Here is a 461,373-nt window from a genome sequence, read left to right as displayed (position 1 = left end):
TTTGGTCACTTGGGGTCAGATTTTATTCAATCACGAATGTTAACAAGAGCAATTTCTAATGCTCAGAAAAAGGTGGAGGGGATTAACTTTGACCAACGAAAAAATATTTTAGATTATGATAATGTTTTAGCGCAGCACCGTGAAGCGATGTATGCGCGCCGTGATCAAATTTTAACAGCGAATGATTTAAAACCAACCATTAGAAAAATGCAATATTCAGCTGCTTATGATTTAACAAAAACGTTTGGAAACCAATCGCATGGGGAATGATTTATTAATTATGATGAATTAATCGAAGGGGTTGGTGATAAAGTTGTAGCAGCAAATGTATTAAATAAAGCCGCGATGGAAAAAATGACCCACAATCAAGTGGCGAAGTATGTGTCAACAAAAATGAATGATTTTTATTTATCTCGAACAGAAGATGTACCACCAAATTTGATGAATCAAATTGAACGAAACGCCATTATTAGTTCATTTGATAAATATTGAATAAAACACATTGATCAAGCGAGTAAGTTGCGGAGTGGGATTTATTTACGAAGTTATGCCCAAACAAATCCATTACATGCTTATGTTGAAGAAGCAGCCAAATTATTTGAACATATGCAATTATCGATTGCACACGAAGTTGTTATTAAGTTAGCAACAAATGTTGTTATTCGAAAAGTTGATGGGGATGTGCAAGTTAATCCGATGTATGATAACGAACAAGAAGTTCGTGAGTTTAAACAAAAAGGTTAATTATTAAACCACTATGCCAAAATAGTGGTTTTTCTGTAATTAAAAAAGAAAAGGGAATGAAAATGAGTTTTGCCATGGAAGTAAAAGAAGAAATCATTAAAAAAGAATTTGACCAAATGTGTCAGAAAGCTTTTTTAGCCGGGTTTGTTAAATATAATATGATATTAATAATTAGTAACAATTTTTTTAATTTTGAAGTTTCTTCAATTAATAATGCTATCATTCGTACTATTTATACTTTTTTAAAAAATTTATATCAAGTTAACATTGAGATTATTATTGTACAAAACACAAAGTTAAAAAAGAACAAAACATTTATTTTACGAATTAAGGAGTGATCAACCGAGATTTTAAAAGACTTGCATATTTTTGATTATGACCTTAATCAGAAAATTATTGCCATCCCTCCGGAATGAAATGAACGCCAACAACGTGCATATATTGCAGGAATTTTTGTTGCTTGTGGAAGTGTTAATTCACCCGAAACAAGTAATTATCATTTGGAGGTTCAATTTAATGATGAAGATTCGGCACAGTATTTTCGAAAATTATTACATAAATTTCATTTTCTTTTTAAGATTATTGTTCGACATAATCGTTATGTTTGCTATTTAAAACGTTCACTTTTAGTTTCGGATTTCTTAAAATTAATTGATGCAATTAATAGTGTTTTAACATTTGAAAATACGCGTATTTCTCGGGATATGGTTAACAGCATTAATCGTTTAAATAATATTGAGATTTCAAATCAACAAAAAACACTCAAAGCTGGGGGAGAAAAAGTCATTATGATTAATTATTTAATTAATCATAATTTGTTTGATGAATTAAATGAAAACACCAAAAAGGTTGCTTTATTACGAATCACTCATCCGAATGCTTCATTACAAGATTTATCAACACTATTAGAAAACAAAATAGGTTTAGAGATTTCAAAGTCAGGAATTAACCATTTATTTCGGGAAATTAAGAAAAAATATTATGAAAATATAAAATAAAATATGCTATAATTTATTTAATTATTTTTTTACTAAAAAATATGTTATTAATCGGTTATTAAAAATAGAAGAAAAAATTAACAGAAAAAACTAAAAAACATGTTAAATTTTTTGAATTTCTGACTATTTTTTCAACCGTTGTTGGAATTACAATCGGAATTATAATTTATTTGAAAAACAATACTTCATAGGGCTATTTTTATATTTTACCCAAAATTATTTGATTGGCAATCTAGTTATGAGTTTTGATTGAAATTTTAATAATGGCAATGATTGTGGTTTTTATTGAAATCACATCTGTCAAAACAAAAAGTGGTAATGGCACCCTTGTGCCATGGGCGGGATGTTTTAATTGGACACAAAGTTGGAGGTTTAATGTCGTTGTTTTATATCTTTTTTATTTTCCAATTTTATTAAGCTTTTTCCCAATTTTTAGTATTAATGCGATGTTTAATGAGTTGTCAATTTAAAGTATTAATAAAGGAACACAAAACATAATTGTCCATTGGTGCTTATCTTGTTATTTTAATTTTGTTTTTCTTATTAAATATTTTCTTATGAAATGTTGGGAAATGAGTTTGAACAATTGGAATTTTTATTAAGTTTATTCCATTATTGATTAGTTTAATTGTGGGATTTATTGCACCAATTAATAGCGCTATCTTTGATATACTTGTAAAGCCTTTTAAAATTTGGTAATTTATTTATGGGGTTATTGCTGGTGTTATTTTAATTTGGTGGGTTCCATTTATGCTTCTGTATTAAAAAAGAATTTTCTAATAAAAACAATTGTGCCAAAAACATTATTTACAGCAATATTATTTATTACCATCTTTTATATTTTATAAGTTATTTCATTGTTATTATAAACAAATGATGGTAATATTTTTACCTTATGTAAATTGTAAATTAAAATGGTACACTTTATTTAATTTAATTAAAACAACAATGAAATAAGTATTCCATATAATTTTATTTTTAAAATTATTGTATTTTTATCTTAAATTTATTAATTTGGACACACTAAAAATAGTTTAATAAATTATTTGATTAATTCAATAAAAAATTATTAAATATGTGATGATAAATTTAAAAATAATTGTTATTAATTTAATCACTGTAAACAATACTTTGATTTATTGTTAATAACATTAATAACCCAGTCTATTTCTTGTTACATAACATTATTAAAATCTATTTCTTTATGAAATCAATGTCTAGTATCTCTATTAATTATTTCAACTAATGGTTTTTGTGATGCTGGAACGCTCACACAAAAACCATTAGTACAAGCAATTTTTCTATTTATTTTAACTTGCTAAATTATCTTAACGAACATCTTAAAATGCAATTTTTTTGCTATAATTTAAGTTAAGCCGATGATAAGCTGGTTTTTCAGGCTTCAGTCGCTATTTCCAAGTTCAAAGACAAAATTAATTGTTACATCAACGACGAATTATGAATTTTGTGTTATAGACCGTGATGGGAAGTACCAAATTAAAAATATCACATAAAAATATAAGGGTGTTAAAAATACTATTGAGCTAATGGAATCCTGTTAAAAAATAAGAGCAACTTTTTTATACCTAACAAATAAATTAGCAAATAAAGATAATTAAGTTGGTGATTTAGTTACTTATAAATTTTATGATTGATTAATTATTGATTTTTATGAATAATTAACAGAAGTAAAAAACATTATTGAATGAATTAAAATGTCAAATAATATTTGTTATAAAATTGATCGTAAATGATTGCAAAAGCATAACCAGATATTTTAACGGTTATTGATTCTTTTAGTCCTTATACATAAAAAAAAGTTTTTTCCTTAAAAAGGAAAAAACTTTTTAATTTTAATAACCCTGAATTGTAAATATATTTGGGACACTTTATTGAATATTTTATATTAAATCCAATGAATTTTTATAATTTAATGATTTTCTTGGTATTAAATTTATTTTCAATGTTATTTTATTTAAATAATCTTGAGAAAATATTGATAAATCTATTCATTTTGGTAAACTTTTTCTCAAAATTTCATTATTTTTCGTTCTAATTATTTTTGGATAGAAAAACCAACATTAGCAAAATAAATTTTTATTTTATAAATATTTTCAAGTTTTTTTCACCTAATAAATTCTTTATCACAATCAAATGTAATTGTTTTTATTGTGCCAGATGGTTTGTTTAAAATAAATTTTATTATACTTTCTATGACATCTTTGCTTTTACTATTATTTAGTTACTAACAGGATTGATGTTTTAAATCATATATCAACCAAAGTTATAATTGCTATTTTATGGTTTTTACCAACCATAGTATCTCCTTATAGATGACCAGAGACATTTATGCTTTAATATTTGAAAATTCAATATTACATTCAATAATTGTTTGACAATTATTAACTTTTCTGTGGTTTTCTGTTTTATTATGTGGTTTATGTTTACCTTTTCTTAATAAATTTTTTTATTAAAATTATAACGAGAAAAGGTAAACATATTATATATAAGGTATTTGAACAGATAAAATTTTTGTTAATATTTCTTTATATTTGTAATAGTATCTAGTGAATATTGTTCATAATTAATTAAATAATTAATAATTTCATAGTAAATTTTATTTAATGTTTTTTGTTTGTGTAAATTGTAAATGAAAATTTAGCATTTTATTTTGTAAAAAATACTTATATTTATTGAATTAATTGTTAGATAGTATCTTTTACACTTAATAAAATAGGTTTTTCTGAAAAATGCATCCTTTCTTTTTTTAAAAAAATTTTTAATAATTGTTTTATTTAATTATTAATTAATACTTTGGATAGGTTACAATAAGTTGGACCATGGATTTTAATGTAATATCAGTTTTGATGTAACATCATAAATAACCCGATAAGTAACCCAATTAATTTCATGCACCTCACTAACAATTCGTGATGATACTTTTTCTAATAAAAATTTGAATGGTAACCGACTTCAATTTAATGTCATAAAATCAATTATGTCAAAACTACGAACAAACAACCATATAACAACCATATGTCTGAGCATACCCCGTCACCCCAACTGATTGAACAGTAAATAAAACAAACAAAGGATTGCACAACTTGATAATATAAATAATATAAATCTGTTTAATATAATTCATCAATAAAAATTTAATCAGCACTTTGTAATAAAGATAATTTTTAAGTCGTAATTTTGACAATAATGCGAGCTGCTAAACCTGGTTCTGGAAAGGATGTTTATAAACAAATTTATGATCAATTCCTAATGCCTCACCATTTCATCGTACTTCGTGTTTAGATATAATTCACGTAATGGTTAAATTAATTAAAATTGTAAATCTTTTGGTGATACTCCAATAATATTATGTGATTTAATTGTTGCAGAAGGTCCCTTTGCCGATAATGATTCATTTACATCATAATAAATTGTTCTTTGCCCTAACCATTTAAAATTTTGTATTTTTCTTGTTGCTTCATTAAAAATTTCAATAAATAAACTACCAATAATTTTACGCTTTTGTTCAGGATTAATAACCCTTTTAAATCAGTTAAAAATCTTTCTTGAGCATCAATTTTAATAATATTTAACTTAAATTTTTCTTAAAATTTTTGTAAATCATGTCAACCACCGTCTTGACGTAATAAACCCTCATCAATAAAAATACATGTTAATTGGACCCTGGTTGCTTTTTTATGTAATAAAAAGCAAATACAAACACTATAATCAACCCAACAGATAATGCTAAAACAACATTATTGATACCAACTTTGACTTTAATATCAACGGTTTATTAAGTAATAAATTCAGAAATTTTCCATTATGGTTAACAAGGCATCCTGTAAGATAAACTAACAAAAAGCAAATTATTGTTAGATTATTTTTTTTTTTTATTTTTATATTAAAAAACATAAATTTATTTGCATTATTGATAAGATATTATCTTTAAATTTAGAATTTTTATCATAAAAATAGATTAAACTATGTTTTCCTTACACAAAATAAACGATATTTTCATAAATCCTTTCAAATAAAAGTATTTATTATACGATAAATAATGTAACTATTAAAATTAATATTTTGATGATGAAAGATGAAGAACTCATCTATGACACGAATCTTTAAAGAAAGTGTGAAAGAGATGGATTTACTCCTATTTTCCTGAATTGTAAATATATTTGGGACACTTTATTAAATATTTTGTATTAAATCCAATTAATTTTTACAATTCAGGAAAATATTAAATAAATTTATTAGTTAAAATTTAATAAATTATTTTTAGCGTGCTTAAATATACTTTAAAATAAGATAAAATTACAAAAATTTATTTTTTTTGAAAAATGATTGCAATTTATTAAAAATATTTTATTATTAATCTAATAATATATAAATTTGTCGTTTGTATCTACACGGTGCCTATATAACATAAGTTAGATAATTTTTAATTAATATTTACTTAAATTTAAAAAAATTATGTAAATATATGTAAATATTAATGAAAAAATTTTTATTTTATAATTTCCTAAAAATATCATCAACATTTTCCGTGATTTGGGCGTCATTTTTAATAAAACCGTTGTTTTTATTAGCATCAGTAATTTGAACCGTGAAACAAAAAACTTCTTTATCATCATTTTTAGCTAATGCCACAACCCGATTAAGTTTCATCATCTAACGTTGATTGAACAAATTATAACATCATCCATTAAACCGGTAATCAAGCTATAAAATTCATACTTCCTTTTGTTCATACTATTTTGATACACTTCAGAAATAATAATTTCAAATTTCGTATTAGGATATGTGTTAATCGTTTCCTCACAATTGTTAATATTTCGAAGAATTAAAACACTAATTCCATTAGCAATATTTCCAACAACACATTTGTTAATTCTTTGTTCGGAAATAACAATTAATGTTATTTTCAGCTTTAAGATTTTCTTTATCAACATTTTTGTTGTAACTAACCCTTTTTTATCTGATGTTGTTGTTCCAAAAATTGCTAATTTATGTTTGTGTTCATTCAAAACCGTAAAATTACCAATATAAAATAAAAAAAGGCAGACGATAAATCTCACATAATACTTTGGAATATTATCGATCAATATTCGTAACCATACTAGCGTGTTATTCTTGTTTCAACATTAATTAAATCTTCATAAACAATTTTTTGTTTCTAAGGATTGATAAATTTTATTCCAATCACCATCATATTTTAAAGCAAAAAAAGTAAAACTTTATGTATATTAATTCCTTTTTATATTAATAATGAAAAATCTTATTAACATAAATAATATAAAATTGGAAGTTTTACTTTCTTAATTTTTATTTATTAATAACATTATTTTTATCATCGCTTAAGAAACATGCTGATAAGTCTTCCAATGCAAAGATGTAATTACGTGCGTTTGTAATGCTAATAAATATTTTTTAGTGCCATCGGCCTTTATTATTTTTAAAGTGATATAAAGAATATACTTAATCAAATTCAATCATTAAATTATTTCTCATTACTCTCGCTAAAATAAAAGCTGCTGCGGATTGTTTGAGAAATCGTATTACCTTTTTAAATAATTACATGTAATGGTTACATGACAGGATAAACAACAGATAACTTTTCAGCATCAGTTAAAATTAAGTTTGGTTTAACTGTTAAATTGTCAATTTCCTGTTGCATTCCAATAATACTTGCTTGCTTTGAATTTAATTTTTCAACCATTTAAACGGAAATAATTTAAATTGTATAACTAATTGCAATAGTTATAATTATAATTTCAGCAACTAACTTCGCGTGTTTGAATACTGTTAACTTTTTACTATCCTTAATTTCAAGTATTAATATATTCCGATGGCAAAATTTTGCACTAACAACTAGTGGTCCGTCAAACAACCCGGCAGTCCGTTTCATCAGTTCCTGCCATAACAATTAGCTTCGGTATCGTTTTAAAACCTCTTATTCAAATTTATTAATCGAATGTTGTTCCGCTTGCTGGGGGAAATTCAAACGACATTAACCCAAATTTATTATTTCATAACTTGTTGAGAAAGTCAGTAACAATATTATTGACATTGTCCTCATCAACTTTATTAAAGCGATTTTGTTGCATTATTAATAATAATTGAAAAAGATCACTTTCATCTGCTATTACAAAATTGTCCATTGTTGTCAAATGATATTCTTTTGCTAATAAGGAAAAATAATGTTGTTGCATTCATTTAATTGCTGCTAAACAAATTTCTTCTTTTGGCAAAATGTCTTCTTTAATTGAGTGAGTAAAAGCTAAATTTAACGCTACTTGTGAATTTTCAATTTTTGGTCATAAAATCCCTGGGGTATCAACTAAATCAATTTGCTGATTTAATTTTAATCATTGTTGTCCTTTTGTTACCCCCGGTTTATTTCCAATCCGGACGGAATTTCGCTTCACTAAGGTGTTAATAAAAGTAGATTTCCCAACATTTGGAATCCCGATTACCAATACTTTTATTTTAGGGTTTTTAATTCCCCGTTTTTTATCGCGTTCCATTTTTGGAGCACAAACAAAATTAATTTTTTCAATAATTAATTTTGTAATATTAGCATGTTTAATATCCAAAGGTAAAACAGCAATTTGCTGTTGCTGATAATAATTAAGTCACGCCTTAATCGCAACTGGATGTGCTAAATCTTTTTTACTTAAAATAACTAACTTTGGTTTTGAACCACGTAAGTTATCAACTAACGGATTTGACGAGGAAAACGGAATGCGACTATCAACAATTTCAATCACCAAATCAATCAATTTACTTTGTTCGTCAATTTGTTTAATTGCTTTTGCCATATGACCAGGAAATCAATGAATATTTGTTGTCATCTTCTTTTCCTCCTTTCGCTAACAATTTTTTAAGTTCTTTAATTTAAGTTATTTAATTTTAAATAAAAATTATTTAATATAATCTTCAACTAATTCTAATGAAACGACAAGATTTCGCTTCCCTTTTTGAATATCTTATAAATTTAGTACAGGGTAATAAATTATCAGTTGTTTCCCATCTGGTAAAGTTAAATTAGTTGTCATTATCTTAATAAATTATTTAACAAGTTAATTTACTGATGTTTTTTTGAGGACGAACATTGTATACTGTTTCTAATTTATCTGATGGCATAAATTATTCGGTGTGTGATGTCTTGTTTAAATAAATATTTATTTATTAAAGTAAAACTAACTAAGAAAAAGACAAATTTATCTTTTTTAACTAATTTAATTATAGCATAAAATTACAAAATTGCAAAAGAAAATCATAATCCAAAAAAATTATTATTTATGGATAGGTTCCGATAAGTTGGACCATATTTATATGGACTTTCAAATAAAATATAATTATGAAGAAAGTAGGAATATAAAAATAGGAAGAAATTCATCGATATATGAATTTAAAAAACAAATTGTTTTACTTTATCAAAATGGTAAAACCATTCTTGAAATTTTTAAATAATATAAGGTGTCAAAATCAACTATATATCAGTTAATTGAAAAATTTCATAATTCTGGATTTTTTAAAGCAAAAGATAATCACACTGTTGAAGAAAAATGAACTTTATTGCCTTGCAAAAAGAATTAATCCAATTATAATGAAAAACAACCCTTTAAAGCAAGTAGTGCTGATAATTAGCAAAAAATAGAAATTATTAACAATAATAAAGAAAAATATTCCATGCGAAAAATTGGTCAAATAGGATCAAAATTAAAGATAGCAAAATCAACATATTACTATCAAATTAATAAATGTGGCTATAGTTGATGTTAATAATTATGAACAAGAAATTATCAATGCATTTATTATAATGCCAATCGTAAAATTTATTGGTCTTATAAAATTAAAGCTTTTTAAATTAGAAAGATATTATCTTATCGCGAAGAAAAATTCACCAAATTATGATTAAAAATTAGTTAGTATCTAAATGCACCAAATTAAAATATCGTAATCATAAGTTGGTGGTTAATAACAACGAAATTAGCAACGTTTTAAACCGTGAATTTAATTAATAAACAACCCAATGAAGTTGTTGTTAATGATTTAACATATGTTCAAGTTGGCGATAAATAACATTATCTTTGTTTGTTAATTGACTTGTTTAATCGTGAAATAATTGGCTATAGTGTGTCGAGACAAACAAAACAGTACAATTAGAGCAAGAAACCTTTTATTCAATTATAAGATCATTAAAACAAATTACGTTATTTCATACTGACTGGGGCAATGAATTTAAAAATAAAATCATTGATAATATCTTAAGTACTTTTAACACCAAACAATCATTAAGCAATAAAGGATATCTTTATGATAATGTTGGGGCTGAAACAATTTACAAAAGTTTTAAAAAATAATTTGTCAAGAGGCAAAAATTTATAAATTTAACCCAATTAAAATACAAATTATTTAACTTTGTGCATTGATATAACAATATTCGAATTCACGGTAGTTTAAATTATTTAATACCTGTTGAATTTAGAAAACAACAATCCATATAAAAGTGTCCTGAAAAAGTTGTCAATTAAATATCATAAAATTAAATATAAAATTATGTTTTAAAAAAAGGATTAATAATTAATTACTAACCCTTTAAAACGAGTAACGGAATTAATTGTTTCTCGAATTCCTTGGACCCCTTGTCCTGAATCATTAATTCCTAAAAACGGGAAAGAATCAGGACCGCGTTGTGTTCTTCCGTTAATATTTACTGTTCCCGTTTCTAATTCATTTGCAATATTAAAAGCAGCATTAATATCTTTTGTAAAAATACATGCTTGTAATTTAAAGTTTGATTCATTTGTTAAAGTAATCATTTCCGCGACATTTTTACAACGAATAATTGGCAAAACTGGCCCAAATGGTTCTTCTCATGCTAAGCGCATTGTTGGGGTAACATGATCAATTAAAGTTGCACTAAGTAAGTTATATTTTCGTTCATTACCAATAACTAATGTTGCTTTTTTGTCTAAAGCATCATCAATTAATTCTTGGACAAATTCAGCTGATTTTAAATCAATCACCGGGGTAATGGCCTTATTATCTAATGGCGAACCTGCTTCCAACTTGCTAACTTCTGTTTTTAATAAATTTACTAATTCATCCGCAACAGTTTCATCAACGAATACCCGTTTTATGGCTGTACAACGTTGCCCAGAATAGGCATAAGCTCCAGCGACAATCTCTTTTACTGCTTTTGTTAAATCAGCATCTTTCAATACTAAAGCGGGATCTTTCCCTCCTAATTCTAATACTAAGTCTTTGCTATGTCCTAATGTCCTAATATGATTACCAACGGCAACTGACCCAGTAAAGGAAATAACATTAATTTCAGGATTTAAAACTAATAAATCACCAATATCACGGCCACGTCCAGTTACCACATTAAAAACACCTTTGGGAAAACCAACTTCATGAGCTAATTTTGTCATATATAACCCTGTTAAACTACCGTTTGTTGCTGGTTTAAATACAACACTATTACCCACCACCAAACTTGGGACAATTTTAGCAATACTTAAATTAACCGGATAATTAAATGGGGAAATTGCTAAAATAACACCTTTTGGGACGCGCGAAAAAATTCCCATTTTGTTTTGAACATTTCAACCATCACCAGTTAATGTTTCAGGAAAAATTCGTTTTGCTTCTTCAATTGTATAATCAATATATTCAATACTACGTTCCACTTCTACTTGACCATCTTTTAAACTTTTCCCAACTTCATACGCCATAATTTTAACAAGTTCGATTTTATGACTCGCTAATAATTCTGCTCATTTACGAAGATAACTAATTCGTTCAAATAAGGTTAATTTTGCTCATCCCTTTTGCGCTTGACGCGCTGTTTTAAAAGCCTCATTAATTTCTTTATCTTTTAAATTTGGAACACGACCATATGGTTTGTTATTAATTGGTGAAATTATTTCTAATCAATCCCTGTTGTTTACTAATTCACCATTAATTAATGCATTTAATTCCAAATTCACTTCTAACGCCTCTTTCTTTTTGCATCACTCTATTTATATTTTATGCTTTTTTTAAATTATTAAAAGATAATTCCTTGATTTAAATTATTGTTTGTAATAAAATCTTTTAAAATTTTTAGTGCTCGATTAATATATGCTAAATATTTTTCATATTTACTTTTAAAAACGTTCGTTAAACAAAAGTACAGTTCCAAAGTTGGCTTTCGTTGGATGAAAATTAGTTGTTGACCCATTAATAATATAATTTACTAATGCTCCCATCATTGTTTATAAGGGTAATGCTATCATTGGTTCTTTTTGTAATAGTTTTTGCAAATATTCAATGCACTAATAATTCCTGTTGCCACTGATTCAACATATCCTCCCACACCAGTAATTTTCTCTGCGAAAAAAAATATTTGGATAATTCTTTAATTATAAAAATTGATTTAACAAAACATGAGAATTAATAAAATTTATTCTCTTATGGATAACTTAATACCGTACAATATGAGCCTGTTTAGTCCTAGCAACATCGTAATCAAGTTGTTTTTGTGTGTTCTGGAAATTTTAAATTAGTTTGAAAACCAACTAAATTATATAATGTATCAATTGCATCATCTTGCCGCAATTGAATAACAGCACACATATGGTTGTTCCTTGTTTGGTTTCTCTAAATCAATAGGTTTTAGTGATTAAAATAACAAAAATTTAACTCATCGCTTCGCCATCGCTTAAGTTGACATACATTATTCAAAATAAATTTCTTTTTCAAAACCATATAAAGTTACTGTATCCTCAGTAATTAATGCTTGAACTCATACGTCGAAATAATTTTTTGTCATTGAACAATTAATATAATCTTTACTATCGCTTCGGTCATAATGTGACTTATAATACACTTTCTCGTAAAATCAATACTTTCTTTAGTAATAATTGATGCAGTAGCATCATAAAAATAAAAATATTATTGCCATAATAATTATTGCATTGTATTTTGCAATTTTGGAGTTGTTAATGGACCATAAGCAAATATAAGGTAATGGCATTCGGATCAATTGTTGTTACTTCTTGGTCAATTAAAGTTACATTTGAATTATTTGTTAACCATGTTTGTAATATTGGTTGAAAATTGGTGGAAATCAACAGCTCTAATGTTTATGTCAATAGTGTTATTATGTTAGTCTTAGATGCCTTAATAATTAATTAAGGCATCTAAGACTAACATTTCGTGTTTCAACAAACAAAATTCCGTTCGTTAAACTATCACTGAGCAAGTAATTATAACAAAATAATTCAATAAATTAATCTTGTTTTTGCTCCCGGATTATTAACTAACCATTTACTTTCATATAAGTTAACTTTAAAATATCTTCACGCTAATTGATACGATGCTTATGTTCCTGTCAATCCGACCCCAATAACATTAATTGTTAAAGTTCTCATTAGTTATTTTCCCTTTTAACTGTTGATATTGCTCTAAATACTGGGCATATTTTTCTTGCTCAATCTTAATCTTTTCCGTGCTAGCTTTTGCTAAAAAATTTTGATTTTCCAAAATGTTTTTACTTCGTTTTATTTCTTGCTCTAACCGAGTTAATTCAATTGTTATTTTTGCTTGTTCAGTGGTTTCATCAATAATATCATTTGCCAAAACCTCTAAAATAACATTGGATAATGGAATTGTTAAATATTTTTGATGCTCATCTTTTTGTTCCAAAACACCAATAATTTTACTATTTACCATTTTTAAAATAAATTCATTAATTAAAGTAATTAATGTTGTATTAATTTTATTTTTGTTACTTGTTTGATAAACTAAAATTTCAATTTCCTGTTGTTTTTTAACTTGATAATCACTACGCACTTCTCGTATAGCAACAATAATTTCGATCACTATATTTAAATAATCAACATCATAATTAAAATTAGTTGTTGGATAATTTTCTAACATAATTGATTGTTTTAAATTTAGTTTCTGATAAATCTCTTCTGTTACAAATGGAATAAAAGGATGCAACATAATTAAAATTTGTTTTAACACATAAAATAATGTTTGTAATGATGCCATTTTAATGGCATCATTATCGCTTTGCAAATTAACTTTTGTTAATTCAATATATCATGAACAAAACTTATTTCATACAAAATCATACAAATCTTTACCAACTAACACAAACTCATATTTCTCCATATTAGTTTGAACTTTCACGATTGTTTTTGTTAATTCCGTTAAAATTCATCGATCAATCGCATTCGCTTGATGTGCTAATAATTTATTAATCTCTTGGTCAAAATTAGCTAATGGTTTGAAATTACTTGATAAGTTCATTACAACATATCGAGCAGCATTTCATAATTTATTAATAAAATTTCACACCCCCTTTATCTTATCTAAAGAAAAACGTAAGTCTTGACTTGGCGCACTATTTGTAACTAAAAAATAACGTAAGGTATCAGCCCCATATTCTTTAATAACATCCATTGGGTCAAGCCCATTTCCTAAGGATTTACTCATTTTACGTCCTTCTTCATCTCGAATTAATCCATGAATTAAAACATCATTAAACGGTTTTTTATTGGTAAATTCTAATGATTCAAACATCATTCTCGAAACCCAAAAGAAAATAATATCATAACCAGTAACTAAAACATTAGTTGGAAAATAACGTTTAAATAATGTTTCATCTCAAGTTCATCCTAAAGTTGTCATTGGTCATAATGCCGATGAAAATCAAGTATCTAAGACATCTTCATCTTGCACTCAATTTTTATTATTATTTGGCGTCGTTAGACCAACATGAATCTTTGTTAAATCATCTTTATGATATCAAGCGGGAATTTGGTGACCTCATCATAATTGACGTGAAATACATCAGTCTTGCACATTTCTCATTCAATTAATTAATGTTGTATTAAAACGAGACGGGTAAAACTTAATTTGGTTATTTGTTGCTTGAAATTTAATAATTTTTTCAGCAAAATAAGCCATTTTAACAAATCATTGATCAGATAAGTATGGTTCAATAATAGCCCCGCTTCGTTCTGAAAAACCGACTTGATGAAAATGATCTTTAATCTCAACAACTAATTTTTTTTTAGTTAAATCATTAACTAAATTCTGACGAGCGGTAAAACGATCTTGGTTATTATATTCCCCAGCTAGTTCATTCATTATTCCATCTAAATTCATACAAATTGGCATTGCTAAATGATGACGCAAAGCAATTTCAAAATCATTAGCATCGTGGGCTGGCGTACATTTCATTGCCCCTGTTCCAAAATCTTGATCAACATAATCATCACAAATAACAGGAATTAATTCACCATTCGCTGGATTTACCAATTTCTTATTTCAATATTTTCGATAGCGCTTATCATTTGGATTAACGACAACACATTGATCAGCAAACATTGTTTCTGGACGAGTTGTTGCAATTGTTATAAACTCGCTTTTACTATTTTCTAAAAAATATTTAAAATAATACATTTTTCCTTGTTGCTCTTGATAAATAACTTCAACATTTGATAAAGCAGTTTTTTGCACTGGGTCTCATGAAATAATTCGTTTGCCACGATAAATTAATCCTTTTTGATATAAATCAATAAAGACTTTTTGCACTGCTGATGATAAATTGTCATTTAAAGTAAATTGTTCACGAGAATAATCCAATGCTAATCCTAACTTAGCTCACTGTTCTCGAATAACTTCGGCATATTCTTCTTTTCATGTTCAAACTTGTTCAATAAACTTTTCGCGCCCCAAATCATGACGTAACATCTTTTTTGTTACGCGCAAGCGCTCTTCAGCCTTTACTTGAGTAGCAATTCCAGCATGATCCATTCCTGGTAAATATAATGTATCAAATCCCATTAATTTTTTATAACGAATAATTAAATCTTGTAATGTTGTATCCCAAGCATGTCCTAGATGTAGTTTTCCGGTTACATTTGGGGGTGGGATGACAATACTAAAACTTGGTTGTTTACTTTTCACACCTGCTGTAAAATAACCTGCTGTTTTCCAAAATTGATACTTTCCTTTTTCGACCAAATCATGATTATATTTCTTTGTTAGTTCTTTTCTCATACACTATCCTTTCTAAATAAAAACTCCTATTATTTAAACAAAATAATAGGAGTTTTTATTATACAATAATTACGGTACCATCCTTCTTTAAGAAGAGCTACTTACTACCTTAATTAAAATATTAAAATATAAATTTAAAATATTTAGCAACCTTCATTAAAACAATAGTTAATTTCACACCGTCAATTAACTTCTGAACTATGTTATTAATTACTCCTCTAATATTTATGGTTTTATTATAATTCTTTTTTTTTTTTTTTTTTGTAAATTGTAAAAATATTTTAAAGTTTTTTCACTTATTAAATTCTTTATAACAATCAAATGTAATTGTTTTTATTGTACCAGGTGGTTTGTTTAAAATAAATTTTATTATACTTTCTATGACATCTTTGCTTTTACTATTATTTAGTTACTAACAGGATTGATGTTTTAAATCATATATCAACCAAAGTTATAATTGCTATTTTATGGTTTTTACCAACCATAGTATCTCCTTATAGATGACCAGAGACATTTATGCTTTAATATTTGAAAATTCAATATTACATTCAATAATTGTTTGACAATTATTAACTTTTCTGTGGTTTTCTGTTTTATTATGTAGTTTATTTTTACCTTTTCTTAATAAATTTTCTTTATTAAAATTATAACGAGAAAAGTTAAACATATTATATATAAGGTATTTGAACAGATAAAATCTTTGTCAATATTTCTTTATATTTGTAATAGTATCTAGTGAATAGTGTTCATAATTAACTAAATAATTAATAATTTCGAGGTAAATTTTATTTAATGTTTTTGTTTGCAACCAGATTTTTTTGTCTTTATTACTATTTTCATAAATTTCAATTGAGTTTAAACCAATAATCAACATTTTATAAATTTTATGGACAGTTATTTTACTTTGATTTATTTCATAAACTGTTTTTCTGATTGAATAATTAAAATTTTGATATTGTTGAATTGAAATTAATTTTTCTATTGTGATTTTTTAATACATTGTGTTATTTATCCTTTTTTTAAATTTATATTTAAACACAATATTTTTATTTATTTAAATATCCCATTTAATTTTACAATTTAGGAATTTAAAAACAATTATTAATAGTTATTAGTAATTGTTTTTAACCAACGATATTTTTTTATTTAAATAAAAAAATATCGTTACATTACTTTATCAAATTTTTCTTATTATCGATATTATACAAAAAAATTGAATAGTAATTATAGTTCATAAATCACTGTGTACAAACCATTATCAAGGTGGTTGATACACATTTAAGAAAATATTGACAAGAGAGAAAAGGAGGGGGCACACTTTTTTTGTTTGGTTATGAAATTTACCGTGGATTATATTAATAATTTTCCCACTAATTGGGTATAAATAAAATTTTCAAAAATCTTGTTGATAATAAATTTTTATTGGTTTAATTTTATTGTGATATTTAATAATAACTAAGCAATAAATAATTATAACAATTTGAGTAATAATATATTGAATGGGAAAAATAACAAAAAGCATTTAGCCAATTAAGGTAGGGAATAATAATTTATAATAATTAAAATAAATTTGTTATTCTTTTCAAGCTTCCTTATTAAAAAACATTTTATTCCTCCCTTATGATAAATATTTATATAGCAATAACATTATAACCATAAAAAAATAATAATTTTTGCAAAAAAATATAATTAGTATTTTTTTATGGTTATTTAACTTGTTTTTAATAAACTGATGCTTTCGTTTTATTTCGTCCAAATTTTTCAAACTTAACAATTCCATCAATTAAGGCAAATAAGGTGTCATCTCCGCCGCGCCCAACGTTTACTCCTGGGTGAACTTTTGTTCCACGTTGACGATAAATGATTGATCCCGCTCTAATTACTTGACCATCAGATCTTTTTGCGCCCAATCGTTTTGAATGTGAATCACGACTATTTTTAGTCGACCCTACTCCTTTTTTTGAAGCAAATAACTGTAACCCTAACAAAAACTTCATCATTATTATTCAACCTCCCTTACACTAATAAATTTTTGATATTGCTGATAAATTGTTAAAAATTGATAATAAATTGTTTGTAACATAACTTGTAAGTCAGCACTATCATTTTTGATAATAATATTAATTAGTCTTTCCTTAACAACAGACTCACAACTATCCGGTTTAATTTGATCAATTGCATTTAAACCACCCGTTACAATCCCTGTTATTGCTGCACAAACAAGGTCTTTGCCATATTCAGCTGATTTCGCATGACCAGTAATTTCAATTTTTTTAATTTTTTGTTCATTTTTAGTAATTATAATTTTAATCATAACGTACTACTCGTCACTTTTTTTGTTTTTAATAATGGTTTTTTTACTGATGTTTTTGATGAACTTTTAGCGACTAGTTTAGCCATAGTAGCTATTTTTGCTGACACTGTTTTAGTTACTGTTCCTGTTGTAGATGTTTTCGTGGTTCCTGATAACAAGATTTCATCAATTTTAACTTTTGTATATGGTTGACGATGCCCATATTTTTTATGTTGTGTTTTCTTTGGTTTATAATGGAAAACAACAATTTTCTTTTGTTTTCCTTTCTTTAAAATTGTTCCTGTTACAGATGCCCCTTTAATAAAAGGAGTCCCTACCTCTCCATCAATCATTAAAATTTCAGTGAAATTAACTTTTTCACCTTCATTGCCATTTAACATCTCAACAAATATTTCATCATCTTGAGAAACACGAAGTTGTTTCCCTCCATTTTTAATTATTGCAAACATTTTTACACCTCCAGTTTATACTCATCTTGTAAGTATATAAATATTACATATCCTTTAGGTACTTAAAATCAAAGAGCGGTTGAAATTGAAACAACCATAATTAATTATATCGTTATCTAAAAAAAATTCAATAATTTTTTAGTTTTTATTCGAATAAAGTTTTGGTCTATAAAATTACACCAAAAAGAAAATATAGCATAAAATTCTAATGTTATTTTTGTTTAGTCTCAAATAAGACAATTAAATAAACTGTAGAAGTAAATTAACCAACTGTAATAGTAGTATCTAAATAGTAAAATCAATAATTACCATATATGCATATATGGTTACAATTTTAAGTAAAATAAAAACGTCTATGAAAATAGACGTTTTTATAATAAATATTGGGAGGTGCCAAATATTAGGAGATACCTAATATTTTATTCTATCTAAATTTTTCCTTTAAATGTTAGTAGTTAAGAAATAATTATTCATTTACAATATGGGAAACAATTTCTTTCAATTATTCTTCATTACCACATTTACAACATTATTCACATCTTTCGCATACTTTACAATCTGGATCTAAATCATTAATTTTATTACATTTTTTCCCACAATCACAAGTGATTTCACAATATGTTCCCGTTGTGTTTATATATGTCCCCATTCATTTTTCTTCAATCTTTTTGCTTAATTCCATCTCAATTTATTTTATGGCGTCATGTAAGATTAACCAATAAAAAACAATTATTGTAAGATTGTTTTTTTTTGTTAAAAACATAAATTTATTTGCATTATTGATCGGATGGTATCTTTAAATTTAGAACTTTTATCATAAAAACAGAACAAAATCTGTTTTTCCTACACAAAATAAAGGATATTTTTATAAATTTCTTTTCAAATAAAGGTATTATTCTATCAATAATGCAACTATCAAAATTAATATTTTAATGCTTAAAGATTGATAACTCATCTATGACACGAAGAATTAAAGAAAGTGTGAAATAGATGGATTTACTCTCCTATTTATTTCTTTAATTTTCGACAAGATTAATCACTTGCGAAATATTATAGCATGTGTTTTTGGGCTTGTTTTCATAAAAAGAGTGTTGTTAAAAACCGAAAAAAACAATATCGGACACTAAAAAACAAGATGGTTGGAGCTTTCAAAAGGTTATTTTATTTATATAAAGTTTTCTGGGGATGGATGAAGCGTAATTAATAACTAGGTAAACTATTGTTTGTTTCCGTACGGGATAAACTTTATCTCTAAATATAAAGTTTTAGTATCGCCACCACCCACCACCCACCCATGAAGTGATGTGGGTGGTGGGTGGTGGAAATTTAACTAATTAAATAAAAATATAAATATTCTTACTAAATATCAAAATATTAACCAATAAAGGAATTTTCTGTTTATTTAAAATAATAAATTAGAATAAAATATTATACAATAATATAAAAATAAATATATCAATAAAAATTAAAATAAAATAACAACATCATTTGATTGAGTTATTTGTAAAGCTGTTGGTTGTCGTATTTTCCATCATAAAAAGCATTATAATTTGCAATGTTTATAATTAGCAAAAATATATTTAAATTTATTTGAAGATAAATGATATTTTATTAATTCATATATGCAAAATTATAAAATTAATGATATTTTAGATTTGACTTCGGATTGTTTAATAATGTTACAAATTGATAAAAAAATCAAATACACCAAATTAAAATATATTATTACAATTGACCATGCTGGAATTGGACAAACTGGTATTGTTATTTATAATGTTTTGCAAAATAAAATAATTAATAATAGATTAGCAGCCCTTTTTAGGACACTTTTATATGGACTGTTGTTTTCTTAAATTCAACAGGGTATTAAATAATTTAAACTACCGTGAATTCGAATATTGTTATATCAATGCACAAAGTTAAATAATTTGTATTTTAATTGGGTTAAATTTATAAATTTTTGCCTCTTGACAAATTATTTTTTAAAACTTTTGTAAATTGTTTCAGCCCCAGCATTATCATAAAGATAGTCTTCTTTTTATTGCTTAATGATCGTTTAGTGTTAAAAGTACTTAAGGTATTATCAATGATTTTATTTTTAAATTAATTACTCCAGTCAGTATGAAATAACGTAATTTGTTTTAATGATTTTATAATTGAATAAAAAGTTTCTTTGCACTAGTTGTACTATTTTGTTTGTCTCGATATTATAGACAATTATTTCACGATTAAACAAATCAATTAACAAACAAAGATAATGTCATTTAGCACCACCTTGAACATATGTTCAATCACTAACAACAACTTCATTGGGTTTTGTGGTTTATATTATTAATTATTAAATTCACAGTTTAAAACGTTGCTAATTTCGTCGTTATTAACCACCAACTTATGATTACAATATTTTAATTTGGTATATTTAGATACTAACTAATTTTTAATCATAAGTTGGTGAATTTTTCTTCGCGATAAGATAATATCTTTAAAAATTGCCTAATTGTAAAGTTAAGTGCAACTAAATTATTTTTCTAACCAAATATTCGATTGGTGAAAGATAATTTAGTATTTTTCTTGGTCTATGGTTTAAAGACAATATAAATTTATGAACTGCATTTTTCGTGGTATTTGAAAAATTAAATTTTTTAGGAAATTTTTCTCTAATTAACCCATTAGTATTTTCATTAGTACCTCTTTGTCAGGGTGAATATACATTAGCAAAATAAATTTTCACATTTAAATTTTTTTCAAGTTGTTGTCAATTAGCAAATTCTTTACCTCTATCAAATGTTATAGTTTTAACAAGATTATTTGGAAGAATTGATAAATAATGGCTAATGTTTTCGTTAATAACTTTAGTAGTTCTATTTTCAACTAACATTGCTAAAGTAAATCTTGATGTTCTTTCAACTAAAGTTATTAAACATGATTTACTTTTACCTCGCGGTGATACTATAGTATCACCCTCTCAATGGCCAACAGTTATGCGATTATTAACATTAACATTTCGTTCTTTAATTGATTTACCATTAAATTTACCGCGATTTTCTTGAGATTTTCGTTTCTTACCTTTTCTTCTTAAATTTTTATTAGTAACCTTTTCAAGTAATCCAGAATAAATTCAATTGTAAATTGTTTTAAAACTAATAATTCATTCTTTATGAAAATTTTTAATTCTTCCATAAATTTGTTCAGGCGATCAACCTAATAATAATTTTTGTTGTACATATTTTACTAATTCTCTATTTTTAAACTTATGAAAATAAACATGTGATTGTTTTCTATTTTCTGCTTTATTTTGTGCAATTAATGAAAAATAATGATTATTATCTTTATTTCTATTAACTTCTCGAATAATAGTACTAATACTTCGATTAAGATTTTTAGCTATTTCACTAATTTTTAATTTAAATTTCAATTGATTCTCAATATAAATTCTTTCATCTATGCCAAGATGTTTATATCCCATATAAAAAACTCCTTGCTTTAATTTTTCTAAAATAAACTTAGCATCATGAAATTTTTATATGAAATTTTTTGCAATTTTATTTACTTGCACTTACAAGTATAATTTAGCAATTAAAAAAGCTTTAATTTTACAAGATCCATAAATTTTGGCGATTATCATTATAAATGCATTGATAACTTTTTGTTCATAATTATTAACATCAACTATAGCCACATTTATTAATTTGATAGTAATATGTTGATTTTGCTATCTTTAATTTTGATCCTATTTGACCAATTTTTCGCACAGAATATTTTTCTTTATTATTGTTAATAATTTCTATTTTTTTTATCAACCATCAGCACTGCTTGCTTTAAGGGGTTGTTTTTCATTATAATTGGATTAATTCTTTTCGCAAGGCAATCAAAGTTCATTTTTTCAACAGTGCGATTATCTTTTGCTTTAAAAGATCCAGAATTATGAAATTTTTCAATTAACTGATATATAGTTGATTTTGACACCTTATATTATTTAAAAATTTCAAGAATGTTTTGCTATTTTGATAAAGTAAAACAATTTGTTTTTTAAATTCATATACCGATGAATTTCTTCCCTATTTTTATATTCCTACTTTCTTCATAATTATATTTTATTTGAAAATTCACATAAATATGATCCAACTTATTGTAACTTATTAATATAATTCACATTAATAATATATACAAGATGTTATGAAATGAAATAATTTATATTCAAAGCGTAAAGAAAAATATATAATTAAAAAATAGTAAATACTTTTTATTAGTACTTACTAAGATGGGCGCACTATTAAAAGGATTGTCAATCCAAGTTAAAAAAAGACTTTGTCAATAATTAAAAAAGATAATATCGCATTATATAAATTTAATTTATATAATTAATATATTAAAAATATCAAAAAATTAAAGTATGTATGCAATTTTTAGCAAATTAACTAAATTTATATAAATACTGCGTCAAAATTAGATAATATCCCGCACCTAATCCAACAGTATATGAAAAAAACAACACCACCAGTTAAAACCAATAAACCAGGGGCTAAAAATTGTATTCCTAAAAATTATAATAATTGTAAACCAAAACTTTTTTCTTATTGCTGAGTAGACAAATCTAGTTAGCGTTTTTTAACAGCATAAATAGTGGTTGTTTTAGATGTTCCAATTGGCATTTTTAATACCAAATAGCACTAAAAATAGTATTATTAATAATTTTTTATTTTAACATAAATCGGTGTTGTTTGACCAGTATCTTTGTTTTTACCTTTAATTTGAACTTCAACAATTTTATCGTTTATAAACATCAATTGGTTAATCTTTGCTTTTGCTATTATTTAGTTACTAACGGGATTGATGTTTTAAATTATATATTGGCTAAAGTTATAATTGCTGTTTTATGGTTTTTACCAACTATAGTATTTTTTTCTGGATGACCAAAGACATTTATTGCTTTAATATTTGGAAATTCAATATTACGTTCAACAATTGTTCGACAATTATTAACTTTTCTATGGTTTTCTGTTTTATTATGTGGTTTATTTTTATCTTTTCGTAATAAATTTTCTTTATTAAAATTATAACGATAAAAGTTAAACATAAATAAAGTCTTTGAACAGATAAAATCTTTGTCAATATTTCTTATTATATTTGTAATAATATCTGGTGAAGTAGTGTTAATAATTAACTAAATAATTAATAATTTAAAGGTAAATTTTATTTAATGTTTTTTTGCAACCATCTTTTTTGTTTTTATTACTATTTTAATAAATTTCAATTTGGTTTAAACCAGAGCCAACATTTTATAAATTATATGGACAGTTTTTTACTTTGATTTATTTCATAAGCTGTTTTTCTAATTTAATAATTAAAATTTTGATATTGTTGGATTGAAATTAATTTTTCTATTGTGTTTTTTGATACACTGTGTTATTTATCCTTTTTAAATTTGGATTTTAACACAATATTTTTATTTGTTTAACTGTCCCATTTAATTTTACAATTTAGGAAATTAAAAAGATATTATTTTACTACTATCTTGTTGTTGTAATTTATGGTTATCAACGATGATTTTATTGGCATTACTTGCTGTGATTGTTCCCATATAATTATTTTATGTTTTTCAAAACCGATTATATGAACAATTAACTAGTAAATCGTCTTAGCTTGTGGTAAAATAACAAAATTACTATAAATCCTTAATTGGAATTGCAATTTTTGCTGATTTTAAATTTGTAATTAATGTATACAGATATGTATTTTCATTAATATAATTATATAATCTACTTTATTGTTTATAAAAATTAAAATCTATTTCCATTTTGCCACAAGCATTAAACTTTATATCATTTGAAATTGCAATAATTCCTACGTTTCCTCATCGCATCTACTTTATTAGAATTGTATAAGAACATTTTTCAATTATTTTAAGTTTATTGTTTTCAACTGCTTTTTCATTGATTATTGTCTAATGAAATATTTTTCATTTACATTGTTTTCTAAAATATCTTTTACCAAAAATTTTAAATTACAATGTTTGGATATTGAAATTTAAAATATTGCTTTAATATTGAAATCATAAATAATCGTTTTCTATTTTTGGGAATTCAACAATACTTGGCATTCGTTGTAAAATATTGGTTATGATATCCTAATTTATTAAGTTGATTTTGTAGATTTTAAAATCCAACAAAAAACTTTTTACTTAATAAATTTGATAAATTTTCCATTTAAAGATATTTTGGTTTTGTTGGCATTGTGTTTATTAAATCAACAGCTTTGTATGCTTAGACTACTTCTTTTGGGATATTTAATCCTTGTACGTTATTATTGGTATTTTATATGTCTTGATACGGGAAATGATCAAGTTATTAAATCGGCATATGGTAAAGTTTTTATTTTAAAAGTAATATCCCCTAAATTTTGGGTTTAATAATCATTAAAATTGCTCGATATGATTTTTCTGCGTATTTGTCATTATCACAAAAAACAATTATTTTATGATTAATTCCAATATTTTCTAATAATTTTCTTTGACTTCCAATCCCGGCAAATAATTCAATTACTTTAACCATAATAAACCATCGTTCTTATAATTTTTTTATCTAAAATTATTCATGGGTTGCCAATCCAATTAATAATTTTAGTACCATTATTATTTTTCGTATCGCATGAACTCACTTCGCTTAACACCAACAATGGCGCTCAAGTAATTGCTAGCGCACTTAATAAACTTAGAAGTTTCTTTATTTTTAAATTTAACCTTCTTATTAGAATCGCTAAGATATAATTATTTTATCTTAAAAAGTTAGAAAATTATTTTTTAATTTATAATTTACACCACCCATCATGTAAATGTGACAAATTATAAATTAAAAAAAGGTTTTAACCTTTTTTTTAATCTGGCACTGCCCTATTTTCACCTTGCGACTATCGTCGGCGTAATAGTGCTTAACTGCCGTGTTCGGGATGGGAACGGGTGTGTCCACTATGCCATAAGCACCAGATTTATCTGAGAGAAATTATCCGCTCAAAACTAGATAATAAACTGTCTAAAATTTGTAAATAAGCTCTCGCTTTTTTGAAGTCCTCGACCTATTAGTATTGGTTAGCTTAACACGTCACCGTGATTACACACCCAACCTATCAACCTTGTCGTCTTCAAGGGGTCTTACTCCATAAAGGATGGGAAATCTCATCTTAAAGTATGCTTCTCGCTTAGATGCCTTCAGCGATTATCATTTCCACACATAGCTACCCAGCTATGCCACTGGCGTGACAACTGGAGCACCAGAGGTGTGTCCATCCCGGTCCTCTCGTACTAGGGACAGATCTCTTCAAATTTCCTACGCCCACAACAGATAGGGACCAAACTGTCTCACGACGTTCTGAACCCAGCTCGCGTACCGCTTTAATGGGCGAACAGCCCAACCCTTGGAACCAACTTCAGCTCCAGGATGCGATGAGCCGACATCGAGGTGCCAAACCTCCCCGTCGATGTGAACTCTTGGGGGAGATCAGCCTGTTATCCCCAGGGTAACTTTTATCCGTTGAGCGACGGCCCTTCCACGCGGGACCGCCGGATCACTAAGCCCAGCTTTCGCTCCTGTTCGACTTGTAGGTCTCACAGTCAAGCACCCTTATACCTTTGCGCTCTATGTATGATTTCCGACCATACTGAGGGTACCTTTGGGCGCCTCCGTTACATTTTAGGAGGCGACCGCCCCAGTCAAACTACCCACCTGACACTGTCTCTGATCTGGCTTACAGATCTAGGTTAGGATTCCGACATAACAAGGGTGGTATTCCAAGGATGACTCCACAATAACTAGCGTTACTGCCTCAAAGTCTCCCACCTATCCTATACACGCTATATCAAAATCCAATATCAAGCTATAGTAAAGCTCCATGGGGTCTTTCCGTCTAGTTGCGGGTAACCTGCATCTTCACAGGTACTAAAATTTCACCGAGTCTGCAGCCGAGACAGCGAAGGGATCATTACGCCTTTCGTGCGGGTCAGAACTTACCTGACAAGGAATTTCGCTACCTTAGGACCGTTATAGTTACGGCCGCCGTTCACTGGGGCTTCGGTTCAAAGCTTCGCTAATGCTAACTTAATCCCCTTAACCTTCCAGCACTGGGCAGGCGTCACCCCCTATACGTCGTCTTACGACTTTGCAGAGAGTTGTGTTTTTGCTAAACAGTTGCCCCTTCCTCTTCACTGCGGCTCATAGTAATATGAGCACCCCTTCTCGCGAACTTACGGGGTTATTTTGCAGAGTTCCTTAGCTACAGTTATCTCGCTTGCCTTAGGATTCTCTCCTTGACCACGTGTGTTCGTTCTAGGTACAGGCACCATATAAATAGTGCTAGAAGCTTTTCTTGGAAGCATGGAGTTGTATACTTCGCTACTAGGCGGAACCTTTCACTCCCCATAACACTTCAAGGTTATGCAAGGCGGATTTTCCAACCTTACCCTCTTTGTGCTTAACCCAGAATCCAATAACTGGGATATACTATCCTTCTCCGTCACTCCATCGCTCTATATGGTGGTACAGGAATATCAACCTGTTGTCCATCGACTACGCCTTTCGGCCTCGCCTTAGGTCCTGACTAACCCTGGGTGGACGAACCTTGCCCAGGAAACCTTGGTCAAACGGCATGAGGGATTCTCACCCTCAAACGTTACTCATGCCGGCATTCTCACTTCTAACCAGTCCAGCAGTCCTCACGATCTACCTTCATCCCTGTTAGAACGCTCCCCTACCGCCCTGTATATAAAATATACAAAACCCATAGCTTCGGTATTATGCTTAGCCCCGGTACATTTTCGGCGCAAAGTTACTTGACTAGTGAGCTGTTACGCACTCTTTAAAGGGTGGCTGCTTCTAAGCCAACCTCCTAGCTGTCTAAGCGACTTCACATCCTTACACACTTAGCATAAATTTTGGGACCTTAGCTGATGATCTGGGCTGTTTCCCTTACGTGCATGGACCTTATCACCCATGTACTGACTGCCGAGTATACAAAATTGGCATTCGGAGTTTAATTGCATTCAGTACCCCTAGGTGGGGCCATCATACATTTAGTGCTCTACCTCCAACTTGCTTAACCTCGACGCTAGCCCTAAAGCTATATCGGGGAGAACCAGCTATCTCCAGGTTCGATTGGAATTTCACCCCTAACCACAAGTCATCCGCGGTCTTTTCAACGAACGTCGGTTCGGTCCTTCATTAAGTTTTACCTCAACTTCAACCTGCTCATGGCTAGATCACCTGGTTTCGGGTCTATGACAACATACTAAACGCCCTATTAAGGCTCGCTTTCACTACGGCTCCGTATTTTCTACTTAACCTTGCATGCTATCATAACTCGCCGGCTCATTCTACAAAAAGCACGCCGTCACCCATTAACGGGCTCCGACTTCTTGTAGGCATATGGTTTCAGGTACTATTTCACTCCCCTCCCGGGGTGCTTTTCACCTTTCCCTCACGGTACAATGGTTCACTATCGGTGAATAGGTAGTATTTAGCCTTACGCGGTGGTCCGCGTTGATTCCGACAAGATTTCACGTGTCTCGCCGTACTCAGGATTCCATTTCGAGTCTTGTTTATTTCATATACGGGGCTATCACCCTCTGTGGCATGGTTTCCCAACCATTTCTACTATAAACAAGTTTTGTAACTCTACTAACATGGTCCTACAACCCCAGATAAATCTGGTTTGGGCTGTTCCCTGTTCGCTCGCCACTACTAAGGGAATCGCATTCGCTTTCTTTTTCCTCTAGGTACTAAGATGTTTCAATTCCCTAGGTATACCTTCGCTATAACTATTTATTCATTATAGGATGATGAGAAATTAATCTCATCAGGTTTCCCCATTCGGACATGTCCGGATCAAAGCTTACTTCCAGCTCTCCGAACCTTATCGCAGGTAGTCACGTCCTTCGTCGTCTCCTATTCCCAAGGCATTCACCATACGCCCTTTGTAACTTCAAAATTTTATAAATTATTTGACCTGATTTTAAATCAGTTTTTTTGAGAATCATTTACAAATATAACTGTGAAATTTTAGTTATTTTTTAAAAATAACAAAAATTTTAAATTATGATTATTTTAATCATGTGATTAAAATAATCAGATGTCTATTATCCAGTTTTCAAAGAACAATTTGCAATAACGTTTTTGTTATTGTCAGAGAACTAATCTCTGAAAACTAAACATAACGGTCATAAAAACTAATTAATTAATATAAATAATTACTATAAAGTATTAACTCCATAGAAAGGAGGTGATCCATCCGCACGTTCTCGTACGGATACCTTGTTACGACTTCACCCTAATCATCAATCCTACCTTGGGCGGCTCCCTCCTTGCGGTTAGAATACCGACTTCTGGTATTATCAACTCTCATGGTGTGACGGGCGGTGTGTACAAGACCCGAGAACGTATTCACCGCGACATTGCTGATTCGCGATTACTAGCGATTCCGACTTCATGAGGGCGAGTTTCAGCCCTCAATCCGAACTGAGATCGGCTTTTTCAGATTAGCTCCCTCTTGCGAGATCGCAACTGTTTGTACCGACCATTGTAGCACGTGTGTAGCCCAAGACATAAGGGGCATGCTGATTTGACGTCATCCCCACCCTCCTCTAGCTTACACCAGCAGTCCCGTTAAAGTATCTCAACTTAATGGAGTAATTAACGGTAAGGGTTGCGCTCGTTACTGGACTTAACCAAACACCTCACGGCACGAGCTGACGACAACCATGCACCACCTGTCTCAATGTTAACCTCCACTGTATTTCTACAGCTTTGCACTGGATGTCAAGCCTTGGTAAGGTTCTTCGCGTTGCTTCGAATTAAACCACATGCTCCACCGCTTGTGCGGGTCCCCGTCAATTCCTTTGAGTTTCACTCTTGCGAGCATACTACTCAGGCGGAGTACTTAATGCGTTAGCTGCAGCACCGAACTTAGTCCGACACTTAGTACTCATCGTTTACGGCGTAGACTACTAGGGTATCTAATCCTATTTGCTCCCTACGCTTTCGTGCCTAAACGTCAGTGATAGGCCAGTCGACCGCCTTCGCCACTGGTGTTCCTCCATATATCTACGCATTTCACCGCTACATATGGAATTCCATCAACCTCTCCTACACTCTAGTTTAACAGTTTTCAAGGCGAACTGGAGTTGAGCTCCAGGATTTGACCCCAAACTTGTTAAACCGTCTGCGCACGCTTTACGCCCAATAAATCCGGATAACGCTTGCCACCTATGTATTACCGCGGCTGCTGGCACATAGTTAGCCGTGGCTTTCTGGTAAGGTACCGTCAAATAAGTATCATTCCCTATACTTACTGTTCTTCCCTTACAACAGACTTTTACAATCCGAAGACCGTCTTCAGTCACGCGGCATTACTCCATCAGGCTTTCGCCTATTGTGAAAAATTCCCTACTGCTGCCTCCCGTAGGAGTTCGGGCCGTGTCTCAGTCCCGATGTGGCCGATCAACCTCTCAGTTCGGCTACGTATCATTGTCTTGGTAGGCCATTGCCCCACCAACTAACTAATACGGCGCATCCTCATCCAATTAGTGATCCAAAACGGACCTTTTAACACTCTCTGATGCCAGAAAATGTTGTATGCGGTATTATCAGTCGTTTCCAACTGTTATCCCCCGCTAATGGGTAGATTAGATACGTGTTACTCACCCGTTCGCCACTGGGTGCAAAAAGCACCTCGTTCGACTTGCATGTATTAGGTATGCCGCCAGCGTTCATCCTGAGCCAGGATCAAACTCTCATTAAAAAAATATTGTTTTCGTTCCTAGCTTTAATGACGGATATTCATTGAATAAATGATTATCTTTTGTTGTTATGTTTAGTTTTCAAAGATCGTTGTTGTGTCAGCAAAACACCTTTTTAATCATACAAAATTATGCGATTATTGTCAACAAATTTTTTACTTTTTTCATATTTTTAGTATTGCTTTTGATTTAAGTAATTAATAATTTGTTACCAACTGACACCTATATAAGTATATAAAATCCTCATTTTTTTTGCAAGTGTTTTTGGAAAAATATTAATATTTTTTTATAAAAAAATAACTACTTAAAAAATAGTTATTTTAGACCTTTTTGCTTTGAAATCAATTTTTAATCTGTTTTCATCCGGACCCATGTTAAATATGGATCTTGGATTAGCAACCTTTTTAGGACACTTTTTATATGGACTGTTGTTTTCTAAATTCAACAGGTATTAAATAATTTAAACTACCATGAATTCAAATATTGTTATATCAATGCACAAAGTTAAATAATTTGTATTTTAATTGGGTTAAATTTATAAATTTTTGTTACTTGATAAATTATGTTTTAAAACTTTTGTAAGTTGTTTCAGACATAACATTATCATAAGGATAGTCTTTTTTTATTGCTTAATGATTGTTTGGTGTTAAAAGTACTTAAGATATTATCAATGATTTTATTTTTAAATTAATTACCCCAGTTAGTATGAAATAACGTAATTTGTTTTAATGGTCTTGTAATTTAATAAAGGACTTCTTATAATAGTTGTACTATTTTGTTTGTCTCGATATTATAGACAATTATTTCACGATTAAACAAATCAATTAACAAACAAAGATAATGTCATTTAGCACCACCTTGAACATATGTTCAATCACTAACAACAACTTCATTGGGTTTTGTGGTTTATATTATTAATTATTAAATTCACAGTTTAAAACGTTGCTAATTTCGTCGTTATTAACCACCAACTTATGATTACAATATTTTAATTTGGTATATTTAGATACTAACTAATTTTTAATCATAATTTGGTGAATTTTTCTTCGCGATAAGATAATATCTTTAAAAATTAAAAAAGCTTTAATTTTACAAGATCCATAAATTTTGGCGATTATCATTATAAATGCATTGATAATTTTTTGTTAATAATTATTAACATCAACCATAGCCACATTTATTAATTTGATAGTAATATGTTGATTTTGCTATCTTTAATTTTGATCCTATTTGACCAATTTTTCGCATGGAATATTTTTCTTTATTATTGTTAATAATTTCTATTTTTTGCTAATTATCAGCACTACTTGCTTTAAAAGGTTGTTTTTCATTTGTAATTAGATTAATTATTTTCGCAAGGCAATCAAGTTCATTTTCTTCAACAGTGCGATTATTTTTCGCTTTAAAAAATCCAGAATTATGAAATTTTTCAATTAACTGATATATAGTTGATTTTGACACCTTATATTATTTAAAAATTTCAAGAATTGTTTTGCCATTTTGATAAAGTAAAACAATTTGTTTTTTAAATTCATATATCGATGAATTTCTTCCTATTTTTATATTCTTACTTTCTTTATAATTATATTTTATTTGAAAGTCCACATAAATATGATTAAACTTATTGTAACCTATTCATTCTGTACGATGAACCCAAAAAACAATTATTGTTAGGTTATTTTTTTTTTATTTTTATAAATCCCTTCAAATAAAGGTACTATCCGATCAATAATGCGACTCTTAAATTTAATATTTTGATGCTGAAAGATGGATAATTTATTTATGACACGAAGCTTTAAATAAAATGTGAAAGCGAATGGATTTACTCCTATTTATTTCTTTAATTTTCGGCAAAATTAATCACTTGCGAAATGTCAGAGCATGTGTTTTTGGCTTGTTTTCATAAAAAGAGTGTTGTTAAACCAAAAAAACAATAACGGACACTAAAAAACAAGATGATTGTAACTCAAAAAGGTTCTTTTCTTTATATAAAGTTGTGTGGGGATAGATGAAGCGTAATTAATAACTGATTAATTTTTTTTTACTTCCGCGGGGGATAATAAACTATGTCTAAATAACCATACCGCCTCCGATCGCAACCAAAGTGAAGCAAACTGCGTAGTAAAGTAAATAGATAAATACTTATATAACCAATTATCGCTTTGGCACTTTCACTTGTAAGTGAGTGTCATTGAATTAAAAATAGGAGGAAATATAATGACAGAATATAAAGGTTTGTATATTAATAAAACTTGAAATGAAATAACAAAATCATTTAATTGAGTTAATTGTCAACATATTAATTGTCGTATTTCACATCATAAAAATCATTATGATTTACAATGATTATAATGAGCAAAAATTTACTTAAATTTATTTAAAAAAAATGATATGTTATTAATTATAATATATAACATTGCAAAATTAACCATATTTTAGATTTATCATCAGATGGTTTAAAAATATTACAAATTGAGAAAAAATAAAACAAATAAATTAAAATATATTATTGCAATTAATATCGCAGAAATTAAAAAAATGGTGTTATTATTTATAATGTTTCACAAAATAAAATGATTAGTAAAAACTGCACCAATTTTAGTAAGTACTAATAAAAAGTATTTACTATTTTTTAGTATATCTTTTTCTTTACGGTTTGAATACCATGTATTTCATTTTATAACATCTTTTATATATTATTCGTGTGAATTATATATTTTATTATTTATTGTAGCTTTTTTAAGTAATTAATGAAAACTTTCTATAACAATATTATCTTCATAGTGGTAATTTCCCCCTATTGAAATAATAATACCGTTAGATAAACATTTATCGTGATAAATAGCGAATTTATATTGATATCCGTGATCTGAGGTGAATTATTATGCCATTCAGATCTTTTTTTTTATTAATTTTATTTTTTAATTGCATCATTTAAATTATCCATTACTAATTTATTGTCATTATATTTAGATCACTTTACATCAACTATTTCTTTAGTATATTCATCAATAATTGTTGATTGATAATATTTTTCTCTTTTTCAAATTAAATATGTTACATCAGTATATAATACTAAAAACCTTGTTTTTATATCATTGAATTTACAATTAATTAAATCAGGATATTGCAATAAAATTTTTTATTTATTTATTATGTTTATACTTAATTTTTCTTCTCATTTTTCTTACATATTCAGGTTGTATTTGATTATTACACATAATCCTTAAAAATTTTTTTAAATTATATTTTATATCATAATCTTCATTTAAATATTTAGTAATTCTTCGGTATCCAAATTGTTTTAAATTTTCTTCATATACTTTTACAATATCATTTATTGCTTTTTTATTTTTTTTATTTTTTTGCTACTGTCATAATTTTTATATTTACCTCAATAACTATGTTTTAACTCCGTTACTTCTAATAATAATTTTATTGAATATTCACAACAATTTTGTTTAATAAAAGAGACGATTATTGGTTTGCTTAATTGTAAAAGTCATGGAGCTTTTTAATAATTAATACTCTGTTTTATAATATTAAAAAACTCTTTTGCCAAAAGAAATTTTTAATCTTTTAGGGTTGTTTAATTTTCCTTTTTTATTATTTGCTCATCAAGATTTTAATGTATTTGCATTTAGATTATATTGTTTTGCTGATATTCAACAACTTTTTTGTTTAATTTAATTAATTATTTTTGTTATAAATTATGATGTATATTTGTTATAATTTTGTCCTTTTCTTGCTATATAAATGCACCTCATAAAAATTTAGCAAAATTTTTTATTTTACTTACTTTTTGGTGTGCGCTCTTGATCATAAATTAGCAGATAATGACTGTTGAAAAAAGAGAAAAAGTGTATTAAACACATTATATTTTCAGATAAAAATTAATATGATTAGATAAAAGATTTAATAAGCGCCATGATACACCATAACAAATTTACAAAAAATATGAAAAATAATTTAGTATTAAATTTCCTATATGTGTTAAAACTTTATATAAGTAAATTTATTTTGGTATTTTAAATTTATCAAAAGAAAATTTATATTTTCATGGTAAAAAATTTAAAACAAAAAATAGAAAAGATAACCGTGATAAAATTAATAATTATAGAATTATTAAAGAAGCAAAACACAATAAATATGAATTTGGTTGATTTCAAATGGATACAATATTTGATAAAGATCATCAGTCTAGTTGTTTAGTATTAACATAATAATTAAGCAAAAAAACTTTTTGTAAAAAATTAAAAGAAAAACCGGGATCAGAAGTTAAGAAAACAATTAAAAAAATTTTAAATAATAATATTTTCAAAAACATAAATATTAAAGGAATTATTGCCAATCAAGGTAAATAATTTAGCAAGTGAAAATAAATAGAAAAAATTGCCTGTACTAATGTTTATTTTTGTGATGCTGGAACACGCTCACACAAAAATTATTAGTTGAAAGAATTAATAGATATATTATACATTGATTTCCTAAAGGAACAGATTTTAATAATATTATGCAACAATAAAAAGATTGAGTTACTTATATTATTAATAATATATCAAGACCCTATTTACGGTGATTAAATTCACAACAATTATTTTTAAATTTATCATCACATATTCAATAAATTATTTTTAGTGTGCCAAAATTCATAAATTTAAGACAAAAATACGATAATTTTAAAAATAAAATTATATTGAATAGTTATTTTATTGTGTTATAATGAAATTAAATAAATTGTGTAATTTTAATTTACAATTTACATTTTTAAATATTCGTTGAATTTTTAGTAAAAATTTCATTATTTTTCGTTCTAATTATTTATTATAAAAAATAATTTCATAAGTTTATACTACTTGCCCAACCAATATCATTTGATTCAATTCATTCTTTATCATCTTTTCTAAGAAAAAAATCAATATAACTCAATATTAAAAGAATTATAAAAAAATTTTTTCAAAAGTAAAAAAAAATAACAATAAGCCTTGTTATTTTTGGTTTAGAAAATCAGATCCTTTTTGAACTTCACTTTTTGATAAGCCAAGATAATCTAATTGTCGCATAATTTCATAACCAACAATTCCCACTGTGTTAGCGATGTTTAAACTACGCACATTCTCTGACATTGGAATACGAAATGTGTGAGGTAAATATTCTTTTAAAATGGCAGTTGGGATTCCTGTTGATTCACGACCAAATAAAATAAAAAGTTTTTCGTCCTTGGTAAAATCAAAGATACTATGCGGTTGTTGAGCATAACGGGTTGCACAATATAATTTAAGATTTGGATTTAATTGTAAAAAATGTGCTCAATCATTATATGTCTCATAATCAACGTATTCAATATAATTGGCACTGCTACGTGCCATAAAGCGTTCATCAAAAATAAAACCAAACGGTTCAATTAAATGTAATTTAGCATTAATCGCAACACAAGTACGTATAATTGCTCCAACATTTTGGGCAATTTCTGGTTCAAATAAAATAATATTAATTTTTTTTGTTTTTTTCATTTTATTCTCCTAATCATCATTTTTTAAAACTAATAAATGATTTGACAAGATATTAATCCTAAAAAGTTTCCTAAACCAATAATATCAAATCCATAATCATCCTCTAACACCCGTTTATTAGCGTCTTACTTTAAGTCTTACTTTAATAATCCGCCTTTAAAGCGTTCTCTTAAAAAGTTGTTTCTGTTTCAGGAATGTTCGAAATTGAAATTTATAAATATAATAATGCCCTAACAATTACATTAATGCCATCAAACATTGCTTTAAATTCATTAATATTACTTTTATTATTCGTTGCAATTAAAATTTCTTTCATTTCTGCTTTCTCCGATTTTTTTAACTATATATATTGTATAATAAAATTAATAAAATAATGAAACGAAAGGTGACGATATCGTGAAATACCGAATTAAAACAAAACTGAATTTAGGTATTACTAATCAAAATTATCAAAGTGTTAATAATCTTTTTATCCGTTACAGCAATCCTTTTACTAACTTATTCATTGACCATCAAAATGAAATTTTTGTTTTAGAAAAAATTAAAAATACTAATTTAACTTTGCCAATTGTTGACTATGGTTATGATAATGAGCATTTCTTTTTAGTAACACCTTACTATCCACTCTTACAACCACTTAGTGCTGTTAAAATCACAAATAAAGTCCTATCACAAGTTGCCACAATAATTAAACAATTGTGAGCCATTGAAATTAAGCAAAATTCAAAAATTAAAACTTTTAATCCCCAACAATTTTTAACAATTTTCAAAACAGCAGTACAAAAACAATTAGTTAATTTAGCTCCTTATGAAAATAAAATAATTTATACAAAACTAAAACCATCAAAACTTGTCTTATGCCATAATGATTTGAATAGTGGTAACTTAGTCTTTTTAGATCATAATTTGTACTTAATTGATTTTGAGTATTCAATGTTGAATGATAATTTTTTTGATGTTGCTTCATTCGCTTCTGAAACATTAACAACAAAAGAAAACCAAACTGCTTGATTTAGTCTTTTTAATTTAACACCTAGACAACAAGAAAAAATAGCAATGTGAATGTATTATCAAAATATTCTTTGAATTTATTGAGCTAATTATATGTATGAACAAACAAACCAAAAGATTTTTTTGAACATTATTGAAGGAAAATGAATTAATTTACAAAAAAAATAATTAGGGTTCTTTGTTGGACATTATGGATCTTATGATGCCTTATTATCCTTTTGATCAGCAGAGGCCAAAAAATGTTTTTGTGCTTTTTTAATTTGGAAATGAACACGTAAATTGCGCATTCATACAGATATAAAGGTTCCAAAAAAAATCGCAATTAGTAAAAAAAGAAAGGAAAATAAACAACGATAAATAATTTTATCTCACCCTCATCAGTACCCTGTCAAATAAATCCCATATAAAACTCAAGATAAAGCAATTGTATAAGTAAACTGGTCCGCTTGATGACAATGTAAAACAAAGCCAAAGCCAGTCAATAAAAAAACACTAACAATCATTGCTAAGCCAAAACCAATCCCTACACTAACATCAAAATGATAGGTAAAATTTAAATCTGGAGAAGTTAAGAAAAAAAACAATAAAAATGGTCCTACTGCTTCAATTATTAAAAATAAAAAACTTTTTCAAAACCCTGTTCGTGAAGCATGAAATGCTAAATCATCTTGCATTTCTGGTGGTAAATGTTTTCAATTACAATTATTAGTAAATTCTTTTTTATGATCTTTTTTAATGATTTTCATAAGAATTATTAACTTCTCTTTTCTCTTATTTTAACATAAAAAAATTTTTAAACCAATAATTAATATCATGGAGCGGGTGAAGGGAATCGAACCCTCACAGTCAGCTTGGAAGGCTGAAGTTCTACCATTAAACTACACCCGCATTTTTAAATTTTATCATTAACCACAATAATATATATACCACTTAATATATATATCATTGTCTTTGTTTGATATCAATTATTTTTTAATAAATGGTACCCAAGACCGGACTTGAACCGGTACAGTTGTTAAAACCGACGGATTTTAAGTCCGTTGCGTCTACCCATTCCGCCACTCGGGTATATATCTTTTTTATAAATGGTCTCCTGTAAAGGACTTGAACCTTTGACCCACTGGTTAAAAGCCAGATGCTCTACCTACTGAGCTAACAGGAGACAATGGCTGGGCTAGCTGGATTTGAACCAGCGCATGAAGGAGTCAAAGTCCTTTGCCTTACCGCTTGGCTATAGCCCAAAATACACAAAAAATATGGTGGAGGGGGAGGGATTCGAACCCCCGAACCCGAAGGAGCTGAGTTACAGTCAGATGTGTTTAACCACTTCACTACCCCTCCAAAAAAATGGTGCTGGCTAGAAGAATTGAACTCCCAACCTACTGATTACAAGTCAGTTGCTCTACCTATTGAGCTAAGCCAGCAGAAATAATGGTCTTGTTTGTTGTAACGGACTTTAACCGCCGGCCACCTTCTTGTGAGGCAGGCACTGTCCCAACTTAGCTAAACACCCAATTACACAATTCGTTTATTGTGTTGAAACCTTCTTAATTTTATATAAAACAATAATTTTTGTCAATTAAAATATTATTAATTAATTAATTTTTTAAAATATTATAATGCATAATAGATTTAAAAAATGGATTTACAAACATAAAATCCATTTCCTAATCTTAATTAACGTTGACTTTGCATATGATCAGATCTCTTATATTGGGGAATATTAATCATGTAACCGTCTTCACGTCGTCATAGTCCTTTTATTACTTTGGTAATTATATAAACCATAAAGATTGTTCCAATTAAAGTTGAAGTAAAGTGTAAAATATTGGTGAAAATTGATAAACCATCTTGTCTTTTTTGGAACATAAATCCAAATGCTTCAATCAATTTTAATAATGCCGTAATAATTTGAATAATTAACATTATTGTTACTAAAACAGTATAAATAGTTGAAACGAAACGTAATAATTTTCCATAAGAAGTTTCAGCCATCATATTAGCTACGACTTTATTACTATAAAAACACGGAACAAAAATTAAACTTAAAACACTAACAACAACTAAAACTCCCATCATAATGGCAAAATTTTGTTTTCCATCACCAACTCACACTTTATCTACTGCTTTGTTGTAAAAAATCATTACAGCAACAATGCTAGCAAGAGCTGAGGCTAATCAAGCAGTTCCTAAATAACGGACAATAACAATACGAGCATTTTTTGTCGCTTTAACATCAGTATCTGGTAATCATGTTAATGCAAAAGGCACAAAAAAACCACCAAGTGATAATGACAAAACCGTTAAACTTCATTTGTTAGCACACAATTCGGCATCATCACTACCAATCGCATAACGAATTAAACCAATATTACAGATGATTGTGGTAAAAAACGAAAACATAATGGCTAATAAAATTACCACTTTATAACTTGTTAAATCAGCATATGAATTCATTAATCAACTACTTGCCATATTTATATCACCAAAAAAAGTTCCATTGTTATATTGACCTAAATAATAAAAATAAGTTCCTGCTGATGCTGTCATCCCCACAACACCAACGATACTTGACAACACAATTCAAAATCTTGTAAATCCATAATTTCTTGTCATCATTTATATAATCACTATTCCTTTCTACAATTACATAAATAAATTGTATGCTTTTTTCAGTTTAATACAAGATATTTCTTTAATTATTTTTCAACCGAAAAACTCCGTTTTTTCACTTTATTTTATGGTACACTTAATAAGTGAGGTGAAATTAAAATAATGAAAGCATTTGATTACGAAGACATTCAATTGATTCCAGAGTTATGTGTTGTTGATTCCCGAAAAGAATGTAATACAACCGTTAAATTAGGAAAACATACTTTTAATTTACCTGTCGTACCTTCTAATATGGCAACGGTAGTTAATGAAGAATTATGTGAAAAACTAGCTGAAAAAAACTATTTTTATATTATGCATCGTTTTAATGTTAATCAAATTAAATTTATTAAACATATGAAAAGTAAAAATTTAATTACATCAATTTCCGTTGGTGTTAAACAAGATGATTATGTCTTAATTGAAACGTTGCAAAAAGAAGCTTTAATTCCTGACTATATTACAATTGATATTGCTCATGGTCACGCCTTTAGTGTTAAGAAAATGATTGAACATATTCGTCACTATTTAGGGCACGAAACATTTATTATTGCTGGTAACGTTGGAACTCCAAAAGCTGTTCGTGATTTAGAACAATGGGGTGCTGATGCAACAAAAGTAGGAATTGGGCCTGGAAAAGTATGTATTACAAAATTAAAAACTGGTTTTGGCAATGGTGGATGACAATTAGCGGCCGTTAAATGGTGCGGTAAGGGTAGCTCAAAACCAATTATTGCAGATGGTGGATTACGAGTTAATGGTGATATTGCCAAATCAATCCGAATGGGGGCGACAATGTGTATGATCGGAAGCTTATTTGCTTCTCATCAAGAATCGCCAGGAAAACAAGTTGAAAATAATGGTGTTAAATATAAAGAATATTTTGGCTCAGCAAGTGAATATAATAAGGGTGAAAAACGTTATGTTGAAGGAAAAAAAGAATTGATTGAAATTCGCGGTAGCATTTTTGAAACATTACGCGAAATGATCGAAGATTTACAATCATCAATTTCCTATTCTGGAGGAAAAGACCTTTCGGCCATTAAAAAAGTTGATTATGTCATTTTAAAAGATAGTAATTTTTAAAAAAATCCCATTAATGGGATTTTTTTAACGAAAAATACGTGATTTATCTTGCTTATAACGTCTTTTTTCTTTTTTGCTCATTCAGTGTTCACGTTTACGGGCTTCTTTCCTTTTAACTGACGAAGCCTTGTTAAATCGTTTCAATGCTTTGTCTAGTGGTTCTCCCGCTTTGACAACAACAGTAGCCATAATATTTCAACTCCTAAAACTATATAAATTAACATTATTATTTTATCATACTTTTTCGGACAAAACAAAATTTTCTGATTTATGTATGCATAAAATTAAAATAAATATTTAATCTTGGACAAAATTTTGCAATAAAGTCCTAACATCCAAATTATAACACACCTTGCTCAATGATTTATTCCTTTTTGACAACTTTTGCTAAAATATTATAACTATCGTTTCCAATTGTTGCATCATCCTGTACAAAATTGTTTTAATTTTTTGAGATAAATGCAATAAATAAAGCCGCTGCCTGTTGATAATCTATTAAAACATATTATGCCCCAATCCCTTTTTCAAGATTAAGAGACCTTTTAAATTATATGTTTCTAATTCATGATGATATAAATTCAACAAGAGGGTCATTAAATCGGCTTTTGTTAGCATTATCTTAAAATTACGATTAAGATACTGCTGCAAAGTTTTTTGACAATTAATAAATCCATAATTTAATTTAAAAATATCTTTTGTCTGCCGTTGATAAATTATTGTTGAAGTTGTTTTAATATCGACATAAAAATAATTTCTTTGCGCTAATAAACCGTAATGTTGCTAAAGTGATTCATTTTAATTTTGGAAAATTAGTTATAATTGTTGTTTGTTCAGTTGTATAACAAGTAAAACTTTACAATACAGCGATTTTATTTTGAGTAAAATCTAATTATAAGTTATTTAAATAGATTAATAAACTTTCTAAATTAACCAATTTATCATTTTCAATAAAATGAGCCTTAACAATGTTTAAATTATCAGTCATTTGTTTTTGGGCAAAATTTCCCATTCATAAATAATATAATGTATATAAATCATAGATAATCAAATTCAGATTATTTATAGAACATTTGCTGCGATAATACATTTTCACGGTGTAATTTCTTAATTAAAGGCACAGATCAGCCATGTAAATGGCTCTAACTTTTGGTTTGTTAATTCATTAAACTGTTGATATGAATAATACACTTTTAAAAAGTCGTAGATTATTCCTTAAGTTATTTTCATTAATGCATAATGATTAATTAAAAAATGAACAATCGCTTTTTCTCAAATGACAATGGTGGAATTATATTATTTGCAACTAAATAAAATAAATAAAAGTTAAAGCACTCGTTTGACTAATCCTATTATAGCAAGCTAAAAATGTTGTCTATACTTTTTACCTTTACATTTAAAAAATTTCATAGTCGCAATAACGGCTTCTTGAAAATATTATTAACATCATAATAATTATATTATTTTAAAATAAGTTGATGATTTCATAGTAAATAATTTTGTTTTTTTTAATAGCAGTTGAATCATAACATAATAAACCATAATAAATATCACTAATAATAACTTTATTTTCAATATCAACAGGAATTAAAAACTGATTACCAATTGATAAATTATCAATTAGATGTTTCCGTGGCATCAAAACCCCTTTTATTATTCATATATTTGATAATTTAAACACTAATTATATTTTTTTATGAAGTTGTTTTCATAATTTTTGTATTTTAATCTTAACAAATTGGATTGGCAACCATTTTTATGACACTTTTATATGGATTGTTGTTTTCTAAATTCAACAGGTATTAAATAATTTAAACTACCGTGAATTCGAATATTGTTACATAAATACACAAAGTTAAATAATTTGTATTTTAATTGGGTTAAATTTATAAATTTTTGTTCCTTGATAAATTATGTTTTAAAACTTTTGTAAGTTGTTTCAGACATAACATTATCATAAGGATAGCGCCCCTCCTTTATTGCTTAATGATTGTTTGGTGTTAAAAGTACTTAAGATATTATCAATGATTTTATTTTTAAATTCATTGCCCCAGTCAGTATGAAATAACGTAATTTGTTTTAATGATCTTATAATTGAATAAAAGGTTTCTTGCACTAGTTGTACTACTTTATTTGTCTCGATATTATAGCCAATTATTTCACGATTAAACAAGTCAATCAACAAACAAAAATAATGTCATTTAGCGCCATCTTGAACATATGTTAAATCACTAACAACAACTTCATTGGGTTGTGTTTTTTTGTTTATTATTAAAAATTAAATTCACGGTTTAAAACGTTGCTAATTTCGTCGTTATTAACCACCAACTTATAATTACAATATTTTAATTTGGTATATTTAGATACTAACTAATTTTTAATCATAATTTGGTGAATTTTTCTTCGCGATAAGATAATATCTTTATGATTAAAAATCTTTAACTTTACAATCTCTATAAATTTTGGCGATTAGCTTAAATGCGCTGATAACTTTTTGTTCATAATTATTAACATCAACTATAGCCACATTTATTAATTTGATAGTAATATGTTGATTTTGCTATCTTTAATTTTGATCCTATTTGACCAATTTTTCGCATGGAATATTTTTCTTTATTATTGTTAATAATTTCTATTTTTTGCCAATTATCAGCACTACTTGCTTTAAAGGGTTGTTTTTCATTATAATTGGATTAATTCTTTTTGCAAGGCAATCAGTTAATTTTTTTCAACAGTGTGATTATCTTTTGCTTTAAAAAATCCAGAATTATGAAATTTTTCAATTAACTGATATATAGTTGATTTTGACACCTTATATTATTTAAAAATTTCAAGAATGTTTTGCTATTTTGATAAAGTAAAACAATTTGTTTTTTAAATTCATCGGTATATAAATTTCTTCCTATTTTTATATTTTTACTTTCTTCATAATTATATTTTATTTGAAAGTCCACATAAATATGGTTCAACTTCTTGTAACCTATCCGCTTTTAAATTATATCTTTCATCTTATATATTTCATCGATACTTGTGTGTTTATATTTTTTCTTTTCTTTTTTTATAAAAAAACCATTTCTTAAAATAATTATACAATAAAAATTAAATTTTGTTGACAATTTAATAAAATATGATATAATGACTATATAATTTATAAAAGTAGGGGTTTTTTAACTTTTAATCTATTGTTTCTTGTTTAAAAATTACTAAAAATAAAGACTTAAAAAAGACTACACCAATTTTAGTAAATAATAATAAAAATTATTTACTATTTTTTTATTATATCTTTTTCTTTACGATTTTAATACCATGTATTTCATTTTATAACATCTTTTATATATTCTTCGTGTTAATTATATATTTTATTATTGATTGTAGCTTTTTTAAATAATGAATTAAAACTTTTTATAAAAATATTATCTGCACATCGGTATTTTTTCCTTATTGAAATAATAATACTGTTAGACAAACATTTATTGTGATAAATAGCGGATGTATATTGATATCCGTGATCTGAGTTAATTATTATGCCATTCAGATCTTTTTTTATCAATTTTATTTTATTAATTGCATAATTTAAATTATCCATTACTAATTTATTGTTGTATATATTTAGATCACTTTACATTAACTATTTCTTTAGTATATTCATCAATAATTGTTGATTGATAATATCTTTCTCCTTTTTAAATTAAATATGCTACATCAGCATATAGCATTGAAAACCTTGTTTTTATATCATTGAATTTACAATTAATTAAATCAGGATATTTGTAATAAACTTTTTTCTTTATTTGCCTAATTGTAAAGTTAAGTGCAACTAAATTATTTTTCTAACCAAATATTCGATTGGTGAAAGATAATTTAGTATTTTTCTTGGTCTATGGTTTAAAGACAATATAAATTTATGAACTGCATTTTTCGTGGTATTTGAAAAATTAAATTTTTTAGGAAATTTTTCTCTAATTAACCCATTAGTATTTTCATTAGTACCTCTTTGTCAGGGTGAATATGCATTAGCAAAATAAATTTTCACATTTAAATTTTTTTCAAGTTGTTGTCAATTAGCAAATTCTTTACCTCTATCAAATGTTATAGTTTTAACAAGATTATTTGGAAGAATTGATAAATAATGGCTAATGTTTTCGTTAATAACTTTAGTAGTTCTATTTTCAACTAACATTGCTAAAGTAAATCTTGATGTTCTTTCAACTAAAGTTATTAAACATGATTTACTTTTACCTCGCGATGATACTATAGTATCACCCTCTCAATGGCCAACAGTTATGCGATTATTAACATTAACATTTCGTTCTTTAATTGATTTACCATTAAATTTACCGCGATTTTCTTGAGATTTTCGTTTCTTACCTTTTCTTCTTAAATTTTTATTAGTAACCTTTTCAAGTAATCCAGAATAAATTCAATTGTAAATTGTTTTAAAACTAATAATTCATTCTTTATGAAAATTTTTAATTCTTCCATAAATTTGTTCAGGCGATCAACCTAATAATAATTTTTGTTGTACATATTTTACTAATTCTCTATTTTTAAACTTATGAAAATAAACATGTGATTGTTTTCTATTTTCTGCTTTATTTTGTGCAATTAATGAAAAATAATGATTATTATCTTTATTTCTATTAACTTCTCGAATAATAGTACTAATACTTCGATTAAGATTTTTAGCTATTTCACTAATTTTTAATTTAAATTTCAATTGATTCTCAATATAAATTCTTTCATCTATGCCAAGATGTTTATATCCCATATAAAAAACTCCTTGCTTTAATTTTTCTAAAATAAACTTAGCATCATGAAATTTTTATATGAAATTTTTTGCAATTTTATTTACTTGCACTTACAAGTATAATTTAGCATTTATTATGTTTATATTCCATTTTTCTTCTCATTTTTTTTACATATTCAGGTTATTTTTGATTATTAATCATAATCCTTAAAAATTTTTTTGAATTATATTTTATATTATAATCTTTCTTAAAATATTTAGTAATTCTTCGGTATCCAAATTGTTTTAAATTTTCTTCATAGACTTTTACAATATCATTTATTGCTTTTTTATTTTTTTATTTTTTTTTATTTTTTTGCTACTGTCATAATTTTTATATTTATCTCAATAACTACGTTTTTACCCTGTTATTTCTAGTAATAATTTTATTGAATATTCACAACAATTTTGTTTAATAAAAGAGACGATTATTAGTTTGCTTAATTGTAAAAGTCATGAAGCTTTTTAATAATTAATACTCTGTTTTATAAAATTAAAAAACTATTTTGCCAAAAGAAATTTTATATCTTTTTAGGGTTGTTAAATTTTCCTTTTTTATGATTTGCTCATCAAGATCTTGCTGTATTTGCATTTAGATTATATTGTTTTGCTGCTATTCAACAATTTTTTTGTTTAATTTCCTCAATGATTTTTGTTATAAATTATGATGTATATTTGTTATATTTTTGTCCTTTTCTTGCCATATAAAATGCCCCTTATAAAAATTTAGCAAAATCTTTTTTATTTTACTTACTTTTTAGGGTGCAGTCTTAAAAGCTCTTTTTTTTAAATTTATTTTACTTTTTTATATTTTTTTTGTTTGCCTAATTGTAAAGTTAAGTGCAAGTATAATTTAGCGTTTGTATTATTATACAAAAAAATATAAAAAAGATGGCAAAATTATCAATTAATTAATGAAAAGATGCAAAAAATCGTAATATTGATGTAAAAATAAGAAAATTTGATGATTATTGCAAGCAAAATAATTACAAACTTGCTACAAAAGAAACCTTATTTATATTTTGTGAATTAGAAGAAGATTAATACGAAAGCCTTAAAAATAGTAATATTATTACTTATAATATCTTAAAAAATAAAAATAATAATATTAGAAAATAATATAAAATTACATCTCTTTTAAAGACTAATATGTTTATCATCAGTATATGCTCAATATTATTGGTGTTAAAATGAAACTAAAATAAATTATGCTACACAAGCAATTCAAATAACATATATAAAAAAATATAGCGACAATGTTAAAATAATATAGTTATCTTAATAAAATAGCAATTAGTTTGTTAAACAATTAATACAAAATATATAAAACAAATAATATTAATTTAACAGGTAGTCGTAAAGAAGGTAAAATATACTATATTGGTCAATTAATAACATTATTAAGTTGTGTTGTGTTAGCAAATAAAGATAAAAAATAGAGCAATATATGGTTTTAGATTAAATAGTGCAGATACTGCTGGAATGCAACAAAATATTCAAAATTTCTTAGATAAAATGGGATTAATACTTTTAACCCTACTAAAAAATTAAAAGGCAGTCATTATCAATATAACGCTAGACTTATTAAGTCTACTTGAACATTACCTAATGGTAGTTTTATTAAATTACCAGGTGCTAAAAAAAGTAATTCATCGCAAGTATTAGGCAAATAATAGCAAAAGCAAATGTTGTTGATTTATGTATTATTTGACTTGAAGAAACAAATGACTTTAGTAAATCAAAAAAAAGCAATTATGCAAGCTGTTCGTGATTATAAAAAATTAATATTAATTACAAGTACTAACCCTAATAGTATTTATCAAAATCATATAGATTATTTAAACAAATTATTATCTTTTAATCGTAAAAAATTAGAAAATAAAAGTTAACAAATATCTAAATTAATAGTTCCAGTATTAAATCCTAAAAAAACCAAAAATCATATGATAAAAAGTAATTAATCACTATACTAATTATTTAATTAATAAAAATAATTTAAATTATGATTAATTAATGAAATTATATAAATTAAAAGCAAAATAAATTAAAAAATATGATGTTTAAGGAATTGGAACGCCTGGTTCATTAGATGGCTCTATTTTTTATGGAAATTGTAAATTCAAATGCAACACTTTATATATATATATATATATATATATATATATTAAAAATCCTTATTTTTAAACTTAATCGTTATTTAAAATAATTAATTTAATAAATGGTCTATAAAATAAAAGATATTTATTATTTAATTTTTATATCAAATCTTTAAAAATTTGAAAATATTGAATTTTTTACTAACAAAGTGTTGCATTTGCAATTTACAATATACATTTATTTGTTCTTGTTAAAAAATTATTAAATTATCTATTAATAATACATTACATATTTTTCTAATATTATTTCTTATTGGACATCTAATAATACCCGTCTATCATTTAATACCGTCTATCATTGTAGGTATTTTTCTACCAACGTCCACCAATAATAGTTATTATTTTTTTCATAATTAGTTTACTCATTTACACTTTAGATATTAATATTTTTTCAACATAATTATATTATTTAATTATTTTTTATTAATTCATTATATATTAAATTTTATAAATATTTATTATTAATTGTTAAATAGGTTTATAGTTTTTTACTTGCATTTACAATTTACAAAGTGATTAATAATATTCTATTATTTATCTTTTTTCAATGATATTATTTAATTGTAGGAACACAACAACAATTAGAGAGGACACATGAGTAAAAATATTTATACGGTTAGTGAAGTTAATTATTATTTTAAAAAATGATTGAACAAGAACAAAATTTAATTAATATTTCTTTGCAGGGGGAAATTTCTAATATTACAAATCATTCCTCAGGACATATTTTTATTTTACAATTAAAGATGATAAAGCTCAAATTCGGGCAATTATGTTCGTTTTTAACACTAAAAATTTAATATTTAAATTAAAAGAGGGCTTAAAAATTGTGGCAACAGGTTTGATTAAAGTATATGAACCACAAGGAACATATAGTTTGCAAGTTGTTACTTTGTCTTTACAGGTGTTGGTGATTTATTTTTAAAATACGAAGCATTGAAGCAAGAATTAAGTAAAAAAGAATGGTTTAATCAATCCTTAAAAAACTAATTCCTCGTTTTCCAAAAAATATTGGTATTATAATAGCACCAACCGGAGCTGCCATTCGCGATATTATTAGCACCATTCATCGTCGTTTTCCACAAACAAATATTTATTTATTTCCTAGTTTAGTGCAAGGAGCTGAGGCGAAACATGATATTTGCGCAAAAATTAAAGCAGCCCAAACTTTTAAACCGTAAATTGATACCCTTATTGTTGGCTGTGGTTGTGGTGGTGGTAATATTGAAGATTTATGAGCCTTTAATTAAGTTGAAGTTGTTGAGGAAATTTATCAAGCAACAATTTCAATTATTGCTGCCGTTGGGCATGAGGTTGGATTTTACATTAACTGATTTTGTTAGTGATTTACGAGCACCAAACCGACTGCTGCGGGCTGAATTAGCAGCCCCTGATCAAAAAGAATTAGGGACTTATTACAACAACAACGGCGTATTTTAATTAATATTATTAAAAACAAGGTTGATAAGGTTGGAGATAAGTCAAATGATTTAAAAAATATTTATGTGTTAACAAAGCCACAATCTTTGTATTATAATCAGAAACATTTTTATCAATTGTTATTAAATAAATTTAATATCTTACAAGAGACTTTCTTTTTAACAAATAAAAATATAATTAAAAATTATTATCAAACTTTAATAAGTACAATTAAGCAACAAATATTAACAATTGAACATTTTAAAAATAATTTATTAAGTAAATTAGACTTATTAAGTCCGTTAAAAACGGTTAACACGGGATATAGAGTATTACGTACAATAATAATAAAAATGTTATAACAACAATTAAAAATATTAAGAATAATGATATAATTATCACAACGTGTGCAAGATAAAATTATTCAATCAATCGTGCAAGCAATTAATGGGGATGGTGAAAATAATGACAAATAATAAATCATTTGAACAAATTTTAGAAAAATTAAAACAAATCGTTAATGATTTAGAAAATAACCAATTACCATTATATCAAGCAATTGATGCTTTTGAAACTGGCATTAAATTAACGAAAGTGGCAAAAACTAAGTTACAAGATATTAAAGATAAAGTCACTAAAATTGTTAAAGATAATAATGCCACTGATTTTAAAGTTGATGAAGACTAGTTTAAAATGACAGGACAAATTTTTGAACGTAGTGGCTCAGTTAAAAAGAATAATATTAAAATTTGAAAAAAATTACATGAATTAAAATTAAATCGAGTTATTTTAAAATATTTTAAAACTTTTGATAAAAAAGGAATTTTAATTAAAAATTTTGTTTACTTATTACGGTTAAATAATTTAGATGAACAAAAATATTTTGATAGTGTTATTTTAATCAAGTTAGTTTTAATTTATTATCATACGCAATATATTCGTCATTCAAGGGTAAAACAAGAAAAAGAACGAATTTTAAAAGTAATTAAGGAATTAAAAACGAAAATTTTTGTTAACCATCTTGATACTAATTATGAAACAGAAATTTTTGCGGATATTAATATTACTAATACAAAAATTAAAATGTATTATAAATTTAATTTGCTTTATAATTTTATTGCTAATATTTTTTACCAACCATTTACTAACTTGAAAAATCATAAGTTATATTTTGACTATGGTTATTATCTTGTCTTTTTAATTAATTTAACTGTAATGAAAAAGATTTTAAAAGATAGCAGTAATGTTGAAATTTATAAAATAAAATTAACCGTAACCGCTAATTGCCATTATTTAATTAGTGAAATTACACCATTATATTTCAATAATTTTGTTCAACAAATTAATTATTTTTTACAAAAATATTAAGTGGGGTTAAAAGATTAAATTGCAATATTATCATAATCATCAGATTTTAAAAAATTTAAAAACAAAAGCTTTAATTTAATTAACAGAGGATGTTAGCTGTTTTATTATTACAACAATGACGAAAAATGATAGTCATTTAGCTAACAATTTAGAGGTAGTTGAGTTAACAAATTATTTTATTACAAAATTTTGATATTGATAATAATTATGTAATTATTTTTAATACCAGTCATTAAACTTATTCGTATAATATTTTAACTAATCGATAAATCCATTTTACAACAATTCGCTTGCCAGAAAGGTTGTTGCTTTTCAACATGTTGATGAAAGTAAATATGATTATCTTTCAAACAGCCATACTTGAGCAAGCTTATCAACAGCTATTACTTATAGTTATAATCAAAATTATCATAATATTATTTGTGTAATTGGTGATGCTGCTTTTACCAACGTTTTAACTTTAAAATCTTTAATTTATTAAGGAACAATTTCGAATAAAATTATTATTATTCTAAATAATAATGCGATTAGTATTTCAAAAAATGTTAATATTTTACATACAGCAGTTAGTGAGGTTCGAACTGGATGATATCATTACCGGGGGGATAGTAAAATTGCGTGTTTTACATTATATTCTACCATTAACATTGTTATAATTAAGAAATTTATTATTTGAAAAAATTATTCGTAATTTTGTTATTCCGATTTTATTTGCTTGTTTTAATTTGAATTATATTGGGATTGTTGATGGGAATAATTTTCGTAAATTAATAAAAAGTTTGCGGCAAGCAAAAAACCTAGTGCCCGTGTTGTCCTACATGTTAAAATAAAGAAAGGATATAGTTATGAATTATCACAAGCAGAGCAATAAAAATATCATTATTATAGTTTAACTAAGAATAAAAAATAATTAATGAAGTTATTATATTGCTAAAACAGTGGAAAAAACCTTCCAAACTGACCCCGAAAAATTTTATTTTATTTCAACAGCAATGCAGTATTCCGTTCATTTGGAAAAATTTATGTTATAAAATACCCAATATTGTTTTGATGTTAGATTAACAGAGGATCGTGCTGTGACATTATAGCATATAGTTTTGCCTTATACCATCATAAAGTAATTGTGAATATGTATGATACTTTTTACAACAGATTTATGATCAAGTTTTACATGATGTTATTCGTAATCATTTGCCGGTGATCTTTTTAATTGACTGGGATAGTTTATCACCGAAAAACGGCGATAGTAATAATGGGGTTTATGATGTTGGTTTTTTTAAGTAATATGAGAGATATCTCAAATTATTAGTCAACCAGCAGTGAATTTGAACAATTATTAAAGTTATAGTTAGCATAAGTTAGCACAAACAAAACAAATCCTTTTTTTATTAGTTATCCAAATGGTGTAATTACGCATCAAACTTGTGCAGAACCATTTCAAAAATTAGACAATAAGATTATGCTATCCAAAATGCTAAAGCACCAATTTTATTAATAACATAGGATAATAATATCGTGAAAACCCAAACAATTGTTACGAAGTTAGCAACAAAAAAATAATCTTATCAATGCACGATTTATTAATCGACTTGATAATAAACAAACGATAGTGCAAATTAATACGAGCGAAATATCGACCAAATTATTGTTTTTGAAAAAGTTATTAAAGAAACGAGGTTATATGCTAAAATTATTGATTTTTTAATTAATAATCATACAACAACAATTTAGCATTATGGTTACGATAATGTATAATTACGATAATGGTTTAATTAAAAAAGAGCCTAATAATTTAGGCTAATTATTAAGAAACTTAATTAATTAAAAAAATATCCTTGTATTATGCAATAATAAAGATTAAATTTGTATATAAGAAAAAGGAGAATAAGTATCATGGAATATGTTAAAACAAAATTAGACAAAACAGCAAAATTAAAAGAATATTTAACGAAATATCAGATTGATGGAGTTTTATTGCATTCAACAGTTAATCGGTTTTGATTTTCTGAATTTGCTTCATTAGAAGGTTATTTATTATTTACCAAAAATGAGTCAATTTTGTATTTAGATGGGCGTTATATTACGGCTGGTAAAATACAGGCAAAAAATGTTACCAATGTAGTTAAAATTACAACTAATAATGCTGGTGGTTTTTGGGGGATGTTACAAAATGATTTGACGAAAAATAATGTCAAAGTTTTAGCTTTTGAAAGTGATCATTTAACATATTTGACTTATCAAAGTTTAAAAACGAGTTTATCATCAGAAATCACTTTAAAACCAGTTGATTTTTCCGAATTACGGGCAATTAAAACAAATGCCGAAATTATTGCTTTACAAAAAGCGTGTGCTATTGGTGATCTTGCAATTAATAATGTGATTAAAAAAATTAAAATTGGAATTACTGAAAGAGCAATTGAACAAATTATTATTAATACTTTTATTGAAGCTGGGGCTGATAAACCAAGTTTTGATACAATTGTTGCATCAGGTTGACGAGGATCGTTACCCCATGGGCGAGCAACAGATAAAAAAATTGAAAATAATGAATTAATTACGATTGACTTTGGTTGTATTTATGATGGTTATTGTTCGGATACAACCCGGACAATTGGATTAGGAAAACCACCCGCTAAAATGCTAGAAATTTTTGATGTTGTTTATCAAGCACAAAAGCAAGGGATTGAAGCAATAAAACCAGGCGTTACAACATCATCAATTGATAAAATTTGCCGCGATTATATTATTAGTAAGGGTTATGGGAAATATTTTACCCACTCAACTGGCCATGGAGTGGGGATTAAAATTCATGAATTTCCCCGCGTCTCACCGTTTTGTGATGTCTTATTAGAGCCAGGAATGATTATTACGGTTGAACCCAGGAATTTACATTCCTTATTTATGCGGTGTTCGAATCGAAGATGATATTCTAGTAACTGAAAATGGTTATCATCTCTTAACAGAAGCAAAACGGGAGTTAATTTTAATTTAAGTTAATTAAAACAAAATAAACAAAAACACAAATTTCTATTCTTGTTTTTTTATTTTATTTTTTTGTTTATATTATTATCACTTTTATTAATTATTATTTTGCCAGCAAAGGAATTTATCACACTATTTTAGATAATAAACAATTAGTTTTAATTGGAACTAGTGGTTTTGATGTTGATAAATAGATCCAAAATTTTCCATATGTGTTTTATTAAATTGATTATGGTTTTAATTTTATTTTTTCAATTCGAATTAAACCCTGCTGGAAAATTATTACAACAAACTTAATTCTTATGTATCAAATTGGTTATTTTTTCTTAATCATCATGATTCCATTTTGTGGATTATAATTTTTTATTAATATGATCGTTTATTTATTAAAAATAAAAATATAAATATCAAGTTTGAGTTTTGGGACTGCAAGGACAAACAACAGATTATAATGATAGTCAACTATTAGATGAGTTAAAAACAAATATGAACAAAATTCAGGATTATTTGATTAAATTGTATGATGATATTAAAACGTTAAAAAAATTACAAGTTTAATTACTCAAAAATCAAAAAAATCCGAGATAAAGTAAGGAAATTATGATCAAATTAATGTCAAGCAACAAAATTTAAATCTTATCTAAGAAAAGCAATCCTATCAACAACAAAATGAGATACTAAAAACAGGTGATTATAATGCAACCAAACAAACAAATAGCAAGATTGAACGACCAAAAAGTTTGGTTTATCCAATATAATATATTATGCCAAACGTTATAAAAATTTTGTTAATGATTTTCTAACCTAACAATTTTTATCAACAGAAATACTACCACAAACAAAAAATCAAAAAAATATTCCATTAAATTATATTTATGATAATAAAAAATTAAAACAAGATTAGAAAAGGAAGACACGGGGTCTGAAGATGAATCAAACGATGGGAAAAATAATGCTTTTTCGTTAAAATTTAATGATCCAACAATAATAAAAGAGGAAAAAGTTTTTCAGGAAAAAGTTGGGTTTAATTTAAATAATTATGATTATACAATTGATAAAAGAAATAATATTGGTGAAAACCAATCGCTTTATCAAGTTGGCGACTGAATTATTAAAGATGGAATTGATTATAAAATTATTTCAATTATTTCTTAACATAAAAATAACGAAATTGAGCATGAATTAATATTGAAATCAGTTGACGATGGAAATAATAAAACAATTATTAATAAATAAATTTGTAAAAATTATGATAAAATGCAATTAATTTGTTAAAAGCACCAAGATGCTTTTTTGTTTTTTAAATATAGATATTATTTAATATATATTTCAAAAGTAAGGTGACAATTTAACAAAGAGATTATTAACACTTTTTAGTGTTTTTTACTTTCGATTTTAGTACTAATGAGGGGACTTACTAGTTGTGATATTGGCGCGAGAATCACAAAATTGATGGTAAAGACACGATAATGGTAACAAATATAATAACTTTAAGAAACCTGATCCAAATACTATTAATAAATATCTTTAGAATGCAGATGATGTAAAAAACAAGGTAAGCAAATATTTTAATGCATGACGAGAATAAAAAGCGCGACTTAATGTTAAAGATTATTTTGAGGATACAGACGTTTTTCCAATATAGTTAACAAACTATTTGGACAATTTTATAGAAAAATAAGTTTATTCGTAAAAAAAATAAGGATTACGGATTTGTTGATCATTTAATAAATGATTTTCTGAAATAATTTAATAATTTTAATGATAAATTAGTAAGGCAGTATCCACAGTATTATTCCGATAGTAAACCATTATCAATTTTATATAATAAATTTAAAATTTAAATAAAATATATTAATATGGCACTGTTTATATACAAACGGCCAAATTTATATCTTGTTTAATTAATAATAAAATATTTTTAATAAATTTCAACCACTTTTTCAAAAAAATAAATTTTTGTAATTTCATATTATTTTAAATATATTTAAGCACGATAAAAATAACACAAATTAAATAAAATTTATTAAATTATTCAAAAATTTTAAAAATGGTTGCATTTTAAAAAAATAATGTTATTATCAAATCAATAAGCGCTGGGATAGCCTACTTGAATTTACATAATAATACGATTTAATTAAAAATAACGAAGAAAGAGTCAGAAATCAAACACTATGAAACAATATTGATTGTCATATGGAAGATGATATTTATCATTATTAAAAAGACACTATGATAAAAAAAGCTATTTATAGTGAAAAACCATTAGAAATAAATTAAATTATAGTATGATGGGATTAAAAAATAAAATTGATTTATTTAATAGTAATGAACAACTATTGGAAGAAAATAAATTTAATTATTCAGTTAATAATTTTTTAAATAATAATTTACAACCAAGCTTATATTTTTATTAGTTTTATATAAAAAATTAAACAATTTTAATAAAAATGTATTTTTGTTATGGAAAAATTAAAAAAAATACAAAAATATATTGACAACAAAATTAAAAGTAATATGACTTAATTAAGTAAGTCATATAATTATTTCACAATTTCTAAAATATTAATTTAAGATAAAAATACAATAATTTTAAAAATAAAATTATATTTAATGCTTATTTTTTTGTGTTATAATAAAATTAAATAAAATGTAGAATTTGAATTTATAATTTACACTTTTCCTTAATTGAATTTAAATCTAACCATTGTCGTAGTTGTTCATTTACATTTTTATTTAATTTTATTAACCTCGTAATTTAACTTCTTAATAATAAAAAAATGTTAAGACTGCACACCAAAAAGTAAGTAAAATAAAAAAGATTTTGCTAAATTTTTATATGGGGGCATTTATATGACAATAAAATAACAAAAATATAACAAATATACATCATAATTTATAACAAAAATAATTAATGAAATTAAACAAAAAAGTTGTTGAATAGCAGCAAAAAAATATAATCTAAATACAAATATAATAAAATATTGATGAGCAAATCATAAAAAAGGGAAATTAAACAACCATAAATGATCTAAAATATCTTTTACCAAAATAGATTTTTAATATTATAAAACAAGGTATGAGTTACTAAAAAAGCTCCATGACTTTTACAATTAAGCAAACTAATAATCGTCTCTTTTATTAAACAAAATTGTCGTTAATATTCAATAAAATTATTGCTAGAAATAACAGGTTTAAAACTTAGTTATTAAGGTAAATATAAAAATTATGACAGTAGCAAAAAAATAAAAAAAATAAAAAAAATAAAAAAGCAATAAATGATATTGTAAAAGTCTATGAAGAAAATTTAAAACAATTTGGATACCGAAAAATTACTAAATATTTTAAGAAAGATTATTATATAAAATATAATTCAAAAAAAATTTTTAAGGATTATGATTAATAATCAAAAATAACCTGAATATGTAAAAAAAATGAGAAGAAAAATGGAATATAAACATAATAAATAAATAAAAAATTTTATTGCAATATCCTGATTTAATTAATTGTAAATTCAATGATATAAAAACAAGGTTTTTAGTACTATATACTGATGTAGCATATTTAATTTAAAAAGGAGAAAGATATTATCAATCAACAATTATTGATGAATATACTAAAGAAATAGTTGATGTAAGGTGATCTAAATATAACAACAATAAATTAGTAATGGATAATTTAAATGATGCAATTAAAAAATAAAAATTAATAAAAAAAGATCTGAATGGCATAATAATTAACTCAGATCACGGATATCAATATACATCCCCGTTATTTATCACAATAAATATTTGTCTAACAGTATTATTATTTCAATAAGGAAAAAATACCGATGTGCAGATAATATTGTTATAAAAAGTTTTCATTCATTACTTAAAAAAGCTACAATCAATAATAAAATATATAATTAACACGAATAATATATAAAAGATGTTATAAAATGAAATACATGGTATTCAAACCGTAAAGAAAAAGATATAATTAAAAAAATAGTAAATACTTTTTATTAGTAATTACTAAAATGGGTGCAGCCTTATTATTAAATTACATTTCTTTTTTAAACTTAATTTTAACTACAAAATTAAAGAGCTAATTTTTCTTTTACATCTTTCCGATAAATAAAGTAATATAAGAACGGTAAGAAAATTCCACCGCTTAAGAAATTACCAATTAAAGTTGATAATTGAACATTATAAGCAAATTTCCCAAATTCTGATCAACCACCACTTGTTCCAAAAATTTTTAAAAATGGTTGTAAAAATCATAAATATGAATTAGCAACAACATGTGAAAAACCTGAAATTGCAAAAGCCATAATAATTAAATTTACCACAAAGAATTTTGCAATTGACGATTTAGTTGTATGTGCAGCATAAATTGAACCTGCAACTAAGAAGTTACATAAAATTGCACTTCCAAAGTTTTCTCATCATGCATATTCTAACTTTCCATCAATTAAATTAACCGTATTATAATAAAAATCAGTTATTGAATCAGATATATGATTTAAAAAACCACTTCACGCTGTTAAACCTGCCACAATTAAACACCCAACAAAATTTCCACTTAAAACAATAAATAAATTACTAACAAATCTACCAACATTTAATTGTTTTTTAATAACAACAATTAATGCTAACGAATTTGAGGTAAACATTTCTCCCCCCAGAAAAACAATCATTGTAATTGCAACAGTGAAGACAAGACCAAATACTAAACTTTTTAGTCCAATTGTAATATTATTTCAATCCCCTTTTGTTGCGGTAATCGCCGCAATATAACCAAATCCAATAAATAATCCCGCTGCGAGTCCCATTAAAAATGTTTTATAAAATGGACTGTTCACCTTTTTTAAAGCATACTTATAAATATTTACAAAACTATCTTCATTACTATAACTATCAGAATTATCTATTTTCTCTTCTTTTTTAATTTCGTCACTCATTTTTTCTCCTATATTTCATATTATATTTATCTATAAATAATACTTTATTATTCTATCATAAAAAATAAAAATCTAGATATAATCTAAGTTCAAAATTATTAACTAATAATCATCATTTTTATATTTCATTAATTGTAAAATCAAACGGGAAAGTTAACCAAATAAAAATATTGTGTTAAAATCCAAATTTAAAAAAGGAAAAGTAAATCAAAATAAAACAACTGTCAATATAATTTATAAAATGTTGATTATTGGTTTAAACCCAATTGAAATTTATGAAAATAGTAATAAAGACAAAAAAATCTGGTTGCAAACAAAAACATTAAATAAAATTTACCTCGAAATTATTAATTATTTAGTTAATTATGAACACTATTCACTAGATACTATTACAAATATAATAAGAAATATTGACAAAAATTTTATCTGTTCAAATACCTTATATATAATATGTTTACCTTTTCTTAATAAAAAAATTTATTAAGAAAAGGTAAACATAAACCACATAATAAAATAGAAAAACACAGAAAAGTTAATAATTGTTTGACAATTATTGAACATAATATTGAATTTTCAAATATTAAACTATGAATGTCTCTGGTCATCTAGAGGGAGATACTATAGTTGGTAAAAACCATAAAATAGCAATTATAACTTTGGTTGATATATGATTTAAAACATCAATCCCACTAGTAACTAATAGTAGCAAATGGATTGGTAATCATTTTTAGGACACTTTTATATTGACTGTTGTTTTATAAATTCAACAGAGAGGTATTAAATAATTTAAACTACCGTGAATTCGAATATTGTTATATCAATGCACAAAGTTAAATAATTTGTATTTTAATTGGGTTAAATTTATAAATTTTTGCCTCTTGACAAATTATGTTTTAAAACTTTTGGGTCGCATAAAGAAAATAAGAGTTTTTTGGTCTTTTTGAGTGTTTAATTTTCCTTTTTTATAATTTTCGCATCAAGATTTTAATTTATTTTCATTTATATTATATTGTTTTGCTACTATTCATCAACTTTTTTGTTTAATTTCCTTAATGATTTTTGTTATAAATTATGATGTATATTTGTTATATTTTTGTCCTTTTCTTGCCATATAAAATGCCCCTTATAAAAATTTAGCAAAATCTTTTTTATTTTACTTACTTTTTGGGGTGCAGTCTTATGTTAAAAGATTTATTATAACTTGGTTCATTAAAAAGAAAAAATGGTCAACATAATATATCTGAAATAGCAAAAATATTGCATAAAAATCGCAATACAATTAGACGAGAAATAAAAAAATTAAAATATAATTAATATTACGATAAATTAACACACGAATATTATTTACAAAAACGGCAAAAATGTTTTAAAAAATCATCATTATTGTTAAATGTTTTAGAATGAATAAATGAAAAATATAATAAATTTCATGATTAATCAGAACAAATTTGTAAAAAAATATGAAAAATAGTTTGATATTAAATTTCCATTATGTGTTAAAACTTTATATAAGTAAATTTATTCTGATTTTTTAAATTTATCAAAAAAATTTATATTTTCATGGTAAAAGATTTAAAACAAAAAATAGAAAAGATAACCGTGGTAAAATTGCTAATTATAGAATTATTAAATAAGCAAAACACAATAAATATAAATTTGGTTGATTTCAAATGGATACAGTAGTTGATAAAAATAATCAGTCTAGTTATTTAGTATTAACATAATAATTAAGCAAAAAAACTTTTTATAAAAAATGAAAAGAAAACTCGAGATCAGAAGTTAAGAAAGCAATTAAAAAAAATTAAATAATAATATTTTCAAAAACATAAATATTAAAGGAATTATTACCGATCAAGGTAAATAATTTAGCAAGTGAAAAGAAATAGAAAAAATGCCTGTACTAATATTTATTTTGTGATGCTGGAACTCCCACACAAAAATTATTAGTTGAAAGAATTAATAGAGATATTAGACATTGATTTCCTAAAGGAACATATTTTAATAATATTATGCAACAAAAAATATATTGAGTTATTGATGTTATTAACAACAAATCAAAGCCTTGTTTACAGTGATTAAATTCACAACATTTATTTTTAAATTTATCATCACATATTTAATAATTTTTTATTGAATTAATCAAATAATTTAATAAATTATTTTTAGTGTGCCCAAATTAATAAATTTAAGATAAAAATACAATAATTTTAAAAATAAAATTATATTGAATGCTTATTTTTTTGTGTTATAATAAAATTAAATGTGGTATTTAAATTTGCAATTTACAAAAATTAACAAATTTACTAACAATGTTATAATTAAAAAAGATAAAAATTTAGAAAGGGTAGGGTAATAAAGATGGAATTTTCTCATAAAGCAATTGAACAAAAATGACAGCAATACTGAGAAAAACATCAAACTTTTAAAACAACAAATAATTCGGAGAAAAAAGCTTATATTTTAGATATGTTCCCTTATCCGTCAGGAGCGGGGTTACATGTTGGTCATCCTAAAGGTTATGTTGCAACAGACGTTATTAGTCGTATGCGAAAATTACAAGGTTATGATGTTTTACATCCAATTGGTTGAGATGCCTTTGGTTTACCAGCAGAACAATATGCCTTACAAACAGGGAATGATCCAGCGGAATTTACATTGCAAAACATTGCTAATTTTCGTCATCAATTAAAAGGACTTGGTTTTAGTTATGATTATGATAAAGAGATTAATACTTCGTCACCAGGATTTTTTAAAACAACACAATTAATTTTTGAATTATTATATAAAAATGGTTTAGCTGAAATGCAGGATGTTAATGTTAATTGATGTCAAGAGTTAAGAACTGTTTTATCAAACGAAGAGGTTTTAAATATTGGTGGCAAAATGGTTTCAGAACGGGGTCATTATCCAGTTTTTAAAAAACCAATGCGTCAATGAGTTTTAAAAATTACTGATTATGCTGAAAAATTATTGTCAGGTTTAGATGAGGTTGATTGACCTGAATCAGTTAAAGAGTTACAACGAAATTGAATTGGTAAATCGGTTGGTGTGGAAATTAAGTTTGCTGTACAAAATAGTTCAGAAATAATTGAAGTTTTTACAACTCGCGCTGATACCATTTTTGGTGTTGAGTACCTTGTTTTAGCTCCAGAGTATCCTTTAATTTCAAAATTGACAATTTCAGAGTATGCACCAGTGGTGAAAAAATTTTTAGCAGCAACAGAAGCGAAAAGTGAGTTAGACCGCCAAGATATTAGTAAAGAAAAAAATGGTCTATTCATTGGTAGCTATGCAATTAATCCAATTAATCAAAAAGTTATTCCAATTTGAATTGCTGATTATGTGTTACCATTTTATGCAACAGGAGCGGTGATGGCGGTCCCAGGACATGATGAACGCGATTATTTATTTTCATTAAAATATCAATTACCAATTAGTTATGTGATTGAAGGAGAACATCATAATAAGTTACATAATAAAGACGGAAAACATATTAATTCCGATTTCTTAAATGGTTTAACAACGCAAGACGCAACAAAGAAAGCGATTGATGTTTTAACGGCGGCTGGAAATGCCAGGGTTAAAACAACTTATAAATTACATGATTGATTATTCTCTCGTCAACGTTATTGAGGGGAACCATTACCAATTATTCATTGAGAAGATGGATCAATTAGTTTAATTGATGAAGCTGAATTACCATTAGAATTACCAAAAATGACAAATATTAAACCATCTCAAATAAATGAATCACCATTAGCTAACGCAAAAGATTGATTAACTGTTGTTGATAGTACTGGAAAAAGAGGGCGCCGCGAAACAAATACGATGCCGCAGTGAGCGGGTAGTTGTTGATATTATTTGGGTTATGTTTTAATGGAAAATAAGGAAATGTTAGATTTGCGTAGTGCGAAAGGACAAGCCTTACTTAAAAAATGATTACCAGTTGATTTGTATGTTGGCGGTCAAGAACATGCTGTTTTACATTTATTATATTCTCGTTTTTGACATAAATTTTTATATGATCAAAAATTAGTACCAACTTCTGAACCGTTTTATAAGTTAGTTAACCAAGGAATGATTTTAGGAGATGATGGTTCGAAAATGAGTAAGTCAAAAGGAAATATCGTTAATCCCGATGATATTGTTAAATCACACGGGGCTGATACCCTACGGGTATATGAAATGTTTATGGGGCCAATTGATGCATCATTACCGTGAAATCATAATGGTTTAGATTCAGTTCGAAAATGATTAGATCGAATTTATCGGTTGGTTAAAAATAATAATTTTTCCCAAGTTAACGATCATCAACTTGATTTTGTTTACCATAATATGGTTAAAAAAGAAACAGAAATGTTAGAAAAGTTAAGTTTTAATACTGCAATTTCACAATTAATGGTATTTATTAATGCTTGCTATAAAACAACCGGGCCAATTTATCAACCATATTTTGAAGGATTTACTAAGATGTTAAGTTTATTTGCGCCACATTTATCAGAAGAAATTTGAGTTAATTTACAACAGCCATCTTCCGTTGCCTTAGAAACTTGGCCAACATATGATAAAAAATATTTACAAAAAAATGAAGTTACCACCATTGCTGTTCAAATTAATGGTAAATTACGAGTTAAATTAGAAGTTTTGGTTAATACACCGGAAGATGAATTATTAGCTTTAGCAAAAGATAATAAAAATGTTCAAATGTTTTTAGCAAACCATGAAATTATTAAAGAAGTTATTATTAAAAATAAAATTGTTAATTTTGTTGTAAAATAATGTTATATAATATCATATTAATTATTTAATTACCTGAATTGTAAATATACTTGGGACACTTTATTAAATATTTTGTATTAAATTCAATGAATTTTTATAATTTAATAATTTTCTTGACATTGAATTTGTTTTTAATGCTATTTTATTTAAGTCATCTTGAAAAAATATTGATAAATCTATTCCTTTTGGTAAACTTTGTCTCAAAATTCCATTATTATTTTCGTTTAATCCTTTCTTTAGTCAAGACAACCATCATCAGCAAAATAAACTTTTATTTTATAAATATTTTCAAATTTTTTCACCTAATAAATTATTTACCACGATCAAATGTAATTGTTTTTATTGTGCCAGATGGTTTTTTTAAAATAAATTTTATTATACTTTCTATGACATCTTTGCTTTTGCTATTATTTAGTTACTAACGGGATTGATGTTTTAAATCATATATTGGCTAAAGTTATAATTGCTGTTTTATGGTTTTCACCAACTATAGTATCTCCTTCTAGATGACCAAAAACATTTATTGCTTTAATATTTGGAAATTCAATATTAAGTTCAATAATTGTCGAACAATTATTAACTTTTCTGTGGTTTTCTATTTTATTATGTGGTTTATGTTTACCTTTTCTTAATAAATTTTTTTATTAAAATTATAACGAGAAAAGTTAAACATATTATATATAAGGTATTTGAACAGATAAAATTTTTGTCAATATTTCTTATTATATTTGTAATAGTATCTAGTGAATAGTATTCATAATTAACTAAATAATTAATAATTTCGAGGTAAATTTTATTTAATGTTTTTTGTTTGCAACCAGCTTTTTTGTATTTATTACTATTTTCATAAATTTCAATTGGTTTTAAACCAATAATCAACATTTTATAAATTTTATGGACAGTTATTTTACTTTGATTTATTTCATAAACTGTTTTTCTGATTGAATAATTAAAATTTTGATATTATTGAATTGAAATTAATTTTTTTATTGTGATTTTTTGATACATTGTGTTATTTATCCTTTTTTAAATTTAGATTTAAACACAATATTTTTATTTATTTAAAAATCCCATTTAATTTTACAATTTAGGAAATTAAAAATTATATTTACAAAAACACTGCTACCTATTTTACAATGTTTTTATATTAATTTTTATGCAAAATTAAAATATTGGGAAAATATCAAATATATAATATTAGATGTTTATAATCCAAATATTTTAGGAATTATAAATAAAAGTAATAATCCATTAAAAATAACTATTAAACCAAAATAAAAATGCTAAATTATACTTGTAAGTGCAAGTAAATAAAATTGCAAAAAATTTCATATAAAAATTTCATGATGCTAAGTTTATTTTAGAAAAATTAAAGCAAGGAGTTTTTTATATGGGATATAAACATCTTGGCATAGATGAAAGAATTTATATTGAGAATCAATTGAAATTTAAATTAAAAATTAGTGAAATAGCTAAAAATCTTAATCGAAGTATTAGTACTATTATTCGAGAAGTTAATAGAAATAAAGATAATAATCATTATTTTTCATTAATTGCACAAAATAAAGCAGAAAATAGAAAACAATCACATGTTTATTTTCATAAGTTTAAAAATAGAGAATTAGTAAAATATGTACAACAAAAATTATTATTAGGTTGATCGCCTGAACAAATTTATGGAAGAATTAAAAATTTTCATAAAGAATGAATTATTAGTTTTAAAACAATTTACAATTGAATTTATTCTGGATTACTTGAAAAGGTTACTAATAAAAATTTAAGAAAAAAAGGTAAGAAACGAAAATCTCAAGAAAATCGCGGTAAATTTAATGGTAAATCAATTAAAGAACGAAATGTTAATGTTAATAATCGCATAACCGTTGGCCATTGAGAGGGTGATACTATAGTATCATCGCGAGGTAAAAGTAAATCATGTTTAATAACTTTAGTTGAAAGAACATCAAGATTTACTTTAGCAATGTTAGTTGAAAATAGAACTACTAAAGTTATTAACGAAAACATTAGCCATTATTTATCAATTCTTCCAAATAATCTTGTTAAAACTATAACATTTGATAGAGGTAAAGAATTTGCTAATTGACAACAACTTGAAAAAAATTTAAATGTGAAAATTTATTTTGCTAATGCATATTCACCCTGACAAAGAGGTACTAATGAAAATACTAATGGGTTAATTAGAGAAAAATTTCCTAAAAAATTTAATTTTTCAAATACCACGAAAAATGCAGTTCATAAATTTATATTGTCTTTAAACCATAGACCAAGAAAAATACTAAATTATCTTTCACCAATCGAATATTTGGTTAGAAAAATAATTTAGTTGCACTTAACTTTACAATTAGGCAAATAAAAAAGAAAAGTAATTAAAAAGAAAAATAGCTGTTTTGAAATGATGAATAAAACCGCTAATAAAAATGACAAAAATAATATTATTAATTTTACTGATAAAATTTATAAATTAATGGACACTTATGATATTAATGAAGATACTAAAATATTAATATTAAGTGATGGTAAAAAACAAATTAAAAAAATTTACAAAGCAATAAAAGAAAAATATAAAAATAATACTGTCTCCTATAGTTTGGATAAATTTAATTTATTAAAAAGATTTAAAGAATTATTCCCATATTGAAATAAAAATCGAATTCATAGATTAAAATATAAATTAGCAAAAATATATTTCTTTGCTATAAATCATGAAATGTTATTAAATTTATTAATATGTCATTTATCTTATGCTATTGACAATAAAAAGAAATTTTTATTATAAACTATTGAATTAATTAAAAACAATAAAGAAGGCGTTAAAAATCAAGAATTAGAATATAATATTGATTGTCATATAGAAGGAGATAATTCACATTATATTAAGACCATTAAGAGGCGTTAGTAAAAATATACTGTAAAGAAACATTTAAAAAATAATTATATTATTAAATGTTAAGACTTAATGATAGAATTGATGAAAAAAGTTAATAAAACTAATGAAGAAAAAATTGAATTTAATATTTTTAATTTAAATCAATCACAAAACCAATTTTTATATTTATAAATAAAAAAACATTTTAAAATTAGTAATAACTTTAAAGGTTAAACCTTCTTTAGTTAAATTGTATATTAATTTGGACCATAATTTCGCCTAACTTTTGTTTTTAAAAACTAATTGTTTGCAAAAAACTACTTTGTTTTTTTTGTAAATCGTTCATATAATTCGTTAATCCGTTTTTCATATACACTATGTAATTTTGGATGATAATAAACAACTCCGCGCATTTCTTTTGGTAAATATTGCTGCGACACATAATCATTGGTAAAATCATGAGGATATTGATAACTAACCCCATCCCCTAACTTATTATCGTAAGCATAACTAGCATCTCGTAAGTGATGTGGAATTGGGTAAAGCTTACCATTTAAAACATCTTCATAAGCTTGATCAGTCGCTAAATAAGCGCTGTTTGATTTTTCACTTAAGCACATTTCAACAATCGCTAACCCCAATGGAATTCGGCCTTCTGGCAAACCAATTTGGCGAAAACTATCAATTGCCGTTTTAACATGTCCCGCAATGGCTGGATTAGCTAAACCAATATCTTCATAAACAATAATTTGCATTCGGCGAAGAAGCGCTTCATAGTCGCCACTCACTAATAACCGAGCAAAATAATATAACGCTGCATCAACATCGCTTCCCCGAATTGATTTTTGCAAGGCTGATTTTAAATCATTATGCTCATCACCGGCAGAAAAATTAATTAAATTAGCTGATGAAGCAATATTTTTAATAATTACAGGTGTAATTTCTTCGGTAGGATATAAATTCAAACATAATTCTAAAATATTAATCGCAATGCGCAAGTCACCACACGCTAATTGGCAAATTAAAGTTAAAGCATCCGTTGTAATTGTTAAAGATAATTTTTTATTTGTAATTAATTTTTCCAAACCAGCGAACATTTCTTTCGGCGTAATTCGTTCTAATTTAATAATATTAGCTCGGGAACGTAGCGCTGGATTAATAACAAAATATGGATTTTCCGTTGTACAAGCAAACATAATTAAACGACCATTTTCTAAATATTGTAATAAAATATCCTGGCGATTTTTATTCATCCTATGAACTTCTTCAACAATAATAATAAACCGTTCAACCGTCCTAGCTTGTTTGATAATGTTTTCTAAATCTTGTTTTTTATCAATTTCAGAATTAAAAATAGCATAGTTGATTTGTAAATCATTCGCCAATGCCCGAGCAATACTACTTTTCCCAACACCTGGGTCACCATAAAAAATTAATGAATTGGTATAATTATATTTCAACATTCGTGAAATAATACCATTGTGGTCATTAATAATATGACTTTGCCCAATAATATCGGCAATCGTTGTAGGTCGTAATACAAATGTTAATAGTTCCGCCATTTTTTCTCCTAGGTACTTTAAAAAAATCATAACATAAAAAACTGATAATTATGAACATCTATAAAGTAGACATAAAAAAACTGTTTTGTGATAAAACTTTATTGAAAGAAGTGTTCATTTTTTATAGCTAAATACTATTCACAAAAAGAAAAATTAGAAATGTTAAAAAAAGTAAAAGGTTTGAGATATACTACTGCTAGTAAAATATTAAATATTGATGAAAATATTGTCGGGGGATTAAGAAAATAAGTAAGATTTTTATAATAATAGGTACTTATTCCAAGAAAAGGTATTAAATCCAGTGAGTAAAAGCCAAGGAAGACCTAAAAGTCTTAATTTTAATGAAATGAGTAAAGAAGGAGTAATTCAATATATTGAATTAATGAGTGATTTAAAAAATATTTATATAGATCGACAAAAATAAAATACCAAGCGATCTATCAATTACAAACAAAAAACTCAATTAATTATCTTTGCCAATTATTAAAAGTTTCAAAATTTTATTATTACAAATAACTAAATAATGAAATGAAACAGTTTAATAATTGAATTACTTTTATTACTACTATAATTTAAAAAGCATTTTATATGTTTAAAGAAATTTATGGTGGTGTGGTTATAAAATGATAACCTTATTAATTAATGAAATTTATAATTTAAAGTTAAAATTTCGTGTTGTATATAAATATAATAAGAAATATGAGTTTAAAATCTAGGATTAAAATAAAGAAATTTGACTGCATATTAAAATCAGAAAATTTAAGATATAATAATTTATTAAATCGTGATTTTGCAACTACTGATTTAAATCAAAAATTAAGAATTGATATAACCTACTTATTAAATAATTATAAAACATATTATTTATCAATTGTTAAAAACTTTCATAATAATGAAATATTAGATTTTAAAATCAGTTCCAATTTAAATATAAAATTTGTAATTCAAAACGTTATTCAATATTTAGTTAATGTAGAAAAACCTATAACTTGAATTTTGTAATCAGATCAAGGTTTTCATTATACAAATCCTTCATATAAAAATTTGTTTAATTAATTAAAAATAAAAATTTTAATGTCTAGAATAGGTAATTATTACGATGATTGTAATACTAAATTTTGATTTGAAACAATTAAAACTGAATTTTTGCATCAAATTCCAATAAAAAATATAACTATTGAATTTATAAAAGAAAATTTACCTAGGTAAATTTTCTTTTATAATATAAACATCCTTAACTTTTGTTAGATTGGTTTTGATTATTATAGTTGTACTATTATGACCATATTTGTTATTTTATTATGCTATTTATCATTATATATAGAAACTTCTGACATAGTTTAATAATATAATTATTTGACTTTATGATGTTATTGACGAATAATATCATAAATATCTGATTCGAATTTTTTTGTTCCATTGATAACAGATAACAATGGTTGTTCACCAATCTTAGCTGATAATTGCAGGGTATCTTCAAAATAACGATCAATTCCTTTGATTAAACCACCACCCCCACAAATGGTAATTCCATTGCGGAAAATATCACCCGCCAATTCTGGTGGGGTTTCTTCTAAAACTTGAACTGCTAAATCAATAATTAGTGATACTGGAACTTTTAAAACTTCTCGGATTTCTTCAGGGGTTAATTCAATTTCTTGTGGTAAACCTGAAACAACATCTCGTCCATATACTTTCATTTTTCGTTCATCACCATATTTTGCTAATGAACCAATTTTTATTTTAATCATTTCTGCTGTTTTAATTCCAATTTCTAAACCATATTGTGAACGGACATATTTTAAAACATTATCATTTAAATAATTTCCAGCAACTTTAACTGATTTTGAAATTACAATATCTCCCGAAGCAAGAACAGCAATATCTGTTGTTCCTCCTCCTATATCAATTACTAAGTTTCCAAAAGGTTTATAAATATCAATTCCACCACCCAAAGCAGCCATTTTAACTTCTTCCTCAATAAATACTTTTGTTGCCCCTAAATTAATTGCAATTTTTTTCAATGCATTTTTTTCTAATTCGGTAATTACTGACGGACAAGCTAATAACATAATTGAATTAACCAACTGTTTGTTAACCCGTAAACGGTTAAAAATATATTTTAATTGTGCTTCAGTTGCACGAATATCAGTAATAACTCCATCGACCATTGGTTTAACAATACGAATTGTCTTATTCCCTTTTCCAATAATTTTATATGCTTCATTCCCAACAGCAATAATCCGGTTTTCTTTAATTTTATATGCCACAATGGATGGTTCATTATAAACAATCCCACTCCCCGAGATATAAACCAAGGTAGAAGATGTCCCTAAATCCATTGATACAAAAGTCGGCTTTTTATTATTAAATAATGCCATATCAAATCCCCCTTGTTGGTAATTATATTCTTTTTTTATAAGAAAAACAATAATTATTATTAAGAAACTACCTTTACCGAATTCTTTTTCATTTACGAACAATGGCTGTTACAACAACCCCTCTACCCTATTAGCGGGATAAGCACGGCGAGTAATATTCATGATAAATATTTTTAATATTAGCATTGTCCCCGATTTATTCCTTGGGTTCAAATTGGAAAAATAGAGTAAGAAGAGTGGTTTTTACTGGGGTCCGTTGGATCAACCGGATCAGTTTAATCAATTGGTGTTTTTGAACTATCAATATTATTTAATAACCTTAATTGTAAATATATTTGGGACACTTTATTAAATATTTTGTATTAAATCCAATTAATTTTTATAATTTAATGATTTTATTGGTATTGAATTTATTTTCAATACTATTTTATTTAAGTCATTATTTTATATATTTAACATTGTTAATAACATTGTTTATTAAACATTAAACAAACAATATATTAGCAATATGTATAACATTGTTAATAATCAGAGTGTTTTTTTAAAAATAAATAAGCAATATATAAACATTAAATATAACATTGTTTATTAAACAAATATTTAGTTAGGAGATAGATTAAATTATGAAAGAAATAATTAATTATTTTAAATATAAGTGTGAAACTTGTTTTACTGATATGAAAAGATTACGATTTAATGAATTTTATTGCAATTTATGCAATAAAGGAGTTGATGAATAATAAAAAAGTTTATATTTTTCTTAAAAAATTATTGTTATATTAGTGGTTCAATGATTTTGTTTAGTTTGATTGATTTATTATTTTGAATAATTTCGTTAAATTATACTGATTTAGTATTTTGATTATTATTTGCTTTACAATGTGTATGTTTTATTTGATGAGTTTGAAAAAACATTTTTATCAGTTAAATGCTTTTCGGTTAGTTAATTTTGTTTAAGATAATCCATTATCGGTAATTATTAGCAAATTAGGAGAAGGTAAAAAATAAGATAAAAAATAATTCAAAGAAAAAAGTTGATAAAATTGAGTAATTTTTATAAGAAAAATCAAAATATAGCAAATTATTTTATTTATAAGGAACTTATCCCTTTTGAAACAGAAAAAGCAATTTTTATAAATTTACCTAATCATAATCGCCATATTGGTTTTTGATTAAGTAATAAGTTTATTTATCTTAGTCAAAAACATTCTGAACAAGTAGCAGTCGGTTTAATTTATGATAATTCTTATCATATTTCACAATATGATAAGAATTTGAAACAACACGATTGAAAATGTTTAACTGGAACAGAAATAATTGATTATAAAAATCAATATAAACAAAAATATTTTATTTGTATGCATAAAGCATTATTTCAAAATAAACCAAAAAAAGTAAAAACAAATAACAATGATAATTTAATAAATTAAAATGATGAAAAAGTAGAACAATTAATTCGTGATTTGTAGGAATTAGAAAATGGAAGTTAAATTAATGGAAAAAGTAAAAAGAGAAAATATAATACAATACGAAAAAATAAAGGTTATAAATTATGTTATAATGGTTATGTTTTTCATAATTCAATTAAACATTATTTAATGGTAGTTGGTTGTTATAATAATTTTATAAAATCTAAGGTTTATTAGATATCTTTTTCTTTAAAAAATAAAATTAAATTTTTATGTAAAAAATGTTATAAAAGTTTTAAAAAATAGTCAAATTGTGTTTTATCAATTTATAATGAGTTTATATGATTATTGATTTCAATTTGTTAGTTATATTATTGGTTTAAATGCCCCTAAATTTTTATATGTTATATCGTTTGTGTTATTTATCATTTTATTTTTTGAATAAGTTTAAAAAATGTGGATTTTTTAAAAATGCAAAATGATTGAGAAAAATTAAAATAGTTTTTATTCATATCTTTTTGTTTATAGATAAAACAAATATTGAAAATATTACAACTTTAAATTTAACACAAAATGAATATTTAACTATAATTGTTGGTGTATGAATTGTAATTTTGTTTTTAACGTTGTTTTTGTTGTGAATACTTTTTAAAATAGTTGTATTTTAAGTAATGAAAAAGTTTGTATTTTTTCTAATATATTTTTGTTATATTAATGGTTCAATGATTTTGTTTAGTTTAATTGATTTATTACTTTGAATAATTTCTTTAAATTATACTGGTTTAGTATTTTTATTATTATTTGATTTACAATGTGTATATTTTGTCTGATGAATTTGAAAAATTATTTATTATCAGTTAAATGCTTTTTGTTTAGTTTACTTTATTTGAGATAATCCATTATCAGTAATTATTGGTAAATTAGGAACGGGAAAAACTTTATTTTTAACTTATTTATCACAAGTTATGAAACTTTTAACAAAAAGAATTTATAGTAATTATCCAATTGAAGATAATGCAATAAAACTTTTTAACTTTTAATAATTTAGATTTTACTGATAGAACTAAACTGGTACCACCCGATTATAGTTTAATATTATTTGATGAAAGTTTTTTATATATTGACGTAACTAGTCCTAACAAAGTTAAAAAAGTTCATGGTGGTAAAAGTGTATGAATTATTTTAGCAAGACATTTTAAAAACAGTGCAATTTTTACTGTTCATCGTGAGGACATGATGTGAAATAATATTAGTCATTTAACAAGTGGTATTATTATTCCTATTTCATTAAAAAACCTGTTAAGTCAAAATTAGGTAATATTTTTAATCGTAGTTTTGTTATGCGAATTGGTATTTTTCAATATATTACATATTATGAAATTTGAAAAACAAAATCAGAATAACGAACAGCAGAAGGCAAAAGAGCAAAACATAAGTCGGATGTTGGTTAGGGATTCGGTTTTTTAAGATAATTATTCCACTTGAATTTGCCAATAATATGATAGTCATTGATTAAGTTTTATTCGTGATTTAAAAAATGATGAAGTTGTTAATAAAAAAAATACTTTTGAAAAGATATATCAAAATTAAATAATAAACAACGCTTAGAATTGTTTGATATTGATATTTTAAAAAAAATTTAAAAGTAAAAAAAGAAGGGAAAGGAAAGATAAAAAATGAATAATTTATTAAGTGAAAGCGTTAATAACGATAATTTAAATAAGATTTTTAGTTTTATTTTTAATACTTTTTTATTTGTTTTTAATTTAATTTGAAATATTAAATTACCAATGACAAATATAACGATTGCTTATTTTTTAATCTTTTTTATGATTATTAAGTTATCAATTTATGCTATTCACGGAAAATCAGCTAATTATAACGATTTAGGTTTAACAGTTAAAAGCAGTGTTATTAATAGTTCTTTAATTATATAAACTAACTTATACACTATAACTATAAAAAAATACGGAGGGGTTGTTGTGTGCTACTGTTCGTAATGTTTTATAGTACTGGAAAAGGTTTACATGGACATATTAAAGAGCGTATAAACAATTTAAAGTTATAATCTGCGCACAATGTTAGTCACAATAAACAAACAACAACGGTTATCATGTTTAGCAAGACAAGCAAAAACAAGAGAACAAGGGTTTGAAGGAATTCATACTACTAAAAGAATAAAAAAATAAGTAAAGAGTTGATTTTATATGATTAAATTAGTTTTATTGGTAGCAGCAATCGCTATATTTGGAACTGGATTTATTACAGTTATTATTAATCAGTTGACATCAGCAAAAAATATTATTATGTATTTATATAATTCTGATACTTTATTATTATCTATTTTTGGTAAAATGGCGATTTTATTTAGTAATCCGTTAATATTAATAATATTAAGTTTATATATTATTGGTTTTATTATTTCAAAAACATTATATAGTTAGGAGATAAATTTATAAAAAGTAATTTAGAAAATAAAAAAGAAAAGAAACAAAATGGTTTATTTATTTCTTGGGTTGATTTAATTTTGTATCTTATTACAAGTTTTTTATTAACACTTATATGTGTATTGGTACAGTTTCAACAATTGATAAATTAAAAAAGAAATATGCTGGTATAAATGGTTGTATAATTTATGGTTTATGATTTGATATATTGTGATATATTTTAATAATTCATTATTTTTATGGTTATTTATTAAATCAAATTATCAAATTAATAAAAAAAATCGTAAAAATAAGTTAGTAAAAATAATGCGTAAGTTTTTAGTATTATTTTCATTTGTACCAATTTTATTAATTTATTTTTTCTCATTAAGTACAATGACATTACAACAAAACCATCAATTACAATAAACAGCAGAAAAATTAAGAAAAAAGCGAAGTGTAGAAACTGATATTAATGAAACAGATTTTATTAATACAATGTTTTTACGCAATAGTTTTTGAAAATTGGTCAGAAACAAATTACTTTATTAACCCTACTTTAAAAACATCAAAATCATTAACTTATAATGATAAGTGATACTTAGTTTTTTTAAAGGATAGTTATATTCAACTGGTGTTTTTTACGATAAATCTAGTAATAAGTTTGTGGATTTATATAAAAATTGAGATACTTATGATAAAAAATATAACATTAATAAATTTTATGATGTTGATAAAAAACAATTTTTAAGATAATTAACCAATTTTATTTATTATTTTACGAATAAATATAATTTAACACAAATGTTAAATAAATTAAAAACAAATATAAATGATTTACAATCAGTTAATTTAATTTTCAATTATTATTTTTTAGCGGTTGTTGTGGTTATGGTGTAGATTCTGGTTTATTATCTCTCCGTTTTCACTATTATTATCTGGTTTAAATTTATTACAAGCAATTAAACTTGTTGTACTTGTTGCTGTTAATCCAATTGTTCCTAAAATACTAAGTATCTTTTTAATATCTGTTTCTCCTTTTTTATCAAATTCTATTGACATTATATATATACAAGCATTTTTAATATATTTTATAAAAGGTACTTACTTATTATGATTATGATTGTTTAAAAAAAATTGAAGTTTTATAAAAATTTTTTAATGATATAACTATATTATATTATTTTTTTAAAATGAGGTGAATTAATGAAATATATTATTAATGATTCTAATTTAAGTGATTTACAAGCAAAATTGCAAGATTTTTTAAGTAAAAACTATAAAAATAAATATTTTAAAATGCCTAATTGTAAAGTTAAGTGCAACTAAATTATTTTTCTAACCAAATATTCGATTGGTGAAAGATAATTTAGTATTTTTCTTGGTCTATGGTTTAAAGACAATATAAATTTATGAACTGCATTTTTCGTGGTATTTGAAAAATTAAATTTTTTAGGAAATTTTTCTCTAATTAACCCATTAGTATTTTCATTAGTACCTCTTTGTCAGGGTGAATATGCATTAGCAAAATAAATTTTCACATTTAAATTTTTTTCAAGTTGTTGTCAATTAGCAAATTCTTTACCTCTATCAAATGTTATATTTTTAACAAGATTATTTGGAAGAATTGATAAATAATGGCTAATGTTTTCGTTAATAACTTTAGTAGTTCTATTTTCAACTAACATTGCTAAAGTAAATCTTGATGTTCTTTCAACTAAAGTTATTAAACATGATTTACTTTTACCTCGCGATGATACTATAGTATCACCCTCTCAATGGCCAACAGTTATGCGATTATTAACATTAACATTTCGTTCTTTAATTGATTTACCATTAAATTTACCGCGATTTTCTTGAGATTTTCGTTTCTTACCTTTTCTTCTTAAATTTTTATTAGTAACCTTTTCAAGTAATCCAGAATAAATTCAATTGTAAATTGTTTTAAAACTAATAATTCATTCTTTATGAAAATTTTTAATTCTTCCATAAATTTGTTCAGGCGATCAACCTAATAATAATTTTTGTTGTACATATTTTACTAATTCTCTATTTTTAAACTTATGAAAATAAACATGTGATTGTTTTCTATTTTCTGCTTTATTTTGTGCAATTAATGAAAAATAATGATTATTATCTTTATTTCTATTAACTTCTCGAATAATAGTACTAATACTTCGATTAAGATTTTTAGCTATTTCACTAATTTTTAATTTAAATTTCAATTGATTCTCAATATAAATTCTTTCATCTATGCCAAGTTTTTTATATCCCATATAAAAAACTCCTTGCTTTAATTTTTCTAAAATAAACTTAGCATCATGAAATTTTTATATGAAATTTTTTGCAATTTTATTTACTTGCACTTACAAGTATAATTTAGCAAATAATAAAAAATAAAATATTTGCATATATTAATTTATGTAAGGAGTTTTTTCTTAAAACTAAACTGTTATTAAAAGAATTGATTAAAATAAACGGTTCCTAATAATATTAATTATCAATATAGTGAAGATATTCGCAAAAATATCTGTAATTTATATTTTGAATATTGTAATAAACACGCTGATGAGGTTTTATCTTTGTATTATAATTTAAAAAATGAATTCATGGCGAAGAATTAAAAAATAAAGCACCCAAAAATTTAAAAACATTTTTTCGTTGACTTAAAAAAGATAAGCGTTGATTAAAAATAAAAAATAAAATTAAAGAAATTAAAAGACAACACCCAAGATATGAAGTCAAATAATTAGGATTAATACAAATTGATGCAAAATATTTTATGCCAAGTAAATTTCCAGTTAATAAAAAATATTATGTTTATGATTTTATTGATGAAAGAATGAGAGGAGTGTTAGGTTATATTTATGATAAATTAAGCATTGAGAATGCTATTGATGCTGTTAAAAGAGCAATTGGATTTTAAAATTTGGTATTAAAATAACACGAATTATAATTGATAACGGTTCTGAATTTATTAATAGTCATCGGAATAATCAAAAAAGTATTTTTAAAGAAACTACTTTTACTCAATTTTTAACATATAAAAATATTTTATATCAAACAACACTTGTTCATTCTCCGCAGTCAAACAGTAAAATTGAAATATTTCATCAAAATTATAATAAGTTATTTGTATTTGATGAAAAAATATTGGATGCAGTTGGCTTACAAAATAAAATAAATGATTACTATTATATTTTTATAATTTTAAAAGAGTGCATAAAACTTTTTTAGTGTGTCAATTTTAAAATTTTTATTTATATATTTATCATTTTTAATGATATTTTTATATTTTAATTATATATTTTATTATTTTTTTCTCGTTTTCTTGCAATCTCTAAAATGTTTGTGGTATACAATAATTTATTTATATTTGTAATAGTATCTAGTGAATAGTGTTCATAATTAACTAAATAATTAATAATTTCGAGGTAAATTTTATTTAATATTTTTTGTTTGCTACTGACTTTTTTTGTTTTTATTACTATTTTCATAAATTTCAATTGAGTTTAAATCAGCGGCCAACATTTTATAAATTTTATGGACATTTATTTTACTTTGATTTATTTTATAAACTGTTTTTCTAATTTAATAATTAAAATTTTGATATTGTTGGATTGAAATTAATTTTTCTATTGTGATTTTTTGATACATTGTGTTATTTATCCTTTTTTAAATTTGGATTTTAACACAATATTTTTATTTGTTTAACTGTCCCATTTAATTTTACAATTAAGGTTTAATGACTTTAATTTTTTAAAAAATAGCGGTATTATTAAATAAGAAAATGAAAATGGAAGAGAAATAATAATGTTACATTTACCACGTTATGAAGTAAAACTTGATAATTTTTTAGGACCATTAGATTTGTTGTTACATTTAGTTAAGAAAAAAAAAATGGATCTTTTTACAATTAAGTTAACAGAAATTACTGACCAATTTTTAGTATATATTGGAGCCATGGAACAATTAAATATTGAAATTGCCTCGGAATATTTAACAATGGCAAGTTATTTAGTGGAAACAAAAACAAAGTTATTGTTACCAAAAGAAGAAGTTGAAATTGATGATAATTATGAAAAAGATGCCCGAGATGAGTTAATTAATCACTTATTAGAATATAAAAAAATTAAAGAAGTTAGTCAATATTTCAAAAATCAGCATCAAGAAGGGATTCGTTATTTATCAAAACCACGGACAATTATTAAGGGTAATCCAATTAAAGACGAGGATTTACCATTATCGCACAAAATTAATATTGATAAATTAACGAATAGTTTTTTAAAAATGTTAGAACGAGTTAATACAACAAAACCGTTAGAATCAAAAATTATTATTACTGAAGTTTCACCAAAGGAAATGGCTGAGAGAATTGAGGCTTTATTAGCCCGGGATGACAAAGAATGGATATTAGAAGAATTATTGGGTAATTTTGTTTTATCATTGCAAGTTTTTGTTGCTTGTTTTATTGCGTTGTTAGATTTAGCTCGGAACCAAAAAATTAAAATTGAACAACACCAACATTTAGAAGCAATTTATATTAGACCACATTCACAGAAAGATGGTAGTTAAGATCAATATGAATGTAAATAAAAAAATGGCTGTTTTAGAAGGGTTCTTATTTATTGGAGGCGATGAAGGGGTTGACTTAAAAGAAATCGCTTATATTCTTGAAATTTCTGTTGTTGAATGTGAAGAAGTTTTAAAAAAATTACAAATAGAATATCAAACCAATGAGCAGCGGGGGTTAACAATAAAGCCTTTTGCGGATAAATATCGTTTAACAACGAAACAAGAATATTACCAATTTTATTTAAAATTAGCTAATAATAAAATGGAGGCACGGTTATCACAAGCAGCATTAGAAACATTAGCTATTATTGCATATCGGGGACCAATTAGTAAACCAGAAATTGAAGAATTACGTGGTGTTAATTCAGATAGTGTTATTGCTAAATTACGCGCTCGTGATTTAATTGATGAAGCTGGAAAAAGTGAATTACCAGGGAAACCAATGACTTATTACATTACCGAAGAATTTTTAAAAGCTTTTAATTTGAATTCTTTATCGGAGCTGCCACAAATTAAAGAAACTGTGGTGGATAATGAACAGGATTTATTTAAATAAATGGAACGATTACAAAAAGTTATTGCTGCAAAAGGTTATTGTTCACGTCGAAAAGCAGAAGAATTAATTACACAGGGTCGAGTTAAAGTTAATAATGTTGTTGTGAAAACATTAGGAATAAAATTCGATAAATATGATCAAATTCAGATTGATAATAAAATCCTTACTGATGAAAATTCAAGTAAAGTTTATTTAATGTTAAATAAGCCCCGTAATTGTGTTTCAACAATGCGCGACCCTCAACATCGAAAAACGGTGTTAAGTTATATTAAAGGTGTACCACAACGAATTTATCCAGTCGGAAGATTAGACTATGATACTAGTGGTCTTTTGCTATTGACTAATGATGGTGAATTTACTAATATTATTACCCACCCGAGTCATATTATTAATAAGACATATCATGTATTAGTTTCTGGTTATCTTACAAAACAAAAATTACAACAGTTAGCATCTGGTATTGAAATTGAACCAGGAATTATAACAAGTCAATCGCAAGCAAAATTAGTAAAATACGAAGAAATAAAGGATGCTTCCATTCTTTTGTTGACAATTCACGAAGGACGAAAGCATCAAGTTAAAAAAATGATTAAAGCGATTGGACATGAGGTTATTAAATTAAAACGTGTTGCAATTGGTTTTTTACAATTAAACGAAGCATTAAAACCTGGTGAATGACGTTATTTAAAATTTAAAGATATTAAACGTTTTTTGAAATAGTGTCACATTTAAAAACAAAATAAAGGAGATAAAAAAACAAATGCGTATTACATTAGCGGGAGTTGTTGGGGTTGGGAAATCAACTATTAGTAAAATGTTGGGGAAAAAACATAAATATCTGGTAATGGATGAACCAGTCGAAGAAAACCCATATTTAGATCAGTATTATGCCGATCCAAAAGGGATGGCTTTTAAAATGCAAGTTTATATGATTATGGCTCGCAGTAAGCAATTAAAACAAGCAAAAATAACATCAAATATTATTTTTGATCGTAGTATTTTAGAAGACCCAATTTTTGTTGATGTTTTGTATGAACTAGGATATATGAACAAGACAGACTATAAAGTTTATAAAGAATTTTATGTTGTTGTTGTATTACAAAGTTTATATTTAGATGAAAATATCAAACCAGAATTAGTTGTTTATTTACGGGTTGATCCAAAAATAGCAATGGAGCGAATTAATAAAAGAGGGCGTGCTAGTGAGCAAAATATTGGTAGTGCTTATTGAACGTTATTGAACCAGAAGTATGAGGAATGATATGAACGTTCAAAAGATAAGTTTAATTTTTTAGTTATTGATACCAATGATAAAACACCAGAAGAGATTGTTACTATAATTTCTGATAAGTTAATTAATTGTGGGGCATAAAAAAATAATAAAAAAATACTAATGTTAACATTAGTATTTTTTTAAACTTGACATAATCCTTTTTCTTTTCAAATTTTCATCACAGCGTCTTTGCCTTTAGTATCTAAAATATCTTTATATTCTAAATAACGGTCTTGACATTCTTTAATTTCTTTTAAAGCTTGGTCTAAGCCACTTCAACCGTTAATTTTAACTTCTTTTTTTTGTAAAGATTTATATTGTAAAAAAAAGTTTTCAATTTCATCACGAATAACTTGTGGTACATCTTCTAAAGTTTGAATATGATTAAAACGGGGGTCATCAGCAATAACAGCCATTAATTTTGTGTCAATTTTCCCATTATCAATCATATTAATTGTTCCTAAAATTCGAACATTAATTTGACAACCTGATACAGTTGGATAAGTGATTAATGAAATAACATCAATAGGATCCCCATCTCAGTCTAATGTATTTTCAACAAAACCATATTCGCCAGGATAAAAGTTAGCACCATATAACACTCGATCTAATATGATTCGTCCTGTTTTAAGATCATATTCGTATTTATTGCTAGATCCTTTTGGGATTTCAACAACAATTGGTAAAATATTATTTTTATTCATTATTTTTCTTCCTTTCATTAATTATCTAATTATTAATATAGCATATAAAACAAGATAATGTTGTACCTTTACTGTTTTTTCTAATAAAAATAATTTTTAATTTAAATTTTATTATCCTTAATTGTAAATATAAAAAAACAATCTTACAATAATTGTTTTTTGTCGGTTCATCGTACAGGACGTCTCTACATTTAAATCTATTGTAAAAATAAAAAACATTAACCTTATTTAAACAATATAAGTTAATGCAAAAATAAAATATTAACCTACAGAGTCTTTTCTAAAAGGTAAGACGTGGAAACAACAAACCACATTATCAGCATATATAGTAATTGTTTAATACATTTATTTTTTAAATATACTTAATTTAAAAAAAATACAATCCCTTTTTAAGAAAAACAAATTACATTTTCCGAAAAAGGAAAAAAAGCTTTAAAATTAGTGTAACTTTTAAAAGTTTTAATAACTTCTGGTGGTAAATAATCACATGCTAACACCGTTAAAACTTGCTGATAATTTTCTACTAAATTTGTTCAACAAAACCAACCTAAAATTAAATAAATAATACCCATAATAGAAATAACTTGAATACTAATGTTAAGGTCATTAATATCAACATTATCTTTTACAAACTGAACTACAATAATTAAAATTGTTGTAATAATAAATAAAAATAATGTAAACACTAAAAACCATGATAAAAATTTTAATCAAAAAAAACATTTCGAATGCTTTGTTTTTTGATTATAAACATAATAAAAATGAAAAATCATATCATAAAGATTAACAATACTTTGTTCTTCACCATCAGCGCGGCTAATAATTACCGCATTACTTATTTTAGAAAAATTTCGTGCTTTAACAAAATGTTTTCGTTCACCAATATTAACATATTGTAAATCATTGTCATCTAACATTTTTCGTAATAACATCCGTGGCTTTAATGTTGTTTTTTTCCTTTTAAAACTTAATAAAACAAAACCAAAAATTAATCAACCTATAAGAAATAAAGCAACAATAATAATAAAAACAAAATAAACTAAACTTGTTATTTGTGTTAATCCAAACATTTTCTAATCACTTCCCCCATATATCAATCATACCGTATTTTTAAAAATAAAAAATAATAGTGTAAAAATGTTATTTTTGTTTAAAAAATTTATAAATTTTTTAAAGTACCTTTGGGTAAAAAACAGTTGTTTTAAACTTACCAATATCATTATTTTTACCCGCACATATAAATTCTATGTTTTTCTTTACCTTGTTAAATAAAATGATGTTGTGTTAGTTGAATTATCATTTGATATAAAACTCTTTTTGAATTACCAAACTCGTTTGAAAATAATTTTTTGTTAATTTTTAGTAATTATCTCCATATGTAATGTTGCTAAAATAGTATCCTCGATTGGATTAGATCATTCGGTAAATTAAATATCTTTAATATTTGCAACCATAACTTTATCAATTGTTTTAATTTTGGTAATATCAGTAGTAATATCAAATGGGCCTTGAAAAACATCTTTGTTATTTTTAGTTCCTATTTTGGGATGGTTATTGTTTACTTTTGGTTATGTTACTAAATCTGAGATGATAGTTTACAATAATTTTAATCATATTTATGTGGACTTTCAAATAAAATATAATTATGAAGAAAGTAGGAATATAAAAATGGGGAATAAATTCATCGGTATATTAATTTAAAAAACAAATTGTTTTACTTTATCAAAATGGCAAAACAATTCTTGAAATTTTTAAATAATATAAGGTGTAAAAATCAACTATATATCAGTTAATTGAAAAATTTCATAATTCTGGATTTTTTAAAGCAAAAGATAATCGCACTGTTGAAGAAAATTAACTTGATTGCCTTGCAAAAAGAATTAATCCAATTACTAATGAAAAACAACCCTTTAAAGCAAGTAGTGCTAATGGTTGATAAAAAATAGAAATTATTAACAATAATAAAGAAAAATATTCCATGCGAAAAATTGGTCAAATAGGATCAAAATTAAAGATAGTAAAATTAACATATTACTACCAAATTAATAAATACGGCTATGGTTGATGTTAATAATTATGAGCAAAAAGTTATCAGCGCATTTAATGCCAATCGTAAAATTTATGGGTCTTATAAAATTAAAGCTTTTTAAATTAGAAAGATATTATCTTATCGCGAAGAAAAATTCACCAAATTATGATTAAAAATTAGTTAGTATCTAAATATACCAAATTAAAATATTGTAATCATAAGTTGGTGGTTAATAACGACGAAATTAGCAACGTTTTAAACTGTGAATTTAATAATTAATAATATAACCACAAAACCCAATGAAGTTGTTGTTAGTGATTGAACATATGTTCAAGGTGGTGCTAAATGACATTTGATATTATCCTTTGTTTGTTGATTGAATTGTTTAATCGTGAAATAATTGGCTATAGTGTGTCGAGACAAACAAAATAGTACAATTAGAGCAATAAACCTTTTATTCAATTACACAAAAGACCATTAAAACAAATTACGTTATTTCATACTGACTGGAGTAATGAATTTAAAAATAAAATCATTGATAATATCTTAAGTACTTTTAACACCAAACGATCATTAAGCAATAAAGAAGAGGGGCTATCCTTATGATAATGCTGGGGCTGAAAAAATTTACAAAAGTTGATTGTATAAATAATTATATGGTAACTTATAAAATTTAAGAAATTAGAACGCTTAAAGCGTTTCACTTACATTTTTATTTTAAATAAAACTATTTTATTGTCAATATTTATCTCTTATATTTTTCATTTTTAGTATTTTTACACACTAAAAATACCTTTTGTTTAATTTACATTTTTAAAAATAATAAATTAAAAACTAAATACTTAAATTTTAAACTTTAATAACTTCAACTAAATTATTTTTATTAACTACAATATTTTTCATTTATTTATTATTTTTCATATTAGTTTAACTATTAATTTTAATCATTGAAGCAGTTAATAAATTATTAAAAGTTCTTTTATTATATATTTCGCTTCCTCTACCTTTAACACCTTTTACTTTGTGTGAAATATCACCTTTCATATGACAACCAATATTATTAGAAAGATTTTGATTACGAATACCTTTTTAATTATTTTTAATGTATTTAATTGTTTTTAATAAATAATTTCGTTTATTCCCAATAATATTGGTAAAAGATAATTTAATAAATCTAATAACTCATCATATTTGCCATTATAAAAATAGTGTTTTGCTACATTATATTTTATTTTTTGCATTTTATTTCTTTTTCGATATGATCATAAATGTTCAAATTTTTTAAATAAACAATACTTATATAAAGTTACATCAATAATATTATTTTTAAATTCTTTCTCAATATAATTTGCACCATTACACAAAACTAAAATATTTGTATCTTTTTTAATATTATAACTATGCATTAATTCAATAACTTTATTTATAAATACCTTAATATTAATTAAATTTTTAATTTTATGAGGAATATTATTAATTTCAAAAGTACCTTTTTTATCTTTAATTACTGATATTTTTTCGGTTGATTTTTCCTTATCTAATCCAGTGTGTACAATAGAAACTAATATATGTTCTTTAATTTTTCTTTGGTTTTATCATATAACATGGTTTGAAGTGTATCATCAGCTTGAACACATAAAGTATTTCCACAGTATACTATCTATTTTATTACTTTGATTAATATGAATATAGTCAATTTTACCTAAATCAATATTTTTATAAATATTTGATATTGTCATATCACTAACTTTTGAATTCAAAACTTTATCTATAACACCACCATATCTTTTTCTATCCGCCATAAATTATAATATTTTTTCTCAAAATGAATTTTCTGTTCTTTGTCATTTTTTAATTTCCAAATATACGTCTAACAAAAAACATATATATTTCTTTTTAAAATTTCATCAAAATAATAGTATCTTCTTCCCGTAATAGTTGTTCGTCTTTTTTTTATTAAAGTTTTACTTTTTGTTTATTTTATTTTGTATTTTTGATATTGTGGATCTTTTTTGTTATTTTAAACAATTCATCATCTTTTTCAATTAATTTTTTAGTAATATCTTCAATATATTTTTTATCATTTTCTTTTTCATAATCTTTAAAAAAGTCAATATTTGTAATCATTTTAGCATTTCCATTTTATGATTATTATCAAATAATAATCACATACTAACTCCACTTTAAATATTTGTCAAATTAATTTTAATAAAAAAACAAGATTAATAATAATTTTGTAAAGAAGACGACGATGATTAATATTGGATAATTAATATTATTAACTATCTTAATTTTTATTTAAAAAAACAGATATGGCTATCGCCCTGTATATATGTATTGAAAATAAAATAAATATAATTTAAAAAATAAATAATATTAATTATTTTAATAAGTGATGCAAGAAATCTAATAATCATTCCAATTTTCCTGCTTTTCTAAAATATATTTAAAAGTTCTTGTATATATAATGTAAATAGATCTTGATAAATAAAAAGTTTTAAGATAAGAAAGTAATATAAATAATATATATTAAAAAACTTTTATAATTATCAGGCACAATTATAATAACTTATGATGCAGTACCATCAGTTATTGAAGCAGCACCTAATCGAAAACACATTATTAAAAAAACAAAACAACAAAAATAAATCAACTACTCCAAAAACGCAATATGACCAACAATCTTAATTTTCAATAACTTTAGATAGTAAAGTTGACATTATTGAAAAAGAAATTACTTTAAATGGACCGCGTAAAATAAACGTTTGGTGATATTTTATTTTAATAAATATTTATCTATTAAAATAAAATTTCTAAGAAAAAGATAAATTTATCTTTTTTAATTATTTTAATAATAACATAAAAATAATAATTTACAATGCAAAAAATAATAATTCGCAAATTATTTAATAAATTTATTTTAAATTATTAATTTTTACTTTAAATTTTAGACAAAACTTTGTGCTTGGTGATTAAAATTTTTATTTATTAAAAATTGTTGATTATGATTATCTTCATTTTTAAAATAACAATCATATTCTTTTTCATTTTTTTTGTTTAATTTATTAAGATAAAAATCAATTAAATTAACACCATCTTCTTTCGCCATTTTCATTGCAATCATATTTTTAAAAACTTTTTCACTATATGATTTAGCACCATAGCCTTTTAATCATTTGACATTATGCGAAATTTGCGGTTCAGTACAAGACCCCATATATCAATCTTCTTTATAAACTTTGATACCTTCAAAATTATTTTTGATATATTTAATGAAATCTTTGATTTTATCTTTTTTATCTTTTAAAAATGGATATTCTTTAATATTTTTTCTTGTATTTAATTTTTTTAAATATTTTATTGCTTCACCAGGATTGCCATTTTTAAATAATTTATTCATATCTCAATAAATTTGTTTTCTTATTTTTTCATTATCAGTTAAATTTTTAGTAAGTTTTCTTATTCGATAAGGAAATATTGTTTTTAATTCTTTCATTAAATGAAATTGATCTAAAATAAAAATTGCCCCAATTTCATTAGCAAATTTTTGGATTCATTTTGCTCCATCCCCAGCTAAAGTTAAATTACAATTTTCAATATTAAAATTTTGATTTAAAAAATATAAAAAAGAATTTTTATATTTTTTAATAAGATAATATTTGTTTTTTGTTGATTTCATAACAATAAAAATTTTTTTATCTTTTAGAACATTTTTACTTTTAGTGCTTTTTATTTCATCATATCCAGTATGGAAATATGCTGTTCTAAACATATTTTTTTCTATTTTTCTATATTTTGTTAAATTACTAAAAGAATCATCAACTCCAGCATACAAATATGGTGTTTTAACATTTATTTTTTCTGTCTTTGTTTTTAATTGTTCTTTAAATAATTTATCTCATTCAATCTCTTTATTAATGTTTGTGATTGTCATTTTTGATATATTTAATTTTGGGTACATATCCATAATATCTCTTTGTCTTTTAGCACTATCCATTAATTTTAAAATTGCTATTTTAATAAAAATACTAATTCTACTTCATTTTTTTCTGCTGATTTTTTTATCAAATAAGAAAACAAATTCATATTTATTATTATCTTTATTGAAAAAACAAAATAATGTTCTAAAAAAGGTAACATCACCATACTCTGTTTTTTCTGTAAACGATCTTTTACCTCACATAATATAACCATTTTTACCATTACAATTTTGTTTTCTTAATTTTTGATCAGTTTTTTCTCATTCTTCTAATATTAATCTTTTCCCTACTTCATTAACATCAATATTTACTTTTTTTCTAAAATTAATAGTATTGAAAATATTTAACATATACTTATATTCCTTTTTAATCATTAAATGATATTACAATTTTATAATGATTAAAAATTAATGTCAGCAGTTTTATTACATTATTTTTATCGATAGAAATAGAGAAATTAATTAACCTTCTTATCTTTTTTTCTTTTTCTTTTTCACTAGTTATTTAATAAATAACTTTATTATTTTTTCTCATTTAGGTAGAGTTTCCCTTAGGTATAGTTTAGTTAATCACTTGCAACTACTCTTCTGCCCCATGTAGTACTAATTTAATTAGTTGATTAACCTTATCAGATATCCCTCCCACTTCGTTTATTTTTAAGTGTTCCAGCTTGACCACTTACCCTTTAACCATTGCAGATTAAAGATTTATCCCCAAACCACTATAACTCTTTTATATTGCCTAAAATAATTGCCTACATTGTGTCGTAGCGGTACGGCTCCCCTATATTAGTTTATACTCACTTTTCTGGAGCGACGACATACCAGATAGAAGAGTTTATATTTAGTTATTTTTGCTATTATTTTCTTAAACTAAGCAAGGTTAACGACAATTTTAACCCAATTAAAAAAGATAGAATTTTATATCTATCTTTTTCTTATTTTTTGGAAATTTTTCCCCAAACGTTTATTTTACGCGGTCCTTTAAATGAAAATTATTATGAAAATATTCAAAAAATTTTAAAAGAACTTATTAAAAATAATCAACTTGATCCGTTACGAATGACAAATAACAAAGGAATTATTAAAACAGATTATTTTGAAACACAAGATAAAAAATGAACGAGAAGATAATATTAAAATTATTGAAAAATTAGATGAAATTTTATAATTACATAAATTTAATGAAAATAAAATAAGAATTTTAATCTTAATTTTAAAAAATGCTAATAATGAAAATATGAAAAACTATCAATGAGATGATGTATTTAATGATGTATTTAATAAAATAAATTTAATTATTGAAATTAATATAAATACAATTAAACATAAAAAAATCAAAGAAAATAAAATAAATGAAGAAATAATAAAATAATATTCAATAAATGAAAATTAAAAATATAATTTAAATTATAATGGTTAATATCAAAATAAAGGTTTAAATGCTGTTAATCAAAATATTGATTTTACTAAAAAATATTTAAATGAAACAATTAAATATTTATCACAATGTACTAAAGAACGGGCTGAAAAATCAAAAAAGTTAGAATAATTATAAAAATCTCCACGCACCTACACACAAGAAATATATTTAAAAATTAAATAATTACAAAAAATAAAAGATGATTTTTAGTGGGAATTATTTTTATTATAAGCGAATCAATGCGATTTGTTTCTGATCATATTTACTTTGATTATTATAAAGATAAAAATAAAATAAAACTAGTTGAATTTAAAAACATTCCTGAATATATCCAAAATATTATTAATTCTACAAACAATAATAAAATTCAATGAAAATATTATTATAAACAATTAATTGGTGGACAAAGGGTATCTAGTAAATATTTATAAGAAGAAAGAAAGAAAATTTTTTAAATATTTAAAAATTGGGATTATTGTTTCTAAATTTATTTTAATTTCAAAAAATTTAAAAAAACTAAATAAAATTTTAAAAAAACAAATATATCAAAAATAAAATTAAAAAAAATAATTATCGAACCTGACTTTAATGAAATGTTCAAAAACTTTTTAAAAGAAAAATTATCAAATTAAAACAAAATATTTTAAAAAATAAGCAGAAATAATATTCTTAGATTATTTTAAAAAAATTTTTAAAATAAATGAAAAAACAATTGAAGAACAAAAAAAGAAAGCAAAAAAATATTACTGGATTTCAATTTGTTGAATCAAATAAAAAATTTATAATTATGAAACAAATAATTTTGCAAAATTATTTAAATATTTTTAGTTTAATTTTATTTAAAAACCTCATAATTATCAATGTAAAAAATGAAAACAGTGAAAATCTCCTACATATTGCAGCAGAAAATAATAATATTGATATTATTAAATTATTACTTGCAAAAGGCATTGATGTTAATGCAATAAACAAAAGATGATATTACCGTCCCAAATATTGCGGCAAAAAATAATTATATTTATATTGTCAAATTATTACTTGAAAAAGGAGATAAAATCGAGATAGCCAAAACAAATGGAGATAATGCTTCTTTACATTTTGCGGCAGAAAAAGGTCATCTTGAAATTACTGAATTATTACTTTGCAATAAAGCTAATATAAATGTAACATCCAATAATGGCGCTACTCCTTTGTATTATGCAGCAAAAGTAATTGTTTAAAAAGTTATCCGAGCCCAGATATGTTTACTGATGAACAAAAACATAACGTTGCTAGTTTTATGACTTTACAATATGCTGATTTAACAATTTGATCAATTATTGTGGAGGGATTAAATAAATTGAAGATATTTCTTTCTTTAGTAAAGATCAAATTGTTAACCCAACAAAATGGCACTTATCTTTAGTAATGTTATTTGGATATTGTGATAGTAAAATCACAAGAACTAGTTTCCCCGCTTACGGGTTGTGGAAGATAAATTTGTCACTATTTTTTAAAATTTAATTAATAAAAATTTTACGAAAAATAGTTTAATAACATAATTAAAACATCTTTGAAAAAAATTTTGAATTATTAGTTTGCTTACTAATATCCTTTTTATATTAACCAAAGTTAACATAACCATTCCGTTAATATGATATAAAAAAACATTGACAGTTAAATAATAGTGATTTATTGCAAATATTCTTAGGGATTTTAATTATTATAATTTTAGCAATGTTAATTACAAACTGAATCCTTGTTAAAAACCCTTTATGAAAACTAAATATTACCAAATAATTAATCCCTTAACATACTAACATTTATTTTTCAAATTATTACCAAATATACCCATTTACAATCATAATATAATGACTGTATATTGTACTTAAAGAAAAAGGTTTTTATTCTACTTGCAACAATTGACATTAACTTTGATTATGCCTTAATTGCTGCTGTTGTGTTTTTAATTTTATTTTGAATCTTTCCCAACGACTTTTTCTTTTTTTCTGTTTCTTTGCGAACTAAGATTTTCGCTGCTTTTTTCTCCGCCATTAAACGACGACGTTTTTTCATTGACATTGCCATTTTATTATTCACCTTCTTCTTTTTAATTTTATTAATAAAACTTTAATTTAATTTTTACTAAATAAATCTTGTTTAATTTCATTAGCAGTTACAAATCCTATCTTACGTTTTAATTCATTTCCACTTTGAAAAACAATTAATGTCGGAATTGATAAAATCTCATAATCTTTAGCAAGATCTTGTAGAACATCAACATTAACTTTAATAAAATTAACATCATCAAGGGTTTTTGCTAACTCATCAATTATTGGAGCAATCATTTTACATGGTCCACATCAATCAGCATAAAAATCAACTAACGTTAACTTTGTATCACTAATTGTTTTTTTAAATTCATCAATATTTTTTATTTCTTTTATAGCCATCTTTATTTTCTCCTTTATTCAAATCTCTTGCTTTTTTATCATATCATAAAAGTGTTGTTTTTTAAAAACTGTTGCAAATATTTTTATGGGCCATCTTCGCGATTTAATAATGTTGCTTCATTGGCCGTTTTTTTAATTAATCAATAACATTACCAAAAGCAATCCCAACTTCCGCTTGACGAATTAATTAAAAATCATTATAATGATTCTCTAAATGAATAGGTTTGACTAATATTAATCCTAATATTATGCGATAAAAATCGCAGCGCACTACCTTTTGAAATTGCTTGTAAAATTATTTCAAAAACACGATTATTATATTGTGTAATATCTAATTGCAGTAATAATTGGCGTAATTTTTGCATTAATTTATTAGCAACATTGTAACCTAACTATTGATAAGCAATAACACTAACGTGGTAATGTCTTCGGTAATATCGGTTATCTTGATAATAATTTGATATCTTGTTCGCATTATTTTTAATCATTGATTGGCAATCATTTTTGTTATTTTTGTTTTGTTTTTTATTTCCTGAGTTGTAAAATTAAATGGGACAGTTAAACAAATAAAAATATTGTGTTAAAATCCAAATTTAAAAAAGGATAAATAACACAATGTATCAAAAAATAACAATAGAAAAATTAATTTCAATCCAACAATATCAAAATTTTAATTATTAAATTAGAAAAACAGTTTATAAAATAAATCAAAGTAAAATAACTGTCCATAAAATTTATAAAATGTTGGCCGCTGATTTAAACTCAATTGAAATTTATGAAAATAGTAATAAAAACAAAAAAAGTCAGTAGCAAACAAAAAACATTAAATAAAATTTACCTCGAAATTATTAATTATTTAGTTAATTATTAACACTACTCACTAGATATTATTACAAATATAATAAGAAATATTGACAAAAATTTTATCTGTTCAAATACCTTATATATAATATGTTTAACTTTTCTCGTTATAATTTTAATAAAGAAAATTTATTAAGAAAAGGTAAAAATAAACCACATAATAAAACAGAAAACCACATAAAAGTTAATAATTGTTTGACAATTATTAAACGTAATATTGAATTTCCAAATATTAAAGCAATAAATGTTTTTGGTCATCTAGAAGGAGATACTATAGTTGGTGAAAACCATAAAACAGCAATTATAACTTTAGCCAATATATGATTTAAAACATCAATCCCGTTAGTAACTAAATAATAGCAAAAGCAAAGATGTCATAGAAAGTATAATAAAATTTATTTTAAAAAAACCATCTGGCACAATAAAAACAATTACATTTGATCGTGGTAAATAATTTATTAGGTGAAAAAATTTGAAAATATTTATAAAATAAAAGTTTATTTTGCTGATACTGGTTGTCTTGGCCAAAGAGGATTAAACGAAAATAATAATGGAATTTTGAGACGAAGTTTACCAAAAGGAATAAATTTATCAATATTTTCTCAATATTACTTAAATAAAATATCATTGAATTTATTTTCAATGCTAAAAAATCATTAAATTATAAAAATTCATTGGATTTAATATAAAATATTCAATAAAGTGTCTCAAATATATTTACAATTAAGGTATTTAAAAATACTTTTTTATTCTAAAGTTAATATTGTTTGGATTTCTGCTAAATCACGTAATTTTCTTTGATCAACATTAAGTTTAAAACTATATCCTTCATCCTTTTGATATTTTGGAATAATGTGTAGATGATAATGAAAAACTTTTTGAAAAGCTTCACTTTTTTCATTACTAACATAATTGATACCAGCTGGTTTTAAGGTTTGATACATTTTTTTAGCAATTATTTTGCCAACTTTAGCAACCTCTGCTAAATATTCGTCATCAGTGACACTATAATACTCAAAATGTTTTTTCGTAATTACTAAGGTGTGACCATCGCTATTGGGAAAGACATCTAAAAAAGCATATACAAGATCGTTTTCATGAATTTTTTTACTTGGTTTTTTTTGAGCAATGATGTCACAAAAAAGACAATTACTTTCGTTCATATTAATTTCAGCTCCTTATTACCATTAATTATAACAAACTTATATTGAAAAGAATAGTGAGTTAACTTTATCCCATTAAAAAAGAAGATTTTAGACTGCACACCAAAAAGTAAGTAAAATAAAAATTTAGCAAAATTTTTATAGGGTGCATTTTTATATAGCAAAGAAAAGGACAAAAATATAACAAATATACATCAGAATTTAGAACAAAAATAATTAATGAAATTAAACAAAAAAGTTATTTAATAGTAGCAAAACAATATAATCTAAATTAAAATACAGTATAATCTTGATTAGCAAATCATAAAAAAGAATTTTAAACACTAAAAAGGGCCAAAAAAACCATTTGGAAAAAAGATTTAAATTATTACAAAAATTAGGTATGAATTACTAAAAAACTCTTCCATGACTTTTACAATTAAGCAAACTAGGGGTATTCTCTTGGATTAACAACCATTTTTAGGACACTTTTATATTGACTGTTGTTTTTATATAAATTCAACAGGGTATTAAATAATTTAAACTACCGTGAATTCGAATATTGTTATATCAATGCACAAAGTTAAATAATTTGTATTTTAATTGGGTTAAATTTATAAATTTTTGTTCCTTGATAAATTATTTTTTAAAACTTTTGTAAATTGTTTCAGCCCCAACATTATCATAAAGATAGCCTTTATTGCTTAATGATCGTTTGATGTTAAAAATATTTAAGGTATTATCAATGATTTTATTTTTAAATTCATTGCCCCAGTCAGTATGAAATAACGTAATTTGTTTTAATGATTTTATAATTGAATAAAAAGTTTCTTTGCACTAGTTGTATTGTTTTATTTGTTCGAGAACTATAACCAATTATTTCACAATTAAACAAGTCAATCAACAAACAAAAAATAATGTCAAATGTCATTTAGCACCACCTTGAACATATGTTAAATCACTAACAACAACTTCATTGGGTTGTGTGTTATTATTAATTATTAAATTAACAGTTTAAAACGTTGCTCATTTCGACGTTATTAACCACCAACTTATAATTACAATATTTTAATTTGGTATATTTAGATACTAACTAATTTTTAATCATAATTTGGTGAATTTTTCTTCGCGATAAGATAATATCTTTAAAAATTAAAAAAGCTTTAATTTTACAAGATCCATAAATTTTGGCGATTATCATTATAAATGCATTGATAATTTTTTGTTAATAATTATTAACATCAACTATAGCCACATTTATTAATTTGATAGTAATATGTTGATTTTGCTATCTTTAATTTTGATCCTATTTGACCAATTTTTCGCATGGAATATTTTTCTTTATTATTGTTAATAATTTCTATTTTTTATCAACCATTAGCACCGCTTGCTTTAAAAGGTTGTTTTTCATTCGTAATTAGATTAATTCTTTCCGCAAGGCAATCAGTTAATTTTTTTCAATAGTGCGATTATCTTTTGCTTTAAAAGATCCATAATTATGAAATTTTTCAATTAACTGATATATAGTTGATTTTGACACCTTATATTATTTAAAAATTTCAAGAATGGTTTTGCATTTTGATAAAGTAAAACAATTTGTTTTTTAAATTCATATACCGATGAATTTCTTCCTATTTTTATATTCCTATTTTCTTCATAATTATATTTTATTTGAAAGTCCACATAAATATGGTCAAACTTATCGGAACTTATCCATTTTATTAAACAAAATTATCGTTAATATTCAATAAAATTATTACCAGAAGTAACAAAGTTAAAACGTAGTTATTGAGATAAATATAAAAATTATGACAGTAGCAAAAAAGATAAAAAAGCAATAAATGATATTGCAAAAGTATATGAAGAAAATTTAAAACAATTTGAATATCGAATAAGTACTAAATATTTAAATGAAGATTATGATATAAAATATAATTCAAAAAAAGTTTTAATAATTATGATTCATAATCAAATACAACCTGAATATATAAGAAAAATGAGAAGAAAAATAAGTATAAACAGAATAAAGAAAAAAGTTTATTACAAATATCCTGATTTAATTAATTGTAAATTCAATGATATAAAAACAAGGTTTTCAATGCTATATACTGATGTAGCATTTTTAATTTAAAAAGTAGAAGGATATTATCAATCAACAATTATTGATGAATATACCAAAGAAATAGTTGATGTAAAGTGATCTAAATATATACAACAATAAATTAGTAATGGATAATTTAAATTATGCAATTAATAAAATAAAATTGATAAAAAAAGATCTGAATGGCATAATAATTAACTCAGATCACGGATATCAATATACATCCGCTATTTATCACAATAAATGTTTGTCTAACAGTATTATTATTTCAATAAGGAAAAAATACCGATGTGCAGATAATATTTTTATAAAAAGTTTTAATTCATTATTTAAAAAAGATACAATCAATAATAAAATATATAATTAACACGAAGAATATATAAAAGATGTTATAAAATGAAATACATGGTATTAAAATCGTAAAGAAAAAGATATAATTAAAAAAAAATAGTAAATACTTTTTATTAGTAATTACTAAAATGGGTGCAGCCTTATGTTAAAAGATTTATTATAACTTGGTTCATTAAAAAGAAAAAATGATCAACATAATATATCTGAAATAGCAAAAATATTGCATAAAAATCGCAATACAATTAGACGAGAAATAAAAAAATTAAAAGATAATTAATATGACGATAAATTAACACACGAATATTATTTACAAAAACGACAAAAATGTTTTAAAAAATCATCATTATTGTTAAATGTTTTAGAATGAATAAATGAAAAAATATAATAAATTTCATGATTAATCAGAACAAATTTGTAAAAAAATATGAAAAATAGTTTGATATTAAATTTCCAGTATGTTTTAAAACTTTATATAAATATATTAATTTGGGATTTTTAAATTTCAATAAATATAATTTATATTTTATACCATAAAAATATAAAACAAAAAACAAGATTGATAATCACGGGAAAATAAAAAATTTTAAAACTATCGAAGAAGCAAAACATGATAAATATTAATTTGGTTAATTTAAAATAAATACTATGGCTGGTAAAAACCAGAATGTTTGTTTATTTTTAATCAAAGAATTAACCCAACTTAAAATCATTGAACCATTAAAAGAAAAAAATAACAAAATCAGTTTCAAACGCAGTAGAAAGAATTTTTTATAACAGATTTTTCAAAGATAAATGTAAATAAACAATAGCAGATCAAGATAAAAAATTTGCTGATTTAGAAAAAATTGAAAAAAAATAACAAATGATAAAGTTTATTTTTGTGATTATTAAACCCTAACACAAAAACCAAAAATTGAAAGAGCAATTCGTGATTTTAGACATTGATTTTTAAAAGGAACTGATTTAAGTATTTGTTCAAAAAATTATTTTCAAGAAGTTACTAATATATTAAACGATAAACTTAAAAAATCTTTACACTGACTATTTTCAAAAGAACTTTTTATACAAATGTTTAATTTTTAATATAATTACTTTGTAAAAAAACAAATGAAGTTATTAACATTATTGATTTGGCAAATAAACTTAACATTAATATTTCCTTATCCTTAATAACCAGCAATCCTAATATTAATCAATTATATAGCATTAAACATAAAATTTTATTTGAAGTTCATACCAAAGAAAATAGGCATTTTCCACCCTTATCTTCTAAAATTGTTCAAATTTTAATATATGATATTATATTTCACAGTTTATTAAAAATCCATCCAAATTTATAATATAAAATTAAAGCAGAAAACACAATCACTAAATAATACAATATAAGTGCTAATAAAAATAAAGACTCTTTTAATTAAGAGTCTTTATTTTTATTAATTACTAAACATTTTTTCATATAGTTAAAATAACTATCATAATATTGAACTACACCAGAAATCGCTAAATCAACTTTAATGACCACAGCTGTTAAATAAATAATCCGATCACAAAAACGTTCAATTTATTCCATATTATGGAATATCAATACAATTATGCGTTGATTAGTAATAATCTTTTGTTCTAAAAAATGAAAAATAACTTCTTTCACAGCGATATCTAATCCAGTTGAGACTTCATCTAAAATTAATAATTGTGGCTATGATGAATAATTGATAATAAAATATTTAAACATTGTTGTTATCCTTGCAATAACTTAACAATTTTTTTCTTAATAACGCTTGTTAATTAATAAGTAGTAAGCAATTGTTTAATTTCAGCAGCTGTTAATTTTAATTTAAAAGTTTTACAACAATACTTAATCATATCCATTGGTGTTAAACCTGGCAGATATTGTGAATTTTGAAATTGCATGCCAATCATTAAATTTGGCTTATATACAATTTCGCCCCACACCGGCTTTTCGAAAATCCAGCAATAATCTAACTTAATGTTGTTTATACCATCTCCGTTAGCCTTAATTAATCCAATTTTTATGTTGGTAAGTTGTTAAATTAACATTCTTTAAAACATATTTTTGGTGATATTTTTTACTAATAGCTTTGACCTATAAGGTATAATTACTATAAAACATCCTATTTTAAAATAAATTCTTTTTTATTCTATCATTAAATAATACAAAGCATAACTATAGCGATATAAAAATAAAAATGATATTTATAAAAATATCATTTTTATTTTTTAAAGACAGTAATCTTAATTTGTTTTTTTAAACTTTCCACTACTGCTTGTTCAGCAATTCCTGGACTAAAAGCAGTTGCTGAACCAGCACAAATTCCAGTTAACAAAGCTTTTTGATAATCTTTGATTGCTAAATAAGTTCCAACAAAACCAGCAACCATTGAATCACCAGCTCCAACTGAATTAATTAATTGGCCCGTTGCCGCATTACCAAGATACACATCTGTTGGAGTAATTAAGATACCGCCATTTTTACCACTACTAATTAAAACGTTTTGGGCCCCTTGTACTTGTAATTTTTGACCTAAAGCAACAATTTCAGCTTTTTGGGTAAATTTATAATCGGTTCCAAATAATTCATTCAATTCATCTAAATTTGGTTTAATTAAGAATGGTTTTGCCTCTAAAGTTGATAATAATATATCTTTTGTTGCATCAACAACAAATAGAATTTGATTTTCACAACAATAAGTACTAATCTTTTGATATAAATCAAATGGACAATTTTGTGGTAACGAACCAGAAATAATTAAACAATCATTCTTTGTTACTTCTGTTTTAATAATTGTTAATATTGCTGCTATATCATTGTCACTAATTACAAAAGCAATTCCGTTTAATTCGGTTTCTTGCTTTATTTCTAAACTTTTAATTTTTATATTAGTTCGCGTTTTACCTGCAACCTCATGAAAACAAGCAACAACATTTTGCTTTGCTAAATAATGTTCAAACATTTCTTTATTATCGTGACCCAAAAAGCCCAAGGCAGTAGTTGAATATCCTAAATGTTGCAGCATCGCTGCAACATTAATTCCCTTTCCCCCAATAATTTCATATTCTCTAACAGCTTTATTTGTTTCTCCTAACTGAAAATTAGATACTTCAATTACTCGATCAATTGCAGGATTTAATGTTAATGTATAAAACATCTTTTTACTCATTTCGTTCTTATTTTAGTATTATAAAAACCCAAATAATTTGGGTTTTTATGTTTTAAATTAAACTTCTAAAGTAATTTTATTGTTTTTAACATCGTGCATTCTTCAAAAACCAAGAATTAATACACTAACAAAACTTCCGATAATTAAGGCAATAACTGAAATTAACACAGCAACCCCAATTGAAGAACCATGATTAGCAATCGTAAATCAATTTTTACCATTATCTTGAATTTGTAATAATGGAAAGACAAAAATTCCGCCATGTGGTGATGCTAATGTTACCCCAAAACCACTCACAATCGCTCCAGTAATAGCGCTTCCAGCCATAATTGAAGGAATTGTTCGTTTTGGATCAGCAGCAGCAAATGGAATTGCCCCTTCTGTAATAAAGCAGACTGCTAAGAAATAGTTTGTATTTCCTTGTTCAACATCTTTTTTTGTTCAATATTTTTTAAACATTCTAGTACATAAGGCTAAAGCTAGTGGTGGAACCATCCCAGCTAACATTGCAACAGCCATAAAAACTGTTCCCCCATTAGTTGCACGAATTCCTGCATAAGCTGTTTGCGTTGCATCAATCGTTAAGGTTCCAAAAACATATGCGGCTTTATTAATTGGCCCACCCATATCGGATGCCATCATTAACCCAATAATAATTCCAATTAAAGAATTTAAATTATAATCAGCAATGGCTTTTAATCCTTCACTTAAACCTCAGTTTAAATATCCTAATGGAATATTTAATCCAAACATTAAGAATCCGGCTGCTGATGCTGTTAAAATAGGAATTAAAACAATATCTCGCACTCCTTTTAATGATGGATGGAAACGAGCAAACCCTTTTTGACATCCATAGACAACAAAGGCCACCAGATAACCACCAATCAAAGCACCAAAGAACCCTGAGTTAAAGTTTGAAACTGAGTCTGGGAATAAGCGCCCTCACGTGTTTGCTCATCCTGTTTTGGTTGAAGTATCATATAAAATTCCCGGCGCATTTGCAATTAACCCCGCTGTCATCCCTGGTAATAATCCTTGTGGGCCAACAATTGAGTAACAAACATAAGCTCCTAAAATTGGGACCATCATTCCAAAGATTACTTTTCCTAATCCTGAAAATCAAGCAGCAACATCACGGGTTACCCCAAAGTTACCACCAGAATTACCAGAGTCTAATAAGAATCCAATTCCCAAAATAATTCCCCCAGCAACCACAAATGGCAGCATTCGTGAAACTCCACCAAGAAGGTTTTTGGTAACATCTTTAAAGTTTTTTAAACTTAATTCTCCAACTTCTTCACTATCACCTTTGCTGATTTTACCAACTATTAAACGTTTTCCGTTTAAGGCGTCTTGGATTACATTTGAACCATGGTAGATGATATCTCTTGTACTTGTTTCTAAATAAGAAATCCCTTGCAAACGATCCATTCCCGTAATTTTTTTATCAATTCCAAGAATAATTGCTTTCGCATTGGCGATATCCTTGGTTGTTAACACATTTTCATTGCCACTCCGCCCTTGGGTTTCAACTTTAATTGTTAAGCCCATTTTTTTAGCGGCTTCTTCCATTTTTTCCTTAGCCATATAAGTATGAGCAATTCCAGTTGGACAAGATGTAATCCCAACAATATCATAATGACCATCAGTCTTAACTTTCTCATTCTCATTAATTGGTTCGGCAAAAGCTGTAATAATATCAGCAAAATTTTTTGCTGCTCGAACTTGGTTCACAACTTCACTTTTCCCTAAAAATCCAGCTAATTTTGCCAAGGTACGTAAATGTTGTTCACCTCCTTTGATTGGGGTTATAATCATAAAAATGATATCAACCGGTTTATTATCTAAACTCTGTCAATCAACAGCTTTTTCTAATGTCATAATCGCAATTGCTGGTTTTATAACAATGCTACTTGAACAATGGGGAATTGCTAAACCATCACCAACTCCCGTTGGACCTTCTGTTTCTCGTTTTTCTAAAGCTTTAATTAATGCCGCTTGGTCGGTAACTGTTTCATTATTAACTAATGCTGCTGCTAATGTAGCAAATACTTCATTTTTATCTATCGCAGAAGTTTTTAAGATTGTTGTCTTTTCAGTAAAATAATCAATTATTTTCATAATTTTTATTCTTCTATCCTTTCTTTGAACTTATAATGATTTCAACTTCTGAATGAGAAGCGAATTTTACTAATGATTTGATGTTAAATTTTGATTAATCCACAAAAATATAACTATTGGTTGCTTTTTTAATAACTTCAACTTTAATCATTTCTTTTTATGAATCATTGGTGCATAAATCTTTCCCACCAATACCATTCACTCCTAAAAAAGCAAAATCAATGTGATGCTTTTGTAAAAAAAGGGGTTTAATAACTATTTGCTTCTTGTTTTTGATTAAAGTCCTCGTTTAGTGCTTATACTTACCACCTAAAACACAGAAGGACATCATTAAACCCCGCTAATGCTAATAATTAAACACAGAAGATTGAATTAGTAATAATTACTAAATCATTTGCTGGTTGTAAAAATTTAATTAGGGCTAAGATTGAAAACACAACGTCTAAGTAAAGACACATTTTGGTTTTAATTTTTGCAACTGCTTAACGATCACTTAAATATTTTTATTCAACACGCAATGCGTGTTGAATATTTTCATTTAATTATTAATATAACCGAAATTAACAGCCATTTTGCAATTTAACCCAACCATGAACGCGTTTTAATAAACATTGTTGTTCCATTTCCGTTAAATATAACGACGTAATGTTATTTGGGAACTTGCAATTGTAATTAAATCATTAACTAACACTAAATGTTGATCATCTAAATAAACTAAAATTTTTTCTAATCGTAGTTCTTTTAACATCCTCTCATCAATTATAATTATACGCCTTTTTTAACAAAAAACATAAAATAACCATAAAATAAAAAAAATCCGTTACTTTGTAACGGATTTTTCAATATAAGCTTCAATAACATCTTGCTCTTTTAAATCATTATAATTTTTAATTGTTAAACCGCATTCAGCGCCACTCTTAACTTCCTTAATGTCATCTTTAATATGTTTTAAGGATGCTAGTTCCCCATTATAAACAATAACACCATCACGTAACACACGCACGCGCGATTTACGGGGAATAAAACCATCTGTGACATGACAACCAGCAATTGTTCCAATATCGGAATGACGAAAGATTTGACGGACTTCTGCTTGGCCTAAAACTTCTTCGACCATTTCCGGATCTAACATTCCTTCTGCGGCGGTAATAATTTCCTCAGTTAATTTATAAATAATCGTATGTAAGCGAATTACAACTCCCTCATCTTCGGCTTTTTTACGAACATGGGCCGTTGGTCGCACATTGAAACCGACAATAAATGCCCGACTAGCTAGCCCCAATGTAACATCGCTTTCCGATATTCCACCAACAGTTGCTCGTAAAACATTAATTTTTACACCCGGAATATTAATTTTTAGTAAACTTGACTTCACTGCTTCAACTGTTCCTTGGGTATCCGCTTTTAAAATGATGTTAATTTGTTTTAATTGGCCATCTTTAATTTGAGCTGATAAACTCTCTAACGAGAAATTTTTATTTTTATAACGTTTATTCATTGTATCAATTGTTTTTCGTTTTAAAGCTATTTCCCGGGCTAGTTTTTCATCCCCAAAGACCATAAAACAGTCTCCAGCATTAGGAATTTCATTTAAACCATGAATCATAACTGGTGTTGAAGGTCCTGCCGATTTAATTTTTTTACCACTTTCATCGGATAAATCACGAACAAAACCAAAAGCATAACCAGCAACTAAGGCGTCTTTAATATTTAATGTTCCTGATTGGACCAATAATGTTGCAACTGGTCCTAAACCACGATTCAAGTGTGATTCAAGTACGGTTCCTAACGCAAAACGATTTGGATTTGCTTTTAATTCCATTAAATCAGCCATTAATAAAATGGTATCTAACAATTCATCAATTCCTTGTTTTTGTTTGGCACTTCCTTTCACACAAGGCGTTGTCCCTTTTCATTCTTCAGGTGTTAATTCTTCTTGTGATAATTGCATTAAAATATTATCTAAATTTGTTCCTGGTTTATCCATTTTATTAACAAAAACAATAATTGGTACACCCGCGGCTTTAGCGTGATCAATTGCTTCTTTTGTTTGCAACATCACCCCATCATCAGCCGATACCACTAAAACAACAATGTCCGTTACCGCACTCCCACGGGCACGCATTTGAGTAAATGCTTCATGGCCGGGGGTATCAACAAAGGTAATATTTTCCCCATTTTTCGTTTTTATTTGATACGCCCCAATATGTTGGGTAATCCCGCCGTGTTCAGTACTAACAACATTAGTGTTTCTAATTGTATCTAATAAGGTTGTTTTACCATGGTCAACATGCCCCATAATTGTTACAATTGGTGGGCGTTTTTCTAACGATGCGGGATCATCATTAACTTCAAAACTCTCAATTAAGTTTTCGTGAGTTACTGATTTTTCTCGTTTAAAATCTAACCCCAATTCCAAACATAACTCCCCTAATTGTTCTTCTGTTAAAAAAGTATTTTGATTTAACATCATTCCTTTAATAAAGAAATATTTAATAATATCAGTAACAGGTTTTTTAATTTTTTGAGCAAATTCAGTAATTGTTAATGCTTCATCATACACAAAAACCCCTTCTGTAACATGTGCTTCAATCATTTTTAATTGTGATTTAATTCGATTGCGTTGATTTTTTTTAACTAATGATTTTTTATTATGTTTGTTCTTTTGGCTACTCATCTGCCCCTCCTTCTTTTTGATTTTTAAGAATTATTTAATAATGTTAACAACCTTTGAGCAAGATGTTGATCTTTAATCCCTATTGTTTTAACATTATACATTCCTAAAGCTTGTTGGGTTAAATTGAAATCAAGGCACCTAAAATAAGAAATATGATAATAAAAACATTTTTGTTCATATTTTTTAGCTTGCGTTGATCCAACACCAACACTAGTTAATACTAAATAAACGATTTTTTTTTGAATCGCTGGTAATAACCTAACTCCCATAATGATGTTACCACCTCTTTTTGCTAAACCAAGATAACTATATCCTTGTTGTGGTAACACTGTTAATATCAACCCTCGTTAATTTCAAGATATAACATTTCGTAAAATTTATTAGTTATTTTTGTTTTTAATGCTCGCTCTAAAGCATTGCTTTTTTTTGCTTTTTCATAAATCTCTAATGTCGGTCGTAAATAAGCACCACGACCATTAGCCTTCCCGGTTGGGTCAATAATAATTTCCTTGTTTGGTGTCTTAACAATTCGTACCAATTCTTTTTTTGGTAACATTTGTTGTGAAACAACACATTTTCGTAAGGGAATTTTTTTGTGGTTTGCCATCTTGCTCCCTCCTCATTAATTATTTATCTTGATCGTAATAATCATCATAGTCTTCATAGTTAATTTCACCATCTCCCTCTTCATCATCTTGATTTTCAAATTGTTCAGTTTCAAAATAAGAAAGATTTTCTTCAATTTCATTGACTAATACCGCTGGTTTTTCTTCAGTTAAATCATCAACATGATAATTTTCTTCACCCAAAATCAACGTTTCTTCTGCCATTTGCTCTTCAATAATTTCAAATTCTTCAATTGGTAATTCCGCTGTAATTGCCACAGGTTCTAAGGTAATTGCTGTTTTTGATTTAATTTTATTTTTTAATTTAACTTGTAAATCCGTAAGTTCCTCTGCGGTTAAATTACCATTTCATAAAATTTCAATTTGTTTAGTTAACGCTTCATTGTAACTCATAATATTTATTTTTCATTTCGTTAAATTCGCAACTAATTTGGCAGTACTACCGCCTTTCCCAATTGCTAATGATAATTGTTCGTCGGGAACAACAACATCCGCTTCTTTTCCTTCTTCATTAGTAATAATTGAAATTACTTTTACTGGTGATAATGAGTTAATAATAAATTGTTGACTATTATCATTATAAACACAAATATCAATTTTTTCATCTTGTAATTCCGTTGTTACTTTATTAATCCGACTTCCCTTACTTCCAACACAAGCTCCAATTGGATCAATATTATCATTTGTACTATAAACCGCAACTTTACTACGGCGACCTGGATCACGGGAAATTGCTTTAACATTAATTACTTGTTCAAAAATCTCAGGAATTTCGCGTTCTAATAAACGATATAAAAAATCATTGCTTGTTCGAGAACCGGTAATTTGACCGGCATTTTTTGACTTAACAACATCTTCGGCTAAAAAAATAATTGCTTGGCCAACTTCAAAATGATCAGAAAAAATTAAATTATTGCGAGGAATATAAGCGAATGTTCGTTCAACTTCGACCAATAAGTATTTTTCTTCCGCAGAAATGACAATACCGTGTATTAAATGCCCTTTTTGAACAATATATTCATCAAATATCGAATCCTTTTCAGCTTCTTTAATTTGTTGTTTAATAATTTGGCCAACTTGAAAAATTGCTAAACGAGAAAATTCTTCAGAGTTAATTGGTTCATAAACTTTATCATCAATCATAATTTGATCCCCGTACTTTGCTTTTGCTTCATTTAATCCAATTTCTAATAGATCATCTTCAACTTTTTTGACAACAGTTAATTCTTTGTCAACTTTAATTTGTCCTGTTTTTTGATTAACATCAACAACAATTGTTGCTTCAGGATCAAAATGTTTTTCATAAGCCTTTTTAATTCCTTCTTTAATTGATTCTAAAATTAAATTATGGCCAATTTGTTTTTCACTAACAATTTCATCAATTATTGTTAATAATTTTGTACTATCAATCATACTATATAATGTTCCTTTCTTAAAATTTAACCGCATAACGCGCAAATTTAATATTTTTATAAGTTATTTTTATAAGGTTTTACAAACACCTTTGATAAAATAAATAACAGTAATATTGTGTTCCTGATCAACCATTGTTAATTAACCCCCAATAACATCAGCTAAATTATTGACTTTTTCCTTAAATTCCAAATAAACATATGCATTAAGAACTTGTTGTAATTAATTTCAATCTCGTAACGACCGTTACGATTCTAGTGTTGAAACTTCTAACAAATGCTATTTTGAAAACAAATCAAGGTTATCAACCAGATGATTAATCTCTTCGCTAATAATTGTTAGTCGATCTAAATCCAGTCCAGTTGTTTGATCTTCAATTAACACTTGCACAACATTTGTTTCAAATTCTTGTAAAAAATTAATTGCAAACAATATTAAGTTTTGTTAGATTAAGTAATTCGCTAACGCGATTCTTAATTATTGCTATTGTCGTATAAATTGTTCCATACAAAACCATCCTTTCTTAATTAAACATAACTAAATTTTTATGGCATCAAGAAAGAGCACAATTGTGCTCTTTCTTGACCATTTTTAATCATATTATCATTATAATTATTTATTAATAAAAAACAAGCATATTTTTAAAATGGATTTTAAATGATTTCACTAATTCTTAAGCATTATTAATTTAATTGTAATATTTCATTAATAATTTGCTAAATTTACTTTTTCTAAAATTTATCGTGAACAAATTTTAGAAAATATATCAGATGAAATATTTTCATTTAATTGTTCTTGATATTATTTTAACATTTCATAAATTGCTTTCAAAACATCTGTTGTCATATTATTAGACCACTTTGTAAAATCTTGACAACAAATTGAAATTACTTGTTCGATAATATCTATAATTTTTTTAATAAAAATACTCCTTAACATTTATTATTATAAACAATTTAATAAAAACAAAAATACAAAATTGGCAAAATAAAAAGTACTGGTTGTATAAAAAAATTATAGGATGAATTATATAATTTAATAAACTATAACACTTTAAGCAATACACTTACAATATTATTTTAAACCAAACTATTTTATTGTCAATATTTATCTCTTATATTTTTCATTTCTTTATTATTTTTCAAATTGGTTTTACTATTAGTTTTAATCATTGAAACAGTTAATAAATTATTAAAAGTTCTTTTATTATATATTTTACTTCCTCTATTATTAATGCCTTTAAATTTATGTGAAATATTGCTTTCCATATGACAACCAATATTATATTAAATATTATATTATTATAAAGAATTTAATTACGAATATCTTTTTCATTATTTTTAATATATTTAATTGTTTTTAATAAATAGCTTCGTTTATTTCCAATAATATATTGCAAAAGAAAATTCAATAAATCTAATAGTTCATCATATTTGCTATTATAAAAATAGTGTTTTGCTACATTATATTTTATTTTTTGCATTTTATTTCTTTTTTCGATATGATCATAAATGTTCAAATTTTTTAAATAAACGATACTTATATAAAGTTACATCAATAATATTATTTTTAAATTCTTTCTCAATATAATTAGCAATAGTTTTAATATAATTTGCACCATTACCAAAAACTAAAATATTTGTATCTTTTTTAATATTATAACTATGCATTAATTAAATAACTTTATTTGTAAATACCTTAATATTAGTTAAATTTTTAATTTTACGAGAAATATTATTAATTTCAAAAGTACCTTTTTTATCTTTAATTACTGATATTTTTTGATTAATTTTTCCTTATCTAATACAGGTATGTACAGTAGAAACTAATATATGTTCTTTAAATTTTTCTTTGGTTTTATCGTATAACATGGTTTAAAATGTATCATCCACTTGAACACATAAAGTATTTCCAGTATACTGTCTATTTTATTACTTTGATTAATATGAATATAATCAATTTTACCTAAATCAATATTTTTATAAATATTTGATATTGTCATATCACTAACTTTTGAATTCAAAACTTTATCTATAACACCACCATATCTTTTTCTATCCTCCATAAATTATAATATTTTTTCTCAAAATGAATTTTCTGTTCTTTGTCATTTTTTAATTTCCAAATATTCGTTTAACAAAAAAAATATATACATTTTTATAAATTTCATCAAAATAATAATATCTTCTTCGCGGAATAATTACACGGCATCTTTTTGTTATTATAGTTTTATTTCTTTTTTATTTTATTTTATATTTTTGATAATGTGGATCTTCTTTTGTTATTTTAAACAATTCATCATTTTTTTTGGTTAATTTTTCAATAATATATTCAATATATTTTTTATCATTTTATTCTTCTGGATATGTTACAATAAATTTTACCATATTTATTGTAACATATCCATTTCGTTATTTACTATTAAATAGTTTGATTATTTTTAATATTATAAAATATAAAATTGGTAAACATATTTTATTTGTAATTAATATTCTGATAATTATTTGTTATAGATTTAAAATCGCAAGATTTAATCAAAAAAAATAAAATCAATCAGAAGATAAATAATTATGTTTGTTAATAAAATTAGAATAATTTTAATAATATGATTTATTTTTATTAAATTAATTAGTTTAATTAAAATAGCTAATAAGCTTGTACCGGTATTTCAACATAATAATCCCATAGCAAAACCTCATAATAATAAATCAAATATAGAATATAACATAAATACAAATCAACAAACACCAATATCAATTTAAAATAAATCCACTTATAAAAATAATAATTAAAAATAACGGAATTAATGTTATTTAAATAATTTTTATTCGCATCACTTGTGATAATACAACCATCATGATAATTAAAACTGCCACATAATTTATTTTTTTAATTAATTGAAAGTTATTCATTTTTTAAAAATTTAATTTAATTTGTATTTTATTTACTTTTTTCTATACTTGCAAAGTAATTATTATTTATTTCACAACCTAGTCATTTTCGGTTTAATTGTTCACAAACATATGTGGTTGTACCACTTACTATAAAATGATATAAAATTAAATCATTTTATTTGCTATGTTTTTAATAAAATTGCAAAATATATTTAATGGTTTTTCTGTTTGATGTTATGTTTTTTATATTATTAATCTATTGGGTTTTTAAATATTGTTTTTTTTATTTTCATAGTTATTTATATGGTTTGATATTGGATATTTTTTATAATAAATAATCATACAATATTTTTTATCTTGCAAAATAAAATTATTAGTTGGCATCGAATTTGTTTTTTTCAAAAATAAAAATCAAAATTCATATTATTTTTATAAACTTAATCTAAGTAACCTTTAATTTGTCTTATATTCATTCAAATTAACATAAATTTATTTTTTGAAATTCGATAAATTTCATCTAAATACGTATTTATATCAAATGAATTATGTAAATTATTATCATAAATAGCATTAATATATTTATTTATACTTTTTGATATTTCACTGGAATTTATTTGTTATTTTTTCATTGTTGGTAAATCATATATTGGTAAATCATATAAATAAGGTGGGTCAATTAATATTAAATCAACGCTATCATTTTCTAAGTTTTTAACAAAAGATAAAGCACCAGTATTTATTAACTTACCTAAATTATTCTTAAATTATTTCATTAAATTATCATCCTATTTTTTGTATTTATTAAACTAAAATTATTAAATATTTTTTTAACATTATTTTTTATATATAATTTTAAGATATGTTTATCAAAAATATTTAATTTAATATATTTATATTGTTTTTTTATGATAGAGATTGAAATAAATATATTATTAATACTTTTTTTACTTACTTTTACTCTAATTTATTTATTAACAAATATATTAATTTTGTTATTAACTAATTATTTATGAGAGAGTGAGAGAAATATTAATATTTTCTTTTTTTATTTCTTTATCTCTCTGTCTTTTTAATAAATATATTAAATATATAGTAAAAATAAATTTTGGCACATTAAAAATATGCAAAATAGTAAAAAATGGCACACTGAAAAATACTATTAAGTTTTTAAAAGTGTTTTGAAATAGTGAAATGGTAATATCCTTTTTAATTAGTTATAATAATTTCAACTTCTTTGTTTTAATTAATTTTAATAATATATTTATTAAATTAAAGTATTGCCATTTCACTATTTCAAATATTTATTTTTTTTTACATTAATTAATTTTTAACTTTTATATTTTTACCATACTTTTATTTATACGACCAAAACTTTATATAAATGAATTTATTAAAATTTATTATAATTAAATAAACAAAATTTACGACATCACGGTAAAAAATACAAAAGAAAAGGAAAATATGATAATCATGATAAATTAGATGATAAATTTAAGTCAATACGAGATATTAAAAATAAAAAAATGATGTTGGATTTTTTAAAATGGATACGGCGGTTGGTAAAGATCATCAATCTAGTTGTTTAGTATTAATTAAACAAAATAGTAAAAATTATTTTGCAATGAAATTATAAAAAAATAATTCAAGTTAAGTTTTAAAAAAACTTGAACATATGATTATAATTAATGGTTTAGTTAGGAAAATTAAAAGAATAATAACAAATAAAAAAATAGTAAGTTTGAATAAATGGAAAATATTATTGGTTCTAATATTTATTTTTGTGACCCTGATAAACCACAACAAAAACCATTAATTTAATATATTAACGATTAGTTTAGACATTAATTTAAAAAGGGAACAAATTTTAATAATGTTACTCAACAATAAATATACTGAGTAGTTAATATTATTAATGATAAATTAAGGCATGATTTTAATTGAAAAACTTTAAAATAAGTATTTTTAGAGAATTTTAAATAAATTTATTTAAAAAAATTTAATAAATTATTTTTAATTGTGCTTAAATATACCAAAAATATGGAAAATTTACAAATATTTTATTTTTTAAAAAAATAATTGCATTTCTTTAAAATAGTATTATTGTCATTATAAATATAACAAGGGATACGAAATTTGGGACTTGTATCTACATGATGCAAATACGTAAAATAATACTTCGTCATTAATCTAATGGTGATTGTTCAATTTTCTAACTTGTATCTAAAAAATGGTGAATTTGTTTAATAAACACTCACAGATTACCCCGAGCCCTTATTTGTTCGCTATATTTTGCAATTTAAACACAATTAATATTTTCTTCATATCATCCAATTATAATTTTAATAGCACCTGGTTTCGCAACATTTTCAACAACCACTTTACTTTAGTAGCACAATAAATTCATTACTGGTGTGTTTTTTAATAAAAATGATCACACTTATTACTTAATCAAAATTATCGGGGTCGGACAATCCCATATTAATATCAATAATATCGCAAGTAACTGTAGATCTGATCAACATATTTTGCAGCATCAACAAATGTTTCAATATCGGTGTCAAAAATTTGCATTGAAATTGGATGATCTAATTTATTAACTTTAATCATTTATAAAATTCGTTCATTTTTTTTTCGCAAAATTGCTTTATCATTAACCATTTCAGCATAAACAAATCCCACCCCTAATTCATAACAAATAATACGAGATGATTCATTAGTAATTCCAACCATTGGTGTTAAAAACTTGCCCTTTAATTTCAATATTCCCAATTACCACCCTTTTTATTTTTAACCATGTGATTAATTACAATTACATTCACTACATTTATGATCACTATCTGATCCATAATATGAGAACAATTAACACGCATTGCAAACTAAAGCACAATCTGCCATTTAAATTCCTCCTTTGAAAAATATTAATGAATAAATTATTACTTAATAAATAGTTAATATTCATTTTAATTATAACAAGTTTTTAACACTGTTAAACAGTTTATTAATATTTTAATAAAAATTTTTAGTTTAAGATATTTATATTATAATTCAAGTTGAAAATAACTACTAATTATAATTTCCATAAAAAAATCTATAAAGTGCTATTATTAGCGTTTTATAGATTAAGATCAATCAATTTCACTTGGTTTTTTAGGGTGGGTGTTATTTTTAATTTGGTCAATTAAACCATTACGAACATGAATAACAATATTAGCAATATCAGCAATATTAGGGTTATGGGTAACAATAATTACAGTTGTTTTGTATTTTTTATTAACATCAACTAAAATTTCAAGTACTTTGCGACCCATTTCTTCATCTAAAGCTCCCGTTGGTTCATCCCCAAACAAGATGTTGGGGTTTTTTGCTAATGCTCTAGCAATCGAAACACGTTGTTGTTGTCCCCCTGACATTTGGTGTGGATATTTATTCATTTGTTCTTCCATCCCAATTGTTTCAAAAATATCTTTAATTGTCATATCTTTATTTTTATTTTTACTTAAGTTTTCACCAACTTCAGCATTTTCTTTGGCAGTTAAATTAGTTAATAAATTATATTGTTGGAAAATAAAACCAATATTATCTCGTCTAAATTTTGTTAAATCAATATCTTTTAATAACGATAAATTATAACCGATTACAAAAACATCACCACTAGAAACTTTATCTAATCCAGAAATAATGTTCAATAATGTTGTCTTTCCTGATCCAGAAGGACCTAAAATTACAATAAAATCTCCTTTTTCTAATTTTAAATCAATTCCTTTTAAAACTGGTATTTCAACTTCGCCAGTAATATATGATTTTTTAACATTGACTAATTCAATTACATATTTGTTTATATCTGGTTTGCTGTTTGTTGTTGAAATAATTTCCCTTTTTAAAATCCGTTTTGAATATAACTTTGTTTGTTTCTTTTGTTCTTTTAATTTTTGTTTAAATTCTTTAACGGCACTATAATAAAATTTTTCTTTTCCATCTTTTTCATTTGATTTTTTTGTTTTAGATTTTTTCCCCTCTGATTTTTTTTGATCTGTAATAGATAAATCTTTAATTTCAATCATATTGTATTTTATCTCCCTTTTGAAAATTAAATTACACTTAACAAATATTTTTTATCATAATAATATCATAACAAAATTATTTTAATTTTATCAACTTATTTGGATATATTATCCTTATTACTTTTAGTAAGGTTTTTAAATCACTATCTATAATAAAATAAGATATTTTTTGCAACAAAAGTCACAAGCAATGGTGAAGTTCAAATTGCTTGCTATAATTTTGTTAAGATGCTCATCACCTAATAATTTAGCTTATTATAAAGCTTTTTCATATAAACAACTAAATTAAAAATTAACCTCATCAGCTTTTAACACTTTGGTTTCTTGATCAATTAATTTAAAAAATATTAATTATATTATCTTCCGCAATTAATTTATGACTAATGTTTTCTAAATTATCAATATTTTCTTCTAAATAATAAATATCTTTGTCCTTATCATTATATCCTGATAATAACTTCGCAAAAAAACCAACCACTTTGGCAATGATATTATCTTCATTAATTTTAATTGAACAAGCAATAATATATTTAATTTGTTCGCTTTGTGCTAAATAATAAGTAAAATCTAAATTAATTTAACCATAAATTAATTTAGATTTGCCCCAAAAAATTCTCTTTCATTCCTAAATCTTTCATAACTCGTAAATAATCATTGTTACGACTACTTGCGAAATAACATTATGATCCCCATCAATTTCCTCAAAATCAAATTAAGGATTAGTACAAAATCCTCGTATTTTATAACCCCCAAAGTATACTCCTCTATAATAATTCCTAATTAAACCATTACTATTAACAATACTTGTCATTTTATCAGTTGTATTCTTCATATCACTACCAATTAAAATAGTTAATAAAATAAATTGTGATAACAAAATTGTGACAAGTAAATTATTTTCATATATTTTAATATATATCATTTAATTATTTGGTTACATCAACAAAGGTCATTTTAATATTATGAAAATTACTAATTGCTTTCGTTACTTTATCCATTTTTTTAAAACTACTTTAATAAATTTCTTTCAGCTTCAATTATAGTACAACAATCCGGAAAAGTAAAATAAAAGCAGGTTTAATTCAACCTACTTTTATTTTTGATCATTATTTTTATCATCTGACGGGTGATTTTTTTTTCGTTCTTTTGGTTTAATTTCTAAAATTTCACCTTTATCTTCTTTTTCTTTATGCTTAGCTGCACGTTCTTTTTCATAAATTACTTCATCTGGTAACTTATGATATTTATCAATATATTCAATTTGTTCAGCTGTAATTATTTCTAATACTTTTAAACTTTCAGCAATTAAATCTAATAAGCTACGATTTTCAGAAATAAATTCTTTTGCTGTAACATAACAATCATCTAAAATTTTACGAACTTCCGTATCAATTCTAGCTGCCACATCTTCTGAATATCGTTTTCTTGTTCCTGTATATTCATCTTTTGGTGATTCAAATTGAACTAATCCTAATGAACTCATTCCGTATTCAGTAACCATATGACGAGCAATATTGGTTGCTTTTTCTAGATCATCATGCGCTCCTGTTGTTATTTTTGTTTTTCCAAACATAATTTCCTCTGAAGCACGCCCACCTAAATAACCAGTAATTGTTGCATATAAGTTTTCTTTACTGTGGAACATTGTTTCTTCTTTTGGGGTCATAATTGTATAACCGCCAGCTTGTCCCCTTGGAATAATTGTAACTTTTTGAACTTTGCTAGCAGCTTCTAATCGTAAACCAATTAAAGCGTGACCAGCTTCATGATATGAAACAATATCTTTATCCATTACTGAATATTTACGTGATTCTTTTGCTGGTCCCCCAACAACGCGGTCAATCGCTTCATCAATAATATTAACAATAATAATTTTTAAATTCTTACGAACACATAAAATTGCTGCTTCATTTAAAACATTCTCTAACTGTGCCCCAGAAAAACCAGGCGTTCTTTCGGCAATTCGTCTAAAATCAACTTCTGTTGAAACTGCTTTGTTGCGAGCATGTAATTTTAAAATTGCTTCACGTTCATTAATATCCGGTAATGAAATTTGAATTTGACGGTCAAAACGACCTGGTCTTAATAAGGCTGAGTCTAATACATCAACTCGGTTTGTTGCTGCCATTACAATAACTCCAATATTAGTTACAAATCCATCCATTTCAACTAATAACTGGTTTAATGTTTGTTCATTAGTACCACTCCCAAATGAAACAGTTCTTTTACGACCAACAGCATCAATTTCATCAATAAAAATAATACATGGTGCTGCTTTTTTAGCGGCAATAAACATTTCACGAATTCTTGAAGCCCCAACTCCAACAAACATTTCTTCAAATTCAGAACCTGAAATCGAGAAGAATGGTACACCAGCTTCTCCAGCAACCGCTTTTGCTAATAGGGTCTTTCCTGTTCCGGGTGGTCCTTCCATTAGAACTCCTTTTGGCGCACGAGCTCCCATACTTGAATATTTTTGTGGGTTTTTCAAATAGTCAACTAATTCAACTAATTCTGTTTTTTCTTCATTAATTCCCGCTACATCCGAAAACTTAACAGTTGATTTAATTTGACAAGCTTTATTTTTCCCCATTGAAAAAGGATTAGCCCCCGATATTCCACCCGACATTTTTGATAACCGCGTAATCATAAACACCGCAATTCCAACCATTAATAATCACGGCACCAGTTGGGCTAACATTGCTTGTCACATTGGAACAAATTCACGATCAATTGAAACAAGACCACCTTTTAATTTTTCTTTAAAATTATGATTTCATATATTTGTTTCTTCTCCAGGTCGGTAAGTATAATTATTAAAACCTTCACGACTTCATTCAGAATTATAACGGACAGTTTTAATATTCCCACCTTCAGAATAACGAATAACCCCTTTCATAACAACACTATTTTTACCAACACCAGCCTCAATAGTCATTTCATTAATTTCTTTTTCATTATATTTCTGGGTATTACCAATACTTTGCATGCCCCCTTCACTAATTTTTGTAATATCTGATTTTGTTCATAATACAATTGTTAAAATAATCAAACCAATAAAAATTAGAGAACTTATAATTGCAAACCACATTCTTTTCTTATTCATAACCATTTCCCCTCTATGTAATACTTAAAAATTAATCTTTTTTGGGCATTTTAAACAACAATCCAATTATAGACTATTTTATCATAAAAAAAAATAAATTTTGTTTTTCCAAGCAAGTATTATTAATAAATTCATTAATTTTTAAATTAACTAAATTATTGGCATAAATAAGCTGATTATTTTTATCTAAGACAAAATAACTTTTTCGCGCTAAAAGCGAAACTTTATTTTTAATAAATCAACGATTTAATGGTGTCTTATTTATTATTACTTTATTTAGTAATAATAAATCATTAGTAATTGTGATTGGTCATTGCGCTACTGTAATCTTAAAAAGGTGCTTGTTTTTAGTTCCTCAATTAACGGTATTTTCTTGCCATTTTACGGGTAAATTAATCTTTAAACTAATTTGTATTGTTGTTGGTTTTAAAAGATCATTATTAATAATAGCAACATTATCATATGATTTAATTAAGGCATAATCCGCATTAATATTAATAATAAGGTTGGTTTTTGGACTTTTTAACTCCTTAATTATTTCATCTAAAAATTTTCTTTTTTTATGACTAATTAAATGAACAACATTATTAGTTTTAAAATAATTAAAAATAATAATTTTTTGTAATTTAACATTATTAAGAACATTAAAACTAGTAACATTAATTTGACCAAAATTATCAATTAAATAATTCTTGGCAATTAATTTTAACTGTTCATTCTCTTTATTTTTTTGGTCAAATTCTAATAATATATCTTGTAAATTAATTTGTTGAATTTCATTTCGAATAATATTGCGATTGTAAATTGCTAAAATATTAGTTGAATCAATCGAATAATTAACTTTATGGTGCAATAAATATTCAATAATTTCTTCTCGTGTTATTTTTAACATAATTCGAAAGACATTAAGTTTTGTTCATAACATTTGTGAATAATAATAGCTATTTTTATTTAAACCATAATGCTCAACAATGCCGTTTCGTTGTTTTTGTAAAATATATGTCTCAATATGATCTGTTAAATTATGAGCAATTAAAACTCCCTGGCAATGATATTTTTCACTAATTTGGCAAAAGAAATCATAACGCAAATCACGCGCAATCCGTTGGAAATTATGTGATAGTTCTTGATATTGTTGATATTTCTGCGACGTTACTTTTTTAACATGTAACTTAATATTTCGTTTTTGACAATATTCAACAACAATTTGTTCATCATTATTACTATCTTCTCGTTTTTGATAGTTAACTAAACAAACAATAAAATTATTAATATCTAATTCAGAACTATGATAAATATTATCAAGTAAAAACATACTATCTGGACCACCCGAAACACCAATAACATATTTTTCATTTTTTTTTAAAAGTTTAGTATCCATTTTAATCACCTATTTTCGAAATAATTTTAAAACTGTTTTTGTATAGTGATTATCGCTATTATTTACTATAATTAATTGATTCCTCAGTTGGTTCCTCAGCAATAAGTCCTTACCCACTTTGAAAATGATCTTAAATTAAAACATTATTTGCTTCAATTGTTAAAAAAGGATAAATAAACTGTAATCGTTTAATATTAAAACCATATTTAACTAATAAAGCAGTAATTTCTAATAATCTTGTTGTTCGATTAATAATCGTAAAATAACCCCGATTGGCAATTAATTTATTAGCAACAAAAATAATATCTTTTAAAGATACATTTGTTCCATGGCGTGCTGGAATTAATAACTTATTTTTCTCATTTAATTTTGCCCCATCAACTTTAAAAAAGGTGGATTACATAAAATTAAATCATATTTAAAATTAGCATTCGTTTTAACATAATCATCAATATCAATTGTACACAATTTTAATTTGCGTACTTTTTTTGATTTAATAAAACATTTTCTTTCACTAATTATTCCGACTCTTTTTTCAATTTAATCCCCATAATTTTTGGTGATATTAAAGTTTATAAAATTAACGGAATTGCAACATTATTAATACCGATATCTAAAATATTTTTACTCGCGTATTTAAGGTTACAAAATGTTTTAATGAACCAATAATTATCCAAGGAAAAATTAAACATATAAGTTCGTTGTTAAATTTTAATCCTATCATAATCTAATAAATCATTTAAAATTTCCATTTTACATCTCGTTATATCAATCAATAAATCCTTTTTCCAAAATTAATTCCTTATTTAAATTCTCCAATAATAAATTAGCAGTATCATAACAAATCTCAATTAACTTACTATTTTTACGATTTAATTTTTCAATTAAAGTTTGATCAGTAATTTGATATTTATTTCATTCTTTCTTTTTGATAACATTAGCAATTGCTAAAAAATATTCGCGACATTCTATATTATCATAACTATTTAATTGGCGAAGATGAATAAAATTATTTGCCGCATTATTTTCAAAATTTTTAAAAAAAGTTTGAATAAAATTATTTTTAAAATCATCAACTTCTTCGGAATTAGTACTATTCTCTAAAATTATATTTAAACAACGGGATTTAATCGTTTCAATTACTTTTGTCTTATTAGTTGTTAGCAAAAAAGCATAAGTATTTTTAATAGGTTCTTCTAAGAATTTTAATAAAGAATTCGCTGCTTCTGGGGTTAATAAATTAACCTCCTTAATAACATATACTTTAATACCTGTTTCTTCTAAGGATGAATAATTAAAGGTTTGAATAATTTCTTGAATTGCTTCTTTTTTGATTGTTGTTTCAAAATCACCTTTAATTATTAAATCATAATAAGTTTGATTATTGACGCGTTGACAAATATCGCATTGACAATCCTGACCTTTTTTTTCTGAACATAATAAAAATTTAATAATTTCTGTTGTAAATGTTACTAATTTAACCTTATTATTGCAATAAATTAAAAGTTGATTTGATAAATTGTTTTTTAAAATTAAATTTTTAAATAGAGCAACTTTTTCATCATCATTTTTTGTAAATAAATTATCCATTTGCTTTGTCCTTTATTTTTTGAATAATCTCCTCAACATAATAATATACTTGTTCTAATACTTCATTTACCGTTTTACGGGCATCAACAACTTTAATCCGGTCAGTATTTTCACTAATTAAAACTTGGTACCCTTTATATACTTTCTCATGAAACAAATTATTTTCTAAATCAAAGCGATTCATTTCACCTTCATTTCTGACCTTCATTCTTTCGTTTGCTGTTGTTGGTTCAATATCAAAAAAAAGTGTTAAATCAGGTTTTGTTGTGCCCAAAACAATTGATTGAACTTCGTTTAATGTGCGAATTCCTAATCCCCGCGCATATCCTTGATAAGCTGAAGTTGAATCCATAAAGCGATCACAAATGACAATTACTCCTTCTTTTAAAGCTGGTAAAATATCTTCTACAACATGTTGTCTTCGCGCAGCTATATATAGTAAAGCCTCTGTCCAATTATCCATTCCCAAATTATGTTTACTTAAAATAATATTTCTAATTTGTTCAGAAATTTCATTGCCTCCCGGCTCGCGTGTTAAAACAACTTGATATTCTTCTGACCGTAATTTTTCTTTTAATAATTTTGAAATTGTCGTTTTCCCAGAACCATCAATTCCTTCCAATGTTATAAATAGCATCATTACACCCCCTATTCTTAAACATCTTTACGACCCCTTTTCTAGTGTTTGTTTTAAAGTTACCTAGTAAATGTAATCTAATGAACCACCAATTGGGATTCCTTATGATAAAAGTGATATTTTTACCACAAAAAGTTGTAAAAATGTTTTTAAGTATTGAGCTGTTACTTTTCCTTCAAAAGTATAGCACAAACAGCAATAATAACTTCTTGTATAATTTTATCATTCATTCGAATTATAACGCAGGAAAAATCAATTTATCAGGAGTAACACCATTTTTAACATTAATTTCACCATTTAAAACATGATAAACTCATTAAAAGCTTTTGTTGCTTCAATTTTTATCAAATCAAAAAAATTACTAAAAACACAAAGTTTTGTTTGACCACGCAAATCATTTTAACAAAACAAATAAACATTATTTTGAATTAATGTTGAACATATTGAGCATTGATGATAATTATTTTTTATTTCATTAAAAACATTTTATAATTAATATAATAATGATGATTTAATAATTAATTTATTAAAAATTCTTTCCACATCCTTTTCCCCAACGCCTAAAATAATTTTTAATTCCGTAATTAATTATTCATAGTTTATTTTAAATATCCCATAAATTATTCAACTATTTTAATATTATCAAAAATTTGTTTTCCTGTTTCAAGTAATTTTTTATGTTCTTCATAATTATCAATTTGTTTCACTAATAAATTGTGGTAAAATTCTTCCATATCGATTAATGTTGGTTGTGGTAATTTATTTGCTTGTATAATCTTAACATAATCATTACGAACATTATTTCATTCACTTTCACTTAAAGCAATAATAACAAAATTAAAATCAAAAAATTGAAAAATCTTGTTGCGAAATTCTCAATCACACATTTCAATACTAATTCAATTCGCTTCTGGTTTTGTATTAGTTACAATAATTAATCCTTGTTCTGACGCTGCAGCATATTTAACATCATAAAAACTAATTAGTTTATCTAATTGAACCACTTTTCCTTTTTCATTAATTAATTCCATAAATTTATTTTCAAATTTTTCACGCTCTTTTTTATTAGCTTTAATTAAAATATTAAAAATTTGACTATTAGAATAATTAATATTTGAAATTTCATAAATGTTAATCTTATTTTTCATATCATCGCGATACTTATGCAAATCAGTTATTCCTGCTAATTCTTTGCTGTGTAAAATTTGCTCTGCTTCGCTTGGTATTAATGTCTCTTGAGCGATTGTTTTATTAAAATGCGATTGTGAATCACGCACATCTTTTGCTGTTTTATCTTCAAACGGTTTTGTTTCATTGCTAGAACTAATAATTGGTTCGTCGTCATCAAATAATAAATCATTATTTCATAATTTTTTTTCTTCTTGGTTAGCTAATATCTTATTATCATCTACGGTTTTATCCGCAAAAATAATTTCTTTCTGAAATTCTATTTTATTTTTATCATAATTATTTTCTATTATTTCTTTATTTTCAGAAATTTGTTCTATTATATTATCATTAATACCTTTTTGATTTTTATTGTCAAAAATAATTATCTCACTTAATTTTAAATCCGCTAAGTTTTTCGAACTATTCTCAAAAAATGCTAAAGCTTTTAAAAGAATTAATTCAAAATACATTTCTTGAGTTTTACTATTTTGCATTTTACTCGATGCTTCTGTAAACAAATCAAGTAACATAATTAATTCTTTTGAACTTAACTGCTTTGCAAAAATGTTTGCTTGATCTTCAGTTAATAAATTTAAAAAAATAACATTACCGGTTTGTTTATACTCAAAAATCTCTTTTAACATATCTAGTAAATTTAATGTTAAAATTTCAAAATCAGAACCAGCCTCATAAATTTTTTTACTCGCTAATAAAACTTCGGTTGTTTTATATTCTAAAATATCTTTTAGCAATTTTAACTTAATTGTTTTTGAAACTGTTGCAAAAAGAATGTTAACACTTCCTAACGTAATATTCCGATTAGAAAACATAATCACTTGTTCTAAAATACTTAACGAATCCCGGGCACTTCCATCCGCTAATAGGGCAATTTCTTTAATCGCAATTAAATCATATTTAATTTCTTCTTTTTGTAAAATATTAATAATATTATTTTCTAATTCAATTTTTGATATTTTACGGAAGTTATACTGTTGGCAACGAGAAATAATTGTTGCTGGAATCTTGTGGCTTTTTGTAGTTGCTAAAATAAAGACAACATGTTGTGGTGGATCCTCTAATGTTTTTAATAAAGCATTAAAAGCTGAGTTAGTTAACATATGAATTTCATCAATAATATAAACTTTATATTTTGCCATAGTAGGAAGTAATTGCACATTATCTCTAATTTCTCTAATTTCATCAACCCCATTGTTTGATGCTGCGTCAATTTCAAATACATCAACGGCACTTCCGCGATTTATTTCATTACAACTATGACATGTATTGCATGGATTTCCGTTATCTAAATTAGTACAATTTATTGCTTTTGCAAATATTTTTGCAATTGAAGTCTTTCCTGTTCCTCGTGGTCCTGAAAATAAATAAGCATGCGAAAATGTATTATTAATAATTGCATTTTTCAAAGCTTTTTTAATTTCAACTTGTCCAACAATTTTAATAAAATTATTTGGTCGATATTTACGATATAAAGAAATATAATCCATTTTTATGCCTCTGTTCAATATTATTGAAGTTATAGTAATTTTATTTTACTCTTTTAATTTTAAATATTCTATCTTAATTGTTCAAAAAATTTTTTCATTAAATCTTTTAAAACAACATTATCATCACGTTTTCTGACATGATGAACTTTTAATTTTGACACATCAAAAGTATGGTTAGATTTTAAAAAGCCATATTTTTCATTTGACAAATAATAATTAATAACTTTAATTCCTGAATTAATTATTGCTCCTAAGCACATCATACACGGTTCAACGGTAATTCATATTGAACAATCGCTAATTTTATTTGTTCGTTTCTTGCGACACGCTTGATTTAAAGCATAAATCTCAGCGTGTGTCGTTACAGAGTTTTTTGTTGTTTTATTATATCCAATGGCAATAATTTTGCCCCTTTGATCAACAACTAGTGCGGAAATTGGAACATGTTTTTTGTTGTATGCTCGTTGTGATAACTTATATAATTTATTAAAAATTAATGTGGTATCTTTCATAAATTCACCCTTGTCATAAAAAATGTCATTACACATAGTCCTTAGTTTTATGGCTGCTACCTTCCGGTCCTGACCAGTTTCAAATGTAACTATTGTAATGACATATATATTATAGCATATAATTTTATTTTGCCTATTATTTTTATTAAAATGTGGGATGTTTCACGTGAAACATTTTAAGCAATAACAACTTCTCCTTGTAAATAACTTTGTAATTTCTTTGGTATTCTAATAGTTCCATTTTCATTTTGATAATTTTCTAAAATTGCCGCAATTAGACGGTCGACTGCTACCCCCGATCCATTTAAAGTATGGACAAATTTTGTTTCATTATTATCATCGCGATAGCATAACTTCATTCGGCGTGCTTGGAAATCAAGACAGTTTGAACATGATGAAATTTCCTGATATTTATTTTGCCCAGGCATCCATGCTTCTAAATCATATGTTTTCGTTGAAGAAAATCCCATGTCACCAGAACATAATAAGGTTACCTGGTATGGGATTTCTAATAATTGGAGAATATTTTCTGCATCTACCACCATTTTTTCTAGTTCATCAAATGAATCTTCTGCTCTTGTAAACTTAACCATTTCAACTTTTTTAAACTGGTGTAACCGAATAATTCCTTTTGTGTCACGGCCAGCTGAACCAGCTTCTTGACGAAAACACGGGGTATAAGCAATATGATAAATTGGTAATTGGTTTTTTGCTAAAATCTCTTCCCGATATAAGTTAGTAATTGGTACTTCTGCTGTTGGGATTAAATATAAATTATCTTTTTCAATATAATATAAATCTTCCTTAAATTTTGGTAAGTTTCCTGTTCCGTACATAATTTGTGATTGAACTAAAATTGGTGGTTCAATTTCGTTATATCCTCGCTTAGCATGTTCATCTAACATAAAATTCATTAAAGCACGTTCTAATTTAGCCCCCATCCCTTTATATATCACAAAACGCGAACCTGATAATTTTGTTCCTCGTTCAAAATCAATCAAATCTAATGCAGTAGCTATTTCTCAATGTTCTTTGATTTTTTTAGAAGTAGGAATTTTTCCTCATTTCCGAACTTCTAGATTATCATTTTCATCTTTTCCTGTTGGAACTGAATCATCTGGAATATTAGGCGTAACTTCTAAAATGGCTTTAATTTTATCTTTCACAACTTTTAATTGTTCATCAATTGTTTTCATTTCTTGCTTAAGCGTACTAATTAATTCCTTAATTTTTGTCGCCTCTTGATCTTTCTTTTCTACAACTAACGTTCCAACTTTTTTTGACTCAAGATTTCGTTTTTCCTTTAATTTTTCTGATTTAACAATTAGGTCACGGCGCTGTTCTGATAAATTTTTAATATCTTGCAAATATGAAAAATCATCATGTCGGCGATTTAATTTTTTGATTACTTCGTCAAGATTTTCAACAATTCTTTTTTGATCTAACATTTTCTATCTTTCTCCTTCAATCTTAATTTTCTTTTTTAAAATTTCAATAACTTCTAATTTGTCATTTTGTTCTAATCGCATAATCTTAACACCCGACGTTGTTCTACCAAATAAGAGAATTTGTTTCAACGAAACGCGAATGATATTTCCTTTTTTTGTTCCAACTAAAACATCTTCTTCCCCACTAACAGCCTTAATAAATTTTAAACATCCTGTTTTATCTGTTAATTTCATTGATTTAACACCCTTAGTATTTCGTCCTGTTAAACGATAATCTTTAATTAATGTTTTCTTTGCATAACCATTTGCAGTTATTGATAAAACATATTTGGCAGACCGTACCGAACTTATCCCAATTGTTTCACCAACACCATCATTAGCAATTCCTTTGACCCCAATTGACCGGCGACTCATTGACCTAATTTTTTCTTCATTAAAATGAATTACTTTTCCAATATTATTTCCAATAATTACATCATCTTGTCCTTTTGTAATAATAACACTTACTAACTCATCTTTATCTTTTAATTCAATCGCAACTTTTCCTGTTTGTCTAATTTGATTAAATTCATTTAGTTTTGTTTTTTTAATCAAACCTTTTTTTGTTACAAAGAATAAATTATCTTCGGTTGAAATTGTTTCATCAATTGCAATAATTGTTTGAATACTTTCTGTTTTATCAATCGCAATTAAATTAATAATTGGTAATCCTCGGGCATGCCGCGAATATGTTTTAATTTGATACGCTCGTAATTTATAAACTTTTCCAAAATTGGAAAAAATTAATAGCGAATCAATACTATTAGCACTAATAATTTTTTTCAAACTATCTTCAATATTATATAAACCAACAATCCCTTTGCCGCCACGATTTTGTAATTTAAACGTATCATCAGCAACTCGTTTAATATAACCATCTTGTGTTAACATAATTAAAATATCTTCTCGTCGAATTAATTCTTCTGGATCAATTTCTATTAATTCTTCATTAATAATTTTGCTTCGCCGTTTATCACCATATTTTTTCTTAATTTCTTCTAACTCCGTAATCATAATAGCAATTTGCTTTTCACTATTATTAATAATTTCTTCTAACTCCGTAATTTCAATCTTAATATCACTAATTTCATGATTAATTTTTTTAATTTCTAATCCTGTTAAACGTTGTAAACGCATTTCTAAGATTGCACGAACTTGCTCGGTTACTAAATTAAATTTATTAATTAAAGCCTCACTGGCAATTTGTGGTGTTTGCGATTTTTTAATAATCGCAATTACTTCATCAATATGATCAAGGGCAATTTTTAACCCTTCTAAGATTATTAAATGACTACGGTTTTTCTTTAGTTCAAATTGACCACGATTAATAATAATATCAATTTGATGCTCAATAAAATATTTTAAAATTTGTTTTAATCCCATTACTTTTGGTTGGTTTTTATACAATGCTAAAATATTTAATGAAAAGTTAGTTTGTAAGGGCGTTAATTTATATAACTTATTTAAAATAACATTTTCTTGTGCATCACGTTTTAATTCTAAAACAATGCGCACCCCTTCCATGTTTGATTCGTCCCGTAGATCACTAATTCCATTAATAATTTTATCGCGAATTAATTCAGCAATTCGTTCCAATAATTTTGCTTTATTAATTTGATAAGGAATTTCAGAAACAATTATTCGTCTTTTATTATTGATTTCTTCAATATCAATTTTTGAACGAATTGTAATTGTTCCATTTCCCGTCTCATAAGCTTTGATTAAACCATTACCAGCGGTAATTAATGCCCCGGTTGGAAAATCAGGACCTTTAATAATTTTCATTAATTCAATAGTTGTTATTTCTGGTTTTTTTGTTACCGCAATAACCCCGTCAATTACTTCGTTTAAATTATGAGGTGGAATATTGGTTGCCATTCCAACAGCAATCCCACTAGCTCCATTAACTAGTAAATTGGGAAAATAACCTGGTAAAAAACTTGGTTCACTTTCACTACCATCATAATTATCATTAAAAATTGTTGTTTCTTTTTCAATGTCTTTAATTAATTCACTAGAAATTTTACTCATTTTTGCTTCTGTATAACGCATTGCCGCCGGGGCATCACCATCCATTGATCCAAAATTTCCATGTCCATCAATTAACGGATAACGATAAGAAAAATCTTGGGCCATTCGAACCATCGCTTCATAAACGGCTGTGTCACCATGCGGGTGATACTTTCCAATTACTTCCCCAACAATTCGTGCCGATTTCTTATGTTGTTTATTATAAGTCATATTTAAATCTCACATTGCATAAATAATACGCCGATGAACCGGTTTTAAACCATCGCGAACATCAGGAATTGCTCGTGAAACAATAACTGACATTGCATAATCTAAAAAACCATTTTTCATTTCATCAGCAATATCAATATCACGAATTTCACCATCATAATCATAGCATTCATTTTCTGTTTTCATTGACCAACACCTCCCTTTAAACATCTAAATTTTTAACATATTTTGCATTTTCACGAATAAATTTTTTTCGTGGTTCGACATTTTCACCCATTAATTCACTACAAATTAAATTTGCTTCAAACACATTATTAACATATACTTTCAATAGTAATCGTCGTTCTGGATTCATTGTTGTTTCTCATAACTGTTCTGGATTCATTTCTCCTAATCCTTTATAGCGTTGAATTGTATAATTTTTGATATTTTTGTTTAATAATTCTTCTTTATAAAGATTTAATTCATTATCACTATATACATAACGAATATTATTACCATTTTGGATTTTATATAGCGGTGGTTGAGCAATATAAATATTGCCATTTTCAATTAAATCTTTCATATAGCGATAAAAGAAAGTTAATAATAAAATTCTAATATGAGCCCCATCAACATCGGCATCCGTCATAATAATTACTTTTTGATAACGTAATTTTTTATCATTAAAATTATCTTTAATTCCAGTTCCTAAAGCGGTAATAATTGAATTGATTTCGTTGTTTTCAAATACTTTTAATTGTTTAGCTTTTTCAACATTTAAAATCTTCCCTCTCAAGGGTAAGATTGCTTGAAATCTTCGATTTCGACCCGATTTAGCACTTCCACCAGCAGAATCCCCTTCAACAATATAAAGCTCAGCAAATTTAGAATCCTTTGTTTCACAATCAGCTAATTTTCCTGGTAATGAAAAACTATCCATTACATTTTTGCGTCGTGTTGTTTCTTTTGCTCGTTGTGCAGCAATTCTTGCTTTTAGGGATAAACTTATCTTTTCAATAATTTTTTTTGCATATTCTGGATTCTCTAATAAATAACTACTTAAACCCTTTCCGACGATATTGGAAACAATTTTTTTAACTTCACTATTTCCTAATTTTGTTTTAGTTTGTCCTTCATATTGGGGATTAGGATGACGAATTGAAATTATTGTTGTCATTCCTTCCTTAATATCATCTCAAGTAAATTTATCTTCATTCCCTTTATTATTATTATTAATATTCTTAAAATAATTATTTAACTCATGAACAATCGCTAATTTAATTCCTTCTTCATGGGTTCCACCTTCATGAGTATTAATATTGTTACAAAAAGAAAAAATATTTTCCAAATAATTATCATTATACTGAATTCCACATTCAACAATAATATTATCCTCAATTCCTTCAACATAAAAAACATCGTTTATGGGTGTTCCAATTGTTTTATTTAATTCTAAAACATAATCTTTAATTCCATTGTTAAATTGATAAACAACAGATTTTTCCTCATCTTCTTCTCGTAAATCAACTAATGATATTTCTAACCCTTTATTTAAAAAAACTAATTGTTTAATGCGATTTTGAATTGTTGAAAAACTAAAAATTGTTGTTTCAGTAAAAATATTTTCATCTGGTAAAAAAGTAACTGTTGTTCCTGTTTCAGAAGTTGGTCCAATTTCTTTAACTGGTGTTAAAATTTGTCCCCCATTATGAAATTCCATCACATATTCTTTATTATTTTTTTTAACTTCGACTTTTAAATACTTGCTTAACGCATTAACAACACTAGCTCCGACCCCATGTAATCCCCCGGAAATTTTATAGGTATTTGAATCAAATTTTCCCCCTGCATGTAAAGTGGTAAAAACAGTTTCAATTGTTGAAACATTTGTTTTTGGGTGAATTTCAATTGGAATTCCTCGTCCATTATCAACAATGGTAATTGATCCATCTTTATTAATTATAATTTTAATTTTATTAGCAAAGTTAGCTAAAACTTCATCAATTGAGTTATCAACAATTTCTCAAACTAAATGATGTAAACCTCTGACATTTGTTGCCCCAATATACATCCCTGGTCGTTTTTGAACCGCTTCTAATCCCTCTAAAATTTGAATTGACTCTGAACTATAATTATCACCCATAAATAATTTTCTCCATTTCTTTCTTCTTTTATTTTACCATTATTACCTAATTTTAGGACTAAATTATCAAATATATTTTTAAATATTTTTTAAAAATATATTTTTATTTTTGTGCATAATTTAACCCTATAAAAAAGTTACAAAATACAATAAATAATCAAAAAAAACTCAATAATGAGTTTTTAATATAATCGGATTGGTAAAACTAATTGTTGTAGGGTATGATCATCATTTGCAGTAATAACTAATGGTTTTGTTTCATCAATCATTTTAATGGTAATGTATTTTGTTTTAAAAGCTTTCAAAGCATCAAGAATATACTTCGAATTAAAAGCAATAGTTTGATCCACACCTTCAACTTTAAATTCCTTAATTTCTTCCTCTGTATTACCAATTTCTTGGGTAAATGAAGTAACTAAAACTTTTTGTTCATTTATTTTTAAGGTAACAATTGTTGTCATTGTTTCATTTGATAAAATGCTAGCTCTCTCAATAATTTTAATTAATTCGCGATTATTAATTATTAATGAAGTATTAAATGAATTTGGAATAATTTTACTTGTATTTGGATATTTTCCTTCAATAATTTTTGTTTGAACAATTGTGTTATTAATAATTACACTAACTGATTTATCTGTAATTTTCATTTTAATTTCTTGATTATTTTCCGAAATTAAGTGACCAATTTCATTAATAAATTTTCCCGGAATAATAACATCAAAATCATAATTATTATTATATTCAATTTTCTTACATGACAATCTAAATGAATCAGTGGCCGTAATTATTAATTCTTTATTACTTTGATTTGTTTTTAAATTTAATCCATTAAAAATAAATCTTTTTTCTTTTTCCCCAATTACAAAACTTATTTGTGAAATAATTTCTTTTAATATAGCACTTGTAAAAATGATTTCTTTCCCTTCTGTCTTGAATAACAAATGAGGATAATCAGATGAACTTAATGTATTTAAAATTGAATTAAATTTATTGGCTTTAATTTTAATTAAATTTCTTTCAACAACTTCCAATGTAATAAAATCATCTTCAATTTTACGAATAACTTCAATAATAAATTTATTTTTAATTAAGACACTACCAATTCGAGTAATATTTAAATCATTACCAATAATTTCGGATTTAATTGAGGTATTACCATCAGAAGTAGTAAAAGTAATCTTGTCTTTTTTAACTTCAATTAAAATTCCTAATAACGAAGGAATTAATGTTTTTCGAGAGATTACGCGACTTACTTTCAATAGCTCATTTAATATTTTATCTCTTTTAATGTTTACAATCATTTTGTTACTCCTTACTTAATATTATCTGTAATTTATAAATAATTATATAACATTATTAAAATATTATCTTTTATTTATTATTATTATAATGTAGAAAATGTGGAAAACTTATGAAAGTTTTTAACAATATTCTTCTTTTATTAAAAAACAACAGTGTAAAACAATGTGTTATTTTCCTTCAATTTTTCTGCGGGTTGTATTTACTAAATGTTTAAATTCTTTATTTGTACCAATATGAGCTTCAACTTTTTTGACACCATTCATAACAGTAGTATGATCTTTTCCCCCAAATTCGTTTCCAATTCTTGTAAATGGTTCATCTAATAATGTTCTGCAAAAATACATTGCGAGTTGTCGAGCTTGCATTACATTACTAACCCTTGATTTACTCATCATTGCTTTTATAGTAATATTACAATTATCGGCAACAATTTGTTTAATTTTTTTAGGGGTAATTTTTTCATTATTTTGTAAGGGTGCATTTTTAAATGCTTTTTCAACATCAGATAAAGTAATAATTTCGTGGGGCTTTTTATTCATAACAGCTAAAAATAATAATCGTTTAATTGCCCCTTCTAGTTTTCGAACATCACTATTAAAATTTAAAGCAATAAATTCTAATGATTCTTCTGAAAATAGCGATAAGTTATTTTGATGTTTTAACTTTTGTTCTAATATTTTAAGGGCTGTTTCGAAATCTGGTGAATCTAACCCAATACTTAGTCCATATGAAAATCGTGAAATAATTCTTGTTTCAAAACCACCAAGATCATCAGGATATTTATCGGAAGTAATAACAATTTGTTTATTTTTTTCAATATATGAGTTAAAAATATGAAAAAATAATTCATTTGTTTTATTTCGTTTTGCCAGTAATTGAATATCATCAATTAATAAACAATGATAAATATCATAAGATGTTTTAAAAGCTTCAATAATTTCATGTCCTTGGTTTAAAATATCCATTGCAATTTTTCCAAATTCATCAGCTTTTAAATATTTCACATGGTTATTTATTTTATAAATTTCGTTTACTTTATTTTCAATTGCGTGTAATAAATGCGTTTTCCCAAGTCCTGAGTCACCATAAATAAATAATGGATTTCACTTTTTCCCAAGATCTAAAGAAACTGCTAAAGCTGCTTGCATTGCTTCATGGTTAGAATCACCACGAACAAAATTTTCAAAAGTATAATTTTCATAATAAGCAGTGTTATTATTTTCTGTTAATGTATCAATTTTATTAATTACAGACGCTTCTTTATTAATATTTTTTTCTAATTCAAAAGAAACATTGTATTCAATACCCGTTAATTTTTTTAAAATGTTTTTAATTTTTTCATTTAACCCCGCTTCAAAAACACCAATAGTAATTTCTGATTTTGTTGTAATTAAACAATTGTTATCAGATACTGTATATATTTTTGTGTCACTAATATAGTAGTTATAAATTTCAGGGGAAACTGATTCATCGCGGGATAATATTTCTTTAACTTCAATTCATAATTCTTTTGTATTCATTAAATTCATCTCCAATATTGTTACCGTTATTAATTATAAATAAAAGATATGGAAAACTATTAATTTTTATTAATTTTAATCATTTTTTAATAGTTTTCCACATTAAATATTTTTTTACAATGCTTAAAAGCATTGTATTTATTGACTATTTACATCCTTTTCCACATTATTAACATTTTATGGTGCAAATTATTTTTTGCTATAATTAATATAATCCAAATTTTAATTTAAAAAAATAATTTATATACTACACCTCAATACTGCACCCCAAAAAGTAAGTAAAATAAAAAAGATTTTGCTAAATTTTTATAGGGGTGCAATGCTTATATGGCAAGAAAAGGACAAAAATATAACAAATATACATCAGAATTTATAATAAAATGAATAGGTTACAACAAGTTGGACCCATATTTATGTGGATTTTCAAATAAAATATAATTATGAAGAAAGTAGGAATATAAAAATGGGGAATAAATTCATCGGTATATGAATTTAAAAAACAAATTGTTTTACTTTATCAAAATGGCAAAACCATTCTTGAAATTTTTAAATAATATAAGGTGTCAAAATCAACTATATATCAGTTAATTGAAAAATTTCATAATTCTGGATTTTTTAAAGCAAAAGATAATCGCACTGTTGAAAAAATGAACTTTGATTGCCTTGCGAAAATAATTAATCTAATTACAAATGAAAAACAACCTTTTAAAGCAAGCGTCGCTGATAATTGGCAAAAAATAGAAATTATTAACAATAATAAAGAAAAATATTCCATGCGAAAAATTGGTCAAATAGGATCAAAATTAAAGATAGCAAAATCAACATATTACTATAAAATTAATAAATGTGGCTATGGTTGATGTTAATAATTATTAACAAGAAATTATCAATGCATTTATAATAATAATCGCCAAAATTTATGGATCTTGTAAAATTAAAGCTTTTTTAATTTTTAAAGATATTATCTTATCGCGAAGAAAAATTCACCAAATTATGATTAAAAATTAGTTAGTATCTAAATATACCAAATTAAAATATTGTAATTATAAGTTGGTGGTTAATAACGTCGAAATGAGCAACGTTTTAAACTGTTAATTTAATAATTAATAATAACACACAACCCAATGAAGTTGTTGTTAGTGATTTAACATATGTTCAAGGTGGTGCTAAATGACATTTGACATTATCCTTTGTTTGTTGATTGACTTGTTTAATCGTGAAATAATTCGCTATAGTTCTCGAACAAATAAAACAATACAACTAGTTCAAGAAACCTTTTATTCAATTACAAGACCATTAAAACAAATTACGTTATTTCATACTGACTGGAGTAATGAATTTAAAAATAAAATCATTGATAATACCTTAAATATTTTTAACACCAAACGATCATTAAGCAATAAAGGTTATCCTTATGATAATGCTGGGGCTGAAACAATTTACAAAAGTTTTAAAAAATAATTTGTCAAGAGGCAAAAATTTATAAATTTAACCCAATTAAAATACAAATTATTTAACTTTGTGCATTGATGTAACAATATTCGAATTCACGGTAGTTTAAATTATTTAACACCTGTTGAATTTATAACAAAAATCATTAATGAAATTAAACAAAAAAATTGTTGAATAGCAGCAAAACAATATAATCTAAATGCAAATACATTATAATCTTGATGATAAAATCATAAAAAGGAATTTTAAATACACAAAAGGGTCAAAAAAACCATTTGGAAAAAAAGATTTAAAATATTATAAAAAAAGGTATTAATTATTAAAAAACTCTATGACTTTTACAATTAAGCAAACTAATAATCGTCTCTTTTATTAAACAAAATTGTTGTGAATACTCAATCTAATTATTATTAGAAGTAACGGAGTTAAAACATAGTTATTGAGGTAAATATAAAAATTATGACAGTAGCAAAAAAATAAAAAAGCAATAAATGATATTGTAAAAGTCTATTAAGAAAATTTAAAACAATTTGGATATCGAAGAAGTACTAAATATTTTAAGAAAGATTATGATATAAAATATAATTCAAAAAAAATTTTTAAGGATTGTGTGTAATAATAAAATACAACCTGAATATATAATAAAAATGAGAAGAAAAATGAAGTATGAACAGAATAAAGAAAAAAGTTTATTGCAATATCCTGATTTAATTAATTGTAAATTCAATGATATAAAAACAAGGTTTTTAGTACTATATACTGATGTAACATATTTAATTTGAAAAAGGAGAAAGATATTATCAATTAACAATTATTGATGAATATACTAAAGAAATAGTTGATGTAAAGTGATCTAAATATATACAACAATAAATTAGTAATAGATAATTTAAATTATGCAATTAAAAAATAAAATTAATAAAAAAAGATCTGAATGGAATAATAATTAACCTTAGATTACGGATATCAATACACATCCATCCGCTATTTATCACAAATAAATGTTTATTTAACGGTATTATAATTTCAATAAGGAAAAATTATCACTATGCAGATAATATTGTTATAGAAAGTTTTCATTCATTACTTAAAAAAGCTACAATAAATAAGAAAATATATAATTCACATTAAGAATATATACAAGATGTTATTAAATGAAATACATGGTATTCAAATCATAAAGAAAAAGATATACTAAAAAATAGTAAATACTTTTTATTAGTACTTACTAAAATGGGCGCAGTCTCTTTATATTTTAAAAATAAAAAAAAGAAAAACAAAAAACGGGGAACAAAATGATTATCGAAATTATTTAAGTTTTAGTGGAATTTGAGAAATTGATAATCTTGATTGTGTTGATTTTCATTTGTTAGTTTTAGTAAATTGTAAATCAAAAATATTTTTTTATCATATTTTCCTAAATTGTAAAATTAAATGGGACAGTTAAACAAATAAAAATATTGTGTTAAAATCCAAATTTAAAAAAGGATAAATAACACAATGTATCAAAAAATCACAATAGAAAAATTAATTTCAATTCAACAATATCAAAATTTTAATTATTCAATCAGAAAAACAGTTTATGAAATAAATCAAAATAAAATAACTGTCCATAAAATCATAAAATTTATAAAATGTTGGCCGCTGATTTAAACTAAATTGAAATTTATGAAAATAGTAATAAAGACAAAAAAAGCTGGTTGCAAACAAAAAACATTAAATAAAATTTACTATGAAATTATTAATTATTTAATTAATTATGAACACTATTCACCAGATATTATTACAAATATAATAAGAAATATTGACAAAAATTTTATCTGTTCAAAGACTTTATTTATGTTTACCTTTTCTCGTTATAATTTTAATAAAAAAATTTATTAAGAAAAGGTAAACATAAACCACATAATAAAATAGAAAACCATAGAAAAGTTAATAATTGTTCGACAATTATTGAACGTAATATTGAATTTCCAAATATTAAAGTATGAATGTCTTTGGTCGTATAGAAAGAAATACTATAGTTGGTAAAAACCATAAAACAGCAATTATAACTTTAGCCAATATATGATTGATTTAAAACATCAATCCCGTTAGTAACTAATAATATAGAAAGCAAAGATGTAATAGAAAGTATAATAAAATTTATTTTAAACAAACCATCTGGCACAATAAAAACAATTACATTTGATTGTGATAAAGAATTTATTAGGTGAAAAAAACTTGAAAATATTTATAAAATAAAAATTTATTTTGCTAATGTTGGTTGTTCTATCCAAAAAGAATTAAACGAAAATAATAATGAAATTTTGAGACAAAGTTTACCGAAAGGAATAGATTTATCAATATTTTATCAAGATGATTTAAATAAAATAGCATTGAAAATAAATTCAATGCTAATAAATTTATTAAATTATAAAAATTCATTGGATTTAATACAAAATATTCAATAAAGTGTCCAAATATATTTACAATTCAGGTTTTTTAAAAATATTATTTTAATTATTATTTTAATTGCTATTTTTTATTAATTAATATATTATTTATCTGATTTCTTAATAATTTATATCATAAGGAGGTATTAGTATGAAAAGAACTTGACAGCCAAGTAAAATTAAACATAAAAGAACCCATGGATTTCGAGTAAGAATGGGATCATCGACAGGACGTAAAGTTTTAAGTAGAAGAAGATCGAAAGGAAGAAAAGTATTATCGGCATAATTTGTTGGTAATATACTTTATTTTCTATTTGTGTTGAAATGTTAAAAAAATTTATTGTTAAGAAAAATTATGAATTTCAGAAAATAATAAGTAATCGTTCTTTTATTAAAACTAACACTTATTTTATTTATTTAAAAAAAAATGATTTTAATTATCATCGGTTTGGAATATCTGTTGGTAAAAAAATAGGAAATGCCGTTGTTAGAAACAAAGTAAAAAGACAAATTCGAAGTATGTTAACTTTTTATTTTGCTGCAACAGAAGGTTATGATCAAATTATCATTGTTAGAAAATCATATTTTAGTAATAGTTATTTAGTTAATAAAGAAATTTTATTAAAGCAAATCAAAAGGTAAAGGAGGCGTAACAGTGAATTATCGTGATTATATTTTCTCAGACGGAAAAAGAACACGAAAACCTTGATATTCAATTGCTTGAAAATGAATAAAATTATTTTTGTATCTTTTTTTAATTATATCAATGTTATGAGGTTGTGGACAGATGATGGTTCCAAGGTATGGAACGGCGCAAATTTTAGATGTTTCTGGCCAAACAGTATATAAACCAGGAGTTTTTTTTGAAATTATTTTAGGATACGTTAATGTCGGAAAAGAACACTTTTTTCATTTTGAAAATGGACAATTTTATGAATATCCATATTTAGCAATTAGAACATGATATGATGCTTTTGTTAAAACATCATCACCTTTTTATGGATGTTTCGTGTTTCCTGTTGGTTGAATTTTAGTTAATTTAATTTATGGTTTTGGTGGTTTAGACAATGGAGCTGGAATTATTGGAGCGCTATTTTTAACTTCATTAATTGTTCGTTTAATTACTTTAATGTTTAGTTGAAAAGTTCAACGAAATCAAGACAAAATGCAGTTAATGCAAATTAAACAAGCAGAAATTCAAGCGAAATATAAGGGTTCGAGAGATCCTGTTGCAAAACAAAAACAACAAATGGAAATAATGCAACTATACCGGAAAGAAGGAGTTTCACCATTATCAACAATTGGTTCTTCCTTTTTATCAATCCCGTTTTTAATTGCAATGTATACTGTTGTTAGAGCGACACGAGAGTTAAAAATGGCAACAATTGGAAAAATTTCTTTAATTGAAAAGCCATGAGATATGATTACAAGTGGAAATTATGTTTATTTAACTTTATTATTTGTATATTTATCAATTCAAATTATATCAATGATTTTACCAACTATTTTAAACCTTCGAAAAACAAGAGTTATTACAAAAGAGCAGAAAAAAAACCGTAAACGTCAATTTATTATGCAAGGAGTAATGATTATTGTCTTCTTTGTAGTTACAATCTCAATTGCGTCGGGAGTCGCTATTTACTGGATTTTTTCAGCCTTTATTCAAATTTTACAAACATTAGGATTTCATTTTTTACGAGTTAAAAAACGAAGAAAAAAAAATAAAAATACCGATTCATTGGGACAAAAAATTAAACATTTATTTGTCCGCAAACCACATTTTAAAACAATTAATAATTTGCCAGAAGCGGTCGAAATTACAAAAACAAAACAAGTAAAAACAAATAATCATGATAAAGTTTCTTATAATCCGGTTAAATCAAAACCTAAAAAATTTAAATTCTCTTTATATAATAATAAAAAAGATAATAATTAATGATTTTAGTAAAAAACTTAAATCGTACAAAAATTTAGAGAATTTTTAAATAATTAAAATAAAAAATTTTTATAAAAATTTTTTATCAACAAAATGATTTTTTCAGCGACTGCAAGTAACTTTTTTCGAAGCTAATGATATTATTTCTTTTTGTAAAGAACATTTAAACATTATTATCAAAGATCTCTTATTTAAGAGATATATTATTATCAAAATATTATGAGATGTTTTTTTTAATACTATAATAAACAATTTGTAATTACGTTAAATATTAAAGGTTTTAAAATAAATTTTAATATTTTTGATTTTGTTTTTATTTTGGAAACATTGTTACATACTTATGTTAGTCGTAAATTTCAAAATTATTTTAAATTTATTATTATTCTTAATTATTTATTATTATTATTATTGATTATATTATGATAAATTAATATTATTTGAAGCTTTACAAAATGCTATTAATAAAATTTAAGCATTTGTATATTGTAAACCAAATTAAACACTTTGTTAGTAAAAAATTCAATATTTTCAAATTTTTAAAGATTTGATATAAAAATTAAATAATAAATACTTTTTATTTTATGGACTATTTATTAAATTAATTATTTTAAATAACGACTAAGTTTAAAAATAAGGTGTCCCAAATATATTTACAATTAAGATAATCATTAATATTTAATTTACTTGCATCTTCATCTAAATTTAATAAAGTATATTGTCTTTCGGTTGATTGTTGTGTAAATACTTGTTCAAACTTAGCTTTCACAAATTGAACCGAACTTCTATCATCAATTATATAAGCATCTCAATATTTACCAACTTTAACTTCTTTTGTATAGTAATTATCATTTTTATTATAGTTATTAAGGAATCGTGTAGATACAAGCTCCAAATTTGTATCTCTTGTTAAATTGATGATAACACTATTTTAAAGAAATGAAAATATTTTTTTAAAAAAATAAATTATTTTTAAATTGTTATTATTTTTAACATATTTTGACACACTAAAAATAAATTTATTAATTTTAAATAATAAAAATTTACTTAATATTTTGTAAAAATATTGCTTTTGCACTTATTCAATTCAAACACGATCCAAGTTTATCATTTATAACATTAACTATTCAATCTATCATTTTTTGACTAACATTATTAAAATCAGTTCCCTTTTTTGGGGAGTCAATATCTAAATTCGCTGTTCATATGTTCAATTAATGGTTTTTGTTGTGGTTTACCAGGATCACAAAAATAAACTTGTGTTTCAGTAAATATTTCCATTTCTCTTCATTTACTAAATTCTTTGCCTTGATCTGTAATAATTCCTTTCATTTTACCTACTAAATTATTATTTATAACAATATCTTTAAATTTTGTTATAATTTCGATAGCACTATGATTTTTTAATTTCATTGCAAAGTAATTATTACTTGACTGTTAAAATAATACCAAACAACTATAATGATGGTTTTTTCCACAATAATATCCATTTCAAATCAACCAACACTAGAAACTTTATTTTCAATATCTCAAATTGATTTAAAATTAATTAATTTTCCATTATTATCAGGTTTTTGTTTTGTTTTATATTTTTTACCATGATGAGGCAAATTTTGTTTTATTAATTATAATTTTCCTAAGAGAATTAATTTATATAAAATTTTAACACAAGCAGGAAATTTAACACCAAATTTTATAAAATATCGATGAATAATTTGTGTTGATTAATCATTAAAAATATTAAATCGTAAATTTAATCATTCTTTCTGTTTTTTTGTAAATTATGGCGCTTTTTTAATAAACTTTTTACGATTTTGTTTATAATCTTTTTGTATTTTATAAGGAGTATAATCTTCTATCTTTTTAAATCACTTAATTTATTTTTTAATAGTATTAATATCTCTTCTCGTTTGTATTGCTATTTCTGATAAATTAATTGTGCCGTTTTTTTTACAATTATCAGATAACAATAAATCATTAAACAAATCTCGCTCATTAAATTTTACATGTGTATATTTTTTCATATCTTTGTATCTCCAATTTTTTTATTTTAATTTATTTATACACTATTTTTTTAAAAAGATATTGACAAAAAATTTAAGGATTATATGATTTATATAATTAAATTGTAACAAGTAATAAATTTGTATCTCTATTACTTGTATTACAAAATAAAGGAGTAAAGTAATTTACTTTTTTTATTTTGATGTAAATTATATATAATAAAAAAATCGTTTAGGTTATTTAATACATTTTTATAGTTTTTAATTACTCCTTTATTTAATCATATTTATTAAATAATAGCAATTTTAATATGCAAAAAGGAGTAAAAGTGAAAAAATTTAATCCAAAAACAGCAAGTTTACGAACATTTGATCGTAAAATAGAGCAGTTTTGATGTGATAAATTACTTATATAATATTCTATACTTTGAATGATTTAACCAATAAATTCAACCTTTTTAAAAAGTGAATATATGATAGTTTTACGCGAGCGAAAGATAGTTCCTTTACTTGAAAAACAAATTGATAAAATAGAAAGTGAACTTATTGAACTTATTAAACAAATGGTTAAAACACCATAAGGCACTAAGTTATATTGACAGTGTGCATTTAATCATAAATATTCACTGCAAGAAAAACAATCGGAACAAGAGTTAAACTTAAATAATCAATAACCAATAATTATTAATTTACAAACGGATATCAAAGATATTAAAAAGAAAGTGATAATAATGCTTAATCATTTTACTTATTTGTTAGAAAATCTTTATTGGTTATTACAAAATAGTATTATTGGCAATAAATATCCGCATTTACTAAGAAATATGAATTAGTTAATTAAATTAATCAAATTGGTACACAACGTAGTTGTTAGACTATATCAAATATTAAAATGTTTGGTTGAATTATTAAAAATTAATTTATTAATTAAAGAATCAATTTGTATAATTGCTAGTGTGTATTGGAGTAAAGATTTAAAAGATATTATGTTTAAAAATATATGAAATATGTTATATGAAAATCATATTCCTTATACTATTAATTTATCAAAATTTACTTTTACTTTATCAAACGGTAGCAAAATTTATTGTAAAGGTTTACATTCACAAAATCGGAAAGAAAAATTAAAAGCATTTGTTGATTTGAATAAATATAAATTAGTTATTGATTGAAGGGAATAATGTGACCAATTTCAAAAAAAGATTTAAGTGATTTAGATTTTGTTATTAGTGGTTATAAAAATAAAATAACAATTAATACATGTAATCCTGAAAGTTTAAAACGATATATTGTTGGTTATTGTAATGAATTATTATCTTTTAATGAAGAAATAATTCATAGTAAATATGAAAAAATTAAATATATTAAAAAATAAAATATGAAAATTATTATTCATTATTCTAGTTGAAAACTTAATTATTAATTATCACAAGATAAAGTTAATGATCGATTAAGATTGTAACAATTGGATATTGAAAGAACAAAAGTATGGAGTTGAGGATTGTCTGATAATGCTACTAGTCCAAAAGACATACCACTACTGCTAGTTTTTGATTATATAATTCTCATTTTGATAAAAAAGAATATAAAATAGCAGAATATACTCATTCAAATACTACACAGCAATTTAAAATTGAATTAGAACAAGTAAAAGATATTTTATAGTTTTTTTATAACAATAAATTAAATCAATACTTTAATTTAATACAATAAGGAATATCAATTAATGTTGACAACAGTTCTTATTCAACATTACAAAGTTTAAATCAAAAGAAATATAATTACTCTTTTGGGCAATATATGACATTTAAACCAGCACAAAAACAGAAATTTAAAATAAGACATCGTATTGAAACATTTACAATGTTGATAAATATAAACCAATTAAAATGATTATGAGAAAAATGTTCTATAAGTAAAACACAATATGAATTAATTAAATGATAAGATAAATCAAATGCCAGAGAAGAAAAATACTAGACTTATATGGTGATATATTTGATAGTGATTTTTATACTTTACATTTTGAATTAATATCAATGGTTAAACATAATAGTTCAGCAGATTATAAATTATAACAACAAAGGGAGTAAATAACTTAATTAAAAGCCTAATTGTAAAGTTAAGTGCAACTAAATTATTTTTCTAACCAAATATTCGATTGGTGAAAGATAATTTAGTATTTTTCTTGGTCTATGGTTTAAAGACAATATAAATTTATGAACTGCATTTTTCGTGGTATTTGAAAAATTAAATTTTTTAGGAAATTTTTCTCTAATTAACCCATTAGTATTTTCATTAGTACCTCTTTGTCAGGGTGAATATGCATTAGCAAAATAAATTTTCACATTTAAATTTTTTTCAAGTTGTTGTCAATTAGCAAATTCTTTACCTCTATCAAATGTTATAGTTTTAACAAGATTATTTGGAAGAATTGATAAATAATGGCTAATGTTTTCGTTAATAACTTTAGTAGTTCTATTTTCAACTAACATTGCTAAAGTAAATCTTGATGTTCTTTCAACTAAAGTTATTAAACATGATTTACTTTTACCTCGCGATGATACTATAGTATCACCCTCTCAATGGCCAACAGTTATGCGATTATTAACATTAACATTTCGTTCTTTAATTGATTTACCATTAAATTTACCGCGATTTTCTTGAGATTTTCGTTTCTTACCTTTTCTTCTTAAATTTTTATTAGTAACCTTTTCAAGTAATCCAGAATAAATTCAATTGTAAATTGTTTTAAAACTAATAATTCATTCTTTATGAAAATTTTTAATTCTTCCATAAATTTGTTCAGGCGATCAACCTAATAATAATTTTTGTTGTACATATTTTACTAATTCTCTATTTTTAAACTTATGAAAATAAACATGTGATTGTTTTCTATTTTCTGCTTTATTTTGTGCAATTAATGAAAAATAATGATTATTATCTTTATTTCTATTAACTTCTCGAATAATAGTACTAATACTTCGATTAAGATTTTTAGCTATTTCACTAATTTTTAATTTAAATTTCAATTGATTCTCAATATAAATTCTTTCATCTATGCCAAGATGTTTATATCCCATATAAAAAACTCCTTGCTTTAATTTTTCTAAAATAAACTTAGCATCATGAAATTTTTATATGAAATTTTTTGCAATTTTATTTATTTGCACTTACAAGTATAATTTAGCAATTAAAAATTGTAACAAAGTATTAATTTATTTTAATAATATTGTGCTTTTAATTAAATTTGTTATTTCGGGTTCAGAACATACATAAGATTCTTTGTCACGACGGTTAAGTTCTTTAATAATATTAGTAAATAATTTAAGTTTATTGCTTTCGCTTTTTGTTTTATGGATTTCGTTAGATATTTTTAAATTAACTCGATAAAGTAATATTATTCTTTTTTGTTGTCACCATCAATTTCAAAACCTAATGCCATTTATTTTGGTTGAATATTTGATTTTTCAAATATAATATTATTTTTATCTTTTATTAATCCAAAAATTTCTTCTAAAAATGTATCACTTGGTTTAATAACAGTTAATGTTCCAGTATAACCTTGATTAGAATGAGCAATATAATAGGGAATATTATCAGCATAAATAGTAGTTGTATTTTCAGCAATATTTAAAGCTAAACTGGTAGCACCTTTAATTGCTTTTGGTGTTTCATAACTGATTTTATTATCTATTGTTTTAATAATTGCATAATGAACATTTGAAAGTCCAAACTCAATTAAATTATCTTTGTTCATATTTTTTCTCCTTTTAATTAATTTCTTGTATTAATTAAATAAACTTCATATATTGTTATATAAATTTTTTCACTATTTAAATAATAATTTTGTATTTTTTTGAAAATAATTTTATTATTTTCAAATATTTGTTCTAATTCTTCTTCTAATAAAAATTATTTATTGTGTAAAAATTGATACTTGAATTACTTGTTTTTTTACATATGAAATATTATTTGTGTATAAAATACTTTGATCAGTAATATCATAGTATGTAATGTAATTTGATAAATTATTATCATCTATTTTACCAAAATTATAAAAAATAGGTATTTTAAAATAATTTTTAGAAATTAACCTGTTTATTAATTTTAAATTTTTTTATATTTAGTAACTCATTTAATTTTAAACTCCATTTTTAATAATATTTTTTATATTTTATATAAACTCATTAATATTGTTGTTATATGTGATCCCCACATAAACGGTCGCGCCATAATTTGCGTACCAGACCAATAATATCTTACGCCAAATTAAATTAAATGAACTATTTGATATTTTTTCTTTGCTCTTATGTAAGCAATTATTTAATTTTTATTTTCTTTAATTTATAAAATAAAATAATTTCGTAAATTATTTTTATTGTTTTTGCTAATCGGAACTTTTTCTTTTATTTATGCTAAAATTTTATTTATGGTTATTAATAACTTAATTTTTTATCTTATTTTTAATATCAAATGTATATTGTTGTATACCCTAAGCTTAATTGCGTTGGTTAATTACTTTTTTGCATTTGTTTTGAAATTTCATATGCTTATTTTTAATTGTAATATTTGTATTAATTTGCATTTTAGCTAAAAATCCACCATCTTTTTTACTTTTTAAGTAAGCAATTCCAATTGAATTTTTATGTTCATGACCTCATAATAATGGGACTGCTGGTGTGTTTTTAATAGTTTCAATAAAGCTTATTTTCATCAGTAATGTCACCGTGATAATCAATAACATTATATTTATTGGCAATTCCGATTATTTCTTAAATGCCATCGTCATTTGTTTGTGAAATATTTTTTACTTTAAAATTAATTTTTTTATTAATCTCGTTATTAATTGTTTTGTTAACTTTTATCTCCTATATTTTTATTTTTAAGTTGTTCTCGTTCTTACCAATCAGAATTTTTTGTCATTATATAAATATATAATCCCTCAACACTTTCATATCCTTCTTGATTTCTAACTTCATTCGAAGATAAAAAACTATGTTCTAACATTTTTACGTAATATGCTTTTTTATCTTGTAAATTTCCTAATAGTATTCGTTTTTCTGAAAATGATATATAGTTTCCCAATTATAATTCTTTTTTGCTGAAAATTTTAAAACTAAATTATTGTTCTCATTGTATTAATAATTATTGAATAACATAACTAACATAACCTTGATATTACTCTGGGTTATATTTTCCATTAACAATTTCATAAGCAACATTATAAAAGTTATAAATATTATTTCGATATTGTTCCATTTGTTCTTTATTTAAGTTAAAAATATTACAATATACTTCTTGAAAATCTATACCATTATTTAAAATGGCAAAACCGCAATATTTATTTTGTAAATTATTATCTACAAATTATTTTAATTTTTCTTGTAATTATTATGGTGCAACTATATTATTAACTTTTAATATACCTTTAAAATTACCTGATTGTTTTAAATTATTAATTAATGAATTAATCATTTATTCTAGTAATTTTGTTAAATATTCTATATGATTTATTTGTAATTTCACCGAATAATCCTTTATTATAAAATTTTCGTAAATGTATTAAATTGTCATATGGTAATAATAAATTTGTATTATTTAAATAAAATTTTATAAAATATTGATTATTTTTATCGAATAAAATTTCTAAAAAATCATCCTAAATAAGAATTAAATAATTAATTTTGTCACTTTATCATTGAATATAAATAAAAGTATTTCCTTGTAAAAACAAATTTTTTGTTAATTTATTATAAAAATCATAAGCACTCATCCCTAAATTTGGTTTAACATATAATAAATATTTTAAATTATATTTATTTGTAGTTTTAATATTTTATTTTTCAACACATTGTGGTATTTCTTTTAACTGTTCAATATCTCTTACTATTTGATTAATTGTGCTTTTAACAACATAAATTTCATAATTATTAGTAAAATTTTAATAAAAAAGTTTTAAAGTCACAATTAATATACATAAAATTTTGTTTTTTGGATAAATTATTATTTATTTTTTTCTTAAATCACAAAATAATTTTATTACCCCCTTACTTAAACCAAATAATTTAAGTCATCACGATGATAGCATCATTATTTAAAAAAATACAAGTCTTTATAAAAATGTAATTTAAAATGAGTTAATAATTAAAATTTTTTCCTATATTTGTTTGATAAATTTTAAAATTTTGTTCGTGTATTTGTATACATTTTATAAGCAAATAATAGTACCATAAAACCATCAATCCTTTTGTGTGAACTTTTTAAATTAACATAATATTTTCTTTGCTATATGTTATAAGTTTTGTGTTATCTAAATTTCATTTAAAAATAGGGTGATTATTATAAATGATTTTATAATCATAAAATAATGGAGCAATCGATTTTATTAATGGTAATATTGTATACATACCATTTGTTACAATTTCTGTTATATTATAAAAGTCATTTTGTTCTAATTTTTCTTTTATATAATCTGCGTAATATCTGTTATATCAAATTTTTACACAAATTAAATTATATTTTTAATAGTTTCAATAATATAATCAATTATTTCATCTCTATTCACAACGGATCAAAGCGTAAAAGTTATGTATCTTTGTTTTTCTCAAACATAATATAAAACTTTGTCTTCTTTTTTATTTTCATAGGTTCTTTCTTGGGAAATAAAAAATGTGGCAAAATAAAAAAATAATCAGTTTTTTTCGGGTATTAAAATTACAACAGCAGTTAAGTCCATTGTTTGTGATAAATCAATACCAATATTACAATATTTATTTTTTAAATAATCTTCTAAATTAACATTTTTATTATTTTTTCTTGTAAAAAGCCAAAATTAAATAATGAAGCTTCTTGCAGTTAGACAATATTACAATGGCGAGTTAAAAACTTGGTTGTTGTAATGGTTGATTAATTGCTGTTTGTCATTTTTATTTTAATTTTTCAATATTTTTATAAATACTAAGATTTGGATTTGCTTTATGTAGATTTTTAAATTTTTTTCATTAATTAAAATTATCTAATTAATATATTCAAGGTAAAAAATTATCGTTTTGATAAATATTATTTAATACTTTTTCAGCATATTTATATCTCTCATCATAAATATTTTCACGAGTACTTCTACTTGTTATAATTAAAAGAATTAATGTATTTTTTCTTTTTGATATTACTGATTTAATAACATCATATAAGTCTCTTTTCATAACTGCCAATTCATCTAAAATTACTACATATGGATTTAAACCATCTAATGTTTTATCTTATGATGCTAATGGTTGAAAATGTGATCAATCTCTTAAAAATTATATTTTTTCCCTTGTTATTTTTAATTTACTATTTAATCATTCTTCTTATTTAACCATGCTTTTAATTTCATCAAAAATAATTTTTAATTGTTCTTTTTTTGTTGCAACCGTATATATACTTGCTCTTTTTTTGTTATTAGATAACAAACATTTTTAAAAAAGCAGATACTAAGGTTGATTTACCATTCTCTCTTACCAATAACTAATAATTATTCTTTAAATCTACGAATATTAGTTTCTTTTTCATAAAAACAAAATTATGCTTCTGTAAATGTTTTTTGTAATAATTCTAATTTAAAATTTTGTCCCGCATATTCGCCAATTAAAAGATGACAAAATATTTCTATAAAAATTATTGCACCGCTTGCTTGTTTTTTATTAAAATAAAACCTTTTACTATTTTTTAATTAATTAACTAAATTAGATACTATCTTTTTAATTTTCAAACAAACAATATTTTTGTTTTTTAATTAACTCATTATATAATTCTAAATTAATTTTTAATATTTATCGTTTTTTCCATCATAAATTATTTTTCTTATAATTTTAGAACTTCATCTAATAAATTATTATTTGTTTGGAATATAGGCGATACTTTATTTTTTTCATTGCTTTCTTTTATTCATTTTTCAATAATTATATAATGACTTTTATAATTTTTTAACATTGCATTATATTCTGGCAAAATTGGATTTTTTGTCTTTTATTACCACGAATATTTTCAACATCAATATAATAATTATCTAATTGACGAATTTTTTTGTCCATATCATCAATTAATCATTCAATTTTACAAAATATTTTAAGGAAATTAATTTTTGATTTATCTAATTTGACATTATTATTAATTAATATTTTTTTATAATCTTTAAAAAGATTATTTATTTCTTTTTCGCCTTTTAAATTTAGTTCATTTTCGTTTAAAATAGCTTTATTTTTATTCATTTTTGGATTATTTTTTATCAATTTTTTATTGTTTTCTTTACTTTCAATTAATAAAATCCCTTATTTAAAAATGTTTTTTTATTATTTTACATAATTTATTTCATCACACCATAAAATTTTTACCTTTTGTTGGTGTGCACGTGCCCTGCCCCTTGGTAGCCCACCCAAGATACCTTTAAAATAAAGGCACAATATGGGGTTAAATAAAAATATAATTATATATTTAAAAATCACTGATATAATACCGTCAATTAAATTGTTTGTCAAATTAAATAATTAAAAATTATATATTTTTTTAATTTATTAAATGATAAAGCAAAATTGCTAATTGAAAGTTCTTTTTATTATTTTGCTAAAATTAAAATTCATAAATAGTATCATAATTATTTAATAGTTTATATTTTTTTATAAATTGTGGATGTTCAATTATTGTATAATTAATTTTTTCTATAATTGATGATATATTTTTATCTTTTACAAAAATAATCAATTATGATTTTGTATATATTCATGTTAAATAACTTTGGAATTGATTAATTGCATAAAACAATTGTTTTTTTATGTTAAATTTTACATTCAGATATAAATATATTTTAATTATTATATTTTAGCAATATATCTGTTTTTCCATTTATATTAAATTCTTCAGCCGTTACAGGTACTTTAAAATTTAAAGAAAGTATTAATAAAATATAATATCTAATTGTTTCTTCGTTTTTATTACGATAAATACTTGGATATTCTTCCGTTCTTTTTCCAAATCAATAAATTATAATTAATATTTGTAAATAAAAATATACAGAAATTATTGGATCTAAATTAAAGTCATTTTTAATTTCTGGTAATTTAATTGATATTTTTTCTTTATTATTTATTGGATATACTGAAAATGTATTATTATCCTTATTTTCTATTTTTATTAATGAACAATTAAATTTTTTAAATAAGTTGTTATTGTTTTTAATTTTTCTTTTTGTTATTAAAAATATTTTTAATATAAGATTTTAAATTATTGTTGTATGAATCAACTTTTTTATATTGTCTATATAATATTTTTAATAATCTTTTATTTTCATTAATTTTATCATTAGAATAATTTACATTATTTTCTTTTCACTCAACAACAAAATAAATTTCACTATTACTTATTTGAATTTCATATTATGACATTTTTTGAGAAATATAATATGTTTTAAATAATTTTGAATCACCTTCATGTGGTATACTAATTTTTACCATTGTGGCAATATATTCACATGTGCTTGAATTTGAAATTACATCAAACGGAATCAGAATTATTTTTTTCTCCTTATAATTTTTTTAAAATCAATTATCAAAAAATAAGTTAATAGGTTTTATTTCATATTTTATAAATAAATATTCAATAATATTATTTTCATCAACATTTAAAATATAATTATCTTCGTAATTATTAATTTCATCTTTAATATTTTAATATTAATTATTAAAAAGATCATGTAAAACTATATTTTTAAATGGTATCATTTTAGTTTTTCACCTCAAATTTATTAATTATATTATATAACATTTGCTCAGTTTCCTTAGAAAATTGCCTTTTATATGTAATTTACATATTATATTTTTTAAATTATCAAAATAAGAATTAATTATATACCCCATTATTTTATCTGACATTTCTTTATTTATTTTTTTCATTTTATTTTTTCTCCTATATTTTTAACAATTATATTAATTATTAAATTTTTTTATTTTTTATCACATTTTTTGTATCCTAAATAAAAACCATTATCTCAATAATTAGGATTATTAATATTTTCTAAATCTTCTAGTAATTGTTTTAATTCTGTTTATGTTAATTTTCGTTGTTGTATTTTATTATTTTCATAATGATTATTATATTTATTTAGTAAGTTATTATTATAATCATTGTTATTCTGTGAATTAAAATAATTTTTATTTTCTTTTTTTAATTTTTCAAAATATAAAATTAAATTTTTCCCCATAATATTATCACTTTTATTATTAATGTTACTATGGCTACATATTTTTTATTTTCATCAATTTTTAAACTAAAATAATTTTGATAACTTAATAAACTTAAATAATTTTTATCTAAAACAACATAATATTTTTGATTTTTTATTAAAATATGGATTATTATTATTTATTTCTTGTAAAATTAAATTTTGATTTAAATAAATTATTTTTATCATATTAATTTCGTTTTTTATATTTTTTTATTTGCTTTTAATTTGATTATTTAACTTTAAATCTGCCATAATTAAATTTCATCTAATTCCATATTCATAATTAAATTATCAATATATTAATATGCACTTTCTTTTGAATGACATTTTTCAAGTGCTTATATTAAATAAATCATCTTCTGTATAAACATAACAATTTTCATTTTTTCACATATTATTCAGTTACTTATTATTTAATGTTGTTGTTTTATAAATAAATAATTGTAGTTAATCATTCTTGCTCATTTTCAAAATTAGTGATATATTTTGTTTTTTCTAATGTATAAAGGAATTTCGTTTTTAAACCACCATACTTACTTTTCATTACTAATAATTATCTTTTATTTATAATTTATCACCCCATAATCTGTTTCTTCATATTATAAATAGTTAATTATTAAACATTTAACCCCATCAATTTCATATCATTTTAAATTTAAGTTAAATTCTACTGGCATTTAAAAATAACCCAAAAACATTGAACATTAGGTAGAAAGAATTGGAAGGAATAAGAAAGTCATTGAATATGTTACAACAAGTTGGACCATATTTATGTGGATTTTCAAATAAAATATAATTATGAAGAAAGTAGGAATATAAAAATGGGGAATAAATTCATCGGTATATTAATTTAAAAAACAAATTGTTTTACTTTATCAAAATGGCAAAACTATTCTTGAAATTTTTAAATAATATAAGGTGTCAAAATCAACTATATATTAGTTAATTGAAAAATTTCATAATTCTGGATTTTTTAAAGCGAAAAATAATCGCACTGTTGAAGAAAATTGACTTGATTGCCTTGCGGAAAGAATTAATCTAATTACGAATGAAAAACAACCCCTTAAAGCAAGCAGTGCTAATGGTTGATAAAAAATAGAAATTATTAACAATAATAAAGAAAAATATTCCATGCGAAAAATTGGTCAAATAGGATCAAAATTAAAGATAGCAAAATCAACATATTACTATAAAATTAATAAATGTGGCTATGGTTGATGTTAATAATTATTAACAAAAAATTATCAATGCATTTATAATGCTAATCGTAAAATTTATGAATCTTGTAAAATTAAAGCTTTTTTAATTTAAAAAGATATTATCTTATCGCGAAAAAATTCACCAACTTATGATTAAAGATTAGTTAGTATCTAAATGCACCAAATTAAAATATCGTAATCATAAGTTGGTGGTTAATAACAACGAAATTAGCAACGTTTTAAACCGTGAATTTAATTAATAAACAACCCAATGAAGTTGTTGTTAATGATTTAACATATGTTCAAGTTGGCGATAAATAACATTATCTTTGTTTGTTAATTGACTTGTTTAATCGTGAAATAATTGGCTATAGTGTGTCGAGACAAACAAAACAGTATAATTAGAGCAAGAAACCTTTTATTCAATTACAAGACCATTAAAACAAATTACGTTATTTCATACTGACTGGAGTAATTAATTTAAAAATAAAATCATTGATAATATCTTAAGTACTTTTAACACCAAACAATCATTAAGCAATAAAGGATATCTTTATGATAATGTTGGGGCTGAAACAATTTACAAAAGTTTTAAAAAATAATTTGTCAAGAGGCAAAAATTTATAAATTTAACCCAATTAAAATACAAATTATTTGACTTTGTGCATTGATATAACAATATTCGAATTAACGGTGGTTTAAATTGTTTAACACAATGTTGAATTTAGAAAAAACAACAGTCCATATAAAAAGTGTCTTAAAAATTGTTGCCAATCCAATTTATTTATTTCTTTTTATTTATCTTTTTAAATAAATATAAAATCCCTTTGTTGGTTAATATTTTGATATTTAGTAAATAATGTATTTTATTTTAGTATTTATTCATTTCGCCGCCTGCTAACCACCATAGTGAAGCGGGGCGGCGGCTATAAAGTTATTTAGACATAGTTTATTATCCCCCGCGGAAGTAAAAAAAAAATTACTCAGTTATTAATTACGCTTCATCCATCCCTAGACAACTTTATATAAAGAAAATAACCTTTTTGAGTTACAATCATCTTGTTTTTTAGTGTCCGGTATTGTTTTTTTGGTTTAACAACACTCTTTTTATGAAAACAAGTCAAAAAACACATGCTATGACATTTCGCAAGTGATTAATCTTGTCGATAATTAAAGAAATAAATAGGAGAGTAAATCCATCTATTTCACACTTTCTTTAATTATTCGTGTCATAGATGAGTTATCAATCTTTAAGCATTAAAATATTAATTTTGATAGTTGCATTATTGATCGAATAACACCTTTATTTGAAATGATTTATAAAAATATCGTTTATTTTGTGTATGGAAAACAGAATTTAATCTGTTTTTATAATAAAAGTTCGGTTGTATAAATAAAAGTATGGTAAAAATATAAAAGTTAAAAATTAATTAATGTAAAAACAATAAATATTTGAAATAGTGAAATGGCAATATCCTTTTTAATTAGTTATAATCATTTAACTTCTTTGTTTTAATTAATTTTAATAAATATATTATTAAAATTAAAGTATTACCATTTCACTATTTCAAAACACTTTTAAAAACTTAATGGCACACTGAAAAATACTGTTAACTGTTCTTTGAAAAATTAATAGTATTTTTCAGTGTGCCATTTTTTACTATTTTGCATATTTTTAATGTGTCAAAATTTATTTTTACTATATATTTAATATATTTATTTAAAAGACAGAGAGGTAAATAGATAAAAAAGAAAAATATTAATATTTTTCTCACCCTATCAATCATAAATAATTAGTTAATAACAAAATTAATATATTTGTTAATAAATATATTAAAGTAAAAGTAATGCCTAATTGTAAAGTTAAGTGCAACTAAATTATCTTTCACCAATCGAATATTTGGTTAGAAAAATAATTTAGTTGCACTTAACTTTACAATTAGGCTAATATTAAAAATAATCAAACTATTTAATATTAAATAACAAAAGGAAGAAATAAGAAATATGAAATTAATAAATATAAAATAATTAATAACTAAAAATGATATTGAAGATGAAAAAATAAACATAAGGAATTCACTTAATGATTATTTAAATTATTTGAAAGATTTTATATCAAAAATAACTTATAAAAATAATATTGATTATTTTAATTCTTTACAAAATAAAATTATTAATTACATAATTAAAAATAAAAACAATGCAGATAATGGTGGCGAATTAAAGTCTATTTTAAAAATGTAAGAAAAAAAATACTTAAATTCACTTTCTTAATCAAAAACTATTTTAAATTAAGTAAGAAGAATTTTTATTTTTATTTGCCTAATTGTAAAGTTAAGTGCAACTAAATTATCTTTCACCAATCGAATATTTGGTTAGAAAAATAATTTAGTTGCACTTAACTTTACAATTAGGCAAATAAAAAAAAAAAAAAAGAAAATAATTTATGAAAGTTTTTTTTGTAAAAGATGGAACAAATTCGGATTGTATAGATACAGGTATTACCGAGACAAGTGAATAATCATTTGATGATTTAAAGTGGTCATCAAATAAGCAATTTTTATTTTATTTTCCAAACAATGAAAATATTTTAAATAAAATAGCAAAATATAATATTTTTAATTTAAATAAGTTTTTATAATTAGAAAAATTTACAATAGAACCGCAACCAGAATTAAAAAATTTAGCTGATGTTAAAAAATATATTGAAAATATTAAAAATAAAAAAATATTAAAAATATAATTTTACCCATTATAAATAAAACTGCTAAATTAGATAAAAAATTAATATCTTTGATTCTTCTAAACAAGAATTACAACAAAGCAAATATTCGCACGTCATAGAATTTGATATTAATAAAAATACAAATATTTTAGATTTAAACAAAATAAAATTAGGCGATAAATTTATTTTATATTTTAATAGCAAATAATATGAAACAATATTATTTGCAATTCAATATGAAAATAACAAAAATACCATTCATTTAGTATTCGGAAAAGCGTGACTTAATTTTGATGATATGTTAAAAACAAAAATATTTAATTTTAATAGACAATTTTAATTATTGACAGTATCATCACATTATAAAAAAGAGGTAAAAATATGTTTTTAGATAAAAAATGAAAATTAAAATACGAAAACTTTAATAAAAATTGTTTTTCATCACACAATAAACAAGAGTATTTTTATAATAATATTTCCCAAATAATAAAAAAGAAGAATTTTAATCTTAAAAGATTTAAAATTTTAATTTATTGATTATTAATAATTAAATTTGTTTTTAAAAAATATGTGATTTTTTTAAATTTTTTATTTTCATCGTCTAAATTTTCACAATTTAAATCAATAACATTTAATTTATCACTATTTAAATTATAAAAACTGAATTTTATAATTTTTTCATTATAAATAACAATATTATTTAATTTTTATAAATTAGTATTAAATATTTCTTTTTAATTTATTATTACCAGAATATTATTTTTCTTATTAATTTAATTTAATTTAATTTTATTCTTATACTTAATAATATCATATTTATTTTTATAAATGATTTTAATCGTTTTTTTATTTGACATTATATTTTAATGACGGTATGATAACACACGAATAATGAGGTGAATAAAATTGGCAGTCGTATGGGAAAAACATTTAATAACCATAATATCGAAGCAGTAGGTGACACAAACATACAAAATTATTTTTTATCAAATAACAGCGAAGACATAGTTGGAATTATTAAAAATAATGACAAAGTATTTTATACTAAAAATAATAACAAAATAACTTTTAATCAAAACTATATTTTAATTTATGGCAGATTATTATAAATTGAAGAAAATACAGAAATAGAATTAATTAAACCCAGCAATCAAAATAAAACTTATTACGGATATGTAATAATAAAAGTTAATTTAGAACAATCTAATCCAGTTAATTTATAAATTAAATACAATAACGGGTTAACTCCAAATTTACAAAATGACAATCTAATTAATAAAGAAAATAGCATTTATGAAATATCATTAGTTAGTTATCAAGCAACATCAAATAATATTACAAATATTAAAGAAATAATAATACCCTATAACACTTTTAAAATCACGGTCCAAATTGTAATTCAAAACCAAATAAATCATTAATTAAATCGTGCAGTGCTTCTAAATTAAAATATAAACACATAATAGCTATAATTGTTAAAATTAAAAATACTAACATCACAATCAAAACTATTGCTCAAACAGGTAATTTTCGTTTGCTTGTTTCTTCTTCATATTTTAATGGTGTTTTAATAGAATCCATTTTGTTCAAAACATTACTATTGTTATTAAAAACATCCGGTGGGGTAAAATCAGAAGCAGAACTAAAACTTGGCGTAGCATTAAAATCTGGTGTTAAATCAAAATTTGAAGTTCCTTGTCCAAAATTTGAATTTAATCCAAAAGTATTTCCACCACCAAAATTATCATCAAAATCACAATTAAGTGGTTGTGGTTGTTGTTGTTGTATTAAACCAGGATTCATAGAGGTAAAACAACGACCATTATCTTGCGTTTGGTGTTTTTCATATTCTTGACCAGGAGAATGTTGTTGCATTTCTTGTTGTCATACTTCTGATCCAACCATTAGTGGATAAGTTAACACCCCCAGGATATTGTGACATTTGCGGATAACCTATCATAATTGGGAATTGGGGCATCATTGGATATGGAAACATTTGTGGATAACCCATCATCATCATTGTATTGCCAACCATTGGCATCACAAATGGTTGATAAATAATCGGTTGATAAACCGGTTTATTATGTTGCGGTTTCATTGCTGTGCTATTAATTCCTAATTTTTGTGAAATATAAGAAGAATTAAACGGCGGATTAGCTTCGTTTTGAAAATCATTTGGATTATCAGGAACTTTAATTGGGTCAGTTAATGGAGTTACCGTTGTATTTTGGTTTGCAAAATTATTATTCCCGAATTCATTTGGCAATCCAAATGAATTAAAATTATTTTCGTTCTCCACATTAAAGTTTGGTTCATTATTGTTCATATTACACCTCCATCTAACTCAATATGCAATCTGTTCAATTTATTTATAAATGAATTATATCATATATTTGGTTAAAATTAAAGTAAAATATTGTCATAATTCTTGTAAAAATATATAACTAATTCTTATTTTTTAACTTGAAAATACACTTAGTCATTTTCGTTAATTTCATTAAAAAGACGCCCTGTACGATGAACCCCAAAAACAATTATTGTTAGGTTATTTTTTTTTATTTTTATATTAAAAAACATAAATTTATTTGAATTATTGATCGGATAATACCTTTATTTGAAGGGATTTATAAAAATAAACTTTATTTTATGTAGAAAAAACAAAACTTAATCTATTTTTATGATAAAAGTTCTAAAATTAAAGATACCATCCATCAATAATTCAACTTTTAAACTTAATATTTTAATGCTTAAAGATTGATAACTCATCTATGACACGAAGAATTAAAGAAAGTGTGAAATAGATGGATTTATTCTCCTATTTATTTCTTTAATTTTCGGCAAGATTAATCACTTGCGAAATATTATAGCATGTGTTTTTGGGCTTGTTTTCATAAAAAGAGTGTTGTTAAACCAAAAAAACAATATCGGACACTAAAAAACAAGATGGTTGGAGCTTTCAAAAGGTTATTTTCTTTATATAAAAGTTGTCTAGGGATGGATGAAGCGTAATTAATAACTAGGTAAACTATTTTTTTGTTTATTTATTCCTCCGTATGGGGAGTAAACTCTGTCTAAATAGCCGCCCTCCCCCTACCAGCCGCCCGATCACTACCAGAGTGAATAGGACGGCGAAGTGAATAAATACTAAAATAAAATACATTATTTACTAAATATCAAAATATTAAACAACAAAGGAATTTTCTGTTTATTAAAAAAATAAAAATAAAGAAGGAAAATATTATGGAAGAATATAAAAATAAATATATTAATAAAAATTGAAATGAAATAACAAAATTATTTAATTTAGTTAATTATGCCTAATTGTAAAGTTAAGTGCAACTAAATTATCTTTCACCAATCGAATATTTGGTTAGAAAAATAATTTAGTTGCACTTAACTTTACAATTAGGCTAATAAAAAAACAAGATTAATAATAATTCTGTAACAGAAGGGATATTGTGATAATTAAATGTTATTAACTATATTTTTTTATTAAAACAGATAGTTATGATTATCTCTGTCTATGTAATATTATATATGTTTTTTGTTTTTTGAGATATACAATACAGTTTTACTTCATAATGATACCCGCCCATTAAAATAATGTCAAATAAATAATTAAACAATATACCGTTATTAAACATTTTAAATTCCATATGAGGGGTTAATTTATATTAATTAAATATAATTAATATATATAATATCAATAGATCTTGATTAATAAATAAATAAAAAGTTTCAATATAAGAAAGGATAATATAAAAATTAAAAGACTTTTAAGTTTATTAAGTGTATTAACAATTAGTTTAAATGTAATATATGCCATGGTACGGTTTTTCGCGCAATTACTGCTGCTTTAAAAGTTATTACTTATACAACAAATGTATTGGTGGTGAAATATAGGACAACAAAATAATTTTATGACCAGTATTCTTTTTTTTTAAATTAGAAGCAACAAATTAATTAAAAGTAGATAAATTAATTAATAAATTTAAAATTACTAATATTGATGATAAACCATTACCGTATAACTTTGGCTGACACCCCGCTTTTATTTGTAATGGGCATGACGGTAAAATTATTTTTGATCAACCACAAAAAATTACTCATTTGCCAGTGGGTGCATTTAAAGATCGTACCTAAGAATATAAACAAAAGCGGAGTTTTTAATTAAACAATATGATTTTATAACCGTACAAGACGTCTGTGTTATAAATTAATAATTGTTTCCTGCGGATCAAGTCGTAAATTTTGTACTAAACAATGGTTAACTTACATTAACTTTACATTTAAAAATATTTTTTTTGAACAGATAATAAAATTCATTATCATATTAATAAGGATAACTTATTGCAATTTACTGATATTGAATTATTAACAATTAGTAATAAAAATAATAGTTAGAAAAGCTAACTATTATTTTTAATTAATTAATTAATTTTTTGTTTTTAAAATAAAGATATAATGTACTTAAAAGAAAGAAAAGGTGACGCTAACAATGTTCAAATACGCGATTATTGCCAATGATTATCAAGAATCAACACAGTTGGTTACTAAAATTAAAAAACTTTTACAAGAGGAATATTTCAAAGAAAACCTTGTTAATCCTCAATATGTTTTTATTATTGGAGGGGATGGAACCTTATTACGAGCAGTTAATGAATTTCAAGAGATTATTAACAAAGTTTCTTTTATTGTTATTAAGTCGGGTTCGTTAGGTTTTTATGCCAATTATGATGAAAATACTTATCCGAAATCAATTGCTGACATTTTTAATCAGAAGATTAATCTGCGTGAAATGCCCCTATTAGAAATTAAATATAATCATAATTTAATTCGGTATGCTTTAAATGAGGTGAAAGTTGTTGATCATGTTAAAACAATTCGAACTGATATTTATGTTAATGATGAATTATTAGAACATTTCCGGGGAAGTGGTCTTGTTTTTGCAACTAAAACGGGGTCAACGGGTTATATGCGAGCAATTAATGGTTCAATTATTGCAACTAATACTTCAACTTTGTGACAATTAAAAGAAATTGCTCCCGTTGCAAATTCAACTTTTTCAACAATTAATGCTTCTGTGATTTTAGACCAAGAACAAGTAGTGCGGTTAACAAAAGGGTTGGTGGGAAAGAGTTTGGTTATTGATACTTATGAATCAGAAATTTTAAATTATGATGTGGAATTAAAAATTAGTCAGAAAACATTAAATTTATTTTATGATAGTGAAAATGATTTAAGTATGATTGCCAAGATGAAGTTATTATTTGTTCATTGTAATAACAACAGAAGGGAAGACTAAGAATGCGTGGTTGAATATGTTATTATAATTGTTGTTATTCATTTCAATGATGATTTTTCGGAAAAAGATTTTTAATTTACAAAATTTTTTTATGTCAAAGCAAAAGATTGTTTTTTCAATTAATGATTTGATTACTATTTTATTTTATGAACAAAAACTAATATTATAATGATAAAAAAATTATAACATGGTTGCAATTAACAGTTAAATATTTAGAGAAAGTTGATTTTACTTTTATTAAAGAGTAAATTTAAATGCCTAATTGTAAAGTTAAGTGCAACTAAATTATTTTTCTAACCAAATATTCGATTGGTGAAAGATAATTTAGTATTTTTCTTGGTCTATGGTTTAAAGACAATATAAATTTATGAACTGCATTTTTCGTGGTATTTGAAAAATTAAATTTTTTAGGAAATTTTTCTCTAATTAACCCATTAGTATTTTCATTAGTACCTCTTTGTCAGGGTGAATATGCATTAGCAAAATAAATTTTCACATTTAAATTTTTTTCAAGTTGTTGTCAATTAGCAAATTCTTTACCTCTATCAAATGTTATAGTTTTAACAAGATTATTTGGAAGAATTGATAAATAATGGCTAATGTTTTCGTTAATAACTTTAGTAGTTCTATTTTCAACTAACATTGCTAAAGTAAATCTTGATGTTCTTTCAACTAAAGTTATTAAACATGATTTACTTTTACCTCGCGATGATACTATAGTATTACCCTCTCAATGGCCAACAGTTATGCGATTATTAACATTAACATTTCGTTCTTTAATTGATTTACCATTAAATTTACCGCGATTTTCTTGAGATTTTCGTTTCTTACCTTTTCTTCTTAAATTTTTATTAGTAACCTTTTCAAGTAATCCAGAATAAATTCAATTGTAAATTGTTTTAAAACTAATAATTCATTCTTTATGAAAATTTTTAATTCTTCCATAAATTTGTTCAGGCGATCAACCTAATAATAATTTTTGTTGTACATATTTTACTAATTCTCTATTTTTAAACTTATGAAAATAAACATGTGATTGTTTTCTATTTTCTGCTTTATTTTGTGCAATTAATGAAAAATAATGATTATTATCTTTATTTCTATTAACTTCTCGAATAATAGTACTAATACTTCGATTAAGATTTTTAGCTATTTCACTAATTTTTAATTTAAATTTCAATTGATTCTCAATATAAATTCTTTCATCTATGCCAAGATGTTTATATCCCATATAAAAAACTCCTTGCTTTAATTTTTCTAAAATAAACTTAGCATCATGAAATTTTTATATGAAATTTTTTGCAATTTTATTTACTTGCACTTACAAGTATAATTTAGCACATTAAATAAAAATAATATAAACGCCATTATTGGTGATTATGCTTATATAATCAATAATTTTAATCAAAAAATATATTTAGGAACAATAACAAATATCGAAAATATTGAAAAAAATAAATCTTATATAGTTAGTTATAAGTTGATAATTGGAATATTTTTATTTTAAAATATTAATTAACAATTTTATAAATGAAATTGCTTGAAATTATTTATATGGAAATTTTTATTTTTATCTTTTAAAGATAGTTATTTAAAAGAATTTTATGATAATAACTTAATATCAACTAATAAATCAGACAATAGTAAATATACATTTATACAAAATAATCAATCAGAAATAAGTTTATTTGATCTTTATAAAATTATTTTTAACCAAACAAGAAATTATTTAACTTTTGAATTAGATATCAAAAATAAAAAAATTAATATAACTTTTAATTCATCAAACAATGAAAAATATTATTTAAAAGATAACATTAATGATATTTATAATTTAAAAATAGATGATTTTTACAAACAAGCAATTAATAAATTAGATATTTATGATGAAAATAATAACTTTAAAGAAAGCTGATATTTACTTAAAAATAATGAAATTGTTAATAATAAAACATTAGAAAATTTAAATAAAATTTTAAATATCTTAAATATTAAAATTTCTGTATAAACATTAGAAATTACATTTTAATTTAAAAAGATAACATTAGATTTAATGAAAAATTTTCCTATTTTTACGAAATTACATTGAGATGATGGTTTTAAAATAAAAAAAAGAAAATAATTTATGAAAGTTTTTTTGTAAAATATGGAACAAATTCGGATTGTATAGATACAGGTATTACCGAGACAAGTGAAGAATCATTTGATGATTTAAAGTGGTCATTAAATAAGCAATTTTTATTTTATTTTCCAAACAATGAAAATACTTGAAATGAAATATCAAAATATAATATTTTTAATTTAAATAAGTTTTTATAATTAGAAAAATTTACAATAGAATCGCAACCAGAATTAAAAAATTTATCTGATGTTAAAAAATATATTGAAAATATTAAAAATAAAAAAATATTAAAAATATAATTTTACCTATTATAAATAAAACTGCTAAATTAGATAAAAAATTAATATCTTTGATTATTCTAAACAAGAATTACAACAAAGCAAATATTCGCATGCCATATAATTTGATATTAATAAAAATACAAATATTTTAGATTTAAACAAAATAAAATTAGGCGATAAATTTATTTTATATTTTAATAGCAAAGAATATGAAATAATATTATTTGCAATTCAATATGAAAATGAAAAATACCATTAATTTAGTTTAGTATTCTGAAAAGCGCGACTTAATTTTGATGATATGTCAAAAACAAAAAATATTTAATTTTAATAGACAATTTTAATTATTGACAGTATCATCACATTATAAAAATGGATGTAAAAATATGTTTTTAGATAAAAAATTAAAATTATAATACGAAAAATTTAATAAAAATTGTTTTTAATCACATAATAAATAAGAATGCTTTTTAGCATACTATTACCCAAATAATGAAAATGAAAGAAATCTTTATTGTCATGGTGGTGAACAATGAAAACTATATAATACAAAAAAATTTAAAATAATTATTGATACATGATATTTAAATGAAGTAATTAAATTTTTACAATATTGTCAAGAAAAGATAAAAAATAATAAATTAAAAATAATCCTAATTAGGAAATTAAAGAATAAAATTATAAATATAAAATAATAATAATTTATTTAAAAAGGAAATAACAAAAATGAAATAAAAAGAAAATATTTTTAAAAAAAGATTTTATCAATGCATTTTATAAATAATAAATAATCAGAAAATATTGATTTTATTTTAGAAAATTTTTTAATTTATATTAAAAACATAATTTTAGAAAAAATAAAAGAAAATTTAAAAACTAATTTTATCAAAAATAAAGAGATGTCCAATTAACTGAGTCTAAAGTTAATAAACTTAAATAATTGGATTTCAAATTTTACTTCTAAAAAATAATCAGAAAGTTTATCAAAGTTTATCAAAATATTTTATTTTTTATAATTTTTTTGGTTCTTTCTTCTAAGAAAGAACCAAAAAAATTATTCATAATTATGTGTCTGGATAGAACATTAAATAATAATAAAAATTCTTATAACTATTAATTATTAAAATTATTAATTTTTTCTTTTATTATAATTTATAATTGTTCTATTTCTTTATTTACTAGTTCATTAATTTTTTCTAACTTTTTTATTTTTTCATAATCTTTATTTAATTTTGTATAATCATATTTATTTTCACAATTATTTAATTTTCCTAATCTTAAAATAGTATTTTTTATTGAATAATTTATAATTTTTTTACACTCCTCAATTTCTTTATAATTCCAAAAATTTTGATCTAATTAATTAGAATGTTTGTTTATAATTTTTTATTTTTCTTGTTCAAATTATAAATTAATTTGGATATTTTACAATAAGTTTAATCATATTTATGTGGACTTTCAAATAAAATATAATTATGAAGAAAGTAAGAATATAAAAATAGGAAGAAATTAATATACCGATGAATTTAAAAAACAAATTGTTTTACTTTATCAAAATGGCAAAACAATTCTTGAAATTTTTAAATAATATAAGGTGTCAAAATCAACTATATATCAGTTAATTGAAAAATTTCATAATTCTGGATTTTTTAAAGCAAAAGATAATCGCACTGTTGAAAAAATGAACTTTGATTGCCTTGCGAAAATAATTAATCTAATTACAAATGAAAAACAACCTTTTAAAGCAAGCGGTACTAATAATTGGCAAAAAATAGAAATTATTAACAATAATAAAGAAAAATATTCCATGCGAAAAATTGGTCAAATAGGATCAAAATTAAAGATAGCAAAATCAACATATTACTATCAAATTAATAAATGTGGCTATTGTTGATGTTAATAATTATTAACAAAAAGTTATCAGCGCATTTAATGCCAATCGTAAAATTTATGGGTCTTATAAAATTAAAGCTTTTTAAATTAGAAAGATATTATCTTATCGCGAAGAAAAATTCACCAAATTATGATTAAAAATTAGTTAGTATCTAAATGCACCAAATTAAAATATCGTAATCATAAGTTGGTGGTTAATAACGACGAAATTAGCAACGTTTTAAACTGTTAATTTAATAATTAATAATAACACACAACCCAATGAAGTTGTTGTTAGTGATTGAACATATGTTCAAGGTGGTGCTAAATGACATTTGACATTATTTTTTGTTTGTTGATTGACTTGTTTAATTGTGAAATAATTGGCTATAGTTCTCGAACAAATAAAACAATACAACTAGTGCAAGAAACCTTTTATTTAATTATAAGACCATTAAAACAAATTACGTTATTTCATACTGACTGGGGCAATGAATTTAAAAATAAAATCATTGATAATACCTTAAATATTTTTAACATCAAACGATCATTAAGCAATAAAGGCTATCTTTATGATAATGTTGGGGCTGAAACAATTTACAAAAGTTTTAAAAAATAATTTGTCAAGAGGCAAAAATTTATAAATTTAACCCAATTAAAATACAAATTATTTAACTTTGTGCATTGATATAACAATATTCGAATTCACGGTAGTTTAAATTATTTAACACATGTTGAATTTAGAAAAAAACAACAGTCCACATAAAAAATGTCCTAAAAGGGGTTGTTAATCCAATTAGTGTTATTAAAATTAAAATATGAATAATTTAACTAAACTTTACATTCTTTAAATATTCAATATTCGTTTTCTTTTTGTGTATTAGATATTAATTCAAAATAATAAGGAAAAAATAATTTAATATCATTATTATAACCTTTATTGATTGCATATTTACTATATGTGTAATTTGAAAGAATATATATAATTTGTTTAAATTTTTTGGCAAATTTATCCTTAATAATGGTTTAATTATCCAATTTTCATTTTTAAAATAAACCATCAATTGCATTTTATGGTTTTTGTCCTTCATTTTTTTCTTAATTTAGCATTGTCATTTATATGATTATTTCTTTCATCATATTTGACATCTTCAAATTTTCTATCATAATTATAAGCGAAAGATTAAAAAATATAATAAAATTTATTATAAACCATTTTTAGGTAATAAATATATAACATCTTTTTTTGAATATATTTTTGTGCTATATTTCGCGGCAAAAAACTTTCGGTAAATAAATACTAAAATATTCGCACATTATGGTTTGTTTCAATTGGTATTGATAATAAAGACATTAAACTAACCTTTTAAACTATTGACGATGGATAAGAATAAACACTATTAATATTACCTCAGTATTTAATATTATCAAATAACATTGATTTAGAGTATTTAATTTCAATACCAGTAAAGACTGTATCTTCAGGTAATGAATTTTGTAAAATTAAATGAATACTATTTTTATTTTTTAATTTAAAGTCAGTTATTTTAATTAAGTGAGTATATTTAATAATATCAACACCATCAGGTGAATAAGGTTGCTTATATTATTCAATGATATAACATTCATTTTTGTTATCTTCATTAATTGATTCATTAATAGATACTATTTTTAGTTATAATTTTTATAAAAATTATTTGTTTTGTTTTGAAATATCATTAATTAAAATATCTTTTTTCAATCATCACATAACTAATGCTATTATCTTGAACTGTAGTATTTTGTTGAATTTGTAATTTAAAATTAAAATCACTAATTTCATAACTAGTTATTTTAATATATTCATCTTTATCAATAAAACCGATTTTAACACTATTTTGAGAGTAGTTTAAGGTTTGTTTTTGCTTTGTCTTAACAAAAGGATTATTAATTTTATAAATATACAAGGTTCTAGCACGGTTTTCAATAAATAATTGTTCTAAATCATGGTTATACTTGCTATATTTTGATTGATTAGCAAAATCCAACGGGATACTACTTGTCCCAATCCTGTGTGTGGCCCCAGCATTAATCATATCTAATAATACATCCGCTTTTGTACGGACACCACCGCCATATCGGCCTTTACTTTCGTTCGTTCGCCAACTGTTGCTTTCATTAATTTATCATTCGCTACAGTTGCTCCAGCCTTACTAAACCCATTTGAAGTTTTCACAAAATCAAGCCTCGCCGTTTCCATAAACTGACAAGCTTTAATAATTTCTGCTTCGAGAATAATAAACATGTTATAAAATTACTTTTATAACATGTTGCTCGATGCTTTTATAATTATTCATATCAGCCATTACTAAATCATAATTATTTGATTTAAATTGAATAATATTATTTATTACTATGTCTATTTCTATGGCTCCATCAGGCTAATGCGGTGGTAATTTATGTTAACTTTTGTTAGCGTTGTATTTTTTTTATACTAATAATGTAGTAGTGTAATCCCTACAAAAATACAAATATTAATAGAACTATCTTGTAATAAGCTGTGGCTAATTGAACATATGTTGGATTAATACAAACTGATACAAAATCATATTATTTTTCCTCTACAAATAACTGTTTAATTTCTGATTCTGTGACATCTGGTTTTAATAACGTATAATCAATATATTTATTTAATTTTATTTAATAATTCTTTTTGTTGTTATTCGTGGATTTGAACTGCTTCTAAAACACGAATTGTGACAATTAAATTAATCTAAATCTAAATAAAATAATCGCTTCATTTCCGAGTAGTTCTCTGTATTTACTATATTAATAAAATACCGTAATTAACATTACGTTTTATTATTATGTTATGCTCTGATCGGCACAATTGTTGTTTTATTTGTAGTACGGTGATATATTGTAATTGTTTCTAATTTCATTAAATTAGTATCATTAATTATTGCATCATAACTTAAAATTTCATTAGCACTAATCCTTGATTCCTCTTTTAAACAAACAATACTTGTTAAAATATTATTATTGTATTGTAAAATAACTACATTATTAATATCAACGCCATTTTTTAACTTATTACTCATCGCTTTGACATCTTTGACCAGCCAAAATAAAGCAACTGCTAATTCAACTGGATAAATAAACACATCACACAAATAATCTTTCCATAAGTTCTTATTAAAAACTGAATTATATTTATCTAACAAAACTTCTTTTATTCGAATTGAATATTGATTACAATAAAAAAAGCTAAAAACGGTTTAATTTTTGTTAACATTTGTTTGTAAAACTTGTTACGCTGGTAATCATGCCGGTTTAAAAACTTCCATCAAAAATCATTATTAATTTCTGCGATTTTTTTAATTAAATTAATTTACAAGTATGAAAGGTGGCTTGTTTTTTAACTAAAACATGTTTTTGTTGCTGTAAAAAATATTTTGCTTGTTAACAATGTAACCCGTTTGGTAAAGCAATATAAATAATATTAATATAAAATCTAACATATCTTCAAAATTATCAACAATATTAACTGTTAAATTATTTTTTAAAGCAACAAATTTAGCTTTTTCTAAACTATGTGAATAAAATGAACTAATTTGAACTCCCTGTATATCACAACAAGCTGTAATAAATTCACTAACAATATTGTCTGTTCCAATGATTCCAACCTTTAACATAAAAACACATCATTATGTACCTTTCATTTTTGTTAAATATTTGTAAATTATTTATTTCATATCAATCTTAAAAGAAATATTACTTGTTTGAAAAGATTACTATCTCTAGTTAGAACCAAACTTTATATTATTTTGTTTCTGCATTATATTTTCTTTTTAATTTAAGACCGGCTAAATCAGTTTGTTTAAATGCAGCCCCTTAAAACAAGCAATTGATGCGGCATCTAATTCATAATCCTTTTTAACTTTTAATGTTTGCGATGATAATGATAATAATTATTTTAAAGTTGGGCGAAAATCAACATAAGTTGCTGTTGGTTTTGCCTTTAAATCCCTTAATATTACTGGTACTTTCGTTGATTTTGTATCATCTTTTGTAATCATTTTCATATATACTTGTTTAAAAATCATGTTTCTTGTTGGTAATTGAAGTGTAACATCAACTTAATTTCAAGGTAAAAATAATGATGATAAATTTTTAATTACCTTTGTAATTCCGGATTATAAACTAATTTCATCATTGACAATAACATTATCTTTTCTTAACTTAAATTTACTTCCAATTTTATCAAAAGCAAATAAATTTAAATCTAATTTATTGCTAATAATATTGCTTCCACCACTATTTTATGGGGGTATACAAATCACGATACTTGGCACAATATTCGGGGCTATTAGTGTAAATGCTCTCAATAAACTTAATATTTTTTTTAATTTTTCAATCCTTCGTTATTACTTATCTTTTTTATTAATTATAAACTAATTAGGATTTTTATCATCATCAAAGAAAGGATTTTCGCTTTTTTTTACTTGGAATTCATTTCCCTCTTCCAGACCATTTTTTACTGCCGATTCTTCTTTTTCTCATTGTTCTGAATTTTGTCAATTTTTCTTAACAATAAAAATCCGTTCTTCAACACGAACAATTGACTCTAATACTGAGCAAGCAATTGTTCCAATAAAGACTGTTGGTAATCAGACATATCAGAAAATAAAAATTTGCGATGGATTTAAAACTTTTATATTATCTAAAATTAAAAAAAATAAACTAATGGCAAAAATTAAGTATTGACCAATATAAAAAAATTGCATAAAAATAATATGTTTTCGCAATAATTGAAATGGGGTCTTTTTTAACTCATGAATACGAACTAAATGATAAATAATAAAAATAATAATGGCAAACCCGATTAAAATATAACCAATTTTATAACCCGTCACTACTGGAATATCTCATTTTTGTAAGCCTAAAATTAGAAAAATTAATACTAGTGTGGTATATAAAATTATATTTGCAACACTAACTAGCGCTTTAATTGATACTACTTTTGTCATCTTTGACCCCCTTATAATTCCTTTTCATACATAATCATCGCCAAAAGAGCAACTGGTGCTGTTTCTGCTCGTAGAATCCGTTCTCCTAATGAAACAGGATGATAACAATATGAAGATAAAATAGCAATTTCCGCCTGGGTAAGGCCTCCTTCTGGTCCAATTACAATTGTAATTGTTTTAAAATCTTGTTGTAAAAATTCTTTTGCCGAAACTGTTTCGGCAATTTTTTCATAACAAACAAGATTAATATCACTTTGATATTTTTGCAAAACTTTTAAGTCACTTTCAACATCATGAACCAGCGGCACTTTATTCCGATAAGATTGCTCTGTCGCTTCTTTACAAATTTTTGTCCAACGTTCTATCTTCTTAAGATTATTTTCACCTTTTAATTGTACCACACAACGGCTAAACTGAAAAGGGATGATATCATTAACCCCTAATTCTGTTGCTTTTTGTAACAAATAATCTCATTTTTTATTTCGAATTAATCCAGCAATTAAACGAACTTTAATTGGGCTTTCATGATTGTTATTTAATTTTGTAATTAATTTAAATAAATACTTTTGGGGCGTTTTCACTTCTAAGATTGTTAAGTAATGTTCGCCATTATAAATACAAATAATTTGTTCCTGATCACTTAAACGCAAAACTTGTTTAATTTGTTTAACATCATATTCAACTAAACTAAAATAATTATCCTCTAAATTATTGGCTACAAAACAATGCATTATTGTTTATCCCCCAATATTTCATTCATTATTTCATCTAATCTCTGATATAATTCTACCAATGATTTGTTAGTTATTATTTTATAATCTATTTTAATTTGTTCAAAAAAAGTTGCTTGAATTTTTAACAATTGTTTTGTTTGTGCCGCTGTTTGCTTATCACGAACATTAATCCGATCAATAATTATTTCTTCGCTAGTTGTAATAAATATTTTTGATTTAAAAACAAGGTCTAATGTGTTCAACCCAATTGATTCAACTAAAAAATTTTGGTCTGGATTATTATTAATAATTGTTGTAATTTGTTGATTAATCTTTGGCCACAAATAATTATTTAATTTATTATTAACAATTGTATCAGTAAAAATAATTGTTCGTAACAAGTCACGGTCAAGAACCCCATTATGAACTATCCCATGAAAAGTTTCTTCTAAAAAAATTAAAACTGCTGGTTCTTTCACAATTTCTTTCACAATTTTATCCGCATTTAAATAAGTAAAATGATATTTATTTTGCAAATATTTACATGCGCTTGTTTTTCCAGCGCCAATATAACCACAAACACCAATAATCATTATATTTGGTTCCTTTCAAAATACCGATTGTTAAAAACTTAATTTAAATTTAATAAATTTTCTGCAACAATAACACCAAAAATAGCCTCAGCAATAGCCATTGTCTTCATTGTTGTATAATGAATCCTGTCATATTTAGTTTGATCTTCACGATGGTGATTTGCTGATAATTATAAATTAACAACAAGGATTTTTAATTTGCAAAATATTTTTGATAAACAATTGGTAACGATATTAATAGGTCGCTATCATGGTAAGTTAAGACTTTTGGCGGGCAAGCAACTAATACTTGATAATTAGCTTATTCCTTTGTTATTTTGATGTAAATCTTTTATTTTGTTAATTAATTCCACCAATGAATTAACAATTATTATTTCAATTGGATAATCTCGTAATTTCTTTTATTTTGGCATAAACATTATATCCAAAATAATCATTTGTTTCTAAAAACCATAAATAAATCTATTTTATGTCTTTTTTGATATAATTTTAATAAATTATCAATACTATTATTTTGTGAAAAATAAAAATTAAATAATGATTTAATAATTGTTCGCTCTGATTGAGCGTCAGTTTGAATTTTAATTTCAGTTGCTTGATAATGTTTAGTTAATAAGGATTCTAATTTGGCTGGTCAAGCATTTGTTTCCCCTATTTTGCCAGTTCCCATTGGTAAATAATCAAAAGTTAAATAGTCCTTAAAATTGTAATTTTTTTTTAATCCAAACTGTCCTCTCTTTTATATCATTATTTTATCTTATTTTATTATAATTAAGGTATGTTTTTCAAAACTTTTTGAAAAAAGAAAATGATTCATGATAAACCAAATAATTTCTGTAAAGCATGACTTAAAGTTTGATAAAATCGCAAGTATTGAGCTAAAGAATAAAATAAAAATAAAAAGCAATAATAAATTAACCAAAAATGAAAAAAATCATAATAAAACAATAACAATAATCTTTAATAATTCATTATCATTACTTTGTAATTGTTCCTTAAATTCATTTATTGAACGGAACTGAGTAAAAAAATAACCTAGTTATCATAATAATAAATATCAAAAATATAAAATTGGTGATAATAAAACAAATAAAATAACTTTTATAAAAATAAGGACCATTGATTGTTTCACTGCTTTTTCGCTTCTTTATTTTATAATTTTATAATAAATAATGCAATGTTAATCATATTTTAAATAAAGTCAATTAATTTTATTACATATAAAGTTTCTTTAAGGCGTGTGCCGTTGGATTTTTTGCCACAGCTAACAACATTTATGGTAAGTAATTAGTTGCTAAAATAATTCAAGTAAAAGCTTGAAAGAAAGCTTGTTTATCTGGCTTAGTATAAATTAAAGGACCAATAAAATACATAAATCCTAACACAAAAATATTATTTAAAATTGCCAACGTAAAAACAACAATAATATTATAAATTTTTAAATAATAACGCTGATATCACGTTAATCCAATAATCTCGTTAGCATAAATATTTGTTTCAATTTTAACTGAAACTTTTGTTAAGAAATAAGCTAAAACCCCAATACAAAGTTATATTAAAACAATTGGAACAACGAAAAATAACGGATTAAGAAAAATAAAACTAGTTATCCTTTGCGAAATAAGTGTTTTAATTAATGATGATAATCCCAAAATAAGGCCATAAATTAAACCTGCTCAAATTAAAAATTTAAATTAATTGTAATATATAAGACATACTAGATTAACAACCAATTTTAAGACACTTTTTATATGGACTGTTGTTTTCTAAATTCAACAAAGTATTAAATAATTTAAACTTACCGTTAATTCGAATATTGTTATATCAATGTACAAAGTTAAATAATTTGTATTTTAATTGGGTTAAATTTATAAATTTTTGTTACTTGACAAATTATTTTTTAAAACTTTTGTAAATTGTTTCAGCCCCAGCATTATCATAAAGACAGCCTTTATTGCTTAATGATTGTTTGGTGTTAAAAGTACTTAAGATATTATCAATGATTTTATTTTTAAATTCATTACTCCAGTCAGTATGAAATAACGTAATTTGTTTTAATGGTCTTTTGTGTAATTGAATAAAAGGTTTCTTTGCTCTAATTGTACTATTTTGTTTGTCTCGACACACTATAGCCAATTATTTCACGATTAAACAAATCAATTAACAAACAAAGATAATGTCATTTAGCACCACCTTGAACATATGTTCAATCACTAACAACAACTTCATTAGGTTGTTTGTTTATTATTAAATTTATTAAATTAACAGTTTAAAACGTTGCTAATTTCGTCGTTATTAACCACCAACTTATGATTACAATATTTTAATTTGGTGTATTTAGATAATAACTAATCTTTAATCATAATTTTGGTGAATTTTTCTTCGCGATAAGATAATATCTTTCTGATTTAAAAAGCTTTAATTTTACAAGATCCATAAATTTTGCGATTAGCTTAAATGCGCTGATAACTTTTTGTTCATAATTATTAATATCAACTATAGCCACATTTATTAATTTTTATAGTAATATGTTGATTTTACTATCTTTAATTTTAATCCTCTTTGACCAATTTTTCGCACAGAATATTTTTCTTTATTATTGTTAATAATTTCTATTTTTTGCCAATTATTAGTACCGCTTGCTTTAAAAGGTTGTTTTTCCATTCGTAATTAGATTAATTCTTTCCGCAAGGCAATCAAGTTCATTTTCTTCAACAGTGCGATTATTTTTCGCTTTAAAAAATCCAGAATTATGAAATTTTTTAATTCACTAATATATAGTTGATTTTGACACCTTATATTCCTTAAAAATTTCAACAATTGTTTTGCCATTTTGATAAAGTAAAACAATTTGTTTTTTAAATTCATATACCGATGAATTTCTTCCCTATTTTTATATTCCTACTTTCTTCATAATTATATTTTATTTGAAAATTCACATAAATATGATCCAACTTATTGGAACATATCCATACATCCCAATTAAAAATAAAATATGCATTAACGTTAAACTAGCTGGTCCAATAGTAATATAGCCTAAATAAGGAATTACGGCAAACAATAAAAAAATTGTAATAATAATAATATTAATTGTAATCATTATTGTCGTTACTTTTTCAATTTATTTTTTCAAATAGTTGACTATTTTTAGTCATACACTTTTTAAGTTATCTTTTTGTTGTTCATTTTCAATTTTTTATTTTATCCTGATCAATAATCGCAATATATGGTAAATTTCGCAATCGTTCTTGGTAATCTAATCCAAAACCAATTAAAAAATCCGGCGGAACATCAAATCCATATCAATCAGTAACTAAGTCTACTTTACGACCAGATTTTTTATCTAATAAAGTAACAACTTTAACACTTCGTGCTCCTTTGATATATAAGTAGTATTTTATCATTTTAATTGTTTTACCACTATCAATAATATCTTCGACTAATAAAATATCACGATTTGTTATTAACATTGGTAAATCAAATAAAATTTGTGGTGTTTCATTGCTTTTAACACCACCAAAATAAGATGAAACAATCATATATTCGGTTTCACATTCAACGCCAACTAATTGAGTAATAAGTTTCGCCATAAAAGGTATACATCCTTTTAATAGACCTAAACATAAAATCGTATTATATTGAGTTGGATGTTCATTAAGATAATAATGGCTAATTTTTTGACCTAATTCAAAACATTTTTGGTTAATTTCTTCAGTAGTAATTAAAACTTCTTTCACAAGGGGGTGTATTTTCATTTTTCTGCCTCACTTATTAATAATCCAATTTAAATAATGTAATTATAATAATATAATTTATTATAATTAATCCTTAATTAAAAGAAAGTTAATTTTTAAAAAAATACAAAGAAAACCGGTAGCAATAAAACCTAACTTTTTTCATCCTTTCCTTTATTTAAAGCATTACAAAAAGTTGTAATTAACAATGTCCATTATATTGGCGCTGTGTAGATACAAACGGCAAATTTATATATTGTTAAATTATTCACCAAATAATACTTTTATTAAAAGGATTTATAAAAAATATCATTTATTTTGTGTAGGTAAAACAGTAAAAAATCTGTTTTTATGATAAAAGTTCTAAATTTAAAGATACTGCCCGATCAATAATGCAAATAAATTTATGTTTTTTAATATAAAAATAAAAAAAATAATCTCACAAAAATTGTTTTTTGGTTCATCGTACAGGACGCCTAATAAGTAATCCAAATGGAATTAATTCCATCACCACAAATCCGATTTTTGTAACTGCCTATGTTAAAAATTCATTATTTTCTATCATTCTTCTTTTCAATTTATTTTTTTCTTTTTTCTTATCTTGAATTTGTCTAACTTTTTGATAAATCAATAAACCAATTCAAGCAAAAATACCTAACAAAATAAAAATACTAAATATTTATGTTAATCATACTAGTGTGATATAATTCCTTTCAATAAATTAAAAAATTGAAATTTATAAACTCGCTCCTCTGTTATTGCTTTGTTCCATTTAAAAAAATATTAAATAAATTATCCGATAATAAATTACGCGGGATAATTTATTATTTACTTTTTAATTTAAATATCATTTTCAATCTTATTGACAATATTAATAATATTATCTTTGTTCATATTTTTTCACTAACAACCGCAAAATTAAATATTGCTTTGTTTGCATAAATTTCAACCCCTTATTTAAAATATTAATAAAATTTATTTTGTAAAAATGTAAATACCAAAAATACAAAATGTTTGTGGTTTCTTAAAAAGTAATTTTAAAATTACTTAATTTATTATTTACTCAACAGTTAAAATCTTAACCTTATATGGTTCTTGAATTCCTTTGATTTCAATTAAATCACCACCTTTTTTTCCAATAATTGCTTTTGCAATTGGTGATTCATTTGAAATTGTATTTTCAAAAGGATTCGCTTCAACCACCCCAACAATTTTAAGTTCATATTTTTTATTAATTAATAAATTAGTAAAAGTTACGGTACTTCCTAATTTAATAATTCCTGTTTTTGATTTAACTTCTTTAATTTCTTTTGCTTTTGTTAATAATGACTCAATTTCTTTAATTCGACCTTCAACTTCCGCTTGACGATTACGCGCTGCATCATAATCAGCATTTTCTGATAAATCTCCTTGGGCACGAGCTTCTTTTAATTCTTCAATAACTTCGGGACGGACAACATTAATTAAATTATCTAATTCTTCTTGTAGGTCTTTAATTCCCTCTTTAGTTAACAAAATTTCTTCATTCATTGTGTTTCTCTTCATTCTTCTCTGTTTTTAAATTACAACAATGATTATTATACCTTAAAAAAGATAATAATGTGATTTTTTTTATTTTTTTTCCAATAATGGTGCCTTAATTTTGGTTGCAATCATATCAATTACAATTTCATTTCCTTCGTAATATGGTAATATGGTACGAATGATATTCGTATATTTAATACTTGGCTCAATACAAAATATTCATAAATTAGTTTAACGGGTGTTAAATATTGTTGAATAATAATTTCCGCCGTACGTCCTTGTTCTGCTAAATCTCGCGTTAACTGATTAATAAAACAAATATAATTTTCTATTTTAATAAAAATTTTAATATCGTATAATTCCCGAATTTATTCTAATGTTAATCCTAAAATTCCATCAATAATAACAGCATCGCCACTTTTTATTTCGGTTGTTTTTGCTGAACGATTTTAGGTTGTAAAATCATAATTGGGTATTTGAATATTCAGGCGGTTTTTTAATAATTGTAAATGATTAACTAATAATTCTAAATCAAGGGCATCTGGATGAATAAAAATAATTTTTTTACGTTATGTTAATGTTAAATTAACTAATTTTTTATAATAAAAATCCATTTTTAAATAAACAATTTTTTTGCCCTGTAAAATTTCCGCAATTTTATTAGCTACAGTTGTTTTACCGCTGGCAGTTTCACCAGCAATTATCAATAATTGTACTTTTGTTTCTTCTTTTATTGTCATTTAATCAATCCCTCATTTATTATTGTTTTAATATATTATAAATAAAACAACTTAAATTTCATTAAATTGTTTTATTATTCGGCATCCTTGGATGGATTTTTATCCTCATCAAGGTTTTTGGTTTCAGTGCAACAATAAATTCTAATTCTTCTAACATATACCGAGTATTTTGATAATTAGGATTATTAATTGCTTGATATAAAACCTGATTACGTTTTAAATAACTTTTAATTTCTTGACTAATTTTTAGTGAAACATATTTTAAATCATCTGTTACCTCAAATTCAGCATATAATTTAACTTTTAGTGTTTGGCTATTTTTCGTTTGACGAAGATATCTAGCACGATAATACGTAAGGTATCAAATTGTGGAAAAACTAATTGAAAAGCCAATAAATAACAATTCAATAATAACCCAATAACTGCACTATCTAGTTCTGATCCAATTGTAACAACAATATTATTTCCTGAATTGTAAATATATTTAGGGTGTTTTATTAAATATTTTGCATTAAATTCAATGAATTTTTATAATTTAATGATTTTCTTGGCATTGAATTTGTTTTTAATGCTATTTTATTTAAGTCATCTTGAAAAAAATATTGATAAATCTATTCCTTTTGGTAAACTTCGTATCAAAATTCCATTATTATTTTCGTTTAATCCTCTTTGACCAATTTTTCGCATGGAATATTTTTCTTTATTATTGTTAATAATTTCTATTTTTTGCCAATTATCAGCGCCGCTTGCTTTAAAAGGTTGTTTTTCATTTATAATTATATTAATTATTTTCGCAAGGCAATCAAAGTTCATTTTTTCAACAGTGCGATTATCTTTTGCTTTAAAAAATCCAGAATTATGAAATTTTTCAATTAACTGATATATAGTTGATTTTGACACCTTATATTATTTAAAAATTTCAAGAATTGTTTTGCCATTTTGATAAAGTAAAACAATTTGTTTTTAAATTCATATATCGATGAATTTCTTCCCTATTTTTATATTCCTACTTTCTTAATAATTATATTTTATTTGAAAGTCCACATAAATATGGTCAAACTTATTGGAACCTATCCAACATTAAAAAAGAAAAGTAAGAAAATAAACAAGAAAAGAAACAAAATGGTTTATTTATTTTTTGATTTGATTTAATTTTGTATCTTATTATAAATTTTTAATTAATACTTATGTGTTTATTAGATACAGTTTCAATGATTGAATAATTAAAAGAAAAATATTCTGGTATAAATGGTTATATAATTTATGGTTTATGATTTGATATATTATGATATATTTTAATAATTTATTATTTTTATGGTTATTTATTTAACCAAATTATCAAATTAATAAAAGAAAATCGTAAAAATAAATTGGTAAAAAATAATGTGTAAGTTTTTAGTATTATTTTTCTTTGTACCAATATTATTGATTTATTTTTTATCATTATGTGCAATGATACTACAACAAAACAATCAATCACAAACAACAGAAAAAATAAGAAAAAAGTTAAGTGTAAAAACTGTTATTAATTAAATTAATTTTATTAATACAACGTTTTTACGCAGTAGTTTTTTTGAAAATTGATCATAAATAAATTACTTTATTAACTCTACTTTAAAAACATCAAAATCATTAACTTATAACAATAAATGATATTTAGATTTTTTAAAAGATAGTTATTCAATTGGTATTTCTTACGATAAGCTTAGTGATAAATTTGTGGATTTATATAAAAATTGAGATAATTATGTTAAACAATATAACATTAATAAATTTTATAATGTTGATAAAAAACAATTTTTAAAAAAAATTAACAAATTTTATTTATTTTTTTACAAATAAAAAAAATTAACAAATTTTATTTATTTTTTTACAAATAAAAAAAATTTAACTCAAATGTTAAATAAATTAAAAGCAAATATAACAGATTTACAAAAAGTTTATTTAATTGAAAAATAATTGAAAATTAATGAATAAAATTATTGATTTTTAATTACTATTTTTTGGTGGTTATTGTAGTTTTTTGGTTCATGTTTAGGTTATAGTTTATTACTTCCTTCGTTTTTATTGTTATTTTGTTTTTCACAACTAATTAATGTTGTTGTACTTGTTGCTGTTAATCCGATTACTCCTAAAATACTAAGTATCTTTTTCGTGTTTTTATTTCTTTATTTAAGATGTTATAATTATTATATATATAAGTTATAACATATTTTAATATTTCAAGAGGTAAAGTGTTAAAAAATATGAAAGATTAAATATTAATGAAATAGTAAATTTGGAAAAATTAAAAAATAATTAATTATTTAAAAAGAAAAATTGAACAATTAATATTTCGAAAAATTGTTAAGCAAACGGATAGAGATTATAGAACTATTTGATAACAATTAAATATTTTTGATAATATTAATGATTATAATGCTTGCAAAAGTACAAAAGATATATGATAAAAATAAAAACAGTGTCGTAAATATTAAATTTTAAATTCACAATAATTAAGTCATTTTTCTAATGAATATAATAATTTTGATCGTTCGCCACAAAATATTATTAATTCGTATGAATTACAATATAATTTATGTAAAATTTGGTGTATGTTTAAAACAATGTATAAATATATTAAATTAGGTTATTTTAATTTAAAAAAATAAATATTATATTTTAAAAATAAAAAAATAAAAACAAAAAAATGGAAAAAAAATGATAATCGTGGAAAATTATTTAATATTAGAGATTATAAGTAATTTTTAAATTATTATGGAGATAATTTAAGTTTTAATATAATTTGAGAAATGGATACTCTTGATTGTGGTGATTTTCATTTGTTAGTTTTAGTAAATTGTAAATCAAAAATATTTTTTATCATTTTTTATTTAATAAAAAGGCAATTATTGTATTAACAATTTTAATTAAAATGATTAATCAAATTGGTATTAGCAAATTTAGTTGTATTTTAACCTATAGGAAAATAATTTTATAGATTAAAAACAATAGAAAAACATTTTAAAATAAGAGTTTATTTTTACGATGCTGATATGCCTCGTCAGAAAGAATAAATAGAAATATAATAATATGTTGATTAGTTCAAAATGATCCATCAATTAATATTCATAGTAGATTAAAATCTATTTTAGATATATTAAATACTACAATTAGACCAGACCTTGCTTGGGAAATTTTACATTAAAATAAATATTAAAAACAATATTTTTAATTTAATATTTTTTGTTATTATTGTTTTTTATTTTTAATTTGTTATAACTTTATTAACTTTTTATGATTTAGTTTTACATTATAAAACCCATGTCATCAACTAAAATTCAAAAACACGACCATCGTATTTTTTGCATTATTAATAAAATGACAAAGAAAACCACCAACCCATAATGTTTTAGCAAAAAATAGTGTTTAAAAACCAATAATATCGCTTTCTACATCTTTAATATTAATAATTCCTTTTTTACCCGCGCGGATGCTTGTAACAAAGTTGAATACGGCTTTTCTTGTTGTGAAACAGTTATTGTTTTTAATTTATAAAAATAATTATGTAATTTTAACACCACAAAAATAAACTTAAACTTGGTAAATTTTTGACAATAATTTTTTGAACTTCTTCATAACTAGTTTACTCCGAAATATTAATTTTTTGATGATCTTTAAAAAGGATATTACAACAAATGGACTTGTCATATCAGTCGTAACATTATTAACATTTCCATACAACTTTAGTTGATAGCCTATATATTATCTAACACAATTAATTAACCATCTAAATGATCAAAAGTTCCTAACCCAAAATTATTAAAACAAGGTAATAATTTTGCAAAACTAACCACGACATCAAAATTACCTGCCGCTAAACTTGTTATTGTTGAAAAATGATAAACATTGCTAAATTTTTGAACTATAACTAATAAACTCCTTTTTCTAATAAACTTTGTCTTTGAATCGCTTATTAAGACTATTTAAACATAAAATTATAAATAAAAAACATTTCAAAAATGAAATGTTTTTTATCCCTTACCTTTACCTTTGCATCCAAATCATGATATTAATTCATCAAATGTAGCTTTAATTGCTTCATATCCTGGTTTTAATAATTTTCGTGGATCAAATCCTTTACCATTTTCTGGTTTGTCTTTTCCTTCCTTGATATATTTTCTAGTTGCAGAAACAAAAGCAATTTGTAATTCAGTATTAACATTTATTTTACTAACTCCTAAAGAAATCGCTTTTTTAACTTGCTCTTGTGGAATTCCACTACCACCATGTAAAACCATCCCAATTTTTGCCGCAGCTTGAATATCTTCTAATGCTTGGAAGTTTAAACCTGGTCATCCTTTTGGATATGGTCCATGAATATTACCAATTCCAACGGCAAGAAAATCAATTCCTGTTTTTACCATTTCCGCCGCTTCTTTTGGATCACCAATTTCCCCAGCACCAACAACACCATCATCTTCTTCCCCGCCAATAGTTCCGATTTCCGCTTCAATTGAAACAGCATTTAATTTTGCATACTCTACTACTTCTTTGGTGTTTTTTAGATTTTCAACAAACGGATGGTGGCTACCATCATACATTACTGATGAAAAACCAGCATTAATAGCTGTTTTACAACTCTCTACTGATTGCCCGTGGTCTAAATGTAAAGTTACTGGAACTGTAATGTTTAATGAATCTAATAAAGCATTAACCATAGCAACAACTAAATTATATCCTCCAATATATTTAATTTCTCTTTCTGAAGCCCCTAAAATAATTGGGGTTTTTGTTTCTTGTGCCGTTTCTAATAAAGATTTTGTTCATTCTAGATTATTAATATTAAAATGACCAACAGCGTATTTATTCTGGCGTGCTTTTTTAATTATTTCACTAGCATTAACTAATTTAGAATGATATTTTTGTCCCATAATTTCTTTTCCTTTCTAGTATAAAATGTTACATTAATATTATAAACTTTTTATTTTAAAAAATACGGTAAAAAAATAAATTTATGTTTTTTATTTTATAATTTATAATATACTAATAGTTAGCATGCACCGTTATTTGTCATTTTTATTTTTTAAAGAAAAATGACAAATAAATAAATTTATTGTAATAATTAATGTTACAATTAACTAAAATAAATAAAACAAAAAAATGACACCACCATCATTCTTCTATAAACTCATTAAGCAACTACAAACCACTTAAATAGTGCTAATATAATTTACTCCATTGGTTATTATTAATTTATAACATTTATATCATAATGTGTATAGATATAATAACAAAAACCACCCCACCTGTTTTTTTATTTATTAGAAATGATGCGAACTTATGCGAAGAGTCAGTTATGTTGATACAAACATTGATTATGAACCATGAACCAAATGAAAAATTGAAAAATACTGGTCGAATTGTATTAAAACAGTTAGAAAAACACTGAAAAAGTGGCTGATTTGAAAATATAACTAAAGATAAAAAAAGAATATAAACTATTGTCGAACAAACTGGCGTTATAAAATAAAAAATACGAATTTACTAAATTACACAATGAGTGAAAACGCAACTGGTTCGTCAATTTAGACAAAGAAAAACAACGATAATATAAAAAACACGTTGAAGAAATTAAAAAAATACATTATTTATTTAAATAAAGTAATTTTACACCAGTATTAGCGTCGAAAATATAAAAATTATATTTTTTTAATATATAGAAATTACAATTAATCGTCACAATGGGGGGTTAAAAAGAATAACACAATTAAATAATAAACAAAAAACAGCAACTTTATTATAAAAAAATAAATATGAATACATAATAAATTATTATTAAAAATTAATCGCAAATATTAAATCAATTAAATCCAAATAAGTATATTTCTAATATTTTCACTTCAAAGAAATGTGTTAATAAAAAATTTACTGAAAAAGTTACAAAATTCGTTTCGAAACTTGGTGTGTTTCAGTGCCAGATGATTTTTGTTTTTTAGATAAAAACAAACAAAATTATATAATTGCAATTAAATCTTATTTATATTATAATTATAATGTTTGGATTAGTAACCCTTTTTATGACACTTTTTATATGGACTGTTGTTTTCTAAATTCAACAGGTATTAAATAATTTAAACTACCATGAATTAAAATATTGTTATATCAATGCACAAAGTCAAATAATTTGTATTTTAATTGGGTTAAATTTATAAATTTTTGCCTCTTGACAAATTATTTTTTAAAACTTTTGTAAATTTTTTCAGCCCCAGCATTATCATAAGGATAGCGCCCTCCTTTATTGCTTAATGATTGTTTGGTGTTAAAAATATTTAAGGTATTATCAATTATTTTATTTTTAAATTCATTACTCCAGTTATTATGAAATAACGTAATTTGTTTTAATGGTCTTGTAATTTAATAAAAGGTTTTCTTGCACTAGTTGTACTATTTTATTTGTCTCGACACTATAGCCAATTATTTTAAAATTAAACAAATAAATTAATAAACAAAGATAATGTAAGACCGCACTCATTTTAGTAAGTACTGATAAAAAGTATTTACTATTTTTTAGTATATCTTTTTCTTTACGGTTTGAATATAAATTATTTCATTTTATAACATCTTTTATATATTCTTCGTGTTAATTATATATTTTATTATTGATTGTAGCTTTCTTAAATAATGAATTAAAACCTTATATAACAATATTATCTGCACATCAGTATTTTTTCCTTATTGAAATTATAATACCATTAGATAAACATTTATCGTGATAAATAGCGAATTTATATTGATATCCGTGATCTAAGGTGAATTATTATGCCATTCAGATCTTTTTTTATTAATTTTTTATTTTTTAATTGCATCATTTAAATTATCCATTACTAATTTATTGTTGTTATATTTAGATCACTTTACATCAACTATTTCTTTAGTATATTCATCAATAATTGTTGATTGATAATATCTTTCTTTTTTTAAATTAAATATGTTTGGATAGGTTACAATAAAATATTTTTAATAAATTGCAACCATTTTTTCAAAAAAAATAAATTTTTGTAATTTAATCTTATTTTAAATATATTTAGGACGCTTTATTAAATATTTTGTATTAAATACAATTAATTTTTACAATTAAAGAAATAAATAGGAGTAAATCCATTCGCTTTCACAATTTTTTAATTCTTCGTGCCATAGATGAGTTATCAATCTTTAAGCATTAAAATATTAATTTTGATAGTTGCATTATTGATCGAATAATACCTTTATTTGAAAAGAAATTTATAAAAATATCCTTTATTTTGTGTAGGTAAAACAGTAAAAAATCTGTTTTTATGATAAAAGTTCTAAATTTAAAGATAACATTCGATCAATAATGCAAATAAATTTATGTTTTTTAATATAAAAATAAAAAAAATAACCTAACAATAATTTATTTTTTTGCTGGTTCATCGTACATAACGTCTTTTTATTCAATTTACGATTTTTTTCCAAAACCCTTATTTTTTATGTAACCAATAATTTGTTAATTTTAACTTGCATTTTAAAACCAAACTTTATATTATTACTTTAACAACTTTAAAAAGCAATTTTGGATGTTACGGAAATTAGATGTTAATACCAGGCTGTCCTAGCAACAGTAAAGAGGATGAAAGATAAGATAGTTCTATTGAGAAATAATTTATTGAGAAGAATTAGTTAGTAAAGTGAAACAAAGACAGTAGAACGATATAAAAAACATTGATGATATGCCACACCTATAGTTATTATCTATGGTATTGGATAATTAATTATGATAATTAATTATTTATTAGTGAAAACTATTAAATAATAATTTGAAAAACGTCAAAAAGCGTTTTTAGTTGTTAATTTAAAGTAATAATACTATTTAAAGGAATTATTTAAAAGACAATAAAATAATAATAATTAATTAATAATTAAGTAAAATAAAATGTAATTTAAAATGCTAATAACATTTGAATATTTTATTGTTTTAAAGGTTATGTGTAGATACAAACGGCAAATTTATATATTGTTAAATTATTTACCAGATAATCCTTTTATTGAAATGATTTATAAAAAATATCGTTTATTTTGTGTAGGTAAAACAGTAAAAAATCTGTTTTTATGATAAAAATTTTTAATTTAAAGATACTGCCCGATCAATAATGCAAATAAATTTATGTTTTTTAATATAAAAATAAAAAAAAAAAAAATAACCTAATAATAATTTGGCTTTTTACCAGTTCATCGCACAGGATGCCCATCAAGATATGCTATATCAATTAACAAAAACATGTTGAGAAAAAACAACTTAAAGGTGGTTATATTGTTGTTGCAAAAAATGACAAAAACCATTAGACGCTATTATTATTGTAACAGGGACCCAGATTACTCCATCAATTGTCGATGCTAACACAATTAATAAAAACATTCGGTTGTATCAATGCTTTGTGTTGAATTATTTGAACAATAACCAAAGGATTATCAAGAAAAGATTATTCAAAAAAAAGTGACAAAAGTAATTGCAATGGAATTTTCAAATGATTATGTTTGATACAAATTTGCTGAAAAACTGGTTTAGTTGTTAGGGGTTGATAACTATGGTTTATCATGAAACACTGATGATGTCATCAATTATAAACTCTTAAATTAAACTTCAATTATTAATAGAATTACAACATATTTGGCAGAATAATGATTATATTAGAAAAAGTATTAACTTATAAAACTTTTTATGTAATTCGAAATTATATTTATGCTGTTGCGCAACAAATTTGTAAACAGTTAATTACCTTACAGGTAAAATGTTTATAATTAATTTTTATGATTCCTAATGTTAAATAATTAATTAAATTTTATTGATATAAATATCCAACAACATTAGTTGGGGCGGGAACAATTTTAACATTATGCCAAGCAATACAAGCTACGGAAGCCGGAGCGCAATTTTTAGTCGGGTCAGTTTTAATCAAGCAATTAGTGGTTGTTGTCATCAAAATAATTTATTATATATTCCATGAGCGATGACATTACAATAAGTTAACAATATTGTTAATACAAAATGGAAAATTATTAAAATTTTCCAACAACAGATTTAAATTAAATTTTATTAAAACAATTAAAATATTTTTTCCACAAAAGTTTATATGGCGTTGGGAGGAATTAATTTAACAAATTACGAAGAGGCAACAAGATTGTGATATGAGATTTAATCGCCGTTGGGGTTTTTATTACCAGATGTGTTAATAGTAAAGGTCTTGACTTGGAAAAACTTAAAAAATTTAAAACAATAATTAATCAATAAAGGAGAAAAATAATATGAAAGATAATAAAAAAGTAATTTATAATGCAGGTAGTATGTTTACTGAAGCCCAATGAAATACAAGAAAACGAGAAGGCGATTTATTACGCAAAATGTTTCCAGATTTTGTGATTGGTAATCCTGTTGATTTTGAAACAAATCAAACAGTTCGTCCAACAAATAAATCAATTTTTGAATTAGATTATGCAGGATTAACGGACGCTGATTATGTTATTCTTGAATTAGATGGATGAGATTCAGGAACACATATGGAATTTGGTTTAGTGGTTGAGCAAGCCTTGCATAATAAGAATAAATATTTATTCCCAGTGATTTCTGATTTTCGTTTACAACAAGGAATTTTAAAAGGAGAATGTCCTGGTTTTGGTTTAAATGAAATGATCACTGGTGCATTATATTTTGAACCATTAAATAGTGGTGATATTCCGCAAATTACGTTATGCGACTCACATAAGATGGCGCGTGAAGCAATTGGGGCAATTGAAATGGGAGAAATCGCTGATTATCGAAAAAAATATGATATTAAGGATATCTTTAAAGAAGATAAGTTATACAATGGTTTTGATTGTCAAAATTAAAATAATTATCCGAATTACGAAAAAGTTAACTGAAAAAGTTGACTTTTTTATAATTAAATTGTGTCAAAATTTAATATTTGAATATTTGATTACAGATTAACTAATGAAAAAACTGATTTATTTTGAAAGTAGCATACAAAATTTAAATGGAAATAAATTATATTGAAAATGGCCAAACAAATGTTTTTGAAAGGAAAAGACCGAATAATTTATGTCGGGCAGAATGTATTGCTTCAATTGTTATGTCGTAAATATGATTAAGGTTTTCTGCTATTTTTAGTTTAATATCATTAATTGCCACAACGACAATACTCTATGGAGTTGGGTTTGATATACTTTAGTGGTATATTTTTTTACTTAATTATTGTAGTTGTTGGAATAATTCCCATAATTATGTGTAGTTTTTGTTTTAAAAGGAAAAGTATAGTCACATATTGCGGCGGTTGTTATTGTTTTAATTTTTTCATTTATAATTGTTAGGATTTAAGATCGAATAAAAAATAAGGTTTTTAAAAAACTCGGAAATTGAATAAAAATAATAAACTAAACCATTTACTAAAAGGGTTCATTTAATTGAAAAATCAAAATTATTAATTGATTAAGAGAAAGGATATTATCTTAAATTATTAAAATAGAAACTTTTTATTGCAACTTTTTGTTATCTTATTTAAGTTGTATTATACATTTATTAAATATCTTAAAAATCTTTACAAAAAGTACCTGTTTTTTCTCCAATTTTAAAGTGAAGTTTTGTTATTTCTTTGTTTTAGTTAATTAATTTGCTAATAAATAAAAAAACTTAATATTAAGGAAGGGAGATGATGGTAGGAAGTGGTAAGCAACATGAAATTTGTGATATTGATAATCACTATAAATTAATATTTTTAAAGCAATATCATTCATTATCGAAGAATTTTTATCAAATAAAGTTTTATTAACTTGTGAAAAACATAAATATTTATTAAATCGTACAAAAGATAAAAAACAAAAGCTATTTTATCAGAAACTAGAAAATTCAAAAATTATCTTTGATTGAGAAACTGGTTTTTTAAAACTTTGATTTTATAAAACAACTTAATGCAAGTGTGGAACGGTTATTTTAAATAATTAAGTACTTCCATAAGAACATGAGTTTAAACTCATTACCACAGCCAGCCGAGGCAAGTACTGAAATAGTGTATGAGGAAATATGTAAATCGACGCAAGTTATATTTAAACTAAGCGATAGTCGTGCTAAGTGCAAGGTCAACATCAAACGACAATAAATATTGAGATGGACACTTTATAAATAAATTTGCGATAGATATTACTTCTTAGAAGTGGCAGCGGTTTTAAAAACCACAAAAATAGCACCAATCTCTTTAAGGTGTAAGTAAATTTATTTTAAAAACTGAACGTTTTGACCTAAAATGGTGTGGATAAAGAGAGATAATTATTTGGCTTTACCTTATAAAAACAACTGTCGATTATTAAATAATATATCGCCACCGCTCACCTCCAGTGAAGCGGGTGGTGTAGTAAATAAATAGATAAATATTTATATAACTAATTATCGTTTTGGCACTTTCACTTGGGAGTGAGTGCCAACGAATTAAAAATAGGAGGAAATATAATGACAGAATATAAAGGTTTGTATATTAATAAAACTTGAAATGAAATAACAACATCATTTGATTGAGTTAATTGTCAACCTGTTAATTGTCGTATTTCACATCATAAAAATCATTATGATTTGCAATGTTTAGAATGTGCAAAAATGTATTTAAATTTATTTGAAGATAAATGAGATGTTATTAATTCATATATGCAACATTATAAAATTAATGATATTTTATATTTAGCATCAAATGGTTGAAAAATATTATAAATTGAGAAAAAATAAACCAAATAAATTAATATAAGTAATTATGAAAAAGTTAAATAAAAAAATTGAAAGTAAATTATAATAACTAAGGCTACGTGTTTATCTAATTTCGACAGATAAAATAACCCAGGAACATTGAGTATTAAGTAGAAAGAATTAGGAGTAATAAAAAATGTCATATTATATTAGTAATTACTTAAATGAAAAATAAATTAATAATAAAGCATTAAAAATTAGTAATAAAGATATTATTTATACACAAATTGATAATTATTATGATATGAGTTGAGAATTAAATTTATATCTTAAATTTGGTAATTAAGAACAACGTGTGGTAATATTTCATTGCCAACAAATTTTAACTTAAATTTAAAATGATATGAAATTGATAGGGTTAAATGTTTAATAATTAACTATTTATAATATGAATAAACAGATTATGGGGTGATAAATTATTAACAATATATGAAAAGACAAAAATGGTTCTGTTTATATAGAAGATGATTTATTTAATATGACGTTATAAGAATGTCATTTATAAGATAGTGATTATGAGTATATTGATAATTTAATTATGGATATTAATTTGGAGGAAATAAGTAATGAAAAAATAAGAAAAAGAAAAATTTATAAAATCATGTGATTGTGAAGAATATTTTAAAAAAATAAATGTTTTTGTACTTATTGTTGACTTATAAATGATGAATTAGATCTCACTAAGGGTATTAAAGAATATAAAAGAGAGATTTTAAATAATAACAAAAATAGTTAAATTAATAAATATAAAAATAACGAATAAGTTAAATGAAATTTTTTCAGCATAAATTATTACCAAAAATATGATTTACGATTTGTTTAATTTAAAAGAAAAGGAATGAATAGGTTACAATAATTGTAAAATTTAAAATAATATAAAATTTATAATAATTAAATTATATGTTATATAAATAAAAGAAAAAATATTTAATTTTTTAAAATTTATAAAATTAAAAATAATATAAATTTTACAATAATTATAAATTGTGTGTTTAAGTTATTATTTTTAATATAACAATAAAAATTATTTGATATATATATATATATATCTTCTTTATAAGAAGACCTTTCATTTTTCGTTACAGATGATTATTTTATAACAAAATAAAATAACCTTTATTTATAAGGATTATTAAAGATAAAAAAGTTAAATAATTGAACACACATTATGAATAGTTTTATATTCAAAATTAAAACGCCACTAAAAACAGTAAGTATACTCGTTTTATTACTATGTTTTTATAATATTGTTCAGTTCATATCTATTTTTATCCTTTTCGTTTGGCTTCTTCTTCGGCTTCATCTTTTTTTATTTGGGCGATGTCTTTTGCGGTTTTTTCTGCAAACGTTTTCGCTTTTTTCTTGCGGATTTGTTCGCAAATAAATGATATAATTACAAATTTTTTCAATAATCACCCGAGAAATAGTAGTCCTGATAAAGAACCAACAAAAACTCCAACAATTGCTCATCCCGTTAATAATTTTTTGTCATTATTTGATGAGTTGCTGTTTTCAATTTGTAGGGTGAAAACATATGATTTAATATCGTTGTATTTAACAATAATTTTGACTTTGTTATTTAGTTTAAACTCATTTTGGTTTAGTTCAAATCTCACCTTGTTTACATCATAATTGCTAGTATTTAGCCCATCAATGATGATACTACTTGGAATTTGGGTTTTTAATTGTTCAATAACTTGTGTTTTTATCAATGGTTCTTTGAAAGTAAGTTTACCATTTGCTTTAAACCACTCGACAATTGCGTTAGCAAATTGACTATCGCTCGCTTGTTTAATTCATGATTTGCTTTCTTCAAATAATTTGTTTAGCTGTATAGCGCTATACCCCCGAATGCCATCGTGTCCATTTGCTTTGGCTCACATTTCAAATTGTTTGCCATTATCTGTATCAAAATATTTTGTTATTTCTTGTTTTGATGCAATTTGTAAATAAACATTGTTAGTGTGACCTAAGTTGTCAGATAATTCAACAACATATTTACCATTGCTTGTTGTTAACTGTGAATCATCTAGCACAATTCCATTTGTTTGGTCAATCGTGTATAGTTGTGATATTTTATTTCATTGTTCATCACAACCATAAATCACTCCAGTTATGACACTACCTGCATTTGGTTTTTTCATTGTTATTTTACTTTCACTATTTGCATAGTAGAATGTATTAGCTTGGTTTGTGATATTACTTGTATCAATTTGTCCAACGTAATCAATATCAACTTGTGTTGCTGGTGATGTTGGTTTTAAATCAATTTTTAAATCAACCACGTTTGCAGGAACTACATTGTATTTAACAACAATGGAACCTTGATAACTTTTGCTATTTTTTTTGGCAGTTAAAGTTGCTGAATGTATATCTTTTTTTTCAATTGTAATTTGAGAAAAATCAATAATGCGATAATTTTTTTGTGTAATTGCTGAGATGATATTTTCATTGTTATTATCTAAAATATTTCCTAAGTTATTATTGCTACCAAATTTAATCACATCACTTAAATTTTCTTGTTTGCTTGGTGTTGGCGGATCAATTTTGGCCTGCATAGAGACAATGATTTTACTAGTGTATTGTTTACCAGCTAAAGTAAAAAATACTTGTAAATTATGGTCTTTTTTGCTAGTTTCAGGTTTAACATTGATAGTTCATTTTTTGGCTGTTTGTGGTTGTAAGATATTATCAAATAAAACTTTATCAATGTTGTTGTTATTAATATCAATATTTAATTCTCCATCAACAGTAAGTAGGTTATTTCGTGTTCAAGTTTGTGTTTTACTATTATCAACCAAAATAAAATGACTTTGTTCTTTTGTTCATGACAAAGAAGTTTGCAATGTATAAACACCATTTTCTGTTCCAAAATATAAATCACCATTTGAACTTAATGTGGCAGATAAAATATAATTATTAATACCTTTTATTTGTTTTCGTGTTGATGAACCTTTTTTCATAACAAATAAATCGTTGTTTATACTAAAATAAATATCATCTTTAACACTAAAAGTTATATTTCTAATATTTCCTTTTACTTCAATTTTAATTGGAGAAGTTGTCCCATGTTTTAAAATATAGGCATATTTTTTTCCTCCAATAATTAAATCATTGCTTTTATTTACAGAAATACTATTAATTTGTTCAATAAAGTTAACATTTAAAAGATTTGCTTTTGTATCACTACTATTTAAATAATAAATATTAAAATTTGAAGCAATATAAATAACATTATTTATATAATTAATTACTATTGATGAAATATATTCATTTATACCATTTATTTTAATTGGGGTGTCTGAATTAACGGTTAATTTATAAACAGTTTTGCCTGCCCCAAAATAAACATTATTATTGTTATCAACTGCAACAGAAACGACATTACCATTAATACCATTTATTTTAGTTGGCTTTGTTTCACTTTGCTTTAAAGAAAAAGCTCCGTTTTTTGTTCCAAAATAAATATTACCCAAATTATCAACTGCAACAGATTTTGCATTTTTGCCTATATTTTTATAAAAATTAGCGAGTGGTAGATAGTCATTGTTTGAGTTAGTCATTACTTTTACAATATCATGTTTTGTACTAACTAGTGTTATATCGGCAAGCAACGGAGCGGGAGCGCTCGTTGCTAACATTGATATAGTTAATAAACTAAGTAATTTTTTCATTTTTTTCATTTCCTTTATGTAAATAAAAAAAGACAATAAAAGAGTTCACCAATTTTAGTAAGTACTAATAAAAAGTATTTACTATTTTTTAGTATATCTTTTTCTTTACGGTTTGAATACCATGTATTTCATTTTATAACATCTTTTATATATTATTCGTGTGAATTATATATTTTATTATTTATTGTAGCTTTTTTAAGTAATTAATGAAAACTTTCTATAACAATATTATCTTCATAGTGGTAATTTCCCCCTATTGAAATAATAATACCGTTAGATAAACATTTATCGTGATAAATAGCGAATTTATATTGATATCCGTGATCTGAGGTGAATTATTATGCCATTCAGATCTTTTTTTTATTAATTTTATTTTTTAATTGCATCATTTAAATTATCCATTACTAATTTATTGTCATTATATTTAGATCACTTTACATAAACTATTTCTTTAGTATATTCATCAATAATTGTTGATTGATAATATTTTTCTCTTTTTCAAATTAAATATGCTACATCAGTATATAGTACTAAAAACCTTGTTTTTATATCATTGAATTTACAATTAATTAAATCAGGATATTGCAATAAAATTTTTTATTTATTTATTATGTTTATACTCCATTTTTCTTCTCATTTTTCTTACATATTCAGGTTGTATTTGATTATTACACATAATCCTTAAAAATTTTTTTAAATTATATTTTATATCATAATCTTCATTTAAATATTTAGTAATTATTCGGTATCCAAATTGTTTTAAATTTTCTTCATAGACTTTTACAATATCATTTATTGCTTTTTTATTTTTTTTATTTTTTTTATTTTTTTTTGCTACTGTCATAATTTTTATATTTACCTTAATAACTAAGTTTTAAACCTGTTATTTCTAGCAATAATTTTATTGAATATTAACGACAATTTTGTTTAATAAAAGAGACGATTATTAGTTTGTTTAATTGTAAAAGTCATGGAGCTTTTTTAGTAACTCATATCTTGTTTTATAATATTAAAAATCTATTTTGGTAAAAGATATTTTAGATCATTTATGGTTGTTTAATTTCCCTTTTTTATGATTTGCTCATCAATATTTTATTATATTTGTATTTAGATTATATTTTTTTGCTGCTATTCAACAACTTTTTTGTTTAATTTCATTAATTATTTTTGTTATAAATTATGATGTATATTTGTTATATTTTTGTTATTTTATTGTCATATAAATGCCTCCATATAAAAATTTAGCAAAATCTTTTTTTATTTTACTTAATTTTTTGGGTGCAGTCTATATCACATCGCTGATATTCCCATAGTTAATTACAATTTAAAAACCAAATAAATATAATCATAATTAATTATTTTTAAGTTGGGTTTTTGATATAATTTTATATGGAAACACAAGTAATTTTGACTTCACTGTGTTTTCATTTTTTTATTTAATTACAAAATAATTATATACCTTTTATTTAAAAATTTATATTTTTTGTAAAAAAATTTTAAAATTACATGTGTTATATAATTTCTTTAATGAGTTCTTCGTATGCTTTTTTTGTATTCAATAATGTGGGTTTTCCCAAATTGAACATAATTTATTTTCAACTGCTTTAAATATTTCTGATTATTTAAAATTTTGTATTTAACATTTTTGTTTCTAATTTAAAATCAAAAATAAGTTTTTTTATTTCTTATAAATAAAAATTATTTTTTACATTATTTATTAAATTTTTTAAATATGGTATTTCTCTTTTTTATTGATGACGACAAATAATTTCAAGATTATTTTTTAAATCTAAGAACCCCCTTAAATATATTAAAGCCATTATTAATTGGAACAACAATTAAATCACTTATAACTAAAAAACTTAAATTTAATTCATTTATTGTTGGTGGATAATCAATTAAAACATAATCATAACTATCAAATATATCTTTATTATTTTAATACAACATATCAGAAATTTTATATATTTCATCTTTTTCATACATGGTACCTAAAATGTATGAACTTTTGGTTAATTTTTTAGTTGCTATTAGGTCAATATTTTTATATTTATAATTAATTATAATTTTTTTAATTGATATATTTTATATTGTATTTTTTGTTGCGATTATATTTTTGATTGTTTTTTATTTATTGTTAATCATCGATAAATTCCATTGTTAAATTAGATTGGGTTTTAAATCAATAAGTAAAATTTTTTTATTATCGTAAGCTAATTTATAAGCAATATTTTTGGTTATGGTGGTTTTACCAATCCCACCCTTTTTATTACAAAAACTAATCATTTTCATAACTATTCATTATCACTTTCTATATCAATTTTTTCATATCTTTTTTCAAGTATTACTATCATTAAATTAAATTTTTTTATAATTTCGTATTATCTTTTGTTTCAAATTTTTTTAATAACCTTTTTTGATACAAAAACAGTAAGAAGCAAAATTTTTTCTTTGTTTTCTTTTTTTAAAATTATTAAAAGTTTTTGGAATAATTTTTCCTTAAATTTTTAATGTTTTTAACATTATATCAAATTTTATAAAAAATTATAAAATTAAAAATAATATAAATTTTACAATAATTATAAATTGTGTGTTTAAGTTATTAATTTTCTAATGCATCATAATAATAACAAGCAACTAAATTTCTTATGCTTGTTCCAATTAAAGTAATTGTTGCTAAAATATTTAATAATCTTTTAATAATTTATATTATTTCTGTATTTATAATTAATTTTTGTTTTATTATTTCTTATTAATGAAAAAATTGCTTTTCCATTAAAAGTTATATTATTATCTTCGTTAAGAAGAATTTCATCTGATAATAAACTTATATTTTTGTAATATTTGCACCGCTTTTTTAATTGATAATGTAATTATTTGTTTTTCATTATAATCGATAATAATTTTAGCAGTAATTGTTTCTGTAATTTTTTGTTTTAAATTTATTGTAGATTCATATTTACTTTCTCTTACTGAATAAACAATTGTTGATTTTTCATTGGTGGCAAGCTCTATTTCTTCTTCTGGCCCATTAAATGGATATAAAATCATTTATTGCTCTTGTTTATTTAAATTTGAAAAATCAAAATAATTTGATAAAGTATGTTTTTTGCTTCATATCGATAATTAATATTTACAAAGTTTACTAATTTATTTTTATCATTCATATTTAAAATTTAACCGGCTTGTGGGTTATTTTTTCCATTTTTACTTATTCTTTTTATAATTTGAAACATAAATTTTGATTTTTGATTATATTCATATTTGGGTATGCTTACTGATTTTATAATTGAATAATTGTTTTTACGTTCTTTTATAGTAAAATAAACATTTTTGAAATCATCACCTCAATTTAAATTTTTATTTCTTGTTACTTTAACATTGCTAAAATTTAAATCGCTAATATTAATATATTTTATTCCTTTAATTTTATCAATAGAGTAAAAGTTTTTGTTTATAAAATCAAAATAAACCAATTTTTGTAATAAGTTATTTAAATCAATATTATTATTTTAATCTTTATTTTTAATTTTATAATTAACAGTAACTTGACAACGATATTTTCCTTTTGTTGCTACAATTGTTGCCGAAGTTGGTGTTTTATCAATTATTTTCATTTTATTCAAATTTAAAAAATAATTATTTTCACGATTTAAATAATTTATATTATTCAAAATTGTTTTATGATCGTTGTTGTTAATTTTTATGACAGTTGTTTCACTAGATTTTAAGGCATATAAACGATTAATTGTTCTAAAATATAATATTATTGTTATTATCTATCTCTATTGAAAATACAACATCATTTATTTCGTTGATTTTTCGGGGGTTAATTTATCTTTTTTTAAAACATAAATATCATTATTACGATTTCTATAATAAGTATTATTCTTATCACTTATAAAAAGATCGGGCTTTCTCCCTCAATAATTTTAGATACTTTATTTTATCCTTCATTTAATTTATATAATGAACGATCAATTTTAAAATGAATTATATCATATTTTTCATCCCTATAAATTTCAGCATACTCCCATAATTTCAATTAATTCCTTCAATTTTTGTTAGTTTAGTTTCACCAGATTTTATAACAAAAACAACAGAATAATACATTTAAAAATAAATATTATTATTATTTAAAACATACACACTAATTTGGTTGCCATTTTTAATTTTAATTTTTGTTATAATTGTTTCGACAGATTTTAATGTATATGCCTAATTGTAAAGTTAAGTGCAACTAAATTATTTTTCTAACCAAATATTCGATTGGTGAAAGATAATTTAGTATTTTTCTTGGTCTATGGTTTAAAGACAATATAAATTTATGAACTGCATTTTTCGTGGTATTTGAAAAATTAAATTTTTTAGGAAATTTTTCTCTAATTAACCCATTAGTATTTTCATTAGTACCTCTTTGTCAGGGTGAATATGCATTAGCAAAATAAATTTTCACATTTAAATTTTTTTCAAGTTGTTGTCAATTAGCAAATTCTTTACCTCTATCAAATGTTATAGTTTTAACAAGATTATTTGGAAGAATTGATAAATAATGGCTAATGTTTTCGTTAATAACTTTAGTAGTTCTATTTTCAACTAACATTGCTAAAGTAAATCTTGATGTTCTTTCAACTAAAGTTATTAAACATGATTTACTTTTACCTCGCGATGATACTATAGTATCACCCTCTCAATGGCCAACGGTTATGCGATTATTAACATTAACATTTCGTTCTTTAATTGATTTACCATTAAATTTACCGCGATTTTCTTGAGATTTTCGTTTCTTACCTTTTTTTCTTAAATTTTTATTAGTAACCTTTTCAAGTAATCCAGAATAAATTCAATTGTAAATTGTTTTAAAACTAATAATTCATTCTTTATGAAAATTTTTAATTCTTCCATAAATTTGTTCAGGCGATCAACCTAATAATAATTTTTGTTGTACATATTTTACTAATTCTCTATTTTTAAACTTATGAAAATAAACATGTGATTGTTTTCTATTTTCTGCTTTATTTTGTGCAATTAATGAAAAATAATGATTATTATCTTTATTTCTATTAACTTCTCGAATAATAGTACTAATACTTCGATTAAGATTTTTAGCTATTTCACTAATTTTTAATTTAAATTTCAATTGATTCTCAATATAAATTCTTTCATCTATGCCAAGATGTTTATATCCCATATAAAAAACTCCTTGCTTTAATTTTTCTAAAATAAACTTAGCATCATGAAATTTTTATATGAAATTTTTTGCAATTTTATTTACTTGCACGTACAAGTATAATTTAGCATATAAACCGTTTCCTGAACCAATATATATGTTATTATTATCCTCAAAAATATAGCTTATAGCACCGAAACACCAGAAATTTTTATTAGTATATTAGTATTTTTTTTTTAAAATTAATAAATAAAAATTTCTCTGGTTGACAATGTCGGCATAAACATAAATATTTTCATTATTATCAACAAATAATTGGCCCGCCCTTTTATTATTACTATTTATTTCTATTGGCACAGCATCATCTTTTTTATAATATAAGTCTTTTGTTTGTTTGTTATAAAATAAAAATTATTATTTCTAATTATTACATATGTAATGTTTTTTACTTTTATAATTTCAAAAGCATTCATTTTTTATGATTTTAATACAAACACTTCATTTTTTAATTTAAAATAAACATTATCGTTATTATCAATATAAAGATAATTATTTAAATAGTATTTTGTTTCGATAATTTTATTTATAGTACTGTCTTTATATTTAAAATATAAAGGGCATCATTAATTAAAATATATGCATTATTTTTACCGTCAATAACAACACCAGCCTTATTATCATCAAGATAAATATTTTCAATTTTAGTGGCCGGTTATTTCACCTGATTTTATCATGTATATATAATCGCCATATCCTAAAACATATACATTATTTTTGTTATCTATAACAACTTTTTTCGTAGTAGTATTATCACACAAATATTATAAGTTAAAAATGTTTGTCTAACATTACTAATTTCAACTAATAACTTATTATTTTTTATTATGCATCATGTACGATGAACCCCCCAAAAAACAACCATTTTTATTTAACAAGAGTTGTTTTTTATTTGTAAAACCATAATTATTAATTAATTAAAAGAAAGGACAGAATCTTAAATTATTAAAATAGAAACTTTTTATCACAATTTTTTCGTTAAATTAAAGTTGTATCACACATTTATTAAATATCTTAGAAATCTTTTAAAAATGTACCTTTTTTCCAATTTTAAGGTGTTGTCCTTTCTTTATTTAAATTAATTAATTTGGATAATAAATAAAAAAACTCAATATCAAAGAAAGGGATGGGTAATGAAAATTAATAAGCAACAAAACAGTATGTGGTGTTGATAATTGCTATAAATCAATATCATTCATTACCGAATAATTTTTATCAAATAAAGTTTTATGAATTTGTGAAAAACATAAATATTTATTAAATCGTACAAAAGATAAAAAACAAAAGTTATTTTATCAGAAACTAGAAAATTCAAAAATTACCTTTGATTGAGAAACTGGTTTTTTAAAATTTTGATTTTAAAAAACAACTTAATGCAGTGTGGAACGGTTATTTTAAATAATTAAGTGATTTTATCATAGCATGAGTTTAAACTCATTACCACAGCCAGCCGAGGCAAGTACTGAAATAGTATATGAGGAAATATGTAAATCGATGCTAGTTTATTAGAACTAAGCGATAGTCGTGCTAAGTGCAAGGTCAACATCAAACGACAATAAATATTGAGATGGACACTTTATAAATAAATTTGCGATAGATATTACTTTTAAAAGTGGTAGCGGTTTTAAAAATCACAAAGCTAGCATTAGGCTCTTCAAGGTGCAAGTTAATTTATTTTAAAAACTTAAAGATATAATGGTCTGAAATAGCGCGGATGAAGATAGAGAATTTTCTGGCGTAATCAATAAAAAACAACTTTCGACTATTGAATAATATACCGTAATCACTCACCTCCAGAGAAGCTGATGGCGTAGTAAAGTAAATAGATAAATACTTATATAACTAATTATCGTTTTGGTACTTTAATTTGGGAGTGAATGCCAGCTAATTAAAAATAGGAGGAAATATAATGACATAATGTAAAAGTTTGTATATTAATAAAAATTGAAATAAAATAACAACATCATTTAATTTGGTTATTTGTAAAGCTGTTGTTTGTCGTATTTATCATCATAAAAATCATTATGATTTACAATGTGTAGAATGAGCAAAAATGTATTTAAATTTATTTTAAAATAAATAATGTTTTATTGTTTCTTATATGCGACATTACAAAATTAATGATATTTTAGATTTACCATTATATGGTTGAAAAATATTACAAATTGAGAAAAAAATTAATCAAATTTAATGGAGGTAATTATGAAAAAATTTGTCTTAAACAAAAATACTGAGGTTATTGTTTTAAATGCAATATAGAAAATAAATTAAATTAATTAATACTTAAAAGTTATCAAGTATCACAAGAATATATTACTGATGAACATTGAGCATTAAACAATAAAAATAATTAGGAGGAATAAGAAAATGTCATATTGTATTATTGATTACTTAAATGAAAAATTAATTAACAATAAAGCATTAAAAATTAGTAATAAAGATATTATTTATGCACAAATTGATAGTTATTATGATATTAGTTGATAATTAAATTTATATCTTAAATTTGGTAATTAAGAACAACGTGTGGTAATATTTCATTGCCAACAAATTTTAACTTAAATTTAAAATGATATGAAATTGATGAGGTTAAATGTTTAATAATTAACTATTTAGAATATGAATAAACAGATTATGGGGTGATAAATTATTAACAATACATGAAAAAAGATGAAAATGATTCTGTTTATACATAATATGGTTTTATTTAATATTGCATTAGAGGAACGTCACTCATAATAAAGTGCATATGAATATGTTGATAATTTAATTTAAGAAATGGAATTAGAGGAATATAATAATGAATAAATTTATTGGAATTGGTAAAACAATTAAGGATATTGAAATTAAAAAAACACAAAATAGTAAATAATATGTCATATTTAAATTAGTAGTAATAATATCTTATTCAACACAAAAAGAAAATGATTTTATACTTTGTCAAGTTTGAAATAAGCAAGCAATTGTTTTACAAAAATATTATCAAAAAGGAAGTAAAAGTGCTATTGTTGGTATTTTACAATTTATAAAATTAAAAATAATCGAAAAAGTAAAAAGACTAACATTTGTTAGCCTTTTTACTAATTATAATTCAATTAAAACTTTAATTCCTGGCCCCATTGTTGTTGTTACAGAAATATTTTTAATATATGTTCCTTTAATAACAGCGGGTTTGACCTTACGAATTGTTTCATAAATTACATCGTAATTAGCTTTTAAAGCTTCTGTTTTGAATGATGCTTTTCCAATAATTGAATGAATGTTTCCATTCTTGTCAACACGATATTCAACTTTCCCTTTTTTAACATCACCAATTGCTTTGATAACATCTGGCGCAACTGTTCCTGTTTTAGGGTTTGGCATTAGCCCCTTTGGTCCTAATAACTTCCCAATTTTTCCTAGTTCAGCCATAATATCTGGTGTTGCAATAACAACATCGAAATCAAATCAATTTTCTTTTTTAATTTTTTCAATTAAATCTTTACCCCCAACAAAGTCAGCGCCAGCTGCTTTTGCATCAGCTTCTTTACTTTTTGTTAAAACTAAGATTCGTTGTGTTTTTCCGGTTCCTTTTGGTAACACAACTGCCCCCCGAATTTGTTGGTCAGCATGACGAGGATCAACATTTAAATTAAAAGTTACTTCAACTGTTGAATCAAATTTTGTTGTTGCAGTTTGTTTTGCTAGTTCAATTGCTTCTACAATTGAGTATACCTTATTTTTATCAACTAACTCAGCAACTTTGTTATATTTTTTTCCAAATTTTGCCATCATTAGTTTTTCTTTTTCTTACTTGGCATACCTTCAACAACAATTCCCATATTGCGAGCAGTTCCTTCAATAATATGCATTGCCGCTTCAACATCATTTGCATTCAAATCAACAATTTTATATTCCGCAATTTTGCGAACATCATCTGCTGAAATTGTTGCTACTTTTTCACCCTTTGCTTTTGCTGATCCCCTTTGGATTTTAGCTGCTTTTTTTAATAAAATTGCTGCGGGGGTTGTTTTTAATTCAAATTTAAATGTTTTGTCATCAAAAACAGTAACAATAAAAGGAACAACATCACCCATGCGGTCTTTTGTTGCATTGTTAAATTGTGTACAAAACTGCGGCATGTTAATTCCTAATGAAGCTAGCTCTGGCCCTGGTTTTGCTTGTCCTGCGTTAAATTCTAATTTTGCAATTCTTATAATTCTTGCCACGAGCAATTCCTCCTTTTATTCAAATTCTCGCTGTGGTCCAAACGTAATGTTACCATTACTATCACATTTAAGCATATTCTAAAAATCAGAATAAATGCCTAGTCAATTGTAACAATAAACAAAAAAAAAAACAACTTTATTTTAAAATATTACGCTATAGTTGCTGAAAAACATAAAAATAATATTGAATTAAATTCAATATTATTTTTATAATAGCATTAAATTTTTATTCGTTAATAAAAATCCACCCCAATGCTCCGACCATAATAAAAAGATTAGGTATGGCCCATAAATAAGTTCAGTGTGATTGATAATCTGTTTTCACAAAAAATCCAACTAAGAAAATTAATGCTAAGCCAGTAGTGGCAATTACTCACAATATTGATCAAAAGCCTGATTTGATTGATATAGTGGAATTAAAATATACAAAATTCCTTAAAAGCAAAAGAACCGGTCAATTTGTGTCTTATCCATAAATTGAAGTTTTTGTTATAACACCGGCATAAAACAAAATACCAATAATAATAATTAAAACTGCGTCAACAAACATTAAAATTTTTTGTCATGTTAATGTTTTAATAATTCCATCCCCTTCTTATAATTATAATTAATTATATAAGAAAATTACAAAATTATTTTGTAATTTTTATAACCTGTAGTATTAAAAAAATTTCAATTTCGTGATGTTAAATATATCAAAACATCAGTCACACAAAAGTATTATTAATTGCAATAATTAGTTGTGGTGAAATATATTGGACTTTACTTTTACTGATGATTTTAAAATAAAAACCTCAGTGGGATAATTGGTATTTTATTTTATTAAAATTATAATTTATTCAATCTTCTTGATAATTTAATAATTTAGATCTATTTAAAACATACCGTGATTCTTAGTTTTTTACATTTTAATTGAACATTTACTAACAAAGTTTAATGTAAATATTTATTCCCACTTGAATTTTATTTTCAGTGATACTTAAAATTATATATATTGCCTTATGAATTTCCGTCTACAACAAACCATTCCAATAGTTATAATTTCATCAAACAAATTATTTACCATCCACCTATTAAACCGTGACCGTATGCGAATCACGAATTGTTTTTCATTGTTAAAATTATTTTTGAAACCTGTCATTTAATTTCTTCATATTATTACTATTTTTAAGATCTTGTCATTTATCTTTGACCATAATTGTGTAACCACCAACAGGAGTATTTTGGATTAAAAGGAATTATAAATACAATTATTATCATCACTTTTTGCAAATGATATTTGCTCATAAAGATTCGTTAAATCCCGCATATAAACATTATCATCAAACTGTAATTTCGGCATTATTTCATCAATATTTATAATATTTTTAAAATAAATATAAATGTGCGTTTCTTTATTAAATTAAATTAAGATCTAATTAACCTTTTTGTTGGAACGTATTTTCTGCAAATGATAAATAATTAATTATTATATCCAATTGTAATTTGTTCTGTTTCCTCTGGTTTAATTTGATAAATTAAATATGGGTTATAATATTAAAATGATTAATCAACATTATGACAAGCAATCGTTGTTAGGGTTGGTGAAACAATAAATGTATAATTTAGGAATAGTAATAATATCTTTTTCATTTTTTTAGCAAATTAACAATGGACAATTTAATTCTAGTTACAGTAAAATAAAAGCATCCCCCAACATGCTTTTTACATAACAATCACTAAATTATTTATTTACAAAACAATTACACGACTCACATCCGGAAGTTATATATAGTTATATATTATATATATAATAAGACTAATTAAATTTAGAAAAGTATACTGACTTAACTTCATTCTACCAATTGCCTTCCTCAAAAATTCTTTTCATTGTCTTGTGTGGTTTTCGTTAATATCATAGTTGATGGGACAATAGTTGATGGGACAGCTCAAGATTTGCACTTTATTTCCTAACTATAAATAATTATTTATTAAATTGTTTAAAACTATCACACCATATTTTATTTATATTTATAATAACTTAATAATAAAAATTAAAGTAACAAAAGCAATACTTAATCACAAACTAATTACAGAAGGCAGTCAAACATTATGTAAATAAGTAAAATATGTTAAATTAGGACATAAATTGGAATATAAAATTCATTTGACAACATTTCAAAAGCAAGTACTTCCCATTATTGGTGATACATAATTTAATGATAAAAATAACTAATAAAATTTTAAATTTTATCATTCCGAACAACCCTGGTCAGGAAAATAGCCTTGTTTAAAAACAAAAAATTATAAAAAGCAAAATTGCCATTACTAAGATAACTTTTAAATAGTTCGAACAAAAAGCAATTAAAATATCAAATAAAAATGCTAAGAATAATCATAAAATAATTGCTCAAAATAAGCCATATCAATTAATTCATTCAACACGAATTGCTTCCTTATAACTAAGAAAAGCAATTTTTAATAACCGTAATGAGCCAACTAAACTAGTAATTAAATTAATTAGTACCAAAACCAACACTAAATGATAAATTAAAACTTTTAGTAAATGTAACTGGCGGGAAAAAGTAGTTTTTCGAAAACCATAAAAATCAATCGCTAAATCAAGAATACCATTTGAAACCCCTGCTAATAAAATTGAACCATGAAAAGCTAAATAACTAGCATTACTATTAAACATATTGGTAACACGCGTACTAATAAAATATAAAATAACTGGTAATAATAATGTTATTAAATAAATATTTAATGATGTAAATCAACATTTGTTAACAACACGTAATAATGATAAATTCAGCCCTTACCCTTACCCTTACCCTTACCCTTACCCTTAATTTTTAATCACTGATAATAATATTTTCTATTTTAACATCATGTTCTTTAATTGGCGATGACTCAGAAATTAACTATTCACATAATTAAATGTTAATTCCAAGACAGTGTGCTGATATTTTGTTAAAAATCGATCATAACACCCATAACACCCTTTCCTTATACCCAATCGAAAATGGAGGTGGTCCAAAAGCAACAATTATAACAAAAACAACAAGTTCTATTTGTTTAACATTAATTATTAGCAACGATGTTAATGGTTCATAAATCCCAAACTGCGAATTAAGTTCTAAATCAGTTGTTAAATTATAAATATGATGAAATTGTAAATTATTTTCAACTACTCTGGGTAATAAGACATCAACCTTTGCCGCTAATAATTGTTCAATATAATTGTTCAATAATAAGAACGATATCAACTTCACCTTTAACTCTGAATAATAAATAGCAATATTTTTGCTATTTTGAACTGCTTAATGCTTTTTTTATCATTAAAAATTTTTGTTTCTTTTTATTGACATAAATAAGACTGATAAAAACTTATTTCAGAATATTAACTTTTCTTGTTGAATTTGTTGCTTTTATAAAGAATCGCCATTAGCCAACACTGTTTCCCGCACTGTCTTTTCCATATTCATTTTATAATTAATTGATTTAATTCAACGGTATATTCCCGTTGGTAATTCTCCCGTAAAGGTTCTAAAAATCCCATAATAATCATTTCTAAAGATTATTTCTCAGATAAATCACGGTTTCGTTAATAAAACAGTTGTTATTCGGAAAATTTACTTACTGTTGCTTCGTATTCAATTTGTGATTAATTATTATAAACCTTGTTTTAGGAAATTGTATCAAAGTATTATTTTCCATCTAAAATTAAGGTATCACATTCAACACAATCTTTTAAACACTGTGCTTTATGACCAATATAAAATAAGACACGATAATTGGCTGTTCCCCCATTAAAAGTCGTTTATTTATAAATAATCTTAGAAGAGGTATTTTTCCCTAAATGAATCATTTTTGAACCGGTATCTTGAATCACATTTTATTTAGCAATAGCAGTTTAAATACATTGTCTCTTACTATATATTCCCCTTTAAAATAACACTAGAATATTTCATATTAATTTTTGAACCAATGTTATCATCAATTCATTCAATTTGACCATTTTCCTCAACAATACTCTGTTTTGTAACTAAATATAAAATATTATTACTTCAATTTTTAACTGTGGTATAATGCATTTTAGCATTTTTCCCAACAAAAATTTCAAAAATCGCTTGCACGAAAGAATCACGCGAATAAATTGGCGATGTATAACCTTCAATATAATGCAACTAAACATTATTGTCAATAATAATTAATGTTCGTTCAGACTGCCCACTATTCTGATGATTAATCCGAAAATAAGCTTGTAGTGGTTTTTCTAATTTAACGCCTTTCGTAACATAAATAAATTATCCCTTCGATCAAATTGTCCCATTTAACGCCGCATATTTATTATCCGTATTAGGAACTAGTGTTCCAAAATATTTTTTAAATAATTCCGAATGTTCTCATAATTCCGTATCACAATTTCAAAAAAAATAATCATCTTTTATTCAACTTGTTTCAACATACTACCCCACAAACATATTAACTATCATATTGGGCTTTAATTCCAGCTAAATATCCCCCTCTTTTTTTGTTCTGCCTCTGATAATCCTAATATAATCAAAGGTTTCTTTAATTTTTTAGGAGCTTCTTCTCATTTTATCACAATATGTTCTGTTGACTTAACATAATAAATATACTCATTAAAATTCATAAATTGGAGATTTTGACCTTAACTTGGGTTTTTCATTTTTAAAAAATTATGATTTTGATTGTAATCAAAATTCTTGCATTAATGTTGGTTAATTTTAATGATCTTAAATTTCATTAATAATTGTCTCATTAATATCTTCTTCCTGTATTATTATAGTATAAAATTATAGTAGAAAATGTCTCCGTAATTAAAACAATATTTATAACTAGAAATTTATTTAATTTATTTTTCTTGTTTTAATTTTGGCATTAATAAGGCCTCCTTTATTTTTTAATTATAATTTGCTTTTAAATTCTAATAATAATGTTTGAAAACCATCAACACCAATTGTGGCACATTTAATTCGATTCGGTTGTTTTGGAATATTAATAAAAGCAATTAAATCATTTATTTTTTTTTCATCATATGATTGTTCAAAAATCATTGCTAAATAATTATCAATAATTGCTAAACTTCTCACAATTGTTTTTCCTTCTAATTCTTGTGCCACAATATCCGTTGACGCTATTGAAATGGCACAACCCACACCGTCAAAACGAGCACTAATAATCTTATTTTTTTCAATAATTAATTCTAAATAAATGTTATCAACGCAAGACTCTGAAGCTTGATTAATCGAATAAACCACTGGTTTTTTGGTTAAACCTTTATGTTGTGGCTCTGAATAATGGTTCATAATAATTTGTCGTAAAAACATTGGGTTATTTTTATTAAATTCCATTTAAACCAACCCACCTAAAAAATCTTGCTCATCAACAAGGGCTGATACTAATAAATCAATATCTTTATAACTATTATAAATTGAAAAACTAACTCTAACGGTATTTTTTTCAGGAATAACTTCACCAATTAAACGGGCACAATGATCGCCGCTTCGCACTGTAATATTATTCCGACTTCCTAAATGCATCGCAACATCTTGGCAAAAAACATTTTGAATATTAAAAACTAAGGTTGCTGCTTTAGAATCGACATTATAAATTATTGCTTTATCTTTTAATTTTTCATTAAACTGTTTAATCGCATATCGCTTTAATTGGTGGGTGTATGTAATAATTTCTTGCAAAGTAACTGCATTAATAAAATCGATTGCTGCTCCAAATCCAAAAATATCAGCAATATTAGCTGTTCCTGCTTCTAGCCTTTCTGGTATTTTTTTTACACTATAATTTAAACCATCACTATCAATTCAGACATTCATTCCCCCACCAACTATTAAAGGTTTTAATTCTAATAATAATTTTTCTTTTCCTCATAAAATTCCAATTCCCATGGGTCCAAAAATTTTATGTGCTGAAAAAGTAATAAAATCAACATCTCATTTTTGTACATCAGTTGGCATATGAATAACCCCTTGAGCACAATCAATAACAACAATTACCGCTGAATTAATCTTTCTAATCATTGCAATAATGGATGTCGGATCATTTTCATATCCTAAAATATTTGGTACGTTAGCAAAAGCAACAATTTTTGTTTTAGCAGAAATCATTTTTGCTAATTGTTCTAAATTAATTCTAAAATTTGTTTCTGGTAAAAATTTAACAACTGCTTTTTTTTCTTGAGCTAAACGGTATCACGGTAAAATATTAGCCCCATGTTCTTGTTTTGTAATTAAAATTTCATCACCATTCATAATTTTTGAACTTAAACCATAAGCAATTTGATTTAAACCATATGTTGCTCCGGGTGTAAAAATAACTTCGGTTACTTTTTTAGCATTAATAAACTGTTGAATTTTCTTACGAACAATATCATATTTAACATTTGTTTTATATCCTAAAATACTATCAATATTATGGGGATTAGTTCCATAATTTGTATAGTACTCACCAATCGCATCAATAACAACTTGTGGTTTTAAACTAGTTGCGGCACTATCAAGATAAATTTGTTCAGCATTATTTTTAAAAAAAGGAAATTTTCTTTTAATTTCTTTATAATCAATCATCGTTATTCTCCAATCTCTTTATCAATTTCATTAATAATATTTTTTTGTAATTCTTCGTTTTCAATTGCATCAATTACATTTTTTAAACAACCCATACAAATTAATTTTCGGGCCTACGTTATTGTTAATTCTCTTGTTTGTAAATAAAATAATTATCCTGGGTCAATTATTCCGACCATATTAGCATTACTAGCCTTAATATCATTTTCATCAATTAATAAAATTGGACCATAAATGATTTTTGAAATTTTATCAAAAACCAACAACCTTAATTCTTGATGTGCTTTTGATTAATTCATTGTTTTTTTTCAAAATTACTAGTACATTTAACAGTTTGTAATTAATTATCTTTAGCAATTGAACATGTCTTAATTTCACTTTTCGTTCTCAACGCTAAGTAATGAGCATAAATAATTGTTTTTTTATAATAATCATATGTTGACAAACTTGCCAAATAATATTTCAAAATATTATGTTTCCTTTGCAAATTAAAAGTAACCTTTTTCGTAACACCACTATTAACAATATTTAAGTGATAAGTATTAACTTGGGTTTTTTATAATTTATTATAAAAAAAATTGGACGCTTGTTAACATTAATGATTTTTATAAATATTAATAATACTATTTTGACTATTCGCAGGAATATTATAGTTAATTGTTACTTCTGATGTTAAATTTAAAAAACAAAAAAGTTTTATTAACAAGATTATAAACAAAATTAATATCAATAACTTTCCTGGGTTGTTTTTATTCTTAACGGTTAATTCCGATGTTGCTGCATAAACATTAAATTTATCACTAACAATCTCTTGTTTATTTATTAAAACACATTTTTTTATTTTTCACAGTTAAATTTAACTATTTGTAATAATCATTCGTAAACTTCCTTGTTAATTTTTTAACTAAACTATAATCGTCACTTTTCACAATTTTATATTTAACAATAACAGGCACATGTGTCTGTTTAACTAAATAAAAAAAAAAAAAAAACGATCATAATGCGAAACAACAATTGCCGCAAAATTTTTATTTCGCATTTTTTAATTCGGTACTAACAACATTTAAAGCATCAACATCTAAGCCCAAATCAATTTCATCAATTAAAGCTATCATTAGCTTTAATAAATTTAATTGTAAAATTTCATTTTTTTAGCCTCCATAAAAACCAGTATTTAAATAACGACGAATCATACTATCATCAATTTTTAAATTATTAATATTATGATTAATATCTTGATATAACTCGGGTAACTTAATTGGCAAATCACGATGTGCATTAATAATTGCTTTTTAAAAATCTAAATTAAAAACTCCCAAAATTTCAAGTGGTGATTGCCTTGCGAAAAAAATTCCCATTTTGCTTCGTTCACCTACTGTTTTTCTAAAATGCTTTTATCATCAATTAAAATATTCCCGCTTTTAACGTTATAGCTAGGATGTTCCATTATTGTTGACAATAAAGTTAATTTTCCATTTCCATCAGGTCTCATTAATCATTAATTTCATTAATATTAATAGTTAAATTTAAAACATTTTAAATAACCTAATTATCCGCCGAAACAAATAGATTTTTTATTTCAATTGTTTTCACTTTAATCCCTCCTTTGGAATATTTTTATGCCAATCCAGAAGTAAAATTATCTTTATTTTTTTTAATAAAGTCTATTTTTATTGTACAATAAAAATAGACTTTATTCTATTTTTTTTAATAGAATGTATTTAGTATTTTTTATCAAAAAGTACAAAAATAAAAAAGTTAAAAGGAAGGATGAACTAAAATGAGAAAACTATTATCATTACTGAGCATCATGATAATAGTGTCCACAACCGTGGTCACAACGAGTTGTAGTACTAAAGATAAAAATAATCAGCACAAAAATGAAAATGGAGGAGACAGTATTTGAGCATGAATTCCAGGAATTTTTGGGGGAAAAAAAATTACTTCACCCGATATTTGAATTGTTCTAGAAAATCCATTTGTAAATGCGGGAAATGGAAAATGAATAAATAACCCAACCAAATGAGATGGACCTACTAAAATTAAAATGTCAGTACAATTATCATTAATTTTAAGTGTTGCAATTTTGGCCAACCCCAGCAAGTTCTTTGTAAATAATAAAGAAAATAATATTGATACCGCAGATTATAAAGACTTAGTAAACATTTTAAATAAACAATGAGAATTATTGGTTACAAGTACAAATAAAACTGTTGAGAAAAAGAAACAAAGCTTTAAAGATAGCGACAAAAAAAAATGAGAAAAAAAATACCATGATTTTTTAGATTCAAACTATAAAGATATTAGTGGTGCTAGTGATAACAAAAAATATGAAATTGAAGAACAAAATTATAAGGCAGCTATTATGACAACAGGAATTGATGGCGGTGTTAGTGCAACGCAAATGTTAACTAACACTTTATTGAATAATAATATGCGTGTATATAAACAAAATACTACTAACAGTTCAGTTGAACTCTTAAAAGGTTTTGCTGCTTTCCTTAAAGATAAAAAATCAGCAAAAGAATGAAATATTAATAATCAAAATTTACGAATTCAATTAGCCTTAGCTTTTACTTGAGATAAAAGTAAAAATTCTTTTGGTGAAGATTTTAGTAAATTAACAATTAATGAGATTGACAATCGTCTTGACAAAATTGCAAATGATTTAAAAACACATAATTATAACCATTTAGAATATATGAACGGTAATCGTCCGCCGGTTTCAACACCTGTTTTTGAAAATTCAACAGCAACATCTATTGGAACACCAATATTAGGTGAAACATATGATATTGGACAACTTTCATTATTTCAAAAATATATGACTGAAAAATGATTTCAAAATGAAAAACCATTAGCAATTTCAAAAATAACTTATGGTTTTAAATCAGGTGTGACACCAACCGATACCGGCTTTACAGCAGATAGTTTTGATGAAGCAACAAAAAAACAAATTAATACTGATCTAAAAAATTTAAAATCATCTAAAAACTGAGATGACTTTGTTACTAACAGCGAAGGAACCGTTATCCCATCAAGTGACTTATTAACATTAAGTACACAAGCTGATTATGTTAAATCAAATATTTTAAAATCAAGTGTTTATGAAAGTATTAATGCGATAGGAGAAACTGCACCTGCCGATATAGATGCTGTAATAACTAAGATCAGTCGTAAAAATCAAGGTGACGAAATTAGTGCCAACTGAACAATTGGAAGTGTTGGCGGCGATATGGTTGTTAGTTTCTTTGATACAAATGGTTTAAATTTAGTTCATATTGATGGTCGTGAATATTTGCAAAATGCAACTGCATCGTCATATAAATACTATAATATTGATTGACAATTCAAAAGTTTAAATTACTCAAGCAATACTTATGGTGCAATGGATGATAAATCAGAAATTATAACAACTGATAAAGCAAAACAAATGATGAATACTCAATTTAGTAATGCTCAATACTTATGGTATCTAATAAACCGTAGCTTAGTTAATAATAGTAACAACAGTAAACTTAAATTTAAAGTTTTAGATGAAGTTAAAAAATACGCTACTTTAAGTTCGAGTTCTGGTTCAGCGGGTGATAAAACATGATGATGATGAATTTTTGACTTTTTTAATAACTTTAATAATAAAATTATAACAAATAATACAACCCCGCAAGAGTGGTTAAAAAAATTTATTACTTTTAATAATGATGGCGAAGGCCAAAATAGTGCCAATTGATTTATTTCAATTATTAATGCGATGTCATCTAATTTAGCTGGAGGAACTGTTCAACGTTTATACAGTAGTTTTGAGGCAGAAAACAAAACAATTGAAGGTTATAAAATTGGTGGATCAGCGGCTAAAATTAAAACAAAAGATATTGTTCATAAAATTAGCAACGCAAAAGTATGAAATGAAGAAATCAATGCCAATTACGCCGTGGCAAACAACAACGCAGCAGAAACAACAGCGTTTTTAACACAAACAAGTGCTACAACAATGATAAGTCCAACGACAAATCCAGCAATTTACTATAAAGGAGGTATACGATAATGAAAAAATTACTAAGCCTTTTAGGTGTAGTATCCCTTACTTCGTATGTTAGTACATCAACCCTTGTTGCTTGTACAAAAAAATCTTTTGAAAGATTTACTGAACCCGCGATTGCTGATCAAGTTAAAAGTTGAATTATTGCCCAAATTAATGCAGAAGATGCATCGGGTGTTGTTAAATATTCTTTCAATGATATTTTTACTAAAGCAGCATTAAAAGAAATAGCAATAAGATTATTAGATACTAATATTTCAAAATATTTCTACGCTTCTGAAGAAGCAACAAGAGCTCGTTATACAGGAGTGTCAATTGATATTAGTCAACCTGACTCATTATTAATTAAACAATTTATCAATTTTGTTGAACAAGTAGCCCTTGATAATTTAAGTACAAAATACTTTACTGGAATATTTAATTCAACTCCATTAGAAACAACAATCGCCGGACAAGGATACACTCCCGACTATCAAACTGAAAAATGATATGTTGGCGGTACTCAATCACACTTCTGAACAGGTACATCTAACGTAGATTATAAAAAATCACGAAAAGAACAAAAGGAAAATAACTTTAAAATTAAAATTAAAAGTGCTGGTAACAATTATGATGACTTTAATGCAATGTCAGAAAATGAAAAAAAAGCAGCATTAAAAGTTCGTTTTAACGATTATTATATTCACGTCGAAGTACCGGCAGTTATCGATAAAATTATTACAGCGACATATTTACACCAAAACGAAATTAAACGTTATGGAAGTATTGATAATAGTGTAATTTATTTAAATCGAAATAGCGCTTTATTTAATGCCACTCAATCATGAGACACCGTTAGTGGTTCACGATGAAAATCTTATCTTAAAATGGTTTGAGAATTAAAATTAGATAAAGAAAGTTTAGATAAATTATTCGCAATAAGCAGTCCTTTGGCAAAAGTTGAAGAATTAAATTATAATTTAACTAATTATAAAAATGTCTTAACAGATACTCTAACAAAAATATTTAATAATAAACAAAATAATGTATTTGATAACATGATTAAAGATGGAATTGATCCAATCGTTGGTATTAGTGGATTTAAAGGATTCGTAGGAATTGACAAAAGCAAAAATGATATTTTTACAACCCTAAGCAATGCTGATGCATATAAACAAAAAATTATTGATACAGTAACTCCGGGAATTATTAAATCTGGCGAGGGAACAGATCCTTCAAGCTATCAATTCTTAGATGCTAATAAAAGATATGGTTCAGTTGTGTTAGTTTTACCAATCTATGCCATTGATTTAATGAAAAACATGAATATCAACTATAAAGATGATGATAAAAATAACAAAAAATTATCATTAACTTGATATGGTTCAGGCGGAATACCAACTGATTTAGACCAAGCTTGGTTAGCGCAACAAGGCGGCGCTAAACGTTCATTATCATGATTATACAAAGAAAAAGGTTACTTAGGAACACACAATGAAACAGGAAGCCCACTTTATAATAACAAAGGAGCCCCTATTGACATTACTAAAAATACAAAAGGACAAATCATAAAATGAATTGAATATACTTTTGCTCAACAACAAAACTTACAAACAGCAGCAAAAACAAGATTATATTCCCTTGCCCTTGCTAATAATTCTGAGAATGTTTATTCACAAATCTTATATGACGCAATTGGATCATTCATTATTAAAAAAGAAGATTAAAAAAAAGAGTGCATAAGACTGCACTAATTTTAGTAAGTACTAATAAAAAGTATTTACTATTTTTTAATTATATATTTTTCTTTACGCTTTGAATATAAATTATTTCATTTCATAACATCTTGTATATATTATTAATGTGAATTATATTAATAGGTTACAAGAAGTTGAACCATATTTATGTGGACTTTCAAATAAAATATAATTATGAAGAAAGTAAGAATATAAAAATAGGAAGAAATTAATATACCGATGAATTTAAAAACAAATTGTTTTACTTTATCAAAATAGCAAACCATTCTTGAAATTTTTAAATAATATAAGGTGTCAAAATCAACTATATATTAGTTAATTGAAAAATTTCATAATTCTGGATTTTTTAAAGCGAAAAATAATCGCACTGTTGAAGAAAATTGACTTGATTGCCTTGCAAAAAGAATTAATCCAATTATAATGAAAAACAACCTTTTAAAGCAAGCGGTGCTGATGGTTGATAAAAAATAGAAATTATTAACAATAATAAAGAAAAATATTCCATGCGAAAAATTGGTCAAATAGGATCAAAATTAAAGATAGCAAAATCAACATATTACTATCAAATTAATAAATGTGGCTATTGTTGATGTTAATAATTATGAACAAAAAGTTATCAGCGCATTTAATGCCAATCGTAAAATTTATGGATCTTGTAAAATTAAAGCTTTTTTAATTTTTAAAGATATTATCTTATCGCGAAGAAAAATTCACCAAATTATGATTAAAAATTAGTTAGTATCTAAATATACCAAATTAAAATATTGTAATCATAAGTTGGTGGTTAATAACGACGAAATTAGCAACGTTTTAAACTGTTAATTTAATAATTAATAATAACACACAACCCAATGAAGTTGTTGTTAGTGATTGAACATATGTTCAAGGTGGTGGTAAATGACATTTGATATTATCCTTTGTTTGTTGATTGACTTGTTTAATCGTGAAATAATTGGCTATAGTGTGTCGAGACAAACAAAACAGTACAATTAGAGCAAGAAACCTTTTATTCAATTACAAGACCATTAAAACAAATTACGTTATTTCATACTGACTGGGGCAATGAATTTAAAAATAAAATCATTGATAATATCTTAAGTACTTTAACACCAAACAATCATTAAGCAATAAAAAAAGACTATCCTTATGATAATGTTATTTCTGAAACAACTTACAAAAGTTTTAAAACATAATTTATCAAGTAACAAAAATTTATAAATTTAACCCAATTAAAATACAAATTATTTAACTTTGTGCATTGATATAACAATATTTTAATTCATGGTAGTTTAAATTATTTAATACCTGTTGAATTTAGAAAACAACATTCCATATAAAAAGTGTCATAAAAAGGGTTTCCAATCCAGTTTAAACAAAAATAAAAGAAATATGAAAAAATATGAGCAACAAATTAACAAAATTAATGAAATAAATAATTAATTTTAAAAATAGGATTAGATAAGTTTTTATTAAAAGAATTAGAAAAATACAATAAATATATTAATGATAAAAAAATTAAAAAAATTCTAGAATAGATTAATCAAAAAATAATTTAAAATTAAAATACAAAAAAAGAAAAGGAAATGCACCAAAAATATTTAACAAAAGAAAAAGTTATTAAAAAAATTAAAAAAGATATTTATAATGAAATAAAAATAATTTTTGAGAAAAAAATAATCGAAAAATAATTGAAAAAAAATTTTAGAAAAATTAATAAATCTTTTATTATTAATCAAAGTTTTTATTTTTTCCAAAAAAAATTTTATTAAAAAATTGTAAATGTAATTATTAAAAATTAAATTGGATTATCACTTTTAAATAGCAGTAATAATTGATGATAATTTATAAATTGTTAAATTATTACTTGCAAATGGTGATAATCATAATTTAAAAAATAAAAATTATTATACATATTTACATTTTTCAGATGAAATAGATTGTAGTTTATAAATAGTTGAATAATTAATTAATAATGATGCTAATATAAATGCACAAGATATAAAAAATTATACTCATTTACATGTTGCAATTAATAATGATTATGAATAAATTGCAAAGTTATTAATTGAAAATTATGCTGATGTAAATAAGTTAGGTTTTTTTAATAAAACACCCACTATTAATTGCAATTTTTCAATGTAATAATATCAATATTATTAAGCATTTATTAAATCATCCTCAGATTAATATAAATATTTTAGATTTTGCTGTTTTATAATTATTTTCTCAAAATAATCCTGATATAACAAAAATTTTAAAACAAAAACTTAACCCTAAAGACATTAAAAAAATAGAAGAGGAAATAAAAAAAGTACAAAAATATGAAAATAATTAAAAGAAAAATACAAGATAAAATTGAAAATTTACCAACACCCACACAAGAAAAAATAAATGAAATAAAAAATAAATTTATTTAAAATTCTGATTTACTTAATTTTTTTATTAAAAAAAAGAAATTATTAAAAATATGGAACAAATACAAAATAGTGAAAATGTTATTGTTAGTGAACAATAACATTAAACCAGTGCTAGTGGCATATAAAGTCAAAACAATTCCATAACAACTCAAAATCAAAAAAAAAAAATTAATCAAACTTTGGTAGATTTAAAAGTGTGTTTTTAAATTAATCTAATAAATCTATTAATAGTAGTAATAAAAATATTAAAAAACAAAATTATAATTTAGAAAATAATGATAATAATCAATCATGATATCAAAATGAAACGACTTAAAAATTGGTGCAAACTGTTTCTCGTAATCGTGTTGTTGATTATATTAATTCAAATTTAAACAAAAATATACTTAATGATTGCAATAATAACACATAAATAAAACTTATAACTCTTATTCAAGAAAATAATGAAATTGCTTAAAATTATTTAGAAATAATGCAACAACCTTCGACATTAGTTGGGACACACCAGAAATAATAGCAATGAGCAACTTTTTAAATTATAATATTAGTTTAAATAAATATGGTTATTTTCAATCAATTAATCAAAATGCAAGTAATATCATAAATATATTTCATGTTAATGGTAGTCATTATAATTTTGCTTTGTCAAATCAAAAATGGAAACAAATATAGGATCAATAAGTATAGGAAATGAATATAATAGCAACAACAATACCATGAATAAACAAATAAACACAGATATTTCAAATTTATAAACAACAACCGCCAAGGCAATAAATAAATATAACACCCCCTCAAAAGCAAAAAACAACAAAAATTAAATGAAATCAATCAACATTATCAAAACTTATATGAAAATGATAAAAAAGTTTTTAAAGATAAATTAACAGTCATTGGCACATTTGTTATTGGTGCTATAATTAGTGTGGTTGTAACAAAAATAACTATTAGTTGTTCATTGAGCAGTGCTGATGTATCAACATGAAAAACAATGTAAATTACGCCCCACTTTTATCAGAAGGTTTTAAAAAAAACATCTGCTGAAACTTTATTAGTAGCATAAGAAACTGCAATTGTCGCCACCAAAGGAACACAACGCGCGGGTTATTGGAGAATAAGTTGGGTAAACTACTACAGCTTTCTTTTTAGCACAACCCCCCTAAACAACTAGGTTTATCATTAGTAATTGATATGTGGGTTTAGCAATTGCAGGAACTGCTATTATTTGATGAATTAATTATGATTATAAAACAGTTAAACATTAGTCACGTAATCAATATAATGAAATTGAAAAATACTATAAATTTTTAGCTAATGATTAATTAAAATTAGGACATTAATAGTAATGAATGAGATAAAATTAAACAAATTTATCAATAAAATACAAATAATTATCAATAATTTAAAAATCAAATCAAATCAGAAATTACTAATTTTTATAAATAAGATCATAGTGATTTAAGCGGGTCAATTAATGATGATAATATTAATACTTTAATCAATATTTTTTACAATCATTTTCAAGAAATAAATAATTATTTTTTATCTAATTTTAACCATGGTTGAAAAATTATAACAAATACTGTAGGCAGTTATTTTATAATTGAGAAAAAATAAAAAAATTAAAAAATTACTTGATATTTTAGGAACAATCGGATTAACAACAATAAGTACAACAAACATTAATTAGTTGTGAAAAACCAAATAACAATGAAAACAACGGGTATTATAAATACCATAACACTATTTCTTTTAATTATTTTATTTTTCTTATTTAACCACATCGTCATTGTACTAGCGCCCCCACCATTAAATAATGATAATATAATTGCAATAATTTTAAGGAATTGTTCCATTAAATATTTAATTTTCTTTTAATATTATTAATTTCATTATTAATTTGTTTTTCAATATTTTCTGCTTTTTTATCAAATTCCTGTTTAATATCTTCATTTTTTTAATATTTTTAATTAATTGGTTTGTTTCAATGTAATTTATTAGTTCTTTAATATTTGTAATATTATTTGATGTTGTTTGATAACTAACTAATGCTGTTTCATAAATGCCATTTTCTTTATTAATTAGATTGTTATTTTATAAATTTGGGTTTGATCCGTTATTTGTATTTAATTTCTAAATTAACTGGATCATATTGTCATAAATTAACTTTTATTATTAAATATAAATAATAAGTTTCATTTGGTTTGCTGGTTTTAATTAATTTTATTTCTGTATTTTCTTTAATTTATAATAATCTGCCATAAATTAAAATATAGTTTTGATTAAAAGTTATTTTGTTATTATTTTGTGTATAAAGTACTTTTTCATTATCTTTAATAATTCCGACTTTATTTTCGCTATTTTTTGATAAAAAATAATTTTGTATGTTTGCATCATATATTGCTTCGATATTATGGTTATTAAATGTGTTTTTCCTACGACTGCCAATTTTATTCATATCATTGGTCATGTGTAACCATACCGTTATTAATTAAAATTTGTCTATTAAAATTAAATATTTTTTGTTTTTAACATATCATAAAAATTAAGTCACGCTTTTCCGAATATTAAATGAATGGTATTTTTGTTATTTTCATATTTAATTGCAGATAATATTGTTTCATATTCTTTGCTATTAAAATATAAAATAAATTTATCGCCTAATTTTATTTTGTTTAAATCTAAAATATTTGTATTTTTATTAATATCAAATTCTATGACGTGCGAATATTTGCTTTGTTGTAATTATTGTTTAGCATAATCAAAGATATTAATTTTTTATCTAATTTAGCAGTTTTATTTATAATAGGTAAAATTATATTTTTAATATTTTTTTATTTTTAATATTTTCAATATATTTTTTAACATCAGATAAATTTTTTAATTCTGGTTGCGATTCTATTGTAAATTTTTCTAATTATAAAAACTTATTTAAATTAAAAATATTATATTTTGATATTTCATTTCAAGTATTTTCATTGTTTTGATAAGAAATTATTTTTTTAACCCAGCAAACCAATTTCATGTATAAATCAAAAAATTTGTTCTTTATTTCAATTACCAGATATAGAAAGTGGGGCAATTTTTTATAGAATCTTTTTTATTTTTTATTTTTATAAAATAAACTTATTCATAATTTATTTTGTTAATTTTAGTACTAATTTGAGCATTTTTCATTAAATATAATGTTATCTTTTTAAATTAAAATGTAATTTATAATGTTTATACAGAAATTTTACTATTTAAGATATTTTAAATTTTATTTAAATTTTCTAATGTTTTATTATTAATAATTTCCATTATTTTTAAGTAAAGATGATATTTACTTAAAGTTATTATTTTAATCATAAATATATAATTTATTAATTGCTTGTTTATAAAAAACATCTATTTTTAAATTATAAATATCATTAATGTTATCTTTTAAATAATAATTTTCGTTGTTTGATGAATTAAAAGTTATATTAATTTTTTTATTTTTGATATCTAATTCAAAAGTTAAATAATTTCTTGTTTGATTATAAATAATTTTATAAAAATAAAAAACTTATTTCTGATTGATTTTTTTGTATAAATGTATATTTACTATTGTCTGATTTATTAGTTAATATTAAGTTATTATCATAAAATTCTTTTAAATAACTATCTTTTAAAGATAAAAATAAAAATTTCTATATAAATAATTTCAAGCAATTTCATTTATAAAATTGTTAATTAATATTTTAAAATAAAATATTCCAATTATTAGCTTACAACTAACTATATAAGATTTATTTTATTTAATATTTTCGATATTTGTTATTGTTCCTAAATATATTTTTTGATTAAAATTATTGATTATATAAACACAACCACCAATAATGGTGTTTATATTATTTTTATTTAATGTAAATTTTGAAACTTGTAAAACACAAATATCTTTATAAATATTATGATTTTCAACAATACTATTGTCTTTAAAATGGTAAATTAATTTGTGAAAAAATATTAATATTAAAATACTTAAATTGATAAATATTCTTCATAGTATTTTATTTCTAAAATACCTGCTAATTTTGATTTTGGTAGATCATTAAAGTATTTAATTTTATATTCTACTATTGGTATTGTAAAAAATGTATTTAAATTAAAGTCTTGTTTTTCATAAATATTAATTTCTTGTTTAATTTTGTTGTTTTTATATTTAATAACTTTTATAATTTTTTTGATTACCGGTAGTCGTATTAATAATAATTGCTTTGTTTTCCTTGATTGTTTCATAAATTTTACACTCGCTAATTTCTTTATTATCTTTAAGAAGTTTTATATGTGGATTTATTGATACACCATTTATAATTATTTCACCTTTTGCTAGTAAATCACTATTATTTTTTATTTTCTTTGTTTGATAATAAATACTTATTGAATTTAAATGTTCCAAATTTATAATTATATTTTTTTACACCACTTGTATAAATAATTAATTATTATTCAATTTGAATTTCTTTTTTTCAATTAGAAACTTGTTATAAAATAAAATCAACTTCTAAATTATTGAATTTGTTTAACTATTTTTTACCAATATTTTTAATATATACATTACAATAATATTTCATTATAGTTATTATTATATGTATCACCATAATTTAATTTTAATGATTAATAGTTAGCGAGTTCATATTTTATTTTTTCAATAAAATTACGATATTTTTGATATGCGTTAAGTTTTATAAAAAATAATTTTAAAAACAATTCATTTAATGTTTTTTATTTGATTATAAAATAAAGTTATTTTTAACATTTAAAAAAAATTAAAACCAATGCCAACATTATTAAAAAAATGGTTAATATATTACTAGTATTTTGTAAGTCAATAATTTAATTATTACTTATTTTTATTTTAAATGTTCTAACTATCATAAAATGATAACTCCTATTTATTTTATTTCCTATTTGTCTAAGTATTTTATTTGTTGCTTCTTAAATATCCATATTATTTTTAATAATAAAATTATTATTAAATGTATTACTATTATTTATTTTTTGTATTAAGAGTTGATTGTTGTAATGTTGATTTTTTAATTTATGGTAACGTTGGGATTTGAACATTTACTAATCCAACTGTTAAATATTTTAGCCTTGTTAATACTTTATTTATTATTTATATAATACTATTTAAAATTTTAATTAAAAAATTAAATGGAAGTATTAAAAAAAAAAAAAAAAAAAGTTATAATTGCTTTTCCAATATTAGCAAAAATAGATGATAATCCATTAAAAAGTGTAAAAACTGGTTTTAAAATTGGTATTAATGTTTGAAATAAATTTTTAAGTAATGTATTATGTAAATTCAAGCAGCAAATTCTGTCTCTTGTTAGTATGATAATAACATCATTTAAAATAAATGCAACTATTTTTTTAAAAAAATTAAAATATTTGTAAATTTAGTCTATTTTAAGCATATTTAAGCACACTGAAAAATAATTTATTAAATTTTTAAAATAAAATTATCTAAAATTATTTAAAAATACTTCTTTAGATGTTCTTCAATTTAAACAAGGCCTTAATTTTTCATTTATAACATTAATTACTCAATCTATTTCTTGTTGAGTAACATTATTAAAATCCGTTCCCTTAAGGTATCGTTCCCTAAATTCACGGTTCATTCTTTCAATTAAGGGTTTTTGTTTTGGTGAACCTGGGTCACAATAATAAACATTATAACCAGTAATCTTTTCCATTTCTTCAAACTTACTAAATTCTTTTCCTCTATCAGTTATAATTCCTTTAATTTTTCCAACTAAACCATTAATTCTAACTAATTCTTCAAGTTTTTCTAAAACTTCATTAGCAGTATTTTCTTCTAATTTCATTGCAAAATAATTTTTACTATTTTGTTCAACTAATACTAAACAACTAGATTGATGGTCTTTACCAACTACCGTATCCATTTCAAATCAACCAACATCAGTCTCTTTATTTTCAATATCTCATATTGACCTAAATCTTTCATTTAATTTACCACGATTATCAGGTCTTTTCTTTGTTCTATTTTTTCTGCCACCATTTAATAAATTTTTCTTTAACAAACCCAAAAGACCTAAATAAATTCATTTATAAAATGTTTTAAGGCAGGAAGGAAATTTGACACTAAACTTTATTAAAAATCGCTGAATAATTTCTGCTGGTGAATCACAAAAAATATTAAATCGTAAATTTAAAAATTCTTGTTGTTCTTCTGTAAATGTAGGTAGTTTTTAATAGATTTTTTACGCTTTTGTTTATAATCTTTTTGCGCTTCATATGGATTATAATCTTCTATATTTTTAAATCTATTAATTTCCTCTTTTAACAGTATTAACTGCACGACCCCGCTTGTTTTGATATTTCAGATAAATTAAGTGTGCTATTTTTCTTTTTACAAGTATCAGATAAAAATAAATCTTTAAACAAATATCGCTCATCAAATTTTACATGTGTATAGTATTGCATTTTTCTGTCTCCAATCTTTTAATTTATTTATAACATTAAATTAAAAAAATGAAATATGAAAATTATTATTCATTATTCTAGTTGAAGACTTAATTATAAATTACCACAAGATAAAGTTAATGAACAATTAAGATTAGAACAATTAGATATTGAAAGAGCAAGAGTGTGGAGTTGAGGATTGCCCGGTAATACTAGTGGTTCAATTTTTGCAAGATATATTGATATTATGCAAGCAACAGATATTATTCAACCAACGAAATTATTAGGTGGTGTTGATATTGCTAATGCTACTAGTCTAAAAGGACACACTACTGCCGCTAGTTTTTGACTATATAATTCATTTGATAAAAAAGCATATAAAGTCACAGAATATACTCATTCAAATGCTACACAGCAATTTAAAACTGAATTAGAACAGGTAAAAGATATTTTAGAGTTTTATAATAATCAATTAAATCAATATTTTAATTTAATACAACAAGGTATATCAATAAATGTTGATGATAGTGCTTATTCAACATTACAAAGTTTAAATCGAGAAAAATATAATTATTATTTTGGTCAATATATGACATTTAAACCAGCACAAAAACAAAAATTTAAAATACGACATCGTATTGAGGCATTTACAATGTTAATAAATACAAACCAATTAAAATGATTATGAGAAAAATGTCCTGTAAGTAAAACACAATATGAATTAATTCAATGAGAAGATAAGTCAGATGCCAGAGAAGAAAGAATGTTAGATTTATATGATGATACATTTGATAGTGATTTTTATGCTTTACACTTTGAATTAATATCAATGGTTAAACATAATAGTTCAGCAGATTATAAATTATGACAACAAAGGGAGTGAATGACTTAATGAAAAAAGATATTTATGTAATACATGATGAGCGTGTATTAAATGCAAAAAGACCTTATATGTCTGTTTGTGGACAAGTTAAAAAAAGACTTTGTCAAGAATTAAAAAAAGATAATATCGCAATATGTAAATTAAGTTTATATAACGAATATATTAAAAAATATCAAAAAATTAAAGTATGTGTACAAGTTTTAGCAAATGAGCCAAATTTATTAACAGTAAATATTATTAATTATGCACTTATCTTAAAATTAAAGGAGCAAAATAATCATGAATAATACTTTCCCCAGTTTACCAAACTTAAATGATATTAATAGTGTTTTAAAATTTTATAACTATGATTGAACAATTAATTTAGCAAATATTATTGCTCGCCATCAAATGCGATTAATAAATGGTAAAGATATTTTATTTAAATCGCATCGTAAAGACATTTTAGAAAAATTAAACTGATGATATGAAACTTATAAAATAAAAGAAAAATTAGATAAAAATGAATTAACAGCAAGTTTAATGGGTAAAACTATTTTTGGTTTATTAGAAACTAGTGATGGAAATATTGATTTATGAATTAACCCTTTTAACTTTATATCTCGTGTAAGTAAAATAAACGAAATTGAACAAGGTGCTGATATTTGATTAAATTATCACCAATCAGACAGTGAATTTATTTTAAATTTAATTTGTACCAAAGATAAAATAGTTATTAAAGGTTGGCCAAAAAATAACGAAATAGTTGTTGGACAAAGCAAAACACAAATTGAAGATAATGTTAGACCTGTATTAATACAAGAATTTAAAAACAAATTAGGTATTGTACCTTTTTGAGAAATGATTAATGAGCCCAATCCATTATTCTTATCAACATCAACTACTTTAAATCCATGACCCACAATGGCAAATTGTTATAAATTACAATTTGATTTAGAAGATAGTTTTAATATTAAATCAAAAGAAAGATGAGCAAATCGTACGCACTGATATGGGATATTAGACGATGATTTAATGACTGCCTATAACAAAGGTAATAAAAAAGTATTACAAGATGCTTTTGATGATATTTTTATTCAATCAGGTCAATCAGCTGTAGATGGTCAATTATCACAATCTTTACAAGTAGTACAAGGGACACCAACCTTAGAAACATATACCGAAGACCAAAAATCTATTATTGAACAAGTATATATAACATGTCATTTTTCTAGCCCATTTGGTGATAAATCAGATAATTACCAAAATAAAACACAATCATTATTAACCAAGACAAAAGACTTAGAAAAACAAGCATATTTACAAGCATATCGTAAGCAATATTATACTAAAATGTTTGATGCTGTTTTAAAATATTATGGTTTATGAGATGGCATAGGCGAACGTCCTTATGGATTTGATTTTATTAGTGCTAGTTTAGTTGACCAAATGCGACAAAATGAATTAATTACTGCTAGATTAGATAATGGTACAATGGAACCAATAAGAGCCATTACTGAATATGATAATATTGATGAATTAGAAGCAACAAAATATTTTGAAAAAGTAGAAGCATGACAAGATAAAATGCAAGCCAAAGAAATCGAACATAATAATAAATTAATAGAATACGATGAAACTGGTAATAATCAAAATGCCTTACAAGGTAGAACAGAAATTAAGGAGAATTAAAAAATGAGTAGAATTAACCCAGGGGTTATGAAAGAATTAAGAAGACAAGCCCACGATACTTTAATAGATATCAGAGAAAATATAAAAGATAATAGACATTGAATGGTATTTCCTTTTAATGTTTATAGTTCATATATTCCCGATACTGAAACAGGTTGAAAACCTAATAACGCAAAGCCTAGTGATTATGGTAGTTATTCACGAATATTTGATAATATGGAAAGTACGATTGCTCAATGGCAAGATAGTTTAAAAATAGTTCAAAAATATAAAGGTGAAGAAATAAAATTATTAAAAATTGATGATTTTAGTAAACAACCAATTAATTCAACAATATGAGCTAATAATGAGGCGCCTTTTGCTATAAAATTAAAAGATGAAAATAATAATGTTTATTGAAAATTAATTAATGGTGAAAACATTTATGATATTAATAGAATGTTAGAATACTTAAATCAATATAAATTAAATTATTTTATGAATAATGATAATAAAGCTGATAATTTTTATACAAAAGAAGTTAAAGTTGGTAAATATTGAGATGCTTATGTGATTGATGATAGGAGTTCCGTTCAATTTGGAGAAGCTAAATTTGAACAAGTATTTACACAGCAATCAACCGAAAGACAATATACTTTATTAATTTTAGATGAAGATGTAGATAAATTAAATATTAATGATTATTATAATTTTTATACTGTATTTAATGATCGTGGATTAAATATTGGTGGGGTAATATAAATATTGCACCACAAGATAGACAATGATTATATCCATCAAATGTTATTAATTATTATTCACCATATGATGGTAGTTTTTTATGACAAGAAATTACTTTTTCAAGTATTAATGACAAAATTAGTAATAGTGGTTTATCTGTGCGACAATTTATACAAACATCAGCACCAGGAGAAGGATACTGCTTTCCTAAAATAACTTATGATGAGAAAACAAATAAAGGAATTGTTGAATTAGATGAGCTTTTATTAAAAGACCCTGGTGTTAGAGCAATGGCAGTTAAATTTTATGGTAATCCGATTTTTTTGATATGCCAGTTATTGGCCGACCAATTATTAAAGGTCAATTTAATAAAAAAGTTATGAATTCTCGTGATTTATTAATGTATAATATGTATCCTTGTCCACCCGATAAAATAAACACTTATGCTTCACCAGAAGTAAGTTGATATAACATTCAAGGTATTCAACCAACAATGATAACTGGTTATAAAGATTGAAAAACAGATATGGAAAGTAGATATGATTTTTGAAATAAAAAAAATAGTGAAGGTATTGTTATAACTGACCCTAGTACTACCTCAGCAACAAATTCTAATGTTGGTAGAAACATTCATAAAGAAGATAAAGATTCTAAATTTTATTGGTCTAAAAATTGAAAAATAATGCCACCAAACAAAATAAAAGTAAATGGTGGCACAGTTGATAATATTATTAGTACCCAAGCATCATCATATTTTAGAAGAAAAGATGAATTTGGTAATACTGTCGGTCAAGTTCAAATTGAATATAATAAAATGGGTACATGTAATGTTTGAGATATTTTAAATATGAATAATTTTATTAATCGCCAAACTACTGTATTACCATTAAACTATACGCAAAAGTTAGTTTTTAATCCTTTTACTATTCCGGGTGGGGTTGGTAAATTCTTAAACTTTATTTCATTTGGTATTCCATGAGGTTGAGTAATTAACCAAAATGAAAAATCATGACCTAATTTTCAATGACTTAATGGGTTTTATGAGTGCTAATATTTATAGTTTTTATAATGATGCATTTTGGTCTGAAAACTCAAAAGGTAAGGGTTATTTACCATTTGAAATATTTAGAGAACAAGGTAATGATAAAGTTGGTGCTATTCTTGGAGCAAATGCTACTAGCTTTGGTTTTACTACTTTATTAACTGATAAATTAGTAGGTACTGTCTTAACTAAGGATGGTAAACCAACAAATAATATAGTTTATTCAACATATAATCTAAAACAATTAAATAAAAAAACTAATCGAGTTTATTTAATTAATGAACGTACAAGAGCAGCAGATGCTCAAACACCAGTTAGTAATAGTGAAAAAGATAATGATTTAGAATTTTTACAAACACCCGATGGAACAAATTGTAGTTATATAATTGATATGTTTTCAATCCAAACATTATATAAAGGTAATTTTGAAATTATCTTTTATGCTGATAACCCATATACAAATAATGAAGAAGATTATTTAAGATTATCAGTATGAAGTTTTCGTGGTAAAACAAAAAGTGTATTAAATAATTATTTACGCGATATGACAACTAATTATAAAACTAGTTTTCTATTACCACATGATTATGAAATACCAACATTTAATTATCCGCAATATATTCTTCCGCCAATTTCATATAACTATAAAACTTATACCAAAGATATTTTAAGTGGAAATCAAGAAGTTGAGATGTTATTTTCAGCACTTTATCATAGTAACTGTGTTCAAATATCCAAACCTTATGATAAAGCCACTCATAATTATTTTGATGAAAATAATACATACTATTCAAATTGTGAATTTGAGATTTATTTAAAACAAATTGACCCAACAATTTAAAGTATTGATAAATTTATTAGTTCTTATAAAATAATGCTAAATTATACTTGCGCTTACAAGTATAATTTAGCATATTAACATTTGGTATTTTTATTTTTTTAATTGAATAATTGTTTTTGCATTATTTTGTAGTAAAACAAATGATTTTGAAATCAAAGTTTTAATTTAAATATTTGTTTCTCGTTACCTCAACATTATCAAAATTTAAATTATCTATATTAATATCTTTTATTTTTTTAAAAAAAAGAAAGTAGTGATTTTTATCACGAAATGTTAAAAAATAGCTCTTTTTATTAATTTATTAAAGTTAATAATCTTATTTTTTTTTGATTATTTATTTTATAATATACTATATTTTCACCAATAAATTTAGTATTATTTACTTTTGCTTTAATTATTGCCGAATTATTTGTTATATTAATTATTTATAATTATTATATATTTAAATTATTGTTTAAATAATTTAAATAATTTAAAATAGTTTGTTGATTACTATTCTTTAATTTCCATAATCAGGTATTTGTAATAACATTATATAAATTTTGTTTATTATTTGTTATATATTCATATACATTATGACCATCTGAGTCAAAATAAATTTTATTTTGTCATACCACTTCTGAAGATTAAACCATCCCATTTGTCGCAATAACAATTTTTTGTTGGTTTGTTATTGGTTCATATTCATAAACATTACGATCATTTGAACCAACATATAATTTATTATTTAACACCACACCAGAAGATTGGATTCAATAATTTGTTGTAATAACAATTTTTGTTCTATTTATTTTATTATTTTCATTGTTGCTTTGTTTTTTCTTTTATTTTTATTTAATTTTTCTAAATTAATTTTTTTCAAAAAATTAATTTCACCATTTATAATATTTTTATTTTCTAAATATTTTTTTGATAAGGATTGGTAGAAATTACAACCAGCGCTACATTTAAACTAATTGTTAATATACTTAATAAACTTAAAAGTCTTTTCATTTTTTTATTATTCTTTCTTATCTTGAAACTTTTTATTTATTTATTTATCAAGATTTATTTGATATTATATATATAAGCACTTTTAATTTTATTTTAGAAAGGTAGGAAAACTATAATTATTATTGTAATTATGTTTTTATTAATATAAATGGGCTCGCGATTATTTTATTATTTTTATAATTAATATAAAATGCTAAATTATACTTGCACTTAACTTTACAATTAGGCAAATAAATAATTAATATAAATTATTATCCATTACATGACATTTAAAATGCTTAATAAAGGTAGATTATTTTAATTATTTAATTGACATTATTTATTTTTATTCTATGATGGTGATAATAATTTGAAAAAGTTATCATATATTTTTATAAGTTTTATTAGGCGTGTCCTGTGCGATTAACCAATAAAAAACAATTATTGTAAGATTGTTTTTTATTGTTAAAAACATAAATTTATTTGCATTATTGATCGGATGGTATCTTTAAATTTAGAACTTTTATCATAAAAACAGATTTTTTACTGTTTTACTTACACAAAATAAATGATTTTTTTTATAAATCCTTTTATTAAAAGGATTATTTGGTGAATAATTTAACAATATATAAATTTGCCGTTTGTATCTACACAGCGCCCCCAAAAATGTATTGACAATAAAATATAAAAATATTATTATTTAAAATAATTAAGTGGTATTTTATTTCACAATTTCTAGGATATTAATTAAAACCATTAAATAATTTATGCGACTGTAAATTATAATAATCCTGAGTTGTAAAATTAAATGGGACAGTTAAACAAACAAAAATATTGTGTTAAAATCCAAATTTAAAAAAGGATAAATAACACAATGTATCAAAAAATCACAATAGAAAAATTAATTTCAATTCAACAATATCAAAATTTTAATTATTCAATCAGAAAAACAGTTTATGAAATAAATCAAAGTAAAATAACTGTCCATAAAATTTATAAAATGTTGATTATTGGTTTAAACCCAATTGAAATTTATGAAAATAGTAATAAAGACAAAAAAATCTTGTTGCAAACAAAAACATTAAATAAAATTTACCTCGAAATTATTAATTATTTAGTTAATTATGAACAATATTCACTAGATACTATTACAAATATAAAGAAATATTAACAAAAATTTTATCTGTTCAAATACCTTATATATAATATGTTTACCTTTTCTCGTTATAATTTTAATAAAAAAATTTATTAAGAAAAGGTAAACATAAACCACATAATAAAACAGAAAACCACAGAAAAGTTAATAATTGTCGAACAATTATTGAACGTAATATTGAATTTCCAAATATCAAAGCAATAAATGTCTTTTGTCATCTATAAGGAGATACTATAGTTGGTAAAAACCATAAAACAACAATTATAACCTTAGCTGATATATGATCTAAAAAATCAATATAGCTAATAACTAATAGTATCAAAAGCAAAGATGTCATAGAAAGTATAATAAAATTTATTTTAAACAAACCACCTGGTACAATAAAAACAATTACATTTGATCGTGGTAAAGAATTTAATAAGTGAAAAAACTTAAAAATATTTATAAAATAAAAGTTTATTTTGCTAATGTTGGTTTTTCTATCCAAAAATAATTAGAACGAAAAATAATGAAATTTTGAGAAAAAGTTTACCAAAATGAATAGATTTATCAATATTTTCTCAAGATTATTTAAATAAAATAACATTGAAAATAAATTTAATACCAAGAAAATCATTAAATTATAAAAATTCATTGGATTTAATATAAAATATTCAATAAAGTGTCCCAAATATATTTACAATTTAGGAAATATTAATTAAAATTATTAATTTTTAAAAACTAATAAATTATTTTTAGTGTGCTTTAATGTACTTAAAATGAAATAAAATAACAAAAAAATATTTTTTTGAAAAAATGGTTGCAATTTATTAAAAATATTTTATTATTAATTTAATAAGATATAAATTTGCTGTCTGTATATACACAGAGCCATAATAATTTAATTCCAACTAATAATAAAACAACTTTTAAATGACTAAAATATATGAATATTACCAGCCAAATATTTAATTAATATTTTAGAGGAGAAATAATGAAAAAACAAAATCAAGAAATGCAAACAGAAGGTCTTGTTACCAAGAAAAGTAAAGGGCAAAATTTTTTAACAAATCCTTACTTTATTAATTTAATTGTTGACAGTGCCTTTAATTTACCAAAAACAAATATTTTAGAAATTGGTCCTGGGATGGGAGCCTTGACAAGTTATATTTTGGCAAAAGCAAATAAACTTGTCTGTGTTGAAGTTGATTCGGATTTAACAAAATACTTAACAATAAAATTTAAAGATCAAAACTTAAAAGTTATTGAGGATGATATTTTGAATCTTGATTTAGAGAAATTATTTTTAATAGAATTTTTCGATAATAATCCAATTAGTATTATTTCTAATATTCCTTATTATATTACTTCACCAATTATTTTTAAATTATTAAAAATAAAAAATCCAAAAGTAACAGAAATTATTTTAATGATGCAAAAAGAAGTTGGGGAACGAATTATGGCACAACCAAATTCAAAGGCTTATAATAGCTTTTCGGTTTTTTGTCAGTTCTATAGTGATATTGAAAAAATTAGTTTAGTTGGACGAAATAATTTTATGCCTGCTCCAAAAGTTGATAGTGTTGTTTTAAAATTTAAATTAAATAAAAAATATCTAAGTTTAAATGATGAAGAAGAATTTATTAATTTTGTTCGAATGATGTTTGCAACAAAACGAAAAACAATTTTAAATAATTTAGCAGGCATTGTTAATGATAAAACCTTAGCATCAGATGTTTTATTGAAATTACATTATTTTTTAAATTTACGTTCTGAAAATTTAAGTTTAAATGATTTTTATATTTTATATAATGAAGTTAAACAAATTAAAAGGGAATTGTAAAATGAAAATAAAGTCATATGGTAAGTTTAATTTAACCTTAGAAGTTTTTCACAAAAACAAAAAGGTTGTAGTAAAAATGATTAATTTGTTATCAGAAAATAGTAATTGAGATAAGGTTTTTAGTTTTATTTTTGATGTATTTTTGTTTATTTTTGATGTTATTTGAAATACTAAATTACCTATGACAAATACGATGATTATTTATTTTATTATCTTTTTTATGGTTTTTAAATTATATATTTATGCAATACAAGGTACTATAATTCAATATAATGAATTAGGTTCAACAACACAAAGTGGTGTATAAAATATTTATTATTAGATTGATCGTGGTGTTTATGATACTAAACAAGGTATACAAAAACACATTAAAAAACATAAACAGTTTAAAATTAATCGTAATAAATAACAATTATCTATTTTAACAAAACAAGCAAAAACAAAAGAACAAGAGAACAAAGATATCGGATAGTGAATAAATAATTATTAGATTAGTTTTATTAGTTGCAGCGATAGCTATTTTTTGTACTGATTTTATTACTGTGATTATTAATCAATTAACATTAGCAAAAAATATTATTATGGATTTATATAACTAAGATACTTTTTTACTTTTTTTATTTGTAAAATGGCAATTTTATTTAGTCATCATTTAATGTTAACAATATCAAATTTATATATAGTTGGGTTTATTTTTTCAAAAACATTGTATAGTTAGGAGTTGAAATTATGGATAATAAAAATTAAAGGAAACATAAAAATGGTTTATTTATTTTTTGATTTGATTTAATTTTGTATCTTATTATAAGTTTTTAATTAATACTTATATTTTTATTAGATACAGTTTCAACGATTGAATAATTAAAAGAAAAATATTCTGATATAAATGGTTATATAATTTATGGTTTATGATTTGATATATTATGATATATTTTAATAATTCATTATTTTTTATGATTATTTGTTTAATCAAATTATCAAATTAATAAAAGAAAATAAAAAAATAAGGTGGTAAATAATAATGCGTAAGTAATTATTATTTATTTTCATTAGTAATTTTATGTTTTTTGGGTTTAATTATTCCTTTTATTACTTTAACAGCATTTAAACTGTTAAATCAACAAACTTATAATGTTAATCAACAAACAAACTGGAATGAATGAAACTTGATTTTATTAATACAAATGTTTTTACGCAGTAGTTTCTTTGAAAACTATTCGTAAACATATTACTTTATTAACATAACATTAAAAACATCAAAGTCATTAACTTATAATAATAAATGATATTTAGATTTTTTAAAGTATAGTTATTCAATGGGTATTTCTATTTGCGTCATATATGATGAACCAGCGCACAAATTATAACTTTAGCTGATATACGTTATAAAACACCAACGCTAGTAACTAATAGTATCAAAAGCAAAGATGTCATAGAAAGTATAATAAAATTTATTTTAAACAAAAACCACCTGGTACAATAAAAACAATTATATTTGATCGTGGTAAAGAATTTAATAAGTGAAAAAACTTAAAAATATTTATAAAATAAAAGTTGATTTTGCTAATGTTGGTTGTTCTATCCAAAAAGAATTAAACGAAAATAATAATGAAATTTTGAGACAAAGTTTACCGAAAGGAATAGATTTATCAATATTTTATCAAGATGATTTAAATAAAATAGCATTGAAAATAAATTCAATGCTAATAAAATTATTAAATTATAAAAATTAATTAGATTTAATACAAAATATTAAATAAAACGCTCTAAATATATTTACAATTCAAGATATAAAAAATGGTTTTTTAAATCAAAATAAAGAGTGAAATATTGGAGTATCTGCTGAAAGTGATATTTCAATAGTTTTAAAATCTTGTTTATAATATGGTAATAAAACATTTTCTTTTTCAATATTTAAAAAAATTTTATATTTAAAAATTATGATATTTAATTTTAGTTAATTTAAAATAATTTAATCTTAGTTTTTAAACTATTTTTTAGTATATCAAATTATTAAATTATTCTTTGTATTTTTATTTTTTTTGTTATTTCATTTTTATAAAATAAAAAATTTTATTGTTTTTAAATAAATTTAATAATACCCGTTTATATGCAACACTCCCAATATTTTTATTATTGTTAATAATTTCTATTTTTTGCCAATTATCAGCGACGCTTGCTTTAAAAGGTTGTTTTTCATTTGTAATTAGATTAATTCTTTTCGCAAGGCAATCAAAGTTCATTTTTTCAACAGTGCGATTATCTTTTGCTTTAAAAAATCCAGAATTATGAAATTTTTCAATTCACTGATATACAGATGATTTTGACACCTTATATTCCTTAAAAATTTCAAGAATGGTTTTGCCATTTTGATAAATTAAAACAATTTTTTTAAATTAATATAACGATGAATTTCTTCCTATTTTTATATTCTTACTTTCTTCATAATTATATTTTATTTGAAAGTCCACATAAATATAGTCCAACTTATTGAAACATGTCCAATTAGTAAATTAAAAGCAAATAATATAAGAAAAATTTTAATGAATATTTTTAATATAAAAAATATTGAATTATGTATTATTATATACGAATTTTTAAATTATATTTTAATTACAAATCATATTAATGAATTTTAATTTAGTTCATATGAAAAATACATACAATCATATTTTTGTAAATTGTAATTGTAATAACACATTTTTAACCCCATAATATAAGAATAATAAAACAAAAATATCCTTTAAGAGATTTTTTGTTTTATTTTCTAAGAAATACTATCAACTTCATCGGTAAGAATTTTAACAAATTCATGTTCAACTTGTAAAATTCCACCAGCAATACTTAACTTATATTCTTTGTTATTAATTTTATATGCAATTTCCGATGGAACAATTGTTGATACAAGTGAAATATGGCCATACAAAATCCCCATATATCCCGTAATTGTTTTTACTGTTACAATATCAACCAAACAATTAACAGCAACACCATGAGGTGTAATAATTTTTAAACCAATTTGATTTGCCATTTTAACTATGTTTTAAAACTGACGCAACTTCAACAACTTCATCAATTGTTCCAACGTATAAGAATGCTTGCTCTGGTAAGTCATCATATTTTCCCGCTAAAATTTCTTTAAAAGCGCGAATTGTTTCCGCGACGGGGACATATTTTCCGGATTTTCCCAAAAACTTTTCAGCAACAAAGAATGGCTGCGATAAAAAGTTTCGAATTTTTCGTGCTCTAGCAACATCAATTTTATCTTCATCCGATAATTCATCCATTCCTAAAATTGCGATAATTGATTGTAATTCTTTAAACTTTTGTAAGATTTCTTGCACTCCCCGGGCAACCTCGTAATGTTCTTCACCAACCACTAAAGGATCTAATAACCGTGATGAACTTCCTAAGGGGTCAACCGCGGGATAAACTCCTAATGAGGAAATTTCTCGATCTAAAACAACTTTCGCATCTAAATGGGTAAAAGTTGTTGCTGGAGCGGGATCAGTTAAATCATCCGCCGGAACGTAAACTGCTTGAACCGAGGTAATACTACCTTTTTTTGTTGACGTAATCCGTTCTTGTAAGGCCCCCATTTCGATTGCTAAGGTTGGTTGATAACCAACCGCAGATGGCATTCGCCCTAATAATGCGGATACTTCAGAACCAGCTTGTGTAAAGCGAAAAATATTATCAATAAATAATAAAACATCTTGATTTTTATCATCACGGAAGTATTCAGCGATTGTTAAACCAGTTAAAGCAACTCGCATACGAGCTCCGGGTGTTTCATTCATTTGACCAAAAACTAATGCAGTTTTATCAATAACCCCAGCTTCAATCATTTCATAATACAAATCATTACCTTCCCGAGTTCGTTCACCAACGCCAGCAAAAACAGAAATTCCCCCATGCGCTTTTGCCACATTATTAATTAGTTCTTGAACTATAACTGTTTTTCCAACACCAGCTCCCCCAAATAAACCAATTTTTCCTCCCTTTGCAAAGGGAACCAATAAATCAACAACTTTAATTCCTGTTTCCAAAATTTCCGCTGTTGTTTGTTGCTCTTCATATGATGGTGCTTCACGGTGAATTGGTCGCATTATTTTTGTTTTAGGTTGTGGTTTTTCATCAATTGCTTCTCCAAGAACATTAAACATTCTTCCTAAAACCTCTTCCCCAACCGGAACTGTAATTGGTGCTTTTGTATCAATAGCCACCATTCCCCGGACCATTCCTTCGGTTGGACCTAGCGCAATTGCTCGCACTGTGTCATCACCAATATGTTGGACAACTTCTAATACTAAATTTACCCCATTATTATCAAGCGTAATTGCATTATATAATTCTGGTAAATATTCTTCGGCAAAACGTACATCAACAACAGGCCCCAAGACCTGTACTACTTTTCCATTTTTCTCCATTTTATTAACCACCTCTTAATTTTATTGTGCGCCAGCTCCAGCAACAATTTCTGTAATTTCTTGAGTAATAGCTGCTTGACGTTTACGGTTATATAATAACGATAATTTTCCTAACATCGCATGCGCATTTTCCGTTGCATTTTCCATTGCTACACGTCGTGATGCTTGTTCAGAAACTTGTGATTCAACAATTGTTGAAAATAAAATTGTATTTAAATACATCGGCACAGCATTTTCCAAAATTGTTGCTGGATCTGGTTCAAATTGGGTAATAACATTAATATGTTTTGATTCTTGATTATGGTTTGTTGCTTTAACAATTGGTAACAATTGTAAAATTGTTGGCTCAAAAATAACATTATTAACAAATTTAGTATAAGCAATTTTAATTTCATCATAAGTATTACCATTAAACCAAGATAAAATTTCTTGCGCAAATTCACGAGCATCACCATAAGAAAAATTAATATCAACGTCTTTTCTTACGTGTATAATTTTGCAACCTTTATTGGCATAAAATGATTCTGCTTTAGAACCAATAGCAATGATACAATCATTTTTTCGTAATTGACGTAACACTAGTTTATTAATATTAATATTATAACCACCACATAAGCCTAAATTTGAATTAACAACAATTCAACAAGTACGCTCACTATCTTTTGTACCATCTTTTTTTTGGTAAATTGAATCATCCGCTTTACTAATAATGTCATTAAAAATAGTATAAACTTCAGCAAAATATGGTTTTGAATTTGAAATTATTTTTCCAACTTTTTTTAATTTTGCCGTCGCTACTAATTTCATTGCTTGTGTTATTTTAGAAGTTGAATTAATTGAAGTAATTTGTTTTTTTAATCCTGTTCCAACTGCCATTTGTTTATTCCGACCTTATTGTCCTAAACGATTTCATTTTTCAACTTGACCAAACAATTCTGGTTTATAATCCGCAATTTTATTTGTAACTTTTTTAACAACTTGAATAATTTCATTATCAATATTAGCCATTAATTTTTCACTATAGGTTTTTGTTTTTTCTAATTCAGTGTAATATTTTTTTGCTTTTGTTTTAAAATGTTCAATTAATTCCTCTTTAAATTCTTTAATTTTATTAACCGGAATTCAACGAGTTCTTTTTTTATTAACTGCTAATAAAATAATTGCCTGATCAATTTGGGAAAGTGGTGAATATTGTTTTTGTTTTAAAATTTCAATTACTCGTTTCCCGTGTTCTAAAATTTCTTTTGTTGATTCATCTAAATCAGACCCAAATTGTGCAAAAGATTGCAATTCCCGATATTGAGCTAATTCTAATTTTAATGAACCAGTAACTTGTTTCATTGCCTTAATTTGCGCCGCTGATCCTACCCGTGACACTGATAATCCCACATCAACCGCCGGACGAATCCCGGCATTAAATTGGTCATTATTTAAGAAAATTTGTCCATCCGTAATTGAAATAACATTAGTTGGAATATATGCTGAAATATCACCGGCTTGAGTTTCAATAATTGGCAAGGCTGTAATACTTCCGCCACCATATTCTTTTTTTACGCGGGCAGCACGTTCTAATAAACGACTATGTAAATAGAAAACATCTCCAGGATATGCTTCACGTCCCGGTGGGCGGTGTAATAACAACGCCATTGTTCGATAAGCAACAGCATGTTTTGAAAGGTCATCATAAATGATGATTACATTTTCACCAGATTCCATTCATTCTTCGCCAATTGTAACCCCTGTATATGGGGCCAAATATTGCAACGGGGCTAATTCACTTGCTGTCACCGAGACAACTGTCGTATATTCTAGGGATCCTGCCGCACGTAATTTCTCAACAACTTGGGCAACAGTTGACGCTTTTTGCCCAATGGCAACATAAATACATTTAACGCTTCTCTTTTTTTGGTTTAAAATTATATCAATCCCAATCGATGTTTTTCCTGTTTGCCGATCACCAATAATTAGTTCCCGTTGTCCTTTTCCAATTGGAATCATCGCATCAATTGTCATAATTCCCGTTTCCATCGGTTCATCAATTGATTTTCTTGTCATAACTCCAGGGGCAATTCTTTCAACTGGACGAGTTTTTTTTGCTTTCAAAGGACCTTTTCCATCAATAGGTTGCCCTAAAGCATTAACAACTCGTCCTAACAAGGCATCACCAACTGGTGTTTCAACAATTTTTCCTGATCGTCGAACTTGGTCTCCTTCGCGAACTGTCGTATCATCACCCATTAGAACAACTCCAACGACTCCTTCTTCTAAATTTAACACCATTCCATAAATTTTATTTGGAAAAATTAATAATTCACTCATCATTACATTATCTAAACCATCAATTAAAGCAATCCCATCACCGACCATGACAACAGTTCCTTCTTCATGAATTTCAATTTTCTTACCATATTCTTTAATTTGTTTTTTAATTATTTCTGAAATTTCATTTACATTTAAAGTCACTTTTTCACCTCGTCTTCTATTTATTATTTATTGCTTTTTGGCGCATTGTTTCTAATTGTCCCGCAATTGATCCATCAATAATTTCGTGTTTAATTTTAATGCGAACACCACCCAATAACAGGGGATCAATTTTATTAACTAATTCAATATGATAACCAAATTTTTTACTTAATTTTGTTTCAATTGTTGTAATTTGTTTTTTTGTTAGCGGTTGTGTTGAATAAATATTTCCATATTGAACATCATAACTAATATTAATTAATTTTCTTAAGCATTTAAAGATTTTTCTAACATAACAAAAAGCTTCCCAATCAATTAATAAGAAAAAGGCATTTAAAATTAATGGGTCAATAACTTTTTGAAATGGTTTTGCCAAAATCTTCTTACGTTCTACTTTTGTAATGTCTCCATTCATCATTAATTTAATATAATCTGGTTCTTGTTTAAATAATTCAACAATGATATTACTAACTTCTAAAAAATGATCAATTCTTTTTGTTTCAAGCGCTAAATCCATGAGCGCAGCTGCATAATTATCAATAAATTTTTCGCCAACTAACACAACCTGTTACTCTAATTCTTTAATGAATTCTTCTACTAATTTTTCATTTTTTTCTTTGCTAATTTCTTTTTCTAATAATTGTTCAGCTGCATTAAATGCAACATTAATAATTGATTTTCGAATATCATCATAATATTGCTCTTTTTCCTTTTGAATTTCTTTATGGGCTTGTTCATTCAACTGCATAACTTCTGCTTTCGCTGTCTCTAAAACTTGATGACGTTTCGTTTCTACTTCAGTGCGGGCAGAAGCAATAATATTATTTGCTTCTACTTTTGCCTTTGTTAATAATTTTGATGCTTCTTTTTGATCAATTGTTGCTTTTGCTTGTTTTTCTGCTGCATCTTGAATTAATTCTCGAATTTTATTTCGACGAGCACACATTGCCTTACGAAATGGATTATAAACCCATTTTGATAATAAAATTAATAGGATAATTGTTGCAATAATATGGGCAATAAAAATCCATAAATTAGGAAATAATTGATTAATAATTTGTGATGGTTCAATTGGTTTTGACATTAATCACATGGTCATTGACTCCCAGTCCCCCTTTTTTTAAAATTGCTTTTCTTTTAACCGGTAACAAATGCTAAAATAATCGCAATAACTAATGCATAAATTGATCCTGATTCAGTAATCGCAGCAGCAATAATATATTGTGTACGAACTTTACTTTCAACTTCTGGATTACGAGCAATTGCTTCAACTGCTTTTCCTCCCGTATATCCTTGTCCAATTCCCGAACCACAACACCCAATAGCCGCTAATCCTGCTCCCAACAATGACATTCCTTTTGTAAAGCCATCATTAATTCCAGTCATTAATCATATTCCCATCATATTTGACATCAAATCTATCGTCATAAAATCTATCGTCATAAAATCTATCGTCATAAAATCTATCATATTATAGTCCTCCTCTTCCTTAACAAATATATAATTTTATTTTAATCATTTTTTAGCCTTTTAAAGCAACATTTTTAACTTTTTGTTCTTTTTTTAACTTAATTGTCTTTTCTTTTTTTTCTTTATTTTCTGTTTTAATTTCCATTGCCCAATAAGCAATTGTTAAAATTGAAAAAATATAAGCTTGAATTAAGCCATCAAAAACGTCAAAATAAATGCTTAAAAAAGGTAAAAAGATACCGGTCAACAAATCAACAGGACCAATATAAGGAATTTTACCTCAAATAAATCCCATTAAAGCGGTAAATAAAGTAATAATAATTGTTCCTCCCAAAATATTTCCAAATAGCCGAAATGAAATTGAGATTAACGGAACAAATTGCGTTAATAATTCTAATGGATTGATAAAAAACTTTTTAAAATATACTATTTTTTGATATTTAATCCCAAAATAATATATCCCAATAAATGTTACCAATCCCATTGATAGTGGGACAGTATAAGTTGTTGACAATGATTCAAAACCAACAACACTAATTAAATTTCCAATCCCAGTATACAATAATAAATACATAACATAAACAGTCAAAAATTTATATTTTGGTCCCATTAAATCAATAACTTGTTTTTCAACTCACTTAATTGCAATTTCTGCAAACAGTACTAAACCAGTCGGAACATCAGTTGGACCAAGTTTTTTTATACGTTTATAATAACCAATTAATAAAAGCATAATAATAAAGGTAGTAATAACTATCGTTATTAATTGCGGTAATAAAACCATATAACTTCATGCATCCATTCCACTTTTATTTGGATCAGGAATTAAATTAATTGCAATAAATTGAATAAAATTACTTTTAGTCACCATTTTTATCTTCCTTTCTATGTTTATGAATCGGAAATTTAACATTTGCAAATAGCGATGAAAACGGACATAAACTAATTCCAATAATTATTGTATATATACTAAAAAAACTAGTATTCTCAGCATAAATAACTATTGGTATAGCATAAATAACTAAGCGAACTAGGTACAATAAGATAAAAAAGTACTTATTTAAACTTATACTTAACAATCATCCAGAAAAACAAATGATTAAGAAACCTATAAGAGAAAACAAATACCCAAAAAATAATCCTGAGTATAAAGTTCAATCTCGTTTTAATGTCAAATATATCATCGTCAATACTATTAGTATTCCCAAAAACATAATTAAACTTATTATTGACAGTTTACATTCTACACCTTTAAATGGGGTTTTTCAATTTAATTTACTTTTTTTATTTAGTTCCAAAAATACGGTCTCCTGCATCACCCAGACCAGGAATAATATAACCATGTTCATCTAAATGCTTGTCTAAAGCAGCAACATACATATCAACATCAGGATGATGTTCTTCGATGAATTTTTTTCCCTCTGGCGCAGCTACTAAACACACTAATTTAATATTAGTAGAACCTCACTCTTTAACTTTTTGAATCGCAAGATTAGCACTACCTCCGGTCGCTAACATTGGATCTAAAACCAAAACATTTGCTTTGTTAATATTTTCTGGTTTTTTAGCAAAATACTCATGTGGTTCTAGTGTTTTTTTATCACGATATAGGCCAATATGCCCAATTTTAGCATTTGGAACTAAATTAATAATTCCATCAACCATTCCCAAACCGGCTCTTAAAATTGGAAATAAAACAATATCATTTGAAATTTTATATCCTTTTGTTTTTGCTACTGGTGTCTCAATTTCAAATTCATTTAATTTAATATTGCGAAATATTTCATACGCCATTAATTGCGCAATTTCATCCAAATTTTCCTTAAAAATCTTTGAGTTGCTTTCCTTTTTACGCATTCTTGTTAATTTATCTAAGATTAGTGGGTGTTTTATTACAGTAAATGACATTAATTACTTTTCCTCCTTAATTTACTAGATTTTAACATAATTATAAAAATAATACCAAGTTTTAGGATGTGATTACTTACGTTTTTATTAAAAATTGGTCGTATAAAAAAAAGATTGGGTTTTGGAAAAACCTGGAAATTTAATAAGAATAATAAAAAAACTTAATATCAAAGAAAGGGATGAGTAATGAAAATTAATAAGCAACAAACATTATGTGATATTGATTTGTAACAATTATCAATATCATTTATTGTAAAATAATTTTTATCAAATAAAGTTTTATGAACTTGTGAAAAAAATAAAGATTTATTAAATCAGACAAAAGATAAAAAACAAAAGCTATTTTATCAGAAACTAGAAAATTAAAAAATTATCTTTGATTGAGAAACTGGTTCTTTTAAACTTTGATTTTATAAAACAATTTAATGAATTTTGGGCAGTTATTTTAAATAATTAAGTGATTTTATCACAAAACATGAGTTTAAACTCATTACCACAGCCAGCCGAGGCAAGTACTGAAATTAGTGTATGAGGAAATATGTAAATCGACGATAGTTTATTAGAACTAAGTGATAGTTGTAATAATTGCAAGGTCAACATCAAACCACAATAAATATTGAGATGATAACTGGCGTCCTGTGCGATTAACCAGCAAAAAACAATTATTATAAGATTATTTTTTTATTTTTATATTAAAAAACATAAATTTATTTGCATTATTGATCGGATGGTATCTTTAAATTTAGAACTTTTATCATAAAAACAGATTTTTTACTGTTTTACCTACACAAAATAAATGATTTTTTTATAAATCCTTTTAATAAAAGGATTATTTGGTGAATAATTTAACAAAATATAAATTTGCTGTTTGTATCTACACATCGTCATTCATAAAGTTATCACTTTATAACCATAAATTTTTTAAATATGTAAATTGTAAACCCAATAGATATTTTTATTACCAACATTACTATTTTGTAATAATCAATAAGGATTTTCTAATAAATAAGTAAAATGATTAAGTATTATTATCACTTTATTTTTTAATATCTATAATACCCGTTTGTAAATTAACAATTATTGGTTGTTGATTATTTAAGTTTAATTTTTTTTCAAATTCTTTTTATTGCATTGAATACTTATGATTAAATGCACGATGTTAATATAACCTAGTACCTTCTGAAGTTTAACCATCCGTTTAATAAGTTCACTTTCTATTTTATCAACTTGTTTTTCAAATAAAGAAATTATATTTTCACTCGCGTAACTATCATATCTTAACTTGCGAGAAAGGTTGAATTTATTGGTTAAATCATTCAAAGTATATAAATAAAAAAAAATATTATATAAGTAATTTATCACGTCAAAACTGCTCTATTTTACGCTCAAATGTTCGTAAACTTGCTGTGTTTTTGGATTAAATTATTTCATTTTTACTCCTTTTTGCATATTAAAGTTACTATTATTTAATAAATATGATTTAATATGATTAAATAAAAAGGTAAATAGAAATATATAAAATAACCATCGTGGTTCTTTTATATTAATTACATTTTACATCAAAATAAAAAAAGTAAATTACTTTACTTTTTCAGTTAAATTAATTTGCTAATAATTAACAATTAAATTGTAACATACTAAATAAAAATTATTATTTTTTTGCATTTTTATTATTTTTTATAATAAAGTCCTAAACTATGGAAAAAAGGGTAAAAAATGATAAATATTGATGAAAACTTTTTTAACAACTCTAATATTTTATTAGATAAACAAAGTATCGATTTGATTAAACAAAATTTAAAAAATTATGATTAATGAATTTTTAAAAATTATAAGGATGATTAAAGTTTAAAATAATATAAAGTAAAAGACAAAATTGAAAGAACAGTAATAATTTTAAAAGGAGAAATAAATTTTAAAACAATAATATATTATAAAATTAATCCAGAAACAGGTAAAGAAGAATATTTTTTCTTTTATATTTAATTGTTGGAATTGAAAAATAAAAAATAGTAACTAATGATGTTAAAGAAAAAATATTATCATTTATAAAAATGATCATTTATTTTTGATAAAAAAATATATAAGGATATTTTAGATACTATGGAACATGTAAAATGATTGCCAATCCACGCTATGAGTTTAATAAGAATAATAATAATTCGAGTATGTTATTTCGTGATTTTATTGGCATTTGAGAGTCAATTTTAATTAAAAGAATTAATAATTATCGTTTTGTAAAGATTAAATAATTACGTACAAAGTTTATGTATTATTTATATAATAAAGTGGAGATTTACAATAATGTTAGTCGTTTATTGAAAGTTGTATTAAATTTTTTGGTAAAATATGAGATACGGGTGAACTTTTAAAACCATGCGTTGATATGGTAGCAATTGATAATTTTGCCAAATTTTTATAAACTAATTCAGCAATTATGGGAATTGCCATTTTATTAGGGCATTATATAAAATATAAATGCGAAAGTAATTTAATTTAACAACGAATATTAGAAGAAATTATCATTGATTATGAATGAAAACCAGTTAGTTCTTAACCAGAAGAATTATTGGGGCAACAGAGTTAAAAAAGATTTAAAGCATATTTTTATAACTAAATTAGTTTTATTAAAAGATCCCATTTTAAAATATCTTTTTTATAAAAAAGATATTGAATGAAAATTAACAACATTTGAATTTTTACCCAAGATAAAGTACCAAAAGAGCAAATTAAATTACGAACAATCGAGACTTGTGTGTAATAGGAAAAATGATCAATTATTTTATCAATTGACACCTCCTCTTATATGTAAGGGATTCCAAACAAATTGCCAAAGCTCTTGCTTTAGCAATTGCTAAAATTGTTTTAACAGAGGCACCGCCCTTATTATATTATTAATTATATGATTAATTGTATGATTAATTTTTCCAAAAGTTTAGATGTTTATAATTTATCTCAATTTAAAAATTATTTACCCAAACTAATTGAGTTTTTATCAAAAATTTTTGCTGGTAATACTGATCTTAAACCAACTTTAGAACACGCACTAAAATAATGGATAGTAATGAATATTTTAATACTAATTTATTATTAATTAGTGATTTTATCACTACTGATTTATCACACCGGATTTAGTAACAAGAATATAGGCTTAAAACGTCTTCGTAATAGTTTTTATGCAATTGCCATTGGAACAATGGGATAAAAAGAAAATATTGAAACAGTTTTTGGTAATACATGAGTTTATTACCATCGAGACCCATTTGATTCAGAACGAGTTATTGTATCGTTAACGTTAACGGGCGAAATTGTAAAAAAATATGATAAGGTTTCTACGGCAAAAACAATTTTAGCACAAATTAAATCAACAAAGGAGGTTGGCAAAAATGCTAAGTAAAGATACTTTTAATTACTTGTTAATAAACCAAGAAAAATTAGATCAACACATTTTAACAAAATTTAACTTAAATGATAAAGAAACATTTAATAAAAGGATTTTAGCTTTTTTAGTGGAGTTATCAGAATTTATTAATGAACAGCGTGATTTTAAATATTGAAGTGTTAAACCGGCATCAGCAAAAGATATTTTATTAGAAGAATATATTGATGGGATTCATTTCTTAATTAGTATTGGCAGTAGTTTAAAAGTTGATTTTAAAAATTATCAATATCATAATGAGGATAAGAATAAAGATCTTAGTTTAACCGAACTTTATTTAGAGTGTTTTGCCATTTGTGCGGAATTAATTAAAAATCAAACACCAGAAATTTATTTTAAAGTTTTAAATCAATATTTTATCATTTTTGAACAGTTAAAATTTACTGAAGATGATTTAATTACTGCTTATATTAAAAAAAACAAAATTAATTTTGCTCGTCAAGAAAATAATTATTAAAAAATTTTTTATAATAATTTCCTTATAAAATATTTTTAAAATAAGTATTCAAACTACTTTTGTGGTTTTATTTAAATTATTCTAATATTTTAATAAAAATTGGCCGCTTTCGAGCAAACCATTTACCTTTCAACTAGTTCTTTGTTGGTGTCAATTGTATTTGCAAAACCATCATCATCCATAAAAAATGTTTCAATTTCATCAATCATAGTACAGCTATTACAAAAAATGCATAAGTCAGTATTTACATATGTTCTTTTTTATACATCACTATTTGCCATTTTTATAACTCCATTATTTTTGTTATTATAAATAATAACAAAAATTTTAATAATAATATATAATTTTAATGTAGTTTAAAAAGTTGGAGGTTTAATATGGAAACTAGAGTGGAAAAATTCGCCCATCTGCGTGAAATGATTAAGAAGGAGATTGAAATAGATCAAGAAATTAATCAAACAAATCAGGTTATTAATAATTATATGACGAAATTAGATGCTATTGATGAAACTTTTTTTGGTAGTGTTAAATCAAACTTTGAACAAGAATTTGGTTGAGAAAAAGTATATTTGGATAAAAATCCGGATGAACAACCTTACCCATCTGACTTTAAATATGATTTGCAGCAATTGTTAAAACAAGTTGTTAATACAACAAAAGCAACAATTAAAACTAATCAAAAAAACAAAAAAGATGCCGGTGATGTTATGTATAATATTTTAATTGCGGAAACTTTGTTTAATAAACCAACTTATCAGAAATATCAAGCAATTTTAGAAAGTATTTTAGCGGAAAAAATTATATATAATCGCGTAAGCGATAAAATTAAAGCAGAAAATAATGGTTTTAAAATTAATTATGCTAATATTGAATTTAATACAATTGCGAATATGCGTAAAAATGATCAACGACCAACAGCAGAAATGTTAAGAGACTCAAGCGCGTTGTTAGAGGAAAAATATAACAATGTGTTAGTTGTTTATCGTAAGATAAAATCACGATATAAAGTTTTATTTAATACGATGGTTTTACTAATTATTTTATTGACAGTTTGTACAGCTTTAATCTTTATGTTATAGAAAACAGGAGAAGATGATGAAAATAAATATTGCGATTGATGGGCCATCTGGTAGTGGTAAATCCTCTGCTGGTTATGAATTGGCTAAAAAATTAAATTATCAGTTTATTGATACTGGTTTAACTTATCGTGCCTTTACTTACTTTTGTGTCAAAAGGGGAGTTGATTTTACAAACCATCATCAATTGCAAGTACAATTAGCACATTTTAAATATCAAGTTATTAATAATCAAATTTATGTTAATAATATTGATGTTACTGACAATTTACAAGCAAATATCGTTCTTGATAATATCAATAAAATTACGGGAATTGATTTTATTCGCACAAAAATGGTTTGTTTGCAACGAAAATTAGTTGTTAAGAAAGGGAATGTTGTTGTCGGTCGTGATATTACAACAGTTGTATTACCTGATGCTGAAGTAAAAATTTATTTAACAGCTAGTATTGTCGCGCGCGCGGAACGACGATGAAATCAAAATAAGAAAAATCATATTACCCCTAATAGTTTAGTAAAAATTACAACAAAATTAACTGAACGGGATTATGTTGATACAACCCGAACAGTAGGACCATTGAAAATTGCATCAAAGGCAATTGTTATTGATAGTAGTGGGTTAACATTTTCAAAAACAGTGGCAAAAATTTATAAAGTAGCAAGTTATTATCAGAAAGCAGGGAAATAAATGGCACAAAAAGGAAATGTTGCAATTGTAGGGCGACCAAACGTTGGGAAATCAACACTATTTAATCGTATCATTAAAAATCGACTTTCCATTGTTGAAGACACTCCTGGTGTGACACGTGACCGTATTTATGCTTTTTCAGAATGATTGACCCGCGAATTTTTAATTATTGATACTGGTGGAATTACGTTAAATAATACAGCAATGTTTGCCCAAAAAATTAAAATGCAAGCTGAAATCGCAATTGAAGAAGCAGATATTATTATTTTTGTTTTATCATACAAAGAAGGGATTGCTCCCGATGATGAGATGATTGCGAAAATTTTATATCAAACAAAAAAACCAGTTATTTTAGTTATTAATAAATATGATAAACAAGAAAAAGAAAGTGAGTTGTATGAATATATGACATTAGGGTTTGGAGAACCAATTGCGGTGTCAGCATCTCACGGGATTGGGATGGGGGATTTATTAGACCAAGTAATTTCATATTTAGATCAAATTCCTGTTCAATCAAAAACAGAAGGGATTCATTTTTCATTGATTGGAAAACCAAATGTTGGGAAATCTTCCTTAACAAATGCAATTTTAGGAGAAGAACGTGTGATTGTTTCGCCAATTGCGGGAACAACTACCGATTCAATTGATACCGTTTTTAAACGAAATACCCAAATTTATACTGTAATTGATACAGCCGGTATTCGCCGCAAGGGAAAGATTTATGAAAAGCTCGAAAAATATAGTGTTATACGGACTGTTAGTTCTATCGAACGAAGCGATCTTGTTTTACTAATTATTGATGGTAAAATTCCTATTACTGATCAAGATACTAATATTGCTGGAATTGCCTTTGAACAAAATAAACCAATTATTTTAGTTGTTAATAAATGAGATGCAGTAACTGAAAAAGATGATCAGTCAATGCAAAAAATTGAAAAAAGTATCCGTGGTTATTTTAAATATTTAAATTATGCTAAAATGGTTTTTGTTTCGGCATTAGAAAAAAAACGTTTGCATCTTTTGTTTCAAACAATTGATGAAGTTTATGATAGATTAACCCAACGGGTTAAAACTAGTGTTTTAAATGAAATTTTAGTTAAAGCTCAATTATTAAACCCCTCGCCAGATTTTAATGGTGGTCGTTTAAAAATATATTATGCAACACAACCCGATAGTATGATTCCGACTTTTATTATGTTTTGTAATAATCCAAAATATATTCATTTTTCTTATAAAAGATTTCTTGAAAATCAAATTCGTGAGTATTTTGCTTTTGATGGAGTCCCAATGAAAATATTATTTAGAGAAAGAAAATAATGAGGTAAATTATGATGAAAAAAGAACAAAAGAATATCACTATTATCGGAACCGGTGCATACGGAACTGCCTTGGCAAATGTTTTAACAGATAATGACCATAATGTTATTATGTATGGTATTGAAAATAAAGAAGTTAATGATATTAATGATGATCATTTAAATCGTCATTTTTTTGCGGATTTAAAAATTAATAAAGAAATTAAAGCAACAACAAATTTTGGTGAAGCAGTGAAATATGCAGAATATATTATTTTAGGAATTCCTGTTATGGCAATTAAACCAATTATTGATAAAATTAATCAAACAGTGAAAAAACCCGTTGTTATAATTAATGTTGCAAAGGGCTTAGATCCTGAAACACATGAAGTTTTATCAAAATCAATTATTAAATTAATTAGTCCAACCATTTTAAAAGCATATGCTGGTATTTATGGGCCAAGTATCGCTGAGGAAGTATTGCAACGAAAACTAACCTGCATTATGGCAGTTTCCAATGATCTCAGTATTGCCCAAGAAGTTCAAAAATTGTTTAATAATGAATATTTTGTTACTTTTGCTGACACTGATGTGATTGGGGCTGAATATGCTGTTGCTTTGAAAAATGCTGTTGCTATTGCTTCAGGAATCTTTAATGGTCTTTATGAATCAGATAATGCTAAAGCATCATTAATTACGATAGGATTAAATGAGATTAAACTTTTTGCGAATGCAAAAGGAGCCCGGATTGAAACTTTTTTAAATTTTGCCGGTTTAGCGGATTTAATTTTAACGGTTACTTCTAAAAAATCACGAAATTATACTCTTGGTTTTGAAATTGCCCAAGATGGTGATGTGGGAAAAGTTTTAGCGAGTTATTCAAAAACAGTCGAAGGAGTTTTAACTTGTAAAACAATTGTGTTGGACGCGCAAGCTAACAACATTACTTTACCGTTGTTTGAAACTTTATATGATATTTTATATAATGGTAAACCCCCAAGCGCTATCATTAACAACGTTTTTACAAAGACAATATTATCTAAAATTCCCCATTTTATGGTATAATCGCATCATAAGTTATCTGAAAATAAAGAGTATGTGTAAAAAATTATTAATGAAACGGAATGGCACAAAATGAATTTTAAACATTCTTTTAATAATGGTTCTGGCAACAAACCAGAAAATAATCAACAACAATTTTCTCTTAACAAAGAAATAACTTTAATGCTTCATCACAACAACAATGTCAACAAAATAATTCTAATCATAATTATAATACAATGAATTATGTTAAAGTAGGACAAAATGCTGCACAACAATATGATCAACATTTAGAACAAAATGTTTCATCACAACAATATTCACAACAAAGAAATTATGGTATACAACCATATCAACGAAACAATTATAATAAAAATTATCATTCGGTAACTATTTCAGAAAGAGGGCAATCACAACAATATTTGCAACAACAAAATTTATAATGCAACGCCCACCGCAATTTGGATCACAAATAAATTATGGGGCGCAACAATATAAACAAAATATCGGGATTAAAAATTATAATGTAATGAATAATAATATTAATAATAGTGGAACATCATTCCAACAACAATATAAACAACACGGCAATGTTAATTTATACGAACAGTAAAAAAATAATAGTCATGGTTTAAATTATTTTCCAGGAAACAGCCAACAAACAACAGGACAATGAGCCCAAAATAAAACAATTGCGAAACGAATTGATAATATTCAAAATGGTAATTTAGTTAAGACGGCAGATTTAATTAACAGTAATAAAAATAAACCAGGAACAAAAAAAACAAGTAATAAATTAAATATTGATGTTAATTATACTAGGGGTTAAATGTCAATGTAAAAATTGCACTAAAAAATCACACTAATGGTTAGTTGTTTTTCTTACTTATGTTAGGGGTGTTAATTATTTTAAGCGGTTGTGTAGGAACTATTTATGGTTTTCGTACACAAATTAAAGATTGATTACTTAAAACAGAAACTACCACTGAAATTAAAACAGTAGTTAATTAATAATTAGCACAATTATTAATTAATTTTTAAACCATATATTGAAAATATGGTTTTTTTACAATACTTTTACAATATAATTATAAGTTTTTTAAAATAGAAAGTAGGGAATTATGACTAAGATTTAAATTAATTGCATTGGATATGGATGGTACTGCTTGTTCTTTTCATCAAAGGATTCATGCAACAAACATTGAAATAATTCATTGAAATATAATTATTAAAGCACAAGAATAATGGGGATTACGAGTTGTTTTTGCAACAGAGAAACTGGTATTGAATTTCTTATATGAAAAATTACTAGTGAAAATTGATTATTTTCAGCAATACTTTATTGGTTTCAATGGAACGTGTATTTATGATATTAAAGCCAATAAAATAGTTTATTAACAAACTTTATCAGAGTTGCAATTTAATTTTTTATTTAAATTAGCAAAGAAATATCATAAGAAATTATGATGTATGTTATATTGATGATTTAAAAAAATTATTGTTAATTTTGATCCTGTTACGAACAAAATCCTTAATTAGTCTGTTTTTAACAGGAAGTTTATTCAATATGATTTGGCAGTTGAAATTTAAAACACAAGTTATAAATTTATTGCGATGGATGTTGATGAAAACGATCAATTTATTATTGCTGCTCATGCCGATAAAATTGAGATTGCAATTGACTAAATAAAGACAGCAGAATAAATACCCCCTTGTAATTAGTAAATTATCTGGGCTAAAATTAATTTAAATCCAATGAAAGATTGCTTTATCGGAAATTATGACAATTGGAGACATTATTAATGACTATTGAATTATTAAAAATATTGGTTTAGGAATTGTGCAATGGGTAATGGATAATAACAAATTAAAGCCATTGCCAAGAAAGTAACAAGTACTGTTGAAACAGGTAGTGTGGCAAAAATGATTAAAAAATATGTTCTCAATGATAAAAAATAATTATATAATTGTTGAGGAAAAAGAAAAAGAGAAGAAATATAAGAATGAAAGCAAAACAACTAATTTTATTGGCAATTATTGATGGGTGAGGAATTTCCCTTGATGCAAAAGGGAACGCTGTTACACAGGGACATATGGTAAATGGTGAAATGTTAAAGGCAAAATATCCATCAGTATCAGCGCATGCCTCGGGGAAATGAGTGGGCTTACCAGAAGGACAAATGGGAAATTCTGAAGTTGGCCATGTTCATTTAGGATCTGGGCGGATTAAGCATGAGTCATTAACTTTAATTAATAAAGCAATCAAACATGGAACATTTAAGCAAAACCCAGAAATTTTAGCAGCAATTAATTTTGCGAAAAAAAATAATAGATCCTTTCATATTATGGGATTATTTTCTGATGGTGGTGTTCATTCACATGTTAATCATATTTTTGCTGCTTATCAATTAGCGGTGCAAGAAGACCTAAAAGAAATATATTTACATGTTTTTGGTGATGGTCGTGATACTAAACCAGAATATATTAAAATTTATCTTGAACAATTTCAACAATTACAGGCACAATTTAAAGTCGGGGCTATTGCCACAATTGCGGGACGTTATTATGCGATGGATCGTGATAAAAAATATGACCGTATACAAGTGGCTTATGATGTTTTAGTTGCCAGAAAAGGATCAGAATTTAGTGATCCAATCGAATATATTGATTGCGAATATGCTGCAGGACGTAATGATGAATTTTTAATGCCAGCGTATAATATTAATACGCCAAAAGGATATATTAAAGCGGGTGATGGGGTCTTTTTTGCTAATTTTCGCCCTGATCGTGCTATTTCCATTGCTTCGGCATTAACAAACCCTGCTTTTCCAAGCGATGAATCAGAAAATTATTTTACGCCAAAATTAAAAGATATTTATTTTGTTTCAATGATGAAATATGCCGAAACAGTTGCCTCAAAACATGTTGCTTTTAAACAAATTGAAGTTGTTAACGGGTTAGGAGAATGATTAAGCAAAAAAGGTTATCGTCAATTACGAATTGCTGAAACAGAAAAAATTGCGCATGTTACATTTTTCTTTGATGGGGGGAAAGATTATTTTAAAAATGGTTTAGCAACTCAAGCAGAAATTACTTTACCTGGGGCCTCAGCAGATTTAATTCCATCACCAAAAGTAGCCACATATGATTTAAAACCAGAAATGTCAGCATATGAAATTACTGATAAATTAATTGTTGAACTTCAAAGCAATGAATTTGATGTTATTATTTTAAATTTTGCTAATTGTGATATGGTTGGGCATACTGGAATGCTACCCGCCGCAATTAAAGCTGTTAAAACAATCGATGATTGTCTTGGTAAAATTTATGAAGAAATCCAAAAAGTTAATGGAATTATGATTATTACCGCTGATCATGGTAATGCTGAAGTTATGATTGACGAAACTGGTGGTCCAAATAAGAAACACACTTCTCAGTTAGTGCCAATTATTATTACAAAAGCAGGAATCAAATTACAGGAAGATAACCCAGCCATTGCTGGTATTGCCCCAACAATTTTAGATTTATTAGGGGAAGAAATTCCTGCAGAAATGACACAACCATCATTAATTTTGAAATAAAAAGATATTGCAAAGATTGCGCCAATTTTAGTAAGTACTAATAAAAAGTATTTATTATTTTTTTAAAAAAATCTTTTTCTTTACAATTTAAATACTATATATTTCATTTTATAACATTTTTTATATATTATTTGTGTGGATTATATATTTTATTATGGATTATAGCTTTCTTAAGTAATGAATGAAAACTTTTTATAACAATAATATTATCTGCACATCGGTATTTTTTCCTTATTGAAATAATAATACTGTTAGACAAACATTTATTGTGATAAATAGCGGATGTATATTGATATCCGTGATCTGAGTTAATTATTATGCCATTCAGATCTTTTTTTATCAATTTTATTTTATTAATTGCATAATTTAAATTATCCATTACTAATTTATTGTCATTATATTTAGATCATTTTACATTAACTATTTCTTTAGTATATCAATCAATAATTATTGATTGATAATATCTTTCTCCTTTTTAAATTAAATATGCTACATCAGCATATAGCATTGAAAACCTTGTTTTTATATCATTGAATTTACAATTAATTAAATCAGGATATTTGTAATAAACTTTTTTCTTTATTTATTCTGTTTATATTTCATTTTTATTTTCATTTTTCTTACATATTCAGGTTATTTTTGATTATTAATCATAATCCTTAAAAATTTTTTTAAATTATATTTTATATCATAATCTTCATTTAAATATTTAGTAATTATTCGGTATCCAAATTGTTTTAAATTTTCTTCATAGACTTTTACAATATCATTTATTGCTTTTTTATTTTTTTTTGCTACTGTCATAATTTTTATATTTATCTCAATAACTACATTTTAACCCTGTTATTTCTAGCAATAATTTTATTGAATATTCACAACAATTTTGTTTAATAAAAGAGACGATTATTGGTTTGCTTAATTGTAAAAGTTATGGAGTTCTTTAATAATTAATACTATTTTTTATTATATTAAAAAACTCTTTTGGTAAAAGATATTTTAGATCATTTATGGTTGTTTAATTTCCCTTTTTTATGATTTGCTCATCAATATTTTATTATATTTGCATTTAGATTATATTTTTTTGCTGCTATTAAACAACTTTTTTGTTTAATTTCATTAATTATTTTTTTTCTAAATTATGATGTATATTTGTTATATTTTTGTTATTTTATTGTCATATAAATGCCCCCATATAAAAATTTAGCAAAATATTTTTTATTTTACTTATTTTTTGGGGCGCATTATACAAAATATATTTTTTATATAACCGCTACCGATATTAATAAATATTTTGCAATTTTAAATGAATTTTTATTTGATTCAATATATAATAAAAAATATGATTTAAGGGAGTCGTAGAAAATGCGTAGTAATAAAAATATTTATAATGTTAGAAAATGATATAAATTAAAGCCAACCTTAGTTGATCAAACATTACCTTTTGATTTTAATTTAGTTAAACTTAGAAATATTGGTTATATATTTTTATGAACAGCGATCTTTGTCCCCTTTTTTATTAGTATTTTAATTTCATATTTGTTTGACCATAATGAATATGTCTTAGCTGGAATGAATTTTATTAATTTAATTATTGTGGCAGTTGGTTCATATTTTGTTATTGGTGGGGCACAAAATAAAATTATGCGGTCAGGGGCCGTTGCCTTTTATTATTATTATTTTACTCCCAATATTATGGGGTTAGTAATTGGGGTGATTACTAATAAGTTTTACCTAACAGATAGCGTTAGAACAACGATTAATTTATTGACAGCAATAATTTCAAGACTTATAATTATTATAGTTCTTTTCAAAACATCGCAGTTACTTTTTAAAAAAATTAAACTAACTTTTAAAAAAGATTATATTAGGTTGTTTATAGTTTCAATAATCGCCATTATTGTTGTTATTTTCGTATATTTGTTTTTTGCTTATATTCAAACATTTATAACAACATTGAAATCAAAAAATCAAGATGCCTTGGTTAAGGGATTGGATAAATGATGAAATATTATTATTTTATTAATTTTTTCAATTATTTTTGCTCCTATTACTGAAGAGTTGGCAACTCGGCATGGAATTTTTAGTTTAACTGGCAATAAGTGAATTGGATGTGTCGCTTCAATTATTTTTTTTACGGGAATGCATGTTACAGGTACTGGTGATTGAGAACACTTTATTGGTTATTTTGGAGGAGGATTAGCATTAAGTTTGTTATTTTTTATTGTTAACGGGAATGTGACCTATACCATAATTGCACATAGTGGTTTTAATTGCGTTGTAGCGATGTTAATGTTGTTAACCCCAAATTTCTTATCCTAAGTAATTTTAAAAGTACTTTTTATACTGCACCCCAAAAAGTAAGTAAAATAAAAAAGATTTTGCTAAATTTTTATATGGGGGCATTTATATGACAATAAAATAACAAAAATATAACAAATATACATCAGAATTTAGAACAAAAATAATTAATGAAATTAAACAAAAAAGTTGTTGAATAGCAGCAAAAAAATATAATCTAAATGCAAATATAATAAAATATTGATGAGCAAATCATAAAAAAGGGAAATTAAACAACCATAAATGATCTAAAATATCTTTTACCAAAAGAGTTTTTTAATATAATAAAAAATAGTATTAATTATTAAAGAACTCCATAACTTTTACAATTAAGCAAACCAATAATCGTCTCTTTTATTAAACAAAATTATCGTTAATATTCAATAAAATTATTACCAGAAGTAACAAAGTTAAAACGTAGTTATTGAGATAAATATAAAAATTATGACAGTAGCAAAAAAGATAAAAAAGCAATAAATGATATTGCAAAAGTATATGAAGAAAATTTAAAACAATTTGAATATCGAATAAGTACTAAATATTTAAATGAAGATTATGATATAAAATATAATTCAAAAAAAGTTTTAATAATTATGATTAATAATCAAAAATAACCTGAATATGTAAGAAAAATGAAAATAAAAATGAAATATAAACAGAATAAATAAAGAAAAAAGTTTATTACAAATATCCTGATTTAATTAATTGTAAATTCAATGATATAAAAACAAGGTTTTCAATGCTATATGCTGATGTAGCATATTTAATTTAAAAAGGAGAAAGATATTATCAATCAATAATTATTGATTGATATACTAAAGAAATAGTTAATGTAAAATGATCTAAATATAATGACAATAAATTAGTAATGGATAATTTAAATTATGCAATTAATAAAATAAAATTGATAAAAAAAGATCTGAATGGCATAATAATTCACCTCAGATCACGGATATCAATATAAATTCGCTATTTATCACAAATAAATGTTTATCTAACGGTATTATAATTTCAATAGGGAAAAAAATTACTGATGTGCAGATAATATTGTTATAGAAAGTTTTCATTCATTACTTAAAAAAGCTACAATCAATAATAAAATATATAATTAACACGAAGAATATATAAAAGATGTTATAAAATTAAATAATTTATATTCAAACCGTAAAGAAAAAGATATACTAAAAAATAGTAAATAATTTTTATCAGTACGTACTAAAATTGGCGCAGTCTTTTTAAGACACTTTTTATTCAGTATACAGTAATAATTAATTAATTAATTTTATATTGTGATTATGTTAGTTCCATTTCCAAATCAATTTTCTTATGTTCAATAACACTTACTTTTTTGTAATTCTTTAACCAAATTAGTATTTTTTAAATTATTTTGTAATTTTGTAATTTTGGATTGCAATTATGTTATTTGTGCATTTAAACATAATTTTTATGTGATTAATTTCTTCAATTTTTATGGTTTACAATTTACATATTAATATCATAATGTTTTTTGTTTTCAAATTGCGGGGTTGATTCTTTTATATTTTGTGATTTTTGGCCATCATTACAAATCACCAAGCTTGTACTTGATGTACTAATTAAACCATCTACGCCTAAAATACTTAACAGTTTTTTTATTTTATAATATCATTTTCTCCTTTCTGAAATTTAATAGTTCAATTAATATTTAAACTATTGTTAATATATTATAAAAAAATATTAAAAACAAAAATAAATTTAATTTTTATCAAATTATTTGTACCATAGTTTTATAACATTGAAAATAATTTGACATAAATTTATTCCTTATTTTTAATATTAAAATCAAATTAATTTAATAATTCGGTAAGATTGTCAATCATTTCTGTTAACTTTATCAACAAGTCACTATAAACATTCGGGTCAGTATAATCAATCCCAATATCTTTTAAAATTGCTAATGGTTCTTTACAACCACCTTGTTTTAAAAAGCTCAATAAATGCTCTGGATACCCATTAATAACATCATTATACAACTTAAAAGAAGCAACAATACATGTGGCGTACTTATAAACATAATATGGTGAATTAAAGAAATGTAAAATTCGTGGTCAACTATATGTTTTTTTTTGTGGTTCATGTTTATCAAAAACAGTATATCCAAACTCGTTAGATTTTTGTTCAAAAAGATCAGCTAATTTATCCGCATCTAATGGTTCATTATTTTCAACCATTTTATGGCATGTTCATTCAAAATCAACAAAATGAATTTGACGAAAGAATGTTGCCATAATTTCATCAATTCGATTTTGTAATAAATAAATTTTTTCCTCTTTTCTTACCGCATTTTTATATAAATAATCAAATAATAAATGTTCATTAACTGTTGAGGAAACTTCCGCTAAAATAATTGGATAATTATTCAAAGGATATTTATTATTTAAATCTGCTAATAAAGTGTGGACTGAATGACCCACTTCATGTGCCAAGGTATTAACTGACCCAATTGTATCATCTCAATTCATTAAAATAATTGGTTCAACACCAGAACCGCCCGACGAATAAGCACCATTACGTTTATTGGTATCTTCAAAATAATCAATGCGATGATCGCCTCACACTAATTCTAATTGCATTAAATATTCATCACCCAATAATTGCAGTGACTCACTAATCATTTTCTTTGCATCCTCAACAGTATATTTTTTATCTAATGAAGCAATATTTGTCACTAATTTTAAACTACGGTCAGTTGGATAAAACTTTTTAAATTTAAAATATTTTTTTAATAGCTCATTATATCGAACAAATAAATGGCTATTTTCACGACCATATTTAATTAAACTAATATAAATTTCTTCAGAAACATCATCATTGCTCAATGATGCTTGCAAAGTGTTTTTATAACCGCGTAAACGCGCCGACTCAACACCTTGTTGAATAATTCCTTCATAAATTCGGGAAAAAGAATGTTTTTTATCAACTAAATGTTTAATAAATAATTGTTCTGTCTCAATTCGAAGTTCTTGATCTGCTAAGGGGTTTGATTTTTCCATAATTTCACTATATATTGAATTTGTTAATTCTGTTTTATTCCCTTGATAATCAATAAATATTGGTTTTTTATCAGCATATGCCAATAAATCATATAAATCATAAGCAACGTTTCGTGATCGTGTTACTAATGCTAAAATCTCTTCATCACGTTCTGACAAGATATATTTTACACTTTTAAAAAACTTACGGTAACTATATTCATGCGCATGAAGGTTATAGTCTTCTTTAATTCATGTCATAATTGTTTTTTCTCCAATTGCTTTTAATTCTGGCGCAACAAAAGCTAATTGACTTGCAATTTGATTTAAAGTATTTGAATAAATTCCGCCCAATTCTTGATACGATAAGTTAGTTGTATCAATATCCCTTATGTGAAGATATTGTGCCATTTTATTGGTAATTAAATCAATTTCTTCGTCTAATAAAATATATTTTTTAAAAGTTGCCGCTTGATTTAATTTTCCTTTAAAGCTAATAATTTCTTCTGATTTTTTTACAATTTTTGCTAAATCTTTTTTTCAAGCCTCATGATTCTGATATAAATAACTAAAATCTCATTTATATTGTGGTGATGCTTCATTTCGTTTCATTATTTTATCCTCTTTTTTCTAAATCCATCTTTTTATATTATAACGTAAAACATTATAACGTAAAATATTATAGCGGAAAACAAAATATTTTTAGTGTTATTATAGGCAATATTATAATATTATGTATATAATTATCTATATAGAAAGAAGGAATTTTACAATGGTATTATTAAATGATAAGAAACAAGATTTAACTTTAAAAGCAGTTTTTAAAGGTGGAAAAATTAATCCCTTAGTTATTCAAGAAAATGGCACAACAACTTTAATTTCAGAACAAAAAACAATTTATGCTTATTTTGAAAAAGTATTAACCTTTAAAAGTGCAGAAGATTTTATAAAAAAATTTATGACAAAAATCAAATATAATTTAAACATTGATGTTGATACTTTCAAAAAAGGAACCGAAGCAAATAGTAATATTTTCCAAGCATTAGCAGAAGGAACGCTATACGCATTAAATAATAGTTATAATTTAAAAACAGGTAAAAAAGAAAAAACAGATTACACCGTTAATTTAATTCACACCTGTGAAAAAGCGCCTACCGTATTTAAAGAAATTCAAATTAAAATGGAGTTTGTGAACTTTGCTCGTATGTTACAAGATACCCCTCCAAATTTAATGTATCCAGAAGTTTTTGCTGAAAAAATTACAGCAATGGCAAAAAAAATCCCAAATTTAAAAGTGACAATTTTAGATAAAAAAGAAATTGAAAAAGAAAAAATGAGGCTACTTTTAGCTGTTAACGCTGGGAGTTACTTAGAACCCACGCGTTGTTATTTTAGAATATTTAAGTGATAGCAGCAAAAAAGAAAAAGTTGGGTTAATTGGAAAAGGAATTACTTTTGATAGTGGTGGATATAATTTAAAACCTTCAACAGCCTTAACTGGAATGAAATTTGATATGTCTGGAGCAGCAATTGTTTGTTCAACCGTCTTAGCTTTAGCAAAAGCCAAATTTAAAACAAATATTTCCGCAGTAGCTTGTTTAACAGAAAACCGTCTTGGTAGTAAAGCAACCCTAACAGAATCAGTTATTACTTCAATGAATGGAAAAACAGTTCAAATTGACAATACTGATGCTGAAGGAAGATTAGTTCTGGCCGATGGCATTACTTATGCTATTCGTAAATTAAATGTTTATAAATTAATTGAAGTTTCAACTTTAACTGGAGCAATTTTAGTTGCCTTAGGAAAATGATTAACTGGAGTCTTCGCTAACAACGATGCTTGATATGATAAATTTGCTCAAGCAGCAACTAATGCCCATGAAGGAATTTGAAGAATGCCAATTTTAGAAGAGCACACTGCTGTAATGCGAAAAACACCAATTGCCGATTTAACAAATGCTGAAAGTTCACGTTTTGCTGGTAGTTCAACTGCCGCCGCCTTCCTATGCGAATTTGTGGAAGAAAAACCATATATTCATTTAGATATCGCTGGAACAGCAGATACTACTGATGGTCGTGGAACCGGAATAATGATTAAAACATTATTTGAACTATTTAAAGGATAATCCTAAACATCTTGCAATTGCAAGATGTTTTTTATTGTTAAATAAAATAGATTTACGAAAAGTAAATCTATAATCATCTTTTAAAAATTTTAATATACAAATTTTTGATACCTTGGCTCATCAAACAATAACCAATAACCAAGGCAGCAAAAAATGCAAAGTACATCGACGGTAACGGTGCTAAACTTAAGTGTGGTCCTAATAATGTAAATGGTAAAGCAATTCCAATCAAAATCACAAAGATGCTTGATACCAATAATTTTCAAGATGGCATTGATTGAATAAAAGGAATTTTTCTTGTTCGATACATTTGAACAATTAAGGTTTGTGTTACTAATCCTTCCACAAATCAACCTGTTTGGAATAACGTAATTTGTTCAGCAGTAATATGTTTTAAATTAGCAAGAACACCGAAATAACAGTTCATTACAACGAAGGTTAAAATATCAAAAATTGAGGAGACCGGCCCATTAACAAAAACAAACGGCAAAATATCCTTTGTCGTCCAAGTCTGTGGTTTTGATAAAAAGTCAACATCAACTTTATCAAAAGCAACTGCTAATTGGGAAATATCGTATAATAGATTTTGAAATAAAATTTGAATTGGCATCATTGGTTGAAATGGTAATCACGCCGAAGCAATTAAAATACTCAAAACATTTCCAAAGTTAGAATCAATCGTAATTTTAATATATTTTAAAATATTACCAAAAATTTGCCGCCCCTGAATAATTCCTTTTTCCATAACTAGCAAAGACTTCTCTAATAAAATAATATCTGATGCTTCTTTTGCAATATCAGTCGCATTATCAACCGATATTGCGACATCACTTTGCTGTAAAACAGGGGCATCATTAATTCCATCTCCCATAAAACCAACTATATGTTGATTTTGTTTTAAAGTTGTAATAATTCTTGCCTTTTGTAATGGATTTAATTTAACAAAAACATTATTTTGTTCAACAACATCCCGGAGTTCAAATTCACTTAATTTTTCAATATAATCTCCACTAGTAACACCGCGAATTTTCAAATTAACACGGTCACAAATTGCTCGTGTTACTTTTTCATTATCTCCGGTTAAAATTTTTAACTGCACCCCATTTTTTCGTAATAATTGGATCATTTTTGCAGCAGAAGGTTTTGGTTTATCAAGAAATGAAACAAAGCCATAAAAAATTAAATTTTTTTCATCTTTTGTTGAATAATAAGTATCACTATCATGCCCGTGATTATAAGCTAACCCAATCACCCTTAATCCCTTACTGTTCATTCGTTCAGCTGTTGTCACAATCATTCGTAAATGTTCCTCTGTTAATTTTTCAACTTTTCCTTTATATTCAATTCATGTACAATTTTTAACAATTTCTTCAATTGCTCCCTTACAAATTAAAATATGATGTTGTTCTTTGTCTGAGACAACAACAGTTAATTTACGACGATTAAAATCAAACGGAATTTCATCAATTTTTTGATAATTATTTTTAAACTTAGATAAACAATGATCATCAATATAATTAATAATTGCTTTATCTAACGGATTTTTTAGTCCTGTTTGAAAATAACTATTTAAATATAGATATGTTAATAAACGATTATCTTTTTTATTATCTAACAACTGATAATCAATTAACTCAATCTTATCATTTGTTAATGTTCCGGTTTTATCAGTACATAATATATCAATTGCCCCTAAATTTTGAATTGCTTCTAATTTTTTAACAACAACCTTGGCTTTACTCATCCGGCTTGCCCCTAAGGCAAGGTTGGAAGTTACAATCATTGGTAAAATTTCTGGTGTTAAACCAACCGCAACAGAAACAGCAAATAATAACGCCGATAATCAATCATTTTTTGTAATACCATTAATTACAAAAACAATTGGCACCATTACAAACATAAATGATAATAATAACCATGTTGTTCTTCTGATTCCTCGATTAAAACTATTTTCTAGTGGTTTACCACACAATGTTTTTGAAATTGTGGCATAATATGTTGCTGTTCCTACGCCAATAACAATCGCAATAACACTACCTGATACAACGCTTGTTCCGGTATAACAAATATTTTCTAATTCTAACAAGCTGGATTTATAACAATTATAGTTAGCATGTTTTTCAATTGGTAATGATTCACCAGTTAAACTTGATTGGTTAATAAAAAGTTCATTACTTCATAATATTCGAACATCAGCCGGAATCAAATCCCCACTTGATAAATAAAGCAAGTCACCAGGAACTAATTCATGAATTTCTAGTTCTTTTGCCTCCCGAATTAGGGCGGTGTTATTTTTAACTGATACTTCAGAAACTTTATCATCATCAGCTAAACGAATCACCGTAATTGTATTACTAACTAAATAAGTTAATTTTTTTGTCACAAAAAAACTACGAATATCTTGGACATACGTAATTGTCGTACTAACAAGAATCATAATAGTAATAATAATAACGCCGATAATTTCGAAACTATCGCCACCTAAAGCAAAGTAACTAATTATGTTATAGGTTGTAATTAAAGTTAGAACAACGTTAAAAGGATTTAATAATACTTTTAAAAAATGCTTAAATCAGTGAAATTTTGTTTTCTCTTGTGAATTATCGCCATACTTTTTGCCCATTTCTTCTGCTTCATCATAAGTTAAACCAAACTTTTTAAGTTCAAAATGTTCTAATATTTCACTTTGTGAAAACTGAGAAATTTGTTTAATTTCATCAGTTTTTAAAAAACCAATTTCTTTTTTTCGACCTTTAAATTCTTTATTATTTCCATTAAATTTAGTTATTATTTTTGCCATTCCAATACTCCTTTTCTTCAAAATATCCACTACTTAAATTATTGATTTAGGAATTTTAACACATATTTTTAACACATATAATATTAGTAATTTATAAATCAAAATGATATTAAAGTAATAAATTTCCTAAATCAATAATATTATTACCCTTTTTAAATAATTTAATCACCGCCTATAATAATTTTATTCTTATTTAATTATAACGAAAATAATTTAAATAAAACTAAAATTATTATAAATAAAAAATAATAGGAACTTTCCTTTCGGTTTATCTTATTTTTTAATAAACTAAACATAAAATTTTATTGATTAGATTTGATGTTAGTTGAAATATAATATTAATTAATTATAATATACTGTATATCGGTCAAATCAATCCGTTGACATTTTTTTACAACTGTGACTTTTATTTTAATGATGATAATTGATCCCTTATTATTCCAAATATAATTAATAAGGGATCAATTATCATATATTTTTCCGCTAAACCAGTAAGTTTTTAAAACGCCTGATTGTATCATAATACAACGAAACAAGTTTCTTACAATCCGCATTAATAAAATTTTTTTATTGTAATTAATCATAATTAATTAATGATTGTTTTCGCCAAAATGATGGTTCAAAAGTCGCGTATAAGGTTGTTATATCTGTTAAAAAATTATAAAAATATTCAATTTTGTTATTATTTAGATTAACATATCTTTTTACTATTGTTAAACTTATTGAGACATTTTCTGTATTATTATATGGAACTGAAGCTGTTATTTACAAAAATTACATTGGTTGATACACTAATCATTCATAAAAAGCTAATATTTTTTCATTAAACAATACCATTTCTTATGTTTAATTTCCGAAATATAATTTGGAATTAATATTTTTATAAAGTATTTTGTAATATTAACCGGTAAAAAACAATCTCACAATAATTGTTTTTTTATTTTTATATTAAAAAACATAAATTTATTTGCATTATTGATAAGATATTATCTTTAAATTTAGAACTTTTATCATAAAAATAGATTAAACTATGTTTTCCTTACACAAAATAAACGATATTTTCATAAATCCTTTCAAATAAAAGTATTTATTATACGATAAATAATGTAACTATTAAAATTAATATTTTGATGATGAAAGATGAAGAACTCATCTATGACACGAATAATTAAAGAAAATGTGAAAGAGATGGATTTACTCCTATTTTCCTGAATTGTAAAAATTCACTGGATTTAATACAAAATATTTAATAAAGTGTCCCAAATATATTTACAATTCAGGAAAATATTAAATAAATTTATTAGTTAAAATTTAATAAATTATTTTTAGCGTGCTTAAATATATTTAAAATAAGATTAAATTACAAAAATTTATTTTTTTTGAAAAAATGGTTGTAATTTATTAAAAATATTTTATTTTATTATTAATCTAACAAAATATAAATTTGCTGTTTGTATCTACACAGTTCCATTTAATAATTTCTATTTTTTGCCAATTATCAGCACCGCTTGCTTTAAAAGGTTGTTTTTCCATTCGTAATTAGATTAATTCTTTCCGCAAGGCAATCAGTTAATTTTTTCAACAGTGCGATTATTTTTCGCTTTAAAAAATCTAGAATTATGAAATTTTTCAATTAACTGATATATAGTTGATTTTGACACCTTATATTATTTAAAAATTTCAAGAATGATTTTGCCATTTTGATAAAGTAAAACAATTTGTTTTTTAAATTAATATACCGATGAATTTCTTCCCTATTTTTATATTCCTACTTTCTTAATAATTATATTTTATTTGAAAATCCACATAAATATGATCCAACTTATTGTAACCTATCCAGATGTTTTGTAATCAAGAACGTAAATATTAGTTTTATAACAACTAATCACGTAAAAAGTTCCTGTTACCACTAAACTTACTGTTCCTAAAATGCTTAATAAGTTTTATCATCTTTTTTGTTATTGAACCTGCTTCTAATTTTGCTTTTATGTTAGTTATTATTAGGAGCTCGCTGATTTAATTACGTTGATAAAACTGTTTTTTTATTAATTGTATCTTTGTCTTTCATTCATATACCAACTCATGGTAAAAGCAATATTATTAATAATAGGATAATTGCTAAAATAGGACCAGTTTTTTCCGCCATAACAATCGCATTTAAAAAACATGAATAAACATTATAACTAATAATTGTAATAATACAAAATACACTAATTATTGCTGCGGGAAGAAAATACCATTTCTTAACCGTTGTAATCTTCTGACGAAAGCGATTGTAAATACCCAACATAATAATTGTGCCATACATTAGAAAGGCCATTATAACCCCCGCATTACCAATAAAATCATAAAAATTATAATTCTCAGTTGCCAAGGTTGTAGGAATTCCCATAATTAACCCCCACACTAACATTATCATCACTGATCCTAAAAAAATTGCTAAATTAATATTATATTTTTCAATAATTTTATTTCATAACTTTGCACCGATGAAAAAATTATCTTCAATTGAGGAATGGCTTATCTTAACTAATGAAAAACTATAGCCATTTAATGTGCCAAAGGCACTAATTAAAATAAAAAAGAAAATAATCCGTTCAAAAATTTTATTAACAACTGGATTACTAAATATTTTACCCGCCGCTGCTGCAACACTTCCGTGAGTATCTAAATTTAAAGTTCCAATAGAAACAAGTAAATAAAGGATTGTTACAGAAGATAATCCCAATAATAACGCTAAAGGAATTTTTTGTTCTGGTTTTTTAACATCTTTTTGAATATAAGTTGTTGATAAAAAACCATCAAATGAGAATAAAATTCCTGGTAAAGCCATTAAAATCATTTCAAAGTCAGTTTTATTAATAACTAACTTATATTTTGTTAAATCGCCTAAGCCCGTCTTACTTAATGCATTTGGCTCATTGCTAAAAAAGAACATTCCAATTAAACCAATTAAAATTAATGGGATTAACTTTAAAACAACGGTTATCATTTGAATATATTTTCCTGTTTTTTCTAAATAAGTACAAATATAAATCAATAAAACAATATAAACAATAGAAAAACTAGTTAAAATTAATTGATAATTAGCATAACCACCAACCATTTCACTAAAAGCAATTTCAGCTGATAAGCCACCACCAAACGCTCAAATCGACGCTTTTGTTGTGTAATATCCCACAGTAAAAGTTGTTAATGGAATATAAATGTGGCTCATCGCATTCCTCACAACGCGGCCAAATTGTTTTCCTCCAAATATTTTTGCATATAAAGCAATCCCAGAATTTGAATTTTTTTTTACTGATGAAATTTCCATAAAGGATAACCCAAATGAAAGAGCCATAATACCACCAATTATTCAGGCAGCTAAACCTAAAATTCCATTTCCCTTTGTTAATCCGTATACACTTTCGTTTTTAAAAAAGATTCCTGTTCCAACAACTGTCCCAACAACCATACAAAAGCACATAAAAAAACCTATATTTTTTAGTTTTTTTTTCTTCATATCTTCACCTCGTCATTTTTATTAATTTTTCACAATTTTTTAAAATTATAAAAACCAAAATAATAAATTATAATATTATTTAATAATTAAAATTATAACATAAATATAATTATTATTTTAACATTAAAATAATAATTATTAAATTCAAAAGGAATGATATTTTTTAACATTATTTTATTATTATAGTCAAGTATAGTCCATTTTAAGACCACACCCATTTTAGTAAATACTTTTTTATTATTACTCACTAAAATGGGTGCAGTTTTTACTATTTTAATTACTATTTTTTATAATGTCAAAATTATTCATCATCTCAAATTTTATTCACACTATGGTTATTAATATATACAAAGACAACTGCTAAAATAATTTCAATTATTGTGGCAACCTCAATTTGAATGGCATCAGTAATTAACTCAACAATTGTGACATCTGGCCTAAACAAAGATAGCCATATAAGGGAAGACATATAATAAAATATAACATCCATATGTACTAATAAAATAGCTCAATAGCGACTAAAATCCACACTCCAAAATAAGTAATAAAAAACATTAAAATTAGAACGACAATAGAAACGGGAATAAAAATAAAGTCCCTTGTGACAATATCAATAATTGATACATACAAAAATATATCACTAATTAATAACATTGGTCCTTTGATTAAGGTTGTTAAAGCTGATAATAAGCCATCTGCTAATTTAATAATCCATTCCCCACCACTCACTACAAAAATAAATTATAATAAATTGTAAAATATAAGTAATTTTTATCAACAAGGTTGTTATTAATCTCATTATTGTTAAATATTTTAATGATTTTAAGCGATACATTATTAAATGAAAATATTTCCAACCATAATTTCTGATGACGAGCTGTGGTAATAATTTTTAGCATCGATTACTTTCTTACCTTCTCGTTGTAAACGAGTAATTAATAAATAACCATCTTCAACTTTAACTTTAATCCCATTTTTTAACACATCAATAATTGTACCATTAACAAAATCAACATCTTTCTCAGATAATGATTCATTAGCAATCATCGCTTGATGTAATTTATAATTCACATTATTAACTGTGGTATAAGCAATTGGTCAATTTCATAAGCCTCTGATTTGATCAACAATTTTTTGTTTTGGTAAAAATCAATTAACTTTTTCTTCATCCCGTGTAATATTATAAGCAAATGTTGCTTTGCTATCATCTTGGGGGGTTTCTTTAATCTTGCCGGTAATAATATCTAATAAATATTTTTCAATCATTGTTCCTGCTAAAACCATTAGTCGGTCATGCAAAGATGAAGCAGTATCCGTTGACATAATTGGAATTGCTGTTTGAACATATATTTCCCCAGCATCCATTTGTTTAATCATTTTAATTATGGTGATCCCGGTTTCTTTTTCCCCATAAATAATTGCCTTATGAATCGGAGCCCCTCCCCTTAATTTTGGCAATAAAGAGCCATGGACATTAATACAATTAATCCGGGCCAATTTTAAAATTCGTTCCGGAATAAACTGACCATACGCACAAGTAACAATAACATCTGGCTGTAAGGTAATTAATTCTTGATAAAGATCATTAATTTTTTCTGGTTGAAAAACCGTAATCTGTTTTGATAAAGCAAATTCTTTAATGGGTGAAAATTGTACTATTTGTTTTCGCCCTATTTTTTGATCGGGTTGGGTCACGATTCCAATTATTTCAATTGCTGGAGCCAATTTTTGTAAGGACGCTAACACCGCTGTTGCAAAAATTGGTGTACCCATAAAAACTACTCTATATTTTTTCATCTTTTTTTCCTACCTCAATTTGTTTAAAGGTGTCATTAAACGAATAATATGTTGATAAATTACTATCATTGCTAAAGTATCACGGTTACAATATTTTAACATTTCCGAGCGAAAGAACTTATTCCAAATTGGTAATGAAATGTTATTTTCCGCATATCGACGAAAAATTTCACTTGCCACATCACCTTTTTGGATCTTTAAGACTTGATAAGTAAATTGGTTATCAAATGCTGGCTGAATTTTTTTAATGGAAGCCGAACCATAAAATTCCTTTTTATAAATCATAAAATCTTGAAAAAAGTCCATTAAATCAATTGTTTTATTACGAATTATTCTTAATTTTTGTTGCCAATCCTGATATTTCACAATAGTTTCTTCATTTCGCGTCTGATTAATTAAGATTGCTAAGTAATTAATTAATTCTGCTAAAACTTTACATTCAAAACTTTTATAATAAGCAACACAAACCCCTAATCCGGCGCTAAATAAATCAGCAACTAAATGTTCAATTAATGTTAACCGTGGATCACCTTTCCCATCCGCTAAGAAGGCATGATGTGTCATTGTTGTCTCATCTTGATAATCAAAATTGCTATCTTTAATAATATGAATTGAGTATTGAAACGGAATTTGTTGATAAGAATAAGAATAATCAAACCGCGGGACGGCGGCCTTCATCGTTTCAAAATCATACATATATAACGGATAATGATATTGGGCTAAAATTTGTTTAATTTCCGGAATTTTTTGTGGATTAAGAACAGGCGCATTATCTTGAACAGCAAGAATTTGACGATGTTGTTTTTCGGAAAATAAAACGGGAGTTTTTTGCCTGGCTGATTGGTGAAAGGTAAAAGGTAAGATAATATCTTTTAATAAATCAATGTTCTCTTGATACTTTAATAATGTTTTTTTTTCCATTCCCTGCGTTAATTCAAAAACACTATGATGGGTTGGTAAATAACTAGTGATATGCTGGCAATAACCATACCGATCACCCTTACTGTTAAAACATTGTTCCTTACTAAATAATGGAAAAATTTCAGTTGCTGGTTGCATAAAATAATTTTTAATTAAAGCTAAATCATCGGTAATAATACAATTCTTGGCAACTCGTTTTGCGAATTGACCAGTCATAATTTGCTGACAAAATTCTAACAAACTAACTGGTGGTAATGTTTTGGTTGGCAATTTATAAAGGTCTTGAAACATAAACAATTGATCATCATCAATATCGCCAACACGATAATATTCCGAATTTAATAACATCAAGGAAACTCGACTAATTGTTAAACCAATCCCCGTTAAAACATAATACTGATAAGCGACATCATAGCCATACTCATCTTTAATTTCTTTATCCACATACATTTGGGTATCTTTAGCATATTTCCGTCCCGTTGATGCTTTAACCTCTATTAAATGATAAGTTCCATCCAGGAGTTTCTGTAAAATGTCACATTTCGTAATGCAATTGTTGTAAACAAATGATGGTTCAAAATAAACATCATAATTAGGGTCTGCTAAAACATCGATTGTTTTAGCAAAAGCAATTTTCTTACTGTAATGTTCTAAATTAAAATAATTATGATCACGCATAAAGTATTCGCGTGCCCGTTTACCAACTTCATTTCCATCAGCAATTTTTTCACCCGGATAAAAATCAATTTTAACATCATCTTGTAACTTTATCACATTATCATCGCTTGTTATTTCATCGTCTGGTCAATAAGTTTCTAACGATAAATCATATAAATGCGGGGTAAATAATCCTTTTGTATTATCGTTGTTATTATCATCAAAAAAAGCACTCTCATCTATTTTTGCACTATTAATATTATCTTGTAAATCAAAAAAGATAGAAATCTTTTGCGCTGTTACTCAATCTTGCACTGTTTTTAAATTAACCCGCGATGCTAATGTTCAAGCAATTTTTAAACATTTCTTAAATCGTTTAAAATCTTCTTTTTTTAAAGTGACTTCTAAATCCATTGTTGCACTTCACTTTCGTTATCTCATATTTCTCATTAAAAAGACAAAGAAAATAAGATGACACTTATTTTCTAGGGACAAATTTCTCTGCTTTTGGGCGTTCTTCAACCTGACGATGGCCAACTTTACGTATTTTTCTTTCTTTTTCATGCTTTTTAAGCATTTCAGTGCGGTGTTTTTCATATTTTTTTTTTGCGGCAATTTTTGCTGCTTTTTTTTCTTCTTTTGTTAACTTAACTTTTTTATCACTAATTTCAATTTTGTGTTTTGTTTCTTCTAAATTAATTTCTTTATTAACAATTCAAGTTGTTTCATATTGTTTCTTACTAATTTTCTTTGAAATTCCTTCAATTTCAAAAGCTTTCTGTTCTAAAAAAGAATTAGTCTTCGCTTCATAAATATCAACAATAACATCAAAAATATCCCGATATTTAAATTCTTTTCCTTTACGGGCAATAACTTTATCATATTCTAGTCTTAAATTTTTACGATTATCAGTATCTTTAATATATTGTTTAATTTTATCTTTAACTTGTTTTTTTCTTTTTTCACGCTCAATTCGTTGGGCTTTTCGCCCCACAATAGAAGAAACAACAGCAAAAATAATAACTGCAAATACAATTACTACTAAAATAACATTCGTTGTAATACTACCACCCCAAAAAAATGACATTATTATTATCTGAGCTCCTTTTTTATCTTACTATTATCATGCACTATTAAAGCACTTTTTTCAATTATTTCTTGTTTTACAAGGTATTTTATCTTTTTTATCAGCAATTTAAGCAAGAGCGATATTGTGATAAACATCTTGAATATCGTCAATTTCATCTAACATATTTAGCATTTTTTTAAATTGTTCAATGTCATTTCCTTGCAAAATAATCCGTTCATGCGGCATGGCAGAATTATGATTTCGACCATTTGAAAAGTTATAAATTACCCGCCTCTCGTATAAATAAAAGTGTTTTAACACAAGTAAAAGCTGTGGCAGGGGAAGTTTATAAGGCAACGATTTGACCATCATCCGCAACGAAATATCATTAATATCACAATCAGCTAGCAATAATAAATCCAACATTTCTTCAATTGTTTTCCCATCAAAGGTAAAAACTGCTAAGTTATCAAATAAATGCGATATGCAACAACCCCAGTAACATCTAATTTTCCACATGTCTTGCTTGGTAAAACAATTGTTAACTTCAGAAACGGCACGATTAACATTATTAGTTAATATATCTCAATAATAGTTGTACCACCCCTTTGGACCATAACGTTCATAACGAATTGATTGATATTTCTCATTATCGTTCCCACCCGCTTTTTTAATTGCTCGCTAAATACATATCCCGCGGAACTTGTTTCGTTTTCGCTTTATCAATTGCATCTCGTAATGCTAAATTTGCATTAGGTTCAGAACCCCTTCCTATTATGCTAAATAAATTTCGATAGCAACACGATATATAATTATTGCTTTTTTCTCCGCGGTTGCTGCCATTGATTGCTTTCGAACTTCAAATGATCTTCCTATAATCTTTTTTACTCCTTTATAACCTAATTTTTTCTTTATACATTATACATTAAAATAATATACTTTAAAATAAAATAAAGTTATTTATGATATCGCATTAAATACCCTTTTTCATCACCACAATATCGAGGGATTGTCCGTATAATTTGAAAACTTTGTTTTAAAATATAATTGTTGCGCCGCAAGATTATGTTCATTTACCTCTAAAAAGATTTCTTGATAAGAAAAATGCGTTAAAATATATTGCAACATTTGAATACCAAACCCTTAGTGATGATACTGTTGTTTAATTGTTAACCTAATTAATTATAAATTTTTCCAACTTTTGAATTAAAATAAAATAACAATAAAGATTATTTTTCACAATTAATTTATAAACAAGATAATTTGGTTTATTAAACCTATCAATTAAATTAAGGTATTTGTAATAATACTGTTGATAGTTTTCTTATTTTAATAAAAATAATATTAACCCATCACTATTATTTACTGGTTTAAAAGTAACCATTTAACTTCAGTCCTTTTTCAAGTATTGTGGTTCTAATGTTGTCATATCGTCAACTAAACGAAAATGTTTTTTTAGAGCGAGATAATTTTGCCCTAAATCCACAATTTGTAAATCACAACGAAATTCATAACCTGGAAATTGTTTGATAATGTCAAGACATGTTTCATAATCTAGCAATTGACTTGGAATTACTTCTGTTCCATTACTAACTACCGCAAAATAATATTTTTCACCCCGCGCATCAAGCGTTGAAATAACATTATCTAACCCCGCTTGGTAAATTAAAGTATTAATAGTATATACTTTAACCACTGAATTAATTACTTTAATAGTTTTAACAATTGTCATTGGAATTCGTACACCAGTATAACTACCTGGCCCAGAAGTTAAATAAAAATTATTAATATCTTGCAATTTTAATTTATGTTCACTTAATAACTTCATAATGGTTGATAAAGTTGTTTCGGTATGACGACGAGCGTTGTTATGGTGAACTTGGCCAATAATTTTCTCGTTTTGTTCTAAAATTAAAATTAAGAAATCAGTACTAGTATCAATAAATATATTTAACATCTTATTCCTCTTTTCCTAATGTTGCTGATAAATTTGGGTTATTGGTTTTAATGGTAAAAAGGCGTTTTTGGTCGTTTCCTATCTTAATGATAATTTTAATTATCTCATACTTTGAACTTATTTGGTTACTAATTAATGCTGGTCATTCAATAATATTAATCCGATCGAGAAAATAGTCAAAATAAATTTTCCATTCTTCTTGCTGTTCTAACCCTGATAAGCGATAACAATCCATATGATTAACACCAACGTCGTCCTTTGTTGTATATTGCTGCATAATCAAAAAGGTTGGTGAAGTAACTGGTTCAATTACTCCTAAAAATTGTAATAAATATTTAGCAAAAGTCGTCTTTCCAGCAGCTAACGGGCCTTCTAACAATAAACATAAATTAGGATGTAAAAATGGTGCAATTTTTTCAGCTAAAAGTTTTGTTGCCATCTCATCTTCGACAATTATTTTCATTAACAACACACTCTCTTTTATTATTATATCTAATAATTAATTATTGTGCTATACTTTTAAAAAATATGTAATAAATAATTAAAGTGCAGAAAAAATTAGAAAGGTTGTTATAAAAAAAATGAAAGATATTTTAATTATTAGAGCTGGCCCGTTGGTTTGTGTGCGTGAAGTTGTGTTAGGATGTTGGGATTAAGAGGTTATGTCATTGAAGAAAATGACACCATTGGTGGTCAACCTTTATAATTGTATCCTGAAAAAAAAAAAAAAAAACCATTATACGATATACCTGGTTTTGAATAAATTAAAACAAAAACTTTTATTGAAAACTTAATACAACAAGTCGAAAAAACGCCAGACAAATAACATACGTTGGCAAAAAACTAATTTACAAATTGTTATGGAAACAAAAGATGGGTTTACCATTACCCTAACAACAAAACAAATCATCACTGTTAAAACAATTTTAATTACAAGTGGTAATGACGTGTTAACCCCTCAATTCGCTTAAGGCATATTGATCTTGTCTAAACATATGATAATTTATCATACGCTGTTAAAAATCCAACTGTGTTGACAAACAAAAAGATTTGTTATTATAAGAGATGGTGATAGCTATGTGGACTGGGCAAATCATCTTGTTTAAGATAATATTAGTAATGATGTAACAATTGTTCATCGTCGCGAACTATACCGCGCAAAAGAAAGCATTATTTAAAAGTTACAAAAAATAAAGCGAAGAAATTAAACACTATCGTGTCGAAACAGTTGATACAAATAATAATAAAATTACTACTTTAAGAATTGCAAACGAAACAACCAAGGAAACATTAACAATTAATGCTGGACATTTTATTGTTCAATATTGGGTAAAAGTTATACTAACAATGTTACAATAATTTATATTAGCAACAACCCTAATGCAAAAAAATCATTATTCAACCAAATAGTCAAATTAGTCACCCCCACACATTTTCTGTTGGTAATAAGTACTTATTGCGAGGGAAGTATTATTATATAAATATGGTAACTGGTTTTGATGAAGCTGTTAATGCACCATATAATATTAATAAAATCATTCATGAGCAAAAATATCACCCTGGATATTTAAGTAATATTAAAAATAAAGTATAATATAATTTATTTTTTTAACCCGTTAATTTATAAATTTCTTTACTTGGTTCGTGATCATCAATTTTTTTCATATTATTGTGTAGAGTTTCTTCTCGTTCCCACATTTTTTGATACGGTGTTTTTGAATTGGTTAAAGTAATAAAATCATCTTCATATTTTTTACGGATAATTTTTCACATTTTATTTTGTTGTTTTGTTCAAATTTTATAAACAATAGGTAAGCGTAAGAAGATACCGCGCACGGAACCAAGGGATCAAAAGATTAAATTAGCAAAAATAACAAATAAAGAAGTAAAGATTAATCCAAAGAAGAAATTCAATAATTTTTGTCATCCTCAAACCGGTTGTAAATCAATATTATAAATTTCATTTGGATTATATGCTTTTGTTAAAAATAAATAATTTACTAAAATTGCAATAATAATTGGCACTAATAAAATCATTCAATTTCGAAATATTCCTTTAAAGTTACTATTATAAGTTAAAAAAATTCAATTATAAAATCATAAGTATAAGAACCGCAGGAAACTAACAAAACAAGTAATGATTAAAATACTATATAATGCTGCGGATAAATCATTTAACCCAAAACGTCAAATTAAAGCACCGAAAAAACAAATAACAATATTGATGCAACCAATAATAAAAATTGGAATCGCTGTTTGTTTATAATTCGCTTTAGCATACACCATTACATTTGATGGCTCCGCTAAAATAATGAAAACAGAACTTAAGGACACTAATAAAGAGAAAATTGGTTTGTAAAAAATACTTTTAAAAATTTCAATTTCTTGTGTTGTTCATGGGTTTAATGTTGAATTACTATTTCTAATTTGTTCAATAATTTGGGGCGCATATAGTGTTGTGACAAAATATGGCGATAAAATAAACTGGTTAATAAATAAGAAGACACCAACCATAAATGCATATGTTTCAAATTTCATATAATTTTTTCAATCAACTCGCCCGTTTTTTACTGTTCAAGTGGCAAAGAATTCACGAAAGGAATTAATTAAAATCATCATAATGCTTCGTACCCCGATCGTAATCGTCATATATAACGATAGGATTGAAGATACACGCAACCCCAATAATAAGGCTGTAATAATAACATCGCCATTAATTAGTAATGTTTCACCAATGTTTTTAAACACAACAATGTTGCTTGCTTTAACTAATTGCACATTATCGCGTTGACGAACAAGGCGTACCCACGGATAATGTAACTTAATAAATAAATAAATTAAGCTTCCTTTCATCACCGAATAAACTAAAAAGATTAGGAAGGCAAAAACCGGATCAACCGCAATTGAAATTAAGTAGAAAACAACTGAATAGGTTATTAAATCACAAATCATTAAAATTAACCGACGTAAATGATTGTTTTGGTCAGCTTGCATTAAGTTTTCATAAGTCGCTGTTCAAAATAAGACAATTAAGTTTTTTAAGCCAATAATTAAAACAATTAAAATCATTTTTCATAATGGATAACTAATTGCTTCATCCTTTCATAAAATATTGAAATTATTTTCAAATAAATAAATATAAGCACTATATCCAATCGCAATTGCAATTAATAAAATAATTCCGACATAACCTGATACTTTATACTGATGCTTCGCGGTGTTAACCATTTCATTCGCTTTAATTCAATCTTTTTGCAACAATGGCTTTACTAAAAAAATAACAGTAATGGCCCCTAAACCACCCTCTACTGTTCCTAAAAAAGAGACAATCGCTACGCTATTCTTTACAAACCCGTTTAATTGTGATCCATAATTACGAATTAATAAATACATTAATGTAAATTGAAAACATGTTCCAATTAACGAAGTAAAAGCCCCGATTAAAATACTAAAAATTCCTTTTCTTGTTGACAATCACTTCACCTCGTTTCTAATATTTTTATTTTATAATATTTTCTGATATTTTAATAACCTTTTCATTTAAATACGATAAATGATCTGGTAATTTATGAAAACTTAATGTTGTTGCATATAAGGCAATCATATAAGCTTTTGTTATTTGTTGCGCCCCATATTTAACATCATTGACAACCGGATGATGGAAATAACCTAACGATGCTCGAATCTGATGTTTACGACCAGTTATTAATGTTCCTTCTAATCAAGTCACATTTGCTAATCGCTCTTGAACGATAAAGTGCGTGCTAACCGCCCTTGCTATTGGTTGGGCAGTTTTAGTAAAAACCATTTTTTTATTATGATCATCTTTATACAAATAGCCTGTTAAAATAAAGTCATCTTCGGAAATAATACTCTCACATTTTGCTAAATACTTTTTCTCAATATATTCTTTTTGATTAATTTTTGTTAATAATAAATCTAAAATAATTTTATTTTTAGCATACATAACTAAGCCACGCGTTAATTTATCTAAGCGATGGACATGTGAAATAACAAAAGATTGTTCATCCTGAGGATTATATTCTTTTTTTTGTATTAAATAATTACGAACCATTGAATCTAATGAAACATGGAAATTAGAATGCATTTCAACACCATGAGGTTTATCAACCACTAAAATGTTTTTATCTTCATAAACAACTTGTAATGGTAATAATTTTGCATCAAGAATAGTTGTTTGTTTCTGGCGCTCTGTGAAAACTAAATTTTTATCAAAAATAATAATTTGATCCCCCAACCGCAATTTATATTTTCTCTCTTTTACTACTTTGTTATTTACCTTAATTTTTTTATTGCGGAATAACTTGTAAACAACTGATAAGGGGGTTGTTTGAAACATTTTTTTAATGAAATTAAAAATCGTTTGATTAATATCATTTGCTTTCGCTGTTAACGTAATAACTGTTTTTTGTTCCATACTTACCTTATTTTTCATAGTTAAATTATATAATTAAAATTAGAATTTTTTATAAGAAAAAAAACGTTATAAATTATTATTTTAGAATGTTTATCACCTTTTGTTGCTTTTTTTGCTTAAACTTTTAAAATATTTTCCTTGATTTTAAGTAATTTTTGTTTCATCAGTAATTTCATTAAATAAATGATATAATTTATAATTTTTTCTTTTTCTTTAATAAAATGTTTGTCAAATAAATTAACTGTTTCATCAATTGTAGTTACTAATTTAAAAACTTAATAAAGATTAATACTATTTGTTGTTGATAATGGTTTTTTAACTAAATTAGTAATCGGGTTACAAAAGTATTATCCTCCAAGGCTTTTATTTTTTCATCATTATAATAGAAAATACGAAAAACACTCATCTTATCGTTAATTTTTTTAATCGCATTACGAACACCAATCACTTTTGTTGCAAACAAAACTTTAATTAAAGTATAACAATTTTGAATTAGTAATACTGTTACAAAGAAACTAAAATTAATTATTTTTCATCATTTATGTGGAACTAAAATATCAGTTTTACAATTTACATCTTGTAATTGAATAAAAGGCTTCTTGCACTAGTTATACTATTTTATTTGTCTCGACACTATAGCCAATTATTTCACGATTAAACAAGTCAATCAACAAACAAAGGATAATGTCAAATGTCATTTAACACCACCTTGAACATATGTTCAATCACTAACAACAACTTCATTGGGTTGTGTTTTATTATTAATTATTAAATTCACAGTTTAAAACGTTGCTAATTTCGTCGTTATTAACCACCAACTTATGATTACAATTGTTTTAATTTGGTGCATTTAGATACTAACTGATTTTTAATCATAATTTGGTTAATTTTTTCACGACAAGATAATATCTTTTTTAATTTAAAAAGCTTTAATTTTACAAGATCCATAAATTTTTCGATTATCATTGGATGCACTGATGACTTTTTGTTCATAATTATTAACATCAACAATAGCCACATTTATTAATTTGATAGTAATATGTTGATTTTGCTATCTTTAATTTTGATCCTATTTGACCAATTTTTCGCACAGAATATTTTTCTTTATTATTGTTAATAATTTCTATTTTTTATCAACCATTAGCACCGCTTGCTTTAAAAGGTTGTTTTTCCATTCGTAATTAGATTAATTCTTTCCGCAAGGCAATCAGTTAATTTTTTTCAACAGTGCGATTATTTTTCGCTTTAAAAAATCCAGAATTATGAATTTTTTCAATTAACTGATATATAGTTGATTTTGACACCTTATATTATTTAAAAATTTCAAGAATGTTTTGCTATTTTGATAAAGTAAAACAATTTGTTTTTTAAATTCATCGGTATATGAATTTCTTCCTATTTTTATATTCCTACTTTCTTCATAATTATATTTTATTTGAAAGTCCACATAAATATGGTCCAACTTATTGTAACCTATCTAAAATACGATTAAATAAAAGAGTAAATAAAAACCATAAAAATGTAACAAAAGAACCAAGTTTGTTCTTTTTATTATCTATATTTTACATCAAAAAAAGTAAACTTAATTGCTTTATTTTTTTGGCGTAAGCATCTTTAAGAGACATAATTTACTTACTGCTTACTCTTTGAGTCTATACTTATAAAAATATTTGTCAATAATTTTTAAATTTAATTTTATAAATATTTTTAATAATTATGGATGATAAGAAACATACAAAAATATACACATGTAAAATATGATGAACAAAATTTATTTAAAGATTTATTATTATTTGATACTTGTAAAAAGAAAAATGGTACGGTTAATTTGTCTGAAATAGCAAGACAAATGGGGATCGTGGTATTAATTTTATTAAAAGAGAAATCAATCGATTTAAAAAGGTAGAAGATTATACTCCAGTTGAAGCACAAAAAATTATAAACAAAAACAAAAAAGTGTATTAAAAATATCTAACAATATTTACAGAATAATAACAATTATTTTTAAATTTATGATTTAATATTTTCGATGATTATCCATCGGAAATTATTCATCGATATTTTATAAAATTTGGTGTCAAATTTTCTGCATGTCTTAAAACATTTTATAGATGAATTTATTTGGGTCTTTTTGGTTTGTTAAAGTAAAGTTTAATGAATAGCGGAAGAAGAAATAGAACAAAGAAAGACCTAATAATCGTAGGAAATTAGATGAAATATTTAGATCAATATAATATATTGAAAATAAAGATAGTGATGTTGGATTTTTTGAAATGAATACGGTTGTTGGAAAAACCATAAATCTAGTTGTTTAGTTTTAGTAAATAAATCAAGTAAAAAATACTTTGCTATGAAATTGGAAGAACATACTAATAATTAAGTTTTAAAAAAACTTGAATAATTTAGTTATAATCAATGAGTTATTTGGAAAAATTAAAGGAGCAATAACAGATAGAGGAAAATAATTTAGCAAGTGAAAATAAATAAAAAAAATTGCCTATAATAATATTTATTTTCGTGATGTTGGAACACCTATTCAAAAAAAAAAAAAAAAACCGTTAGTTGAAATAAATAATAGAGATATTATACATTGATTTTCTAAAGGAACAGATTTTAATAATATTACGCATTTACGCATCAAGAAATAGATTGAGTAGTTAATGTTATGAATAAAAAATTAATACCTTGTTTGAATTGAAGAACATCTAAAGAAGTATTTTTAGATAATTTTAGATAAATTTTAACTAATAAATTTATTTAATATTTTCTTGAATTGTAAATATATTTGGGACACTTTATTAAATATTTTGTATTAAATTCAATTAATTTTTATAATTCAGGAAAATAGGAAGGAGTAAATCCATTCGCTTTTACACTTTCTTTAAAGCTTCATATCATAGATGAATTATTTATAAACTTTAAACATCAAAATATTAAGTTTTGATATTTGCATTATTTATCGTATAATACCTTTATTTGAAAGGATTTATAAAAATATTTTTTATTTTGTGTATAAAAACATAGTTTAATCTGTTTTTATGATAAAAGTTATAAATTTAAAAATACTATTCAATAAATAATGCAAATAAATTTATGTGATTTAAGAAAAAATAAAAAACAATTTTACAATAATTGTTTTTTGCCTGTGCATAGTACAGGACGTCAAAAAAGTCGAGAGATATTATGAAAAAGTATAATGATTGTTATTAACAATAACAATATTGACAATAACAATTAACGTTTTTATGATGAGTATCATAATCCAACTCCTGATGTTTGATTCAAACAATATAAGGACAAGGTGGCTGTGCAACCTTGTCAAAAAGTGCTATTCCTAAAATAGGAACAATTTTACATAATAAATTTATAAAACCAGCACCAATTACTTGTAGATATTATTATCATGGAAAATTTGCAAAATCTGTCCCAGCTTAATATAAAAATTATGGTCCGGGGAAATTTGAAAAACTAGCGCCAATGGCACATAGGTATTGTTATCATAAACATCATGGAACTTTTGATAAGATGTTGATAATTACAAACAAATCATATTTAAAAATATAAAATAAAAAGTTAAAAAATCAACTTAGAAAAAGTTGATTTTTTAATATTTAATATATATTTTTTTTCCAAAAATAAATTAATAATTTTATTGACTAAATTTTAAAAAAATCATATAATTAATTTTGGAAAATGTTAAAAAATTTTTAAAGTAGTTAATGCTCACCTATGCCCTTAAGTGTGGTTATTAGGTATACAAGATAAAATTAAAATTTTTAAATGATTAAATTAATCATTTAAAAAAATAACTATTGTTAATTAAAGCGCTACTTTTGAGCGTTTTTTAATTAATTAAAATGGAGGTATTGGATGAATCAACCCGCTAAAAACAATAAGAATATCGAGCAAGTAAATTATGATATTAGAGCGCGTGAAGTTTTAATTATTTTAGATGATGGTAGCAAAATTGGTCCTTTAGGGCGAAATGAAGCAATTAGGATTGCAAAAGAAAAAGGTTTAGATTTATTGTTAGTATCAGCGACTTCAAATCCACCGATAGCAAAATTGGTTGATTATGGAAAATATAAATACGAACAAAAGAAAAAAAATAAAGAAAACAAGAAAAATCAACATGTAACTGAAAATAAAGAAATGCGTTTGCGAACCGGTATTGGTGATCATGATTTAGAATTTAAAGCAAAAAAAGTACGTGAATTTTTGCTTGATAGGAACCGGGTTAAAATTTCATTAAAGTTTCGAGGGCGAGAAGTTGCTAGACCAGAATACGGAAAAGAAACATTAGATAAGTTTTTTAGTTATATTGATGATTTAGCAAAGATTGAAAAAGAACCACAATTAAACGGCTTGTTTTTAGATATGTATATCGTACCAAAAAAAATTAATTAAATTAACTTTTAATAGGAAAGATAAGGAGGAAAATTTATGTCAAAAATGAAAACAAAAAAATCTTTAGCAAAAAGAGTAAAAATAACCGGGACAGGGAAATGAAAAATTGCGCATGCATATACTTCGCATTTAGCACAAAATAAGTCAACAAAACAAAAACGTCATTTACGAAAAGCTGTTTTAATGGATCACACCGATCAAAGACGATTAAAAAATTTATTGCAGGGATAAGAAAAAGAAAAAAAGGAAGTATTAACAAATGGCAAGAGTAAAAGGCGGACCAACAACAAGAAAACGTCGTAAAAAAATTATTAAAAAAGCAAAAGGATATTTTGGTACAAAATCAACTCACTATAAAAAAGCAAAGGAACAAGTGATGAAATCATGAGTATATGCATTCCGTGATCGTAAAAAACGTAAAAGAGATTTTCGTTCATTATGAATTCAAAGAATTAATGCGGCAGTGCGCAAACATGATATGTCATATTCACAATTTATGAATGGTTTAAATAAAACAAACATCGAAGTAAACCGTAAAATGTTATCAGAATTAGCAATTCATAATCCAAGTGAATTTAAAATGCTAGTGGAAAAATCAAAAAAAGCATTAAAAAATTAAAAAACTATTTTTAAGACTGCACCCTAAAAAGTAAGTAAAATAAAAAAGATTTTGCTAAATTTTTATAAGGGGCATTTTATATGGCAAGAAAAGGACAAAAATATAACAAATATACATCATAATTTATAACAAAAATCATTGAGGAAATTAAACAAAAAAATTGTTGAATAGCAGCAAAACAATATAATCTAAATGCAAATACAGCAAGATCTTGATGAGCAAATCATAAAAAAGGAAAATTTAACAACCCTAAAAAGATATAAAATTTCTTTTGGCAAAAGAGTTTTTTAATTTTATAAAACAGAGTATTAATTATTAAAAAGCTTCATGACTTTTACAATTAAGCAAACTAATAATCGTCTCTTTTATTAAACAAAATTGTTGTGAATATTCAATAAAATTATTACTAGAAATAACAGGGTAAAAACGTAGTTATTGAGATAAATATAAAAATTATGACAGTAGCAAAAAAATAAAAAAAATAAAAAAAATAAAAAAGCAATAAATGATATTGTAAAAGTCTATGAAGAAAATTTAAAACAATTTGGATACCGAAAAATTACTAAATATTTAAATGAAGATTATGATATAAAATATAATTCAAAAAAAATTTTTAAGGATTATGATTAATAATCAAAAATAACCTGAATATGTAAAAAAAATGAGAAGAAAAATGGAATATAAACATAATAAATAAATAAAAAATTTTATTGCAATATCCTGATTTAATTAATTGTAAATTCAATGATATAAAAACAAGGTTTTTAGTACTATATACTGATGTAACATATTTAATTTGAAAAGGAGAAAGATATTATCAATCAATAATTATTGATTGATATACTAAAGAAATAGTTGATGTAAAGTGATCTAAATATAATGACAATAAATTAGTAATGGATAATTTAAATGATGAAATTAAAAAATAAAATTGATAAAAAAGATCTGAATGGAATAATAATTAACCTCAGATCACGGATATCAATATAAATTCGCTATTTATCACGATAAATGTTTATCTAACGTAACGGTATTATAATTTCAATAAGGGAAAATTACCACTATGCAGATAATATTGTTATAAAAAGTTTTCATTCATTACTTAAGAAAGCTACAATAAATAAGAAAATATATAATTCACACGAAGAATATATAAAAGATGTTATAAAATGAAATACATGGTATTCAAACCATAAAGAAAAAGATATACTAAAAAATAGTAAATACTTTTTATTAGTACTTACTAAAATGGGTGTAGTCTTTTTTACAAAGTAGTTTTTTATTACAAAATTAAGGGAACTATTTGCTATAAATTAGGATTAGGATAGGTTGATAATTATGATAATTAAGCATAAAATATTAACAAACATATGGGAAAGAATGAAAAATGATAACAAAATTATCGTTAAAAGAACAAGTTGAAATTTTACCAAACAAACCAGGGTGCTATTTATTTTACAATAGTTATCATCAAGTATTATATGTTGGCAAAGCAAAAAATTTACGAAGTCGGGTTAGTTCTTATTTTAATAAAGTTTATAATTACAAAACAACTCGCTTAATGCAAAAAACTGTGCGCTTAGAGACAATCATTACCAAAACGGAAAAAGAATCGTTAATTTTAGAACACAACTTAATTAAACAATATAAACCAAAATATAATATTTTGTTAAATGATGATAAACATTACCCGTACATTGTTATTACTAAAGAAAAAGATCCCCAATATTTATATGTCCGTAATATTCGTCAAAAGTACAACCATTCTTACGGACCATTTCCAGAAGGCAGTCGCGCCCGAGAAATTATTAAAGTTTTAGAGCGATTATATCCGTTGCGCCGTTGTAAAATGAAAATAGGGAAACCTTGTCTTTATTATCATATTAATCAATGTTCTGGTGCTTGTTTTAAAGTGGTTCCACCGGAATATTACACCAAGATGATAAAAAAAATTCATACTTTTTTTAAGGGTAATTTTACCGAAACAAAAACATTGTTAGAAAAACAAATGTTACAAGCGGCAGATAATTTACAATTTGAAGAAGCACAAAAGTTAAAAGTGTTAATTCGTAATTTAGATTGAACATTATCATCACAAATGGTTGAAATGTTAAATCAAAAGGATGATTTAGATGTGATTAGTTTGTATCAAACGGAAAAACACTTAGTTTTAACAACCTTATTTTATCGAGCGGGTAAATTAAGTTATAAAGATTATGAATATTATCACCTTGATTTTCCCAAAGATTGTCAAAAATTATATAGGTTATATTTACAAAATATTTATCAAAAAAATATTTTGCCAACAAAAATTATTGTTAATAAAAAGATTGCTTTACCAGAGTTAAATTTATTGTTTAATAATCATGTTTATCACCCAAAAACACAAGTTGAAAAAACTATTATGCAATTAGCAACCACCAATAGTTATGAATCTTATTTACAATATCAAACAACGGCGCAACGTGAATTTAATAATGCGGAAGTTTTGAAAGAATTACAAACATTCTTATTATTAAAAGAATTGCCATATTTAATTGAAATGATTGATATTGCAAACATTAATGATGAATTTGTCACAGGGGGTGTAATTGTTTATAAAAATGGTCGCCCATCTCGGAATGATTATCGAAAATATAATTTAAACATCCCTTATCAAGATGATACACATCGTATTGCGGCAGTTGTGGCGCGACGTTATCGAAAAATAATCGAGGAAGAGCAACCCCTGCCTAATTTAATTATTATTGATGGTGGGATTCAACAAGTTAACGCTTGTTTAAAAGAATTAGCAGCGTTAAATTTAACGGTCCCCGTTATTGGTTTAATTAAAAATAATAAGCATAAAACGGATCATTTATTAAATTTAAATAAAGAAAAAGTATCATTAAATAAAAGTAGTCGATTATTTTTGTTTTTAACAAGAATGCAAGATGATGTTCATCATTATGCTATTACTAGTTTTCGCCGCCGCCAAACAAAAGCTTTAACAACAAGCATTTTAGAAACAATTCCGGGGTTAGGTAAGCAGCGGATTACATTATTAAATCGCCACTTTGAAAGTATAAGGGAAATGCAAAAAGTAAATTATGATGAATTGTACAAAATATTACATAATAAAAAACTTGTTGAAAATATCCAAAAATTTTTTGAAGATTTTGGCAAATAATATTTTTGGTTATAATGATGTATTATTCATTATTATTATGTTTTTAATAAATTTAACCCAATTAAAATACAAATTATTTTTCATTTACGATTAAATGATAACAAAATTTATAAAAAATTCAATTTTTTAAAAATATAATTTTTAGTTGAAGAAATAATTTATAAATTTATGAATTTTTACAAACTAAAAAATACTTTTTAAAGTTATTACTGATTTTAAAAGGTTTTTTATTTTTTATAAAACATGAATTGTAAAATTAAATGGAACAGTTAAACAAATAAAAATATTGTGTTAAAATCCAAATTTAAAAAATGTATAAGTTCCGATAAGTTGGACCATATTTATATGGACTTTCAAATAAAATATAATTATGAAGAAAGTAGGAATATAAAAATAGGAAGAAATTCATCGATATATGAATTTAAAAAACAAATTGTTTTACTTTATCAAAATGGCAAAACAATTCTTGAAATTTTTAAATAATATAAGGTGTCAAAATCAACTGTATATCAGTGAATTGAAAAATTTCATAATTCTGGATTTTTTAAAGCAAAAGATAATCGCACTGTTGAAGAAAATTAACTGATTGCCTTGCGAAAATAATTAATATAATTACAAATGAAAAACAACCTTTTAAAGCAAGCGGTGCTAATGGTTGATAAAAAATAGAAATTATTAACAATAATAAAGAAAAATATTCTGTGCGAAAAATTGGTCAAATAGGATCAAAATTAAAGATAGCAAAATCAACATATTACTATCAAATTAATAAATGTGGATATTGTTGATGTTAATAATTATGAACAAAAAGTCATCAGCGCATTTAAGCTAATCGCCAAAATTTATAGAGATTGTAAAGTTAAAGATTTTTAATCAGAAAGATATTATCTTATCGCGAAGAAAAATTCGCCAAATTATGATTAAAAATCAGTTAGTATCTAAATGCACCAAATTTAAAATATTGTAATCATAAGTTGGTGGTTAATAATGACGAAATTAGCAACATTTTATAAACTGTTAATTTTTTTAATAATAAACAAAAAAAACAATGAAGTTGTTATTAGTGATTTAACATATGTTCAAGATAGCGCTAAATGAAACATATACTGTGCACCCCAAAAAGTAAGTAAAATAAAAAATATTTTATTAAATTTTTATAAATGGTGCATTTTTATATGGCAAGAAAATAACAAAAATATAACAAATATACATCATAATTTAGAACAAAAATCATTGAGGAAATTAAACAAAAAAGTTGTTGAATAGCAGCAAAACAATGTAATATAAATGTAAATACAGTAAAATTTTGATGATAAAATCATAAAAAAGGAAAATTTAACAACCCTAAAAAGATATAAAATTTCTTTTGGCAAAAGAGTTTTTTAATTTTATAAAACAGAGTATTAATTATTAAAAAGCTTCATGACTTTTACAATTAAGCAAACTAATAATCGTCTCTTTTATTAAACAAAATTGTCGTGAATATTCAATGAAATTATTACTAAAAGTAACAAAGTTAAAACGTAGTTATTGAGATAAATATAAAAATTATGACAGTAGCAAAAAAATAAAAAAAATAAAAAAGCAATAAATGATATTGTAAAAGTATATGAAGAAAATTTAAAACAATTTGGATATCGAAAAATTACTAAATATTTTAAGAAAGATTATTATATAAAATATAATTCAAAAAAAATTTTTAAGGATTATGATTAATAATCAAAAATAACCTGAATATGTAAAAAAAATGAGAAGAAAAATGGAATATAAACATAATAAATAAAGAAAAAAGTTTATTGCAATATCCTGATTTAATTAATTGTAAATTCAATGATATAAAAACAAGGTTTTTAGTACTATATACTGATGTAGCATATTTAATTTAAAAAGGAGAAAGATATTATCAATCAACAATTATTGATGAATATACTAAAGAAATAGTTGATGTAAAGTGATCTAAATATAATGATAATAAATTAGTAACGGATAATTTAAATGATGCAATTAAAAAATAAAATTAATAAAAAAAGATCTGAATGGCATAATAATTCACCTCAGATCACGGATATCAATATAAATTCGCTATTTATTACGATAAATGTTTATCTAACGGTATTATTATTTCAATAAGGAAAAAAATACCACTATGCAGATAATATTGTTATAGAAAGTTTTCATTAATTATTTAAGAAAGCTACAATCAATAATAAAATATATAATTAACACGAAGAATATATACAAGATGTTATAAAATGAAATAATTTATATTCAAACCGTAAAGAAAAAGATATATTAAAAAATAGTAAATACTTTTTATTAGTAATTACTAAAATGGGTGCGCTCTTAAAAAGTTTTTTTATATATTTCTTATTTTAAAGCCAACAAAGCAACCGTTAAGGTTTCATGTAATTGCGCTTCTGATTTTTCAAATTTATCTTGTTCTTCTTTGGTTAATTTTCATTCAATAATTTCTTCAATTCCATTAATCCCGATTATGGCCGGAACTCCAATATGTGTTCCAGTAACATTATATTCCCCCTCACACTTTGCACCAACTAAAAAGGTTAATTTTTCATCATTTAAAATTGCTTTGGCAATTAATGATAAACACGCTCCAATTCCATAAAAAGTTGATTTTTTTAAAGCAATAATTTTATAAGCCATTTTAATCATTTGTTGATGCATATCTTTTAGATCTTTTTCGGTTAGTTTCCCTTCTGCAACAAAATAAGCAATTGATTTTTGCATAATTGAAGCTTTTGATCAAACTGAAACTGATGAATCACCATGTTCTCCTAAAACATAAGCATTAACACGATCGGGAGGAATATTTAATTTATTCCCAACTAATCTTCTTAAACGTGCTGAATCTAAAGTTGTTCCTGAAGAAATAACTTTATTTTTTGCAAAACCAGTTACTTTTTGATAAACTGATGCCAAAACATCAACTGGATTTGAAGCAATTAAAGTAACTCCTTTAAAACCCGATGCTTTAATTTGTAAAGCAATATCTTGTATAATCCTTGCGTTATCAGCAACCATATCTAATCGTGTTTCCTTATCGCGTTGTGGTCTTCCGGCTGTAATAACAATTAAATCAGCATCTTTACAATCATAATAATCACCAGCTTTAATTATACTAAAACGGTTTTCTAAGACAGTAGCAGCATCAGATAAATCAATTGCGTTCCCTTCCGCTGCTTGTCGAAATGCATCGATTAACACATATTGTTGTGCAATCCCTTTGTTAATTGCTGAATATAAAAAGCTGTTTCCAACCATTCCACATCCAACCAAAACTACTTTTCTAGTTGAATTATCCATCTTTTTTCTCCTTTGAATATCTTTGCTCATTATAACAAAAAAATAAAAAAATTTGTATAAAATATCAAAAATCTTGGCTTTTTACACCTTTTAATTTATTTAAATCATATTTAATTGTTTTAAACAACTATTGATTAAGTCATTAATTAGTGGTAGTAAGAAAAAAGTTTAGTTTTGTAAATTGTAAACCAAATGCAACACTTTATTTTTCATAAAGTGTTTTTTATATTAAAAAACATAAATTTATTTGCATTATTGATCGGATATTATCTTTAAATTTAGAACTTTTGGTCGTATAAATAAAAGTAGGGTAAGTTATATAATTTAAGAAATTATAACGCTTTAAACATTCCACTTACAATATTACTTTAAATCAAACTATTTTATTTTTTATTTTAGGTTTATTAGTTACTGTTTTTTGACAAATTATTTTTGTTTGTACCATTTTTTCAACGCTCTTTGCTAAAAATATTGTAAATGTTTTTATACATCGTATTCATGTTCTGCCATTTTAATATTTCCTTTATATCTATAATTTTTCTTAATAATTGATGATTGTAAAACATACTTTAAATTAAATCGATATTTGTATAAAACTTTTAAACCACCAATTAATTTAAGAGTAGATAATGAGAGTTTGTTATTTTTAATCCCTATGAAGTTGACAACCTTCAATTATCACAATAACTTTATTTGAATAAGAACAGGCTTACTTTTTAAATTCGTTTAATATTAAACACATATTATTTATTGCGTCTTATTCGTTTTTATAATTAAAAGTAATGTTATTAATTATTTTCTTTTGCAAAACATTATAAATAATAATATTGGTTTGTTCAATTCCGTCATGATCAATTGCAATAATATATTTTAATTTATTTGTTTTATTTTTTTTATCAATTTGTAATATTTTTCATTCTTCTGTTGCTAAATCTAAAATATCGTTAATTTTGTAATGTTGCATATATGAATTAATAACATCTCATTTATCTTCAAATAAATTTAAATATATTTTTGCTCATTATAAACATTGTAAATCATAATAATTTTTATAATAGGAAATACGGAAATTAACAGGTTGACAATTAACTAAATCAAATGATGTTGTTATTTTATTTTAATTTTTATTAATATATTTACTTTTATATTATTCCATAATATTTTCCTTCTTTATTTTTATTTTTTTAAATAAACAGAAAATTCCTTTGTTGGTTAATATTTTGATATTTAGTAAATAATGTATTTTATTTTAGTATTTATTCATTTCGCCGCCTGCTAACCACCAGAGTGAAGCGGGACGGCGGTTATAAGGTTATTTAGACATAGTTTATCCCCCCAAAACAAAACACCAAGGAAGAAAAAAAGAGTTTACTGAGGAGTTATTAATTACGCTTCATCAATCCCCAGACAACTTTATATAAATAAAATAACCTTTTGGAGTTACAACCATCTTTTTTTAGTGTCCGATGTTTGTTTTTTTGATTTAACAGCACTCTTTTAATGAAAACAAGATAAAAACCCCGCGCTATAACATTTCGCAAGTGATTAATCTTGCTGATAATCAAAGAAATAAATAGAAGAAGTAAATCCATTCGCTTTCACATTTTATTTAAAGTTTCGTGCCATAGATGAGTTATCAATCTTTAAGCATTAAAACATTAAGTTTAAGAGTTGCATTATTGATCGGATGGTATCTTTAAATTTAGAACTTTTATCATAAAAATAGATTAAGTTTTGTTTTTTCTACATAAAATAAAGTTTATTTTTATAAATCCCTTCAAATAAAGGTATTATCCGATCAATAATGCAACAAGATATAAATTTGCCGTTTGTATATGTGTATATACACAGCGCGCCTATCAATTAAAAATTTTACTTGCTTAATTATAAATTTTCATAGAAATCATCGGTAATTTTAAACGAACTACTATTTTTTAATTTTTGTAAAATTGTTTTCTCTTCTGTGGATAATTTTGTTGGAATTGTGACAATCATGTTAACAATTAAATCTCCCCGTTTTGATGATGTTGGTGATTTAAAAAAACCATGATTGGGAATATTAAAAATACTATTTGTTTTTGTATTTGATGGTAATTTTAAATGAACATCACCATCAAAAGTTGGAACTTTAATTTCAGCTCCTAATAAAGCATCTAAATACGAAATAGGTAAATTTAAATGTAAGTCGTCATTAACTCGTTTAAAGTATTTATTCGGTTTTACTGAAATTTCAAGATACAAATCACCTCGAGAACCATTATTTAAACCATAGTTTCCTTTTTCACGAATTCGGACTTGTTGATTTTCATAAATTGATTTTGGTAATTCAATTTCAACGGCTTCTTTACCGCGATAATGTCCTTGCCCTTTACATTTTGAACATTTATTGGTAATAACTTCTCCCCGTCCTTTACAATCTGGACATGGTTGTTGCGACTTAATAATACCAAAAATGCTCCGTTGTTCAATGTTAATATAGCCATAACCATCACAAGTTGTACAATTATGAATGTATTTTTTCGGATCTTTTGCTCCTGTTCCTTCACAACTTTCACATTTCTTATCAATATTTAAGTCTAATTTAACTGTTTTACCAAACATTTGTTCTTTTAAAGTTACTACAACACTAGCAGAAATATTTTCCCCTTTAATTGGTTGATTTCTAAAACCGCTTTGTTTCTTACCACCACCAAAAAAGTTTTCAAAAATGTCCCCAAAACCACCAGAGAAAATATTTTCAAAATCAGCAGTTCCACCAAAACCACCATTGCCAAAACCACCAAAACTATTTGTATTAGTTCCCATATGGCCAAATTGATCATAATTAAGGCGTTTATTGGGGTCTGATAAAACTTCATAAGCTTCATTAATTTCTTTAAATTTTGCCTCAGCATTCTTTTCTTTTGAAACATCAGGATGATATTTTTTTGCTAATTGTCGAAAAGCACGTTTAATTTCATCATCAGTGGCATTACTATTAACACCTAATAATTCATAATAGTCTCGTTTTCCCATATTATCATCTTCCTACTTTCTCTTTTAAAGCAAAAGATAACTAAAATAATTTTAGTCATCATTATCGTGTTATTCATCTTTTTTCTCATCATCATTGTTAGTAACTTCTGATTCTTGTTGGTTACTTTCTTGATCGTGCATAAATTTTGAAGCTTCAGTCATTGCTTGTTCTAACATTGTCATTTTGGCTTCTAATCCTGCATAGTCTTCTTTTTCTAACAATTCTTTAATTTCTTTAACCATTTCTTTTGAAGTTTTTAATTGCTCATGATCCATTTTATCATTATTGCCATCTAAAGCTTGTGTAATTGTTGAAATATATGACTCTGCTTTATTGCGTAGTTCAATGTTTTTTAATTTTTGTTCATCTTTATCTTTGTTTTGTTCTGCTTCCTCAACCATTCGCTGAATTTCTTCTTCTGTTAAACCACCACCATTGGTAATTGTAACTGATTGTTCTTGATTTGTTTTTAAATCTTTTGCCGCAACCGATACGATTCCGTTAGCATCAATTGAAAATTTAACTTCAATTTGGGGAACTCCTTTTGGAGCAGGATCAATCCCTGATAATTGGAAACGACCCAAAGTTTTATTATCCTGTGCCATTTTACGTTCCCCTTGTAAAACATGAATATCAACGGCAGGTTGATTATCGGCGGCTGTTGAAAAAACTTGTGCCTTTGATGTTGGAATTGTTGTATTACGAGGAATTAAGATTGTTGAAATACCCCCTAATGTTTCAATTCCTAATGATAATGGTGTAACATCTAACAATAAGACATCTTTAACATCACCAACTAAAACCCCCCCTTGAATTGCGGCACCAATTGCCACCACTTCATCTGGATTAATTGTACGGTTTGGTTCTTTTTTTAACTCATGTTTAATAACTTCTTGGACAGCCGGAATTCTCGTACTTCCTCCAACTAGTAAAACTTGATCCAAATCACTTGGTTTTAATTTTGCATCAGCTAAGGATTTTCGAACTGGTTCAATTGTTCGTTGCACAAGTGATTTTGTCATTTCATCAAATTTTGCTCTTGTTAATGTTAAGTTTAAGTGTAGTGGATTACCATCACGCGCAGTAATAAATGGAGCAGCGGTTTCGGTTTGTAATTGTGAAGAAAGATTTTTTTTCGCTTTTTCTGCTTCTTCTTTTAACCGTTGCATTGCCATTTTGTCAGTTTTTAAATCAATCCCATTATTTTTTTTAAATTCATCAACCATTCATTGAATAATAACTTCATCAAAGTCATCCCCTCCTAAATGATTATCCCCTGCAGTTGACAAAACTTCAAATGTTCCATCTGCTAAATCTAAGATTGAAACGTCAAAAGTTCCTCCTCCTAAATCAAAAACTAACACTTTTTGTTCTTTATCAACTTTATCAATTCCATATGCTAAGGCAGCAGCAGTTGGCTCATTAATAATTCTTTCAACATCTAACCCAGCAATTTTTCCGGCATCCTTTGTTGCTTGGCGCTGTGCATCGTTAAAATATGCTGGAACAGTAATAACTGCTTTTGAAATTTTTTGTCCTAATTTTTTTTCAGCATAATTTTTTAAATAACGTAAAATTTCTGCAGAAATTTGTTCAGGACTATAATCCTTATTATTTACATGAATTTTTTCCGCTGTTCCCATTTTTCTTTTAATTGAACTAATTGTGTTTGGATTTGTCACCGCTTGTCGTTTGGCAGCATCTCCTACAATAATTTCTTCATTTTTAAATGAAACAACCGATGGTGTTGTTCGTTGTCCTTCTGGATTTTCTAAAACTTTAAATTCTTTCCCTTCCATAACCGCAACACACGAATTTGTTGTTCCTAAATCAATCCCAATAATTTTGGCCATAATATCATTCCTTTCTCTTTCTAATTTAGTTATTTTGCAACTTGAACTGATGCATGACGTAAAACACGATCATGAATCATATATCCTTTTTGTAAAATTTTAACAATACATCCCGATGGAACATCAGATGTTTCGATTGTTTCGATTGCCGAATGGAAACTAGAATTAAAATATTCGCCTAATTTTGTTTCCATTGCTGTAATTCCTTCTTCTTCAAAAATATTTTTAAACATACGATAAATAATTTCAAATCCCGTTAAAAAGTTTTTCACTTCTTGTTTTACATCGGTAACTTGTAAAGCACGTTCAAAGTTATCTAATATTGGTAATAATTTCTCTGCCGTCCCAGCCGCCCGATAACGTTTAATATCTGCAACTTCGTGATTAATTCTTTTTTTAAAATTTTCACCATCAGCTAAAGTTAATAATTTCTCTTCTCGCAACCGTAAATTGTCTTTCAACAATAAATCAATTTCTTGTTCTAAATTCTCAATAATTGCTAAATTATTTGCTTCAGATGTCGGTAAAGCTGTTTCTGGTGTTTCCGATGATGAATTAACCGTTTGATTATTTGCTAATTCTTCCCGTAACTGTTGAATTTTTTCTTTTAATTGGTTTGGCGAGGATTTGTCTTTCTTTTCATTACTTTTTTCATCATTCATTAATTTCACCCCCCTTCTCCTCTTTTTGATATGCTTCTTTAATCCGATATGCTAATCATTCTAAAACTTCATAAATCTTATTGTATTCTAACCGCTTCGGTCCCACCAAAGCAATCCCTCCTTCTTGCACATCATCAACCTTATAGGTTGTTGTCAATAAAGCCATATCATCATTGTTAAACCCTGTCTCATTCCCAATTTGAATTGAAACAAGATCTTTATTTGGGTTATTTTGTTGTTTTTTAAAATAATCAAACGGAGAAATTGTTTCAATAAAACGAATAACTTGTTTAATTCGTTCGGGATTATTATATTCTGGATTTTGCAGCATATATTGAATCCCGTGGGTTGAATAACTCGGTTTAATAATGTTTGTTAAAGCATTAACAAATTGTTTTAAAATATATTCATAATGTTTTACTTGTTGTTCTAAAATTGGCCGAATTACCTCGAATTTCGTTGGAATATCAGTTATTTTAGTATTTTTCAAACGGCCATTAAATAATTCAACTGAAATTTGTAAATCATCCATTGAACTATTTTCATCAATTGTAAACAATTTATTTTCAACATGACCATTTGCCAATACAAAGATAACAACCGCTTGTATTGCAGAAATTGGTAATAACTCAATTTTCTTTAATAATTCCTCTTGAAAATTTGGCCCAACAACAACTGTTGTTAAATTTGTCATCTCGCTTAAAATTTGGCCAGTTTGATCAAGAATGTCATTAATTGACATATTACGATTAACAAATAAAGCTTCAATGCGGTTTTTAATATCATCAATATTTTTTTCAACCATCAAATTATCTACATAATAACGATAACCTTTTGTTAATGGAATTCTTCCTGATGAAGCATGTTCTTTTTCTAAAAAACCTTCTTTTTCTAAAATTGCACATTCATTACGAATTGTTGCAGAAGAATAATCTATTGAGGATGAAGAAATAATAGTTTTACTTCCTAAGGGTTGTGCTGTTTTTGTGTACTCTTCTACAATTATTTTTAAAATGCTTTCTTGTCGTTGACTTAACATTATCAGCATCTCCTTCTTCAATTATAATAAATATTTGGCAATTAACACTAATATAGTGATAACTAATATAATAGTGATAACACTTAAAATTATAAATTTATCATTTATAGAATGCAAGTGCTAATTTAATTTTGTATTATTTTTAATAACCATTTCATTGTTAACAATGTAAATTGTATAAGATTTTCCCTCTTGCACTTTTTCAGCAATAATAGCATGAGCAATTAAAGATTCAAGATTTCGTTGAATATATCGTTTAATTGGTCGTGCCCCAAATTCGCGGTCATATCCTTCATTTAAAATTTTCTCTAACACTTTTTCAGAATAACTAATGAGAATATTTTTCGTATCCTCAATCCGTTGTGTTAACTCAGATAATTCTTTTTCAATAATTTCTTTAATAACACCTTTTGATAAAGTATTAAAGGTGATAACATTGTCAATTCGATTTAAAAATTCTGGTTTGAATTTTTTTGCTAATTCTTTTTGAATTAATAACCCGATGTCTTCATTATTTTCATTTAATAAATACTCTGATCCAATATTAGAGGTCATAATAATAATTGTATTTTTAAAATCAAACGTTTTTCCTAATGAGTCTGTTAAACGCCCATCTTCTAAAATTTGTAATAAAATATTTATAATATCGGTATGAGATTTTTCAATTTCATCAAATAAAACTATTGAATAAGGATTACGACGAACAGCCTCAGTTAATTGCCCCCCTTGTTCGTAGCCAACATAACCTGGCGGGGCCCCAATTAATTTACTTAATGAATGGCGCTCCATATATTCTGACATATCTAAGCGAACCATTTGTTTTTCTGAGTTAAAAAGAATATCTGCTAAACTACGGGCAATTTCGGTTTTCCCAACCCCGGTTGGTCCTAAAAATAAGAAACTACCAATTGGTTTATTTGGATCTTTAATTCCACTGCGGCTACGAATAATAGCATCCGCAACAGCTTTAATTGCCTCATTTTGGCCCCTAACACGACGCCGTAAAATCTTATCTAGATTTAATAATTTTACTTTTTCAGTTTCCACTAAGCGGTCAACTGGAATTCCCGTTCATTTTCCAACAATTGCCGCAATTTCACGTTCAGTAACATCTTCTTTTAATAGTTGCGAGCCATATGTTTGTTTTTCTTGTTCATGTAATTGTTGTTCTAATTTTGGTAACAAGGCATATTGAATTTCACCAGCACGATTAAAATCGCCACTTAATTGCGCTTGTTCTAATTCTTTTTTTGACTTTTCAACTTGAGACTTTAAGTTTTTTAATTTTTTAATAATTTCTTTTTCTGAATTTCATTGAATATCTAATTTTTGTTGTTTTGTTTTCAATGGTTTTAACTCATTATCAATATCAACTAACCGCTCATTTGATGCCCTATCCGTTTCCTTTTGTAAAGCTGCTTTTTCAATTTCTAATTGAACAATTCGCCGATTTAAATTATCTAACTCCGTTGGCACAGAGGCAATTTCTGTTTTAATTGTTGCAGAAGCTTCATCAATTAAATCAATTGCTTTATCTGGTAAAAATCGATCAGTAATATAACGTGACGATAAATTAACAGATGCAACTAAAGCGCTGTCATGAATTTTAACCCCATGAAAGGTTTCAAAACGTTCTTTTAAACCACGTAAAATTGAAATACTTTCATCAATTGTATTTTCACTAACGATTACTTTTTGAAAACGACGCTCTAAGGCAGCATCTTTTTCAATATATAAACGATATTCATCTAATGTTGTTGCTCCAATACAATGTAAATCACCACGAGCTAACATTGGTTTTAATAAGTTTCCAGCATCCATACTACCTTGGGTTTTTCCAGCCCCAACAATTAAATGTAATTCATCAATAAATAAAATGATATCTCCATTTGACTCTTTAACTTTATTAAGCACTGATTTTAGGCGTTCTTCAAATTCACCCTGAAATTTAGCGCCGGCAATTAAAGCCCCCATATCTAATTCAAAAATTGTTTTGTTTTGTAAATTACTAGGAATATCACCTTTAACAATTCGTTGAGATAATCCTTCTACAATGGCTGTTTTTCCAACCCCTGGTTCACCAATTAAAACCGGATTGTTTTTAGTTCTGCGCGATAAAATTCTAATTACTCGATTAATTTCATCTTCGCGGCCAATAATCGGGTCTAATTTCCCGCCAATAGCTTCTTTATTAATATTTTTGGCAAATTTTTCAAGCACCTTAGGATCTTTACTTGATTCATATTGTTGTGTTAAATCCACGATACCTGCCTCCTTATTTTTAGCACTCTAAGTGCTTATCTGCTAATTTCATAATTATATATTATCACACTGCTTAACAAAGTCAATTAAATAGTGCTAAATTTTTTTAAAAATAATATAAAAATAAAAATATTAGATATAATTAGAATATACAATAATAAGAATCATAACTTTTTTAGAAAGGAGCACCGTGAAATTACAACACTTAAATAAAAAACGTTTAATTCTAATTGATTTAGATGGAACAACGTTAATGAATGATGGCAAAAAAATCCACCCAATAACACATGAAGCTATCAAACAAGCTGTTCATGTCGGACACAAAGTATGTATTACAACTGGCCGTCCGCACCGAGCAAGCATTCGTTTTTATCGTGAATTAGGGTTGAACACCTTATTAACTAACTTTGATGGTGGCCATATTCACGATCCATTAAAACGAGAATTTAAACGATTAGTTTTTTCAATTTCTTATGATGTTATTATGAGTATTATCAACCATTTTGATATTAAAAATATTGTTGCAAATGTTTTAATTGAACATTATGATAAGGCAATTTGTTGAAAAAAAGATGAAGCAATTGAAAATTACTTTCATCTTGATGATGTTGCTGATGATGAATATTTTGTCGCTAATCCCTATAACGCTTGAAAAGGCCCCGCTAGCAATATGGCATTATACTTAAATAATGCTAATGAAAAAGATCAAATATTACGAATATTTGAAAATTTCAAAAATTCTGTACAGGTTAACATTGGCCACTATAGTAGTAGTAAAACCCAAACAATGATTAATATTACCAATAAACTTGTTTCAAAAGGATTTGCCGCTAATATTATAGCACAATACTATAATGTTGACATTCGTGATGTCATCGCCTTTGGCGATGAAATGAATGATTTAAAACTATTACAAAATGTTGGCTATGGGATAGCAATGAAAAATGGAAACGATAATTTAAAAACCAATGCGCGTGGAATTACGCATTTAACAAATGACGAAGGTGGAGTTGGTGATTATTTGAAAAAATTATTAAATGGAGAAAATGTGTAAAGTAAGACTACACCAATTTTAGTAAATAATAATAAAAAATATTTACTATTTTTTTAGTATATCTTTTTCTTTATGGTTTGAATACCATGTATTTCATTTCATAACATCTTTTATATATTCTTCGTGTTAATTATATATTTTATTATTGATTGTAGCTTTTTTAAATAATGAATTAAAACTTTTTATAACAATATTATCTGCACATCGGTATTTTTTCCTTATTGAAATAATAATACTGTTAGACAAACATTTATTGTGATAAATAACGGATGTATATTGATATCCGTGATCTAAGGTGAATTATTATTCCATTCAGATCTTTTTTTATTAATTTTATTTTTTAATTGCATCATTTAAATTATCCATTACTAATTTATTGTCATTATATTTAGATCACTTTACATCAACTATTTCTTTAGTATATTCATCAATAATTGTTAATTGATAATATATTTTTCCTTTTTCAAATTAAATATGTTACATCAGTATATAGTACTAAAAACCTTGTTTTTATATCATTGAATTTACAATTAATTAGATCAGGATATTGCAATAAACTTTTTTCTTTATTCTGTTCATACTTCATTTTTCTTCTCATTTTTCTTACATATTCAGGTTGTATTTGATTATTACACATAATCCTTAAAAATTTTTTTAAATTATATTTTATATCATAATCTTCATTTAAATATTTAGTAATTCTTCGGTATCCAAATTGTTTTAAATTTTCTTCATAGACTTTTACAATATCATTTATTGCTTTTTTATTTTTTTTGCTACTGTCATAATTTTTATATTTACCTCAATAACTAAGTTTTAACCCTGTTATTTCTAGCAATAATTTTATTGAATACTCACGACAATTTTGTTTAATAAAAGAGATGATTATTGGTTTGCTTAATTGTAAAAGTCGTGGAGCTTTTTTAATAATTCATACCTTGTTTTATAATAGTTTAAATCTTTTTTCCAAATGGTTTTTTTTGACCCTTTTTGTGTATTTAAAATTCCTTTTTAAAAATTTCTTTGTCATTAATCAAGTGTTTTTATATTTATTTTATATTTTTATGCAACATAAATAAATGATATTTGTTCAATTTCTTTTATTGTATTTTTTCGAAATTATGCAGTATATTTTTTAAATTTTTGTCCTTTTCTTGCCATATAAAATGCACTCCTATAAAAATTTAGAAAAATCTTTTTTATTTTACTTACTTTTTGGGGTGCACTCTTAAGTATTTTTTTTTATTTTTATATTAAAAAACATAAATTTATTTGCATTATTGATTGGGTAGTATCTTTAAATTAAAAACTTTGAATAAGTTCCAAGAAGTTGGATCATATTTATGTTAACTTTCAAATAAAATATAATTATGAAGAAAGTAGGAATATAAAAATGGGGAATAAATTAATCGGTATATGAATTTAAAAAACAAATTGTTTTACTTTATCAAAACGGTAAAACCATTCTTGAAATTTTTAAAGAATATAAGGTGTCAAAATTAGCTGTATATCAGTGAATTGAAAAATTTCATAATTCTGGATTTTTTAAAGCGAAAAATAATCACACTGTTGAAGAAAATGAACTTTGTGAGATTGCCTTGCGAAAATAATTAATCCAATTATAATGAAAAACAACTTTTTAAAGAGAACGGTGCTAATGGTTGATGAAAAAATAGAAATTATTAACAATAATAAAGAAAAATATTCCATGCGAAAAATTGGTCAAATAGGATCAAAATTAAAGATAGCAAAATCAACATATTACTATCAAATTAATAAATGTGGCTATAGTTGATGTTAATAATTATGAACAAAAAGTTATCAGCGCATTTAAGCTAATCGCAAAATTTATGGATCTTATAAAATTAAAGCTTTTTAAATCAGAAAGATATTATCTTATCGCGAAGAAAAATTCACCAAATTATGATTAAAAATTAGTTAGTATCTCTAAATATACCAAATTAAAATATTGTAATCATAATTTGGTGGTTAATAACAACGAAATTAGCAACGTTTTAAACTGTGAATTTAATAATTAATAATAAAACACAACCCAATGAAGTTGTTGTTAGTGATTTAACATATGTTCAAGGTGGTGTTAAATGACATTTGACATTATCCTTTGTTTGTTGATTGACTTGTTTAATCGTGAAATAATTGGCTATAGTGTCGAGACAAATAAAACAATACAACTAGTGCAAGAAACCTTTTATTCAATTATAAGATCATTAAAACAAATTACGTTATTTTATACTGACTGGGGGCAATGAATTTAAAAATAAAATCATTGATAATACCTTAAATATTTTTAACATCAAACAATCATTAAACAATAAAGGTTGTCCCTATGATAATGTTATGGATGAAACAATTTACAAAAGTTTTAAAAAATAATTTGTTAAGAGGCAAAAATTTATAAATTTAACCAATTAAAATACAAATTATTTAACTTTGTGCATTGATATAACAATATTCGAATTCACAGCAGTTTAAATTATTTAATACCTGTTGAATTTATAAAAACAGATCATATAAAAAATGTCATAAAAAGGGTTGATAATCCACTTTTATCATAAAAACAGATTTTTTACTATTTTTCCTACACAAAATAAACGATATTTTTATAAATCCTTTCAAATAAAGTTATTATCCGATTAATAATGCAACTTTCAAAATTAATATTTTAATGCTTAAAGATTGATAACTCATCTATGGCACGAAGACTTAAAGAAAGTGTGAAATAGGTGGATTTACTCCTATTTTCCTGAATTATAAAAATTGATTGGATTTAATACAAAATATTTAATAAAGTGTCTTAAATATATTTACAATTAATGTTTATAAAAACTTTTTATTTTTTCTAAAATATTTTTACAATCTTGTTGAGAATATATTTTATCATCATTAGTATCTATATTTTTTCATAAATTACCCCTTACTTTAATAACCAATATTATATTAACGTAACTTAGTATTGTTTATTAAACAATGGTAATAACATTAAATAATGGTAATAATATTGTTAAATATATAAATTTAATAAATAAGGTACACTAAAAATTCTATTAACATTGTTAATAGAAAATATAAAATTAAAAATTAATAAATCAAACAATAAAACTAGTGTATCACAGCTAAGATATATGATAAGTTATAATAAATATTAAAATCCTTTAATCATAATTCTAAAGAAATTCAAAATCTTAATAATAATAAATAATCCAAATATAATTAAAATAATTCACGCATCACTTAAAAAAGTCATTAATTGCGGTAAGATAGCATATACGGGTATATTTATTAACTTTCATCATTACTTGTCCTAATCCAATTAAAATATAATCCCGTCCTATTCGAAATAGCGGGAGTATTATCTGTAGATAAAAAATTAACAGCTGTTGTTAAATACATACCTAATATTATTTATTTTCCTCTTTACTTTTAATTTATTTTTTATCTTTTTTCTTTCCTTTAATTTGTCGAATTTTTTGATAAATCAATAGACCAATTCAAGCAAAAATACCAATATAATAACAACACTAAATATTGTAGTTAATCAAACTGGCATAAATTAATTACCCTTAGAAATTTAACTTGCACGGCACACTTTTCATTTTTGTTGCAATCAAAATAAACTAAACTGAATAAATTACGCGAATAATTTATTCAGTTTCTTTTACATTAATTATTAGTTGTTATGTTATTAACACTGTTGTTTTATTAACACTGTTAATAACATTATCTTTCCCATACCTTAGTTAATATGTGACGCAGAATAAAATAATGTTTTCTTTCCATTAAAAAATCAACTCTTTCTTAGTTAATTTGTTGCATTTCATATTACAATTTACATAATAAAAAGTAAGTTTTTAATAAATAATCATATTTTATAAAAAATGTTGATATGATTTAAGGTTATTTTAAATCATATCAACTTAAGCCGATTTTCATATCAACTGTTAACTTTACATCTAATTTAGTTGAATCTTCCATTAATGTTTTAACAATATTTTGAACTTGCTTTAATTCGTTTTGTGGTATTTCAAAAATTAGTTCATCATGAATCTGGGCAATAATTTTTGATTTTAAATTTAATTTTAAAAATTCTTGGTCAATATTTTTTAAAGAAATTTTAATAATATCCGCAGCACTTCCTTGAATTGGCATATTTATCGCAATTCGTTTCCCAAATTCACGTTGCATATAATTATGATCATTAATTTCTGGGACATAACGTTTCCGATTAAAAATTGTTGTAACATAACCATTTTGTTTACAAAATTCAACCTGGCTTTCAATAAAAGCTTTAATTGTCATAAATTGTTGATAATAATTGCTAATAATTGCTTTTGCTTTCGCAACAGAAATATTTAAATCAGTTGCCAAACCAAAATCACTAATTCCATAAATAATCCCAAAATTAACTGCTTTGGCACTACGACGAATATTTGGTGTAATTTCATCTTTTGTTAAATTAAAAATTTTAATTGCCGTATTAGTATGAATATCTTCATTTTTATTAAAAGCAGTAATTAAATCTTGATCTTTTGACATATGTGCTAAAATCCGTAATTCGATTTGCGAATAATCGCATGATAATAAAACATTATTACTTAATGAAACAACAAAAATTTTACGAACCTTTTTTTGAATTTCATCGCGAATGCTAATATTTTGCATATTAGGTTCCACCGAAGAAAGACGCCCAGTATTTGTTAAAGTTTGCTTATAAATCGTATGAACTTTTCCATCGGCAAAAATATATTTTTTCAACCCCTTTAAATACGTTGAATATAATTTTTGATATTTTCGATAATCTAATATTTTAGGAATAATGCTGTGATTATCTTTAATTTCTTCTAAGGTTTCTTGTGCCGTTGACCCCTTTTTTCGGTCTGGTAATTCCAAGTCTTGATATAATAACTCTGAAATTTGTTTCGGTGAATTAGGATTAATTTTTTTTTGGGCAAGACGATTAATTTCGTCATTTAATTCTTGAACAATTTTTTCAATTTGTACTGTTTGCATTATTAACTCATGTTTGTCAACTTTAACCCCACTAATTTCCATTCGAGCCAACGCGAAAGCAGTTGGTAATTCAATATTATAATATAAATCATACTGTTGATTGCTTTTCAACAACTCAATAATTTTTGGTCTTAACTTATGAATATATGATGCTTTTTCACCAATAAAATGACTCAATTTAATTACATCAATAGGAATTTGTTTTTTTACCCCCTTGCCATAAAATAATTCATCAGTTAAAATTCGTTTTTTATCAAATAAATTAATATAAGTATCTAAACTATTTTTAACATTTGAATTATAAACATAACTGGCAAGCATCATATCATAAGTAATATTTTGTACAAAAATATTATCTCGTGCTAAAGCCACAATTAAACTTTTGGCATGATAAGTTAACTTATGATATTTGTTGTTATTTAAAAATTGGTGTCATAATTTATCGTGCTTTGCATCAATATAATCAAAATAAAAAACACCTTTTGAATTAACAATTCCAAATCCAATAATTTCTGAATTATGATAGTTTTCATCTAATAATTCTAAATAAACCGTCGTGTTATCTTCATTAAATTCAGGTTGTCATGATTCAATAATTTTAACTTTTAAACTAGTATTTTGAACATCGTTTTCTTTATTATTAAATAATCTTGTTACAAATGAATTCATATTATATTTTAAATAAAACTGCATTAGGACGTCTTGATTTGGTTCGAATGGAACAAAGGCAAATTGTTCCAAATTAATATCACAAAAAATAGTAGCTACCTTTTTACATAATAAAACACTATCTTTATGCTTTATCATTTTTTTTTGTAATGCACCTTTAATTTGGTCAATATTATCATATAAATTTTCAATTGAATGATACTTTTTAATTAATTTTACGGCTGTTTTTTCGCCAACACCAGGAACACCCTTTAAATTATCAGAAGAATCACCCATTAATCCTTTTAAATCAGGAACTTGAGAAGACTTGATTCCCCACTTTGCTGCTAAAGCAGCTTGGTCAATAACATCGGCACTATCCTTTTGTCGAGGAACTAAAATATTTGTTTTGTCAGTAATTAATTGATATAAATCCTTATCACTTGAAAAAATATCAACATAATAATTCTCTTGCTCAGCAACTTTTGCTAAACACCCCAATAAATCATCTGCTTCATATCCTTCTTGTTCTAAATATGGAATTTGATAACTATCTAAAAATTCTTTAACAATCGGAAATTGGACAATTAATTCATTTGGCGTTTTGCTCCGACCATCTTTATAGTTCTCTAATAAATCATGCCGAAAATTTTTTTTGTCTTTATCAAAAGCAACAACAACACTATTGTAATTATTTGCCTTTAAAATTTTATTCAACATATTAACAAAAGCATAAACAGCATTTGTTGGTGTTCCATCTAAACTTTTTAACATTTTGTAATTATAAGCTGTGGCATAAAACGCTCTAAAAAGTAAAGAATTCCCATCAATTAACAATACTTTTTTCATTTTACAATTTCCTCATTTATGTCCAATTATATTCTAATTTAATTTTAAAGTATATTTTAAAATTAAATTATCAGACAATAAAAGCGTCTTCCGTCTCCAGACAAATGACATATTGATATTCTTTTTTTAAAGAAATATAAAAATTTTTTTAATTTTAAAAGCTAGTTTATTATAACATATTGTAACATATTAAAGTAAGGAATATTAATTATTTTTTTGTTTTATAGTATTGATAATTATGATAAAATTCATGATAAACATCTTTAGTAATTAATGAGATTTTTGAATAAATAATTTTAAGATTTATAATTTGATATTTATTAATTTGATTAGTTGTTAAATACTTAATTTTATTACCATATTATGATGTTGTTGCTGGTTTTTAAAGATAAAAAAAATAATGCATCGTAACTAATATTTCGAATTAATTTGGTAGTAAAAAAAGTTTGGTTGGATTGGCAACCCCTTTTAGGACACTTTTTATATGGCCTGTTGTTTTTTTTTCTAAATTAAACAGGTATTAAATAATTTAAACTACCGTGAATTCGAATGTTGTTATATCAATGCACAAAGTTAAATAATTTGTATTTTAATTGGTTAAATTTATAAATTTTTGCCTCTTAACAAATTATTTTTTAAAACTTTTGTAAATTGTTTCATCCATAACATTATCATAAGAACAGCCTTTATTGCTTAATGATTGTTTGGTGTTAAAAGTATTTAAGGTATTGTCAATGATTTTATTTTTAAATTAATTACCCCAGTTAGTATGAAATAACGTAATTTGTTTTAATGGTCTTATAATTGAATAAAAGGTTTCTTGCACTAGTTGTATTGTTTTATTTGTCTCGACACTATAGCCAATTATTTCACGATTAAACAAGTTAATTAACAAACAAAGATAATGTCATTTAGCACCACATTAAACATATGTTAAATCACTAACAACAACTTCATTGGGTTGTTTATTATTAAATTCACGGTTTAAAACGTTGCTAATTTCGTTGTTATTAACCACCAACTTATGATTATAATATTTTAATTTGGTGCATTTAGATACTAACTAATTTTTAATCATAATTTGGTGAATTTTTCTTCGCGATAAGATAATATCTTTTTAATTTAAAAAGCTTTAATTTTATAAGACCCATAAATTTTGGCGATTAGCTTAAATGCGCTGATAACTTTTTGTTCATAATTATTAACATCAACTATAGCCACATTTATTAATTTGATAGTAATATGTTGATTTTGCTATCTTTAATTTTGATCCTATTTGACCAATTTTTCGCATGGAATATTTTTCTTTATTATTGTTAATAATTTCTATTTTTTATTAATTATCAGCACTACTTGCTTTAAAAGGTTGTTTTTCATTTGTAATTAGATTAATTATTTTCGCAAGGTAATCAAGTTCATTTTCTTCAACAGTGCGATTATTTTTCGCTTTAAAAAATCCAGAATTATGAAATTTTTCAATTAACTGATATATAGTTGATTTTGACACCTTATATTATTTAAAAATTTCAAGAATGGTTTTGCCATTTTGATAAAGTAAAACAATTTGTTTTTTAAATTCATATATCGATGAATTTCTTCCCTATTTTTATATTCCTACTTTCTTAATAATTATATTTTATTTGAAAGTCCACATAAATATGATCCAATTTATTGTAACCTATTCAAAGTTTTTAATTTAAAGATACTACCCGATCAATAATGCAAATAAATTTATGTTTTTTAATATAAAAATAAAAAAAAAACAATATCACAATAATTGTTTTTTGCGGTTCATCGTACATGACGCTGTTCAAATACCTTATATATAATATGTTTACCTTTTATCGTTATAATTTTAATAAAAAAATTTATTAAGAAAAGGTAAATATAAACCACATAATAAAACAGAAAACCATAGAAAAGTTAATAATTGTCGAACAATTATTGAATGTAATATTGAATTTTCAAATATCAAAGCAATAAATGTCTTTTGTCATCTATAAGGAGATACTATAGTTGGTGAAAACCATAAAACAACAATTATAACCTTAGCTGATATATTATCTAAAAAATCAATATAGCTAGTAACTAAATAATAGCAAAAGCAAAGATGTCATAGAAAGTATAATAAAATTTATTTTAAACAAACCACCTGGCACAATAAAAACAATTACATTTGATCGTGGTAAAGAATTTAGCAAGTAAAAAAACTTAAAAATATTTGTAAAATAAAAGTTTATTTTGCTGATGCTGGTTGTTCTATCTAAAGAGGATTAAACGAAAATAATAATGGAATTTTGAGATGAATTTTACCAAAATAAATAGATTTATCAAATATTTTCTCAATATTATTTAAATAAAATAATATTGAAAATAAATTCAATGCTAATAAAATCATTAAATTATAAAAATTAATTTGATTTAATACAAAATATTCAATAAAGTATCCCAAATATATTTACAATTCAGGTAAAGAAAATAACCTTTTGAAAGTTCTAACCATCTTGTTTTTTAGTGTCCGATATTTTTTGGTTTAATAACACTCTTTTTATGAAAACAAGCCAAAAAACACACGCTCTGACATTTCGCAAGTGATTAATCTTGCCGAAAATTAAAGAAATAAATAGGAAGTAAACCCAATCGCTTTCACACTTTCTTTAAAGCTTCGTACCATAGGTGAGTTATCAATCTTTCATCATAAAATATTAAGTTTTAATAGTTGCATTATTCACCAGATATTATCTTTAAAATTTAAAATTAACCCCTTTGCCATATAAATTAGTTAATTTTTATAATTTCATTTCTGTGATTTATTATATTTTTTTAATTTATATTTAATTACTTTATTTATAATTTTTATAAAAACTTATTTTTTTTATTACTACCAAAAAAATTTGATAATTTACGCGAAAAAATTTTTAATTTAAGAGAAGAAAATATCTTATTTAAAAGAAGAAAAATTTTTTTAAAGAAAAAATTGTATAGTTTGAAAATAATAGTTATGATTAATATAATTGTTGGTTAGGTATGAATGCTCCTTGATTATAATTTATTCAAAAATTAAATGAAGAAAAAATTAAATATTTTAAAATGGCCAAAAATAATAAGAGAAAATGAAGTTATATTAAAAGTTAATAAAGATGATATAGCATTCATTTTTAAAAATTTATAATGATATTAGAAAAAAGCACAAAGATTGTAAATTATTTATTTCATAAAAATGATAGAAATTTCATTTTTATGAAATAAATTTATTAATGATACGAACTAAATTATTAAATATGTGGGGTTTCCACAAAAATGGTCTTTTCCGCTTGTTTAAAATGATATTTTTTGTATAATATTTATAGGGTATCATTACTTATAGGGTATCACTTACGGAACAGTACTCAAGTTGGTGAAGAGGGCACCCTGCTAAGGTGTTAGGCCGGGTAACTGGTGCGAGAGTTCGAGTCTCTTCTGTTCCGCCATTACATTACATTACATTAGACGATAAAAGACAAAAAAGAGTTATAATAATTTTACAACTCTTTTTAAATTATTGAATGAAGATATTAATAATTGTGTCATAAAGGGGAAACATAATGAAAAATTGATTAAAAATTATTTTATCAATGATTTTTTTATTTGGAATGGCGATTATGGGGTTAATTGTTGTTGTTGTTATTTTTAATGTTAAGTTCTTGTATATTTTTTTAGGAATTGTTATTCTTGATTTAGTTTTCTCATTATTTTTCTTTTTTTCAAAACGACGTTATGAAGTTAAATTTTCGTGAATTATTTTTATTAACTTTGTTCCGTTTATTGGGTTATGTTCATATGTTTTTTTTGGAAGAAAACACCATTATTCAAATAAAAAATCATTATTATATAACCATTTAAATAAATTAGAATATGATATTTATTTAAAAAAAAATAAGGTCGCTTTGAGTAAATATACTGCACCAACGCAAAAATTTAGGAATGTTATTGAGTTACTCATGTGGCATGCTAATAAACCATTATATCAAAATAATCAAATTAAAATTATTACCAATGGAACGAATGTTTTCAAATCATTATTAACTGATTTACAGCAAGCACAAGAATATATCTTGTTAACTTATTTTATTGTTGCGGATGGTGAGTTATTTGAGTCTTTTTTAGAAGTTTTAAAAGAACGGATTGCCAGTGGAATTCGTGTTTACATGATTTATGACCATGTTGGAAGTTATTTTAAAATTAGTAAAAAAAGCATTAAAAAACTAATTAAAGTTGGGGTCCGAGTTTATAAGTATTTACCAATTATTACACCTTTTATTAGTGGTAATGCAAACTATCGTAATCACCGAAAGGATGTTATTATTGATGGTTTAATCGGTTATACTGGGGGAATTAATTTAGCAGATTTATATGCTGATTGTTCATGAAAGTTTGGGATTTTTCATGATACGCAAGTGCGAATTGAAGGCGAAGCAGTTCGCGGGTTAGAAGTTATTTTTGCTGATGATTGATATTTTGTCACAAAACGGCATGAAAAAATTACTGACTTAGAACCAACAGTGTTAGAACCAAAGCAATATAATGTTACGGGTAAATCACATTTACAAATTGTTAATCATAGTCCTAATATTGATCGTTCAATTACAAAAGATTTATATATTTCATTAATTAGTAGAGCACGAAAACGCGTTTGATTATCAACACCATACTTTATTTCACCAAATGACCTTATTCAAACCTTAATTATGGCTGCTCGGGATGGCGTTGATGTTCGGTTAACAATTCCTGGTTTAACGGATAAAATTTTTGTGTTAGATATTACCAAAAGTTATTGTAAAGATTTAATTGCTGGTGGTGTTAAAATTTATGAAATGAATAATACCTTTAATCATAATAAAATTGCTATTTTCGATGATGATGTTGCTATTATTGGAACTTGTAATTTAGATTATCGTAGTTTCTTTTCTGATCATCAAACAACAGCTGTGATATACGATACAACAGTTGTGGAAAGTTTTCTTCCGCGGTGAGAATGAGATTATGAACATGCCATTTTATGATGTGAGTGACCGATTAAATATAAACCATTAAGTTATCGTTTATTATTAACATGTTTAAAATTGGTAGCCCCAATTTTATAAGTTAATCACAACATTGGGAATAATTTTTTGTATAATTTTTATGAGAAAAGGAGGGTTGATAATGTTATTTAATAAATTAAAAAATCATGATTACCAGATAAAAGATAATAAAAGAGATAGAGAGTGGAACTTATTACAAGAATCATCATCAGATAATTTAGAAAGTAGTTTGTTTGATGATGATGATGATAATGATAATAGTAAGATTAAGACTGGTTTTAGTTTTAAACGCCGTAAAACGCATAAAATTATTAAGGAATTTAATCGACAACGAGTTAAATTGTTATTATTTTATACTGACATTAGTAATGTCTTACGCCAATTAGAATTTGGTTTACAACCAATTAAAAATATTCAATTGGCAAAAGAAAGTGAATATATTGTTTGAACATATTTAGAAAAACCAGATCATTTAGAATTTGAATTAGATAATTCAACACGGCACTATTTTTGAAGTTGAGTTGCAGAGCAAAAAGTTAATCCAATTCAAATTGCAGTAATTGCAATTGATATTAAAAGTTTATTTTATTTAACAAAAAAAGACTGAGAATATGATGATGTTACGCGCCGCGTCAAAGTTTTTGAAGATGTTAAACCAGCGGCAATTAGATGAATATTAATGAAAAATAATCAGTATTTAAATCGAATTCAAACATATGTTAAAAGTAATCATTTAAAACTTAAAATTTTTCAAGGTGAAAAAGGAAATATTTCCAATGTTTTAACAAAAAATAGAAAGAAGTAAATAACTAATGAAGAGAAAGTTAGATAAAATTACTCCTCGTGAAGTTGATTTTGCCCAGTGATATACTGATATTGTTTTAAATTCTGATTTAATTGCCTATGGGCCAGTTAAAGGAACAACGATTTTTAAACCCTATGGGTATGCAATTTGAGAAAATATTCAAAAAATTTGTGATGCGGGGTTTAAAAAAGTTGGTGTAAAAAATGTTTATTTTCCAACATTAATTCCAAAAACCCTTTTTAATAAAGAGAAAGAACATATTGCTGGATTTTCCCCTGAAATCGCAACAGTAACAAAAGTTGGTGATAAGGTGCTTGATGAAGAATTATATATTCGTCCAACATCGGAAGTTTTGTTTGGGACTTTCTTTAGTAAAGAAATTCAAGGGTATCGTGATTTACCGTTATTATACAATCAATGAGTTAGTGTCTTGCGATGAGAAAAAACAACCCGTCCTTTTTTACGAACTAGTGAATTTTTGTGGCAAGAAGGGCACACGATTCATGCTACAAAAAAAGAAGCTCAGCAGTTTACCCTAAAAATTTTAGATATTTATGCTAATTTTGCTGAAAAAACTTTATTATTACCAGTTATTAAGGGTCAAAAAACTGAACAGGAAAAATTTGCTGGGGCCGAAAAAACTTATACAATTGAATCATTAATGTATGATGGTCAAGCGTTGCAATGCGGTACAAGTCATTATTTTGGTCAAAATTTTGCGAAAGCCTTTAATATAAAATTTGCTAATCAAAAAAATGAATTAGAATACGCCTATTCAACATCATGAGGCGTTTCTACGCGTTTGATAGGAGGGGTTATTATGACACATAGTGACGATAATGGGTTAATTTTACCACCCGAAATTTCCCCCACACAAATTATGATTTTACCAATTAATAATGATAGTGATGGGCAATTATATGCCGCTTGCCAATTACAAAAAAAACTAAAGTCATACCGTTGTGAAATTGATCAATCTGATAAAGGTTTTGGCTTTCGGGCAGCGAATTCCGAAATTAAAGGGATTCCGTTGCGAATTGAAATTGGGCCGCATGATTTAGCTAAAGAGCAAGTTATCATTGTTCGTCGCGATACCTTTGAAAAGATGATCGTTACATTATCAGAAATTGAAAAGATAGTTGCTGATTTATTACAACAAATTGCGACAAATCTGTATCAAAAGGCGTTAAAAAATCGTCAGCAACGAACAAAAAAAATTGATAATTATTTTGATTATAAAAAAACTTTAGCGAAAATGAATGGCTTATTTTTAGTTCCTTTTTGTGGACGGATTGAATGTGAATATACCGTTAAGATCGAGACCCAAACAACATCACGTTGTATTACTTTTGATGTGCCACCCAAAAAATCAAAGTGCTTTCATTGTGGGCAACCAGCAACTAGTTTAGTTTATTTTTCCCGCGCTTATTAATAACAAGGAAACTTTCTTTGTTTTTGATAAATTTCAATTGTAAAGGGTTTTTTTATTTGTTTAGTAAAATCCTATTTCAGAACCATTAGCGGTTTATAATTTTTTCCTTTTCTCTGAATAATAAAATTAACTTAGCATTAGATATCACAATGTCGTTATTTTATTTTAATAATAATAAGGAATAATAGTAGGGCCTTATTATTTTTATATTAGCGCCCTAATATTATCAATTTAAAACCATGGTTTATACACTATGTGGGCAAACTATAACAACGGGGGCATATATAGAAAAGAACCGTAGGACACACCCGATGGAGCTTATTAAAATTTTGCAAAAGCGATTTCGATCTTTTGAATTATTAATTTTTACATTTTAAAGATTGCTTAAAATATTAATAATAAAAAACAACGTCAAATAACAACACAATTACAAGCAACCTATCATTAAATATTATTAATAATTTCACAAAAAGAAGTACAATATTCAAATTGGTGGAAATTCATTATTCCAAAATGGTGTCTTGATACTATAAAAACAAATAAAATTAGTTTAGTTATTGGTTTTCAACATTTTTGTGATAATAATTTAGTAACAAAAATCTTGTCAAGAATTTTATCTAATTTTTAATTATAAAAAACAGTTATTTAACCCAATTAAAATACAAATTATTTGACTTTGTGCATTGATATAAAAATATTTTAATTCATGGTAGTTTAAATTATTTAATACCTGTTGAATTTAGAAAAAAAACAACAGGCCATATAAAAAGTGTCATAAAAACGGTTGCCATTCCAAGAAAGAGATAATTATAGGATAAGATCCATAAAGAATATTTGGAGATATTGTTAATTAAGCAACAAAAATTTAGTTGATAAGCTTTATTTGTGTGAAAATAATCCAATAAATTTGGTTTAACATACAAGAAAAAGAAAAATATTAAATATAATGAAGGTTTAAGAAAAGATGGACAAATATTTAATACAGATGATAATTTATTGAAATATTCAACAGTGGAATTTGAAGATGGAATTGTTGAATTAGATACCATTTTAACTTTTGCTCGTAAATTATATCCTGTAAAAAGTAATTTTAATCCTAATCTTTGGGCTGCCGATATTAAACAAGCAATGGATACTGAAGTTGCTTATAAACGTAACAAAATTTTAAATATTATTAGCAAAGGAACAATTACAACTATTCAAGGGCAAAAAAAGATGACACAAATGCTTTACAAATCCACGATGAAAAATTATGGATAAAATATATTAAAATTTTAGTATACCACAAACATTTTAGAGATTGCAAGAAAACGAGAAAAAAATAATAAAATATATAATTAAAATATAAAAATATCATTAAAAATGATAAATATATAAATAAAAATTTTAAAATTGACACACTAAAAAAGTTTAAATAAAACTTTATAAATTTTTAATTATTTAGTTAAATTATTTAAAAATTCAAATGGTGTCTGAAAATTTAAAGATTTATGTACTATTTCAAAGTTATAAAAATAATAGTAATCATTTATTTTATTTTGTAAGCTAACTGCATCCAATATTTTTCATCAAATACAAATAACTTAGTATAATTTTGATGAAATCTTTCAATTTTACTGTTTGACTACGGAGAACGAACAGGTGTTGTTTGATGTAAAAGATTTTATCTGTTAAAAATTGAGTAAAAATAGTTTCTTTAACAGTACTTTTTAGATTATTTCGATTAATATTAATAAATTAAGAACCGTTATCAGTTCTAATTTATGTTATGTTAATGCAAAATATATTTTTTTAAAACAATTTATTGCTTTTTTAACAGCATCAATAGCATTTTCGGTGCTTAATTTATCATGAATATAACCAAATGTTCCTTTCATTCTTTTATCAATAAAATAATAAACATAATATTTTTTATCAACCAGAAATTTACTTGGCATAAAATATTTAGCATTCATTTATAATAATCCTAATTCTTTAACTTAATATTTTGGGCGTTGTCTTTTAATTTATTTAATTTTATTTTTTATTTTTAATCAACGCTCATCTTTTTTAAGCCAACAAAAAGTTTTTTTTAAATTTTTAGGTGCTTTATTTTTTAATTATTCGCCGTGAATTCTTTTTTTAAATTATAATACAAAGATAAAACCTCACCAGCGTGTTTATTACAATATTCAAAATACAATATTCAAAATATAAATTACAAATATTTTTATGAATTTAGTCATTATATTGATAATTAATATTATTTAGGAATTGTTGATTTTAATAATAAATATTCAAAATTATTATTTGCATATATAAGTAAAATTTTATTTGTTCAATAATAAAAAGTTTAAAATTTATTTTTAAAATGTTTTTAATCAACTATTTTAATAAATACTTAGTTTTAATGAAAAACTATTTACATAAATTAATATATGAAAATATTTTCTTTTTTATTATTTTATAATATTTATTTTTATAGTTTTTACTTAAAAAATCTTGCAATTTTGCTTGTAAATTACTTAAATTAAAATTATTAATAATATATTTAATTATTTTATAACCACCTTAAAAAATATATAGAATAATTATGCTAATTATAACATTTTGAAATTTAATTAACTTTTTATAAATTATTATTTATTGTAATTTATTTTTTTTATAAAAAATCATCTTTTGTTATGTTACCATTTTTTATTACTAATGTTTAAAAGTTATTGTATTATATGTATAATATCAATATAAATTGATAAAAATATTCAATAAAAAAAGGAAAATAAATAAATGAAAAAATTTTAGAATTATTAGGCACAATTATCATAACTTGTGATGCAGTACAATCAGTTATTGAAGCAGCACCTAATCGAAAACACATTATTAAAAAAACAAAAAAAAACAAAAATAAATCAACTATTCCAAAAACGCAATATGACCAACAATCTCAATTTTCAATAACTTCAGATAGTAAAGTTGACACTATTGAAAAGAAATTACTTTAAATTAAAATTATTTTGATAATATTCAAAAAATGTTACAAGAACTTATTGATGGAAATTATATTGATCTATTAAGAAGTATAAATATAGGTGGACTTACTAAGTAAATAACTTTAAAATAAAACGATTATTTTTAAATTAGAATAATTAGAGCTAAAAATGGCTGATTGAATTAAAAAACAAAAAAATAACAAAAATAAAATATTAATATTAAAAAATAGTGATAATAAAGATATAAAATTAGTAATTAATTTAAATAATTTTTATTTATTGGGATTTATTAACAAAGATAAATATTTTTATTTTGTTGATGAACTTTTAGAAAAAATAAAACAAAATAATTAAAATGAAATTACTGAACTATAAAAAATAAAAACTAATTTAGAAAAATTTAATAAATTAATCAAATAAAAAAATAAAGATAAAACCGAAAAATAAAACTTAGAATGATAAATTCAAGAAAAACTTAATAAATTAAATAATTAGATAATTTAAAAGAACAGGTAAAAATTGAAAAAATAAAAAAATAAAAAAATTAAGGTTGAAATTTTAAATTACATACAAAAACAAATAGAAATAAGAAAATTTTCTTTTAGTTATAAGTATTTATCAAAAAAAATTTAGATATTATTAAATTATTGATTAATTTAATTTCGAAATCAGAAATTATAAATGGCAATTAAAATAATTTTTTTACCCTTAAATATAGCACTTTATTTTCATTATACAGAAATTGTAAAAGAATTACCAAAACATAAAAATATTAATTTAAATAAAACAGAACATTTTTGCAATACAAGTCATTTGCACAACGCAGTGCTTTTTAATGAAACATAAATTATAAAATAATTATTAAAAAATCCTGACATTAATACTAATTTTATAGCTATTAATGATATAACACCCTACATTTAGCAGTAGTACTTGGTAATAATGAAAAATTGTTCGATATTTGTTAAAACATCCCAAAATAAATGTTAATGATATAAATAAAAAAGATAATTTAACAAATCCATTTTCGGTAGAAATTTTTGATAATTTTAAAAAATATAATATTGATATAAATCTTTAATAAAAAATAAAATTAACACCTTTAGTTTTTGCAGAAATTTTTGGTAAAACACAAATTACTGAATAATTGTTAAAACATCATAAAATTAACATTGACAGTATTTTTTAAAAATTATTCCTAATTTCCTTGAATAAGAAATGAAAAAAATTTTAATTCAAAATAATTTGAACAAGAATTGGAAAAACAATTTGAAAAATAAATAGATAACATATTGAAAAATAAAATAAAATTTTATAATTAATTATTAGAAAAAGCCATAGATAAAAAAATAAAATTATAAAAAGTTTAGAAGAAAATAAAAAAGAACTAGAAGAATTAAAAAAAATAAAAATAAATGAAAAATTAGATAAAGAAAAACAAGAAACAGAAGAAAATAAAAAAATTACTGAAGAAATAATTAAAAAAACTGAAGAATATATTAATTCAAAATAGTTTCAAGAACAATTTAAAAATAACTTTATTAATTAATTAAAAAAATATTTTAAAGAAAGTAAATAATTAAAGGAATTATTAAAAATAAACCAAAATTGAAGAAATTTAACAAAATAAAAACAAAATGAATTAGTAAAATAATTATTATAAATTAAATTATGATATTTTATTATTACAAATCTTAATTTATGAGAAATAGTCGATAACTCTGAATAAACAATTTTAAAATATTTTAAAGAATTAAATCGTAAGTTATTTTTTTTAAAAAATTAAAGTCACAAATATTAATATAACAACCGCACTTATTACTTATAATGATAAAAATTGTTCTGGTGGTGTAATAGTTACATTTACTATTGATAAAAAATCAAATGAAACAATTATAGTTCAAAATAAAAAAATTAATTAGGTTTTAGTGGATTTAAAAGTGGTTTTTTAAATCAACTTCCTAAATATGGCAATAATAGTAATTAAAATATTTCTGTTAGTGATCATCTAAGAACTAGTTAAAAACAAAATCAATACTCCAATAAAAACAATAAACAACTATTATATGATGTACCATCATATAATAGTTGTTTATTGTGAACTACGGCAATAACATATTTATTACTGGCAATAAATAATAATCAAGAATTTAAAAATCGATTTACCCAGTTATTTGGTGAATTACAATTGAGTTATTTATCATATGTTCGAAATTTGTTTCAACAATTTGATTTAACAAATTCTAGTTCTAGACAAATTTGATATCAAGATGTCACAGCACATAGATTAATAATAGTTGTTTTTCGTAATCGAGTTATAAATTATATTGAATAAAATTTAGATAATTTCATTCAAATAAATATTAATAACAATCAGACAGAAAGTTTTAGCATAGCAATTAAAATGAGCGAAAATTAAATTAATATTAATTCTTATTTATAAAGAATGAGACAAATAAATAAGTGAGGGAGACAAATTGAAATATTAGTAATTAGTAACATGTTAAATAATAATATTAATGAAAATAATATAAGACTATTTACTGAAAATAATGAACAGGATACAGATACTATACAAATATTTCATGTTAATAATAAAACTAATTATAATTTATTTGTCAGAACATACAATTGTAAAAAGCTGTATAAATTCATAAGTAAAAACTACAGATACACCAAATAAACAAAAATTTAAAAAAGAACAACAAACAAAAACAAATATAATAATTCTAAATAAATCTACCGAAAATAATAATTCAAATTTACCTATTATAAATAATAAATCAATAAACACAAATATTTCAAATTTACAAACAACAACTGCCAAGGCAATAAATAAATATAACACCTCTTCAAAAGCAAAAAAACAACAAAAATTAAATGAAATCAATTAACATTATCAAAATTTATCTGAAAATGATAAAAAAGTTTTAAAGATAAATTAACAGTCATTGGCACATCTGTTATTGGTGCTATAATTAATGTGAGTTGTAACAAAAATAATTATTAGTTGTTCATTGAGCAGTGTTGCTGTATAAACATGAGAAACAATGGAAATGACGGGCCACTTTTATCATAAGGTTTAAAACGGCTGTCGAAACTCTTTATTAGTAGCATACATAATAATAAAACTGCAATTGTTGTCGCCACTGAAAGGAACAACGCGCGGTTATTGTGGATCAGAAACTGTTACTGTTGCAGTTTTTTAAAGCACCCTAAACTAAAAACACACTAGGTTTATCATTAGTAATTTGATATATGGTTTAGCAATTGCAGGAAATGTTATTATTTGATGAATTAATTATGATTATACAACAGTTAAACATGAGTCACGTAATCAATATAATTAAATTGAAAAATACTATAAATTTTTAGCTCATGATTAATTAAAATTAGAACATTAACAGTAATGAATGAGATAAAATTAAACAAATTTATTAATAAAATACAAATAATTATCAATAATTTAAAAATCAAATCAAATCAGAAATTACTAATTTTCATAAAGAAGATTATAGTAGTTGAGGTGGATCAATTTTTGATAATGGTATTGATACTTTAATTAAACTTATTTACAATCATTTTAAAGAAATAAATAATCATTTTTCTTCTAGTCATAATCATGATTTGAAAAATTGTTACAAATACAATTGATAGTTATCTTATAATTTAGGAGGAATAAAAAAATGGCCTAGCATTTTAGGTGCTATTGTGTTAGTAGGAACAAGCATAACAACTCTAAATTGTTTGTAATAAACCAGATTAATATCTAAAACAGAGATAATAATAAAACAGAACCGTTAAATTAAAACAAGAACTATCATAAAATAGTAATTGAAAGTTAATTCAATTAGACAAATTGAATCGTAATAAAGATAATAAATGATATATTGTAATTGTAAAAAAACAAAATGATAATTTTTCTATTATAAAATTTAATTTTTCAAATAAATCAATTTGATATAATAGTGGAGTTCCTTATCATATTGTTAATGGGATAATATGGATAGCTTTTTAAATCATATTATTGTTAAAATGGAGTAAATGAACCTTAAACGCCAAAAATAGATAAAATTACAGGTAAAATTACAGATTGAAAAGAATAAAAGGAACTTTGTAAGACTGCACCCAAAAAAGTAAGTAAAGAAAAAAATACTTTGCTAAACTTTTTAAGGAGGTGCATTTTATATGGCAAGAAAAGGGCAAAAATTTAAAACATATACTGCATAATTTCGAAAAAATACAATAAAAGAAATTGAACAAATATCATTTATTTATGTTGCATAAAAATTTAAAATAAATATAAAAACACTTGATTAATGACAAAGAAATTTTTAAAAAGGAATTTTAAATACACAAAAAAGGTCAAAAAAACCATTTGGAAAAAAAGATTTAAACTATTATAAAACAAGATATGAATTATTAAAAAATCTCCACGACTTTTACAATTAAGCAAACCAATAATCGTCTCTTTTATTAAACAAAATTGTTGTGAATATTCAATAAAATTATTATTAGAAGTAATGGAGTTAAAACATAGTTATTGAGGTAAATATAAAAATTATGACAGTAGCAAAAAATAAAAAAGCAATAAATGATATTGTAAAAGTATATGAATAAAATTTAAAACAATTTGGATATCGTCGGATAACTAAATATTTAAAAGAAGATTATGGCATTATTTATAATGCTAAAAAAGCATTACTAATTATGAATGAAAATAATATTAAAGATTAATATGTAAGAAAAATGAGAAGAAAAATGAAGTATAAACATAATAAATAAATAAAAAATTTTATTGCAATATCCTGATTTAATTAATTGTAAATTCAATGATATAAAAACAAGGTTTTCAACGCTATATACTGATGTAACATATTTAATTTTAAAAGGAGAAAGATATTATCAATCAACAATTATTGATGAATATACTAAAGAAATAGTTGATGTAAAGTGATCTCAATATAACAACACTAAATTAGTAATGGATAATTTAAATGATGCAATTAATAAAATAAAATTGATAAAAAAAGATTTGAATGGTATAATAATTCATTCAGATTATGGATTTCAATACACATCAAAAATATATAATAATAAATGTATATTTAATAGAGTTAGAATTTATATTGGTAAAAATTATCATTGTGCTGACAATATTTTTGTTAAAAGTTTCCATTATTTATTAAAAAAACAACAATTCATAACATATTTACTTATTGCATGACGAATACATTAATGATTTTTAAAAAATGAAATAAATGATATTCAAGCCGTAAAGAAAAAGATATAATAAATAAAAGTTTATAAACCTTTTTATTAATACTTACTTTTGGGGTTGCAATTTTTGTATTTACTTTTTTATATTAATCGTACAAATTTCATAAAGATAATTAATAAGAATATGTTTTTGTTGTGTTATATAACACTTGACTAAATTTTCATACCTCAAATGTTTTACTAAAAAAACTATATATTGTTTGAAAAATTTTACCAACTCCATTCACTAATTCATTCACTTGTTTAATACTTGAAATGTTATTTGTAATTAAAATTGCAGCATTTTTTATATAACACGCTAAATTATATCAACTACAACTTTCATATTGTGCTTGTCATCATTGACTACCGGAAAATAGTCTGCCATTATTTATTTATTGTCAATTATATAAATTCCGAAATTAAAATCATAATAATGATATACATCATTTGCTATTTGGGTTTGTAATTCAAAGACATTATAACCGATTTTTTGTTCTTCAATTTTTTTGTATTTTAAATAATATTTATTTTTTAAAAATCATTCAAAAACATAACCATCATTTTGATTAATGCTATAATTATTTGAAACTAAAAAATCACAATTAAATAACATTATTATAGTTAGTGTTATAAAACGACTTTTAAATGCTGAATAAAGTTTAATATCTAATTGATTATATTTATCTGAAAAATAAAAATAAAACGGATAAATCTTAAAATCATTATTAACTAATAAACCATATTTTTTATTATATCCTTGTACATAAGTGTCATTTTATAAGTCAAAAATCGTTCGTAAATAATCCTTATAAAAATTTTGAGAAAAAGTAAACATACTATTTAATAGTTTTTCAAATTGACTTTTATTAGTATTATTTTCATCAATTAAAACATCTCTAAAATTAACTAATTTTAAACCCAAAAAATCAATTAAAACCGTATTATATTTTAAATTATCAATATAACAATTTTCAATAAAATTACTACGATTTTGAAATATAGACACCAATGCATGTGCAAAAAGGCTTTTAAAAATTTATTAATCTTAATTCGACCTTTTGTCTGTTCAAAAAAATATTTACCAGTATTGGGAGTATTACCATGATTATAATTATAAGTTTCAGCAGTAAAATTAAATATATCTTCTTTTTCTTTCATAAAAAAACAAAAAACCTAAATTATTAGTATACCGATAATTATTATAATTACTTGCAAAAATATTTTTATGTTCATCAATTGTTAAAATCATTCGATAAATTGATTTGGTCGCACAAAAAAGATTGGGTTTTTGGAAAAACTTTGAAATTGAATAATAATAATAAAAAAACCATTTACTAAAATGGTTTTTTTATTTGTAAAACCAAAATTATTAATTGATTCAGAAAAAGGACAGTATCTTAAATATTTACATAAAAACTATAATAACTTTTTGATACCATATTTAAGTTGTATTATACATTTATTAAATATCTTAAAAATCTTTACAAAGTGTACCTGTTTTTCTCCTAAATTAAGGTGTTGTTCTTTCTTTGCTTTAGTTAATTAATTTGCTATAAAAAACTTAATATCAAGAAAAGGAGCAGATAATGGAAATTAATAAACAACAAAAAATATGCGATATTGATAATTGCAATAAAGCAATATCCTTCATTATTGAAGAATTTTTATCAAATAAAGTTTTATGAACTTTTGATAAACACAAATATTTATTAAATCAGACAAAAGATAAAAAACAAAAGATATTTTATAAACGCTTAGAAAATTCAAAAATTATCTTTGATTTAGAAACTGGTTTTTTAAAATTTTGATTTTATAAAACAATTTAATGCATTGTGGGCAGTTATTTTAAATAATTAAGTGATTTTATCATAACATGAGTTTAAACTCATTCCCACAGCCAGCCGAAGCGAGTACTGAAATAGTGTAGTATTAGGAAATATATGTAAATCGATGCTAGTTTATTAGAACTAAGCGATAGTTGTAATAAGTGCAAGATCAACATTAAACCACAATAAATATTGAGATGATCATTTTATAAATAAATTTGCGATAGATATTACTTTTTAAAAATGGTAGCGGTTTTAAAAACCACAAAAATAGCACCAATCTCTTTAAGGTGTAAGTAAATTTATTTTAAAAACTGAACGTTTTGACCTGAAATGGTGCTGGTGAAGAAAGAGAGTTCTCTGACTATAAAAGTAAAAAACAACTATCGATTATTATTAAACAATATACCGCTACTTTTCACCTTTATTGAAAGGGGTGTGGTATAGTAAATAAACAGATAAATAGATAAATACTTATATAAAAAAACTAACTATTGCTTTGGCACCTTCCTCACTTTAAAGTGATTATCATCAAATTAAAAATAGGAGGAAATATAATGACAGAATATAAAAGTTTGTATATTAATAAAACTTGAAATGAAATAACAATATCATTTGATTGAGTTAATTGTCAACATTTTAATTGTCGTATTTTCCATCATAAAAATAATTATGATTTACAGTGTTTATACTTTGCAAAAATGTACTTAAATTTATTTAAAAATAAATGATATGTTATTAATTCATATATGCGACATTACAAAATTAATGATATTTTAGATTTGTCATTAGATGGTTGAAAAATATTACAAATTGATAAAAAAATAAATCAAATAATTTAGAAGATTTATATGAAAAAGAAAATTTGTCTTAAACAAAGATATTGAGATTATTTTTTTAAATGTAATAAATAAAACAAATTAAATAAATTAATGCTTATAATTTATCCATTGTAACTTGATGATATTACTTATGAACATTGAGCATTAAACACTAAAAATAATTAGGATGAATAAGAAAATGTCATATTGTATCAGTAATTACTTAAATGAAAAATGAATTAATAATAACGCATTAAAAATTACAAATAAAGATATTATTTATGCGTAAATTGATAGTGAATATGATTTAGGTTGATAATTAAATTTATATCTTAAATTTGGTAATGAAGAACAACATGTAGATAATGTTTCGTTTCCAACATATTTTGACTTAAATTTAAAATTATATTAAATTGATAAGGTTAAAATTTTAATAACTGACTATTTATAAGATGAAGAAGTAGATTATGAGATGATAAATTATTAATAATATATGAAAAGATGAAGATGGTAAAATTTATAGCGAAGAAGACTTATTTAATATAGTATTAGAAAAATGTTATTCAGAAGAAAGCGCATATTAATATATTGATAATTTAATTATGGATATGGAATTTGAGGAAATTTAATTATGGTAGATTTAAAGTTAAATAATCAAATTAAAAATATTACTTATCCATTTTATTTAAAAGGTAATTATTTTAAAGAATTAATTTTAAAAGCATTACCAATTAAAGAATGATTTGATAATAACGGACAATAATTATCTGAATTTATTTATCGTCATTTTAATCATTATGCATTAAATGGTTATAGAGATGTCAATTTAAAGATGTAAAAAAAAAAAAAAAAAAAAAGTTCTATTAGTAAAGTTGATTATATTTTTAAAAACCATTAGCATTAATTGAAAATTTTAAAGATAAATTAAATAAAATTAGAACTAATATTATTAATTTAGAAAATTATATTAATAATTGCTAAATTATACTTGTAAGTGCAAGTAAATAAAATTGCAAAAAATTTCATATAAAAATTTCATGATGCTAAGTTTATTTTAGAAAAATTAAAGCAAGGAGTTTTTTATATGGGATATAAACATCTTGGCATAGATGAAAGAATTTATATTGAGAATCAATTGAAATTTAAATTAAAAATTAGTGAAATAGCTAAAAATCTTAATCGAAGTATTAGTACTATTATTCGAGAAGTTAATAGAAATAAAGATAATAATCATTATTTTTCATTAATTGCACAAAATAAAGCAGAAAATAGAAAACAATCACATGTTTATTTTCATAAGTTTAAAAATAGAGAATTAGTAAAATATGTACAACAAAAATTATTATTAGGTTGATCGCCTGAACAAATTTATGGAAGAATTAAAAATTTTCATAAAGAATTAATTATTAGTTTTAAAACAATTTACAATTGAATTTATTCTGGATTACTTGAAAAGGTTACTAATAAAAATTTAAGAAGAAAAGGTAAGAAACGAAAATCTCAAGAAAATCGCGGTAAATTTAATGGTAAATCAATTAAAGAACGAAATGTTAATGTTAATAATCGCATAACTGTTGGCCATTGAGAGGGTGATACTATAGTATCATCGCGAGGTAAAAGTAAATCATGTTTAATAACTTTAGTTGAAAGAACATCAAGATTTACTTTAGCAATGTTAGTTGAAAATAGAACTACTAAAGTTATTAACGAAAACATTAGCCATTATTTATCAATTATTCCAAATAATCTTGTTAAAACTATAACATTTGATAGAGGTAAAGAATTTGCTAATTGACAACAACTTGAAAAAAATTTAAATGTGAAAATTTATTTTGCTAATGCATATTCACCCTGACAAAGAGGTACTAATGAAAATACTAATGGGTTAATTAGAGAAAAATTTCCTAAAAAATTTAATTTTTCAAATACCACGAAAAATGCAGTTCATAAATTTATATTGTCTTTAAACCATAAACCAAGAAAAATACTAAATTATCTTTCACCAATCGAATATTTGGTTAGAAAAATAATTTAGTTGCACTTAACTTTACAATTAGGCATATTTATTTAATAATTATAACATTATATTAATATCATAAATGTTTTCACCATCAATTAATTTTCAATAAACATTGCTATTTTCATCTTTTAATTTTATAACAAAAAGTATCTTGTTATTTGATCATAATTGAGTTAACTGGTTGATTTTTAAAATCATCCATCGTTAAGATATTAATTTCTTCACCTTTATATTTTTGTACTATTTTTAAACTATTTTGTCATTTAACAATCGTACTTTCCGTATTATCAAATATTCGTGAATAAATACCGTAATTACTTGGTTTTAACATTATTAGGTTTTCAACTTGTTTTATTATCGGGGATATACGAACTATAAACATTAAAAGAAAATACCATTTCAATGTCCATTATTTTTTATGTTTTCTCTTATATTTATTAAAGTATCGTGGCCTGTCTTCTTAATTATTCTATAATCCCTGGATTAATTCTACTCATTTTTTAATTATCCTTAATTTCTGTTCTACCTTGTAAAGCATTTTGATTATTACCAATTTCATCATATTACATTAATTTATTATTATGTTCGATCTCTTTGGCTTGCATTTTATCTTGTTATGCCTCTATTTTTTCAAAATATTTTGTTGCTTCTAATTCATCGATGTTGTCATATTCAATTATGGCTCTTATTGGTTCCATTGTACCATTATCTAATCTAGCAGTAATTAATTAATTTTGTCACATTTGGTTAACTAAACTAGCACTAATAAATCAAAACCATAAGGACGTTCGCCTGTGCCATCTCATAAACCATAATATTTTAAAACAGTATCAAACATTTTAGTATAATATTGCTTACGGTATGCTTGTAAATAGGCTTGTTTTTCTAAGTCTTTTGTTTTTAAGTTAATAATGATTGGGTTTTATTTTGATCACCATCTGATTTATCGTCAAATGGACTAGAAAAATGACATGCTAAATATATTTTGCTCAATAATGGATTTTTGGTATTAGGTATATGTTTATAATTTTGGTGTATATTGTTACTACTTATAAATATTGTGATGATGTCTCATCTGATGCCATTTGACTTGATTTAATAAAAATATCATCAAAAATATTTTGATATACTTTTTTATTTCCCATATTATAGGTAGCAAGTAAACTATCATCTAATTGACCATATCAATGCGTGTATTATATGCTCATTTTTCTTTCGATTTAATATTAAAACTATCTTCTAAATCAAATTGTAATTTATAAAAATTTGCCATAGTAGATCAAGGGTTTAATGTAGTTGAAGTTAATAAAAATAAAGGATTAGGTTCATTTATTTTTTCTCAGAAAGGTACTATACCTAATTTATTTTTAAATTATCGAACCAAAACAAGTTTAACATCATCTTTGATTTGTGTTTTATTTTGTCCAACAACTACCTCGTTATTTTTTGGTCAACATTTAATAACTATTTTATCTTTGGTACAAATTAAATTTAAAATAAAGTCACTATCTGATTTATGATAATTTAATCAAATATCAGCACCTTGTTCAATTTCATTTATTTTACTTACGCGTGATATGAAGTTAAAATGGTTGATTCATAAATCAATATTTCCATCACTATTTTCTAATAAACCAAAAATAGTTTTATCCATTAAACTTGCTGTTAATTCATTTTTATCTAATTTTTTTATTTTATAAGTTTCATATCATCAATTTAATTTTTCTAAAATGTCTTTACGATGGAAACTTAAATAAAATATCTTTACCATTTATTAATCGCGTTTGATGGCTAGCAATAATATTTGCTAAATTAATTGTTCAATCATAATTATAAAATTTTAAAACACTATTAATATCATTTAAGTTTTATAAAATAAGGAAAGTATTATTCATGGTTATTTTTCTTCTTTAATTTTAAGATAAGTGCATAATTAATAATATTTACTGTTAATAAATTTGGCTCATTTGATAAAACTTGTACACATACTTTAATTTTTTGATATTTTTTAATATATTTGTTATATAAATTTAATTTACATATTGCGATATTATCTTTTTTTAATTATTGACAAAGTCTTTTTTAACTTGTCCGCAAACAGATATATATGGTCTTTTGCATTTATTACACGCTCATCATGTATTTACATGAATATCTTTTTTAATTAAGTTATTTAATCCCTTTGTTGTTATAATTTATAATCTGCTGAACTATTATGTTTAACCATTGATATTAATTCAAAATGTAAAGTATAAAAATCACTATTAAATATATCACCATATAAGTCTAGCATTTTTTCTTCTCTGGCATTTGGTTTATTTTATCATTTAATTAATTCATATTGTGTTTTATTTACAGAACATTTTTCTCATAATCATTTTAATTGGTTTGTATTTATCAACATTGTAAATGTTTCAATACGATGTCTTATTTTAAATTTTTGTTTTTGTACTGGTTTAAATGTCATATATTGCCCAAAAGAGTAATTATATTTCTTTTGATTTAAACTTTATAATGTTGAATAAGCACTATCATCAACATTTATTGATATTCCTTGTTGTATTAATTTAAAGTATTGATTTAATTGATTGTTATAAAATTCTAAAATATCTTTTACTTGTTATAATTCAATTTTAAATTGCTGTGTAGCATTTGACTGCATATATTCTGCTACTTTATAAGCTTTTTTATCAAATGAATTATATAATCAAAAAATTGCTGATGTTGTATATTTTTTTTTGGATTATTAGCATTAGCAATATCAACACCACCCAATAATTTCGTTGGTTGAACAATATCGGTTACTTGCATAATATAAATATGTCTTGCAAAGATTGATCAACTAGTGTTTGTCTCTGGCAATTCTCAACTCCACACTTTTGTTCTTTCAATATCCAATTGTTACAATCTTAATCGATCATTAACTTTATCTTATGGTAATTAATAATTAAGTTTTCAACTAGAATAATGAATAATAATTTTCATATTTTATTTTTTAATATATTTAATTTTTTCATATTTACTATAAATTATTTCTTCATTAAAAGATAATAATTCATTACAATAACCAACAATATATCGTTTTAAACTTTCAGGATTACATGTATTAATTGTTATTTTATTTTTATAACCACTAATAACAAAATCTAAATCACTTAAATCTTTTTTTGAAATTGGTCACATTCTTTTCTTCAATCAATAACTAATTTATATTTATTCAAATCAACAAATGCTTTTAATTTTTATTTTCGACTTGGTGAATGCAAATTTTTACAATATATTTTGCTATCATTTGATAAAGTAAAAGTAAAATTTGATAAATTAATACTATAAGGTATATTATTTTCATCCAACATATTTCATATATTTTGAAATATACTATCTTTTAAAGATCTACTCTAATACACACTAGCAATTATACAAATTGGTTCTTTAATTAATAAATTAATTTTTAATAATTCAACCAAACATTTTAATATTTGATATAGTCTAACCACTACGTTGTGTACCAATTTGATTAATTTAATTAACTAATTCATATTTCTTGGTAAATGCGATATTTATTGCCAATACTACTATTTTGTAATAACCAATAAAGAGTTTCTAACAAATAAGTAAAATTATTAAGCATTATTATCACTTTCTTTTTTAATATCTCTGATATTCGTTTGTAAATTAATAATTATTGGCTATTGATTATTTAAGTTTAATTCTTGTTCCGATTGTTTTTATTGCAGTGAATACTTATGATTAAATGCGACGCTATTAATATAACCTAGTATCTTCTGAAGTTTAACCATCCGTTTAATAAGTTCACTTTCTATTTTATCAACTTGTTTTTCAAATAAAAGAAATTATATTCTAACTCGCGTAAATATCATATCTTAACTTGCGAGAAAGGTTGAATTTATTGGTTAAATCATTCAAAGTATATAAATAAAAAAAAATATTATATAAGTAATTTATCACGTCAAAACTGCTCTATTTTACGCTCAAATGTTCGTAAACTTGCTGTTTTTGAATTAAATTATTTCATTTTTACTCCTTTTTGCATATTAAAGTTACTTATTATTTAATAAGTATGATTTAATATGATTAAATAAAAGGGTAAATAGAAATATATAAAATAACCATAGCGGTTTTTTTATATTAATTACATTTTACATCAAAATAAAAAAAGTAAATTACTTTACTTTTTTTCAGTTAAATTAATTTGCTAATAATTAACAATTAAATTGTAACATAATAAATAAAAATTACTATCTTTTTTTGTATTTTTATTATTTTTTATAATAAAGTCCTAAAATATGGAAAAAGGGTAAAAAATGATAAATATTGATGAAAACTTTTTTAACAACTCTAATATCTTATTAGATAAACAAAGTATCGATTTGATTAAACAAAATTTAAAAAATTATAATAAATTAATTTTTAAAAATTATAAGAATGATAAAAGTTTAAAATAATATAAAGTAAAAAACAAAATTGAAATAACAGTAATAATTTTAAAAGGAGAAATAACTTTAAAAGAAGAAGATATTTTAAAATTAATCCAGAAATAGGTAAAGAAGAATATGTTTTTCTTTTAGATTTAATTGTTGGAATTGAAAAATGAAAAAGAGTAACTAATGATGTTAAAGAAAAAATATTATCATTTATTACTGAGAAAAAATATATAAGGATATTTTATATACTATGGAACATTTAAAAATTAGTTTAATGACAATATCTAATATTATGAAAAATTTTAAAAAATACAAAAATATATTGACAACAAAATTAAAAGTAATATAATCTAATTAAGTAAATGGTATATTATTTCACGATTTATAAGGTATTAATTTAAAACCACAAAATAATTTATGCGACCATTGATTTTCTAGTTAAATTAATATCAGTACTAGATTTATCTAAATTATTAATAATTTCAAAATTAAAAATTATTCTTTGATTACTCAAATTTAGATTATCATAGTTTGGATTTCCACCTTGCTTAACTATAATATTTTCCTGCACAATAATATTAATATACTTTAATAAAAAAGAACGAACATTTTGATACTCGTTATCATTCCCAAAAATGGGATTTGTCATTAGTATCTATTTTTGGCGTTTCAGGTTCGTTTTTACTACATTTCAACAATAATATGATTTAAAAAGATATCATATAATATCCCATTAACAACATGATAAGGAAATCTACTATTATCTCAAATTGATTTATTTGAAAAATTAAATTTTATAATATAAAAATTATCATTTTGTTTTTTTACAATTACAATATATCATTTATCATTATAAGTTAATGATTGAGATATTTTTAAAGTAGGATTAATAAAATAATTTGTCTTCGACTAATTTTCAAAAAACTACTGCGTAAAAACATTGTATTAAGAAAATCAGTTTAACTTATTCCTATTTTTTTTGTTGATTAACAGTATAAGTTTGTTGATCTAACAGTTTTAATGCTGTTAAAGTAATAAAAGGAATAATTAAACCCAAAAAACCTAAAATTACTACTGAAAATAAAGAATAATGACTTACACATTATTCTTTACCACCTTATTTTTTTATTTTCTTTTATTAATTTGATAATTTGATTAAACAAATAACCATAAAAATAATGAATTATTAAAATATATCATAATATATCAAATCATAAAACATAAATTATATAACCATTTATACCAGCATATTTCTCTTTTAATTCATCAATAGTTGAAACTGTATCTAATATAAATACAAAGGTTAATGAAAAACTTGTAATAAGATACAAAATTAAATCAATCCAAGAAATAAATAAACTATTTTTTTTCCTTTAATTTTTATTATCCATAATTTCAACTACTAACTATACAATGTTTTTGAAACAATAAACCCAACTATATATAAATTTGATATTGTTAACATTAAATGATGACTAAATAAAATTGCCATTTTACAAATAAAAAAAGTAAAAAAGTATCTTAGTTATATAAATCCATAATAATATTTTTTGCTGATGTTAATTGATTAATAATCACAGTAATAAAATCAGTACAAAAAATAGTCATCGCTGCAACTAATAAAACTAATCTAATAATTATTTATTCACTCTCCGATATCTTTGTTCTCTTGTTTTTTTGCTTGTTTTGTTAAACTCGATAATTGTTATTTATTACAATTAATTTTAAACTGTTTATGTTTTTTAATGTGTTTTTGTATACCTTGTTTAGTGTTTGAAACCCCATGAGCATTCTCAGAATAAATATTTGATAAATCATTTTGTACTGTTTAACCTAATTAATTGTATTGAGTTCTTGTTCCATGAATTGCATAAATAGATAACTTAACAATCATAAAAAAGATAATAAAATAAGCAATTGTCATATTTGTCATTGGTAATTTTATATTTCAAATTACATCAAAAATAAACAAAAAACACCAAAAATAAAACTAAAAATTTTATATCAATTACTACTTTTTGATAATAAATTAATCATTTTTACCACTTCCTTTTTTCTTTTTTAAGTTTTAAATTCTTTTTCAAAATATCAATATCAAGCAAATCTAAACGATCTTTAACGCTTAATTTAGTAATTTCTGAACAGTAATATTATTTATAATTAACTATTTCATCATTTTTTAAATCACGAACAAACTTTAATTATTAACTATCATATTTTTTAACAAATTTTAATGGAATAATTATTTTTAAAAACCTAATTCCTAATCAAATATCTGATTTGTGTTTTGCTCTTTTGCCTTCTGCTGTTCGTTATTATGATTTTGTTTTTCAAATTTCATAATATGTAATATATTGAAAAATACCAATTCGCATAACAAAACTACGATTAAAAATATTACCTAATTTTGACTTAACAGGTTTTTTAATGAAATAGGAATAATAATACCACTTGTTAAATGACTAATATTATTTCACATCATGTCCTCACGATGAACAGTAAAAATTGCACTGTTTTTAAAATGTCTTGCTAAAATAATTCATACACTTTTACCACCATGAACTTTTTTAACTTTGTTAGGACTAGTTACGTCAATATATAAAAAACTTTCATCAAATAATATTAAACTATCATCGGGTGGTACCAGTTTAGTTCTATCAGTAAAATCTAAATTATTAAAAGTTAAAAAGTTTTATTGCATTATCTTCAATTGGATAATTACTATAAATTCTTTTTGTTAAAAGTTTCATAACTTGTGATAAATAAGTTAAAAATAAAGTTTTTCCCGTTCATAATTTACCAATAATTACCGATAATGGATTATCTCAAACAAAATTAACTAACTGAAAAGCATTTAACTAATAAAATATGTTTTTTCCATACTCATCACACAAAATAAACATATTGCAAAGCAAATAATAATCAAAATACTAAATCACTATAATTTAATTAAATTATCCAAATTTAATAAATCAATTAAACTAAAAAAAATCATTTAACCACTAATATAACAATAATTTTTTAAGAAAAATATAAGATTTTTTTATTACTTAAAATACTTAACTATTTTAAAAATCATTCACAGTAAAAACCAATTTAAAAAAAATTACAATTTAAACATCAACCATTATAGTTAAATATTCATTTTGTGTTAAATTTAAAGCTGTAATATTTTCAACATTCGTTTTATTTATAAACAAAAAAATGAATAAAAAAACTCTTTTAATTTTTCTCAATCATTTTGCATATTTAAAAACTTCACATTTTTTTAATAAGTTTAAAAAATATTCCAAAAAATAAAACTATAAATAATATAAATGATAAAATATATAAAAATTCAGGAGCATTTGAACCAATAATATAACTAACAAATTTAACTAAACAATCATATAAGCTCATTAAATTTAAACTTTCTAAGTCATTAATTAATTGTTGTACTTTTTAATAACTTAAATTTGTTAAATTATTATTGCTATTTATCTTTACTTTTTTAGGTTTATTTGAAAATAATGTTTTATGCATACGATTAAAATAATTTTGTTTATATTTATTATACAAATTAATTAATTATGTTCCAGTTAAAAAAATTCAAGTATGTTGTTTAAAATTTTCATCATATCTTACAATATAATAAGAATTATCATAAATTAAACCAATCGCTACTTGTCCGAATGTTTTTCACTAGGATAAATAAATTTATTACTCAATCAAAAACCAATATGATGATTATGATTGGGTAAATTTATAAAATTTGCTTTTTCTGTTTCAAAAACCATCAACTTTTTACAAATAAAATAATTTTCTACATTTTTATTTTTCTTAACAAAATTACTCAATTTTATCAACTCCTTAATAAACATTGTTAAATATATAAAATAGTAAAAATTTGCACAACGAAAAATATTATTAAGTTTAAAGTAATAGTTATATAAAATAAATTAATAAAATATAAATAAATTAGTGTGCCTTAGTTTTTTACCACTAAAATCCTTTAACCATAACACGGAAAAATTTAATATCTTAACAACAACAAAAATACCAAATGGAATTAAAATAATTCACGCATCACCAAAAGGTTATTAATTGTGGTAGTATAGTATAAACAGCATCTTTAACTTTCATCATAGATTGTCTTAATATACACTTCAATGGAATCCATTCCACCTGAAATATTAGGATTATCTGCATCTAGAAAATTAACCGTTGTTGTTAAATACATACTTAACATTATTTCTTATCCTCTTTTTTTTTTTTATTTGCTTTAATTTGGCGAATTTTTTGATAAATTGATAAACCAATTCATGCAAAAATTCCTAACAAAATCAAAATACTAAATATTCATGTTAATCATACTGGTGTGATATAATTCCTTTCAATAAATTAAAAAATTTAAATTTGCAAATTTGCTCTGCTCGGTGTCGTTTTTCTCCTTTTAAAAAAACATTATTGAATAAATTATCCCGCGTAAATTTATTAACGGATAATTTATTATTTCCTTTTTAATTTCAATATCTTTTGCAATCTTATTGACAGTATTAATAATATTATCTTTATCATACTTTTTCAATAACGACCGGAAAATAAAATATTGCTTTGTTTGCATAATTTCAACTACTTATTCAAAATATTAATAAAATTTATTTATAAAACTGTAAATACCACAAAAGCACAAAATGTGTGTGGGGAATTTTTTACAAAAATATATGAAAATGGCTTTACCCCATCAGAAACAGTTGTATTAGGTTCAGCTGATTTTATTCGTGGCATTCCGCATGATAAATTACAACTACAACTTTGAACAAATGACCAAATAAATAGTGTAATCAGAACAAGTGGGGCAATGAAAACTATTGAAAGAACAACATATTATATGGTTCCAACTATATGGTTCATAAAAAAAATACTAATTATTAATAAAGATGGTTCAGAAAGAATAATTAATCTATTACCATAATGTGTTAATACAATTGCCTTTAAATTTAGTAAAAAATATGACCCTCTTATTTTACACAAAAAAAGACCATCTTTATATTAATAATTGGTGCTACGGAATTAGGGACTGGAATGGTAATACTTTGATTATGGAAAGAGTTTTTTTATATTTGGGTGGAGCAGTAGTTGAACCCAAGGGAATTATTAAACATATAGTTGCTAAAATTGATACTAAGAAAGAATAAATCAGTAAGGCGTCCTGTGCGATTAACCAGCAAAAAACAATTATTGTAAGATTGTTTTTTTATCTTTATATTAAAAACATAATAAATTTATTTGCATTATTGATCGGATAGTATCTTTAAATTTATAATTTTTATCATAAAAACAGATTTTTTACCGTTTTCCCTACACAAAATAAACGATATTTTCATAAATCCTTTTAATAAAAGTATTATCTGATGAATAATGCAACAAGATATAAATTTGCCGTTTATACATATACAGCATCATATTTTAAATGTCCACTTTTATTGACAAGTTCATTTTTCTACAAAATTAAAAAAAATATTCCTTTAAATACAGATAAAAAGGAATATAATAGCTTTCTAAGTAAAGTTATAATTGCTGTTTAACATGTTTTTTGCTAGATAAAAAAGATTTAAAATACTAGTTTATTGTTATCGCAATAAGATTAGAAGATTTGGATTACGATTTAACTTAATTTTAGGAATATATAATTTTGAATTAAGCTAGTTATAGTTATGTACCAAGTATAATATATATTTTATTAATAATTTACTCCCCTGCTTTTTTATTAACCACAAATTCCATTGGAAATTTATAAGCTCCATGGTTTGTTCTAATATAAATAATATTTTTTATATTATTTATGTAAAAACCATTTGCATCTCCTAATTTTTTTGTTTCTTTTATTAAGGTTGGTATAATTTCGCCACTTTTTAAAAAGTAAACACCATTATTGGTTCCAAAATAAACAATATTTTTATATATAAATATAAAATTAATATATTCATTATCAATTATTTTAAGTGCTTTTATTTCGCCACTTTTTAAAAAGTAAACACCATTATTGGTTCCAAAATATATATTATTATTTTCATCAACTGCATTAAGACCGTCTTGTCTTCTTTCTAAGACATTAACAATATTATCAATTTTTGTCGGAGTGTATGAACCAGCAGATAATTTATAAACATTATTATTTTCAGCAACAAAATAAATGTTATATTTTTTATCAATTAATATTGAAACATTATTTTGATTAATACTAGCAATTTTTGTTGCTAGTGTTTCACCTTTTTTTAAAATATACATACTACGATTTCTATCCACAAAATAAGCATTATCTTTTTCATCATTTATTATTACGTTGTCCATAGTTGTTATATTAATATTACTAATATTCCCATTTTCTATCTCTTTAATTTTTGTTGCTGTTGTTTCCCCTACCTTTAAAGTATAAAGACCATTCTTATCGGTTTTAAAATAAATGTTGTTTTTTTTACATTCAATTTCTATTGTATATGCAGAATCATTTTCTATCCCTTTAATTTTTGTTGCTGTTGTTTCCCCTTCTTTTAAAATATATACACCATTTTGTGTTCCAAAATAAACACTATTATTTTTATCAATTTTAATAGAATAAACAGCATAATTTATGTTATTAATTTTTATTGGTGTATCTGAACCTTGTTTTAAAACAAACACACTATCATTTGCCTCAAAATAAACATTTTTATTTTTATCAATTTCTATTGTATTAGCATAAATATTTTCTATCCCTTTAATTTTTTTTGCTATTGTTTCTCCTTCTTTTAAAACATAAATATTATTATCTGATATAAAATAAATGTCATTGTTTTGTTCGTTATGTTTAATTTTTTTTATATTATCATTTATATTTTTTATATTTTCTACTTTATATGAATATTTTTCTTGTTGTGGTTTATTACAAGCATTTAAACTTGTTGTGCTTGCTGTGCTTAAACTTATTGATCCTAAAATAATTAATAATTTTTTCATTTTTGTTTCCTCTTTTAATTTTATTATTTTTAGTTCCATTTATAAGATTTATCTTTTTCGGTTCATTGTAAAAAATGATAAATACTTAAATTAGTAACTTGTTTACAAACATCAATAAAATTATTTAAAATTTTAATATTTTTATGTATATTTTATTTTATTCCCTTTTTTATTATTGTAATTTTTTTTTACAAGTTGGATAAGTTCCAATAAGTTGGACCATATTTATGTGGACTTTTAAATAAAATATAATTACGCGTCTTTTCATGTACGATGAACCGGAAAAATTTATTGTGAGATTGTTTTTTTTATTTTTCATAAAGTGTTGTATTTGGTTTACAATATACAATTTAAATTAAAATATTTTAAAAATAAGTTTTTTCTATATCCTATCAAGGAAAACCTCCTTGCCCCGGCCAATTTTGGTGCTGTTTTTTAAATTGCTTTTTCCGTAATTTACGACTAGTAGTCATATTAGGCGGTAAGGTAATATTTAGTTTTTGCAATAAGAAATTAAATGAAAATTCAACTTCACTAATTTTTACAATTTTAATACGTTTTTTTAAGGCGTACTGCGTTACATAATATAAATGTAATGGCGAATTTAAAACAAAATTTAATGAATTATTTGAACTATCATACCAGTTTTGAACACGGTTGGCATTAAAAAATCGAATCATTTCTTGGGGATTATTTGTAACAATATAATAACTATTTTTAATATTAAAAGTATCTAATTGCCCTGTATAAATTTGTGTTCCACTCATTACCATCGTAAATTCATCAATATAGTCTTTAATTTCATCTAATAAGTGAGAAGAAAAAAAGACTGTTTTACCATATAATGTTAACTTTTTTAAATAAAAAATAATTTTTTTTCGATTATTAATATCTAATCCGGCTTCTGGTTCATCTAAAATTAAAATTTCTGGATCATGAATAATTCCTTGAATAATCATAACCCTTTTTTTCATTCCCGATGAAAAGGAATTAACATCCTTATCACGGTGTTCTCAAATTTCTAATGATTTCATTAAGTATTCAATACGGTCGCGAAGATATTTTCCGCGTAAACCATTGGTTTTTCCTAAATACTTTAAAAAATTATAAGAACTAATATTTTCGGGAAAAGTAACAAACTCTGGTACATATCCAATCATTTTTTTCATACTAATTTTTGTTGATTTTTTACCAAAAACTATAATTTCCCCTTTAAAACCCTTTAAACCACCAATTAAAGATTTAATAAAAACCGTTTTTCCACTTCCTGACGACCCTAAAATAGCATGTAATTTCCCTGGGCCAACATTAAAATTAAAAGGACCAATAATACTATTTTTAAATTTTTTACTAAAATTACACGCAGCAATGGCAACATCACTAAGCACTAATACATTATTATTCATCTTTTAATATCTCCTTTGTCATCATATCATTTAAGTAATATTTTTTCGGCGTAAAATTAGGTAAGAATTAATTAAAAATAAACCAGATATCCCTAAATAAATATATAATAATAAATTAATATTTAATAATGGTGGTGGATAAAGATTAACTTTTTTATCTGTTATGTCCAACAATATTGAGAAATCTTGATAGCTCATTAAATAATTGTTTTGAACAGTAAAATCAATATTGCTTCGTTCAATTGGAGTAAATCAAAACGGAACATAAGATAATAAACTTGTTCAAATTTGATTTCAATGTTCAATAATATTCAATTTAGAAATTAAACTATAAGTTTTCATTAAATCATTATATTTTTGTCAGGCGTTATTTGTTTTTAATGGTATTAATTCAAGTAATTTATAATCCATTATTTTTTTTACAATATCAAGTTCAATTTCCCGTAAAACATAAAGCGTTTTAACGACAAAATCATTTTCATTATCAAAATCAAGATCATCTGAATTTTTAATTCCAAAATAAATAAAAATTCATTTTTGAAAATCATCACCATTATTATAAATTGATTCAATTGGTAAAACACCCATTCGATCAAATTCTGCTTTAAAGACCGATACCGGATTAAATGAATTTGATTCTGATAATTTTCGGTCAACAGTTACTATCTTTGGATCATTATTTTTTGATGATAGATTATAATATGATTTATCTAAATTAAAATAAAATAAAGAAGTCCCATTAAAAGAATTTATTCTAAAATATGAAAATCATGTTATTTTTTTGCCAATGACATTAATAAAATCAAGTAGTTCTTTATGAATATTATTATGTGGGTCTAATTCGCTTGGTGCTTTAAAAAAGTAGTCAGTTGCAAAATGAACTTTCATTTTAAAATTTTGTGTTCCAACACTGCTAATAATTTGACTGACAGTACTATCTTTTCCACCATAATTATATTTTGTTGTTGAATCCCACTTTTGAAGACCATCAATTTCATATTCACTTTCTTTTGTTTTAATTAAATCAAGTGATTTATAAAACTCTAAACGTTGAATTCTTAACGTCGAATCATCTGTAATATTTTGATAATCAGCATTATCAAAAACTTTTTTTAAAACATCATAGTCATATTGACTATAAAAATTTCACATTTCATTAGTTAATTTATCATATTTAATTAATTTTTGTTCTAATTTTCTTTTAAAATTAATCGTATCTTTAATAATTTTAACGGGATAATTTTGCTTAACAATTGATTCGTTATCAAATGATAAATCGATGTTATTCGTTAAACTCACAATTAATGAATATGGTACCCCACCAACTAAAAACAAACTACAGAAAATAACAACAATTAATAAAACAATTTGTGAATTTAAAAAAGTTATCGCAAATAAAATACCATTTGAAGCAAAAAAAGATAATATTAAAGAATAAATAAATAACTTTAATAATAAATTTTGATAAACTTGGAAATATTCGGTGTCATGTTGTTTAAATAAACTTCCAATATAACCAGCACAGAAAGCGAACAAGACAATTACTACTAAAAAAAGAATGATTAAAACTCAAATCGAAATTAATTTTAATAAAAATAAAGCAAAACGGGAATATGGCTTTGAAATTAATAATAAATAAGTTCCATCTTCAAACTCTCGTCCAAAAATTTTAATAATTACTAACAAAACAAACAATAATAATAAAATGTTATTAAAAATAAATACAGCATACTGAAAATTTTTTAAAAATTCATTAACATCTTTTGAAGATAAAAAAAGAGTAACCGTAATTGCTCCAAATAAAACAATCGACAGTAAAAGTAACGCTCAGACTGACATTGAACGACGAATTTTAAAAATCGAAAAAGATATTATTGACCATCATGAATTTGATTTTCCCTTTTTTAACATTTTGTTTCCCATCTATTTTCCTTAAATTATTTATTTATATCTACTAAATTAATATAAGTATATTTTATCATTTTTTAATTTGTTTTACTAATATAATTAATTAATAATTAAATAAATTATTCTTCAGTAATATACAACATAACAGCAATAATTTTTTTATTATTTTTATTCTTTTATCTTTAATTGTGTTCATCCTCACCAATATTGTTTTGATTATTCTATTTATTATTTTTATTTCCAACAAATGCCTTATTAATTAAATTATAATATGTCGTTCGCCGATATATTTCATAGCCAATTGCCTCAACACCACTTGTCAACAATAAAACACCAATAATTTCCATAATCCAAATTCAATATTTAATTTTTGGTTTAACATTACTAATTTGAATAAGCTCATCATTTGAAATTGGAATCGCCAATGATGAAACTGTCATACTCTTATTCAGGGTTGGTTTATTATTTTTAATTAACATGTTTGAATTTATTTCTTCCTTCAAATTATCTTGTTGATTATTATCTCTTTGTGTTCCAAAGACAACTTCTTCAATGATCTCTTTTATAAAAAATTACTCCTCATGCATATACTTCAACAAAATTATCATTACATTTAACAAAGGCAATAACTTTTGAGGTAATTCGGTAATTTGATTTTTTCAATAATAATTAAAGAAATTTATGGTTATAAAATGATAACTTTATGAAATGGCGTTGTGTAGATACAAACGGCCAAATTTATATATTGTTAAATTATTCACCAAATAACACCTTTATTGAAAGGATTTATGAAAATATTGTTTATTTTGTGTAGGGAAAACATAGTTTAATCTGTTTTATGATAAAAGTTCTAAATTTAAAGATAATATCCGATCAATAATGCAAATAAATTTATGTTTTTTAATATAAAAATAAAAAAAAATAATTTTATAATAATTGTTTTTTGCTGGTTAATCGCACAGGACGCCTTACTGATTTATTCTTTCTTAGTATCAATTTTAGCAACAATATGTTTAATAATTCCTTTTGGCTCAACTACTGCTCCGCCCAAATATAAAAACTCTTTCCATAATCAAAGTATTACCATTCCAGTCCCTAATGCCGTAGCACCAATTATTAATAAAGATGGTCTTTTTTTGTGTAAAATAAGAGGGTCATATTTTTTACTAAATTTAAAGGCAATTGTATTAACACATTATGGTAATAGATTAATTATTCTTTCTGAACCATCTTTATTAATAATTGGTATTTTTTTTATGAACCATATAGTTGGAACCATATAATATGTTGTTCTTTCAATAGTTTTCATTGCCCCACTTGTTCTGATTACACTATTTATTTGGTCATTTGTTCAAAGTTGTAGTTGTAATTTATCATGCGGAATGCCACGAATAAAATCAGCTGAACCTAATACAACTGTTTCTGATGGGGTAAAGCCATTTTCATATATTTTTGTAAAAAATCCCCCACACACACATTTTGTGCTTTTGTGGTATTTACAGTTTTATAAATAAATTTTATTAATATTTTGAATAAGTAGTTGAAATTATGCAAACAAAGCAATATTTTATTTTCCGGTCGTTATTGAAAAAGTATGATAAAGATAATATTATTAATACTGTCAATAAGATTGCAAAAGATATTGAAATTAAAAAGGAAATAATAAATTATCCGTTAATAAATTTACGCGGGATAATTTATTCAATAATGTTTTTTTAAAAGGAGAAAAACGACAACGAGCAGAGCAAATTTGCAAATTTAAATTTTTTAATTTATTGAAAGGAATTATATCACACCAGTATGATTAACATGAATATTTAGTATTTTGATTTTGTTAGGAATTTTTGCATGAATTGGTTTATCAATTTATCAAAAAATTCGCCAAATTAAAGCAAATAAAAAAAATTAAATAAAGAGGATAAGAAATAATGTTAAGTATGTATTTAACAACAACGGTTAATTTTCTAGATGCAGATAATCCTAATATTTCAGGTGGAATGGATTCCATTGAAGTGTATATTAAGACAATCTATGATGAAAGTTAAAGATGCTGTTTATACTGTACTACCACAATTAATAACCTTTTTGGTGATGTGTGAATTATTTTAATTCCATTTGGTATTTTTGTTGTTGTTAAGATATTAAATTTTTCCGTGTTATGGTTAAAGGATTTTAGTGGTAAAAAACTAAGGCACACTAATTTATTTATATTTTATTAATTTATTTTATATAACTATTACTTTAAACTTAATAATATTTTTCGTTGTGCAAATTTTTACTATTTTATATATTTAACAATGTTTATTAAGGAGTTGATAAAATTGAGTAATTTTGTTAAGAAAAATAAAAATGTAGAAAATTATTTTATTTGTAAAGAGTTGATGGTTTTTGAAACAGAAAAAGCAAATTTTATAAATTTACCCAATCATAATCATCATATTGGTTTTTGATTGAGTAATAAATTTATTTATCCTAGTGAAAAACATTCGGACAAGTAGCGATTGGTTTAATTTATGATAATTCTTATTATATTGTAAGATATGATGAAAATTTTAAACAACATACTTGAATTTTTTTAACTGGAACATAATTAATTAATTTGTATAATAAATATAAACAAAATTATTTTAATCGTATGCATAAAACATTATTTTCAAATAAACCTAAAAAAGTAAAGATAAATAGCAATAATAATTTAACAAATTTAAGTTATTAAAAAGTACAACAATTAATTAATGACTTAGAAAGTTTAAATTTAATGAGCTTATATGATTGTTTAGTTAAATTTGTTAGTTATATTATTGGTTCAAATGCTCCTGAATTTTTATATATTTTATCATTTATATTATTTATAGTTTTATTTTTTGGAATATTTTTTAAACTTATTAAAAAAATGTGAAGTTTTTAAATATGCAAAATGATTGAGAAAAATTAAAAGAGTTTTTTTATTCATTTTTTTGTTTATAAATAAAACGAATGTTGAAAATATTACAGCTTTAAATTTAACACAAAATGAATATTTAACTATAATGGTTGATGTTTAAATTGTAATTTTTTTTAAATTGGTTTTTACTGTGAATGATTTTTAAAATAGTTAAGTATTTTAAGTAATAAAAAAATCTTATATTTTTCTTAAAAAATTATTGTTATATTAGTGGTTAAATGATTTTTTTTAGTTTAATTGATTTATTAAATTTGGATAATTTAATTAAATTATAGTGGTTTAGTATTTTGATTATTATTTGCTTTGCAATGTGTTTATTTTGTGTGATGAGTATGGAAAAACATATTTTATCAGTTAAATGCTTTTCAGTTAGTTAATTTTGTTTGAGATAATCCATTATCGGTAATTATTGGTAAATTATGAACGGGAAAAACTTTATTTTTAACTTATTTATAATAAACCATGAAATTATTAACAGATAAAATTTATAGTAATTATCTGTTATAAAATGATAAAGTTAAAATTTTAACGTTTAAAAATTTATATTTTACTGATCAAACAAAACCAGTTCCCATATGATGGTTAGTATTATTTTATTTAATGAAAGTTATTTATATATTGATGGAACTAGCCCCAACGATTAGAAAAAAATCATAGTGGTAATATACCGTGAGTTGTTTTAGCAAGACATTTTGGTAATAGTGCTTTGTTTACTGCTCAGCGTGATGATATGATTTGAAATAATATACGACAATTAGCAAGTGGTATTATTATTTCAATTTCATTGAAAAAACCGATTGCTAAAAAAGGATTGAATTTTTTTAATCGTTTCTTTATTATGCGAATTGGTATTTTCCAAGATATTACGGATTATGAAATTTGAAAAACAAAATCAGTAGAAAAAACAACAGAAGGTAAATGAGCAAAACACAAATCAGATATTTGATTAGGAATTAGGTTTTTAAAAATAATTATTCCATTAAAATTTGTTAAAAAATATGATAGTTAATAATTAAAGTTTGTTCTTGATTTAAAAAATTATGAAATAGTTAATTATAAATAATATTACTGTTCAGAAATTACTAAATTAAGCGTTAAAGATCGTTTAGATTTGCTTGATATTGATATTTTGAAAAAGAATTTAAAACTTAAAAAAGAAAAAAGGAAGTGGTAAAAATGATTAATTTATTATCAAAAAGTAGTAATTGATATAAAATTTTTAGTTTTATTTTTGGTGTTTTTTGTTTATTTTTGATGTAATTTGAAATATAAAATTACCAATGACAAATATGACAATTGCTTATTTTATTATCTTTTTTATGATTGTTAAGTTATCTATTTATGCAATTCATGGAACAAGAACTCAATACAATTAATTAGGTTAAACAGTACAAAGTGATTTATCAAATATTTATTATGAGAATGCTCATGGGGTTTAAAACACTAAACAAGGTATACAAAAACACATTAAAAAACATAAACAGTTTAAAATTAATTGTAATAAATAACAATTATCGAGTTTAACAAAACAAGCAAAAAAAACAAGAGAACAAAGATATCGGAGAGTGAATAAATAATTATTAGATTAGTTTTATTAGTTGCAGCGATGACTATTTTTTGTACTGATTTTATTACTGTGATTATTAATCAATTAACATCAGCAAAAAATATTATTATGGATTTATATAACTAAGATACTTTTTTACTTTTTTTATTTGTAAAATGGCAATTTTATTTAGTCATCATTTAATGTTAACAATATCAAATTTATATATAGTTGGGTTTATTGTTTCAAAAACATTGTATAGTTAGTAGTTGAAATTATGGATAATAAAAATTAAAGGAAAAAAAATAGTTTATTTATTTTTTGGATTGATTTAATTTTGTATCTTATTACAAGTTTTTCATTAACCTTTGTATTTATATTAGATACAGTTTCAACTATTGATGAATTAAAAGAGAAATATGCTGGTATAAATGGTTATATAATTTATGTTTTATGATTTGATATATTATGATATATTTTAATAATTCATTATTTTTATGGTTATTTGTTTAATCAAATTATCAAATTAATAAAAGAAAATAAAAAAATAAGGTGGTAAAGAATAATGTGTAAGTCATTATTCTTTATTTTCAGTAGTAATTTTAGGTTTTTTGGGTTTAATTATTCCTTTTATTACTTTAACAGCATTAAAACTGTTAGATCAACAAACTTATACTGTTAATCAACAAAAAAAAATAGGAATAAGTTAAACTGATTTTCTTAATACAATGTTTTTACGCAGTAGTTTTTTGAAAATTAGTCGAAGACAAATTATTTTATTAATCCTACTTTAAAAATATCTCAATCATTAACTTATAATGATAAATGATATATTGTAATTGTAAAAAAACAAAATGATAATTTTTATATTATAAAATTTAATTTTTCAAATAAATCAATTTGAGATAATAGTAGATTTCCTTATCATGTTGTTAATGGGATATTATATGATATCTTTTTAAATCATATTATTGTTGAAATGTAGTAAAAACGAACCTGAAACGCCAAAAATAGATACTAATGACAAATCCCATTTTTGGGACTGATAACGAGTATCAAAATGTTCGTTCTTTTTTATTAAAGTATATTAATATTATTGTGCAGGAAAATATTATAGTTAAGCAAGGTGGAAATCCAAACTATGATAATCTAAATTTGAGTAATCAAAGAATAATTTTTAATTTTGAAATTATTAATAATTTAGATAAATCTAGTACTGATATTAATTTAACTAGAAAATCAATGGTCGCATAAATTATTTTGTGGTTTTAAATTAATACCTTATAAATCGTGAAATAATATACCATTTACTTAATTAGATTATATTACTTTTAATTTTGTTGTCAATATATTTTTGTATTTTTTAAAATTTTTCATAATATTAGATATTGTCATTAAACTAATTTTTAAATGTTCCATAGTATCTAAAATATCCTTATATATTTTTTCTCAGTAATAAATGATAATATTTTTTCTTTAACATCATTAGTTACTCTTTTTCATTTTTCAATTCCAACAATTAAATCTAAAAGAAAAACATATTCTTCTTTACCTATTTCTGGATTAATTTTAAAATATCTTCTTCTTTTAAAGTTATTTCTCCTTTTAAAATTATTACTGTTATTTCAATTTTGTTTTTTACTTTATATTATTTTAAACTTTTATCATTCTTATAATTTTTAAAAATTAATTTATTATAATTTTTTAAATTTTGTTTAATCAAATCGATACTTTGTTTATCTAATAAGATATTAGAGTTGTTAAAAAAGTTTTCATCAATATTTATCATTTTTTACCCTTTTTTCCATATTTTAGGACTTTATTATAAAAAATAATAAAAATGCAAAAAAAGATAGTAATTTTTATTTATTATGTTACAATTTAATTGTTAATTATTAGCAAATTAATTTAACTGAAAAAAGTAAAGTAATTTACTTTTTTTATTTTGATGTAAAATGTAATTAATATAAAAAAACCGCTATGGTTATTTTATATATTTCTATTTACCCTTTTATTTAATCATATTAAATCATACTTATTAAATAATAAGTAACTTTAATATGCAAAAAGGAGTAAAAATGAAATAATTTAATCCAAAAACAGCAAGTTTACGAACATTTGATCGTAAAATAGAGCAGTTTTGACGTGATAAATTACTTATATAATATTTTTTTATTTATATACTTTGAATGATTTAACCAATAAATTCAACCTTTCTCGCAAGTTAAGATATGATATTTACGCGAGTTAGAATATAATTTCTTTTATTTGAAAAACAAGTTGATAAAATAGAAAGTGAACTTATTAAACGGATGGTTAAACTTCAGAAGATACTAGGTTATATTAATAGCGTCGCATTTAATCATAAGTATTCACTGCAATAAAAACAATCGGAACAAGAATTAAACTTAAATAATCAATAGCCAATAATTATTAATTTACAAACGAATATCAGAGATATTAAAAAAGAAAGTGATAATAATGCTTAATAATTTTACTTATTTGTTAGAAACTCTTTATTGGTTATTACAAAATAGTAGTATTGGCAATAAATATCGCATTTACCAAGAAATATGAATTAGTTAATTAAATTAATCAAATCGGTACACAACGTAGTGGTTAGACTATATCAAATATTAAAATGTTTGGTTGAATTATTAAAAATTAATTTATTAATTAAAGAACCAATTTGTATAATCGCTAGTGTGTATCGGAGTAAACCTTTAAAAGGTAGTATATTTCAAAATATATGAAATACGTTGGATGAAAATAATATACCTTATACTATTAATTTATCAAAATTTATTTTTACTTTATCAAATGATAGCAAAATATATTGTAAAAATTTGCATTCACCAAGTCGAAAATAAAAATTAAAAGCATTTGTTGATTTGAATAAATATAAATTAGTTATTGATTGAAGAAAAGAATGTGACCAATTTCAAAAAAAGATTTAAGTGATTTAGATTTTGTTATTAGTGGTTATAAAAATAAAATAACAATTAATACATGTAATCCTGAAAGTTTAAAACGATATATTGTTGGTTATTGTAATGAATTATTATCTTTTAATGAAGAAATAATTTATAGTAAATATGAAAAAATTAAATATATTAAAAAATAAAATATGAAAATTATTATTCATTATTCTAGTTGAAAACTTAATTATTAATTACCATAAGATAAAGTTAATGATCGATTAAGATTGTAACAATTGGATATTGAAAGAACAAAAGTGTGGAGTTGAGAATTGCCAGAGACAAACACTAGTTGATCAATCTTTGCAAGACATATTTATATTATGCAAGTAACCGATATTATTCAACCAACGAAATTATTGGGTGGTGTTGATATTGCTAATGCTAATAATCCAAAAAAAATATACAACATCAGCAATTTTTTGATTGCCTAATTGTAAAGTTAAGTGCAACTAAATTATTTTTCTAACCAAATATTCGATTGGTGAAAGATAATTTAGTATTTTTCTTGGTCTATGGTTTAAAGACAATATAAATTTATGAACTGCATTTTTCGTGGTATTTGAAAAATTAAATTTTTTAGGAAATTTTTCTCTAATTAACCCATTAGTATTTTCATTAGTACCTCTTTGTCAGGGTGAATATGCATTAGCAAAATAAATTTTCACATTTAAATTTTTTCAAGTTGTTGTCAATTAGCAAATTCTTTACCTCTATCAAATGTTATAGTTTTAACAAGATTATTTGGAAGAATTGATAAATAATGGCTAATGTTTTCGTTAATAACTTTAGTAGTTCTATTTTCAACTAACATTGCTAAAGTAAATCTTGATGTTCTTTCAACTAAAGTTATTAAACATGATTTACTTTTACCTCGCGATGATACTATAGTATCACCCTCTCAATGGCCAACAGTTATGCGATTATTAACATTAACATTTCGTTCTTTAATTGATTTACCATTAAATTTACCGCGATTTTCTTAAGATTTTCGTTTCTTACCTTTTCTTCTTAAATTTTTATTAGTAACCTTTTCAAGTAATCCAGAATAAATTCAATTGTAAATTGTTTTAAAACTAATAATTCATTCTTTATGAAAATTTTTAATTCTTCCATAAATTTGTTCAGGCGATCAACCTAATAATAATTTTTGTTGTACATATTTTACTAATTCTCTATTTTTAAACTTATGAAAATAAACATGTGATTGTTTTCTATTTTCTGCTTTATTTTGTGCAATTAATGAAAAATAATGATTATTATCTTTATTTCTATTAACTTCTCGAATAATAGTACTAATACTTCGATTAAGATTTTTAGCTATTTCACTAATTTTTAATTTAAATTTCAATTGATTCTCAATATAAATTCTTTCATCTATGCCAAGATGTTTATATCCCATATAAAAAACTCCTTGCTTTAATTTTTCTAAAATAAACTTAGCATCATGAAATTTTTATATGAAATTTTTTGCAATTTTATTTACTTGCACTTACAAGTATAATTTAGCATTATATAATTCATTTGATAAAAAAGCTTATAAAGTAGCAGAATATATGCATTCAAATGCTACACAGCAATTTAAAATTGAATTATAACAAGTAAAAGATATTTTAGAATTTTATAACAATCAATTAAATCAATACTTTAAATTAATACAACAAGGAATATCAATAAATGTTGATGATAGTGCTTATTCAACATTATAAAGTTTAAATCAAAAGAAATATAATTACTCTTTTGGGCAATATATGACATTTAAACCAGTACAAAAACAAAAATTTAAAATAAGACATCGTATTGAAACATTTACAATGTTGATAAATACAAACCAATTAAAATGATTATGAGAAAAATGTTCTGTAAGTAAAACACAATATGAATTAATTAAATGATAAGATAAACCAAATGCCAGGGAAGAAAAAATGCTAGACTTATATGGTGATATATTTGATAGTGATTTTTATACTTTACATTTTGAATTAATATCAATGGTTAAACATAATAGTTCAGCAGATTATAAATTATAACAACAAAGGGATTAAATAACTTAATTAAAAAAGATATTCATGTAAATACATGATGAGCGTGTAATAAATGCAAAAGACCATATATATCTGTTTGCGGACAAGTTAAAAAAGACTTTGTCAATAATTAAAAAAAGATAATATCGCAATATGTAAATTAAATTTATATAACAAATATATTAAAAAATATCAAAAAATTAAAGTATGTGTACAAGTTTTATCAAATGAGCCAAATTTATTAACAGTAAATATTATTAATTATGCACTTATCTTAAAATTAAAGAAGAAAAATAACCATGAATAATACTTTCCTTATTTTATAAAACTTAAATGATATTAATAGTGTTTTAAAATTTTATAATTATGATTGAACAATTAATTTAGCAAATATTATTGCTAGCCATCAAACGCGATTAATAAATGGTAAAGATATTTTATTTAAGTTTCCATCGTAAAGACATTTTAGAAAAATTAAATTGATGATATGAAACTTATAAAATAAAAAAATTAGATAAAAATGAATTAACAGCAAGTTTAATGGATAAAACTATTTTTGGTTTATTAGAAAATAGTGATGGAAATATTGATTTATGAATCAACCATTTTAACTTCATATCACGCGTAAGTAAAATAAATGAAATTGAACAAGGTGCTGATATTTGATTAAATTATCATAAATCAGATAGTGACTTTATTTTAAATTTAATTTGTACCAAAGATAAAATAGTTATTAAATGTTGACCAAAAAATAACGAGGTAGTTGTTGGACAAAATAAAACACAAATCAAAGATGATGTTAAACTTGTTTTGGTTCGATAATTTAAAAATAAATTAGGTATAGTACCTTTCTGAGAAAAAATAAATGAACCTAATCCTTTATTTTTATTAACTTCAACTACATTAAACCCTTGATCTACTATGGCAAATTTTTATAAATTACAATTTGATTTAGAAGATAGTTTTAATATTAAATCGAAAGAAAAATGAGCATATAATACACGCATTGATATGGTCAATTAGATGATAGTTTACTTGCTACCTATAATATGGGAAATAAAAAAGTATATCAAAATATTTTTGATGATATTTTTATTAAATCAAGTCAAATGGCATCAGATGAGACATCATCACAATATTTATAAGTAGTAACAATATACACCAAAATTATAAACATATACCTAATACCAAAAATCCATTATTGAGCAAAATATATTTAGCATGTCATTTTTCTAGTCCATTTGACGATAAATCAGATGGTGATCAAAATAAAACCCAATCATTATTAACTTAAAAAAACAAAAGACTTAGAAAAACAAGCCTATTTACAAGCATACCGTAAGCAATATTATACTAAAATGTTTGATACTGTTTTAAAATATTATGGTTTATGAGATGGCACAGGCAGGCGAACGTCCTTATGGTTTTGATTTATTAGTGCTAGTTTAGTTAACCAAATGTGACAAAATTAATTAATTACTGCTAGATTAGATAATGGTACAATGGAACCAATAAGAGCCATAATTGAATATGACAACATCGATGAATTAGAAGCAACAAAATATTTTGAAAAAATAGAGGCATGACAAGAGAAAATGAAAACCAAAGAGATCGAACATAATAATAAATTAATGTAATATGATGAAATTGGTAATAATCAAAATTCCTTACAAGGTAGAGCAGAAGTTGAGGAGAATTAAAAAATTAGTATAATTAACCCACAGAGGTTATCGAATAATTAAGAAAACAGGACCACAATACTTTAATAGATATAAGAGAAAACATAAAAGATAATGGACATTGAAATGATATTTTCTTTTAATGTTTATAGTTCGTATATCCCCGATACTAAAACAAGTTGAAAACCTAATAACGCTAAACTAAGTAATTACGGTAGTTATTCACAAATATTTGATAATATGGAAAGTACGATTGTTTAATGACAAGATAGTTTAAAAATAGTATAAAAATATAAAGGTGAAGAAATTAATATCTTAACAATTGATGATTTTAAAAATCAACCAGTTAACTCAATTATGATCAAATAACAAAACACTTTTTGTTATAAAATTAAAAGATGAAAATAATAATGTTTATTGAAAATTAATTGATGGCGAAAACATCTATGATATTAATAGAATGTTATAATACTTAAATAAATATAAATTAAGTTATTTTATTAATAATGATAATAAAGCCAATAATTTTTACACAAAAAAAGTTAAAGTTGGTAAATATTGAGATGCTTATATTGTTGATGATAGAAATTTAGTTCAATTTAAAGAAGCTAAATTTGAACAAGTATTTACCAAGCGATCAACCGAAAAACAATACACTTTATTAAGTTTAGATGAAGATGCAAGTAAATTAAATATTAATGATTATTATAATTTTTATACTTGTATTTAATGACTGTGGTTTAAATATTGGTGGTGGTGATATTAATTATGCACCCCAAGATAGACAATGATTATATATATCAAATGTTATTATTAATTATTATTAACCTTATGATGGTAGTTTTTTATGACAAGAAATTACTTTTTCAAGTATTAATAACAAAATTAGTAATAGTAGTTTATCTGTATAAAAATTTATTAAAACATCAGGCGCCCCGGGGAAGGTTATTGTTTTTCTAAAATAACTTATAATGAAAAAATAAATAAAGGCATTGTTTAATTAGATGAGGTTTTATTTAAAGACCCTGGTGTTAGATCAATGACGGTTAAATTTTATGGTAATCCGATCTTTTTTGATATGCCAGTTATTGATCGACCAATTATTAAAGGTCAATTTAATCCAAAAGTAATGAATTATCGTGATTTATTAATGTATAACATGTATCCTTGTCCACCCAACAAAGTAAATATTTATGTTTCACCCAAAGTAAGTTTATATAACATTCAAGGGATTCAACTAATTATGATAACTGGTTATAAAGATTGAAAAACAGATATGGATAGTAAATATGATTTTTTAAATCAAAAAAATAGTTAAATTATTGTTATAACTGATAAAACAAATTCAACAGCAACAAATCCCACTGTTGGCACAACTATTCATACAGAAGATAAGGATTCTAAATTTTATTGATCAAAAGATTGAAAAATAACACCACCAAACAAAATAAAAACAAACGGGTATAGTTAACAATATTATTGGTACTCAAGCATCATTGTATTTTAGAAGAAAAGATGAATTTGATAATACGGTTGATCAAGTTCAAATTGAATATAATAAAATGGGTGCATGTAATGTTTGGGATATTTTAAATATGAATAATTTTATTAACCGTCAAATAACTGCATTACCTTTAAACTATAATCAAAAATTAGTATTTAATCCTTTTACAATAACCGGTGGAGTTGGTAAATTCTTAAAATTTATTTCATTTGGTATTCCTTGGGGTTGATTAATTAATCAAGATTAAAAAACTTGACCTAATTTTCAATGATTAAATGGGTTTTTTATGAGTGCTAATATTTATAGTTTTTATAATGATGCGTTTTGAGGTGATAATGTGAAAAATAAAGGTTATTTACCATTTGAAATATTTAGAGAACAAAGTAATATGATAAAGTTGGTGTTATTTTTGGAGCAAATGTCACTAGCTTAAATTTTACAACTTTATTAATCAATAAATTAGTAGGTACTGTTTTAACTAATGATGGTAAACCAACAAATAATATAGTTTATTAAACATATAATTTAAAACAATTAAACAAAAAAAACCGAGTTTATTTAATTAATTAACTAACCAAAAGTGGTAAATGCTCAAATACCAGTTGGTCGTAGTGAAAAAGATAATGATTGTGAATTATTACAAACACCTGATGGAACAAATTGTAGTTATATTATTGATATGTTTTAAATACAAGCATTATATAAAGATAATTTCAAAATTATCTTTTGTGCTTATAACCCATATACTAATAATGAAGAAGGTTATTTAAGATTATTGGTATGAAATTTTCGTGAAAAAACAAAAAGTACATTAAATAGTTATTTACGCGATATGACAACTAATTATAAAAATAGTTTATTTATTTTACCCCACAACTACAAAATATCAACATTTAATTACCCAAAATATGTATTAACACCAGTTCCGTGTAACTATAAACCATATACAAAAGATATTATAGATTGAAATAAACAAATTTCAATGTTATTTTCCACACTTTATCATAGTAACTGTGCTAAAATATCCAAACCTTATGATAAAGCCAGTCACAATTATTTTGATGAAAATATTACATATTATTAAAATTGTTAATTTTAAATTGATTTAAAACAAATTGATCCAACAATTCAAAGTATAGACAAATTTATTGGTTCTTATAATACAATATAAATAAGTAATTTAGGTAGTAATTTAAAAGTTTTATATAAAGGAATGGAAATTAAAGATATTTTATCTCCCCTTACTTCGGGTCCTAAATTTAGTAGAGCAGAGTTATACTGATTGATTCGGAACATTAAAGGATTACAAACAGTGGAAACAAGGGTGTTATGCAAATTAATAATATTAATTTTGATAATATACAATAGCTTTATACAATGATAATATAATAGTAAATGATATTTAAACATTTGCTACTGGATATACAAATGGTGTACCAACTGATAAAGATTATATAAATAAAATTAGAACTGCATATGAATGAGAGAACGTATTTTTTTATCTTTTTCTACAAGTAACAAAAATATAAAATAATGATAATAATAAAATTAAAGAAACATATTTACAAGATTATTATACTAATGATTTAAAATTAAAGATTAGGTTTTCAAAAAATGTTATTCCTAAATTTATGGGGGTCGAGGTTACGGAGATATTTATTACATGGGGACATCAGCATTTCCTACATCATAAAATTAAAATATAATATTTAGTACAAATAATGTAAAAATACACAATATTAGAAACACATCTAATTCTGCTATTAAAATTACAATTAATCCAATATAAAAATATAGGAACAATTAAGTTTATATATGTTATTTCCAATCAATAATTTTTCCAGTATCTTTGTTTATTGTTGGTATTTCTGATTTATTATCGCCATTTCAACGATAAATTACTTGATTTACATAAAACCTCCACCAAATGCTATGTAATTATTTTCTGTTACAACAGCAAAAGATATTTTTTCTTTATCAATAGCAAATATATTTGCATTTTTATATTTAAAAAAGTAAATAATAGCATATAATTTATGAATTTTTTTATTAAATTCATTTTTATATTAATTTTTATTAACTAAGGATCAGTTATTATTTTCTGATGGTTTTGTTAACATTGGTGTTGATTGTTATTTCTAATCATAATAATATTTATATTTATTATTATCATTTTGACAACTAACTAAACTTGTTGTACTTGTTGTTCCGATTAAAGTGATTGTTACTAAAAGACTTAATATCTTTTTCATATTTATCCTTTTTTTATATAGTTGTGTTTGTTAATTTAATTAAAAATGAAAATAAAATTTGTTTATTTTCATTTATTTATAGTTTAATAAACTTTATTTAATTTACTTATTACTATTAAATTAATTATTTCTAATATCAATATTAATTTTTGTTTCATATGAATTTTGTGTTTTTTCAATATTTTCTATTGTTTTATTTATATTTTTTAAAAATTGATCTTGATCTAATGAAACATACTTCACGGGGAGTTTTTCAAATTCATTTTTATAATTTAATAATTCTGTTTTAAATTGATTAATTTCATTTTTTTTCATTTAAATCTTTTTTAAAATTATTTATGTTTTCATTACAAAAATCAAAATATTTATATATTTTCCCGTCTACTGTACCAAAATATAACTTATTATTAAGTTCAATACCATTAGATGGTAAACCAACATTTTCATTGTTCATAATAATTTTTTGATATCCTGATATATAATCAGTACTCATAAACATTACCATCAGTTGAAGCAAAGTATACTTTATTGTTAAATGTTAATCCTCTTAAATGAGATTGACCTTTTATATTTATAACTGTTTTTTATAATTTGCTATTGGATCTATTTCGTGAACTTTACTATCAGATACAAAATATAATTTATTATTTAATACAGCGTCATCAGATCATATATCACTCTTATTCCCTATTTTAATAACAAATCTATTTTGTTTTGTTTGTGGATTATATTTATATATATATATTGCCTTCATTATTTGAACAAAAATATATTTTATTATTTAACACTAGTAAAAGGTTCGGATTTTATCTAAGTTTTGAATTATTTTTTGTTGTCCTGTTGAAGTGTCATATTCATAAACATTACTATCATTTGAACTAAAATATAATTTATTATTTAAAGCCACGCCAGAAGTACGAAAAATACTATTTGCGTTTATAATTATTTTTTTGTTGTTCTGTAACAGAATAATATTCATAAACTTTTTATCGTGAGATCCAAAATTATATTTACAATAAATAAAAGTCCTTGTGAATGAGAAACATTAGTAATATTTATAGCTGCTTTTTTGATTTTTTTGTTTGATCTACTTCATAAACTTTTTTGATTATTTAATGAATTTGCTCCTGATGCAATATATTATTTTATTATTAAAAATAATGCCTGTGGATCAATTTTGTATGCCGAATCCAATTTTTATAACTAATTTGTTTTGTTCTATTTGTTAATAATATTCATACATTTTTCCATTTATTGTAGTAAAGTATATATTCTTATTTAATACAATAAGAGAAATAATTTGATATTTATCACCTATATCATTTGAATCAACAATTATTTTTTTATAATTAATTTTTTATCTTTTACTTATTTTTAAATTTTTTAAATTATTTACAAGTAAATAGTTAATATCATTTAATTTTTCTTCTTTTTGATAAGGACTAGCAGCAATTGTTGTTAGTATTAAAGTTCCACTAATAGTTAATAAACCTAATAAACTAAGTAACTTTTTCATACTTGTTTTTCTCCTTTTCTTTTATCTTGAAACTTTTTATATATATCTACTCACAGTAAATATATATAAAAGCAAAATTAGGAATTATTTAAAAAACTTTATCTTTAAAAATGCAATTAATTAGTGATTTTAAGCGATAAATTAGCAATAAAATATACTAAGTTTTGTATATAAATACAAAAAATATATTTTATTTATAAAATAAGAGTGTAAAATAAAGGTAATGGTTTAATCTTTTTCCGTAAAAAAGATTTTACGCCGACTTGTTAATCGAACAAGGATAAAAAAGAGGAGTTTATAAAATGGCACTTACAAAAGAGCAATTAATAGAACAAATTTTAAGTGAAGAGATTACAGAAAATATCTTAAATCAGTTTAATAATGAAGCAAAGCAAATTAGAGAAAGTGTGCAAAAACGCGAAGATATTATATCAAAAGAAGATTTTTTTAACTCATCTAACGAATTAGATTAGTTAAAAGCTTTTAAGGATGTTCTATCTAATAAAATTGAAGATATTAAAACTAATTTAGATAAAGTTAATGGTAGTTCTTTAACTGCAAAAATGTAAACTTTAAAATAATTAAAACCTGATTTGTTTGCGCAAGAACAACCATCAGTTTAATCAACTAATTTAATTAAAAATATGATTGAAAAATCGGTTTAAAATAAGAATGATTAAATTGAAATTATTAAAGAAAAAGGAGCATATACTTCGGAAGATATTAAAAAATTAACTGATTATAAACTTAAAAACCTTAGATAAATAAGGAGTGAATATTATGGCAACAATTAATTTGCCACAAATACCTTTTGCGTTAGAGGGTAATACAACAGATCAAAAAGCGTATGTTGATATGGTTAATGCTTTATTGCGTGGACTTTATATAATGAATATGCAAGTATTATGCAGTATGCAACAGCAACAGCCGAACAAGTTGCTTGATTACCAAATGCTGGACAAGCATTATATAATTTAACTAATCGTGTAGTATGACAAAATGATTATGCATTACCAAATGGTGGGGCAACTCAAACGATGGGATTAACAAGAATTCCAGTTCCTATTGATAAGAGATTTAATTTAAAATTAATGAATGAGGCTTTTGACTTGGCATTAATAGAACAAAATATTAAAAATGGTGTTATTGCTAACGCTATTGCTAGTATTGTACAGAATAAATTTGTTAATTTAGAATGTGAATTAATTCAGGGGATTTATGATTATTGTTTAGCAGATGGTCAATATGAAGTAATTCCATTTCGTGGTTATACAGCTGAAAATGCCGATGATGTAAATAAAGCATTCTTTACATTAAATGAAACTTTGATTGAATTAACAAATCAAATTAGTAATCTATATTTTGGTTTGCCAACTGATAAAATGTTTATGGTTTTAGGGCGAAGAGCTTATTTAGGGTTAACACCTGCTTATTTAAAAGTAATTGGTTCACAAGCCCAATTAAAAGCAATGGTTAATGGTGAATTATATGAAAATACCGCAATGGGTATTCCTATATCGAAAAGTTTTCATTTAGAAAAAACATATACAAAAGGACAAGTTAACCGAGATAAAGGTTATAATTTTACTAATGTAAATGGTTTAATTATTAATAAACAAGTATGAGCATATCCAATTAATATGGATACTATTCAACAAGTTTTAGATAATGATACTGCTAACCCTAAATGAATTGGTAAAGTGCAATATGCAACACCAACTATTTTATATCCAAAAATATGTAAAATTATTTTAGAAAAAGCACCAACACAAGATGAAATTAATCAAGCAATTAATAACTTAAATAAAAATTATCATGTATCTATTGGATTATATTAGAACAATAATTACATAACCTAATTTAGGAAAAATTACAATGTCAGGAGATACTTATAATGTTTCCGAATTAGAAACAGCAATTAAATCAAAAAAATCATAGTTATCAAAATGGAGATTTTACATTTTATAATATAAAATTTGATAGTGCATTAGCAATTGCTAATGCAAATAAATATAGTGGAACAGTTAAATTAAGTTATTAAAAATAATTAATTATGAATTTATTAAAATTACGAGTTTTAACTTTATTAGTATCTAATTTAGAAAATAAACCTTTAATAAGTAAATTTGTAAATTTAATTAATAGCGTTAATCAAGTTAAAAATAAAGTATTAAAGTCAATTTATTATATTACTGATAAATATAATAAAATTACAAATAAAATTGAAGATATTTATAAATGATTAAATCCAATTTACTTATTTAGATTTAATTAAAAAAGTTCATAAAAAAGAAATACAATAAATATTAAATCAATTAGAAAAAGATAATAATATTAAAAATAGAGAACAATTTAAAAATGAAAATTATCTAAATACTAATTGACAATCTTTAAATAGTAGTTAATTTGATAGTGGTATGTTTAATATAACAAATAAATTAACTTTAACAGGTAATTTAACTATTTTAATATATACAAAAACAGTAAAACATCCAAAATTTTATGGTCCATATGTTTATCCTGGTATTCCAGTTGAAATTTGAAAATTATTAAGTAATGCTGTATCTAATGCAGGGACTTTATTTTGGCGTTATTTATTAAGAAAATGATTGCCTAGTCATTTAATAAATTATATTAAAAAAAAAACGATTACCACAAGAATTAAAAGAAAAATACTCAAAAGGAAATATTAAATTAACATTACCAACAATTCAAAAATTACAACAAATTAAAAAATTTATTAATAATTTAAAGATTAAGCATTTTAATTTTGATTTTGCTGGTGAAATTAATAATAAAAAATGATATCGAGAGCGAAAAAAGTGATGTTAAAAACATTAAGAATTTATATAAAACACTAGTTAAAAGTATGTTTTATAAAAATAATCAGGCTATTTAAAAAATAAAAAAAACACAAAGAAATATTAATAGTTATAAACCATCTAATTTAAGAAATAAATATCGTAATCAATTAAGGGGTGTTTTGTATGGAAAATAATTTAAGTAATTTGTTATTTATAACAGTTGAAGATGTAAAAGAAAGTAAACTTTGACAACCTATTAATGACTGTAAGCAATCTGCTTATAACGATAATTTAATTTATAATGCTATTTTAAAAACTAGTTTATGAATGGATAGATTATTAGGTGGCACAATTTCAGATAAAATAAATAAAAAAGATTTATTCCCGTGATTAAAAAAAGATAATAATGGAATAATTGAATATGATAAATGATTAAGTTATATTCAATCTGCCTGTTTATTAGCAGTTATGAATTGATATTTACCAAAAGGAGTTAATGATTTAATTGATAGTGCATCATTTCCACAAGGTGGGGTTGCTTATTTACAAACTAATGACCCGAAGCAAATAAAAATATTACTTGTGATGTTAAAAATTCTTTAAAATTAACTGGTGAAATAATTGATATTATATCTAGTAAAAACAGTATCTAGACCCTATAATTATAGTTTAGATAATTAAACTCATCCATGATAAGAATAATATAAACATATTAGTAAAAAACTTTTTATCCAAAATTATTATTTTGATTAAAAGAATTATTACAAACAGATAATTCAATAAATATAAATTATCCTATTATTAATGATTTTTTTAAAATTAATTATAATGAGTATATTAAATTAATATAAATGATTAAGAAATTGTTGACAATAGTGATTTAGATAATACAAGGTTTGATTATGAAATACAAAATTGAGATAAAGAAAATTATAAATACAATATTTGAATTAGAACAAGTATGCAAAATAATTATTATTTATCAACGTACAAAAATTTTAAGGGAAAAATAACTGTTGGATCATTTGATTTAGAAAATAAATTTTCTCATCGTGTAGAATTATAAGATGATAGAATTATTGCTATATGTGCCGGTGGGACAGATGGAACGATTACTGATTTACACATTGAAAGAAAAAAATAAATCAGAAAAGATTTTAATTAATTAAACAAGATAAAACAACTTTATTATAAAGGGTGCTTTACTTTGAAATTGATTTAAAAAATACCCTATTTTAACTTATAATTAATTTAACTCATAAAGATATTAGAGAATGGGAAAGAAAATATAAAATTAGTAGTTGAGTAGTTAGTTTTTATACATTAATGTTTTTAACATTAAATTGTTGATTGGAATATGAGGTGATTGATGATACAATTAAAGATCATATTAATTGGTATAATTATGGTTAATATTGAGGTAATGGCATCGCTATGTTATTAACACCCTTATTTATTATTCATGGAATTCATGGTGTATTTGTTGTTAGTAGTAAGCCAAAAGTAGATATAAAAATCGATATTCCACGATTAAAAGTTTATAAAATTGGATTAGTATTTACAATTTTACCTTTCATTACTTTAATAATTTCTTTAATTATTATTTGAATTGATAAATCAAAATGAAAAAGACCATTTAAGACATTGTTTAGATTGTTGGATTAATCTGGTGTGTTATTCAATCAAGAATAGTAAAACAATAAAATAATTTAGATGGTATAACATAAGAAATATTTAAAAATACACAAAATTAAAACATTAAAAAACAAAAGCAAGAAAATAACCAAGAAATAAATATAAAAAATAACTCTTAAAATAATACTTACTTATAGTAAGGTTAATTAAATATAAAAAATAACTATAATTTTGTTCTGAAAGAATGAATGGCCACTATTTTAGTAAAGATAAGAAAGGAAATATAAAAAATAAATGAAATTAAGTAATGAATTAGTAATTACTTTACTTGTGTTAGCGGGTGCAGTAGGAATGGGTAGTCTTGATATTATAGGGGGGTTATCTGCTAAAAAATAAAAAATAACCTTAATTGGTTATTTTTTATTTTTATTTGCTGTGACTTATATAAAAATTAATAAGATATTCTATTCGTTGCGAATAAGTATTAAAATTTAATTTATTTCAAGCTTTTTCTTCATTTTAATTTAAGTAAACATTAATATTTCGAATTTTGCAAGAATAATATTTTCCTGTTTTTTGATTATATGAATGTTTCATAATATTAACCCTCATAATTAACAATAATAATGGTATCTCATAAATGATTACTTATTTTATCATTATTATATTTTCAACCCTTATCATATTGATAAGTTAAATTAACATCTTTTTAATATTTTTATATACAACTATCATTATATTTACTTAAATTTTTCATATTTTTAACAATTGATTTGTTATGTTTTGGTGATATTCAATTAATGTTGCGTACTTTTTTGTATTGTATTTAACTGTTTCAATTACTTTTAATAAATCATCTCTATCTTTTGAGCCATTATCGTTTGTATATAAACAATTCTATATAAAAATTAAATATTTATATTTTATGATTATTTGTCAATATTTTCCTAAATAGTTTTTCATTTTTTAAATAATTTATAATAAATTTAGAATGTTATTTTCAATCTTTACTATTAAATTATTTTTTATCTAAAATATATTATTTTCAAAAACAACAATAGTGGTAGTACCGGTTCCTGACGGGTCAATACCTATTTTTTTCAAGTTGTTCAACCTTCATCACTGTTATTATTAACTGCTGGTACTACATTTGATATATCATCTTTTTTAATTATATTATCGTTTGTGTCCGCTATTTCAGTATAAGATGGGGAGATTATATTATTATTTGATAGAGGTTAATCGCTCATCTGCCCCCGATTTTTGGCGATATTACTATCGTTATCAATATAAATCTTTTCATCATCATTAATTGTAATAACTGCTTGGTCTGATTTATATGTTTGTTGTAATTCGATTGACATAATACATTATTTTCTTAACAATGATGTTAACACTTGTTTTAAGTGCCATTTTATCAAAACTAGCAATATAAAATGATTTATTTTTAGCATAATTTTTATAATATTTAATAAAATGATTTTCCATTTGTTATTTTGTTATATATAAAATTTTTTCAAAACCATTAACCATTTTAAAATATGCTACATAACCTATAACTGGTTAATTTTTCTTTTATCTTCATCTTGTATTCAATTAAAAGTAGTACATTTTAATCGATCATAATTTGCTAATTCACCATCTCTTTGACATCAGATACTGACATATCTAGATATTGACCGCTTTTTTTGTGCTAATTGAATATAAACTTTATAATCCATTTGAAATTTGGTCTTGATTAATTAATTATTGTATTTCACGACCATTAATAATTCTTGTTATTTTTTGTATTATATGGAACTACATAAACATACCTGAATTGCCTTTACATTGGGTAAATTTAATAAAACACCTTGATAACAAAGTATTCATAATTGTTTTTGGGTCTGATTTTTGTAATAATTAATTACTATTTGATATTGCAACTATATTACTTTTAAATCTTGAAATTTCATTTTTATTAGAAAATTTACTTTTTATTCATTATATTGCTTTATCTGTTCTTAAAAATTCAACAATATTTGCCATATTATTTTTCTTTTATTTATTTTGAATTTAATACCTTTAACACCAATTAAATTAATATCTTTATTACTATCTCATTGTTCTTTAATTTCATTTTTAACAATTTGTTCATCAACAATTAAATAGTTTTTAATAAGATTAATAAGTTCTAATTTATCAGCTTTTTGTAAAAAATCATCATTAATACCAATAACTTCAATATCTTTAATTAATAATTTTTCTTTACGAAATTTATTAGTAATAATATTTAATTCTCGTTCTCGCTTCGCCACACTTTAATTTTTAAAAATTGTTCTTTTTATAGGTTTCAACCATTTCTCTTTGTTTAGCATATTGAACATTAATTAAATTATTTTTAATTTCTTTTCTATAATTATTAATATAATTTTTTCCCAAACGTTTATTTTACGCGGTCTATAATTTTCTAAATTAATAATATTAGTTCTAATTTTATTTAATTTATCTTTAAAATTTTCAATTAATGCTAATGGTTTTTAAAAACATAATCAACTTTACTAATAGAACTTTTTACATCTTTTAAATTAACATATCTATAACCATTTAATGCATAATGATTAAAATGACGATAAATAAATTCAACTAATTATTATCCGTTATTATCAAATCATTCTTTAAAAGGTAATTCTTTTAAATAATTAAGTTTAAAAGAATTACCTTTTAAAGAAAATGGATAAGTAATATTTTTAATTTTATTATTTAACTTTAAATTTACCATAATTAAATTTCCTCCAATTCCATATTCATAATTAAATTATCAATATATTCATAAGAACTCTCTTCTGAATAGCATTATAATAATGCTATATTAAATAAGTCTTCTTAGCTATAAACATAACCAACTTTCATCTTTTCAAATATTATTCATAATTTATCACCCTGTAATCCGCTTCTTAATATTATAAATAATCAGTTATTAAAACTTTAACTTCATCAATTTCATATCATTTTAAATTTAAATTTAAGTCAAAATCTGTTGGCAATGGGATATTACCTACATGTTGTTATTCATTACCAAATTTAATATATAAATTTAATTTTCAACCTAAATCATATTAACTATCAATTTCCGCATAGATAATATCTTTATTTGTAATTTTTAATGCTTTATTATTAATTAATTTTTCATTTAAGTAATTACTACTAATACAATATGACATTTTCTTATTCCTCCTAATTATTTTTATTGTTTAATGCTCAATGTTCATCAGTAATGTCTATCGCAAATTTATTTATAAAGTTATCATCTCTATATTTATTGTGGTTCGATGTTGACCTTGCACTTATTACAATTATCGCTTAGTTCTAATAAACTATCGTCGATTTATATATATTTCCTAATACACTATTTCAGTACTCGCCTCGGTTGGCTGTGGGAATGAGTTAAACTCATGTTCTTATGGAAGCACTTAATTATTTAAAATAACCGTTCCACACTTGCATTAAGTTGTTTTATAAAATCAAAGTTTTAAAAAATCAGTTTCTCAATCAAAGATAATTTTTGAATTTTCTAGTTTCTGATAAAATAGCTTTTGTTTTTTATCTTTTGTACGATTTAATAAATATTTATGTTTTTCACAAATTCATAAAACTTTATTTGATAAAAATTATTCGGTAATGAATGATATTGATTTATAGCAATTATCAACATCACATACTGTTTTGTTGCTTATTAATTTTCATTACTCATCCCTTTTCTTTGATATTGAGTTTTTTTATTATTCTTATTCAATTTCCAAGTTTTTTTCTAAAAACCAATCTTTTTTATGCGATCAAAAATTCATTGGATTTAATACAAAATATTTAATAAAGTGTCCCAAATATATTTAAAATTCAGGAAAAATAAAGTGTTGCATTTGATTTACAATTTACAAATTATAACGAGAAAAGTTAAAAATATTATATATAAGGTATTTGAACAGATAAAATTTTTATCAATATTTCTTATTATATTTGTAATAATATCTGGTGAAGTAGTGTTAATAATTAACTAAATAATTAATAATTTCGAGGTAAATTTTATTTAATGTTTTTTGTTTGCAACCGGCTTTTTTGTTTTTATTACTATTTTCATAAATTTCAATTGGGTTTCAACCATCAGCTAACATTTTATAAATTATATGGACAGTTTTTTTACTTTGATTTATTTCAATAAGCTGTTTTTCTAATTTAATAATTAAAATTTTGATATTATTGAATTGAAATTAATTTTTTTTATTGTGATTTTTTGATACATTGTGTTATTTATCTTTTTTTAAATTTGGATTTTAACACAATATTTTTATTTGTTTAACTGTCATATTTAATTTTACAATTAAAGTTTCATAAAGCGTTATATTTGGCTTATAATTTACATCTATATAAACTTATTGGATTTATATTAATTTATTTTGTTACTAACAAATATATTATAATATTTTTTCAATCGCTGTTAATAAATATTTTTTTAATGTTGTTTGTGTCCCGTAAGTATTTTGTAAAGTATTAGTAAAGTTATGTGAAGCAATTGCCCCATTATTATCAATCCCTGTTTTATAAGCTTGTTGTAATATTTGAATAATTTTATCAAATAAAGTATTTTTGCTTTTATCTTCACTAGTATTATGTAAAAAATCAACTAGGTCTTGTTTAACCCATTTAGTTTTTTCAATCCCTGTTCATGATGGATGATTAAAGGTAGTTTGATCAGTATTAATTCAACAATTATTGGTTTGATATGTTAAATCTCATATTTCATTTTGAGCATCATAACCACATTCTTGCGAATAAATATTTTTTAAAGCATCATAAGTTGAAGTTCCAATTTGTTTTAGAGCACTTGTTACAATATAATTTTCCCCATAAATTTTTGATTGTTCAGTATCAACACCAACAACTTTAGCATTAACTTTATGAACTTTAATTTGATTAATTGTGTCTTGCACTTGTGCCCCAGCAACAGGAAAAATAATACAAGCCTTCCGAGACAATAATTCATCACTAATAATTTTTCCGTCGCCAGCTTTAAATGATTGTGAAAATCATGATTCATTTTGTTTTAAAACTTTTTGAATTTTAGTAACCGGTTGTAAAGTTGTTATTGACGGATTAATGTTTTGAACTTGCTCTAATAATTTGACTTTTAAATTATTTCATTTATTGTTTAATGGTGCATCAATAATCATATTAAATAAATCAAACCCAACTAAAAAACCTCACATATAATTTGAAACAGCAACAGGATTGTCCATTCCTCCATAAGTACCTATTTTAAATTGACCATTATATTCTTGCTGGTGAGCATTTAAATAAATACTTGTTGCTAAACTAGCAAAAAAACCAGAAGCTTCAGCTTGATAAATAATTCCAATAATATTTTTTGCTAAAGGAGCTTTTTGATACATATTAAGATGGATATTTTGCCCGCTACCATCAATATAAATAACATTATCAAATAAAGCTGCAGCTCACCCCAAAGTGTTACCGTGATTAAAGCCTGGTAAAATTAAGGTTTTCCCCCCTGCAATTGAAGAAGTAATATAAGCACGTTTATAATCACCAGGTGTTTGACTAACTGATTCAAAATAACTTGATCGTCAATCTAAAGTTTTTCATTTTAATCCTAAAACCCCGTTATTTTTTTGGGCAACAACATATTTACTTGCCCCTTCTCATACCGATTGATTAAAAGCAAGGTCAGTAACAGTCCCGCCATCAGTAATAACTCAAATACTACTATCAAAAAAAAATTTTTTTGTACAAGCAATAAGACTACTAGCTGAAGCCCCCACAATAATTATAATCATTAAACTTTGTAAAATTCTTTTCATTAAATTTGTTCCTTTTTAATTTAATGTTCCTAAAAATAAAAAAATCAACCTGGTATCTTCAATTAAAATGAACGGTTAATTCTTAAAAAGAAAAAGCATTAACCTATATATTTTTTTTCTAAATAGTAAGACATAGAAACACCGGGCTATATTACTAGGATATATTTATATATCATTTATTTTTATATTTATATCATAATCTCTTTTTTTAGAAAAAGCAAATAAAATAAAAAAAAAAAAAAAACAATCCGGTAAGATTGTTTTTTAGGGTATCCATTAAGTATAATATAATATAATACAAAGTATGATTATATTATATGGTCATATTTATAGGGCTAAACTTGTGTTGTTTATTATTAATTTAATAAAAGTACAATTATTATACTTCCTTAGATATTTATTATTATATAGTTCATAAAATAAAATTTAATCATATTTAAATAACTTTTTTAGGTTTTTTTTTGAATTTGGAATAAAATTGGAATATAATCGGAATATAAGTGGAACAAAAAATAGCTTTTATTTTATAAGGTTTTAAATAGACCACTATTTATTCCTTATCAAAGATATTAAATATCTAATTTAAGATAAATTTAGAAAAAATAATTTAAATCTTGAATTTATTTGCTTTTAGTCGTACGATTATTTTAAAATTATTTTAAAATAAAGCAATAATTATATGTAATGTATCGAAGCATGAACCCTTTAGTATATTGGATTTTTTCAACTACCCTATACCGGTATTAAAAACTCTCTTGCCGTTCACTATGCATTGACAAAAAGATTAAAAAGATAAGGACGATCAAAAGATGAATAAACGAAGTAATACGCGAAAAGTAATGTTCGGTTCGGTAATGTTCAAATAGGTAGGTGGTCAAAATAAAGTTGTAATTCAACCAATGACTAATATCAAAACACATTATATTGAAGCAACTTTAAAACAAATTAACCAAATTATATCAAGAAGGTTGTGAACTTGTTCGAATTGCTGTTTTAGGGAAAGATTATACAGCGCAATTTAAAACAATCGTTGAACGTTCGCTTTGTCCTTTTGTGGTGGATATTAATTTTAATTATGATTTTGCTTTGATTTCAACTGATGCTGGAATTAGTAAAATTATAATTAATTTCGGCAACATTGGTAGTATTGAAAATATTAGAAAGTTGCGGTAAAATGCCATGAAAAACCCGATTTGAATTGGGGTTAACCATAGTAGTTTACCATTTGATCTTGTTAATTAATATGGTTGAACAACTAAAGCGATGATTAAAAGTGTACGGTTAAACATTTAAATTTTAAAAAATCTTGATTTTTATGACATTATTCTATAATTAAAAATAACTAAATCATTAATGGTAATTGAAACTTATACCTTAGATAGTAAAGAATGAAATTATCCTCTTCGCTTGGGAATTACAGAAGATGGAAGTCATCACTAAGGAACAATTAAATCATATATCAGTTTATCACCCAACCCTATTTAATGGTATTGGTGATATAATTCGTATTAGTTTATTAACTGTTATCAACTGATCATGTTGCCAAAGTTGAAGTTTCCAAACGAATGTTAAATTAATTAGGACTATATGATAATAACATTGTTCATGTTATTACTCGCCTAACTCGTGGACGATTATAAAATGAACTTTTTCCAGTTGTTAAATAATTAGAAGAATATACTAAAGATATTAAAATTCCATTGAAAATTACCATCTTATGTTGTGTTGTTAACGGACCCAGAGAAGATAATAAACAAGTTTATTTAGGGATTGCTGAGGGAAAAATAGTTTTTTATCTTTAAAAAGGGTAAAATTTATAAATCATGTAAAAAGGACCTTGTCTCGGAATTAAAAATATTAATTGATGAATATTATCGATAATGATAAAAAAAGCAGGAACAATCATAATAAAACTTTTTATGATAAAATGAAACCAGAAAGAAAATAGAGGTAAATAATATGAATATGTGTTGTCCCGCTAAAAACCACGATTGTTTTTCGTGTCGTACTTGCAGTAAACTAAAAGTTGGATGCCGTTCTTGTTTAATTTGTATTTCTTGTACAAATTGTGTTAATAAAAAATGTGAGTGTTGTAAAAATAAACGTTAATTAAAAAATTTGGTAACTAACTAGTTTTTTTAATTTGAAATTAAATGACTGTAGGGAAATTCATTTAGTAAAAAATCAAATCAACCTGGATTTGGATTTATATAAGGATAAATTCGTTCAAACTGCTCTAAAGCGGTATCAAAATCACCATGATTAATATACCCTTTGGCAACTAAATACATAAAAACAATTGAGGCACTACGATTAATTCCTCAAATACAATGCACATAAATTTTTTTATTTTTAATATTATTATCAATAATCTTTAATGCTTGAATGACAACATTAACATCTAATTCATGTAATGTTGGATAATCTTTAAAATTAAAATAAACATGCCCATAATCAGTTCACAAATATTCTTGATTATCATCTTTGATTTTATTTTTTTGAATTTGTTCTCGATAAATTTCCTCAGCACAACACACTACTAACTTCACATCTTTTGGAACACTATGACGATCACCCAGATACAAATTATCAATAATTTTCTTTGCGGACATTTTTTATCCTCCTAAATCTACTTTTATTTTCCCGTTTTGGTGAAATGGATCAGTAAAATGCTTTGCTTTAATCATAGTAATTTCATCCTTATAAGGTGGGAATGAATCATTTTTTTTACCTAAATATGGGGTTTCTAAAATTTTAATCATTCCATCTAATTTGGGATGATAAATTATTTTTAAAAGAGTCTCAAAACCCAGGTAACCATAACCAAGATTTTCGTGACGGTCCTTATGCGCATCTAATGGATTTTTACTGTCATTAATATGCAAACATAATAATCGGTTTAATCCAATTAATTGGGCAAATTCTATAATAATATCATCTAAAGTTTCTATCAAACGATAACCAGCATCATTCATATGGCAAGTATCTCAACACACCCCTAATTTATCATTTAATTTAACATTATCAATAATATACTTTAATTGGGCAAAATTAGTCCCTAATTCACTTCCCTTCCCAGACATTGTCTCTAAAGCAATTTTTGTTTTTTGATCAGGAGTTAAAACTAAATTTAATCCTTCAATAATACGATCTAGTCCAACTTGTTCAGGAGCTCCAACGGCGCTCCCAGGGTGTAAGACAATTGTTTTAACCCCAATTTCATCAGCTCGGGTAATTTCTTTTTTTAAAAATTCAACAGCAATTTCAAAAGTACCAGGATTAGTCGTGTTAGCTAAATTAATAATATAGGGGGCATGAATAATAACATTATTAATATCAAACTGGCACCCCCTTAATTGTTGATAAAATTCTGGAATAAAAAATTGCTTGGTATTAACCCGAATCGTATTTTGTGGTGGTCCAGTATAAATCATCATAGCATTAGCCTTATTATTTAAACTTTCATTTAAAGCCCCCAATAAATATTTCTGCTGCTTATTCATGCTAACATGACTGCCAATAATTAAATTATAATCTTTCATTCTTAAGTTACCATTTCTTTCTGATTAATTTTATAATATCATATATAAGTCATATATAAGATAAGAAAAAATAATTTTTTCTTTGGGAAATTATTAATAATTATTAATGAACAAAACAATGAAAAAATTAAAACAACAATTAAACAAATTTATCAAAAAGTTATAATTAAAAAAAATTGATAAAACCGCTTCTTACTTAGCAACGAACCAATTTAACTTGTTTTATTATTTATCATAATATATATTATTTTAATGACAATTTTTAGCTTTATTGTTATATATGACCCTTGTTTTTGACTTTCGTTTTATATTACAAAAAACCTATTTTTGTCCCCTAGCAATTATCTTTTGTGTAATAATTTTAAGTACCATTATATTAATAATTATAATTAAAAAACAGAAAAAAATATTACTGGAATAAATTAAAATTAACATTGATCAAAAGTTCTTAATTAACCTCTATCATGATTTGTTTAAGTCATAGTTCACATCATTAATAATTACTAATATTACAACTCCAATGAACAATTAAACCAATTAATCTGGACAATCTTCCTAACTTTAAAGTTAATGATAACATTATGACTGGACAATATCATAATTATTAGTTTAATATTGGTTATATTAGTCAAGCATCAACTACTATTATTGATAATCTCCAACCAAATTTAATCTATAAACATTATAATATTCAACAATATCATTATTTAATTTTAATAATTACTGTTCCAACATTGAAACAACAAAATTGGGAAATTAAATAAAAAAAATAAATATCAGAAAAAACGTAACTTTTGATAACTTTTTCTGATATGACCAAATGAACAAAGCTCTAACTTCTCCGGCGCTTAAAAAATTAATTATCGAGGAGATAACAACATCAAAAATGATTCTCAGCATTAAAGTAAGCAACCAAACTTGGTTATTTCAATTAGCAACCATTTTAGTAAATAATAGTAAGGATAATTATAATAGTTTGTTTAATCTTGACATTAACTTAAATCAAAAAATCATGCTTAATAATATATTATAAAAATATATTATTAACAATTAAGCATGACTATACAATGTTGTAAAAAAGTTTGACTTGGTTTAATTTAATCTTTTATAACAGTTAATACTTATCAACTTTATATTTAGCAATAATCTTATCAAGTTTATGAGCTAATATTTTAGCGTCCGGATCAGAAACAACAATTGCCGCTTTAATCTTTTTATATTCTAAAACAGAAGTTGAAACAATAACAACTTCATTATTAATATCGTTACCTTCATAATGATCACGCGCTGGAATTCGCACAATGTCATTTTGATAATGAACATATTGTAAACCCGAAACGATTGCATCGCCTTTTGAAGTAATAACCATTAAACTACGATATTTAAATTTCGGGAAAATAATATCAACCGTAATTGTTTGCACAACAACAAATAAATATGAAGCAAATAACACTGGACCAAAGAAGTATTTAATTTTGTGAGTCTCAATATCACTGCTAATTAATCCACCTTCATCAATTTTAAAGCCAAGTTCTTTAATTTTGTCAATGTGGGTCGCTCAATCTTTACCAAAATAAATACTTGTAATTTCATTACGACTTAATAATGTGACATGAATAGCTAACATTGCAACAATAATAATATAATTAACAATGCGGTTATAATTCACAATTGAGATTTTTTTCTTAACTGAATAATAGGCAAAAACAAAATCAGTCCCAGCGGTTGAAGATCCTCCTTTATAAACTAATCCATAAGAAATTCCATTTAAAATTCCCGCTACCGCGGCAAACACAAATAATCAAATTTGATACATTCCCCCATAATTAGTAAAAACATTTAAACTACTATAATTAACAATAAAAAATAATTCTTGGGGATTAATAACAGGAATATAAGCAAAAGTAAAATGGAACACATTTTGCAAAGCAATATAAACAATTGTTCGGAATGAAAACCGAATTCCTACTTTAATAACACCAAAAATAAATAAAGGAACATTAAATACAAAGTAAAATAATCAGTACATACTTGTCTGTATTTGTAATTGATTTTGTTTTGGTCAAATTCCAATAGCAATTCCCCGGGCAATGGCCCCAACCCCACTAGGGGTAATCCCGTTACTTGTTGTTACCGCAATAAAGTAATCATAACTTAAAATTCCTAAAAAAGAGGCAAAAATAATATAACTATAATCACGGAATAAACGTGATTTAAAGTAAGCTTTAAAACGTAAATTAAATTCTGTTCGGGAAATTCGTTCATGACTACGGGTTTTCCGTTCATTTGTTTTTTCTTTTGGATAATTTTCTGCTTTTTTACTTTTTATATTATCAGGGCTAAATCCAGAATTATTACTATCTCTTTCTTGTTTTAATCTGTTTTCTTTATCGTTAACCATTTTTTGTTTTTCCACACCCCTTTTTAACCTTAATTATTATAAATAAGTATAACATTATTTAAAAATTAAAAAACAACCAAAAGGTTGTTTTTTAATAAAATTAGTTAAAAACTACTCATTTTTTAAACGAATTGTAACTTTGAATGAACCAACTTTGATTGGATCATAATCATTTCTCATAATATCAACGACAGTGTAATCTCTTTGGTATTTTTGTTTTAAAGTGCCAAATTTAACACCTATGTTTGTTCCTTTATTTGAAGGAATAAACATAGGAATTTTACGGTAATCTAATGCTGGAATTGTCATATAAATAACAATTTGTTGATACGGTGAATCAACATCTTTTAATGATTCATTCAAGTATTTAACAAATTCATCATTTACTAATTGTGTCCCAAATTCTTTATTTTCCACAAATTCATGTGATTGATTGTGGGTAATGTAAAATGAAATTTTAGCATAACAATTTACTAATAAGTATTTTTTTAGTACTGTTACACCATTATATGTATATGATGATTTATCTTGAGATTTTTCAGCAATAGCAGCTGCAATTTCATTGGCAACTGTTTCAATTTTATATAATCTTTCATTATTTAAATCATATTTTGCTGATTTATTTCATAATAATTCATCATCGTTAACACGAACTTGTTCTAAAAATAATAACTTACGTAATCATTTTTTTGGCGCATTTTTCCATTCATCTTCACCTAAAATTACTTTATTTGGTCCTTCTGTTTCTTTCGTTTTTGAACTCATTACTTTAATAATATCCAAGGCAACTGGTGTTCTTTCTGCTTTATCAATTAACATTAATGAAGGTCCAAATCCCGATAACACTTTGTGTGTATTTGGTTTAAATAATTTAATTCATTGGTCATGTTTAATTTCAAATAACTCATTAATTGAATCTAAATCATCTTGTGAAGATTTTGACAAGTCAATAATATATTTTGAACTTAATAAATTAAATAATCTTCTTAATAAATATTTTAATGTGTTAACTGTTTCATACATTTTAAATTTATGAATTGGGTCATTATCTCATGTTGATAATGCATTATTATAGATAATTTTTAAAGCAATATAATTAATATTTGACTTTTTCGCAACCTGCGCAATTGCACCAGCTTCAGTGTCAATCACATCAATTGTTTGTCCATATTTATCAACCATTTCTTTAAATTGTTTTGAGTTATAAATCAACATATCTGCTGTTCCAGTAACCCCTTCAGTTAATCCTAATTTAAAGTTTTTAATAGTATTAGCAAATTCATCATCGAATTGAAATGATTCTGGTTCATTAACAATTTGTCCATATTTAATATTTTTGAAAACTGTTAAGTCCGCATCACGATAAATAAATTTTGTTGAGATTGTTGTATCTCCTGTGCCATGTTTATCATTTGTTGATAATGCTAAGTCTACATTTAAAATTTTTTGTAAACAAGGATATTTTTCTAACAAATAAGTAATGGCCATTGCAGCGTTTGCTTTACCATATACTACTGTTGCTATAATGAAAGTTTTTCCATGGTATTTAATATGTTGAATTACACAGTTCTTTCACCAATATTTTTTCACTGTTTTAATACTGTGTTTATCTTTCATAGTAAAATATGCTGTTGAAATTACACCGATCATTTATTTTCCACCTCTATTTTCATATTTTTATTTCCAAAAATTGTCTATTTTTAGTGTATCTTACTATAATTAATATTTTATTATATGCAAAATACAACTATACTTATAGTATCGTATTTTGGCCTAATTATCAATGACTAACCATAAAATGTTCAAAATTGTTAAAATGACAAAAATTATTTTGTTTTTTATTTTTAAAATAAATAAAAATTATTTTTTGCAATTTAATTTAAAATCAAAACAATTTTTATTGTAAAATAATTGTAAACTATAATATGCAGTTAAAAAGATTAACTTTTTACTGCGTTAATCTTTTTAATAAAATGAAAATATTATTTGATAGCTTTTACATAATCCCTAAAAGTAAATTTTCCATAAATATATTTTGAAGTATTTTTTGCTTTAACTAAAATTATGACTTTTTTTGCGATGAATAATCTCTTGATTGAGTATTATTTATAATTGTATAATCATCAGCAGTTATTGTTTCTATTATATTTTTCACAATTATTATAAATTTAGTAACAAGAGTAGCTTCAATATTAATTTTTTCTAATTAATTAATAGTTGTTGTATTTGGATTTAATGCTTTAATTTCTAAAGTGCTATACATAATATTACCCTCACGAAAATAAATATCGACTTTTTTATTTCTTCAATCTGTGGTTAAATTATTTTAATGCATTATGTCTGATCAAGCACAACTGTGCTATTATTCGCTGCGATAATTCGAACACAAACATCAACTTTACTATTTTTTAAATTAACAGTTTCTAATTCACTGTCATTGTTATCTTTAAAAACACCATAAGTAAAATCATCTTTTGTTGTTTCTTTATTAATTTATTTTACTGCTGATAAAACAATATAATCTAATAATATTTTAATCTCAGTTTTTGTTACTGATGCTGTTCCCATAATGGTCATTTTTTGGTGATTCAATTATTTTAATTTTTGCTAAATTATTATTATTTTCAGAGGTGCTATTTTCGTCTTTGCTATCATCAACTTTGGTACATGCAACTAACGTTTTTTCTATGGTTGTTGTTAAACTAAAAATTGATATGACTGATAAAAAACTTTTCATAGTTTATATTTTCTTTTCTATTAAGTAGTGATTCTGGATTTGCAACCCTTTTAGGACAATTTTTATATGAAAAATCCATATCCTTTTTTCTTAAAAAATTTTTGAATAATTGTTTTATTTAATTATTAGTTAATTTTTAAATATATTACTAGAAAATACATTTGATAAACTAAGAATTAAATAAATATATTAAATATATAATAAAAATAAATTTTGGAATATTAAAAATATGCAAAATAATAAAAAATGGCACACTTAAAAATGCTATTAAGTTTTCAAAGAACAGTTAATTATTAAACAAAATATTAAATTAACTAAAATAATATAAAACTAGTGTAATATTAAGTTTTTAAAAGTGTTTTGAAATAGCGGAAATGCTTAAAGCTAATCAAAAAGATATTGCCCCTCCACTATTTTAAATATTTATTGTTAAAAACAAAAAACACCACTTTTATGTAAGTGGTGTTGCTTTTGCGTTAATTAATTTATAATTTTTATATTTTTACTCTACTTTTATTTATACGACCAAAATTTTTGTCAATATTTCTTATTATATTTGTAATAATATCTGGTAAATAGTGTTAATAATTAACTAAATAATTAATAATTTAAAGGTAAATTTTATTTAATGTTTTTTGCGACCAGCTTTTTTGTTTTTATTACTATTTTCATAAATTTCAATTGGGTTTAAACCAACAATCAACATTTTATAAATTATATGGACAGTTTTTTTACTTTGATTTATTTCATAAGCTGTTTTTCTAATTTAATAATTAAAATTTTGATATTGTTGAATTGAAATTAATTTTTCTATTGTGATTTTTTGATACATTGTGTTATTTATCCTTTTTTAAATTTGGATTTTAACACAATATTTTTATTTGTTTAACTGTCCTATTTAATTTTACAATTCAGGTTTAAATAAAAAATTACATTTCTACTTGCTTTTAATTTTAAAATTAGTTACTATTTTAAAGTATGTAGATATAAAGGAGTGAAATTATGGCAAGAAAATGTGAAATTACTGGTAAAAGATCTTTATCAGGAAATAAAAGATCACACGCTTTAAACGCAACCCGCCGTAAATGAAATGTTAATTTACAAAAAGTAAGGATTGTTGTTGATGGTGAAGTTAAAACATTGCGTGTTGCAACAAGAACTTTAAAAAAATTAAAGATTAAGGGTCAAATTGCGCAATAAATAAAGCTCACAGAAATAATTAAGACATAATAAAAAGTAAGGATAAAATTTAAAATTTATCCTTACTTTTTATATAAAATAGGATAAAATTAAAAAGGTATGAAATGCCCGTGTGGCGGAATAGGCAGACGCAGTAGACTCAAAATCTACCGAAGAAATTCGTATCGGTTCGAGCCCGATCATGGGTACCATTTGAAGAAAAAAATCGGTTTAAACAACCGATTTTTATTTACTATAAATAGCTACAACCTGCCCCGATAAAACTTCAATATTACCCGTTGACCCAATAAATTCATTACTAACAGTATTTGGCGATAACTCTGCTAACCGAAATTGCTTAACATTATATTTTAAATTAGTAATTGTTATAGTTGATGATTGTAAACTAAATAAGGAAAAATAACGATATGCCGGTTTAGAAAGCACTTCATTCGTTCCTGATTTTAATAAATAAGCATAATTGTGATCATTGATAAAAATAATATTGTAATGATAAATAAAGTAAAAACAACTCAATTGCATATCGAACCGTTCACCTTGTGCAATAAAAACAATTTCTTGTGGTTCTAATTTAAGAGCTTCCTGAAGGGCTAATTCTCCATCAATATAATCTTTCATTTTCGGAACTAATAAAATTTCTTTTGCTTTACTAGTAATTAACTTTGTTTCCAATTCTGTTAAACTATCTTGATCACAACAAAAAAAATTAAAAGTATCAAAAGTTTTAATTAAATCTAACGCTCCCCGTTCAACCCCAATTTTATAATAATCTTGATAATGCTGTAAATCGAGGTTTGTTTCAGAGCAAACAATTACCACCTTATTTGCTTTCATCACTAATCATTAATTCCCTTACACGAGTCTTTAAATCAGTGTGGCCAAATAAATAACTTCCGGCAACTAAAACATCAACCCCGTATTGTTTACAAGTCTTAGCCGTCTCAGCATTAATTCCACCATCAACTTCAATTAAAGTCTGCATCTTATTTTGGTCAAGATAATTTCGTAATGTTTTAATCTTGCTTGCGGCGGTAGCTATAAAAGCTTGCCCCCCAAAACCAGGTTCAACAGTCATTATTAATACTAAATCAAGACTATTTAAATACGGAATAAGCACATCAACCTGGGTCGATGGTTTAACGGCTAACCCAATTTTTAACTTTAATTTTACACGTAAAGTTAAAAATTCTGTTAATTGAGATGGGGTTAATGCCTCATAATGAAATGTTACGGATGAAGCTCCCGCTTTAATAAATGGAGTTAAATAATTTTCAACACTATCATTTTTAATTTTAACCATTAAATGACAATCAAGAAATAAATCACTATAATTAGTAATATCAGTTAAAATTTTTGGACCAAAAGTTAAATTTGGTACAAAGTCACCATTCATTACATCAAAGTGAATTCACTGCGCCCCGGATGCTTTAATAGCTGTTAATTCTTCTTTTAATATTAAATAATTTGCACTTAAAACACTCGGTGCAACAATATATTTTTTCATCATTACCTCTTTCTATTTTTCTTGCATAATTCGCATATAATCATTATAAAAAAAATGCGGAATAATATTTTCTTGCACTAAGGCTTTTATTTTACAACGGGGTTCATGTAAGTGTAAACAAGTTCGAAACTTACATTCACCAGCATACTGATTAAAAAAATGATACGCGCGGGCTAAACCACTTTTTTTATAATCTCTTAAATTAAAAGTTGAAAAACCTGGTGTATCTGCAATCATCCCGTGTAATAACCCATATAAGGCACTTGTTGTTGTTGTATGTTTTCCCTGCCCTAAGGCTTTTGAAATTTCTTGGGTTTTAATTATTTCCGCTTGTAATAAGGTATTTAATGTTGACGACTTTCCACTCCCTGTTTGACCAGTAAAAACTGAAATTTTATTTTGAAAAAGTTGTTTAAATTGTTGTCATGTTTTTTTGTCATCCTTTTTATTACTAATAAAATAAACCTCATACCCTAAGGATGAATATCAATTAAAATATTTTTGATAAAGGTCCTTTGTTTTTACTAAGTCTTTCTTGGTAAAAACAATCACTGGTTTTAAACTTTTATATTCAATAAATGCTAAATATTTATTAAATAAATATGAATTAAAAGTTGGCTCGACCATTGCTGTAATAATAATAACTTGATCAACATTGGCAATTCTGGGGCGATATAATTCATTTTTTCGTGGTTTAATTTGATAAATAATTCCTTGCTTGTCATTTTGGATTTCAAACTGAACATAATCCCCAACAACTGATTTAATCTCTTGATGACGAAATAACCCCTTTGTTTTACATGCATAAACTTGTTGGTCAGTATCATTTTTCACATAACAAAACTCGCTAACAATGCGAATAATCATCCCTGTTTGATGCATATTACTTTATATTGGTAAAAACAATCAAAAGCAAACCATCGCAATAATAAAACCAACAAACAATAAACTAAACCATCAAGCAACTTTAATTCTTAAAAACCAAGGGTAAGAATAATATCGATCATACAGTTTGTGTGACTTACCCTTTACATCAATTAAATTAGATAATTTTAATGGTTTATCATTTTGATGTTCAATTGCTTCAACTGCTTGTAAACTAGTATTAAACTCCGTAACAGTTTGAAAACGTTCACTGGGATTTTTAGCAATTGCTTTTAAAATAACATTTTCCAAACTTTGTGGTAACATTGGATTCACTAAGCGCGGACGTAATGGTAATTCTTTAACATGTTTCACCGCAACAAATGTTGGATTTTTTCCAACAAAAGGCGCTGTTCCAATCGCTAACTCATATAACATAATTCCTAATGCATAAATATCACTGCGTTTAGTGGCTGGTTTTGACCGAACAATTTCGGGAGCCATATATTTTGATGTTCCAATAATATTGCCACTTTCTAAATCATCGCCATTTTCTAAAATTGCGACACCAAAATCAGCAACTTTGATTTTCCCATCATATGAAATTAAAATATTTTCTGGTTTAATATCACGGTGAATAATATCATTTTGGTGTGCTTGTGTAATTGCTAAATTAATTTCATCAAAAAAATATAACAATTCTTTAACAGTACACGGTCCTAATGTTAATAAACGGTCTTTTAAAGTATAACCTTTCACTAATTCTAAAACTAAACAATGACGGTCATATGCTTCAAATGAACCATAAACCTTAACAACATTATTATGGGAAAATTGTGCAATTGAATTGTATTCTTTATTAAAACGCTCCATTGCTTCTTTATTTTTTGATAAAGTTAACGTCATAATTTTAATTGCAACATGGCGTTTTAATAACATATCGTAACCTTCAAAAACTTCAGCCATTCCACCATCAGAAATTTTAGCTAAAATTTGATACCGACTATGTAAAATCGTTCCAATTGTGATTTGTGCCATTTTATCCACCCTTTCCTTTTGCTTTATTATTTCAACTCGTAAACATCATAACACAAAAAAAACATGAAGAAAAAACAACAATAAAAAATAACAGATTTTTAATCTGTTATTTCAAAAACAACGCCCGTTAAATTATCGGTTGATAAGTTTTCTAATGCCCGATCAATTAAAATTTTAACTTTATCATTTAATTTATTTGCTGATTTTAAGATTTCAATCAAATCAATTTCATCAACATAATCATGAATACCATCTGTTGTTAATAAATATTGACCTTTAATATCTTCAATTACATAAGTATCAATTTTTAAATTCTTAGTTGGTCCTAAGGCACTTGTTAATACTTTTCAAAAAGTATGCATATTATATTGTTTTTTATACTGACCTTGAAATTCTAATTCTTGTTTTTCTCGATAATCTATTGAATTTTTCATATTTTGATCGGTTGTAATTTGATAAATTTTATCATGATGTAATTTATATAACCGTGAATCACCAACATTAATTACATATACTTTTCCATTTGCAATTAATGCTGCTACAACAGTTGTTCCCATATCACTCGTATCAGGATAAACTTGTGCATAATTAACCATTTCTTCTTGAATTGCTAAAATTGTTTGTTTAAATCATTTGTTAATTTCTTCATCCGATAAATGATTAAAATTTGTTCGTTTAAAATGTTCGACTAAACTATCAACAGCAACTTTACTAGCAACTTCCCCATACTGATGGCCACCCATTCCGTCACAAACAATCGAAATATAATTATTAAAACTATTGTTAGCAAAATCAAAGTAATCTTGATTACCATTACGATAAGCACCAATATCAGTTCTATATCCAAACCGTATTTGCATAATTATTTTATAATAATTTCTTCATTTTTAGCGCGCAATTGTCAACAAGAAACATCAATATCATAGCCAAATTCACGTCGTATAATACAATTAATTTTTTGTTGTTGTAAAGTTTCAAAAAATTGATTAATTTTAGTACTATGTTTATAACCATTTTCTATGGCTGTATTATTATAAGGGATTAAATTAACATAAGAATTTAATCCCTTAATTAATTTTGCTAATTCTAACGCCGTTTCACGACTATCATTAATATCCTCAATTAAAATATATTCAAAAGTAACCCGACGATTAGTTAATTCAATATAATAACGCACAGCATCCATTAATTTTTCCACTGGGTAGACTTTATTAATTGGCATTAATTGATTACGAATCGTATTGTTTGGTGCATGCAACGAAATAGATAAATTAATTTGCGTTTTTAACTCCGCAAATTTTTTAATTTTGGGAATAAAACCACAAGTTGAAATTGTAATATGACGAGCACCAATTTGATAACCTTTTGCATCATTAATAATGTTAACAAATTTAAGTGTATTATCAAAATTATCAAACGGTTCCCAGATTCCCGTTACAATAACGTGACTAACACGATCTTGCTTTGCTGCTAAGTAACGGTTAACCATAACAACTTGTTGGACAATTTCAACAGTTGATAAATTCCGCAGATTCTTTAATAGCCTTGATACACAAAAAGTGCAAGTCATATTACATCTACATTCAGTTTGTGTTGTTACACAAACTGAATTACCATAACTTTTCGGTATTAAAAATGTTTCAATTTTATAGTCGTCTTCTAATTGAAATAAAAATTTTACTGTTCCATTTTTTGATTGTTGTTGTGCAACAACTTTTAATGGTTCAATTGTATAATATTTTTGTAATTTAATTCGATCAGTTTTTGAAATATTTGTCATTTCATCAAAAGAATATATATTTTTGATATATATTCAATCAAAAATTTGTTCTGCCAAATATTTTTTAAAACCATGCGCAATTAAATATAATTGTAATTTATCTTTCGGGTATTCAAAAATTGATTTCATCATTTTCCACTCTATTTTTATATATTGTAATTTTATCACAAAATAACATTTGTTAAAATAAACAAAATAACATTAATTTTTAAATTAATGTTATTTTGTTTTTTATTTAATTTTTTAATTTAATTCAGTTGTTTTTTATCATTACACATTTCTGATAATAGTTCACGAATATATGTCTTAATAACTTATTGCTCGCAACCATAAATAATTTGTATTGATTGGCCAGGGATAAATATCCCGGTACTGCCACCTAAAGCTTTAATTTCATATTTATTAACAAGACTACTATTAACAAATGTTACACGTAAACGTAAAGCACATGAGTCAACTGTCGCAATGTTATCTGTACCGCTTAAAAATTCAATAATTTTTCGTGCTTTTTCACGTTTTACAGTGTCCGCCTTTTGTAGCAAATCATACTGCTGATTCGCTTCCGCTTTGTTTTGTTTTAAAATCGGTTTTGGTATATAGTTTCGTAATACCATCACGCCCTGGAATTTGAACTTTACCATATTTAATTGCAAAGTATAAACCAACAAAGTAAACGGCAATGTATGGGATTCCAAAGTCAAAAATTCAATAAAAGTTTGTCTCTTTTCCTCTAACAAACGGAATAATTCCAAAAAAAATAAAGTCAATAAATATACCTGATACTGTCATTGAATTATGCACATGCAAATAGTTCCATCAACATAAATGGAATGTCACATAACGGCATATTAACCCCATAAAATAATCACGGTGTTACAAATAAGAAGGAGTAAATTCAATTTACTATGTAATTCCCATTAAGAAACACGTAAATGTTGTTGAAGAGTAAATCCCTATTATTTGTTTTCGATTTTTTTGGAACACTAAAGTACGTGGCTGCTGATACTGCTGGTAATACAAAAATCATGAATAGAAATTTCCCCCTTGGAAATGGCCTAAATTTAACCTCATATGTTGCATCGTTGTAAAGATAATTTTTGGATCAGCAATAATTTTATACATAATAGTTTAGTCCCCAACAGTGGCAATTGTAGACACATTTAAGTTTGATATTCAACTATTAATAGCACAAGGTTACATTATTAAAACTTCAATTCCGCTTAAATCAATACTAACCTGAATATAATTGGCTTCTTGTAAATATTTTAGGAAAGTCAGATCCTTAAAAGGATCTTTTTAAAGATTAGCAATTAAGTTTGTTGCGCTTCTTCCCTCTTGAGTTCATCAAAGTGGTGAATAAAGCACATTGTATAATCAGAATGGGACTAATGATTTTTAAAAAATTTCAAAAATAAAATAATCTAACCAAACTGATAATTTCCTTGATTTATTTTAAAATCACGCTAACTCATCACCAATTAATAGTCAAACAATCATAAAAATAAAAGTCAAAGGAATTAAACACCATAAAAATAATAATTGGCACTAATTTTGTTCCACTAAAGAAACTTAATGCCGGGGTAATTGTGTTTTATGAAAACGATTGTGAGCAAATCCTGCAATTGCTCCAACAAAAATTCCACCAAAAACCCAATATTTAATGAATTAATTTCTAAATTAGAAGTTAATAATTTATTTTGTACTGCTCTCATGTTTGACTAGTATAGAATAATAAGTTAAATTAGGGGTCGTTACACGCGTTGAACTAACAATTGTAACTTTAACAGCTGATCCAGTAACTAATTATTTATAAATATCACTTGTTTGCATTAATTTTAATAATTATTCACCGGTTAGTAAATTTAGATTAACTGAGGTCACTCCCCCAATCACCAATCCATTAATTGTTATTTTACTTGCCTCTTCAATATTAACAATATATCGAATGTGAACATGTGCTTAATTTAGTAATGACAATTTAATAGCATTAAAAACTAAAAATACAAGCCACCGAGGTTAATGCTGCAACCCCCATATTTTTGGTATATTCCATTGCAATCGAAATAAAAAATAAGACTGGTAAATTATCAAAGGCAATATTATTCATTTTATTTAAATTGGTTGTATGTATTAATTTAAGACCCCAAAATAATTTATACGACATTTTGTTCTTTGAAATATAAACAATGCAATGAAATTAAATAGGATTATTTTAACAAAGTATCTAAATCAGTATATGTTAAAACTGTACGAATAGCATAATTTTGATAAATATCGTATTATAATACTTTTGCTCTCATTCTGTGTCGTGCCTTTGCCTCTTCAAAACCAATTCGCCCAGTTCCAATAATTCCAATTGTTGAATTACTAATCTCTTTTGCAAATTAATAAGGATATTCTGATAGTTGCTTTTTAATATTGTTTATGGTGTTTAAATTATTACTAATAACTATTAAATCAGTAATATGATCACGGTTTTGTAATTGTTTAAATTTAACTTCATAATTAATATTAATATCTAGCGTAAATACTTTTACCTCTTGGGATGTCTTTTCTATTAACTTTTCTGTGGTTTTCTGTTTTATTATGTGGTTTATTTTTACCTTTTCTTAATAAATTTTTTTATTAAAATTATAACGAGAAAAGTTAAACATAAATAAAGTTTTTGAACAGATAAAATTTTTGTCAATATTTCTTATTATATTTGTAATAATATCTGGTGAATAGTGTTCATAATTAACTAAATAATTAATAATTTCATAGTAAATTTTATTTAATGTTTTTTGTTTGCAACCAGCTTTTTTTGTCTTTATTACTATTTTCATAAATTTCAATTGGGTTTCAAACAACATCAACATTTTATAAATTCTATGGACAGTTTTTTTACTTTGATTTATTTTATAAGCTGTTTTTCTAATTTAATAATTAAAATTTTGATATTATTGAATTGAAATTAATTTTTTTATTGTGATTTTTTGATACATTGTGTTATTTATCTTTTTTTAAATTTGGATTTTAACACAATATTTTTATTTGTTTAACTATTCCATTTAATTTTACAATTTAGGTATTATTTAATGTTATTTATAAGTAATTTTATGTTAAAAACAATTTAAAAACAATTATCATTGTTGCGATAATTGCATTTTTTTATTAATAGCATTAACAATATTTTCAACATTAAAACCAAAATATTCTAAAACATCTTTGAATGGGCCTGATTGGCCAAATGTATTAATTCCAAAATTTAACCCTTTATTTGAAGTATAACGTTCTCAGCCAAAAGTTGTCCCTAATTCAATCGAAGCAATTAGGGCGTTTGATTCTAATAATTTTGTTTTATACTCAGCATCTTGTTGTTCTAATAATTCTCAACACGGCATTGATACGACCTTTACTTTAATTTTTTTATCATGCTCCAATTTTTGCGCCACAGCAATAGCTGTGCCTACTTCACTACCTGTTGCTAATAACACAACATCATTGTTATTATTTTCACCATATACTTGATAAGCTCCTTTTTTAACCATTTCAACATTTGAATGTTCTAATTCTGGTAAATCTTGCCGAGTAATTAAAATAACACTTGGAGTATGCTTTGTTTGCAGAGCTATATGATAAGCCCCTAATGTTTCATTAAAATCAGCAGGACGAAAAACATTTAAATTTGGTTGACTACGCAACATTGCTAATTGTTCAATTGGTTGATGAGTTGGTCCATCTTCACCAACAGCAATTGAATCATGGGATAACAAATAAATAACAGGGATTTCCATTAATGAACTTAACCGAATTGCTGGTTTCATATAATCCGCAAAAACAAAGAATCCACTTGCAAAAGGTGTTAATCCGCGATGAAGACAAATTCCATTATTAATGGCGGCCATTGCAAATTCACGGACCCCATATGCTAAATTACGACCTTTGCGATTTTCAACACTATAAACGCCATCAGCACCTTTTGCTTTAGTACTGCCACTTAAATCAGCACTACCTCCAATTAAACTTGGAATTATATTTGAAAGACGATCAAGAATTGCCCCACTACTAACCCGTGTTGCCTGGGCTTTAATTGGTTTTAAATCACACAAATCTTGCGGATTAAAATTAAAATTACCATAAATTGCATCATCAAGTTCTTTTCCTAAAGATGAGTTTTCTTTACAAAATTCCTGATACATTTTTAATCACTTACAGTGCTTATTAATTCCCCGTTGTTTAACATTAACATCAAAATCATCATATACTTCACTAGGAACTTCAAATGGTTTGTAGTTTCATTTTAACATTTTGCGAATTGTCTCAATATCAGTTCCTAATGGCGTACCGTGAACTGCCGGTGTCCCTTGTTTAGTTGAACCGCAACCAATAACAGTTTTTACTTCAATTAAAGTTGGTTTATCACTTTTTTTTGCTTTAATAATTGCTTGGTCAATTTTTTCAACATCATTACCATCTTTAACAAAAAGATAATTTCAATTAGCTGCTTTAAAACGATTTCCAATATTTTCACTTTGCGCAACATTAACCATATTATCTAATTGCACATCATTTGAATCAAATAAAACAATTAATTTATTTAATTTTCAATGTCCCGCTAAAGAAATTGCTTCTTGCGTAACACCTTCTTGTAAATCGCCATCACCACATATAACATAAGTATAATGATTATAAAGTGGATATTTTTTTGTATTGTATTTTGCTGCTAATTGAGTTTCTGCCAAGGCTGATCCTACTGCCGTTGCAATTCCTTGTCCAAGCGGACCAGTTGTAACATCAACTCCGGGAGTTAAATGTGATTCAGGATGGCCGGGAGTAATCGAGACAACTTGGCGAAAATTGCGTAAATCATCAATATTAATATCAAAACCTGATAAGTGTAATAAACTATATAATAAAGCACTACCATGCCCAGCTGCCAAAACAAATCAATCACGATTTGTTCATTTATCTACTTGTGGATTAACAACTAAATGTCTTGTAAATAAAGTATAGGCCATTGGTGCAGCTCCAAGAACAATTCCTGGATGACCTGAATTTGCTTTATTAATTGCTTCAATTCCCAACATTTTAATTGTATCAATTGATTTTTTTATTCTATTTGTCTCCTTTTTATATAGTAATGAATTAATAATAATAATATTATTTTACAACGAATTTAAAAAAATAAATTGATAATTTAAAAAATATTCTATTAATTATTACTTTTTTTGGATGAATTGGTAACCCTTTTTAGGATACTTTTATATGGACTGTTGTTTTTTAAATTCAACATGTGTTAAATAATTTAAATATCTTTAATTTGAATATTGTTATATCAATGCACAAAGTCTGTAAAGTGCACTATGAAGTGTATCGCTTTATTTAATTTCAATTTTAATTTCTCATTATAACACCAATAAAATAAATGTTAAATATAATTTATTTTTAAAAAATTTATTATTTTTGTCTTAAATTTATGAAATTTGACACACTGAAAAATAAAATGATTAAAATTTTATAAATAACTATATAAATAATTACCTGAATTGTAAATATATTTGGGATACTTTATTGAATATTTTGTATTAAATCAAATTAATTTTTATAATTTAATGATTTTATTAGCATTGAATTTATTTTCAATGTTATTTTATTTAAATAATTTTGAGAAAATATTGATAAATCTATTCATTTTGGTAAAATTCGTCTCAAAATTCCATTATTATTTTCGTTTAATTATTTTTGGATAGAACAACCAGTATCAGCAAAATAAACTTTTATTTTATAAATATTTTCAAATTTTTTCACCTAATAAATTCTTTACCACGATCAAATGTAATTGTTTTTATTGTGCCAGGTGGTTTGTTTAAAATAAATTTTATTATACTTTCTATGACATCTTTGCTTTTGCTATTATTTAGTTACTAGCTATATTGATTTTTTAGATAATATATCAGCTAAGGTTATAATTGTTGTTTTATGGTTTTCACCAACTATAGTATCTTCCTCTAGATGACCAGAGACATTTATGCTTTAATATTTGAAAATTCAATATTACATTCAATAATTGTTTGACAATTATTAACTTTTCTGTGGTTTTCTGTTTTATTATGTGGTTTATTTTTACCTTTTCTTAATAAATTTTCTTTATTAAAATTATAACGAGAAAAGTTAAAAATATATAAAGTTCTTTGAACAGCGCCCTGTGCGATTAACCAGCAAAAAACAATTATTATAAGATTATTTTTTTATTTTTATATTAAAAAACATAAATTTATTTGCATTATTGATCGGGTAGTATCTTTAAATTAAAAACTTTTATCATAAAAACAGATTTTTTACTGTTTTACCTACACAAAATAAACGATATTTTTTATAAATCCTTTTAATAAAAGGATTATTTGGTGAATAATTTAACAATATATAAATTTGCCGTTTGTATCTACACAGCGCCAACAGATAAAATTTTTGTCAATATTTCTTATTATATTTGTAATAATATCTAGTGAATAGTGTTCATAATTAACTAAATAATTAATAATTTCGAGGTAAATTTTATTTAATGTTTTTTGTTTGCTACTGACTTTTTTTGTTTTTATTACTATTTTCATAAATTTCAATTGAGTTTAAATCAGCGGCCAACATTTTATAAATTTTATGGACAGTTATTTTACTTTGATTTATTTTATAAACTGTTTTTCTAATTTAATAATTAAAATTTTGATATTGTTGGATTGAAATTAATTTTTCTATTGTTATTTTTTGATACATTGTGTTATTTATCCTTTTTTAAATTTGGATTTTAACACAATATTTTTATTTGTTTAACTGTCCCATTTAATTTTACAACTCAGGTTATTAAAAATTTTAAGTTCTTGATTTTAATTGATTTCTTATTTATCCTCAAACATTTGCTTTAATTCTGTCACACAACTAAGTAACCCTACATTACTAGTAAAACATAAAAATAAAACACTAAAAATCGTTAATAATATCCTCATTAAATCGTTACCTTTATTTTGTGAACTGGGTTTAATTATATTGAATAAATAAAAGCACTATAGTGCTTTTATCAAATTAATTTTAAAAGAAATATTATCTTGCAAATAAAACTTTATCATTACTTTATTGCGGATATTTCGCAAGTTTCAAAATAATAAAATGATACAAACTACCAAAAGCAATAATAATCCCGGAAATTAATATAATGGTAATTACAAACAAAACAATTACCGATAACCCTGCTACTTTTGGGTTTGTTATTTGTAAAAAGAAATACTGATAAGCAATGTTTGAATGCACCCCACCCCATTGTACTAACATAAAATTACTTTAATAATTCCATATATCCCATACAAAATTTTATAAAGAAAATATCATCATAATTTTTGTTGATAAAATTGTCTTATTAAAAATAATGTTTATTGTTTAGTAAAGCCAACAATATAAAAATGGTTAATAGTAGAACAACAACACGCAACATAATTTGTCCTGATCAGCGAATCGCATTTCAAGTTAAATCTTTATTTTTCAAAATTGATGGTAATAATAAGAAATTATAAATTAAACAAGTAACAGTAATGTAAACTGCAACTGATAATGAAAAATATGTTTTTAATGGTTTAATAATTCCTTAATTACGATTACCAATAATTGCAATTAAAAATCAAATTAATACTAAAAAATTTGATTGGGTTGTAAAATGTGAAATTCACGACCCATATAATATGGTATAACCAATATAATTTCAATGATCAATCACCCCTCTATTTTATCATACACAGCTCATAAATATATTGGTTTTTGATCACTTCCATTCACAATAATTTTATATAAATGCAGTAAATTTGTTTAATAATCTGTTATTAAGCCAAATAAAACAAACATTGCTACAACTATTTTAAATCAAAACCTTCAATCTCGACAATAATATTTGATAAAATTTTGCATTTAACACCTTTTTATATTTAATAAATGTTATTTAATGTTATTTAATTATAACTTAATTTTAAATTATTTATCTTCTAATTATTTAATAATTATTTACAAATTAAATCACGAATTAAAATATCATCTTGTGATAAATTTTTTGTTAAATTGACTAGTTGAACTTTTTTATCTGGTTGTAAATAATATGTAACAATTTATGTAACAATTTTAATACTAACAATTGGAATGTGGTATTTTGCAGCGACTTGGAAAAACGCATTATCTTCTATATCTACAACATCAATTTTATTTTTGAATTTATTTTTAATATGGTTAAAATATTCTAATTTATCAATAAAAATATAACTGTTTTCTAATACAACTTGTTTAATTTAGGGAACTTTTGTTGTTATTGTTATTAACAATTTTTGGTCACTATTAATTATAACTTAACGGCTTCACCAGGAAGTTTGGCCTATGTTATAACAAAATCCCTGCACATCAGCAAAAGTATAATAAGATTTTGTAATCACCAAAAATATCAATGGTTTAAAACGTTGCTTTTAATGATCCAAATGTGTTGATATTGTAAAGTGTTTTAATTGCATAATCATTAATTATTGTTGTTAAATATTGTTATTAAAGTCATTGTTTTATTTACTAACCCAATCTTACTAATTGCAAATAACCAATCACCTTTTTGATATAATTTAATATAGGAATATTTAACAATATCTGTTGGTTGTAAAGGATTAATGATTGCTAATATTTTTTTCTTTAATTGCAATAATAATTAAATTCATTTTTTTATTTATCCCCTATCCAATGACGATAAGTTAATTTAATGTTCTTTCCTAAATATTCAACACCATGTTGAGCCGCTGATCGCTCAAATTGAGCGATCAACAATTCTATAAATGTTTTTTTTAAATCTTGTTGGGATAATTTTCGATAATAATCAACCTTCGGATAATCTCGTTCACAACTAATTTTATCAGCAACAAATATTAACATTTCAAACATTGTCATCTGTGGTCAACCAACAGTATGCCACTTAACTGCTGATAAAATTTCTTCATCAGTAAATAATAAATCATATTTTAAATGACAATAACCAGTATAAGAGTGTCACGTTGGCAAGGGCTCTGATAAAAAAGATGGTAAATATTTTGTTAAATATGCTTGTTGTTTTTCTTCTGTTCATTGTTTTGTGACATCATGATAAGTCCCGGCAATTAAAGCTTTTTGCGGGTCTAAATTATAAATTAACGCCAATTCTTGTGCTTTTTGACCGACATTTAAACAATGTTGATATCTTTTCGCATCAACATTTTGTTTTAAACGTTCTGGCAAATATAATAAATTATTATTAATATAATTAGTAATCATTGGTAATTGTAAGGCGATATTTTTTTTTTCGCGTAACATTGTTGATGATAAATGTAAATTATTATGAAATGGAATTAAAATTGCTTGATATTGTTTTAAAATTGCTTTATTAATCTTTTCGTTTCGCTGAAAAATAATAAAAGTTTGCATTTTTGTTAATGCCTCAATATTATTTCATTTATCTAACGTCGTCAACTGATCAGACCCAATCATAAAATAAAATTGATGGTTAGGAAATTTGTGTTGTAATTTTAAAACAGTATCATAAGTAGTACTAGACTTTTTATTTTCTAATTCAATCGCATTAATTTTAACATATGGTAAACTACTAACTGCTAAAGTAATCATTGTAAAGCGATCGTTAACTGGTGATAGTTTCCTTGTTTTAAACGGGTTTTGATTTGTTGGAATAATTCAAATTTCATCAATATCTGTTTTTGTTTTAACAAGATTAATCATTGTTAAATGATCGGTATGAAAAGGATCAAAACTACCACCAAATAAAGCTATTTTCATCGGTTTTTCCGCTCCAATCTAAAATTAAAATAAACAAAAATAAATGGAAAATTATTAATTTTTATTTTTAATTCCCAACTAAATTTAAACATCTTCCACCGTATCACGAACAACTTGTTGAAATTGTTCAACAGATAAAGTAATGATAAAATTATCTTTTTTCTCAATATTATTTAAAGGATTATTTGTTAATTTTTGTTTTAAACTCGTAATTTCTTCTTTACCAGTAATTGTGATTTTATTTTTTCCTTGCTTTGTTAGTATTTTTTACTTATAGTGGTTCGTTGTTTTGATCTAATTCTAATTTATCATCATCACGATGAAAAACTTTAATTCTTTCCATAATATACGCCATATGATCATTAAAATTACGTTCTTTAATACTATTTAACGTTTGTTGAAATTAATTTGGTTGTACTTGGGAACTATCACGTAAATTTTTAATTGTTCTAATTGTTCTAATAAATTTTCATGTTCATTCACATTATTTTCTTCTTTGTATTTATTGATTTGGTGACGATCATTTTGTCCAATATGATGGATATTGTTAAAATATTTTGGTTTTTGTTTTAACTCTTGTTCTTCATTAACTTTTATTTTCGAATTTGGTGATTTTGTTGATGTTATTGATTTAGTTAAATCATTTGTAAATGATTCATCACTAAAACCAACCCCACTAAATACTTCAATTTAGTCATCAAAAATATTAGCTGTTGCTAAATTTACTATTATTGCTTCGGTTTTTTTAGTCTTCATCATTTAAACATATCTCTTGCCTCTAATTATATATATATATATATATATATATAATTTCTATATACATTATATAATAAATTTTATATAATAAATTATTAAAATTTCTTGCAGTTTTTTACAATAATGTTAAGATTACGTTGTAATTGCCAAATGTAAATTATGAAGAATAAGCTTGAAAAATACTCTTAGAACTAGAGATCTAGTTAAGACTAGCATGGGGAGTCCCAATTAGTTATTGATTTAATTTAATAAATTTAATTTGATCCTCACTTTCATAGAAGTTAATTACAAAATTATTTTTGTAAGGAGATTTTAATATGGATGTAACCCCAACGGTTAAATTTAATTTTAAACAACAAATAGTTATTTTATGATAAAATAACTATTTGTTGTAATTATTTTATACTTTATTTTTTTAATAACTCTTAATATTTTACCTTTATCAACTTTAAGTACATTATTGAATTTAAATAATGATGAAAATTTTAAAGAAATATGAATTTTTTGTATAACTATTTGTGCTTTTGGATTAATTTTTAGAATTTTATATGCGATAAGTGTTTTATTGGCAAGTTATGAAGAGTATATTAATTATAAATTTCAGTTTATTATTTTAAATATTATTAGTTTTAATATCCTGAATATAATTAGTAATACTATTATTTATAGTTATGAAACAAAAGTTAATGATTTTCTTTTTGCTAATGCCACTAAACGCAAACGTTTTTAATTAATTTAGGAATTTGAAAATGAAAAACATTTGATTTTGTTATTATTGTAATTTTTGTTGTTTTAACCTTGATATTAGCCTATTTAGAAACATTATTAATTAATATTTACCTTTATTTGGTGGTTGGTTTGTCGGACTAAGATATATTCCTATTGTAATTATTGCTTTTTTGCATTCAGCTTTATCCGGTTTTTGTTGGGAGTATTAGTGTTTTAATGTCCTTATTATTTATTTCCTTGCATTTTTATGTTTCAGCATGATCATATTTACTTGATTATTTTGTCCCGATGATTATTCCTATTATTGCCGGCTTTATGCATTTTAAGGTTAATAATGATAAAAAATATATTACATATGTTAATTATATTATTATTTGTTTCAGTATTATTAGTTTAATTTATTTATCACAAGTATTATCTGTAGTCCTAATTTGAACAACTTTATTTCCTGGTTCAGTTTGATAAGGTTATACAGATTGATTATATGCAATTGTTTATAATTTTATTTATATTTTTCTTTTTACCTATCCAATTCCAATTATGCAAATTGTGATCCCGTTAGCTCTGCGGGGTTTAACTCCTGTTTTCTGACAACGTTATCTAAAATATACCGATTAAAAAGTTAAATTAAAGCTTAATTTTATACAAAACATGCTTTACTAAAATATTTTTCTGCGAAACATTTGGATGATAAAATTATTTAACTTTTTCCATTCAAATTTTTTTCATTATATTTTCAGAGCATTTATTTAAAATATTTGTAAAACTATAAACAATCAGAAATATTAGTTTAGTTTTCCTATAATTTAAACAATCTTTTTGCTGCTTCTGTTGGAAATTACTTGCCCCTGTGATGTTTGTTTTAAGCGTAACCCAATTTCAACACAAGGAGTAAAATCAGCTACAAAAGTTACATTATTGAAACCACAAAAACCCAAAAATTATTGGGTCATTTTTAATTAAACAGCATATAAAAAATAACCATTTGTTATAATATCATTTTGAATTTTTTTATACAAATTATTTGTTTTTTTATTGATAAAATTTTTGGAAAATATTCCATTACAATCGGATAAATATTTATTAATTGAAATTTAGGTAAATTTGTCGATGTTAATATTCAAATTATTAATCATGATTTTTCAAATAAAAGCATTTTAATGTTTTGTTTTCTAAATATGTCACTGTGTAGATACAAACGGCAAATTTATATTTTGTAAAAACATTACCTTTGCACTTATTCAATTCAAACACGGTCGAAGTTTATCGTTTATAACATTAACTACTAAATCTATTATTTTTTGACTAACATTATTAAAATCAGTTCCCTTAGGAAGTCAATATCTAAATTCACCGTTCATATGTTCAATTAATGGTTTTTGTTGTGGTTTACCGGGGTCACAAAAATAAATTTGTGTTTCAGTAAATATTTCCATTTATCTTCATTTACTAAATTCTTTCCTTTATCTTTTATTATTCTTTTCATTTTACCTATTAAATTATTGTTTATAATAATATCTTTAAATCTTGTTACTATTTTTATAGCACTATGATTTTTTAATTTCACTGCAAAGTAATTATTATTTGACTGTTCAACCAATACCAAACAAATAGATTGATGGTTTTTTCTACAACATTGTCCATTTTAAATAAGCCAACACTAAAAAAAATTATGGTCGATTTATGGTCGTATAAATTATTTTGGGGTCTTAAATTAATACCTTAGAAATCGTGAAATAATACAATCACTTAATTAATTAGATTGTATTATTTTTAATTTTATTGTTAATATATTTTTGTATTTTTTTAAATTTTTCCACAATAAAAATATAAAATTGGTTGTAAATTATTATTTACAAAATTATTAACTGAACAATTAAATTTATTTTCTTCTAATTGTTAATTCGTATCAAGTAAATTAATTTTATTTTTTAATCCTATCATACTAGTATTTAATTTATTTCTAATAGTTTTTTCACTATAAATGGCTTTTTTGATAATAGTGCCTTTTCAATAATGTGAAAAGTGTTAAAGGTAGAGGAAGCAAAATATATAATAAAAGAACTTTTAATAATTTATTAACTGCTTAAATGATTAAAATTAATAGTGAAACTAATATGAAAAATAATAAAAAAATGAAAAATATTGTAGTTAATAAAAATAATTTAGTTGAAGTTCTTAAAGTTCAAAATTTAAGTATTTAGTTTTTAATTTATTTTTTTAAAAATATAAAATAAATAAAAGGTATTTTTTAGTGTGTAAAAATACTAAAAATGAAAAATATAAGAGATAAATATTAACAATAAAACAGTTTGATTTAAAATAAAAATGTAAATGAAACGCTTAAAGCGTTCTAATTTTTTAAATTTTATAAGTTACCTTATAATTATTTATACGACCAAAATTATTCATGTTATCCTCTCATTAATATACCTAATTATGTGTTAATTTAGCAATATTTTTAATAATTTTTCTAATCCGTTCAATTTTACATTATTCATTAAAATTTAATAATTTTACAAATAATGTTCAACATTCATCTCGAGCAATTTTATTAAGACTTGATATTTTAATAAAATAATTACCATCAGCAAAATTTAATTTCGCTTTAACAATTTTTTATTTTTTTTTAATATCATTCTTTTTACCTTATCAAGTTTTGTTCCAATTAAAACTATTAAAATATTTTAAATATTGATAAGTTTCATAATCATTTCGTGTTGGTGGATACCGCAAGTCGACTGATAGACAAACAAATTTTAAATTATTGCGTTTTGTTAAATATTCCTTCATCATTTTGACAAAAACATTCTTATGTTGATCACTCACTCTTACAAAACCATGTTCCGGAGCATCAACAATATGAAATTGATTATTATTAATTGCAAAAAAATTTAACATTCTTGTGTCTTTCTGGGCGTTTGTGAAATTTTTGCTAATTGACGGTGATTTGTTAATATATTTAAAAATTTGATTTACCAACATTACTTTTCTCTAAAAAAAAGCAATTTTCAATAAATTGTCATTAATTAAACACGCTCGTATTAACCGTTGAGGTAATATAATTTGCATTCTTAAACTTAAATATTATTTCTCCCCCATCTGGCGATTAATTTCATACATTAAAATTGTTCCTGCTTGTGCAACATTTAATGATTCAAGCTGAGGATTAATTTTAATTTGGACATTATAATCACTAATTGCTTGCAAAGTAGTTGAAAGACCACTCCCTTCATTTCCTAAGGCTAATATGTGGCGTTCATTTGTATTAAACCGACAATCTTGCAACAAAATTCTTTCTTGTTTTAACCCCGTTGTAATTATTTTATAATGTTTTAATTGTAATGTTTTAATTTCTTTTAAACCAACTTCTTTAATAGCTGTTTTAAAAATAGCGCCTTGACTAGCCCGTAATACTTTGTTATTAAAAAGGTCAACAGAATGATTATATAAAATAATATTAGTAAAACAAAAACCAAGGCCAGTTCGGATCAATGTTCCTAAATTGCCAGGATCTTGAATGTTTTCCAATAAAAGAATATTTTGACTAAAGTCAAAATTATTTTGTTGAATAAGTTTCTGTAAATCAATTACGCCAACAATATTTTGATTGTTTTTATTTTGACTTAATTTAGTTAAAATTGGCTCGGAAGATATTGTTAATAAAACATCATTAAGATTTTTTAATTTTAGGTGATTTGTTTTTGTTGTTAAAATTTCAATCAAAAGACCACATTGTAATGCTTCATTAATAATGTTTCAACCTTCAATTAATGCTAAATTAAACTCTTTCCGATATTTTTTTTCTTTTAATTTTGCTAATAATTTAATATGTTCATTTTGGGTCGAATTAATTTCGCGATAATTCATAGTATCGTGTTCTTTCTTTTTTAATTAACATACATAAAATCAACTAAATATTTTTTCGTTTTGGGATAATCCCATTTTTGTTTTGTTTCCATTGTTTCCCACATTACCACAGCTATTACCCGAGGGCGTTTTGGTGTGTCTCACATTTTACCCAACAAAACTGCTAAACTAGTTTTTTGTTACTAATTTCTTTATTGTAATCTTAATCATCCTTAAACCAAACTTGTTTCGCTATAATTTTAACATTATTTTTTCATATTATCATTGAAACTTTTGATATTTTTCAAAAGGTCATTATTTTTCTTTTCAAGTTAAAAATATTCGTTATTTTTTCATTTCAAATAAATAAATAATCGTGGAAATTGGTTTGGTCAGTTGGTCATTGTTCCATCATTTTAAAAGTTTGGTTGATTGTTGCTTATAATGTATCATAGCCATAACCAATAAAAGCATTCCTAATTTAATGATGTTTATAAATTATTTTAATGGATTAAAATGTTCAGTAAAAGCAATGGCATATGATCAATACTTATCATCTGCTTTGCTACGAAAAATTTCATAATCAAATTTTTGGTGTTTAATTACAACCGAATCTTTTTTAACTTTACAAACCAAATGCTTAAAAGCTGTTACAATAACATTAATTTCTAACTCCGTTAAGGGTTCTTTTAATCTTGGTTGCTTTAATTTTAAAATTTGCTCCGTTATAATATTACGGCATAAAACTAAATCAATTTTACAATTAATATTAATTACCATCTATAATTTTATCTCGGATAATTTAGTAATTAAAGGTATAATTAAAAAATTAATTAAGTAATAAAGAACTTATTAACCTTTAAATAACGGAAATTAGTTAGCTTTTTATTAATCATAATATTTACTTTACTTGATCATTTTAATAATCTTTTAAACATTTTAATGAACAAACATTAATATTATCAATGCGCATAATTTTTGGTTTAAGTTTATCACATTGATAATAAACAAATGCTTTTTATTCATCTAAATGACATCTACAAGATTGTGTTCCATTTTTAACTCAACATTCGGTAATTGTTTCGCATAATAATTCAAAATTATAATCATAATCATTAATAATGCGAAAAAAGTAACTCATTTTTTAACATCGTGACCACAGGTTGTTTTAATTAAAACAACTAAAATTTCATATAATGAATTAACAAAAAGCAAATTTTATGATTGATTTTCATAATTACAATTATCACAATCAATATATGAAATATTAGTTAATGTCTGAATTTTTACAACTAATTAAGTAATTTTATTTATTAACCTATTATTATCTAACATTTTTGTACTTATCACTTACCTACTTATTTAATTGTTTTATTAAAATATTTTCGCAAACACTATTTCTGAACAATAATAACTATTGTTCAGAAATAAATGTTAATCATCTTGATAAAGTAATTTTTTACAACAAAAACAAGCAACATTATTTTGTAAAAACTTTAATATATGAATTGGTAATATCATTCATTTCATTATATTCATTACATAATTCAACAATAAAATGACCAATTGTTTCCATTTTAACAATAATTTTATCAAAACTAAATTAAAAGAAAAGATCATAAATATTTAAATCATCAACATCTCCCCCTACGTGGAAATTATTGTAATAAAACATTTTTATTTTGCCAATTTTAATTATTTCTAATAAATATTTAAATAACTAATCTTTAAATTTTATTCAATAATTATAATGCTGTTTAACAAGTTTTTTATTATTTTCTTGTAAATTTTTTACGTTCATTGCTATATTATCCACAAAAATTAGTACAATAATTATATTATAAATTAAAATAAAGAAGGTTGCATAAAGAAAATTTTCATTTTAGTAAATAATATTTCAATAAACATTGTATAATTATACATTATACTTTATAATTACACATTTTATACTCTTTCTTTGAAATAAAAGGCTATGTTATGGCCAAAAGAATGCTTATTATACCCTTTGAATATGCTTTTTTGTTGATTAAATGTAATCTTATTAATTTTCAATGTTAATCTTGTTGGGACATTAATTTTTGGAACAGATTGTCCAAAAGACCGAGAAGGAAAAATTTATATATGGACTATGTTCTTTATTACAATGAATTTTAATGACAGCAATTGTTGAAACCGTCTTTGTTATTATTTTTTTGAGCAAAAGGACAGCTATCAATTGCCCAATGTCATGCTAAAGTAATTTAATAAAATAAAAAGGTAATATTTGATACTAAAAAATGCACCCATTTTAGTAAAAAATAATAAAAAGTATTTATTATTTTAATAATATCCTTTTTATTTACGATTTAAATACCCTGTATTTCATTTTATAACATCTTTTATATATTCTTCGTGTGAATTATATATTTTCTTATTTATTGTAGCTTTCTTAAGTAATGAATGAAAACTTTTTATAACAATATTATCTGCATAGTGGTAATTTTCCCTTATTGAAATTATAATACCGTTACGTTAGATAAACATTTATCGTGATAAATAGCGAATTTGTATTGATATCCGTGATCTGAGGTGAATTATTATGTCATTCAGATCTTTTTTATCAATTTTATTTTATTAATTGCATCATTTAAATTATCCATTACTAATTTATTGTCATTATATTTAGATCACTTTACATCAACTATTTCTTTAGTATATTCATCAATAATTGTTGATTGATAATATTTTTCTCTTTTTCAAATTAAATATGTTACATCAGTATATAATACTAAAAACCTTGTTTTTATATCATTGAATTTACAATTAATTAAATTAGGATATTGCAATAAAATTTTTTATTTATTTATTATGTTTATACTTCATTTTTCTTCTCATTTTTCTTACATATTCAGGTTGTGTTTGATTATTACACATAATCCTTAAAAAATTTTTTTGAATTATATTTTATATCATAATCTTTCTTAAAATATTTAGTACTTATTCGATATTAAAATTGTTTTAAATTTTCTTCATAGACTTTTACAATATCATTTATTGCTTTTTTTGCTAATGTTATAATTTTTATATTTATCTTAATAACTACTTTTTAACCTTGTTATTTCTAGTAATAATTTTATTGAATATTAATGACAATTTTGTTTAATAAAAGAGACGATTATTAGTTTGTTTAATTGTAAAAGTCATGGAGTTTTTTAATAATTAATACCTTGTTTTATAATAGTTTAAATATTTTTTCTAAATGGTTTTTTTGACCCTTTTGTGTATTTAAAATTCCTTTTTAAAAATTTCTTTATCATTAATCAAGTGTTTTTATATTTACTTTATATTTTTATGCAACATAAATAAATGATATTTGTTCAATTTCTTTTACTGTATTTTTTTGAAATTCCGCAGTATATGTTTTAAATTTTTGTCCTTTTCTTGCCATATAAAAATGCACCTATAAAAATTTTGCTAAATTTTTTATTTTACTTATTTTTTTGGGGTGCAGTCTTACAAAGTTCCTTTTTATTTCTTTTCAATCTGTAATTTTACCTGTAATTTTATCTATTTTTGGCGTTTCAGGTTCATATTTACTACATTTCAACAATAATATGATTTTAAAAAGATATCATATCCCATTAACAATATGATAAGGAACCCCACTATTATCTCAAATTGATTTATTTGAAAAATTAAATTTTATAATAAAAAAATTATCATTTTGTTTTTTTACAATTACAATATATCATTTATTATCTTTATTACGATTCAATTTGTCTAATTGAATTAACTTTCAATTACTATTTTATGATAGTTCTTGTTAATTTAACGGTTCTGTTTTATTATTCTCTCTGTTTTAGCTATTATCTGGTTTATTACAAACAATTAGAGTTGTTATGCTTGTTCCCACTAATGTAATAGCACCTAAAGATTTAAAAACATTTTTTGTTGGCTTAAAAAAGATGAACGTTGATTAAAAATAAAAAATAAAATCAAATAAATTAAAAGACAACGCCCAAAATATTAAGTTAAAGAATTAGAATTATTACAAATGGATGATAAATATTTTATGCCAAGTAAATTTCTGGTTGATAAAAAATATTATGTTTATTATTTTATCAATAAAATAATAAAAGGAACATATTTGTTATATTTATGATAAATTAAGCACCGAAAATGCTATCTATTGATGATGTTAAAAGATCAATTAGGGATTTTAAAAAAATATTTGGTATTAAAATAACACGAATTAAAACTGATAATGTTTCTGAATTTATTAATAGTCATCGGAATAATCAAAAAAGTATTTTTAAAGAAACTACTTTTACTCAATTTTTAACAGATAAAAATATTTTATATCAAACAACAATCGTTCATTCTCCGTAGTCAAACGGTAAAAATGAAAAATTTCATCAAAATTATAATAAGTTATTTGTATTTGATGAAAAAATATTGGATGCAGTTGGCTTACAAAATAAAATAAATGATTACTATTATTTTTATAATTTTAAAAGATTTATTTAAACTATTTTTTAGTGTGTCAATTTTAGAATTTTTATTTATATATTTATAATTTTTAATTATGTTTTTATATTTTAAATTATATATTTTAATATTTTTTCTTGTAATCTCAAAAATGTGTGGTAAACTACATATTTTTAACTAAATTCAATGGTGGTTCAGGACAGAATTGAACTGCCGACACTTTGAGCTTCAATCAAATGCTCTACCAACTGAGCTACTGAACCACAATTGGCGGTCTTGACGGGACTTGAACCCGCGATCTCCTCTGTGACAGAGAGGCATGATTACCACTTCACTACAAGACCATTTGGTTGCGGGGGCAGGACTTGAACCTGCGACCTTTGGGTTATGAGCCCAACGAGCTACCGCTGCTCCACCCCACAATTTTAATACTATCATAACTTAATATTTAATTGCAAGTTTTTTTGTAAAATGGCGGAAGATGAGGGATTCGAACCCTCGCGCGGCTTTCACCGCCTGTCGGTTTTCAAGACCGATCCCTTAAACCAAGCTTGGGTAATCTTCCAAAAATGTGCTAAAAACAATTAAATAATAAATGGTGGACCCTACTGGATTTGAACCAGTTACCGTCCGGTTATGAGCCGGATGCTCTAACCAACTGAGCTAAGGGTCCGTGGTAGCGAGAAAGAGACTTGAACTCTTGACCTCCCGGGTATGAACCGAGTGCTTCTAACCAACTGAGCTATCCCGCCATATCATTATGTTTAATTGCTTTATTAATGTGTAAGATTTAAAAAAATGTTAATGGTGTGGGAAAATACCCCAAAAACAGGATCGAAACCGTTTGACGACCACCCCTCTTTTTTTGTGCCGTGCAAGGCAGGTGGTGTTGTGGTGCGCTCCCAACTTGAGCTACGGGCCAAAAATAAATAGTATAAAAAATGGTCGGAAAGACAGGATTCGAACCTGCGACCCCTCGGTCCCAAACCGAGTGCTCTACCAAGCTAAGCTACTTTCCGAAAAAAATAACATTTAAATAAATGGCGCGCCCAGAAGGATTCGAACCCTCAACCTTTTGATCCGTAGTCAAATGATCTATCCAATTGATCTATGGGCACATGAAAGTAAAAATATATTTAAATGTTAAATAAATTTAAATGGAGGCACTAGTCGGATTCGAACCGACGATCAGGGAGTTGCAGTCCCATGCCTTAGCCACCTTGGCTATAGTGCCATAAAATATAAACCTCTAATATATTATCATATTCATAATTCATTTCAAAACAAATAAATAACAAACTTAAATTCATTTTATTTTTTATTCAACAGAAATTAAAAATGGATATAACGTTTGGTCACCATCAATAAATTCATATTCAACATCGAAACTTTCATCTAAATATTTTCGAATTGCATTAATATCCCGTGTTTCAGCTTCTTCACCAGTAAAAATTGTAACAATTTCGGTTGATTTAGTAATTGCGCGGTCAAACAAATATTTCATTGTTTTTGTTAAGGTTGGGTATGAACAAATAATTTTTTTGTTCATAATCCCCATGTATTCCCCTTTATTAATATTAACCCCATCAATTGAAGTTGTTTTAGAAGAAATCGTAATCGATAAACTTGTCACATTTTTAAGACTTGATTTTAATGTTGAACAAATCTTTTTAGGAGCTTCTCCTGATTCAAATGACAAAGCCGCTACCATTCCTTCTTGAACGGATGTTGTTGGTATGACATAGACATTTGATTTACGTTCAAATTTTGCGGCTTGTTGCGCAGCTAAAATCGCATTGCTATTATTTGGTAAAATAAAGACATTAATTGCATCAACTATTTCAATAGCACTTAAATAATCATCTGTTGATGGATTCATTGTTGCACCACCATTAATCGTAAATTGAATATTTAAGTCGGTTTTAAAGAAATTAGCAATCACATTTGATGGTGCAACAGCGATAATAGCATCCGGATTTTTTAATTGTCGATCAATTTTAATTGTTTTAACATGTTTTTCGGCTTGTAAATTCATATTTTCAATTTTAATATTTTTAAATTCACCGTGTTGTTGTAAAAAAGTTAAAATATGACCGGGCAGTAAAGTGTGAACATGAACTTTTAAAATTTCATTATCAACAACGGCGACAATTGATTTTCCACCTTGGTCCTCTAATGTTTGACGAACTTGCGTAACATTAATTTTATTAATATACTTACTATCGATCGTCACAATTGCTTCAGTACAATAACCGAATTCTTCATTTTGCAAATCTACCACAACATTTTCACCAACATTTTCGACTTGTTTTTTTTGTTGTGGCACAATTTTTCCTGTTTTTCAATATTCTGTAATTCCTTCGAAAATTTTTACTAAACCAAAACCACCGGAATCAACAACCCCAACTTCTTTTAAAATGGGTAATAACTCTGGTGTATGATTTAATGACTCTGTTGCAAAATCAACAATTTTTTGAAATAATTTTGGCACAGAAATTTCCTGATCTAATGTTGAAACATGCTCTGCTGTTTCACGAATTACTGTTAAAATTGTTCCTTCAACCGGTTTCATTACCGCTTTATATGCAACTTCATTCGCTTGGAAAATTCCCGCTTTAACCGAATCAAAATTTAATTCATCAAATTTTTTTAAACCATTCGCAAAACCACGAAAAATCTGCGATAAAATAACCCCCGAATTACCACGCGCACCCATAATTAAGCCGCGCGCAAAAACATCAGCAATTTTACTAATTGATTCCGAATTTATTTCATTGATTTCCTTGACAGCATTAGTCATTGTTAAATTCATATTTGTTCCTGTATCACCATCAGGAACTGGAAAAACATTTAATTTATCAATTTCTGGATAAAAATTATATAAATTATTATAACCGCTGACCAGTGAATTTTTAAAAGATTTTGCATTAAATTCCATTTTTATCAACCTTACATTTTTCATCAATTACTTTCCTTTTTTTAACTATCATAAGTGATATAATTGTAAATCTTGCATCAATTATAAATATATTGTTTTTAATAAATTTTCCTAAATTAATAAATCTTGAATATTTACATTAACATAAATCATAATGTCATTTGAGTAAATATCTAATTTTTCTAACTCATATTTAATCCTAATTTGTATTTCTTGCGCAATATCCTTAATATTTACTCCTTCAAGCAAAATTATAAAGATATCGATATAAAAATTACGATTATCTTGTCTAAATTTAATTGACTGTGAGTAATCTTTAAGTAACATTATCACATTTTCTTCATTATTTTCATTATCATCAATTTTTGCGAACCCAGCTACCCCAGGTACTGTAATAACTGCCGCATGAACCAAATCTGCAATTTTATCTATATTAATTTTCTCAATCATAAAAATCACCACTAAACTAAATTAACATTATTAATTATAACTAGAAAATATAATAAAGCAATAATTCATATTAATAATTTTAATATATTTTCCTAATTAAATTGTTAACTTTTCGTTATATTTCTCTTTATATTATTTAAAAAAATCTTCAATATTCGTTAATATATGACTAAGCTTAACAAGCTTCTCTAATATTTTCTCTTCGACTAATATTAATTCTTAATATTTTAAAACAAAATCTTTTATATTAATTTCTTTCTTTTCTGATTCATCTTTAATTTTAATACATTCATTAATATCTTTTCAGTAAAAACATGTTGTACTCGTAAGAAGCGATTGTATTAGCAATAATTGGGTAATATTATGGTTTAACGATTCTTAATTTCTTTTTCCTCCAATTATATTATTAAATGATAAAGTTTGTGTAAAATAATAATGATTATTCCCTTGTTAACTTGTTTTTCTTACTGTCATTTCAATCATAATATCTTTCTCTAATATCTTCCTCCTGTGTGTAAGTTTACTATAAATTAAAAATAATTACTATCCTTTATATTTTTATAATTAAAGTATGTTTTACTAAATATAGGATTTATTTCAAACAGTTGCTTTAATAATATCGCTTTATTTTGAGAAAAACTATAAAAACAGAAAAAATATTGTTTCTTAGCAAAATAGGATACTATTTATTTAGTGTATGACTATTTTTTAATTAGTAAATAACTTTATTTTATTAAAAAATAAAAGGAATAAAAAATATGAAAAAACATAATTTTTAATTAATTTATATAATATTGATAATGAATTTAAAAAATTATTAAAAGACTTTGATAAATTAGAAAACAAATATATCAAAATAATGAAAAAAGATAAAAAATTAACTGAAACAATAAATTTATAAGAATTATCAGACAATAAAAATATTGCTCAGCAATTACAATTAAATTATATGTTGAAGTGATATTATCACATTTTCAACATAAAAATAAGGAAATTATTCCAAATTGACAAGAAATTATTACAACACCGCAAGGAACATACCAAAATTTAGAAATTAAGTTTAATAATTTTGAAATAAATACTGATCAAGCAGACGTTGATCTAAAGAAAAATACCAATGATATCTTCCTAAAGCAAAGATAAATCCAATTTCAAAATACCGCGTGCAAAATTTCATCCGCAAGAATTATCAAATTTAGAACCACAAGCATAACCAAGTCAAATTACGACTCAAAAATTACGGTAGTATTCACTATTTTTAGATTTTGTATAAAATTAAGTAATTAGAAACAAATTAAATTTCGCTTATATATTAAATGATAACAAAATTTATAAAAAAGTTGAATTTTTTATAAATATAATTTTTAGTTAAAAAATATTTTCTAAAATTATGAATTTTGACAAACTAAAAATACTTTTAAAAATTACATTAATTAATTTTTTAAAGTATTTGATTAAAGAAATAAATACTGGTTTTGAAAATGATTTAAATTTTGAAATTGATTTAAATTAAAAATATTAAATTCAATTTTTTCTTCATTAGTTTTATTAACTTTTTTCATCAATTCTATCATTAAGTCTTAACATTTAATAATATAATTATTTTTTAAATGTTTTTTTACAGTATATTTTTACCAACGCCTCTTAATGGTCTTAATATAATGTGAAGTATCTCCTTCCATATGACAACCAATATTATATTATAATGCTTGGTTTTTAACAGCCGCTTCATTATTTTCAATTAATTTAATAGTTTGTAATAAAAATTTCTTTTTATTTGCCTAATTGTAAAGTTAAGTGCAACTAAATTATCTTTCACCAATCGAATATTTGGTTAGAAAAATAATTTAGTTGCACTTAACTTTACAATTAGGCATAAAAATAAAAAAAACAATCTCACAAGAATTGTTTTTTGCCGGTTCATCGTACAGGACGCCTTTTTAATTAAAACTTATTTAAATTATATAATATTTTATGTTATTATTAAGTTAATAGATTTATTGCACTTGTATTTACAGTTTACAATACAAAAAATTACATTCCATTTTTTTGTAAAAAATATTTTTTTATGTTTTATTCACAATTTGATCATTAATTAAAATAATAAATTGATCAAAACTAGTTGTAATTTGTTCTTCTTGACCATAAACTCGGTAAGTAATCATTTTTTTATCATTTTCTTGATCACCAATGACAATTTGATATGGTATTTTGGCAATTTGTGATTCGCGAATTTTATAACTTAAACGCTCATCACGGTCATCAATCATTGTTCGTAGTTTTAACTTCTTAAATTGTTGTTGTAATTCATTAACATAAGCTAAATGACGTTCATTATTAACTGGCATTAAAACAATTTGTTTTGGGGCTAATCAAAACGGTAAAACACCTTTTGTTTGCTCTAATAAAATAGCAATAAACCGTTCATAAGTTCCAATTAATCCACGGTGAAGCATCACCGGTCTTGTTCTGACCCCTGTTGCATCAATATAACTTAAATTAAATTTTTTTGGTAAGATAAAATCAAATTGTAATGTTGATACCGTAATTTCATGGTTTAATACTGTTTTAATTTGAATATCCAACTTTGGACCATAGAAAGCAGCTTCCCCAATCATTGATACATATTTAATTTTTAAATCATCTAACACTTCTTTTAATATTTGTTCAGCATGATTTCACATTTCATCATCAGCATCATCATATTTTTCTTTATTTGCCGGATCACGAATTGATAATGAATAGTAATCCACCGTAATTTTTAAATCAGTTAAAACTTCATTAATTAACTTAAAACAACGTTTAAATTCTTCTTTTAACTGATCATAGCGTAAAAAGATATGTGAATCAGTTAATTGCATCATTCGTACTCGCTCTAAACCAGTTAAACTACCCGATGTTTCATAACGATGTAAAATTGCATGCTCAGAAATCCGCAAAGGTAATTCACGATAACTTCGTTGTTTATAATTGTAAACAGCAATATGATGTGGACAAGCCATCGGGCGTAAAACACTAATTTCATTATCTTGGGCCATTGGGGCAAACATATTTTCTTGATAATGATTTCAATGCCCTGAAATTTTATACATTTCACTAGTTCCAATTACAGGCGTATCAACTTCAATAAAATCATATTCTCATTCTTTATTGCGAATATATTCTTGCAAGACTTTTTTTAATGCCATTCCGTTTGGTAATCAAATTGGTAACCCTAGCCCAACAAGTTTATTAAAGGTAAAGATTTCTAAATCTTTACCAATTTTACGATGATCACGGTCTTTGCGTTCTTCATAAGCTAATAATACTTGTTCAAATAATTCTTGTGAAAAATGAGAACTACCAGTTAATCGTTGCAACATTTTATTTTTAGCATCGTTTTGTCAGTATGCGCCAGCTAAACTTCACAATTTTAAGACTTTAATTTGTTTTAAAGGGGCAACTGGATAATTATTTGGCAAATATAAGGTATTGTCAAGGCAATATCCCGCTTGTTTGGAGCTATTATCCTTATATCATTTTTTTACTACTATCGCTAAGGACCCTAAAACAGGCGTAATAGCAATATTACTATTAATTAATTTTATAATTTCTTGTTCGACAATGGCAAGGTCGGTTTCTTTCAAATGTGGATTAACATCAAAATCCACAAAAAAGGTATCATCTTGCACCGTAATTTTAGCAATTTTAGCGGATGGATATAAATTAGTAATTGCTTTCGCCGCGACTAAAGCTGTTGTATAATTAATGATTGATAAGGCTAATGGTGATTTGTTAGTAATAATTTCTAATGTCCCGTCTGTTGTGACTAAATAATTTAACCCTTGCACTTGTCCGGCAAAAACACCACCAAGGGCAGCTTTTCCTAAGCTTGGGGCAATGCTAGTTGCAATCGCTTTAATTGTTTGTGCAGTTTTAAATTCGCGAACTTGACAATCAGATAATGTAATTTTAATCATTTGTGATTTCCCTTTCTTAAAAGTAAAAACTCGTTCCCAATATTATCAAAATAATAATAGGAGCGAGTTCTACGTGGTACCACCCTAATTAAATTAGGTTTTAACCTAATTTATCTTTTATCACGCTTAATAACGAAAAAATACTTAAACGTAAAATTAGTTGTTACTAGTAATTTAATCGCTCTTTTATTAAGATTCCATAATTCTTAACTTGCTGCGAAAAAAGAAGAGATCAAACTTTAGATAACTAGTTTAATTATTTAATTGTAATTTCTTTAATTTCTTCGTTACGAGCAAATAAGATTGTTGAACCAATTTTTGCTTTTCATTTTTTAGCAATTTTACAAATTGCTTTTTCGTCAATTTTAAATTCCTCATAATTTTCAACTTTATTCATAAAAATTGAATGTCATGATCCAAATGCTGTATATAATTCTAGCAACGGACTAACTCCTAAAATAACTACATTTGGTCGGAATTTTGAAATTATTTTTAATAATTCCCCGGTGTTTGAAACAACCACGGCATATTCATATTTCCCATCTTTACATTTATTTGCTAATTTTTTGGCAATATCAGCACGGGGTCCTATTGTTGAATTAATAGCATCTTCTAATTGTTTTTCGTAGTATAATTTTGAATAAAATTCATGTTCAGCTCGTTTATTAATCATCGCCATCGTTTGCGTTGTAATAAACGGATAATCTCCATTTGCTGATTCTCCTGATAACATTGTTGCATCAGAACCTAATTCTGTTGCAAAGTAAACATCAATTACTTCTGCTCTTGTTGGTGATGGATTTTCAGTCATTGTTTCTAACATTTGCGTTGCGATAATAACAATTTTCCCTGCTTCACGACATTTACGAATAATAATTTTTTCTCAATATGGTACATCATAATATGGGATTTCTAATCCTAAATCACCACGCGCAACCATAATTCCATCTGATGCGGCAATAATTTCATCAATATTATTAATTCCAATTTGTGATTCAATTTTAGCAATAATTTGGACATGTTCCGCTTTACATTCTTTTAATAATTTGCGAATTTGTTTAATATTATCCGCGGTGTTAACAAATGATGCAGCAATATAATCAATCCTTTGTTCAACTCCAAATTTAATATCCTCAATATCTTTTTTCGATAAAAATGGTAATGTAAAATCAACTCCTGGTAAATTAATACGTTTATTTGTTTTAACAATGTGACGGTTAAAAGCTTTTGTTTCAATAATGCCAGGTTTAATTACCGTAACATTTAATTGTAACTTACCATCATCAACTAGCACAACATCGCCCGCTTTTAAATCTTGTGATATATCATATGAAACAGTCATTTCCGTTCCTGTTCCTTCGCGATTTTTATATTCTGCTGGTAATGAATAAATTGTAACTGTTGTCCCGGCGATAATTTTTTGTTTCCCATCTTTCATTTTACCAACACGAATTTCTGGTCCCTTAGTATCTAATAAAACTGAAATTGGTTTTCCAATTTTAGCACTAACTTCGCGTGCTCATACAATTCGCACTCCTTGCTCGGCGTGATTTCCGTGTGAAAAATTTAATCGAATTGTTGTCATTCCCGCTTTAAACAACTCTTCAATAGCCTTTACTGAATGCGTACTTGGCCCAATAGTTGTAATAATTTTCGTTCTCTTCATTTTATCATTAATATTAAAGTTATTCATTTTTTTGACAATCTCCTTTTAAAAATATCTTACCTCCTTATTTTATCGCAAAATTATTATTTTTGATAAATATTCTGATTTAATTCATCAAATTTAGCTCAAATTTCTTTTCGCGATGTCCTTGGAATACTTAACGCTTCAATAATTGGTCACGCCACAATTTTATCACCTCGGTTACCAATTGCTAAACCACCATTCCCAGCAATAATTTGTTCAACAGCAAATTGGGCCATTTGAAAAGCACGATAACGTTCCATCGCTGTTGGGCTGCCACCGCGTTGGGTGTGCCCTAAGACTGACGCACGTGTTACATAACCACTTTTACTTTCGACTAATTTTGCTAATTTGTCGACATCATGATAAATCATTTCGCTAACAATAATAATTACACTTCGTTTTTGAGTTTTATGTAAAGCTGCCGCGCGATCCGCAATTTCTGCTTCCGATAAAGCAGCTTCATTAATTGAAATAATATCTGCCCCCCCAGCAATCCCCGCATATAAAGCAATATCACCACAAGCATGACCCATAACTTCGACAATTGCACAACGGTTATGTGACTGCATTGTATCACGTAAACGATCGATGGCTTCTAAAACAATGTTAATGGTCGTATCAAAACCAATTGTATAATCTGATGAAGTAATATCATTATCAATTGTTCCTGGTAAAGCAACACAATTAATTCCCATTTCAGTTAACCGTTGAGCTCCTTGATAACTACCATTCCCACCAATAACAATTAATAATTCAATTCCTTGCTTTTTCAAATTAGCAACTGCTTTTTCACGAACCTTTGGTTCTTTAAATTCAGGTAAACGCGCGCTCCCAATCACTGTCCCGCCTAAACGCATAATACTATCCGCGAAGTTATTATCAACAACTTCCATTCAATTATTAATCAAACCTAAATAACCATCACGAATAATATATGTCTCTAATCCTTTAGCGTGCGCTGTTTTAATAACGCCAGCAATCGCTGCATTCATTCCTTGTGAATCACCGCCAGATGTTAAAATTCCAATTTTTTTAAGCATGCTTTTTCTCCTTCCATTTCGCTTTGTTTCAACTTGTTTATATTAATTTTAGTTGATATTATAAGATTGTAAAGATTTAATTTAAAAAATAAAAAAACACTAATTAGTGTTTTTTTATTTTTTAAATTAAATCTTTCACAAATAAGAAATAATAATCTTTAACTATTTTTTTATTACTCAGATTCAGTTGTTACTTTTACTTTAAAGGTAAATTTACCAACAATTTTTGTTGAATTTTCTTTTGCTCTAACAGTTACATAAATGTTTTTTGTTGCTACATCGTTGCCTTCAACACCATCATTAGTAATTGTATATTCGTCATCAGTTACACCGGCAACTTTTTTTTGCAATGCATTTAAAACTGCTTTTGAAAGTTTATTATCAGTATTAATTGCTTCTAATTCTGTTTTTGTAACATTGTCATGTTTTTTAACTTTAATTTTTACTTCTTGATCATCGACCGTTACATCTTTAATATCTGTTTTTGTTACTGTTACTGTACCAGTTTTTGGTAAAGTTACTTTAATGTATCCTGATTTACCAATTACAACTGTTTTATATTTATCTGAAGTAATTTGAATAAAAACAGGCTGTTCTGTGGTTTTTAAGTTAACTGGTTCATATTTTGTACCTTTGTTATCTTTGTAAACATCAAAATAAAAATCAGTACTTGTTGCAGTTTTAACAACACCTTGAACAGCTTTTAAAACATTATCCTTTAATGCTGATTTAACTTCTTCAACTGTAACTTTCTCTTCGTTTGATGCTGCTATATATGCAGGTGCTACAAGTGTTTTAACTCTTGATAAGTTATTATTACTGTCAGTTGTTTTATTATTACATGCTACTAAAGGTGTTGTCACAACTGCTGATACCCCCAAAGTCCCTAATAATGCTAAAAGTTTCTTCATTTCTTATATTTCCTTTCTGATAAGTAGTGTTTTGATAAAGCAAATGTAATTAAAAATTATATTAAATAAATATATAAGAGAAAAATAATATTAATAATTATTTGCTTATAATCCTACTTTTATATAATTTATATTTTGAAATTTTTTTCTCTCTTATAATAACAAGTGTACAATATTTTTTTCCAAAAAACAATAAATATTTTTCAAAAAAAAAAAAAAGATTTTCCAAACGAAATTTCTTAATCTTTTTTTTCTGGTGCAGTTTTTTCAACTGCTTTTGGTGATGTTTGGTCAACGGTTTCTAATGTTAGATCCGGTTGATTTGAAACAAACATCATGATTTCTTGATTTAATAAATTAACATTATTAATCATAAATTGCCCTGCTTGATTTGCTAATGAAAAACGAGTTTTTTTCTTACTACGGCTTCCTTCGGTATAGTAAATTACTAATTGATTTGTTTTATCATTGCGTTCAACACGAGTAATTTTACGAATTAAAATTCTTTCTCCTAAAAAGGTAATTTCTTTTTCATCAATTCCAATTGCAATTAATTGTAAGAATAAGAAAATATAAATTCCAACTCCAACAGTTAAAACAAAAGCAAGCACAATCATGATAATTAACAGTACATCTGATGATACCTTAATTCAAAATTGTAAAACAAAACCAATAATAACAACTGGTAAATTACCCCCTAAAATAGAAAATAAAATAATTAAAATCTTTTTATTAATAAAACGGACTTTAAATTCTCGTTTTGTAAAGCTAATTAAATAACCAATAATTGATAAACCAACAGCAGCAAATAAAAAGGTTGCCATTGAAAGGGCAATTATTGTCCCTCTTTTAGTATCATCCATTATTACGTTTCCTTTCCATCATTATCATTATTACTTGTGAACCTGGGCCATTACTTCAGAAGCAAAATCAATTTTTGCTTTTTCAATCCCTTCGCCAACTTCATATCGGATCATTTCAACAACAGTAGTATTATTTTTTTTGATAACATCCCCAATTTTTTGATCAGGATTAACAACAAAAATTTGGTCTAAAAACGATATTTCAGTTAATTGTTTGTTTAAACGTCCTTCTACCATTTTTGCTAAAATATTATCTGGTTTCCCCGCGTTTTTGGGATCATTTTTTGCCTTATTGGTTAAAATTGCTTTTTCACTATTTAAAAAATCCGCAGAAATATCATCGCGAGAAATAAATTGTGGTCTCATTGCTGAAACATGCATTGCCAATTGTTTACCAATTGTTTCATCAATTTTACCATTAAAAATTAACACCGTTGCAATGCGATTATTTGAATGTAAATAAACGCCCATTGATTGATTGGCGTTTAAATACAATGTTTTAAATCGGCGAAGCGTAATCTTTTCACCAATTGTGGCAATAGTATGCACAATAATTGTTTCTAATGGTTCGCCATTAACAATTATTTTTGATGCTTCTTCAACCGTTTTTGGTTCATGAGTAATTAGTGCTTCCCCTACGGTAGCCATTAAATCTAAAAATTGTTTATTTTTGGTAATAAAATCAGTTTCTGAATTAACTTCAAAAATAACTGTTTTATCTCCTTTGATTATTAAACCAACTAATCCCTCGGCAGCAATCCGATCATATTTTTTAGCTGCTTTGGTAATTCCTTTTTCACGTAACCATGTAATAGCTTCTTTGATATTACCTTCAGTAGTTTCTAATGCTTTTTTACAATCTAGCATTCCTGCTCCTGTTCTATCTCTCAATTCTTTTACTAATTGTGTAGTAATTGTCATATTGATTCTCCTTTCAAATTTAAGGGTTCGTATATTTAAACTAACCAGTTAATTAATTTGCTTTGTCGGTTATTTTTTTACAATCTTATTATCAATAATTGCTAAATGTTTACTTAATTCACTAATCATTTCTCCTTTTTTGGCCTTTGGTAAAGCAAAAATTTTACCAAAGGCTTCTAACTCATCAACTTTTAATTTTGCTAAAGTCTTTTCTAAATCATTATCCACAACATTAATTGTTTCTAAATTAAAACTTGGTGTTGTTATTGGGGCAACTTGAGCCACTTTTGGGCCTGAAGCTTCTGTGACAATAGTTTCTTTTTTAGATGGATAACCTTGGCGATGTGTATAACTATATTGTTGGTATTTTCCGTGTTCATATTTTTCACCCATTCTGCGATTATCATATTGACCATCACGGGCACGGGGGGCATGACGATTTTCTTCGATAATATCACTACGTGTAAATTCGTTTGTTTTAAATTGCGGTTCTGGCATTTTAATTTCCATAGCATCACCATATAAGTCAGCAATATGATGGGTAATAAGTGCAATTGAACGAGAATTATCATCATTTGCGGGAATGATATAGTCAATTGGATCGGGGTCCGCATTTGTATTACAAATCGCAATAACTGGGATTCGTAATTTACGGGCTTCACGAACAGCAATATGTTCCTTTTTTGGATCAACCACAAACAATGCTTGTGGTAATTCTTTCATTCCTTTAATTCCACCCAATAATTTTTCTAATTTTTCTTTTTCTTTTTTAATTAACATTTGCTCTTTTTTTGGTAATAATTTTAATTCACTATTTTTTTCTTGACGTTCAATATTTCATAAACGTTTAACACGTAAATGAATTGTTTTTAAGTTGGTTAGGGTTCCCCCTAACCAACGTTGATTAACATAAAAACATTTAGAACGTTCTGCTGCATCTTTAACAATTCATTTTGCTTGTTTTTTTGTTACAACAAATAAAATTTTTCCTTTACGAGCAGCAATATTTACCATTAATTTTTTAATATCTTCTAATCTTCATAATGTTTGTTGTAAATCAATAATATGAATCTTATTTTTTTCTCCATAAATATATGGTTTCATTTTGGGATTTCATCTTTTTGTTTGATGTCCAAATTGAGCACCAGCTTCTCATAACATTTCTCTTGTTAATTCTTTTGCCATTTTTTTATTTAATTCTCCTTTTCGTTAAACATCTACTTATTTCTAACATTTACCACTATTTTATTAAAATAAATAGCACTGGGCAAATTAATCTATAAATGTGTATTGTATACCATTAATTTTATTGAATACAAGTATCAAAATTATAACATACTTTGTTTTAAACAAGAAAATAAAAATGTTATTTATCGTTGATAAATAACATTTTTGGATGTTTAATTTGTAATTTCTGTTTATTTTTCAAAATTATTGTTTAAATTTAAAAGTGTTTGTTTTTCAAGGATTAATAATTTTTAATAATGTAAATTATAAATCAAATGCAATAATTTATTAAATTTTATTATAACACAAAAAATAAGTATTTAATATAATTTTATTTTTAAAATTATTATATTTTATTTGAAAATCCACATAAATATTGTTTAAATTATTGTAAGCTATCCATATTTCATTTAATAACATCTTGTATATATTCTTAATGTGAATTATATATTTTCTTATTTATTGTAGCTTTTTTAAGTAATGAATTAAAAATTTCTATAACAATATTATCTGAATAGTGATATTTTTTCCTTATTGAAATTATAATACCGTTAGATAAACATTTATCGTGATAAATAGCGAATTTATATTGATATCCGTGATCTGAGTTAATTATTATGCCATTCAGATCTTTTTTTTATTAATTTTATTTTTTAATTGCATCATTTAAATTATCCATTACTAATTTATTGTCATTATATTTAGATCACTTTACATCAACTATTTCTTTAGTATATCAATCAATAATTATTGATTGATAATATCTTTCTCCTTTTTAAATTAAATATGCTACATCAGCATATAGCATTGAAAACCTTGTTTTTATATCATTGAATTTACAATTAATTAAATCAGGATATTGCAATAAACTTTTTTCTTTATTCTGTTCATACTTCATTTTTCTTCTCATTTTTCTTACATATTCAGGTTGTATTTGATTATTACACATAATCCTTAAAAATTTTTTTAAATTATATTTTATATCATAATCTTCATTTAAATATTTAGTAATTCTTCGGTATCCAAATTGTTTTAAATTTTCTTCATAGACTTTTACAATATCATTTATTGCTTTTTTATTTTTTTGTTACTGTCATAATTTTTATATTTATCTCAATAACTACGTTTTAACCTTGTTATTTCTAGTAATAATTTTATTGAATATTAATGACAATTTTGTTTAATAAAAGAGACGATTATTAGTTTGTTTAATTGTAAAAGTCATGGAGCTTTTTTAGTAACTCATACCTTGTTTTATAATATTAAAAATCTCTTTTGGTAAAAGATATTTTAGATCATTTGTGGTTTTTTTATTATTTTCTCATAAAGATTATAATGTATTTGCATTTAGATTATATTGTTTTGCTGCTATTCAACAACTTTTTTGTTTAATTTCATTAATTATTTTTGTTCTAAATTCTAATGTATATTTGTTATAATTTTGTTATTTTCTTGCTATATAAAAATGCACCCTATAAAAATTTAGCAAAATCTTTTTTATTTTACTTACTTTTTGGGTACAGTATTCTATTTTTGTTTTTTATTTTTAAAATAATTAGTCTGAAGATTGATATAATTAAAGAACAGGAAACAAAAGCGTAAAGGAATGATGGTACAATGTTTAAATTAATATCAAAGTATTTACCAGCAGGTGACCAACCATTAGCAATTGAAAAATTAACTATCAATTTATTAGCAAATAAAAAGCATCAAGTTTTATTTGGAGCAACTGGAACAGGAAAAACGTTTACGATGGCTAATGTTATTGAAAATTATCAAAAAACAACGTTAGTAATGGCCCATAATAAGACATTAGCAATGCAATTATATGTTGAATTAAAAGAAATGTTTCCCAATAATCGTGTTGAGTATTTTGTTTCAAACTTTGACTTTTATCAACCAGAAGCTTATTTACCAGGGAAAGATTTATATATTGATAAAAATGCTCGCCAAAATATGGAATTAGATATGATGCGGTTAAGTGCTTTTAATGCGTTAACAACACGTAAAGATGTGATTGTTGTCGCATCGGTTGCTGCGATATACGGGACGCAAGACCCAAATGAATATAAAAAATCTTTTTTTCAAATTGATCGTAATCAAAAAATTAGTAAAAAGGATTTAGCTAATTTTTTAGTATCATCAGGATATGTTCGTAATGATATTGAATTAATTCCTGGTAGTTTTAGTGCAAAAGGGGATGTTATTAAAATTGTTCCAGGATGAAATATTAAAACTTTTATTCGCATTGATTTGTTTGGTGATGAAATTGATGATTTAGCTTACATTGATGGAATAACAAGTGATGTTACCCAACGGTTATCAACGGTAACAATTTTTCCGGCGCAAGATTATATTACTTCACCAGAACGGTTAGTCAAAGCAATTAAACGAATTGAAGATGAGTTTAAAGTTCGGTTAGAAGAACTAAAAGCGGATGGAAAAATTGTTGAGTTTCAAAGATTAAAGCAACGAATAGAACATGACTTAGATTCCCTGCGAGAAAATGGCACATGTTCAGGGATTGAAAATTACTCGCGTCATTTAGATTTACGTTCAGAAAAGGAAGCCCCTTATACTTTGATTGATTTTTTTGGTGATGATTTTTTAACTATTATTGATGAGTCCCACATGTCGTTACCCCAAATTCGGGCAATGTATAATACTGATCGAAGTAGAAAAGAAACATTAGTAAATTATGGCTTTCGTTTAAAAAGTGCATTGGATAATCGTCCTTTAAATTTTGATGAATTTAATCAGAAATTAAAAAATGTTATTTATGTTTCAGCAACACCAGGTGATTATGAGGTCCGATTGGTTGACCACAAAGTTGTTGAACAAATTATTCGACCAACTGGTTTATTAGATCCAACTGTCGAAGTAAAACCAACAACAGGTCAAATCGATGATATTATTGAACAAGTAAAAATCCGTTGAAAAAAGAATGAACGGGTGTTTATTACAACGTTAACAATTCGAATGTCTGAAGATTTAACAAGTTATTTACAAGAACAAAATATTAAAGTTGCCTACTTACACAGTGAATTAAAAACCTTAGATCGTAACCAAATCTTACTTGATTTACGAAAAGGTGTTTATGATTGTATTGTGGGTGTTAACTTAATTCGGGAAGGAATTGATATTCCAGAAGTTTCATTAATTTGTATTCTTGATGCGGATAAACAAGGCTTTTTACGTAATGAACGTAGTTTAGTTCAAACAATTGGTCGGGCAGCGCGAAATGCGGAAGGGCATGTTATTCTATATGCTGATACTGTTTCTGATGCAATGCAAAAAGCAATGCAAGAGACAACTCGTCGTCGTCAAATTCAGGAAGAATATAATTTTAAATATCATATTACGCCAACAACAATTATTAAAAGTATTTGTTATTATACTAATATTAAACGCCAAGAAGATAAGTTACAGAAGATTAAAAATAAAAAATCAAAAGAATATCAAACAGCGAAAACAGCATTGTTAGCTGATTTACGAAAAGAAATGTATGAATCAAGTAAGAAACTTGATTTTGAACGTGCCGCAGAATTACGCGATATTATTATTGAAATTGAAGCAGAATAACAATTTGTGATAGTATTAATTTACAAAGGGGTGACTGTGAATGACAAAGTTTATTGTAAAAGATATTGTTGATAAATTTAGTTATAAGGTTTTAGCAGGGAAAGATGGTATTAATCGGACTGTTAAAATTTATGGTCTTAATCGGCCGGGGTTAGAATTAGCAGGTTTTGATTTTGAAAAAAATAATATTAATCGTCGGGTAATTTTATTATCAAATAAAGAACAATTATTTGTAAACACCTTAAGTGAAAAAGTAAAAAAAGAACGGTATGAATATATTTTAAATGAAAACATCCCGATGATTATTTTAACGGAAAAGTTTACGGATAAAATATTATTAGAAATTGCAGAAAAACACAGTTGTCCCGTTGTTCGTGCTAGTAATATTACAACAAGTCGTTTATACCAACTAGTATTAGAATTTTTTGATGAATATTTTGCTCCAGTAATAGAAGAGCACGCTTCGTTAATTAATGTTTTTGGGAAAGGAATTTTATTAAGAGGAAAGTCTGGGATTGGAAAATCAGAAATAACATTGGAATTAATTAAAAAGAATCATTTATTTGTTGGTGATGATCGCATTATTATTCAGCAGAGAAATAATCGTTTATATGGTCAATCCCATGAAATGTTAAAAAATTTAATTGAAGTTCGTGGTTTGGGAATTTTAGATTTAAGTAAAATTTATGGTTTACAAGTGTTATTAGATGAAACCAAAATTGATTTAGTGATTGAATTAATTCATTTAGACGATGAACAATATAAATCAATTGATCGGTTAGGGACTGAATATAAATATATTAAAATTTTAGATACAAAAGTCCCAATTATTACGATCCCAGTTACTTATGGTCGGAATGTTAGTGAATTGGTTGAGACGGCAGTTTCAAAATTGAAGTTAGATGAAGCGGGAATTTTTTCCCTAAAAATTTTACAAGACCGTTTTGAAGAATATTCAAAATAGAATTAAGAAGTAGTCTATGCAGTTAATTTAGCAACATTAATTTTCCATGATACTTATGGAAATTGATTTTATATACATTGATTTTTTATTTTTTGTGGTTTTGCAATTACCATTATTTTGTCGTAGGTTAATTTTCGGAAACGTGATATTCCAACCCAAGATTTTTATTGAGGAGTTTTTGTAATTACCTAATTGCTTTATTGGAAGCCAGTTTGTTTGGCAAATATGATGTTAATAATCTAATTTTATTTTTTAATTTATTTGCCTTTTGAGAACCTGGAATGAGTATTCATGGAGGATTAATTTTTGGTTTAATTAATGGTTGAATTTGATTTTGGTTTGAATCACGAAAGCATAATATTTCATTATTAGTTTATGCTTGATTTAATTCAATTGTGTCAAATATTTTATTAGTTCATACGATTGATTGTTGAGGGAACTTTTTTAATTATTAGTTGTTTAGGAAGTCAAATTGCTCGGGAACATTTAATGTGATTGTCAAATTTTACTCGGGACAACCTTTTTAAATGATATGTTCTAACACCGGCGCTCGATCATTTATCATTTTCATCAAATTTAGGCAATTGATTTAAATGGAAACGCGGGGTCCACAATACCACTGATTTTGCTAATGTTCAATATTTTCAACTAATATTCTTATATGAATCATTTGCAAATATTTTACTGTGAATTTTAATTGTGATTGCATTACCGTTAATATTTTATTATAGTTATTATTTTGATGGCTTAAAAATAAGAACCAGATTTTAGATAGTTATCGCAAAAAGGTGTTTGGACAAAATTATATAAAATGATATTATGATGTAAAATTTGATCTAACGATTGTTACTAAATTATCACAGTAAGTAAATTACATAGAGTTTATTTTTAAAATAAACATAAGATGACAAAAAAAGCAAGCGATGAAAGATAAATGAAAATATGTGGGGCAAGGTTAAAACAAATTTTTACAGTGGATGTTCGTTCATTAGAAAAAATAGAAAATCAACATCAATTAAAGATTTTACGTTGTATTGTTAAAGCGGGAATGTACATTGTTGGTTATAATTTAATTTGGATACTTTTAGAAACACAACAAGAGGACCATTATTTATTTTTAAAAAATATGCGAACATTAGACTATATTATTCTTAATTTAATGATTGTTGTTGTCATTATTTTAATATTATTTGCCCAATGGATAGTTGTTAGAAAACGAAGAAAAGGCGGATTTTTATATGAAAAACAATACTAATGAAATATATGATGGAATATATGATATTTTAGTAATTGGGGCTGGTCCCAGCGGGATGACAGCAGCCATTTATGGGGCTCGCGCAATGGCAAAAATCGCAATGATTGAAAAAGGTGCTCCTGGTGGAAAAGTAACAAAGACAAGTGAAATTGAAAACTATCCTGGTTTTGAGAGTATTCAAGGTTATGATTTAGCAATAAAAATGTTTCAACAAACTCAGAAATTTAAAATCCCTTATCTTGCCGATTGCGTGATGAACATTACCAAAATAGATAATTTATTTAAATTAAAGCTGTTTTCAAAAAAAGAAGTATTGGCAAAAGCAGTTATTGTCGCAACCGGAACGGTTGAACGAAAATTATGCGTGCCTGGTGAATTAGAATTAGAAGGCCGCGGGGTTTCATATTGTGCCGTTTGTGATGGATCTTTATATAAAAGGAAAGGTGTCGTTGTTGTTGGTGGTGGTTATGCTGCGTTTGAAGAATCACTTTATTTAGCGCGGTTTGTTAATAAAGTGACTTTAATTCATCGTCGTGATAAGTTCCGCGTTGATAATAATATTGTTGCGAAGGTAAAAGAAAATCCCAAAATTAATTTGATTGTTGATACGGTCATAACCGAAATTAAGGATGTGTCCGAAAAGCGTGTCACAACAGTTGTTATTAAAAATGTTAAGACAGCGAAAATTGAACAATTAACAGTGAGTGCGATTTTCCCATACATTGGGGCAATTCCAACTAGTGGTTTTGCTGCCAAATTAGGGGTCTTAGATCCAGAAGGTTATTTCATTATTAATGATAAATGTTTAACAGCACTCCCGGGATTGTACGCTGCTGGGGATGTTACTAACACAACATTACGGCAAATTGCAACAGCTGTTAGTGATGGAGCTAAAGCAGCCCAGTTTGCCTTAGAATATCTTGATAGTTGTAATTAAAACGGTAATCTTATGATAAGATATATGGTTAATAAAAAGAAAGTGATAAGGAATTTATGACGAACAAAAAAGAATTAAAAGATGTTAAAGTTAATGGAAAAAAAGTTTTAGTCCGTGTTGATTTTAATGTTCCAATGAAAGATAGACAAGTAACAGATGATAATCGTATTGTTGCCGCGTTGCCAACAATTAAATATCTGTTAAGGCAAGAGGCAAAAGTTATTTTATTTTCCCATTTAGGAAAAGTAAAAAAATCAGCTGATTTAGAAAAATATGATATGGCCCCGGTTGCAAAAGTGTTAGAAAAAAAATTAGGGCAACCAGTTAAATTTATTAATGCTTTTGAAGGAAAAGAATTAGAAGATGCGATTAATCAAATGCACAATGAGGATGTTATTTTATTCCAAAATACCCGTTTTGCGGACATTATTAATAGTAATGGTCAAATTAGTGTTGATAGTGATGGAAAAGCAATTGCAAAACGAGAAAGTAAAAATGATGCTGCGCTAGGAAAATATTGAGCAAGTTTAGGGGGTGTTTTTGTTAATGATGCCTTCGGAACTGTTCACCGTGCGCACGCTTCAAACGTTGGGATTGCTGCCAACACCACCGAATCATGTTTAGGATTTTTAGTTGAAAAAGAAGTTAAAATGTTATCACAAGGGGTTGATAACCCGATTAAACCATTTGTGGCAATTATTGGGGGAGCGAAAGTTTCTGACAAAATTGGCGTAATTGAGCATTTATTAATTAAAGCAGATAAGATTTTAATTGGTGGGGGTATGGCTTATACATTTTTTGCTGCCCAAGGACACAAAATTGGTAATTCATTGTTAGAGAGTGATAAAGTGTCGATTGCAAAAGAATTTTTAACAAAAGGAAAAGGGAAAATTATTTTACCAATTGATGCTTTAGAATCGTTAGAATTTGCCGATGTTCCAGCGAAAGTTACTATCGGCGTTGATATTGACGATGGTTATACAGGTTTAGATATTGGGCCTAAAACAATTGAATTATTTAAAAAAGAATTATCTGATGCAAAAACAGTGGCTTGGAATGGTCCTATGGGAGTTTTTGAATTTAAAAATTATCGAATTGGAACTCAAGCAGTTTGTGAAGCAATCGCGGAATTAGAAGGGGCATTTACTTTAATTGGTGGGGGAGATTCTGCCGCAGCGGCAATTCAATTAGGTTATAAAGATAAATTTACCCATATTTCAACTGGTGGTGGGGCTAGTTTAGAATATATGGAAGGTAAACCACTACCAGGGATTGAGGCGGTGCAAAACAAATAACAGGACAAAACGACAAAATGTCGTTTCTTTTTTTGTTATGTAAATTTGTAAACATAAAAAAACACTTTATTTTTCATAAAGTGTTTTTTTATTTTTATATTAAAAAACATAAATTTATTTGTATTATTTATCGGATGGTATCTCTAAATTTAGAACTTTTATCATAAAAATAGATTAAACTATGTTTTCCTTACACAAAATAAACGATATTTTCATAAATCCTTTCAAATAAAGGTATTTATTATATGATAAATAATGCAACTCTTAAACTTAATATTTTAATGCTTAAAGATTGATAACTCATCTATGACACGAAGTTTTAAATAAAGTGTGAAAGCGAATGGATTTTACTCCTATTTATTTCTTTAATTCTCAGCAAGATTAATCCCTTGTCGAAATGTTAGAGCACGTGTTTTTTGGGTTTGTTTCCGTACGGGATAAACTTTATCTAAATATAAAGTTTTGTTATAACCATTCACATCCGAAGTGATGTGAATGGTGGCAAATTAAGCTAATTAAATTAAAATATAAATATTATTACTAAATATTAAAGCATTAACCAACAAAGATATTTTCTTTTTATTTAAAATGGATTAACAACCAATTTTAAGACACTTTTTATATGGACTGTTGTTTTCTAAATTCAACAGGTATTAAATAATTTAAACTACCATGAATTCAAATATTGTTATATCAATGCACAAAGTCAAATAATTTGTATTTTAATTGGGTTAAATTTATAAATTTTTGCCTCTTGACAAATTATTTTTTAAAACTTTTGTAAATTGTTTCAGCCCCAGCATTATCATAAGGATAGCCCCCTTTTATTGTTTAATGATTGTTTGATGTTAAAAATATTTAAGGTATTATCAATTATTTTATTTTTAAATTCATTGCCCAAGTCAGTATGAAATAACGTAATTTGTTTTAATGGTCTTATAATTGAATAAAAGGTTTCTTGCACTAGTTGTACTATTTTATTTGTCTCGACACTATAGCTAATTATTTCACAATTAAACAAATCAATTAACAAACAAAGGATAATGTCAAATGTTATTTATCGCCAACTTGAACATATGTTAAATCATTAACAACAACTTCATTGGGTTGTTTATTAATTAAATTCACGGTTTAAAACGTTGCTAATTTCGTTGTTATTAACCACCAACTTATGATTACGATATTTTAATTTGGTGCATTTAGATACTAACTAATTTTTAATCATAATTTGGTGAATTTTTCTTCGCGATAAGATAATATCTTTATGATTAAAAAGCTTTTTTAATTTTACAAGATCCATAAATTTTACGATTAACATTAAATGCGCTGATAACTTTTTGTTCATAATTATTAACATCAACAATAGCCACATTTATTAATTTGATAGTAATATATTGATTTTGCTATCTTTAATTTTGATCCTATTTGACCAATTTTTCGCACAGAATATTTTTCTTTATTATTGTTAATAATTTCTATTTTTTTTATTAATTATCAGCACTACTTGCTTTAAAGGGTTGTTTTTCATTATAATTGGATTAATTCTTTTTGCAAGGCAATCAAAGTTAATTTTCTTTAACAGTGTGATTATTTTTTGCTTTAAAAAATCCAGAATTATGAAATTTTTCAATTAACTGATATATAGTTGATTTTGACACCTTATATTATTTAAAAATTTCAAGAATAGTTTTGCCATTTTGATAAAGTAAAACAATTTGTTTTTTAAATTCATATATCGATGAATTTCTTCCTATTTTTATATTTCTACTTTCTTCATAATTATATTTTATTTGAAAATCCACATGAATATGTTTCAATTTATTGAAACATATTCATTAAATAGTAAATTTGAAAAATATGTATATTATATTAAGAAAAGAAAATTTGTTAAAATTAATTTGATTAAAAATAAACATTATTTAATGATGCGAGTATTTAGGAAAAGAGATTACATCGCAACTATAATTATAGTGCATATAAATATTATGATATAAATTTTAGTATTAATTCTTTTTTCTACAGTTTTTACTCATTCTGTTTTTGGAATAAATATTAATGATAGTGAATTTAAATTATTACAAATAATTTTACAATCATAATTCACAATAATAATATAAAATTTACAATCATATTTATAATTATAATATAACAATCATAATATAATAGTTAAAATATAATAGTTAATAGTAGTAATATAATTCAAAGTTGATTAAAAGTTTTTATTAAAAAATTAAACAATAAAAAAGATAATTAGTGAACAAATTAATAATATTCCAGCATTAATTAATAAAATATTTCGTGTTTTTTTAATTTTTGCTTCCCCATCTGTTAAAGTAAGTTGATAACGACGACGATGATCATTAAAGTATGCTGAGACCTGCTTGTTTTTATATCATCCAAGAATTAATCATATTAATAAGATTACAATAAAAAAACTAACAACAACCCATTCTGTTTTTTTAATATCTTTAAAGAAAAAAATTCCTAATAAAAAACAAATTCCAACTAAACTAGCACTAGTTAAAATAGCAATTAAATAATGATACCAATTAATTTTCTTTAGTTTATGGTAAGTTTCTAATTTTGTTGTTTGATTATGATATGTTTCATTAACAATTTCATTTACTTCTTTTTGATGAGTTTGTTTTTCTTCTTGTTTTAAGTGATGTAATTCTTTAAAAATGTTTTTCTTTTTTGTCATGTTGCCCCTGTGTTAATGTTTTTAAAATTTATTATTAAATTATATTTTATTATTAAATTATATTGTATTTTTCAAAAAAATAAATTATAATTTAATAACATAAAATTATATTTTATATTTAAATTAAGCATATTATTTTGAATAAGTTATTTTATGTACATTGTTTTATTAAAATTTAACAAAAGGGATATTTAATTTTTCCTTAAATTAAGGAGGGAAAAAATATATGAAAAGCATTAGAAAAAGGAAAGATATTTCTAATAATAATATTGATACTATCAAGGAATACAATAATAAATTTCTTAATGTTAACTTGGATTATCATAAAACAAATAAACAAACATCAATTTTTTCTGAAATAAAATATAAAATGACAATTTTTAATTATCATCGTCGGGAAATTTTTGAACGTTTTCCATTAATCGGTTATTCATTAAAAAGAATCTTTTTTGCCATTATTACTTCATTATTAGCAATTTGTGTGATTTTTATTTTATTACGATTAGTAACGTCTGATGATATTTATATTAAAGATATTGATATTGATAAATTAAATATCTTACCAAGGACACCAGAATATAATAGTTTATTAGAGCAAAGAATGAAATTTTTTGGCGTATATGGGTCAATTTGAACACAGTTAGGGACATATTTACGAAATATTATTCCGTTTATTAAAAAAACAATTATTGTTAATAGTGCTTTTGATCCAATTACTGGTGAATTAGTGGGAAAAAAAATTACAACCTGATTTTATTTAGGAATTGTTTTTTCGACAGCAGTAGCTCAACCAGGGGAATTAGTATCAGATATATTTGCCCGAGCAATTCCATATTCATTTGGATTTGGTTCAATTGCGGTTTTATTATCGTATGTAATAGGGGTGCCGTTGGGAATTATTTCGGCTAAAAATAAAGAACGCGGGATTGATAATACAATTAATGCGGGGTCAATTATCTTTTTAGCAATACCACCAGTTGCTTTAGTGGTGGGGGTTTATTTAATCTCAATTAATGTTTTCTATGCGCATGGTTTATTTAATTCAGGGACTTTTGATACTAAGTTTTGACCAGTTTTTGCGATTTTTATAATGGTAACGCCGTCAATTGTGATTAATACAAGACGGTATGTTATTGATGAAATGACAGCGGACTACACTAAATTTGCCTTATCAAAAGGAATGACTGATCGTTATATATTCTATGTTCACATTTTTCGAAATGCTGGAATTCGCATTTTTAGTTTATTACCCGCCGCTTTTGTAACAACTATTTTTGGTGCAAGTATTTTTGTCGAACAAAATTGAGCAATTCCTGGAATGAGTAAATTTATTGTTTCTGGTGTTGGAAACAAAGATTCATTTGTGATAATGGGATATGTTATATTAACAGCCACTTCAGGGGTTGTTACTAGTTTATTAGCGGATATTATTATGGCGGTGTTAGATCCCCGTGTAAAATTAACAAAATAAAGAAAGGAGCAAAATGATGAAAATAGTTACAGACGAAGAATTACTTGATTTTCATAGTTATGATATAAATAATTTAGATGCTAGTTTATTTGAAATTGTTGGTCCTCAATTAGAGGAAAATGAACAAATTTCAACGAAATCATACCGTTATTGAAAAGTAGTTGGTCAAATTTTAATTACTAAAAAAACATTTATTGTTTGTTTATTATTACTTGCCATTATCTTATTAATGGCAATTGTTCCAATTGGCAAAATTGCTAATCCGTTACCAGGTGATTTACCAATTCCCAATTATCAACAACCATTAGCCCCAAATGCAACTTATTTATTTGGGTTGGCAATGAATGGTGAGAATTATTGAGATAAAATTTGAATTGGAATGCGGACTACCTTATTATTTACCTTAATTATTTCCGTAATTCAGATTTTAATAGGAGTTATTGTTGGTTCAATTTGAGGATTTTATAAAAAATTTGATATTTTATTTATTGAAATTACTCGCTTTTTAAATTTAGTTCCAACATTAATTTTATGATTAATTATTATTTTTGTCTTAGGGAAGACGATGCCCGTCATTATTTTTGCCGTATCCTTTACTAGTTGAATTACTTTAGCAGAGATCATTCGGGTACAAATTATTTTAGTTCTTAATACCGAATATAATCTTGCATCAAAAATGTTGGGAACATCTGGGCCAAAAATTGTGGCAAAAAACATTATGCCTCGTATTTTACCATTAATTATTCAAACAGCTTCATTTGCTGTACCAATGTCAATCGCCATTGATTCAACATTAAATTACTTTAACTTTGGTTTTATTCAAGGACGAGCAAATACAACCCTAGGATTCATTTTAAATGAAGTATTAGCGTCTAGTAAATGACAAGATTATCCACACTTATTAATTATTCCGATTTGTTTTATTGCCGGAACATCAACGTTATTTTTCATCTTTGGAAAATTATTTGCCGATTCATTAGATCCTAAAAATCATTAATTATAAATAAAAATTAACGTATTAAAGGAGATATTCCCTATGGGAAAAGAAATTGTTATTTCAATTAAAAAATTAGTAATAAAATTTAAAACGCGTGCCAATATTTTAACTGCAATTCGCAATATTTCATTTGATATTTATGATGGTGAAACATTAGCAATTGTTGGTGAATCAGGGAGTGGAAAGTCAGTTATGACAAAAACATTTACTAATATGTTAGAAAATAATGGTTGAATTAGCAATGGTTCAATTGTTTATTCACCATCTAAAAATATTTTATCTGATGATTTAGCTTACTTTAGAAAACCGATTCATTTAGTTGATTTTCATAAAATTTTATTAGACAATAGTTTGCAAAAAAATATTATAAAATATAATAAAAAACAAATTATAAAAACAACCCGCAAAATAAAAATAATTAACAATTTACAATTAACCGAACTACAAGCAACAATTACTGATTTGCAAGATAAAATTAAAGCATTAAAAAAACAAATTTGTTTTAGTTATTCAAATCGAATTAATAATAAAATGATAAAATTTAATGTACAATTAAAGGAATTAAAAAAAAATAAAGAAATGTTATTAAATCTTGATCTAAAACAAAAGAATCTTGATTTTCTACAAAATCGGGTTGTTGATTATAATAATGAAATTAATAAAATTAAAAAATTAACTTGGAACGAAAAAAGGTTATTAAGTAAAAATATTCAATTTTTAAAAGAATATTTTGAACAAGGAATTATTGCTGATCCAACGGCATTTAGTAAAATTAGCATTTATTTTACTAAAAAAACTTATACCGATGGGGTTCGTTATCGTTTTAACAAAATGAATAAGTTAATGCTAGCCGGAAAACCATTGAATGAAACTTATTTTGCGAATTTATGTGAAGAATGAAATTTAATTAAAAATTTTGAATTTATTAATAAATTAAAAACAGCAAAACAAATTAGTAAATTGCGGGGACCCACAATTGCCACAATTTTTCAAGATCCAATGACATCTTTAAACCCATTATTATCGGTTGGTTTTCAAATTTCCGAAGTTTTACGAAAACATCAAAAATTATCTCGTGCAATGGCAAAGAAAACCGCAATTGAATTATTAGAAAAAGTTGGGATTCCAAAGGCAAAAAAACGTTATCATGATATTCTTGGAATGTATTCAGGAGGAATGCGTCAGCGGGTTGTTATTGCAATTGCTTTAGCGTGTAAACCAAAGGTTTTAATTTGTGATGAACCAACAACAGCGTTAGATGTTACGATTCAAGCACAAATTCTTGATTTAATAAAATTATTACAAAAAGAATATAAATTTACTGTTATTTTTATTACCCATGATTTAGGGGTTGTTGCTAATGTTGCTGATCGGGTTGTGATGATGTATGCTGGTCAAATTATTGAATATGGGACAGTTAATGAAATCTTTTTTGACCCAAAACATCCGTACACGTGAGCGTTATTGTCTTCCTTGCCACAATTTGGCCAAAAAGGGGAGGATCTTTATTCAATCCCAGGTTCACCACCATCATTATATGTTAAAGTGTGCGGTGATCCATTTGCCTCACGCAATCAACATGCAATGAAAATTGATTATTTATTAGAACCACCAATGTTTAAAGTAACTGATACCCATTACGCTAAAACATGATTATTAGATCCGCGGGCAGCAAAAATTACAAAACCAAAACAGTTACAAAAATTAGAACAAATTAAGAATGATATAAAGGTAGGCGATTAAGATGAGCAAGAACGAACAAGAACAATTTATTATGGTTCGCGATTTGTTAATTCAATTTCGTCAAAAAAGTAAAAAAGTAAACGCTGTTAAAAGCGCCGATTTTGATGTTTATCGGGGCGAAATTTTTAGTATTGTTGGTGAATCAGGGAGTGGTAAAACAACAATTGGTCGTGCCATTGCTGGGGTACAGCCAATTAAAGATGGAACAATTTATCTTGATCGCCACTTAATTCGTGGAAAACCACCGCATTTATACAAAATTAATTTAGATATTAATGAAAAACTACGATTAGTCCTTAATAATAATATTTTGTTAAATAAACATTTAAGTTATTATATTAATAATTTAAAAATTAGTTATTATCGTTATTTTGCAAATAAAAAATATCTTGTTAGTACCAAAAAATTAATCCCTTATTTAAATAAGCAATATTTAGTAAAAACTGACCTTGATTTAAGTAAAGTTAATTTACTAAATTTTAATCATAATAATAATAATTTTATGTTAGTTAAGGAAATGTATAAAAATAATTTAGTTTTATTTAAAGATATGTTAAAATGTTATCAACGAATTTTTCGTTTTATTAATAATTTACATGAATGAATTCCATTTTTATCAATCGCTTTAGAAGATGAAATTAAATCGTGTGTGCGAGCAAATATTGAGATTATTGAGGGAAGTATTTTATTAGGACATCAAATTTATAAAGTTCTGTTGCAATTAGAACAAGAGCGGACTGTTTTAAAACAAAATTTTGTTTTAAAACAAGCTCAAAAATATTTTGATGTTTCTTTTGATCAATTAGCAAAATTATTATCAATTCATGCTAAATTATTAGATGATATTAATTTTTTAAATAAAAATCAAAGAACAGCTTTTATTCTTTTTGTGCCAAAAGGAAAACGAAAAAAGTATATTTTTGTTTATAATAAACGTTTTAACGTTTTTAAAACTGATTTTGAAAAAGGATATTTAAAACAATTACAAAAATTAGAATTAGATCCCCAAGGCAATGCTAAAACAATTATGACTATTCAAACAGCCTATCAAACAAGTGTATTAAAAACGAAGATTGCGACAAAAGAAAAGATTGCGGTTTTAACGGAATTAGCAAATGCAGCTAACCTTAAAATAAAGATAACTGCTTTACCAGCTTGTGGATGAAAAGATATGTTAGTAACATTCCTTAAACAATATAAAACAAAAGAACAACAGGCAGTAATTGCCGATTTATCGTATTTAGCACGACATGGTGTTTTTCGGGACCCAGCAACAATTAAATTATATTATGCTTGAATTGGTAAAAAATATAAATCATCAACAACAGATATTGTAGCGTCTAATCGTTTATTAGATTTATTAGATTTACCATTAATTGATGAAATTGTTAAAAACGCGGAGTTGTTTAAATTGCCAACAAGACGTGAAAACCGTTTACAAAAGAAAAAAATTCAAATGATTTTTCAAGACCCGTCCTCATCATTAAATGATCGAATTTCTGTTGAAGAAATTATTGGAGAGGGATTAACTAATTTTCCTGAGTTATATCAAAATGATGAAGCGCGGCAGTTGTATTTAACTTATTATAATGGTAATTTAGGGAAAAATGAAAAACCATTAACCTTAAAACATATTAAAGATCGGAATGTTAAACATTTTTTAATTTTAAATATGTTAAAAGAAGTTGGTTTATTGCCAGAACATTTATCGCGTTATTCACATGAGTTTTCAGGGGGCCAACGACAACGGATTGGGATTGCACGAGCATTAATTATGAAACCACAATTAATTATTGCTGATGAACCAATATCGGCGTTAGATGTTTCAATTCGAGCGCAAGTATTAAACTTATTAAAGAAATTTCAACAGGAATATAATTTAACTTATATTTTTGTGGCGCATGATTTATCTGTTGTTCGCTTTATTGCTGATCGAATTGCTGTTATTTATCATGGCCAACTAGTTGAATTGGCTCAGACGGAGGAATTGTTTACTAACCCATTACATCCATATACGCGAGCTTTACTATCATCAATTCCATTACCTAATCTAAATTATGAGAAAGAAAAAGCCCGTTTTATTTATGAGCCAGAAAAGGAATGTTGGGATTATTTATTTGATTTACCAGAGTTTACAGAAATTAAAACAGGACATTATTTATTTGGTAATTCGCGAGAAATTGCTGCCGCGAAAGCAAAAATTGCAGCAGTAGTTAGTAGAAAGGAAGAGTAACGATGATATGAAATAAATTAGCACTTTTTGCTGGTTTTATAACCATAGCAACAATTGCTCCAATGGTTGTTTCGTGTGGGATTAGTTTAGACTTGTTAGCTAGTCGTTTAATTACAGATAACGTTTTTCGTTCTATTTTTAAATATCCTTTAACAACATGATCAAGTGCTACAACAATCCAAGCTGAAGATAATAAAATTTTAGCTGATTTAGTTGGAACATTAGTAGCAACTGATAAATTTAATCGTAGTTTTGGTGATCTTGCTGAGCAAAGTGATAAATCATCAAAATATGTTGGAATTCCTAATGTTGATCAAAGTGAATGAAAATATAAAGTTTCACCACAAGCAAAATGATTTGATTATCAAGGGAATTTTCAACGTCAAATTAAAGCAAATGATATGATTAATACAGCAAAATTTGTTCTTTTTCCCAAAAATTTATCCGAAACAGCAGGAATATGGTGTTCGTTTATTAGTGGGGCTCAAGAAATATGAGATTATTTTCAAGCGGGAAAATATCAAACAGATTATTATAATGATCCAATTTGAGCGAAATTAGGAATGACAATTAATGCGACTGATGATGAAATTATAATTAAATTAACAAAATCAACCGAATATTTTGATACCTTAATGACTTATTTAGCTTTCGCTCCCTTACCAGAAAAGCCTTTATTGCAAGGTTATAATTATGGGACAAATTATAAAAATATTTGATATTCAGGGGCTTATTTGGTTGAAAAATATAGTTCTGCTTCACAAATCTTATTACGAAAAAACCCGGCTTATCGCCATGCTAAATTAACATATATTGATAAATTAAATTATACTTATTTAGCAAATAATGACGCTTCTCGCGAACGAATGTTATTTGAATCAGGGGATATTAATGATTTTCTTGTTGAACCAACCGATAGCAATGGTTGAAACAAATATGTTGGTTCAAACCCGGCTAATCCAATTTTTAGTGGTGCATCAAGTATTATTAACCCTGATCCAATAACTTATACGATAATTTATAATTATGCGAATGGTGATATCTTAAATTTAAATTCAAGTCGCGCTCAACAAGCATTAAATGCTAGTAAAGCATTACAATATGATAAAATTCGAAAATATTTATCAACGCATTTGGATCGTAGTAAATTTGTTAAATATTATTCTGAAGCCTTAGATGATTCACCAACGTCGAAATTTTTACGGAATGTTTATACGGCCCGCTATTTTGTTTATAATGGGATTATTGATTATGCTACATATGTTGAAGAAGTATATGCAAATCAATTTTTAGGTGGTGATGTAATTATGGCTAGTCAGTTATTGAAAGATGGTGTTGATGTATTATATCAAAGTAAAGATTTATTAAAAAATGATGATAATATTTTGAATGATATTCGGAATTGATTACAAACAAATATTGGTTCACCGCAAGTTGAATTACGCTTTTTAATGAATGGAGACGGAACATTAACTTATAATAAATTTTTATTAAATATGATTGATGACTTTAATACTAAAAATAATGTTATTAAAATTATTGCCGATGTTACAGTGGACGGAACCGAATATGAAACTCGTCGAAAAAAAGCTGATTGAGATATGTTAATAGGGGGATGATCACCAGATTATGCTGACCCTTATACTTATTTGCATACTTTTTCATTAGGTGGTGATTTACAATATTACTTTGGAACTTCTCGTATTTTTAGCGATTTAAAATTAACAAATAATGTTGCTCCCGATTATGCCACAATTAAAGACAAATTAAATAATCCTTACTGGGATTTATTAAAAAATACAACATCAATAGAAGGATTTTATAATTTTTTTAAAGATTATACAAACAAAATTATTGAGGGTGATCATATTACTGAACCATCGCGGTTAGCTGACCGTTACAAAAGTTTTGCAACCGCTGAGTTTAATGCGATTTATACTAATTTTATGTTTATTCCTGTCTATGTTCCTAATGGATCATATCAAATTCGGATTTCCTATGTTACTCCGCGTACAAAAATTACTATTGGTTATGGAAGTTCAAAATATAAACACTGAGGAATAGTTTTAAATCCTTATTTACTAACAGCACAAGAACAACAAATTATTGAAAGCCGTTATGTACAACAATTAGCAATAATTCAAACAGACTATTCTGCATTTAGGGAGGATTATTAAAATTAAAAAGTTGTTAATATTTTTGACATCTTTAACGGCTGTTATCCTTCCAATTAATTCTGTAAGTTGTATTAGCTGAGAAACAAGTGATCGCACAAAAATTTCCTTAGCGTTATTTAAAAGTGAATTATTTTTAGTTCCATTTTTTGAAACCGAAACGCCAACAAAAACCGTAACAGAAACAATGTTTCAAGACGCAATTTACGATGCTTTAGAAACAAATGAATATCGGGGCGAAGTTGACAGTGGGGAATTAAAATTTATTTATTATAATCAATATTTAATACCTATTAGTTGAACAGACTTATCATGGCAACCCGTAGGGGTAAGCTAATGGTGGTGAAAAAACGCCTTTATTATGAGTCAAAATCATTGCTAATAGTAATAGTCGTCATTTTACTAATGAAACAGAGATTATTTCAACAACGTTATATAAAACAGCCCCACTAGTATTAAATACAATTAAATTTAATTATGTGGAGAAAATGCTAACTTTACCCGTTGATGAAATGATGGCTTACTTTGCTGTGTTAAATCCAACATTTTATTTCTCATCTCGCCACTTTGCGATTAGTAAAACAGCAAATAGTGTTATTATTAAAACTTTACCAACATCAAAACGCTACCGCGATGAAAATATTATTCCGTTTTAAATTATTTTTTATTTCAGTTTGGGAAAAATTTTAGTTAAAAATAATTTTCCCTTTTTTTAATTTTAATAATTTTTTAGTTAAAATTAAAATATAATTAAAAAAATAAAAATAGAAAAGGAAGAAGATAATTAGTGTAAAATATTTACGATTGTCCCGGATTAATGTTTTAATATGAGGGTGAAGTTAGAAATTATTTTATCATATAAGGCGGCGGATTTAGTAATTACCGAATCCGAAGCAGCAGTTTAAAAAGATACGAGTTCAGGAGCCATGAAAAAAGCAGTGTTAAAAACTGGCTTATAATTACAAGTACCATTGTTTATTAAAGGGAAGTTAAGTAATTATATTGTTTCAACTTTATTTAGTTGATGGGAAAGAATCAAGCCGCGCCTAATTTTCATCAACAAACAAAGGATAGTGACTAAAAATGAATAAGAATTTTAATGAATTAACAGTTGACAATAATCATCAAGAGACGATTGTTGTCAGTTTATTCATATTGTAAATTGTACTATGAAGTGTAAGCACTTTATTTGATATAATTATAGCATCAATAAAATAAACGTTCAATACAATTTATTTTAAAAAAAATTTAATAGTTTTGTATTAAATTTATAAATTTTTGCCTCTTTACAAATTATTTTTTAAAACTTTTGTAAATTGTTTCAGCCCCAGCATTATCATAAAGATAGTCTTCTTTTTATTGCTTAATGATCGTTTGGTGTTAAAAGTACTTAAGATATTATCAATTATTTTATTTTTAAATTTATTACTCCAGTCAGTATGAAATAACGTAATTTGTTTTAATGGTCTTGTAATTGAATAGAAGGTTTCTTGCACTAGTTGTATTGTTTTATTTGTTCGAGAACTATAGCCAATTATTTCACGATTAAACAAGTTAATTAACAAACAAAGATAATATCATTTAGCACCACCTTGAACATATGTTAAATCATTAACAACAACTTCATTGTGGGTTTGTTTATTATTTTTAAATTAACAGTTTAAAACATTGCTAATTTCGTTGTTATTAACCACCAACTTATGATTACGATATTTTAATTTGGTGTATTTAGATACTAACTAATCTTTAATCATAATTTGGTGAATTTTTTCGCGATAAGATAATATTTTTCTGATTTAAAAAGCTTTAATTTTACAATATCCATAAATTTTACGATTAGCATTAAATGCGCTGATAACTTTTTGTTCATAATTATTAACATCAAACAAAGCGTATTTATTAATTCCTGAGTTGTAAAACAATTAAATAAATATTTATTAAATAATTTGTGAATTATTATTTTTTGTGTTGTAAGTTATTAACTTTATGATATAATTTAATTAATTAAAAAAATAAATTTATCTTTCCTCAGCTATTTTTTATTTTAATGGATAAATGTTTATTAAAATAAGATATCACCAACCGAATAATTTATTCTTCCCAGCATTACAGCAATTATTTTAGATGGAAATTGTCTCGTTAAGCCACTCATCACAAGGTTTAGAACGAACGTCTGATACTAATAAGGAGCAAAGTGAATTTTAAAGATGCTGCGCTAAAAGTAAACGCAACGGGAGTTAAGTATTTGACTATATATTTTTTTCAAATGATAATTGAAAACGTACAATAAGGGAAGTTACTTAACTATTTAATTGCAATGCTCGAGCACTTATTAAATAATAAATAAATCAATAATTTTAAGAATGAAAAAATTGTTTTAAATCAATATTGGTCAACGGACAAAATGCCGCTTAAAAAACATTAACCACAATTGATAATGATGTTCTGAAAACAAAAGATAATAATGGAATAGTCATAACCTTTGTCTTTGATTATTAGGTAATTGAAGAATTATTAATTGCAATTAAGCAAATACCACCCGCGCAATTAACAACTATTGATGAAACAAAACATTATTTCATTATTTATATAACTAAAAACTTCCCTAATGTTTATTTAATGATTAGTTGCGGTATTGAACAATGGTTAAGTAATTTCTTATTATTACAAAGTCGTTATGCTTAATTATATTTTACAAAAGACTTTTGACCATAATTTAATGAAAATGCTTTTACTTCGGCAATATTGGATTATAATAATAGAAACAGAAGATTTGGAGGAATTGAAAGTGATAAAAAATCAAAATAATAATGTGTTTGTTGATGAAAAAGAAATGTCAGAAGGAACTAATAATGGATTAAATAAGCCAGACAAAACAAAATACCACAAAGGCATTTTTCAAAAAAAATATGTTGTTCGTCACATTACCTTTTATGCTTTATTAGTTTTTTTAATATTATATTTATTTATTGGTGTAATTACAACAGAATGACATGGTTGAACAAAAACACCGCATATTGAAATTGCTAATTATGTTTTTATTATTATTAATGTTGTTATTTTAGGGTTAGTTAACTATGAAATTTTACGGTTAGTTGGCGGGACAAAGTGACCAATTTATATTCAAGTTATCACTTACTTATTAATGATTTTTTTATTTTTATTTCCAGCTGAGTTAGTGGCAGATGAATATGGGGACATTGAGGCAATTAATTACCCGTTTTATATCTCCCTGAACTTCATTTGATTAAAACCATGAATTATTTTTGTTATTTATTTATGTACCATTTTAGTGTATTACTGTTTAGTATTTAGTTCAAAAGATATTACCTATGGTAAAATGACTTTATTTTTAATTTTTACCTTGTATTTAACTTTTGCCTTCAAAGCAATGAATAAATTTATGTTAAATCCGGCTTATGGTTTAAGTAGTGTTGTTTGATTAGTCTTAATTATTATTTTAACTGATACCTTTGCTTTTGTGGGGGGAGTTATTTATGGAAAACATAAATTAGCCCCAATGATATCTCCAAATAAAACGTGAGAAGGGGCGGTTATGGGAACTTTTTTTGCCGCTGGAGTAGCGACTACTTATGCTATCTTAATGTTTCATTTTGATTCGAATAGTCAACATTGAGTTTTTAACTTTTTTTCAAATGATAATGACAAAAATGTTATGCGATATGTAATCTATGTTTTATTAGCAATTGTGTTGAGTATTTTATCACAATTAGGGGATTTATCATTCTCATGAATTAAACGACGTTATTATATTAAAGATTTTAGTAATTTATTACCTGGTCACGGCGGGGTTTTAGATCGTTTGGATTCGTTTTCATTGGTATTTTTTGTAATGTTTATTATTTCTAATGTAGCCTTAAAACAATAATTAATGATGCGAAATATTATTATTTTTTGTGCTTATGGCAATATTGGTCAACAAGCTTTACAAATTATTGAATCAAATCCAAATTATTCTCAATTAACAGCGGTTGATATTTATCATAATGTTGCAGTGTTACATAAAATTTTACAAAAACATCAAATAATTAAATTGTCCATATTGACGATGAAAACCACAAAGCAGCACTAGCAACCTAATATCTAAAATAACATTTGTGATGAGTGAAGCATGGCATGGATCAGTGTGATTGTTATTGATTGATTCTACGGCGCGATGGTTTTTAATGCAATTAGCGGCTTTTTGCGGGGTTACATTTAACCTTGCAAACTTTAGTGGGTAAAAAACAGGACCTCATTTTATTATATTATTAGCAAATAAAGAATCGTTGGTGATTGCTGATTATTTAATTAATAGTTTATTTATTAATAAAAAACAATAATCAGTTATATCCAATTGATTAATATCCATTTTATAAGTAATTATATTAAAAATTAAACATTTATATAAAAAGTTCTTTTGAAGATAGTTATTGTAAAGATTTTTTAAGTTTAGCGTTTGATATATTAGCAACTTCTTGAAAAGGCATCGTGTAAGTGAAGTGCAAAAAATCAACTCCTTTCAAAGTTGATTTTTTATTGAAAGAAACATTATTTTATTTTGCGGTTCTTAGTAATTAAGTATGGAAAAGATAGTATTATTAATACTGTAAATAATATGGTAATTAATAATGTAAAAGAAGATGAATAAATTACCGCTAATAAATTATGCGGTAATTTATTCAATATATAGTTTATTTTGAGCGTAGCGAGCACGCTCCGCGTGCCGCAAAATTATATTTTTAGGAGGAATTAAGTTATGCCAGTTTGATTAACTACAATATTTAGTGTTGTTATTATATTGGGTATTTTTGCTTTAATTGGTTTATCAATTTATCAAAAAATCCGTCAAATTCAAGGAAAGAAAAAAGATAAAAAATAAATTGAAAATAAGGATAATAAGAAATAATGTTAGGTATTTATTTAACAACAGCAGTTAATTTTTTAGCAGCAGATACGGCATACTATTTCAGATTGAATGGGTTTCTATTTGAAGTGGTTTAGGACACAAGCCAATGATATGGGAAAAATTAAAGAAGCAATTTATGTTGTATTGCCACAATTAATGACCTTTTTAGGTGATGCGTGAATTATTTTAATTCCATTCGGTATTTTTGTTGTTGTTAAAATATTAAATTTTTCCGTGTTACGGTTAAAGGATTTTAGTATTTATTATAACTGATTATTTGTATTAGTTAAGGCACACTAGTTTTACAATGTAATTAAATTAATTTTGTTGTTTATTTTTGTATTACACACTGTTTATAAGTTATTACTAAAATTAGTAATGAAGCAATTGTTTTAAAGTAGGATTTAATAAAAATAATAATATTTCTATTAAAGGTCATAATAATAGTTTTTGTAAATAAATTTTTATAATATTCTTTATAAATATATCTACTTTCTTTTTAAAATTTGTAGGCAGTATGTAGTGCAAAAATATCGACTTAATTATAAATTATTAATTTTATATTTTAATAACTATTAGTTATAAATTAAATAGTATTTTTCAGTGTGCCAATTTTTACTATTTTATATATTTAACATTGTTAATAACATTGTTTATTAAACAAATATTTATATTTAGTTAGGAGATGATAAATAATGATTAATTATTTTGAATATAAATGCGAAACTTGTTTTAATGATATGAAAGATTACGATTTAATGAATTTTATTGCATAAATTGTAATAAAGGAGTTGATAAAATTGAGTAATTTTTATAATAAAAATGAGAATATAGTAAATTATTTTATTTGTAAAGAGTTAATAGTTTTTGTAAATGATAAAGCAAGTTTTATAAATTTACCTAATCATAATCGCTATATTGGTTTTTTATTAAGTAATAAGTTTATTTATCTTAGTCAAAAACACTATGATCAAGTAGCAATCGGTTTGATTTATGATAATTATTATCCTATTATAAAATATGATGAAAATTTAAAACGACATATTTGAAAGTATTTGACTGGAACAGAATTGATTAATTTGTATAATCAATATAAACAAAATTATTTTACTCATATGCACAAAGCATTATTTCAAAATAAACCAAAAAAAGTAAAAACAAATAACAATAATAATTTAATAAATTGAAGTGATTAAAAAGTACAACAATTAATTAATGATTTAGAAAGTTTAAATTAAATGATTTTATATAATTATTGATTTTAATTTGTTAGTTATATTTTTGGTTTAAATGCTCTTAAATTTTTATATGTTATATCATTTATATTATTTATAGTTTTATTTTTTGGAATATTTTTTAAACTTATTCAAAAAATGTGGATTTTTTAAAAATGCAAAATGATTGAGAAAAATTAAAATAGTTTTTTATTCATATCTTTTTGTTTATAGATAAAACAAATATTGAAAATATTACAACTTGAAATTTAACACAAAATGAATATTTAACTATGATTGTTGGTGTATTAATTGTAATTTTGTTTTTAACGTGGTTTTTGTTGTGAATACTTTTTAAAATACCAACTATTTTAAGTAATGAAAAAGTTTGTATTTTTTCTAATATATTTTTGTTATATTAGTGGCTCAATGATTTTGTTTAGTTTAATTGATTTATTACTTTGAATAATTTCTTTAAATTATACTGGTTTAGTATTTTTATTATTATTTGCTTTACAATGTGTATATTTTGTCTGATTAATTTGAAAAATTATTTATTATCAGTTAAATGCTTTTCAGTTAGTTAATTTTGTTTGAGATAATCCATTATCGGTAATTATTGGTAAATTAGGAACGGGAAAAAATTTATTTTTAACTTATTTATCACAAGTTATGAAACTTTTAACAAAAAGAATTTATAGTAATTATCTAATTGAAGATAATGTAATAAAACTTTTAACTTTTAATAATTTAGATTTTACTGATAGAACTAAATTGGTATCACCCAATGATAGTTTAATATTATTTGATGAAAGTTATTTATATATTGATGGAACTAGTCTCAACGATTAGAAAAATCACAGTGGTAAGATACCGTGAGTTGTTTTAGCAAGACATTTTAAAAATAGAGCGATTTTTACTGTTCAGCGTAAGGGCATGATGTGAAATAATATTAGTCATTTAGCAAGTGGTATTATTATTCCTATTTCATTAAAAAAACTGTTAAATCAAAATTAGGTAATATTTTTAATCGTAGTTTTGTTGTTCGAATTGGTATTTTTTAATATATTACAGATTATGAAATTTGAAAAACAAAATCAGCAGAACGAACAGCAGAAGGCAAAGAGCAAAACATAAGTCGGATGTTGGGTTAGAAATTCGGTTTTTTAAAATAATTATTCTGTTAGAATTTGCTCAGAAATATGATAGTCAATGATTAAAGTTTGTGCGTGATTTTAAAAATGATGAAATAGTTAATTATAAAGAATATTATTGGTCAGAAATTACTAAATTGAGTGTTAAAGAACGTTTAGAATTGTTTGATATTGATATTTTGAAAAAAATTTAAAACCTAAAAAAGAAAAAGGAAGTGGTAAAGACGATTAATTTATTATCATAAAGTAATAATTGAGATAAGATTTTTAGTTTTATTTTTGATGTATTTTTGTTTATTTTTGATGTTATTTGAAATACTAAATTACCAATGACAAATATAACGATTGCTTATTTTTTAATCTTTTTTATGATTATTAAGTTATCAATTTATGCTATTCACGGAAAATCAACTAATTATAACGATTTATGTTCAACAGTTAAAAGCGGTGTTATTAATAGTTCTTTAATTATATAAACTAACTTATACACTATAACTATAAAAAAATACGGAGGGGTTGTTGTGTGCTACTGTTCGTAATGTTTTATAGTACTGGAAAAGGTTTACATGACATATTAAAGAGCGTATAAACAATTTAAAGTTATAATCTGCGCACAATGTTAGTCACAATAAACAACAACACAGTTATCATGTTTAGCAAGACAAGCAAAAACAAGAGAACAAGGGTTTGAAGGAATTCATACTACTAAAAGAATAAAAAAATAAGTAAAGAGTTGATTTTATATGATTAAATTAGTTTTATTGGTAGCAGCGATAGTTATTTTTTGTACTGATTTTATTACAGTTATTATTAATCAGTTGACATCAGCAAAAAATATTATTATGGATTTATATAACTAAGATACTTTTTTACTTTTTTTATTTGTAAAATGGCAATTTTATTTAGTCATCATTTAATGTTAACAATATCAAATTTATATATAGTTGGGTTTATTTTTTCAAAAAATTGTATAGTTAGGAGTTGAATTTATGAAAAGTAAAATTTTAAAGTTTTTAAAAGAAAAATGATGAAAAATATTATTATATTTTTTAGTAATTAGTTTGGGAATGTTTGTACCTTTTCTTTATATTGATATTAAATAATTTCAATTGTTTTTGAGTAAATTTGGTTCAGTTTCTTCAATTATGTATATTGTTATATATGATTTTTTGAATTTTAACAGCTGCTGGAATTATTGATTTAATATTATGAATTAATAAAAAAATTAATAAAGATATAGTTAAGGGTGGTAAAGAATAATGCGTAAGTCATTTTCTTTATTTGCTATATCTATTTTAGGCATTTTAGATTTAATTATTTCTTTTATTACTTTAACAGCATTTAAACCATTACATCATCATAATTATATTGTTAATAAACAAACAAAATCGGAATGAATGAAACTGATTTTATTAATACAACGTTTTTACGCAGTAGTTTTTTTGAAAATTGATCATAAAAAAATTACTTTATTAACTCTACTTTAAAAACATCAAAATCATTAACTTATAACAATAAATGATATTTAGATTTTTTAAAAGATAGTTATTAAACGGGAATTTCATTTGATAAACCTAGTGATAAATTTATGGACTTATATAAAAATTGAGATACTTATGCTAAACAACATAACATTGATAAGTTTTATGATGTTGACAAAAACAATTTTTAAAAGAATTAACTAATTTCTCTTATTTTTTTGCTAAGTATTTTAATACAATTTGAAATTATTAATAAATTAGAAAAAGTGTTGATAATTTGCAACAAGTTAATTACTTTTCAACTACTATTTTTTGGTGGTTGTTGTGTGGATTATATGGTGGCTCGGGTTTATTACCCGTTTTCATTGTTATTTGGTTTTTGACAACTAATTAATGTGGTTGTACTTGTTGCTGTTAATCCGATTGTTCCTAAAACGCTAAGTCATTTTTTCATATTTTATTTCTCCTTTTATTAAAATTACTTGAATTCTATAATTAATTTTATCATATATCAATAATGTATTAAATAATTTTAATATTAAATTTATAAATTAATGAAAGGTATATAAATGTTATGTATAGTCATTTAAGTTTTATTGATAAGGTTAAATTGGAATAATTATTATTATCAAAATTATTTTTAAAAAAGAATGGTGAAATAAATATTTTCACAGATTGCTAAATGTTTGAACAGATATCGTAGTACTATTTTGCGAGAAATTAAGCGTTTTAAAACTATTGATGAATATAGTGCTTATAAGTCAGACAAAATGTATTATGAGAAAAGAAAAAAGAATAATAAAAGATATAAGTTTACAAAAAACAATTAAATTTTATTAATAGAAGATTTAATGTTTATCGTGATTCTCCATCACAACTTATTCATCGTTATTTTATAAAGTTTGGTATTAAATTTCCTGCATGTCTTAAAAAATTTTATAGATGAATTTATTTGGGTCTTTTTGGTTTGTTAAAGTAAAGTTTAATTAATAGCGGAAGAAGAAATAGAACAAAGAAAGACCTAATAATCGCAGGAAATTAGATGAAATATTTAGATCAATATAATATATCGAAAATAAAGATAGTGATGTTGGATTTTTTGAAATGAATACGGTGGTTGGAAAAACTATAAATCTAAGTTGTTTAGTTTTAGTAAAGAAATCAAGCAAAAAATACTTTGTAATGAAATTTAAAAATCATACTGCTAATGAAGTTGTAGAAAAGTTTAAAGATATTGTTATAAGTAATAATTTAATTGGGAAAATTAAAGGAATAATAACCGATAGGGGCAAATAATTTAGTAAATGAAGATAATTAGAAATATTTGCTGAAACACAAGTTTATTTTTGCGACCCGGGTTTACCACAACAAAAACCATTAATTGAATATATTAATTATGAACTTAGATAATGATATCCTAAGGGAACTGATTTTAATAATGTTAGTCAACAAAAAATAAACTGAGTAGTTGAAAAAGTTATAAATGGAAAATTAAGGCCTGTTTTTAATTGAAGAACAGCAAAAGAGGTATTTTTAGAGAATTTTAGATAAGTTTATTTAAAAAATAATTTAATAAATTATTTTCAGTGTGCTTAAATGTGTTTAAAATAAAATAAAAATTATAAATATTTTAATTTTTGAGAGTTTATAATTGATTTTTTATAATTTTTGTTTTATTATTTAATTAATAATATTTGTTGCACTTCATTTTACATAATTCCTTTTTTTCTACTGTCATAATTTTTATATTTATCTCAATAACTACGTTTTAACCCTGTTATTTCTAGTAATAATTTTATTGAATATTAACGACAATTTTGTTAAATAAAAGAGACAATTATTAGTTTGTTTAATTGTAAAAGTCATGGAGCTTTTTTAGTAACTCATACCTTGTTTTATAATATTATAAAACTCTTTTGGTAAAAGATATTTTAGATCATTTATGGTTGTTTGTTTTTTTATGATTTGCTCATCAATATTTTATTATATTTGCATTTAGATTATATTGTTTTGCTGCTATTCAACAACTTTTTTGTTTAATTTCATTAATTATTTTTTTCTAAATTATGATGTATATTTGTTATATTTTTGTTATTTTATTGTCATATAAATGCCCCCATATAAAAATTTAGCAAAATCTTTTTTTATTTTACTTAATTTTTGTGACGCACTATTCACTACCCTTTCTTTAAAAGTAAAATGATGAAATATTTTTAATTTCATACTTATAGATTACTTTCATTTTTAATTGAATTAAATTATAATATAATTTATAAGTAATGTAAAATGGAGATTATTATTAATCAATTTAGCAATATTAACAATAAAAAAACGAGTTAATAGTTATAAACATTTAAATAAAAAATATGATTTAAATTTTAGTGACTATAATTTTGGTTTTGATTGAGAAGTATTTAAAGATTTCGTTGATGATAATTATGCCAGATATTTTACAACGAATTGTTTTTTTAAGTTTGTTTCCACTGGAATAGGTACAAATAAAACACGAAATCATTTGGCAGAAAAATTATTTTTTGCTTGTAATTTTATCGATGCTTCGTTGATCATTTTACGAAGATACACCAATACCCACGAAGATACGACATTTGGTGATAATACCATTATTGTCTGTAATTACTTATATGATAAATATAGGGTTGATATCGGACCTGATAATGAAAACGGGCATTGTTTTTTTGACCGAAAAACGTTATTAAAGAAGGGTTTTGTGTGTGGTGTAAAATTGTTTTTCCTAGTGGTATTCGCATTACTTTTGCGGGATATGCGAATGGCAATAAAATTATGGGGAAAGTTGGTAAAGGTAGTGGTATTATCTCAGCTTGAACTGATGAAATGATCCATGCCGAAGAAAAAGAAATCTTAACTGATAAAGAATTCGATAAAAGATATAATAATTTAAGATTTTCAATGTTTCGTTCTAAAAATTTAAAGGTATCTTATGAAAAATATACCGATGATGATGGTAATAAACAATATAACTTAGATAATAATATTGCAGTAAAAGAATTACCTTGAGTATTTCAAGAATGAGATAATATGACAAAAAATATAGCACCGTAATAACATATTTTTATAAAACATACTTTAATCAGTTTATTTTTAGGTCTCACAAAAAAGATTGGGTTTTTAGAAAAACTTTGAAATTGAATAATAATAATAAAAAAACCATTTTAGTAAATGGTTTTTTTATTTGTAAAACCAAAATTATTAATTGATTCAGAGAAAGGACAGTATCTTAAATATTTACATAAAAACTATAATAACTTTTTGATACCATATTTAAGTTGTATTATACATTTATTAAATATCTTAAAAATCTTTATAAAGTGTACCTGTTTTTCTCCTAATTTAAGGTGTTGTTCTTTCTTTGCTTTAGTTAATTAATTTGCTATAAAAAACTTAATATCAAGAAAAGGAGCAGATAATGGAAATTAATAAACAACAAAAAATATGGCGATATTGATAATTGCAATAAAGCAATATCCTTCATTATTGAAGAATTTTTATCAAATAAAGTTTTATGAACTTGTGAAAAAAATAAAGATTTATTAAATCAGACAAAAGATAAAAAACAAAAGCTATTTTATCAGAAACTAGAAAATTCAAAAATTATCTTTGATTGAGAAACTGGTTCTTTTAAACTTTGATTTTATAAAACAATTTAATGAATTTTGGGCAGTTATTTTAAATAATTAAGTGCTTCCATAAGAACATGAATTTAAACTCATTCCCACAGCCAGCCCCGATGCAAGTGCTGAAATAGTGTATTAGGAAATATATGTAAATCGACGATAGTTTATTAGAACTAATTGATAGTTGTAATAAGTGCAAGGTCAACATCAAACCACAATAAATATTGAGATGATAACTTTATAAATAAATTTGGCGATAGATATTACTTTTTAGAAGTGGCAGCAGTTTTAAAAACCACAAAGCCAGCACCAGGCTTTTCAAAGTGCGAGTGAATTTATTTTAAAAACTGAACGTTTTGACCTAAAATGGTGTGGATAAAGAGAGATAATTATTTGGCTTTACCTTATAAAAACAACTGTCGATTATTAAATAATATACAGCCACCGCTTACCACCAGTGAAACGGATAGTATATTGAAAAAATATCAATTATATAACTACAATTTGTACCATCTGGTGTTTGTAAGAATTCGCATTAATTATCTTTTTCACTATCACCAACGGGTGCTTGTGCATATAATGCTTTTGTACGTTCATTAATTAGATAAACTCGGTTAGTTTTTTGTTTAATTGTTTTAAATTATATGTTGAATAAACTATATTATTTGTTATTTTACCATCCTTTAATTAAAACAGTACATATTACTTTATTAACTAATAAATTAGTAAAACCTAAGCTAGTATCATTTGCATCAAAGATAGCACCAACTTTATCATTACCTTATTCTCTAAATATTTCAAATGGTAAATGTTATTTACCATTTGAGTTTTCATATCAAAAAGCATCATTATAAAAACTATAAATATTAGCACTCATAAAAAAACCCATTTAATCATTGAAAATTAGGACAAGTTTTTTAATCTTGATTAATTAAAAACTCAACCCCGAGGAATACCAAACGAAATAAAGTTTAAAAATTTACTAACATCACCGGTTATTGTAAAGGGTTAAATATTAATTTTTGCGTATAGTTTAAAGATAATACAGTTATTTAACGGTTAATAAAATTATTCATATTTAAAATATCCTAAACATTACATGCACCCATTTTATTATATTCAATTTGAACTTGGTCAAAACTGTATTATCAAATTCATCTTTTCTTCTAAAATACAATGATGCTTGAGTACTAATAATATTGTCAACTATACCCGTTTATTTTTATTTTGTTTGGTGGTGTTATTTTTCAATCTTTTGATCAATAAAATTTAGAATTCTTATCTTCTGTATGAATAGTTGTGCCAACAATGGGATTTGTTGCTGTTGAATTTGTTTTATCAGTTATAACAATAATTTAACTATTTTTTTGATTTAAAAAGTCATATTTACTATCCATATCTGTTTTTCAATATTTATAACCAGTTATCATAATTGGTTGAATCCCTTGGATGTTATATAAATTTACTTTGGTGAAGCATAAGTATTTACTTTGTCGGGTGGACAAAAGGATACATGTTATACATTAATAAATCACGATAATTCATTACTTTTGGATTAAATTGACCTTTAATAATTGGTCGATCAATAATTGGCATATTAAAAAAGATCGGATTACCCATAAAATTTAACTGTCATTAATCTAACACCAGGGTCTTTTAATAAAACCTCATCTAATTAAACAATGCCTTTATTTATTTTTTCATTATAAGTTATTTTAGGAAAACAATAACCTTCCCCGGGGCGCCTGATGTTTTAATAAATTATTACACAGATAAACCACTATTACTAATTTTGTTATTAATACTTGAAAAAGTAATTTCTTGTCATAAAAAACTACCATCATATGGTGAATAATAAATTAATAACATTTGATAGATATAATCATTGTCTATCTTGGGGTGCATAATTAATATTACCACCACCAATATTTAAACCACGGTCATTAAATACAATTATAAAAATTATAATAATCATTAATATTTAATTTACTTGTATCTTCATCTAAAATTAATAAATTGTATTGTTTTTCGGTTGATTGTTTGGTAAATACTTGTTCAAATTTAGCTTTCACAAATTGAATTGAACTTTTATCATCAATCACATAAGCATCCCAATATTTACCAACTTTAACTTTTTTTGTGTAAAAATTATCAGTTTTATTATCATTATTCATAAAATAACTTAATTTATATTTATTTAATAATTATAACATTATATTAATATCATAAATGTTTTCACCATCAATTAATTTTCAATAAACATTGCTATTTTCATCTTTTAATTTTATAACAAAAAGTATCTTGTTATTTGATCATAATTGAGTTAACTGGTTGATTTTTAAAATCATCCATCGTTAAGATATTAATTTCTTCACCTTTATATTTTTGTACTATTTTTAAACTATCTTGTTATTAAACAATCGTACTTTCCATATTATCAAATATTTGTGAATAACTACCGTAATTACTTGGTTTAGCATTATTAGGTTTTCAACTTGTTTTATTATCGGGGATATACGAACTATAAACATTAAAAGAAAATACCATTTCAATGTCCATTATTTTTTATGTTTTCTCTTATATTTATTAAAGTATCGTGGGCCTGTTTTCTTAATTATTCGATAACCTCTGTGGGTTAATTATACTAATTTTTAAATTCTCCTCAATTTCTGCTCTACCTTGTAAGGAATTTTGATTATTACCAATTTCATCATATTACATTAATTTATTATTATGTTCGATCTCTTTTGTTTGCATTTTCTCTTGTCATGCCTCTATTTTTTCAAAATATTTTGTTGCTTCTAATTCATCGATGTTGTCATATTCAATTATGGCTCTTATTGGTTCCATTGTACCATTATCTAATCTAGCAGTAATTAATTAATTTTGTCACATTTGGTTAACTAAACTAGCACTAATAAATCAAAACCATAAGGACGTTCGCCTGTGCCATCTCATAAACCATAATATTTTAAAACAGTATCAAACATTTTAGTATAATATTGCTTACGGTATGCTTGTAAATAGGCTTGTTTTTCTAAGTCTTTTGTTTTTAAGTTAATAATGATTGGGTTTTATTTTGATCACCATCTGATTTATCGTCAAATGGACTAGAAAAATGACATGCTAAATATATTTTTCTCAATAATGGATTTTTGTTCTTTAGTATATGTTTATAATTTTGGTGTATATTGTTACTACTTATAAATATTGTGATGATGTCTCATCTGATGCCGTTTGACTTGATTTAATAAAAATATCATCAAAAATATTTTGATATACTTTTTTATTTCCCATATTATAAGTAGCAAGTAAACTATCATCTAATTGACCATATCAATGCGTGTACGATATGCTCATCTTTCTTTCGATTTAATATTAAAATTATCTTCTAAATCAAATTGTAATTTATAAAAATTTGCCATTGTAGATCAAGGGTTTAATGTAGTTGAAGTTAATAAAAAAAAATAAATTATCGAACTAAAACAGGTCTAATATTATCTTTAATTTGTGTTTTACTTTGCCCAACAACTACCTCGTTATTTTTAGGTCAACCCTTAATAACTATTTTATCTTTGGTACAAATTAAATTTAAAATAAAACCACTATCTGGTTTATGATAATTTAATCAAATATCAGCATCTTGTTCAATTTCATTTATTTTACTTACACGAGATGTAAAGTTAAAATGGTTGATTAATAAATCAATATTTCCATCACTATTTTCTAATAAACCAAAAATAGTTTTACCCATTAAACTTGCTGTTAACTCATTTTTATCTAATTTTTCTTTTATTTTATAAGTTTCATATCATCAATTTAATTTTTTTAAAATGTCTTTACGATGGAGACTTAAATAAAATATCTTTACCATTTATTAATCTCGTTTGATGGCTAGTAATAATATTTGCTAAATTAATTGTTCAATCATAATTATAAAATTTTAAAACACTATTAATATCATTTAAGTTTTATAAAATAAGGAAAGTATTATTCATGGTTATTTTTCTTCTTTAATTTTAAGATAAATGCATAATTAATAATATTTACTGTTAATAAATTTGGCTCATTTGATAAAACTTGTACACATACTTTAATTTTTTGATATTTTTTAATATATTTGTTATATAAATTTAATTTACATATTGCGATATTATCTTTTTTTAATTATTGACAAAGTCTTTTTTAACTTGTCCGCAAACAGATATATATGTTCTTTTGCATTTGTTACACTCTCATCATATATTACATAAATATCTTTTTTTAATTAAGTTATTTAATCCCTTTGTTGTTATAATTTATAATCTGCTGAACTATTATGTTTAACCATTGATATTAATTCAAAATGTAAAGTATAAAAATCACTATCAAATATATCACCATATAAGTGTCTAGTATTTTTCTTCTCTGGCATTTGATTTATCTTATCATTTAATTAATTTATATTGTGTTTTACTTACAGAACATTTTTCTCATAATCATTTTAATTGGTTTGTATTTATCAACATTGTAAATGTTTCAATACGATATCTTATTTTAAATTTCTGTTTTTGTGTTGGTTTAAATGTCATATATTGCCCAAAAGAGTAATTATATTTCTTTTGATTTAAACTTTTTGTAATGTTGAATAAGAACTGTTGTCAACATTAATTGATATTCCTTATTGTATTAAATTAAAGTATTGATTTAATTGATTGTTATAAAAAACTATAAAATATCTTTTACTTGTTCTAATTCAGTTTTAAATTGCTGTGTAGCATTTGAATGAGTATATTCTGCTATTTTATATGCTTTTTTATCAAAAAATGATATTATATAATTAAAAACTAGCAGTAGTGGTATGTCTTTTGGACTAGTAGCATTATCAGACAATCCTCAACTCCATACTTTTGTTCTTTCAATATCCAATTGTTACAATCTTAATCGCTCATTAACTTTATCTTGTGGTAATTAATAATTAAGTTTTCAACTAGAATAATGAATAATAATTTTCATATTTTATTTTTTAATATATTTAATTTTTTCATATTTACTATGAATTATTTCTTCATTAAAAGATAATAATTCATTACAATAGTCAACAATATATCGTTTTAAACTTTCATGATTACATGTATTAATTGTTATTTTATTTTTATAACCACTAATAACAAACTATAAATCACTTAAATCTTTTTTTTTGAAATTGGTCACATTCTTTTCTTCAATCAATAACTAATTTATATTTATTAAAATTAGCAAAGGTTTTTAATTTTTCTTTCCGACTTTGTTAATGTAAACCTTTACAATATATTTTGCTATCATTTGATAAAGTAAAAGTAAAATTTGATAAATTAATACTATAAGGTATATTATTTTCATCTAACATATTTCATATATTTTGAAAAACACTATCTTTTAAATCTTTACTCCAATACATACTAGCAATTATACAAATTGGCTCTTTAATTAATAAACTAATTTTTAATAATTCACCAAACATTTTAATATTTGAAATAGTCTTACCGCTATATCCTGTCCAAATTTGATTAATTTCATTAATTAATTAATATTTTTTAGTAAATGCGATATTTATTGTCAATACTACTATTTTGTAATAACCAATAAGGAGTTTATAATAAATAAGTAAAATGATTAAGTATTATTATCACTTTTTTAATATCTCTAACACCTGTTTGTAAATTAATAATTATTGGTTGTTGATTATTTAAGTTTAATTCTTTTTCAAGTTCTTTTTCTTGCAGTGAATATTTATGATTAAATGCGACGCTATTAATATAACATAGTATCTTCTGAAGTTTAACCATTTGTTTAATAAGTTAACTTTCTATTTTATCAACTTGTTTTTCAAATAAAGAAACTATCTTATCACTCGCGTAACTATCATACCTTCACTTGCGAAAAAGGTTGAATTTATTGGTTAAATTATTTAAAGTATATAAAAAAATATTATATAAGTAATTTATCACGTCAAAACTGCTCTATTTTACGATCAAATGTTCGTAAACTTGCTGTTTTTGGGTTAAATTATTTCATTTTTACTCCTTTTTTTGCATATTAAAGTTACTTATTAAATAATAAGTATGATTTAATATGATTAAATAAAAGGGTAAATAGAAATATATAAAATAACCGCGATGGTTATTTTATATTAATTACATTTTACATCAAAACAAAAAAAGTAAATTACTTTACTTTTTTCAGTTAAATTAATTTGCTAATAATTAACAATTAAATTGTAACATACTAAATAAAAATTACTATCTTTTTTTTTTTTTTTGCATTTTTATTATTTTTTATAATAAAGTCCTAAACTATGGAAAAAAGGTAAAAAATGATAAATATTGATGAAAACTTTTTTAACAACTCTAATATTTTATTAGATAAACAAAGTATCAATTTGATTAAACAAAATTTAGAAAATTATAATAAATTAATTTTTAAAAATTATAAGAATGATGAAAGTTTAAAATAATATAAAGTAAAAAAACAAAATTGAAATAACAGTAATAATTTTAAAAGGATAAATAACTTTAAAAGAAGAAGATATTATAAAATTAATCCAGAAATAGGTAAATAATAATATGTTTTTCTTTTAGATTTAATTGTTGGAATTGAAAAAATGAAAAAGAATAACTAATGATGTTAAAGAAAAAATATTATCATTTATTACTGAGAAAAAAAGATATAAGGATATTTTAGATACTATGGAACATGTAAAAATTATTTTAATGACAATATTTAATATTATGAAAAATGCAAAAACAGATGAAGAATATTACATTAATAAAATTAATAAAAAATAGATATTTCGCACACTTTATATATTCAAATGGACGGTACTTATTTGAAAATGTTATATGCAACAAAACAAGGAAGAAAAAAGATAAAAAAACACACGATAGTATTCTACTATACATACTTGGGGTGTGATGAAGAAAAATATACTGTAAAAAGACCTGTAATTAAAGATAAATTAGGTGTTATAGAACTAGATAATATTCCATAATATATTAAAAAAATAGTAAATTAACTAATTTTGTTAGTAAATTACTTATATTAATTACAAGTTATTATGATATTAATGACAATATTGAAATTCTTATTTTATAAGATGATGCACCTTGAATTAAAAATATTGCAAAATTTATTCAATAATATTTATCTAAAAATAAAGTGAATTACACCACAGATAAATTCCCATCTTACAAGTAGATTTTAAAAACTATATCCTATCAAAGTAAAAATAAACAAAATAAAGAAACAAATCATAAATCCGTTGATTATTTTTAATGATAAATATGAAGAATTATTAGAATGCTTAGAAAGCAGCACTTCTTTTATAAAATAAGCAAAAATTAAATTATTAAAAGAGACAATTAGATTAATTAAAAATAATGAAGAAAGAGTCAGACAACAAACATTATTTCATAGTGTTTGTTGTCATATGGAGGATAATATTTTTCATTATTCAAAAGGCACTATGATAAAAAAAGCTATTTATAGTGAAAAAACCATTAGAAATAAATTAAATACTAGTATGATAGGATTAAAAAATAAAATTAATTTACTTGATACGAATTAACAATTAGAAGAAATTAAATTTAATTGTTCAGTTAATAATTTTGTAAATAATAATTTACAACCAATTTTATATTTTTATTAGTTTTATATAATAAATTAAATAATTTTAATAAAAATGTATTTTTGTTGTGGAAAAATTTAAAAAAATACAAAAATATATTGACAATAAAATTGAAAGTAATACAATATAATTAAGTAAGTGATATATATATCATTCCACAATTTTTAAGGTATTAATTTAAGACCCAAAATAATTTATACGATCTATTTTTAATCCTTTTGATAAATACCATGTCTTTTATGAAAAATTTGTAACACCATATTTACCGTTAAATGAACGAATAAAAACGCTTTTAAAAGAACACAATCAAGTATATTCCGAAAATAACCAAGCTTTTAATGGCTTAGGGGTCTTTAATTTACGATTAACAATGGGGGCTGTTTGAAACAAAATTCTGGATATTCTTCAAAAACTTGTTTTAACAAATAAAGAAGAACGACCAGATTTATTTGAACTTGAATACTACGGTTTTGAATATAACGATAATGACCCCAGCATTTATGTTTTACGAAATTATCGTAAATATATCCAAGCGTATAATTTACAAGATTTTTATAATTCAAATACAAAGCAGTATCAATTTGATAGCTATGCAATTGGTGTTGATTATGCTAATGGTAGTGAAGATCATACGGTGTTTTCATTTATTGGTTATAAAATAAATGAAAATAATGAATATTATCAGTATTTAATTGTCGAAAACGTTATTACCCCCAAAAACACCATGAATTTAAATGAAATAGTTGAACATTATGGCCAATGAATAATTAATACCTTTGATAAATTTGATGGTTTTGAAGCTTCCACATTTCATTATGATATCAATGCCCATGACTTTATGCAAAAATTACAAGAAGATATTGCCCCTTATTTAGGTTATAAAATTAAAATGTTTAAAGCCAAAAAACACCAAACATCACTTAATAAAGAAGCAGGGATAATCAATCGGGTAACATGAATAAGAAAAATGTTTGTGCAAAGCAAAATCTATGGCATGTTAGATAACTTCCCATTTTTAGATAAGTGTGTGGCATTAGTTAACTGAGATTTATTGATGCCAAAACAAACACATTTGATAGTAAAATGCATCACATGACCCATATGATGTTTTGTTTCACGGTTATTATCCATATCGTTTTAAAATGGGAATATAAAAAATTGCTTTTATTTAAAAGAAATTTTAATTTTTTATTTTTAAATTATTTACCACATTTTTTGTCGCCCTCGTTAATAGTTATTCATTTATCATCTATTTTTTGAATGATAAAACTACAATTTTCACATTTACTTAAATCTTCATCTAAACTTGTTAATTTATGCATAATATAATCCTCCTTTTTATATTTATAATATTTCATTGATGATCTATTCATAGGTTTGTTTTTGACGTTAATAAATATTAATATCTCAAATTCTATTTATTTTATTTTCAGTCTTAATAAATGTATCAGAGTTATTTGTTATATTTTAAGATAAAAATTAATAAATATTATCATTTTTTAATCATTCTAAAATTGTGGTAGTATTTTTATTGTTTTTTATATTATTAATAATAACAGAAATTCTTGGTAAATTTTTATTATTTTTTTTTTGCAAATAACATTTAAGGTATTTTTTAAATTAATAATACCCTTATAACTATCTATACCAGAATTAATTGGAATTATAATTAAATCAAGATAAGGTTAAAAAGATATAATCCTAATTATTTTACTGTTGGATGGTAATCCATCAACACATAATCATAATTATCAAATTTATTTTGATTTGACTGATAAATAATATTTGTAATTAAATACCTATCTTTTTTTGATAAATGGTGTTAATTAAGGTACTGTTTTTATTTAATTTTTAATTATCAACAATAATATCGATATTTTTGTATTTTATTGATTGAATAAGATTTTTTATAGGTACCATATAAATATTGTTAATTATTTTTGACAACAGTAATTTACTTTGTGATATATCTTTTGTGTTGAAAATTGTACGTATAAAGTTGTTTGTGGGGTATCCAAGATTAATCAACAATACCTTTGTGCCACTTATATGCGATATTTTTGCAAAAGGCTGTTTTACCAATGCCATCTTTTTTGTTATAAAAACTAATCATCTTTATATTGTTTGTTTTATTTATCATATCGTTCTTCTAAAATTTTATTCATAAGTGTAGTTAATTTTCAATAATTTTCTTCTGCTTCTTCTCTAAATTTTTTTATTAAGTTTTATTTAACTGTCATTGATGGTAAAACATTTGTTTTTAAATTTCTTTTTTTAAATTCTTTTGTTTCTTTAAAATTAGATAAATTTTTAAATATTTTATTGTTTTCTGAAAATTCATTATTTATTTTTTTAATTGAGATAATTTATTAATTGTTTGTGGCATAAAAATATCTCCTTTCTATTTACAAAATTATTATATAAAATAATATAAATAATACAAGTATTATAAATTTTATTTATAGAAAAAATAAAATTTAATTTTGGATTGGTAACCATTTTTAGAACATTTTTTATATGGACTTTTGTTTTCTAAATTCAACAGGTATTAAATAATTTAAACTACCGTGAATTATAATATAATTTCTGTACGATGAACCGGCAAAAAGTAAATCTTATAAATGGAATTAAAACTAATAAAATTAAATTAGGAGACAAAAATTAAAAAATTATTAATTATTTTATGATCAATAAGTTTAAGCACAACAAGCTTAAATGCTTGTGATAAACCACAACAAAAAAATATTCATATAAAATATAAGATATGTAAATTGTAAATGCAAATGTAGCACTTTATTGAAAAAGAATAAAGTGCTTTTTATTTTGTAAAAAATACTTATATTTATTGAATTAATTGTTAGATAGTATCTTTTGCACTTAATAAAATAGGTTTTTCTGAAAAATTCATCCTTTCTTTTTTTAAAAAAATTTTTAATAATTGTTTTATTTAATTGTTAATTAATACTTTGGATATGTTACAATAAGCTGTACCTTATTTATGTTAATTTTCAAATAAAATATAATTATGAAGAAAGTAGGAATATAAAAATAGGGAAGAAATTAATCGGTATATGAATTTAAAAAACAAATTGTTTTACTTTATCAAAATGGTAAAACCATTCTTGAAATTTTTAAATAATATAAGGTGTCAAAATCAACTATATATCAGTTAATTGAAAAATTTCATAATTCTGGATCTTTTAAAGCAAAAGATAATCACACTGTTGAAAAAATGAACTTTGATTGCCTTGCAAAAAGAATTAATCCAATTATAATGAAAAACAACCCTTTAAAGCAAGTAGTGCTGATAATTGGCAAAAAATAGAAATTATTAACAATAATAAAGAAAAATATTCCATGCGAAAAATTGGTTAAATAGGATCAAAATTAAAGATAGCAAAATCAACATATTACTATCAAATTAATAAATGTGGCTATTGTTGATGTTAATAATTATGAACAAAAAGTTATCAGCGCATTTAAGCTAATCGCCAAAATTTATGGGTCTTATAAAATTAAAGCTTTTTTAATTAAAAAAGATATTATCTTGTCGTGAAAAATTCGCCAAATTATGATTAAAAATCAGTTAGTATATAAATGCACCAAATTAAAATATCGTAATCATAAGTTGGTGGTTAATAACAACGAAATTATCAACGTTTTAAACCGTGAATTTAATATTTATAATAAAACAAAAACCCAATGAAGTTGTTGTTAGCGATTTAACATATGTTCAAGATGGTGCTAAATAACATTATCTTTGTTTGTTAATTGATTTGTTTAATTGTGAAATAATTAGCTATAGTTCTCGAACAAATAAAACAGTACAACTAGTGCAAAAAACCTTTTATTCAATTACAAGACCATTAAAACAAATTACGTTATTTCATAATAACTGGGGTAATGAATTTAAAAATAAAATCATTGATAATAACTTAAATATTTTTAACATCAAACGATCATTAAGCAATAAAAGATGTCCTTATGATAATGCTGGGTCTGAAACAATTTACAAAAGTTTTAAAACATAATTTATCAAGAAACAAAAATTTATAAATTTAACCCAATTAAAATACAAATTATTTAACTTTGTGCATTGATATAACAATATTCGAATTCACGGTAGTTTAAATTATTTAACATCTTTTGAATTTATAAAGCAACAGTACATATAAAAGTGTCATAAAAATGGTTGCCAATCTACTTTACAAAATTAATCAAAAACATAAAAGGTGTTTGATATTATAAAAAATATGTTTGGAATTGTTTAGTAATATTATAATTTAATAATAAACAAAAAATAAGTTATAATCTTTGATTTTTAATTTTACAATTCAGGTTTTTTAAAATAAGTTTTATTAAAAATATTTTTAATTTGATATTTTTTGTGATTATTTTTTTTTTATTTTTAATTTGTTTTAATTTTATTAAATTTTTATTATTTGTTTTTACATTATACAAGGTTTATATCATTATATTTAAAAAGGAGTATGTCACGTGTCGAAACGCCAGGAACGCATTAATATTATTAATTTGTTATATCGTAATTTTGTTTTACAGCATGATGTTTTAATAACTAAACAAGAAACTTATGATTATTTTCAAACAGCAACAACAACCATTGAAATAATCCAAATTGAGGAAATATTAGCAAATTTGCCAGATATTATTGCAAATATTAATCAATATTTAAAATCTGGTTGAGATTTTGAACGCTTAAGTAATTATCATAAAGCTGTTTTAGTATATGGTGTTTATGAAATTCGTTATCAACAATTATCAAAAGCGATTGTTATTAATGAAAGTTTAGAAATTTTAAAATTATATAGTGAAGATACTGATTTTAGTTATATTAATTCAGTTCTTGACCAAGTCTAAGCAATAAATTAAATTTAATATTACTGGTTACTAAAAATAAAAAACAAAAATAGAAGACCGCACCCCAAAAAGTAAGTAAAATAAAAAGATTTTGCTAAATTTTTATAGGGGTGCATTTTATATGGCAAGAAAAGGGCAAAATTTAAAACATATACTGCAGAATTTCGAAAAAATACAATAAAAGAAATTGAACAAATATCATTTATTTATGTTGCATAAAAATTTAAAATAAATATAAAAACACTTGATTAATGACAAAGAAATTTTTAAAAAGGAATTTTAAATACACAAAAAAGGTCAAAAAAACCATTTGGAAAAAAAGATTTAAACTATTATAAAACAAGATATGAATTATTAAAAAAGCTCCATGACTTTTACAATTAAGCAAACCAATAATCGTCTCTTTTATTAAACAAAATTGTCGTGAATATTCAATAAAATTATTACTAGAAATAACGGAGTTAAAACGTAGTTATTGAGATAAATATAAAAATTATGACAGTAGCAAAAAGATAAAAAAACAATAAATGATATTGTAAAAGTCTATTAAAAAATTTAAAACAATTTGGACATCGAAGAATTACTAAATATTTAAAGAAAGATTATGATATAAAATATAATTAAAAAAAATTTTTAATAATTATGATTGATAATCAAACACAACCTGAATATGTAGGAAAAATGAGAAGAAAAATGAAGTATGAACAGAATAAAAAAAGTTTATTGCAATATCTTGATTTAATTAATCGTAAATTCAATGATATAAAAACAAGGTTTTCAGTACTGTACTGATGCAACATATTTCTCCTTTTCAAATTAAATATTGTAAAATTTATTGTAACCTATCCATTATTAATTATTTTCTTTTGCAAAACATTATAAATAATAATATTGGTTTGTCCAATTCTGGCAGGATCAATTGCAATAATATATTTTAATTTATTTGGTTTATTTTTTTCTCAATTTGTAATATTTTTCATCATTTTGTCGCTAAATCTAAAATATCGTTAATTTTATAATGTTGCATATAATAATTAATAACATATCATTTATTTTTAAATAAATTTAAGTACGTTTTGGCTTATTCTAAACATTGTAAATAATAATGATTTTTATGATGTGAAAGACGAAAATTAATATTTTTACAATTAACTCAATGAAATGATGTTGTTATTTCATTTCAAGTTTTATTAATATTCTCATTTTATTATTTTTGCATAATATTTTTTCATTTCCTTTTATTTATTTTTTAAAATAAACATAAAACCCCTTTGTTTGTTAATGTTTTTGATATTTAATAAGAATATTTATATTTTTATTTAATTAGTTAAATCGCCATCCACTCCCAAAGTGAGATGGATGGCGGCGGCGATACTAAAACTTTATATTTAGACAGAGTTTTACTCTCAACGGAAATAAAACAAGTTTACCTAGTTATTAATTACGCTTCATCCATCCTTAGACAACTTTATATAAAGAAAATAACCTTTTGGAGTTTTCCAACCCTCTTGTTTTTTTAGTGTCCGATATTGTTTTTTTCGGTTTAGCAGCACTCTTTTTATGAAAACAAGATAAAAAAACGCGATCTGACATTTCGCGAGGGATTAATCTTGTCAATAATTAAAGAAATAAATAGAAGTAAAATCCAATCACTTTCACACTTTATTTAAGGCTTCGCGTCACAGATGAATTGTTTATCTTTCATCATCAAAATATTAATTTTTAAAAATTGAATCCTGGATTAATCATTAGATAGTATTTTTATTTATTTTTTATCTCGTTATATTTATTTAATTCTTAGTTTATCAAATGTATTTTATAGTAATATATTTAATAATTAACTAATAATTAAATAAAACAATTATTAAAAATTTTTTTAAAAAAAGAAAGGATGAATTTTTCAGAAAAACCTATTTTATTAAGTGCAAAAGATACTATCTAACAATTAATTCAATAAATATAAGTATTTTTTACAAAATAAAAAGCACTTTATTCTTTTTCAATAAAGTGCTACATTTGCATTTACAATTTACAATGTTTAAAACAAAATAACCGTTGTCAAGAACTTATTTAATGGCCTCAGGGAAATGTTTGTCTATAAGACATTAGCTAAAAAAAAGAATAGTTAAAGACAATTGATGAACATCAAGCTTTACAACATCCAACTTGAACGATGGAACAAAATATTATGATTGATTATTCAACGATGATTAACAAAAGATTAGAAATTATTGAAGATTACAATTTGTTTAAAACAGCGAATATTATGATAGTCTTACACCATCAGTTGGTGTTACATTCAGTGGTTCAATATTAAGATTATTCAATTTTATCGCAATTATAAAAATCATCAATGTTACAAGTTTTAAATTATTTTTTATATTATCCAGTTCGGAAACATAATACGCTTTTGCTATTTTTAGAATTTAGTGAAATAATGACCTTAACTTTTCAGAAGATGGATTTATTTTGTTTAAAAGCGCTACAATTAACTTATCGTTGTCTAAACTAAAATAA

The 461,373-nt window shown here is 24.5% G+C and carries 429 protein-coding genes, 17 tRNA genes, 3 rRNA genes, 1 other RNA gene and 27 pseudogenes (1 of these 477 cut by a window edge); 192 read left to right on the top strand and 285 right to left on the bottom strand.

Translation table 4 applies throughout. The annotated features are described in order from the left end of the window. Both secA and whiA read left to right on the top strand, forming a co-directional pair. A protein-coding gene (gene secA, locus ACE38S_RS06020; protein WP_374696819.1) for a preprotein translocase subunit SecA crosses the window boundary here: on the top strand, positions 1-744 show its final stretch. Its footprint begins 1,650 nt before the window's first position; the window shows 744 of its 2,394 coding nt (coding positions 1,651-2,394); the start codon falls outside the window, past its left edge; the stop codon is at positions 742-744. A 62-nt stretch (positions 745-806) separates the two neighbouring features. Continuing rightward, on the top strand, positions 807-1,742 hold the full coding sequence (gene whiA / locus ACE38S_RS06015; protein ID WP_374696818.1) for a DNA-binding protein WhiA: 936 nt from the start codon (positions 807-809) through the stop codon (positions 1,740-1,742). Positions 1,743-4,589: 2,847 nt separating this feature from the next. On the opposite strand, the gene ACE38S_RS06010 is transcribed toward whiA, so the two are convergent. The 6 genes from ACE38S_RS06010 to ylqF all read right to left on the bottom strand — a co-directional run bounded on the left by ACE38S_RS06010 (position 4,590) and on the right by ylqF (position 8,599). Continuing rightward, positions 4,590-4,790 carry a hypothetical protein gene (locus ACE38S_RS06010; protein ID WP_374696817.1) on the bottom strand — a complete coding sequence of 67 codons (201 nt, stop codon included), beginning with the start codon at positions 4,788-4,790 and terminating at the stop codon, positions 4,590-4,592. Positions 4,791-6,257: 1,467 nt separating this feature from the next. After that, complete coding sequence (locus ACE38S_RS06005; protein ID WP_374696816.1) at positions 6,258-6,416, bottom strand: hypothetical protein; 159 nt, start codon at positions 6,414-6,416, stop codon at positions 6,258-6,260. Further along, positions 6,386-6,772, bottom strand: a complete 387-nt coding sequence (locus tag ACE38S_RS06000; protein WP_374696815.1) for a hypothetical protein — start codon at positions 6,770-6,772, stop codon at positions 6,386-6,388. The genes ACE38S_RS06005 and ACE38S_RS06000 overlap by 31 nt, the downstream gene beginning before the upstream one ends. A gap of 560 nt (positions 6,773-7,332) precedes the next feature. After that, the gene (locus ACE38S_RS05995) at positions 7,333-7,464 is read right to left on the bottom strand and encodes a hypothetical protein (protein ID WP_374696814.1); all 132 of its coding nucleotides are present in this window, start codon (positions 7,462-7,464) and stop codon (positions 7,333-7,335) included. Positions 7,465-7,479: 15 nt separating this feature from the next. Then, positions 7,480-7,653 carry a hypothetical protein gene (locus ACE38S_RS05990; protein WP_374696813.1) on the bottom strand — a complete coding sequence of 58 codons (174 nt, stop codon included), beginning with the start codon at positions 7,651-7,653 and terminating at the stop codon, positions 7,480-7,482. A 58-nt stretch (positions 7,654-7,711) separates the two neighbouring features. After that, entirely contained in the window at positions 7,712-8,599 is an 888-nt protein-coding gene (gene ylqF, locus ACE38S_RS05985; RefSeq protein WP_374696812.1) for a ribosome biogenesis GTPase YlqF, read from the bottom strand. A 914-nt stretch (positions 8,600-9,513) separates the two neighbouring features. Here ylqF and ACE38S_RS05980 point away from each other — a divergent pair. Together ACE38S_RS05980 and ACE38S_RS05975 are read left to right on the top strand one after the other, a co-directional pair. Further along, on the top strand, positions 9,514-9,669 hold the full coding sequence (locus tag ACE38S_RS05980) for a hypothetical protein (protein WP_374696811.1): 156 nt from the start codon (positions 9,514-9,516) through the stop codon (positions 9,667-9,669). Positions 9,670-10,129: 460 nt separating this feature from the next. Continuing rightward, positions 10,130-10,258: pseudogene (locus tag ACE38S_RS05975) on the top strand (IS3 family transposase); the annotation flags it as partial. 69 nt (positions 10,259-10,327) lie between these two features. Here the strand turns inward: ACE38S_RS05975 and ACE38S_RS05970 are convergent. The 4 genes from ACE38S_RS05970 to ACE38S_RS05955 all read right to left on the bottom strand — a co-directional run bounded on the left by ACE38S_RS05970 (position 10,328) and on the right by ACE38S_RS05955 (position 12,627). Beyond that, entirely contained in the window at positions 10,328-11,746 is a 1,419-nt protein-coding gene (locus ACE38S_RS05970; protein ID WP_374696810.1) for an NADP-dependent glyceraldehyde-3-phosphate dehydrogenase, read from the bottom strand. Positions 11,747-12,027: 281 nt separating this feature from the next. Next, the gene (locus ACE38S_RS05965) at positions 12,028-12,114 is read right to left on the bottom strand and encodes a hypothetical protein (RefSeq protein ID WP_374697164.1); all 87 of its coding nucleotides are present in this window, start codon (positions 12,112-12,114) and stop codon (positions 12,028-12,030) included. 137 nt (positions 12,115-12,251) lie between these two features. Continuing rightward, positions 12,252-12,374, bottom strand: coding sequence for a hypothetical protein (locus ACE38S_RS05960; protein WP_374696809.1), 123 nt, complete (start codon positions 12,372-12,374; stop codon positions 12,252-12,254). A gap of 100 nt (positions 12,375-12,474) precedes the next feature. Beyond that, the gene (locus ACE38S_RS05955) at positions 12,475-12,627 is read right to left on the bottom strand and encodes a hypothetical protein (protein WP_374696808.1); all 153 of its coding nucleotides are present in this window, start codon (positions 12,625-12,627) and stop codon (positions 12,475-12,477) included. Positions 12,628-12,767: 140 nt separating this feature from the next. On the opposite strand from ACE38S_RS05955, the gene ACE38S_RS05950 reads away from it, so the two are divergent. After that, on the top strand, positions 12,768-12,935 hold the full coding sequence (locus ACE38S_RS05950) for a hypothetical protein (RefSeq protein WP_374696807.1): 168 nt from the start codon (positions 12,768-12,770) through the stop codon (positions 12,933-12,935). A 216-nt stretch (positions 12,936-13,151) separates the two neighbouring features. Here ACE38S_RS05950 and ACE38S_RS05945 read toward each other — a convergent pair whose 3' ends face one another. The 6 genes and pseudogenes from ACE38S_RS05945 to ACE38S_RS05920 all read right to left on the bottom strand — a co-directional run bounded on the left by ACE38S_RS05945 (position 13,152) and on the right by ACE38S_RS05920 (position 19,260). After that, complete coding sequence (locus tag ACE38S_RS05945) at positions 13,152-15,815, bottom strand: valine--tRNA ligase (protein WP_374696806.1); 2,664 nt, start codon at positions 15,813-15,815, stop codon at positions 13,152-13,154. 514 nt (positions 15,816-16,329) lie between these two features. Further along, positions 16,330-16,689 (bottom strand): hypothetical protein, encoded by a 360-nt coding sequence (locus tag ACE38S_RS05940; RefSeq protein WP_374696805.1) that lies wholly within the window; start codon positions 16,687-16,689, stop codon positions 16,330-16,332. An 847-nt stretch (positions 16,690-17,536) separates the two neighbouring features. Further along, positions 17,537-17,812: a 50S ribosomal protein L27 gene (rpmA, locus tag ACE38S_RS05935; RefSeq protein ID WP_374697163.1), complete on the bottom strand. Its 276-nt coding sequence runs from the start codon at positions 17,810-17,812 to the stop codon at positions 17,537-17,539. A 5-nt stretch (positions 17,813-17,817) separates the two neighbouring features. Then, entirely contained in the window at positions 17,818-18,129 is a 312-nt protein-coding gene (locus ACE38S_RS05930) for a ribosomal-processing cysteine protease Prp (RefSeq protein ID WP_374696804.1), read from the bottom strand. A gap of 158 nt (positions 18,130-18,287) precedes the next feature. Continuing rightward, positions 18,288-18,578 (bottom strand): annotated as a pseudogene (gene rplU / locus ACE38S_RS05925) (50S ribosomal protein L21); the annotation flags it as partial. Between the two features lie 529 nt (positions 18,579-19,107). Next, entirely contained in the window at positions 19,108-19,260 is a 153-nt protein-coding gene (locus ACE38S_RS05920; protein ID WP_374696803.1) for a hypothetical protein, read from the bottom strand. A 940-nt stretch (positions 19,261-20,200) separates the two neighbouring features. Here ACE38S_RS05920 and ACE38S_RS05915 point away from each other — a divergent pair. Further along, a complete protein-coding gene (locus ACE38S_RS05915; RefSeq protein ID WP_374696802.1) occupies positions 20,201-20,431 on the top strand; it encodes a hypothetical protein in 231 nt (76 codons plus the stop codon). A 254-nt stretch (positions 20,432-20,685) separates the two neighbouring features. Here ACE38S_RS05915 and ACE38S_RS05910 read toward each other — a convergent pair whose 3' ends face one another. The 5 genes from ACE38S_RS05910 to ACE38S_RS05890 all read right to left on the bottom strand — a co-directional run bounded on the left by ACE38S_RS05910 (position 20,686) and on the right by ACE38S_RS05890 (position 22,544). Beyond that, on the bottom strand, positions 20,686-20,826 hold the full coding sequence (locus ACE38S_RS05910; protein ID WP_374696801.1) for a hypothetical protein: 141 nt from the start codon (positions 20,824-20,826) through the stop codon (positions 20,686-20,688). 267 nt (positions 20,827-21,093) lie between these two features. Then, positions 21,094-22,044: an IS30 family transposase gene (locus ACE38S_RS05905; protein WP_374696800.1), complete on the bottom strand. Its 951-nt coding sequence runs from the start codon at positions 22,042-22,044 to the stop codon at positions 21,094-21,096. Between the two features lie 90 nt (positions 22,045-22,134). Further along, a complete protein-coding gene (locus ACE38S_RS05900) occupies positions 22,135-22,257 on the bottom strand; it encodes a hypothetical protein (protein WP_374696799.1) in 123 nt (40 codons plus the stop codon). Next, the gene (locus tag ACE38S_RS05895) at positions 22,238-22,378 is read right to left on the bottom strand and encodes a hypothetical protein (protein WP_374696798.1); all 141 of its coding nucleotides are present in this window, start codon (positions 22,376-22,378) and stop codon (positions 22,238-22,240) included. The genes ACE38S_RS05900 and ACE38S_RS05895 overlap by 20 nt, the downstream gene beginning before the upstream one ends. Beyond that, a complete protein-coding gene (locus ACE38S_RS05890; protein WP_374696797.1) occupies positions 22,353-22,544 on the bottom strand; it encodes a hypothetical protein in 192 nt (63 codons plus the stop codon). Before ACE38S_RS05890 ends, ACE38S_RS05895 begins: the two co-directional genes overlap by 26 nt. A gap of 513 nt (positions 22,545-23,057) precedes the next feature. On the opposite strand from ACE38S_RS05890, the gene ACE38S_RS05885 reads away from it, so the two are divergent. Further along, on the top strand, positions 23,058-23,180 hold the full coding sequence (locus ACE38S_RS05885; RefSeq protein WP_374696796.1) for a hypothetical protein: 123 nt from the start codon (positions 23,058-23,060) through the stop codon (positions 23,178-23,180). 241 nt (positions 23,181-23,421) lie between these two features. Here the strand turns inward: ACE38S_RS05885 and ACE38S_RS05880 are convergent, their stop codons facing one another. The 6 genes from ACE38S_RS05880 to ACE38S_RS05855 all read right to left on the bottom strand — a co-directional run bounded on the left by ACE38S_RS05880 (position 23,422) and on the right by ACE38S_RS05855 (position 31,821). Continuing rightward, positions 23,422-23,655 carry a hypothetical protein gene (locus ACE38S_RS05880; protein ID WP_374696795.1) on the bottom strand — a complete coding sequence of 78 codons (234 nt, stop codon included), beginning with the start codon at positions 23,653-23,655 and terminating at the stop codon, positions 23,422-23,424. A 1,315-nt stretch (positions 23,656-24,970) separates the two neighbouring features. Continuing rightward, positions 24,971-25,129 (bottom strand): DNA cytosine methyltransferase, encoded by a 159-nt coding sequence (locus tag ACE38S_RS05875; protein ID WP_374696794.1) that lies wholly within the window; start codon positions 25,127-25,129, stop codon positions 24,971-24,973. Between the two features lie 325 nt (positions 25,130-25,454). Next, positions 25,455-25,561: ribosomal RNA gene (gene rrf, locus ACE38S_RS05870) — 5S ribosomal RNA — on the bottom strand. Between the two features lie 71 nt (positions 25,562-25,632). Next, positions 25,633-28,552 (bottom strand): 23S ribosomal RNA (locus tag ACE38S_RS05865). Between the two features lie 285 nt (positions 28,553-28,837). Then, positions 28,838-30,362: ribosomal RNA gene (locus ACE38S_RS05860) — 16S ribosomal RNA — on the bottom strand. The 16S, 23S and 5S rRNA genes sit together here, the layout of an rRNA operon. Positions 30,363-31,650: 1,288 nt before the next feature. Further along, complete coding sequence (locus ACE38S_RS05855; RefSeq protein WP_374696112.1) at positions 31,651-31,821, bottom strand: hypothetical protein; 171 nt, start codon at positions 31,819-31,821, stop codon at positions 31,651-31,653. Positions 31,822-32,577: 756 nt separating this feature from the next. On the opposite strand from ACE38S_RS05855, the gene ACE38S_RS05850 reads away from it, so the two are divergent. After that, positions 32,578-32,712 carry a hypothetical protein gene (locus ACE38S_RS05850; protein ID WP_374696793.1) on the top strand — a complete coding sequence of 45 codons (135 nt, stop codon included), beginning with the start codon at positions 32,578-32,580 and terminating at the stop codon, positions 32,710-32,712. A 562-nt stretch (positions 32,713-33,274) separates the two neighbouring features. Here ACE38S_RS05850 and ACE38S_RS05845 read toward each other — a convergent pair. The 3 genes from ACE38S_RS05845 to ACE38S_RS05835 all read right to left on the bottom strand — a co-directional run bounded on the left by ACE38S_RS05845 (position 33,275) and on the right by ACE38S_RS05835 (position 35,873). Next, complete coding sequence (locus ACE38S_RS05845) at positions 33,275-33,493, bottom strand: hypothetical protein (protein WP_374696792.1); 219 nt, start codon at positions 33,491-33,493, stop codon at positions 33,275-33,277. A 13-nt stretch (positions 33,494-33,506) separates the two neighbouring features. After that, positions 33,507-33,701 (bottom strand): IS3 family transposase, encoded by a 195-nt coding sequence (locus ACE38S_RS05840; RefSeq protein WP_374697162.1) that lies wholly within the window; start codon positions 33,699-33,701, stop codon positions 33,507-33,509. 1,647 nt (positions 33,702-35,348) lie between these two features. Further along, positions 35,349-35,873: a tRNA (cytidine(34)-2'-O)-methyltransferase gene (locus ACE38S_RS05835; protein WP_374696791.1), complete on the bottom strand. Its 525-nt coding sequence runs from the start codon at positions 35,871-35,873 to the stop codon at positions 35,349-35,351. Positions 35,874-36,269: 396 nt separating this feature from the next. On the opposite strand from ACE38S_RS05835, the gene ACE38S_RS05830 reads away from it, so the two are divergent. After that, positions 36,270-37,052, top strand: coding sequence for a phosphotransferase (locus ACE38S_RS05830; RefSeq protein ID WP_374696790.1), 783 nt, complete (start codon positions 36,270-36,272; stop codon positions 37,050-37,052). 29 nt (positions 37,053-37,081) lie between these two features. Here the strand turns inward: ACE38S_RS05830 and ACE38S_RS05825 are convergent, their stop codons facing one another. From ACE38S_RS05825 to ACE38S_RS05790, 8 genes are all read right to left on the bottom strand, one after another. Beyond that, a complete protein-coding gene (locus tag ACE38S_RS05825) occupies positions 37,082-37,630 on the bottom strand; it encodes a DxFTY motif-containing membrane protein (protein WP_374696789.1) in 549 nt (182 codons plus the stop codon). A gap of 68 nt (positions 37,631-37,698) precedes the next feature. Next, positions 37,699-37,772: transfer RNA gene (locus tag ACE38S_RS05820), tRNA-Gly, on the bottom strand. 92 nt (positions 37,773-37,864) lie between these two features. Then, a tRNA-Leu gene (locus ACE38S_RS05815) sits at positions 37,865-37,952 on the bottom strand. Positions 37,953-37,970: 18 nt separating this feature from the next. Then, positions 37,971-38,046, bottom strand: a tRNA-Lys gene (locus ACE38S_RS05810). A gap of 4 nt (positions 38,047-38,050) precedes the next feature. After that, positions 38,051-38,125: transfer RNA gene (locus ACE38S_RS05805), tRNA-Gln, on the bottom strand. A gap of 16 nt (positions 38,126-38,141) precedes the next feature. Then, a tRNA-Tyr gene (locus tag ACE38S_RS05800) sits at positions 38,142-38,225 on the bottom strand. A 7-nt stretch (positions 38,226-38,232) separates the two neighbouring features. Next, positions 38,233-38,308: transfer RNA gene (locus tag ACE38S_RS05795), tRNA-Thr, on the bottom strand. A 253-nt stretch (positions 38,309-38,561) separates the two neighbouring features. Further along, entirely contained in the window at positions 38,562-39,503 is a 942-nt protein-coding gene (locus ACE38S_RS05790; RefSeq protein WP_374696788.1) for a hypothetical protein, read from the bottom strand. A gap of 156 nt (positions 39,504-39,659) precedes the next feature. Here ACE38S_RS05790 and ACE38S_RS05785 point away from each other — a divergent pair, with 156 nt between their 5' ends. Further along, entirely contained in the window at positions 39,660-40,622 is a 963-nt protein-coding gene (locus tag ACE38S_RS05785) for a GMP reductase (RefSeq protein WP_374696787.1), read from the top strand. Between the two features lie 24 nt (positions 40,623-40,646). Here the strand turns inward: ACE38S_RS05785 and rpsU are convergent, their stop codons facing one another. The 6 genes from rpsU to ACE38S_RS05755 all read right to left on the bottom strand — a co-directional run bounded on the left by rpsU (position 40,647) and on the right by ACE38S_RS05755 (position 45,688). Next, positions 40,647-40,811, bottom strand: coding sequence for a 30S ribosomal protein S21 (gene rpsU / locus ACE38S_RS05780; RefSeq protein WP_374696786.1), 165 nt, complete (start codon positions 40,809-40,811; stop codon positions 40,647-40,649). A gap of 1,273 nt (positions 40,812-42,084) precedes the next feature. Further along, the gene (locus ACE38S_RS05775) at positions 42,085-42,258 is read right to left on the bottom strand and encodes a hypothetical protein (protein WP_374696785.1); all 174 of its coding nucleotides are present in this window, start codon (positions 42,256-42,258) and stop codon (positions 42,085-42,087) included. Between the two features lie 128 nt (positions 42,259-42,386). Further along, positions 42,387-42,527 (bottom strand): IS3 family transposase, encoded by a 141-nt coding sequence (locus tag ACE38S_RS05770; RefSeq protein ID WP_374697161.1) that lies wholly within the window; start codon positions 42,525-42,527, stop codon positions 42,387-42,389. A gap of 43 nt (positions 42,528-42,570) precedes the next feature. Continuing rightward, on the bottom strand, positions 42,571-42,888 hold the full coding sequence (locus ACE38S_RS05765) for a DDE-type integrase/transposase/recombinase (protein ID WP_374697160.1): 318 nt from the start codon (positions 42,886-42,888) through the stop codon (positions 42,571-42,573). Between the two features lie 1,548 nt (positions 42,889-44,436). Further along, on the bottom strand, positions 44,437-45,387 hold the full coding sequence (locus ACE38S_RS05760) for an IS30 family transposase (RefSeq protein WP_374695926.1): 951 nt from the start codon (positions 45,385-45,387) through the stop codon (positions 44,437-44,439). A 160-nt stretch (positions 45,388-45,547) separates the two neighbouring features. Continuing rightward, the gene (locus ACE38S_RS05755; RefSeq protein ID WP_374697159.1) at positions 45,548-45,688 is read right to left on the bottom strand and encodes an IS3 family transposase; all 141 of its coding nucleotides are present in this window, start codon (positions 45,686-45,688) and stop codon (positions 45,548-45,550) included. A 1,441-nt stretch (positions 45,689-47,129) separates the two neighbouring features. Between ACE38S_RS05755 and ACE38S_RS05750 the strand changes: the two genes are divergently transcribed. From ACE38S_RS05750 to ACE38S_RS05700, 11 genes are all read left to right on the top strand, one after another. Next, complete coding sequence (locus ACE38S_RS05750; protein WP_374696784.1) at positions 47,130-47,294, top strand: hypothetical protein; 165 nt, start codon at positions 47,130-47,132, stop codon at positions 47,292-47,294. Positions 47,295-48,333: 1,039 nt separating this feature from the next. Then, positions 48,334-48,486, top strand: a complete 153-nt coding sequence (locus ACE38S_RS05745) for an exodeoxyribonuclease VII large subunit (protein WP_374696783.1) — start codon at positions 48,334-48,336, stop codon at positions 48,484-48,486. A gap of 49 nt (positions 48,487-48,535) precedes the next feature. Beyond that, complete coding sequence (locus ACE38S_RS05740; RefSeq protein ID WP_374697158.1) at positions 48,536-48,742, top strand: exodeoxyribonuclease VII large subunit; 207 nt, start codon at positions 48,536-48,538, stop codon at positions 48,740-48,742. A gap of 133 nt (positions 48,743-48,875) precedes the next feature. Next, a complete protein-coding gene (locus ACE38S_RS05735; RefSeq protein WP_374696782.1) occupies positions 48,876-49,001 on the top strand; it encodes a hypothetical protein in 126 nt (41 codons plus the stop codon). A 444-nt stretch (positions 49,002-49,445) separates the two neighbouring features. Next, a complete protein-coding gene (gene xseB / locus ACE38S_RS05730) occupies positions 49,446-49,667 on the top strand; it encodes an exodeoxyribonuclease VII small subunit (protein ID WP_374696781.1) in 222 nt (73 codons plus the stop codon). A gap of 6 nt (positions 49,668-49,673) precedes the next feature. Continuing rightward, the gene (locus ACE38S_RS05725; RefSeq protein ID WP_374696780.1) at positions 49,674-50,348 is read left to right on the top strand and encodes a hypothetical protein; all 675 of its coding nucleotides are present in this window, start codon (positions 49,674-49,676) and stop codon (positions 50,346-50,348) included. Positions 50,349-50,613: 265 nt separating this feature from the next. After that, the gene (locus tag ACE38S_RS05720) at positions 50,614-50,829 is read left to right on the top strand and encodes a 1-deoxy-D-xylulose-5-phosphate synthase N-terminal domain-containing protein (protein WP_374697157.1); all 216 of its coding nucleotides are present in this window, start codon (positions 50,614-50,616) and stop codon (positions 50,827-50,829) included. A 244-nt stretch (positions 50,830-51,073) separates the two neighbouring features. After that, positions 51,074-51,178, top strand: a complete 105-nt coding sequence (locus tag ACE38S_RS05715; protein WP_374696779.1) for a hypothetical protein — start codon at positions 51,074-51,076, stop codon at positions 51,176-51,178. A gap of 1,063 nt (positions 51,179-52,241) precedes the next feature. Continuing rightward, positions 52,242-53,345, top strand: coding sequence for an aminopeptidase P family protein (locus ACE38S_RS05710; protein WP_374696778.1), 1,104 nt, complete (start codon positions 52,242-52,244; stop codon positions 53,343-53,345). Positions 53,346-53,750: 405 nt separating this feature from the next. Then, positions 53,751-53,888 carry a hypothetical protein gene (locus ACE38S_RS05705; protein WP_374696777.1) on the top strand — a complete coding sequence of 46 codons (138 nt, stop codon included), beginning with the start codon at positions 53,751-53,753 and terminating at the stop codon, positions 53,886-53,888. 1,730 nt (positions 53,889-55,618) lie between these two features. Then, positions 55,619-55,747: a hypothetical protein gene (locus ACE38S_RS05700; protein ID WP_374696776.1), complete on the top strand. Its 129-nt coding sequence runs from the start codon at positions 55,619-55,621 to the stop codon at positions 55,745-55,747. A gap of 1,664 nt (positions 55,748-57,411) precedes the next feature. Here ACE38S_RS05700 and ACE38S_RS05695 read toward each other — a convergent pair. After that, positions 57,412-58,275, bottom strand: coding sequence for a formate/nitrite transporter family protein (locus ACE38S_RS05695; protein WP_374696775.1), 864 nt, complete (start codon positions 58,273-58,275; stop codon positions 57,412-57,414). A gap of 172 nt (positions 58,276-58,447) precedes the next feature. On the opposite strand from ACE38S_RS05695, the gene ACE38S_RS05690 reads away from it, so the two are divergent. The 3 genes and pseudogenes from ACE38S_RS05690 to leuS all read left to right on the top strand — a co-directional run bounded on the left by ACE38S_RS05690 (position 58,448) and on the right by leuS (position 63,054). Beyond that, on the top strand, positions 58,448-58,759 hold the full coding sequence (locus ACE38S_RS05690; RefSeq protein ID WP_374696774.1) for a hypothetical protein: 312 nt from the start codon (positions 58,448-58,450) through the stop codon (positions 58,757-58,759). 115 nt (positions 58,760-58,874) lie between these two features. Next, a pseudogene (locus tag ACE38S_RS05685) lies at positions 58,875-58,967 on the top strand (IS30 family transposase); the annotation flags it as partial. Positions 58,968-60,633: 1,666 nt separating this feature from the next. Then, a complete protein-coding gene (gene leuS / locus ACE38S_RS05680; RefSeq protein WP_374696773.1) occupies positions 60,634-63,054 on the top strand; it encodes a leucine--tRNA ligase in 2,421 nt (806 codons plus the stop codon). A gap of 63 nt (positions 63,055-63,117) precedes the next feature. Here the strand turns inward: leuS and ACE38S_RS05675 are convergent, their stop codons facing one another. Beyond that, complete coding sequence (locus ACE38S_RS05675) at positions 63,118-63,303, bottom strand: hypothetical protein (protein WP_374696772.1); 186 nt, start codon at positions 63,301-63,303, stop codon at positions 63,118-63,120. 369 nt (positions 63,304-63,672) lie between these two features. Continuing rightward, positions 63,673-63,936, bottom strand: coding sequence for a hypothetical protein (locus tag ACE38S_RS05670; protein ID WP_374696771.1), 264 nt, complete (start codon positions 63,934-63,936; stop codon positions 63,673-63,675). A 508-nt stretch (positions 63,937-64,444) separates the two neighbouring features. Here ACE38S_RS05670 and ACE38S_RS05665 point away from each other — a divergent pair. Together ACE38S_RS05665 and ACE38S_RS05660 are read left to right on the top strand one after the other, a co-directional pair. Continuing rightward, the gene (locus ACE38S_RS05665) at positions 64,445-65,395 is read left to right on the top strand and encodes an IS30 family transposase (protein WP_374696657.1); all 951 of its coding nucleotides are present in this window, start codon (positions 64,445-64,447) and stop codon (positions 65,393-65,395) included. Between the two features lie 69 nt (positions 65,396-65,464). Then, complete coding sequence (locus tag ACE38S_RS05660) at positions 65,465-65,848, top strand: hypothetical protein (RefSeq protein WP_374696770.1); 384 nt, start codon at positions 65,465-65,467, stop codon at positions 65,846-65,848. Positions 65,849-66,255: 407 nt separating this feature from the next. On the opposite strand, the gene ACE38S_RS05655 is transcribed toward ACE38S_RS05660, so the two are convergent. Beyond that, on the bottom strand, positions 66,256-67,500 hold the full coding sequence (locus tag ACE38S_RS05655) for a replication-associated recombination protein A (protein ID WP_374696769.1): 1,245 nt from the start codon (positions 67,498-67,500) through the stop codon (positions 66,256-66,258). A gap of 301 nt (positions 67,501-67,801) precedes the next feature. Between ACE38S_RS05655 and ACE38S_RS05650 the strand changes: the two genes are divergently transcribed. After that, entirely contained in the window at positions 67,802-67,924 is a 123-nt protein-coding gene (locus tag ACE38S_RS05650; protein WP_374696768.1) for a hypothetical protein, read from the top strand. A gap of 946 nt (positions 67,925-68,870) precedes the next feature. Here ACE38S_RS05650 and ACE38S_RS05645 read toward each other — a convergent pair. Beyond that, the gene (locus tag ACE38S_RS05645) at positions 68,871-69,881 is read right to left on the bottom strand and encodes a rod shape-determining protein (RefSeq protein ID WP_374696767.1); all 1,011 of its coding nucleotides are present in this window, start codon (positions 69,879-69,881) and stop codon (positions 68,871-68,873) included. A 739-nt stretch (positions 69,882-70,620) separates the two neighbouring features. Between ACE38S_RS05645 and ACE38S_RS05640 the strand changes: the two are divergent. The 7 genes and pseudogenes from ACE38S_RS05640 to ACE38S_RS05610 all read left to right on the top strand — a co-directional run. Continuing rightward, a pseudogene (locus tag ACE38S_RS05640) lies at positions 70,621-70,835 on the top strand (hypothetical protein); the annotation flags it as partial. Positions 70,836-70,924: 89 nt separating this feature from the next. After that, complete coding sequence (locus tag ACE38S_RS05635; RefSeq protein WP_374696766.1) at positions 70,925-71,311, top strand: DUF3627 domain-containing protein; 387 nt, start codon at positions 70,925-70,927, stop codon at positions 71,309-71,311. Positions 71,312-71,673: 362 nt separating this feature from the next. Further along, positions 71,674-71,958, top strand: a complete 285-nt coding sequence (locus tag ACE38S_RS05630) for a DUF2649 family protein (RefSeq protein WP_374696765.1) — start codon at positions 71,674-71,676, stop codon at positions 71,956-71,958. 54 nt (positions 71,959-72,012) lie between these two features. Next, positions 72,013-72,330 carry a hypothetical protein gene (locus ACE38S_RS05625; protein WP_374696764.1) on the top strand — a complete coding sequence of 106 codons (318 nt, stop codon included), beginning with the start codon at positions 72,013-72,015 and terminating at the stop codon, positions 72,328-72,330. Positions 72,331-72,966: 636 nt separating this feature from the next. Beyond that, positions 72,967-73,227, top strand: coding sequence for a hypothetical protein (locus tag ACE38S_RS05620; protein ID WP_374696763.1), 261 nt, complete (start codon positions 72,967-72,969; stop codon positions 73,225-73,227). A 270-nt stretch (positions 73,228-73,497) separates the two neighbouring features. After that, positions 73,498-73,734, top strand: coding sequence for a hypothetical protein (locus tag ACE38S_RS05615; RefSeq protein ID WP_374696762.1), 237 nt, complete (start codon positions 73,498-73,500; stop codon positions 73,732-73,734). A 309-nt stretch (positions 73,735-74,043) separates the two neighbouring features. After that, a pseudogene (locus tag ACE38S_RS05610) lies at positions 74,044-74,592 on the top strand (spiroplasma phage ORF1-like family protein); the annotation flags it as partial. Here the strand turns inward: ACE38S_RS05610 and ACE38S_RS05605 are convergent. Beyond that, positions 74,590-74,778: a lipoprotein gene (locus ACE38S_RS05605; RefSeq protein ID WP_374696761.1), complete on the bottom strand. Its 189-nt coding sequence runs from the start codon at positions 74,776-74,778 to the stop codon at positions 74,590-74,592. The pseudogene ACE38S_RS05610 and the gene ACE38S_RS05605 overlap by 3 nt on opposite strands. A gap of 144 nt (positions 74,779-74,922) precedes the next feature. On the opposite strand from ACE38S_RS05605, the gene ACE38S_RS05600 reads away from it, so the two are divergent. Beyond that, complete coding sequence (locus ACE38S_RS05600; protein ID WP_374696760.1) at positions 74,923-75,045, top strand: hypothetical protein; 123 nt, start codon at positions 74,923-74,925, stop codon at positions 75,043-75,045. Here the strand turns inward: ACE38S_RS05600 and ACE38S_RS05595 are convergent. Then, the gene (locus ACE38S_RS05595) at positions 75,042-75,992 is read right to left on the bottom strand and encodes an IS30 family transposase (protein ID WP_374696759.1); all 951 of its coding nucleotides are present in this window, start codon (positions 75,990-75,992) and stop codon (positions 75,042-75,044) included. The two genes, ACE38S_RS05600 and ACE38S_RS05595, sit on opposite strands and share 4 nt — an antisense overlap. A gap of 506 nt (positions 75,993-76,498) precedes the next feature. Between ACE38S_RS05595 and ACE38S_RS05590 the strand changes: the two genes are divergently transcribed. Further along, on the top strand, positions 76,499-76,642 hold the full coding sequence (locus ACE38S_RS05590) for a hypothetical protein (protein WP_374696758.1): 144 nt from the start codon (positions 76,499-76,501) through the stop codon (positions 76,640-76,642). 370 nt (positions 76,643-77,012) lie between these two features. On the opposite strand, the gene ACE38S_RS05585 is transcribed toward ACE38S_RS05590, so the two are convergent. Then, positions 77,013-77,213, bottom strand: a complete 201-nt coding sequence (locus ACE38S_RS05585; protein WP_374696757.1) for a hypothetical protein — start codon at positions 77,211-77,213, stop codon at positions 77,013-77,015. 316 nt (positions 77,214-77,529) lie between these two features. Here ACE38S_RS05585 and ACE38S_RS05580 point away from each other — a divergent pair, with 316 nt between their 5' ends. Genes ACE38S_RS05580 through ACE38S_RS05565 form a run of 4 tightly spaced genes read left to right on the top strand, consistent with a single transcriptional unit; the run spans position 77,530 to position 80,219 of the window. Then, positions 77,530-78,291: a segregation and condensation protein A gene (locus ACE38S_RS05580; protein ID WP_374696756.1), complete on the top strand. Its 762-nt coding sequence runs from the start codon at positions 77,530-77,532 to the stop codon at positions 78,289-78,291. Further along, on the top strand, positions 78,281-78,847 hold the full coding sequence (scpB, locus tag ACE38S_RS05575; RefSeq protein ID WP_374696755.1) for an SMC-Scp complex subunit ScpB: 567 nt from the start codon (positions 78,281-78,283) through the stop codon (positions 78,845-78,847). The genes ACE38S_RS05580 and scpB overlap by 11 nt, the downstream gene beginning before the upstream one ends. Further along, the gene (locus tag ACE38S_RS05570) at positions 78,848-79,567 is read left to right on the top strand and encodes a pseudouridine synthase (RefSeq protein ID WP_374696754.1); all 720 of its coding nucleotides are present in this window, start codon (positions 78,848-78,850) and stop codon (positions 79,565-79,567) included. Positions 79,568-79,607: 40 nt separating this feature from the next. Next, positions 79,608-80,219, top strand: a complete 612-nt coding sequence (locus ACE38S_RS05565; protein ID WP_374696753.1) for a deoxynucleoside kinase — start codon at positions 79,608-79,610, stop codon at positions 80,217-80,219. A gap of 41 nt (positions 80,220-80,260) precedes the next feature. Here the strand turns inward: ACE38S_RS05565 and ACE38S_RS05560 are convergent, their stop codons facing one another. The 5 genes from ACE38S_RS05560 to ACE38S_RS05540 form a co-directional block, all read right to left on the bottom strand. Next, positions 80,261-80,824 (bottom strand): inorganic diphosphatase, encoded by a 564-nt coding sequence (locus tag ACE38S_RS05560; RefSeq protein WP_374696752.1) that lies wholly within the window; start codon positions 80,822-80,824, stop codon positions 80,261-80,263. Between the two features lie 389 nt (positions 80,825-81,213). Next, entirely contained in the window at positions 81,214-81,894 is a 681-nt protein-coding gene (locus ACE38S_RS05555; RefSeq protein ID WP_374696751.1) for a hypothetical protein, read from the bottom strand. Positions 81,895-83,971: 2,077 nt separating this feature from the next. Further along, entirely contained in the window at positions 83,972-84,259 is a 288-nt protein-coding gene (locus ACE38S_RS05550; RefSeq protein ID WP_374696750.1) for a hypothetical protein, read from the bottom strand. A 574-nt stretch (positions 84,260-84,833) separates the two neighbouring features. After that, positions 84,834-84,980: a hypothetical protein gene (locus ACE38S_RS05545; protein ID WP_374696749.1), complete on the bottom strand. Its 147-nt coding sequence runs from the start codon at positions 84,978-84,980 to the stop codon at positions 84,834-84,836. 820 nt (positions 84,981-85,800) lie between these two features. Continuing rightward, complete coding sequence (locus ACE38S_RS05540; RefSeq protein WP_374696748.1) at positions 85,801-87,183, bottom strand: Mbov_0401 family ICE element transposase-like protein; 1,383 nt, start codon at positions 87,181-87,183, stop codon at positions 85,801-85,803. Positions 87,184-87,777: 594 nt separating this feature from the next. Between ACE38S_RS05540 and ACE38S_RS05535 the strand changes: the two genes are divergently transcribed. The 5 genes from ACE38S_RS05535 to ACE38S_RS05515 all read left to right on the top strand — a co-directional run bounded on the left by ACE38S_RS05535 (position 87,778) and on the right by ACE38S_RS05515 (position 89,475). After that, complete coding sequence (locus ACE38S_RS05535; protein ID WP_374696747.1) at positions 87,778-87,966, top strand: hypothetical protein; 189 nt, start codon at positions 87,778-87,780, stop codon at positions 87,964-87,966. A 106-nt stretch (positions 87,967-88,072) separates the two neighbouring features. Next, the gene (locus ACE38S_RS05530; protein WP_374696746.1) at positions 88,073-88,207 is read left to right on the top strand and encodes a hypothetical protein; all 135 of its coding nucleotides are present in this window, start codon (positions 88,073-88,075) and stop codon (positions 88,205-88,207) included. A 287-nt stretch (positions 88,208-88,494) separates the two neighbouring features. Beyond that, positions 88,495-88,686, top strand: a complete 192-nt coding sequence (locus ACE38S_RS05525; protein ID WP_374696745.1) for a hypothetical protein — start codon at positions 88,495-88,497, stop codon at positions 88,684-88,686. Positions 88,687-88,955: 269 nt separating this feature from the next. Next, entirely contained in the window at positions 88,956-89,267 is a 312-nt protein-coding gene (locus ACE38S_RS05520) for an ankyrin repeat domain-containing protein (RefSeq protein ID WP_374696744.1), read from the top strand. Next, a complete protein-coding gene (locus tag ACE38S_RS05515; protein WP_374697156.1) occupies positions 89,236-89,475 on the top strand; it encodes an ankyrin repeat domain-containing protein in 240 nt (79 codons plus the stop codon). The genes ACE38S_RS05520 and ACE38S_RS05515 overlap by 32 nt, the downstream gene beginning before the upstream one ends. Before the next feature lie 697 nt (positions 89,476-90,172). Here the strand turns inward: ACE38S_RS05515 and ACE38S_RS05510 are convergent. The 3 genes from ACE38S_RS05510 to ACE38S_RS05500 form a co-directional block, all read right to left on the bottom strand. Then, positions 90,173-90,334: a hypothetical protein gene (locus tag ACE38S_RS05510; protein WP_374696743.1), complete on the bottom strand. Its 162-nt coding sequence runs from the start codon at positions 90,332-90,334 to the stop codon at positions 90,173-90,175. 35 nt (positions 90,335-90,369) lie between these two features. Next, positions 90,370-90,687, bottom strand: a complete 318-nt coding sequence (gene trxA / locus ACE38S_RS05505) for a thioredoxin (protein WP_374696742.1) — start codon at positions 90,685-90,687, stop codon at positions 90,370-90,372. 197 nt (positions 90,688-90,884) lie between these two features. Continuing rightward, on the bottom strand, positions 90,885-91,052 hold the full coding sequence (locus ACE38S_RS05500) for an HAD hydrolase family protein (protein ID WP_374696741.1): 168 nt from the start codon (positions 91,050-91,052) through the stop codon (positions 90,885-90,887). A gap of 586 nt (positions 91,053-91,638) precedes the next feature. Here ACE38S_RS05500 and ACE38S_RS05495 point away from each other — a divergent pair. Further along, complete coding sequence (locus tag ACE38S_RS05495; RefSeq protein ID WP_374696740.1) at positions 91,639-91,905, top strand: hypothetical protein; 267 nt, start codon at positions 91,639-91,641, stop codon at positions 91,903-91,905. A 105-nt stretch (positions 91,906-92,010) separates the two neighbouring features. Further along, complete coding sequence (locus ACE38S_RS05490) at positions 92,011-92,208, top strand: hypothetical protein (RefSeq protein WP_374696739.1); 198 nt, start codon at positions 92,011-92,013, stop codon at positions 92,206-92,208. An 86-nt stretch (positions 92,209-92,294) separates the two neighbouring features. Here the strand turns inward: ACE38S_RS05490 and ACE38S_RS05485 are convergent, their stop codons facing one another. The 29 genes from ACE38S_RS05485 to dnaA form a co-directional block, all read right to left on the bottom strand. Then, positions 92,295-92,711 (bottom strand): HIT family protein, encoded by a 417-nt coding sequence (locus tag ACE38S_RS05485; protein ID WP_374696738.1) that lies wholly within the window; start codon positions 92,709-92,711, stop codon positions 92,295-92,297. A 736-nt stretch (positions 92,712-93,447) separates the two neighbouring features. Beyond that, complete coding sequence (locus ACE38S_RS05480; protein ID WP_374696737.1) at positions 93,448-93,621, bottom strand: hypothetical protein; 174 nt, start codon at positions 93,619-93,621, stop codon at positions 93,448-93,450. Between the two features lie 3,752 nt (positions 93,622-97,373). Next, positions 97,374-98,309, bottom strand: coding sequence for a 1-phosphofructokinase (pfkB, locus tag ACE38S_RS05475; protein ID WP_374696736.1), 936 nt, complete (start codon positions 98,307-98,309; stop codon positions 97,374-97,376). A gap of 69 nt (positions 98,310-98,378) precedes the next feature. Continuing rightward, positions 98,379-100,442, bottom strand: coding sequence for a fructose-specific PTS transporter subunit EIIC (locus tag ACE38S_RS05470; protein ID WP_374696735.1), 2,064 nt, complete (start codon positions 100,440-100,442; stop codon positions 98,379-98,381). Positions 100,443-101,262: 820 nt separating this feature from the next. Further along, on the bottom strand, positions 101,263-103,119 hold the full coding sequence (infB, locus tag ACE38S_RS05465; RefSeq protein ID WP_374696734.1) for a translation initiation factor IF-2: 1,857 nt from the start codon (positions 103,117-103,119) through the stop codon (positions 101,263-101,265). 23 nt (positions 103,120-103,142) lie between these two features. After that, a complete protein-coding gene (locus ACE38S_RS05460; protein ID WP_374696733.1) occupies positions 103,143-103,448 on the bottom strand; it encodes a L7Ae/L30e/S12e/Gadd45 family ribosomal protein in 306 nt (101 codons plus the stop codon). A 2-nt stretch (positions 103,449-103,450) separates the two neighbouring features. After that, positions 103,451-103,726, bottom strand: coding sequence for an RNase P modulator RnpM (rnpM, locus tag ACE38S_RS05455; RefSeq protein WP_374696732.1), 276 nt, complete (start codon positions 103,724-103,726; stop codon positions 103,451-103,453). A gap of 19 nt (positions 103,727-103,745) precedes the next feature. Beyond that, on the bottom strand, positions 103,746-105,158 hold the full coding sequence (gene nusA / locus ACE38S_RS05450) for a transcription termination factor NusA (RefSeq protein WP_374696731.1): 1,413 nt from the start codon (positions 105,156-105,158) through the stop codon (positions 103,746-103,748). 279 nt (positions 105,159-105,437) lie between these two features. Further along, positions 105,438-105,590, bottom strand: coding sequence for a hypothetical protein (locus tag ACE38S_RS05445; protein WP_374696730.1), 153 nt, complete (start codon positions 105,588-105,590; stop codon positions 105,438-105,440). Positions 105,591-105,959: 369 nt separating this feature from the next. Then, positions 105,960-106,097, bottom strand: a complete 138-nt coding sequence (locus ACE38S_RS05440) for a hypothetical protein (protein ID WP_374696729.1) — start codon at positions 106,095-106,097, stop codon at positions 105,960-105,962. A 155-nt stretch (positions 106,098-106,252) separates the two neighbouring features. Then, on the bottom strand, positions 106,253-106,426 hold the full coding sequence (locus ACE38S_RS05435) for a hypothetical protein (RefSeq protein WP_374696728.1): 174 nt from the start codon (positions 106,424-106,426) through the stop codon (positions 106,253-106,255). Between the two features lie 44 nt (positions 106,427-106,470). Further along, on the bottom strand, positions 106,471-106,641 hold the full coding sequence (locus tag ACE38S_RS05430; protein WP_374696727.1) for a hypothetical protein: 171 nt from the start codon (positions 106,639-106,641) through the stop codon (positions 106,471-106,473). Between the two features lies 1 nt (position 106,642). Then, positions 106,643-106,828, bottom strand: coding sequence for a hypothetical protein (locus ACE38S_RS05425; RefSeq protein WP_374696726.1), 186 nt, complete (start codon positions 106,826-106,828; stop codon positions 106,643-106,645). Positions 106,829-110,659: 3,831 nt separating this feature from the next. Continuing rightward, the gene (locus ACE38S_RS05420) at positions 110,660-110,821 is read right to left on the bottom strand and encodes a tRNA-dihydrouridine synthase (RefSeq protein ID WP_374696725.1); all 162 of its coding nucleotides are present in this window, start codon (positions 110,819-110,821) and stop codon (positions 110,660-110,662) included. Between the two features lie 350 nt (positions 110,822-111,171). Next, on the bottom strand, positions 111,172-112,113 hold the full coding sequence (locus ACE38S_RS05415) for an ABC transporter ATP-binding protein (RefSeq protein WP_374696724.1): 942 nt from the start codon (positions 112,111-112,113) through the stop codon (positions 111,172-111,174). Between the two features lie 337 nt (positions 112,114-112,450). After that, positions 112,451-112,636, bottom strand: a complete 186-nt coding sequence (locus tag ACE38S_RS05410; protein ID WP_374697155.1) for a hypothetical protein — start codon at positions 112,634-112,636, stop codon at positions 112,451-112,453. Between the two features lie 189 nt (positions 112,637-112,825). Next, the gene (locus tag ACE38S_RS05405; protein ID WP_374696723.1) at positions 112,826-113,035 is read right to left on the bottom strand and encodes an Hsp33 family molecular chaperone HslO; all 210 of its coding nucleotides are present in this window, start codon (positions 113,033-113,035) and stop codon (positions 112,826-112,828) included. A 171-nt stretch (positions 113,036-113,206) separates the two neighbouring features. Continuing rightward, positions 113,207-115,219 carry an ATP-dependent zinc metalloprotease FtsH gene (gene ftsH / locus ACE38S_RS05400; protein WP_374696722.1) on the bottom strand — a complete coding sequence of 671 codons (2,013 nt, stop codon included), beginning with the start codon at positions 115,217-115,219 and terminating at the stop codon, positions 113,207-113,209. 73 nt (positions 115,220-115,292) lie between these two features. Continuing rightward, positions 115,293-116,600, bottom strand: coding sequence for a tRNA lysidine(34) synthetase TilS (gene tilS, locus ACE38S_RS05395; RefSeq protein WP_374696721.1), 1,308 nt, complete (start codon positions 116,598-116,600; stop codon positions 115,293-115,295). 753 nt (positions 116,601-117,353) lie between these two features. Beyond that, positions 117,354-118,190, bottom strand: a complete 837-nt coding sequence (locus ACE38S_RS05390; protein ID WP_374696720.1) for a DNA polymerase III subunit delta' — start codon at positions 118,188-118,190, stop codon at positions 117,354-117,356. Beyond that, positions 118,183-118,827, bottom strand: coding sequence for a dTMP kinase (gene tmk, locus ACE38S_RS05385; RefSeq protein ID WP_374696719.1), 645 nt, complete (start codon positions 118,825-118,827; stop codon positions 118,183-118,185). The genes ACE38S_RS05390 and tmk overlap by 8 nt, the downstream gene beginning before the upstream one ends. A 620-nt stretch (positions 118,828-119,447) precedes the next feature. Further along, entirely contained in the window at positions 119,448-121,502 is a 2,055-nt protein-coding gene (gene dnaX / locus ACE38S_RS05380; protein ID WP_374696718.1) for a DNA polymerase III subunit gamma/tau, read from the bottom strand. A 68-nt stretch (positions 121,503-121,570) separates the two neighbouring features. After that, positions 121,571-122,014 (bottom strand): deaminase, encoded by a 444-nt coding sequence (locus ACE38S_RS05375; RefSeq protein ID WP_374696717.1) that lies wholly within the window; start codon positions 122,012-122,014, stop codon positions 121,571-121,573. Between the two features lie 14 nt (positions 122,015-122,028). After that, positions 122,029-122,123: signal recognition particle sRNA small type (gene ffs, locus ACE38S_RS05370), an RNA gene on the bottom strand. 67 nt (positions 122,124-122,190) lie between these two features. Continuing rightward, positions 122,191-123,462 (bottom strand): serine--tRNA ligase, encoded by a 1,272-nt coding sequence (gene serS / locus ACE38S_RS05365; protein WP_374696716.1) that lies wholly within the window; start codon positions 123,460-123,462, stop codon positions 122,191-122,193. Between the two features lie 3 nt (positions 123,463-123,465). Further along, positions 123,466-125,928, bottom strand: a complete 2,463-nt coding sequence (gyrA, locus tag ACE38S_RS05360; RefSeq protein WP_374696715.1) for a DNA gyrase subunit A — start codon at positions 125,926-125,928, stop codon at positions 123,466-123,468. Between the two features lie 16 nt (positions 125,929-125,944). Continuing rightward, entirely contained in the window at positions 125,945-127,867 is a 1,923-nt protein-coding gene (gene gyrB / locus ACE38S_RS05355) for a DNA topoisomerase (ATP-hydrolyzing) subunit B (protein WP_374696714.1), read from the bottom strand. A 182-nt stretch (positions 127,868-128,049) separates the two neighbouring features. Then, a complete protein-coding gene (dnaN, locus tag ACE38S_RS05350) occupies positions 128,050-129,168 on the bottom strand; it encodes a DNA polymerase III subunit beta (RefSeq protein ID WP_374696713.1) in 1,119 nt (372 codons plus the stop codon). 168 nt (positions 129,169-129,336) lie between these two features. Continuing rightward, positions 129,337-130,698, bottom strand: coding sequence for a chromosomal replication initiator protein DnaA (dnaA, locus tag ACE38S_RS05345; RefSeq protein ID WP_374696712.1), 1,362 nt, complete (start codon positions 130,696-130,698; stop codon positions 129,337-129,339). Between the two features lie 551 nt (positions 130,699-131,249). On the opposite strand from dnaA, the gene ACE38S_RS05340 reads away from it, so the two are divergent. The 8 genes and pseudogenes from ACE38S_RS05340 to yidC all read left to right on the top strand — a co-directional run bounded on the left by ACE38S_RS05340 (position 131,250) and on the right by yidC (position 136,512). Next, positions 131,250-131,555, top strand: a complete 306-nt coding sequence (locus ACE38S_RS05340) for a hypothetical protein (RefSeq protein WP_374696711.1) — start codon at positions 131,250-131,252, stop codon at positions 131,553-131,555. Positions 131,556-131,859: 304 nt separating this feature from the next. Continuing rightward, the gene (locus ACE38S_RS05335) at positions 131,860-132,150 is read left to right on the top strand and encodes a hypothetical protein (protein WP_374696710.1); all 291 of its coding nucleotides are present in this window, start codon (positions 131,860-131,862) and stop codon (positions 132,148-132,150) included. Positions 132,151-132,165: 15 nt separating this feature from the next. Further along, positions 132,166-132,357 (top strand): annotated as a pseudogene (locus ACE38S_RS05330) (IS3 family transposase); the annotation flags it as partial. A gap of 443 nt (positions 132,358-132,800) precedes the next feature. Next, entirely contained in the window at positions 132,801-132,971 is a 171-nt protein-coding gene (locus ACE38S_RS05325) for a hypothetical protein (RefSeq protein ID WP_374696709.1), read from the top strand. 838 nt (positions 132,972-133,809) lie between these two features. Beyond that, positions 133,810-134,025 carry a hypothetical protein gene (locus tag ACE38S_RS05320; RefSeq protein WP_374696708.1) on the top strand — a complete coding sequence of 72 codons (216 nt, stop codon included), beginning with the start codon at positions 133,810-133,812 and terminating at the stop codon, positions 134,023-134,025. A 696-nt stretch (positions 134,026-134,721) separates the two neighbouring features. After that, positions 134,722-134,862, top strand: coding sequence for a 50S ribosomal protein L34 (gene rpmH / locus ACE38S_RS05315; protein ID WP_374697154.1), 141 nt, complete (start codon positions 134,722-134,724; stop codon positions 134,860-134,862). A gap of 38 nt (positions 134,863-134,900) precedes the next feature. Beyond that, positions 134,901-135,218, top strand: coding sequence for a ribonuclease P protein component (gene rnpA, locus ACE38S_RS05310; RefSeq protein WP_374696707.1), 318 nt, complete (start codon positions 134,901-134,903; stop codon positions 135,216-135,218). A gap of 13 nt (positions 135,219-135,231) precedes the next feature. Further along, a complete protein-coding gene (gene yidC, locus ACE38S_RS05305; protein WP_374696706.1) occupies positions 135,232-136,512 on the top strand; it encodes a membrane protein insertase YidC in 1,281 nt (426 codons plus the stop codon). 607 nt (positions 136,513-137,119) lie between these two features. On the opposite strand, the gene ACE38S_RS05300 is transcribed toward yidC, so the two are convergent. Then, on the bottom strand, positions 137,120-137,404 hold the full coding sequence (locus ACE38S_RS05300) for a hypothetical protein (RefSeq protein WP_374696705.1): 285 nt from the start codon (positions 137,402-137,404) through the stop codon (positions 137,120-137,122). Between the two features lie 148 nt (positions 137,405-137,552). Continuing rightward, positions 137,553-138,533, bottom strand: a pseudogene (locus tag ACE38S_RS05295) (IS30 family transposase). Between the two features lie 830 nt (positions 138,534-139,363). Here ACE38S_RS05295 and ACE38S_RS05290 point away from each other — a divergent pair. Together ACE38S_RS05290 and ACE38S_RS05285 are read left to right on the top strand one after the other, a co-directional pair. After that, complete coding sequence (locus ACE38S_RS05290; RefSeq protein WP_374696704.1) at positions 139,364-139,693, top strand: hypothetical protein; 330 nt, start codon at positions 139,364-139,366, stop codon at positions 139,691-139,693. Continuing rightward, complete coding sequence (locus ACE38S_RS05285) at positions 139,693-139,887, top strand: hypothetical protein (protein WP_374696703.1); 195 nt, start codon at positions 139,693-139,695, stop codon at positions 139,885-139,887. Before ACE38S_RS05290 ends, ACE38S_RS05285 begins: the two co-directional genes overlap by 1 nt. Positions 139,888-140,644: 757 nt before the next feature. Here the strand turns inward: ACE38S_RS05285 and ACE38S_RS05280 are convergent. The 7 genes from ACE38S_RS05280 to ACE38S_RS05250 form a co-directional block, all read right to left on the bottom strand. After that, complete coding sequence (locus tag ACE38S_RS05280) at positions 140,645-141,595, bottom strand: IS30 family transposase (protein ID WP_374695926.1); 951 nt, start codon at positions 141,593-141,595, stop codon at positions 140,645-140,647. A gap of 362 nt (positions 141,596-141,957) precedes the next feature. After that, entirely contained in the window at positions 141,958-142,272 is a 315-nt protein-coding gene (locus tag ACE38S_RS05275; RefSeq protein ID WP_374696702.1) for a major tail protein, read from the bottom strand. A gap of 741 nt (positions 142,273-143,013) precedes the next feature. Beyond that, entirely contained in the window at positions 143,014-143,229 is a 216-nt protein-coding gene (locus tag ACE38S_RS05270) for a hypothetical protein (protein ID WP_374696701.1), read from the bottom strand. Between the two features lie 185 nt (positions 143,230-143,414). Continuing rightward, on the bottom strand, positions 143,415-143,600 hold the full coding sequence (locus tag ACE38S_RS05265) for a hypothetical protein (protein WP_374696700.1): 186 nt from the start codon (positions 143,598-143,600) through the stop codon (positions 143,415-143,417). A 1,934-nt stretch (positions 143,601-145,534) separates the two neighbouring features. Next, on the bottom strand, positions 145,535-145,756 hold the full coding sequence (locus ACE38S_RS05260; RefSeq protein WP_374697153.1) for a terminase large subunit domain-containing protein: 222 nt from the start codon (positions 145,754-145,756) through the stop codon (positions 145,535-145,537). Positions 145,757-146,479: 723 nt separating this feature from the next. Then, a complete protein-coding gene (locus tag ACE38S_RS05255) occupies positions 146,480-146,764 on the bottom strand; it encodes a hypothetical protein (RefSeq protein ID WP_374696699.1) in 285 nt (94 codons plus the stop codon). A 1,829-nt stretch (positions 146,765-148,593) separates the two neighbouring features. Then, positions 148,594-148,749: a hypothetical protein gene (locus ACE38S_RS05250; RefSeq protein WP_374696698.1), complete on the bottom strand. Its 156-nt coding sequence runs from the start codon at positions 148,747-148,749 to the stop codon at positions 148,594-148,596. Between the two features lie 3,323 nt (positions 148,750-152,072). Here ACE38S_RS05250 and ACE38S_RS05245 point away from each other — a divergent pair. Next, complete coding sequence (locus tag ACE38S_RS05245) at positions 152,073-152,216, top strand: hypothetical protein (RefSeq protein ID WP_374696697.1); 144 nt, start codon at positions 152,073-152,075, stop codon at positions 152,214-152,216. A 1,377-nt stretch (positions 152,217-153,593) separates the two neighbouring features. Then, positions 153,594-153,806 carry a hypothetical protein gene (locus tag ACE38S_RS05240; protein WP_374696696.1) on the top strand — a complete coding sequence of 71 codons (213 nt, stop codon included), beginning with the start codon at positions 153,594-153,596 and terminating at the stop codon, positions 153,804-153,806. A gap of 265 nt (positions 153,807-154,071) precedes the next feature. Here the strand turns inward: ACE38S_RS05240 and ACE38S_RS05235 are convergent, their stop codons facing one another. Together ACE38S_RS05235 and ACE38S_RS05230 are read right to left on the bottom strand one after the other, a co-directional pair. Next, the gene (locus ACE38S_RS05235) at positions 154,072-154,620 is read right to left on the bottom strand and encodes a hypothetical protein (protein ID WP_374696695.1); all 549 of its coding nucleotides are present in this window, start codon (positions 154,618-154,620) and stop codon (positions 154,072-154,074) included. Next, positions 154,520-155,023 (bottom strand): hypothetical protein, encoded by a 504-nt coding sequence (locus ACE38S_RS05230; RefSeq protein ID WP_374696694.1) that lies wholly within the window; start codon positions 155,021-155,023, stop codon positions 154,520-154,522. The genes ACE38S_RS05235 and ACE38S_RS05230 overlap by 101 nt, the downstream gene beginning before the upstream one ends. A 2,172-nt stretch (positions 155,024-157,195) precedes the next feature. Here ACE38S_RS05230 and ACE38S_RS05225 point away from each other — a divergent pair. Then, positions 157,196-158,002 carry an NAD(+)/NADH kinase gene (locus tag ACE38S_RS05225; RefSeq protein ID WP_374696693.1) on the top strand — a complete coding sequence of 269 codons (807 nt, stop codon included), beginning with the start codon at positions 157,196-157,198 and terminating at the stop codon, positions 158,000-158,002. A gap of 280 nt (positions 158,003-158,282) precedes the next feature. Here ACE38S_RS05225 and ACE38S_RS05220 read toward each other — a convergent pair whose 3' ends face one another. Continuing rightward, the gene (locus ACE38S_RS05220; RefSeq protein WP_374696692.1) at positions 158,283-159,233 is read right to left on the bottom strand and encodes an IS30 family transposase; all 951 of its coding nucleotides are present in this window, start codon (positions 159,231-159,233) and stop codon (positions 158,283-158,285) included. 309 nt (positions 159,234-159,542) lie between these two features. On the opposite strand from ACE38S_RS05220, the gene ACE38S_RS05215 reads away from it, so the two are divergent. The 5 genes and pseudogenes from ACE38S_RS05215 to ACE38S_RS05195 all read left to right on the top strand — a co-directional run. Continuing rightward, positions 159,543-160,010: a hypothetical protein gene (locus ACE38S_RS05215; protein WP_374696691.1), complete on the top strand. Its 468-nt coding sequence runs from the start codon at positions 159,543-159,545 to the stop codon at positions 160,008-160,010. Between the two features lie 1,989 nt (positions 160,011-161,999). Further along, positions 162,000-162,305: a hypothetical protein gene (locus tag ACE38S_RS05210; RefSeq protein WP_374696690.1), complete on the top strand. Its 306-nt coding sequence runs from the start codon at positions 162,000-162,002 to the stop codon at positions 162,303-162,305. Further along, entirely contained in the window at positions 162,299-162,436 is a 138-nt protein-coding gene (locus ACE38S_RS05205) for a hypothetical protein (RefSeq protein ID WP_374696689.1), read from the top strand. Before ACE38S_RS05210 ends, ACE38S_RS05205 begins: the two co-directional genes overlap by 7 nt. A gap of 169 nt (positions 162,437-162,605) precedes the next feature. After that, positions 162,606-162,896 (top strand): hypothetical protein, encoded by a 291-nt coding sequence (locus ACE38S_RS05200; RefSeq protein ID WP_374696409.1) that lies wholly within the window; start codon positions 162,606-162,608, stop codon positions 162,894-162,896. A 15-nt stretch (positions 162,897-162,911) separates the two neighbouring features. Further along, a pseudogene (locus ACE38S_RS05195) lies at positions 162,912-163,043 on the top strand (IS3 family transposase); the annotation flags it as partial. Positions 163,044-163,995: 952 nt separating this feature from the next. Here the strand turns inward: ACE38S_RS05195 and ACE38S_RS05190 are convergent. From ACE38S_RS05190 to ACE38S_RS05090, 21 genes are all read right to left on the bottom strand, one after another. Continuing rightward, complete coding sequence (locus tag ACE38S_RS05190) at positions 163,996-164,352, bottom strand: hypothetical protein (RefSeq protein WP_374696688.1); 357 nt, start codon at positions 164,350-164,352, stop codon at positions 163,996-163,998. Between the two features lie 2 nt (positions 164,353-164,354). Further along, positions 164,355-164,516: a hypothetical protein gene (locus ACE38S_RS05185; protein WP_374696687.1), complete on the bottom strand. Its 162-nt coding sequence runs from the start codon at positions 164,514-164,516 to the stop codon at positions 164,355-164,357. A gap of 610 nt (positions 164,517-165,126) precedes the next feature. Further along, complete coding sequence (locus tag ACE38S_RS05180) at positions 165,127-165,480, bottom strand: hypothetical protein (protein ID WP_374696686.1); 354 nt, start codon at positions 165,478-165,480, stop codon at positions 165,127-165,129. Positions 165,481-165,678: 198 nt separating this feature from the next. Continuing rightward, positions 165,679-165,951, bottom strand: a complete 273-nt coding sequence (locus ACE38S_RS05175) for a hypothetical protein (protein ID WP_374696685.1) — start codon at positions 165,949-165,951, stop codon at positions 165,679-165,681. Between the two features lie 276 nt (positions 165,952-166,227). Next, the gene (locus ACE38S_RS05170; RefSeq protein ID WP_374696684.1) at positions 166,228-166,362 is read right to left on the bottom strand and encodes a hypothetical protein; all 135 of its coding nucleotides are present in this window, start codon (positions 166,360-166,362) and stop codon (positions 166,228-166,230) included. A gap of 348 nt (positions 166,363-166,710) precedes the next feature. After that, positions 166,711-167,286, bottom strand: coding sequence for a hypothetical protein (locus tag ACE38S_RS05165; protein ID WP_374696683.1), 576 nt, complete (start codon positions 167,284-167,286; stop codon positions 166,711-166,713). Positions 167,287-167,297: 11 nt separating this feature from the next. Continuing rightward, positions 167,298-168,017 (bottom strand): RsmE family RNA methyltransferase, encoded by a 720-nt coding sequence (locus tag ACE38S_RS05160; protein ID WP_374696682.1) that lies wholly within the window; start codon positions 168,015-168,017, stop codon positions 167,298-167,300. Then, positions 168,017-168,592, bottom strand: coding sequence for a dephospho-CoA kinase (gene coaE / locus ACE38S_RS05155; RefSeq protein ID WP_374696681.1), 576 nt, complete (start codon positions 168,590-168,592; stop codon positions 168,017-168,019). The genes ACE38S_RS05160 and coaE overlap by 1 nt, the downstream gene beginning before the upstream one ends. A gap of 418 nt (positions 168,593-169,010) precedes the next feature. Then, positions 169,011-169,262 (bottom strand): hypothetical protein, encoded by a 252-nt coding sequence (locus tag ACE38S_RS05150; RefSeq protein ID WP_374696680.1) that lies wholly within the window; start codon positions 169,260-169,262, stop codon positions 169,011-169,013. A 604-nt stretch (positions 169,263-169,866) separates the two neighbouring features. Then, positions 169,867-170,001: a hypothetical protein gene (locus ACE38S_RS05145; RefSeq protein WP_374696679.1), complete on the bottom strand. Its 135-nt coding sequence runs from the start codon at positions 169,999-170,001 to the stop codon at positions 169,867-169,869. Between the two features lie 484 nt (positions 170,002-170,485). Next, entirely contained in the window at positions 170,486-170,728 is a 243-nt protein-coding gene (locus ACE38S_RS05140; protein ID WP_374696678.1) for a hypothetical protein, read from the bottom strand. A gap of 187 nt (positions 170,729-170,915) precedes the next feature. Next, positions 170,916-171,098, bottom strand: a complete 183-nt coding sequence (locus ACE38S_RS05135; RefSeq protein WP_374696677.1) for a hypothetical protein — start codon at positions 171,096-171,098, stop codon at positions 170,916-170,918. Positions 171,099-171,103: 5 nt separating this feature from the next. Then, complete coding sequence (locus ACE38S_RS05130; RefSeq protein ID WP_374696676.1) at positions 171,104-171,256, bottom strand: hypothetical protein; 153 nt, start codon at positions 171,254-171,256, stop codon at positions 171,104-171,106. 106 nt (positions 171,257-171,362) lie between these two features. Further along, positions 171,363-171,437 (bottom strand): helix-turn-helix domain-containing protein, encoded by a 75-nt coding sequence (locus ACE38S_RS05125; protein ID WP_374697152.1) that lies wholly within the window; start codon positions 171,435-171,437, stop codon positions 171,363-171,365. 322 nt (positions 171,438-171,759) lie between these two features. After that, on the bottom strand, positions 171,760-172,347 hold the full coding sequence (gene hpt / locus ACE38S_RS05120) for a hypoxanthine phosphoribosyltransferase (protein WP_374696675.1): 588 nt from the start codon (positions 172,345-172,347) through the stop codon (positions 171,760-171,762). Between the two features lie 514 nt (positions 172,348-172,861). After that, positions 172,862-172,957 (bottom strand): hypothetical protein, encoded by a 96-nt coding sequence (locus ACE38S_RS05115; RefSeq protein ID WP_374697151.1) that lies wholly within the window; start codon positions 172,955-172,957, stop codon positions 172,862-172,864. 428 nt (positions 172,958-173,385) lie between these two features. After that, on the bottom strand, positions 173,386-173,856 hold the full coding sequence (gene greA, locus ACE38S_RS05110; RefSeq protein ID WP_374696674.1) for a transcription elongation factor GreA: 471 nt from the start codon (positions 173,854-173,856) through the stop codon (positions 173,386-173,388). A 131-nt stretch (positions 173,857-173,987) separates the two neighbouring features. Beyond that, entirely contained in the window at positions 173,988-174,161 is a 174-nt protein-coding gene (locus tag ACE38S_RS05105) for a hypothetical protein (protein ID WP_374697150.1), read from the bottom strand. 258 nt (positions 174,162-174,419) lie between these two features. Then, the gene (locus tag ACE38S_RS05100) at positions 174,420-174,590 is read right to left on the bottom strand and encodes a hypothetical protein (protein ID WP_374696673.1); all 171 of its coding nucleotides are present in this window, start codon (positions 174,588-174,590) and stop codon (positions 174,420-174,422) included. A gap of 61 nt (positions 174,591-174,651) precedes the next feature. Further along, the gene (locus ACE38S_RS05095; protein WP_374696672.1) at positions 174,652-174,993 is read right to left on the bottom strand and encodes a hypothetical protein; all 342 of its coding nucleotides are present in this window, start codon (positions 174,991-174,993) and stop codon (positions 174,652-174,654) included. A gap of 173 nt (positions 174,994-175,166) precedes the next feature. Further along, positions 175,167-175,490, bottom strand: coding sequence for a hypothetical protein (locus ACE38S_RS05090; RefSeq protein WP_374696671.1), 324 nt, complete (start codon positions 175,488-175,490; stop codon positions 175,167-175,169). Between the two features lie 690 nt (positions 175,491-176,180). On the opposite strand from ACE38S_RS05090, the gene ACE38S_RS05085 reads away from it, so the two are divergent. Beyond that, positions 176,181-176,432, top strand: a complete 252-nt coding sequence (locus tag ACE38S_RS05085; protein ID WP_374697149.1) for a spiroplasma phage ORF1-like family protein — start codon at positions 176,181-176,183, stop codon at positions 176,430-176,432. A 197-nt stretch (positions 176,433-176,629) separates the two neighbouring features. Here the strand turns inward: ACE38S_RS05085 and ACE38S_RS05080 are convergent, their stop codons facing one another. The 3 genes from ACE38S_RS05080 to fba all read right to left on the bottom strand — a co-directional run bounded on the left by ACE38S_RS05080 (position 176,630) and on the right by fba (position 179,503). After that, on the bottom strand, positions 176,630-176,737 hold the full coding sequence (locus ACE38S_RS05080; protein ID WP_374697148.1) for a lipoprotein: 108 nt from the start codon (positions 176,735-176,737) through the stop codon (positions 176,630-176,632). Between the two features lie 1,284 nt (positions 176,738-178,021). Further along, on the bottom strand, positions 178,022-178,150 hold the full coding sequence (locus ACE38S_RS05075) for a hypothetical protein (RefSeq protein WP_374696670.1): 129 nt from the start codon (positions 178,148-178,150) through the stop codon (positions 178,022-178,024). Between the two features lie 453 nt (positions 178,151-178,603). Continuing rightward, the gene (fba, locus tag ACE38S_RS05070; RefSeq protein ID WP_374696669.1) at positions 178,604-179,503 is read right to left on the bottom strand and encodes a class II fructose-1,6-bisphosphate aldolase; all 900 of its coding nucleotides are present in this window, start codon (positions 179,501-179,503) and stop codon (positions 178,604-178,606) included. A gap of 341 nt (positions 179,504-179,844) precedes the next feature. On the opposite strand from fba, the gene ACE38S_RS05065 reads away from it, so the two are divergent. Further along, entirely contained in the window at positions 179,845-180,069 is a 225-nt protein-coding gene (locus ACE38S_RS05065) for a hypothetical protein (protein WP_374696668.1), read from the top strand. Between the two features lie 590 nt (positions 180,070-180,659). Here ACE38S_RS05065 and ACE38S_RS05060 read toward each other — a convergent pair. After that, positions 180,660-180,788, bottom strand: a pseudogene (locus tag ACE38S_RS05060) (IS3 family transposase); the annotation flags it as partial. Between the two features lie 160 nt (positions 180,789-180,948). Further along, positions 180,949-181,104: a hypothetical protein gene (locus ACE38S_RS05055; protein ID WP_374696667.1), complete on the bottom strand. Its 156-nt coding sequence runs from the start codon at positions 181,102-181,104 to the stop codon at positions 180,949-180,951. Positions 181,105-183,484: 2,380 nt separating this feature from the next. Here ACE38S_RS05055 and ACE38S_RS05050 point away from each other — a divergent pair. The 3 genes from ACE38S_RS05050 to ACE38S_RS05040 all read left to right on the top strand — a co-directional run bounded on the left by ACE38S_RS05050 (position 183,485) and on the right by ACE38S_RS05040 (position 186,342). Continuing rightward, complete coding sequence (locus tag ACE38S_RS05050) at positions 183,485-183,613, top strand: hypothetical protein (protein ID WP_374696666.1); 129 nt, start codon at positions 183,485-183,487, stop codon at positions 183,611-183,613. Positions 183,614-183,893: 280 nt separating this feature from the next. Next, entirely contained in the window at positions 183,894-184,475 is a 582-nt protein-coding gene (locus tag ACE38S_RS05045; protein ID WP_374696665.1) for a nucleoside 2-deoxyribosyltransferase, read from the top strand. A 1,612-nt stretch (positions 184,476-186,087) separates the two neighbouring features. Beyond that, positions 186,088-186,342 carry a hypothetical protein gene (locus ACE38S_RS05040; RefSeq protein ID WP_374696664.1) on the top strand — a complete coding sequence of 85 codons (255 nt, stop codon included), beginning with the start codon at positions 186,088-186,090 and terminating at the stop codon, positions 186,340-186,342. A 1,301-nt stretch (positions 186,343-187,643) separates the two neighbouring features. Here the strand turns inward: ACE38S_RS05040 and ACE38S_RS05035 are convergent. The 8 genes from ACE38S_RS05035 to ACE38S_RS05000 form a co-directional block, all read right to left on the bottom strand. Next, positions 187,644-190,049, bottom strand: a complete 2,406-nt coding sequence (locus ACE38S_RS05035) for a hypothetical protein (protein ID WP_374696663.1) — start codon at positions 190,047-190,049, stop codon at positions 187,644-187,646. A 369-nt stretch (positions 190,050-190,418) separates the two neighbouring features. Further along, positions 190,419-190,637 (bottom strand): hypothetical protein, encoded by a 219-nt coding sequence (locus ACE38S_RS05030; RefSeq protein WP_374696662.1) that lies wholly within the window; start codon positions 190,635-190,637, stop codon positions 190,419-190,421. A gap of 13 nt (positions 190,638-190,650) precedes the next feature. Then, positions 190,651-190,893: a transposase gene (locus ACE38S_RS05025; RefSeq protein ID WP_374696661.1), complete on the bottom strand. Its 243-nt coding sequence runs from the start codon at positions 190,891-190,893 to the stop codon at positions 190,651-190,653. Between the two features lie 932 nt (positions 190,894-191,825). After that, a complete protein-coding gene (locus ACE38S_RS05020) occupies positions 191,826-191,975 on the bottom strand; it encodes an AAA family ATPase (protein WP_374697147.1) in 150 nt (49 codons plus the stop codon). 234 nt (positions 191,976-192,209) lie between these two features. Beyond that, entirely contained in the window at positions 192,210-192,335 is a 126-nt protein-coding gene (locus tag ACE38S_RS05015; RefSeq protein WP_374696660.1) for a ParA family protein, read from the bottom strand. 513 nt (positions 192,336-192,848) lie between these two features. After that, a complete protein-coding gene (locus ACE38S_RS05010; protein ID WP_374696659.1) occupies positions 192,849-193,100 on the bottom strand; it encodes a hypothetical protein in 252 nt (83 codons plus the stop codon). A gap of 461 nt (positions 193,101-193,561) precedes the next feature. Then, complete coding sequence (locus ACE38S_RS05005; RefSeq protein WP_374696658.1) at positions 193,562-193,723, bottom strand: hypothetical protein; 162 nt, start codon at positions 193,721-193,723, stop codon at positions 193,562-193,564. 566 nt (positions 193,724-194,289) lie between these two features. Beyond that, a complete protein-coding gene (locus tag ACE38S_RS05000) occupies positions 194,290-195,240 on the bottom strand; it encodes an IS30 family transposase (protein WP_374696657.1) in 951 nt (316 codons plus the stop codon). A gap of 1,963 nt (positions 195,241-197,203) precedes the next feature. Between ACE38S_RS05000 and ACE38S_RS04995 the strand changes: the two genes are divergently transcribed. Next, positions 197,204-197,350 carry a hypothetical protein gene (locus ACE38S_RS04995; protein WP_374696656.1) on the top strand — a complete coding sequence of 49 codons (147 nt, stop codon included), beginning with the start codon at positions 197,204-197,206 and terminating at the stop codon, positions 197,348-197,350. Between the two features lie 1,010 nt (positions 197,351-198,360). Here ACE38S_RS04995 and rplA read toward each other — a convergent pair. From rplA to ACE38S_RS04955, 8 genes are all read right to left on the bottom strand, one after another. Further along, the gene (gene rplA / locus ACE38S_RS04990) at positions 198,361-199,047 is read right to left on the bottom strand and encodes a 50S ribosomal protein L1 (RefSeq protein ID WP_374696655.1); all 687 of its coding nucleotides are present in this window, start codon (positions 199,045-199,047) and stop codon (positions 198,361-198,363) included. Between the two features lie 2 nt (positions 199,048-199,049). After that, the gene (rplK, locus tag ACE38S_RS04985) at positions 199,050-199,484 is read right to left on the bottom strand and encodes a 50S ribosomal protein L11 (protein WP_374696654.1); all 435 of its coding nucleotides are present in this window, start codon (positions 199,482-199,484) and stop codon (positions 199,050-199,052) included. Between the two features lie 2,269 nt (positions 199,485-201,753). Next, positions 201,754-202,161: a hypothetical protein gene (locus ACE38S_RS04980; protein ID WP_374696653.1), complete on the bottom strand. Its 408-nt coding sequence runs from the start codon at positions 202,159-202,161 to the stop codon at positions 201,754-201,756. Positions 202,162-202,399: 238 nt separating this feature from the next. Further along, positions 202,400-202,714, bottom strand: coding sequence for a hypothetical protein (locus ACE38S_RS04975; RefSeq protein WP_374696652.1), 315 nt, complete (start codon positions 202,712-202,714; stop codon positions 202,400-202,402). A 684-nt stretch (positions 202,715-203,398) separates the two neighbouring features. Beyond that, positions 203,399-203,653, bottom strand: coding sequence for a SufD family Fe-S cluster assembly protein (locus ACE38S_RS04970; RefSeq protein ID WP_374696651.1), 255 nt, complete (start codon positions 203,651-203,653; stop codon positions 203,399-203,401). A gap of 744 nt (positions 203,654-204,397) precedes the next feature. Beyond that, positions 204,398-204,844: a Fe-S cluster assembly sulfur transfer protein SufU gene (sufU, locus tag ACE38S_RS04965; protein WP_374696650.1), complete on the bottom strand. Its 447-nt coding sequence runs from the start codon at positions 204,842-204,844 to the stop codon at positions 204,398-204,400. Then, complete coding sequence (locus tag ACE38S_RS04960) at positions 204,845-206,074, bottom strand: aminotransferase class V-fold PLP-dependent enzyme (RefSeq protein WP_374696649.1); 1,230 nt, start codon at positions 206,072-206,074, stop codon at positions 204,845-204,847. A 340-nt stretch (positions 206,075-206,414) separates the two neighbouring features. Further along, on the bottom strand, positions 206,415-206,540 hold the full coding sequence (locus ACE38S_RS04955) for a hypothetical protein (RefSeq protein ID WP_374696648.1): 126 nt from the start codon (positions 206,538-206,540) through the stop codon (positions 206,415-206,417). Positions 206,541-207,884: 1,344 nt separating this feature from the next. Between ACE38S_RS04955 and ACE38S_RS04950 the strand changes: the two genes are divergently transcribed. The 3 genes from ACE38S_RS04950 to ACE38S_RS04940 all read left to right on the top strand — a co-directional run bounded on the left by ACE38S_RS04950 (position 207,885) and on the right by ACE38S_RS04940 (position 212,584). Then, positions 207,885-210,119 carry a hypothetical protein gene (locus ACE38S_RS04950; RefSeq protein ID WP_374697146.1) on the top strand — a complete coding sequence of 745 codons (2,235 nt, stop codon included), beginning with the start codon at positions 207,885-207,887 and terminating at the stop codon, positions 210,117-210,119. Then, positions 210,119-211,819, top strand: a complete 1,701-nt coding sequence (locus ACE38S_RS04945; RefSeq protein WP_374696647.1) for a lipoprotein — start codon at positions 210,119-210,121, stop codon at positions 211,817-211,819. The genes ACE38S_RS04950 and ACE38S_RS04945 overlap by 1 nt, the downstream gene beginning before the upstream one ends. Positions 211,820-212,425: 606 nt before the next feature. Further along, a complete protein-coding gene (locus tag ACE38S_RS04940; protein ID WP_374696646.1) occupies positions 212,426-212,584 on the top strand; it encodes a hypothetical protein in 159 nt (52 codons plus the stop codon). 3,927 nt (positions 212,585-216,511) lie between these two features. On the opposite strand, the gene ACE38S_RS04935 is transcribed toward ACE38S_RS04940, so the two are convergent. The 3 genes and pseudogenes from ACE38S_RS04935 to ACE38S_RS04925 form a co-directional block, all read right to left on the bottom strand. After that, on the bottom strand, positions 216,512-216,724 hold the full coding sequence (locus ACE38S_RS04935; protein ID WP_374696645.1) for a hypothetical protein: 213 nt from the start codon (positions 216,722-216,724) through the stop codon (positions 216,512-216,514). A 1,544-nt stretch (positions 216,725-218,268) separates the two neighbouring features. After that, positions 218,269-218,526, bottom strand: coding sequence for a hypothetical protein (locus ACE38S_RS04930; RefSeq protein WP_374696644.1), 258 nt, complete (start codon positions 218,524-218,526; stop codon positions 218,269-218,271). 1,226 nt (positions 218,527-219,752) lie between these two features. After that, positions 219,753-220,737 (bottom strand): annotated as a pseudogene (locus tag ACE38S_RS04925) (IS30 family transposase). A 55-nt stretch (positions 220,738-220,792) separates the two neighbouring features. Here ACE38S_RS04925 and ACE38S_RS04920 point away from each other — a divergent pair. The 12 genes and pseudogenes from ACE38S_RS04920 (at position 220,793) to ACE38S_RS04865 (ending at position 231,556) form a co-directional block, all read left to right on the top strand. Continuing rightward, positions 220,793-221,608 carry a PBSX family phage terminase large subunit gene (locus ACE38S_RS04920; RefSeq protein ID WP_374696643.1) on the top strand — a complete coding sequence of 272 codons (816 nt, stop codon included), beginning with the start codon at positions 220,793-220,795 and terminating at the stop codon, positions 221,606-221,608. Continuing rightward, positions 221,608-221,886: a hypothetical protein gene (locus ACE38S_RS04915; RefSeq protein WP_338954802.1), complete on the top strand. Its 279-nt coding sequence runs from the start codon at positions 221,608-221,610 to the stop codon at positions 221,884-221,886. The genes ACE38S_RS04920 and ACE38S_RS04915 overlap by 1 nt, the downstream gene beginning before the upstream one ends. Further along, complete coding sequence (locus tag ACE38S_RS04910) at positions 221,879-223,270, top strand: hypothetical protein (protein ID WP_374696642.1); 1,392 nt, start codon at positions 221,879-221,881, stop codon at positions 223,268-223,270. The genes ACE38S_RS04915 and ACE38S_RS04910 overlap by 8 nt, the downstream gene beginning before the upstream one ends. A 3-nt stretch (positions 223,271-223,273) precedes the next feature. Continuing rightward, on the top strand, positions 223,274-224,011 hold the full coding sequence (locus ACE38S_RS04905) for a hypothetical protein (RefSeq protein WP_374696641.1): 738 nt from the start codon (positions 223,274-223,276) through the stop codon (positions 224,009-224,011). 137 nt (positions 224,012-224,148) lie between these two features. Continuing rightward, the gene (locus ACE38S_RS04900; RefSeq protein ID WP_374696640.1) at positions 224,149-224,391 is read left to right on the top strand and encodes a hypothetical protein; all 243 of its coding nucleotides are present in this window, start codon (positions 224,149-224,151) and stop codon (positions 224,389-224,391) included. Further along, positions 224,319-225,041, top strand: coding sequence for a hypothetical protein (locus tag ACE38S_RS04895; protein ID WP_374696639.1), 723 nt, complete (start codon positions 224,319-224,321; stop codon positions 225,039-225,041). Before ACE38S_RS04900 ends, ACE38S_RS04895 begins: the two co-directional genes overlap by 73 nt. Then, positions 225,031-225,873 carry a hypothetical protein gene (locus ACE38S_RS04890; RefSeq protein WP_374696638.1) on the top strand — a complete coding sequence of 281 codons (843 nt, stop codon included), beginning with the start codon at positions 225,031-225,033 and terminating at the stop codon, positions 225,871-225,873. The genes ACE38S_RS04895 and ACE38S_RS04890 overlap by 11 nt, the downstream gene beginning before the upstream one ends. Positions 225,874-227,719: 1,846 nt before the next feature. Next, positions 227,720-228,016 carry a hypothetical protein gene (locus tag ACE38S_RS04885; protein WP_374696637.1) on the top strand — a complete coding sequence of 99 codons (297 nt, stop codon included), beginning with the start codon at positions 227,720-227,722 and terminating at the stop codon, positions 228,014-228,016. 958 nt (positions 228,017-228,974) lie between these two features. Beyond that, positions 228,975-229,823 carry a 16S rRNA (adenine(1518)-N(6)/adenine(1519)-N(6))-dimethyltransferase RsmA gene (rsmA, locus tag ACE38S_RS04880; RefSeq protein ID WP_374696636.1) on the top strand — a complete coding sequence of 283 codons (849 nt, stop codon included), beginning with the start codon at positions 228,975-228,977 and terminating at the stop codon, positions 229,821-229,823. Between the two features lie 76 nt (positions 229,824-229,899). After that, a pseudogene (locus ACE38S_RS04875) lies at positions 229,900-230,232 on the top strand (hypothetical protein). A gap of 826 nt (positions 230,233-231,058) precedes the next feature. Further along, entirely contained in the window at positions 231,059-231,190 is a 132-nt protein-coding gene (locus tag ACE38S_RS04870) for a spiroplasma phage ORF1-like family protein (protein ID WP_374697145.1), read from the top strand. A gap of 153 nt (positions 231,191-231,343) precedes the next feature. Continuing rightward, complete coding sequence (locus ACE38S_RS04865; RefSeq protein ID WP_374696635.1) at positions 231,344-231,556, top strand: hypothetical protein; 213 nt, start codon at positions 231,344-231,346, stop codon at positions 231,554-231,556. 312 nt (positions 231,557-231,868) lie between these two features. On the opposite strand, the gene ACE38S_RS04860 is transcribed toward ACE38S_RS04865, so the two are convergent. The 11 genes from ACE38S_RS04860 to upp all read right to left on the bottom strand — a co-directional run bounded on the left by ACE38S_RS04860 (position 231,869) and on the right by upp (position 240,094). Beyond that, a complete protein-coding gene (locus ACE38S_RS04860; protein ID WP_374696634.1) occupies positions 231,869-232,153 on the bottom strand; it encodes a hypothetical protein in 285 nt (94 codons plus the stop codon). A 437-nt stretch (positions 232,154-232,590) separates the two neighbouring features. Further along, complete coding sequence (locus tag ACE38S_RS04855; RefSeq protein WP_374696633.1) at positions 232,591-232,854, bottom strand: FoF1 ATP synthase subunit delta/epsilon; 264 nt, start codon at positions 232,852-232,854, stop codon at positions 232,591-232,593. A gap of 1 nt (position 232,855) precedes the next feature. Then, positions 232,856-234,253, bottom strand: coding sequence for a F0F1 ATP synthase subunit beta (atpD, locus tag ACE38S_RS04850; RefSeq protein ID WP_374696632.1), 1,398 nt, complete (start codon positions 234,251-234,253; stop codon positions 232,856-232,858). 21 nt (positions 234,254-234,274) lie between these two features. Then, positions 234,275-235,129 carry an ATP synthase F1 subunit gamma gene (atpG, locus tag ACE38S_RS04845; protein WP_374696631.1) on the bottom strand — a complete coding sequence of 285 codons (855 nt, stop codon included), beginning with the start codon at positions 235,127-235,129 and terminating at the stop codon, positions 234,275-234,277. A 15-nt stretch (positions 235,130-235,144) separates the two neighbouring features. Beyond that, positions 235,145-236,716, bottom strand: a complete 1,572-nt coding sequence (atpA, locus tag ACE38S_RS04840) for a F0F1 ATP synthase subunit alpha (protein ID WP_374696630.1) — start codon at positions 236,714-236,716, stop codon at positions 235,145-235,147. A 16-nt stretch (positions 236,717-236,732) separates the two neighbouring features. Next, the gene (locus ACE38S_RS04835) at positions 236,733-237,278 is read right to left on the bottom strand and encodes a F0F1 ATP synthase subunit delta (RefSeq protein WP_374696629.1); all 546 of its coding nucleotides are present in this window, start codon (positions 237,276-237,278) and stop codon (positions 236,733-236,735) included. Between the two features lie 6 nt (positions 237,279-237,284). After that, positions 237,285-237,809: a F0F1 ATP synthase subunit B gene (atpF, locus tag ACE38S_RS04830; RefSeq protein ID WP_374696628.1), complete on the bottom strand. Its 525-nt coding sequence runs from the start codon at positions 237,807-237,809 to the stop codon at positions 237,285-237,287. A gap of 44 nt (positions 237,810-237,853) precedes the next feature. After that, a complete protein-coding gene (atpE, locus tag ACE38S_RS04825; RefSeq protein ID WP_374696627.1) occupies positions 237,854-238,186 on the bottom strand; it encodes an ATP synthase F0 subunit C in 333 nt (110 codons plus the stop codon). 52 nt (positions 238,187-238,238) lie between these two features. Then, a complete protein-coding gene (locus tag ACE38S_RS04820; protein WP_374696626.1) occupies positions 238,239-239,057 on the bottom strand; it encodes a F0F1 ATP synthase subunit A in 819 nt (272 codons plus the stop codon). After that, positions 239,047-239,502, bottom strand: a complete 456-nt coding sequence (locus tag ACE38S_RS04815; protein WP_374696625.1) for an MG406 family protein — start codon at positions 239,500-239,502, stop codon at positions 239,047-239,049. The genes ACE38S_RS04820 and ACE38S_RS04815 overlap by 11 nt, the downstream gene beginning before the upstream one ends. Beyond that, positions 239,471-240,094, bottom strand: coding sequence for a uracil phosphoribosyltransferase (gene upp, locus ACE38S_RS04810; RefSeq protein ID WP_374696624.1), 624 nt, complete (start codon positions 240,092-240,094; stop codon positions 239,471-239,473). The genes ACE38S_RS04815 and upp overlap by 32 nt, the downstream gene beginning before the upstream one ends. A gap of 2,117 nt (positions 240,095-242,211) precedes the next feature. Between upp and ACE38S_RS04805 the strand changes: the two genes are divergently transcribed. Beyond that, positions 242,212-242,346, top strand: a complete 135-nt coding sequence (locus ACE38S_RS04805; protein WP_374696623.1) for a hypothetical protein — start codon at positions 242,212-242,214, stop codon at positions 242,344-242,346. 55 nt (positions 242,347-242,401) lie between these two features. Here the strand turns inward: ACE38S_RS04805 and ACE38S_RS04800 are convergent, their stop codons facing one another. Continuing rightward, positions 242,402-242,545, bottom strand: a complete 144-nt coding sequence (locus tag ACE38S_RS04800; RefSeq protein ID WP_374696622.1) for a hypothetical protein — start codon at positions 242,543-242,545, stop codon at positions 242,402-242,404. Positions 242,546-243,480: 935 nt separating this feature from the next. On the opposite strand from ACE38S_RS04800, the gene ACE38S_RS04795 reads away from it, so the two are divergent. Beyond that, positions 243,481-243,990, top strand: a complete 510-nt coding sequence (locus ACE38S_RS04795) for a dUTP diphosphatase (RefSeq protein WP_374696621.1) — start codon at positions 243,481-243,483, stop codon at positions 243,988-243,990. A 122-nt stretch (positions 243,991-244,112) separates the two neighbouring features. Here ACE38S_RS04795 and ACE38S_RS04790 read toward each other — a convergent pair. Next, positions 244,113-244,229 (bottom strand): annotated as a pseudogene (locus ACE38S_RS04790) (ferredoxin); the annotation flags it as partial. A 138-nt stretch (positions 244,230-244,367) separates the two neighbouring features. On the opposite strand from ACE38S_RS04790, the gene ACE38S_RS04785 reads away from it, so the two are divergent. The 8 genes from ACE38S_RS04785 to gpmI all read left to right on the top strand — a co-directional run bounded on the left by ACE38S_RS04785 (position 244,368) and on the right by gpmI (position 251,671). Further along, positions 244,368-245,069, top strand: coding sequence for a hypothetical protein (locus ACE38S_RS04785; RefSeq protein ID WP_374696620.1), 702 nt, complete (start codon positions 244,368-244,370; stop codon positions 245,067-245,069). A gap of 13 nt (positions 245,070-245,082) precedes the next feature. Further along, positions 245,083-245,754: a (d)CMP kinase gene (gene cmk / locus ACE38S_RS04780; protein ID WP_374696619.1), complete on the top strand. Its 672-nt coding sequence runs from the start codon at positions 245,083-245,085 to the stop codon at positions 245,752-245,754. Further along, positions 245,755-247,071: a ribosome biogenesis GTPase Der gene (gene der, locus ACE38S_RS04775; protein WP_374696618.1), complete on the top strand. Its 1,317-nt coding sequence runs from the start codon at positions 245,755-245,757 to the stop codon at positions 247,069-247,071. It abuts the gene before it with no gap. Between the two features lie 11 nt (positions 247,072-247,082). Then, entirely contained in the window at positions 247,083-248,114 is a 1,032-nt protein-coding gene (locus ACE38S_RS04770) for an NAD(P)H-dependent glycerol-3-phosphate dehydrogenase (protein ID WP_374696617.1), read from the top strand. A gap of 215 nt (positions 248,115-248,329) precedes the next feature. Continuing rightward, positions 248,330-248,533, top strand: coding sequence for a hypothetical protein (locus ACE38S_RS04765; RefSeq protein WP_374696616.1), 204 nt, complete (start codon positions 248,330-248,332; stop codon positions 248,531-248,533). After that, complete coding sequence (locus ACE38S_RS04760; RefSeq protein WP_374696615.1) at positions 248,533-248,703, top strand: hypothetical protein; 171 nt, start codon at positions 248,533-248,535, stop codon at positions 248,701-248,703. The genes ACE38S_RS04765 and ACE38S_RS04760 overlap by 1 nt, the downstream gene beginning before the upstream one ends. 260 nt (positions 248,704-248,963) lie before the next feature. After that, the gene (locus tag ACE38S_RS04755) at positions 248,964-249,101 is read left to right on the top strand and encodes a hypothetical protein (RefSeq protein WP_374696614.1); all 138 of its coding nucleotides are present in this window, start codon (positions 248,964-248,966) and stop codon (positions 249,099-249,101) included. 992 nt (positions 249,102-250,093) lie between these two features. Beyond that, a complete protein-coding gene (gene gpmI, locus ACE38S_RS04750; protein WP_374696613.1) occupies positions 250,094-251,671 on the top strand; it encodes a 2,3-bisphosphoglycerate-independent phosphoglycerate mutase in 1,578 nt (525 codons plus the stop codon). Positions 251,672-252,304: 633 nt separating this feature from the next. Here gpmI and ACE38S_RS04745 read toward each other — a convergent pair. Continuing rightward, a complete protein-coding gene (locus ACE38S_RS04745) occupies positions 252,305-252,475 on the bottom strand; it encodes a hypothetical protein (RefSeq protein WP_374696612.1) in 171 nt (56 codons plus the stop codon). Positions 252,476-253,033: 558 nt separating this feature from the next. On the opposite strand from ACE38S_RS04745, the gene ACE38S_RS04740 reads away from it, so the two are divergent. Further along, complete coding sequence (locus ACE38S_RS04740) at positions 253,034-253,990, top strand: CPBP family intramembrane glutamic endopeptidase (protein WP_374696611.1); 957 nt, start codon at positions 253,034-253,036, stop codon at positions 253,988-253,990. A gap of 1,500 nt (positions 253,991-255,490) precedes the next feature. On the opposite strand, the gene ACE38S_RS04735 is transcribed toward ACE38S_RS04740, so the two are convergent. Together ACE38S_RS04735 and pepF are read right to left on the bottom strand one after the other, a co-directional pair. Next, complete coding sequence (locus ACE38S_RS04735; protein WP_374697144.1) at positions 255,491-255,643, bottom strand: lipoprotein; 153 nt, start codon at positions 255,641-255,643, stop codon at positions 255,491-255,493. Positions 255,644-255,834: 191 nt separating this feature from the next. After that, positions 255,835-257,631 carry an oligoendopeptidase F gene (gene pepF / locus ACE38S_RS04730; RefSeq protein WP_374696610.1) on the bottom strand — a complete coding sequence of 599 codons (1,797 nt, stop codon included), beginning with the start codon at positions 257,629-257,631 and terminating at the stop codon, positions 255,835-255,837. Between the two features lie 160 nt (positions 257,632-257,791). Here pepF and ACE38S_RS04725 point away from each other — a divergent pair. After that, positions 257,792-259,145: pseudogene (locus tag ACE38S_RS04725) on the top strand (M17 family metallopeptidase). A 67-nt stretch (positions 259,146-259,212) separates the two neighbouring features. Here ACE38S_RS04725 and mgtA read toward each other — a convergent pair. The 12 genes from mgtA to tsaE form a co-directional block, all read right to left on the bottom strand. Continuing rightward, positions 259,213-261,945, bottom strand: a complete 2,733-nt coding sequence (gene mgtA / locus ACE38S_RS04720) for a magnesium-translocating P-type ATPase (RefSeq protein WP_374696609.1) — start codon at positions 261,943-261,945, stop codon at positions 259,213-259,215. 1,832 nt (positions 261,946-263,777) lie between these two features. Next, entirely contained in the window at positions 263,778-263,882 is a 105-nt protein-coding gene (locus tag ACE38S_RS04715) for a hypothetical protein (protein WP_374697143.1), read from the bottom strand. Positions 263,883-263,965: 83 nt separating this feature from the next. Continuing rightward, the gene (locus ACE38S_RS04710; protein WP_374697142.1) at positions 263,966-265,414 is read right to left on the bottom strand and encodes an amino acid permease; all 1,449 of its coding nucleotides are present in this window, start codon (positions 265,412-265,414) and stop codon (positions 263,966-263,968) included. A gap of 337 nt (positions 265,415-265,751) precedes the next feature. Continuing rightward, positions 265,752-265,895, bottom strand: coding sequence for a hypothetical protein (locus ACE38S_RS04705; RefSeq protein WP_374696608.1), 144 nt, complete (start codon positions 265,893-265,895; stop codon positions 265,752-265,754). Between the two features lie 50 nt (positions 265,896-265,945). Beyond that, on the bottom strand, positions 265,946-266,179 hold the full coding sequence (locus ACE38S_RS04700; protein WP_374696607.1) for a hypothetical protein: 234 nt from the start codon (positions 266,177-266,179) through the stop codon (positions 265,946-265,948). Positions 266,180-266,287: 108 nt separating this feature from the next. Further along, positions 266,288-267,247: a methionyl-tRNA formyltransferase gene (gene fmt / locus ACE38S_RS04695; RefSeq protein WP_374696606.1), complete on the bottom strand. Its 960-nt coding sequence runs from the start codon at positions 267,245-267,247 to the stop codon at positions 266,288-266,290. A gap of 9 nt (positions 267,248-267,256) precedes the next feature. Then, positions 267,257-269,239, bottom strand: coding sequence for a DUF2779 domain-containing protein (locus ACE38S_RS04690; RefSeq protein WP_374696605.1), 1,983 nt, complete (start codon positions 269,237-269,239; stop codon positions 267,257-267,259). A gap of 64 nt (positions 269,240-269,303) precedes the next feature. Further along, entirely contained in the window at positions 269,304-269,912 is a 609-nt protein-coding gene (locus ACE38S_RS04685) for a hypothetical protein (RefSeq protein ID WP_374696604.1), read from the bottom strand. A gap of 108 nt (positions 269,913-270,020) precedes the next feature. Further along, positions 270,021-270,527, bottom strand: coding sequence for a YebC/PmpR family DNA-binding transcriptional regulator (locus ACE38S_RS04680; RefSeq protein ID WP_374697141.1), 507 nt, complete (start codon positions 270,525-270,527; stop codon positions 270,021-270,023). Positions 270,528-270,854: 327 nt separating this feature from the next. After that, entirely contained in the window at positions 270,855-271,022 is a 168-nt protein-coding gene (locus tag ACE38S_RS04675) for a hypothetical protein (protein ID WP_374696603.1), read from the bottom strand. Between the two features lie 256 nt (positions 271,023-271,278). Then, positions 271,279-271,851, bottom strand: coding sequence for a tRNA (adenosine(37)-N6)-threonylcarbamoyltransferase complex dimerization subunit type 1 TsaB (tsaB, locus tag ACE38S_RS04670; protein ID WP_374696602.1), 573 nt, complete (start codon positions 271,849-271,851; stop codon positions 271,279-271,281). A gap of 1 nt (position 271,852) precedes the next feature. Then, on the bottom strand, positions 271,853-272,290 hold the full coding sequence (gene tsaE / locus ACE38S_RS04665; RefSeq protein ID WP_374696601.1) for a tRNA (adenosine(37)-N6)-threonylcarbamoyltransferase complex ATPase subunit type 1 TsaE: 438 nt from the start codon (positions 272,288-272,290) through the stop codon (positions 271,853-271,855). A gap of 1,017 nt (positions 272,291-273,307) precedes the next feature. Between tsaE and ACE38S_RS04660 the strand changes: the two genes are divergently transcribed. Further along, positions 273,308-273,445 (top strand): hypothetical protein, encoded by a 138-nt coding sequence (locus tag ACE38S_RS04660; RefSeq protein WP_374696600.1) that lies wholly within the window; start codon positions 273,308-273,310, stop codon positions 273,443-273,445. Between the two features lie 14 nt (positions 273,446-273,459). Here ACE38S_RS04660 and ACE38S_RS04655 read toward each other — a convergent pair whose 3' ends face one another. The 3 genes from ACE38S_RS04655 to ACE38S_RS04645 all read right to left on the bottom strand — a co-directional run bounded on the left by ACE38S_RS04655 (position 273,460) and on the right by ACE38S_RS04645 (position 276,752). After that, positions 273,460-275,334, bottom strand: coding sequence for a transporter (locus ACE38S_RS04655; protein WP_374696599.1), 1,875 nt, complete (start codon positions 275,332-275,334; stop codon positions 273,460-273,462). Between the two features lie 16 nt (positions 275,335-275,350). Further along, positions 275,351-276,307: an RluA family pseudouridine synthase gene (locus tag ACE38S_RS04650; protein ID WP_374696598.1), complete on the bottom strand. Its 957-nt coding sequence runs from the start codon at positions 276,305-276,307 to the stop codon at positions 275,351-275,353. A 301-nt stretch (positions 276,308-276,608) separates the two neighbouring features. Next, complete coding sequence (locus tag ACE38S_RS04645) at positions 276,609-276,752, bottom strand: hypothetical protein (protein WP_374696597.1); 144 nt, start codon at positions 276,750-276,752, stop codon at positions 276,609-276,611. A gap of 1,257 nt (positions 276,753-278,009) precedes the next feature. On the opposite strand from ACE38S_RS04645, the gene ACE38S_RS04640 reads away from it, so the two are divergent. The 7 genes from ACE38S_RS04640 (at position 278,010) to uvrC (ending at position 284,484) form a co-directional block, all read left to right on the top strand. Then, positions 278,010-278,195, top strand: a complete 186-nt coding sequence (locus ACE38S_RS04640; protein WP_374696596.1) for a hypothetical protein — start codon at positions 278,010-278,012, stop codon at positions 278,193-278,195. A 1,964-nt stretch (positions 278,196-280,159) separates the two neighbouring features. Next, entirely contained in the window at positions 280,160-280,696 is a 537-nt protein-coding gene (gene infC / locus ACE38S_RS04635; protein WP_374696595.1) for a translation initiation factor IF-3, read from the top strand. Positions 280,697-280,732: 36 nt separating this feature from the next. Then, positions 280,733-280,927, top strand: coding sequence for a 50S ribosomal protein L35 (gene rpmI / locus ACE38S_RS04630; RefSeq protein WP_374696594.1), 195 nt, complete (start codon positions 280,733-280,735; stop codon positions 280,925-280,927). A 28-nt stretch (positions 280,928-280,955) separates the two neighbouring features. Beyond that, complete coding sequence (gene rplT, locus ACE38S_RS04625) at positions 280,956-281,315, top strand: 50S ribosomal protein L20 (protein WP_374696593.1); 360 nt, start codon at positions 280,956-280,958, stop codon at positions 281,313-281,315. Between the two features lie 501 nt (positions 281,316-281,816). Then, entirely contained in the window at positions 281,817-281,945 is a 129-nt protein-coding gene (locus ACE38S_RS04620) for a hypothetical protein (RefSeq protein WP_374697140.1), read from the top strand. An 80-nt stretch (positions 281,946-282,025) separates the two neighbouring features. Then, entirely contained in the window at positions 282,026-282,244 is a 219-nt protein-coding gene (locus tag ACE38S_RS04615; protein WP_374696592.1) for a hypothetical protein, read from the top strand. A 458-nt stretch (positions 282,245-282,702) separates the two neighbouring features. Continuing rightward, positions 282,703-284,484: an excinuclease ABC subunit UvrC gene (gene uvrC, locus ACE38S_RS04610; protein ID WP_374696591.1), complete on the top strand. Its 1,782-nt coding sequence runs from the start codon at positions 282,703-282,705 to the stop codon at positions 284,482-284,484. A 2,367-nt stretch (positions 284,485-286,851) separates the two neighbouring features. Here the strand turns inward: uvrC and ACE38S_RS04605 are convergent. The 7 genes from ACE38S_RS04605 to ACE38S_RS04575 all read right to left on the bottom strand — a co-directional run bounded on the left by ACE38S_RS04605 (position 286,852) and on the right by ACE38S_RS04575 (position 296,640). Continuing rightward, the gene (locus ACE38S_RS04605; RefSeq protein ID WP_374696590.1) at positions 286,852-287,808 is read right to left on the bottom strand and encodes an L-lactate dehydrogenase; all 957 of its coding nucleotides are present in this window, start codon (positions 287,806-287,808) and stop codon (positions 286,852-286,854) included. Between the two features lie 757 nt (positions 287,809-288,565). After that, the gene (locus tag ACE38S_RS04600; RefSeq protein WP_374696589.1) at positions 288,566-288,772 is read right to left on the bottom strand and encodes a hypothetical protein; all 207 of its coding nucleotides are present in this window, start codon (positions 288,770-288,772) and stop codon (positions 288,566-288,568) included. A 920-nt stretch (positions 288,773-289,692) separates the two neighbouring features. Then, a complete protein-coding gene (gene dnaJ, locus ACE38S_RS04595; RefSeq protein WP_374696588.1) occupies positions 289,693-290,823 on the bottom strand; it encodes a molecular chaperone DnaJ in 1,131 nt (376 codons plus the stop codon). A 69-nt stretch (positions 290,824-290,892) separates the two neighbouring features. Continuing rightward, positions 290,893-292,677: a molecular chaperone DnaK gene (gene dnaK, locus ACE38S_RS04590; RefSeq protein ID WP_374696587.1), complete on the bottom strand. Its 1,785-nt coding sequence runs from the start codon at positions 292,675-292,677 to the stop codon at positions 290,893-290,895. Between the two features lie 29 nt (positions 292,678-292,706). After that, positions 292,707-293,339 (bottom strand): nucleotide exchange factor GrpE, encoded by a 633-nt coding sequence (locus tag ACE38S_RS04585; protein WP_374697139.1) that lies wholly within the window; start codon positions 293,337-293,339, stop codon positions 292,707-292,709. Beyond that, complete coding sequence (gene hrcA / locus ACE38S_RS04580) at positions 293,320-294,387, bottom strand: heat-inducible transcriptional repressor HrcA (RefSeq protein WP_374696586.1); 1,068 nt, start codon at positions 294,385-294,387, stop codon at positions 293,320-293,322. The genes ACE38S_RS04585 and hrcA overlap by 20 nt, the downstream gene beginning before the upstream one ends. Before the next feature lie 111 nt (positions 294,388-294,498). Further along, positions 294,499-296,640 carry an ATP-dependent Clp protease ATP-binding subunit gene (locus tag ACE38S_RS04575; RefSeq protein ID WP_374696585.1) on the bottom strand — a complete coding sequence of 714 codons (2,142 nt, stop codon included), beginning with the start codon at positions 296,638-296,640 and terminating at the stop codon, positions 294,499-294,501. A 190-nt stretch (positions 296,641-296,830) separates the two neighbouring features. Between ACE38S_RS04575 and ACE38S_RS04570 the strand changes: the two genes are divergently transcribed. After that, a complete protein-coding gene (locus tag ACE38S_RS04570) occupies positions 296,831-297,694 on the top strand; it encodes a Cof-type HAD-IIB family hydrolase (protein ID WP_374696584.1) in 864 nt (287 codons plus the stop codon). A gap of 415 nt (positions 297,695-298,109) precedes the next feature. On the opposite strand, the gene ACE38S_RS04565 is transcribed toward ACE38S_RS04570, so the two are convergent. Continuing rightward, positions 298,110-298,532 carry an IS3 family transposase gene (locus tag ACE38S_RS04565; protein ID WP_374696583.1) on the bottom strand — a complete coding sequence of 141 codons (423 nt, stop codon included), beginning with the start codon at positions 298,530-298,532 and terminating at the stop codon, positions 298,110-298,112. A 786-nt stretch (positions 298,533-299,318) separates the two neighbouring features. On the opposite strand from ACE38S_RS04565, the gene ACE38S_RS04560 reads away from it, so the two are divergent. The 3 genes from ACE38S_RS04560 (at position 299,319) to ACE38S_RS04550 (ending at position 299,970) form a co-directional block, all read left to right on the top strand. Then, positions 299,319-299,495, top strand: a complete 177-nt coding sequence (locus tag ACE38S_RS04560; protein ID WP_374696582.1) for a hypothetical protein — start codon at positions 299,319-299,321, stop codon at positions 299,493-299,495. Beyond that, entirely contained in the window at positions 299,476-299,625 is a 150-nt protein-coding gene (locus tag ACE38S_RS04555; protein ID WP_374696581.1) for a hypothetical protein, read from the top strand. Before ACE38S_RS04560 ends, ACE38S_RS04555 begins: the two co-directional genes overlap by 20 nt. Positions 299,626-299,796: 171 nt before the next feature. Further along, positions 299,797-299,970 (top strand): hypothetical protein, encoded by a 174-nt coding sequence (locus tag ACE38S_RS04550; RefSeq protein WP_374696580.1) that lies wholly within the window; start codon positions 299,797-299,799, stop codon positions 299,968-299,970. A gap of 1,170 nt (positions 299,971-301,140) precedes the next feature. Here the strand turns inward: ACE38S_RS04550 and ACE38S_RS04545 are convergent. The 4 genes and pseudogenes from ACE38S_RS04545 to ACE38S_RS04530 all read right to left on the bottom strand — a co-directional run bounded on the left by ACE38S_RS04545 (position 301,141) and on the right by ACE38S_RS04530 (position 305,726). Further along, positions 301,141-301,262: pseudogene (locus ACE38S_RS04545) on the bottom strand (hypothetical protein). 347 nt (positions 301,263-301,609) lie between these two features. Beyond that, positions 301,610-304,219: a DNA polymerase I gene (polA, locus tag ACE38S_RS04540; RefSeq protein ID WP_374696579.1), complete on the bottom strand. Its 2,610-nt coding sequence runs from the start codon at positions 304,217-304,219 to the stop codon at positions 301,610-301,612. 751 nt (positions 304,220-304,970) lie between these two features. Continuing rightward, entirely contained in the window at positions 304,971-305,114 is a 144-nt protein-coding gene (locus ACE38S_RS04535; protein ID WP_374696110.1) for a hypothetical protein, read from the bottom strand. A 441-nt stretch (positions 305,115-305,555) separates the two neighbouring features. Then, complete coding sequence (locus tag ACE38S_RS04530; protein WP_374696578.1) at positions 305,556-305,726, bottom strand: hypothetical protein; 171 nt, start codon at positions 305,724-305,726, stop codon at positions 305,556-305,558. A 1,872-nt stretch (positions 305,727-307,598) separates the two neighbouring features. Between ACE38S_RS04530 and ACE38S_RS04525 the strand changes: the two genes are divergently transcribed. From ACE38S_RS04525 to ACE38S_RS04505, 5 genes are all read left to right on the top strand, one after another. Then, positions 307,599-307,689, top strand: a tRNA-Ser gene (locus ACE38S_RS04525). Positions 307,690-307,803: 114 nt separating this feature from the next. Beyond that, entirely contained in the window at positions 307,804-309,342 is a 1,539-nt protein-coding gene (cls, locus tag ACE38S_RS04520) for a cardiolipin synthase (protein WP_374696577.1), read from the top strand. A gap of 61 nt (positions 309,343-309,403) precedes the next feature. Beyond that, entirely contained in the window at positions 309,404-310,087 is a 684-nt protein-coding gene (locus tag ACE38S_RS04515) for an acetyltransferase (protein WP_374696576.1), read from the top strand. 7 nt (positions 310,088-310,094) lie between these two features. Then, positions 310,095-311,519, top strand: a complete 1,425-nt coding sequence (gene proS / locus ACE38S_RS04510) for a proline--tRNA ligase (protein ID WP_374696575.1) — start codon at positions 310,095-310,097, stop codon at positions 311,517-311,519. A gap of 996 nt (positions 311,520-312,515) precedes the next feature. Next, positions 312,516-312,779, top strand: a complete 264-nt coding sequence (locus ACE38S_RS04505) for a hypothetical protein (protein WP_374696574.1) — start codon at positions 312,516-312,518, stop codon at positions 312,777-312,779. A gap of 506 nt (positions 312,780-313,285) precedes the next feature. Here the strand turns inward: ACE38S_RS04505 and ACE38S_RS04500 are convergent. After that, complete coding sequence (locus tag ACE38S_RS04500) at positions 313,286-313,474, bottom strand: hypothetical protein (RefSeq protein WP_374696573.1); 189 nt, start codon at positions 313,472-313,474, stop codon at positions 313,286-313,288. A gap of 1,182 nt (positions 313,475-314,656) precedes the next feature. On the opposite strand from ACE38S_RS04500, the gene ACE38S_RS04495 reads away from it, so the two are divergent. The 4 genes from ACE38S_RS04495 to ACE38S_RS04480 all read left to right on the top strand — a co-directional run bounded on the left by ACE38S_RS04495 (position 314,657) and on the right by ACE38S_RS04480 (position 319,727). Next, entirely contained in the window at positions 314,657-314,842 is a 186-nt protein-coding gene (locus tag ACE38S_RS04495; RefSeq protein WP_374696572.1) for a ribosome-inactivating family protein, read from the top strand. A 1,741-nt stretch (positions 314,843-316,583) separates the two neighbouring features. After that, entirely contained in the window at positions 316,584-316,823 is a 240-nt protein-coding gene (locus ACE38S_RS04490; RefSeq protein WP_374696571.1) for a hypothetical protein, read from the top strand. A 2,288-nt stretch (positions 316,824-319,111) separates the two neighbouring features. After that, positions 319,112-319,225 carry an IS3 family transposase gene (locus ACE38S_RS04485; RefSeq protein ID WP_374697138.1) on the top strand — a complete coding sequence of 38 codons (114 nt, stop codon included), beginning with the start codon at positions 319,112-319,114 and terminating at the stop codon, positions 319,223-319,225. 61 nt (positions 319,226-319,286) lie between these two features. After that, positions 319,287-319,727 (top strand): DDE-type integrase/transposase/recombinase, encoded by a 441-nt coding sequence (locus ACE38S_RS04480; protein WP_374696570.1) that lies wholly within the window; start codon positions 319,287-319,289, stop codon positions 319,725-319,727. A gap of 122 nt (positions 319,728-319,849) precedes the next feature. Here ACE38S_RS04480 and ACE38S_RS04475 read toward each other — a convergent pair. Then, positions 319,850-321,014, bottom strand: a pseudogene (locus tag ACE38S_RS04475) (spiroplasma phage ORF1-like family protein); the annotation flags it as partial. A gap of 322 nt (positions 321,015-321,336) precedes the next feature. Here ACE38S_RS04475 and ACE38S_RS04470 point away from each other — a divergent pair. The 4 genes from ACE38S_RS04470 to ACE38S_RS04455 all read left to right on the top strand — a co-directional run bounded on the left by ACE38S_RS04470 (position 321,337) and on the right by ACE38S_RS04455 (position 324,432). Beyond that, a complete protein-coding gene (locus ACE38S_RS04470) occupies positions 321,337-321,576 on the top strand; it encodes a hypothetical protein (RefSeq protein ID WP_374696569.1) in 240 nt (79 codons plus the stop codon). A 557-nt stretch (positions 321,577-322,133) separates the two neighbouring features. Further along, positions 322,134-322,418, top strand: a complete 285-nt coding sequence (locus ACE38S_RS04465) for a hypothetical protein (protein WP_374696568.1) — start codon at positions 322,134-322,136, stop codon at positions 322,416-322,418. 610 nt (positions 322,419-323,028) lie between these two features. Beyond that, positions 323,029-323,160, top strand: coding sequence for a hypothetical protein (locus ACE38S_RS04460; RefSeq protein WP_374696567.1), 132 nt, complete (start codon positions 323,029-323,031; stop codon positions 323,158-323,160). 321 nt (positions 323,161-323,481) lie between these two features. Next, positions 323,482-324,432, top strand: a complete 951-nt coding sequence (locus ACE38S_RS04455; protein WP_374696566.1) for an IS30 family transposase — start codon at positions 323,482-323,484, stop codon at positions 324,430-324,432. 139 nt (positions 324,433-324,571) lie between these two features. On the opposite strand, the gene ACE38S_RS04450 is transcribed toward ACE38S_RS04455, so the two are convergent. The 10 genes and pseudogenes from ACE38S_RS04450 to ACE38S_RS04405 form a co-directional block, all read right to left on the bottom strand. Next, a complete protein-coding gene (locus tag ACE38S_RS04450; protein WP_374696565.1) occupies positions 324,572-324,748 on the bottom strand; it encodes a hypothetical protein in 177 nt (58 codons plus the stop codon). A gap of 1,041 nt (positions 324,749-325,789) precedes the next feature. Then, on the bottom strand, positions 325,790-326,188 hold the full coding sequence (locus ACE38S_RS04445) for a hypothetical protein (protein WP_374696544.1): 399 nt from the start codon (positions 326,186-326,188) through the stop codon (positions 325,790-325,792). A 549-nt stretch (positions 326,189-326,737) separates the two neighbouring features. Beyond that, positions 326,738-326,884, bottom strand: coding sequence for a hypothetical protein (locus ACE38S_RS04440; RefSeq protein ID WP_374696564.1), 147 nt, complete (start codon positions 326,882-326,884; stop codon positions 326,738-326,740). Between the two features lie 203 nt (positions 326,885-327,087). Continuing rightward, a complete protein-coding gene (locus ACE38S_RS04435; RefSeq protein ID WP_374696563.1) occupies positions 327,088-327,315 on the bottom strand; it encodes a hypothetical protein in 228 nt (75 codons plus the stop codon). A gap of 90 nt (positions 327,316-327,405) precedes the next feature. Then, on the bottom strand, positions 327,406-327,600 hold the full coding sequence (locus ACE38S_RS04430) for a hypothetical protein (protein ID WP_374696550.1): 195 nt from the start codon (positions 327,598-327,600) through the stop codon (positions 327,406-327,408). 1,677 nt (positions 327,601-329,277) lie between these two features. Beyond that, a complete protein-coding gene (locus ACE38S_RS04425) occupies positions 329,278-329,511 on the bottom strand; it encodes a spiroplasma phage ORF1-like family protein (protein ID WP_374696562.1) in 234 nt (77 codons plus the stop codon). A gap of 988 nt (positions 329,512-330,499) precedes the next feature. Then, a pseudogene (locus ACE38S_RS04420) lies at positions 330,500-330,899 on the bottom strand (hypothetical protein). A 1,076-nt stretch (positions 330,900-331,975) separates the two neighbouring features. Then, positions 331,976-332,062, bottom strand: a complete 87-nt coding sequence (locus ACE38S_RS04415; RefSeq protein WP_374697137.1) for a DUF2649 family protein — start codon at positions 332,060-332,062, stop codon at positions 331,976-331,978. Between the two features lie 241 nt (positions 332,063-332,303). Next, positions 332,304-332,698, bottom strand: a pseudogene (locus ACE38S_RS04410) (DUF3627 domain-containing protein). Positions 332,699-333,294: 596 nt separating this feature from the next. Next, on the bottom strand, positions 333,295-333,465 hold the full coding sequence (locus tag ACE38S_RS04405) for a hypothetical protein (RefSeq protein ID WP_374697180.1): 171 nt from the start codon (positions 333,463-333,465) through the stop codon (positions 333,295-333,297). 72 nt (positions 333,466-333,537) lie between these two features. Between ACE38S_RS04405 and ACE38S_RS04400 the strand changes: the two genes are divergently transcribed. The 3 genes and pseudogenes from ACE38S_RS04400 to ACE38S_RS04390 all read left to right on the top strand — a co-directional run. After that, positions 333,538-333,816, top strand: a complete 279-nt coding sequence (locus tag ACE38S_RS04400) for a hypothetical protein (RefSeq protein WP_374696561.1) — start codon at positions 333,538-333,540, stop codon at positions 333,814-333,816. Between the two features lie 13 nt (positions 333,817-333,829). Further along, complete coding sequence (locus ACE38S_RS04395) at positions 333,830-334,039, top strand: hypothetical protein (RefSeq protein WP_374696560.1); 210 nt, start codon at positions 333,830-333,832, stop codon at positions 334,037-334,039. Between the two features lie 409 nt (positions 334,040-334,448). Then, positions 334,449-334,550: pseudogene (locus ACE38S_RS04390) on the top strand (IS5/IS1182 family transposase); the annotation flags it as partial. A 42-nt stretch (positions 334,551-334,592) separates the two neighbouring features. Here ACE38S_RS04390 and ACE38S_RS04385 read toward each other — a convergent pair. The 5 genes from ACE38S_RS04385 to ACE38S_RS04365 form a co-directional block, all read right to left on the bottom strand. Continuing rightward, entirely contained in the window at positions 334,593-335,840 is a 1,248-nt protein-coding gene (locus ACE38S_RS04385) for a hypothetical protein (protein WP_374696559.1), read from the bottom strand. Positions 335,841-336,229: 389 nt separating this feature from the next. Further along, complete coding sequence (locus ACE38S_RS04380) at positions 336,230-337,246, bottom strand: ABC transporter ATP-binding protein (RefSeq protein ID WP_374696558.1); 1,017 nt, start codon at positions 337,244-337,246, stop codon at positions 336,230-336,232. A gap of 30 nt (positions 337,247-337,276) precedes the next feature. Then, on the bottom strand, positions 337,277-339,169 hold the full coding sequence (locus ACE38S_RS04375; RefSeq protein ID WP_374696557.1) for an ABC transporter permease: 1,893 nt from the start codon (positions 339,167-339,169) through the stop codon (positions 337,277-337,279). Positions 339,170-339,375: 206 nt separating this feature from the next. Continuing rightward, entirely contained in the window at positions 339,376-339,633 is a 258-nt protein-coding gene (locus ACE38S_RS04370) for a hypothetical protein (protein ID WP_374696556.1), read from the bottom strand. Positions 339,634-340,349: 716 nt separating this feature from the next. Next, positions 340,350-340,628 (bottom strand): hypothetical protein, encoded by a 279-nt coding sequence (locus ACE38S_RS04365; RefSeq protein ID WP_374696555.1) that lies wholly within the window; start codon positions 340,626-340,628, stop codon positions 340,350-340,352. Between the two features lie 74 nt (positions 340,629-340,702). Here ACE38S_RS04365 and ACE38S_RS04360 point away from each other — a divergent pair, with 74 nt between their 5' ends. The 9 genes and pseudogenes from ACE38S_RS04360 (at position 340,703) to ACE38S_RS04320 (ending at position 347,056) form a co-directional block, all read left to right on the top strand. Further along, positions 340,703-340,873: a hypothetical protein gene (locus tag ACE38S_RS04360; RefSeq protein ID WP_374697180.1), complete on the top strand. Its 171-nt coding sequence runs from the start codon at positions 340,703-340,705 to the stop codon at positions 340,871-340,873. A 602-nt stretch (positions 340,874-341,475) separates the two neighbouring features. Further along, positions 341,476-341,870, top strand: a pseudogene (locus ACE38S_RS04355) (DUF3627 domain-containing protein). A gap of 148 nt (positions 341,871-342,018) precedes the next feature. Next, on the top strand, positions 342,019-342,198 hold the full coding sequence (locus ACE38S_RS04350; RefSeq protein WP_374696554.1) for a DUF2649 family protein: 180 nt from the start codon (positions 342,019-342,021) through the stop codon (positions 342,196-342,198). A 221-nt stretch (positions 342,199-342,419) separates the two neighbouring features. After that, positions 342,420-342,554 carry a hypothetical protein gene (locus ACE38S_RS04345; protein ID WP_374696553.1) on the top strand — a complete coding sequence of 45 codons (135 nt, stop codon included), beginning with the start codon at positions 342,420-342,422 and terminating at the stop codon, positions 342,552-342,554. 250 nt (positions 342,555-342,804) lie between these two features. Continuing rightward, positions 342,805-343,107 carry a hypothetical protein gene (locus ACE38S_RS04340; RefSeq protein WP_374696552.1) on the top strand — a complete coding sequence of 101 codons (303 nt, stop codon included), beginning with the start codon at positions 342,805-342,807 and terminating at the stop codon, positions 343,105-343,107. A 167-nt stretch (positions 343,108-343,274) separates the two neighbouring features. After that, a pseudogene (locus ACE38S_RS04335) lies at positions 343,275-343,675 on the top strand (hypothetical protein). Between the two features lie 989 nt (positions 343,676-344,664). Continuing rightward, complete coding sequence (locus ACE38S_RS04330) at positions 344,665-344,898, top strand: spiroplasma phage ORF1-like family protein (RefSeq protein WP_374696551.1); 234 nt, start codon at positions 344,665-344,667, stop codon at positions 344,896-344,898. A 1,675-nt stretch (positions 344,899-346,573) separates the two neighbouring features. Further along, on the top strand, positions 346,574-346,768 hold the full coding sequence (locus tag ACE38S_RS04325) for a hypothetical protein (RefSeq protein ID WP_374696550.1): 195 nt from the start codon (positions 346,574-346,576) through the stop codon (positions 346,766-346,768). 90 nt (positions 346,769-346,858) lie between these two features. Beyond that, positions 346,859-347,056 carry a hypothetical protein gene (locus ACE38S_RS04320; RefSeq protein WP_374696549.1) on the top strand — a complete coding sequence of 66 codons (198 nt, stop codon included), beginning with the start codon at positions 346,859-346,861 and terminating at the stop codon, positions 347,054-347,056. Positions 347,057-347,074: 18 nt separating this feature from the next. On the opposite strand, the gene ACE38S_RS04315 is transcribed toward ACE38S_RS04320, so the two are convergent. The 3 genes from ACE38S_RS04315 to ACE38S_RS04305 form a co-directional block, all read right to left on the bottom strand. Beyond that, positions 347,075-347,317, bottom strand: a complete 243-nt coding sequence (locus ACE38S_RS04315) for a transposase (protein WP_374696548.1) — start codon at positions 347,315-347,317, stop codon at positions 347,075-347,077. Then, positions 347,293-347,436, bottom strand: coding sequence for a hypothetical protein (locus ACE38S_RS04310; RefSeq protein WP_374696547.1), 144 nt, complete (start codon positions 347,434-347,436; stop codon positions 347,293-347,295). Before ACE38S_RS04310 ends, ACE38S_RS04315 begins: the two co-directional genes overlap by 25 nt. Before the next feature lie 168 nt (positions 347,437-347,604). Then, positions 347,605-348,024 carry a transposase gene (locus tag ACE38S_RS04305; protein WP_374696546.1) on the bottom strand — a complete coding sequence of 140 codons (420 nt, stop codon included), beginning with the start codon at positions 348,022-348,024 and terminating at the stop codon, positions 347,605-347,607. 349 nt (positions 348,025-348,373) lie between these two features. Here ACE38S_RS04305 and ACE38S_RS04300 point away from each other — a divergent pair, with 349 nt between their 5' ends. The 8 genes from ACE38S_RS04300 (at position 348,374) to ACE38S_RS04265 (ending at position 352,913) form a co-directional block, all read left to right on the top strand. Beyond that, complete coding sequence (locus ACE38S_RS04300; protein ID WP_374696545.1) at positions 348,374-348,520, top strand: hypothetical protein; 147 nt, start codon at positions 348,374-348,376, stop codon at positions 348,518-348,520. 549 nt (positions 348,521-349,069) lie between these two features. Next, on the top strand, positions 349,070-349,468 hold the full coding sequence (locus tag ACE38S_RS04295; RefSeq protein WP_374696544.1) for a hypothetical protein: 399 nt from the start codon (positions 349,070-349,072) through the stop codon (positions 349,466-349,468). A gap of 680 nt (positions 349,469-350,148) precedes the next feature. After that, positions 350,149-350,283, top strand: coding sequence for a hypothetical protein (locus ACE38S_RS04290; RefSeq protein ID WP_374696543.1), 135 nt, complete (start codon positions 350,149-350,151; stop codon positions 350,281-350,283). 156 nt (positions 350,284-350,439) lie between these two features. Next, the gene (locus tag ACE38S_RS04285; protein ID WP_374696542.1) at positions 350,440-350,586 is read left to right on the top strand and encodes a hypothetical protein; all 147 of its coding nucleotides are present in this window, start codon (positions 350,440-350,442) and stop codon (positions 350,584-350,586) included. Between the two features lie 778 nt (positions 350,587-351,364). Next, entirely contained in the window at positions 351,365-351,643 is a 279-nt protein-coding gene (locus ACE38S_RS04280; protein ID WP_374696541.1) for a hypothetical protein, read from the top strand. 178 nt (positions 351,644-351,821) lie between these two features. Next, positions 351,822-352,076, top strand: a complete 255-nt coding sequence (locus ACE38S_RS04275) for a hypothetical protein (protein ID WP_374696068.1) — start codon at positions 351,822-351,824, stop codon at positions 352,074-352,076. A 39-nt stretch (positions 352,077-352,115) separates the two neighbouring features. Beyond that, positions 352,116-352,262 carry a hypothetical protein gene (locus ACE38S_RS04270; protein ID WP_374696069.1) on the top strand — a complete coding sequence of 49 codons (147 nt, stop codon included), beginning with the start codon at positions 352,116-352,118 and terminating at the stop codon, positions 352,260-352,262. A gap of 342 nt (positions 352,263-352,604) precedes the next feature. Continuing rightward, the gene (locus ACE38S_RS04265) at positions 352,605-352,913 is read left to right on the top strand and encodes a hypothetical protein (protein ID WP_374696540.1); all 309 of its coding nucleotides are present in this window, start codon (positions 352,605-352,607) and stop codon (positions 352,911-352,913) included. A gap of 1,288 nt (positions 352,914-354,201) precedes the next feature. On the opposite strand, the gene ACE38S_RS04260 is transcribed toward ACE38S_RS04265, so the two are convergent. The 4 genes from ACE38S_RS04260 to ACE38S_RS04245 form a co-directional block, all read right to left on the bottom strand. Next, a complete protein-coding gene (locus ACE38S_RS04260; RefSeq protein ID WP_374696539.1) occupies positions 354,202-354,396 on the bottom strand; it encodes a hypothetical protein in 195 nt (64 codons plus the stop codon). Then, entirely contained in the window at positions 354,377-354,586 is a 210-nt protein-coding gene (locus tag ACE38S_RS04255; RefSeq protein ID WP_374696538.1) for a hypothetical protein, read from the bottom strand. Before ACE38S_RS04255 ends, ACE38S_RS04260 begins: the two co-directional genes overlap by 20 nt. Before the next feature lie 282 nt (positions 354,587-354,868). After that, positions 354,869-355,060, bottom strand: a complete 192-nt coding sequence (locus tag ACE38S_RS04250; RefSeq protein ID WP_374696537.1) for a hypothetical protein — start codon at positions 355,058-355,060, stop codon at positions 354,869-354,871. A 378-nt stretch (positions 355,061-355,438) separates the two neighbouring features. Next, positions 355,439-355,597, bottom strand: a complete 159-nt coding sequence (locus tag ACE38S_RS04245) for a hypothetical protein (RefSeq protein WP_374696536.1) — start codon at positions 355,595-355,597, stop codon at positions 355,439-355,441. A 302-nt stretch (positions 355,598-355,899) separates the two neighbouring features. Here ACE38S_RS04245 and ACE38S_RS04240 point away from each other — a divergent pair, with 302 nt between their 5' ends. From ACE38S_RS04240 to ACE38S_RS04215, 6 genes are all read left to right on the top strand, one after another. Further along, entirely contained in the window at positions 355,900-356,070 is a 171-nt protein-coding gene (locus tag ACE38S_RS04240; RefSeq protein WP_374696535.1) for a hypothetical protein, read from the top strand. A 307-nt stretch (positions 356,071-356,377) separates the two neighbouring features. Next, the gene (locus tag ACE38S_RS04235; protein WP_374696534.1) at positions 356,378-356,575 is read left to right on the top strand and encodes a hypothetical protein; all 198 of its coding nucleotides are present in this window, start codon (positions 356,378-356,380) and stop codon (positions 356,573-356,575) included. Beyond that, on the top strand, positions 356,503-357,435 hold the full coding sequence (locus tag ACE38S_RS04230) for a hypothetical protein (protein ID WP_374696533.1): 933 nt from the start codon (positions 356,503-356,505) through the stop codon (positions 357,433-357,435). The genes ACE38S_RS04235 and ACE38S_RS04230 overlap by 73 nt, the downstream gene beginning before the upstream one ends. A gap of 215 nt (positions 357,436-357,650) precedes the next feature. Further along, positions 357,651-357,872, top strand: a complete 222-nt coding sequence (locus tag ACE38S_RS04225) for a hypothetical protein (protein WP_374696532.1) — start codon at positions 357,651-357,653, stop codon at positions 357,870-357,872. 142 nt (positions 357,873-358,014) lie between these two features. Further along, positions 358,015-358,290 (top strand): hypothetical protein, encoded by a 276-nt coding sequence (locus tag ACE38S_RS04220; protein WP_374696531.1) that lies wholly within the window; start codon positions 358,015-358,017, stop codon positions 358,288-358,290. Positions 358,291-358,584: 294 nt separating this feature from the next. Next, complete coding sequence (locus tag ACE38S_RS04215) at positions 358,585-359,004, top strand: hypothetical protein (RefSeq protein WP_374696530.1); 420 nt, start codon at positions 358,585-358,587, stop codon at positions 359,002-359,004. Between the two features lie 2,270 nt (positions 359,005-361,274). On the opposite strand, the gene ACE38S_RS04210 is transcribed toward ACE38S_RS04215, so the two are convergent. The 6 genes from ACE38S_RS04210 to ACE38S_RS04185 all read right to left on the bottom strand — a co-directional run bounded on the left by ACE38S_RS04210 (position 361,275) and on the right by ACE38S_RS04185 (position 365,888). Beyond that, positions 361,275-361,400, bottom strand: coding sequence for a hypothetical protein (locus tag ACE38S_RS04210; protein ID WP_374696529.1), 126 nt, complete (start codon positions 361,398-361,400; stop codon positions 361,275-361,277). A 189-nt stretch (positions 361,401-361,589) separates the two neighbouring features. Continuing rightward, entirely contained in the window at positions 361,590-361,757 is a 168-nt protein-coding gene (locus tag ACE38S_RS04205; protein WP_374696528.1) for a hypothetical protein, read from the bottom strand. Between the two features lie 282 nt (positions 361,758-362,039). Beyond that, positions 362,040-362,333, bottom strand: coding sequence for a hypothetical protein (locus ACE38S_RS04200; RefSeq protein WP_374696527.1), 294 nt, complete (start codon positions 362,331-362,333; stop codon positions 362,040-362,042). A gap of 335 nt (positions 362,334-362,668) precedes the next feature. Then, the gene (locus tag ACE38S_RS04195) at positions 362,669-362,797 is read right to left on the bottom strand and encodes a hypothetical protein (protein WP_374696526.1); all 129 of its coding nucleotides are present in this window, start codon (positions 362,795-362,797) and stop codon (positions 362,669-362,671) included. 1,261 nt (positions 362,798-364,058) lie between these two features. Next, positions 364,059-364,187: a hypothetical protein gene (locus ACE38S_RS04190; protein WP_374695961.1), complete on the bottom strand. Its 129-nt coding sequence runs from the start codon at positions 364,185-364,187 to the stop codon at positions 364,059-364,061. 300 nt (positions 364,188-364,487) lie between these two features. Next, on the bottom strand, positions 364,488-365,888 hold the full coding sequence (locus ACE38S_RS04185; RefSeq protein WP_374696525.1) for a BMP family ABC transporter substrate-binding protein: 1,401 nt from the start codon (positions 365,886-365,888) through the stop codon (positions 364,488-364,490). Between the two features lie 945 nt (positions 365,889-366,833). On the opposite strand from ACE38S_RS04185, the gene ACE38S_RS04180 reads away from it, so the two are divergent. Beyond that, entirely contained in the window at positions 366,834-367,061 is a 228-nt protein-coding gene (locus tag ACE38S_RS04180) for a flavodoxin-dependent (E)-4-hydroxy-3-methylbut-2-enyl-diphosphate synthase (protein WP_374697136.1), read from the top strand. Between the two features lie 965 nt (positions 367,062-368,026). Here ACE38S_RS04180 and ACE38S_RS04175 read toward each other — a convergent pair. From ACE38S_RS04175 to ACE38S_RS04155, 5 genes are all read right to left on the bottom strand, one after another. Beyond that, positions 368,027-368,500, bottom strand: a complete 474-nt coding sequence (locus tag ACE38S_RS04175; protein WP_374696524.1) for a protein-tyrosine phosphatase family protein — start codon at positions 368,498-368,500, stop codon at positions 368,027-368,029. Positions 368,501-368,503: 3 nt separating this feature from the next. Next, positions 368,504-369,430 (bottom strand): deoxyribonuclease IV, encoded by a 927-nt coding sequence (locus tag ACE38S_RS04170; RefSeq protein ID WP_374696523.1) that lies wholly within the window; start codon positions 369,428-369,430, stop codon positions 368,504-368,506. A gap of 1,114 nt (positions 369,431-370,544) precedes the next feature. After that, a complete protein-coding gene (locus ACE38S_RS04165; RefSeq protein WP_374696522.1) occupies positions 370,545-371,846 on the bottom strand; it encodes a YitT family protein in 1,302 nt (433 codons plus the stop codon). 96 nt (positions 371,847-371,942) lie between these two features. After that, a complete protein-coding gene (gene fib / locus ACE38S_RS04160; RefSeq protein WP_374696521.1) occupies positions 371,943-373,481 on the bottom strand; it encodes a cytoskeletal motor fibril protein Fib in 1,539 nt (512 codons plus the stop codon). 883 nt (positions 373,482-374,364) lie between these two features. After that, positions 374,365-374,568, bottom strand: a complete 204-nt coding sequence (locus ACE38S_RS04155) for a hypothetical protein (protein ID WP_374696520.1) — start codon at positions 374,566-374,568, stop codon at positions 374,365-374,367. 1,002 nt (positions 374,569-375,570) lie between these two features. On the opposite strand from ACE38S_RS04155, the gene rpmB reads away from it, so the two are divergent. Both rpmB and ACE38S_RS04145 read left to right on the top strand, forming a co-directional pair. Then, positions 375,571-375,768: a 50S ribosomal protein L28 gene (rpmB, locus tag ACE38S_RS04150; protein WP_374696519.1), complete on the top strand. Its 198-nt coding sequence runs from the start codon at positions 375,571-375,573 to the stop codon at positions 375,766-375,768. 106 nt (positions 375,769-375,874) lie between these two features. Next, positions 375,875-375,959 (top strand) — tRNA-Leu (locus ACE38S_RS04145). Positions 375,960-375,993: 34 nt separating this feature from the next. Here the strand turns inward: ACE38S_RS04145 and ACE38S_RS04140 are convergent. From ACE38S_RS04140 to ACE38S_RS04075, 14 genes and pseudogenes are all read right to left on the bottom strand, one after another. After that, the gene (locus ACE38S_RS04140) at positions 375,994-376,602 is read right to left on the bottom strand and encodes a thiamine diphosphokinase (protein ID WP_374697135.1); all 609 of its coding nucleotides are present in this window, start codon (positions 376,600-376,602) and stop codon (positions 375,994-375,996) included. Next, positions 376,589-377,272, bottom strand: coding sequence for a ribulose-phosphate 3-epimerase (rpe, locus tag ACE38S_RS04135; RefSeq protein WP_374696518.1), 684 nt, complete (start codon positions 377,270-377,272; stop codon positions 376,589-376,591). Before rpe ends, ACE38S_RS04140 begins: the two co-directional genes overlap by 14 nt. A gap of 12 nt (positions 377,273-377,284) precedes the next feature. Next, positions 377,285-378,139 carry a ribosome small subunit-dependent GTPase A gene (gene rsgA / locus ACE38S_RS04130; RefSeq protein ID WP_374696517.1) on the bottom strand — a complete coding sequence of 285 codons (855 nt, stop codon included), beginning with the start codon at positions 378,137-378,139 and terminating at the stop codon, positions 377,285-377,287. Positions 378,140-378,160: 21 nt separating this feature from the next. After that, positions 378,161-379,174 carry a protein kinase domain-containing protein gene (locus ACE38S_RS04125; protein WP_374696516.1) on the bottom strand — a complete coding sequence of 338 codons (1,014 nt, stop codon included), beginning with the start codon at positions 379,172-379,174 and terminating at the stop codon, positions 378,161-378,163. 375 nt (positions 379,175-379,549) lie between these two features. Next, positions 379,550-379,633, bottom strand: coding sequence for a ribbon-helix-helix domain-containing protein (locus ACE38S_RS04120; protein ID WP_374697134.1), 84 nt, complete (start codon positions 379,631-379,633; stop codon positions 379,550-379,552). After that, a pseudogene (locus tag ACE38S_RS04115) lies at positions 379,612-380,034 on the bottom strand (PP2C family serine/threonine-protein phosphatase); the annotation flags it as partial. The gene ACE38S_RS04120 and the pseudogene ACE38S_RS04115, both read right to left, overlap by 22 nt. A gap of 2 nt (positions 380,035-380,036) precedes the next feature. Beyond that, positions 380,037-381,083: a 23S rRNA (adenine(2503)-C(2))-methyltransferase RlmN gene (gene rlmN, locus ACE38S_RS04110; RefSeq protein ID WP_374697133.1), complete on the bottom strand. Its 1,047-nt coding sequence runs from the start codon at positions 381,081-381,083 to the stop codon at positions 380,037-380,039. Positions 381,084-381,268: 185 nt separating this feature from the next. Next, positions 381,269-381,568, bottom strand: a complete 300-nt coding sequence (locus ACE38S_RS04105) for a PTS transporter subunit EIIB (protein ID WP_374696515.1) — start codon at positions 381,566-381,568, stop codon at positions 381,269-381,271. 1,995 nt (positions 381,569-383,563) lie between these two features. Continuing rightward, positions 383,564-383,779 carry a hypothetical protein gene (locus ACE38S_RS04100; RefSeq protein ID WP_374696514.1) on the bottom strand — a complete coding sequence of 72 codons (216 nt, stop codon included), beginning with the start codon at positions 383,777-383,779 and terminating at the stop codon, positions 383,564-383,566. Between the two features lie 297 nt (positions 383,780-384,076). After that, complete coding sequence (gene tkt, locus ACE38S_RS04095) at positions 384,077-386,050, bottom strand: transketolase (RefSeq protein WP_374697132.1); 1,974 nt, start codon at positions 386,048-386,050, stop codon at positions 384,077-384,079. Between the two features lie 1,299 nt (positions 386,051-387,349). Beyond that, the gene (locus tag ACE38S_RS04090) at positions 387,350-387,547 is read right to left on the bottom strand and encodes a hypothetical protein (protein ID WP_374696513.1); all 198 of its coding nucleotides are present in this window, start codon (positions 387,545-387,547) and stop codon (positions 387,350-387,352) included. A 514-nt stretch (positions 387,548-388,061) separates the two neighbouring features. Then, positions 388,062-388,259 carry a hypothetical protein gene (locus ACE38S_RS04085; RefSeq protein ID WP_374696512.1) on the bottom strand — a complete coding sequence of 66 codons (198 nt, stop codon included), beginning with the start codon at positions 388,257-388,259 and terminating at the stop codon, positions 388,062-388,064. Between the two features lie 1,219 nt (positions 388,260-389,478). Then, the gene (locus ACE38S_RS04080) at positions 389,479-389,652 is read right to left on the bottom strand and encodes a hypothetical protein (RefSeq protein ID WP_374696511.1); all 174 of its coding nucleotides are present in this window, start codon (positions 389,650-389,652) and stop codon (positions 389,479-389,481) included. A 20-nt stretch (positions 389,653-389,672) separates the two neighbouring features. Continuing rightward, positions 389,673-390,770, bottom strand: a complete 1,098-nt coding sequence (locus ACE38S_RS04075) for a nicotinate-nucleotide adenylyltransferase (RefSeq protein WP_374696510.1) — start codon at positions 390,768-390,770, stop codon at positions 389,673-389,675. A gap of 544 nt (positions 390,771-391,314) precedes the next feature. Between ACE38S_RS04075 and ACE38S_RS04070 the strand changes: the two genes are divergently transcribed. The 3 genes from ACE38S_RS04070 to ACE38S_RS04060 all read left to right on the top strand — a co-directional run bounded on the left by ACE38S_RS04070 (position 391,315) and on the right by ACE38S_RS04060 (position 392,720). Continuing rightward, positions 391,315-391,464 carry a hypothetical protein gene (locus ACE38S_RS04070; RefSeq protein ID WP_374696509.1) on the top strand — a complete coding sequence of 50 codons (150 nt, stop codon included), beginning with the start codon at positions 391,315-391,317 and terminating at the stop codon, positions 391,462-391,464. Between the two features lie 627 nt (positions 391,465-392,091). After that, complete coding sequence (locus ACE38S_RS04065; protein ID WP_374696508.1) at positions 392,092-392,256, top strand: hypothetical protein; 165 nt, start codon at positions 392,092-392,094, stop codon at positions 392,254-392,256. A gap of 215 nt (positions 392,257-392,471) precedes the next feature. Next, complete coding sequence (locus ACE38S_RS04060) at positions 392,472-392,720, top strand: hypothetical protein (protein ID WP_374696507.1); 249 nt, start codon at positions 392,472-392,474, stop codon at positions 392,718-392,720. A 707-nt stretch (positions 392,721-393,427) separates the two neighbouring features. Here ACE38S_RS04060 and ACE38S_RS04055 read toward each other — a convergent pair. From ACE38S_RS04055 to ACE38S_RS04020, 8 genes and pseudogenes are all read right to left on the bottom strand, one after another. Continuing rightward, positions 393,428-393,882, bottom strand: a pseudogene (locus tag ACE38S_RS04055) (transposase); the annotation flags it as partial. Between the two features lie 1,022 nt (positions 393,883-394,904). Next, positions 394,905-395,156: a hypothetical protein gene (locus ACE38S_RS04050; protein ID WP_374696506.1), complete on the bottom strand. Its 252-nt coding sequence runs from the start codon at positions 395,154-395,156 to the stop codon at positions 394,905-394,907. A gap of 186 nt (positions 395,157-395,342) precedes the next feature. Further along, positions 395,343-396,125 carry a TrmH family RNA methyltransferase gene (locus ACE38S_RS04045; protein WP_374696505.1) on the bottom strand — a complete coding sequence of 261 codons (783 nt, stop codon included), beginning with the start codon at positions 396,123-396,125 and terminating at the stop codon, positions 395,343-395,345. Between the two features lie 20 nt (positions 396,126-396,145). After that, positions 396,146-396,280, bottom strand: coding sequence for a hypothetical protein (locus tag ACE38S_RS04040; RefSeq protein ID WP_374696504.1), 135 nt, complete (start codon positions 396,278-396,280; stop codon positions 396,146-396,148). Between the two features lie 322 nt (positions 396,281-396,602). Continuing rightward, positions 396,603-396,884, bottom strand: coding sequence for a hypothetical protein (locus ACE38S_RS04035; RefSeq protein WP_374696503.1), 282 nt, complete (start codon positions 396,882-396,884; stop codon positions 396,603-396,605). 238 nt (positions 396,885-397,122) lie between these two features. Then, positions 397,123-397,245 (bottom strand): hypothetical protein, encoded by a 123-nt coding sequence (locus ACE38S_RS04030; RefSeq protein WP_374696502.1) that lies wholly within the window; start codon positions 397,243-397,245, stop codon positions 397,123-397,125. Between the two features lie 1,435 nt (positions 397,246-398,680). Then, entirely contained in the window at positions 398,681-398,929 is a 249-nt protein-coding gene (locus ACE38S_RS04025) for a hypothetical protein (RefSeq protein WP_374696501.1), read from the bottom strand. 614 nt (positions 398,930-399,543) lie between these two features. Further along, positions 399,544-399,858 carry a hypothetical protein gene (locus ACE38S_RS04020; RefSeq protein WP_374696500.1) on the bottom strand — a complete coding sequence of 105 codons (315 nt, stop codon included), beginning with the start codon at positions 399,856-399,858 and terminating at the stop codon, positions 399,544-399,546. A gap of 404 nt (positions 399,859-400,262) precedes the next feature. Between ACE38S_RS04020 and ACE38S_RS04015 the strand changes: the two genes are divergently transcribed. Then, the gene (locus ACE38S_RS04015) at positions 400,263-400,472 is read left to right on the top strand and encodes a hypothetical protein (protein ID WP_374696499.1); all 210 of its coding nucleotides are present in this window, start codon (positions 400,263-400,265) and stop codon (positions 400,470-400,472) included. Between the two features lie 286 nt (positions 400,473-400,758). On the opposite strand, the gene ACE38S_RS04010 is transcribed toward ACE38S_RS04015, so the two are convergent. The 11 genes from ACE38S_RS04010 to ACE38S_RS03960 all read right to left on the bottom strand — a co-directional run bounded on the left by ACE38S_RS04010 (position 400,759) and on the right by ACE38S_RS03960 (position 403,959). Then, a tRNA-Phe gene (locus ACE38S_RS04010) sits at positions 400,759-400,834 on the bottom strand. Positions 400,835-400,839: 5 nt separating this feature from the next. Further along, positions 400,840-400,915, bottom strand: a tRNA-Asp gene (locus ACE38S_RS04005). Positions 400,916-400,918: 3 nt separating this feature from the next. Further along, positions 400,919-400,993, bottom strand: a tRNA-Met gene (locus tag ACE38S_RS04000). Between the two features lie 50 nt (positions 400,994-401,043). Beyond that, a tRNA-Ser gene (locus tag ACE38S_RS03995) sits at positions 401,044-401,136 on the bottom strand. A gap of 31 nt (positions 401,137-401,167) precedes the next feature. Further along, positions 401,168-401,244 (bottom strand) — tRNA-Ile (locus ACE38S_RS03990). Between the two features lies 1 nt (position 401,245). Further along, positions 401,246-401,323 (bottom strand) — tRNA-Met (locus tag ACE38S_RS03985). 190 nt (positions 401,324-401,513) lie between these two features. Further along, positions 401,514-401,590 (bottom strand) — tRNA-Pro (locus ACE38S_RS03980). A 22-nt stretch (positions 401,591-401,612) separates the two neighbouring features. Next, positions 401,613-401,689, bottom strand: a tRNA-Arg gene (locus ACE38S_RS03975). 40 nt (positions 401,690-401,729) lie between these two features. Continuing rightward, positions 401,730-401,805: transfer RNA gene (locus tag ACE38S_RS03970), tRNA-Cys, on the bottom strand. Between the two features lie 84 nt (positions 401,806-401,889). Further along, entirely contained in the window at positions 401,890-403,509 is a 1,620-nt protein-coding gene (locus ACE38S_RS03965) for a DAK2 domain-containing protein (protein WP_374697131.1), read from the bottom strand. Between the two features lie 111 nt (positions 403,510-403,620). After that, a complete protein-coding gene (locus ACE38S_RS03960) occupies positions 403,621-403,959 on the bottom strand; it encodes an Asp23/Gls24 family envelope stress response protein (protein WP_374696498.1) in 339 nt (112 codons plus the stop codon). A 957-nt stretch (positions 403,960-404,916) separates the two neighbouring features. On the opposite strand from ACE38S_RS03960, the gene ACE38S_RS03955 reads away from it, so the two are divergent. Next, positions 404,917-405,102 carry a hypothetical protein gene (locus ACE38S_RS03955; protein WP_374696497.1) on the top strand — a complete coding sequence of 62 codons (186 nt, stop codon included), beginning with the start codon at positions 404,917-404,919 and terminating at the stop codon, positions 405,100-405,102. 923 nt (positions 405,103-406,025) lie between these two features. Here the strand turns inward: ACE38S_RS03955 and thrS are convergent. The 9 genes and pseudogenes from thrS to ACE38S_RS03910 form a co-directional block, all read right to left on the bottom strand. Then, a complete protein-coding gene (thrS, locus tag ACE38S_RS03950; RefSeq protein WP_374696496.1) occupies positions 406,026-407,918 on the bottom strand; it encodes a threonine--tRNA ligase in 1,893 nt (630 codons plus the stop codon). A gap of 256 nt (positions 407,919-408,174) precedes the next feature. Continuing rightward, positions 408,175-409,611 (bottom strand): pyruvate kinase, encoded by a 1,437-nt coding sequence (gene pyk, locus ACE38S_RS03945; protein ID WP_374696495.1) that lies wholly within the window; start codon positions 409,609-409,611, stop codon positions 408,175-408,177. A 56-nt stretch (positions 409,612-409,667) separates the two neighbouring features. Further along, on the bottom strand, positions 409,668-410,648 hold the full coding sequence (pfkA, locus tag ACE38S_RS03940) for a 6-phosphofructokinase (protein WP_374696494.1): 981 nt from the start codon (positions 410,646-410,648) through the stop codon (positions 409,668-409,670). A gap of 173 nt (positions 410,649-410,821) precedes the next feature. Then, positions 410,822-411,559: a spiralin lipoprotein gene (locus ACE38S_RS03935; RefSeq protein ID WP_374696493.1), complete on the bottom strand. Its 738-nt coding sequence runs from the start codon at positions 411,557-411,559 to the stop codon at positions 410,822-410,824. A 239-nt stretch (positions 411,560-411,798) separates the two neighbouring features. Beyond that, on the bottom strand, positions 411,799-412,422 hold the full coding sequence (locus tag ACE38S_RS03930; protein ID WP_374696492.1) for a hypothetical protein: 624 nt from the start codon (positions 412,420-412,422) through the stop codon (positions 411,799-411,801). A 30-nt stretch (positions 412,423-412,452) separates the two neighbouring features. Then, the gene (gene tsf, locus ACE38S_RS03925; protein ID WP_374696491.1) at positions 412,453-413,343 is read right to left on the bottom strand and encodes a translation elongation factor Ts; all 891 of its coding nucleotides are present in this window, start codon (positions 413,341-413,343) and stop codon (positions 412,453-412,455) included. A 69-nt stretch (positions 413,344-413,412) separates the two neighbouring features. Then, positions 413,413-414,528: a 30S ribosomal protein S2 gene (gene rpsB / locus ACE38S_RS03920; protein WP_374696490.1), complete on the bottom strand. Its 1,116-nt coding sequence runs from the start codon at positions 414,526-414,528 to the stop codon at positions 413,413-413,415. 817 nt (positions 414,529-415,345) lie between these two features. Beyond that, on the bottom strand, positions 415,346-415,468 hold the full coding sequence (locus ACE38S_RS03915) for a hypothetical protein (protein ID WP_374696489.1): 123 nt from the start codon (positions 415,466-415,468) through the stop codon (positions 415,346-415,348). Positions 415,469-415,492: 24 nt separating this feature from the next. After that, a pseudogene (locus ACE38S_RS03910) lies at positions 415,493-415,639 on the bottom strand (transposase); the annotation flags it as partial. A gap of 548 nt (positions 415,640-416,187) precedes the next feature. Between ACE38S_RS03910 and uvrB the strand changes: the two are divergent. The 6 genes from uvrB to pgk all read left to right on the top strand — a co-directional run bounded on the left by uvrB (position 416,188) and on the right by pgk (position 422,603). Further along, complete coding sequence (gene uvrB, locus ACE38S_RS03905; RefSeq protein WP_374696488.1) at positions 416,188-418,152, top strand: excinuclease ABC subunit UvrB; 1,965 nt, start codon at positions 416,188-416,190, stop codon at positions 418,150-418,152. Between the two features lie 40 nt (positions 418,153-418,192). After that, entirely contained in the window at positions 418,193-419,116 is a 924-nt protein-coding gene (gene hprK / locus ACE38S_RS03900; RefSeq protein ID WP_374696487.1) for an HPr(Ser) kinase/phosphatase, read from the top strand. Between the two features lie 212 nt (positions 419,117-419,328). Continuing rightward, positions 419,329-419,571, top strand: a complete 243-nt coding sequence (locus ACE38S_RS03895; RefSeq protein WP_374696486.1) for a prolipoprotein diacylglyceryl transferase family protein — start codon at positions 419,329-419,331, stop codon at positions 419,569-419,571. A 479-nt stretch (positions 419,572-420,050) separates the two neighbouring features. Next, a complete protein-coding gene (locus ACE38S_RS03890) occupies positions 420,051-420,371 on the top strand; it encodes a hypothetical protein (protein ID WP_374696485.1) in 321 nt (106 codons plus the stop codon). Beyond that, positions 420,355-421,308: an NAD(P)/FAD-dependent oxidoreductase gene (locus tag ACE38S_RS03885; protein ID WP_374696484.1), complete on the top strand. Its 954-nt coding sequence runs from the start codon at positions 420,355-420,357 to the stop codon at positions 421,306-421,308. Before ACE38S_RS03890 ends, ACE38S_RS03885 begins: the two co-directional genes overlap by 17 nt. A gap of 56 nt (positions 421,309-421,364) precedes the next feature. Next, positions 421,365-422,603, top strand: a complete 1,239-nt coding sequence (gene pgk, locus ACE38S_RS03880; RefSeq protein ID WP_374696483.1) for a phosphoglycerate kinase — start codon at positions 421,365-421,367, stop codon at positions 422,601-422,603. 802 nt (positions 422,604-423,405) lie between these two features. Here the strand turns inward: pgk and ACE38S_RS03875 are convergent. Both ACE38S_RS03875 and ACE38S_RS03870 read right to left on the bottom strand, forming a co-directional pair. Further along, positions 423,406-423,636 (bottom strand): hypothetical protein, encoded by a 231-nt coding sequence (locus tag ACE38S_RS03875; RefSeq protein WP_374696482.1) that lies wholly within the window; start codon positions 423,634-423,636, stop codon positions 423,406-423,408. Between the two features lie 1,197 nt (positions 423,637-424,833). Beyond that, the gene (locus ACE38S_RS03870) at positions 424,834-425,304 is read right to left on the bottom strand and encodes a hypothetical protein (protein ID WP_374696481.1); all 471 of its coding nucleotides are present in this window, start codon (positions 425,302-425,304) and stop codon (positions 424,834-424,836) included. Positions 425,305-425,530: 226 nt separating this feature from the next. Here ACE38S_RS03870 and oppB point away from each other — a divergent pair, with 226 nt between their 5' ends. The 7 genes from oppB to ACE38S_RS03835 all read left to right on the top strand — a co-directional run bounded on the left by oppB (position 425,531) and on the right by ACE38S_RS03835 (position 434,578). Continuing rightward, positions 425,531-426,775, top strand: coding sequence for an oligopeptide ABC transporter permease OppB (gene oppB, locus ACE38S_RS03865; protein WP_374696480.1), 1,245 nt, complete (start codon positions 425,531-425,533; stop codon positions 426,773-426,775). 16 nt (positions 426,776-426,791) lie between these two features. Continuing rightward, complete coding sequence (gene oppC / locus ACE38S_RS03860) at positions 426,792-427,772, top strand: oligopeptide ABC transporter permease OppC (protein WP_374696479.1); 981 nt, start codon at positions 426,792-426,794, stop codon at positions 427,770-427,772. A 39-nt stretch (positions 427,773-427,811) separates the two neighbouring features. Beyond that, the gene (gene oppD / locus ACE38S_RS03855; protein ID WP_374696478.1) at positions 427,812-429,515 is read left to right on the top strand and encodes an oligopeptide ABC transporter ATP-binding protein OppD; all 1,704 of its coding nucleotides are present in this window, start codon (positions 427,812-427,814) and stop codon (positions 429,513-429,515) included. A 1-nt stretch (position 429,516) separates the two neighbouring features. Further along, positions 429,517-431,748, top strand: a complete 2,232-nt coding sequence (gene oppF, locus ACE38S_RS03850; protein WP_374696477.1) for an oligopeptide ABC transporter ATP-binding protein OppF — start codon at positions 429,517-429,519, stop codon at positions 431,746-431,748. Positions 431,749-431,750: 2 nt separating this feature from the next. After that, positions 431,751-433,925 carry an ABC transporter substrate-binding protein gene (locus ACE38S_RS03845; protein WP_374696476.1) on the top strand — a complete coding sequence of 725 codons (2,175 nt, stop codon included), beginning with the start codon at positions 431,751-431,753 and terminating at the stop codon, positions 433,923-433,925. Between the two features lie 10 nt (positions 433,926-433,935). After that, positions 433,936-434,259 carry a hypothetical protein gene (locus ACE38S_RS03840; protein ID WP_374696475.1) on the top strand — a complete coding sequence of 108 codons (324 nt, stop codon included), beginning with the start codon at positions 433,936-433,938 and terminating at the stop codon, positions 434,257-434,259. Positions 434,260-434,401: 142 nt separating this feature from the next. Further along, on the top strand, positions 434,402-434,578 hold the full coding sequence (locus tag ACE38S_RS03835) for a hypothetical protein (RefSeq protein ID WP_374696474.1): 177 nt from the start codon (positions 434,402-434,404) through the stop codon (positions 434,576-434,578). 630 nt (positions 434,579-435,208) lie between these two features. On the opposite strand, the gene ACE38S_RS03830 is transcribed toward ACE38S_RS03835, so the two are convergent. Then, positions 435,209-435,487, bottom strand: a complete 279-nt coding sequence (locus tag ACE38S_RS03830; RefSeq protein ID WP_374696473.1) for a hypothetical protein — start codon at positions 435,485-435,487, stop codon at positions 435,209-435,211. A 231-nt stretch (positions 435,488-435,718) separates the two neighbouring features. Then, on the bottom strand, positions 435,719-435,844 hold the full coding sequence (locus ACE38S_RS03825; protein WP_374696472.1) for a hypothetical protein: 126 nt from the start codon (positions 435,842-435,844) through the stop codon (positions 435,719-435,721). A gap of 866 nt (positions 435,845-436,710) precedes the next feature. On the opposite strand from ACE38S_RS03825, the gene ACE38S_RS03820 reads away from it, so the two are divergent. The 9 genes and pseudogenes from ACE38S_RS03820 to ACE38S_RS03780 form a co-directional block, all read left to right on the top strand. After that, the gene (locus tag ACE38S_RS03820; RefSeq protein WP_374696471.1) at positions 436,711-437,811 is read left to right on the top strand and encodes a phosphatidate cytidylyltransferase; all 1,101 of its coding nucleotides are present in this window, start codon (positions 436,711-436,713) and stop codon (positions 437,809-437,811) included. A gap of 3 nt (positions 437,812-437,814) precedes the next feature. After that, on the top strand, positions 437,815-438,015 hold the full coding sequence (locus tag ACE38S_RS03815; protein ID WP_374696470.1) for a hypothetical protein: 201 nt from the start codon (positions 437,815-437,817) through the stop codon (positions 438,013-438,015). 666 nt (positions 438,016-438,681) lie between these two features. Then, complete coding sequence (locus ACE38S_RS03810) at positions 438,682-438,804, top strand: hypothetical protein (RefSeq protein ID WP_374696469.1); 123 nt, start codon at positions 438,682-438,684, stop codon at positions 438,802-438,804. Positions 438,805-438,912: 108 nt separating this feature from the next. Next, positions 438,913-439,131, top strand: a complete 219-nt coding sequence (locus tag ACE38S_RS03805; protein ID WP_374696468.1) for a hypothetical protein — start codon at positions 438,913-438,915, stop codon at positions 439,129-439,131. Positions 439,132-439,631: 500 nt separating this feature from the next. After that, on the top strand, positions 439,632-440,027 hold the full coding sequence (locus tag ACE38S_RS03800; RefSeq protein WP_374696467.1) for a DUF3627 domain-containing protein: 396 nt from the start codon (positions 439,632-439,634) through the stop codon (positions 440,025-440,027). A 230-nt stretch (positions 440,028-440,257) separates the two neighbouring features. Beyond that, positions 440,258-440,467: a DUF2649 family protein gene (locus tag ACE38S_RS03795; RefSeq protein WP_374697130.1), complete on the top strand. Its 210-nt coding sequence runs from the start codon at positions 440,258-440,260 to the stop codon at positions 440,465-440,467. Next, a pseudogene (locus ACE38S_RS03790) lies at positions 440,424-441,431 on the top strand (hypothetical protein). The gene ACE38S_RS03795 and the pseudogene ACE38S_RS03790 overlap by 44 nt, the downstream one beginning before the upstream one ends. Before the next feature lie 31 nt (positions 441,432-441,462). Next, positions 441,463-441,651 (top strand): annotated as a pseudogene (locus ACE38S_RS03785) (hypothetical protein); the annotation flags it as partial. Positions 441,652-442,458: 807 nt separating this feature from the next. Then, positions 442,459-442,972, top strand: a pseudogene (locus ACE38S_RS03780) (spiroplasma phage ORF1-like family protein); the annotation flags it as partial. A 60-nt stretch (positions 442,973-443,032) separates the two neighbouring features. Here ACE38S_RS03780 and ACE38S_RS03775 read toward each other — a convergent pair. Further along, on the bottom strand, positions 443,033-443,134 hold the full coding sequence (locus tag ACE38S_RS03775; protein WP_374696466.1) for a lipoprotein: 102 nt from the start codon (positions 443,132-443,134) through the stop codon (positions 443,033-443,035). Between the two features lie 165 nt (positions 443,135-443,299). Here ACE38S_RS03775 and ACE38S_RS03770 point away from each other — a divergent pair. The 3 genes and pseudogenes from ACE38S_RS03770 (at position 443,300) to ACE38S_RS03760 (ending at position 447,187) form a co-directional block, all read left to right on the top strand. Further along, positions 443,300-444,231 (top strand): annotated as a pseudogene (locus ACE38S_RS03770) (IS30 family transposase). A gap of 1,179 nt (positions 444,232-445,410) precedes the next feature. Beyond that, the gene (locus tag ACE38S_RS03765; RefSeq protein WP_374696465.1) at positions 445,411-445,761 is read left to right on the top strand and encodes a hypothetical protein; all 351 of its coding nucleotides are present in this window, start codon (positions 445,411-445,413) and stop codon (positions 445,759-445,761) included. A 1,216-nt stretch (positions 445,762-446,977) separates the two neighbouring features. Then, a complete protein-coding gene (locus tag ACE38S_RS03760) occupies positions 446,978-447,187 on the top strand; it encodes a hypothetical protein (RefSeq protein WP_374696464.1) in 210 nt (69 codons plus the stop codon). Between the two features lie 631 nt (positions 447,188-447,818). Here ACE38S_RS03760 and ACE38S_RS03755 read toward each other — a convergent pair. The 12 genes from ACE38S_RS03755 to ACE38S_RS03700 form a co-directional block, all read right to left on the bottom strand. Continuing rightward, the gene (locus tag ACE38S_RS03755; protein WP_374696463.1) at positions 447,819-447,953 is read right to left on the bottom strand and encodes a hypothetical protein; all 135 of its coding nucleotides are present in this window, start codon (positions 447,951-447,953) and stop codon (positions 447,819-447,821) included. Between the two features lie 144 nt (positions 447,954-448,097). Then, positions 448,098-448,238, bottom strand: a complete 141-nt coding sequence (locus ACE38S_RS03750) for a hypothetical protein (RefSeq protein ID WP_374696462.1) — start codon at positions 448,236-448,238, stop codon at positions 448,098-448,100. A gap of 38 nt (positions 448,239-448,276) precedes the next feature. After that, complete coding sequence (locus tag ACE38S_RS03745) at positions 448,277-448,507, bottom strand: hypothetical protein (RefSeq protein WP_374696461.1); 231 nt, start codon at positions 448,505-448,507, stop codon at positions 448,277-448,279. A gap of 238 nt (positions 448,508-448,745) precedes the next feature. Then, the gene (locus ACE38S_RS03740; RefSeq protein ID WP_374696460.1) at positions 448,746-448,892 is read right to left on the bottom strand and encodes a hypothetical protein; all 147 of its coding nucleotides are present in this window, start codon (positions 448,890-448,892) and stop codon (positions 448,746-448,748) included. Positions 448,893-449,048: 156 nt separating this feature from the next. Further along, positions 449,049-449,183, bottom strand: a complete 135-nt coding sequence (locus ACE38S_RS03735; protein ID WP_374696459.1) for a hypothetical protein — start codon at positions 449,181-449,183, stop codon at positions 449,049-449,051. Between the two features lie 351 nt (positions 449,184-449,534). Continuing rightward, positions 449,535-449,693 carry a hypothetical protein gene (locus tag ACE38S_RS03730; RefSeq protein ID WP_374696458.1) on the bottom strand — a complete coding sequence of 53 codons (159 nt, stop codon included), beginning with the start codon at positions 449,691-449,693 and terminating at the stop codon, positions 449,535-449,537. A gap of 112 nt (positions 449,694-449,805) precedes the next feature. After that, positions 449,806-450,207, bottom strand: coding sequence for a hypothetical protein (locus ACE38S_RS03725; RefSeq protein WP_374696457.1), 402 nt, complete (start codon positions 450,205-450,207; stop codon positions 449,806-449,808). 417 nt (positions 450,208-450,624) lie between these two features. Continuing rightward, positions 450,625-450,747 (bottom strand): hypothetical protein, encoded by a 123-nt coding sequence (locus ACE38S_RS03720; protein WP_374695820.1) that lies wholly within the window; start codon positions 450,745-450,747, stop codon positions 450,625-450,627. A gap of 10 nt (positions 450,748-450,757) precedes the next feature. Beyond that, entirely contained in the window at positions 450,758-450,904 is a 147-nt protein-coding gene (locus ACE38S_RS03715) for a hypothetical protein (protein WP_374696456.1), read from the bottom strand. A 136-nt stretch (positions 450,905-451,040) separates the two neighbouring features. After that, complete coding sequence (locus tag ACE38S_RS03710) at positions 451,041-451,241, bottom strand: hypothetical protein (RefSeq protein ID WP_374696455.1); 201 nt, start codon at positions 451,239-451,241, stop codon at positions 451,041-451,043. A 361-nt stretch (positions 451,242-451,602) separates the two neighbouring features. Further along, positions 451,603-451,815, bottom strand: coding sequence for a hypothetical protein (locus ACE38S_RS03705; RefSeq protein ID WP_374696454.1), 213 nt, complete (start codon positions 451,813-451,815; stop codon positions 451,603-451,605). 130 nt (positions 451,816-451,945) lie between these two features. After that, on the bottom strand, positions 451,946-452,140 hold the full coding sequence (locus ACE38S_RS03700; protein ID WP_374696453.1) for a hypothetical protein: 195 nt from the start codon (positions 452,138-452,140) through the stop codon (positions 451,946-451,948). An 807-nt stretch (positions 452,141-452,947) separates the two neighbouring features. Here ACE38S_RS03700 and ACE38S_RS03695 point away from each other — a divergent pair. The 4 genes from ACE38S_RS03695 (at position 452,948) to ACE38S_RS03680 (ending at position 455,119) form a co-directional block, all read left to right on the top strand. Further along, entirely contained in the window at positions 452,948-453,139 is a 192-nt protein-coding gene (locus ACE38S_RS03695; RefSeq protein WP_374696452.1) for a hypothetical protein, read from the top strand. A 26-nt stretch (positions 453,140-453,165) separates the two neighbouring features. Continuing rightward, positions 453,166-453,342, top strand: a complete 177-nt coding sequence (locus tag ACE38S_RS03690) for a hypothetical protein (protein WP_374696451.1) — start codon at positions 453,166-453,168, stop codon at positions 453,340-453,342. Positions 453,343-453,780: 438 nt separating this feature from the next. Continuing rightward, on the top strand, positions 453,781-453,918 hold the full coding sequence (locus ACE38S_RS03685) for a hypothetical protein (protein ID WP_374696450.1): 138 nt from the start codon (positions 453,781-453,783) through the stop codon (positions 453,916-453,918). 430 nt (positions 453,919-454,348) lie between these two features. After that, a complete protein-coding gene (locus tag ACE38S_RS03680) occupies positions 454,349-455,119 on the top strand; it encodes a hypothetical protein (RefSeq protein ID WP_374696449.1) in 771 nt (256 codons plus the stop codon). Positions 455,120-455,177: 58 nt separating this feature from the next. On the opposite strand, the gene ACE38S_RS03675 is transcribed toward ACE38S_RS03680, so the two are convergent. Beyond that, entirely contained in the window at positions 455,178-455,300 is a 123-nt protein-coding gene (locus tag ACE38S_RS03675) for a hypothetical protein (protein ID WP_374696448.1), read from the bottom strand. Between the two features lie 1,823 nt (positions 455,301-457,123). On the opposite strand from ACE38S_RS03675, the gene ACE38S_RS03670 reads away from it, so the two are divergent. From ACE38S_RS03670 to ACE38S_RS03650, 5 genes are all read left to right on the top strand, one after another. After that, positions 457,124-457,303, top strand: a complete 180-nt coding sequence (locus tag ACE38S_RS03670) for a hypothetical protein (protein ID WP_374696447.1) — start codon at positions 457,124-457,126, stop codon at positions 457,301-457,303. Positions 457,304-457,408: 105 nt separating this feature from the next. Beyond that, positions 457,409-457,696, top strand: coding sequence for a hypothetical protein (locus ACE38S_RS03665; protein WP_374696446.1), 288 nt, complete (start codon positions 457,409-457,411; stop codon positions 457,694-457,696). Between the two features lie 46 nt (positions 457,697-457,742). Then, positions 457,743-458,009 (top strand): hypothetical protein, encoded by a 267-nt coding sequence (locus tag ACE38S_RS03660; protein WP_374696445.1) that lies wholly within the window; start codon positions 457,743-457,745, stop codon positions 458,007-458,009. Positions 458,010-458,012: 3 nt separating this feature from the next. Further along, positions 458,013-458,153, top strand: a complete 141-nt coding sequence (locus ACE38S_RS03655) for an IS3 family transposase (protein ID WP_374697129.1) — start codon at positions 458,013-458,015, stop codon at positions 458,151-458,153. A 322-nt stretch (positions 458,154-458,475) separates the two neighbouring features. Then, positions 458,476-458,856, top strand: a complete 381-nt coding sequence (locus tag ACE38S_RS03650; protein WP_374696444.1) for a transcription antitermination factor NusB — start codon at positions 458,476-458,478, stop codon at positions 458,854-458,856. A gap of 842 nt (positions 458,857-459,698) precedes the next feature. Here the strand turns inward: ACE38S_RS03650 and ACE38S_RS03645 are convergent. Further along, entirely contained in the window at positions 459,699-459,839 is a 141-nt protein-coding gene (locus ACE38S_RS03645; protein ID WP_374696443.1) for a hypothetical protein, read from the bottom strand. 1,142 nt (positions 459,840-460,981) lie between these two features. On the opposite strand from ACE38S_RS03645, the gene ACE38S_RS03640 reads away from it, so the two are divergent. After that, complete coding sequence (locus ACE38S_RS03640; RefSeq protein WP_374697128.1) at positions 460,982-461,173, top strand: hypothetical protein; 192 nt, start codon at positions 460,982-460,984, stop codon at positions 461,171-461,173. Positions 461,174-461,373: the final 200 nt, after the last annotated feature.

The sequence above is a fragment of the Spiroplasma endosymbiont of Polydrusus formosus genome, from assembly GCF_964263245.1.
GTDB lineage: Bacteria > Bacillota_I > Bacilli_A > Mycoplasmatales > Mycoplasmataceae > Spiroplasma.
The sequence above is the reverse complement of the archived record's forward strand: the minus strand, read 5'-3'. Positions and strand labels throughout refer to the sequence as shown.